This window comes from Nocardia gipuzkoensis, from assembly GCF_021183645.1.
Lineage (GTDB): Bacteria > Actinomycetota > Actinomycetes > Mycobacteriales > Mycobacteriaceae > Nocardia > Nocardia abscessus.
In genome coordinates, this window is the sequence record NZ_CP089225.1 from 7543766 (window position 1) to 8005138 (window position 461373).

General features: G+C 68.6%; 437 protein-coding genes, 3 rRNA genes, 9 pseudogenes and 1 riboswitch (2 of these 450 only partly in view). Of the genes and pseudogenes, 224 read left to right on the forward strand and 225 right to left on the reverse strand.

What is annotated here, in order from left to right:
• The 9 genes from LTT66_RS34250 to LTT66_RS34290 all read right to left on the reverse strand — a co-directional run.
• Positions 1–639, reverse strand: the 5' portion of a protein-coding gene (locus LTT66_RS34250; protein WP_181721183.1) for an enoyl-CoA hydratase/isomerase family protein. It extends 189 nt beyond the left edge of the window; 639 of the gene's 828 nt are visible here — the first part of the coding sequence; it begins with the start codon at positions 637–639; its stop codon lies beyond the left edge, outside the window.
• On the reverse strand, positions 636–1772 hold the full coding sequence (locus tag LTT66_RS34255) for a CaiB/BaiF CoA transferase family protein (protein ID WP_233069496.1): 1137 nt from the start codon (positions 1770–1772) through the stop codon (positions 636–638). The genes LTT66_RS34250 and LTT66_RS34255 overlap by 4 nt, the downstream gene beginning before the upstream one ends.
• A gap of 116 nt (positions 1773–1888) precedes the next feature.
• The gene (locus LTT66_RS34260) at positions 1889–2653 is read right to left on the reverse strand and encodes an SDR family NAD(P)-dependent oxidoreductase (RefSeq protein ID WP_233062630.1); all 765 of its coding nucleotides are present in this window, start codon (positions 2651–2653) and stop codon (positions 1889–1891) included.
• Positions 2653–3819: an acyl-CoA dehydrogenase family protein gene (locus LTT66_RS34265; protein WP_043692720.1), complete on the reverse strand. Its 1167-nt coding sequence runs from the start codon at positions 3817–3819 to the stop codon at positions 2653–2655. The genes LTT66_RS34260 and LTT66_RS34265 overlap by 1 nt, the downstream gene beginning before the upstream one ends.
• Positions 3820–4165: 346 nt before the next feature.
• Entirely contained in the window at positions 4166–4537 is a 372-nt protein-coding gene (locus LTT66_RS34270; protein ID WP_195102998.1) for a hypothetical protein, read from the reverse strand.
• Positions 4534–5292 carry an ABC transporter ATP-binding protein gene (locus LTT66_RS34275; protein ID WP_233062631.1) on the reverse strand — a complete coding sequence of 253 codons (759 nt, stop codon included), beginning with the start codon at positions 5290–5292 and terminating at the stop codon, positions 4534–4536. The genes LTT66_RS34270 and LTT66_RS34275 overlap by 4 nt, the downstream gene beginning before the upstream one ends.
• Entirely contained in the window at positions 5289–6002 is a 714-nt protein-coding gene (locus LTT66_RS34280) for an ABC transporter ATP-binding protein (RefSeq protein WP_233062632.1), read from the reverse strand. Before LTT66_RS34280 ends, LTT66_RS34275 begins: the two co-directional genes overlap by 4 nt.
• Positions 5980–8103, reverse strand: a complete 2124-nt coding sequence (locus LTT66_RS34285; protein ID WP_233062633.1) for a branched-chain amino acid ABC transporter permease — start codon at positions 8101–8103, stop codon at positions 5980–5982. The genes LTT66_RS34280 and LTT66_RS34285 overlap by 23 nt, the downstream gene beginning before the upstream one ends.
• Before the next feature lie 16 nt (positions 8104–8119).
• Complete coding sequence (locus LTT66_RS34290) at positions 8120–9478, reverse strand: ABC transporter substrate-binding protein (protein WP_233069497.1); 1359 nt, start codon at positions 9476–9478, stop codon at positions 8120–8122.
• A gap of 496 nt (positions 9479–9974) precedes the next feature.
• Here LTT66_RS34290 and LTT66_RS34295 point away from each other — a divergent pair, with 496 nt between their 5' ends.
• Genes LTT66_RS34295 through LTT66_RS34320 form a run of 6 tightly spaced genes read left to right on the forward strand, consistent with a single transcriptional unit; the run spans position 9975 to position 15174 of the window.
• Entirely contained in the window at positions 9975–11243 is a 1269-nt protein-coding gene (locus tag LTT66_RS34295; RefSeq protein WP_233062634.1) for an aromatic ring-hydroxylating oxygenase subunit alpha, read from the forward strand.
• The gene (locus tag LTT66_RS34300; protein ID WP_233062635.1) at positions 11227–11592 is read left to right on the forward strand and encodes a hypothetical protein; all 366 of its coding nucleotides are present in this window, start codon (positions 11227–11229) and stop codon (positions 11590–11592) included. Before LTT66_RS34295 ends, LTT66_RS34300 begins: the two co-directional genes overlap by 17 nt.
• 3 nt (positions 11593–11595) lie before the next feature.
• Entirely contained in the window at positions 11596–12813 is a 1218-nt protein-coding gene (locus tag LTT66_RS34305) for a metal-dependent hydrolase family protein (RefSeq protein ID WP_233062636.1), read from the forward strand.
• Positions 12800–13216 carry a nuclear transport factor 2 family protein gene (locus tag LTT66_RS34310; RefSeq protein WP_233062637.1) on the forward strand — a complete coding sequence of 139 codons (417 nt, stop codon included), beginning with the start codon at positions 12800–12802 and terminating at the stop codon, positions 13214–13216. The genes LTT66_RS34305 and LTT66_RS34310 overlap by 14 nt, the downstream gene beginning before the upstream one ends.
• A 36-nt stretch (positions 13217–13252) precedes the next feature.
• A complete protein-coding gene (locus LTT66_RS34315; protein ID WP_233062638.1) occupies positions 13253–14365 on the forward strand; it encodes an acyl-CoA dehydrogenase family protein in 1113 nt (370 codons plus the stop codon).
• Positions 14362–15174: an acyl-CoA dehydrogenase family protein gene (locus LTT66_RS34320; protein WP_408638706.1), complete on the forward strand. Its 813-nt coding sequence runs from the start codon at positions 14362–14364 to the stop codon at positions 15172–15174. Before LTT66_RS34315 ends, LTT66_RS34320 begins: the two co-directional genes overlap by 4 nt.
• Before the next feature lie 172 nt (positions 15175–15346).
• Here the strand turns inward: LTT66_RS34320 and LTT66_RS34325 are convergent, their stop codons facing one another.
• Together LTT66_RS34325 and LTT66_RS34330 are read right to left on the reverse strand one after the other, a co-directional pair.
• Positions 15347–15850 (reverse strand): hypothetical protein, encoded by a 504-nt coding sequence (locus LTT66_RS34325; RefSeq protein ID WP_233062639.1) that lies wholly within the window; start codon positions 15848–15850, stop codon positions 15347–15349.
• 165 nt (positions 15851–16015) lie between these two features.
• The gene (locus tag LTT66_RS34330; RefSeq protein ID WP_233062640.1) at positions 16016–16801 is read right to left on the reverse strand and encodes an enoyl-CoA hydratase; all 786 of its coding nucleotides are present in this window, start codon (positions 16799–16801) and stop codon (positions 16016–16018) included.
• A gap of 273 nt (positions 16802–17074) precedes the next feature.
• On the opposite strand from LTT66_RS34330, the gene LTT66_RS34335 reads away from it, so the two are divergent.
• Both LTT66_RS34335 and LTT66_RS34340 read left to right on the forward strand, forming a co-directional pair.
• Entirely contained in the window at positions 17075–17728 is a 654-nt protein-coding gene (locus LTT66_RS34335; protein WP_043700881.1) for a TetR/AcrR family transcriptional regulator, read from the forward strand.
• 44 nt (positions 17729–17772) lie between these two features.
• Entirely contained in the window at positions 17773–18588 is an 816-nt protein-coding gene (locus tag LTT66_RS34340; RefSeq protein ID WP_233062641.1) for an acyl-CoA thioesterase, read from the forward strand.
• A gap of 9 nt (positions 18589–18597) precedes the next feature.
• On the opposite strand, the gene LTT66_RS34345 is transcribed toward LTT66_RS34340, so the two are convergent.
• Positions 18598–19479 (reverse strand): ArgK/MeaB family GTPase, encoded by an 882-nt coding sequence (locus LTT66_RS34345; protein WP_408638707.1) that lies wholly within the window; start codon positions 19477–19479, stop codon positions 18598–18600.
• 31 nt (positions 19480–19510) lie between these two features.
• A complete protein-coding gene (locus LTT66_RS34350) occupies positions 19511–20656 on the reverse strand; it encodes a thiolase family protein (protein ID WP_043701914.1) in 1146 nt (381 codons plus the stop codon).
• Positions 20657–20779: 123 nt separating this feature from the next.
• On the opposite strand from LTT66_RS34350, the gene LTT66_RS34355 reads away from it, so the two are divergent.
• The 3 genes from LTT66_RS34355 (at position 20780) to LTT66_RS34365 (ending at position 22978) form a co-directional block, all read left to right on the forward strand.
• Positions 20780–21544 carry an SDR family NAD(P)-dependent oxidoreductase gene (locus LTT66_RS34355; RefSeq protein ID WP_233062643.1) on the forward strand — a complete coding sequence of 255 codons (765 nt, stop codon included), beginning with the start codon at positions 20780–20782 and terminating at the stop codon, positions 21542–21544.
• Between the two features lie 134 nt (positions 21545–21678).
• The gene (locus LTT66_RS34360) at positions 21679–22155 is read left to right on the forward strand and encodes a GNAT family N-acetyltransferase (RefSeq protein WP_233062644.1); all 477 of its coding nucleotides are present in this window, start codon (positions 21679–21681) and stop codon (positions 22153–22155) included.
• 1 nt (position 22156) lies between these two features.
• Positions 22157–22978: a hypothetical protein gene (locus LTT66_RS34365; RefSeq protein ID WP_233062645.1), complete on the forward strand. Its 822-nt coding sequence runs from the start codon at positions 22157–22159 to the stop codon at positions 22976–22978.
• A gap of 12 nt (positions 22979–22990) precedes the next feature.
• Here LTT66_RS34365 and LTT66_RS34370 read toward each other — a convergent pair whose 3' ends face one another.
• The 8 genes from LTT66_RS34370 to LTT66_RS34405 all read right to left on the reverse strand — a co-directional run bounded on the left by LTT66_RS34370 (position 22991) and on the right by LTT66_RS34405 (position 32225).
• On the reverse strand, positions 22991–23962 hold the full coding sequence (locus LTT66_RS34370; RefSeq protein ID WP_233062646.1) for an SCO2521 family protein: 972 nt from the start codon (positions 23960–23962) through the stop codon (positions 22991–22993).
• 1 nt (position 23963) lies between these two features.
• Positions 23964–24974 (reverse strand): SCO2522 family protein, encoded by a 1011-nt coding sequence (locus LTT66_RS34375; protein WP_233062647.1) that lies wholly within the window; start codon positions 24972–24974, stop codon positions 23964–23966.
• Positions 24975–25889, reverse strand: a complete 915-nt coding sequence (locus LTT66_RS34380) for an SCO2523 family variant P-loop protein (protein ID WP_233062648.1) — start codon at positions 25887–25889, stop codon at positions 24975–24977.
• A 10-nt stretch (positions 25890–25899) separates the two neighbouring features.
• Positions 25900–27750 carry an SCO2524 family protein gene (locus tag LTT66_RS34385; RefSeq protein ID WP_233062649.1) on the reverse strand — a complete coding sequence of 617 codons (1851 nt, stop codon included), beginning with the start codon at positions 27748–27750 and terminating at the stop codon, positions 25900–25902.
• Between the two features lie 337 nt (positions 27751–28087).
• Positions 28088–28855, reverse strand: coding sequence for an enoyl-CoA hydratase/isomerase family protein (locus LTT66_RS34390; RefSeq protein ID WP_233062650.1), 768 nt, complete (start codon positions 28853–28855; stop codon positions 28088–28090).
• A gap of 2 nt (positions 28856–28857) precedes the next feature.
• Positions 28858–29946: an acyl-CoA dehydrogenase family protein gene (locus tag LTT66_RS34395; protein ID WP_233062651.1), complete on the reverse strand. Its 1089-nt coding sequence runs from the start codon at positions 29944–29946 to the stop codon at positions 28858–28860.
• Positions 29933–30835: an acyl-CoA dehydrogenase family protein gene (locus LTT66_RS34400; RefSeq protein WP_233062652.1), complete on the reverse strand. Its 903-nt coding sequence runs from the start codon at positions 30833–30835 to the stop codon at positions 29933–29935. The genes LTT66_RS34395 and LTT66_RS34400 overlap by 14 nt, the downstream gene beginning before the upstream one ends.
• The gene (locus tag LTT66_RS34405; RefSeq protein ID WP_233062653.1) at positions 30813–32225 is read right to left on the reverse strand and encodes a class I adenylate-forming enzyme family protein; all 1413 of its coding nucleotides are present in this window, start codon (positions 32223–32225) and stop codon (positions 30813–30815) included. The genes LTT66_RS34400 and LTT66_RS34405 overlap by 23 nt, the downstream gene beginning before the upstream one ends.
• A 75-nt stretch (positions 32226–32300) precedes the next feature.
• On the opposite strand from LTT66_RS34405, the gene LTT66_RS34410 reads away from it, so the two are divergent.
• Entirely contained in the window at positions 32301–33350 is a 1050-nt protein-coding gene (locus LTT66_RS34410) for a ferredoxin--NADP reductase (protein WP_233062654.1), read from the forward strand.
• 480 nt (positions 33351–33830) lie between these two features.
• Here the strand turns inward: LTT66_RS34410 and LTT66_RS34415 are convergent, their stop codons facing one another.
• From LTT66_RS34415 to LTT66_RS34430, 4 genes are read right to left on the reverse strand one after another with little or no spacing between them, the layout of a single operon-like run.
• The gene (locus LTT66_RS34415; protein WP_408638881.1) at positions 33831–34820 is read right to left on the reverse strand and encodes a CaiB/BaiF CoA transferase family protein; all 990 of its coding nucleotides are present in this window, start codon (positions 34818–34820) and stop codon (positions 33831–33833) included.
• A gap of 53 nt (positions 34821–34873) precedes the next feature.
• A complete protein-coding gene (locus tag LTT66_RS34420) occupies positions 34874–35830 on the reverse strand; it encodes an LLM class F420-dependent oxidoreductase (protein ID WP_233062656.1) in 957 nt (318 codons plus the stop codon).
• Between the two features lie 37 nt (positions 35831–35867).
• A complete protein-coding gene (locus LTT66_RS34425) occupies positions 35868–36266 on the reverse strand; it encodes a cobalamin B12-binding domain-containing protein (RefSeq protein ID WP_233062657.1) in 399 nt (132 codons plus the stop codon).
• Positions 36266–37843: a methylmalonyl-CoA mutase family protein gene (locus tag LTT66_RS34430; protein WP_233062658.1), complete on the reverse strand. Its 1578-nt coding sequence runs from the start codon at positions 37841–37843 to the stop codon at positions 36266–36268. The genes LTT66_RS34425 and LTT66_RS34430 overlap by 1 nt, the downstream gene beginning before the upstream one ends.
• A 90-nt stretch (positions 37844–37933) precedes the next feature.
• On the opposite strand from LTT66_RS34430, the gene LTT66_RS34435 reads away from it, so the two are divergent.
• Entirely contained in the window at positions 37934–38767 is an 834-nt protein-coding gene (locus LTT66_RS34435) for an SDR family oxidoreductase (RefSeq protein ID WP_233062659.1), read from the forward strand.
• Positions 38768–39001: 234 nt separating this feature from the next.
• Here the strand turns inward: LTT66_RS34435 and LTT66_RS34440 are convergent, their stop codons facing one another.
• The gene (locus tag LTT66_RS34440) at positions 39002–40027 is read right to left on the reverse strand and encodes a hypothetical protein (RefSeq protein ID WP_233062660.1); all 1026 of its coding nucleotides are present in this window, start codon (positions 40025–40027) and stop codon (positions 39002–39004) included.
• A gap of 768 nt (positions 40028–40795) precedes the next feature.
• On the opposite strand from LTT66_RS34440, the gene LTT66_RS34445 reads away from it, so the two are divergent.
• A complete protein-coding gene (locus tag LTT66_RS34445; protein ID WP_233062661.1) occupies positions 40796–41632 on the forward strand; it encodes an alpha/beta hydrolase in 837 nt (278 codons plus the stop codon).
• On the opposite strand, the gene LTT66_RS34450 is transcribed toward LTT66_RS34445, so the two are convergent.
• Complete coding sequence (locus tag LTT66_RS34450) at positions 41621–43048, reverse strand: helix-turn-helix domain-containing protein (RefSeq protein WP_233062662.1); 1428 nt, start codon at positions 43046–43048, stop codon at positions 41621–41623. The genes LTT66_RS34445 and LTT66_RS34450 overlap by 12 nt on opposite strands.
• 263 nt (positions 43049–43311) lie before the next feature.
• Between LTT66_RS34450 and LTT66_RS34455 the strand changes: the two genes are divergently transcribed.
• From LTT66_RS34455 to LTT66_RS34465, 3 genes are read left to right on the forward strand one after another with little or no spacing between them, the layout of a single operon-like run.
• Positions 43312–43929 carry an adenylate kinase family protein gene (locus LTT66_RS34455; protein ID WP_233062663.1) on the forward strand — a complete coding sequence of 206 codons (618 nt, stop codon included), beginning with the start codon at positions 43312–43314 and terminating at the stop codon, positions 43927–43929.
• Positions 43926–45080 (forward strand): radical SAM protein, encoded by a 1155-nt coding sequence (locus tag LTT66_RS34460; RefSeq protein ID WP_233062664.1) that lies wholly within the window; start codon positions 43926–43928, stop codon positions 45078–45080. The genes LTT66_RS34455 and LTT66_RS34460 overlap by 4 nt, the downstream gene beginning before the upstream one ends.
• Positions 45080–45733, forward strand: coding sequence for a polysaccharide deacetylase family protein (locus tag LTT66_RS34465; protein ID WP_233062665.1), 654 nt, complete (start codon positions 45080–45082; stop codon positions 45731–45733). The genes LTT66_RS34460 and LTT66_RS34465 overlap by 1 nt, the downstream gene beginning before the upstream one ends.
• Positions 45734–45968: 235 nt before the next feature.
• Here the strand turns inward: LTT66_RS34465 and LTT66_RS34470 are convergent.
• Together LTT66_RS34470 and LTT66_RS34475 are read right to left on the reverse strand one after the other, a co-directional pair.
• Positions 45969–46727, reverse strand: a pseudogene (locus tag LTT66_RS34470) (carbohydrate kinase family protein).
• 183 nt (positions 46728–46910) lie between these two features.
• Positions 46911–47375, reverse strand: a complete 465-nt coding sequence (locus LTT66_RS34475) for an NUDIX hydrolase (protein ID WP_233062666.1) — start codon at positions 47373–47375, stop codon at positions 46911–46913.
• A 223-nt stretch (positions 47376–47598) separates the two neighbouring features.
• On the opposite strand from LTT66_RS34475, the gene LTT66_RS34480 reads away from it, so the two are divergent.
• Positions 47599–47796, forward strand: a complete 198-nt coding sequence (locus tag LTT66_RS34480; RefSeq protein ID WP_233062667.1) for a hypothetical protein — start codon at positions 47599–47601, stop codon at positions 47794–47796.
• 22 nt (positions 47797–47818) lie between these two features.
• Positions 47819–48022: a hypothetical protein gene (locus tag LTT66_RS34485; RefSeq protein WP_233062668.1), complete on the forward strand. Its 204-nt coding sequence runs from the start codon at positions 47819–47821 to the stop codon at positions 48020–48022.
• A 1087-nt stretch (positions 48023–49109) separates the two neighbouring features.
• Here the strand turns inward: LTT66_RS34485 and LTT66_RS34490 are convergent.
• Entirely contained in the window at positions 49110–50207 is a 1098-nt protein-coding gene (locus LTT66_RS34490) for an XdhC family protein (RefSeq protein WP_233062669.1), read from the reverse strand.
• 374 nt (positions 50208–50581) lie between these two features.
• On the opposite strand from LTT66_RS34490, the gene LTT66_RS34495 reads away from it, so the two are divergent.
• From LTT66_RS34495 to LTT66_RS34515, 5 genes are all read left to right on the forward strand, one after another.
• Positions 50582–52933 (forward strand): xanthine dehydrogenase family protein molybdopterin-binding subunit, encoded by a 2352-nt coding sequence (locus LTT66_RS34495; protein WP_233062670.1) that lies wholly within the window; start codon positions 50582–50584, stop codon positions 52931–52933.
• Positions 52930–53805: an FAD binding domain-containing protein gene (locus LTT66_RS34500; RefSeq protein ID WP_233062671.1), complete on the forward strand. Its 876-nt coding sequence runs from the start codon at positions 52930–52932 to the stop codon at positions 53803–53805. Before LTT66_RS34495 ends, LTT66_RS34500 begins: the two co-directional genes overlap by 4 nt.
• Complete coding sequence (locus LTT66_RS34505; RefSeq protein WP_233062672.1) at positions 53798–54298, forward strand: (2Fe-2S)-binding protein; 501 nt, start codon at positions 53798–53800, stop codon at positions 54296–54298. Before LTT66_RS34500 ends, LTT66_RS34505 begins: the two co-directional genes overlap by 8 nt.
• Before the next feature lie 16 nt (positions 54299–54314).
• Entirely contained in the window at positions 54315–54998 is a 684-nt protein-coding gene (locus LTT66_RS34510) for an SRPBCC family protein (protein ID WP_233062673.1), read from the forward strand.
• A gap of 95 nt (positions 54999–55093) precedes the next feature.
• The gene (locus tag LTT66_RS34515) at positions 55094–55339 is read left to right on the forward strand and encodes a hypothetical protein (protein ID WP_233062674.1); all 246 of its coding nucleotides are present in this window, start codon (positions 55094–55096) and stop codon (positions 55337–55339) included.
• 116 nt (positions 55340–55455) lie between these two features.
• Here the strand turns inward: LTT66_RS34515 and LTT66_RS34520 are convergent, their stop codons facing one another.
• The 11 genes from LTT66_RS34520 to LTT66_RS34570 all read right to left on the reverse strand — a co-directional run bounded on the left by LTT66_RS34520 (position 55456) and on the right by LTT66_RS34570 (position 66287).
• Positions 55456–55926 carry a DIP1984 family protein gene (locus tag LTT66_RS34520; RefSeq protein WP_181721235.1) on the reverse strand — a complete coding sequence of 157 codons (471 nt, stop codon included), beginning with the start codon at positions 55924–55926 and terminating at the stop codon, positions 55456–55458.
• Between the two features lie 158 nt (positions 55927–56084).
• Positions 56085–57533: an MCE family protein gene (locus tag LTT66_RS34525; protein ID WP_233069499.1), complete on the reverse strand. Its 1449-nt coding sequence runs from the start codon at positions 57531–57533 to the stop codon at positions 56085–56087.
• Between the two features lie 2 nt (positions 57534–57535).
• A complete protein-coding gene (locus LTT66_RS34530) occupies positions 57536–58672 on the reverse strand; it encodes an MCE family protein (RefSeq protein ID WP_233062675.1) in 1137 nt (378 codons plus the stop codon).
• 2 nt (positions 58673–58674) lie between these two features.
• Positions 58675–59913 carry an MCE family protein gene (locus LTT66_RS34535; protein ID WP_233062676.1) on the reverse strand — a complete coding sequence of 413 codons (1239 nt, stop codon included), beginning with the start codon at positions 59911–59913 and terminating at the stop codon, positions 58675–58677.
• Positions 59910–60944, reverse strand: coding sequence for an MCE family protein (locus LTT66_RS34540; protein ID WP_233062677.1), 1035 nt, complete (start codon positions 60942–60944; stop codon positions 59910–59912). Before LTT66_RS34540 ends, LTT66_RS34535 begins: the two co-directional genes overlap by 4 nt.
• A gap of 2 nt (positions 60945–60946) precedes the next feature.
• The gene (locus tag LTT66_RS34545) at positions 60947–61969 is read right to left on the reverse strand and encodes an MCE family protein (RefSeq protein WP_233062678.1); all 1023 of its coding nucleotides are present in this window, start codon (positions 61967–61969) and stop codon (positions 60947–60949) included.
• Positions 61966–63168 carry an MCE family protein gene (locus LTT66_RS34550; RefSeq protein ID WP_233062679.1) on the reverse strand — a complete coding sequence of 401 codons (1203 nt, stop codon included), beginning with the start codon at positions 63166–63168 and terminating at the stop codon, positions 61966–61968. Before LTT66_RS34550 ends, LTT66_RS34545 begins: the two co-directional genes overlap by 4 nt.
• Positions 63169–63179: 11 nt before the next feature.
• The gene (locus LTT66_RS34555) at positions 63180–64025 is read right to left on the reverse strand and encodes an MlaE family ABC transporter permease (RefSeq protein ID WP_372478690.1); all 846 of its coding nucleotides are present in this window, start codon (positions 64023–64025) and stop codon (positions 63180–63182) included.
• 13 nt (positions 64026–64038) lie between these two features.
• The gene (locus tag LTT66_RS34560) at positions 64039–64779 is read right to left on the reverse strand and encodes an MlaE family ABC transporter permease (RefSeq protein WP_227955026.1); all 741 of its coding nucleotides are present in this window, start codon (positions 64777–64779) and stop codon (positions 64039–64041) included.
• 399 nt (positions 64780–65178) lie between these two features.
• On the reverse strand, positions 65179–65685 hold the full coding sequence (locus tag LTT66_RS34565; protein ID WP_043701826.1) for a hypothetical protein: 507 nt from the start codon (positions 65683–65685) through the stop codon (positions 65179–65181).
• Positions 65682–66287: a TetR/AcrR family transcriptional regulator gene (locus LTT66_RS34570; protein WP_195102945.1), complete on the reverse strand. Its 606-nt coding sequence runs from the start codon at positions 66285–66287 to the stop codon at positions 65682–65684. Before LTT66_RS34570 ends, LTT66_RS34565 begins: the two co-directional genes overlap by 4 nt.
• A gap of 469 nt (positions 66288–66756) precedes the next feature.
• Here LTT66_RS34570 and LTT66_RS34575 point away from each other — a divergent pair, with 469 nt between their 5' ends.
• From LTT66_RS34575 to LTT66_RS34595, 5 genes are all read left to right on the forward strand, one after another.
• The gene (locus LTT66_RS34575) at positions 66757–67932 is read left to right on the forward strand and encodes an amidohydrolase family protein (protein WP_233062680.1); all 1176 of its coding nucleotides are present in this window, start codon (positions 66757–66759) and stop codon (positions 67930–67932) included.
• Entirely contained in the window at positions 67929–69164 is a 1236-nt protein-coding gene (locus LTT66_RS34580; protein ID WP_233062681.1) for a M24 family metallopeptidase, read from the forward strand. Before LTT66_RS34575 ends, LTT66_RS34580 begins: the two co-directional genes overlap by 4 nt.
• Positions 69154–70278 carry a M24 family metallopeptidase gene (locus LTT66_RS34585; RefSeq protein ID WP_233062682.1) on the forward strand — a complete coding sequence of 375 codons (1125 nt, stop codon included), beginning with the start codon at positions 69154–69156 and terminating at the stop codon, positions 70276–70278. The genes LTT66_RS34580 and LTT66_RS34585 overlap by 11 nt, the downstream gene beginning before the upstream one ends.
• Positions 70279–70372: 94 nt before the next feature.
• Positions 70373–71332, forward strand: a complete 960-nt coding sequence (locus LTT66_RS34590; RefSeq protein WP_233062683.1) for an enoyl-CoA hydratase/isomerase family protein — start codon at positions 70373–70375, stop codon at positions 71330–71332.
• Between the two features lie 54 nt (positions 71333–71386).
• Positions 71387–73855: a CaiB/BaiF CoA-transferase family protein gene (locus LTT66_RS34595; RefSeq protein WP_233062684.1), complete on the forward strand. Its 2469-nt coding sequence runs from the start codon at positions 71387–71389 to the stop codon at positions 73853–73855.
• Positions 73856–73925: 70 nt separating this feature from the next.
• Here LTT66_RS34595 and dmpG read toward each other — a convergent pair whose 3' ends face one another.
• From dmpG to LTT66_RS34700, 21 genes and pseudogenes are all read right to left on the reverse strand, one after another.
• The gene (gene dmpG, locus LTT66_RS34600) at positions 73926–74966 is read right to left on the reverse strand and encodes a 4-hydroxy-2-oxovalerate aldolase (RefSeq protein WP_233062685.1); all 1041 of its coding nucleotides are present in this window, start codon (positions 74964–74966) and stop codon (positions 73926–73928) included.
• A 46-nt stretch (positions 74967–75012) separates the two neighbouring features.
• The gene (locus tag LTT66_RS34605) at positions 75013–75927 is read right to left on the reverse strand and encodes an acetaldehyde dehydrogenase (acetylating) (RefSeq protein ID WP_043701804.1); all 915 of its coding nucleotides are present in this window, start codon (positions 75925–75927) and stop codon (positions 75013–75015) included.
• A gap of 17 nt (positions 75928–75944) precedes the next feature.
• Complete coding sequence (locus LTT66_RS34610) at positions 75945–76730, reverse strand: 2-keto-4-pentenoate hydratase (protein WP_233062686.1); 786 nt, start codon at positions 76728–76730, stop codon at positions 75945–75947.
• Between the two features lie 147 nt (positions 76731–76877).
• The gene (locus LTT66_RS34615) at positions 76878–78080 is read right to left on the reverse strand and encodes a cytochrome P450 (RefSeq protein ID WP_195102932.1); all 1203 of its coding nucleotides are present in this window, start codon (positions 78078–78080) and stop codon (positions 76878–76880) included.
• A 245-nt stretch (positions 78081–78325) separates the two neighbouring features.
• Positions 78326–79664, reverse strand: a pseudogene (locus LTT66_RS34620) (lipase family protein).
• Between the two features lie 316 nt (positions 79665–79980).
• The gene (locus LTT66_RS34625) at positions 79981–81219 is read right to left on the reverse strand and encodes a cytochrome P450 (RefSeq protein ID WP_233062687.1); all 1239 of its coding nucleotides are present in this window, start codon (positions 81217–81219) and stop codon (positions 79981–79983) included.
• Positions 81220–81266: 47 nt separating this feature from the next.
• Positions 81267–81461 carry a ferredoxin gene (locus tag LTT66_RS34630; RefSeq protein ID WP_043701659.1) on the reverse strand — a complete coding sequence of 65 codons (195 nt, stop codon included), beginning with the start codon at positions 81459–81461 and terminating at the stop codon, positions 81267–81269.
• 13 nt (positions 81462–81474) lie between these two features.
• A complete protein-coding gene (locus LTT66_RS34635) occupies positions 81475–82677 on the reverse strand; it encodes an NAD(P)/FAD-dependent oxidoreductase (RefSeq protein WP_233062688.1) in 1203 nt (400 codons plus the stop codon).
• On the reverse strand, positions 82674–83513 hold the full coding sequence (locus tag LTT66_RS34640; protein ID WP_233062689.1) for an SDR family NAD(P)-dependent oxidoreductase: 840 nt from the start codon (positions 83511–83513) through the stop codon (positions 82674–82676). The genes LTT66_RS34635 and LTT66_RS34640 overlap by 4 nt, the downstream gene beginning before the upstream one ends.
• Positions 83514–83517: 4 nt before the next feature.
• Positions 83518–84429 carry an alpha/beta fold hydrolase gene (locus tag LTT66_RS34645; RefSeq protein ID WP_233062690.1) on the reverse strand — a complete coding sequence of 304 codons (912 nt, stop codon included), beginning with the start codon at positions 84427–84429 and terminating at the stop codon, positions 83518–83520.
• On the reverse strand, positions 84426–85613 hold the full coding sequence (locus LTT66_RS34650; protein WP_233062691.1) for a 3,4-dihydroxy-2-butanone-4-phosphate synthase: 1188 nt from the start codon (positions 85611–85613) through the stop codon (positions 84426–84428). The genes LTT66_RS34645 and LTT66_RS34650 overlap by 4 nt, the downstream gene beginning before the upstream one ends.
• Positions 85610–86224 carry an NADPH-dependent FMN reductase gene (locus LTT66_RS34655; protein WP_233062692.1) on the reverse strand — a complete coding sequence of 205 codons (615 nt, stop codon included), beginning with the start codon at positions 86222–86224 and terminating at the stop codon, positions 85610–85612. The genes LTT66_RS34650 and LTT66_RS34655 overlap by 4 nt, the downstream gene beginning before the upstream one ends.
• Before the next feature lie 28 nt (positions 86225–86252).
• Positions 86253–87242, reverse strand: a complete 990-nt coding sequence (locus LTT66_RS34660; RefSeq protein WP_233062693.1) for a cyclase family protein — start codon at positions 87240–87242, stop codon at positions 86253–86255.
• A gap of 40 nt (positions 87243–87282) precedes the next feature.
• Positions 87283–88095: a coniferyl-alcohol dehydrogenase gene (locus LTT66_RS34665; RefSeq protein ID WP_233062694.1), complete on the reverse strand. Its 813-nt coding sequence runs from the start codon at positions 88093–88095 to the stop codon at positions 87283–87285.
• Positions 88096–88170: 75 nt separating this feature from the next.
• Positions 88171–89472: an LLM class flavin-dependent oxidoreductase gene (locus LTT66_RS34670; protein ID WP_233062695.1), complete on the reverse strand. Its 1302-nt coding sequence runs from the start codon at positions 89470–89472 to the stop codon at positions 88171–88173.
• The gene (locus LTT66_RS34675; RefSeq protein ID WP_233069500.1) at positions 89469–91217 is read right to left on the reverse strand and encodes an FAD-binding protein; all 1749 of its coding nucleotides are present in this window, start codon (positions 91215–91217) and stop codon (positions 89469–89471) included. Before LTT66_RS34675 ends, LTT66_RS34670 begins: the two co-directional genes overlap by 4 nt.
• Before the next feature lie 89 nt (positions 91218–91306).
• Positions 91307–92284, reverse strand: coding sequence for a 3-carboxyethylcatechol 2,3-dioxygenase (locus LTT66_RS34680; protein WP_233062696.1), 978 nt, complete (start codon positions 92282–92284; stop codon positions 91307–91309).
• Positions 92241–93914 (reverse strand): bifunctional 3-(3-hydroxy-phenyl)propionate/3-hydroxycinnamic acid hydroxylase, encoded by a 1674-nt coding sequence (locus LTT66_RS34685; protein WP_233062697.1) that lies wholly within the window; start codon positions 93912–93914, stop codon positions 92241–92243. Before LTT66_RS34685 ends, LTT66_RS34680 begins: the two co-directional genes overlap by 44 nt.
• A gap of 2 nt (positions 93915–93916) precedes the next feature.
• Complete coding sequence (locus LTT66_RS34690) at positions 93917–94780, reverse strand: alpha/beta fold hydrolase (RefSeq protein WP_233062698.1); 864 nt, start codon at positions 94778–94780, stop codon at positions 93917–93919.
• Between the two features lie 70 nt (positions 94781–94850).
• Positions 94851–96494: an FAD-dependent oxidoreductase gene (locus LTT66_RS34695; RefSeq protein WP_233062699.1), complete on the reverse strand. Its 1644-nt coding sequence runs from the start codon at positions 96492–96494 to the stop codon at positions 94851–94853.
• 281 nt (positions 96495–96775) lie between these two features.
• Positions 96776–98314, reverse strand: a complete 1539-nt coding sequence (locus LTT66_RS34700; protein ID WP_233062700.1) for an AMP-binding protein — start codon at positions 98312–98314, stop codon at positions 96776–96778.
• 505 nt (positions 98315–98819) lie between these two features.
• Here LTT66_RS34700 and LTT66_RS34705 point away from each other — a divergent pair.
• The 6 genes and pseudogenes from LTT66_RS34705 to LTT66_RS34730 all read left to right on the forward strand — a co-directional run.
• Positions 98820–98936 (forward strand): annotated as a pseudogene (locus LTT66_RS34705) (SDR family NAD(P)-dependent oxidoreductase); the annotation flags it as partial.
• A 41-nt stretch (positions 98937–98977) separates the two neighbouring features.
• On the forward strand, positions 98978–100342 hold the full coding sequence (locus LTT66_RS34710; RefSeq protein ID WP_233062701.1) for a cytochrome P450: 1365 nt from the start codon (positions 98978–98980) through the stop codon (positions 100340–100342).
• A 30-nt stretch (positions 100343–100372) separates the two neighbouring features.
• On the forward strand, positions 100373–101464 hold the full coding sequence (locus tag LTT66_RS34715; protein WP_233062702.1) for an amidohydrolase family protein: 1092 nt from the start codon (positions 100373–100375) through the stop codon (positions 101462–101464).
• 21 nt (positions 101465–101485) lie between these two features.
• On the forward strand, positions 101486–102631 hold the full coding sequence (locus tag LTT66_RS34720) for an amidohydrolase family protein (protein WP_233062703.1): 1146 nt from the start codon (positions 101486–101488) through the stop codon (positions 102629–102631).
• Positions 102632–103024, forward strand: coding sequence for a Rieske (2Fe-2S) protein (locus LTT66_RS34725; protein WP_040864065.1), 393 nt, complete (start codon positions 102632–102634; stop codon positions 103022–103024).
• 36 nt (positions 103025–103060) lie between these two features.
• Positions 103061–103927 (forward strand): alpha/beta fold hydrolase, encoded by an 867-nt coding sequence (locus tag LTT66_RS34730; RefSeq protein WP_233069501.1) that lies wholly within the window; start codon positions 103061–103063, stop codon positions 103925–103927.
• Between the two features lie 44 nt (positions 103928–103971).
• On the opposite strand, the gene LTT66_RS34735 is transcribed toward LTT66_RS34730, so the two are convergent.
• Entirely contained in the window at positions 103972–104445 is a 474-nt protein-coding gene (locus LTT66_RS34735; protein ID WP_233062704.1) for a hypothetical protein, read from the reverse strand.
• Between the two features lie 75 nt (positions 104446–104520).
• Between LTT66_RS34735 and LTT66_RS34740 the strand changes: the two genes are divergently transcribed.
• The 3 genes from LTT66_RS34740 to LTT66_RS34750 all read left to right on the forward strand — a co-directional run bounded on the left by LTT66_RS34740 (position 104521) and on the right by LTT66_RS34750 (position 106389).
• The gene (locus LTT66_RS34740) at positions 104521–105828 is read left to right on the forward strand and encodes an NADH-ubiquinone oxidoreductase-F iron-sulfur binding region domain-containing protein (protein ID WP_233062705.1); all 1308 of its coding nucleotides are present in this window, start codon (positions 104521–104523) and stop codon (positions 105826–105828) included.
• Positions 105825–106097 carry a ferredoxin gene (locus LTT66_RS34745; RefSeq protein ID WP_233062706.1) on the forward strand — a complete coding sequence of 91 codons (273 nt, stop codon included), beginning with the start codon at positions 105825–105827 and terminating at the stop codon, positions 106095–106097. Before LTT66_RS34740 ends, LTT66_RS34745 begins: the two co-directional genes overlap by 4 nt.
• 100 nt (positions 106098–106197) lie before the next feature.
• Positions 106198–106389: a ferredoxin gene (locus LTT66_RS34750; RefSeq protein WP_233062707.1), complete on the forward strand. Its 192-nt coding sequence runs from the start codon at positions 106198–106200 to the stop codon at positions 106387–106389.
• A gap of 103 nt (positions 106390–106492) precedes the next feature.
• Here the strand turns inward: LTT66_RS34750 and LTT66_RS34755 are convergent, their stop codons facing one another.
• On the reverse strand, positions 106493–107668 hold the full coding sequence (locus LTT66_RS34755; protein WP_233062708.1) for an acyl-CoA dehydrogenase family protein: 1176 nt from the start codon (positions 107666–107668) through the stop codon (positions 106493–106495).
• A complete protein-coding gene (locus LTT66_RS34760) occupies positions 107649–108644 on the reverse strand; it encodes an acyl-CoA dehydrogenase family protein (RefSeq protein ID WP_233062709.1) in 996 nt (331 codons plus the stop codon). The genes LTT66_RS34755 and LTT66_RS34760 overlap by 20 nt, the downstream gene beginning before the upstream one ends.
• 202 nt (positions 108645–108846) lie before the next feature.
• Here LTT66_RS34760 and LTT66_RS34765 point away from each other — a divergent pair, with 202 nt between their 5' ends.
• Together LTT66_RS34765 and LTT66_RS34770 are read left to right on the forward strand one after the other, a co-directional pair.
• The gene (locus LTT66_RS34765; protein ID WP_233062710.1) at positions 108847–109512 is read left to right on the forward strand and encodes a TetR/AcrR family transcriptional regulator; all 666 of its coding nucleotides are present in this window, start codon (positions 108847–108849) and stop codon (positions 109510–109512) included.
• Positions 109513–109602: 90 nt separating this feature from the next.
• Complete coding sequence (locus tag LTT66_RS34770) at positions 109603–111234, forward strand: FAD-dependent oxidoreductase (protein WP_233062711.1); 1632 nt, start codon at positions 109603–109605, stop codon at positions 111232–111234.
• A gap of 56 nt (positions 111235–111290) precedes the next feature.
• Here the strand turns inward: LTT66_RS34770 and LTT66_RS34775 are convergent, their stop codons facing one another.
• The 3 genes from LTT66_RS34775 to LTT66_RS34785 all read right to left on the reverse strand — a co-directional run bounded on the left by LTT66_RS34775 (position 111291) and on the right by LTT66_RS34785 (position 113655).
• On the reverse strand, positions 111291–111638 hold the full coding sequence (locus tag LTT66_RS34775; RefSeq protein WP_233062712.1) for a DUF4286 family protein: 348 nt from the start codon (positions 111636–111638) through the stop codon (positions 111291–111293).
• Between the two features lie 171 nt (positions 111639–111809).
• Positions 111810–112112 carry a hypothetical protein gene (locus LTT66_RS34780; RefSeq protein ID WP_233062713.1) on the reverse strand — a complete coding sequence of 101 codons (303 nt, stop codon included), beginning with the start codon at positions 112110–112112 and terminating at the stop codon, positions 111810–111812.
• Positions 112113–112134: 22 nt separating this feature from the next.
• Positions 112135–113655, reverse strand: a complete 1521-nt coding sequence (locus tag LTT66_RS34785) for a class I adenylate-forming enzyme family protein (RefSeq protein ID WP_233062714.1) — start codon at positions 113653–113655, stop codon at positions 112135–112137.
• A gap of 409 nt (positions 113656–114064) precedes the next feature.
• Between LTT66_RS34785 and LTT66_RS34790 the strand changes: the two genes are divergently transcribed.
• From LTT66_RS34790 to LTT66_RS34810, 5 genes are all read left to right on the forward strand, one after another.
• Positions 114065–114997 carry a hypothetical protein gene (locus tag LTT66_RS34790; RefSeq protein ID WP_233062715.1) on the forward strand — a complete coding sequence of 311 codons (933 nt, stop codon included), beginning with the start codon at positions 114065–114067 and terminating at the stop codon, positions 114995–114997.
• Positions 114994–115530, forward strand: coding sequence for a twin-arginine translocation pathway signal (locus LTT66_RS34795; RefSeq protein ID WP_233062716.1), 537 nt, complete (start codon positions 114994–114996; stop codon positions 115528–115530). Before LTT66_RS34790 ends, LTT66_RS34795 begins: the two co-directional genes overlap by 4 nt.
• Positions 115531–115601: 71 nt before the next feature.
• Positions 115602–116462, forward strand: a complete 861-nt coding sequence (locus LTT66_RS34800; RefSeq protein ID WP_233062717.1) for an acyl-CoA thioesterase — start codon at positions 115602–115604, stop codon at positions 116460–116462.
• A gap of 42 nt (positions 116463–116504) precedes the next feature.
• Positions 116505–117581: an NAD(P)H-dependent amine dehydrogenase family protein gene (locus tag LTT66_RS34805; RefSeq protein ID WP_233062718.1), complete on the forward strand. Its 1077-nt coding sequence runs from the start codon at positions 116505–116507 to the stop codon at positions 117579–117581.
• Positions 117582–117763: 182 nt separating this feature from the next.
• Positions 117764–118180, forward strand: coding sequence for a hypothetical protein (locus LTT66_RS34810; RefSeq protein WP_233062719.1), 417 nt, complete (start codon positions 117764–117766; stop codon positions 118178–118180).
• A gap of 67 nt (positions 118181–118247) precedes the next feature.
• On the opposite strand, the gene LTT66_RS34815 is transcribed toward LTT66_RS34810, so the two are convergent.
• Complete coding sequence (locus LTT66_RS34815) at positions 118248–118760, reverse strand: hypothetical protein (protein ID WP_181724357.1); 513 nt, start codon at positions 118758–118760, stop codon at positions 118248–118250.
• A 404-nt stretch (positions 118761–119164) separates the two neighbouring features.
• Here LTT66_RS34815 and LTT66_RS34820 point away from each other — a divergent pair, with 404 nt between their 5' ends.
• Complete coding sequence (locus LTT66_RS34820; protein ID WP_233062720.1) at positions 119165–119692, forward strand: carboxymuconolactone decarboxylase family protein; 528 nt, start codon at positions 119165–119167, stop codon at positions 119690–119692.
• 50 nt (positions 119693–119742) lie between these two features.
• Here the strand turns inward: LTT66_RS34820 and LTT66_RS34825 are convergent, their stop codons facing one another.
• From LTT66_RS34825 to LTT66_RS34845, 5 genes are all read right to left on the reverse strand, one after another.
• On the reverse strand, positions 119743–120918 hold the full coding sequence (locus tag LTT66_RS34825) for an acyl-CoA dehydrogenase family protein (RefSeq protein ID WP_233062721.1): 1176 nt from the start codon (positions 120916–120918) through the stop codon (positions 119743–119745).
• Positions 120902–121900, reverse strand: coding sequence for an acyl-CoA dehydrogenase family protein (locus LTT66_RS34830; protein ID WP_233062722.1), 999 nt, complete (start codon positions 121898–121900; stop codon positions 120902–120904). Before LTT66_RS34830 ends, LTT66_RS34825 begins: the two co-directional genes overlap by 17 nt.
• Before the next feature lie 92 nt (positions 121901–121992).
• Positions 121993–122469: a MarR family transcriptional regulator gene (locus tag LTT66_RS34835; protein WP_233062723.1), complete on the reverse strand. Its 477-nt coding sequence runs from the start codon at positions 122467–122469 to the stop codon at positions 121993–121995.
• 521 nt (positions 122470–122990) lie between these two features.
• Positions 122991–123944, reverse strand: coding sequence for a DNA polymerase domain-containing protein (locus LTT66_RS34840; RefSeq protein ID WP_233062724.1), 954 nt, complete (start codon positions 123942–123944; stop codon positions 122991–122993).
• 111 nt (positions 123945–124055) lie between these two features.
• Positions 124056–124247 (reverse strand): hypothetical protein, encoded by a 192-nt coding sequence (locus LTT66_RS34845; RefSeq protein WP_233062725.1) that lies wholly within the window; start codon positions 124245–124247, stop codon positions 124056–124058.
• Between the two features lie 63 nt (positions 124248–124310).
• Between LTT66_RS34845 and LTT66_RS34850 the strand changes: the two genes are divergently transcribed.
• From LTT66_RS34850 to LTT66_RS34865, 4 genes and pseudogenes are all read left to right on the forward strand, one after another.
• A complete protein-coding gene (locus LTT66_RS34850) occupies positions 124311–124478 on the forward strand; it encodes a hypothetical protein (protein ID WP_233062726.1) in 168 nt (55 codons plus the stop codon).
• 412 nt (positions 124479–124890) lie between these two features.
• Positions 124891–126090: pseudogene (locus LTT66_RS34855) on the forward strand (phosphatase PAP2 family protein); the annotation flags it as partial.
• Positions 126091–126122: 32 nt separating this feature from the next.
• A pseudogene (locus LTT66_RS34860) lies at positions 126123–126386 on the forward strand (DJ-1/PfpI family protein); the annotation flags it as partial.
• A gap of 18 nt (positions 126387–126404) precedes the next feature.
• Positions 126405–126887 (forward strand): GlxA family transcriptional regulator, encoded by a 483-nt coding sequence (locus LTT66_RS34865; protein ID WP_233069502.1) that lies wholly within the window; start codon positions 126405–126407, stop codon positions 126885–126887.
• 21 nt (positions 126888–126908) lie between these two features.
• On the opposite strand, the gene LTT66_RS34870 is transcribed toward LTT66_RS34865, so the two are convergent.
• Positions 126909–129905, reverse strand: coding sequence for a tetratricopeptide repeat protein (locus LTT66_RS34870; RefSeq protein ID WP_233062727.1), 2997 nt, complete (start codon positions 129903–129905; stop codon positions 126909–126911).
• A 215-nt stretch (positions 129906–130120) separates the two neighbouring features.
• Here LTT66_RS34870 and LTT66_RS34875 point away from each other — a divergent pair, with 215 nt between their 5' ends.
• Positions 130121–130558: a DUF6294 family protein gene (locus tag LTT66_RS34875; RefSeq protein WP_233062728.1), complete on the forward strand. Its 438-nt coding sequence runs from the start codon at positions 130121–130123 to the stop codon at positions 130556–130558.
• A gap of 453 nt (positions 130559–131011) precedes the next feature.
• Here the strand turns inward: LTT66_RS34875 and LTT66_RS34880 are convergent, their stop codons facing one another.
• On the reverse strand, positions 131012–131287 hold the full coding sequence (locus LTT66_RS34880) for a GlsB/YeaQ/YmgE family stress response membrane protein (protein WP_181723656.1): 276 nt from the start codon (positions 131285–131287) through the stop codon (positions 131012–131014).
• Between the two features lie 132 nt (positions 131288–131419).
• Entirely contained in the window at positions 131420–131887 is a 468-nt protein-coding gene (locus LTT66_RS34885; protein ID WP_233062729.1) for a glutamate--cysteine ligase family protein, read from the reverse strand.
• A gap of 568 nt (positions 131888–132455) precedes the next feature.
• On the opposite strand from LTT66_RS34885, the gene LTT66_RS34890 reads away from it, so the two are divergent.
• On the forward strand, positions 132456–133742 hold the full coding sequence (locus tag LTT66_RS34890; RefSeq protein ID WP_408638884.1) for a uracil-xanthine permease family protein: 1287 nt from the start codon (positions 132456–132458) through the stop codon (positions 133740–133742).
• Between the two features lie 91 nt (positions 133743–133833).
• Positions 133834–134025: a DUF3072 domain-containing protein gene (locus tag LTT66_RS34895; RefSeq protein ID WP_233062731.1), complete on the forward strand. Its 192-nt coding sequence runs from the start codon at positions 133834–133836 to the stop codon at positions 134023–134025.
• Positions 134026–134046: 21 nt separating this feature from the next.
• Here the strand turns inward: LTT66_RS34895 and LTT66_RS34900 are convergent, their stop codons facing one another.
• Positions 134047–134730 (reverse strand): ANTAR domain-containing protein, encoded by a 684-nt coding sequence (locus tag LTT66_RS34900; protein WP_408638885.1) that lies wholly within the window; start codon positions 134728–134730, stop codon positions 134047–134049.
• 362 nt (positions 134731–135092) lie between these two features.
• Between LTT66_RS34900 and LTT66_RS34905 the strand changes: the two genes are divergently transcribed.
• Entirely contained in the window at positions 135093–135719 is a 627-nt protein-coding gene (locus tag LTT66_RS34905) for a hypothetical protein (RefSeq protein ID WP_233062733.1), read from the forward strand.
• 687 nt (positions 135720–136406) lie between these two features.
• Positions 136407–137918 (forward strand): lectin-like domain-containing protein, encoded by a 1512-nt coding sequence (locus LTT66_RS34910; protein ID WP_233062734.1) that lies wholly within the window; start codon positions 136407–136409, stop codon positions 137916–137918.
• Between the two features lie 177 nt (positions 137919–138095).
• On the opposite strand, the gene LTT66_RS34915 is transcribed toward LTT66_RS34910, so the two are convergent.
• Positions 138096–138449 carry a YybH family protein gene (locus LTT66_RS34915; protein WP_233062735.1) on the reverse strand — a complete coding sequence of 118 codons (354 nt, stop codon included), beginning with the start codon at positions 138447–138449 and terminating at the stop codon, positions 138096–138098.
• Positions 138450–138511: 62 nt separating this feature from the next.
• On the opposite strand from LTT66_RS34915, the gene LTT66_RS34920 reads away from it, so the two are divergent.
• Positions 138512–139486, forward strand: a complete 975-nt coding sequence (locus LTT66_RS34920; RefSeq protein ID WP_233062736.1) for a helix-turn-helix transcriptional regulator — start codon at positions 138512–138514, stop codon at positions 139484–139486.
• 255 nt (positions 139487–139741) lie between these two features.
• Here the strand turns inward: LTT66_RS34920 and LTT66_RS34925 are convergent, their stop codons facing one another.
• On the reverse strand, positions 139742–140761 hold the full coding sequence (locus LTT66_RS34925; RefSeq protein ID WP_233062737.1) for a helix-turn-helix transcriptional regulator: 1020 nt from the start codon (positions 140759–140761) through the stop codon (positions 139742–139744).
• Positions 140762–140878: 117 nt separating this feature from the next.
• Here LTT66_RS34925 and LTT66_RS34930 point away from each other — a divergent pair, with 117 nt between their 5' ends.
• Positions 140879–141301, forward strand: a complete 423-nt coding sequence (locus LTT66_RS34930) for a VOC family protein (protein WP_233062738.1) — start codon at positions 140879–140881, stop codon at positions 141299–141301.
• Positions 141302–141619: 318 nt separating this feature from the next.
• On the opposite strand, the gene LTT66_RS34935 is transcribed toward LTT66_RS34930, so the two are convergent.
• Positions 141620–142675: an enoyl-CoA hydratase/isomerase family protein gene (locus LTT66_RS34935; RefSeq protein ID WP_233062739.1), complete on the reverse strand. Its 1056-nt coding sequence runs from the start codon at positions 142673–142675 to the stop codon at positions 141620–141622.
• Positions 142676–142775: 100 nt separating this feature from the next.
• Between LTT66_RS34935 and LTT66_RS34940 the strand changes: the two genes are divergently transcribed.
• The gene (locus LTT66_RS34940; RefSeq protein ID WP_233062740.1) at positions 142776–144014 is read left to right on the forward strand and encodes a CoA transferase; all 1239 of its coding nucleotides are present in this window, start codon (positions 142776–142778) and stop codon (positions 144012–144014) included.
• Positions 144011–144157: a hypothetical protein gene (locus LTT66_RS34945; protein ID WP_233062741.1), complete on the forward strand. Its 147-nt coding sequence runs from the start codon at positions 144011–144013 to the stop codon at positions 144155–144157. The genes LTT66_RS34940 and LTT66_RS34945 overlap by 4 nt, the downstream gene beginning before the upstream one ends.
• Before the next feature lie 149 nt (positions 144158–144306).
• Here the strand turns inward: LTT66_RS34945 and LTT66_RS34950 are convergent, their stop codons facing one another.
• A complete protein-coding gene (locus LTT66_RS34950; protein ID WP_233062742.1) occupies positions 144307–144951 on the reverse strand; it encodes a dihydrofolate reductase family protein in 645 nt (214 codons plus the stop codon).
• A gap of 201 nt (positions 144952–145152) precedes the next feature.
• Here LTT66_RS34950 and LTT66_RS34955 point away from each other — a divergent pair, with 201 nt between their 5' ends.
• Positions 145153–146070 carry an NADP-dependent oxidoreductase gene (locus LTT66_RS34955; RefSeq protein WP_233062743.1) on the forward strand — a complete coding sequence of 306 codons (918 nt, stop codon included), beginning with the start codon at positions 145153–145155 and terminating at the stop codon, positions 146068–146070.
• Positions 146071–146426: 356 nt separating this feature from the next.
• The gene (locus tag LTT66_RS34960; protein WP_233062744.1) at positions 146427–148148 is read left to right on the forward strand and encodes a hypothetical protein; all 1722 of its coding nucleotides are present in this window, start codon (positions 146427–146429) and stop codon (positions 148146–148148) included.
• Positions 148149–148175: 27 nt separating this feature from the next.
• On the opposite strand, the gene LTT66_RS34965 is transcribed toward LTT66_RS34960, so the two are convergent.
• A complete protein-coding gene (locus tag LTT66_RS34965) occupies positions 148176–148895 on the reverse strand; it encodes a MerR family transcriptional regulator (RefSeq protein ID WP_233062745.1) in 720 nt (239 codons plus the stop codon).
• A gap of 42 nt (positions 148896–148937) precedes the next feature.
• Positions 148938–150365 (reverse strand): serine hydrolase domain-containing protein, encoded by a 1428-nt coding sequence (locus LTT66_RS34970; RefSeq protein WP_233062746.1) that lies wholly within the window; start codon positions 150363–150365, stop codon positions 148938–148940.
• A gap of 295 nt (positions 150366–150660) precedes the next feature.
• Here LTT66_RS34970 and LTT66_RS34975 point away from each other — a divergent pair, with 295 nt between their 5' ends.
• Positions 150661–151722, forward strand: a complete 1062-nt coding sequence (locus LTT66_RS34975; RefSeq protein ID WP_408638886.1) for a glycerophosphodiester phosphodiesterase family protein — start codon at positions 150661–150663, stop codon at positions 151720–151722.
• Positions 151723–151737: 15 nt separating this feature from the next.
• On the opposite strand, the gene LTT66_RS34980 is transcribed toward LTT66_RS34975, so the two are convergent.
• Positions 151738–152430 carry a type 1 glutamine amidotransferase domain-containing protein gene (locus LTT66_RS34980; RefSeq protein ID WP_233062748.1) on the reverse strand — a complete coding sequence of 231 codons (693 nt, stop codon included), beginning with the start codon at positions 152428–152430 and terminating at the stop codon, positions 151738–151740.
• A gap of 355 nt (positions 152431–152785) precedes the next feature.
• On the opposite strand from LTT66_RS34980, the gene LTT66_RS34985 reads away from it, so the two are divergent.
• A complete protein-coding gene (locus LTT66_RS34985) occupies positions 152786–153460 on the forward strand; it encodes a PAS and ANTAR domain-containing protein (protein ID WP_233069503.1) in 675 nt (224 codons plus the stop codon).
• Here LTT66_RS34985 and LTT66_RS34990 read toward each other — a convergent pair.
• From LTT66_RS34990 to LTT66_RS35000, 3 genes are all read right to left on the reverse strand, one after another.
• Positions 153457–154866 carry an aldehyde dehydrogenase family protein gene (locus LTT66_RS34990; RefSeq protein WP_233062749.1) on the reverse strand — a complete coding sequence of 470 codons (1410 nt, stop codon included), beginning with the start codon at positions 154864–154866 and terminating at the stop codon, positions 153457–153459. The genes LTT66_RS34985 and LTT66_RS34990 overlap by 4 nt on opposite strands.
• Entirely contained in the window at positions 154866–155957 is a 1092-nt protein-coding gene (locus tag LTT66_RS34995; RefSeq protein WP_233062750.1) for an AMP-binding protein, read from the reverse strand. The genes LTT66_RS34990 and LTT66_RS34995 overlap by 1 nt, the downstream gene beginning before the upstream one ends.
• 169 nt (positions 155958–156126) lie before the next feature.
• Positions 156127–157500 carry an FAD-dependent monooxygenase gene (locus tag LTT66_RS35000; protein ID WP_233062751.1) on the reverse strand — a complete coding sequence of 458 codons (1374 nt, stop codon included), beginning with the start codon at positions 157498–157500 and terminating at the stop codon, positions 156127–156129.
• Between the two features lie 35 nt (positions 157501–157535).
• Between LTT66_RS35000 and LTT66_RS35005 the strand changes: the two genes are divergently transcribed.
• Positions 157536–158222: a TetR/AcrR family transcriptional regulator gene (locus tag LTT66_RS35005; protein WP_233062752.1), complete on the forward strand. Its 687-nt coding sequence runs from the start codon at positions 157536–157538 to the stop codon at positions 158220–158222.
• Between the two features lie 144 nt (positions 158223–158366).
• On the opposite strand, the gene LTT66_RS35010 is transcribed toward LTT66_RS35005, so the two are convergent.
• Both LTT66_RS35010 and LTT66_RS35015 read right to left on the reverse strand, forming a co-directional pair.
• The gene (locus tag LTT66_RS35010; RefSeq protein ID WP_233062753.1) at positions 158367–158720 is read right to left on the reverse strand and encodes a DUF4870 domain-containing protein; all 354 of its coding nucleotides are present in this window, start codon (positions 158718–158720) and stop codon (positions 158367–158369) included.
• A 136-nt stretch (positions 158721–158856) separates the two neighbouring features.
• The gene (locus LTT66_RS35015; protein WP_233062754.1) at positions 158857–159333 is read right to left on the reverse strand and encodes a VOC family protein; all 477 of its coding nucleotides are present in this window, start codon (positions 159331–159333) and stop codon (positions 158857–158859) included.
• 293 nt (positions 159334–159626) lie between these two features.
• On the opposite strand from LTT66_RS35015, the gene LTT66_RS35020 reads away from it, so the two are divergent.
• Both LTT66_RS35020 and LTT66_RS35025 read left to right on the forward strand, forming a co-directional pair.
• The gene (locus LTT66_RS35020) at positions 159627–159905 is read left to right on the forward strand and encodes a hypothetical protein (RefSeq protein WP_233062755.1); all 279 of its coding nucleotides are present in this window, start codon (positions 159627–159629) and stop codon (positions 159903–159905) included.
• A 65-nt stretch (positions 159906–159970) separates the two neighbouring features.
• A complete protein-coding gene (locus LTT66_RS35025; RefSeq protein ID WP_233062756.1) occupies positions 159971–160315 on the forward strand; it encodes a hypothetical protein in 345 nt (114 codons plus the stop codon).
• A 273-nt stretch (positions 160316–160588) separates the two neighbouring features.
• Here the strand turns inward: LTT66_RS35025 and LTT66_RS35030 are convergent, their stop codons facing one another.
• Positions 160589–161530 (reverse strand): NAD-dependent epimerase/dehydratase family protein, encoded by a 942-nt coding sequence (locus LTT66_RS35030; RefSeq protein ID WP_233062757.1) that lies wholly within the window; start codon positions 161528–161530, stop codon positions 160589–160591.
• A gap of 148 nt (positions 161531–161678) precedes the next feature.
• On the opposite strand from LTT66_RS35030, the gene LTT66_RS35035 reads away from it, so the two are divergent.
• The 6 genes from LTT66_RS35035 to LTT66_RS35060 all read left to right on the forward strand — a co-directional run bounded on the left by LTT66_RS35035 (position 161679) and on the right by LTT66_RS35060 (position 169353).
• Positions 161679–162368 (forward strand): TetR/AcrR family transcriptional regulator, encoded by a 690-nt coding sequence (locus LTT66_RS35035; RefSeq protein ID WP_233062758.1) that lies wholly within the window; start codon positions 161679–161681, stop codon positions 162366–162368.
• Positions 162369–162711: 343 nt separating this feature from the next.
• A complete protein-coding gene (locus LTT66_RS35040) occupies positions 162712–164223 on the forward strand; it encodes a sulfatase-like hydrolase/transferase (RefSeq protein WP_332909704.1) in 1512 nt (503 codons plus the stop codon).
• A gap of 72 nt (positions 164224–164295) precedes the next feature.
• A protein-coding gene (locus LTT66_RS35045) for an IS5 family transposase (protein ID WP_408638888.1) occupies positions 164296–165178 on the forward strand; the annotation gives its coding sequence in 2 pieces (ribosomal slippage) (positions 164296–164670 and positions 164672–165178; 882 coding nt in all).
• Between the two features lie 134 nt (positions 165179–165312).
• Positions 165313–166764 carry an MFS transporter gene (locus LTT66_RS35050; protein ID WP_233062759.1) on the forward strand — a complete coding sequence of 484 codons (1452 nt, stop codon included), beginning with the start codon at positions 165313–165315 and terminating at the stop codon, positions 166762–166764.
• A gap of 158 nt (positions 166765–166922) precedes the next feature.
• Entirely contained in the window at positions 166923–167969 is a 1047-nt protein-coding gene (locus LTT66_RS35055; RefSeq protein WP_233062760.1) for an LLM class flavin-dependent oxidoreductase, read from the forward strand.
• 19 nt (positions 167970–167988) lie between these two features.
• Positions 167989–169353 carry an NtaA/DmoA family FMN-dependent monooxygenase gene (locus tag LTT66_RS35060; RefSeq protein WP_233062761.1) on the forward strand — a complete coding sequence of 455 codons (1365 nt, stop codon included), beginning with the start codon at positions 167989–167991 and terminating at the stop codon, positions 169351–169353.
• Positions 169354–169536: 183 nt separating this feature from the next.
• Here LTT66_RS35060 and LTT66_RS35065 read toward each other — a convergent pair whose 3' ends face one another.
• Together LTT66_RS35065 and LTT66_RS35070 are read right to left on the reverse strand one after the other, a co-directional pair.
• Positions 169537–170136 (reverse strand): 2'-5' RNA ligase family protein, encoded by a 600-nt coding sequence (locus LTT66_RS35065; protein ID WP_233062762.1) that lies wholly within the window; start codon positions 170134–170136, stop codon positions 169537–169539.
• Positions 170120–171481, reverse strand: a complete 1362-nt coding sequence (locus LTT66_RS35070; protein WP_233062763.1) for a DUF1062 domain-containing protein — start codon at positions 171479–171481, stop codon at positions 170120–170122. The genes LTT66_RS35065 and LTT66_RS35070 overlap by 17 nt, the downstream gene beginning before the upstream one ends.
• Before the next feature lie 467 nt (positions 171482–171948).
• On the opposite strand from LTT66_RS35070, the gene LTT66_RS35075 reads away from it, so the two are divergent.
• Both LTT66_RS35075 and LTT66_RS35080 read left to right on the forward strand, forming a co-directional pair.
• Entirely contained in the window at positions 171949–172152 is a 204-nt protein-coding gene (locus tag LTT66_RS35075; protein ID WP_233062764.1) for a hypothetical protein, read from the forward strand.
• Between the two features lie 230 nt (positions 172153–172382).
• The gene (locus LTT66_RS35080; RefSeq protein WP_233062765.1) at positions 172383–172586 is read left to right on the forward strand and encodes a hypothetical protein; all 204 of its coding nucleotides are present in this window, start codon (positions 172383–172385) and stop codon (positions 172584–172586) included.
• A gap of 263 nt (positions 172587–172849) precedes the next feature.
• Here LTT66_RS35080 and LTT66_RS35085 read toward each other — a convergent pair whose 3' ends face one another.
• The 5 genes and pseudogenes from LTT66_RS35085 to LTT66_RS35105 form a co-directional block, all read right to left on the reverse strand.
• On the reverse strand, positions 172850–173335 hold the full coding sequence (locus LTT66_RS35085) for a glutathione peroxidase (protein ID WP_233062766.1): 486 nt from the start codon (positions 173333–173335) through the stop codon (positions 172850–172852).
• A 95-nt stretch (positions 173336–173430) separates the two neighbouring features.
• Complete coding sequence (locus LTT66_RS35090; protein WP_233062767.1) at positions 173431–175023, reverse strand: succinic semialdehyde dehydrogenase; 1593 nt, start codon at positions 175021–175023, stop codon at positions 173431–173433.
• Positions 175024–175162: 139 nt separating this feature from the next.
• Positions 175163–175360, reverse strand: a complete 198-nt coding sequence (locus LTT66_RS35095) for a ferredoxin (RefSeq protein ID WP_233062768.1) — start codon at positions 175358–175360, stop codon at positions 175163–175165.
• Between the two features lie 13 nt (positions 175361–175373).
• Positions 175374–176180, reverse strand: a complete 807-nt coding sequence (locus tag LTT66_RS35100) for an SDR family oxidoreductase (RefSeq protein WP_233062769.1) — start codon at positions 176178–176180, stop codon at positions 175374–175376.
• Positions 176180–176353 (reverse strand): annotated as a pseudogene (locus LTT66_RS35105) (cytochrome P450); the annotation flags it as partial. The gene LTT66_RS35100 and the pseudogene LTT66_RS35105, both read right to left, overlap by 1 nt.
• 334 nt (positions 176354–176687) lie before the next feature.
• On the opposite strand from LTT66_RS35105, the gene LTT66_RS35110 reads away from it, so the two are divergent.
• From LTT66_RS35110 to LTT66_RS35140, 7 genes are all read left to right on the forward strand, one after another.
• A complete protein-coding gene (locus tag LTT66_RS35110) occupies positions 176688–178157 on the forward strand; it encodes an aldehyde dehydrogenase (RefSeq protein WP_233062770.1) in 1470 nt (489 codons plus the stop codon).
• A 41-nt stretch (positions 178158–178198) separates the two neighbouring features.
• The gene (locus LTT66_RS35115) at positions 178199–178951 is read left to right on the forward strand and encodes an SDR family oxidoreductase (protein ID WP_181723567.1); all 753 of its coding nucleotides are present in this window, start codon (positions 178199–178201) and stop codon (positions 178949–178951) included.
• The gene (locus tag LTT66_RS35120) at positions 178948–179826 is read left to right on the forward strand and encodes an NAD(P)-dependent oxidoreductase (RefSeq protein ID WP_233062771.1); all 879 of its coding nucleotides are present in this window, start codon (positions 178948–178950) and stop codon (positions 179824–179826) included. Before LTT66_RS35115 ends, LTT66_RS35120 begins: the two co-directional genes overlap by 4 nt.
• Entirely contained in the window at positions 179823–180227 is a 405-nt protein-coding gene (locus LTT66_RS35125) for a carboxymuconolactone decarboxylase family protein (RefSeq protein ID WP_181723565.1), read from the forward strand. The genes LTT66_RS35120 and LTT66_RS35125 overlap by 4 nt, the downstream gene beginning before the upstream one ends.
• Positions 180228–180241: 14 nt before the next feature.
• Complete coding sequence (locus LTT66_RS35130; protein ID WP_233062772.1) at positions 180242–181711, forward strand: FAD-dependent oxidoreductase; 1470 nt, start codon at positions 180242–180244, stop codon at positions 181709–181711.
• A gap of 33 nt (positions 181712–181744) precedes the next feature.
• The gene (locus tag LTT66_RS35135; protein ID WP_181723563.1) at positions 181745–182323 is read left to right on the forward strand and encodes a TetR/AcrR family transcriptional regulator; all 579 of its coding nucleotides are present in this window, start codon (positions 181745–181747) and stop codon (positions 182321–182323) included.
• A 126-nt stretch (positions 182324–182449) separates the two neighbouring features.
• The gene (locus LTT66_RS35140; RefSeq protein ID WP_456299742.1) at positions 182450–184015 is read left to right on the forward strand and encodes a GMC family oxidoreductase; all 1566 of its coding nucleotides are present in this window, start codon (positions 182450–182452) and stop codon (positions 184013–184015) included.
• Positions 184016–184201: 186 nt separating this feature from the next.
• Here LTT66_RS35140 and LTT66_RS35145 read toward each other — a convergent pair whose 3' ends face one another.
• Entirely contained in the window at positions 184202–184549 is a 348-nt protein-coding gene (locus LTT66_RS35145; RefSeq protein WP_195152118.1) for a DoxX family protein, read from the reverse strand.
• Between the two features lie 102 nt (positions 184550–184651).
• Here LTT66_RS35145 and LTT66_RS35150 point away from each other — a divergent pair, with 102 nt between their 5' ends.
• Positions 184652–185530: a sigma-70 family RNA polymerase sigma factor gene (locus tag LTT66_RS35150; protein WP_233062774.1), complete on the forward strand. Its 879-nt coding sequence runs from the start codon at positions 184652–184654 to the stop codon at positions 185528–185530.
• Between the two features lie 16 nt (positions 185531–185546).
• On the opposite strand, the gene LTT66_RS35155 is transcribed toward LTT66_RS35150, so the two are convergent.
• Positions 185547–186512: an AraC family transcriptional regulator gene (locus tag LTT66_RS35155; RefSeq protein WP_233062775.1), complete on the reverse strand. Its 966-nt coding sequence runs from the start codon at positions 186510–186512 to the stop codon at positions 185547–185549.
• Positions 186513–186668: 156 nt separating this feature from the next.
• Entirely contained in the window at positions 186669–187145 is a 477-nt protein-coding gene (locus LTT66_RS35160; protein WP_181723558.1) for an HAD-IIIC family phosphatase, read from the reverse strand.
• Positions 187146–187537: 392 nt separating this feature from the next.
• Here LTT66_RS35160 and LTT66_RS35165 point away from each other — a divergent pair, with 392 nt between their 5' ends.
• Both LTT66_RS35165 and LTT66_RS35170 read left to right on the forward strand, forming a co-directional pair.
• Positions 187538–188758: a PucR family transcriptional regulator gene (locus LTT66_RS35165; protein WP_181723557.1), complete on the forward strand. Its 1221-nt coding sequence runs from the start codon at positions 187538–187540 to the stop codon at positions 188756–188758.
• 147 nt (positions 188759–188905) lie between these two features.
• Positions 188906–190246, forward strand: a complete 1341-nt coding sequence (locus tag LTT66_RS35170; protein WP_233062776.1) for a phosphatase PAP2 family protein — start codon at positions 188906–188908, stop codon at positions 190244–190246.
• Positions 190247–190251: 5 nt separating this feature from the next.
• On the opposite strand, the gene LTT66_RS35175 is transcribed toward LTT66_RS35170, so the two are convergent.
• The 8 genes from LTT66_RS35175 to LTT66_RS35210 form a co-directional block, all read right to left on the reverse strand.
• Positions 190252–191655, reverse strand: coding sequence for an AMP-binding protein (locus tag LTT66_RS35175; protein WP_233062777.1), 1404 nt, complete (start codon positions 191653–191655; stop codon positions 190252–190254).
• Complete coding sequence (locus LTT66_RS35180; protein WP_233062778.1) at positions 191648–192250, reverse strand: energy-coupling factor transporter transmembrane component T family protein; 603 nt, start codon at positions 192248–192250, stop codon at positions 191648–191650. The genes LTT66_RS35175 and LTT66_RS35180 overlap by 8 nt, the downstream gene beginning before the upstream one ends.
• Positions 192247–192927 (reverse strand): energy-coupling factor ABC transporter ATP-binding protein, encoded by a 681-nt coding sequence (locus tag LTT66_RS35185; RefSeq protein ID WP_195105133.1) that lies wholly within the window; start codon positions 192925–192927, stop codon positions 192247–192249. The genes LTT66_RS35180 and LTT66_RS35185 overlap by 4 nt, the downstream gene beginning before the upstream one ends.
• Positions 192924–194051 (reverse strand): thiolase family protein, encoded by a 1128-nt coding sequence (locus LTT66_RS35190; RefSeq protein WP_233062779.1) that lies wholly within the window; start codon positions 194049–194051, stop codon positions 192924–192926. Before LTT66_RS35190 ends, LTT66_RS35185 begins: the two co-directional genes overlap by 4 nt.
• Positions 194048–195169 (reverse strand): class I adenylate-forming enzyme family protein, encoded by a 1122-nt coding sequence (locus tag LTT66_RS35195; RefSeq protein WP_233062780.1) that lies wholly within the window; start codon positions 195167–195169, stop codon positions 194048–194050. The genes LTT66_RS35190 and LTT66_RS35195 overlap by 4 nt, the downstream gene beginning before the upstream one ends.
• Entirely contained in the window at positions 195162–195746 is a 585-nt protein-coding gene (locus LTT66_RS35200; RefSeq protein ID WP_181723551.1) for a biotin transporter BioY, read from the reverse strand. Before LTT66_RS35200 ends, LTT66_RS35195 begins: the two co-directional genes overlap by 8 nt.
• 112 nt (positions 195747–195858) lie before the next feature.
• A complete protein-coding gene (locus LTT66_RS35205; protein ID WP_233062781.1) occupies positions 195859–196557 on the reverse strand; it encodes an NUDIX hydrolase in 699 nt (232 codons plus the stop codon).
• Between the two features lie 169 nt (positions 196558–196726).
• A complete protein-coding gene (locus tag LTT66_RS35210; RefSeq protein WP_233069504.1) occupies positions 196727–197608 on the reverse strand; it encodes an aminoglycoside adenylyltransferase domain-containing protein in 882 nt (293 codons plus the stop codon).
• Between the two features lie 18 nt (positions 197609–197626).
• Between LTT66_RS35210 and LTT66_RS35215 the strand changes: the two genes are divergently transcribed.
• Positions 197627–198442: an SDR family oxidoreductase gene (locus tag LTT66_RS35215; protein ID WP_233062782.1), complete on the forward strand. Its 816-nt coding sequence runs from the start codon at positions 197627–197629 to the stop codon at positions 198440–198442.
• Between the two features lie 135 nt (positions 198443–198577).
• On the opposite strand, the gene LTT66_RS35220 is transcribed toward LTT66_RS35215, so the two are convergent.
• Both LTT66_RS35220 and LTT66_RS35225 read right to left on the reverse strand, forming a co-directional pair.
• On the reverse strand, positions 198578–199588 hold the full coding sequence (locus LTT66_RS35220; protein WP_408638889.1) for an alpha/beta hydrolase: 1011 nt from the start codon (positions 199586–199588) through the stop codon (positions 198578–198580).
• Positions 199589–200357: 769 nt separating this feature from the next.
• A complete protein-coding gene (locus LTT66_RS35225) occupies positions 200358–200630 on the reverse strand; it encodes a hypothetical protein (protein ID WP_233062783.1) in 273 nt (90 codons plus the stop codon).
• 266 nt (positions 200631–200896) lie between these two features.
• Between LTT66_RS35225 and LTT66_RS35230 the strand changes: the two genes are divergently transcribed.
• Together LTT66_RS35230 and LTT66_RS35235 are read left to right on the forward strand one after the other, a co-directional pair.
• Complete coding sequence (locus LTT66_RS35230) at positions 200897–201817, forward strand: pentapeptide repeat-containing protein (RefSeq protein WP_233062784.1); 921 nt, start codon at positions 200897–200899, stop codon at positions 201815–201817.
• Positions 201818–202296: 479 nt separating this feature from the next.
• Positions 202297–203232 (forward strand): DAPG hydrolase family protein, encoded by a 936-nt coding sequence (locus LTT66_RS35235; protein ID WP_233062785.1) that lies wholly within the window; start codon positions 202297–202299, stop codon positions 203230–203232.
• 139 nt (positions 203233–203371) lie between these two features.
• On the opposite strand, the gene LTT66_RS35240 is transcribed toward LTT66_RS35235, so the two are convergent.
• The 10 genes from LTT66_RS35240 to LTT66_RS35285 all read right to left on the reverse strand — a co-directional run bounded on the left by LTT66_RS35240 (position 203372) and on the right by LTT66_RS35285 (position 211921).
• Positions 203372–203998, reverse strand: coding sequence for a transposase family protein (locus LTT66_RS35240; RefSeq protein WP_233062786.1), 627 nt, complete (start codon positions 203996–203998; stop codon positions 203372–203374).
• 648 nt (positions 203999–204646) lie between these two features.
• Complete coding sequence (locus tag LTT66_RS35245; protein WP_233062787.1) at positions 204647–205306, reverse strand: sigma-70 family RNA polymerase sigma factor; 660 nt, start codon at positions 205304–205306, stop codon at positions 204647–204649.
• Between the two features lie 492 nt (positions 205307–205798).
• Positions 205799–206335, reverse strand: a complete 537-nt coding sequence (locus tag LTT66_RS35250) for a DinB family protein (RefSeq protein ID WP_233062788.1) — start codon at positions 206333–206335, stop codon at positions 205799–205801.
• A gap of 67 nt (positions 206336–206402) precedes the next feature.
• Entirely contained in the window at positions 206403–207212 is an 810-nt protein-coding gene (locus LTT66_RS35255) for an ABC transporter permease (RefSeq protein ID WP_233062789.1), read from the reverse strand.
• Entirely contained in the window at positions 207209–208135 is a 927-nt protein-coding gene (locus tag LTT66_RS35260; RefSeq protein ID WP_233062790.1) for an ABC transporter ATP-binding protein, read from the reverse strand. Before LTT66_RS35260 ends, LTT66_RS35255 begins: the two co-directional genes overlap by 4 nt.
• Before the next feature lie 272 nt (positions 208136–208407).
• On the reverse strand, positions 208408–209025 hold the full coding sequence (locus LTT66_RS35265; RefSeq protein ID WP_233062791.1) for a maleylpyruvate isomerase family mycothiol-dependent enzyme: 618 nt from the start codon (positions 209023–209025) through the stop codon (positions 208408–208410).
• A 45-nt stretch (positions 209026–209070) separates the two neighbouring features.
• Positions 209071–209556 carry an SRPBCC family protein gene (locus tag LTT66_RS35270; RefSeq protein WP_233062792.1) on the reverse strand — a complete coding sequence of 162 codons (486 nt, stop codon included), beginning with the start codon at positions 209554–209556 and terminating at the stop codon, positions 209071–209073.
• Entirely contained in the window at positions 209553–209891 is a 339-nt protein-coding gene (locus tag LTT66_RS35275; protein ID WP_233062793.1) for an ArsR/SmtB family transcription factor, read from the reverse strand. The genes LTT66_RS35270 and LTT66_RS35275 overlap by 4 nt, the downstream gene beginning before the upstream one ends.
• Before the next feature lie 180 nt (positions 209892–210071).
• Positions 210072–211253, reverse strand: coding sequence for a cysteine desulfurase family protein (locus tag LTT66_RS35280; protein WP_233062794.1), 1182 nt, complete (start codon positions 211251–211253; stop codon positions 210072–210074).
• Positions 211250–211921: an ArsR/SmtB family transcription factor gene (locus tag LTT66_RS35285; protein ID WP_233062795.1), complete on the reverse strand. Its 672-nt coding sequence runs from the start codon at positions 211919–211921 to the stop codon at positions 211250–211252. The genes LTT66_RS35280 and LTT66_RS35285 overlap by 4 nt, the downstream gene beginning before the upstream one ends.
• 211 nt (positions 211922–212132) lie before the next feature.
• On the opposite strand from LTT66_RS35285, the gene LTT66_RS35290 reads away from it, so the two are divergent.
• Positions 212133–213503, forward strand: a complete 1371-nt coding sequence (locus LTT66_RS35290; RefSeq protein WP_233062796.1) for an MBL fold metallo-hydrolase — start codon at positions 212133–212135, stop codon at positions 213501–213503.
• Complete coding sequence (locus tag LTT66_RS35295; RefSeq protein WP_233062797.1) at positions 213500–214831, forward strand: MFS transporter; 1332 nt, start codon at positions 213500–213502, stop codon at positions 214829–214831. Before LTT66_RS35290 ends, LTT66_RS35295 begins: the two co-directional genes overlap by 4 nt.
• Positions 214832–214909: 78 nt before the next feature.
• Here LTT66_RS35295 and LTT66_RS37175 read toward each other — a convergent pair whose 3' ends face one another.
• Together LTT66_RS37175 and LTT66_RS35300 are read right to left on the reverse strand one after the other, a co-directional pair.
• Positions 214910–215044, reverse strand: a complete 135-nt coding sequence (locus LTT66_RS37175; RefSeq protein WP_269821988.1) for a hypothetical protein — start codon at positions 215042–215044, stop codon at positions 214910–214912.
• Positions 215045–216068: 1024 nt separating this feature from the next.
• Positions 216069–216515: a Zn-ribbon domain-containing OB-fold protein gene (locus LTT66_RS35300; protein ID WP_233062798.1), complete on the reverse strand. Its 447-nt coding sequence runs from the start codon at positions 216513–216515 to the stop codon at positions 216069–216071.
• A 420-nt stretch (positions 216516–216935) separates the two neighbouring features.
• Between LTT66_RS35300 and LTT66_RS35305 the strand changes: the two genes are divergently transcribed.
• The 8 genes from LTT66_RS35305 (at position 216936) to LTT66_RS35340 (ending at position 222372) form a co-directional block, all read left to right on the forward strand.
• Positions 216936–217265 (forward strand): ArsR/SmtB family transcription factor, encoded by a 330-nt coding sequence (locus LTT66_RS35305; protein ID WP_233062799.1) that lies wholly within the window; start codon positions 216936–216938, stop codon positions 217263–217265.
• Positions 217262–217999 (forward strand): cation transporter, encoded by a 738-nt coding sequence (locus LTT66_RS35310; protein ID WP_408638891.1) that lies wholly within the window; start codon positions 217262–217264, stop codon positions 217997–217999. Before LTT66_RS35305 ends, LTT66_RS35310 begins: the two co-directional genes overlap by 4 nt.
• Complete coding sequence (locus LTT66_RS35315) at positions 217999–218349, forward strand: DUF3703 domain-containing protein (RefSeq protein ID WP_233069506.1); 351 nt, start codon at positions 217999–218001, stop codon at positions 218347–218349. The genes LTT66_RS35310 and LTT66_RS35315 overlap by 1 nt, the downstream gene beginning before the upstream one ends.
• An 88-nt stretch (positions 218350–218437) precedes the next feature.
• Positions 218438–218638 carry a hypothetical protein gene (locus LTT66_RS37570; RefSeq protein WP_408638708.1) on the forward strand — a complete coding sequence of 67 codons (201 nt, stop codon included), beginning with the start codon at positions 218438–218440 and terminating at the stop codon, positions 218636–218638.
• Positions 218639–219371: 733 nt separating this feature from the next.
• Positions 219372–219872, forward strand: coding sequence for a GtrA family protein (locus LTT66_RS35325; protein WP_408638709.1), 501 nt, complete (start codon positions 219372–219374; stop codon positions 219870–219872).
• Positions 219873–219978: 106 nt separating this feature from the next.
• On the forward strand, positions 219979–221052 hold the full coding sequence (locus LTT66_RS35330; RefSeq protein ID WP_408638710.1) for a magnesium and cobalt transport protein CorA: 1074 nt from the start codon (positions 219979–219981) through the stop codon (positions 221050–221052).
• Positions 221053–221208: 156 nt separating this feature from the next.
• Complete coding sequence (locus LTT66_RS35335) at positions 221209–221355, forward strand: hypothetical protein (protein WP_233062801.1); 147 nt, start codon at positions 221209–221211, stop codon at positions 221353–221355.
• A 39-nt stretch (positions 221356–221394) separates the two neighbouring features.
• The gene (locus LTT66_RS35340) at positions 221395–222372 is read left to right on the forward strand and encodes an NAD-dependent epimerase/dehydratase family protein (RefSeq protein ID WP_233062802.1); all 978 of its coding nucleotides are present in this window, start codon (positions 221395–221397) and stop codon (positions 222370–222372) included.
• Between the two features lie 40 nt (positions 222373–222412).
• On the opposite strand, the gene LTT66_RS35345 is transcribed toward LTT66_RS35340, so the two are convergent.
• The 9 genes from LTT66_RS35345 to LTT66_RS35385 all read right to left on the reverse strand — a co-directional run bounded on the left by LTT66_RS35345 (position 222413) and on the right by LTT66_RS35385 (position 230139).
• On the reverse strand, positions 222413–223465 hold the full coding sequence (locus tag LTT66_RS35345; RefSeq protein WP_233062803.1) for an NAD(P)-dependent alcohol dehydrogenase: 1053 nt from the start codon (positions 223463–223465) through the stop codon (positions 222413–222415).
• A gap of 156 nt (positions 223466–223621) precedes the next feature.
• Positions 223622–224302 (reverse strand): response regulator, encoded by a 681-nt coding sequence (locus tag LTT66_RS35350; RefSeq protein WP_233062804.1) that lies wholly within the window; start codon positions 224300–224302, stop codon positions 223622–223624.
• Positions 224299–225444, reverse strand: coding sequence for a sensor histidine kinase (locus LTT66_RS35355; protein ID WP_233062805.1), 1146 nt, complete (start codon positions 225442–225444; stop codon positions 224299–224301). Before LTT66_RS35355 ends, LTT66_RS35350 begins: the two co-directional genes overlap by 4 nt.
• 104 nt (positions 225445–225548) lie before the next feature.
• Entirely contained in the window at positions 225549–226706 is a 1158-nt protein-coding gene (locus tag LTT66_RS35360) for an RNA polymerase sigma factor (protein WP_233062806.1), read from the reverse strand.
• Positions 226703–227113, reverse strand: coding sequence for a YciI family protein (locus LTT66_RS35365; protein ID WP_233062807.1), 411 nt, complete (start codon positions 227111–227113; stop codon positions 226703–226705). Before LTT66_RS35365 ends, LTT66_RS35360 begins: the two co-directional genes overlap by 4 nt.
• Before the next feature lie 620 nt (positions 227114–227733).
• Positions 227734–228348: a hypothetical protein gene (locus LTT66_RS35370; RefSeq protein WP_332909705.1), complete on the reverse strand. Its 615-nt coding sequence runs from the start codon at positions 228346–228348 to the stop codon at positions 227734–227736.
• Positions 228349–228467: 119 nt separating this feature from the next.
• Entirely contained in the window at positions 228468–229100 is a 633-nt protein-coding gene (locus LTT66_RS35375; protein ID WP_233062809.1) for a VOC family protein, read from the reverse strand.
• 98 nt (positions 229101–229198) lie between these two features.
• Entirely contained in the window at positions 229199–229492 is a 294-nt protein-coding gene (locus LTT66_RS35380; protein WP_233062810.1) for a hypothetical protein, read from the reverse strand.
• A gap of 80 nt (positions 229493–229572) precedes the next feature.
• Entirely contained in the window at positions 229573–230139 is a 567-nt protein-coding gene (locus LTT66_RS35385; RefSeq protein WP_181723528.1) for a PadR family transcriptional regulator, read from the reverse strand.
• Positions 230140–230261: 122 nt separating this feature from the next.
• Here LTT66_RS35385 and LTT66_RS35390 point away from each other — a divergent pair, with 122 nt between their 5' ends.
• Positions 230262–230678 (forward strand): nuclear transport factor 2 family protein, encoded by a 417-nt coding sequence (locus LTT66_RS35390; RefSeq protein WP_181723527.1) that lies wholly within the window; start codon positions 230262–230264, stop codon positions 230676–230678.
• Positions 230679–231205: 527 nt separating this feature from the next.
• On the opposite strand, the gene LTT66_RS35395 is transcribed toward LTT66_RS35390, so the two are convergent.
• Positions 231206–232405: an esterase/lipase family protein gene (locus tag LTT66_RS35395; RefSeq protein ID WP_233062811.1), complete on the reverse strand. Its 1200-nt coding sequence runs from the start codon at positions 232403–232405 to the stop codon at positions 231206–231208.
• A gap of 358 nt (positions 232406–232763) precedes the next feature.
• On the opposite strand from LTT66_RS35395, the gene LTT66_RS35400 reads away from it, so the two are divergent.
• Positions 232764–233375: a YdcF family protein gene (locus tag LTT66_RS35400; RefSeq protein ID WP_233062812.1), complete on the forward strand. Its 612-nt coding sequence runs from the start codon at positions 232764–232766 to the stop codon at positions 233373–233375.
• A 43-nt stretch (positions 233376–233418) separates the two neighbouring features.
• Positions 233419–234483, forward strand: coding sequence for a fused (3R)-hydroxyacyl-ACP dehydratase subunits HadA/HadB (locus tag LTT66_RS35405; protein ID WP_233062813.1), 1065 nt, complete (start codon positions 233419–233421; stop codon positions 234481–234483).
• Here the strand turns inward: LTT66_RS35405 and LTT66_RS35410 are convergent, their stop codons facing one another.
• From LTT66_RS35410 to LTT66_RS35425, 4 genes are read right to left on the reverse strand one after another with little or no spacing between them, the layout of a single operon-like run.
• The gene (locus LTT66_RS35410) at positions 234484–235536 is read right to left on the reverse strand and encodes an LLM class flavin-dependent oxidoreductase (protein WP_233062814.1); all 1053 of its coding nucleotides are present in this window, start codon (positions 235534–235536) and stop codon (positions 234484–234486) included.
• Positions 235537–235577: 41 nt separating this feature from the next.
• Positions 235578–236573, reverse strand: coding sequence for an alpha/beta hydrolase (locus tag LTT66_RS35415; RefSeq protein WP_233062815.1), 996 nt, complete (start codon positions 236571–236573; stop codon positions 235578–235580).
• 29 nt (positions 236574–236602) lie between these two features.
• Positions 236603–237553, reverse strand: a complete 951-nt coding sequence (locus tag LTT66_RS35420; RefSeq protein ID WP_233062816.1) for an acyl-ACP desaturase — start codon at positions 237551–237553, stop codon at positions 236603–236605.
• Between the two features lie 57 nt (positions 237554–237610).
• A complete protein-coding gene (locus LTT66_RS35425; RefSeq protein WP_233062817.1) occupies positions 237611–238555 on the reverse strand; it encodes a transcriptional regulator in 945 nt (314 codons plus the stop codon).
• Positions 238556–239162: 607 nt separating this feature from the next.
• On the opposite strand from LTT66_RS35425, the gene LTT66_RS35430 reads away from it, so the two are divergent.
• On the forward strand, positions 239163–240713 hold the full coding sequence (locus tag LTT66_RS35430) for an acyl-CoA carboxylase subunit beta (protein WP_233062818.1): 1551 nt from the start codon (positions 239163–239165) through the stop codon (positions 240711–240713).
• A gap of 216 nt (positions 240714–240929) precedes the next feature.
• On the opposite strand, the gene LTT66_RS35435 is transcribed toward LTT66_RS35430, so the two are convergent.
• The 7 genes from LTT66_RS35435 to LTT66_RS35465 form a co-directional block, all read right to left on the reverse strand.
• Positions 240930–241511 (reverse strand): Rv1733c family protein, encoded by a 582-nt coding sequence (locus LTT66_RS35435; protein ID WP_233062819.1) that lies wholly within the window; start codon positions 241509–241511, stop codon positions 240930–240932.
• A complete protein-coding gene (locus LTT66_RS35440; RefSeq protein ID WP_233062820.1) occupies positions 241493–242152 on the reverse strand; it encodes a TetR/AcrR family transcriptional regulator in 660 nt (219 codons plus the stop codon). The genes LTT66_RS35435 and LTT66_RS35440 overlap by 19 nt, the downstream gene beginning before the upstream one ends.
• 202 nt (positions 242153–242354) lie before the next feature.
• Complete coding sequence (locus LTT66_RS35445; RefSeq protein WP_233062821.1) at positions 242355–243299, reverse strand: helix-turn-helix domain-containing protein; 945 nt, start codon at positions 243297–243299, stop codon at positions 242355–242357.
• Between the two features lie 93 nt (positions 243300–243392).
• Complete coding sequence (locus tag LTT66_RS35450; RefSeq protein WP_233062822.1) at positions 243393–244337, reverse strand: helix-turn-helix domain-containing protein; 945 nt, start codon at positions 244335–244337, stop codon at positions 243393–243395.
• Positions 244338–244757: 420 nt separating this feature from the next.
• On the reverse strand, positions 244758–245822 hold the full coding sequence (locus LTT66_RS35455; protein WP_233062823.1) for a fused (3R)-hydroxyacyl-ACP dehydratase subunits HadA/HadB: 1065 nt from the start codon (positions 245820–245822) through the stop codon (positions 244758–244760).
• Positions 245823–246009: 187 nt separating this feature from the next.
• Entirely contained in the window at positions 246010–247413 is a 1404-nt protein-coding gene (locus LTT66_RS35460; RefSeq protein ID WP_233062824.1) for a lipase family protein, read from the reverse strand.
• Positions 247414–247645: 232 nt separating this feature from the next.
• Positions 247646–248821 (reverse strand): lipase family protein, encoded by a 1176-nt coding sequence (locus tag LTT66_RS35465; RefSeq protein ID WP_233062825.1) that lies wholly within the window; start codon positions 248819–248821, stop codon positions 247646–247648.
• Between the two features lie 344 nt (positions 248822–249165).
• On the opposite strand from LTT66_RS35465, the gene LTT66_RS35470 reads away from it, so the two are divergent.
• The gene (locus tag LTT66_RS35470) at positions 249166–249408 is read left to right on the forward strand and encodes a hypothetical protein (protein ID WP_181722163.1); all 243 of its coding nucleotides are present in this window, start codon (positions 249166–249168) and stop codon (positions 249406–249408) included.
• Positions 249409–249418: 10 nt separating this feature from the next.
• On the opposite strand, the gene LTT66_RS35475 is transcribed toward LTT66_RS35470, so the two are convergent.
• Positions 249419–250528, reverse strand: coding sequence for an alpha/beta hydrolase (locus LTT66_RS35475; protein ID WP_408638892.1), 1110 nt, complete (start codon positions 250526–250528; stop codon positions 249419–249421).
• A 165-nt stretch (positions 250529–250693) separates the two neighbouring features.
• Between LTT66_RS35475 and LTT66_RS35480 the strand changes: the two genes are divergently transcribed.
• The 4 genes from LTT66_RS35480 (at position 250694) to LTT66_RS35495 (ending at position 252792) form a co-directional block, all read left to right on the forward strand.
• Positions 250694–251206, forward strand: coding sequence for a DUF2599 domain-containing protein (locus LTT66_RS35480; RefSeq protein WP_233062827.1), 513 nt, complete (start codon positions 250694–250696; stop codon positions 251204–251206).
• A gap of 34 nt (positions 251207–251240) precedes the next feature.
• Positions 251241–251900, forward strand: a complete 660-nt coding sequence (locus LTT66_RS35485) for an SDR family oxidoreductase (protein ID WP_233062828.1) — start codon at positions 251241–251243, stop codon at positions 251898–251900.
• Between the two features lie 64 nt (positions 251901–251964).
• A complete protein-coding gene (locus tag LTT66_RS35490; RefSeq protein WP_043690427.1) occupies positions 251965–252267 on the forward strand; it encodes a putative quinol monooxygenase in 303 nt (100 codons plus the stop codon).
• 297 nt (positions 252268–252564) lie between these two features.
• Entirely contained in the window at positions 252565–252792 is a 228-nt protein-coding gene (locus tag LTT66_RS35495; RefSeq protein ID WP_181722166.1) for a hypothetical protein, read from the forward strand.
• 254 nt (positions 252793–253046) lie between these two features.
• On the opposite strand, the gene LTT66_RS35500 is transcribed toward LTT66_RS35495, so the two are convergent.
• Together LTT66_RS35500 and LTT66_RS35505 are read right to left on the reverse strand one after the other, a co-directional pair.
• Positions 253047–253934, reverse strand: a complete 888-nt coding sequence (locus LTT66_RS35500) for a helix-turn-helix domain-containing protein (protein WP_181722167.1) — start codon at positions 253932–253934, stop codon at positions 253047–253049.
• Between the two features lie 90 nt (positions 253935–254024).
• Positions 254025–254246 (reverse strand): DUF397 domain-containing protein, encoded by a 222-nt coding sequence (locus LTT66_RS35505; RefSeq protein ID WP_043690419.1) that lies wholly within the window; start codon positions 254244–254246, stop codon positions 254025–254027.
• Positions 254247–254571: 325 nt separating this feature from the next.
• Here LTT66_RS35505 and LTT66_RS35510 point away from each other — a divergent pair, with 325 nt between their 5' ends.
• The 4 genes from LTT66_RS35510 (at position 254572) to LTT66_RS35525 (ending at position 257855) form a co-directional block, all read left to right on the forward strand.
• Positions 254572–255369 (forward strand): SAM-dependent methyltransferase, encoded by a 798-nt coding sequence (locus tag LTT66_RS35510; RefSeq protein WP_233062829.1) that lies wholly within the window; start codon positions 254572–254574, stop codon positions 255367–255369.
• Positions 255370–255592: 223 nt separating this feature from the next.
• On the forward strand, positions 255593–255829 hold the full coding sequence (locus LTT66_RS35515) for a hypothetical protein (protein ID WP_195102420.1): 237 nt from the start codon (positions 255593–255595) through the stop codon (positions 255827–255829).
• A gap of 225 nt (positions 255830–256054) precedes the next feature.
• The gene (locus LTT66_RS35520) at positions 256055–257317 is read left to right on the forward strand and encodes a PucR family transcriptional regulator (RefSeq protein WP_233062830.1); all 1263 of its coding nucleotides are present in this window, start codon (positions 256055–256057) and stop codon (positions 257315–257317) included.
• 103 nt (positions 257318–257420) lie between these two features.
• Entirely contained in the window at positions 257421–257855 is a 435-nt protein-coding gene (locus LTT66_RS35525) for a CBS domain-containing protein (RefSeq protein ID WP_233062831.1), read from the forward strand.
• Here the strand turns inward: LTT66_RS35525 and LTT66_RS35530 are convergent.
• Positions 257852–258283 carry a pyridoxamine 5'-phosphate oxidase family protein gene (locus tag LTT66_RS35530; protein WP_233062832.1) on the reverse strand — a complete coding sequence of 144 codons (432 nt, stop codon included), beginning with the start codon at positions 258281–258283 and terminating at the stop codon, positions 257852–257854. The two genes, LTT66_RS35525 and LTT66_RS35530, sit on opposite strands and share 4 nt — an antisense overlap.
• Before the next feature lie 194 nt (positions 258284–258477).
• Here LTT66_RS35530 and LTT66_RS35535 point away from each other — a divergent pair, with 194 nt between their 5' ends.
• Genes LTT66_RS35535 through LTT66_RS35550 form a run of 4 tightly spaced genes read left to right on the forward strand, consistent with a single transcriptional unit; the run spans position 258478 to position 263811 of the window.
• Positions 258478–259683, forward strand: a complete 1206-nt coding sequence (locus LTT66_RS35535; RefSeq protein ID WP_233062833.1) for an aminotransferase class V-fold PLP-dependent enzyme — start codon at positions 258478–258480, stop codon at positions 259681–259683.
• A complete protein-coding gene (locus LTT66_RS35540; RefSeq protein ID WP_233062834.1) occupies positions 259680–260966 on the forward strand; it encodes a heavy-metal-associated domain-containing protein in 1287 nt (428 codons plus the stop codon). The genes LTT66_RS35535 and LTT66_RS35540 overlap by 4 nt, the downstream gene beginning before the upstream one ends.
• Positions 260963–262486: a type III PLP-dependent enzyme domain-containing protein gene (locus LTT66_RS35545; RefSeq protein WP_233062835.1), complete on the forward strand. Its 1524-nt coding sequence runs from the start codon at positions 260963–260965 to the stop codon at positions 262484–262486. Before LTT66_RS35540 ends, LTT66_RS35545 begins: the two co-directional genes overlap by 4 nt.
• The gene (locus LTT66_RS35550) at positions 262486–263811 is read left to right on the forward strand and encodes a pyridoxal-phosphate dependent enzyme (protein WP_233062836.1); all 1326 of its coding nucleotides are present in this window, start codon (positions 262486–262488) and stop codon (positions 263809–263811) included. The genes LTT66_RS35545 and LTT66_RS35550 overlap by 1 nt, the downstream gene beginning before the upstream one ends.
• 29 nt (positions 263812–263840) lie before the next feature.
• On the opposite strand, the gene LTT66_RS35555 is transcribed toward LTT66_RS35550, so the two are convergent.
• Complete coding sequence (locus LTT66_RS35555) at positions 263841–265343, reverse strand: condensation domain-containing protein (protein ID WP_233062837.1); 1503 nt, start codon at positions 265341–265343, stop codon at positions 263841–263843.
• A gap of 172 nt (positions 265344–265515) precedes the next feature.
• Between LTT66_RS35555 and LTT66_RS35560 the strand changes: the two genes are divergently transcribed.
• Positions 265516–266145: a TetR/AcrR family transcriptional regulator gene (locus LTT66_RS35560; RefSeq protein ID WP_233062838.1), complete on the forward strand. Its 630-nt coding sequence runs from the start codon at positions 265516–265518 to the stop codon at positions 266143–266145.
• Positions 266146–266183: 38 nt separating this feature from the next.
• On the opposite strand, the gene LTT66_RS35565 is transcribed toward LTT66_RS35560, so the two are convergent.
• The gene (locus LTT66_RS35565) at positions 266184–269210 is read right to left on the reverse strand and encodes a tetratricopeptide repeat protein (protein ID WP_233062839.1); all 3027 of its coding nucleotides are present in this window, start codon (positions 269208–269210) and stop codon (positions 266184–266186) included.
• A 121-nt stretch (positions 269211–269331) separates the two neighbouring features.
• On the opposite strand from LTT66_RS35565, the gene LTT66_RS35570 reads away from it, so the two are divergent.
• The 5 genes from LTT66_RS35570 (at position 269332) to ligD (ending at position 273329) form a co-directional block, all read left to right on the forward strand.
• The gene (locus LTT66_RS35570) at positions 269332–269565 is read left to right on the forward strand and encodes a hypothetical protein (protein WP_043690391.1); all 234 of its coding nucleotides are present in this window, start codon (positions 269332–269334) and stop codon (positions 269563–269565) included.
• Between the two features lie 19 nt (positions 269566–269584).
• Positions 269585–270685, forward strand: a complete 1101-nt coding sequence (locus tag LTT66_RS35575; RefSeq protein WP_233062840.1) for an SPFH domain-containing protein — start codon at positions 269585–269587, stop codon at positions 270683–270685.
• Between the two features lie 38 nt (positions 270686–270723).
• Positions 270724–271119 carry a cold-shock protein gene (locus tag LTT66_RS35580; RefSeq protein WP_408638711.1) on the forward strand — a complete coding sequence of 132 codons (396 nt, stop codon included), beginning with the start codon at positions 270724–270726 and terminating at the stop codon, positions 271117–271119.
• A 126-nt stretch (positions 271120–271245) separates the two neighbouring features.
• Positions 271246–272331, forward strand: coding sequence for an ATP-dependent DNA ligase (locus LTT66_RS35585; protein ID WP_233062841.1), 1086 nt, complete (start codon positions 271246–271248; stop codon positions 272329–272331).
• A complete protein-coding gene (gene ligD / locus LTT66_RS35590; protein ID WP_233062842.1) occupies positions 272328–273329 on the forward strand; it encodes a non-homologous end-joining DNA ligase in 1002 nt (333 codons plus the stop codon). Before LTT66_RS35585 ends, ligD begins: the two co-directional genes overlap by 4 nt.
• A 9-nt stretch (positions 273330–273338) precedes the next feature.
• Here the strand turns inward: ligD and LTT66_RS35595 are convergent, their stop codons facing one another.
• From LTT66_RS35595 to LTT66_RS35605, 3 genes are all read right to left on the reverse strand, one after another.
• Positions 273339–274097, reverse strand: coding sequence for a DUF4190 domain-containing protein (locus LTT66_RS35595; RefSeq protein WP_233062843.1), 759 nt, complete (start codon positions 274095–274097; stop codon positions 273339–273341).
• A 376-nt stretch (positions 274098–274473) separates the two neighbouring features.
• Positions 274474–275136 (reverse strand): TetR/AcrR family transcriptional regulator, encoded by a 663-nt coding sequence (locus LTT66_RS35600; protein WP_195065792.1) that lies wholly within the window; start codon positions 275134–275136, stop codon positions 274474–274476.
• Positions 275120–276265, reverse strand: coding sequence for an acyl-CoA dehydrogenase family protein (locus LTT66_RS35605; protein WP_233062844.1), 1146 nt, complete (start codon positions 276263–276265; stop codon positions 275120–275122). The genes LTT66_RS35600 and LTT66_RS35605 overlap by 17 nt, the downstream gene beginning before the upstream one ends.
• Before the next feature lie 362 nt (positions 276266–276627).
• Between LTT66_RS35605 and LTT66_RS35610 the strand changes: the two genes are divergently transcribed.
• The 3 genes from LTT66_RS35610 (at position 276628) to LTT66_RS35620 (ending at position 279526) form a co-directional block, all read left to right on the forward strand.
• Positions 276628–277560 (forward strand): alpha/beta fold hydrolase, encoded by a 933-nt coding sequence (locus tag LTT66_RS35610; RefSeq protein ID WP_233062845.1) that lies wholly within the window; start codon positions 276628–276630, stop codon positions 277558–277560.
• A 110-nt stretch (positions 277561–277670) separates the two neighbouring features.
• Entirely contained in the window at positions 277671–279101 is a 1431-nt protein-coding gene (locus LTT66_RS35615) for an SDR family NAD(P)-dependent oxidoreductase (RefSeq protein ID WP_181722187.1), read from the forward strand.
• 47 nt (positions 279102–279148) lie between these two features.
• Positions 279149–279526, forward strand: a complete 378-nt coding sequence (locus LTT66_RS35620) for a DUF2784 domain-containing protein (RefSeq protein WP_233062846.1) — start codon at positions 279149–279151, stop codon at positions 279524–279526.
• Positions 279527–279553: 27 nt separating this feature from the next.
• Here LTT66_RS35620 and LTT66_RS35625 read toward each other — a convergent pair whose 3' ends face one another.
• Entirely contained in the window at positions 279554–280315 is a 762-nt protein-coding gene (locus LTT66_RS35625) for a thioesterase II family protein (protein WP_233062847.1), read from the reverse strand.
• 325 nt (positions 280316–280640) lie between these two features.
• On the reverse strand, positions 280641–281621 hold the full coding sequence (locus LTT66_RS35630) for an MBL fold metallo-hydrolase (protein WP_233062848.1): 981 nt from the start codon (positions 281619–281621) through the stop codon (positions 280641–280643).
• 83 nt (positions 281622–281704) lie between these two features.
• On the opposite strand from LTT66_RS35630, the gene LTT66_RS35635 reads away from it, so the two are divergent.
• Positions 281705–282655 (forward strand): LysR substrate-binding domain-containing protein, encoded by a 951-nt coding sequence (locus LTT66_RS35635; RefSeq protein WP_233062849.1) that lies wholly within the window; start codon positions 281705–281707, stop codon positions 282653–282655.
• Here the strand turns inward: LTT66_RS35635 and LTT66_RS35640 are convergent.
• Both LTT66_RS35640 and LTT66_RS35645 read right to left on the reverse strand, forming a co-directional pair.
• Positions 282640–283509, reverse strand: coding sequence for a serine hydrolase (locus LTT66_RS35640; RefSeq protein ID WP_233062850.1), 870 nt, complete (start codon positions 283507–283509; stop codon positions 282640–282642). The genes LTT66_RS35635 and LTT66_RS35640 overlap by 16 nt on opposite strands.
• A gap of 65 nt (positions 283510–283574) precedes the next feature.
• A complete protein-coding gene (locus tag LTT66_RS35645; RefSeq protein ID WP_233062851.1) occupies positions 283575–284117 on the reverse strand; it encodes a hypothetical protein in 543 nt (180 codons plus the stop codon).
• Positions 284118–284706: 589 nt separating this feature from the next.
• Between LTT66_RS35645 and LTT66_RS35650 the strand changes: the two genes are divergently transcribed.
• Entirely contained in the window at positions 284707–286047 is a 1341-nt protein-coding gene (locus LTT66_RS35650) for a CoA transferase (protein ID WP_233062852.1), read from the forward strand.
• An 86-nt stretch (positions 286048–286133) separates the two neighbouring features.
• Positions 286134–286532 (forward strand): annotated as a pseudogene (locus tag LTT66_RS35655) (MFS transporter); the annotation flags it as partial.
• A gap of 2 nt (positions 286533–286534) precedes the next feature.
• Here the strand turns inward: LTT66_RS35655 and LTT66_RS35660 are convergent.
• Positions 286535–287143, reverse strand: a complete 609-nt coding sequence (locus LTT66_RS35660; RefSeq protein WP_195102490.1) for a TetR/AcrR family transcriptional regulator — start codon at positions 287141–287143, stop codon at positions 286535–286537.
• Positions 287144–287261: 118 nt separating this feature from the next.
• On the opposite strand from LTT66_RS35660, the gene LTT66_RS35665 reads away from it, so the two are divergent.
• From LTT66_RS35665 to LTT66_RS35675, 3 genes are read left to right on the forward strand one after another with little or no spacing between them, the layout of a single operon-like run.
• Positions 287262–288314 (forward strand): nucleoside hydrolase, encoded by a 1053-nt coding sequence (locus tag LTT66_RS35665; RefSeq protein ID WP_233062853.1) that lies wholly within the window; start codon positions 287262–287264, stop codon positions 288312–288314.
• A gap of 14 nt (positions 288315–288328) precedes the next feature.
• A complete protein-coding gene (locus LTT66_RS35670; RefSeq protein WP_233069509.1) occupies positions 288329–289195 on the forward strand; it encodes an amidohydrolase family protein in 867 nt (288 codons plus the stop codon).
• A complete protein-coding gene (locus LTT66_RS35675; RefSeq protein WP_233062854.1) occupies positions 289192–290238 on the forward strand; it encodes an endonuclease/exonuclease/phosphatase family protein in 1047 nt (348 codons plus the stop codon). Before LTT66_RS35670 ends, LTT66_RS35675 begins: the two co-directional genes overlap by 4 nt.
• A 43-nt stretch (positions 290239–290281) precedes the next feature.
• On the opposite strand, the gene meaB is transcribed toward LTT66_RS35675, so the two are convergent.
• Genes meaB through LTT66_RS35690 form a run of 3 tightly spaced genes read right to left on the reverse strand, consistent with a single transcriptional unit; the run spans position 290282 to position 295445 of the window.
• A complete protein-coding gene (gene meaB, locus LTT66_RS35680; protein ID WP_233062855.1) occupies positions 290282–291325 on the reverse strand; it encodes a methylmalonyl Co-A mutase-associated GTPase MeaB in 1044 nt (347 codons plus the stop codon).
• On the reverse strand, positions 291322–293589 hold the full coding sequence (gene scpA, locus LTT66_RS35685) for a methylmalonyl-CoA mutase (protein ID WP_233062856.1): 2268 nt from the start codon (positions 293587–293589) through the stop codon (positions 291322–291324). The genes meaB and scpA overlap by 4 nt, the downstream gene beginning before the upstream one ends.
• Positions 293589–295445 (reverse strand): methylmalonyl-CoA mutase family protein, encoded by a 1857-nt coding sequence (locus tag LTT66_RS35690; protein ID WP_233062857.1) that lies wholly within the window; start codon positions 295443–295445, stop codon positions 293589–293591. The genes scpA and LTT66_RS35690 overlap by 1 nt, the downstream gene beginning before the upstream one ends.
• A gap of 258 nt (positions 295446–295703) precedes the next feature.
• Here LTT66_RS35690 and LTT66_RS35695 point away from each other — a divergent pair, with 258 nt between their 5' ends.
• On the forward strand, positions 295704–296390 hold the full coding sequence (locus tag LTT66_RS35695) for a TVP38/TMEM64 family protein (protein WP_233069510.1): 687 nt from the start codon (positions 295704–295706) through the stop codon (positions 296388–296390).
• A gap of 6 nt (positions 296391–296396) precedes the next feature.
• Here the strand turns inward: LTT66_RS35695 and LTT66_RS35700 are convergent, their stop codons facing one another.
• From LTT66_RS35700 to LTT66_RS35710, 3 genes are all read right to left on the reverse strand, one after another.
• Positions 296397–297299, reverse strand: a complete 903-nt coding sequence (locus tag LTT66_RS35700; protein WP_228826541.1) for a S1C family serine protease — start codon at positions 297297–297299, stop codon at positions 296397–296399.
• A gap of 320 nt (positions 297300–297619) precedes the next feature.
• Positions 297620–297988 carry a nuclear transport factor 2 family protein gene (locus tag LTT66_RS35705; protein ID WP_233062858.1) on the reverse strand — a complete coding sequence of 123 codons (369 nt, stop codon included), beginning with the start codon at positions 297986–297988 and terminating at the stop codon, positions 297620–297622.
• A 146-nt stretch (positions 297989–298134) separates the two neighbouring features.
• Positions 298135–299064 (reverse strand): CorA family divalent cation transporter, encoded by a 930-nt coding sequence (locus LTT66_RS35710; RefSeq protein ID WP_233062859.1) that lies wholly within the window; start codon positions 299062–299064, stop codon positions 298135–298137.
• A gap of 765 nt (positions 299065–299829) precedes the next feature.
• On the opposite strand from LTT66_RS35710, the gene LTT66_RS35715 reads away from it, so the two are divergent.
• Positions 299830–300150, forward strand: coding sequence for an ArsR/SmtB family transcription factor (locus LTT66_RS35715; RefSeq protein ID WP_233062860.1), 321 nt, complete (start codon positions 299830–299832; stop codon positions 300148–300150).
• A 44-nt stretch (positions 300151–300194) separates the two neighbouring features.
• On the opposite strand, the gene LTT66_RS35720 is transcribed toward LTT66_RS35715, so the two are convergent.
• Positions 300195–301217 carry a hypothetical protein gene (locus LTT66_RS35720; protein ID WP_233062861.1) on the reverse strand — a complete coding sequence of 341 codons (1023 nt, stop codon included), beginning with the start codon at positions 301215–301217 and terminating at the stop codon, positions 300195–300197.
• A gap of 116 nt (positions 301218–301333) precedes the next feature.
• On the opposite strand from LTT66_RS35720, the gene LTT66_RS35725 reads away from it, so the two are divergent.
• From LTT66_RS35725 to LTT66_RS35745, 5 genes are all read left to right on the forward strand, one after another.
• A complete protein-coding gene (locus LTT66_RS35725) occupies positions 301334–301951 on the forward strand; it encodes a TetR/AcrR family transcriptional regulator (protein WP_233062862.1) in 618 nt (205 codons plus the stop codon).
• A 369-nt stretch (positions 301952–302320) separates the two neighbouring features.
• A complete protein-coding gene (locus LTT66_RS35730) occupies positions 302321–303619 on the forward strand; it encodes a condensation domain-containing protein (protein ID WP_233062863.1) in 1299 nt (432 codons plus the stop codon).
• Between the two features lie 164 nt (positions 303620–303783).
• The gene (locus LTT66_RS35735) at positions 303784–304233 is read left to right on the forward strand and encodes a helix-turn-helix transcriptional regulator (protein WP_043690287.1); all 450 of its coding nucleotides are present in this window, start codon (positions 303784–303786) and stop codon (positions 304231–304233) included.
• A 5-nt stretch (positions 304234–304238) separates the two neighbouring features.
• On the forward strand, positions 304239–304649 hold the full coding sequence (locus LTT66_RS35740) for a VOC family protein (protein WP_195065772.1): 411 nt from the start codon (positions 304239–304241) through the stop codon (positions 304647–304649).
• A gap of 302 nt (positions 304650–304951) precedes the next feature.
• The gene (locus tag LTT66_RS35745; RefSeq protein ID WP_233062864.1) at positions 304952–307345 is read left to right on the forward strand and encodes an ATP-binding cassette domain-containing protein; all 2394 of its coding nucleotides are present in this window, start codon (positions 304952–304954) and stop codon (positions 307343–307345) included.
• 132 nt (positions 307346–307477) lie between these two features.
• Here the strand turns inward: LTT66_RS35745 and LTT66_RS35750 are convergent, their stop codons facing one another.
• From LTT66_RS35750 to LTT66_RS35760, 3 genes are read right to left on the reverse strand one after another with little or no spacing between them, the layout of a single operon-like run.
• Positions 307478–307921, reverse strand: a complete 444-nt coding sequence (locus tag LTT66_RS35750; protein ID WP_233062866.1) for an SRPBCC family protein — start codon at positions 307919–307921, stop codon at positions 307478–307480.
• A 42-nt stretch (positions 307922–307963) separates the two neighbouring features.
• Positions 307964–308305: an ArsR/SmtB family transcription factor gene (locus LTT66_RS35755; protein ID WP_233062867.1), complete on the reverse strand. Its 342-nt coding sequence runs from the start codon at positions 308303–308305 to the stop codon at positions 307964–307966.
• Complete coding sequence (locus LTT66_RS35760) at positions 308302–308754, reverse strand: SRPBCC family protein (protein ID WP_233062869.1); 453 nt, start codon at positions 308752–308754, stop codon at positions 308302–308304. The genes LTT66_RS35755 and LTT66_RS35760 overlap by 4 nt, the downstream gene beginning before the upstream one ends.
• Positions 308755–309195: 441 nt before the next feature.
• Here LTT66_RS35760 and LTT66_RS35765 point away from each other — a divergent pair, with 441 nt between their 5' ends.
• The gene (locus tag LTT66_RS35765) at positions 309196–310788 is read left to right on the forward strand and encodes a bifunctional phosphatase PAP2/diacylglycerol kinase family protein (RefSeq protein WP_233062871.1); all 1593 of its coding nucleotides are present in this window, start codon (positions 309196–309198) and stop codon (positions 310786–310788) included.
• 21 nt (positions 310789–310809) lie between these two features.
• On the opposite strand, the gene LTT66_RS35770 is transcribed toward LTT66_RS35765, so the two are convergent.
• On the reverse strand, positions 310810–311376 hold the full coding sequence (locus LTT66_RS35770) for a hypothetical protein (protein WP_233062873.1): 567 nt from the start codon (positions 311374–311376) through the stop codon (positions 310810–310812).
• Positions 311377–311573: 197 nt separating this feature from the next.
• Here LTT66_RS35770 and LTT66_RS35775 point away from each other — a divergent pair, with 197 nt between their 5' ends.
• Entirely contained in the window at positions 311574–312461 is an 888-nt protein-coding gene (locus LTT66_RS35775; RefSeq protein WP_233062874.1) for a DUF2268 domain-containing protein, read from the forward strand.
• Positions 312462–312498: 37 nt separating this feature from the next.
• Positions 312499–313041, forward strand: a complete 543-nt coding sequence (locus LTT66_RS35780) for a YaeQ family protein (RefSeq protein WP_233062876.1) — start codon at positions 312499–312501, stop codon at positions 313039–313041.
• A gap of 15 nt (positions 313042–313056) precedes the next feature.
• On the opposite strand, the gene LTT66_RS35785 is transcribed toward LTT66_RS35780, so the two are convergent.
• The 3 genes from LTT66_RS35785 to LTT66_RS35795 all read right to left on the reverse strand — a co-directional run bounded on the left by LTT66_RS35785 (position 313057) and on the right by LTT66_RS35795 (position 315551).
• Complete coding sequence (locus LTT66_RS35785; protein ID WP_233062878.1) at positions 313057–313851, reverse strand: MBL fold metallo-hydrolase; 795 nt, start codon at positions 313849–313851, stop codon at positions 313057–313059.
• Between the two features lie 8 nt (positions 313852–313859).
• Positions 313860–314420 carry an ester cyclase gene (locus LTT66_RS35790; RefSeq protein ID WP_233062879.1) on the reverse strand — a complete coding sequence of 187 codons (561 nt, stop codon included), beginning with the start codon at positions 314418–314420 and terminating at the stop codon, positions 313860–313862.
• Between the two features lie 81 nt (positions 314421–314501).
• Positions 314502–315551 (reverse strand): MBL fold metallo-hydrolase, encoded by a 1050-nt coding sequence (locus LTT66_RS35795; RefSeq protein WP_233062880.1) that lies wholly within the window; start codon positions 315549–315551, stop codon positions 314502–314504.
• A gap of 98 nt (positions 315552–315649) precedes the next feature.
• On the opposite strand from LTT66_RS35795, the gene LTT66_RS35800 reads away from it, so the two are divergent.
• Positions 315650–316351: a TetR/AcrR family transcriptional regulator gene (locus tag LTT66_RS35800; protein WP_233062881.1), complete on the forward strand. Its 702-nt coding sequence runs from the start codon at positions 315650–315652 to the stop codon at positions 316349–316351.
• 27 nt (positions 316352–316378) lie between these two features.
• Here the strand turns inward: LTT66_RS35800 and LTT66_RS35805 are convergent, their stop codons facing one another.
• The 8 genes from LTT66_RS35805 to LTT66_RS35840 all read right to left on the reverse strand — a co-directional run bounded on the left by LTT66_RS35805 (position 316379) and on the right by LTT66_RS35840 (position 321867).
• Positions 316379–316852: a hypothetical protein gene (locus tag LTT66_RS35805; protein ID WP_233062882.1), complete on the reverse strand. Its 474-nt coding sequence runs from the start codon at positions 316850–316852 to the stop codon at positions 316379–316381.
• A 102-nt stretch (positions 316853–316954) separates the two neighbouring features.
• Complete coding sequence (locus LTT66_RS35810; protein WP_195102526.1) at positions 316955–318676, reverse strand: urease subunit alpha; 1722 nt, start codon at positions 318674–318676, stop codon at positions 316955–316957.
• A gap of 59 nt (positions 318677–318735) precedes the next feature.
• Entirely contained in the window at positions 318736–319047 is a 312-nt protein-coding gene (locus LTT66_RS35815) for an urease subunit beta (protein ID WP_233062883.1), read from the reverse strand.
• 56 nt (positions 319048–319103) lie between these two features.
• Entirely contained in the window at positions 319104–319406 is a 303-nt protein-coding gene (locus LTT66_RS35820) for an urease subunit gamma (RefSeq protein ID WP_040778027.1), read from the reverse strand.
• 76 nt (positions 319407–319482) lie between these two features.
• Positions 319483–319872 (reverse strand): PaaI family thioesterase, encoded by a 390-nt coding sequence (locus LTT66_RS35825; RefSeq protein WP_228826547.1) that lies wholly within the window; start codon positions 319870–319872, stop codon positions 319483–319485.
• Between the two features lie 99 nt (positions 319873–319971).
• Positions 319972–320778 (reverse strand): carbonic anhydrase, encoded by an 807-nt coding sequence (locus LTT66_RS35830; RefSeq protein ID WP_233062884.1) that lies wholly within the window; start codon positions 320776–320778, stop codon positions 319972–319974.
• Positions 320779–321160: 382 nt separating this feature from the next.
• Positions 321161–321664 carry a hypothetical protein gene (locus tag LTT66_RS35835; RefSeq protein WP_233062886.1) on the reverse strand — a complete coding sequence of 168 codons (504 nt, stop codon included), beginning with the start codon at positions 321662–321664 and terminating at the stop codon, positions 321161–321163.
• A complete protein-coding gene (locus tag LTT66_RS35840; protein WP_233062887.1) occupies positions 321661–321867 on the reverse strand; it encodes a hypothetical protein in 207 nt (68 codons plus the stop codon). Before LTT66_RS35840 ends, LTT66_RS35835 begins: the two co-directional genes overlap by 4 nt.
• Positions 321868–321998: 131 nt before the next feature.
• Here LTT66_RS35840 and LTT66_RS35845 point away from each other — a divergent pair, with 131 nt between their 5' ends.
• The 13 genes from LTT66_RS35845 to LTT66_RS35905 all read left to right on the forward strand — a co-directional run bounded on the left by LTT66_RS35845 (position 321999) and on the right by LTT66_RS35905 (position 336620).
• Entirely contained in the window at positions 321999–323045 is a 1047-nt protein-coding gene (locus tag LTT66_RS35845; protein ID WP_233062888.1) for a FecCD family ABC transporter permease, read from the forward strand.
• Positions 323046–323119: 74 nt separating this feature from the next.
• On the forward strand, positions 323120–324130 hold the full coding sequence (locus LTT66_RS35850; protein ID WP_181722245.1) for a FecCD family ABC transporter permease: 1011 nt from the start codon (positions 323120–323122) through the stop codon (positions 324128–324130).
• Complete coding sequence (locus LTT66_RS35855; RefSeq protein WP_233062890.1) at positions 324127–325026, forward strand: ABC transporter ATP-binding protein; 900 nt, start codon at positions 324127–324129, stop codon at positions 325024–325026. Before LTT66_RS35850 ends, LTT66_RS35855 begins: the two co-directional genes overlap by 4 nt.
• Positions 325027–325097: 71 nt before the next feature.
• Positions 325098–325490: a BlaI/MecI/CopY family transcriptional regulator gene (locus LTT66_RS35860; protein WP_039797864.1), complete on the forward strand. Its 393-nt coding sequence runs from the start codon at positions 325098–325100 to the stop codon at positions 325488–325490.
• 43 nt (positions 325491–325533) lie between these two features.
• On the forward strand, positions 325534–326472 hold the full coding sequence (locus tag LTT66_RS35865) for a M56 family metallopeptidase (RefSeq protein ID WP_181722227.1): 939 nt from the start codon (positions 325534–325536) through the stop codon (positions 326470–326472).
• Positions 326473–326651: 179 nt separating this feature from the next.
• Entirely contained in the window at positions 326652–328247 is a 1596-nt protein-coding gene (locus LTT66_RS35870) for a DEAD/DEAH box helicase (protein ID WP_233062891.1), read from the forward strand.
• A 4-nt stretch (positions 328248–328251) separates the two neighbouring features.
• Positions 328252–329097: a DMT family transporter gene (locus LTT66_RS35875; RefSeq protein WP_233062892.1), complete on the forward strand. Its 846-nt coding sequence runs from the start codon at positions 328252–328254 to the stop codon at positions 329095–329097.
• Between the two features lie 53 nt (positions 329098–329150).
• A complete protein-coding gene (locus LTT66_RS35880) occupies positions 329151–330587 on the forward strand; it encodes a GuaB1 family IMP dehydrogenase-related protein (RefSeq protein ID WP_233062893.1) in 1437 nt (478 codons plus the stop codon).
• Positions 330588–330831: 244 nt separating this feature from the next.
• Positions 330832–332214, forward strand: a complete 1383-nt coding sequence (locus LTT66_RS35885; RefSeq protein ID WP_195065755.1) for a hemolysin family protein — start codon at positions 330832–330834, stop codon at positions 332212–332214.
• Positions 332207–333271 (forward strand): hemolysin family protein, encoded by a 1065-nt coding sequence (locus LTT66_RS35890; RefSeq protein ID WP_233062894.1) that lies wholly within the window; start codon positions 332207–332209, stop codon positions 333269–333271. The genes LTT66_RS35885 and LTT66_RS35890 overlap by 8 nt, the downstream gene beginning before the upstream one ends.
• A 43-nt stretch (positions 333272–333314) precedes the next feature.
• Positions 333315–334241 (forward strand): 3-methyladenine DNA glycosylase, encoded by a 927-nt coding sequence (locus LTT66_RS35895; RefSeq protein ID WP_233069511.1) that lies wholly within the window; start codon positions 333315–333317, stop codon positions 334239–334241.
• A gap of 154 nt (positions 334242–334395) precedes the next feature.
• Complete coding sequence (locus LTT66_RS35900; protein ID WP_233062895.1) at positions 334396–335970, forward strand: LVIVD repeat-containing protein; 1575 nt, start codon at positions 334396–334398, stop codon at positions 335968–335970.
• Positions 335971–335972: 2 nt separating this feature from the next.
• Positions 335973–336620: a DUF305 domain-containing protein gene (locus LTT66_RS35905; protein WP_233062896.1), complete on the forward strand. Its 648-nt coding sequence runs from the start codon at positions 335973–335975 to the stop codon at positions 336618–336620.
• An 8-nt stretch (positions 336621–336628) separates the two neighbouring features.
• On the opposite strand, the gene LTT66_RS35910 is transcribed toward LTT66_RS35905, so the two are convergent.
• On the reverse strand, positions 336629–337402 hold the full coding sequence (locus LTT66_RS35910; protein ID WP_233062897.1) for an NAD(P)H-dependent oxidoreductase: 774 nt from the start codon (positions 337400–337402) through the stop codon (positions 336629–336631).
• A gap of 168 nt (positions 337403–337570) precedes the next feature.
• Between LTT66_RS35910 and LTT66_RS35915 the strand changes: the two genes are divergently transcribed.
• From LTT66_RS35915 to LTT66_RS35925, 3 genes are read left to right on the forward strand one after another with little or no spacing between them, the layout of a single operon-like run.
• Complete coding sequence (locus LTT66_RS35915) at positions 337571–337777, forward strand: hypothetical protein (RefSeq protein ID WP_233062898.1); 207 nt, start codon at positions 337571–337573, stop codon at positions 337775–337777.
• The gene (locus tag LTT66_RS35920) at positions 337774–338508 is read left to right on the forward strand and encodes a PaaI family thioesterase (RefSeq protein WP_233062899.1); all 735 of its coding nucleotides are present in this window, start codon (positions 337774–337776) and stop codon (positions 338506–338508) included. The genes LTT66_RS35915 and LTT66_RS35920 overlap by 4 nt, the downstream gene beginning before the upstream one ends.
• 46 nt (positions 338509–338554) lie before the next feature.
• Entirely contained in the window at positions 338555–339442 is an 888-nt protein-coding gene (locus LTT66_RS35925; protein ID WP_233062900.1) for a hypothetical protein, read from the forward strand.
• Here the strand turns inward: LTT66_RS35925 and LTT66_RS35930 are convergent.
• A complete protein-coding gene (locus LTT66_RS35930) occupies positions 339436–339951 on the reverse strand; it encodes a hypothetical protein (protein WP_233062901.1) in 516 nt (171 codons plus the stop codon). The genes LTT66_RS35925 and LTT66_RS35930 overlap by 7 nt on opposite strands.
• 642 nt (positions 339952–340593) lie before the next feature.
• Positions 340594–342774 (reverse strand): malate synthase G, encoded by a 2181-nt coding sequence (locus LTT66_RS35935; RefSeq protein WP_233062902.1) that lies wholly within the window; start codon positions 342772–342774, stop codon positions 340594–340596.
• 303 nt (positions 342775–343077) lie between these two features.
• Here LTT66_RS35935 and LTT66_RS35940 point away from each other — a divergent pair, with 303 nt between their 5' ends.
• The 4 genes from LTT66_RS35940 to LTT66_RS35955 are packed head-to-tail and all read left to right on the forward strand — an operon-like array spanning position 343078 to position 346731.
• Complete coding sequence (locus tag LTT66_RS35940; RefSeq protein WP_233069512.1) at positions 343078–343758, forward strand: SDR family NAD(P)-dependent oxidoreductase; 681 nt, start codon at positions 343078–343080, stop codon at positions 343756–343758.
• Entirely contained in the window at positions 343755–344804 is a 1050-nt protein-coding gene (locus tag LTT66_RS35945) for a zinc-binding dehydrogenase (RefSeq protein ID WP_233062903.1), read from the forward strand. Before LTT66_RS35940 ends, LTT66_RS35945 begins: the two co-directional genes overlap by 4 nt.
• Complete coding sequence (locus LTT66_RS35950; protein WP_195065743.1) at positions 344801–345439, forward strand: TetR/AcrR family transcriptional regulator; 639 nt, start codon at positions 344801–344803, stop codon at positions 345437–345439. The genes LTT66_RS35945 and LTT66_RS35950 overlap by 4 nt, the downstream gene beginning before the upstream one ends.
• Before the next feature lie 2 nt (positions 345440–345441).
• Complete coding sequence (locus LTT66_RS35955; protein WP_233062904.1) at positions 345442–346731, forward strand: acyl-CoA dehydrogenase family protein; 1290 nt, start codon at positions 345442–345444, stop codon at positions 346729–346731.
• 29 nt (positions 346732–346760) lie between these two features.
• On the opposite strand, the gene LTT66_RS35960 is transcribed toward LTT66_RS35955, so the two are convergent.
• Positions 346761–347459: a winged helix-turn-helix transcriptional regulator gene (locus LTT66_RS35960; protein WP_181724177.1), complete on the reverse strand. Its 699-nt coding sequence runs from the start codon at positions 347457–347459 to the stop codon at positions 346761–346763.
• A gap of 89 nt (positions 347460–347548) precedes the next feature.
• Between LTT66_RS35960 and LTT66_RS35965 the strand changes: the two genes are divergently transcribed.
• The 6 genes from LTT66_RS35965 (at position 347549) to LTT66_RS35985 (ending at position 352277) form a co-directional block, all read left to right on the forward strand.
• Positions 347549–348691 (forward strand): acyl-CoA dehydrogenase family protein, encoded by a 1143-nt coding sequence (locus LTT66_RS35965; protein ID WP_233062905.1) that lies wholly within the window; start codon positions 347549–347551, stop codon positions 348689–348691.
• Positions 348692–348810: 119 nt separating this feature from the next.
• Positions 348811–349347, forward strand: a complete 537-nt coding sequence (locus LTT66_RS35970; RefSeq protein ID WP_233062906.1) for a DM13 domain-containing protein — start codon at positions 348811–348813, stop codon at positions 349345–349347.
• Positions 349348–349477: 130 nt separating this feature from the next.
• Positions 349478–349606 (forward strand): hypothetical protein, encoded by a 129-nt coding sequence (locus LTT66_RS37180; protein ID WP_269821989.1) that lies wholly within the window; start codon positions 349478–349480, stop codon positions 349604–349606.
• Positions 349607–349660: 54 nt separating this feature from the next.
• Entirely contained in the window at positions 349661–350206 is a 546-nt protein-coding gene (locus tag LTT66_RS35975; protein ID WP_408638712.1) for an HNH endonuclease, read from the forward strand.
• A gap of 28 nt (positions 350207–350234) precedes the next feature.
• Positions 350235–350507, forward strand: coding sequence for a WhiB family transcriptional regulator (locus tag LTT66_RS35980; protein ID WP_233062908.1), 273 nt, complete (start codon positions 350235–350237; stop codon positions 350505–350507).
• Positions 350508–350612: 105 nt separating this feature from the next.
• Entirely contained in the window at positions 350613–352277 is a 1665-nt protein-coding gene (locus LTT66_RS35985; RefSeq protein ID WP_233062910.1) for a VWA domain-containing protein, read from the forward strand.
• A gap of 175 nt (positions 352278–352452) precedes the next feature.
• Here the strand turns inward: LTT66_RS35985 and gcvP are convergent, their stop codons facing one another.
• The 8 genes from gcvP to LTT66_RS36025 all read right to left on the reverse strand — a co-directional run bounded on the left by gcvP (position 352453) and on the right by LTT66_RS36025 (position 361133).
• Positions 352453–355263, reverse strand: coding sequence for an aminomethyl-transferring glycine dehydrogenase (gene gcvP / locus LTT66_RS35990; RefSeq protein WP_233062911.1), 2811 nt, complete (start codon positions 355261–355263; stop codon positions 352453–352455).
• A gap of 157 nt (positions 355264–355420) precedes the next feature.
• Positions 355421–355521, reverse strand: a riboswitch (glycine riboswitch).
• 101 nt (positions 355522–355622) lie between these two features.
• Positions 355623–356975 (reverse strand): M14 family zinc carboxypeptidase, encoded by a 1353-nt coding sequence (locus LTT66_RS35995; protein WP_233062912.1) that lies wholly within the window; start codon positions 356973–356975, stop codon positions 355623–355625.
• Between the two features lie 140 nt (positions 356976–357115).
• On the reverse strand, positions 357116–357673 hold the full coding sequence (locus tag LTT66_RS36000) for a MerR family transcriptional regulator (protein WP_039797830.1): 558 nt from the start codon (positions 357671–357673) through the stop codon (positions 357116–357118).
• 187 nt (positions 357674–357860) lie between these two features.
• Positions 357861–358334: a bifunctional nuclease family protein gene (locus LTT66_RS36005; RefSeq protein WP_040866482.1), complete on the reverse strand. Its 474-nt coding sequence runs from the start codon at positions 358332–358334 to the stop codon at positions 357861–357863.
• A 158-nt stretch (positions 358335–358492) separates the two neighbouring features.
• Positions 358493–359296: a transcriptional regulator FtsR gene (gene ftsR, locus LTT66_RS36010; protein WP_181724168.1), complete on the reverse strand. Its 804-nt coding sequence runs from the start codon at positions 359294–359296 to the stop codon at positions 358493–358495.
• A gap of 94 nt (positions 359297–359390) precedes the next feature.
• Entirely contained in the window at positions 359391–359876 is a 486-nt protein-coding gene (gene odhI / locus LTT66_RS36015) for an oxoglutarate dehydrogenase inhibitor Odhl (protein ID WP_043690204.1), read from the reverse strand.
• A 168-nt stretch (positions 359877–360044) separates the two neighbouring features.
• Positions 360045–360443, reverse strand: coding sequence for a glycine cleavage system protein GcvH (gene gcvH / locus LTT66_RS36020; protein ID WP_181724167.1), 399 nt, complete (start codon positions 360441–360443; stop codon positions 360045–360047).
• Between the two features lie 42 nt (positions 360444–360485).
• The gene (locus LTT66_RS36025) at positions 360486–361133 is read right to left on the reverse strand and encodes a CDP-alcohol phosphatidyltransferase family protein (RefSeq protein ID WP_408638713.1); all 648 of its coding nucleotides are present in this window, start codon (positions 361131–361133) and stop codon (positions 360486–360488) included.
• Between the two features lie 164 nt (positions 361134–361297).
• Between LTT66_RS36025 and LTT66_RS36030 the strand changes: the two genes are divergently transcribed.
• The 3 genes from LTT66_RS36030 to LTT66_RS36040 all read left to right on the forward strand — a co-directional run bounded on the left by LTT66_RS36030 (position 361298) and on the right by LTT66_RS36040 (position 365457).
• Positions 361298–362992, forward strand: a complete 1695-nt coding sequence (locus LTT66_RS36030) for a GMC oxidoreductase (protein ID WP_233062913.1) — start codon at positions 361298–361300, stop codon at positions 362990–362992.
• A 45-nt stretch (positions 362993–363037) separates the two neighbouring features.
• A complete protein-coding gene (locus tag LTT66_RS36035) occupies positions 363038–364435 on the forward strand; it encodes a DUF2252 domain-containing protein (RefSeq protein ID WP_233062914.1) in 1398 nt (465 codons plus the stop codon).
• 125 nt (positions 364436–364560) lie between these two features.
• On the forward strand, positions 364561–365457 hold the full coding sequence (locus tag LTT66_RS36040) for a nuclease-related domain-containing protein (RefSeq protein ID WP_195065731.1): 897 nt from the start codon (positions 364561–364563) through the stop codon (positions 365455–365457).
• A gap of 25 nt (positions 365458–365482) precedes the next feature.
• Here LTT66_RS36040 and LTT66_RS36045 read toward each other — a convergent pair whose 3' ends face one another.
• Complete coding sequence (locus tag LTT66_RS36045; RefSeq protein ID WP_233062915.1) at positions 365483–367435, reverse strand: acyl-CoA dehydrogenase family protein; 1953 nt, start codon at positions 367433–367435, stop codon at positions 365483–365485.
• Positions 367436–367538: 103 nt separating this feature from the next.
• Here LTT66_RS36045 and LTT66_RS36050 point away from each other — a divergent pair, with 103 nt between their 5' ends.
• The 4 genes from LTT66_RS36050 (at position 367539) to LTT66_RS36065 (ending at position 372804) form a co-directional block, all read left to right on the forward strand.
• The gene (locus tag LTT66_RS36050) at positions 367539–368192 is read left to right on the forward strand and encodes a TetR/AcrR family transcriptional regulator (protein WP_233062916.1); all 654 of its coding nucleotides are present in this window, start codon (positions 367539–367541) and stop codon (positions 368190–368192) included.
• On the forward strand, positions 368192–369124 hold the full coding sequence (locus LTT66_RS36055) for an ABC transporter ATP-binding protein (protein WP_233062917.1): 933 nt from the start codon (positions 368192–368194) through the stop codon (positions 369122–369124). Before LTT66_RS36050 ends, LTT66_RS36055 begins: the two co-directional genes overlap by 1 nt.
• Complete coding sequence (locus LTT66_RS36060) at positions 369121–370755, forward strand: ABC transporter permease (RefSeq protein WP_233062919.1); 1635 nt, start codon at positions 369121–369123, stop codon at positions 370753–370755. Before LTT66_RS36055 ends, LTT66_RS36060 begins: the two co-directional genes overlap by 4 nt.
• Positions 370756–370908: 153 nt before the next feature.
• Entirely contained in the window at positions 370909–372804 is a 1896-nt protein-coding gene (locus tag LTT66_RS36065; RefSeq protein ID WP_233062921.1) for a vWA domain-containing protein, read from the forward strand.
• Between the two features lie 159 nt (positions 372805–372963).
• Here LTT66_RS36065 and LTT66_RS36070 read toward each other — a convergent pair whose 3' ends face one another.
• Positions 372964–373818: an LLM class F420-dependent oxidoreductase gene (locus LTT66_RS36070; RefSeq protein WP_233069515.1), complete on the reverse strand. Its 855-nt coding sequence runs from the start codon at positions 373816–373818 to the stop codon at positions 372964–372966.
• A 235-nt stretch (positions 373819–374053) separates the two neighbouring features.
• Here LTT66_RS36070 and LTT66_RS36075 point away from each other — a divergent pair, with 235 nt between their 5' ends.
• From LTT66_RS36075 to LTT66_RS36090, 4 genes are all read left to right on the forward strand, one after another.
• Positions 374054–375478 carry a threonine/serine exporter family protein gene (locus tag LTT66_RS36075; protein ID WP_233069516.1) on the forward strand — a complete coding sequence of 475 codons (1425 nt, stop codon included), beginning with the start codon at positions 374054–374056 and terminating at the stop codon, positions 375476–375478.
• A gap of 105 nt (positions 375479–375583) precedes the next feature.
• The gene (locus LTT66_RS36080; RefSeq protein ID WP_043690186.1) at positions 375584–376240 is read left to right on the forward strand and encodes a biliverdin-producing heme oxygenase; all 657 of its coding nucleotides are present in this window, start codon (positions 375584–375586) and stop codon (positions 376238–376240) included.
• 85 nt (positions 376241–376325) lie between these two features.
• The gene (locus LTT66_RS36085; protein ID WP_233062922.1) at positions 376326–378029 is read left to right on the forward strand and encodes a bifunctional metallophosphatase/5'-nucleotidase; all 1704 of its coding nucleotides are present in this window, start codon (positions 376326–376328) and stop codon (positions 378027–378029) included.
• A gap of 316 nt (positions 378030–378345) precedes the next feature.
• On the forward strand, positions 378346–380373 hold the full coding sequence (locus LTT66_RS36090) for an SDR family oxidoreductase (protein ID WP_233062923.1): 2028 nt from the start codon (positions 378346–378348) through the stop codon (positions 380371–380373).
• A 67-nt stretch (positions 380374–380440) separates the two neighbouring features.
• Here LTT66_RS36090 and LTT66_RS36095 read toward each other — a convergent pair whose 3' ends face one another.
• The gene (locus LTT66_RS36095) at positions 380441–381097 is read right to left on the reverse strand and encodes a cutinase family protein (protein ID WP_233062924.1); all 657 of its coding nucleotides are present in this window, start codon (positions 381095–381097) and stop codon (positions 380441–380443) included.
• A 155-nt stretch (positions 381098–381252) separates the two neighbouring features.
• Positions 381253–382257 (reverse strand): zinc-binding alcohol dehydrogenase family protein, encoded by a 1005-nt coding sequence (locus LTT66_RS36100; RefSeq protein WP_233069517.1) that lies wholly within the window; start codon positions 382255–382257, stop codon positions 381253–381255.
• Positions 382258–382469: 212 nt separating this feature from the next.
• On the opposite strand from LTT66_RS36100, the gene LTT66_RS36105 reads away from it, so the two are divergent.
• Together LTT66_RS36105 and LTT66_RS36110 are read left to right on the forward strand one after the other, a co-directional pair.
• Positions 382470–383108 (forward strand): TetR/AcrR family transcriptional regulator, encoded by a 639-nt coding sequence (locus LTT66_RS36105; RefSeq protein WP_181724152.1) that lies wholly within the window; start codon positions 382470–382472, stop codon positions 383106–383108.
• Complete coding sequence (locus LTT66_RS36110; protein ID WP_233062925.1) at positions 383105–384796, forward strand: FAD-binding dehydrogenase; 1692 nt, start codon at positions 383105–383107, stop codon at positions 384794–384796. Before LTT66_RS36105 ends, LTT66_RS36110 begins: the two co-directional genes overlap by 4 nt.
• 3 nt (positions 384797–384799) lie before the next feature.
• Here the strand turns inward: LTT66_RS36110 and LTT66_RS36115 are convergent, their stop codons facing one another.
• The 3 genes from LTT66_RS36115 to LTT66_RS36125 form a co-directional block, all read right to left on the reverse strand.
• Positions 384800–385606: an expansin EXLX1 family cellulose-binding protein gene (locus tag LTT66_RS36115; protein ID WP_233062926.1), complete on the reverse strand. Its 807-nt coding sequence runs from the start codon at positions 385604–385606 to the stop codon at positions 384800–384802.
• 283 nt (positions 385607–385889) lie between these two features.
• Positions 385890–386729, reverse strand: coding sequence for an IclR family transcriptional regulator (locus LTT66_RS36120; RefSeq protein WP_233062927.1), 840 nt, complete (start codon positions 386727–386729; stop codon positions 385890–385892).
• 163 nt (positions 386730–386892) lie between these two features.
• Positions 386893–387153, reverse strand: a complete 261-nt coding sequence (locus tag LTT66_RS36125) for a three-helix bundle dimerization domain-containing protein (RefSeq protein ID WP_051168767.1) — start codon at positions 387151–387153, stop codon at positions 386893–386895.
• Between the two features lie 160 nt (positions 387154–387313).
• Between LTT66_RS36125 and LTT66_RS36130 the strand changes: the two genes are divergently transcribed.
• Both LTT66_RS36130 and LTT66_RS36135 read left to right on the forward strand, forming a co-directional pair.
• Positions 387314–387790 carry a nuclear transport factor 2 family protein gene (locus LTT66_RS36130; RefSeq protein ID WP_195065720.1) on the forward strand — a complete coding sequence of 159 codons (477 nt, stop codon included), beginning with the start codon at positions 387314–387316 and terminating at the stop codon, positions 387788–387790.
• A gap of 84 nt (positions 387791–387874) precedes the next feature.
• Positions 387875–388927, forward strand: a complete 1053-nt coding sequence (locus LTT66_RS36135) for an aminotransferase class V-fold PLP-dependent enzyme (protein WP_233062928.1) — start codon at positions 387875–387877, stop codon at positions 388925–388927.
• A 576-nt stretch (positions 388928–389503) separates the two neighbouring features.
• Here LTT66_RS36135 and LTT66_RS36140 read toward each other — a convergent pair.
• Together LTT66_RS36140 and LTT66_RS36145 are read right to left on the reverse strand one after the other, a co-directional pair.
• The gene (locus LTT66_RS36140; RefSeq protein ID WP_233062930.1) at positions 389504–390580 is read right to left on the reverse strand and encodes an NAD(P)H-dependent amine dehydrogenase family protein; all 1077 of its coding nucleotides are present in this window, start codon (positions 390578–390580) and stop codon (positions 389504–389506) included.
• Between the two features lies 1 nt (position 390581).
• Entirely contained in the window at positions 390582–391373 is a 792-nt protein-coding gene (locus LTT66_RS36145) for an SDR family oxidoreductase (protein ID WP_233062932.1), read from the reverse strand.
• Positions 391374–391470: 97 nt separating this feature from the next.
• Between LTT66_RS36145 and LTT66_RS36150 the strand changes: the two genes are divergently transcribed.
• A complete protein-coding gene (locus LTT66_RS36150; protein ID WP_233062933.1) occupies positions 391471–392343 on the forward strand; it encodes a helix-turn-helix domain-containing protein in 873 nt (290 codons plus the stop codon).
• A gap of 124 nt (positions 392344–392467) precedes the next feature.
• Here the strand turns inward: LTT66_RS36150 and rrf are convergent.
• The 4 genes from rrf to LTT66_RS36170 form a co-directional block, all read right to left on the reverse strand.
• A 5S ribosomal RNA gene (gene rrf, locus LTT66_RS36155) occupies positions 392468–392584 on the reverse strand.
• Positions 392585–392721: 137 nt separating this feature from the next.
• A 23S ribosomal RNA gene (locus tag LTT66_RS36160) occupies positions 392722–395835 on the reverse strand.
• A 326-nt stretch (positions 395836–396161) separates the two neighbouring features.
• Positions 396162–397680, reverse strand: a 16S ribosomal RNA gene (locus LTT66_RS36165).
• Together the 16S, 23S and 5S rRNA genes form the textbook arrangement of a ribosomal RNA operon.
• Positions 397681–398362: 682 nt before the next feature.
• A complete protein-coding gene (locus LTT66_RS36170; RefSeq protein WP_233062934.1) occupies positions 398363–399331 on the reverse strand; it encodes a helix-turn-helix transcriptional regulator in 969 nt (322 codons plus the stop codon).
• A gap of 63 nt (positions 399332–399394) precedes the next feature.
• On the opposite strand from LTT66_RS36170, the gene LTT66_RS36175 reads away from it, so the two are divergent.
• The 6 genes from LTT66_RS36175 (at position 399395) to LTT66_RS36200 (ending at position 407213) form a co-directional block, all read left to right on the forward strand.
• Positions 399395–401680, forward strand: a complete 2286-nt coding sequence (locus tag LTT66_RS36175; RefSeq protein WP_233062935.1) for an ATP-binding cassette domain-containing protein — start codon at positions 399395–399397, stop codon at positions 401678–401680.
• Between the two features lie 119 nt (positions 401681–401799).
• The gene (locus LTT66_RS36180) at positions 401800–402678 is read left to right on the forward strand and encodes a glycoside hydrolase family protein (RefSeq protein WP_181723711.1); all 879 of its coding nucleotides are present in this window, start codon (positions 401800–401802) and stop codon (positions 402676–402678) included.
• Positions 402679–402799: 121 nt separating this feature from the next.
• Positions 402800–404212 carry an L-fucose/L-arabinose isomerase family protein gene (locus LTT66_RS36185; protein WP_233062936.1) on the forward strand — a complete coding sequence of 471 codons (1413 nt, stop codon included), beginning with the start codon at positions 402800–402802 and terminating at the stop codon, positions 404210–404212.
• Between the two features lie 2 nt (positions 404213–404214).
• Entirely contained in the window at positions 404215–405696 is a 1482-nt protein-coding gene (locus LTT66_RS36190; protein WP_233069518.1) for an FGGY-family carbohydrate kinase, read from the forward strand.
• Between the two features lie 57 nt (positions 405697–405753).
• Entirely contained in the window at positions 405754–406206 is a 453-nt protein-coding gene (locus tag LTT66_RS36195; RefSeq protein WP_195035292.1) for a thioredoxin family protein, read from the forward strand.
• Entirely contained in the window at positions 406203–407213 is a 1011-nt protein-coding gene (locus LTT66_RS36200; protein ID WP_233062937.1) for a glycoside hydrolase family 172 protein, read from the forward strand. The genes LTT66_RS36195 and LTT66_RS36200 overlap by 4 nt, the downstream gene beginning before the upstream one ends.
• Here LTT66_RS36200 and LTT66_RS36205 read toward each other — a convergent pair.
• Positions 407204–407695, reverse strand: a complete 492-nt coding sequence (locus LTT66_RS36205; protein WP_181723715.1) for a hypothetical protein — start codon at positions 407693–407695, stop codon at positions 407204–407206. The genes LTT66_RS36200 and LTT66_RS36205 overlap by 10 nt on opposite strands.
• 220 nt (positions 407696–407915) lie before the next feature.
• Between LTT66_RS36205 and xylB the strand changes: the two genes are divergently transcribed.
• Both xylB and LTT66_RS36215 read left to right on the forward strand, forming a co-directional pair.
• The gene (gene xylB / locus LTT66_RS36210) at positions 407916–409322 is read left to right on the forward strand and encodes a xylulokinase (RefSeq protein ID WP_233062938.1); all 1407 of its coding nucleotides are present in this window, start codon (positions 407916–407918) and stop codon (positions 409320–409322) included.
• A gap of 153 nt (positions 409323–409475) precedes the next feature.
• Entirely contained in the window at positions 409476–410105 is a 630-nt protein-coding gene (locus LTT66_RS36215) for a maleylpyruvate isomerase family mycothiol-dependent enzyme (protein WP_233062939.1), read from the forward strand.
• 5 nt (positions 410106–410110) lie between these two features.
• On the opposite strand, the gene LTT66_RS36220 is transcribed toward LTT66_RS36215, so the two are convergent.
• Positions 410111–410896: a helix-turn-helix domain-containing protein gene (locus LTT66_RS36220; RefSeq protein WP_233062941.1), complete on the reverse strand. Its 786-nt coding sequence runs from the start codon at positions 410894–410896 to the stop codon at positions 410111–410113.
• Positions 410897–410983: 87 nt separating this feature from the next.
• Here LTT66_RS36220 and LTT66_RS36225 point away from each other — a divergent pair, with 87 nt between their 5' ends.
• Entirely contained in the window at positions 410984–411367 is a 384-nt protein-coding gene (locus LTT66_RS36225; protein ID WP_233062943.1) for a nuclear transport factor 2 family protein, read from the forward strand.
• Between the two features lie 115 nt (positions 411368–411482).
• Positions 411483–411800, forward strand: a pseudogene (locus LTT66_RS36230) (mycothiol transferase); the annotation flags it as partial.
• Between the two features lie 35 nt (positions 411801–411835).
• On the opposite strand, the gene LTT66_RS36235 reads toward LTT66_RS36230, so the two are convergent.
• A complete protein-coding gene (locus LTT66_RS36235) occupies positions 411836–413416 on the reverse strand; it encodes a 2-isopropylmalate synthase (RefSeq protein ID WP_233069519.1) in 1581 nt (526 codons plus the stop codon).
• A 256-nt stretch (positions 413417–413672) separates the two neighbouring features.
• Between LTT66_RS36235 and LTT66_RS36240 the strand changes: the two genes are divergently transcribed.
• The 7 genes from LTT66_RS36240 (at position 413673) to LTT66_RS36270 (ending at position 418287) form a co-directional block, all read left to right on the forward strand.
• Complete coding sequence (locus LTT66_RS36240) at positions 413673–414344, forward strand: FadR/GntR family transcriptional regulator (protein ID WP_233062944.1); 672 nt, start codon at positions 413673–413675, stop codon at positions 414342–414344.
• On the forward strand, positions 414341–415150 hold the full coding sequence (locus tag LTT66_RS36245) for an ABC transporter ATP-binding protein (protein WP_233062945.1): 810 nt from the start codon (positions 414341–414343) through the stop codon (positions 415148–415150). The genes LTT66_RS36240 and LTT66_RS36245 overlap by 4 nt, the downstream gene beginning before the upstream one ends.
• A gap of 64 nt (positions 415151–415214) precedes the next feature.
• On the forward strand, positions 415215–415487 hold the full coding sequence (locus LTT66_RS36250; RefSeq protein ID WP_233062946.1) for a YciI family protein: 273 nt from the start codon (positions 415215–415217) through the stop codon (positions 415485–415487).
• Between the two features lie 100 nt (positions 415488–415587).
• Positions 415588–416004: a sigma factor gene (locus tag LTT66_RS36255; RefSeq protein WP_332909706.1), complete on the forward strand. Its 417-nt coding sequence runs from the start codon at positions 415588–415590 to the stop codon at positions 416002–416004.
• Positions 416005–416079: 75 nt separating this feature from the next.
• Positions 416080–416706, forward strand: coding sequence for an LppP/LprE family lipoprotein (locus tag LTT66_RS36260; RefSeq protein ID WP_233062948.1), 627 nt, complete (start codon positions 416080–416082; stop codon positions 416704–416706).
• Between the two features lie 72 nt (positions 416707–416778).
• Positions 416779–417661 (forward strand): IS5 family transposase gene (locus LTT66_RS36265; protein WP_408638888.1). Its coding sequence is split into 2 segments (ribosomal slippage): positions 416779–417153 and positions 417155–417661, totalling 882 coding nucleotides; the frame shifts between segments, so codons are not numbered across the junction.
• 128 nt (positions 417662–417789) lie between these two features.
• Positions 417790–418287 carry a hypothetical protein gene (locus tag LTT66_RS36270; protein WP_233062949.1) on the forward strand — a complete coding sequence of 166 codons (498 nt, stop codon included), beginning with the start codon at positions 417790–417792 and terminating at the stop codon, positions 418285–418287.
• 129 nt (positions 418288–418416) lie between these two features.
• Here LTT66_RS36270 and LTT66_RS36275 read toward each other — a convergent pair whose 3' ends face one another.
• Together LTT66_RS36275 and LTT66_RS36280 are read right to left on the reverse strand one after the other, a co-directional pair.
• On the reverse strand, positions 418417–418932 hold the full coding sequence (locus LTT66_RS36275) for an SRPBCC family protein (RefSeq protein ID WP_233062950.1): 516 nt from the start codon (positions 418930–418932) through the stop codon (positions 418417–418419).
• Complete coding sequence (locus LTT66_RS36280) at positions 418929–419294, reverse strand: hypothetical protein (RefSeq protein ID WP_233062952.1); 366 nt, start codon at positions 419292–419294, stop codon at positions 418929–418931. Before LTT66_RS36280 ends, LTT66_RS36275 begins: the two co-directional genes overlap by 4 nt.
• Positions 419295–419315: 21 nt before the next feature.
• Here LTT66_RS36280 and LTT66_RS36285 point away from each other — a divergent pair, with 21 nt between their 5' ends.
• A complete protein-coding gene (locus LTT66_RS36285) occupies positions 419316–419909 on the forward strand; it encodes a TetR/AcrR family transcriptional regulator (RefSeq protein WP_233062953.1) in 594 nt (197 codons plus the stop codon).
• Positions 419910–419933: 24 nt separating this feature from the next.
• Here LTT66_RS36285 and LTT66_RS36290 read toward each other — a convergent pair whose 3' ends face one another.
• Entirely contained in the window at positions 419934–420584 is a 651-nt protein-coding gene (locus LTT66_RS36290) for an HAD family hydrolase (RefSeq protein ID WP_233062955.1), read from the reverse strand.
• A gap of 201 nt (positions 420585–420785) precedes the next feature.
• Between LTT66_RS36290 and LTT66_RS36295 the strand changes: the two genes are divergently transcribed.
• The gene (locus LTT66_RS36295; protein WP_233062956.1) at positions 420786–421463 is read left to right on the forward strand and encodes a PaaI family thioesterase; all 678 of its coding nucleotides are present in this window, start codon (positions 420786–420788) and stop codon (positions 421461–421463) included.
• Positions 421464–421689: 226 nt separating this feature from the next.
• On the opposite strand, the gene LTT66_RS36300 is transcribed toward LTT66_RS36295, so the two are convergent.
• The 3 genes from LTT66_RS36300 to LTT66_RS36310 are packed head-to-tail and all read right to left on the reverse strand — an operon-like array spanning position 421690 to position 424802.
• Entirely contained in the window at positions 421690–422853 is a 1164-nt protein-coding gene (locus LTT66_RS36300) for a sulfotransferase family protein (RefSeq protein WP_233062957.1), read from the reverse strand.
• A 9-nt stretch (positions 422854–422862) separates the two neighbouring features.
• Positions 422863–423639, reverse strand: a complete 777-nt coding sequence (locus tag LTT66_RS36305; RefSeq protein WP_181723732.1) for an SDR family oxidoreductase — start codon at positions 423637–423639, stop codon at positions 422863–422865.
• On the reverse strand, positions 423639–424802 hold the full coding sequence (locus LTT66_RS36310; protein ID WP_181723733.1) for a hypothetical protein: 1164 nt from the start codon (positions 424800–424802) through the stop codon (positions 423639–423641). Before LTT66_RS36310 ends, LTT66_RS36305 begins: the two co-directional genes overlap by 1 nt.
• An 83-nt stretch (positions 424803–424885) precedes the next feature.
• Here LTT66_RS36310 and LTT66_RS36315 point away from each other — a divergent pair, with 83 nt between their 5' ends.
• The 3 genes from LTT66_RS36315 to cysC (LTT66_RS36325) are packed head-to-tail and all read left to right on the forward strand — an operon-like array spanning position 424886 to position 428562.
• Positions 424886–425785, forward strand: coding sequence for a helix-turn-helix domain-containing protein (locus LTT66_RS36315; RefSeq protein WP_233062958.1), 900 nt, complete (start codon positions 424886–424888; stop codon positions 425783–425785).
• A 9-nt stretch (positions 425786–425794) separates the two neighbouring features.
• Positions 425795–426727, forward strand: a complete 933-nt coding sequence (cysD, locus tag LTT66_RS36320) for a sulfate adenylyltransferase subunit CysD (RefSeq protein WP_233062959.1) — start codon at positions 425795–425797, stop codon at positions 426725–426727.
• Positions 426727–428562 carry an adenylyl-sulfate kinase gene (gene cysC / locus LTT66_RS36325; protein WP_233062960.1) on the forward strand — a complete coding sequence of 612 codons (1836 nt, stop codon included), beginning with the start codon at positions 426727–426729 and terminating at the stop codon, positions 428560–428562. The genes cysD and cysC (LTT66_RS36325) overlap by 1 nt, the downstream gene beginning before the upstream one ends.
• Positions 428563–428662: 100 nt before the next feature.
• On the opposite strand, the gene LTT66_RS36330 is transcribed toward cysC (LTT66_RS36325), so the two are convergent.
• Positions 428663–428953, reverse strand: a complete 291-nt coding sequence (locus LTT66_RS36330; protein WP_233062961.1) for a hypothetical protein — start codon at positions 428951–428953, stop codon at positions 428663–428665.
• A gap of 202 nt (positions 428954–429155) precedes the next feature.
• Here LTT66_RS36330 and LTT66_RS36335 point away from each other — a divergent pair, with 202 nt between their 5' ends.
• The 7 genes and pseudogenes from LTT66_RS36335 (at position 429156) to LTT66_RS36365 (ending at position 434882) form a co-directional block, all read left to right on the forward strand.
• Positions 429156–429896 (forward strand): ABC transporter ATP-binding protein, encoded by a 741-nt coding sequence (locus tag LTT66_RS36335; RefSeq protein WP_233062962.1) that lies wholly within the window; start codon positions 429156–429158, stop codon positions 429894–429896.
• Complete coding sequence (locus LTT66_RS36340) at positions 429893–431224, forward strand: hypothetical protein (RefSeq protein ID WP_233062964.1); 1332 nt, start codon at positions 429893–429895, stop codon at positions 431222–431224. The genes LTT66_RS36335 and LTT66_RS36340 overlap by 4 nt, the downstream gene beginning before the upstream one ends.
• Positions 431225–431247: 23 nt before the next feature.
• Positions 431248–431847, forward strand: coding sequence for a hypothetical protein (locus LTT66_RS36345; protein ID WP_233062965.1), 600 nt, complete (start codon positions 431248–431250; stop codon positions 431845–431847).
• A 294-nt stretch (positions 431848–432141) separates the two neighbouring features.
• Positions 432142–432474, forward strand: a complete 333-nt coding sequence (locus tag LTT66_RS36350; RefSeq protein WP_233062966.1) for a hypothetical protein — start codon at positions 432142–432144, stop codon at positions 432472–432474.
• A 65-nt stretch (positions 432475–432539) separates the two neighbouring features.
• Complete coding sequence (locus LTT66_RS36355; protein ID WP_233062967.1) at positions 432540–432974, forward strand: hypothetical protein; 435 nt, start codon at positions 432540–432542, stop codon at positions 432972–432974.
• Between the two features lie 237 nt (positions 432975–433211).
• Positions 433212–434009, forward strand: a pseudogene (gene cysC, locus LTT66_RS36360) (adenylyl-sulfate kinase); the annotation flags it as partial.
• A 369-nt stretch (positions 434010–434378) separates the two neighbouring features.
• Complete coding sequence (locus LTT66_RS36365; RefSeq protein WP_233062968.1) at positions 434379–434882, forward strand: helix-turn-helix domain-containing protein; 504 nt, start codon at positions 434379–434381, stop codon at positions 434880–434882.
• A 15-nt stretch (positions 434883–434897) separates the two neighbouring features.
• On the opposite strand, the gene LTT66_RS36370 is transcribed toward LTT66_RS36365, so the two are convergent.
• From LTT66_RS36370 to LTT66_RS36395, 6 genes are all read right to left on the reverse strand, one after another.
• Entirely contained in the window at positions 434898–435830 is a 933-nt protein-coding gene (locus LTT66_RS36370) for an FAD-dependent oxidoreductase (RefSeq protein WP_233062969.1), read from the reverse strand.
• A 61-nt stretch (positions 435831–435891) separates the two neighbouring features.
• Positions 435892–437028: a hypothetical protein gene (locus tag LTT66_RS36375; protein WP_233062970.1), complete on the reverse strand. Its 1137-nt coding sequence runs from the start codon at positions 437026–437028 to the stop codon at positions 435892–435894.
• Entirely contained in the window at positions 437025–437429 is a 405-nt protein-coding gene (locus LTT66_RS36380) for a hypothetical protein (RefSeq protein ID WP_233062971.1), read from the reverse strand. The genes LTT66_RS36375 and LTT66_RS36380 overlap by 4 nt, the downstream gene beginning before the upstream one ends.
• A gap of 509 nt (positions 437430–437938) precedes the next feature.
• The gene (locus LTT66_RS36385; protein WP_233062973.1) at positions 437939–438874 is read right to left on the reverse strand and encodes an NAD-dependent epimerase/dehydratase family protein; all 936 of its coding nucleotides are present in this window, start codon (positions 438872–438874) and stop codon (positions 437939–437941) included.
• 4 nt (positions 438875–438878) lie between these two features.
• Positions 438879–439268 carry a hypothetical protein gene (locus LTT66_RS36390; RefSeq protein ID WP_233062974.1) on the reverse strand — a complete coding sequence of 130 codons (390 nt, stop codon included), beginning with the start codon at positions 439266–439268 and terminating at the stop codon, positions 438879–438881.
• 208 nt (positions 439269–439476) lie between these two features.
• On the reverse strand, positions 439477–440415 hold the full coding sequence (locus LTT66_RS36395; RefSeq protein ID WP_233062975.1) for a LysR family transcriptional regulator: 939 nt from the start codon (positions 440413–440415) through the stop codon (positions 439477–439479).
• 75 nt (positions 440416–440490) lie between these two features.
• Here LTT66_RS36395 and LTT66_RS36400 point away from each other — a divergent pair, with 75 nt between their 5' ends.
• Together LTT66_RS36400 and LTT66_RS36405 are read left to right on the forward strand one after the other, a co-directional pair.
• Positions 440491–442035: an MFS transporter gene (locus tag LTT66_RS36400; RefSeq protein ID WP_233062976.1), complete on the forward strand. Its 1545-nt coding sequence runs from the start codon at positions 440491–440493 to the stop codon at positions 442033–442035.
• A 140-nt stretch (positions 442036–442175) separates the two neighbouring features.
• Positions 442176–442634, forward strand: coding sequence for a hypothetical protein (locus LTT66_RS36405; protein WP_233062977.1), 459 nt, complete (start codon positions 442176–442178; stop codon positions 442632–442634).
• Positions 442635–442648: 14 nt separating this feature from the next.
• On the opposite strand, the gene LTT66_RS36410 is transcribed toward LTT66_RS36405, so the two are convergent.
• On the reverse strand, positions 442649–443806 hold the full coding sequence (locus LTT66_RS36410) for an epoxide hydrolase family protein (RefSeq protein WP_233062978.1): 1158 nt from the start codon (positions 443804–443806) through the stop codon (positions 442649–442651).
• Between the two features lie 181 nt (positions 443807–443987).
• Here LTT66_RS36410 and LTT66_RS36415 point away from each other — a divergent pair, with 181 nt between their 5' ends.
• The 11 genes from LTT66_RS36415 (at position 443988) to LTT66_RS36465 (ending at position 458687) form a co-directional block, all read left to right on the forward strand.
• Positions 443988–446825 (forward strand): helix-turn-helix transcriptional regulator, encoded by a 2838-nt coding sequence (locus LTT66_RS36415; protein ID WP_233062979.1) that lies wholly within the window; start codon positions 443988–443990, stop codon positions 446823–446825.
• 177 nt (positions 446826–447002) lie between these two features.
• Entirely contained in the window at positions 447003–448796 is a 1794-nt protein-coding gene (locus tag LTT66_RS36420; RefSeq protein ID WP_233062980.1) for an acyl-CoA dehydrogenase, read from the forward strand.
• Positions 448797–448842: 46 nt separating this feature from the next.
• Positions 448843–449454 (forward strand): QsdR family transcriptional regulator, encoded by a 612-nt coding sequence (locus LTT66_RS36425; RefSeq protein WP_233062981.1) that lies wholly within the window; start codon positions 448843–448845, stop codon positions 449452–449454.
• A complete protein-coding gene (locus LTT66_RS36430) occupies positions 449451–450446 on the forward strand; it encodes a 1-aminocyclopropane-1-carboxylate deaminase/D-cysteine desulfhydrase (protein WP_233062982.1) in 996 nt (331 codons plus the stop codon). The genes LTT66_RS36425 and LTT66_RS36430 overlap by 4 nt, the downstream gene beginning before the upstream one ends.
• 236 nt (positions 450447–450682) lie before the next feature.
• Entirely contained in the window at positions 450683–451438 is a 756-nt protein-coding gene (locus tag LTT66_RS36435) for a GntR family transcriptional regulator (protein ID WP_233062983.1), read from the forward strand.
• Positions 451439–451666, forward strand: a complete 228-nt coding sequence (locus LTT66_RS36440; RefSeq protein WP_014984269.1) for a 4Fe-4S dicluster domain-containing protein — start codon at positions 451439–451441, stop codon at positions 451664–451666.
• Between the two features lie 12 nt (positions 451667–451678).
• Positions 451679–453103 (forward strand): ABC transporter substrate-binding protein, encoded by a 1425-nt coding sequence (locus tag LTT66_RS36445; protein ID WP_233062984.1) that lies wholly within the window; start codon positions 451679–451681, stop codon positions 453101–453103.
• Complete coding sequence (locus LTT66_RS36450) at positions 453100–453957, forward strand: ABC transporter permease (RefSeq protein ID WP_233062985.1); 858 nt, start codon at positions 453100–453102, stop codon at positions 453955–453957. Before LTT66_RS36445 ends, LTT66_RS36450 begins: the two co-directional genes overlap by 4 nt.
• Positions 453954–454694, forward strand: coding sequence for an ABC transporter ATP-binding protein (locus tag LTT66_RS36455; RefSeq protein ID WP_233062986.1), 741 nt, complete (start codon positions 453954–453956; stop codon positions 454692–454694). Before LTT66_RS36450 ends, LTT66_RS36455 begins: the two co-directional genes overlap by 4 nt.
• On the forward strand, positions 454691–457435 hold the full coding sequence (locus LTT66_RS36460) for a fumarate reductase/succinate dehydrogenase flavoprotein subunit (RefSeq protein ID WP_233062987.1): 2745 nt from the start codon (positions 454691–454693) through the stop codon (positions 457433–457435). Before LTT66_RS36455 ends, LTT66_RS36460 begins: the two co-directional genes overlap by 4 nt.
• A gap of 112 nt (positions 457436–457547) precedes the next feature.
• Positions 457548–458687: a MarP family serine protease gene (locus tag LTT66_RS36465; RefSeq protein WP_233062988.1), complete on the forward strand. Its 1140-nt coding sequence runs from the start codon at positions 457548–457550 to the stop codon at positions 458685–458687.
• A gap of 6 nt (positions 458688–458693) precedes the next feature.
• Here LTT66_RS36465 and LTT66_RS36470 read toward each other — a convergent pair whose 3' ends face one another.
• The 3 genes from LTT66_RS36470 to LTT66_RS36480 all read right to left on the reverse strand — a co-directional run.
• A complete protein-coding gene (locus tag LTT66_RS36470; RefSeq protein ID WP_228820613.1) occupies positions 458694–459302 on the reverse strand; it encodes an NAD-dependent epimerase/dehydratase family protein in 609 nt (202 codons plus the stop codon).
• A gap of 361 nt (positions 459303–459663) precedes the next feature.
• On the reverse strand, positions 459664–460260 hold the full coding sequence (locus tag LTT66_RS36475) for a GNAT family N-acetyltransferase (protein WP_233062990.1): 597 nt from the start codon (positions 460258–460260) through the stop codon (positions 459664–459666).
• Positions 460261–460290: 30 nt separating this feature from the next.
• Positions 460291–461373: the 3' portion of an FAD-dependent oxidoreductase gene (locus LTT66_RS36480; RefSeq protein WP_233062992.1), read on the reverse strand. The gene runs 615 nt beyond the window's last position; only the last 1083 of its 1698 coding nucleotides appear in the window; its start codon lies beyond the right edge, outside the window; the stop codon is at positions 460291–460293.

Here is a 461373-nt window from a genome sequence, read left to right on the forward strand (position 1 = left end):
CTCGTGCAGCAGCGCCTTGGTCTGGGCCAGCGCCACCGGCGGTCCGGCGGCCAGGCGCGCGCCGAGATCGGTGACGAACCCGTCGATCTCCTCCTCCGCCACCACCCAGGTCACCAGCCCCAGATCCCGGGCGTGGGCGGCGTCGATCGTCTCGGCCAGCAGCGCCAGCCGCTTGGCCTGTTGCAGGCCGATCAGCCGCGGCAGCAGCCAGGAGCCACCGAGATCCAGGGAAAGTCCGCGCCGGGTGAAGATCTGCGCGAAGGTCGATGCCGGGGTGGCGACCACGAGATCGCAGCCCAGGGCCAGGTTCCAGCCCGCGCCGACCGCCACGCCGGTGACCTTCGCGACGGTGGGCAGCGGCAGTTCGTGCAGCAGGACCGCGACGTCGGTGAGGGCACGCATCCGGTAGATCGGGTGCGCGTTGTCCGGCGTCGAGATATCCGCGCCGGAACAGAACGCGCCGCCCGCACCGGTGAGCACCAGAGCGCGGACGGTGCGGTCGGCCGCGACGGCGCGCAGCGCGTCGGCCAGCGCCGCCCAGAGCTCGCCGTCGATCGCGTTCTTGCGGTGCGGCCGGTTCAGCGTCAGTGTGCGCACACCGTCGAGGTCGTCGGAGAGCAACACGGGCGCGCCGGTCATCGGCGGGCCCCGATCACTCCCGCATCGCGCAGCGCCGCGAGCTCCACTGCGGTGCAGCCCAATTCGGTGAGCACCGCGTCGGTGTGCGCGCCGAGGCCGGGCACCGGGCCCATCGGCGGCTCGAAACCGGTGAGGATCGCCGGTGGCAGCAGGGACGGAATCGAACCCGCCGGGGTCTCGATGCTGCGCCAGCGGTCCCGCGCGGAGAGCTGCGGGTGGTCGAGCACCTCGGTGGGACGGTTGTAGCAGGAGTTGCCGATCCCCGCATCGTCGGCGATCTTCTGGATGCGCGCCAAGTCGTGGCGCAGGCACCACGCGGCGATCGCGTCGTCGATTTCGGCGCGGTGACGCACCCGTCCCGGGTTGGTGCGGAATCGTTCGTCCGCGGCGAGATCGGGTCGGTCGAGCACCTCCGTCGCCAGCCGCTGCCACTCCCGGTCATTGGTGGTGCCCAGCACCACGATTCGGCCGTCGGCGGTGGGATAGGCCCCGTAGGGCGCCACGGCGGGCGAACTCATCCCGAGTGGCTGCTGATCCACCCCCGCGTGCCGGGCGTAGGTCAGGTGGTAGCCCATCATCTCGGCCATGGTGTCGAACAGGCTGACCGAGATCGTGTTGCCGTGGGAGGCGTCCCTGGCCCGTCCGCACAGCGCGGCCAGGATCGACAGCGCCGCGTACAGACCCGTGGTGACGTCGGCGACCGGCGGACCGGGTTTGGCCGGGGCGTCCGCGGTGCCGGTCACCGCGCAGACGCCCGACTCGGCCTGCACGAGCAGGTCGTAGGCACGTTTGTGGGACAGCGGGCCGCCCGCGCCGAACCCGTCGATCTCCACCGCGATCAGATCCGGATGGCGCGCCGCCAGGTCCGCGGGCGCCAGGCCCAGACGCGCGGTGGCCCCGGGCGCGAGGTTGGACACCAGCACGTCGGCGCGGCTCAGCAGGCGATGCAGCACATCCACCCCGGCAGGCGTTTTCAAGTCGAGGGTGACCGATTCCTTACCGCGGTTCACCCAGACGAAGTGCGCGGCCTGCCCGTGTACCACGTCGTCGTAGTACCGGGCGAAGTCGCCGCCGCCCGGGTGCTCCACTTTGATCACCCGGGCGCCGAAATCGGCCAGAGTGCGCGTGCACATCGGCGCGGACACCGCCTGTTCCAAGGCCACGACCGTGACACCGGCCAGTGGCCCCTGAGCCGTCCTCGGGCCGGCAGTATCGGCGTCCGGCGCGGAATGCTGCGCGGGGCCCGCCATCAGATCACCGTGCCGCCGTCCACCGGCAGCACTTGACCGGTGACGAAGGAGGCGGCGTCGGAGGCGAGGAAGACGAACGCGCCCGCGACTTCCTCCGGTTCGGCCCAGCGCCGCAGCAGGATTCGGTTGAGCATCTGCTCGGAGAACCGCTCGTCGGTGCGGATGGTGTGCGTCATCGGCGTCGCCGCCAGCGGCGCGAGCGCGTTGACCAGGACGTTCTTGCGCGCCAGTTCCTTGGCCATGGATTTGGTGATGCCGATGATCGCGGCCTTGGCGGCCGAGTAGTTCACCTGGCCGAGGGTGCCGACGATGCCCGCGGCCGAGGTGACGTTGATGATCCGCCCGGTGCCGTCGGTGGGCAGGAACGGCAACGCGGCCTGCGAGCAGTTGATCGTGCCCGAGGCGTGGATGTCGAACAGGCGCTTGACCGATTCCGCGGTGGTGTCGGCGAGCATGGCGGGTGCGGTGACTCCGGCGTTGTTCACGACGATGTGCAGCACGCCGTCGGCGAGCCCGGCGGCCTGCTCGGCGGCCGCCGCGGCGGAGTCCCGGTCGGTCACGTCCAGGGCGCGAGCGGCCGCGCTGCCACCGTCGGCGACGATCTTCTCGGCGACGGCGGCGGCCGCCTCGCCGTTGCGATCGGTGACCAGCACGGCCGCGCCCGCGGTGGCCAGCGCCCGCGCCACCGCGGAGCCGATCCCGCCCGCGGCGCCGGTGACCAGCGCCGAACGCCCGGTGAGGTCGAACAGTGTCTGCTGGGTCATCAGTAGCTCCTCGGCAATCCCAGGGCGTGCGAGCCCAGATAGTTCAAGATCATTTCCTGGCTGACCGGGGCGATGCGCATCACGCGCGCCTCCCGGAAGTAGCGGGCCACGTGGTATTCCTCCGCGTATCCCATGCCGCCGTGCGTCTGCAGCGCCCGGTCGGCGGCGGTGAAGCCGGCGTCGGCGCACAGGTATTTCGCGGTGTTCGCCTCGCGCCCACAGGATTTCCCCTTGTCGTAGCGCCAGGTGGCCTTGCGCAGCATCAGCTCGGCCGCGTCCAGCCGGGCCAGCGAGTCGGCGAGCGGGAACTGGATGCCCTGGTTCATGCCGATCGGCCGGTCGAAGACCACGCGTTCCTTCGCGTACCGCACCGCCCGGTCCAAGGCGACCCGGCCGAGGCCGAGCGCCTCGGCGGCGATCAGCATGCGCTCGGGGTTCAGCCCGTCGAGCAGATACCGGAACCCCTCGCCTTCCGCGCCGACCCGGTCCTCCACCGGAATGCGCAGGTCGTCGATGAACAGCTCGTTGGAGGTGACGGCGTTGCGGCCCATTTTGGCGATCGGCCGGATGTCGACGTGCGCGCGATCGAGGTCGGTGAGGAACAGCGTCATGCCGTCGGTCTTCTTGGCGACGTCGTCGTAGGAGCTGGTGCGGGTCAGCAGCAGGATCTTCTCCGACTCCTGCGCTTTGGAGATCCACACCTTGCGCCCGTTCACGACGTAGTGGTCGCCGTCGCGGCGGGCGAAGGTGGTGATGCGCGGAGTGTCCAGTCCCGCACCGGGTTCGGTCACGCCGAAGCACACGTGCAGCTCGCCGGTCGCGATGCGCGGCAACGTGCGCCGCTTCAACTCCTCGGAACCGTGCACCACCACGGGATGCATGCCGAAGATCGACATGTGGATCGAGCTGGCGGCGTTCATCCCGCCGCCGGAGCGCGACACCTCCTCGGCCAGCAGTGTGGCCTCGGTGATGCCGAGGCCGTGGCCGCCGTACTCCTCCGGGATGGTGATGCCGAGCCAGCCGCCGCCCGCGACGGCGTCGTAGAACTCGGTGGGGAACTCGTGCGCCTGGTCCTTCTCCATCCAGTACTGGTCGTCGAACTTGCGGCACAGCTCGGCCACCGATTTCCGGATCAGCTCCTGATCCTCGGACAGCTCGAAGTTCATGCCCTCGTCGCTGGTGTCACCGGACACTTCCGCACCTCCACTTCCTCGTCTCGCGGCCGCTCACCGTCGGCTGTGGCGCACGCCGGTGCGGAAGGTCGATCCAGCCCTCCCGCACCGGCGGCATCCGACGGGCGACCGCTCGGTACCGCGCGTGTGGCCCTCCGTCTCCCCAGTCGAGGCGGACGACGCGCGAGCCGATCCCCGTCCCTCGGCGCGGCAGTGCACCGAGGCGATTCCCGTGCCCGACTCGGGTTTCTCCGGGCACGGCGTCACCGTCTCCTTCGGGTCCGCCGCAGACAGACGTTGTTCGCGGCCCCGCAGGAGTCGTTCGACCCCGCGGCGTGGCTCACCGGGGCGCTGCTGCCACCCCGTCGTAGCCGATCTCCGCGCCGAGCACTCGAGTGCCGAGTTCATCCAGGTCGTAGGACTGGCGCGCCAGCCAGAACCGCAAGAAGTTGGTCAGCGAATAACGCAGGAACAGCGCCGAACCCACCACACTCGCCGCCACCCCACCGAGGGCGAGCGTGATGGCGTCACGCTGGGCCAGTGGGTCGGTGGTGCCGTGCGACATGAAATACGCCAGGACCGCGACGACCAGTCCGGCCACCATGAGCGTGACGCCGGTGCGCAGCCACAGCCCGGAGCGGCCCGCCGCCGGGTCGGGGATCTTCAATTCCTGCAATTCGCGGACGAAACGCTCCGCGCGAGATTCGGTCATGTGGAACTTCCTAGGTAGAGGGCTGCCAATTCGTTGCGGATTCCGCTGTCGGGATGTCCCTGCCGCATCACCCGGCCGCGCACCAGGACGGCGGCGTGATCGGCGATGTCCAGCACGGCGGCGGCGAACTGCTCGACCAGCAGCACCGCGACGCCCTGGCGGGCGATCTCGGCGACCTCGTCGTAGAGCTTGCCGACCACCAAAGGGGCCAGGCCCATGGACAGTTCGTCCAGCAGCAGCACGGCGGGATTCGTCGCCAGGCCGCGGGCCAGCGCCAGCATCTGCTGTTCGCCACCGGACATGGTGCCCGCGATCTGGCCCGCGCGTTTGCCGAGGATCGGGAACCGGCTGAAGGCGATCTCCTCGATCTCCTCCCTCGACCGCCCGGTGAAGGTCATCATCAGCAGGTTGTCGCGCACGCTGAGATTCGGGAACACACCCCGGCCCTCCGGAATCAAGCAGACGCCCGCGCGGGCCAGGTCGCGCGGGTCGGCTCCGGTCACGTCGCGCCCGCCGAGCACCAGCCGCCCCGAGGCGACCGGGTGGATGCCCGCGATCACCTTCAGCGCGGTGGTCTTGCCCGCGCCGTTGGGTCCGAGCAGGGCCACCACCTGACCGGCGGCGACGTCCAGGTCGACGCCGTGCAGCACGGTGATGGCGTCGTATGCGGCGCGCACCTCGCGCAGCGCGAGGAGTTCAGCGGGGCCGGACGACGTTGTCGCCGTAGCTGTTTCGGTTGCGCTCTGCACGCTCATAGGTCTCCCAGATAGGCCGCCAGGACGGTCTCGTCCGCACGGATCACCGCGGGCGGGCCGGAGGCGATCACCTTGCCGAGATCGAGCACGAACACCTCGTCGCAGACGTTCATCACCAGGCCCATGTCGTGTTCCACGAGCAGCACCGCGGTGCCGTCGTCGGCCAGTGAGCGCAGCAGTTCACCGAATCGCTCGGTCTCGGTGTGGTCCTGGCCCGCGGCCGGCTCATCGAGCAGGATCAGGCTGGGTCGTGCCGCGATGGCCCGCCCCACCTCCACCAGACGTCCGGTGCCGGTCGGCAGTTCGTCGGCGGAGGCGTCGGCGATCTCGTGCAGGCCGAGCCGATCGATGATCTCGGTGACGATCCGGGCCGCGTTTCTGCGTTGCGGGCCGAGTTCGGCCGCCACCAGCAGGTTGTCGCGCACGCTCAGCCTGCCGAACAGCTCCAGCCGCTGGAAGGTGCGCGCCAGGCCGTGCCGGGCCCGGCGGGACGGGCCGAGCTGGGTGACGTCGGCGCCGTCGATCGCCACGCGTCCCTTCGTCGGCTTGCGCAGCCCGCAGATCACGTCGAACAGCGTGCTCTTGCCCGCGCCGTTCGGGCCGATCAGCCCGGTCACCGCGCCGCGTTCGGCGCGCAGCCCGGCGCCGTCGAGCGCGCGGTTGCCGCCGAAGACGACGGTGACATCGTCAACTTCCAGTAGCGACGGCACGGTCGAGCACCTCCTCGTCCTCGGAAGTCCACGGCCGTTCGACGCCCCACCACTCCACCGGCAGGTCCGCCGGATCCGGCGCGGGCCGCGAACGCGCCCCGTACCGGACACGCGCCGCCACAGCGGCGACCACCACGCCGAGAGTGAAGCCCCAGCCGTCGACGACGTCGATCAGCCGCAGCCCCCACAGCCCCAGGATCACCAGCACCAGCAGCGGGGCGACGATCCGGTCCCGCAGCATCGGCACCCAGTCCTTGCGCAGCGAGGCGATCGCCCCCTCCTTCAATACGCCGCCGCCGAAGGCGATCCCGCCGAGCGCGGGCAGCACCTGCGCCAGGTTCTGCAGGCCCGGCCACAACACGGGGATCACGTTCAACGGTCCGGCGAAGACGGCGCCGGTGAACATGCCCGCACCGACCGCGCCGAGACCGGCGATGGTCACGATCAGGAAGATCGGCAATCCGGCCACCAGATTGAACTGTTCGGGCGCGACGGCCTGCAACTGCATGCCGTAGAGCGCGCCGCCCAGCCCGGCGATCGCGGCCGCGAGCGCGAAGACCAGCACGCGCGCCGCGAGCAGGCTTCCGCCGAGCGTCGCGTAGGCGGCCTCGCTGTCGCGTAAGGCGATCAGGCGGCGCCCGAATCGGCTGCGCCGCAACAGGGCAACCGCCAGGCCCGCCACGGCCAGGCACACCGCCGCGAAGACGGTCACCTCGGCGGTGGTGTCCAGCTTCAGCCCGAACAGATCCGGCCCGACCAGTGACACCGAGCCCTGGTCGAACAGCGCGATCCGGATGCCGAGGATCTCGAAGGAGGGCAGGGTGAAGATCCAGCGATCCAGGATGACGGCGAACGCCGCCGTCGCCAGGGCCAGATATACCCCGGACAGCCGCAGCGCGGGCACCGCGACCACCGCTCCCACCACCCCGGCGACGCCCATTGCGGCCAGCAGCGCCCACCATTGGCCCTCCGGCCCCAGGTGCGCGTAGGCCACCGCGCCCACACCGGCCAGACTGAGCTGGCACAGCGAGATCTGGCCCGCGAAACCGAGCAGCGGCACATACGACAGCGCGATCACGCCCCAGGCGAACATCGCGCCGTAGGTGATCAAGTCGGATTCGCTGAGCATGGTCGCCAGCATCAGGCCGAGCACGACCACCGCGCCGGCGAAGACCACCGAACCGTTGATCGAGGGCAGCGGCACCGGGCTGAGTTTGCGGTCGCGCCCGCGCAGCCTGCCGTGCGGGAACAGCAGCAGCGCCACGAACAGCAGCAGTGCGGGAGCCGCGAGCCGCAGGCCGGGCAGGTAGTCGTTCTGCGGCAGGTACCCGGTGAGATAGCTCTCCAGTAGGCCGACGACCACCGCGCCGGCGAACGTCATCGGCAGGTTGCGCAGCCGCCCGAAAATGGCCGCCGTGTAGGCGCTGACGATCAGCAGTGACAGTTGCGCGGCGTCCAGCGCCACGGTCGGCGCGATCAGGATCCCGCCGATCGCGGCCAGCTCGATGCCGAGGATCCAGGCGATCCGGTTGGCCCGCCGGGGATCGGCGCCGGTGAGGCCGACCAGCGCGCGATCGTCCACGGTGGCCCGCATCTCCGCACCGATCCTGGTGCGGAACAGCAGGATGCGCAGTCCCACGGCGACCGCCACCGCGACGGCCATGGTGAGGGCCTGATGCCAGGTGATGATGACCGGGCCGAGGTCGATCGACGGTTTGTCCGCGAAAAACCTGGTGAGCGAGCGCGACTCGTTGGGATTCCAGATCCAGCGCGCCAGCACGATGAGACCACTGAGCAAGGCGATCGTCATCACGAGCTTCTCGGCGTCACCCAATCCTTGGGTCGGCGCGAGCGCCTTGCCGAACAGCAACCCGAACAGCGGCGCGAAGACCAGCAGCACCGCGACGATCGCCATCGGCACGGGCCAGCCCCAGCCGATGGTGAGCTGCCAGTAGACGAACGCCGAGATCATTCCCGCGGCGCCGTGCGCGAAGTTGAACACACCGGTGGTGGTGTAGGTGAGCACCAGCCCGCTGCCGATCACGGCATAGATCGCCGCGGTGCTGAGGCCGACGATCCCGAAGGCGATGAACTGCTCCATCAGCGCGAATGCTCCGTCACTTCAGGTCGCTCATGCTCTTGCCGACGTCGGCGAGGGTCAGCGGCTTGCCGAAATCCTGGGTGTACTTGTAGGGAGTGAAACCGCAACGGAATACGCCGTTGTTGGGCTTGAACTCCGCCGTCTTCCAACCGTCCGGGGTGGCCTGCTGGACGTTGAAACACCGTGTCTGCTCCGACAGTGGCCGGGACAGATCCACCGGCGCCTGCAAGCCGCCGCCGGTCCACGCCGTTTCCTTGTGCGCGGCGTTGTACACGCACGCACGGGTGAGAGCGTCGCCGCAGCTGGTCGCCGATTTGGCGAACAGCAGCCACGATTGGAAGGCGCGCAGCACCTGGAAGGTGATGGCGCTGCTGGGCGCGTACTGCTTGAACAGATCCTTCAGCTGCTGCACCGCGGGTACCTGCGCGGCCGCGTCCAAGGGCGCGGTCCCGCTCAGATCGGCGTAGTTGTTCTGGGCGGCCAGCGAGCTCTTCGTGACGTCGAGGAACGACTGGTTGTAGGAGTTGGCGTTGGCGTCGATCCAGTCCAGCTCGTAGTTCATGCTGGTGAGCACGTCCTGCAGTTTGGCGAGGTAGCGGTACTCGCCGAAGAAGATCAGGCCCTTGACGTTGTTGGCCTTGATCGCCTGCGCGTAGGGCGTCCAGTCCGAGACGCCCGCGACCGGATAGAGATCGTCGTAGACGATCTTCGCGCCCGCCGCCGTCAGGGATTCGGTCATCTTCTCGCCCATGACCTTGGTGATCGGCGAGTCGCCGTTGATCATCCCGACCGCACCCGCCGAAGCCGGGTAGGCCTCCTCGATCAGCCAGTCCTGAAAGCCGGTGTACGGGTTGACCGATTCGGATGCGGAGGAACCGCCGCCTACCTGCAGGTCCGAGCCGGTGTTGGTGGTCTGGGTGACCTGGGCGGGGAATTCCGGCAGCAGGCACGACAGCCGGTCCTTCACGCCCAGCCCGTCCAGCGCCGCGCTCCCGCCGACGAGGACGAAATCCTCCCGGCAGGACTCGAGCATGCGCTGGCGCACCTCCATGAGCTTGGTGTCACGCAGGTTGGTGACCAGTTTGCGTCCGTTGATGCCGCCGGCGGCGTTACACCAGGAGGTGAACACCTTCGCCGCGTCGACGAGGTCGGGATTCTTCGTGAAACCGATGTCGGAGAAGACCCCGATTTCGATCTCCGTCGCCGTGACGCCCTGCGCCGAGGCGCTTTTCGCGTTCCCGGGCTGACAGACGCTGGTCAGGTCACCGAAGTTGCCCGATGCGGTCGGACCCGGACCCTCCTCGGTTCCACGCCCCCCGCCCTCGCGGCCGCATCCCGCCACCAAGAGCGCGATCGCCAGCGCGGCGACGATCATTCGCTGCGGTCTCACCGTAGTTCCTCCTCTGTGGGCTGTTCGGCGCCCGATGGGTGGCCAGGGCCGTCGCCGACGTCTCGCCCTTCGCTCGTCGATGAGCAGCACGTGCCCAGAGGGCACACTCGCTGTCAGGGAAACTATCTTCTCAGATTTGGATAATCAATATCTGTCTTTTAGAGAGTGTGATCTACACAGACTAACGGCCACAGGCTCCGGCGGCAGCCACGTCCGCCGCGGGATCGAACCCGCACGCTCGGCGTTGACAGTGCGGCAGCCGCATGGAAATCTACTAGTTGATTTTGAGAATGCTATTCTCATTTCGGACGAACGGAGGTTCACGCCACCTCGAACGGCTGTCGAGCGGCCGCGGCGACCCGTCACCCGAGGGGCGCCTCGGCCGACAGCCGGGAACCCCGCCGCCGCCTCGACCGGTACGGCCCACCGGGCACGGCATTCGGCACCTCCGGCGCCTCACCGGACCATGAAAGGTAATCCCTTGGCACACTTCACCAAACCCGCTGCGGGGAGCTGGACGCAGAACTATCCCGAGCTGGGTACCGAGCCGGTCGACTACACCGACTCGATCGACCCCGCCTTCTACGAGGACGAGCGTCAGGCGATCTTCCGCAAGAGCTGGCTCAACGTCGGCCGGGTCAACCGGCTGCCCCGCGTCGGCAACTACTTCACCAAGGAGCTGGCCTGCGCAGGCACTTCGCTGATCGTCGTCAAGGACAACGACAGCGTGGTACGCGCGTTCCACAACATCTGCCGGCATCGCGGCAACAAGCTGGTCTGGGACGACTACCCGGGCGAGGAGACCGCAGGCACCTGCCGCCAGTTCACCTGCAAGTACCACGCCTGGCGCTACAGCCTCAAGGGTGAGCTCACCTTCGTCCAGCAGGAGAAGGAGTTCTTCGACCTGGACAAGGACAAGTTCGGCTTGAAGCCGGTCCGCTGCGAGGTGTGGGAGGGCTTCATCTTCGTCAACCTCGACGACAACGCCAAGCCGCTCACCGAATACCTGGGTCCGCTGGCCAAGGGTCTCGAGGGGTACCCGTTCGACCAGATGACCGAGGTCTTCAGCTACAAGGCCGAGATCGGCAGCAACTGGAAGCTGTTCATCGACGCGTTCGCCGAGTTCTACCACGCACCGGTCCTGCACCAGAAGCAAGCGGTCAAGGACGAGGCCGACAAGTTGTACGGAGTGGGCTACGAAGCGCTGCACTACGAGATAGCGGCGCCACACTCGATGATCTCGTCCTGGGGCGGGATGGCCCCGCCGAAGGACCCGACGATGGTCAAGCCGATCGAGCGCGAATTGCGCAGCGGCCTGTTCGGCCCCTGGGACCGGCCCGATATCGATGGCCTGGAACCGCTGCCGCAGGGCATCAACCCGGCCAAGCATCGCGCCTGGGGCGTCGACGAATTCGAGTTCTTCCCCAACTTCTCGCTGCTGTTCTGGGCGCCGGGTTGGTACCTGACCTACCACTACTGGCCGACCGCCGTGGACCGGCACATCTTCGAGGCGAGTCTGTACTTCGTACCGGCCGAGAACGCCAGGCAGCGGCTGGCCCAGGAACTGGCCGCCGTGACCTTCAAGGAGTACGCGCTGCAGGACGCGAACACCCTGGAGGCCACCCAGACCATGATCGCCACCCGCGAGGTCACCGAGTTCCCGCTCAACGACCAGGAGATCCTGCTCCGCCACCTGCACAAGACCGCCCAGAAGATCGTCGAGGAGTACCGCGATGGCCGCGCCCACTGACCAGCAGACCGACCAGGCGAACGCCACGTCGCTGCCCGCCGAGTTCGCCGACCTGGAGCGGTTCTCGGATTGGATCCTCGCCACGGAGCCCGAGCGCTACGCCAAGCGGATGGCCTCCTCCATGGACGATATGCAGCAGCTGTACGACACGGTGTTCCCGCGTCTGCAGTCCGCCCTGGATCACATCGACAAGTACGACTGGAAAGATCTGCCCGACGAGGCTCGCAATCTGTTCCACCTGCTGCAATCGCTGGTGATGGTGTCGTTCCCGATCGAGGTGTGGAAGCAGCCGCGAGTGCCGGATTCCGGCGCGGCGTACCTGGATATCGTCCGCGAGCCGGTGGTCTGACCGATGGCGGCGCTGACGCTGAAGGCCGCCGGTCTGCTCGACGTCGACACCGGTGCGCTCGTCCGTCCCGGCATCCTGCGGATCGAGGACGATCGGATCGCCGGTGTCGGTGGCGCCGTCGCGGGCGAGGTCGTCGATCTCGGCGATCTCGTCCTGCTGCCGGGCCTGATGGACATGGAGGTCAACCTCCTCATGGGCGGACGCGGGGAGACCGGTCTTGCCTCCAGCGTCAAAGACGATCCGGCGCTGCGGGTGCTGCGCGCGGTGGGCAACGCCCGCCGGACCCTGCGCGCCGGCTTCACCACCGTCCGCAATCTCGGGCTGTTCGTGAAGACCGGCGGCTACCTGCTGGACGTCGCGCTGGGCAAGGCGATCGACGCGGGCTGGATCGAGGGCCCGCGCATCGTGCCCGCCGGGCACGCGATCACCCCCACCGGGGGCCATCTGGACCCGACCATGTTCTCCGCCTTCGCTCCCGACGTGCTGAAGCTGACTCTCGAGGAGGGCATCGCCAACGGCGTGGACGAGGTGCGCAAGGCGGTGCGGTACCAGATCAAGCACGGCGCGCAGCTGATCAAGATCTGCGTCTCGGGTGGCGTCATGTCGCTCACCGGAGCGCCCGGCGCGCAGCATTATTCGGACGAGGAGCTGCACGCGATCGTCGACGAGGCGCATCGGCGCGGCCTCAAGGTGGCCGCGCACACGCACGGCGCGGACGCGGTGAAGCACGCGGTGCGGGCGGGCATCGACTGCATCGAGCACGGCTTCCTCATCGACGACGAGGCGATCGACCTGATGGTGCGGCACGGCACCTGGTTGGTGCCGACCACCCGGTTGGCCGACGCCATGGACGTCTCGAAAGCCGATCCCGCGCTGCAGGCCAAGGCGGCCGAGATGTTCCCCAAAGCCCGCACCTCCGTGCTGGCCGCTTACAAAGCGGGCGTGAAGATCGCCGTCGGCACCGACGCCCCGGCGATTCCGCACGGCCGCAACGCCGACGAGCTCGTGGCGCTGGTCGAGCGCGGGCTGCCGCCGCTGGAGGTGCTGCGGGCCGCGACGCTCGCCGCGGCCGAGCTGGTCGGCGTGGACGACCGCGGCCGGCTCGCGGAGGGGCTGCTGGCCGACGTGATCGGCGTTCCCGGCGACCCGGTACAGGACATCACCGTCACCCGGGACGTGCGATTCGTGATGAAAGGCGGAAGAATTCATGTCCAGAAGTGACGACCTGCTCGAGATCCAGCAGGTGCTGGCCCGGTACGCGGTGACCATCACCCAGGGCGACATCGACGGCCTGCTGGCGGTGTTCACCCCCGACGGCACCTACAGCGCCTTCGGTGACACCTACACCCTCGATCTGTTCCCGGAACTGGTCGCGGCCGCACCGAAGGGGCTGTTCCTCACCGGAATACCGGTCCTCGACATCGACGGTGACACCGCCACCGGCACGCAGCCACTGTGCTTCGTCGAGCACAGCACACACGACATGCGCATCGGGTACTACACCGACTCCCTCGTGCGTACCACGGACGGATGGCGGTTGAAGACGCGCAAGATGACCTTCATCCGCCGCAACGGCGAACACGACTCCGGGATCCCGCACGCCTTCGAGCGTTCCAAGGCTTGAGCCGGACGCGGCCCGCCGGGTCGGAAAGGACATCGCATGACCGCAGGCGCAGACCCGAATCGGGATGTCGCCACCTTCCGGTCGAACCTGCGCGCCTGGCTCGACCGCAACGACCTCACCCCCGCCCCGGACCACTCGCTGGACGGGCAGGTCGAACAATTGCTGCGCGTGCGACGCGCCCTGTTCGACGCGGACTGGATGCGCTATGGCTGGCCCGCCACCGTGGGCGGGCTCGGTGGGCCCGCCGCGCTGCGCGCGGTGCTCGGTGAGGAGGTCGCTTCCCGCGACTTGGCCGAACCCGGTATCTATTCGATGATCGAGGTGCTCGCGCCGACGATGATCTCCTACGCGCGACCGGAATTGGCCGCCGCGATGGTGCCGCTGCTGCTGTCCGGCCGCGAGCAGTGGTGTCAGGGATTCTCCGAGCCCGGGTCGGGCAGCGACCTGGCCTCGCTGACCACCAAGGCGACGGCGCGGGGTGCGGACTGGGTGGTCAGCGGCCAGAAAGTGTGGACCAGTCTGGCCCAGTACGCGGCTCGGTGTGTGCTGCTCACCCGCACCGGGCCCGGTCACGACGGCATCACCGCCTTCTTCGTGGACATGGACTCCCCCGGCGTCACCGTCCGTCCGCTGCGCACCATGCACGGCGTGGACGAGTTCGCCGAGGTCTTCTTCGACGATGTGGTGGTGCCCGGCGACCGCATGCTGGGTAACCCCGGCGACGGCTGGCGGGTGGCGATGGATCTGCTGCCCTACGAACGCTCCACCTGCTTCTGGCACCGGATCGCGTACCTGTTCACCCGGCTCGACCAGGTGCTCGAGCAGACCACGAACGCCGACGACGCCGAACTCGGCGCCGCGTACCTGGCGCTGCACACGGTGCGGTGCCGCTCGCACGGAACGCAGCGGCGCCTGGCGGGCGGCGCACGGCTGGGTGCGGAAACCTCGGTGGACAAAGTGCTGCTGGCCACCGCCGAGCAGCGCCTGTTCGACACCGCGCGCGATCTGCTGCCCGGCGCGGTGGAACTCGGCGATTCGCCGTGGCGCACCGAGTTCCTCTACTCCCGCGCCGCCACGATCTACGGCGGAACCGCCGAGATCCAGCGCAACATCATCGCCCGCCGCCTGCTGGACCTGGGGAAGGAGTGACCGTGACCGGAGCCGACCTCGACCGGGCCGAACTCGACCTGCTCACCGACACGCTGCGCAAGACCATGGCGGCCGCCACCGGGCGCGAACTCGACGCCGCGCTGGCCGGACTCGGTTGGCCGGATCTGCTCGCCGAGTCGCCCGACCTCGCTGTGCCACTGGTGTTCCGGCTGCTCGGCGAGACCGGCACGCATGCCGCGGTCCTCGACGACGTCGTCCGGCACGCCGCCGGGCATCCAGGGCCGGGCCCGGTGCCGCTGCCGTTCGCGGGCGCGACCTGGGTGGTGTGGGACCGCGACGGCGAGCCCGGCGCCACGGTCGACGCGGAACTGCCCCTGCGCGCCGTCGCGACCGGGACGGAGCTGTCGCGCCATGCCCTCGCGCTCGGGCGGCGCGCCCTCGGCTGGTGGCTGCTCGGCACCGGCCATGCGATGCTGGCGCTCGCGCGGCGGCATGCCGTGGAACGCATCCAGTTCGGCCGCCCGCTCGCTTCGTTCCAGGCGGTGCGGCACCGGCTCGCGGAAACCCTCGTGACCCTCGAGGGCGCGCAGGCCGCGCTGCACACCGCCGAGGGCGAACTCGGGGCCCTGCTCGCCAAGGCCGCCGCGGGGCAGGCGGCGCTCACCACGGCGCGGCACTGCCAGCAGGTGCTCGGCGGCATCGGCTTCACCGCCGAGCACGACCTGCACCGGCACGTGCGCCGCACCCTGGTCCTGGACGGATTGCTGGGCAGCACAAGAGAACTCACCCGGGCTGCGGGCGCGCACATCCGCGTCACCGGATCGGCCCCGCGGCTGGCGCAGTTGTAGACGGCACGCCGCGAATTGGCCCGGTACCGGATTCCGCTCCAGTACCGGGCCGTTCGGGCGCACCTCGACGATCAGCAGGCCGGGATGGCGCGACCTGGAAAATCCTCCGCACACGGCGAATGGCCTGGTGCCGGAACTGTCCGACACCGAGCCATCGGCCACACGTCGAGCGTCAGCAGGCCGGGGAAGTGCCGCCCTGGAGTGTCATCAGCGCACAGAAGGTGCTCGTGGCGACCTTCCACTGGCCGCCGTCCTTGACCGCCTGCCCGGTCTGGTTCGGCAGGACCGGATTGCCGCCGAGCAGCAGGGTGTAGGTGACGTCGGCGTTGTTCGCGTCCACGAGTTTCACCGCCGAGACCGTGACCGACGTGCCCTGGGACTGCGGGTTGCCCGCTTGCGCCTGCAGGATCGGCAGGAAGACGTCGCCCTTCTGCACCTGCGCGGCCTTCTGGTCCGGCGGGGTCGAAGCGCTGAAGAAGCTGGTGTACACGTCGGTGATCGCCTTGGTGGTCGCCGCGTCGGCCGGGCCGGGCGCCGCGCTGGTCGCCGCGGCGACGGCCGACGTGCTCGACGCGGAGCTCGTCGATTCGTCGTCACCGCAGCCGGTCAGCACCGCGGCCGCGACGACCGCCAGGCCACAACAGGCCACAGTCTTGCGAAGGATGGAATCGCGCATGGAAGTCCTCGTTTTCGGAAAAGGGAACAGCGAGGGCGCCGGGCGCGCACGCGCCCGATCGCCGGTTGATCGCACGGTCACGGTGTCCCTTTTCGAGGCGGCAAGGGCCGTGCGAATACTGCCGGAGCGCTCCGGCAGACGATGGCGCCGGTGGCAACACCGGATCTACTTCATGGTGGCCTTCATCTCGTCCAGCCGGACCAGGATCGGGAAGCCGTTGACGCTCAGGGCGTTGCCGTGACCGGTCTGGTGCACGTCGAAGACGGACTGGATCGCGGCGTAGAAACCCTGCACGTCCAGCGTCTGGTTGACCGCGCGCTTGGCTTGGCGCAGCCCGAACGGCGGCATCGTCGCGATCTGCGCGGCCAGTTCCCTCGACTGGGAGTCCAGTTCGGCGCGCGGCACCACCTTGTTCACCATGCCGACCTGTCTGGCCTCCTCCGCGGTCACCGGCCGGCCGGTGAACAGGATCTCCTTGGCCTTGCGCGGGCCGAGTTCCCAGGTGTGCCCGTGGTATTCGACGCCGCCGATGCCCATGAGCACCACCGGGTCGGAGAACAGCGCGTCCTCGGCGGCTACGATGAGGTCGCACGGCCAGCACAGCAACAGGCCGCCCGCTATGCACCGTCCCTGCACCGCCGCGATCGACGGCTTCGGCACGTTGCGCCAGCGCAGCGAGTACTCGAGGTAGCGGCGCGACTCCAGCCCGTAGATACGGTCGAGGGTGATCTTGCTCGGGTCCGGCCACGACTTGTCCTTCAGATCATGTCCGGCCGAGAAGTGCTTTCCCTCCGCTCGCAGCAAGATGACCGCGACGTCGTCGTCCTCCGCGGCGCGAACCCACGCCGCGTCGAGTTGATCGAGCAGCTCGCCGTTCTGCGCGTTGGCCGCCTCGGGCCGGTCGAGGGTGATGGTGGCGATCCGGTCGGCGACCTCATAGCGGATGTACAAATCGAGCTCCTCGAGTCCGGGACAGACCGGGCGCGCGCCCGGCGCCGATGGCACGCCGAAGAGCGGGCAGGCCGGCCGGAGCGGTGTGTGCGAACATCACGGCTTGCCTCCTTCCGCGCCGACGCGTGATCGGGTGCGAGAATAACATTCTCGGTACGGGAAAGGATAGTCTCACACAGAGTGCGGACACGGTGACCCGAGAACCCGATGACACACCGTTCTCCGGTACAGTGCATTCATGTTCTCTTCATATGACCGAGGACCGAGGCGCCCGTGACCAGCCCGAGCGAAAAACCGGCCTGGAAGCAGCGCGCTGTCGAGCGCTCCCTACGTACCGCGAAATTGCGCGCCGAAGAGCGCGTTCAGCGGTTCCTCGACGCCGCCCAGGCCATCATCACCGAGAAGGGCAGCACGGATTTCACCGTGCAGGAGGTCGTCGACCGCTCACGGCAATCCCTGCGCAGCTTCTATTTGCAGTTCGACGGCAAGCACGAACTGCTGCTCGCCCTGTTCGAAGACGCGCTGAGCCGCACCTCCGACCAGCTGCGCGCGGCCGCGGACGGCCAGACCGACCCGCTGGACAAACTTCAGGTCGCTGTCGAGCTGCTGTTCGAATTGTGCCGGCCCGACCCGTCGGCGCAGCGTCCGCTGTTCACCGATTTCGCTCCGCAGCTGCTGATCTCACACCCCGACCACGTGAAGGTCGCGCACGCGCCGATGCTGGCACTGTTCACCGAGCTGATGGATCTCGCCAAGGAGGCGGGGCAGCTGCGGCCCGAGGTCAACTCGCGCCGGACCGCGGCGATGGTCATGCAGACCGTCATGTTCACCGCGCAATCCGCGGGAGCGTCCGACGACGAGACGCAGCATCCGATCACCGCGTCCGAAGTATGGAACTTCTGCGCGCACGGCTTCGCGCGGGGATGAGAACAGTATTCTCCTGAGCGAGAATTTGACTTACACTCGGGTTCATGCCCGATCTGTGGAGTGATCTCGTCTCTTGCCTCGACTTGTCCGCGACGCCGGCCGGCGACGACGCCGACGCCCGCTTCGAGGGCCGCAATCTGCGGTTGGCCTACAGCCGGGTGTTCGGTGGGCAATTGCTGGGCCAGTTCGCCCGCGCGGCCGCCGCCGGCGTGCCGGACAAGTCGATCAAGTCCCTGCACGCGGTCTTCGTGCGCGAGGGCCGCACCGACGAGCCGATCCGGTATCGGGTCCACCGCCACCACGCGGGCCGCTCCTTCGCCACCCTGTCGCTGGTCGCCGAGCAGTCCCGTGGAGTCGTGGCGACGGCCTCGGTCTCGCTGCACGCCGAGGAGGAGGGGCCGCACCGGCAGACCGTCGCGGTGGCGTCCCCGTTGCTGTCCGCCGAGCACAAGGTGCAGTGGGACCTGCTGCCCTGGGAGACTCGCGCCGCCGTCGACCTGGACGATCTCGGCGCCGCCGCACCGGATTTCGAGTTCTGGATGCGCACTCCGGCGGTCGATCCGGCACTGGCGCCTGCCCTGGCCGCCTATGCCACCGACCTCACGCTCATCGGCACCGCACTGCTGCCGCTGGAAGGGTACGCGCAGAGCGGTAACGGCACGGCGTTCGTCTCGGCCGTCACCTCGCACACCCTCTGGTTCCATCGCCGCTTCCGCACCGACGAATGGCTGCTGCTGCGCCAGCACAGTCCGCTGCTCGCGCAGGCCCGCGCCTACGGCCGCGGCGACATCCTCACCGAGGACGGCACGTTGGTGGCGTCCTACGCCCAAGAAGCGATGGTGCGTATCCCCCAGGGCTGACAACGGGCCTCACCCAGACCATGGCAGCAGTCGCTCGGCCGCGCTGTAGGCGTCGCATTCGCCCGCGGCCACAGCTGCCGCCAGCCGGTCCAGCTCGGCGTGCGCGCGCAACCGGGTCTGCGCCAGCGAGAGGATCTGGGCTCGGGCCCGAGCCGTGCGCCGCGCGGGGGTGTCGGCGCGATGGTGCGCCTCGATCGCCTCCGCCAGTTCGGCGACCCGCTCGCCACGCGCGGCGACCAAGGTGAGGATCGGCACGGGGGACTCCGCCCGCAGATCGCGCACGGTCTGCTCGGCGCCCTCCCGGTCGGCCTTGTTCACCACCAGCAGGTCGGCCACCTCCAGCAGGCCCGCCTTCGCGGCTTGCACCGCGTCGCCCGCACCCGGATTCAGGATCACCAGCGTAGAATCCGCGACGGCGGCGATCTCGATCTCCGACTGCCCCACTCCCACGGTCTCCAGCAGCACGACGTCGTAGCCCAGTGCCGCGAGCAAGCCGATGGCGGCGGGCACCGCGGCGGCCAGGCCGCCCAGGTGCCCGCGCGTCGCCACCGACCGGATCAGCACGCCCGGGTCGTCGATGTGCTGGGCCATGCGGATGCGGTCGCCGAGCAGGGCTCCGCCGCTGTACGGCGAGGACGGGTCGACCGCGAGGACCGCCACCCGCAGCCCGCGCGCCCGGTAGACGCCGACAAGCGCCGCGATCGTCGTCGACTTTCCCGCGCCGGGCGGGCCGGTCACGCCGATCACCCGGACGCTTCCGGGATCCAGAGCCGCTTGGACCTCGTCGCGGCGGGTTCCCTCGATCAGGCTGAGCAAGCGGCCCGTCGCCCGTGCCGACCCGGCGCGTGCCTGGGCCAGCAACTCGGCGACGGACGCCCGCTCCAGGGTCACGCCCACCCTTGTGCGCCGCTGCCCGATCCGATCACGGAGCGGGGACCTCGATGACCGTGGCCGCACCCATGCCACCGCCGGCACACATCGCCGCGATGCCGAGACCCCCACCGCGACGGCGCAATTCGTGCACCAGCGTGACGATCATCCTGGCTCCCGTCGCGGCCACCGGATGCCCGAGCGAGCAACCGCTCCCGCTGACGTTCACCTTCTCCGGATCGAGGTCCAACGCCCGGATGGCCGCGATCGGCACCGAGGTGAACGCCTCGTTGATCTCGATCAGCTGTACCGCGGACAGCGAGATACCGGCCCGGAAGACCGCTTTGGTGATCGCCTCGATCGGCGCGAGGCCGGTGTCGGCCGGATCGACGCCCACCGACGACCACGAACGGATGTAGGCCAGCGCGGGCAGCCCCAAGCGGTCGCTGGCGATGGCGAGCGCGGCGGCGCCGTCGTTGGCCCCGGACGCATTGCCCGCGGTGATCGAGAAGCCCTCGATCTCCGGGTGCAGCACTTTGAGCGAGGCCAATTTCTCCGGGCTGGTGTCGCGGCGAGGATGCTCGTCGGTGTCGAACAGCCCGTGCGGGGTCTCGATGGGCACGATCTCTTCCTTGAACCGGCCCTCGTCGATCGCGGCGATCGCGTTGCGATGTGAGCGCAAGGCCCAGGCGTCCAGATCGGCCCGCGAGATGCCCGCCTTGACCGCGGCGTTCCAGCCCACAGTGATGGACATGTCCAGCGCGGGCGCGTCGGGGCGGTCCGGGTGACTCGGCGACACCCACGGATCGATCCACTCGTCCTCGCCGACTCTGAATCGCGCTTTGGGTGCGGTGGACTCGGAATTCACGCCGCCCGCGATCACCAGCTCGTCCATGCCCGCGCGAATCCCGGCCGCCGCGGTGTGCACCGCGGACATTCCCGCCGCGCAGTGCCGGTTCTGCGCCAGGCCCGGCACGGTGGTCAGCCCCGTGGTCACGGCCGCGTGCCGGGCCAGCACCCCGCCGCCGTAGCGCCCCTCACCCAGGATGACGTCATCGATGCGGGACCGGTCGAGGCCATCGGCGACCGCACCCACCACGTGGTGGGCCAGGTCGAAGGCGTTGGTGTCGCGCAGCGTTCCCTTCCGTGCGGTACCGATGGGCGTCCGCAGGGCGGACACGATGACGGCTTCGGGCATTGGAGGCCTCCATTCCGGGCGACGCGATTGCGGCGCGGCGACTTTTCGGTGATCATGCCGAGAGAGTCTTGAGAACATCATTTTCTCAAAACGAGAGCCACAGTTGCAAGATAGGATTATGCCATGCAGATCAGTGGAAGCTCCGCGCTCGTCGTCGGTGGAACCGGAGGCCTGGGTGAGGCGACGGTGCGGCGCCTGCACGCCGCGGGGGCGAAGATCGTGGTCGCCGACGTCGCCGACGAGAAGGGCAAGCAGCTCGAGACCGAACTCGGGATCCGCTATGTGCACACCGACGCCACCGACGAGGGCTCCGTGCGCGCCGCCATCGCGGAGGCGCAATCGCTGGGGCCGCTGCGCATCTCGGTCGACACCCACGGTGGTCCCGCGACCGGCGGCCGCCTGATCGGCAAGGACGGCGAGCCGCTGTCGCTCGACGGCTTCCGCACCACCATCGAGTTCTACCTGACCGCCGTGTTCAACGTCCTGCGCCTCTCGGCGGCCGCCATCGCGAAGACCGATCCGCTGGAGGAAGGCGGGCGCGGCGTCATCGTGAACACCGCCTCGATCGCCGCGTTCGAGGGACAGATCGGCCAGCTCCCCTACTCCGCGGCCAAAGGCGGCGTGGTCGGAATGACCCTGGTGGCCGCTCGCGACCTGTCGCCGGTGGGCATCCGCGTGGTCACGATCGCTCCGGGCACCGTCAACACCCCCGCCTACGGCAAAGCCGCCGACCAGCTGGAGGCCTACTGGGGCCCGCAGGTGCCCTTCCCCAAGCGCATGGGCCGTTCCGAGGAATACGCCCAGCTGGCCACCGCCATCATCGAGAACGACTATCTCAACGGAGAGGTCATCCGGCTCGACGGCGCGCTGCGCTTCCCGCCGAAGTAGCCGCCGCCACCGCAGGCGGATGCGACACGCCCTGCTGCCCGGGGGAACGATTCCGCGAGTTCTACACTGACGCGGTCGACGACCGACGTTCTAAGCTGGAATCATACGGCCTATGCCCTGGCAGTAGGGAGCGCATGGACATCGCAACAGCGCCTCAGCCGGAATACCGGCAGGCCTGCTTCGCCGATATCGAAGACATCGCGGCCATCGAGGCCGAGGTGTTCGCCGAGCCGTACCGATATCTGATGTTGCGCCAGCTGTTCGATCTGCACGGATCCGAGTGGCTGGTGGCGGAGGTGGACGGGGCGGTGATCGGTTACGCGCTGACCTTGGAGAAATCCGGCCGGGCGCTGCTGTTCACGTTCGCGGTGGCCAAGCGGTACCAAGGCGGGGGCTACGGTCGCGCACTGCTGAAGCGCACCCTCCAGACGTGCCGGACCGTGGGTGCCGAGGTGATGTATCTGACCGTTCGGCCGGACAACCAGCTGGCGAGCAATCTGTTCAAGCGTGCCGGATTCGAATTCGTCGAACACGACCACCGGTATTTCGGGCCGGGCGAGCCCCGGGACGTTTTCGAGTACCGGCTGAGAGGCCGACCGCTAGACTCGTGACATGGGGGAGATTTCGCCCTTCGTCGCCTCGGTATCGACCCGGATCAGCCGCCGCGCAGGCGAATACACGGCCGAGCTCGATCGGGGCGGGCGCACCGAGCAGGCAGCGCTGGAGCAGTTCGCCACGCATGCCGAGGCGATCCTCGCCGACTACGACCCGCCCAGTGCGCGGCGCCACTCCGACTCCCTGGTGTTCCGGCACCTGTACGCCGCCGCCCGGCAACCGAGGCCCGACGAAGCGGGCTGGCGGGTGCCGAGCGCGATTCCGGCGGCGCTGCTGGCCGCGGAGATCGAATTCCGCGGTCCGCTGCGGCTGAGCAGTCGGCAGAACACCATGTTGGCCGAGGAGTACGAGCAGTTGGGGGCACAGCTCTCGGCGGCACGACTGCCCGGTCACGCGGCCCTGGCATATCGCAGAGGCGCCGCGCTGTACCGGATGAACGAGGACGACGAGGCCGAGGATCGCTGCGGTCTGCGCCTGGCCCGGGCTCGCACGCTCGCGCTGCCGCCGGGCCGGCGGCGCTGGACCGGGCAACTGTCGTATGTGCTGTGCGGCCACGGCTACCGGCCGTCCTGGCTGCTCGGCTGGGTTGCCGTGCAGTTGGTGCTGTTCACCGTCGCCGCTTTGGTCCTGAGCGGAAATACCTCACCGGCCGCCACCGTCTACACGTGCGTGACCAGCTTCATCAATCCGCTGGGCCCCGGTGACACCGAGAATCTGCGGCCGGCCGCCCGGCCGCTGTTCGCCGTGGAAGCGTGGACGGGCACGGTATCGATGTCGGTGTTCTTCGCCCTGCTGGTGCGCAAGTGGTTCCGGATGTAGCCGGATCGGCCGCTACCATTCGGCGTCGAAGGCTTTGTGCCGCAGCGCATCCAGGGTCGCCACGGCGATACGGTCGCGCAGCCGTGCGACGAGGGTGTTCCACTGGCGGGACAAGCCGGGATCGACCTGGAGCTCCCGCCACAACGCACGCATCGAGGCCGGGGTGTGCGCTCCCGGCATCCACAATCCGGTGAGGTCTTCGAGCACCGGCGCCAGGATGTCGGTGCGTTCCCGGCTGTGCGAGGGGAAGCGGTCGGCCTCGGCCAGCGCGTCGGCGACGACGGTCAGCAGCCAGTCGTGCGCGGCCAGATCCTCGCAGAATCGTTGCGCCGCGTCGAGATCCGCCTCGTCGCGCACGATCATCCGGACCGTGCGGACTGTGGCGTCGTCCAGGTGCAGGGCGGCCGAGGGACCCGCACTGCCCCCGATCCGGGCGACCCAGCGCAGCCGGGTGGCGCCTGCCCGCACCGGCGGCTTCTGATCCAGCCTGGTATCGGCGCGCAGACGAGCGAGCAGGCGTTCACTGATCGAGGCCAGGTCCAGGGTGTCGGCGTCGACCGGCCCGGCTAGGTATCCCTCGGCCAAAGCCCCACCGGCGGTGGCTCTTTCGGGAATCCGGCTGATGACCTCGGTCACGCCCTTCTGGCTGAGATAGTGCGCCCAAGTCTGTCTGCGCCGTCCCGCGGCGCGCACCACCCGGGTGCGCGCGGTGGATTGCAGCACGCGTCCGCCGGACAGAACCGCACTGGTCGCCACGGTTCCCACGATGTGCGCGGTCTGCTCACCCAGGGCCAGATCGCAGTCGACGCCGACCGCGGTGGTCGGCGACACCGCCAGCGTGCCCGGCCGCTCCCGCCACCGCACCGTGCAGCCGGGCATGAGCGCCAGCAGATCGCAGGCCTCCGCTCCGGTCAGCGCGGTCGCCGAGGGCAGCAGGCAGGTGCGCACCTCACCGAGGACGACCAGGGGCGTGGTCGCGGCCATCTCAGGCCCCGTCGAGCAGCAGGTGGGAGAGCCGTTCGCTGACCTCGCGCGGCACCGGTACCGGCGGGACCTCCTCGGCGCCACGGGTGATGATCTGCTCGACCACGTCGTCGTCGAGATCGAGGTGGTCGAGCACCAGCCGCACGGCGTGCTCGATGCCGATGTACCGCTTGGGCAGCATCGACAGCGTCTTGTAGGCGGCGAACGGCGCGGCGGACGGATTGAGCTGCACCACCGGCGGTATGTCCTGCCAGCGGCGCGGCGTGAGATCCTCGCGGCGCCACGGGTGCGGGTCCACCACGGCGTCACCGTGGTAGCGCAGCATGCCGAGCCGCAGCAGATGCCAGACGGCGGCCAGGAACGGGCACGACCAGCGCCGAACCGTCACCCCGTCGACGACGTGCCTGCTCCACAATTCCACGTCGAGGAAGATCGAGTGCTCCCGGCGGCCGAACTCCTCCGGCGGCTGATAGCTTCGCTGACGCATGGCCTGGCCGCGTTCGTCCTCGGAGGACCGGCGCCCGTTGCACAGCCATCCCGACTCCGCGGTCGGCGGCCTGCGCCCGGTACTCGGCGGCGCGGGCTCGGCGACGATGCGCGCGGCCACCATCTCCGCCACCGGAATCGGCTCGCCGAACGCCACGCCGTCGACGAACTTCGGGGCCCGCCAGCAGCCGGACTCGCGCGCCAGATAATCGATGACCAATCCGTTCTCCTCGGCGGCGTCCAGCAGCTTGGCGAGGATGACGGAGGGATCGGTGTCGGGCTGGAAGTAGTCGTCGATCAGGTAGCAGGTGCTCACCCGGGCGTTCGGGCCGTACTGCACCTTGGCCGACTCGATGAAAGCCGACACCAAAGGGACGATGCGACGGAACTCCGCGCCGACCCGTTCGATATCGGAGGTGATGTCGTTGATGTAGAAGTGCCCGACCTCGATCGACAAGTGCGACAACGGGACCGAAGCGATCCGAGGCTGTTCGGTCGCCTCGCTGTAGCCCTGTGTATCCCGCATCTACAGCCTCTCCCAGGTGGCGATGTCGACCAGACGGCGAGCCAGTTCGGCGTAGGCCGACGCGGTCGACTCGTTGGCGATTTGGGCGTTCACGTCGGCGTCGAGGATGAGCTGTTCGCGCCGCTGCAACACCGGCTCGATGGGTGTGGAGCCGAGAACCGCCGTCGTGCCGAGCCGTTTGGCGGTGGCCAGCCGCCGCAGCGCGGTGTCCTGCTCTTGCAGCCACGCCGCCTGCGCCGGGCGCTGGGCGACTCCGTGCCAGGTGGCATCGGGCACCGCGGTGCGCACGTATCGCACCGAGCCGAGCAGCTCGTCGGGGTCGTGACCGCATTCGGCGCCGGCCTTCAGCAATCCGTGCGAGCCGTACACCAGACCGGCGGCGGCCAGGATGTGCTGGCGCGTCCAGCGGTGGAAGATCAACCAGCGTGCGGTGCGCCCGCGCAGTTGCGGCAAGGCGGTCGCCTGCAGCACGATCTGCAGTGCCGCGGAGCGGCCCGCGCTGAGATCCACGATCACGACCGGGAACTCCTGATCCAGCGCCACCAGCAGTTCCGCGCAGCGCTGCACCACCGCGTCGTCGTCGGTGAGGAATTCGGCGCCGCCCTCGTCCCCGGGCAGCAGCACCAGCCTGCCCGAGTTCGGACCGATGCGGCGCAGTTCCGGCCGATCGGTCGCCGCGCCGACGTCGACACGTGCCACGGTTCCGCTCTCGCCGAGCAGATAGGAGTGCACGCCGCCGCGCGGCACGCCGCGTTCGGCCGCGCTGATCTCGAACAGCGCACCGGCCGTGGGTGAGCCGAGGTCGAAGTCGGCGTAGGCGACGTTGAGACCGGAACGGCACAGCCGGTAGCCGATGTTGCAACTGGTCACCGAGCGCCCGGTGCCGCCCTTGTCCGAGGTGGAGAACACCAGCACCTTGCCCCCCCTACCGTGTCGCGTCCCGGCGGGCGTACGCCAGTTCGTCCAGCTGGACCAGCGCCTGGGTGGCCAGACTGTAGGCGGTGCCGGGACGCTCGCGCAGCACGCGGCGGGCCCGGTCGAGCGATTGCCGGATCCGGTTGACCGCGGCCTGTTTCGGGGACAGATCCTGGCCTACGATTTCCAGTTCCTCCTGATTGAGCAGATGCTCGGCCTCGCTGAGCAGATCCACCGCGCGGGCGACCATGGCCTGCGGAGCCAGTGGGGGTTGTTCGAAGGTGCCGTAGGCGATGACCAGGCACTCCATCATTCGCTCCGTGACGAACCAGGACGGCCCTCCCGGTCGCGCGTCCGCGGAGCCGACCAACCGGCCGATGTCGTCCCACAGGCCGTTCCCCGGGCCGTCCCGCAGCACTCGCTGGTCGAGATGCTCCATCGCCGCTTCGGCCAGGGCCATCAGCTGGTCGCGGGTGTCCACGTCGGTGCGCAGGCTCGCCGCCTGCAGGCAGCGTTTGAGCAGCATGGTCGCGAAATCCGGCACGTACCAGACCAGCGGCGGCCCCGCGGCGACCTCCTCGCTGCCTGCCAGGTTCAGTCGCACACCCGGATAGTGCAGCGGCCCGGCCGGATCACCTACGGTGAACCGGCTGGTGATGCGCCCGCGGCGGGCCAGCTGGTCGAGCACCGCCAGCGTGCGCGACAAATCCTCGGTGCTCTCCCGGTAGACCAGGTCCTGGATGAGCATGGCGGCGATGACGAGACTGAAGTACTCCGATTCCTCGCCGTCGGAGGTGCGCCACGGAATGTCCTCGAGCGGCCAGCGGCCGCTGCCGAAGCGGGCGACCTTCGACCAATAGTTCCGGGTCAATTCGAAGCGCAGCTGCAGCGCGTCGGCGAGGGTGCGCTGCTCATCGGTCAACAGGTCGAGTTCCCGGATTCGCTGCGACGACAGGTCGATGATGCCGTCCAGGGCGACAGCCGTGAAGTACAGGTAGGGACGGGATTCCGCGTGGCCTGTCGCGCTGCTGACCCGGCCGGGCACGATCTGGATGGGTTCGGAGCTGTGCACGATGCCCCAGCTCCACCCGCATTCGAAAAGCCGCCCGTCGTCGGCGATGTCGACCTCGGCGGTCTGACTGAGCCTGACCTCGTTGGCCGCCTGCACCCGCAGGCGTTCCAGCTGCGCCGACAGCCGTTCGATGATTTCGTCGGCCGGCGTGCGGGTCTGGTTGAGCATGTAGACGATCGACTGCCCGAACTCGGTCCTCGGCTCCGGGGTGTGGATGACGAAACTGCGTACCAGGCCGGCCATCGCCGCGGTGAGGCGCGCACTGGCCTGTTCGATCACCCCCGGAATCCGCTCGCGCAGTTGCCGGGCCTCCAGCCGGACCTCCCCGCTGACGAAACGCTCGAATCCGCGCAGGAACCGCAGCGCCGCGATACACAGGCTCAGGGACATCGAGTACGAGTCGACGATTTCCACCGCCAGTTGGCTGTCGGTGAGCGGGCTGTCGTCGCCGGAGCGCAAGTAGGAGCCTGCGGCGAAGACGGGTTCGCCGTCGGGTCCGGTATAGCGGCGCAGATAGTCTTCCAACAGGGCGACCAGGACGCCACCGATGCGCGTCTCCTCGCCGAGCGGCGCGAGCGCGGACTTGACGTCGGGGCTCATGTCGTTCGGCTGGTCCAGCGCGAAGGCTTCGATCTCGGTCGCCGGATACAGCAGGCACAGCAGCTGTTCGGCGTCGCTGATCGAATTGGCGCCGTCGCGCCCGCCCCATCGCCACGTCCCGTCGCCATAGGACCAGGCGAGTACCGCTCGCCACAGCTCGAGCAGCTGTTGCCTCGGCCGAATCCTCATCTGTTCTCGGACCTCGCCCCCGCGTTCGACCGGCGGCGCCGGACGTCGTTACACACAGTGTGCCCTGCGGATGTTCACTTAGCCAAGCACTTTGCGACCCGGGCGGTTGCTGCGAGATATCCTGCGGGGCAGAACCTTCCGCGAATTCGCGAGGACGCGGCCCGTGGCTGCGCGGGTTCGGTCGCCGCATGTCGCGATCCCATCGGCCCGGGGCGCACCCGGACCGTGCTCCCCGCAATCCCTTGCGCTCGACAGGCTATTCCTCGGCTACCGCTCAGCGGCGCCCACCGAAGTCCGGCCCCGGGCCGGACCGCTGCCCGCGATCGGCGATCCGGCGTCAGTTCCGGTCCGCGGTGAGGGCGGTGATCACCGCGCGGAAGTCCTCGGTCTGGAAGGAGAGATCTTCCGCGGTCGTCGCGTAATCCAGGGTGGCCAGCACCGCGCGTTCCAGGTGCAGGTTCAGCAGACGCTTGGTGCTCTCGACCGCTTGGCGCGGCAGTTCGAGAATGCGTTTCGCGCAGGCCAGCGCCTCGGTGCGCGGGTCGGCGACCACATGGTTGACCAGACCCATCTCACGAGCTCGCTCGGCCGGGATCTTCGCGCCGGTGAGCGCGTATTCCTTGGCCAGCAGCAAGCTGGTGTGCAGCGGCCAGGTCAGCGGTCCACCGTCCGCGGCGACCAGGCCCACCTGGACGTGCGGGTCCTTCAGGTAGGAGGTCTCGGCGATGTAGGCGACGTCGCTCAGCGCGACCAGGCTGCACCCCAGTCCGACCGCGGGGCCGTTCACCGCCGCGATCACCGGCACCCGGCAGCGGGCCATACCGAGCACGATGTCGCGGCCGTGCGCGATCGTCTTGGCTCGTAGATCGGCGTCGCGGCCCAGCTCGGCGAGATAGGCGAAATCCCCGCCCGCGGAGAACGCCTTGCCCGCGCCGGTGAGCACCGCGACGCGCGCCTCGCGGTCGTCGGAGAGCCGGGGCCAGAGCCGGGCCAGCCCGGTGTGCAGGTCGTCGTTGACGGCGTTGAGCGCGTCGGGCCGGTTGAGCGTGACGATCCGGAGCGGTCCGTCGGCCTCGACGTGGATCTCTTCCGGCAGGTCGTACATGGTCAAACTCCTAATCCGAGGATGCGCGAAGCGATGATGTTCTTCTGGATCTGCGAGGTGCCGCCCATGACGCTCTGCGCGCGGCTGTAGAAGTAGCTGCCGAGCAGTTCGGCGTCGTCCGTGCCGCCGACGGCGAGCGCCGCGTGCCCGACCGACTGGTCGACCCAGGTCATGAGCAGTTTGTCGAGTGAGCCGTCCGGGCCGTGGACCACCCCGTCCAGCTGTTCGGACAGCCGTCGGCGCACATGCAGGCGCAGCATCTCGGTCTGCACCGCCGCCCAGGCCAGTTCCTCCGGGACGGGGCCGTCGAACCGGGCGGCCAACTGCCGCACCAGCTTTCCGTAGCGGGCCGCGTAACCCAGCGTCGACGGCTCGCGTTCGTGCCCGACGACGGTCATCGCCAGCTTCCAGCCGTCGCCGGGCTCGCCCACCATCTGATCGGCGGGCACCGTGGCGCCGTCGAAGAACACCTGCCCGAACTCCCGGGTGACGCCGCTGATCATGGCCAGCGGCCGTTGCTGCACACCGGGCTGGTCCATCGCGATCACGAATGCCGAGATGCCTTTGTGCCGTGGAGCGTCCGGGTCGGTGCGGGCCAGCAGCAGGCACCAATCGGCGACGTCGGAGTAGCTGGTCCAGATCTTGTGACCGTGCACCACGTAGTGGTCGCCGTCGCGAGTCGCGGTGGTGCGCAGCGAGGCGAGGTCGGAGCCCGCGCCGGGCTCGCTGAAACCCTGGCACCAGCGCTGGGTGCCGTCGATCATGCCGGGCAGGAAGCGTTGCTGTAATTCCTTACCGCCGTGGCGGCCCAGACCCTGCACGAGATATCCGAGGCTGGGCCGCGGCGGCGCCCCGGCGAGCGCGAGTTCCTCGTCCACGATCACGTCGTAGACCGGGGGCAGCTCATGGCCGCCGAACTCCTTCGGCCAGGACGCTCCGAAGAATCCGGCCGCGTACAGCGCTCGATGCCACTCGCCCTGACGCGCCCAGTAGTCGTCGCCCGACGTGGGGAACTGCCCAGCCGTTTCGGCCAGCCAAGCGCGCAGCCGGGAGCGAAACTCGGCCTCTTGCGGTGCGTCACGAAAGTCCAAGGTCGATCTCCTCCAGACGAACGGGGAACAGTTCGGTCGAGACCAGCGCGCGCCGCAGATAGACGTGGGCGAGGCACTCCCAGGTGTTGCCGATGCCGCCGTGCACCTGGACCGAGGTCTCGCAGACGGTGCGGGCGGCCCGTGCGGTGTACACCTTCGCGATCCGCGCGGCCCGCAGCGCTTGCGCCGCAGCCAGTTCGTCGACGGCCCAGGCCGCGTGCCGCAGCACGCTGATCGCCCCTTCGATCAGCGCTTGGTTCTCCGCCAGCAGATGCGCCACCGCCTGGTACGACCCGATCGGGCGGCCGTACTGCTCGCGCACCTTCGCGTATCCGACCGCGAGATCCTGGGCGCCGCGGGCGACGCCGAGCAGATCGGCGGTGGTCGCGGTGACGGCGAGGGCGTGCCACCGGATGGCCTCGTCGGGCGACAGCTCCCCGATCCGCCGGCGTTCGTCCGCCACCGCGGCGGTTTGCCGGGTCAGGTCCGCGCCGGACAGCGTCGCGCCCACCGGTGCGGCCACGACCTGCTCGCCGGTGACGAGCAGCGCCGATTCGCTGCCGCGTGCGTCGATGGCACGGCCCCCGACCGCGAGGGTCCAGCGGCCCTCGGCGCCGAGCCGCCCGCACAGGTCGTCGGCCAGCACCGGCCCGAGAAAGGCCACGTCCACCAGCCCGCGGCCGAATTCCTCGGTCACGATCGCGACCTCCACACCGGAGGCGCCGTCGGTGCGCAGCGCTCGCCAGCCGGTAGCTGTCACGGCTCGCTCCAAGCGCGCGCGGCGGTTCTCGTCGTCGAGGTCGGCTACCGAGCCGGGGCCGAGGTCGTCGGCCAATTTCGCGGCGGCATCGCGCAATTGCCGCTGTTCACTGGTCAGACGGACGTCCATAGCGCTCCTTGAGTACTCGACGCAGCACCTTGCCCGAGGGCAGGCGCGGGATCTCGGGCACGAACACGACGCGACGCGGTCGCTTGTAGGTGGCCATGCGCTCGCCCACCAGGGCGATCAACTCGTCCGCGGTGACCGCCTCGGCGCCGGACACCGCCGCGACGACCGCCTCGCCGTCCGCGGTGTCGGGCACCCCGAACACGGCGCAGTCGATCACCTTCGGGTGGCCGTGCAGAACGGCCTCGATCTCGGCGGGCGCCACTTGGAACCCGCGGACCTTGATCATTTCCTTGGCCCGGTCGGTGAGCCGGATCCAGCCTTCCTCGTCGACGTAGCCGACGTCGCCGGTGCGGTACCAGCCGTCGTCGAAGGCGCGGGCGGTCTCCTCGGTGGGCAGGTAGCCGGCCATCACCGACTCCGCGCGGCACTGGATCTCACCGATCTCCGTGGGCGGCAGCGGTTCTCCGGTGTCCAGCGCGACCACCCGGACCTGCACCCCTGGTGCGGCCTTGCCGACCGTGTCCAGCCGCGCGCCCGCGAGCGGGTTGCACGCGATCACCGGCAGCTCGCTCGCGCCGTAGGCGGGCAGCCAGCGCACTCCGGTGCGCCGGGTGACGGCCTCGGCCATCGCGACGGTCACCGGCGTGGCGCCCCACATGATGTAGCGCAGCGAACTCAGATCGTAGGACTCGAGATCGGGGTGCCCGGCCAGCGCGAGAGCGATCGGCGCGACCGCCATCTCGACGGTGATCCGGTCGTCCTGGATGCAGCCGAGCATGGTCTCCAGGTCGAAGCGGCGGTGCAGCCGCATCCAGGCACCCGCCCGCAGCGCGGTCACGATGTTCAGCAGACCGAGGATGTGCGAGGGCGGCGTGGCGATCTGGATGCGGTCGGACGCGGTGAGGCCGAGCACCTGCGTCCACTGGCGCACCGCGACCGCCAGCGACGCGTGGGTGTGCCGCACCGCCTTCGGCATCCCAGTGGTGCCGGAGCTGAACACCAGCACGGCGTCCGAAGCCGGGTCGGGCGCCGCGGCGCTGCCGTGCGCGGGGGTGATCGGCGCGTCCAGGTGCCGCATCGGCAGCAACGCGGCCAGCACCGGACTGTCGCCGACCGCGTGACGCGGCCCGGTGACCGCCACCGCGTGGGCTACTTCGTCATGCTTGTACGCCGGGCTGATCAGGACCGCCGCGGCGCCCAGCCGCCAGATGGCCAGCACGGCGACGACGAATTCCGGCCGGTTCGAGGACATCAGCGCCACCCGGTCGCCCGCGCGCACGCCGCCGTCGGCCAGCTCGGCCGCCAGACCGGCCGCGAGGTCGTCGAGCTCGGTCCCGGTGTAGGCCCGCCCCTCGAAGACGAGCGTGCTCGAAGCGGTGGTCGAGGACATTTGAGAGATCCCGTCTCGTGAGTGAGAATATAATTCTCATTCGGATAGAATCTTCATACCAGGAGGACACGGTTCATGGCGAGACCCTCTTTGTTCCAGCGCGCGACCGTGACCCGCATCGTGAAGGAGAGTGTCGACGCGCGCACGTTCGTGCTCGCGCCGCACGACGCGCCGATCACCTACCGCGCCGGGCAGTTCTGCACGTTCAAGATCGCCGTGAACGGAACGGAACTGTTCCGGTCGTACTCGATGTCCAGCGCGCCGGAGACCGACGGCGAGCTGATGACGACCGTGAAACGAGTGCCGGGCGGGGCGGTGTCGAACTGGATGCACGACAACCTGTCCGAGGGCGACGAGGTGGAGATGACGAAGGCCGCGGGCCGATTCTGCCTGCGCGAGACCGACGTGCCGCTGCTGGGCTTCAGCGGCGGCAGCGGAATCACGCCGATCCTGTCGCTCACCAAGTGCGCCCTGGCCGCCACGCGGCGGCGGGTCCGGCTGCTGTGCGCGGACCGCGACGCGGATTCGATGATCTTCGCAGCGGCCTTGGCCGAGCTGGCCCGGCGCCACCCCGGCCGGCTCGAGGTGGTCCGGCACCTGGACAGCGCGGGCGGCTTCCTCGACCCCGCGGCGGTGCGCGCCTTCGTCGGCGACGACGGCCATGCCGATCACTACGTCTGCGGGCCCGAGGCTTTCATGGAGATGGTCGAACTGGCGCTGCCGGGCCCCGGCCTGGTATTCAGCGAGCGATTCGGTGCGCCCGCGCCGATTCCCGCCTCCGTGGACGACGCCCCGGTCGAAAGCCCGGCACCGGTGACCCGCCCCGCGACAGCCCCTTCCGCCGCCGACGGGGCGGGCACCGTGACGATCATCCTCAACGGCAGGAAGAAGACGGTGCCACGCAAGAATGGCGAGACGCTGCTGGAGAGCGCACGCCGGGGAGGGCTGACGCCGCCGTTCTCCTGCGAGGCGGGCAACTGCGCCACCTGCATCGCCAAGGTGACCGCGGGAAGCGCGAGCCTGCGCCAGAACAACGCGCTGACCGACGACGAACTCGACGACGGCTATGTGCTCACCTGCCAGGCCGTCCCGGACACCGACTCGATCACCGTCGACTACGAGTGAGCGACGAGGCGGGTCCCGCGCAGCCGGGTTCCGCCTCGGCATCGGCTGTGCCGCCGCGGCACCCGACTGCGCTGCCCGACATCGCGGCTGCGCCGTCGGCGTGGGACAAGCGCCGCGTCGAGTCGGCCACGAGCATGCGGCGCGCGGTCGGGCCCATGCGCAGCGTTGGCCGAGCGGCGACTCCGATTGACGCAATCGCTGACCGGCAGCATCGCGACCACCGAACGGGTCGGTTCGCCCGGTGACCTCCGACGACCGGCTGACACACGACACAGTGCGCGATTTACGCACCGTCACAGCATGCTTCGTGGCCGCGTCCACACGGTCCATGATCGGTTTACACGTCCGGCACGCGCGCCCGGGCGACACACATCCGACGGGGATAACGGCCGGGGCGCGGGCGGCCGGGGCGCGGGCGGCCGGGGCGCGGAGTGTCGATGCTCGTGCCGGTCGCCCCAGCGAATCCGGCGTCGCGCTTCCTCAGCCCCCGTGCTGGCCCAGCCGAGGCGGCGGCGCGTACTGCGGCTCGTAGCCCGCGATCCGGATCGGGCTGCCGACGAGCCGGAACTCCCCCGCCGTCACCACGGCCTCCGGGCTGGCCTCCAGCGCCTCCGGCAGGTCACGGACCGCGGCGGCGGGAATTCCGAGCGGGCGCAGCCGCGCTTCCCATCCGGTCGCGGTATCGGCCGCGAGGGCGGCGGTCACCGCCGCGAGCACCTCCACGCGACGGGCGACCCGGTCGGCCATCAGCTCGAACCCGTCGACACCCGCCTCCGCGGCGAAGGTCTTCCAGAAGCCGTCGTGGGTCACGAACAGCGCCAGATAGCCTTCGGCGGTCGGGAAGATCTGCGCGGGAACGTAGTACGAGTGCGCCCCGAACGGGCGGCGCTGCGGCCGCTTCCCCTCGTTGAGGTAGGCGGCCGCGTGATAGTTCAGTTGCGAGAGCATGACCTCGTACAGCGACACGTCGATCTGGCCGCCACGACCGGAGACGATCTGGGCCAACAGTCCCAGCGCGGCCGTCAGACCGGTCGAGTTGTCCGCCGAGGAGTATCCCGGCAACGTCGGCGGGCCCGCGGGATCACCGGTGAGAGCGGCGATCCCGGCCGCCGCCTGGATCACGTAGTCGAAGGCCGGATCGTCCCCGCCGTACAGGCCGTAGCCGGTGATCGCGACACACACGATCTTCTCGTTCCACCGGCGCAGCGCGTCGTAGGTGAGACCGAGCCGCCGGATCGCCGATGGTTTGAGGTTCACCAGCAGCGCGTGCGACCCCGCGACGAGTTCGCCGAGCCGCGTCCGGCCGTGCTCGCTGCCCAACTCGACGCGGATACTGCGTTTGCCACGGTTCAGGCTCGCGAAGTAGCTGTCGCTCACCTGACGGGAGATGTCGCCGCCCGCCGGTTCCAGTTTGGTGACCTCCGCGCCCAAGTCGGCGAGCATCATGGTGGCGTACGGACCGGCCAGCATGGTGCCGACCTCCAGGATCCGGATTCCGGCCAGCGGCCCGGAGCCCGCAGCGCTCACCGCAACTCCCTGGCCAGTTCGGCGATCGTCGCCCGGGTGCGGCGCTTGGACGCCACCAGTTCGTCGAGGGTCTCCCCGATCGGCAGCAGGCGCACCGAGATGTCCGTGGCGCCCGCCTCCGCGTAGCGGCGGAGCCCGGCCGCGATCTGCGCCTCGTCGCCGGCCAGGCACAGATCGCCGATGTCACGGGCGTCGCCCTGGTCCAGCAGTCGTTGATAGTTCGGCGAGATCTCCGCCTCGCCCAGGATGCGATTGGCCCGCTCGCGAGCCTCGTCCACGCGGCCGGGCTCGCACAGGCACACCGGCAACCCGGCGACCACACGCGGAGCGGGCCGGCCCGCGTCGGCCGCCGCTTTGGCGATCTTCGGCACGACGTGGTCGGCGATCGCGCGCTCGTCGGCCATCCAGAGCACGGTGCCGTCGGCCTGCTCGCCCGCGATGCGCAGCATCACCGGCCCCAGGGCGGCGATCAGCACCGGCACCGGGGCCACCGGTCCGAGATCGAGCGGATTGTGCACGGTGAACGTCGCGTTCTCCACGTCCACCGAACCCGGTCCGCGCAGTCCCGCGTTCAGCACCTCGAGATAGTCGCGGGTGTAGGCGGCCGGTTTGTCGTAGGGCAGGCCGAGCATGTCGCGCACGATCCAGTGATGCGACGGCCCGACTCCCAGCGCCAGCCTGCCCCCAGCCGCGGCGTGCGCCGAGAGCGCTTGCCGGGCCAGGGCGATCGGATGCTGTGCTTGCAGGGGCACGACCGCGGTGCCCAGCTCGATCCGCGAGGTGCGCAGCCCCATCGCGGCGATCGTGATCAGCGCGTCGAAATCGGTGGGGATCTGCGGGATCCACGCCGTGTCCATTCCCGCGGACTCGGCCCACTCGATGTCGCGCAGCATCCGTTCGAGCTTGCGCCCGGAGTCCCCTTTCTCCGGTCCGATCATCACTCCGATGCGCACGATTCCTCCAAGCTGTATCGATTCGGCCCACGGCCGGTCATGAGGCCGGGTGCTCGGTCAACGCGCGGATCTCGGTGACCAGCGTCTCCAGCGGAGTGCTCGTCGGAAAAACCGCGGCGGCACCGGCTTCCAGCAGCCGCGGCACGTCCGCCTGCGGGATGGTGCCGCCGACGACGACCGCGATGTCGCCCGCGTCGGCGGCGCGCAGCGCGCCCACCACCCGCGTAGTGAGCGCGACGTGCGCGCCGGAGAGGATGCTCAGGCCGACGACGGCCACGTCCTCTTGCAGCGCGATGGCGACGATGTCCTCGATACGCTGCCGGATCCCGGTGTAGATGACCTCGAACCCGGCGTCGCGCAGCGTGCGGGCGACGATCTTGGCGCCGCGGTCGTGCCCGTCCAGGCCCGGTTTGGCGACCAGTACGCGGGCGGGCATCAGAAGACCACCGGCTGCTGGAACTCGCCCCACACCGACTTCAGCGCGGCGGTCATCTCGCCGACCGTGCAGTAGGCGTTGGCGCAATCGATGAGGCGGTGCATGAGGTTCTCGTCTCCTTCCGCGGCACGCGACAGGGCTGCGAGGCTGTCGCGGACGGTTGCGGCGTCGCGCTCGGATCGCACTCGCGCCAGTCGCTTCAACTGCCGTTCGCGCCCGTCGGCGTCGAGTTCGTAGGTGCCGATGTCCGGTGCGGGCTCGTCGGAGACGAACGTGTTCACCCCGACCACCGGGCGTTCGCCCGACTCCACCGCCTGGTGCAGCCGGTAGGCCTCGTCGGCGATCAGGCCCTGCAGGTAACCGTCCTCGATGCAGCGCACCATGCCGCCGTGCTGCTCCAGATCGCGCATGATCTCGACGATCTTGGCCTCGGTGGCGTCGGTGAGCGCCTCGACGAAGTAGGAGCCGCCGAGCGGGTCGGCCACCCGGGTCACCCCGGTCTCGTAGGCGAGCACCTGCTGGGTGCGCAGCGCCAACGTGGCGGATTCCTCGCTGGGCAGCGCGAACGGCTCGTCCCACGCGGCGGTGAACATCGACTGCACGCCGCCGAGCACCGAGGCCAGCGCCTCGTAGGCGACGCGCACCAGGTTGTTCTGCGCCTGCGGCGCGTAGAGCGAGGCGCCGCCGGCCACACAGCCGAAGCGGAACATCGACGCCTTGTCAGTGCTCGCGCCGTACCGCTCACGCACGATGGTGGCCCAGCGGCGGCGTCCGGCCCGGTATTTCGCGATCTCCTCGAAGAAGTCGCCGTGCGTGTAGAAGAAGAACGAGATCTGCGGGGCGAACTGATCGATCGTCATCCGGCCGCGCTCGATCACGGTGTCGCAGTAGGTGACGCCGTCGGCCAGCGTGAAGGCCATCTCCTGCACGGCATTCGCCCCGGCGTCGCGAAAGTGCGCACCCGCCACCGAGATCGCGTTGAACCGCGGCACCTCGGCCGCGCAGAACTCGATGGTGTCGGCGATCAGGCGCAGCGACGGCTCCGGCGGCCAGATCCAGGTGCCGCGCGAGGCGTACTCCTTGAGGATGTCGTTCTGGATCGTGCCGGTGAGCTTCGCGCGCGGCACGCCCTTCTTCTCCGCGGCGGCCACGTAGAAGGCCAGCAGGATCGCGGCGGTGCCGTTGATGGTGAAGCTGGTGCTGATCCGGTCCAGCGGGATGCCGTCGAAGAGGACCTCGGCGTCGGCGAGGGTGTCCACCGCGACACCGACCCGGCCGACCTCCTCGCTCACCTCGGGGTCGTCGGAGTCGTATCCGCACTGGGTGGGCAGATCGAGCGCGACCGAGAGCCCGGTACCGCCCTGTTCCAGCAGGTAGCGGTAGCGGCGGTTGGACTCCTCGGCGGTACCGAAGCCGGAGTACTGCCGGAACGTCCACAACCGTCCCCGGTAACCGGTGGCGAAGTTGCCGCGGGTGAAGGGGTAGGCGCCCGGTGCGGGTGGGTCACCGCGCCGCGCGTCCGGTCCGTAGCTCGGCTCCAGCGGGATGCCGGACGAGGTCTGCACTTGGTTGTTCATCGTTGAATACGGTACTTGCGAAAAAGGAGAATGCCAATACCATTCGGTGGCAGGGCCGGGCCCGGCCGCCCGCCACGACCGAGGAGAACGATGTCCGACCAGCACCGACAGCTGACCGATCGCACCGTGGTGGTGTCCGGAGCGAGCCGCGGCATCGGGTTGGCGATAGCCATCGCCGCCGCCGAAGCGGGCGCCGACGTGGTGCTGCTGGCCAAGACCGCCGAACCACACCCCCGCCTGCCCGGCACCGTCTACACCGCGGCCGCCGAAGTGGAAGCCGCGGGTGGGCGAGCCGCCGCCGTGGTCGGGGACGTGCGCGACGAAGCGGACGTGCGGCGGGTAGTCGAGACCGCCGTGCAGCGGTTCGGCGGCATCGATGTCTGCGTGCACAACGCCAGCGCGATAGCCACCGATCCGACCGAGCGCCTGTCGATCAAGAAGTTCGACCTGATGCAGGACATCAACATCCGCGGCATGTTCCTGCTGACCAAGGCGTGCCTGCCACATCTGCGCGACTCGGCCAACCCGCACGTGCTGACCATCGCGCCGCCGGTGAATTTGAACCCCCGCTGGCTCGGCGCCCACCCGGCCTACACCCTCGCCAAGTACGGGATGACCCTGCTGTCCCAGGGCTGGGCGGCCGAATTCGCCGACGCTGGAATCGGTTTCAACTGCCTGTGGCCGCAGACCTACATCGCCACCTCCGCGGTCGCCAACCTGGCCGACGGCGAGCGGCAGCTCGCCTCCGCCCGCAGTCCGCGGATCATGGCCGACGCCGCCCTCGCGATCATGACCCGGCCCGCGAAACAGGTCACCGGCAACTGCTTCATCGACGCGGACGCGTTGTCGCTCTACGCCGGGATCGATGATCTGTCCGGGTACGGCGGCGGCGAAAACCCCACGCCGGATCTGTTTCTGGACTGACGAGAAGGCGGATCGTAGGCAACAGCAGCCGGTTCCGTCGGCCCGTGCGGACCGTTCGGTGGCCCAGGGATGATCGACTGCACCAGCGCCTTGATCTCATCGAACGTCGGCGCCTGCCGCGGTGCGGATGGATCGAAGTCGCTGGTCTCGGTGCGGCGCACCGCGTCCGTGACTTCGCCGTGAGCTCCAAGATCCGGCACCCGGATTACCTACCGGAGGTTGCCTGACGCGGTACTAGCAGCGTTCATACTGACGCGCGTAGGCCTGCGACTCCGGTGAAACATCGCGCCAGGATGGCTGGCAACCACCGATGAAGACCGCGAAAACGGGGCCGTTGCGTGTTTCGATCGTGTAGTTGACCACGGCACCGGGTTGGGCCAAGTAGGGAAGATGCCTTTCGGCGAGTTGTGTCGCCTGCGCAGCGGTGAGTTGCTCTCCGACAGGAGGATATATCGCGACGTCCAGGGTGCGGCCTGCTTTGCCGGGCGGGTCGTATACGGAAATATCGACGAAGAATGGGGTGGGTTGATCGGTCAGGAACCACTCCCACATCTCGAGTTCGCTATTGGACGGGAAGCGGAGTAGGCCGGGCGGGAAGATGGGTTTGCGGCCCGAGTTTTGCCACCCGGGTTCCAGTCTCGAGCGATTCTTGGACCCGATCTCCACAGCAATGGTGGACACCGTCCAATCGTTGGGCGCCAGTTCGGGAAAGTCCTGGATGATTCGGCGCATCGCCGCGGTGGCACGGTGGGGCTCCGCCCCGGAGCCCGCTTCGACGGTGATGACGTTGCTCATCTGGTCTACGTCGATGCCGCGTGACGACCAGTGCACCTGTGTACCGGGGGCCGAGACTCTCACCCAGGTGTGTGCCGAGTTCGCTTCCCTGCTCACGTCCCGACCGAACCGCCAATTCGCAGAATAAGAGTGCGTCATCCGGTCGAGATCGACCACGGTCTCGTCGCCTTGGTAGCGCGGCGGAAGCTGCTGGGCGCCCATGGCACGCACCACGGCCGCGGCCTCGTCCGGTGTGGCGCCATCCTCGAGCTGCACATCCAGCAGGGAATCGTACGTGCGGGACTTGCCCTCGTAATCGAACCAATGTGACGCATCGACCACCCCCGGAAGAGCCTGGATGGCCGTCTCGATCACCTGCGACCAGCTGTCACGCTCGGCCTGGTCGGGTCCTTGCACCGGTATAGAACATCCAGTCAGCAGGACTACCGCCATCATCAATATCACGGCGGGGACGGTGAAGCGCATAGCGTTCATCCTGCCAGCAGTCGGCGTGTGCGGGGTGGCCGAGGAAGGGAGGCACGTGAGTACGTCTGCGTCGCAGCGCGATACGGCGAACAATCCCGTCGCGTCAACGGTGTCACCGCTCACCGGCTGCGGATCAACCCGCCAATTCGGGCAGCTACGGCATCAGCTTTCCGGACGCGGCACTCGTGTCTTTTCAGTCACCGGTTCAGATAAGGCCGGGCCGGTCGGGGTTAGCGGACGGTATTTGAAACAGTGGTAACCAGACTGGCTGAAGACGGTTATCGCCAACGTGGAGGCTGCACCGCCCCGCATTCGACGGCAGGTAGCAGTGCGGTTAAACCGCGGCGGTTGGACCGGCGGCTGTCGCCTGAGACGATCGCCGAGTTGGCGGAGGGCTATCTGGTTGGTGCATCGATGAATCTGCGGTGTGAGCGGACGTAGCGTCGTAGCGGGGACCGCCCACGCTCATTGCGCGAATATGGCACACGCGGCCCCACGATCGTCCCGGTTGTGTCGACGATTGACGTGGAGCCTCCAGGGAACGCGCACTGGTTCATCGACATGGCAAAGAGACGTCTCAGGGTGCTGTCGCGGGGCGCGTCAGTGTCGCCATAGCGAGCATTTATAGCCGAAACGTCTGATATGCGCTTGCCTCTGCGGCGTGTTTTCCGATTCAGGTGCGATGTAGCAGTATCCAGAGGCGCTTCGGTCTTTGGTCCTGTTGGTAGCGCGAGCCAACCCGTCTCCCGGTCTGCTTGACTGGTTGCCGTGTCGAACCACAGCACCACAACCCGCATCCGCACCCTTGACGGCCTCCATCTGGCGACCACCCTTGTCACCCCTGACCAACCAGCAGCGCACGCGGTCGTCCTCGTTCACGGTGGTGGCGTCACCAGGGAAGAGGGTGGATTCTTCACCCGGCTGGCCTCCGGCCTCGCTGACGCTGGCGTGGCGTCGCTCCGGTTCGATCTTCGCGGCCACGGTGACAGCGAAGGCCGACAGGAGGAGCTGACGCTCTCCACGATCCTCAACGACATCCGCGTTGCCATGGCTGAGTTGCGCAAGTGGACCGGTGCGACGGAGATCAGTCTCCTGGGAGCCAGCTTCGGCGGTGGGATCACGGCCTACTACGCCGCCAAGCGGCCGGATGAGCCATATCGATTGGTGCTGCTCAATCCACAGTTCGACTACAAGAAGCGCACCATCGACACTCGCGACTACTGGCAGAACGACGTCATCAGCGACGAGCGGGCAAAGGAGCTGAACGAGACCGGCGCGGTTCAGTTCACGCCAACACTGAAGCACGGTCGGCCGCTGCTCAACGAAGTGTTCTGGTTGAAGCCAAACGAAATTCTCGGTGAGGTTACGACCCCGACCCTGATCGTCCACGGCAACGCCGACACCTTGGTGCCGATCGACGGCTCGCGTGCCGCCGTCGCTCAGTTCACCGCGCCGGTGGAATTGGTCGAGATCGAGGGATCGCAGCACGGCTTCGCGGTGCACGATGATCCGAAGTACCTGGACCCCAAGAGCCAGGAGTATCAGGCCGAGGTCATTGAGATCGTTTCCAACTGGCTGACGACCGGATCACCGTCACGGCAGTAGCATGTCGTGGAGTTGGCGCACCATCGGCCGGTGCCGCCAGGTGTCGAGTGATCTCATGACCTCGATGACTACGTTCATCGTTCGCTCCGAGCGAGTTTCGCGGGCAACGCCGACCGACTGGACCGCGATCCGTGCGGCTTCGTCCGGTTCGCCGCTCAGCGCCAGTGCCTTGGCTTGCCGTGCGCCGAAGAATCCCGTGTCGCGCCGCGACAAGGAACCGCTGCTGAGCACCTGGCCGAACAATTGGGCGGCGACTTGCGGTTTGCCTGCTTCGGTGTAGCAGACAGCAGCGCGAAGGCGAAGGGTGTTCTGGTTGAAGTAGCTCATCACCTCCTCACCATTGGCCGTTACGGCTGCGTTCAGCATCTGTTCGGCAGTATCCAGGTGCTGCTTCACCGCTTTGACCGGTTCGCCGAGCATGGCCATCCCGAGTGCTTCTTGCTGCATCGCTTCGGCTTTGACCTGAGAGGGAAGCTGCCATGGCCCCTCGTTGGCGGCTTGAGCCAGCGTCATAAGCGTGCCGGTGTCTCTTGTCTCGTAGGCCATTTGGGATTTCTTCAGCAGCACGTAGCCCTGCATCGGCAGACTGCCCGCGGCTTGTGCCCACTCCATCGCCCGGTCATAGAGGAAGGTGGCGGTGACGGGATCGTGCAGATCCCGGTAGAGCCAACCAGCAAATTCGGCACCATCGGAGCCGAGCGCGAGCAGTTTTCGTCGAACCGCGGGTTGAACATCTCGGACGTGCCGGCGAATCGCCCCGATCACCGCGAGCGTCAACGGCAACGCTTCCGACGGGCCAAGGGAACCATCGTCCGCCTTACATCGGGCCAGCTGATGGCGAAAGAATTCCACGACAGTGCCGTCGAAGTAGCGGCGGGCGTCCTCCAGCGCCTGGCTTACCTGGTGGAGGTCATCGGTATGGCCTGACGGTGCTGGCCCCGTGCCATCAGTGACTAACCATTGCGCCAAGGCGACGGCATCGTGGTGTCGGGCTGGTATGACGCCACCTGTGGTGTCCTCGACAGTCGGCAGCTTGAACCACAGCAGTTCGCCTGGAATGCCGAGGATCTCGGCCCACCGAATCAACTTGGATATCTGTTCGGGCGCGGGGCCTTTTTCGATCCGACTGAGCTGAGCCTGCGTGAGATCTAGCCAGTTGGCCATCACCTCTTGGGGCAATTGGCGCCCGTGAAAAGGATGAGTCCGGTAGGCGTGAATAACGCGGCCGATGTGCCAGGTTGCACAGGCGTCCCGCATTTGATCGGTCAGCCAGAACTCCGGTGGCACGCCCGGCGGACGATGGCGTTCATCGCGGGCGTTACTGCCGCAGGGGTTACAGAGGGTTTCGGCGTTGTAGCTGTTGAGCCTGCCACCGCAGCGGGCGCAGTACCGCTGCGGCTTCGGTACCGGCGTCATGGCTGTCCCCCTCCCGCGTTCGGTCGGTCCTCCTGGGTTCTTAACGACCACCCCCGCTTTGGTCGCGTGACCCTACCAGGGCTTGACAGGTGGCGCTATGCGTTTCATACATACCCCGAATACGCCCTTGTCGTGGCCCTTTTCGCCCCAGCAATCGACCCTTGGGCGGTCACGAAAACCTTGCGAGGAAAGGGTAGGCCGTGGCGTTGTCCCTAGTAGTTCCCATCTTTGGTCCGCCAGCAGCGGGCAAAACGACGCTGACGATGCAGCTCGGATCGTCATCTGGGCGCCGGATGTTCCGGCTGCGCGAGCATGTCTCTCAGGAAGTGCTGGCCGCAACGGCAGTCACGCCGGAGCAGTTGGGTTGGATCGACGACTACACCGTCGACGCGGCACTCCGCTCCTACTTCGAGACCGTCAATTCGGATCCGGAGGTCCAGGCGGTTCTGCTCGACAACTTTCCCGGTTCCGCGGCGCAGGTTGATCAGCTACCGGCGATCCTGTGGTCGTTGACGCCCTGCCACATCGAGGCCATCGAAGTGGTGACCGATGTCAAGACGCTCCGGCAGCGGGCTCGGAATCGGAAGGTCTGCCATCGCTGCGAGCGTGACCCGATCAACGATCCCCGCCTGCCAGCGATCCCGAGTGATGCCGACCCGTGGCAGTGCAGCCGGTGCGGGGGCCTGCTGCATCCCAGACGCGGCGATTCACCGCGCCTGTTCAAAGCGCGGATGCAGCGCTACCACCAGACGGCAGTCGGTATCCGTGATGCCTTCGCCCGTGCCGACGTCACTGTCACCCAGCTCGACACCACCAACACCATCGACGGGGCGGCCACTTTGCTTGCCCCGCTGCTTATCTCACGGAGCGCACCACGATGACGACCGTCGATCTGCCCACCCCTGGTATCCGAGCCAACGACGACAGCTATGGCCATGCCCGTATGCCCCGTGGGGCAGATGTTCCCGAACCGAACCGGATCGACCGCGTCGCTTACGGCCGGTTCCGCAACGTCTACCTCTACATCACCGAAGCCTGCCAACTGCGCTGCGAGCACTGCTACATGGGCGAACGGTTGGACCGGGCACTCAAGATGCCCTTACCTCAGATTGTGGACACCCTCACCACCTGGCGGCGGATGGGCGGTGACAAGCTGACCATCCTCGGTGGCGAACCCACGCTGCACCCGCACTACTGCGAAGCAATTCGTCTCAGCCGGAAATTGGGCTACGAGCACGTCATCACCACGACCAACGCCCAGAAGCCCGCGCTCAAGAAGTTTCGCCAACTTGAACCCGACGATTTCGCCTACATCCAAGTCAGTTTGGACGGAGGTAGCGGCGACAGCCACGACGCGATCCGTGGGGCGGGTACCTTCACCCAGGCGCTGGAAACCACCGCCGAGCTGACCCGCCGCGGTTTCGACACCCGCATCATCTGCACGGTGAACAAGGCGAACGAGCAGGACGTGCTGGAGCTACTGGACATTGCCGACCACCTCGGCGTCAGCCTGGTGAAGTTCCATGTCTTCTCGACCATCGGCACCGGCCACGGCAATGCTGACATAGCCATGACACCGCCGGAATGGGTGGCCTTCTGCGATCGGCTGAATGAAGTGGCGCCGCAGTACGACACGCGGGTGTGGTACCAGCCGACCTATGCCCGGCGTGACCAAATGGAGCGCTACGCCGCCGAGGGCTACCAAGGGTGCATCGGTCGGACCCTGGATCGCATCTCGATCTTCCCGGACGGCCGCTGCTACGTCTGCTCCTACCTGTTCGACACCGATCTGTACTTCGCCCAGATGGTCGACGGTCAGGTGCAACTGAACCACGGAGTAAATGAGTTCGACCTGTTCACCAGCGCGCTGGCCGAAAGCTCCTGCGCCGGTTGCAAAGCCAGCGCCTGCCAAGGCGGCTGCCCGGCCGAGGAGCTGGTGATGGGCAAAGCGTCGTGTGCTACCTACGACGACATCGTGCCGGTCTGCCGGTTGTGGAAGTCCAGCGCCAAACCCGAAAGCGAGCCTGCCTGATGGACACCATGGACACCTTGGTCGAGAGTCTCCGCGACCTGGATTGGAACGATATTGACGCCGTCGAAACCGCCTGCATCGAGGTACTCGATATCTTGGTCGAGGACCCGAGCATCGTGCGCGATCGGATCACCGTCCTGCCCGCCAGGCCGGAGTTGTTCACCCTGTGCGAGCACTACGACATCCTGGACAAGCTGGTGCTGCACGATGATGCCGAGGCCGGCTTTCGAGTTCGGTTGCACATCTTCCTGCCCGGCTACTTCGACCGGCCACACAACCACCGGTGGAGCTACGCCAGCCGTATCCTGCGCGGTCAGTACCGGCACTTCCTGTTCGGCAATGCCGAGGTGGACGAACATGTCGATCCGGCCAAACTGCCAGTGCTGCAGGCGCGGGAGGAACTTGTCGGTTCCAGCTACGCTGTGCACCACTCGATGGTGCACGCCGTGGTGGCCGAGCCTTACACCGCCTCGTTGGTCATCCGGGGTCCGGCCGTCAAGGATCGCTTCCTGGTGATGGACCGACTGACGAACGAAGCCTGGTGGCAGTACGGAGTCAAGCAGGAATCCGAAAAAGACGCAGAACACAAGCGGCTGACCCCCGAACGCCTCGATTGGCTGATCGGGCAGCTGAATGAGTGGAAACTGTTCTGAACTTCGCAAACGATCAAGATCGACTGTCGGTCCCTAGGCTTACGGTCTGTCCGTGAGCTGAGCACAGTGAGCACGAAGAAGTGCAAATACTGCAATGGGCCGGTCCGCTACGTCGACAGCCCCATCGAAAGCTACGGCGCTGGCGAACCGGCCCGGGTCGACCGGATGTACTACTGCCTATGTGGCTGCGACATGTCGCGCCTTACTGGTGAGTGTGGTCACGACACGCATCGGATCAGCTAGCGTGGCGTGATTGTCGGAGCTCGAGTCCACCGCCGGCGACGACGGCCTCCAGCTCCGGCAGCGTCGGCAGCGTCGAACCGTGGTGCCGTGCGCACCGCAGTGCCCCACTCGCCGACCCGAGCACCATACTTCGGTCCATCGACCACCCTTCCCGCAAGCCATACAGCAGCCCGCCCGAGAACGCGGCGCCAGCGCAGTGGGTATGTCGTACCGTCACCGGAAAGGCAGGCGCGGCAACTTCGTCCGTGAGGCTCACCGCTACCGCCCCATAGGCTCCAGCCGTCACCACCACCCAGGCCGCATTCGTTCAGAAGCGATCGGGCGACGGAAAACGCCTCGGCGTGGGCGCGGTCGGGACATTGGTTTGCACGAGCAGTTTTTCGTAGCCGGCCGCCGCGGACCGAATCCCATCCGATAGCGGCGATCCGCCGGGGTTGACCAGCACCGGCACCTGCACCGCACGCGCGGCTTCGATCACGCGCACCGCAGCCGCGTCGATGAGCTGGTAGGCATCGACGTACACGTACGACGCAGCGGCGATCGGCGACAGGTCGACAGCGGCGAGTTGCTCCCCCACCCCCGGCAGATGCGCGAACCACGTCCGGGTGTGGTGGCCGTCAGCGATCACCACGATCCACGGCGTGACGACTTCGGGATCGGACATGACGGTCGTTGTGACATTGCTCCGTTGCAGCCAGGAGCGGACCGTCCGGCCGTCCTGATCGTCACCAATATTGTTAACTACGATAATGGTTGGAACATCGTGCGGCCAGGACTGCCGCGGTCATCGGGCCATCGGCAGCGATGGACTGCTCCGTGGTCCGAACCTCGGCACCATGGTTGACAACCGGAAACAGCGGCACGCTCCACAGTTCGGCCAGGGCAAGATACGAGACACAGACAATTGGGCCGTCGTCGCGCGCCGCCATCACAACTACCAGCCGTAGATCGAGAAGGACGTGCTCTTGGCGATCTGCTGCATGGCCTCACGGCAATAGCCGATCATGTGGGCGGGCAGAGCATCTGCCGCGAACCACTGAAGCTCGCTGCATTTGTCCGGTTCCAGGTTGGTGGGCTCTCCCTGCCACGACCGGACGGTGAAGAAGAACGCCATCCGGCCACCCGAGGACGAGTTGTGCATGATGTGGCTGAACTGCACATCCGCGGGCGCGATCGTCACGCCGATCTCCTCGTCGGCTTCACGGATCAGAGCGTCGATGACGGATTCGCCGGCCTCGAGGTGCCCCGACGGCAGATGCCATGCCTCATCTTCATATCCGGTGTTCTGACGCCGGCCGAACAGCACTTCATTGCCGCGGCGCAGCAGCAGATGGACATCGCCGGTGACCTTGTGACGCGGAGGCTTGGTTTCGTGATTGGATTCAGTCGTGACGCTCATACCGACGCGTTTCCTTTCATCCTGAATTGTGCCGCTGACCTGGTAATTTTCCGAACTTAGGGGTGAGTCACGCCGAGCCTAATCCCTTGGTGACGTCTGGCCTATACGCCGGACGCATAACGCGGCGAGCCAACGCGGTATAGCCCTTGACCAGGGGTAACGCGAACTCTGGACCACATCCAGCACGTGGAGAAACGGTCAAACCGCCAGGGAGGCAACCGGAATGGGCACCAAGTCGCGTCATATTCACATCGAAAGCGGTGCCCTGACGCTCGATTACCAGGCCAGCGCCGAACAAGCACAGAGCGTGGCGGACGAGTTGTCCAGCGGCGGCTATGCCGACCTGCAGCTAGTGGTGACGATCGACGACAACGTTCCCGAATACCTGCCGCCGTTGCCGTGTGCGGAGCTGTGGGAGTGAGGGTCGCAGGAAGGAGCTGTTGATGCCGTCACATCCCGGACAGCACAGAACCTTTGTTCAAGCCGATGGCAAGCTGGCCGAGTTCGTGTGCCAGGTGTCGTTGATCGAGCTAACCGTCGAACGCGCCCGAGAACTGCGGTATATCCACCGGCTCCACCATCCGGACGAGTGCATCGTGCACGTGGAGGCAGCGTATCTGCTGCTCATAGGGGAAGACGACTGCTGAGCGGAATGTCGGCCTACCTCGTCATGGTCCTGTGGCCCGCCTCAGTCTTCGTCGCTGCGGTGCTGAGCTTCCGGGTTGGTCGGTGGTGGGCGGCGGTTCAGACAGACACTCATTACCCTGTCACGTTCATCCGGCGTCACAGTGACGCGATAAGTCCGACCGAAGCCTCAGCCGACAACAGCGAGGATGACAGTTTCTGGCTGCCTCGTTCGCCGGCCTCGACGCCGGACCGGTGGGTAGAAGATGAAGTCGGCAAGGGCAATCCGGGCGATACTCAATCGGAGATGGAAGCCGCCACCCACCCGATAGAACTGGTGCCGACCCAGGCCAAAGCTGGGCGATGGTGGCGAGAGGATCAGGACACAGAGGTTTTGCCGCGGTTGCAGGACATCCGGCCTCCTATGCGGGCGACGCCAATTCGGCGGCCACCTTGGGTTGGGAAGCATCGACGGGAAGATGGGGGCGGCTGATGCTCGATTTGAATCGTCGTACCTCGCACGATAGATTGCACAACGGCAACTGAATACGCGCGAATTCGATTGGTCCGATGCCCAGGGAGTCCGGATTGATTCGCACCTTCGATATCCTTAGCGTAGGAACTACGACTAGATAACTGCGAAGCGCGGTCATGATCGAATCTGCTCTTGAGCACGATCTCCAACCACCAGTAGCAGGTCTTCGAGATCGCCATGCTCGAGAGCGAAGTTCGCCCCAAGGCGAGCCATGAGGTGTGGCAACAGCACCGAGCACTCGTTCAGCGATCAAGCATGCGGCCTGCTCTTGCGGTTTAGGCCCTGCAATCGGTCCATTCCGGTTGTCTCCACCCGATGTTCTGACAATTCCCGATCGTCCCGGTGATGGCATTCAAAACTGCCGCGGTGCGGTACTTTGGTCCGGTGAGCGACCGGGAGCCACTTGTCCGAGCATTGATCAACCAGGACAAGCCGAACAGGCCTCTCGGGCTGCCCCTTATCAGCCTGCCTTTCGCGCGAAAACGGCTCCGGGGCCAAGAGTGGCGCTAGCCATCACGGAGTGCTGCTGCGGTTCGACCGGTACTCGACAGCACATGCAGTAGGTGGAGAAGGTCTCAGCGCAGCCGGATCCCGATGACTCCACCGGCGGCGACCCGTATTTCACCGGGGTGGATGGGCCGTTCAGTGCTGGACAGCGACTGCGCGGAGCCCCCGCGCCGGACGGCGACGATCTCGGCTCCGATCGCCACGGCCGTCTCCTCCGGAGTCCGACCGCCCAGTTCCAAGCCGATCGGCGAATGCAACCGCCGCAGTTCCGCCTCGGTTAGCCCGGCGGCGCGCAACCGGACCCGGCGGTCTCGGTCGGCCCGGCGTGACCCCATCGCGCCCACGTAGGCCACGGGCAGGCGCAGCGCTTCGGTGAGCACCGGGATATCGAACTTGGGATCGTGGGTCAGGACGCAGATCACCGTGCGGGCGTCGACCGGCGTGCGCCGCAGGTATCGGTCCGGCCAGTCCCGGACCACCTCGTCGGCGTCCGGCATCCGGGCGTGGTCGGCGAAGGCCGGGCGCGCCTCGCACACGGTGACGCGGTACCCCAGCAGCCGGCCGACACTGCACAGCGCGGTGGTGAAATCCGTTGCGCCGAAGACGAGCATGCGCGGCGCGGGCGCGAAGGACTCGACGAACACCGCGCGTTCCCGGTCCGCGCAGCCCACGACGCGAACACCGGTCACGCCGGTGTCGAGCATCGCGCGCGCCTGCCGCACCACCGCGCGGTCGAAGTCCGCGCCGGTGGCGGTCTCGGGCCCCAGCGCGACCACCGCACCGGAGGCCAGGTCACGTACGAACGTCATCGGACCGCTCGTATCGAGCGCGGCCTCGACGGCCGGATACTCCGCGGGCGTGATGCGATGCACGAAGATCTCCAGTTCTCCGCCGCAGGTCAAACCGACTTCGAAGGCGTCGGCGTCGCTGTAGCCGAACGTCCGGCGGACGGGTTCGCCGGATTCGAGCACCTCCAGGCACAGCTCGTAGACCGCGCCCTCCACGCACCCGCCCGACAGGCTGCCGCGGACATTCCCCGATCCGTCCACCGCCATGGTCGCCCCGGCCGGCCGGGGTGCGCTGCCGGTCACGCGCACGACCGTGGCGAGCACGTAGACGGTGTCGGCGGCATGCCAGCGCAACAGATGCGCGGCGAGTTCTCGCATGATGAACCCTCTCGGCGATCGTCTGGGCCCGTTCGGCGGCCCTTCCCGACGCTCCCGGCGTGTGCACCCGACCCAGCGACGAGAATGCTATTCTCGTCCAATACTAGCGTGATACTCATTTTCGACATAGGCGGAATTGACAGCGTGCGAATCTCGATGCTAAACACGTGCTCAGCATTCGCGAGCGGCCACCGGCCGGAGCCCTGGTACACGGGCCGATCCGACTCCCGGCCGCAGGCCGCGGCCTCGGCCACGAGGACCGGCCGAGTCGAGGGCATGCCCGCGGGCGCCCGAGGTGAACGGAGGATCAACCGGATGACATCGACCAGGCCGCCCAACGGCCAGTCCGGCCCGCGCTCTCTGCGAGCGCACCGATGACCCAGACCGAACCCGCCACCACGACCGGCGTCGTCGGCACCCGGGTGCCACGGATCGAGGACGCGCGCTTGGTGACCGGCGCGGGAACCTTCGTCGACGACGTGACCCGCCCCGGCATGGCCCACGCGTGCTTCGTCCGCAGCCCACTCCCCCGCGCGGCGATCGGTGCGATCGATGTCTCCGGTGCGCTGGAATTGGACGGCGTGCTCGCCGTCTATACCGCCGCGGACCTCAATTCGGGCGTGCACGAGATCTCCTACGCGCTCGACATCGTCGGCTTCCCGCCGGTACCCCGGCCGCCGCTGGCCGAGGAGGAGGTCCGCTTCGTCGGCGACCCGGTGGCCTTGGTGATCGCGGTCGACCGGTACGTGGCCGAGGACGCCGCCGAACTGGTGGTCATCGATTACGAGCCACTGGAACCGGTGGTCGACTACGTCACCGCGGCGGATTCGCCGAACCTGGTGCACGCCGGATTCGCGGGGAATTCCGCGGGCGAGATGGGCGGGCGCCCAGCCGCCGATCTGGCGCCGCTGTTCGATTCGGCCGCGCATGTGGTGCGGCAGACGATCTTTCAGCAGGCGTATCTGCCGGTCCCGCTGGAGACCCGCGGGATCGTCGCGGACTGGTCGGCGCCGACGGCGGAGATGACGATCTGGAGTTCCACCCAGTCACCGCACGAAGTGCGCGGATTCTGTGCCCGGCTGCTCGGCATCGACGAGCACCAGGTGCGGGTCATCGCCCGTGACACCGGCGGCGGATTCGGCCTCAAGCAGGTCCCGCTGCGTGAGGACGCCTGCATCCTGCTGGCCGCCCGCAAACTCGGCACCGCGGTGAAGTGGATCGAGGACCGGCAAGAGAACCTGATGGCCGCGGGCATGTCGCGACACGAGCACGCCGATGTCCGGATGGCGTTCGACGCCGAAGGCACCATCCTCGCCGCCGCCATCGACCATGTGCAGAACGTGGGCGCCTATCCGACGCCGTCGCCGCTCACCGGCGGCGTCGTGGTCGGGCTGCTGTTCCCCGGACCGTACCGGATCAGGGACGCCTCCTTCACGGCGAAATTCTTGTACTCCAACACCGTCGGCCGCCTGGCCTACCGAGGGCCGTGGCAGTTCGAATCGGTGGCCCGCGAAATCCTGCTCGACCACGCCGCCCGGCAGATCGGCGTCGATCCGATCGAGCTGCGCAGGCGGAACATGCTGCGCCGCGACGAGTTGCCCTGGGCGAACCCGAACGGCATGACCTTCGACAACATCTCGCCTCTGGAGACCTTGGAGCAGGCGGTCGAGTTGCTGGACTACGAGGGCTTCCGCAAGCAGCAGCGCGAAGCTCGCGCCGATGGCCGCTACCTCGGCGTCGGCACCTGCACCTATGTGGAGCCGACCACCGGCGGCAGCCCGTTCCTGAGCACCGAGGGCGCCACCATCCGCATCGAGCCGTCCGGCAAGGTGAACGTCTACGTCGCGGGCGGCTCGGCGGGCAACAGTCTGGAGACCACGGTCGTCCAGCTGACCGCCGACGCGCTGGGCGTCGAGCTGGCCGATGTGCGAACCATCCAGGGAGACACCGCGATCACGCCGTTCGGCGGTGGCACCGGCGGCAGCCGGTCCGGCTCGATGACCGCGGGCGCGATCGACCGGACGGCCTCGATCCTGCGGGAACGCATCCTGGCGATCGCCGCCCACCGGCTGGGCGCGAGCCCCGAGGACATCGAGTTCAGCCGTAGCCGGGCCACCGTCCGCGGGGCGCCCGACAAGGTGCTGTCACTGGCCGAGATCGCCGAGATCGCGTACTTCCAGGCCGACGCGCTGCCGCCCGGGGTGCCGCCCGGGCTGGAGGCCAGCGGACGGTACAAGACCCCGCAGCTGGCGATCTGGGCCAACGCCACCCACGTGTGCACCTGTGAGGTCGACATCGACACCGGGGAGGTGAAGTTGCTGCGCTACATCGTCAGCGAGGACTGCGGCCCGATGATCAATCCCAGCGTCGTCGAGGGCCAGATCTACGGCGGCACCGTGCAGGGCATCGGCGGCGCGCTCTACGAGCATCTCGCCTACGACGAGAGCGGCAATCCGGTGGCGACCACCTTCTTGGACTATCTGCTGCCGACGGCGACCGAAGCGCCGACGATCGAGGTCGGGCACATCGAGACCCCGAGCCCGGGACCCGGCAATTTCAAGGGCGTCGGCGAGGGCGGGGCCATCGGGGCCACCCCGGCCGTGCTCAACGCCGTCATCGACGCGCTCGCGCCGTTCGGGGTGGAGATCTCGAAACTGCCCCTCTCCCCGGCCACGATCGTGGCACTGCTGGACGAGGCGCGCGCCGCCGGAAAGGGTCCGGCATGAAACCGGCGGCCTTCGAGTACCACGCACCCGCGACCGCGGCCGAGGCCGTCACCCTCTTGGCCGAACTGGGCGAGGAGGCCAAGATCATCGCGGGCGGGCAGAGCCTCGTGCCGATGCTGGCGTTGCGACTGGCCGTGTTCGAGCATCTGGTCGACCTCCGGCGCGTGGACGAGCTGCGCGGCATCGAAACCCGTCCGGATGCGGTCCGGATCGGCGCCGGGACGACGCACGCCGCGGTCGGCCGGTCCGAGGACGTCCGCCGGGGTGCGCCGTTGCTCACCCGGGCCACGCCGCTCATCGGGCACTTCCAGATCCGCAACCGGGGCACGATCGGCGGCGCGATCGCGCACGCCGACGCCGCGGCCGAATACCCCGTCGTTGCGCTGACGCTCGACGCCGACATCGAGACGCTCTCCCCACGCGGACGGCGCACCATCCCGGCATCGGCGTTCTTCACCGGCATGTGGACCACCGATCTGGAGCAGGACGAGATGGTCACCGGGATCGTCTTCCCGGTCTGGCACGGGCGGTGCGGCTTCGCAATCGAGGAATTCACCCGCCGCAGTGGAGATTTCGCGATGGCGGGCGCCACCGTGGCGGTCCGGCTGGATGCGGACTCGCGCGTCGAGCGGTGCGCGATCGGCTTGTTCGGCCTGGCGCCGACCCCGGTGCGGGCCACCGAGACCGAAGCCGAGCTGATCGGTCGACCCGCCGAGGCGACACAGGCCGAGGAGATCGGCCGGAGCGCGACCGCCGGACTGGACGCGGTCTCGTCGGACGTACACGGCTCCGCCGACTACCGGCGCCGAGTCGGAGCGGCGATGGTGGCGCACGCATGGCGACGCGCCGTAGAGGAGGCCCGCAATGACTGACGTCGACATCGAGGTGCGCATCAACGGCACCCTCCGCCGAGACCGAGTGCCGCCCCGGCTGACCCTGGCCGACTACCTGCGCGAGAAGTGCGGCCTCACCGGCACCCACCTCGGGTGCGAGCACGGCGTGTGCGGCGCCTGCACGATCATGCTCGACGGGCAGGCGGTGCGCGCCTGCCTGGTGTTCGCCGTGCAAGCCGACGGCGCCGAACTGACCACCGTCGAGGGCATCGCCGGACCCGACGGCGAACTCTCGCCGGTGCAGGCGGCATTCCGCGCGGAGCACGGGCTCCAGTGCGGATTCTGCACTCCCGGCTTCATCGTGTCCGCCACCGCATTCCTGCGCGACAACCCGGACCCCACCGAGACCGAGATCCGCGAGGGCATCTCCGGGAACCTGTGCCGCTGCACCGGATATCAGGGCATCGTCCGAGCGGTACGCGCCGCCGCCGACTCGGCGAACGCCGAGACGCCCACCGCGCCGCAGGCGTGACCACCGAAGGACTTCCATGAAACTAGACAACACCTTCACCATTCCCGTCCCGGCCGCGCAGGCCTGGCAGGTGCTGCTCGATCTGGAACGCATCGCCCCCTGCGTTCCCGGCGCCACCATCACCTCCCGGGAGGGCGACGACTTCCACGGCAAGATCAAGGTCAAGCTCGGTCCTGTCGGGCTGAGCTACAGCGGGGTCATCAAGGTCGTCTCGCAGGACGAGGCCGCCGGGATCGCCGTGCTGGAAGGGCGCGGTCGCGAAACCCGCGGCAACGGAACGGCCAAGGCCACCATCACCTGCCGCCTCGTCGAATCCGGCACGACCACGGACGTCTTCGTGGACACCGACCTCGCGATCACCGGCAAGCCCGCACAGTTCGGGCGCGGCGCGCTCGCCGACGTGGCGGGCACGCTGATCGGCCAGTTCGCCACCAATCTCGCCGCGGAGATCACCGCGTCGGCGCAGGCCGCGCCGGTACCGGACGCGCCACCGCGCATCCTGTCGGCGGCTCCGGACTCCGCCACACCGGCCGCCGCTCCCACCCACACCGCGCCACGCAAGCCTGCCGAGCCGATCGATCTGCTCCAAGCGGCCGGCGCGAGTAGCGCCACGCGGCTGGGCGGGCTGGCCTTCGCCAGCGTCCTTGTCCTACTCTTCGCCCTTCTGCTCCGCAAACGCTTCGCGCGATCGGTACCCTGATGTCGCGGCCCGCCCGGACGGTGCTCGCCGGGAATCTCCCTCGGAACCCGATCGCGCGGACCCGCCACATTCGCATCGAAACCGGGGCTTTCGCAATGGATTACCAGGCGGGCGCGGCGCAGATAGCGGACGTGGTCGCCGAGTTGGGCGCCCACGGTGGATTCGTCGTCACCGTCGACGACAACGTTCGCCCCGATTTGCCGCACCTGCCGTGCGGCAAACTCTGGGATCAGCGAAGAGTGGAGTGCCCCTTGCCCGCCCTCGCCGTCACGGATCTGCACATGGTGGTGTGCTGTGTGCTGTGCACTGTCTCTTGTGCGCGGTGCTGGGCTGCGGTGTGAGGAAGGGAGTCGAACCCTTCGCACTGCCCATCGTGCGCCGAGAAAGTGGCCGAATATCCCGCCGGCCATCGGGTTCGTGCACGCCTCCGCGATGACTACCTGCTCCACTTGCCCGCTCAGTCCAGCAGTTCGACCTCCCAGTTGGAGCGCTGGATGCGGACGTCGAGTTCCCGCAGTTCCCGGGCCAGGTCGTCGGCCTGCCCGCGCAGTTCGGCGACCGGCAACGCGGAGAACATCTTCAGCTCCGATCGCAACTGACGCGCGTACCCCGGCTGCCCCTTGCCCGCCGCCGCGTCCGCCGCGGCGGTGACCAGGGAGTGCCGCAGGCGCAACGCATCCCGGCGGGCCAGTGCGTCGGTCAAGGTGCCGTCGTCTCCGATCCGCGCGGCGGCGTTGGTGCGATTGATGCGCCGGATCAGCTTCTCGTAGTCCTCGAGCACCTCGCCCGCCTCGGCGAGCAGAGCGGCCGCGTTCTCGGCGGGCTCCTCCCCCTCTTGAAAGCGTGCGTTGCTCACAATGCGAGCGCGCAACTGCTCGATCCGGCGCGCCGAATCCGCGCGCAACGCCAACGCCTCCGCCAGCTTCAAGTCCTCTACCTCCGGACCTCGACTCGTGAAGATCGAGTATCGGTCATTCCACCGGGCGAGTCACGCCGATTTACGCTGCCACCCTGGGAAATCGGCTCCTACTCGCCGTCGTCGCAGGATCGCAGGATCGGCCGCGGCCGATCACCCCCTCGTGGCGGTCAGTGCGGCAGCATGTCGGTCCAGGCTCGGCCGGTCGTGGCGACCAGGTCGCTCTGCTGGTAGAGACGGCCGTCCGGGCCGAGATAGTTCCCAGTTCTCGGGTCGTATCGCGCGATGCCGATCCAGGGCGCGCCAGGCTCTCCGGGTGCTGACGCCGGTGCGGCCGGTGGTGGCGCGCCCGGAACCGAGCGGGAGTCCGGTGGGACGCCTTGCCCTTCGAGGCCGGGGTCGCGCGGATAGGGGCCCAGCAGGGGCTGTTCGGCGGCGAGTGGCTGGAACTGCTCGTCGCTGTTGCACAGCGCGGCGGTCGGCGCCCGCTTGGCGGGGTTGTTCGCGCACGGGATGTTGCGTACTCCGCGCACGGCGATGTCGGAATCCTGGGGCAGTTTGCAGTACAGGCCGTCCGGGGTGTCGATGGTGTCGGTCTGCTCCGGCGATCGCCACGCCGACGGCGGCAGGAATCCGACGGTGCAGGCGGGCGGGTCGGAGATGCCGCCCAACCGGAAGTCGCCGAGGCCGAGGCCGGAGGCGTTCCGATTCGGTTGCACGGCCTGGATCATCGAGATCGCCGGTGGCAGCAGGACGAGTATCTGCTCCAGTCCGGCGTTGTAGGTCACGCCGAGTTGCCCGACGGTCGTCAGGTTGGACAGCAGGATCGGCAGCGTGAGTTTCACCGAGTCCAACAGGTGCGCGACCTCCCCGGTGAATCCGGGACCGGAGCGCAGCAACGTGCGGACCTCCGGATCGTTCTCGACGACCTGACCGGTGATGCCGGCGAGGCTACGCGTCCAGATCCGGACGGCGTCGGCGGAGCGCACTTGCGAATCCAGCAGCGGTCGAGCGTCCTCGACGAGCGTGCGGGTCCGGCCACCGGCTCCGTTCAAGTCGGCGGCGAGGGTCTGCGCCGAGGTCAGCAGGGAGTCCAGGTCGTATCGGGCCCCGTGCATACCCTGGAAGAGTTCATCGAGCAGTTCGTGCAGCTTGTCGGTGGGGATGCTGCCCACGAGATCGCTGAGTGCGTCCAGCATGGGGCCGACCGGCTGCGGGACGGTGGTGTGCCGCGACTCGATCACCGCACCATCGCGCAGATAGGGCGGCGAGTCGATGCGGGGCCGCAGTTCGACGTACTGCTCACCCACCGCGGACACGCTGCGCACCTCCGCGGTCAGGTCGGCGGGAATATCGTAGGAGCTTTCGATCTTCAGGGTGGCGCGCACACCGTCGCCGGTCAGCTCGACCGAGCTCACCTCGCCGATCTCGACGCCACGGTAGGTGACATTGCCGAAGCGGTAGAGCCCGCCGGTGGCGGGCAGTTCGACGGACACGCTGATGGTGCCGACGCCGGCCAGGTGGGGCAAGCGCATATAGACCGTCGCCATCGCCGTCAGCCCGATCACCGACAGGACCGCGAAGATCAGCAACTGGGTGCGGACGAAACGGGACAGCAGCATCAGCGGCCTCCGGTGGTCGGCGGTGTGATCGCGGCACCGAGCGGGTTCGAGGTCTGCTGTGCGTAGCCCGGGTCGCCGATTGCCGCCTGGACCACGGCTGTCGGATCGCCCCACGGCGTGCCGAGCAGCAATTCCCGTTTCAGCCGCGGAACCGTGAGATCGACTGTCGCGAAGAGATTCAGGTAGTCGCCCTGCACCGCGCGGTCGATGACCGTCTGGCCGTACGGGAACACGGTCGCGTACGCCAGCGCCGCATCGATCTGCGGGCCGACGTCGGCCAGCGCCCGCAGCGTCGGCTCCAGGTTGCGCAGATTCGTCACCACATCCGTCTGGACGTCGGTGACCAGGGCGGTGGCGGTGTCGCTGAAGGTGCGCAGCCGATCCAGCGCCGCGATGATGTTCGGCCGCTGCGCCAGCAGCACGTCCAGCGCGGGCGGAAGCCGCTCGAGGGTTTGGGTCACCACATCGCGCTGCTCGGCGAACTGTCCGGTGAGCCGGTTGAGCGCGTCGATCGAGGCGATGATGTCGTCGCGTTGGCCGTCGATGACGCCCATGATCGTGTCCAGGCGCACCAGCAGCGCGCCGATCTGGCCCTGATGTCCGTCGAAGGCGTCGTTCAAGTTGCCGATGATCTCGCCGAGCTGGCCGAGCCCGCCGCCGTTGACGACCACCGACAGCGACGCCAGCGTTTGTTCGGTGGAGGGATAGGTCGAGGATCGGTTCATCGGGATCCTTGCCCCGGTGGCCAGCTTCCCGGACGGTTCGGCGCCCGCGGGTACGTTCAGCGCGAGGTGACTGGACCCGAGCAGGCTGGTCTGCCCGATTGTCGCGACGACGTTCGCGGGCACCGCCGCGTCCGCGCGGATGGACGCCTCCACCACCGCATGCCAGCCGTCGAGCCGGATCCCGCGCACGCTGCCGACCACGACGTCGTCCACGAGTACCGGCGAATTCGCCACCAAGGTGCCGGCATTCGCCATGTCCACCTGGACGACGGTCGCGTCCGCACCCTGTCCAGGGGCGCCGGGCAGCGGCAGCGAGTTCACTCCGTGCCATCCGCATCCCGTGAGCGTCAGGATCGCGCAGGCGCTCACGGCGAGCAGCGGACGACAGCCGCGTCGCGGAAAAGTTCTCATGGTCAACGCCTTCCGCCGGGGAACAGGATGTCCGCGAGGCTCGGCAAGGGCGGTGGTGGCGGCCCCTCGGTCGCCACCACCTGGGGGATCAGGTGGTCTTCGGTGTAGATGAGGTTCTCCGGGCGCGCGCTCGGCCCGTGCAAGGGGTTGACCGGGAACGGAAGATAGTTGAAGTTCAGCAGTCCCAGCACCGGCCCGAGATAGTCACGGCACTTCCGCGCCGCCTCCGCGGTGGTCGTCTTCTCCAGGCTGGCGATGGACGAGCACACGAATTGCACGGGATCGGAGAAATTGTTCAGCACGAATACGCCCGCCTCGGTCGCGGTGTCCGGGTTGTAGATGTTGTAGAAGTTGGCGATGCTCGTGGGGAAAATGTGCAGCAGTTCCTCGACGTCGTCGCGGTGATCGACCAGGTTCTGGGTCACGTTCACCAGGCGCTGCACCTGTTCGGACGCGCCGTCCCGGTTGGCGGAGACGAACCGCTGGACCTCCCCGACCGCGACGGACAGCTCGCTCAGCGCGGCATCCAGGTCCGATCTGCTGTCGGCGAGCACGCTGGACAGGCTGGCCAGCCGGTTCTGGAATTCGACGATCTGCACGTCGCTGTCGCGCAGCACCGTCACGAAGTGTTGCAGGTCGGCGATGATGCCGACGATGTCGCCGCTGCCGTCGGCCAATACCCGCCCGATGCCGGACAGCTGAGCCAGCGTCTGCCGCAACTTCGCGCCGTTGTCCGCCATAGCGTTCGCGGCGCTGTCGATGAAACGGCCGGTCGCGCTGCCGGTCAGGTCCATGCCGGGGCCGAGTTCGGTGGCCAGCCGGGTGAGCTGGGTCTTCACCTCGTCCCACTCGACCGGGACGGCGGTGCGCTCCAAGGGGATCACCCCGCCGTCGGGCAGCGTCGGCCCCTGCGTGCGGTAGGCGGGCGTCAGCTGCACGTAGCGGGCGCCGACCAGGCTCTGGGCGACGATCACCGCCTTGACGTCGGCCGGAATCGGGACGTCACGGTCGACCTCCAGCACCATCTCGGTGCTGGTCCCCCGCGGTTGGATGGCGGCGATGCGGCCGACTTCGACACCGGCCACGCGCACATCGTCGCCTTGGTAGATCGCGGTGGCGGAGGCGAAGACCGCGCGAATGGTCCTCGGGCCGAACACTGTCCGATACCCGAGGTAGGCACCGGTGACGATCAGCGAGACGACCATCACCGCACCGACGACGCCGAGAATTCTCTTCTTCATCGGGGCGGCTCCGGGCTCGGGAGGGGGAACTGGCTGGGTGGCTGGATGCCGAAGGCCTGATCGATGAACGGCTGGATGAGCTGGGCGGGGATCAGATTCGCCACATAGGCGTTGTAGAACGGGCCGCCGGACACGGCTTCGCCCTGGGTGAGCGCGACTTTGGCCAGACCCGGAATCGCCGCGCCGATGTTGTCGCGATTCTTCTCCAGCATCGCCACCACCGAGTTCAGCCGATCCAGCGTCGGCGCGAGCTCGGCTTCGTTGTCCGCGACCAAGCCAGAGAGTTGCCTGGCCACCGCGGCGGTGTTGGCCAGCAGCTCGACGATCGCCTGACGGCGCGCGGCCAATACGGCCAGCAGCGAATTCGCGTTCAGGATCAGCGCGTTCAGCTGCCCGCCCCGTTGCGAGAGGATCTCGGTGACGTCGGCGGTGGTTCTGAGCATTTCCCGCAGTGCGCTGTTGCGGCTGTTGATCGAGCGGGACAGCTGAGTCACGCCGTCGAAGGCCGGCCCCAGCTGCGGCGCGACGCGGTCCAGTGTCGAGGAGAGCATGTCCAGCGACCGGTTGAGCGAGTCGGTGTCGATCTCCGAGACATTGGTGGCCAGCTCGCCCACCGCGTCGGTCAGCGAGTAGGGCGAGGAGGTCCGCTCCAGCGGGATGATGCCGAACGGCCGCAGCGTGTCGCCACCGGCGGACACCACGGTCAGCACCCGCTTGCCCAGCAGCGAACCGGTCTTGATCTGCGCCGCGCTCTCGTCGCCGAGCCGGATCGTCTCATCGATCGCGAACGTCACCCAGGCGTCGCCCTCGCGGAGCGAGACACCCGACACTCGGCCCACTTTCAGGCCGGAGACGATCACGTCGTCACCGACGGCCAGCCCGCCCGCCTCGCTGAAGACGGCCTGGTACCGCACGGTGGTCGCCCATTCGATGAACTTCTGGGACTGCAGTCCGACCAGGATGACGCAGACCGCGAGCACGACGCCGATGACGCCGTGCCGGGCCAGATGACTTCCGCGGTACTCGAGCATCGCTACCCGCTACACCTTCCGGTTTTCTGCTCGATCCAGGGCAGCACCGCCACCTGCCCCGCGTCGTCGGTCACCCGGACGGTCACCGCGCAGATGTAGTACTGGATGAAGTTGCCGTAGGCGCCGGTGCGCACCAGCTTGCGGTAGTTGCCCGGCGCCCGCTGCAAGGCGTCGTCCAGCCGCTGCTTGTCCTGGTCGACCAGCGGGGCCAGCCGCGCGAGCTGATCGACGGTGCCCGCCAGCGGCGGACGGGCCCGGGTCAGCAAGTCGGCGATGGTCGCCGTGCCGTTGTCGAGAGCGACGATCGCTTCGGCGATCGGGTCGCGGTCCTGCGACAGGTGGGCGACCAACTGTTCCAGCCGGTCTATGGTGCCCGCGAACTTCTCGCCGTCTTTCGCCAGCGTCGCCATCACGGCGCCGAGGTGGTCGATCACCTGTCCGATCACCTCGCTGTGCCCGGCGAGCGCGGTGGTGAACGAGGAGGTCCGCGACAGCAGCGAGTCGAGGGTGCCCTCCTTGCCCTGGAATATCTCCAGCAGTGACCAGGTCAACGCGTTCACCTCATGCGCGTTCAGACCTTGGATCACCGGCTTCAGGCCGCCGAGCAGGAGGTCGAGGTCGAGCGCGGGCGAGGTCCGCTCGACGGGGATTTCCGAGCCCGCCCTCAGGATTCCGGTCGATCCGGCGGTGTCGGACAATTCCAGGTAGCGGTCGCCGACCAGATTGAGATACCGGACGGCTGCCGCCGTGCCGTTCGTCAGCGCGACGCCGCGTTCGGCGTCGAAGGTCACCCTGACCTTGTGGTCGTCGCGCAACGAGACCGCGCGAACCGTGCCCACCTCCACTCCGGCGATCCGCACGGTATTGCCCGACCGCAGCCCGGAGGAGTCGGTGAACACGGCGGCGTATTCGACCCGCGACCCGCTCTTATAGTCGCCGAACACGAGCAGCAGGAATCCGGACAGCACGAGCATCACCGCGGCGAAGACGCCGAACTTCAGCAACGGCGAGTTACGTTGCGTCATCGGGGTGCCCCCTGCCCCGGTGCCCCGGCGAACGGACCGAACAGCGCCTGCGGGAGGTTGCCCACGTTCAGCTCCACGGTCTGGTTGCCCTGCTCGAACGGGTTCGCGCCGACGTCGGCGACGACGAACGGCGGCCGTCCCTCGTACGGAACCGGAATCACCGAACATTGCGGACCGCCCGTGGCGGCCACCTTCGGCAGATGCCGCGGATACCGGTAGGGCTCGGTGCCGAACAGGAAGTTCGCCGACAGCCCGAGGCCGGGCACGTCGACCGGCTTCGACCGCGACAGCCACCCGAAGCCGTCGAGCGCACAGGTCAAGGCCTCGTGGTACTCGCTGGTCAGCGTCGTGGTGGGCACCAGGGCCGCCAGCGCGCTGTCCAGCGCGGCGCGGTTGTCGCCGAGCACCTGGGTTCCGATGTCGGACAATCCGATCAGCCCGATCAGCATGGCATCGAGATTCTGCTGTTCGTCCACGATCGTCCGGCTGATCGCGGCGGTGTTGCGAGCAGTGTCCAGCAGGGCGGGCGCCGCGTCGGCGTAGGTGTTCAACACCTGCGGCGCCATGGCGAGATCCGTTTGCAGAGCGGGCAGTCCGGGCTCGAGCTGGGCGAGGAAGTTCTCCAGGTCGCCGAGCATCAGACCCAGTTTGTCGCCGCGCCCGCCGGTCGCGTCGGCGATCGCGCCGAGCGTCTCGTTCAGCTTCTCCGGTTCGATGCGGCCCAGCACCGAGGTCAGCTGCTGGAAGACGGTGTTGATCTCCACGGTGACGTGGTCGGATTCGAGCACCTGCCCGGCACGCATCGCTTGCCGCGCAGGGCGTTCCGGCGGGACGAGTTGGACGAATTTCGCACCGAACACCGTCGTCGAGGCGATGTCCACCCGCACGTCGGCGGGAATGAGATCCAGCTGTCCGGCGTCGATGGCCAACCGGATCGATGCGAGCCCGTCGGCGTGTTCCTCGATCGATTCGACCTTGCCCACCGTGACACCGCGCATCTTGACGTCGGCGTCCGGATACATCACCAGGCCGGCACGCGGCGACAGCACGGTCACCGGCACGGTGTCGGCGAACCCGCCGTTGAACATGGTCAGGCTCAGGCTGACCACCGCGATACCCAGGGCGATGGACGCAAGCCCGGCCGCGGGACGCGCCAGCTCGCGCGACAGCGCTGCGAGCGACTTCATCGTCGATGACATATCGGCACCTCTCAGCCGGACAGGTCGAAGTTCCCGTTGGCGCCGTAGACCGCCAGCGAAACCAGCAGGGTCACCGACACGACGCCGATGAGCGAGGTCCGGACGGCGTTTCCCACCGCGATGCCGACACCCGCCGGTCCCCCGCTGGCGAAGAAACCGAAGTAGGTGTGGATCAGCAGGACCGTCAGGGCCATCAAGATCGCCTGCACGAACGACCACACCAGGTCGATCGGGTTCAGGAAGGTCCCGAAGTAGTGGTCGTACAGCCCGGCGGACTGCCCCAGCAGCACGACGGTGGTCAGTCTGCTCGCGATGAACGAGGCGATGACCGCCAGGGCGTACAGCGGGACGATCGCGATCATGCCCGCGACGATCCTGGTGCCGACCAGGTAGGCGATCGGTTCGATCGCCAGCGATTCCAGCGCGTCGATCTCCTCGTTGATCCGCATCGCGCCGAGCTGGGCGGTGGCGCCCGCGCCGAAGGTGGCCGCCAGCCCGATGCCCGCGACCACCGGCGCGGAGATGCGCACGTTGATGAACGCCGAGAGGAAGCCGGTCAGTGCCTCGATGCCGATGTTGCCCAGCGAGCTGTAGCCCTGGACGGCGAGGGTGCCGCCGGTGGCCAGGGTCAGGAACCCGACGATCACCACCGTCCCGCCGAACACCGCCAGCGCCCCGGAGCCCATGCTGATCTCGGCGATGAGCCGGACCGTTTCCCGCCGGTAGTGCCAGGCGGCGAACGGCGCGTACACCAGCGCCTTCAGATAGAAGATGGCGTGGTCGCCGAGCCGGCCCAACGCTTGATACGGCCGCCGGATCCGCCGAAATGTCTTGGGATAGCGCGCGATCAGGGTCACGAGCGCCGCTCCTTCACCGGACGGTCATCTGAATGCCGATCGCCGTGACGACGACATTGATCACGAACAGGGACATGAAGGCGTAGACCACGGTCTCGTTGACCGCGTTGCCGACGGCCTTGGCCCCGCCGGTCACGATCAACCCCCGGTAGCAGGCGACGAGTCCGGCCACGAGCCCGAACAGCAAAGCCTTGACCGAGGAGATGATCACCTCGTCGATCCCGGTCAGCAGCGTGATCCCGGCCGCGAAGGCGCCCGGATTCACGTCCTGCACATAGACGGAGAACACGTAGCCGCCGATCACGCCGATGATGCACACCAGGTTGTTCAGCAGGAACGCCACCAAGCCGGAGGCGAGCATCCGTGGCGTCACCAGTCGTTGCACCGGATCGATGCCGAGGACCTGCATCGCCGCGATCTCCTCGCGGATGGTGCGCGAGCCGAGGTCGGCGCACATCGCCGTCGCGCCGGACCCGGCCACGATCAGCACGGTGACCATCGGGCCCACCTGCGTCACCGCGCCGAACGCGGCGCCCGCCCCGCTGAGGTCGGCGGCACCGAGTTCCCGCAACAGGATGTTGAGGGTGAAACTGACCAGCACCGTGAACGGAATCGCCACCAGCAGCGTCGGCACCAGCGAGACACGCACGATGAACCACGACTGCTCGAGGAATTCCCTGGTCTGGAACGGTCTGCGGAACAAGAACCGCACGGCGTCCGCGGACATCGCGAACAGCCCGCCGACGGCCTGCATGGGCCCCGACGCCGCTCGCGCGAGCGTGGCAGGCAGGCCCCGCCCCGGCAGCAGACGGTTGCGTCCCGTTCCTGCGCGCCCGAATGGCCCGGTCGCGGCAGGAGGAGGCGCCTGTGCCTGGGATTGCATTAATCACCCTCTCGGTGGTGGAAAATGCCATTCTCATATATGCATACGGTTGCACACTTGAAATGAGAATTCAATACGCGGATGTACTGGCGATTACACGGATGCCGCAGGAAGGCGCGCACATCGAAGGCGCTCGACAGGGTGGGACCGGTCGGCGCGGCGGGCTGCGCCCCGCGACCGGATGACGAGCGGTCGAACGGCGCGACGGGAAGAGGCGAGCGCGAACGGCCGAGGATCAGCCGGGCGCGAAGCGATGTGGAGCTGGGAGAGTCAGCCGACGGGACTGAGGTCGGCACCGATCGGCGGGAAGGACGACAGTCCGCTGCGGAAGACCTCCGTGGTCCCGACCGCGGTGGCCGGTACCGCCGCCGCGGTCAGCGCCTGCGCTTTGAAGGCCTGCGCGGCAACGCTGAGCCGGTGCAGCACCGGATCGACCCGGTGCTCCGGCGGCGACGGCCAGCCCTCACCCCAGACCACCACTTGGACGCCACCGTCGTCGAGCGCCTTCAACAGACCCCGGCGCGCCCGGCGATCGCATTCGCACACGTCGGCGGCGACCGCGAGCGCGTGCGGCTGACGACCCTGCCCGCGCGAGGCGAGCACCTGCTCGAGTTCCAGCACTTCCGCGCCGAGGATGCGCAGCGGCCGGGTATCCGACAGATCGGCGACGAGCACCGTGACGTCCCATCCGGCGACGGACCGGTCGAACAGCCATCCGCCCGCGTGCTCGACGACATCGACGACGCTGGTCGCGACGACGTCGAGGCGGTATCTCATCGTTCCCCAGCCGGAGCGAAGTCGCGGGCCAGTGACCTGGTGTACTCGTGAAACACCTCGGTCAGCGGGATCGAGTGATCGAGCATCCATGAGATCTCCATTCCATTGATGAAAGCGACGATTTCCACAGCCCGGATGTCAGGATCGAAATCGGGCCGGAACCGTCCGATCTCCTGGTTGCGGCGGATGACGTCGGCGACGATGCCGACGGCCACCTTCCAACGGTCGAGCAAGCGCTCGTGCAGTGGAGCCTCGGGCAGCAGGTTCTCCACCAGTAGAACTACGAAGGTGCCCACCAGCTCCGGTGAGCGCTGGATGCGGTCGGCGACCTTACGAATCTCCAGGAACAGATCGCCGGTCACGTCGGCTTCGCGGGCGTCGTCGGCGTCGCGGGCGTCGAGCACGGCGTGCAGGAGTTGCTCCTTGGACTGGAAATGGTGCAGCAGCCCGGCCGGGCTCACGCCGGCCTCCCGGGCGATCTGAGCCAACGTGGTACTGCGCCAGCCATTTCGGGTGAGCAGTCGCTGGGCGACAGCCAGGATGCGCTGTCGGCGGTCTTCACCTTTTGCCAGCAGGGAGGCGTAAGGACGAGGAGTAGTCACGAAAATCCCTGTTCGATCAAACCTAGTGAACACACAGTAGGTTGGTTTTACCGATGTGACAAGGGTCTCACGCGCATCGATTCAACCTCTCCGAAACCTTCACCTGACACCGGCGATCGGATAGGACCCTTGGAAGAACAGATCCGCCTCGGCGACGACACCCTGGGTGATCACACCGGTTCTGCCGGATTCTGTTGATAACCACATTCTCGCTGTACAAGACGCATTAACTGGCCGGAATATGACGACGGGTATAGGTCTCCCTCTCCCATTGTGATAACGTCATTCCCACAACGGACACCGCCGCGATCCGAGGAGGATCGCCGCCGCGCGGGTCATCGCGAGCCCGGCCACCACAGTCGAGGCGGATCTCCGGTCGCGGCCCACGCCGCCGCCGGGCTCCGCGTTCGCCACCCACGCCGGCGGGACGGCGGTTCCGTGCAGCCAACAGATCCATGGGAGGGTCAAGATGTCGGTTCCGACCAGCAGTGCTTCGTTGTACCCGCCCGGCGGCTTCGGTCCCCCGAAGGACCGCCGGGGGCACGCCGAGGGTTCGGTGGGCCTGCCCGCGGGCACCGAAGTGTTCTCCGCCGACAACCACATCTCGCTGGCGCACGACATCTTCTACGAGCGTTTCCCGGAATCCCTCAAGGACCGGGCCCCACGCGTGTGGTACGAGGACGGCGCCTACCAGCTCGGCCGGAAGGGCAAGTCGTTCCTGCCCGGAGACTTCAGCCACGTGCTGATGCAGTACGACCCGCTGGACGGTTCCGGCAGCGCCAACTTGGAGGCACGCATCGCGGATCTGCGCGCCGACGGCATCGCCAAGGAACTCGCGTTCCCGAACGCGCTGCTGGCGCTGCTGTTCTACCCGGACAAAGAGATCCGGGAACTGTCCTTCCGGGTGTACAACGCCTACATCGCGGAGTTGCAGGAACAATCCGACGGCACCTTCTACGGCGTCGGGCTGATCAACTGGTGGGACGCCGACGGCGCTCGCCGCACCCTCACGGAACTGAAGTCGCTGGGACTCAAGACTTTCCTGTTGCCGCTGTCGGCGGGCAAGGACGACGAGGGCAAGGTCATCGACTACGCGAGCACCGCGATGATCCCGGTGTGGGACGCGATCGAGGAGTCCGGCGTACCGGTCTCCCACCACATCGGTGAGTCGCCGCTGTCGAGCCCCTGCGAAATCAACAGCGTCGCCGTCGGCATGATGCACAACGTCGCGCCGTTCCGGGAGCTGTTCTCCAAGTACATCTTCAGCGGCATCATCGACCGGCATCCCGGCCTCAGCATCGGCTGGTTCGAAGGTGGCGTGAACTGGGTGCCCGCGGCGATCCAGGACGCCGAGCACATGCTGGCCTCCTTCCAGCACATGCTCGACCGCCCGGTCGAGCACGACGTGCGCTACTACTGGGACAACCACATGCGCGCGTCGTTCATGGTGGACCCGCTCGGGCTGTCGCTGATCGATCGCATCGGCCGCGACCGCGTCATGTGGTCGTCGGACTACCCGCACAACGAGAGCACGTTCGGCTACTCGGAGAAGTCTCTGGAAGCCGTCGTGCAGGCGGTGGGCCCACAGGACGCCGCCCGCATCGTCAGCGGCAACGTGGCGGAATTCCTGGGTCTGGTCTCATGACGTCGTTCCCCGTCGCGGCGACCTCGTCCGTCGAGATCCCCGAGATACCGGATCGCGCCCGCATGCGGCGCGCCACCGGGGCGCGGCTGCGATCGGCCATGGCCGATCAGGGCGTCGACGCGCTGATCCTGCTGAACAACAGCAACGTCGTGTACGCGACCGGTGCGAACTGGCCCCTCGGCGACGCGGGGCTCGCGCACGTCGAGCGACCGGTCGCCGTGGTCGTCGCGGGCGATCCGTGGCCACACCTCTTCCTGCCTTTCCGGGAGGGAGCCTCGGCGGAATCGGATCTGCCCGCCGATCACCTGCACGGGCCCATCTACCTCGAATTCGACGAGGGCGTGGCGAATTTCGCCCGACTGATCGCCGATCTCGTCCCGGAAGGGGCGACCATCGCGGTGGACGAGTGCACCGGCGCCATGTCGCGAGCGCAGTCCACGCTGTTCCCCGGCGGCCCTCCGTCGGACGCCGCGGCCGTCATCGGACCCGCGAAACTGGTCAAGACACCGGACGAGATCGCCTGCATCCGCACCGCGTGCCGGATCACCGAGCGGGCCATGGTCGACGTGCAGGCGGCGCTGGCGCCGGGACGCAGGCAGATGGATCTGTCGGCGAGCTTCGTGCGCCGGGCCTTCGAGTTGGGCGCCACCGCCAACATGCTCGACGCCATCTGGCAGGTGATGCCGGAGACCAAGGCCGACGGCGTCTGGACCACGCACGGCGATCTCGCCCTCCCGCTACTGACCACAGAGCGGGAACTGGCTGCCGGCGACGTGCTCTGGACCGACGTCAGCATCACCTACGGCGGTTACTGTTCGGACTTCGGCCGCACCTGGACGGTCGGCGCCGAGCCCGACGCTCGTCAGCAGAAGCAGTTCGAGCGCTGGCGGGAGATTCTCACCGCGGTGCTGGACGTGACCCGCGCGGGGGCCACCGCCGCCGAACTCGCTCGGGCGGCGATCGCCGCCAACGGCGGCACCAAACCCTGGCTGCCGCATTTCTACCTGGGACACGGAATCGGCGTGAGCGCCGCCGAGATGCCGATGATCGGCACCGATCTCGGCGACGAGTTCGACGAGAACTTCGTGTTCGAACCGAACATGGTGCTGGTTCTGGAGCCGGTGGTCTGGGAGGACGGCACCGGCGGCTACCGAAGCGAGGAAATCATCGTGATCACCGAAGAGGGCTGGACGTCCCTCACCGACTACCCCTATGCCCCGTATGGCCACTGAGGTCGTGCCGGACGATCGCGCCCTGCGACATGGGCGGCGCGATCGTGCACTGGCACAGATGGAAGCCCATGACCTGGACGTCCTGGTTCTCGGACGCCAGGCCAACGCCCGCTACGTCTCTGGCACACCGCAACTGTGGGTCGCGGGCACCCGCCCGTTCGGGCCGGTGGCGACGGTGGTGCGGGAAACACGTGCGGTGCATCTGCTGAGCACCTGGGACGAAGGCGTGCCCGAGGACATCCCGCACGATCACCTCTACGGGATCGCGTGGAATCCGATGAACACCATCGGTGTGCTGCAAGGCATCGAGGGAGCCGCCACCGCCCGGCGGGTCGGCACCGACGCGTTGTCGCCCACCTTCGCGAAGCTGCTGCCGATCGCCTTCCCCAACGCCGAGCTGGTCGACGGCGAACTCGCGATGCGCGCCGCGCGCCGGATCAAGACCGACCAGGAAGTGCAGGTGCTGCGCGGCACGCTGCGGATCGCCGAGGCAGGTCTGTCCGCCGCGGTGGCCGAGCTCGCGCCGGGCGTCACCGAACAGGCGCTGATCGGCGTGCTGCTCGAAGCCATGGCGGCCGGCGGCGTCAGCACCCCGGCGTCACAGGACTCGGCTTGGGTGACCTCGCGGGAACACCCGTGGCGGCGGGCCGGCGCGGATCGGCGCGTGCAGCCGGGCGACCTGGTGGCCTTCTCCGCCGGGGTCCTCGGTGAGGGCTACATCGGCGAGGTCGGCCGTACCTGGCCGGTCGGCGGTGAGGGCGACGACAGCGTCCGGAAGCTGTACCGGCGGTGGGACGGGTTGTGGGCGCGCCTGATCGAGGCATGCCGCCCCGGATCGGCAGGCACGGATCTGCTGGCCGCCTACGAGATCGCGGGGGAACCGCTGCCGCCGATGCCGGTAGCGCGGGGCCTCGGCATGGGTTTCGACCCGCCGGTGGTGACCTCGCACCTGCGGGCGAGCGCCGAGGCGGAGCGCATGGAACCCGGCATGGTGCTCGCGGTCACCGGTTACGTGTGGGAACCGGGTGTCGGGGCGGTTTTCGGACGCGACGCGGTGCTGATCACCGAGGACGGCGCCGAGGTGCTCACCGTCGCTCCGCACTGGGAGCACTAGGGATCGGTGCTCCGGCGCTGCTGCCGGAGCACCGGTTCACGGTGTCCAGCAGAACGTTCCGGACACGTCTCATCTTCGGCAAAGGAGCCCGTCCATGCCCGGTCCCGAGCAGCCTTCGGCGGAGGAGATCATCCGCTACGAGAAGGACCCCAAGACCCGGATCGCGACCATCACGTTCGACCGGCCCGACCATCTCAACGCCCCCACCATCGCGGCGCGGCTGCGCTACGCCGATCTGTTGCACCGCGCGAGCGTCGACGACGAGGTGAAAGTGCTCGTCGTGCGCGGCGCGGGCGACGATCTCGGCACCGGAGCCGACCTTCCCGAGTTCATGGCGGTGCAGAACGCGCCCACCCAGGGCCCGCGGTTGAGCGAGTACAAGATCGGCGAGGACGAGGTGCGGTATCCGCCCAAGGAGTCCTTCCGCCACGGTGCCACGATCAGCCAGTGGTACGCCAACGCCCAGGCCGGTTGCCGCAGCCTCCAGGAGTTCAAGAAGATCAGCATCCTGGAGGTGAAGGGCTACTGCTACGGCTGGCACTTCTACCAGGCCGCCGACGCCGACCTGGTGATCTCCTCCGACGACGCCCTGTTCGGTCACCCGTCGTTCCGGTATTACGGCTGGGGGCCGCGGATGTGGACGTGGGCACAGACCATGGGATTGCGCCGGTTCCAGGAGATGGTCTTCACCGGCCGGGCGTTCACGGCGCGGGAAATGTACGAGTGCAACTTCCTGAACAAGGTCGTGCCCCGGGCAGACCTCGAAGCCGAGACCGAGAAATACGCGCTGGCCTGCGCGCGCAACCGGCCCACCGACACGGTCTTCATGCAGAAGGTCTTCTTCGAGGTGATGAAGCAGCACCAGGGCGAGTACATGGGCAGCCTGCTGAGCGGGTTCTTCGAGTCGATGGGCGGCCATATCCACGCCGACGACGACGAACTCATGCTGGACAACGCCTTCGAAGGCGGGCTGAACAACTCGGTCAAGGACAACGACGCGCAGTTCCCGCCGGAGTTCCGGTTGAGCAAGTCGGGTCGCAAGAAGCAGGTCTAGTCCGCCGCGGCTGTGGTCGGCGGTCCCGCGCCGGTGATCGGAATGGTGAGGGTCATGGCATCGAAACAATCCGCAAGCAGCGCCGAACGCCCCGTGGAGCCGCCGCTGCGCGGTTGCGTCGTGGTCGACCTCTCCTGCGGGATCGCCGGTGCGTATTGCAGCAAACTACTGGCCGACGGTGGCGCGGAGGTGATCAAAGTCGAAGCGCCCGAGGGGGATCCACTCCGGCGCTGGTCGGCCTCCCGAGCCGAACTCGAGCCCGGCGCCGACGGTGCGCTGTTCGCCTTCCTGGCCGGTTCGAAGAAAAGTGTCGTCGCCGACCCCGGTGTGGCCGCCGATCTGGATTTCGTCGACGGCCTGCTGGCCTCGGCCGACGTGGTGGTGTGGTCGCCGGGTTCGCGCCTGGCCGAGCATCCCCGGCTCGCCCCGGGCGCGCTGCGCCGCGCCCATCGGCACCTGGTGGTCACCGCGATAACCCCTTTCGGCTTGGACGGGCCGTGGCACGATCGCCCGGCTACCGAGTTCACTTTGCAGGCCTGGTCCGGTGGCATCGTCGGGCTCGGCCGCGGTGCACCGGATCGTGCGCCCGTGCACGTGGGCGGCCGGGTCGGTGAGTGGTTCGCCGGCGCCTACGCCAGCGCGGCCACCATGACCTCGCGGTTGCGCACGCTCGGATCCGCTGGGGGCGAACTCGTCGACCTGTCCGTGCTGGAGACGCAGATCCTCGGGCTCACCTATTTCCCGGTCTCCTTCTTCGACGCCCTCGGCCGTCCGTTCCGCACCGAACGACGACTCAGCGTGCCCGGCGTCGCCACCGCCGCCAACGGTTTGGTGGCGGTGGGATGCGGCACCGCCCAGCAGTGGTTCGACCTGTGCGCGATGGTGGGCCATCCGGAATGGATCGAAGAGGACCTCGCTCCGGGGATCACCCAGAAGGCCAACGAGAAGGCGCCGGAGATCTTCGCCTGGCTGGCCGAGCAGCCTGCCGAGGTGATCCGCGACCTGGCGACGGCTTTCCGCATCCCCAACGGCCCGGTGGTCAACGGCGCCGACGCCACCACCATGGACCACCACGTGGCCCGGAAGTTCTTCACGGTCAACCCCCGCGACGGTTTCGTCCAGCCCGGCCCGCCGTACCGCACCCGGCCCGCGCTACTGCGGGATCCGCTGCCTGCTCCGCGCCTCGGCGAGCACACCGAGGAATACCGCGCCCGCCGCCCGGCGCACCGCGGCGCGGCGGGTCTCGCCGAGCGGGATCCCCTGCCGTTCCGTGATCTTCGTGTCCTGGACCTCACGACGTTCTGGGCAGGGCCGTCGTGCACCCACTTCCTCGCCATGCTGGGCGCGGAGGTCGTGCACGTGGAGTCGGCCGGGCGTCCGGACGGCACTCGCCTCATCGCGGGCGTGCCGCTGACCGAAGAGCAGTGGTGGGAGAAGTCTCCGATCTTCTCCGGGCTGAACACCAACAAGAAGAGCCTCACGCTGGACTTCCGCACCGAACGCGGGCAGGACCTGCTCGAGCGCCTGGCCGCCACGTGCGACGTGATCGTCGAGAACTACACGCCGCGGGTGCTGGAACAGATCGGCCTGGATTACCCCGCCGTACGGAAACTGCGCCCGGACGCGATCATGGTCCGGATGCCCGGATTCGGATTGGACGGCCCCTGGCGCGACCATCCGGCCTTCGCGTACGTCATCGAGGACACCTCGGGGTTGACCTGGCTGACCGGCCACCCCGACCAGAATCCGGTGGAGCCCTATTCGATCGGCGACCCGAACGCGGGCGTGCACGCGCTCAACGCTCTGCTGCTGGCCTTGGAACACCGTCGGCGCACCGGTCAGGGCGTACTGGTGGAGGCCGCGATGGTGGAGGCGGCGCTCAACGTGGCCGCCGAGCAGGTGATCGAGTACTCGGCCTACGGCGTGCTGCTCGAGCGGGACGGCAACCGCGGTCCCGTCGCCGCGCCGCAGAACCTCTACCGCGCGGCGGGGGTGAACGAATTCGGCGCGCAGGATTGCTGGGTGGCGATAGCGGTAGCCACCGACGCGCAGTGGCGGCGGTTGCGGGAAGCGCTCGGAACTCCGTTCTGGGCACTGGATCCGGAACTCTCGACCGAGGCGGGCCGCCGCCGCAGGCACGACCTGATCGACGAGCGGCTCGCCGCGTGGTGCGCCGAGCGCGACAGCGACGAGATCGTCCGCGTCCTCTGGGACGCCGGTGTCCCGGTCGCCCAGGTCATGCAACCGCATCGTCAGTTCGAACTGCCCCAGCTGCAGTACCGGGGCTTCTTCGAGCCGGTCGCCCACCCGGTCGCCGAGACGGCCAGGCACAGCACGGTACCGGTGCGGTTCTCCGCCGGTCCGCGACGCTTCCATCGCGAGCCCGCTCCCCTGCTCGGCCAGCACAACACCGAGCTGCTCACCGAGCTCGGCCTGAGCGAGGCGGAGATCCGCGCGCTGCAGGACGACGGTGTCATCGGAGGTACTCCGGCCGTCGCGCGCCCACCGGTGAAATCCGAGTGACCGACGCCGGAATCCCGCCGCGAGAGCACATTTCGCGGCGGGATTGCTACGGTGGGGGGACCGCTCGGCGCTAGCTCGCCGCTTCGGCGTCGCGTTCGCGAACGAGTTCCAGTGCGATGTCGATGAGCTGATCCTCTTGGCCGCCGATCAGCTTGCGCAGGCCGGCGCGGTGCAGCAGCTGGGCGGCGGGCACGTCGTAGCGCTGCGCCTGGCGGACAGCATGTTTCAGGAAGCTCGAGTAGACGCCCGCGTAGCCCATGATCAGCGCGTTGCGATCGAGCAGGCACTCGGCGGGCATCGCGGGGCGCACGACGTCTTCGGCGGCGTCGGCGATGTCGAAGAAATCGATGCCGGTCTTGACGCCGATCTTGTCGAACACGCCGATCAGCGCCTCCACCGGAGCGTTTCCCGCGCCCGCGCCGAACCGGCGGGCACTGCCGTCGATCTGCCGGGCGCCCGCGCGCACCGCCGCCACCGAGTTCGCCACGCCGAGGCCGAGATTCTCGTGACCGTGGAAGCCGACCTGCGCGTCGTCGCCGAGTTCCGCGACCAGCGCCGACACCCGGTCTGCCACGCCCTCCATGACCAGGGCGCCCGCGGAGTCGACCACGTAGACGCACTGGCATCCGGCGTCGGCCATGATCCGCGCCTGTGCCGCGAGCTGCTCCGGCGCGGAGGTATGGGCCATCATGAGAAAGCCGACCGTCTCCAGGCCGAGATCCCGTGCGAGCCCGAAGTGCTGAATCGACACGTCGGCCTCGGTGCAATGAGTGGCGATCCGGCAGATCGATCCCCCGTTGTCCCTGGCCTCCTCGATGTCCTCTTTGGTGCCGACGCCGGGCAGCATGAGGAACGCGATCTTCGCCTCCGTGGCCGTCTCGGCGGCCAGCTTGATCAGGTGCTGTTCGGGCGTCTTGGAGAAGCCGTAGTTGAACGACGAGCCGCCGAGGCCGTCACCGTGGGTCACCTCGATCACCGGAACGCCGGCCGCGTCCAGCGCGGCGACGATGGCGCTCACTTCGTCCGGGGTGAACTGGTGTCGTTTGTGATGTGAACCGTCCCGCAACGACGTGTCGGTGATCCGGACGTCCCAGATATCGGATTCGCTCATCTGCCTTGTCCTTCGATCGTCCGGTCGCTGGTCGCCGCCGTCTCGCTCACCGGGCGCTCTCCGCGACGCCGAGGGTCCGCTTCGCGATCTCCTCGCCGACTTCGGTGGCCGCGGCCGTCATGATGTCCAAGTTGCCCGCGTAGGGCGGCAGGTAGTCCCCGGCCCCTTCGACCTCCAGGAACGTCGTCACCAGCGCCCGGCCTCCGGAATTGACCGACGGATCGTCGAATTGCGGCTCGTTGAGCAGCCGGTAGCCCGGGACGTAGGTCTGCACCTCGGCGACGACCTCGTGGATGGACGCGGCGATCGCGGCGCGGTCGGCGTCCTCCGGAATGGCACAGAAGATGGTGTCGCGCATGATCATCGGCGGGTCGGCCGGGTTGAGGATGATGATCGCCTTGCCGCGCGCGGCGCCGCCGATGGTTTCCACCCCGCGGCTGGTGGTCTTGGTGAATTCATCGATGTTCGCGCGGGTTCCCGGCCCGGCCGACACCGACGCGACCGACGCGACGATCTCGGCGATCGGCACCTCGACCACCCGCGAGACCGCGTACACGATCGGGATGGTCGCCTGCCCGCCGCAGGTGATCATGTTGACGTTCGGCGCGTCCAGATGCTGCCGCAGGTTCGCGGGCGGGACGACCGCCGGGCCGACCGCGGCGGGCGTGAGGTCGATGACCCGGATCCCCGCTTCGGCGTAGCGCGCGGCGGCCCTGCGATGCACGGCGGCCGAGGTGGCCTCGAACACCAGATCGGGCTTCTCTGCCTGCGCGAGCAGGTGATCGACCCCCTTGTCGGTGGTTTCCAGCCCGAGCCGGGCGGCCCGCGCCAGACCCTCGCTGGCCGGGTCGATACCCACCATCCAGCGCGGCTCGAGCCACTGCGACCGCGACAGCTTGTACAGCAGGTCGGTGCCGATATTGCCCGACCCCACGATGGCTACGGATGCTTTCGCCGGCATAACGCTCCTTGTTCCGATCAGTCGAAGGCGAGGCGGACCGAGCCCAGGCCCGCGAACCGGGCCACGAACTCGTCACCCGCGTGCGCGTCGATCGCCTTGGTGCACGATCCGGGAAGGACGACGTCCCCCGCACGCAACCGCACCCCGAAGCCCGCTACCTTCCGAGCCAGCCAGGCCACCGCCGTGACGGGATTGCCGAGCACCGCGTCGCTGCGGCCCTCGGCCACCACTTCCCCGTTGCGGGTGAGCACCGCGTCGATGGCGGTGATGTCGATATCGGCGGGCGCCACCCGCTGCGTACCCAGGACGTATCCCGCCGATGAGGCGTTGTCGGCGATGGTGTCGCACAACCGGATCGCCCAGTTCTCGATGCGCGAGTCGATCAATTCGATCGCGGGCGCGAAGGCCGTCGTGGCGGCGAGCACGTCCGCTTCGGTGCACTGCGCCCCGGGCAGATCCGCACCCAGGAGAAAGGCCACCTCCACCTCGACCCGTGGGTACAAGTACCGTCCGGCGGGCACCGGCTCCTCCGTGGAGACCAGCATATCGTCGAGCAGGTGACCGTAGTCGGGCTCGTCGACGCCCATCATCTGCTGCATGGCCTTCGACGAGAGCCCGACCTTGTGCCCGACGACCCGCGCGCCGTTGCGGACGCGCCTGCGGATGTTGATCAGCTGGATCGCGTAGGCGTCGACGACGTCTATTAGCGGGTGCGCGGTGGTCAGCGGCGACAGCGGTGCGCGGCTGCGCTCCGCCTCGACAAGGTTCGCAGCCAGCTCACTACGGGAGCGGGCAGTCAACATCTCAATTCCCTTCCTGGTCGCCGAGGAGCGTTCACGATGTGCACATCCGGACCGATCCGGCTCGCACAGAGAGCGAGCATGCCGTGGGCCCGGACGCGTCGGTTCCTACGCGGACGGCATCGGCGACCGGGCGGCACCGGAAGCGGTTCACGCGGTGAACGCCGGCAACGTTTCCCAGCCGCGAACGGTCGAGGTGGGCGACAGCTTCGCGTTCGCCAGGTCCACTTCCCACTCCGGGAACCGCGCGAGGATCTCCTCGAGCGCGATCCGCCCTTCCAGGCGGGCCAGCGCCGATCCGAGGCAGTAGTGCGTGCCGACACTGAACGACAGGTGCTGGCGGGTGTCGCGGTGGATGTCGAAAACGTCGCCGTCCGGCGCGAACTGCCGGTGGTCGCGGTTGGCCGCGCCGATGAGCATCATCATGGCGCTGCCCTCCGGCACGGTCCGGCCGTGCACCTCGACGTCCCGGGTGACGTACCGCGCCACATGCGGGGCGGGCGATTCGAACCGCAGCAACTCCTCGACCGCGTTCGGAATCAATCGCGGATTCTCCACTAGCTCTCGGCGCTGATCGGGATGCTCCGCGAGGACCTTGCCCGCCCATCCGATCAGCCGTGTCGTGGTCTCGTTGCCCGCGCCGGACACCACGTTCACATAGGTCAGCAATTCCGCGCGGGTCAGCCGTCGCACGGTGCCGGTCTCGTCCTCGAACTCGACGTTGAGCAGCTCGGTCATGATGTCGTCGGAGGGATGCTCGGCCCGCCAGTCGATGTAGGCGGCGAAGATGTCGCCGCTCACCATGCCCTCGGAGGCAGCCTTCATCGGCTTGCCCTCCTCGGTGCGCATCTGCTCGTTCGCGAAGTCGCGAATGGCCTCCTGGTCCTGTTCCGGGATGCCGAGCAGCATGCCGATGGTGCGCATCGGCATCTGCGCACCGATGTCGGCGATGAAGTCCAGCCGTCCGGTTCCGACGTGCGGATCGAGGCTGTGCGCGCAGAACTCGCGGATCTTGTCCTCGAGCGCCCGGATCTTGCGGGGGGTGAACATCCGCGACAGCAGGCTGCGATGGATGTCGTGGATCGGCGGATCCTCGAAGATCAGCACGCCGGAGGGGATTTCGATATCGGCCTTGATCAGCTCGATGATCGCGCCGCGCGCGGAACTGTAGGTGTCCTTGTCCAGCAACGCCGCGTTGACATCCGCGTGGCGACTCACCGCGTAGAAGTCGTGCTTCTCGTTGTAGTACAGCGGAATCTCCTCGCGGAGCCGCTTGAACATCGGGTACGGATCGGCATTGAGTTCGACATCGTACGGGTCGTAGTACACGTCGCTGGCCGCGCTGGTGGTCACTGAGGTTCGCCTCTCGCAGAAACATCATCGTCCTCGGTGGCGCATACGAGATTCAGCCGAAGACCGAGTTGTCGGAGTCCTGCCAGTGTAAATCCGCCGATACGTTGATGCAACTAATCTTCTCGTCTGAGGAGATTGCCATTCTCACGCGGTACGGGAGGGAATCCGGTGCACAGAAAGCAAGCGGGCCCCGCATGCCGACAGCGTCGGATGCGGGGCCCGCTCGGGTTCTGGCGCAGGCGGATTCAGTCGAAAGTGCAACCGGAGACCGGTTTGTCCGCGAGGCGATCGAGCAGGTAGGTGATCGCGTTGTCGGGGCCGAATCCGTCGATCATCTCGGGTCCGAAATGGTTCGGGATGGTTGTACCGGGGAGGATCGGCGGCAGGTCGTTGGTGCGGAAGGTGACCGTGGCGCCTTTCGCGCACCAGTCTTCGGCGAGCCGGCGGGCCTGGCCGTAGGGGACGGTGTCGTCGTTCAAACCGCTGGTGATCAGCACCGGCGTGGCCGGGGCCAGGTTGCCGACGCGCAGTTCGGCCAGGGCGGGTGCGGCCTCGGGAATCGCCGCCAGATGTTCACTGAGCGAGCGTCCGTCGTTGGTCAGCGAGCTGGTCTTCAGGAAGGGATGATGGGTGATGATGTCGCCGATGCATGCGTTGCTGAGCGTCTCCAGCGTGGCGCGCCCGGCGGGACTGGTCACCCGGTCGACGGCCTTGTGCACGCTCGGGATAGCGCGCGAGCAAACCGTTGATCGCGAACCCGATCGCGCCGCCGATCAACGCGCCGTCGATGCGTTCCAGGATCGCGGCCAGATCCGCGACCGGCCCACCCGCCCAGGTGCCCTTGAGATTCAACTCCGGCGCGTACTCCGGTTGCATCTCCGCCGCGGCCGCGGCCGCACCGCCACCTTGCGAGTAACCCCACAACACCACCGGGGTCTCGGGACCGGCGCCCGCTAGCTTGTGCGCCGCGCGGACCCCGTCGAGAACGGCGTGCGCGGCCTCGATCCGGTTGGCGTAGGTATGGATGCCCGGCGTGCCAAGTCCGATGTAGTCGGTCACCAGAACGCGGGCGCCCAGCCCACTCCACACCGCCGAGGCCGGTAGTTCCTGGTTCGCCGACAGCCCCGGCGAGGGATCGGTGAACACCGTCATCCCGGTGGAGAACGCCACCGACATCGCGCAGCGGTCGCCCTGCCCCGAGGTGCCGGGACCGATGACCACGGTCGGACGCGGACCAGGGCCCTGCCACGGGCCGGTGGCGTCGATGAACGTTCCCGACACCGCCACCGGCGACCCGTCCTGCAACCGCGTGGTGTACATGACGTGCTGCGCCTTGCCCGGCCATCCCTTGTCCGTGGGCACGGTCGCGAACAACGCCATCGGCGCGGTCTTGACGATCGCGCCCGGCTCCGACGGGATCTGCGCGGGCGGGAGGTAGAAATCGCTGACCGGGGCGGCCGCCGCCTCCCTGGTATCCACCCCCACCACCGCTACCGCGGTGGCACAGGCCACGGCCATCGCCGCCGCCACCGGAACGGCCCATCGCCGCCACCTCGACCGAGACTGCCCCTGCTGTCGCTGCATCGATAACTCTCCATGAACTCCACCCGGCGCCGTCGCCGGAGTGTCCTCGGCCTCAATAGCAGTTCGACATGAGACATGTCACAGCTACTGACCTACCGTAGAGTAACACGATTACTGGCTGATATGAATCTCACTGGTCTCAGATCTCTCGCCGGTGCCGGGTAGCGTTCACCGCCCGACGGACTGGACCGACAGGTCAGCCCGGACGCACCCAGTGAACGCGCGACCGCCGGGCGGCCGCCGGATACCGGCGGGTGCCCGGCGGTCGCTGGTGACAACGCCGGATGGGCGGAAGCAGCGGTTTCAGCGCGCGGGCCTACCAGCTCACCGGCAGCTCGTACACCCCGTAAGCGAGCCGGTCGTGCTTGAACTGGACCTCCTCGAACGGAATAGCCAAGCGCAGCGTGGGAATTCGCCGCACCAGCGTCCGGAAGACGATCTGCAGTTCAGCCCTGGCCAGCTGCTGCCCGACACACTGATGCGGGCCGAATCCGAACCCGAGATGCTGGGCGGCGGGCCTGCGCAGATCCAGCTGATCCGGCTGCTCCCATGCCTTCTCGTCCCAGTTGGCCGGAGCGAGGTCGAAGATCAGGCCGTCACCCGCCCGGACGGTCTCGCCCGCGATCTCGATGTCCTCGATCGCGACGCGCCGCTGGCCGTTCTGGATGATGCTCAGGTAGCGCAACAGTTCCTCGACCGCGTTGACCACGATCTTCGGATCGTCGCTATCGCGCAGCAGGGCGAACTGATCGGGATTGCGCATCAGGGCCAGGGCTCCGAGCGAGATCATGTTGGCGCTCGTCTCGTGCCCGGCGATCAGCAGGCCGGTGCCCAACTGCGCGGCCTCCTTCATGTCGATCTCGCCGGCGCGGACCCGCTCGGCGATATCCGACACCACGTCCTCGGCGGGGCTTTCCAGCTTCTTCTTGACCAGCTCGACCAGGTATCGCGCCAGCCCGGAGCGGCCCTCGGCGGCCTGCTCCTTGGTCGCGTACCGATCGACGTTGACGGTGGCGTGCTTCTGGAAGAACTCGTGGTCCTCGTACGGCACGCCGAGCATCTCGCTGATCATCAGCGTCGGCACCGGCAGGGCCAGCGCCTCGACGAGATCGCCGGGTTGCGGTCCGGCCAGCAGCCGGTCGATGTGCTCGTCGGTGATCTGCTGGATGATCGGCCGCAGCGCCTCCACCCGCTTGAAGGTGAACGGCTTGGTCAGCATCCGCCGATACCGGCTGTGCTCCTCCCCGTCGGTGGTGAACAGCGACTTCGGCCTGCTGTCCACGATCGCCGCCATCCCCTCGTTCCAGTGCGGAAAGCCGGGCCGATGATCGTCCACGCTGACCCTCGGGTCCGACATCAGGGTCTTGAACTCGGCGTATCCGGTGATCAGCCACGGTGTACTGCCGTCCCAGATCCGCACGCGGTTGAGCGGCTTGGTCTTGCCGAGCCGCAACGCCTCGGGCGGCGGCGCGAACGGGCACCCGGTCGAGCGGGGCATGGGATAGTCGGGAACCTCCGTGGCTGAGGCGGTCGTTTCGGTCAGTGCTTCGGACACTGTGCACTCCTGGGTGATCGGCTGCGGGCGGACCGCAGGCTGCCGGTTCATTCCTCGATGTGGATGGCCATGGCCGGGCAGACGGCCGCGGCCTGGCGCACGTCCTCGGCGAGTTCGTCCGGCGGGTTCTCGTCGAGCAGGACGACGATGCCGTCCTCGTCTCGCTGGTCGAACACATCGGCCGCGTGCATGACGCAATGCCCGGCCGCGACGCATTTGACTTGATCGACAGTCACTTTCATCGGGACCTTCTTCCTACGGGGAGTGAGCTGGGGTAGAGGGCGAGGCGAGCAGCGCATGCGCCTGCGCCAACTGCTGCCGCTGGATCCTGGCCTGCTTGGGCATGTTCCAGCCCAGCACCGCGGTGACGGCTCCGCCTCGCTCGAACCGCGCGACGAACCGGCCGTCGGCCGGGTCTCCGTCGACGACGGTGACCTGCGCGTCGGCCGTGATGGTCCCGTACACCTGGATCTTGGTGGTGAATTGGTCGGTCCAGAAATACGGAATCGGTTGATACGCCCGCTCGGCGCCGAGAATGTTGGCCGCCACCACGCCCGCCTGTTCGGTCGCGTTGGTGCGGTTCTCCAGACGGAGCTTCGTCCCCAGGACCGGATGATGCCAGCGGGCGACGTCGCCGGCCGCGTAGACGCCCTCGGCGGCGCGGCAGCGCTCGTCGCAGACGATGCCGTCGGCCAGCGAGAGCCCGCTGCCGAGCAGCCAGTCGGTGGCGGGCACCGCACCGATCGCGACCACCACCAGATCCGCGGGCAGAGTCTCGGAGGTCTCCAGGACGACTCCGGTGACCTCGCCGCCGCTGTCGCTGAGGCCGGAGACGCCGACGCCGAGCCGCAGGCGCACTCCGTTGCCGGTGTGCAGGTCGGCGAGCAGCCCGGCGGCGAAACCGCCGAGCTGAGCCGCCATCGGGGCGCGCTGCGGACCCGTCATCGTGACGTCGTGACCGGTTTGCCTTGCGGTGGCGGCGATCTCCGCGCCGAGCACACCCTCGCCCACCACGACCACGCGCGCACGGGCCGACAGGTCGTCGCGCAGCCCGAGAGCGTCGTCCAGCGTGCGCAGCACATGGACCCCGCGCAATCCGGGCGGTGCGGGCAGCATCCTCGGGGCGGCCCCGGTGGCGATCACGATGTGGTCCGCCGTCACGGCGCCGGTCGTCGTGTGGACGGTGCGGGTGGTGACGTCGAGGGCGGTGGCGCGGCAGCCGAGCACGAGGTCGGCGTCCAGTCCGGCCAGCATGCGCGGTGCGCGCAACAGCGTCCGCTCGGGCCGCCAGGCGCCGGAGAGGATCTGCTTGGACAGCGGCGGACGGTCGTAGGGCAGGTGCGGCTCACCGCCGAGCAGGGTGATGCGGTCCCGATATCCTTCTCGGCGCAGCGCTTCCACGACGGCCAGACCCGCGGCCGAGGCCCCGACGACGAGAACTCCGGTGCGGCGGATCATCGCGGCCTCGCCGCCACCGATTGCTCCGCCGATTTCTTGCGCGGTCTCAGGGGTTTGCCGGCGACCGTGCCGCCGTCCACCGGCAACATGGTTCCGGTGACGTACTGGGATCGGTCACCGCCGAAATAGACGGCTGCCTCCGCGACGTCCTCGGGTGTGCCCTCCCGCCGCAACGGCCGGTCGGCCTCCATGGACTCGCGCATCGCCTTGGTGAACCGCTCGCCGAGTTCCGCGGACATCGTCGTGGCCGCAGAGGCGAGCAGCGAGGTCGGTATGTTGCCGGGCGCGATGCAGTTGACGCGAATGCCGAACTGCGCCAGTTCGATCGCCGCCGATTTCGTGAAGTGCACGACCGCCGCCTTGGACGCCCGGTAGCTCTGCACTCCCCCGCCCGCCTGGATGCCGCCGACCGAGGACACGTTGACGATCGATCCGCCTCCGTTGTCGGCCATGTGCCGGGCCGCGAAGCGGGTGCCCGCCATGACGCCGAGCAGGTTCACGCCGAGGACGCGGTGGAAGTCGGCGAGATCGTCGTGCAGCAGGCTCTTGTGCATCGTGCCCGAGATGCCGGCGTTGTTGCACATCACGTGCAGCCCGCCGAAGGTCCGCACCGCGGTGTCGACCAGCCGCTCGACCTGCTCCGGGTCGGCGACGTCGGTCTGCTGGAACACCGCGGCCGCGCCGTAACCGGCCACCGAGGCCGCGCCGCGCTCGAGATCCACGTCGGCGACCACGACGCGTGCGCCTTCGGCGACGAACCGCGCCACCGTCGCGCTGCCGATTCCCGACGCGCCGCCGGTGACGATGGCGACTTTGCCCGCCAATTCGTCGGTCATGGGTTCATTCCTTTCGTTTCGGTCCGGCCGCAGCCGTACCCGCGACTGGGGTCAGCAGACCCGGGCGTGCGCCGTTCGGCTCCCCGGCCGGGCCGGCCTGCTCGCGCAGGAAGGCCAACAGCAGGGCGTTGACGACCTCCGGCTGCTCGATCTGCGGGCAGTGCCCCGCGTCCGGTACGACGACGGCGCGCCCAGCCGGGATCTGCTCGGCGATGTGCGTCGACCACCCGGCGGGCAGCAACTTGTCGCGCGCGCCTTCGACGACGAGGGCCGGAACGCGGATGCGCTCGTAGGGGCGCTTGCTCGACGGGGCGGGCGGCGCTTCGGCGCCCGGGCGGCGAAATCGCGCCGCCGCCAGAGCCTCCCACGCGCCGGGGGCGATGCTCGATTCGTACCGCCTGCGCACATAGGCTTCGTCGGCGGGGAAAGACTCGGCGTGGAACAGTGCTGAGACGATGGCGCGCATCCCGGGCAGCGTGGCGTCGTAGTCGTAGAGCGCCTGCATGTGCTCGTTGCGCTGGATTTCGCCGCCACCGCAGATCGCCACCAGGCTGCGCACCGGAAGCTTCGGCGCGGCCGAAGTCGCGTCGACGAGGAGGTTGATCGCGCCCATGGAATTGCCGACGAAGTGCGCCGACTCGATGCCGAGGACGGCGAGGAATCGGGCGATATGCCGGATGCGCAGGCCGCGGCCGTCGTTGAAGTCGATCACTTTCGCCGACCCGCCGAAGCCCAGCATGTCCGGCGCCAGGACCCGGTAGTGGCGGGCGAGAGCGTCGATGGTGTGCTCCCAGGCCAGTTCCGCGCACACGCCGAACTCGCCGCCGTGCAGCAGCACGACCGGTTCGCCCGATCCCGCTTCCAGGTACGCGGTGGTCGAGCCGTCCACCACGACGGTTCTGCGCTGCGCGATCACGACATGCTCCCTATCCGGTCGTCGGTGTGCGGTGGCCGCAGCGCGAAGGTTCCCGCGCCGGAGCGGGGCGAGGTGTCCGACAGCGGGATCCGTTCGACGACGCGCACCCGCTCCGGCTCGAGCGAGGCCTCGGCCACGTCGCTGAGCAACCGGATCTCGCGCATGGCGAGCTCGTCGAGGATGTCGAAGGCGGACTGGAGATCACTGTGGCCGACCGGATGTGCCTCGGCACAGTGGCTTTCACCCGCGGTGGCACAGGCGCGCAACGTGTCCCGCACGGCGGTGCTGCGCGCGCGAACGTAGACGAGCACGCCGTCCCCGGCGCGCGCGATCCGATCCAGCGCTTCTTCGAGTTTCGCGCGGCAACCGCAGTGCCGGGAACCGAAAACGTCACCGGCGAGGCACTCGAAATGCAGGCGCACCAGCGGCGCGCTGCCCGCGGCCGGGTCGCCGTGGACGAACGCGACGTGTTCGCGATCCAGCCCGTCGGTGAAGCCTATCGCCCGGAACTCCCCCATCGGCAGCGGGATACGAGCCACTCCGCGACGCTTCACCCGGCACAGTTCGCGCCGGCGGTAAGCCACCAAATCGTCGACGGACACCACCGGAAACCCTTGTGCGCGACCGAGTTCGAGCAGCTCGGCGCGCCCGGCTTGTTCGCCGTCGGAGCCGCAGACCTCACACAGCACGCCGACCGGCGCCATTCCGGCCAGCTCGACCAGGTCGGCCGCGGCCTCCGGATACGCGGGCACCGACAGCACACCGCCTGCGGCGCAGCCGAGCGGGAAGACGCGTCCGGGCCGGGTGAACCTGGCCGGTGTGCTCGCCGGGTCGGCGAGTGCGCGAATGGTCTGCGCGCGATGGGAAGCACTGATACCGCCCGCTCCGGCCAGTCCCACCGACACCCGGAACAGGTCGCGGCCCGGGCCGGTGGCGGTCGGGTCGGCCGGGGGTATTCCGAGGACGTCGAGCGCCGCCGAGCGCATCGACACGTGGATCAGTCCGCACCCGAGGGTGGTCATGATGTTCGCGGCCTCGGCCGTCATGCACTCGGCCGCCATCACCAGATCGCCCCGGCACGCGCCGTCCGTCTCGTCCAAGACCAGGATCATCCGCCCGGACCGGAGGGCGGCCGTGGCCTCGGCCACCCTGGTCCGGCCGTTCGGCCGGGGCGAGGCCGTCATGCCGGTGCCCCACCGGCGGGAGCGAAGGTCAGCACCTGTGTGGCGAGCAGATCGAGCTGAGCGCTGACGGCGTCGTCGGTCAGTCTGCCCTCGGCATCCCAGATCGGCTCCGCGGAATTGATCGCGACGCCGAGCGGCGTGGGCCACGCCCGCAACGCGTGACCGATCACCCGGAGCTGGCCGAGGGTTCCCACGGCGGCCTGCCATCCGTAGGCGCAGGTGATGCAGCCCCACGGTTTGTTGTCCAGGTACACCGTCGCGTCCCCGCGAAGGTCCTCGATGTAGTCGAGGGCGTTCTTCACCAGGCCGGAAACGCCGCCGTGGTACCCGGGTGAGCCGATCACCACGGCGTCCGCGCGGCGTAGCGCCTCCACCAGCGCGGTGGCCTTCTCGGTGCGGGACGGGTCGTGCGGGTTGTACATCGGCAGGTTGATCTCCTCGCCGCAGAACAGCGCGGTGCGCCCGCCGTGGCGCTCGACGGCCGCCAGGCAGTGCCGCAGCGCCTGCTCCGTGGACGAACCCGCCCGCAACGTGCCGCCGATGCCGACGACGAACGGTCGTCCGTCCGCGGCCACCTCGGTGGCGCTCGCACGTGTCGTACCTGCGGTCATGACCGAAACCTCGTTCTTTCCCTCGGTCCTACTTGATGGCTATCGGGTTGATGGGCGATCCGACGGCGCCGATGACGCGCAACGGCGGTGCGATCAGCTGGAATTCGTAGACGCCGTCCGCGGCGCAGTCGGCCGCGAGCGCGGTGAGATCCCAGTACTCGCCGAGCATCAGGCCCATGTCCCGCAGGCAGAGCATGTGCATCGGCAGGAACGTGCCGTCCACCCCGGACACCGGGTCCTCGACCATCAGGTTGTCCGCGGCCACGGCCGCGATCTCGCGTTCGTGCAGCCAGGTGGCACACCGCCAGTCCAGGCCCGAGTACGGCTCCGTGCCGTCGCCCGCCTCAAGGAAGCGGGCCCACCACCCGGTGCGGATCAGCAGGATGTCGCCGCGGCCCACCTCGACCCCCTGCGCCTCGACGACCTCGTCCAGTTCGTCCGGGGTGATCGGATCGCCCGCTTCCAGGAAGGTGTCGGCGCCCCGGTGGCGGACCAGATCCAGCAACACACCCCTGGTCGTGATGCCTTTGCCGTCGACTTTGTCGATGCCGCAGTGAAATGCGCCGAGGCTGGTGACCGAACTCGCCGGGAAGCCGTTGTACAGGTGATCGTCGTAGTAGACGTGCGACAGCGCGTCCCACTGCGTCGCCGCCTGCAGCGGCATGATGATCAGGTCGTCGTTGAAGCGGAACGGGTTGTCCTCGAAGAAGCCGCTGAGCTCCCGTCCGACGCTGTTGCGCAACCACTTCGGGCCGTATTCGGTCAAAGTTGCCGCGTCGCCGCCGTCCACGGTCATGACGTGCACCGGGTTATGCCGGAACTTGAACGCCCCTTGCGGCCCCGACGAACCGAAGTCGACGCCGAGCGGGAACACCCGCCCGTGCCGCACCAGGCGCGCCGCCTGGGCGACCTTGTCCGGGGTGATGAAGTTGAGCGTGCCGAGTTCGTCGGCGGCGCCCCATCGGCCCCAATTGCGCACGCCGTCGGCGACACGCCGGAATTCCGTCAGATCGGCCACGGTGCTTCTCCTTTCACGCTGATTGCTCGTCTGCCCGCGGTCATGAGCCGAGGTCGACGCCGGCGATCCGGGCGCCCACGTTTCCGCCGTCTACCCAGAGCACTTGGCCGGTCACGTAGCTCGCCGCCCGGCTGTTGAGGAACAGCAGGGCGGCCGCCTGTTCGGCCGGTTCGGAGTTCCGGCCCAGCGGCTTGGGAATGGTGTCGAGATACTCGGAGCCGTATGCCGAGCGCAGCTGTTCCAGGATGGGTGTCTCTGTCACCCCCGGGCCGGTGCAGTTGATCCGGATGCCGCGCGCACCGAAGGCGACGGCGTTGCGCATCGTGTAGTAGATGATCGCTTCCTTCGACAGCCGGTAACCGCCGTCGGCCACGGCGTCGGGATGGTCTTCGCACCAAGCGATTCCGGTCTCGATGTCCGCGGTGTCCAGCAGGCCGCCGACCTGTTCGCGGTGCTCGAGATAGCCGGCCGCCGCGAGCGAGGACACGCTCGCGATGGTGGCGCCGGGGTTCATCGACCGCGCGATCGCTCCGGTGCAGTGCCGCAGGCCCAGGAAATTGATCGTGACCACGCGGATCGGGTCACCGATGCCCGAGGAGACGCCCGCGACGTTGAACAGGGCGTCCACCGGTCCGCCGAGCGCGGCGACGGCCCGGTCGATCGATGCGGCGTCGGCCATGTCCACCTGGTGGAACTCATCGAGCGCACCGGTCGGCTCCACCAGGTCCAGTCCGATCACCCGGCCGCCGAGTTCGGTGACCTGGCTTGCCACGCACGCGCCGATCCCGGAGGAGCAACCGGTCACGACGACCCGCCTGCCGTCGTAACGCCACAGCTCATCGGCTCGTTCCACCTCGGGCACCTCGTCTTTCTCCGCTGTCGTCCGGCCACGCCCGCGCGGTCGCGGCGCGGCCGCGCGGGCCGGTGGTCACTGCGCTTCTTCCTTGGCGCGCTGCGCGGCTTGGACCCGGCCCTCGTTGATCTCGGCCATGGCTTCGGGGATCTCGCTCGCGGTGAAGCTGCCGCCGCGGCCGGTGGGCAGGCCGCCGAACGCGTAGTTCTCGTCGAACGCGGGCGAGGGCAACGGCTTACGCCGCGCTTCGACCTTCTCGATGACCGGCTCGAGCCGCTTCGCCTTCGCGGCGACCGCCTTCTCGTCGCGCTCGATGAACTCCGGCAGCACCTGCTTGCCCATCAGTTCGATGGACTCCATGGTGGCCTCGTGGCTGCGCGGATTCAGCAGCAGGATGATCTCGTCGACGCCGCTCTCCTCGTAGCCGCGCAGGAATTCGCGCACGGTGTCCGGCGATCCGATGGCGCCCCGGCCCGGGCCGTAGGCCAGCGTCTCGTCCTCCTTGACGGCGTCGAGATAGCGCTCCCAGACGCCGGTGCGGCCCGGCGTGTGCTGGCCGGTCATGTAGTAGTGCATGATCCCGAAGGAGAAGAAGCCGCCACCGAGCCCGAGCCGCTGCAGAGCCTGCTCGTCGGTGGGCGCGACCATCATCGACAGGTCGCCGCCGATGGCCAGGATGTTCGGATTGAGCACCGGCAACCAGGGCTCGGCCTTGTCCTCGAACTCCTGGTAGTACCCACGGACACGATCCGCCAGCGGCCCCGGTCCGGTGTAGGCGAAGCTCAGCGCCCCCGCGCCCAGCCGCGCCGCCATCTGGACCGACGAGGGCCGGGTACACGCCACCCACACCGGCGGATGCGCGCGCTGGTGCGGTTTCGGGATCACGTTGCGCGCGGGCATCTCGATGTGCTCGCCCTTGAAACCGGTGAACGGCTCCTCGACCATGCAGCGGATGGCGACCTCCAGAGCCTCTTCCCACTGCCCGCGCTTGTCGGCGGGATCGATGGCGAATCCGCCGAGTTCACCCACCGACGACGACTCACCGGTACCGAACTCCACCCGTCCATCGGAGATGAGGTCGAGCGTGGCGACGCGTTCGGCGACGCGTGCCGGATGGTTGATCGCCGGGGGCAGGTGCATGACGCCGAAACCGAGCCGGATGTCCTTGGTCCGCTGGCTGGCGGCGGCGAGGAAGATCTCCGGCGCCGTCGAGTGGCAGTACTCCTCGAGGAAGTGGTGCTCGGTCAACCAGACGGTGGAGAACCCGGCCTTGTCGGCGGCCTCCACCTCCGCGAGCCCTTCCTTGAACAGTTGGCGCTCGTCGTCCGGGACCCACGGCCGCGGCAGCGCGAATTCGTAGAACAGGGATATCTTCATTTACTTCCTCCGATGGAATCGAACGTCGAGTCGTTGCGGGCTGATTCGGTGTGCTGCGCTGCCCCGGTGGCGCCGTCGGCCTTTCCGGCCAGATGCTCGGCCGCGAGGTAGCCGAACGTCATCGCGGGCCCGATCGTCGCGCCCGCGCCCGCGTAGCTGCGGCCCATGACCGCCGCGGAGGCGTTGCCCACGGCGTAGAGACCCGGGATGACGGTGTCGTCGGGCCGCAGCACCCGGGCGTGCTCGTCGGTGCGCAGGCCACCCGAGGTGCCCAGATCGCCGAGGATCATCCGGAAGGCGTAGTACGGCGGTTTGCCCAGCGGATACAGATTGGGATTGGGCAGCGTGGGATCGCCGTAATAGTTGTCGTAAACGCTGTCGCCGCGCTGGAAGTCGTCGTCGTGGCACTTGCGCGCGAGTTCGTCGAATCGCGTCGCGGTGGCGCGCAGGCGCTCTTCGGGCACGCCGATCTTCGCCGCGAGTTCCGTCCAGGAGTTCGCGGCCACGACGACACCCGAGTCCAGCCACGCCTGCGGGATCTTCCGCCCGGTCGGCACCGGCGCGAACGGGATCTTCGGCAGCGGCAGATGCCCCGCGACGACGTATCGGCGCCAGGACCGCACGTCGGTGATCAGCCAGCTCGGGATGTGCGTGGTCCCCGATTTCTGGCCCTCGATCATCGCGTGGCCGAAATCCATGTACGGCGCGGCCTCGTTGATGTACCGCTCGCCCGCGCCGTTGACGATGAACTGGGCGGGCATCATGCGCTCGTTCAGCATGAATTGCAGCCGGCCGTCCGGCCATTGGATGGCGGGGAACCACCACGCCTCGTCCAGCAGGTCGGTGGCCGCGCCGGCCTGCTGCCCGGCGCGGATGCCGTCGCCCATGGACTCCGGGTTGCCGAAGCTCCAATCCTGCTCCACCACGGGCTGGTGCTCTTTGCGCCAGGCCATGTCGTGATCGAATCCGCCGGACGCGAGGATCACCCCGCGCTCGGCGCGGATTCGCAGCGACTGCCCGCCCTTCTCGATCACCGCTCCCACCACGCGGCCGTCCGCTCCGGTGATCAGGGAGGTCATCGGCGCGCTCAGCCAGAGCGGAATGTCGCGCTCCCGCAGCGCCAGTCGCAGCCGGGCCACCAGCGACTGCCCGATGGCGGCGATCCGGTCACCGAACACCCTGGCGCGGAACATCCGCCACACCAGTTTCACCAGCACGGCCTTGCCGCGCCAGGACTGTCGCACCTGGTAGAACAACCGGAGATCCTTGGGCCCCAGCCAAATTCCCTTCGGGGCCAGAGCCAGCGGACGCAGCAGGTTCTGCTCTTCCTCGCCGAGCTCGCGCAGATCGATCGGCGGCACGTTGATGGTGCTGCCCTGCGCGGAACCGCCGGGCAGTTCCGGGTAGTAGTCGGCATAGCCTGGCTTCCACACGAACTCCAGCCACGGGCTGCGCCGCTCCAGGAATTCCATCATCTCCGGCGCCTTGGCGACGTAGGCCCGCAGGCGCGCGTCACTGACCAGACCCTCGGTGATCGCGCGCAGGTACTCGACCACCCCCTCCGGATCGGGCGAGTAGCCGTCGCGCTTCTGAGCTGGTGCGCCGGGCACCCAGATCCCGCCGCCCGACAGTGCGGTGGATCCGCCGTAGTACGCCGCTTTCTCCACCACCAGGGTGGACAGTCCGGCCGCTTCGGCGGCGAGCGCGGCGGTCAGCCCGCCACCGCCGGAGCCGACGATCAGCACATCGACGGAATGGTCGAAAGCCGCGCCGGCACCGGTGTTTCCGGGCTGCTCGGCGGTATCGGACGCGGGCGGGTCGGTCGGTTCGGATGTCACGCTCGTCTCCTGGCGGTCGATTCGTTGTCCTGGTCCCGTTCCAGCAGGGCGGTTCGCACGGCGAATCCGGCGATCAGCGCGGGAGCGCAGCGGTAGTAGCGCACGGATGTCCGGTACGGCCCCTGAGCTGCGAGGGCCGCGAAGGCGGCGACCCAGGTGCGGACCTCGTGCCCGGAGTTGCCCGCCGCCTCGGTGATCCCCGCGTTGGACCAGTTGTCGAACTCGCCGAGCCGCCCCTGGTCGAGGATGTCGAGGAAGCGCCGGTCCCACTCGGGGTTGAGCGGCCGCAGCCCGCCACGCCCGGCGGCGAATTCGCGCCCGGCTTCGATCACCTTCTCCTGCCGCGCATTCCGCTGCTGTGGGGTCATCTGCCCGCCGTGCACGATCCGCTCCAGCACCGGTCCGGTGGCCGTGGCGAGTGCGGGCACGGGCGGGTCGTGGGAGAGCCCACCGGAGCCGATCACCAGCACCCGTTCGTCCAGGGTCGCCAAGTGCGCGCCGACGGCCGCGCCCAGCGCACGGGCGCGACGCAGCGGCCCCAGCGGCACTGCCACCGAGTTGACGAAGATCGGGACGACCGGTCGCGCCGTCGCGGCGCCGAGCAGCCGCTGCAACGGCTGCACGGTCCCGTGATCGACGTCCATCGTCAGCGAGACCGCGACGTCGACCCCGGCCGCCAGCACCGCCTCGGCCAGTTCGGTAGCCAGCTCGGCGGGGACGTCGAGCGGTCCGGCGTGCGTGCCGTAGTCACCGACTCCGCTGGCCGCCGTCGCGATACAGAACGGCGGCATCAGCTTGTAGAAGAACCCGTTGTAGTGATCGGGCGCGAACACCACGACCAGTTCGGGGTCGAAGGCGCGCACGAACCGCGCCGCCTCGTCGAGCGCCGACTCGATGTCGTCGAGCAGCTCCCGTTCCGGGCCGGGGAGATCAAGAAGAGGGCTGTGCGAGACGCAGCACAGGGCCAGCGGCATCGTTTCCTCCCTGCAGCAAGTCGAGAGTGTCGAGCAGGTCGGCGCTCAGTTCCGGCGCCAGCTGCGCGATGGACGCGCCCGCCACACAGCGGTCGGGCCGCAGGAACAGCACCGAGTCGCGCTGGCCGTCGAACCAGCGTTTCAGCGCTCCGGTGCGGTCGCCCACGACGACGACGTCCGGGTCGTCGTGGCCGGTCCAGTGCAGCTGGGTGGACGGCCGAGCTTCGAAGAACCGCGCTCCCAAGGCTTTCCACCGTTCGAACGCCGTCGAGCCGAGCACTTCGCGCGGCCGGTTGTTCCAGCACAGCACGGCGAACCATGGGCCGAGCACCTCGTCGAGCCGGACGTCGGCGCGGTCGGTGGTGTCCACCCGGGGCTGCACGAACAGGGTGCCGACCGACGACGCCGGTGACCGGGACCAGTCGTGCACCACCGCGCCGCGCTCGTAGCGCGGCATCGGCTTGAACCGCATGCCGAGCACGTAGCGCCGCACCGGAGGAATCGCGGCCGCCGCGCGAACCAGCGCGTCGCGCACCACCGCGACCTTGCGATCGGTCGGCGAGATCACCCGGCCGACCATCGTCGACAGATCGATCATGGCCCTGGCGTGCTTGCGCCGTTCCAGATCGTAGCTGTCGAGCAGGGCGTCGCCCGCTTGCCCGCGAACGACCGCGGCCAGTTTCCATCCGAGGTTCGCCGCGTCCCGGATGCCGCTGTTGTAGCCCTGCCCCTGCCACACCGGCATCAGATGCGCGGCGTCGCCGGCCAGCAGCAGGCGGCCGCGCCGGAAGGCGCCCGCGATCCGGGAATGGTGGGTGTAGACCCGGCGCCGGATGACCTCGAGCCGCTCGGGATGCGGAACGAACGGCGCGACCATCTTCGCCACGAACGCCGGATCCTCGGCCAGTTCGTCGGGCTCGTCGTCGTGGATCATGAACTCGAAGCGCCGGATGCCGTGCGCGATCGACACCGACACGTTCGGCCGCGCCGGATCGGCGGCGACCTCGATGTTCGGGTGTCCCAGGGGATCCGAGGCGAGATCGACCACCAGCCAGCGAGTCGGCGACGTCGTCCCTTCGAACGAGACCCCCATCTGCCGCCGCGTGGCGCTGCGCCCGCCGTCGCAGCCCACCACGTATCGGGCGGTCATCGCGGACGGCCCGCTGTCGGTGACCAGTTTCACCGTCACCTGCCCGCCGGAGTCCGCGCACGAGGTCATGGCCGTCCCCCAGGCCACCTCGACCTGCGGGAAACGGTTCAGTCCGGCAAGCAGTTCGGCGTCGACCATCGGCTGGACGAACCCGTTGCGTTTCGGCCAGCCGAACTGCTCGTCGGTCGGTGCGATCTCGGCAAGGAGCCTGCGGCGGCTGTCGACGAACCGCATGATCTGGTTCGGCGTGGTGTGCGGCAGGATGCGGTCGACCAAGCCGATCGCCTGGAACGTCCGCAGCGACTCGTCGTCCAGGCCCACACCGCGCGGATAGTCGATGAGCGTCGGGCGTTCCTCGACCACCCGGGTGCGCACCCCGTACATCCCGAGCATGTTGGCCAGCGTCAGTCCCACCGGGCCCGCACCGACCACGAGCACGTCGACGTCGGTCGGCGTGGTGGGAGAAGTCTGCTCGACCATGGTCAGCCGCCCAGCAGGAAATCGAGGTGCAGGGCGTTGAAAGACTTGGCGTCCTCGTACTGCGGCCAGTGCCCGCAGCCGGGCAGAACCTCGAATCGCGCACCGGGGATCATCGACGCGATCCGCCTGCCCTCGCCGACGTCGGCGGTCGGGTCGTCGCTGGTCCACAGCACGAGCGCCGGCGCGGTGATCCGGCCGTATTCCGCGGGCCCCAGCAGGTTTCGCTGCCGGATCTGCGGGTCCTGCAACGCCATGATGTCGCGCATGGCCGTGACGAAGCCGGGCTGCCGGTAGATGCGCTGCCTGCTGGCGACCACGTCGTCGTAGTCCTTCGACTTGTCGGCCATCAGCCACTTGATCCTGGCTTGCACCGTCTCCCAGGTGGGGTCGGCGGCGGCCGCCATCGATAGCGTGACGATGCGCCGCATCACCTCAGGGTCGGCCTGCGATCCACCCGCGGTGTTGAGCACCAAGCGCTCGACGCGCTCCGGATGGTCGATCGCTACGCGGGCGGCCACCCAGCCGCCCAGCGATTCTCCGCTGACGGAGGCACGCCGCACGCCGATCGCGTCGAGAAATCCGATGACGTGCTCGACGTAGTGCGAGATCTCCAGCGGATGGCCGGGCTTGTCGGTGTAGCCGTGCCCGAGCATGTCGATCGACCACGTCGAGAAGTGCGCCGCGTGCGACTCGAGATTACGGACATAGGCCTCGGCATGCCCACCGGACCCGTGCAGCAGAACGAGAGCCGGGTAGGTGGGATCGCCCGCATGTAGGTAGCGGGTTCGGACGCCGCCGACATCCAGGTATCCCTGTGTGAAAGGGACACCCTGGAGATCGCTCCAGATGCTCTCGTATTCCGGCAACTCGTTACCTCCGTAGAACCGGCCGGTGCGCCGCCGACGCGGCGTTTGCGGCCCGATGCCTTCGCTGTGCTCAGATCTCGACAGATTTGCCGGTCGCCGCGGCGTATCCGGCGCGGAAGCCCCACACCATCCCGGGACCGATGGTGCCGCCCGCTCCGCCGTAGGCCCGGCCGGTCACACCGGCCATGGCGTTGCCCGCCGCGAACAGGCCGGGGATGACCGCCCCGTTGACGTGCCTGACCCGGCCGTCCCGGTCGGTTCGCGGGCCGCCTTTCGTTCCCATCGCGCCCACGGTGACCGGCACGGCGTAGTACGGGGCGGTGTCGATCGGGCCGAGGGTGCGACCGGCGATGGTGGCGGCGCGCTCATCGCCCCACCAGCCGTCGTAGGCGCTCGAGCCGCGCCCGAAATCGGGGTCGGCCTCGGCGGCGACGTGGCGGTTCCACGCGGCGACGGTCGCGGCGAGCCCGTCGGGATCGATGCCGGTCCTGGCCCCGAGTTCGGCGAGATCCGCGGATTCGCAGAACCATTCGGGCACCGGATCACCGGGGGCGACGCCGAGGAAGCCGTACCTGCGCAGGTGGACGGCGTCGAAGACGATCCAGCCGGGGTCGTTGACGTAACCGCCCTTGGGATCGAGATAGTGGAAGGCGCCCGCCATCGAGTTGTACTCCGACGCCTCGTTGACGAACCGCTTACCCGCGCGATTGACCATGATGCTGCGCGGGCGCGTCCGCTCCAGGCGCACGCTGCGACTGCGCGGCTTACCGTCGATGGTGTCGCCGGGAATCCGGACGATCGGCACCCACCAGGCTTCGCTCATCGTGCCGAGGTCCGCGCCGTGCGCCATCGCCATGCGCAGCCCGTCTCCGGTGTTGTTCGGCGGCGAGACGGCGCCGTGCATGGGTCCGCGCAGGTAGGAGCGGACCAGGACCGGGTCCCACTCGAATCCGCCGGTGGCCAAGACGACACCGCCGCGCGCCCGGACCGTCGATTCGCCTGCGGCCGTGACGATCCGGACCCCGCTGATCGCGCCGTCCTCGGCGATCAGTTCCGTCGCCCTGACCCCGGTCCGTGGTACGACTCCGGCGTCGAGCAACCCCGCGAGCAACCCCGCGATGAGGGCGGCTCCCGCCACGCAGAGATCGGCCGACTCGTCGGCGATCGTCGCGTGCAGCCGGGCCCGCGTCTCGGCATCGAACCCCACGTTGCTCCAGTCCGCGGGGAAGGCGGTGATGCGGTCGCGCCATTCGCCGAGCCGGGACAGGTCGAACGCGACAGGGCTCAGCGATCGTCCGCCGCCCGGCCTGCCGCCGGGCAGTTCCGGTTTGTAATCCGGGAAGCCCTCGGCGATCTCGAAACGCACACCGCTGTGCGCCTCGACGAAGTCCACCATCGCCGCGCCGGTGCGCACGAAGATCTCGACCAGCTCGTCGTCCATCGAGTTCAAGGACTGGGCGTGCAGGTAGCTCAGCGCGTCGGCCACGCTCAGCGGTCCGTCGGCGCAGCGGTCGTGGGCGGGGATCCACGCGATCCCGCCCGAGACCGCGCTCGTTCCGCCGACAGTGGCCGCTTTCTCGAAGACGGCCACCGACGCCCCGTGCACCGCCGCGCTCAGTGCGGCGGTCAGGCCGGCGGCGCCGCTACCGAGGACCACCACATCGACCTCGACATCCGCCGTCGTGGCGGATCTTTCCTGCTGCTGCGAAGGCACTGCGCGATTTCCTTTCGGCTGGACGGGCAAGCCCCGGGCCCCCGGATCCGCTCATCCGAGCCGAACGCGGCGGGCGCTTCGAAGCACTCACCGGGCCGAGAACCCCGGGAGCCGAGACCGCGCGGATTCGGCGTGGCGTGGTCGACCCCGAAGCTTCCGCCCGGAGGAATACCGGTGGGGGAACCGCGGATCCGCCCGGGACGGGCGGAGGCTTCGAGCGGCCTACCAGCGGCGCCCGAGGTTCGCGAGACCTCCATTTGCATCTGAGAAGAATGGTATTCTCATCTGGCGGATGTGGCAATCCTTTCGCGGATCAGATGTTTCTGCACCTTGCCGCTGGCCGTCCGCGGATAGTCCTCGACCTCGAACAATCGCTCCGGCCACTTCTGACGCGCGATGCCCGCCGCCGCGAAGTGCGCTCGCACCTCGCCCACGGACGGCAGCGCGTGCCCCGGACGGATACGCAGCACCGCGCCGACCGCCTCCCCGAAGCGCTCGTCGGGCACGGCGACGACCACCGCCTCGGCGACCGCGGGTAGCTCGGCGAGCACCTCCTCGACTTCCAGCGCGCTGACGTTCTCGCCCCCGCGGATGATCACGTCGGATTTGCGGTCGGTGATCGTCAGGCAGCCGTCCGCGCCCAGGACGCCGATGTCGCCGGTGTGATACCAGCCCTCGTCGTCGAAAGCCTGGCCGGTGAGCAGGTCATCGGTATAGCCGAGGCACAGATCCGGCCCGCGGCTGAGGATTTCGCCGTCGTCGGCCAGCCGGATCTCGACACCCGGCATCGGCCTGCCGTCGGTGGCGAGGCGTTCCCACTCCGGAGCCGTGTACCGCGACGCGGTGATCGACGGGTGTTCGGTGCTGCCGTAGGCGCGGAACGGGATGAGGCCCATATTCGCGAGCCTGCGGGTCACCGAGACCGGGACCGCGGAGCCACCGAGTCCGACGTACCGGACGTGGCGGAGATGATCGGGGGTGAACTCCGGGTGATCGAGCAGGCTGGTGACGAAGTAGGGCGGTCCGCCACCCATCGAGAGACCATCGCTGCGCATCAGGGCCAGCGCACGGCCGGGATCCCAGACATCGGTCAGATGAACCGGTTTGGCGTGCAGCACCGGGATCAGGAACGCCCCGACCATGCCGATGAAATGCCCCACCGGGGTGGCCGTGAGCTGCTTGCCCCGATCCATTTCGTTCTGCTCGGCGAGCTGCCTGGCTTCACACCCCAGCGTCTGATGGCTGTGCACGACGCCCTTCGGGGCGCTCGTGGTTCCCGAGGTGAAGGCGATCAGGGCGGGACTCGCCGGATCCACCGCGATCATCCCCGCCATCGGCTCGTCGGCGAGCAGCTCCTCGAAGTCGATCTCCACCAGACCGACCAGCGGCACCCGGGCGCTCACCTCGGGGTCGAAGCTCAGCTTGCCGAACCGGTGCACCGTGATGAACACGGCAGGCCGGACGACGTCGAGAATGTGCGCGACCTCCTTGCGACCGTAGAAATGGACGATCGGCACCACCACCGCGCCGAGCACCGCGGCGGCCCAGAAGGTCGCGGCGGCCTCCATCCAGTTGGGCAGCTGGAACGCGATCGCGTCGCCCGGACGCACTCCGCGCGCTCGCAGGCCCGCGGCCAGCCTGCGAGCCACCCGCTCGACCTCGGCGAAGGTGCCCGACCACGGGCGCACATCGGAATGGACCCGGAACTCGACGCCGGGAGCGGCCGCGAGCCCTCGGCTCAGCAGCTCACCCAGCGTCTCCTGCCGCCACCAGCCTTCCCGCTCGTAGCGGGCTCGCAATTCCTCTGGGACCGTTCGCATCTCGACTCTCACTCACTACTCGGGCACGGCGCGATCTTTTCGACATCGGTGCAACAACCGGGTCGGCCGACGGGCCGGAGCAGCCCGCGCCCGTGATCGACGGAAATATCATTCTCCTAAACTGAAAGTAATACATCTCATGCTGCCGATCAGGAGTTGCTGGAAGTACACCACTCCACACAGAAGGCGTACCGCCGAACCGCAGTCACCGACGAGATCCACGGCACCGCAGAAAGCTTGCGGGGAAACTTTTGGTAGAGTACCGTTCTCATCGACGGCAAGGACAATTCTTGCTGAACGAGGCGGCGGGTCGACCACAGAGTCGGCGAGCGAGCCATTCGCCCGGACAGCCCCGGCTGCGAGGCCGTCAGCCCGTGCCCGGCAAACCGATCGCCTGCCCATCCCTGGCTCACCGCAGCGCGTGCGCCTCGGCGTTCCGGCAGACGCGTCATCCGTCGTCACCGCGTGGCCGTCGTGGCCATCGAAGAGAACGGAAGGTTCAGCTGTGGGACGTGCCGAGGGCAAGGTCGCGCTCATCACCGGCGCGGCGCGCGGGCAGGGCCGCAGTCACGCGGTGCGCCTGGCCGAGGAGGGCGCGGACATCATCGCGGTCGACCTCTGTGACGGCGGCTGCTACCCGAGTCTCAGCAGAGGAACATCATCGTGAGCATTGACGACGCAGTCGCCGATCAGGACCGCAAGAAGAACCGGTACCACTTCGACCGGCACACACCGGAATACCGGCACCGGTTCCAGGAGATCACCGAGGAACTGCACGCGAAGTGCCCGATCGCGTGGAGCGACACCTACGACGGTCACTGGGTGGCCAGCGGCGGCAACGCGGTCTTCGAGCTCGCCCGCTGCCCGCACGTCTCCAACGATCACGACCTGCACGGAGAACGGAAGGGCTACAAGGGAATCTCCATTCCGCCTGCCCGGCGCGCGCAGGTCGTCCGCGGTGGCATGCTGGAGATGGACGATCCGGAGCACCGGCTCTACCGCCAGGTGCTCAACCCCTACCTCTCCCCCGCCGCGGTCCGGCGCTGGGAGCCGGTGATCGACGAGATCGTGCGGGCGAGTCTGGACGAGAAGATCGAGAGCGGGCGGATCGACTTCGTCGATGATCTCGCCAACATCGTCCCGGCCGTGCTGACCCTCGCCATGCTCGGAATTCCGTTGCGGCAGTGGTCCATCTACAGCGAGCCGGTGCACGCCGCGGTGTACACGCCGGAGGATTCGCCCGACGCGGCGCGGGTGGCCGAGATGCACCGCGCGATGGGCATCGACCTGTTGACCAACCTCGCCGAGATCAAGCAGAACCCGCGGCCCGGCTTGGTGCGCGCGCTGACCGAGCTGCACATCGACGGCGAGCCCGCGCCGGACATCGAACTGCTCGGGATGCTCGGGCTGATCATCGGTGGCGGATTCGACACCACCACCGCGCTCACCGCGCACTCGCTGGAATGGCTGTCCGACCACCCCGACCAGCGCGAGTTGCTCAGCCGCGAGCGCGACACCCTGCTCGACTCGGCCACCGAGGAGTTCCTGCGTTTCTTCACGCCCGCGCCGGGTGACGGGCGCACCATCTCGGCCGACTGCGTCGTCGAGGACACCCGCTTCGAAGAGGGTGAGCGGCTGTGGCTTTCCTGGGCGATGGCCAACCGCGATCCAGCGATCTTTCCCGATCCCAACGAGGTGGTCCTGGATCGCAAGGGCAACCGGCACTTCAGCTTCGGTCTCGGCGTGCATCGCTGCATCGGGTCGAACGTCGCGCGCACCGTGTTCAAGTCCATGCTCACCGCTGTGCTCGACCGGATGCCCGACTACCGCTGCGATCCCGAGGGCACCGTGCACTACGAGACCATCGGGGTCATCCAGGGCATGCGGCACCTGCCCGCCACCTTCACGCCGGGACCGCGCCTGGGCGCCGGGCTGGCGGAGACCCTGGAGAAACTCCAGCGGATCTGCGACGAGCAGCAACTCGCGGCGCCGGTGACCGAGCGCCCCGACATCGCGCGGATCGGCTGACGTGTACCCGCGCACACCGGGAGATATGGGATGAGAACGCTTTCCGACGGCACCAGCACCCCCGTCATCGACGCCAGCGTGCACATCTTCTTCGCCTCGAACAAGGACATGCGCGGCTTCCTGCGCGAGCCGTTCGCCAGCCGCGGCATCCCGGACGCCGAGATGGATTGGTACGGCGCGCCGGGCGGAGAGTACGCCGAGGGCACCAGGGGGCCCGGCCGCGAGTACCCGGGGTCCGACCCGGACGTGGTCGGCGGGCACCTGTTCGAGACGCGTGGCGTGGACGTCGCGATCCTGCATCCCATGACCCGGGGCATCCTGCCGGACCGGCACCTGACCACCGCGATGTTGGCCGCGCACAACGAGATGATGGTGTCGCGGTGGCTGGATTCCGGCGCGTACGCCTCCCGGTATCGCGGCACCATCCGGGTGAACCCCGAGGACATCCCGGGGGCGCTGCGCGAGATCGGCAAGTGGGCCGGCCATCCCGGTGTCGTCCAGGTCGGTATCCCGTTGCAGTCGCGCGAACTCTACGGCAAGCCACAGTTCTGGCCGTTGTGGGAGGCGGCGGCCGAGGCCGGATTGCCGGTGGCGGCGCACATCGAGACCGGCGAGAGCATCGGCTTCCCGCCCACACCGTCGGGGCACACCCGGACCTACGAGCAGTATCTCGGGTTCATGTCGCTGAACTACATCTACCACCTGATGAACATGATCGCCGAAGGCGTGTTCGAGCGAATGCCGTCGTTGCGGTTCGTCTGGGCCGACGGCGCGGCCGATCTGCTGACCCCCTTCACCTGGCGGATGGACACCTTCGGCAGGCCGCATCTGGAGCAGACGCCCTGGTCACCGCGGATGCCCAGCGACTACCTGCCCGGTCACGTGTTCTTCGTCCAGGGCAGCCTCGACGGACCCGGCGACACCGAATTCGCCGCCGAGTGGCTCGGTTTCACCGGCAAGGAGGACATGGTGATGTTCGGCTCCAGTTATCCGCACTGGCACTGCGGGGACGTCGACGGGCTCGCCTCCACGCTCAGCGCCCGGCAGCGCGAAAAGCTCTGCTGGCGCAATGCGTCACAGCTCTACGGCATCGACATCCCGGCCGAGTTGGTCACCGAATAGCCGCGAACAAGGGAGACGACCATGACGCTGGCCCACCAGCAGCACCGCGCCCCGGCGCCCGAACAGGTCGCCGTCCGGGTCGTCGACTCGGACGTGCACCCCGTGCCACGACGCCGGGAACTCGTGGAATACATCCCCGAGCCGTACCGCAGCTCGTACTTTCTCAGTCACCGCGTCGGCGAGACGATCATCTACGACGCCCCCGACTACGCGCACTCCTACGCGATGCGGGTGGACACCTTTCCCGCGGACGGCGAATTCCCCGGCAGTGACCCGGAACTGGCCTTCCGGCAATTGATCGTGGAGGCGGGCTCCGACATCGCGATCCTGGAGCCGACGGTCAAGGCCACCCGGCTCCCCGAGGCCACTCAGGCGCTCGCGACGGGCGTCAACCACTGGCTGGCCAACCACTGGCTGGACCCGAAGAACAACTGGCACCAGCGCTGGCGCGGCTCGATCTGCGCGGCCATCGACGACCCGCAGGGCGCGGTCCGCGAGATCGAGCACTGGGCCGGGCACCCGTACATGGCGCAGATCCTGATCAAGGCCGAACCTCGTCCGGCCTGGGGCGATCCGAAGTACGACCCGATCTGGTCCACCGCGACCAAGCACGATCTGGTGGTCAGCTGCCATCTCGGCCGCGGGGCATACGAGACGATGCCCATGCCGCCGGTCGGATTCCCCAGCTACAACCACGACTTCATGGTCACCTACTCGTTGCTGGCGGCGAACCAGATCATGAGCCTGATCTTCGACGGGGTGTTCGACCGATTCCCGGAACTGCGAATCGTGTTCGTGGAGCACGCCTTCTCCTGGATCCTGCCGCTGATGTGGCGGATGGACGCCGTCTACGAAGCGCGCAAGTCGTGGACCGGAATTCGGCGCAAGCCCTCGGAGTACGTCAAGCAGCACATCAAGTTCACCACCCAGCCGCTGGACTATCCCGACGACAAGACCGAACTCACCCGGGCGTTCGAATGGATGGAGGCGGACAAGATCCTGCTCTACTCCTCGGACTATCCGCACTGGACCTTCGACGATCCCCGCTGGCTGGTCAAGCACCTGCCGCAGCACGCACGCGACCGGGTGATGTACCGCAACGGCATCGAGACCTATCACTTGCCGGAAACGGTGCCCGCCATCGACGGCCAGAGGCGGGTGTTCTGAGTGCCGGACGAATCCGAGACGCCACGGCTGGCGCAGGGGCGCGAGCACGTCGTCGCGACCGTCGACGAGATCCCGCCCGGCTCGTCCAAGGTGGTGCCGATCGGCCGGCACGGCGTCGGCGTCTACAACGTCGACGGAACGTTCTACGCCATCGCGAACTACTGTCCACACGAGGGTGGGCCGCTGTGCGCGGGCCGGGCCCGCGGACGCACCGTCGTCGACGAGTCCGTTCCCGGCGACGCGGTTATGGTGCGGGACAAGGAATACATCTACTGCCCATGGCATCAATGGGGTTTCGAGCTGGCGACCGGCACCACCGCGGTGAAGCCCGAATGGAGCATCCGCACCTACCCGGTCCGGATCGTCGGTGACGACGTCGTGGTCATGGCCTGAGGCGCCCGCGTGAACAGCGAAAGCGGCGCGGCCCGCGTGTCCTCGGTGGAGATCAACGGTGGCAAGGTCGTCTACGAGATCCTCGGCGATTCCGGCGATCTCGTCGTCCTGACGCCGGGTGGCCGGTTCGGCATGGACGTGCCCGGGTTGCGCCCGCTGGCCGAAGCCATCGTCGAAGGCGGATATACCGTGCTGCTGTGGGACCGCCCCAATTGCGGCGCCTCCGACGTGCAGTTCTACGGGCAGACGGAGTCGCACATGCGGGCGCAGACGCTCGACGGCCTGCTCTCCGCACTGGACGCGGGCCCCTGCGTGCTGGCGGGCGGCTCCGGCGGCGCCCGCGACTCGATGCTGACGGCGATGCTCTATCCCGAGCGGGTAACCAAGCTGGTGCTGTGGAACATCGTCGGCGGCATCTACGGGATGTTCAATCTGGGCGCCTATTACGTGCTGCCCAGCTTGCAGGTCGTGCGTGGAAGCGGGGTCGCGGGTCTGCCGCGGATGCGGGAGTGGCGCGAGCGGATCGCCCAGAATCCGGCCAATGAGCAGCGCCTGCTCGGCCTGGACCGCGACGAGTTCGTGAAGCTGTCGCTGCGGTGGCTCGGCGCCTATGTCCCGAAGCCGGGCCAGACGATCCCCGGAGTGGACGACGAGATGTTCGACCACATCCGCGTCCCCACGCTGATCATCCGTGGCGGGGCGGGCGACCTGGACCACCCCAAGCGCACGTCACTCGAGGTGAGCTGCCTGATCGAGGGCTCCACGCTGATCGACCCGCCGTGGCCGGAAGACGCCTGGGAGCGCGCGGTCGAGGAGCGCGCGAGCGGAAAAGTGAGCCACTACAACTTGTTCGACACCTGGGTGCTGGCGGCGCCCGCGCTCCTGAAGTTCCTGGACGGGTGATGGCCGGGCCCGCGCGCTCGATGTCCGGCGCCCGCCCGGGTCCCTCACCGGATGTGGATGCGGACCTCGCAGTTCAGCGACGCCTCCAGGGCGGTGTGAATCCGGCTCTCGGGCACCCGTTCCAGATCGGATTCGCGCAGCGTCACCGATACCACGTCGAAACCGTCGGCGTCCTGCGCCCGGGTGATCTCGCCGGTCACCCCGAAACCGGCGAGGACGCCGTGCGCGTCGTCATCGGTCCCGCGGCTGACGAAGGTCACCACACCGGCCGCCGGGGTGGTGCCGAACGCCGCGGCGCACACCCGCACCGCCTCGCGCACGGCGGAGTCGGGATCTTCTGTCGCGACCAGCAATTGGACTTCGCGCCGAGTGGCGGGCTTGCCCGGCAGATCGTCGTCCTGCGTCTCGGCCGGAATCGAGGCGGCGTGCGCGCGCAATGCCCGCATGCCGTCCGCCAGCTCCGTCGCGGTGAGCTGCCCGGCCGGGTCGACATTGATACGCACCACCGCGGTTCTCATGTCCGCAAGCGTAACCGCCGCTGCCGGAGAACGCCGTTCCGGTCAACGATCCACCATCAGCCAGAAGAGGTTGCCATGCAAGAAACTGTCGAGCCGGTCACCGGGCTCACCGTGGCCCCGGCGCCCGGCTGTGTGCCCCGCCTGCTGCGGGCGGACGGCGACGGCGAAGACCTCGCCGCGTACCGCGCAGCCGGTGGCTACCGGGCGCTCGACTCCGTAGACACGGTGCTGGCGCAGGTCCGGCACAGCGGATTGCTCGGTCGCGGCGGCGCGGCGTTCCCGATCGCCGTCAAACTGGGCGGCGTCCGGGAAGCCGGGCTGCGCGGGAACGAGACCGTGGTCGTCGCCAACGGGGAAGAAGGCGAGCCCGCCTCGGTCAAGGACAAATGGCTGATGCGCCACCGCCCGCACCTCGTCCTGGACGGGGTGCGGCTGGCGGCCGGAATGGTCGGCGCGCTGCGCGCCTACGTCTACGTCTCGGACCCGCGGTCCGCCCGCCGGATCGACGCCGCCCTGACCGAACTCGACGCGGCCGGACTCGGCGAGGTCGACATCGAGCTCGTCACCGTGGCCCCGGCCTATGTCGCCGGGGAGGAGACCGCGGCGGTGCGTGCCATCAACGGTGGCCCGGCTAAACCCTCGGACAAGCCGCCGCGCCCGTTCCAACAAGGCGTCGACGGGCTGCCGACGGTGGTCAGCAACGTGGAGACCTTGGCGCATCTGCCGTTCGTCCACCGGTACGGCGGTGCGGCATTCCGTGCGGTGGGCACCGTCCATTCGCCGGGCACCTTTCTGTCCACCGTCACCGGCGGCGGGCGTCCGCCCGCGCTGTACGAGCTGCCGCACGGCACGAGGTTCGCCGATGTGCTCGCCTTGCACGGCGTGGCGCCCGAGGAAGTGCGCGGCGCCCTGCTGGGCGGCTATTTCGGGGGCATGGTGGATCGTGCGGTGCTGACGGCCACGTTGGACCACGAATCGATCCGCGCCCTCGGCAGCGGCCTGGGATGCGGAGCGATCTCGCTGCTCACCGGCGAGTGCCCGGTCGCCGTGGCGGCGGCCGTGCTGAACTACTTCGACCGCGAGAACGCGGGCCAGTGCGGATCCTGCTTCAACGGCACCGCGGCGATGGCGGCGGCAACCACCGCGCTGCGCGACGGGCTGGCCTCCGCAGCGGACATCGAACGACTGGAGCGATGGTCGGTGGTGCTGCGCGGACGCGGCGCCTGCGGCACCTTGGACGGAGCGGCCAACGCCGCTGCCACGCTGCTGGCGCGATTCTCCGCGGAGGTCACCGCGCATCTCGAGGGTCGGTGCTCCACCTGCGCCTGCGGTGTCTACCTGGCCGACCGGCCGTTCGACGTGGAAGCGGTGATGCAGGCATGAGAATTCGGCTCGATCGGACGCTGTGCGACGGATTCGGCCTGTGCGCGAAACACGCGCCCGCGCATTTCTCGCTCGACGACTGGGGCTACGCGACCATGGAAGGGACCGGCGTCGTGGCGGCGGCAGACCAGGACGGAGTGCTGCGCGCGCTGCTGGACTGCCCCGTGCACGCCATCATCGCCCTACCCGAGCCCGAAACCGGCCCTCCCCCGGCGACTTCGGCGCCCGCCTCGGCGGCGGAGCCACTCGGCCAGGAGCCGCCGCGATGAGCGAGCACAGCAGGACGTCGGCGCGCACCGACACCTCGGAACCGGCGACGTCGGCATGTCGCACGGCAGGCCACCACCACTGCGAGACGAAGGCGGCGCGATGAGAATCGAGGTCGATTACCGCACCTGCGAGAGCAACGGCATCTGCATGGGCATCATCCCCGAGGTGTTCGAGCTGGACGACAAGGACGAACTGCACGTACTGCAGCCGGAGGTGACCCCGGAGGTCGAATCGCGCGTGCGCGACGCGATAGCGCAATGCCCGCGCGCGGCCATCTCTCTCATCGAGTGAGCCCCGCGAGCGCCCGTCCACCGTCCGGTCGGTCCGAAATGGGCGGGCGCGCAGCGGGTTCGCCGGTCGGCGGCCGACATGCCTCGAGGCCACCGACCGGCCGTCACTGCCGGGGCAGACCCAGGATGCGTTCGGCGATGATGTTGCGCTGGATCTCCGACGTGCCGCCCGCGATAGTGCCCGCGAAGCTGCGCACGAATCGCTCGAACCAGCCCGGCGCGGTCTCCTCCAGGTTGAACACGCTGTGCCGCGCCGTGATATCAGGATGCGGCAGCCCGCTCGGCCCCGCGGCCGCCAATGCATGTTCGGACCCGCGTTGCACGGCTTCGGAACCCAGCAGTTTGAGCACCGAGAGTCCGGGGCCGGCGTCCTCACCGCGCGCCGCCTTGGCCAGCGCGTCCGATCCGAGCAGACGCAGCGCGTGCGCGTCGAGGACGAGCTCGGCGTAACGATCGGCGGCCACGGCGGTATCCGGCCGGAAATCGGCCAGCAGACCGTCCAGCCGATCCGCGAAGCTGAGCCACAGCAGCGTGCGCTCGTGCCCGAGCGACCCGTTGGCTACCCGCCAGCCCTTGTGCAGCTCACCGACCAGGTTCTCGGCGGGTACCTCGACCTCGGTGAAGAACACCTCGTTGAAATCGAGGTCCGCCGGGTCGCAGACCGAGGCGAACGGCCTGCAGCGCACGCCGGGCAGATCGGTGGGGATGAGCAGGGCCGAGATTCCCCGGTGCTTCGGCGCGTCGGGATCGGTCCGCACGAACGCCAGCAGCACATCGGCATCGTGCGCACCCGAGGTCCAGATCTTGTGCCCGTCGACGACGAAGCGGTCGCCGCGCAACACCGCCCGGGTGCGCAGACCCGCCAGGTCCGAGCCCGCGTCCGGCTCGCTCATCCCGAGCGCGGCGGTGCGGTCGCCGCGCAGGATCGGTACCGCCCAGCGCTGTTGCTGCTCCGGCGTCCCGAAGGTGATCAGGGAGGCGGCGACGATACCGACGCCCTGCGGATTGAAGTACTCGTAGACGCGCCGCCGGGCCAGTTCCTCGCGATGCACGTATTGCTGCAGGATCCCGGCATTGCGGCCGCCGAACTCCGGCGGGTTGCCCGGCACCAGCCAGCCGTGCTCGAACAGCAGCCGCTGCCACTGCCGCGCCCATTCCGGGACATGGGCGGTCGATCGCGGGCGCTCACCCGCCGCGGCCTCCGGCGGCAGGTGCCGGTCGAGGAACGCGACGAACTCGGCGCGGAACGCCTCCACATCGTCATCGAAGGTCAGTTGCACGGTACTCCCTCGCAATCGTCGCGCGATGCTCGTCGGCGCCGCCGAGCAGCAGCTCCCCGGCCTTGGCCCGTTTCAACGCGAACTGCACATCGTTCTCCCAGGTGTAACCCATGGCGCCGAACAGCTGCAGGCCGTTGCGAAAGACCACCGCTTGGCAGTCACCCGCGGCCGCCTTGGCCATGACGGCGGCCAGCTGCCTGCGCGGGTCGTCGGCGGAGATGGTCAGCGCGGCCCAGTAGGTCAGCGCACGGGCGCGCTGGACGGCCACGTGCATGTCGGCGGCCTTGTGCGCCACGGCTTGGAACGCGCCGATCGGCGACCCGAACTGGCGGCGCACGCGCACGTGCTCGACGACCAGATCCAGCACTCGCTGACACGCGCCGACCATGGTGGCCGCGAGCCCGGTCAGGGCTACCTCCCTGGCGTGGCGCACATCGCGGCGCACTCGGTCGGACGGGCCGACGCGCACCTGTTCCAGCGTCACCTGGGCCACGTGCAGCAGCGGGTCGAACACCCTGATCCGGCGCGCGGCGACCCGGTCGGCGGGGACCACGAACACCCCGGCCCCGGTCGCGACCGCAAACCACTCGGCTCGGTCGCCGTCGAGCACCTGTGCGGTGCCGTCCAGCGTCCACCCCGCGCCGTCGCGGCGCGCCGAGATGCCGTCGAACACCGCGGAGGCCGCCGTCGCGGGGTGGGCGTCACCGGCCAACGGCGCGTAGTGGGTCATCGTGGCCAGGTACGGGGTCGGATCGGTGGCCCGCCCCAATTCCTCCAGCAGGATCGTCAGCTCGACCGTCTCGGACGGATCGGTGAGCGCGGTCCAGCCCTGGTCGAGATAGACCTTCCACAGGGGTCCGGGATCCGCGCCGCGATCGGCTATGTCCCTGATCAGCGCGGGGGGACAGTGTCTGGCGACCACGTCGCGCACGGTGTCCTGCCACAACCGCTGATCGGAGTCGAACTCCAGCAACATCCGATCGCCCTCCTCGACGACTCTCGGGAACCACTTCCCTCGAACTAGCGCGAGAATATGGTTCTTCAGTAACGATAATAGTAGTTTCAATTCTCAGATGCTAATGGCTGAAGAGGAAGAATTATGATTCCGAGCGAGTATCATGCGGTGATGCATGGTTTGCGACGGGTGCGAACGAGTCGGCGCGCGGGGTGGGGCGGCCATGACTGACGTCGAGGGGCGGCGTGAGCCTGCCTGGAAACAGCGCGCCGTGGAGCGATCGCTGCGCACGGCCACACTGCGGGCCGGACAGCGGGTGCAGCGGTTCCTCGACGCCGCGCAGGCGATCATCACCGAGAAAGGCAGTACGGATTTCACGGTGCAGGAGGTCGTCGACCGGTCGCGGCAGTCGCTGCGCAGTTTCTATCTGCAATTCGACGGTAAGCACGAACTGCTGCTCGCGTTGTACGAGGACGCGCTGGGCCGCACGGTCGAGCAGATCCGCGCGGCCACGATCAACAGCGGCGAGCCGCTGGACCGGCTGCGGACGGCGGTGGAGTTGCTGTTCCAGCTGTGCCGGCCGGATCCGGACGCACGGCGGCCGCTGTTCACCGAGTTCTCACCGCAATTGCTGAGTTCCCATCCGGCGGAGGTACGGATGGCGCACGCCTCACTGTTCGCACTGTTCGCCGATTTGATGACCGAGGCGCAGGCGGCGGGCAGGCTCACCGCCGCCGCCAATCCGCGCCGGCTCGCGGCGATGATCATGCATACGGTGATGTTCACCTCGCAGCCCGCGAACGCGGATCCCGAGGCCCGGCCGCTCACCCCCGAGGAGGTCTGGAACTTCTGCGCCCACGGCATCACGGGCCGCCGGGCCGGGAGCTGAACGATAACCATCCTCTCAAGTATTGAGAACTTGGTTTACACTACCAGGGTGATCTGGCGGATTCGCGCCACACTTCGAGGAGGTCAGCCGGTGGCTTACGTCATCACCCAGAACTGCTGCAAAGACGCCAGCTGTGTGGCGGCATGCCCGGTGGACTGCATCCGGCCCACGGATGACGAGCGCGGCACGCAGATGCTGTTCATCGATCCGGAGACCTGTATCGACTGCGGCGCATGCGCCGACGAGTGCCCGGTCGACGCGATCTATTCCGAGTTCGACCTTCCGCCAGAGATGGAACGGTTCCGGGAGATCAACGCCGCGTACTTCCGGCACCACCCCCTGGAGCCCGGAATGATCGAGCCGCTGACCAAACGCACATCGATCGAGCCGGGCGCACTGCGTGTCGCCGTCGTCGGCGCGGGCCCTGCGGCCTGCTACGCCGCAGCCGAACTGCTGGAGATCGGCGGCGTCGAAGTCGATCTGTTCGAGCGCCTGCCCACCCCGTTCGGCCTGATCCGGGCCGGCGTGGCGCCCGACCACCAGCGCACCAAATCGGTGGTGCGGATCTTCGATGCCGCCTTCGCCGACAGCCGATTCGGCTGCCACCTCAACGTGGAGATCGGGAAGACGCTGACCCATGCCGATCTGCTCGCACACCACCACGCGGTGATCTACGCCGTCGGCGCCTCCGCGAGCCGCGATCTGGGCATCCCCGGGGAGCACCTGCCGGGCCACCACGCGGCCGCCGAGTTCGTCGGCTGGTACAACGGGCACCCCGACCACACCGGGCGCCGGTTCGCTCTGTCGGCGCGCCGGGCGGTCGTCGTGGGGAACGGCAACGTCGCGCTCGACGTGGCCCGAGTGCTGCTGATGTCACCGGAGGACCTCGCCGCCACCGATATCGCCGAATACGCGCTGGAGGCGCTGGCGCACAGTCGCATCGAGGAGGTGGTCGTGCTCGGCAGGCGCGGTCCGCGCGACGCCGCGTTCTCGGTGGGCGAGTTCCACGCACTCGGACATCTGACCGGCATCGACGTGATCATCGAGGGCGGTGACCTCGCGGCGCACCCGGACGACGACGTGGAGACGGCGCTCACATTGGAGATCGCCCGCGAATTCGCCGCGCGCCCAGCGACCGAGGGCCACAAGCGGATCGTGTTCCGGTTCCTCACCTCGCCGGCCGAACTCGTCGGCGGCGAACACGTGGAAGAACTGCGCACCGTGCGCAATCGGATCGCCGAGGACGGAACATTCCTCGCGGGCTCCCTCGGCGGCGCGACGGATTCGATCGAAACGTCGCTGGTGCTTAGATCCATCGGTTACCAAGGCGATCCGGTCGGGGGCCTGCCCTACGATGCGCGCACCGGCACCGTGCCGAACCAGCAGGGCCGTGTCGTCGACGACACCGGAGCCGCTCTGCCCGGTGTCTACGTGGCCGGATGGATCAAACGCGGGCCGCGCGGTGTCATCGGAACCAACCGGACTTGCGCCGCGGAAACCGTCGCGGCGCTGCTGGCCGATTTCCACAGCGGGGCACTGGATCGGCAAGTGGACGACCGGGAAGCGTTGCGCGCGCGAATGATCGAGCGCGGCGCCGATGCCGTCGGATGGACGGGCTGGCGCGCCATCGACGCCGCGGAGCGCGAGCGCGGCGCCGCGGCCACCCGCCCCCGCGTCAAGTTCTTCTCCGTGGACGAGATGCTGGCGGTGGCACGGCGCTGATACCGGCGCACCCGAGGGCGTCGCGGTCGATGCGGCGACGCCCCTGGGCCGTCGGCTCAGTCCGCGGTTTGTCCCGTGCCCCTGGCACGCCACACCGAGACGGCCAGCGTCGAGACATCCAGGGCCTTGCTGAGTTCGATCTCCCCGCTGCCCGCGCGGGCCACAAACGCCTGCACAACCTTGTCCGGATCATCACTCAGCTCGTATACCGCGAGGTACCGGTGCACGGGCGCCGCGGCGTTTCCGCCGGGCAGGGCGGCGGGCACGAGCTCGAATCGCTGCCCGCTGGACACGCCCGGCACGGCGACCACCTCGGCGAGGTGCTTGGTGTCGTACCACTCGTTGAACTCCTCGTCCTGCCCCGCCACCGCGTTGGAGAACACCAGCATCTTCGATTCCGCCACGTTTCGCGTCCTTCCGCTCCGTCTCGGTGCCGGCCGTGCGCCGGGTCATCGTGAGACGATGAGAATATTACTTTCTGATCGTAAGAATATTGCTTGCAGAATGTGTGGGAAATGGCGACGGGCCGCGCGGGCGCCGCATTGCGGCGATCACGCGGCCCGTCGGGGACCCGGTCAGTCGCTGGCGGGGAGGGGCTTGGCCTCTTTCAGCGCCAGCCGGGTGGTGCCGACGCTCAGCGTCCCCGCTCCCGCCTTCGTCACGAGAATCTCGGCGCCGGAATCGTCGACGTAGCGCTTACCCATCAGATTGCCGTCGGCGAACTCCGCCGCCGGCTCGGCGCCGGTGGTGCGTTCCGCGCTGACCGGGACCATCGGAACACCCCCGGCGCGAAGATCGTCGAGACTGCCCGCGGCCTTCACCACGATCACCTCGGTGTCGCACACCTGACTGCGCAGGCGAGTGCCGTTCTTGACCATTGTCATCCTTTCCTGACGGTGACTACGTAGTGGCGGCGACATCCGCCGCGGTCCGTGGGCCGTACTCCTCGACGAGCTCGCGGCGCAGCACCTTTCCGGTCGGTGTCGTGGGCAGCGAATCCCGGAACACGACACGGTCGGGCGTGCGGGAGCCGCGCAGCCCGGCCCGGACGTAGTCGCGCAGCGCGGCAGGATCGGGTGTCGCGCCGTTGACGGGCACCACCACCGCCACGATGATCTGGCCCCATTGCGCGTCCTCCACGCCGATGACCGCGACCTCGCGCACCGCGGGATGTTCGACCAGCACATCCTCGATCTCGGCCGGTGCGATGTTCTCGCCGCCGCGGATGATCGTGTCGTCGGAGCGGCCGCCGATGAACAGGTAGCCGTCGGCGTCGAGCATCGCGACGTCCTTGGTCGGGAACCATCCCTCGTCGTCCAGCACCGACCCGATCCCGGTGTACCGGCCGGACACCTGCGGACCTCGCACGAACAGCTCCCCCGTCACGCCCGCGGGTAGTACCCGGCCGCTGTCGTCCCGGATCTGCACCTCGATGCCGGGCACCGGCTGCCCCACGGAGCCGAGCCGCCGCGCGACCGCCGGGTCCGCGCAGCGGTGCGCGGCCCGGTGGTCCTCCGGCCCGAGCACCGCGATCGTCGAACTGGTTTCGGTCAGGCCATAGGCGTTGACGAAACCCACCCCGGGCAGCAGGTCGAGCGCCTTACGGACCAACGGCAGCGCGACCTTCGATCCGCCGTAGGCGAGATTGCGCAACGTGGGCAACTGTGCGCCGGAGCGCTCCAGTTCGGTCACGATGCGATCGAGCATGGTCGGCACCACGGTCGCGGTGGTGACCCCCGCGTCGGCGACCAGCTCGATCCATCGCGCGGCGTCGAAGGTGCGCAGGTACACCATCGTCCGGCCCGCGTACAGATTGGAGAGCGCGGCGCCGATACCGGCGATGTGATAGGGCGGCACACAGATCAGCGCGGCGTCCGCGGGTCCGGCCGAGCCGAAGTCGACCGTCCCGGTGATGTAGCTGACCAGATTGTTGTGCGACAGCTCGACCGCTTTGGGCCGCGAGGTCGTCCCCGACGTGAACAGCACCACGGCCACCTGGTCGGGGTCGGGCGGATCGGCGTCGACGAGCGCATCGGCGGTGGCGGCCGCGTCGGCGAAGGCCCGCGACCGCATGATCCTGCCGCCGAAGGAGCCGACGATGTCGTGGTACTCGTCGTCGCAGACCACCAGCGGATCGTCGAGCCGAGCGATCAACTCGCGCAAGGAGTCGGCGCCGAGTCGATAATTCAACGGCGTGAAGGGAATTCCGGCTCCTGCCGAAGCGAAGATCAGCAGCGGCAGCAGATGGCCGCCGGTGCCCACGTAGGCCACGCTGCGTGCGCCGGAGTTCCCGATCACCGCCGCGCCGCCCTGCGCGCGCTCGTTCAGCTCGGCCGCGGTCCAGCGCAGCTCGTCGCACACCACCGCAGGCCGGTCCGGGTTGCTCGAGGCAGCCATGTCCAGCAAGAGCGAAACGCTCATTCCGCACCCTCTCCGCGACCGCCCTCCGGGCGCGCTTCGATATCCACATTCTCCTCATTGGAGAATATCATATTCACACCTGCGACCACGGCCCGCCGGAACGATCGGTTCCGACCGGCCGGACGGGGGACAACCCCTGGACAACCGCTTCCCTCTCAGCCGGAGGCATCCTTCGGCAACCACCTGCCATCGGACGGTTGCGCGAGTTGAGCATCCCCGGCGGCTTGCAAATTGGCTGGAAACAACATTTACGCAGTACATTGCCGTAATCAAGTCCCGAAAAGAAGCTTGATACGAGCTAGCTCGCATCCACTGTGATAACGTCATTCTCATTCCTTGTCTTACCCATCAGGATCGGACGACGGCCAAGTCGGCCCGCGCGATCCGATGCGATGCCGCGGAGGTGGTGATGAGCCCGAGTACCGGAAACGACGTGAAGCCGCCACCCGTACGGGACGGAGCCGAACAGATCCCGGGCGACGACTCGCCCCGCGACCCCGATGTCGACGAACTCGCGCTGGCCGCCGAGGCGGCGGAGGCGGAGGCACAGGCAGCCGAGGCGCGTGCCGCGGCGGCCAGGGCACGGGTGCGCGCGGCCGAGGGCCGCCGCCGAGCACACGCCATGTCACGACGCACCGGCTCCGCGGCGCCGGACGGAAAGCCGAAGGTCTCGGATCCAGCCGCCGAGCCCGGCGAACCCGGAGACGATCACGCGGCGGATGACCGTTCCGATCCCCACCCGACGGGCGGCGCGCAGGCGAGCCCGTCGGCCGACGAGGACCGTGACGCCACCGCGAATACCGCCGAACCCGAATCCCTTCCGCGCCGCGCGCAGCTCCGCGACATCATCGCTGGGCGCCTTCGCCGTCGCTCCGTGATGGTCGTCGGCGCCCTCGCCGTGATCGCCCTCGCGCTCGCGGGCAGCGGATACACGGTGTGGCACCATCACGAGGCCACCGAGAAAGACCGGCGCGCAGCCGAGTTCACCGCCGCCGCACGGCAGGGAGTGGTGGCCTTGACGACGCTCGACTTCAACCGGGCGAAAGAGGACGTGCAGCGGGTCCTGGACAACTCCACCGGGTCCTTTCGCGGCGACTTCCAGGCGCGAGCCGCGGATTTCACGACCGTGGTCCAGCAGTCGCAGGTCGCCACGGCGGGCAAGGTGAACGCCACCGCGATCGAGTCGATGACGGAGGATTCCGCGGTCGTGCTGGTCGCCGCGACGTCGCAGGTCACCAATTCCGCGGGTGCGCGACAAGAGCCGCGCGCCTGGCGACTGAGCGTGACAGTGAGCCGGGACGGAGATCAGCTCAAGATGTCGAAAGTCGAGTTCGTCCCGTGACCCACGACAGCACGTCGGCCGTTCCGGGCGCCGCCGAATCGAAACGGGAAGCGTGGGCGCGGTACGGGCCCGCCCTGCTCGCGGCACTCGTCGTCGCCGCGGTCGCCACCGCCGCGTGCCTGTTCCTCCTCCAGTACCGGCCGGACCGCCGAGCCGACGACGACAGCGCGGCGGCGCTCGACGCCGCCTCCCGCGGCACGGTCGCGTTGTTGTCCTACGCGCCCGAAACCCTCGACCAAGATCTCGGCACGGCGAAGTCCTTCCTGACCGGCGACTTCCTGGCGTACTACAGCCAGTTCACCCAGCAGGTGGTGGCCCCGGCCGCCAAGCAGAAGTCGGTCCGGACGACCGCGACCGTCGTCCGGGCGGCGGTGTCGGAACTGCGCACGGACGAGGCCGTGGTCCTGGTGTTCATCAACCAGACCACCACGAGTACGGAGAAGCCCGACCCGGCGCTGGCCGCCAGCAGTGTCCGAGTCACGCTGCGCAAGGCCGAGGATGCCTGGCGGATCTCGGCGTTCGACCCGGTCTAGCCCACCGTACCCGGCGCCAGCCGCTAGGGAAATTTAATTCTCTTTCACAGAGAGCGGGCTACAATTTAGGTATGCCTGACCTCTGGAGCGAGCTGCTCGCCTGCCTCGACCTCCGCCAGCGGCCGACGTCTCCTTCCCCCGGAGCGGCGCAGACCCGCCCTGGAACCGGAGGCCGCCGCCGGGAGACGCTGACCGTCTACGAGGGATCGAGTCAGCGGCTGGACTGCGGATGGCTGTACGGCGGGCAGTTGCTGGCACAGATCGTGCGGGCGGCCATGTGCGCCTGCCCCGCCAAGGCCGTCAAATCCCTGCACGCGGTGTTCGCCCACGAAGGCAAGGGCGACGCCCCGGTCTTCTACATCGTGCAGCGCCAGCACGAAGGCCGCTCGTTCGCGGCGCTCACGGTCACGGCCCGGCAGAAACGAGACATCGTGGCCACGGCGGTCGTCTCGATGCACGCCCACGAGGACGGCCCGGAACACCAGACCGTCCCGGACATTCCAGACGTGCCCGGACCACGGCACCGCACCGAGGTACACATCCTGCCGTGGGAGACCCGATCGACCGCCGATCTGGACGCGACCGGCGCGCACCCGCCCGACTACGAGCTGTGGATGCGAACCCCCCGCGTACCCAGCGAATTCGGCGCCGCCCTGGCCGCCTACGCGACCGACCTGAGTCCGATCGGAACCGCCCTGCGCCCGCTGGAAGGCGTCGGCCAGAGCGGCAACGGCACCGCGTTCACCTCGGCCACGACCACCCACTCGGTCTGGTTCCACCGCGCGTTCCGCACCGACGACTGGTTGCTGCTACGCCACCACAGCCCGCTCGTCGCGCACGGCCGCTGCTTCGGCAAAGGCGACATCCTCACGCAGGACGGGACGCTCGTCGCCTCGTTCGCCCAGGAGGGCCTGCTGCGGTTCCGCCCGTGACCAGCCTCCCCGCCCCTCCTCGACGCACGGAACGGACGAGCCATGGACCCGAATCCCCGGTCATACGGTCATGACGCACGGGCGGCAAGCCCCTACCGGGTCGTCCAGTGGGGAACGGGCGGTGTGGGTGCGCACGCGCTGCGCGCCGTGCTGAACCATCCCGATCTAGCGCTCGCTGGTGTGCGAGTCCACGATCCCGCCAAGGCCGGGATCGACGCGAGCGTCCTGTGCGGATCGGGCGGCACCAGCGGCGTCGCGGCCACCACGGACGTCGACGAGATCCTGGCACTCGGCGCGGACTGCGTGCTGTACATGCCGCGGCTGTTCGACGCCGACGACGTCTGCCGTCTTCTGGTGGCCGGCATCAACGTGGTCACCACCCACGGCGATCTCCGGCACCCGGACACCGTCGACCCCGCGGTGTGCGCCCGCGTCGAGGCGGCGTGCTGGTTCGGCGGCGCCTCGATCCTCAGCACCGGCATCGCCCCTGGCTTCGTCACCGAAACCCTTCCCGTCGCGCTCAGTTCGATCCAGCGCAGCATCGACCGGATGTCGATCGAGGAGAGCGTCGACCTCGCCCGACGGGGGACGTCGCGATTACTTTTGGAGACAATGGGTTTCGGCGCCGCCCCCGCGCCGTTCGACGAACAGCGCCTGGCCCACGCGGAACAGACCTTCGGCCCGTCGCTGCGGCTGGTCGCCGACGCCGTCCGGCTGCCCCTCGACGCGTTCGACGTCCGCGGCGAGGTGGCGCTCGCGGCGGACGACGTCCCGCTGGAGTGCACCACCCTCGCGGCGGGTACGGTAGCCGCGCAGCGCATCACGGTCTCCGGGCGGGGCGCCGGGCGGGTCCTGCTCCGGTTGCGGTCTACCTGGTACTGCACGCCCGCGCTCCGCCCCGCGTGGCCGGTACGCGCCACCGGATGGCATGTGGCGATCGACGGGGAGACTCCGATCGAGATGGATCTGCGCTATCCGGTGGACCCGAACGGGATGAGCGCCATCTCGCCGCGGTATGCCGCCAACCGCGCCGTCAACGCCGTGGCGTACCTGTGCGCCGCCCCACCGGGTATCCGCACCACGCTCGACCTTCCTCCGCTGACCGCGAATCTGGGCTGATTCGCGACCGCAGCGTCCTCATCACAGCCCGAATAGACGGGACGGTGGACGTCCTCGGTCCCGAACGACTCTCTGCCCAGGCGATAAGTGCGCCGACCCGCGGCCGACGAGCCCGCGTCCCGATTCGCACTCATGTTGTGCAGAATGGACATATTCAAATTAGAGAGTGGTATTCTCACAATATGAACGACGGAGGCGTGCCCGCCCGGCAGAGCGAAACAGGCGCCACACGAGGCGGCTTCGCGCCCGACGAGCCACATGTGCACACTCCGGCGTCGGCGCGCACCCCTGAGGCCCGCCGAACGGGGGCGCCGCGAGCCCGCGAGCTTCCCAGCCGCTTGTGGAAACACAGCCGTCCGTCGCGGGTGGACGCGCCGAGCGGCGACGCCCCGCTGCGCATGACGGTCCGGGACGTGCTGGACTACTTCGCGAAATGCCCCGACTGCGGATACCCCGCGCAGGCGTCGGCCACGGTGCGGGAACTGCGTGACGGGCGGGTCGAGACCGAGGTTCGCCCCAGTTGCGGGCTTCCCTGCGGCTGGCAGGGAAGCCCCCGGATCTCCATCAGCGGAACCGGCTCGGCTGCGGCGCGGCAATAGCCCGCGAACCCGTCGCGACGCCCGGCCAGGCCGGGCGCCTTTCGCTGCCGGCGTTCGTCTTTCGCGTTCAGCCCACGGCGACCAGATCGGTGCCGCCCCACAGTCCGGTCAGCAGCAGCTCCCCGCTGCGGAACGTCTCGGCGTCGGCGATCCCGGCGGCCGGCACACCCGCCGCCGCCAACGCACAGCCCTTGAACGCCTGCGCGGCGACGCTCAGCCGATGATGCACCGTGCCCAGTCTGCCGTCGAGTTCCTCGGGCAGTTCCTCTCCCCACAGCGCGACTTCGATCAGACCGTGGTCCAAGCAGTCCAGCACCCCGTGCCGGACGCGGCCGTCGGCGGCGAACAGCTCCGGAGCCACCGCCACCGCATGCGGCCAGGTGTCGTGCACCGGCGTCGCGAGCGAACCCTCGAGATCCAGGACGGTGGCGCCGAGAATCTGCAGGGGTCGTACGTCGGAGCAGTCGGCCAGCAGCACGGTGACCTCCCAGCCCGCCATCGTCCGGTCACATAGCCAGCCGCCCGCATGCCGTACCACGTCGACAGCCGTCGCGGCGACCACGGCGAGCCGGTAGCGCAGCAGGTGCTTGCGCGCGTGCGCGCGCCACCCGGCGACCGAATGCGCTCCACCGAAGCTCTGGTCGACGGAGTCGAAATATTGAGCAGCCATGCTCACCCTCCCTGCACTGGGCCCATCGGCCGATCTCGAGCTGCGGGGCCGCGCCCCACGGAGGTCACCGATTGTGTTCGGTAACACACTCTCGTTCATTGAAACGTAGCTTCTCTTTAGAAGAGAATCAATACTCGATCGGCGGCGTCGAGAGCCCTGAACTGACCCTACGTTCCGAGCGGATCACAAGTCCGTCCACGCAACACGCAACCCCCCATACCCGTCCGACCCGCGCATTGACTACAGTCCACGCCTTTGGAAATGTAGTAGTCGCATTTGAGAGTTATATTCTCTTAACTGACAGGAGAAGGCCGATGAGTGTGACCCCGCTTCCAGAGGACCAGTGGGACGACGCGGTGGATGCCGCACTGTCGCGCATGCTGCCCGCGGATCGTCGCAACCCACGCGCGGCGGGGAACGCACTCGCGACGATGGTCCGCCATCCGGCCCTCACGAAGGCTTTCCTGGGCTTCAATGTCCATCTGCTGTTCGGGTCGACGCTGCCGGCACGCTTGCGGGAAATCGCCATCCTGCGGGTCGCACACCAGCGCGGCTGCGAATACGAATGGCATCACCACGTCCGAATGGGCGCCGAGGCCGGGCTGACCGAGGACGAGATCGCCGCGGTCCAAGGCGCGGCAGCCGCCGCGGACGAGTTCGACCGCCTGCTGTTGCGGGCGGTGGACGAACTCGGGGAGAAATCAGCGCTGTCCGAGGAGACCTGGGCCGCCCTGGGCGAACGTCTCGACGAGCGGCAACGCATGGACCTGGTGTTCACGGTCGGCGGATACACCACGCTGGCAATGGCCTTCAACACCTTCGGCGTGCAGGTCGAACATTGACGTCGGCGCCGACCCGGCGCGATCACCGGGTCGGCAACGTGTTCCGGAGGTCAGCCGCGCGGCAGGCCGAGTACTCGCTGCGCGATGATCGTGCGCTGGATCTCCGAGGTGCCGCCCGCGATCGTGCCCGCGAAACTCCGGATGTAGCGCTCGAACCAGCCGGAGGAGAAGTGGTCCAGATTCAGGGGATTCGGGCGGGAGCTCATGGCGGGGTGAGCCAGCCCGTCCACCCCGACGGCGTTCAGCGCCTGTTCCGACGCCGATTGCACGGCTTCCGAACCGAGGACCTTGAGGATCGACAGGGCAGGCACGTCCTGCTCGCCGCGTGCCTCCCGCGCCAGAGCCGCCGAACCGAGCAACCGCAGGGCGTGCGAGTCCATGATCAGCTTGGCGTAGGCGTCGCGGTCGAGCACGCTCCGCGGGCGGAAGTCCCCCAGCAGGTCCTCGAGCCGGTCGGCGTACCCCAGCCACAGCAGAGTGCGTTCGTGACCGAGTGAGCCGGTGGCCACCGACCAGCCCTCGTTCGGCGCGCCGATCAGGTTCTCGGCCGGGACCCGGGCGCCTTCGAAATAGACCTCGTTGAAATCCAGGTCGTCCGGCGAGCACACCGAGGAAAACGGACGTCGGGTGACCCCGGGTATGTCGGTCGGGATCAGCAGAACGCTGATCCCTCGATGCTTCGGGGCGGCGGGATCGGTGCGGACGAAAGTCAGCAGCACGTCGGCGTCGTGCGCGCCGGAGGTCCACACCTTCTGCCCGTCGACCACGTAGTCGTCGCCGTCCCGCACCGCCCTGGTGCGCAGCGAAGCCAGATCCGAACCCGCTCCCGGCTCGCTCATCCCGAGCGCCGCGGTGATCTCGGCCCGCAGGATCGGCACCGCCCAGCGCCGCTTCTGCTCCTCGGTGCCGAACGACAGCAGTGAGGCCGCGACGATCCCCACGCCTTGCGGATTGAAGCTGTGGTAGATCCGCCGCTTGGACAGCTCCTCCAGGTGCACGTACTGCTGCAGTACCGTGGCGTTGCGCCCGCCGAACTCCGGCGGATTCGCCGGGAGCAGCCAGCCGTTGTCGAACAGCAGGCGTTGCCACCGGCGCGCCCATTCCGGCACGTGCGCACTGGATTTCGAGCGCTGCACGGCCTCGGCCTCGCTGGGTAGATGCTCGGTCAGGAACGCGACGAACTCGGCGCGGAATGCCTCGACGTCGGGATCAAAGGTGAGCTGCACGGTATTCCTCCACGATGAGCGCTCGATGCTCGGCCGCGCCGCCGAGCATCAGCTCGCTCGCCTTGGCCCGCTTGAGCGCGAACTGCAAGTCGTTCTCCCAGGTGAAACCCATGGCGCCGAACAGCTGGATGCCGTGGCGGAAGACCAGCGCCTGGCACTCCCCCGCCGAGGCCTTGGCCATGGACGCCGCCATCCGGCGCCGCGGGTCGTCCGCGGCCAGGCACAACGCGGCGAAGTAGCCCAGCGCCCTGGCCCGCTCGATCGCGATGTGCATGTCGGCGGCCTTGTGCTGCACCGCCTGGAACGAGCCGATGATCGTGTCGAACTGGCGGCGGCCGCGCACGTGCTCCAACGCGAGGTCGAGGATGCGCTGGCAGGCGCCGACGGTGGTCAGCGCCAGGCCGGTGAGGGCGTGCTGCCGAGCGCGTTCGGGATCGACCTCACTGCGGTCACCGTCGGTGACCAGCACGCCGGCGAAGCACACCTCCGCGACGTGCAGCACCGGATCGAAGACCGAGACGCGGCGCGCGGTCACCGCCGCGGCGGGCACGACGAACACACCCGCATCGGTGACCACCGCGAACCGCTCCGCCCGGTCGCCGTCGAGAACGTTGTGCGCCGTGCCGTCCAATCGCCATCCCGAGCCGTCCCGCCTGGCGACGACCCCGGAATAGACCGCCGCGCACGGCCGTTCGACTCGCGCCTCGCCCGGGACGAGCGGAGCGAACTGGGACGTCGAGGCGAGGAAAGGGGTGGGGTCGGTGGCGCGCCCCAATTCCTCGAGCACGATGCCCAATTCGACGGCGAGGGACGGGTCGGTCAGCTCGGTCCAGCCGACGTCGACATAGGTCTGCCACAGCGGATCGGGCTCCGAATCCTTGTCGACGATGTCCCGGATCAGAGCGGGTGGACACTGCTTCGCCGTGACCTCCCGCGCCGTCTCGCGCAATAGTCGCTGGTCGGCGTCGAACTCGAACAGCATGTCGACCTTCTTCCCTGTCGCAGCACCGCGTGCATTGAACAGAGAATATCATTCTCGTTTTGGAAAGTCGCCCTCCGCCGGATCCGGTCCAGTCAGACGGTGTGCGCTTCGGAGACCCGGCTCGTAGCCCGGACGAGCGCCGCGTTCACCTTACGGACGAAATCCAGCAGGGTTCGCAATGTCGCGTCGTCGTCCGGCATGCCTTCGTCGAGCGCGGCGAGTTCCCCGTACAGCGGCGCCACCGCCACCTCCGCCCGGACCGCCACGAGTTCGACCCGGACCCGCCGCCGGTCTTCCGAATCCCGGCTCCGCCGCACATATCCCGCCCGCTCCAACCGATCGACCACCGTGGTGATCGCACCGCCGCGGGTGACGCCGAGCTGGTCCGCCAGCTGGCCAGGAGTGAGCGGGCCCTGCATGCTGAGCAGGTTCAGCGCACTGAGATCGGTGACCGTGATGCCGAGCCGCGCGGCGACCGCCGAATGGAACACCACCGTCTGGGTGGCCTGCCTCCGCAACTCTTCGCGCACCGCACCCAAGGTCTCCTCCCGCGTGCTCGGTACCGCCATCGCCGCTCCCTCCGCCAGATCTCTCCATGATCGAGATACTCTGCACGCGAGAATAACCCCGCCGCGGAGGATGCGGCGGAACTCGGGTTCGGTCGGCTATTGCGGCGTGCAGCAGGTGCGCCTGGGTGAACAGCGTCGCGCACGCCCCGTATCGACCAGGCAGCGACGGCACCACCCGTGCTGGGCGGGAAGCCCGCGCCCAAGCGCGAACACCAGCGGGAAGCATGCGGACGCTAGTCGTCCACAACCCAATCGACGAGGCCTGGGTGGACCCGGCACGCCGCGACACGCGTGAATCGATTCAGCAGGCACCCGGGCGGGCGGGGGCCTATCGCGCCCTTCGGTTCTCCAGACAAGCGTGCCCGCAGTCCGTTTCGCCACTGATCGCGGCCTTGCCCCCGGCGGGATCGATCCGCGAACCGATCGCCGGACCCATCAGCGGAGCGGTCCAGGGGCGCCGACGACGGCAGCCTGAAAAGCCTGCACCCGCGGCATAGACGGAGCGCTCCATCCTGCACCGATCATTCGCTCCGCCGCGCCCTGGCACGTCGTTTGCCCTCGTGCATGGCCTGAACCCGGGCCACTGGAATCGTGTGCCCCTCCTCGACCAAATCCGGAGGAAGATGCTGCGGGGCAGGCATCTCCGACTGCCACGGATCGTCGTCGCCGAGCAGGCCCGGCACGGTCCGCACAGTGAAATCAGTCGGCGTCACCACGTCGAGGTCCGACCAGCGCAGCGGGAACGACACGGTGACACCCGGACGGATACGCGGACTGTAGGCCGCGGCCACGGTGGCACCACCCGCACGGGTGGCGTCCAGAAAGACCTTGCCGTGGCGGTCTTCCCGGATGAACGCTGTCGTGCCGACCGACGGATCGATCCGCTCGGCTCGCGCCGCCACAGCCCGCGTCGCCGCGGCCGCATCCTCGACGTCGATTCCCGGGACCACCGGCACGAACACATGCAATCCCCTGGAACCGCTCGTCTTCACCGCTCCGGACAGCCCGTCCGCGGTCAGCGCTTCCCGGATCAGCCGGGCACCTGCCACGGCGTCGGCGAAGACCTGCCCCGGTGAGGGATCGAGATCGAGCACCAGATGCGTGGGTTGCGGTGCGGATTCCGCGAGGAACAAGGTGGGGTGGTATTCGACCGCCCGCTGATTACCGAACCAGATCAGCGTCCGTAGGTCGTCACAGAGCGCGTAGGTGATCTCCCGCCGCGAACTCTCCGCCCAGACCTTCGTCCGCGCCACCCACTCCGGCGTGTACTTCGGGAGGTTTTTCTGCGTGAACGGCGCCTGCCCCGGCCGCACCCGTACCACCGACAGCGGCCGTCCGCGCAGCACCCCGAGCAACCGTTCCCCGGCGAACTCCAGATAGTCCACCAGATCCCGTTTGCTCGCCTCGGCCTCGTCGAACAACGGCTGATCGAGATTGGACAGTTCGACCCCGTGACGCAGCTCGCCTCCCGCCATCGCTCCACCCTCCCCCACCACCGGGCGCCGGTCAATTACCGGAGGTGGCGAACTGGTTTCCCACTCGCTTCCCAGCGGCTTGGATCAGCTTCCACCTCTCCATCGATGACCTCAACACCGCTTGGTCGCCTCGGCACCGTCGAACAGCGGTTGATCAAGGTTGGACAGCGCAACGCCGTGGCGCACCTCTTCCTGGCGCACCGGGCCACCCTGCCCGCCCGCGCCACCCAGGTCAACCCGCCGCGGCGCCGCGCGGTAACGATCCGGCAGCTTCCGGCGCGGCGGAGGGATGCGGGTGTTCAATCCCGGACACGAAAGGGAATTCAAGCCTCGAGGCCTCGCGCCGTGAGACCTGAGGAGGACCCCATGGACAAGCCGGTGTGCACCGATTGCTGGCGCCGTGACAACCTCAGCTTCGCGCAACGACTGGACCCCGCGTTCATCTCGCCCGGTCCGGTACATCGATGCGCGTCGCACCTGACCCTGCAGCAGGATCTACCCGGCGGACCCGGGAGCGCCCCGCAGGCCGCGTAAGCGTCTCGCGGAACCGGCGGCGAACCCGGACAGCCTCCATGGCTAGATCCGCGCGCTGGCCGCTTGATCGCCGACGCGTGCGGCGCGCGTGACTTTCCCGGATTGATTGCGGCCGCTCCTAACGGGAAACCGGGGACAACGAACGACATCCAGACCCGAAGTTCTCCGGCGGCTTGTCGCGGGTCTTCCCCGCACAGCGGGGTGTCGCACGATCACAGGAGGTGTTGCCTTGTCTGTCGACCGGCACGACGGGTATGCCGCGACGGGCGCTGACCGCCCTGACGGCCCGGTCCATCGGGGTGCGGCCGCCGAACGATTCGCCGTCCGTAGTGCCGCGGCGTTGCTGGGCGTCGCGGCCGTCGGTATCGGGTTCGGTGTGCTCACGGCACTGGTCCGGGCGCGGTGGGAACCGATGCAGACAGCGGATCAGGCGGTCACGGACAGCCTGGTCTCCGTGGTGGCGCAGAACAGGCTGCTGCAGAACGTTCTCACCGGCCTCACCGATCTCGGAGGGACAAGCACGCTGCTCCTGGTGCTCGCCGTGGGCGCGCTGTGGCTGCTGCTGCGTCGTCTACCACGACTCGCCGTCTACGTGGTGCTCACAGGTGCGGGCGGACTGATCCTCAACCCGGTCGTCAAAGAGCTTGTCGCACGGCTACGCCCGGTGGTGGAGACTCCCGTCTACAGCACAGGCGGGTGGAGTTTCCCCAGCGGTCACGCGATGAGCTCACTGGTGTGCTACGGCGTTGTTCTGCTGGTTTTCGCACCCGCCCTGCAAGCGGGCCCACGCCGCGCGCTGACCGGGTTCGCAGTCCTGATCGTGATCGCGGTCGGGCTGAGCCGGATAGCCCTGGGCGTGCACTACCTCACCGACGTCCTCGCGGGCTGGCTTCTCGGTTCGCTCTGGCTCGTGCTGGCCACCGTCGCGTTCCACCGATGGCGTGGCGACGCCCGAGTCGACAACGCAGGCCCGTTACCCGGTGACCTACCGCCGTCCGACGAAGACGATTTGCGGCCGGTCCCGCTTCGGCATCCGCCTACCCTGCCCCACCCATGGCGAGGGATCGGCGAACTCGCCGTCGCGTGGGTGCTGCTGGTCGGACTGCTCGCCGGAATCGGCATGCTGGTGCGCGCGCCGGAGACCGAGACGCCCGTCCTGCGGTGGGATCACAGCATTGTGGCAGCGCTCGCCGAGCACCGGAACCCGACGCTCACCTCCGTCCTCGGCGTGTTCGGCGACCTCGGCAATACCACCGCGGTCATCACGGCCGCCCTGATCGTCGCCGCACTGGCGGTGGGCCTGCTCCGCAGCTGGCGACCGGTGTTGTTCCTCGGCATCGCACTGCTGGGTGAGATCACGCTGTTTCTCACCATCGCCACGATCGTCGACCGCGACCGCCCTCAGGTCGCACACCTCGATCCCCAGCTTCCACCCACCGCCAGTTTCCCTTCCGGGCACGTCGCCGCCTCGCTGACGCTTTACGGAGGCACCGCCGCACTCCTGTGGGCCACCACCCGGCGAGGCCGGTACCGGGTTCTCACCGCCGCACCGATTCTGATTCCCGCGCTGGTGGGCGTGCAGCGAATCTATGCCGGTGCGCACCACCCCACCGACGTCATCGGCGCGGTCCTGCTGGCTTCGATATGGACCGCGATCGCCTGGTGGGTCGTCGAACCCGTCTCGACCTCTGGGCGGTCGTCGGGCGCCAACTCGTCGGTCATGTCCGGCGTCTGGCCAAGGAGAGCCGGCGGGTGGCGTCCGTCTGCACCGGCGTCACCATCCTGGCCGCGGCCGGCATCCTGGGCGGCAAACGTGCAACGACGCATTGGCAGTACGCCGGTTCATTCGCCACCCGCTACCCCGAAGTCACGGTCGACCCTCGCCCGATCTTCATCCGCGACGGACGCGTCACGACAGCGGCCGGAGTGACCAGCGCGCTGGATCTGGCACTCGCCTTCATCGAGGAAGACCACGACGCCGAAGTAGCGCGAACGGTATCCCGCTATCTGGTGACCTACCTGCAAAGGCCCGGCAACCAAGCACAGATGAGCGTCTTCACCGCGAGTCCGCCGCCGGAGCACGATCTCGTCCGCCGGGTCACCGCTTACGTGACCGCCCACCTCGACGGTGACCTCTCCACGGCCGCGTTGGCGGCGCACGTCGGTGTCGGGGCGCGCCACCTCGCCCGGCTTTTCGTGGACCAGATCGGCTACCCGCCCGGCCGATACGTCCGCAAGGCGCGCGTCGAAGCGGCCGCGAATCTGCTCATCACGACATCGCTGCCGATGACGGGTATCGCTCGGCGGTGTGGGTTCGGCTCAGCGGAGACGCTCCGCCTGGCCTTCCTCCAGCAGTACGGGACGTCGCCATCGCGATTTCGCGCAACGCACGTTCGTCGAGCCGGATGAGCATCTTTCGCGTCGCGCAGGTCAACTGCCATCCCGACCGTGTCCAGGAGCAGCGGTCCACGATTCCAGTCGATCGCGGGTCTTTCGCGTATCCGGATGGTCTTCTCCGAACACACGTCGCTGCACGGCGAGCAGTTCCGCATAACAGCGACGGGCGCCGACGGCGTCGCCGGCACGGCCGGTCCATTCGGCGAGGTTCTCCCGGGTGAGAAGGGTCTCGAAGTCCGCTTCGCCGTAGCTCCGCAGACGAGTCTCGAGCAGGTCGGCGAACATGTCCCGCGCGGTGGTGAAGCGACCGCTGCGGCCGTACCAGTAGGCCAGATTGCCTTTGGCGACCAGCGTCGCGGGATGTTCGGTGCCGGAGATCCTTTCGCGCAAATCCAGCACTTCGCGATGCAACTGGACGGCATCCTCGGTTTCGCCGGCCATCCCGGTCCACCACGCGAGGTTGGACATGGCCCACAGCGTGTCGGAATGTTCGGTCCCCAGCACCTCGATACAGACCGGGACCAATTCCGAGCAGATCCGCAGAGCCGCGGCGGCGTCACCGGATTCACCGATCCACCGTGCGTATTGGTCGCGGACGCGAAGGACGTCGTTGTGGGTGGCGCCGAGGACACGCTCGAGCACGGGGAGGAATTCGGCGTACCGGTCACGCGCTCCGGCGATATCTCCGCTCTGCCCGATATAGAAAGCGAGGTCCGCGCGTATCCGGAGAACGTCGGGGTGTTCCGGTTCCGAGATCGCCAGTTGCAGCGGCAGCAGGTCGTCGAGCATCGCGATCGCGAGCCGATTGTCGCCGCAATATGCGATCCAGTTCGCGAGTTGCACTCGCCAGGTGAGTGTTTCGCTGTGGTCGGGGCCGAATATTCGCGTGCAGTCCTCGACCAGCTCGGCGAACATCGCCCTCGCCGCGTGCGGATCACCCGCGTCGCCGGTCCAGCGTGCGAGCCGGGCGCGCGCGGCTATCCGGTGGACGTCGTGCGGCGGCAACGCCTCTTCGAAGGCCACCAGCCAGGTCGCCCATGAGGCTCGGTTGTCGATCGCTCGGCGTCCGGAATCCGCGCGGTCGAGGAATTCCACCGCGCGAGCGGCAGCTCCGCTCCCGAGGAAGTGACGCGGCGCCGCCGACTGCGCATAGGTGTCCATGTCGGGCCCGGTCAGCTCCGTCAGCGCGGACGCGAGAACCGAATGGGCGTCGAGCAGGGTAGTGGGATGGTCCGCGGTAGCGGCGGCCTCGAGAAGTGGGTCGGCGAACGTCGAATGCGCCAAGCCCACCCGCTCGTCCTCCGCACCCGGATGTCCTCGCGCCACCAGAATGCCGAGATCCACGACGACGTCGCGCAGTTGGGGCAGCGCCACCTGCGGTCCGAGTTTGTTCAGGGCCTCGCAGATCAACCGCAGTGGAGCGACCGGACCCGGTCCGACCGCCGCGAGCAGTGCGACCAGACGACCGGTCGACGCGGCACGGGCACGATGGCGGGCAGCGGTGCGGAAACGGCGCACCACGAGCGAGTGCAGGTTTACCGCTCCGGTCGGCCGGTCGAAGGCCCAGTCGACCTCGGAGATCAGCCGCGGAACGAGCCAGCCGCCGCCGATGGCTGTGATCTGCGCGCCGAGCGCACGGTCCAGGTCAGGGGGGACATCGCGATCGGATGAGGCCAGTTCGTGCAAGATTTCCGGCAGCGATGGGGGATGTACCGGGATTACCCGCGCGTGTGCGAGTTCCGGCCGATCCTCGACCCTGGTGCCGGACCGGATGGCGACGACCACGCGGACATGGCGGAGCCGGTCATCGGTCGTCAGGGTGACCACCGCCGCGATGAGACCGTCGCGGCCACCCTCCTGCGGTTGATCCAGTCCGTCGATGAGGATGCGGATGCGGCGACCGGGCGTACGCAGGCGCGACAGCGGCCGCACGACGCGGATCTCGAACTCGCTGAAGCGATCGTAATCGGTCAGCTCCGCGCGTACGGACTGCTGTGCCGCACGGAATTCGTCGCCGAACCGCTCGCCCAGTTGCGCCTCCAACTCGCCGATCATGGTCTCGACGGTGCCGGAGACGTCGAGGAAGATGGCCGCGGAGACGTATTCCGCGGTGAGCGATCCCAAAGCGGGTGTCAGGCCCGGACGGATGAGGAGGGAGATTATCGTCGATTTACCGGCTCCGGCCGGGCCGACCAAAGCTTGCAGCCGGTCCCCTGCCGACTCGACCATCGCGACGAGGGTTTCCTGAACCGTGGTGGTCGCCGACACAGTGTGAACCAGTTGATCGACCAAACCTGCCGCCGGGCGTCCGATCACGGCATCGCGCAGCCGTGCCCGGTTCGGAACCAGCCACAGGCCGAGGTCGCCGCGGCGAACTCGGGAGCCGTTGAACGACAGATGCCGTGGCGTCTGCCATTCACACGCGATACTGAGTTCGGGAGTGAGATCGGCACACAGCAGGTTCGTGCCGCTGCGATCCAGTCCGCTCTGGAATGTTCGCAGCAGCGTGCGGGTGAAGCACCCGTCGTAGGCGTTGCCCTGGTCGGAGGCGACGAGCAATTCCATTCGCCCCGCGGCCTTCTCCAGAATTCTGACCCATCGGCTACCCGCTCCGAGCGCTCCCGCTCCGGCCTCGCACGCGTCGACGAGGACGATCAGCCCGTCCAGTGACTGGGTCCCACCCAATTGCTCGGCGACCACATTGACCAGATGCAGGCCGACATCGGAGTCCAGCGGCTGCGCCGAGTCGCGGGCGAGCAGGAAGAAGTCTTCCTCGTTGACGGTGAAGCCATGGCCGACGAACGCGATCAGCAATGTCGCGCCCGCCTCGTCCGCGCGCCGGAAGGCCGCTTTCACATTGCTTTTGAGCTCGGTGATCGTCGGATCCAACAGCGGGCCGCGGTCGACAGGTCGCCATCCGCCCGCCGTCACGAGGGTCGCGTGCAAGGCTTGTGCGAGTTCCGCCGTGAAGCCGAGCCGCGGAAAGTGCTCACATTCGCATCCGATAACGAGCATCAACCTGTCGGCCATGGTGAAACTATCGGGTAGATCCCCGAGACACACAACTACGCCGGCAAATAGTCGGATTCGAGTAGTGGCGATGGCGCAGACACGTATCCGGAATCGGCGCGGACGAGTAGCCGATCCTCGTGACAGCGTCGTCCCGGGCGTGGACCATATGAGCAGCAGGGCGATTCGAGGGTCGCCGGACCGTTTTCACGCTCTGGTTCAGGAGGAAGAAAGCAATGTTCCCGACTCACAGGCGCCTGTCGCTCGGCGGAATCGTCCTCTCCCTGGTCGCGGTGCTCGGCTCCGCGACGCTCAGCGGCACCGCATCAGCGCAATCGTCGCCCAAGGTCTTCACCTGGGACCACGACATACGCGAGGGTGACTGCACGATGTTCCGCGGCGCGCGATGGGTACTGAAGGTAGACGGCAACGCCCATTTCACGGCCAAGGTCACCAGCAGCGACGACCACGACGCCTGGCTGATGTGGGCCCAGCTCCACGATGCCGGTGGGCAGTACCTCGGCAACATCATCGCCCACCAGCAAGGGGAGATCGCCAAGTTCGTCATCGACCTCCCCGACAGCAGCAGGCAGTACGACTGGTGGGTCCACGGCACCTTCGACCCCGCTCTCCTTCCCCGCATCGACCACATGTCCTTGCGGTCCGCCTGCTGACCGGTACGCGACCGCAGCTCCCCCACGGCGCGTTCCTCCTAACCGATGGCGACCTCACCGCAGCGAAGTCCGTCTACCAGCAGGTCGTCCCCTCTGGACACCCGGACATATCGCATTCTCGGAGGTATGTGTGGTCACCACCCTGTCCCATCCGGACCGGCAGCTCGACCTGGCCTCTTCGAAGCACTGACCGATATCGGTCCACCTCAGTGGGCCAGGACAAGAGGAGCGAAGTCAGCCCGCGGCTTGCACTGCGGCCGGTGCCGAAATCGTCGACGTCGACGCATGTGCGAGTTCGAACCAGAGAACGGCCCGAACCTCGAAAGGTTCGGGCCGTTCGATTGTGGTGCGGTTTCAGACGACGAAGTCGCACATCGCTGCTCGACACCGAGAGGTGACGGCTGCGCGGGATGGATCGCCGTGCGCGTCGGGCGCCTGCCGCCGAGCGCGGTGTCAGCGCAGTGCGCCGCGACGGCCGGTCACCAAGCCGACCAAGAACAGCAGGACAACCGCGCCGCCGAGGCAGGTGAAGAAGCTGAACCACAGCCCGCCGCCCTCGACATCGACGCCCAGCAACTTGAGCAGGAATCCGCCGAGCAGGCCGCCGACGATACCCACCACGATGTTCAGCAGAATGCCCTGCTGAGCATCGGTTTTCATGATCTTGCTGGCGATCCAGCCGGCCAAGCCGCCGATGATGATCCATCCGAGGATTCCGAGACCGAGCATCATATTCTCCGATTCATCGAGTTTTGCCCGCATGCTGATCCAGCGAGCTGTCTGTTCTCGCCATACCCCGGACGCGGGCCGTCAATCGCGTTGCCCGACTCAGGCGCATGGCCGCGGCTGGCAGAGGGCAGCTCAGGCGCATCCTTCGAGGGTCGCGTGCGCCAATTCCGTTACCACGTCGCCGATTTCGTGGCGCTCACGCATCGCCTGGATCTGGCGTCGAGCCCCGTTCCCGCGCTCGTCGAGGGCGGCGATCGCTTGGGCGACGAAGGGGCGATCACCGAAGTCCCGCAGCGCCGGCTCGATGTGACCGACGAGTTTGTCCAGCAATTCGCGGTGTGGGACCACACGGCCTTCGAAGGGGTCGAGCCCGTCGCCATCCAGACCCGATTGCGCGGCGTTCCAATAGGCGGCGCGAAGCACTTCGGCGGGAATGGGCGGAGCGGCTTCGCCACGCTCGATCGATCGCAGGCCCGTGGCGACGGTGGCCCTGATCAACGTGGCGAGCAGCGCCGCCTCCTCCGCGGTGGCGGGTACGTCGCTGACCCGTATCTTCACGGTGGGAAACGACTCCGACGGACGAATGTCCCAGTACACCATCTTGTTGTCCAGAATGCTGCCGCTGGTGTGGGCGCGCCTGTTTCGGGGTCGGTCAGCAGGAATTCCTCCTCGACACCGACAGTCGGTACGTGGTTGTCCATGGTCACGCCCTTCGATTCGCGGTCATCGGTCCGTTCACGTCCACACCAGTCCTCCTCCACCACAACCTTCGAGCCCGCAGGCATTCGATCGCGCGCCGATGGGTTCAGGCGGGACCTGTCTGCCGTGCCGTCGGTGCGAACGAATGTGTTCGGGCCGTACCCTCGGCGTACGTGCCCAAACAGCCGGACACGGCTCCGACGGCGTCCGCGGGTGAGGTGCGGCTGCCTCACATACCTTGCAGGAGTGGGCGACTCGGGCCGCAGCGCGGGCGGCGGAATGATCGCCGACGGTTCTCCGGTCGCGCGTGACGGTGACCGGCACCAGCTTTCTGGAAGGTGGCACGATGAGCGTTGTCACCCTCACTGCGGTGTGCATCAGCAAACCTCCCCGGCGGGCAAACACGGCGCAACGACCGTTGATGCCGCACACTGCTCCCATGGCAACGCCCGAATCGCGAACAGGAACGATGTTCCGGTGGACCCAGGTCGACACCGGCGGCGTGATCGCCCCCGACGAGCGATTGACCTGGCCGCGCACGATCGGAATCGGTGTGCAGCATGTGGTGGCGATGTTCGGCGCCACCTTCCTCGTGCCGGTGCTCACCGGGTTCCCACCGTCCACGACGCTGCTCTTCTCCGGGGTCGGCACCCTGCTGTTCCTGGTGATCACGCGCAACCGGCTGCCGAGCTATCTGGGTTCGAGCTTCGCGATCATCGCTCCGGTCCTCGCGGCCACTGCCTCTCAGGGAAGGGGTGCGGCCCTCGGCGGGATCGTCGTGGTGGGCGCCCTGCTGATCGTCATCGGCGTGGTGGTGCACTTCGCAGGCACCCACTGGATCGAGGCGCTGATGCCGCCGGTGGTCACCGGCACCATCGTGGCCCTCATCGGGCTGAACCTGGCGCCGACCGCCAAGGCGAACTTCGAGAAGGACGCGATCACGGCGACGGTCGTGCTCATCCTGCTGATCCTGTGTCTGGTGCTCTTCCGCGGGTTGCTCGGCCGGCTGGCGATCGTCGCCAGTGTCGGGCTCGGTTATGTGCTCGCGCTCGCGCGCGGTGAGGTCGACACCGCGGCGATCGGGGACGCGTCCTGGGTAGGGCTGCCCGACTTCCACGCGCCGAGCTTCCACCTCGCGGTGATCCCGATGTTCCTGCCGGTGGTCCTGGTGCTCGTGGTGGAGAACATCGGGCACGTCAAGTCGATCACCACGATGACCGGTATCGACTACGACCGGCGAATCGGCCGCGCGCTGGCGGCCGACGGTCTGGCGACGGCGCTCGCCGGCAGCGGCGGCGGCTCCGCGACCACCACCTACGCGGAGAACATCGGCGTGATGGCCGCGACGAAGGTGTACTCGACCGCCGCCTACTGGGTGGCCGGCGCCGCGGCAATCGTGCTGAGCCTGTCACCGAAGGTGGGAGCGGTGATCGCCGCCATCCCGGCCGGGGTGCTCGGTGGTGTGACAACCGCCCTCTACGGCCTGGTCGGGATTCTCGGCGTGCACATCTGGGTGAGCAACCACGTGAACTTCGGCCAGCCGATCAACCAGTTCACCGCGGCCATCCCGCTGGTCATCGGCATCGCCGACTTCACATGGGTGGCGGGCGATCTCGACTTCGGCGGCATCACGCTCGGCGCCCTCGCCGCGCTCGTGATCTACCACGCGATGCGGCTGATCGGAGGACGGCGCGGGACGGTCGCACCCCAGCACGCGCACGACGTGACGAAGTCGGCGGAACCGACGGATCGGTGACCCTCGCTGGTACACGGCACCGGTGGTTGAAGACCCACGATCCGGGTAGGCAGGAATCGAACACCTGTTCTGCCGAGCGTGAGGAGTGGCGATGGTGCAGCCGAACCCGGAGAAGGATCCGGATCAGTGGACCACCGGTCACGAGCCGATGACCGGTCCGCAGCGGTCCTACCTGCACACCCTGGCCCAAGAGGCGGGTGAGGAGGTGCCGGACGGGCTGAGCAAGGCGGAGGCGTCGCAGCTGATCGACGAGCTCCAGCAGCGCACCGGCCGCGGCGCCTGATGCGGCCCTGGCCGGCCGGCCTCAGTCGGGATACTCGTGGATGGTCAGCAGCAGATGGTCCAGCTGGGTGCGTTGCTGGACAGGGCCGCCGCCGGCCGCGGCGGCCACAGTGACCAGTTTGGTGGCCAGCACCCGCAGTTTGGTGTTGGTTTCCTGCGAGCGCCACCGCAACACCTGGAAGGCTTGCTCGGCGGTCAGACCATAGGCGAGCATCAGCATCCCTTTGGCTTGTTCGATCGCCGCCCGGGACTCGACCACTTCCGGCAGCGTCTCGTCGAGCACTTCACGCCGCTGCTGGTCGACGGTGGCGGTCAAGTCGATGAAGTAGCCGGAGGTGCCCACCACCGCGCCGGTCGCATCGAAGATATGGTCGGCGACCACCAGCACGTGACGGACGCGGCCTGCGGTGTCGATGATGCGATGGCGGCTGCAGAACGCGCCGTGGTCGCGCACCGCGACAGCCAGAGCGTCGGCGACGGCGGCGCGATCGGCGGGGTGTTTGTGCGACAGCACCAGCTCGGTGGTCGGCTGCACCTGGCCTGGGCGGTAGCCGTACAGTTCGGCGACCTCGTCGGACCACTCCCAGCGCTGATCATCGAACCAGAACCGGAAGCTGCCGGCCCGGTCGGCACCATCGGCTTCCGACCCAGCGCTGTCCGGCGCGAACACTGCGTCCGGCCCACCGACATGGCTCACCTGTCCCATCATGCTCTTCGCGGCGTCATCGGGGGTCACAATCACCCGACCCGTGACCGTCGGGCGTGCCGGGAAAGTTCCGCCGATCCGAGCCTGGCCGCACCCCGCGGGTTCGCGAGTAGAGAGGCGAACCGGGGTCGCCGTCGCCGACGGATGGTCGCGAACCGCGACTCACGGTCGCTACACCAGCGCGGTGACCGCCGCCTACCCCAGCAACTGGTAGCCGAGCCGTCTCGTCGAGTGGTCGGCGTCGGGGGTCGCCGCCGGTAGCGGCAGCCCTCGATTGAAATCACGAAGGCCGGGTAGATGTCATCTACATGCGGTGTGCATCCGCCCGGCTCCGGGCGATCGCTCACGACGGAGGTAGCGACATGGCCGGACATCGCGAGACGGCACACGGCAGCGCGCCGACAGAGGTGTTGTCACGCACGGACTTCGCCGACCGAGTGTTGCGCGCTGCCGCGACACCGGAACGGACCGCCGACGTTGTCGCGCAGATCGTGGGCGAGCGGATCGAGATCGGCCCGGTGCCAGTGGCTTTGAACGGACTCGTGCACGCCACCGCGATCGGCGAAGCCGGACCCGTGCACGCCGTGCGCGCCGACTCGGGCGACTGGGACATGACGATCGCGGTACCGATCCTGCTGCGCCTGCGCGTCCGCCTGCCCGGCCGGACACTGCGATACATCGGTGCGGCCCGCGTGCTGATCCGACTCGCGTTGATCCCCCGCGAACCATGCGGACTGTTCATCCGGACCGACGATGTCCGCGCCGAGGACCTCACCGTCAGGATGCGCGCCCGCGACCTCGCATCCCAAGTCGCCGGGCGCCTCGGCCGGGTCGAATCCGTAGTGGCCGAACACATCCTGCGCTACATCGATGATCTGTTCGCCGGTCCCGAGTTCAGCGGGGTACGAGATATCGACATCGCCCACATCATCGAGCGAGCCTGGGACGCAGGGCTCGTACTCGACTTCCCCGACCGAGCCGCGAGCTGACCAGCACTTCTGCGGAGCTCTCGGCTACCAGGTATGCGTCCAGCGTCCGAGTAGGCCGGGACCGCCATCGAGTCGTGCAGCCGCGACTACCGCCTGCCTCGCAGCGGAACCGCGATCGTATGATCGCCTCCGGAGGTGGCCGATTCGCGAGGTCGGGCAACCGATCAGCTTCCGGACGCTCGGTGGTCGGCCGTAAGCCGCACGGCCGCAACGGTTTCGCTGCGCCGAAGAAACGTGTCGCGCGGTACGAGAGCAGGCTCGGGCCGGAGATGCATAAATAGTAACCGACCCAACGCAGTCATTCTTTCGGCCTCGAATCGCGTTTTGACCACCCGATCTATTACGAGAAATTGCGTCCCATCAATACAACCCCATGACGCGAAGTCAAGTCTGCCGATCGGCCACATCAATGTAGCGGTTCCGAGACAAACTGTGCGCCGGGTCTGGACTGTCTCAGGTACGATCACCGCCCATTTTCGGCAAGGCTCGCGGTTGAAGGAAAGGCCGTCCATATCGCCACTCGGTCACGGTGAACCAATCATGTTGCATTCCAGCATACTTTGCGCGGAAGCCCACGGACCGTAGTTCTGGCGGGAACGAATGCGCTATCTTCATTGCGGGGTACTGGTCAAATCTGCATGGCGCAATCGCTCATTCATGGCACATCCGGCCGAGGAGGATTCGACTATGACGACGTACGCACCGGTCACCATTCAGCAGGCGCAGTTCCCGATCATCGAATCGTTCACCAATGAGACCGTGACCAACCCGCACTGGCAACTGCTGGGCAGCGCGCGACTCAACAGCGGCAGCCTGGAGCTCACCCCGAACGCCAATTCCCAGTCCGGGACGGCATTCCTCGATCAGCCGTTCTCGTCCAGGCTCGGCGTCACCATCGACTTCGACTACTCCTGCGAGGGGGGAGCCACGCTCGGCGACGGCTTCAGCGTTTACGTGATCGACGGCGCGCACACCACCCAGCCCGGCGGGATCGGCGCCGCCCTCGGCTACTCCGTCACGAAAACGGGGTCGGGGCAGATCGTCGCGCCGGGAGTCACCGCCGGGTTCGTCGGCGTCGGCTTCGACAACTACGGGAACTTCGCCACGCCGCTGGCCGGTAACGGAGGCGGTGCGCAACGGCCCAACACCCTGGGGGTACGCGGAGCCGGCAACCTGCGGGAAGGGTTCGGCTGGCTCACCGGCGTTCAGGTGCCGGGCGGATTCCGGGCGGATTGGGAGCGCGGTGCCCACATCCAGGTCTCCATCATCGGCGGTCGGCTCACCGTTCGCCACGCCGACAAAACCAACCCGAACGGCACCCTGCTGATCAACGACTTCGATCTCGCCGGCGCCGACGGTCAGCCACCCGTGCCCGAGACGTTCAAGCTCGGCTTCGCGGCCGGAACCGGTGCTGCGACCGCCTACCACCGGATCAGGAACCTCAAGGTGACCCTGCCCGCGGAAATGCCGCTGGAGATCAGCGGCCCGCAGACAGCGCAGTCCGGACATCGGATCACCTACACCATCGGCGTGCAGAATCTCGGCCCCAACGACGCCCCCGACGCCGTGCTGGATGCCACCGTCCCGACAGAGCTGACCGACCTGGAACTGACATGCCAAGCCGAGAACGGAGCCGTTTGCGGCACCGGTTCGGTCCGCGACGGCCTGCACATGCCGATCGACCTGCCCAAGGGCAGCAAGGCGGTCATCAACCTGGCCGGCACCATCGACCCGCAGTACGAGGGCCGGCTCACCTGCACCAGTCTCATCACCTCACCCTCTCGCGCCAACACCGCCGAACGGCATTCCGGCTCGGTCACCACCGAGGTCGATCGGCCCCCCGTCACCGTGTCTCCCGCGATCATCGGGCAGTGGCCGCAAACCTGGCCCGAGGACGCGAAGGGATGGGTCGTCAGCTACGAACTCACTCTGGCCGCCCACGAGCAGCGGGTGGTGTGGTGGGAGATCCGCTTCGACGTACCGGCACGAACCCGCATCAATCCCCAGCAGACTCAGTGGTACAAGGTGATCAAGGACGGCACCGACGGATCCGTCGTCATCGCCACTCCGGACGACACCCACACCATCGAGCCCGGCACGCCGCTGACCGTGGCCGTGCAACTGCTCTACCCGTCCCAGCACGAGGCCGGTGACGGCACGCTGCGCAACCTGCACGCCACCGAGGTGACCCGCCCATAGGCCCCGGTCTTCGCGAAGGTTCGTGAGGCCCGCCGGGGAAGAAAGAACCACCCCGGCGGGCCTTCCAGTGCGAGGCGATGGGCTGCCCCGGCGGAGGTTCGTGCCCGGCAGGCCGTGCTCGGCGCGTCAGGCGCTGCGCCACGAGCGAGCGCGGCTGCAACGCCCACCGCCGCCCCGCTACGGCACGAGTGCCGGCTGGTCCACAGCCCATAGCCACGACCCGTCCGGCTGGCGACGGGCGATCTCGACGGTCACCTCGCCGGTGGTCAGTGTGGACGCTGTCAATGCCAGGTCGCCGCTCACCAGCGCTGGATGCTGCCGACCCGGCGAGAGCAGCGGCGCGGCCGCGACGAACTGCTCGTACACCTTGCGGATCTCCGCATGTCCGGTCGCGAGGTTGCCCGGCGGAAACGCCAGCACGGCGTCCGGCTCGTACAACGCCACCAGCCCGTCGACGTCGCCCGCGTTGGCGCGCTCGATGAAGTACCTGCCCAGGTCGTTCGGCTCGGTGGCCGTGATCTTGTTCGTCATGCGGACCAGCCTCTCAACGAATCACGACATCCTGTGTCGTGTATTCCCGGTAAAGTTTTCGCATGCGCGCCGACCGGTTGGTCTCGCTGGTGCTGCTGCTGCGCCGGCACGGTCGGCTGTCGGCGGCCACGCTAGCCCGCGAGCTGGAGGTATCCACCCGCACCGTGCTTCGCGACATCGAGGCGCTGTCCGCGGCCGGCGTCCCGGTCTACGCCGAACGCGGCCGGCACGGCGGTTTCGCGTTGTTGCCCGGTTTCCAGACCGAGCTCACCGGACTGAACCACGACGAGGCGCTCGCCCTGCTGGTCGCCGGGTCACGGCGGGGCGCGCAGGCATTCGGCCTCGGCTCGGCGCTCGCTTCGGCCATGCGCAAGGTGGTTGACGCGCTACCCGAAAGCTATCGGGCCACCGCGACCGGCGCGGCCCAGCGATTGCTCATCGACCCCGAGACCGACCTCTTCTCGCGCCCGCTGGTCGCTGAAGAGGTGCCCGACACCATAGTCACCGAGGTCCGGCGCGCGGTGTTCGCCGGACACAAGCTGCGCATCCACTACGCGGCCGCGGACCAGACGCCGAAGTGGCGCACGGTGGACCCGATCGGTTTGGTCACCGTGCGCGACCAGGGCTACCTGCTGGCCACGAGGTCCGGTGCGGACCGCACCTACCGGCTGTCCCGGGTGTTGGCCGCCGAGGAACTCCCCGAACCCGCACAGCGACCAGACCGGGTCGATCTGGACCGAGCCTGGCAGGAACGCAGCACGCAGTTCCGGACCGGCGGCGACCAAGTCACCGTGCTGGTGCGGGTGGACCCGGCACGGCGAGACGAACTGGTAGGCACCGCGCTGGCCGTCCGCGCCGAAGAAACCGACGCAGACGGCTGGCTGCGGCTGGAGGTGACATTCCAAGATCCGAGACACGCCGAATGGGCGCTGTGGCAGCTTGCCACGGACGCGGAAGCCCTGGCCCCGCAGTGGCTACGAACCTCCCTGCGCAACCGCGCCGCCGCCATCGCCACCTGCTACGGAGTGCCATCCTGAGAGTGTGCGGGACCGCGGCGGGTGCGGGAAGGGGGCGAACCTGGCCGCCGCTATACGCTCTGCTCGATCACATCGAGACCCAGGTTGCCGCCGCCGATCGCGAAGCGGCGGCCGACATCGGCCGAGACGACCGCCGGGACCGCGACGGCGACCGCCGTGGTCCCAGTTCACTACCCGGTGAGCGTTCCCAGCCAGCCTCACGTGCGCGCCGCGCGGGTTCGCGTTTCGAGGGGAGGTGGGTCAGGCCAAGGCAGCTCATTCGCCGGATGCACGATCGACCCGCATCTCACCCGTCGGCCGAGGGGGTTCGCCGGCGTCGGCGTAGCGGCGGGCGAGGCGGGCGAAGGCGGCTCTGAGTTCGCGAGGTCCGATGACCTCGATGTCGGCGTCGAACCTGCCGATGGCGGTGGCCAGGCCCGGCCATGACCACGAGCCGAGGACGAGTCGGCAGCGGTCCGGTCCGAGTTCCTCGACGACGCCGTCGCGAACATACGGCGACACCATGGCGGCAGGGAGATCGAGGATGACCTCGCCGCGGCACGGCCAGTCGCCGACGCCGTCGGTACCACGGAACCTGCTGGTCACGAAGGCCGCCACGTCACCTCCAGGAACCTCACGCGGTTCGAAGCGAGGCCCTGTGGGGGTGCGCGGGGTGATCTTGTCGGCGCGGAAGACACGCCAGTCGTCGCGGTCGAGATCCCAGGCCACGAGGTACCAGCGCCCATCCCAGCTGACCAGGTGATGAGGCTCTACCCGCCGCGGCGGGTCGTCTCGCACCGGCCGGGCTGCCGAGATGTAGTCGAAGCGCAGTACTTCGCGGGCGTGGACGGCGGTGCTCAACGTCATCAGCACACCGCTGCCGACCGGTGCTTCCGGCCGGGTCGCGGGCCGTCCGACGGCGGTGACCTGCACGGTGTCGATACGGCGTCGCAGCCGTGCGGGCATGACCTGCCGGACGGTAGTGAGCGCACGCGCCGCGGCTTCGGCGATACCGGCACCGGTACCGGCGGCGACCTGGAGCGCGACGGCGAGGGCGACGGCCTGCTCGTCGTCGAACAGCAGCGGAGGCAGTTGCGTGCCCGCGTCGAGCCGGTATCCCCCGTCCGGACCTTTGACGGCCACGATCGGATAGCCGAGCTCGCGCAGCCGGTCGACGTCGCGGCGCACGGTGCGCGGGCTGACGTCCAGCCGCTCGGCCAGCAGCGCCCCCGGCCAGTCCCGGCGCGCCTGCAGCAGTGAGAGCAGCGCCAGCAGTCGCGCTGAGGTCGTCGGCATGACTTCCATATTGCCCGGAGAAGCGGCCACAACCTGACCGCTACTCCTGCGACTGTTGGTCTCGTGCCCGGATGGAGGCACTCAGCAGCAAGCATGTCGAAAGGTGAAACGCCGACTATGTCCGTCAAATCCACGACCCACCTGAACTTCCGGGGCGATGCGCGCGCGGCGCTGGAGTTCTATCGAGCCGTATTCGGTGGCGCCCTCGCCGCTGTCACCTACAAGGACGCCGGGAACGTCCAGGAACCGGCCGAGGCGGACCAGGTGATGTGGGGCCAAGTCGCCGCCGACAACGGCTTCCACGTCATGGCCTATGACGTTCCCGCAACGATGGCCTACGACCAGGGCGAGAACTCGTTCTTCGTCTCGGTGCGCGGCGACACCGTCGAGGAAGTCGCCGGCTACTGGGAGAAGCTCTCCGACGGGGCGGCCATCGTGATTCCGATCGGCCCGGCGAGCTGGGCACCGGTCTACGGGATGCTGAAGGACCGCTTCGGCGTCGTCTGGGTTCTCGACGTCGTCAGCGAGTACAACGGCTAGAACACCCACGGACGGGCGGGTGCCGCGCGAAGCACCCGCCCTTTTGTGGGGCCGGAACTGCTTGCGGCCGAGGCAGTTCTGATCCGCCTCACCGCCGAGGGCCGCGACGTACCGCGCTCTTCGACACGTCGCTGTCACGCCTCGGGGGGCGACGTACGTTCCAGTCGCCGGTGAAGGCCGCCTTTCGCTTCTGGGCGAAAGCCGCATACGCCTCGGACATCGGCGGTGGCGAAGTTGACAGCCCGGGAGCACGACTCGCCGACCAGCGCCTCTCTAGATGCGTTCGTCACCGGCCAGGAGCGCACCTCGGGTGCGGGTTCACGGCACAGAGGTGTCCTCCACGGCGTCGATGAGCTTCCACCGCAGCGCGGTAGCCGTGTCGATGCGATCACCGGTCAGCATCATCCATGCCGCGCGCCAGCGCCCCACGCGGCGCGGGATGCTGACGGTACCTCCGGCCCCCGGCACCAACCCCATCTCGATCTCGGGCAGCCGGAAGAACGTCTCCGGCGTCGCGACCAGTCGCCCGGCGAAGGCCGCCATCTCGATGCCCGCGCCGATACACGCACCTTGGACGTGGGCCGAGACCCGGTCGCGCAGCCGGTCGATGATCCGCCACGGCGCGCGTTCCAGGCGCACCAGATACGCGGCGACCACGTCGGCGGCGGTTCCGAACTCGTCGAGATCGCCACCGCTGCAGAACACCGGTCCTGCGCCGCGCAGGAGTACCCTGCCGATGCCCGGATCGAGCTCGGCGAGCCGGACGGCTTCCAGAAGTTCTTCACGCAAGCGGAAACTCAGCGCATTGCGCCGCTCCGGATGGTCGAGCATCACCGACAGCAGGTCGCCTTCACGGTCCAAGCGCACCAGCGGGCGGTCGGGAAAGACCACCGGCTTCGGCCCACCTCGCGCGGCGAGCCACCGTTCGAATTCACTTCCTGCCAGCAGCATCGAGTAGACCGCAGCCTCGGCGGCCAGCCCCGCGGCCGTATCCGGCACCGTTGTCTGCCGCAACAGACGGCCGAGCGCGACACTCGCCCGCGGATTCCGCCGCACCGCGTCCACCAGGTGTTCCAGTGCGGCATCAGGATCGGGACGGTCGACGACCGGAGTCGGCGAGTCGGCGGTCTCGGCCAGGGTCAGCGTGACCGCGTGCAACAGCGGCGCCACGCGCGGAGTCACCCGGCCACGCAAGACCCCGATCGTCAGCCGCAGCGAACCGGCCAGCGATTCGGCCACCCGCTCGATCCGCTCAGGCGCCGCACCCTCCCACGCGTCGAGCGGAACGACCAGTATCGGGTTCTCCGGCGTACCGTCCGGGCTGATCTCCAGCTCCAGGGCATCCGGGGCCAGATCGGTCGCGTCACGGCTCACCGCGCAATAGTGACACGCGGTCCGCACTATGCATGCCGGGCTCCGCCGGCGCACAGTCGTGATCCCGGCCGTATGGGCCGACGGTCCTAGGATCGAGCGGGTGCACCCGACGACGCCATCGGCGGCCGGTCCGCCCGCGGTGGACTGGGCCGAGAGCGGGGTGGTCGCGTTGACCGGCCACCCGGACGGGCCGGTCCTGGTGCCGCCGGGGCGCGCGGCCACCCGTGCCCGCGAACTGACCTCATGGATCGCCGCAGTCGCCGGGCCTGCGGTCGCCGTCGACGGTGCTCGTCTGCTGGCCGAACGCGCGGCAATGAACGATCTGCACCGCCGCGGACCCGTGTCGGCGGGCGGCCATTGCCGGTTGCTGCCCACCGCCGACGGGTGGGCCGCGGTCTCCTGCGCCCGCCCCGACGATCCGTTCCTGCTCGGCGCGCTGATCGGTGGAACGGTCGACGCCGATGACCCGTGGCCTGCACTCGCCGACTGGGTGCGCGGCCATCGCGGCGCCGAACTCGCCGAGCGCGCGGACCTACTCGGCATCGCGGCGGGACCGGTGCCGCCCCGCGAACGCGCGGACTCCCCCGCACCGTTGACGCCGAGGCCGGTCGAAGGACTCCTGGTAGTCGACTTCAGCTCCTTGTGGGCGGGCCCGCTGTGCGCCCATCTCCTGGGTCTGGCGGGTGCGCGCGTGATCAAGGTCGAGACTCCCAACCGGCCCGACGGCGCGCGGCGCGGAAACCCGGCCTTCTACGCACTTTTGCACCACGGCCACGAATCGGTAGTCCTCGATCCCACCGACCCGGCCGGGCGGCGGGCCCTGCACGCCCTGGTCGAGGCCGCCGACATCGTCATCGAAGCGTCCCGTCCCCGCGCGCTCGCCGGTTTCGGACTCGACGCCGACGCCGCGGCCGCTCGCGGGGCGGTCTGGGTCTCGATCACCGCCGCGGGCCGGCAGTCCAACCGTGTCGGTTTCGGGGACGACGTCGCCGCGGCCGCCGGTCTGGTCGCCGACGACGATGCGGGGACGCCCGTCTTCGTCGGAGACGCCATCGCCGATCCGCTCACCGGTCTCACCGCCGCCGCGCTCGCCATGTCGGCACCGGCCGATGGATCCGGAATGCTGTGGGACATCTCGATGACCGAGGTCGTCGCCGCCACTCTCACGTCCGATCCGGTTCCGCGGACACTGCGACGCGGCGAGACTTGGTTCATCGACTCCGATACCGGGTCTATTCCGGTCTCGGAACCGACTTCTCGCACACCTATCGGACCGGCCGCCGACTCGGGCGCGGATACCGCCCGGGTGCTCGAATCACTCCGGATTCCGGTGCCATGACGGTCATCCTCCCGCGCGACGCGGAGATCGACGGCGGCTCCGGACTGGACCTGCGCGTGCGTGACGGCCGCATCGACGAGATCGGTCCGCCGCTGTCCACGCGCGGGGCCGCGGAGGTGATCGAAGCGCGCTGCGGGCGGTGATCCCCCGGACTGCACGATCACCACCTGCATCCGCACGCCACCACCGCCGACGCGGCGTCGGTGCGCTGTGGGCCTCCCGCCGTCCTCGACCGCGCCGCCCCAGCCGCCGCGCTCGCCGAAGCAGCCGGCGCCGAACACGGCTGGATCGGTCACTTACGCCAGAAGAAGTGATGCACCACCCCGCTCGGACTCGGGATCTGTTCCAGATGAAAACGGTCGGTGAGTTCGTCGGGACTAGTCCACAGCCTTTCCCCGCGACCGAGTTCGACCGGCGCGACGGCGATATGCAGCGTGTCGATCAGGTCGGCCGCGAGAAACTCCCGGACCGTGGCGACACCGCCGCCGATCCGCACATCCTTGCCCCCGGCGGCCGCGAACGCCTGCGCGAGCGCGTCCTTCGCAGACGCCTGGAGAAAGTGGAATGTGGTGTCTCCCAACGTGATCGAAGGCCGCTCATAATGCGTGAGGACGAATACCGGGGTATGGAACGGCGGTTCATCCCCCCACCATCCCTGCCAGTCGTAGTTCTCCCATGGGCCGCGCTGCGGACCGAATTTATTGCGCCCCATGATTTCTGCGCCGATATTGTTGGCGAAATCGCGGGTGCAGTAGTCGTCGAGCCCGTACGTTCCCCCGGGTTCGGTCCGGTTGGGCCAGTGAGCGGTGGCGCCCGCCCAGGAGAAAAGCGCACTCGGATCGGCATGGCCGAATGGGCTATCGAGGCTTTGACCTTCCCCCGCGCCGTATCCATCGCTGGACACGGTGAAGTTCTGGACGCGGACCAATTGTGACATGGAAACCCTTTCCGGTTGCATTTTGCAATCAGTCAGAACCTACCTGGGCTGATCTCAGAATGCAATCGGTTGTCCCTGGCAAGCCGCCAACGGCTTCTCCGGTGACCAACGCACTTCGAGGTGCGTACTTCCCGATGGAGAGCTACACCCCGATAGTCATCTGGGACAACCACCGCACCCGAGCCACGAGGAGAACCAACCATGAGCACGTCCACCTTCCGCACCGCCGTCGTCCGCACCCCGGGCGGACCCGATGCCATCGAGATCCTCGACGTTCCCGTCCTCGAGCCCGGGCCGGGCGAGGTCCGGGTCGAGATCGCCGCCGCGGCGGTCAATCCCGTCGACCTCGCGGTCGCGGGCGGCGTGTTCCACGCCATGGGACTGATCGATCAGCCCGAGCGCACCGGCCTGGGCTGGGACTTCGCCGGGATCGTCGTCGCCACCGGACCCGGGGTGGACCTGCCCGTCGGCACCCGGGTCGCCGGTCTGGTGGATGGCTTCGACCGTGACTTCGGCACCTACGCCGAGCAGCTCGTCGTGCCGACCACCGATCTCGCCGTCGTGCCCGATGGCCTGGATCTGGTCCCGGCCTCCACGGTGCCGCTCAACGGGCTGGCCGCGGCGCAAATTCTCGACCTGCTCGGCGACGCGCCCGGCCACGGCAACCGGCTGCTGGTGACCGGGGCGGCAGGCGCGGTCGGCGGATACGTCGCCCTCCTCGCACCCCGCCGCGGCTGGCAGGTGACCGGGCTGGCCAGACCCGAGGACGAGGAGTTCGTCCGCGGCCTCGGCGCCGACTTCATCGCGCATCCCGAGCCGGGCTGGGACGCCGTCGCCGACGGCGCCGCATTGCAGGAGCGAGGCCTCGCCCTGGTCCACGACGGCGGGACATTCGTCGGCGTCCGGCCGAACGCCGAGCCCGCCACGGAGCGCGGGATCACCGTGCACGCCGTGGTCGCCCACCCCGACGGCCCTCGACTGGCCGATCTGCTCGCCCGCACCGCGTCCGGGGAACTGCCGGCCCGAGTACACGCGGTTCTACCGCTGGACCAGGTGGGCGACGCCCATCGGGCCGCAGCCAAGGGCGGGGTGCGCGGCCGCTTCGTGCTCGTACCCTGACCGGTCCGTCCCCCGCGCGCTCGCACTCGCTGGACCAGCGTCACAAGCGCCTGCACACTCGCCGAGCTGCCGGGATGCTTGCTCTCGTCACTGACCCCATGGGTCGGCAACACCCTTTCGCCGGGGTGCGATCGCGTCGGCGACCTGGGTTGTGCCACAAGCCGTATCCACCGGGCATTGGGATGTTTCGCAAGCCCATGGGGAAGCGTTGACAGCCGGTGGGGGCCGCCTTACGTTTCATCGCGCCGGTGCGGAACATTTCGGCGATACTGCTGCTCCGCTGTCGTGACGAGAGGTCGTCGATGTCGACACAATCGTTGGCGAGCCACGGTCGGTTCGCAAGACATAGTGCGGGTGTGCTGCGGTTCCTGAGATTCGGCACGCTGACCACGGCGCTGGTCGTCGCGGCCGCGGCCCCGAGCGCGACGGCGCAGCCCGTCGGCCTGGAACGTACCGAGACCGCGGTGGTTTCCTCCTCGCCGATCACCTCTGTAGCGGAAACCGTTGTGAGTATCCGTATTCCGTTGCCGGAATCGGCCGGACCACGTCCAGCCGCCTGTGACCGGCTGTCGTATCTGCGCTACCGGAACGTCGCGGGCCCGGCGAGTTCGGCGGACGCCGACGCCGTTCTGGTCGCGCAACCGGGGATTTTCGAAGGGGCGGGCGCGTTCGACAGTGTCGCCCGCAATACCGTGGCCGAGGCGGCGAGACAGGGTAGGCACCTGGAATTCTGGGCGTTGGATCGCCGCTCCAACTGCCTGGAAGACCATCTCGGCACGCAAGCCGGTCTGGCATCGGGCGACGTGCGCCTCGCCGTCGACTACTACTACCGCGGCTCCGATGTCGAGGGCCGCCGATTCGGCGGCGTGGTGCCGAACGACCAGCTCGGGTGGCTCGGTCATATCGGCGTCGCGCAGACGGTTCAGGACCAATACGACCTGCTCACCGCCGAACTGCCGGATCCACAGGTGCGGAAGCGAAAAGTGCTGTGCGGTGGCCATTCCCTGGGCGGAGTCATCACCGGTTTCTTCGCCGAATGGGATTTCGGCGGCGCCGCGGGGGCCGACCAGTGCGCGGGCTATTTCGCCCTCGACTCCTCGATCGACACCTCACTGTCCGCGCTCAACGGCATCCCCGACATCATCGACCTGTCCTTCGGCGGCATCGGCTCGGCCGGAATCGAGGCCGCGCTCGAAGCAGGTGCGATTCCACGCGTGCTGGCGCTGCCCGCGGTCATCAACCCGGAGACGATGAACCTGCTCGGGATCGCCGGGCTGGCCGCCTATCTCGCGCCGGACGCCGAATCGGAACTGGCACATTACGTTCCGCGCAGCCTCAATCAGGAAGCCACCTACCGGGTCTTGGTGTCGCGGGATGTGGCTGCCGCCGCGACCGGCTCGCCCTCGGTGCGTGATTTCCGGATCACCAACGCCGCCGCCCTCGGGGCTTTCCTGGACGCCAATTCCCAGCCGCTGGCGCTGTTGCAAGCCGGATTCGGCTTCTTCGACGGCGGGACCGTAGTGGACAAGGACTTCCCGGTGCCCGGCGATGTCGCCGCGGTTCCGGCGCTGCCCGGGCTCACCGGTATGTTGTTCGGTCCGGACCGCAAAGCGATCCCGGATCAGCCGCACGGCCCGCTCTACACCTGGCGCAATTACGACGAAACAACCGCGGCCACAACGGCTTCCGATCGGCACGGCGCTCCGTTCACCGACCCGGGATACGAGGTCACCGATATCACGGACCTCTCGCGCAGTCTGGCAGCGCAACCGCTGGACTTCACGGAATGGTATTTCCCGGCGAAACTCGCGTTCGACGTCTTCCAGTCGCAGGCGCCCGAGCTCGCTCGTCACCGCGCCCACCCCGGCGGCATACACGCCAATCCGACCATCAACCTGATCGGCGGCGCCGGAGTGGTCATCGCGGCGGGGTGGCGTGGCCACGGCGAGACCGTGACAGCCCCCGGCTACCACCACATCGACGTGCTCACCGCCGCGGCGAAACAATCCAGCGGACAACCGGAAATCATCTCCACCAATCTGGCTCGCTTCGCCCTCGAACGCATCGACCGTCCCTGACCTCCGGCCCTGACCCGGGCGTGTCGATCACGGCCTCATCAGTTGGGCGAGGCGGTCCCACGCTGGGGACGAGGCGCCGGGCTGGGACTGCGCGGCCAGGCGCGCGATCGCCGGGTTGGCGACCGGGCGGGTTTCGGATCGGCTGTGGTGATCGGCGAACCAGGTCCGCGTTCGGTCCGCGAGGGCGGGGAGGCGGGGGTCCTCCGGTGACCAGTCGTAGGCGGCGTCGTGGGCGAGATAGAGGGCGCGGAACTCGGGATCGGCCATGAGTTCGCGTTTTTCGGCGATCCACACGGCGGCGTCTTCGGGTGAGGCCGTCTGCATGAGGATCCAGCCGTCACGTTCCAGACGGATGTGGCGCTCGCTGACGCCGAGTTCGCGCAGATCGTCGAGATAGGCGGCGGCTTCCGGGGACACGAAGAGCCGGTCACCGCCGCGCAGCTGAGCGAGTTGTCCGCGGGTTCGCCGCAGCTGCGTTATGCGGTCCCGGAGATCGCTGTCGATCTCGGCGATGGCTACGGTGAGCGCGTCCGGATCGGCGTCGAGGAGGTCCCTGATGCGGGCCAGCGGCACGCCCGCCTCGGCCAGCGTCCTGATCTTGACCAGGTCGACGGCATCTCCGGCGGTATAGCGCCGGTAGCCGGACGAGTCGCGGTCGGGCTCGGCGAGCAGACCGCGCTCGTGATAGTGGCGGATGGCTTTGATCGTCACTCCGGCGTAGTCCGCGAGCTTGCCGATCGTGATCATGCCGAACATCCTTCTACTCGCCGCTCCGGTCATCGGGAACGGTCAGGCCCGCCGGGTCAAGCGGCCGCCGCCGTTGCGGAAGCGCGCCCGGCCGCCGCGGAGGTCATGGTAGGAGACCAGCAGCAGTCGCAGGTATCCGTCGAACGTCTCGAGTGGGTATCCGGCGGGCGCGAAGAGGCCGGGCCGGATCGGCACGTAGCGCTGCGGCGGGGCGGAGGTCGCGCCACCCGCGAACGCGGTGAAGATGCGCTCCTGCGATTCGTCCGCCGGTTCGTAGGTCACCCGCTCCTCGAGCTGACCTTCGACGACGCTCACGTCGATGCGCAGTTGATCGGAACGATAGGTGCCCACATACGGCGTGAGATCGACCTCCTGTGCCGATGCGGTCACCAGAGGAGGGATCCGAACGCCGAGGTGCTCGCGCAGCAGCCATTGCAAGATCTGGTCCTGCAGCATGATGGCGTCCGGTGTGTTGCCGAAGGCGGTGAAGACCAGGTCGTGTTCGGGCACGACGCACAGGATCGAGACGCCGCCGGGCGAAGCGCCCGACATGGCCAGGACCGTCGTGTCGCCGAACGGGTAGCGCACCCAGCCCAAGCCCATCGGCGGGACGTTCGGGGTGGCCATGTCGTAGGACACCTGCTGCATCAGCGCCGTCGACTCGGCCGACAGGACGCGTGTGCCGGAGCGGGACACACCGCCCGCGAGGTGGGTGCGGCCGAAGGCGAGCAGGTCGGCGACGGTGCCGATCGGCGTGCCGCCTGCCGGCCCCCAGGTGTCGGGCAACGTGAACATGCCGGTGGGCTCGGCCGCCATGGTGTCCGGGTTCAGGAAGTGCCCGACAGCGGTGCTGCGCAGGATGGCCTGCTCCGCGGAGGTGCTGGAGTGCGTCATGCCGACGGGGGCGTAGACGTCGCGTTCGAGCAGCTCGGGGAAGGGCAGGCCGGTGACGACTTCCAGCAGGCGGCCCGCGACGATCATGCCGCCGTTGGAGTAGCTGAGCTGCTCACCGGGCTCGAACAGGGTGCCGCCGCTCTCGGCCAGCCCCTCGACGTAGGTCTTCAGCGCGTCGCGGCCTGCGGCGTCGGGGAAGAACAGGTCCGCGTCGATGCCGTTGGTGTGCGAGATCAGGTGCCGGACCAGGATCTTGTCCGCCGCCCCCGGCACGGTGAGCGCGAATTCGGGCAGATACCGCACCACCGGCGCGTCGAGGTCGAGGAGTCCGCGCTCGACCTGCTGGAGGACCAGCGTGGTGGTCAGGACCTTGGTCACGGAGCCGAACAGGAACCCCGTGTCTTCGAGCATCGGTGCGCCGGTGGCGACGTTCGCCGTGCCGTGGGCGACGGCGACTTGCTCGCCTGCGTGGTGGATACCGGCGACGAAGCCGGGGACATTATTGGCCCCGCAGTAGGCGGCAACCTGCTCGCGGATCCGAGCTTCGACGGTGTGCAGCGCGTTGTTGTTGTTCATGCGGACCATCGTCGAACCCTGCCCCTGGGGCAAGGTCAAGCCCGGAACCAAGACGGGAACGGGCCGTGTTCAACCGCATCAATGCGATGGCGCGGCAGCCGATCGGTCACTTGGCCGAGTCACGTCACGACCAGATCACACGCGACCGATCGCAACGCAGATCCGTTGAGTCGCAAGGCTGTTCAACGTTCTGCGGCGAGGGCTCGGCCGGTGCGGGTTCGAACCGCACCACGTGCGTTCACCGCATTTTCACCCGGAGGTGGCCGCCCACCGGCAGGATGACACGGTGCGGCGATTGTGCGCGGTGAGTGCGGTGGTGGGGCTTCTCGCGGTCGGCGGCCTGGCGGGCGGAGCGAATCCGGTGTCGGCCGGTGGTCCGGCCGCGTTCGATCTGCAAGCTCATCGGGGTGGGCTGGGGCTGGTCGCGGAGAATACGCTGCCCGCGTTCGCGAACGCGTTGGAACTCGGGGTGAGCACGCTGGAGTTGGACGTGCAGATCACTGCCGACGGATACGCGGTGGTCACCCACGATCGAGATCCGAGTCCGGCGAAGTGCGTCGACACGGCGCCCGCCGTTCCCGGCGACCCGAAGTTTCCCTATGTGCCGGCCACCACCTATATCCGGGATCTGACTCTGGCCCAGGTACAGACGATCGATTGCGGCTCCGTGCCATCGGCGGATCGCCCCGGGCAGCGGAGGGCGCCGGGAGCGCGAATGCCTCTGCTGGCCGAAGTGTTCGACCTGGTGCGGACCTATCGCGCCGATCAGGTGATGCTGAATATCGAGACCAAGGTCGAGGCCGCCGCTCCGGAGCAGACCGCGCCGCGCGAACAGTTCGTGGACGTCGTGGTGGCGGAGATCCGCCGAGCCGGAATCGGGCGCCAAGTCACCGTGCAGAGTTTCGACTTCGGCACGTTGATGCGTATCCGGGAAGCGGCGCCCGAGCTCCCGATCGTCGTCTTGACCGACGGCCAGCCGAAATTGCAAGCCGGAGCACCCGGGGGATCGCCGTGGCTGGGCGGCATGGACATCGATGATTTCCCCGGATCGTTGCAAGAGAAGTACGTCGCCGCCGCCGCGTCCATCGGCGCCGCGGCGGTCTCGCCGGTGCACGGCAATCCCCAGAACGGCGCCGTCACCGACCCCGGTTACCAGCCATTCACGACCACCGACCTCGTTCGTGCCGCACACCGCAACGGCATGCGCGTGGTGCCATGGACAGTCGACGACCGCCCCACCATGGCCGCGCTGCTCGACATCGGCGTGGACGGCCTCATCACCAACCGGCCGGACGTGCTGCGCGCCCTGCTGGCCGAGCGCGGCTACCAGCTGCCACCGGAGTATCACCGCCCTTGAATCACCGGCGCGTGGCTAGAGTTTCTTCAGCAGTTCGTCGGCCACAGCTGCCGAGGAAGCCGGGTTCTGGCCGGTGATCAGCGTGCGGTCCACCACCACGTTCGAGGTCCACGGATCGGCCTCGCGGAAGTCGGCGCCCATCGCGACGAGCCGATCCTGGAGCAGCCATTTGGCCTTGCCCGCGAAGCCTGCCTGGGTCTCCTCTGCGTTGGTGAAGCCGGTCAAGGTGTAGCCGGCGAACGTGTTGGCTCCGTCGCTCTCGGTGGCGGCGAGCAGAGCGGCGGGCGCATGGCACACCACCGCCAACGGCTTGCCCGAGGCCAGGACGGTGGTGAGCAGCCGACCGGAGTCGGCGTCCACCGCCAGATCTTCCATCGGGCCGTGCCCACCGGGATAGAACACCGCGGCGTAGTCGGCCAGGTCCACCTTCGCCAGGGTGACGGGGTTGTTCAGCTCGGTGCTCGTGGCGATCACCTGCGCGCGATGGTCGGCGGTCTCCTGGCCGCCGTTGGCCTCGGGCGCGAGGCTGCCCCGGTCCACACTCGGAACGACACCACCGGGGGTGGCCACCACGATCTCATGGCCCGCGCCTTTCAGTTTCTCGAAAGGCACCACGAATTCCTCGGCCCAGAAGCCGGTCGGGTGCTCGGTCCCGTCGGCCAAGGTCCAGTGGTCGGCGCCGGTCATCACGAAAAGGATCTTCGACATGTCAGTTGTCTCCGTCGTCCGGAACCTGGTCGGTCAGGTTCGATCATCGAGTCCTGCCGCGCTGGTCCGAGCGCTGTCGCCCGTGGACACCCTGCCATCTCGCGCCGGAATCAGCAGCGACGACACTGTCGACGCTAGCCCTCCTGTTCCGTGACCAGCCAATAGAATCACCTATTTCGCCCGTCGGAATTCCGATGGGCGATTACGGCTTCGATCGTGCGCCGGTAAATCGTTGCCCCGGCCACTACGGCGGGACGGCCCGGGCCGATCGCAGAGTTTTGAGGTGCTTGCCACACGACGCGGACCTCCGCTCTGACCAGGGCCACGGCCGGGCCATACTGGACGAGTGACTGAAATGGGACAACGCGAGCAGGAGACTGCACGCGAGATGCTCGGCGGTTGCCCCGACATCGGCAGCTTTCGCTTCTGGTTCGCCGACCAGCGATGGGAATGGTCGGACGACGCCGCCGCGATCCACGGCTACGCGCCGGGAGAAGCCGAGCCCTCCACCGAACTCTTGCAGCGCCACCAGCACCCCGACGACCGCCAGCGGGTCGCCGCGGTGCTGGCCGAGGCCGTCGAGACCGCGACGCCGTTCTGCACCCGCCACCGGATCATCGACACCGCTGGCGATACCCACGACGTGATCGTCATCGGTGACCGATTGTTCGACGAGCAGGGCACCGTGGTGGGCTCCTCGGGTTACTTCATCGACGTCACCGAGACACTCGAGGGCAACCTCCAGGAAGCCCTCGACGACCTGCTGCCCGACGTGATCGACGCCCGCGCGGTGATCGAACAGGCCAAAGGCGTCGTGATGTTCGTCTACGGCGTCAGCGCCGACCACGCGTTCCGGGTGCTGCGCTGGCGCTCCCAGGAGACCAACGTCAAGATCCGCACCCTGGCCGAGCAGCTCGTCGCCGACGTCGTCGCGATGGGCGGTGCGCTCGTCCAGCAACGCACCCGCTTCGACCATCTCCTGCTGACCGTCCATCACCGGGTCGCCCCGCCGGAAACCGTCGAGGATTAGCGACCAGGTGCGACCGTACCGGCCACCGCCTCCGCCGAACGGATCATTCCCTTGGTTCGCATGAGGAACTCGCCGAGATAGCTGTCGTGCGGCACCCCTGGGCGCAGCCACGTGGTCGGATTGTCGCCCAGGTAGAGGTTGGTGATCGTCGGCTCGTCCAACAGCGCGTCGATGAGGTCGCGCCGCTGGGTCATCGCGGTGAGAACCAGTGAATCGCGCAGCGGGGCGACGCCGTCGGCGGGTGACCAAGGTCCTACCCACACGCAGGGGAACGCGAGCTCCACGCCGAGCTGCGGCGCGGTGCTGCTGCCGACGAGATGCACAGCGGGCCGCAGCACCGCCGCGCCGGGGGATACCTCGTCCACGATGGTGTCCCCGCCGAGCAGCGGGCGCGCCTCCCCCGCCACCCGATGCAGATAGCGGTCCATCGCCGCCGCGGAGTCGGTGGGCTGGACGGTGAGGATCGCGTCCGGGTGCTCGGGCGGCAAGCTGGGGATGGCGCCCAGCTCCGCGGCCAGTGCCAGCGCCACCGGTTCCGGATCGCCCTCGACCAGCACCGCGGTGGTGCAGGTGCACGCCGTGCCGCCCAGATGACTCACCGACTCGGCGATCAGCGCGACCTTCTCCCGCCAATCCACGTCCGAGGTCACCAGGATCTTCGAGCGCCCAGGCCCTTGGGTGAGCACCCGCGCGCTGCCGCCGTATTTGTCGACCACCTCCTGTCCGCCGTAGACGATCGCGAAATCCGACTCCGCGACCAGCACGTCGGCGGCCTCGTAATCGGTCGGCAGCAAGGTGACCAGTTCCGGCGGAAAGCCCGCCATGCGCAGAGCGCTGACCAGACGAAAAGCGGTGTACGGCTCCCGCGTCGACGGCCGCACCGCCACCTTGTAGCCGAGGGCCAGCGCCTCGGGCCACAAGCCGTGCACCGCGGGGGTGTTCCCGGCCGCGTGCACGGCGAACAGGTCACCCTTGCGCGTCCAGACGGCACAGCCCCCGAGCGTGCGTCGATCTTGCCAATCCGCCACCGCGCCCTTCGGCATCGCCATGTCGAGGGTGGCGCGCTGCTCACGCAGTACATCCGCCACCCATTGCACCGATTGACGCACCACGGCCAGCGGCACACCCGATGCGACGCAGACCAGCCGGGCGTATTCGTCGGGTCCGAGCCCATCGATCTCGGCTTCGGCGAACAGGTCGGCCGCGCGCTCGAGCACCGCGAAACGCTCGGCGGCGGGCAGGATGGGCGCCTTGCGCATAGCCGTCAGCGCCCGCCGCACGTAGAGCGGCGGCACCTGGGAGATCTCGCCGATCACAGCGCCGGACAACGTTGTCAGCGGCTTGCGGGCGCGGGCGCGATAGCTGCCCTGCGGGCCCAGTGCGTCGATGTGCACGAACTGGCCCATCAGTACACCCCCTCGATCACTTCGGCGCCGCCGAAGGACGTCATCGGTGCGACGTCGGCGACCGAGCAGCCGAAACCGCCCTTCGGCGCCTCGACCTTCACAGCCAGGTCCCGTTCCGGATTGTTCGGCAGCAGAGCGTATTTCGTGAGGTGATGCATCACGACCTGCCCGCGCTCGCCGTAACCGACGTCGTCGCCGGTCTCCGGGTCCACCACGTCGAACGCCAGATAGGGGCTCGGCGGGTCGAAGACCGGCAGCCCGTCGGGGCGCTCCTCGTCGCGCTCGCGGGACATGCCGAGGATGGTGGTGCTGCCGTAGAGCCCTTTGAGCGGTATGCCGGGAAAGATCTCCTGCCGGAAGATGTCGCGGGTGTCGGCGTTCATGTGCGCACCGCTCCAGCAGATGAACTTGATCTTCCGGCGGATCTGCTCCACCAAGTCGTCGCGGCGCGCCATGCGTTCCAGCAGTGGCGGCGTGGTGATCAGGATGCCGACCGACTGGGTGGTGAGGATCTGCGCGACCTGGTCGACGACGTGCTCGGCGTACCGCTCGGTGTTCTCGGTGTCGCCGCGCGCGATCATCTGCTTGATCCAGCGCGGGTCGAGGTCGATGGCGAACCGCACGCCGTGCTGCCTGCGTGCCCGGCGTTCGGCGAACTCGCCGAACATGTGCGGGCCGCTCGGCGCCACGGCCAGGGTGTTCACCGTGCCGAGTCCGGCGTAGTGGTGCTCGTCCCAGCCGAGCGCGAACTCCATCCAGCGGTCGAACATGACGAAGCGTTTCGGCGCACCGGTGGTGCCGCCGCTCTCGAAGATGCCCGCGATGACGCGGTCGGCCCCCTCCAGCCCGCGCGGAATCAGGTCCTCGACCGCGACCGTGCGGAACTCGTCGATGACGTTGGGAAAGCGGCGCAGATCCGCGAACGTCGTGATGTCGGCGACCGGGTCGAAATCCAGCGTCCGCGCGCGGCGCAGCCAGTACGGGCTACCCGTCTCCTCGCTGAAATGCCAGGCCAGCACGGCGCGCAGGTACTGCTCCGCGTCGATCATCGCGTAGTCGTGTGCGGCCAGGTCCAGGATTACGGGGCGCATGCGCGGCCTCCAGTGATGTGCCCCGAATCGGGGTGTGCAGCTCGAACGCCGCAATCTTCTCCCGGCCCGGACGGCGACAAACGGGGGGACGCGCGATTCGATCCGTCGATAGAACACGCTTATGGAGCGGATTCGCCGCAAGTTCTGGGCTGCGACAGCACAGGGCGCGCTAGCGGTACGAACGGCTCACGAAACCGTCGGGGCGGACCAGCACCGTCCCGTACGGCCAGCCATCCACGAGGTGCACCGGAACGTCGGCCTCCACGTCGGGATCGGCCGTGAGCACGCACCACTGCGATCCGACGAGATCCAGCGTGGACACCCCGTCGGCCACCCACAGGTGCGGCAGGCGAGAGCCCGGCGACCCGTCGAGGTCGAGGGCGACGTCCTCGGTGGAGGGGAGCTCCGCGCCGCCGTACCGGTAGCCCATGTGCACCACCGGCGCGTTGATCGCCCCCGCTGCCTTGCGCGCCTGCGCCATGTCCTTTCCCCAGTGCAGGGACGGATCGTTGAACCGCAGGCGCGCCTGCTCCATCGTCATGAGGGCCACCGGATGGCGTTCCGCGTGATACGTCTCCAGCAGTCCGGGTCCGGCCGCACCGCGCAGTACATGCGCGAGCTTCCACGCCAGATTGTGCGCGTCGGCGACGCCGGCGTTCAACCCGAACGCGCCCAGTGGGGGGATCGCGTGCGCCGCGTCGCCCACCAGGAAGACCCGCCCGACGGAGAGCCGATCGGCCACCTGGCCGCGCCCCCGGAACCGCAGCACACTGCGGATCTCCACTTCGATCGACGGGTCGCCGACCGCAGTGCGGATGAGGTCGGGAGTCGGCTCCGTGTCGAGGCGGGTGAGGAACACCCACTCGCGTTCGCCGTCGACGGTCACCAGCAGGCCGGTCGCGTCGGGATGCTCGATATTGCACATTGCGAACGGCTTGCGCGGACGCAGATCAGCACCGAACAGAACACTCGTCGTCTCCTCACCGATCACACCGGGACCGGTGAGGCCGATGCCGAGGACCTGCCGAACCCGGCTGCGCACACCGTCGGCCGCCACCAGATAGCGCGCCCGCACGACACGCCCGTCGGACAGGGTCGCCGTGACGCCGCCGGAGTCCTGCTCGAACGAGTCGAGCGCCACGCCGAACTCCACGTCGCCGGCCTTGGTGATCAGCACGCGGTCGAGCCGGTTCTGTGCGCAGGTGCCGCGGATCCGGGCTGGTGTGTAGGGGAGCTCGGCCGCGGTTTTCGTCTTCCACTCCGCGCTTTCGGTGAAGTCGGCTTCGGCGAGTGTGCGTCCTCTGATCTTCCCCGCCCGCAGGTCGACCGCGGCCTCGTTGACCGCTTGATCCAGGCCGACTTCCCGCAGGATCTCCACCGTCCGCGACCCGATGCCGGTGGCCCGGGGGTGGGGCGACAGCTCCGGCTTCTCCTCGACGACGAGGGGCTCGACGCCGTGGTGGCGCAACAGCACCGCGAGCATCAGCCCGACGGATCCGCCGCCGGCGATCAAAACATCAGTGGATACAGCGTGCCCGTTCATGGGCACACTGTATCCGCTTCGGTAGACTCCTGTCCATGTCGCTTATCTGGGAACGTGAGCCGTACCGGTCGAAAAGGCAGGCCCTGAGCGTGGAGCGCATCGTGGACGCGTCCGTCGCCATCGCCGATGCCGAGGGGCTCGACGCGCTGTCGATGCGCCGCGTCGCCGCCGAACTGTCGACCGGCACGACCTCGCTCTACCGCTACGTGGACAGCCGCGACGACCTGCTCGACCTCATGGCCGATGCGGTACAGGACGACCACGTGCCGCTGACGGGAGACTGGCGCGCCGACCTCGAGGCTTACGCCCACCACGAGCGCGAGCTGTGGCTACGGCACACCTGGCTCGCTCCGCTGCTGGCCACCCGGCCATCGCTCGGCCCCAACTGGCTGCGCGGCCTGGAACACGCCCTCACCGCAGCCACGCCGCTGACCTCCGACATCGCCGACGCGGCCTCGGCCGTCGGGCTGATCAGGGACTACGTGCGCGGCGCGGTCATGCGCGAGCTCGCCGAGAAGGAGACCCAGCGGCGCACCGGTCAGACCGAGGAACAGTGGCGCGCCGCCGTCGCGCCCTACATGCGCAAGGTCATCGAGAGCGGCGCTTATCCCCGGGTTGCGCGCATGACCGAATCCGCCGACCTGAGCCCGGCCGAACAGTTCTCGTACGGGTTGCGCCGCATCCTCACCGGGATCGCGGACTCTCAGCAGACGGCACAGTGATCACGAACGCCCCGAGGCCGGACCACCTCCGCTGCGCACTGCATTGGAGCCATTATCGGACGTTCCGCGCGGACGCCAACGGCCCGAGATAGCCTCGGGCCGTTGATCTTCGGATAAATACAGCTGGGGACTTCGAAAATGCCGCTACTTGACCGAATTGGCCAACCGATCGGCATAGGGGGCAGTGAATTTTCCGACAATGGGAAGCTCTGCGCGGACACCGCCGGTGTTGTTCGCCTGGACCATGGCCATGATCCAGACGACGACTGCGGAGACCGCGACTACGAGTCCGGCGAGGCTGAAGATGATCCCCAGGACTCCGAGGAGCGAGCCGACGATGCTCAGAACAATATTGACCACCGAGACCGCCCCGAAGAAGACGATCGATTGCGAGGCATGGAATTTCACATCGGGATCGTTCTTTCCCACGAATAGGAAGATGATTCCGGTGAGCCACCCCAGTGCGTACGACAGGATCGCGCTGGTCTTCTTGTCCAAGCCGGCGGACTGCGGTTGGTTCGTAGGAGGTTGAGAAGATGTCATGGGGTAAGTAGACGCCGCGCGCCCCACCTACCGATCCCAGGTTTCAGCACGAACCCACAGGTCGCGGGCCAGCCGGCCGCTCACCGACCGGTCACTTGATCTGCTCGGCCAGCGCGACGAGGATGCCCGCGGGGCCGCGGAGGTAGCAGAGCCGGTAGCTGTTCTCGTACTGCACCAGCTCGCCGAGGAGTTCGGCTCCGTGTGGCCGCAAGCGGTCGAGGATGTCGTCGATGTCTTCCACGGCGAACATGATGCGATGCATGCCCAGCGTGTTCGCCGGAGCGCGCGGGTCACCTTCTCGGGCCGGCGGCGTCTGGTACTTGGTCAGCTCGAGCCGTCCGTGGCCGTCCGGGGTGCGCATCATCGCGATGTCCGATCGGACTTTCTCGAGCCCCACGAGGCGATCCACCGCGCTGCCCTCGACTGTCGCCTCGCCTTCCAGCTCCAGTCCGAGTGCGACGAAGAACGCCGTAGCGGCAGCGAGGTCGTCGACGACGATGGCGATGTTGTCCATCCGCTGGATTGCCCCGCGCCCGGGTCGGGGGCCGCGCTGGTCGGTGTCGCTCATGATGAACTCCTTTTCGGGGCGCCGCCGGCTTCGGCGGCGCGTGTGCGTGTTCAGGCGCGCTCGCACTCACGCCTTCTTCTCACTCGGCCCGTTGCTCAGGCATCATCTCGTAAGTGCCGTTCCACTGGAGGTACTCGTCCGGGACGCCGTCAACGACATCCAGCTCCGCCGGCATGCGCGTTGCCCGGTCTTACATTCGGCGTGAACCCGGCGTGAGCCGATCCGCTCACCCTGCTGACTACTTGCTCCTGCGGCCAACCGCCCCGTGGGCCACAACAGGGCCGTTGGTTCGGGTGGAAGTGAAGCCCGAGACGCTATGCGGCGCGGACGAGGTCGGGCAGGTGTTCGCCGCATCCTATGCCGGGGCGGTGTCCACTCGCCCCAGGTCGGCGTGGTCGTGCCCAGGGAGCACCGCGAGTTTCGATGTCTACGCGGCTGCGGCCGCGGGTTTGGTGCACTGCGAGTTCGAGACCTACACCGACTTGGCCGGGCACCCGGTGTACGGGCGGCGCATGCGCGAGCATGCCGTGCGCGGTTTCGCGGGCCAGTTGTGCGCAGAGTACCTCTTCTGACCGATGACTTTCAGCCGCTATCGTGTGCTCACTGTTGCCGATCGGAATAGTTGAGGAGAACCGATATGGGACGATTCGTCCCTCGTGCGTTGGCCACAGCGGTGTGTGCGGGATGGGGCGGTATCTGTGTAGCCGGCCTCGCGCCGACTGCCGCGGCCGCGCCCTCGATCTACGAACCGAGCATCACCCCGTGCAGTCACCTGTTCACGACCCCACTCGAACCCAGGCGGCCAGGTGCGAGCATCTATTGGAGCCCGTTCGGCACCGCCGACATCGTTTGCTACGACGCCGGTTCGCTGCCGGTGAGCTACTACCAGCGCGACCCAGCGGGACAGTGGCACGCGATGAACCAACTGATCCCCGGCAACTACTTCATCAACATATTCGGTTACGGCCACCTGCCCGCATAACGGTGAACGCGCCGCGCACCGACGACGACCGCATGCCTGTCGAAATGCGCCATACATCAAGGTGATCGGATACCCCCACCGGAACAGCCGGGGTGCTGTGCTTCTACCCGCGGCGACCGCGCAGGCCGAGGTATCACCGCAGTCCACTCCGTCCGTGTCGCTGGTGGGTGCCGCTGACCTCGCGCCACCAGTCGGCGGATAGCTGCGCGACGGATGGCACCCGCCACCGCCGCACAGCACCACAGGTGTCCGATCCGCCCGCCCGGCATCGGCTCAGCGGACAGACGTGACTTCTTCCGCACGCAGGGCGGTGATCGTGGCGCGCAAGGACTCCACGGTCGCTGTCGGCTCGATACCGAAGGCCGCGGTCGCGGCGGACGAGTCGAGCACGAACGGACGATCGAACTGGTAGCGCATCTCGCGCATCTCGCGGGCGTTGGGATCGAAAATCCCTGCGGCCCAGAGCATGGCGGCAGGCATCCGGCTCACGCGCGCGGGGGGCGCGTCCGCGACCGTCGCCGCGAGCCCGGCCAGCTCACGCACGGAGACCGGCGGCGCGGTCGGCGTGTGCCATGCCCGGCCCCACGCGTTTTCGTCGTCAGCGACCGCGACCAGGGTGCGGGCGGTGTCGGTGACGTCGGTCCAGCTGTGCGCGGCGTCCGGATCGGCGGGGAACAGCGCGCGGCGGCCTGAGAGCACGGCAGGCAGCGCCACCATGGTGAACGCCGATTTCGCTCCCGCGCCGAGGTAGTCCGATCCGCGCACTTCGGCGACGCGGACGCGGCCCGCCTGGTGCGCGGCCAGCGCCTCGGCCCACAATTCCGCACGCACCCGGCCCTTCACGCTGTTGGGCCGCAGCGGGTGCCGCTCGCTGATCGGACCGTCGACCTGCCCGTAGCCGTAGAGGTTTCCGACACTGAGCAGCGCGGCGCCGGTCACCTCGGCCGCTTGCAGCGTGGCGGCGGCCAGCGGCGGAAAGTCGGTCGCCCAGCGGTGATAGGGCGGCTGAGCGCACTGGAAGACGACGTCCGCGCCCGTGCACTGCCGAGTCAGCGCCGCGGCGTCGGTGGCGTCGACGGCGACGCGCTCGATCAACGGGTGATCCGGGCCGAGACCGCGCCGGGTGATCACGCGCACCTGGGCGCCACGCGCGGCGAGCAATTCGGCGGTCGCCGATCCCACGGGGCCTGCTCCGATGACGACGTACCGGGTCATGGCAATCCATCCTGTCAGGTGTTCCATTTCGAGAACACTGTTCTTGCTTACGCCCACTGTAGAGCGGCACGGGGATCCGCGTCAAGAACAGTGTTCACGAAACATACTTCCGTTCTCCAAAGCATCTCTTGTTCACTACACTGGCGATATGTCCGCACATTCCCTCCGGGCCCGCGTCCGCTCCGAGATGATCGAGGAGATCAAGGCAACCGCCCGCAAACGATTGGCGGTGGACGGCGCGAACCTGTCCCTGCGTGGCGTCGCGCGCGATATGGGCATCGTCGCGTCCGCGCTCTACCGGTACTTCCCGAGCCGGGACGACCTGCTGACCGCCTTGATCCTGGAGGCGTACCGAGCGCTCGCCGCCGAAGCCGAAGCCGCCGACGCGAAACCGCCCGCTGCCGATCTGCGTGGTCGGTGGATGGCGGTGTGCTCGTCCGTGCGGGACTGGGCCCTGGCCCATCCGGCCGAATACGGCCTGCTCTACGGCAGTCCCGTGCCCGGATACTCCGCACCCGAGGACACCGTGGCCCCCGCCGCGGCCGTGGTCTTCCGGCTCGTCGCCATCGCGCGGGCGGGTGCGGAAGAGCTCACCCCGCCGCCGCTTTCGACCCCGCTGCCCGCACCCGTCCACGCCGACCTGCGCCGCCTCATCGAACAACAGCAGTCCTCCGACCTGTCCGAGGACGTGCTCTCCCGCGTCTTCGTGGGCTGGACCCAGCTGTTCGGCCTGATCAACTTCGAGCTCTTCGGCCGCCTGAACGGAACCATCGACGCCAGTGCCGACTACTTCCGCCACCAGATGAACGTGATGGCCGACCTCGTGGGGCTGCCCTAGCCACTCGGGTCGGTTCGTGCCGTATCGGAGGCCACGCCCGCCGCCGGTGCGAGCGCTCGTCCAGCTCATATGGTGACGGCGTGTCCATGCCGGACGCCCGCGACCATGCGCCCGACGACGCTACGGTGACACCACCGAGATTCTCCGCGTTCCATTCGACCGAGCAAGATCACTCATTCGTGGAGGAACATTGCCGAGCTCGTTCACTCGCAGGGGCTTTCTGACCAGTGCGGCCACCTCGGCGACAGCCGCGGCCGCCGTTTCGGCCGGCGCCACCCCGGGCAAAGCGCGGGCGGACACCGATCCGGACAAGCCGAACATCCTGGTGATCATCGTGGACGAGATGCGGACACCGGTGTGGTTTCCCGATCAGCAGACGCTCGACACCGTTTTGCCGAACATCGCGCGGATCCGCCACGGCAGTGTGTCGTTCGAGAATCACTACACCGCGGCCAACGACTGCACGCCGGCGCGCGGTTGCTTGCTGACCGGCCTCTACTCCCAGCAGACCGGCGTGATGGTCGTGTCGGAGTCGACGTTGACACCACTGTTCCCGACCTGGGGATCGATGTTGCGAGACCACGGCTACGACACCACATACTGGGGCAAATGGCATCTCGGCAGCTATCCGGATCGCACCCCCGGCGCGCTCGAGGCCTACGGCTTCCACGGCGGCACCTATCCGTCCCCCAACGGTGCACCCGGCCAAGGGCTGCAAGCGGATCCGAAGATCGTCGACCAATTCGCCGACTGGTTCCACAACGATTCCGGCGACGCTCCCTGGTGCACGACGGTGTCACTGGTCAACCCGCACGATATCCAATGGTGGCCACGCTGGACCCGCCGCGACCAATTCAACGCCGACATCCCGCGCTGGATGAACGAGCTGCCACCCAACTTCGAATCACTCGAACAGCTGTCGAAGAAGCCCCGTTTGCAGATGGCGCTGGTCGAGGTCTCCGCGGTGGCGTTCGGGGCCGCGCCCTACGGCACAGCCGAAGCGATGCATGCCTGGATCGATATGCGCAATCTGTACCTGTGGGCTCAGCAGCAGGTCGACATCCAGATCGGTCGCGTGCTCGACACTCTGTATTCCCGTCCCGACGTCGCCGCCAACACCGTCATCGTCTTCACTTCCGATCACGGCGATTACGCGGGGTCGCACGGCCTGCACGGAAAAGGCGGCGCCGCCTACGACGAGGCGCTGCGGGTTCCGCTCTACGTGCACGATCCACGCGGCTACCTCAGTCCCGTCGAGGGCACGAGCACCCGAGACCAGCTCACCTCCAGCGTCGATTTCACCCCCTTACTGCTCACCATCGGCACCGGCGGCAATGGCTGGCGCAGCGACGGGCGCTACGAACACCTCACCGGCCGACTCGATATCGCCTCGCTCTGCCGCAATGCGGGCGCCGCGGGCCGGCCCTGGGTCGCGCACACCACCGACGAGTCTTCGATCGAGGAAGCCGCGATCCTGTTCAACCAGAACGCGCCCGGTCACGTCGCGATGGTGCGCACCGCGGACGCGAAGTTCGCCTCCTATTCCCAGTGGGTGCACGGCGCGATCCAGATTGATCCGGCTCGCGAGCAAGAATTCGAACTCTACGACTACAGCACCGACGGCGGACGGCTCGAACTCGACAACCAGGCCGCGACCGGAAACCCGTTGCGCGGCGAGATGGAATCGCTGCTCGACAACGTCATCCGCACCGAGATCCAGCAGCCGCTGCCGCCCTATCTGCGGGCCGCCCAAGAGGAAGGTATCGGCGACTACATCTCGGCGCAGACGAACATCCTGATCCAAGCCGAACGAATCGGTCACGCCCTGCTGGACGCCGTGCCGAAGCCGTCCTAGGGGGTGTCCTCAAAGTTGCTGCGGCGGATCTGCTTTGTGGCCGGTGGTGTTCTGTTTTGATGTCGCGTTGTGGTGCGCAGGCATGAGTTGACTGATGAGCAGTGGCAGGTCGTGGCGGGGTTGCTGCCGGTGTCGGGGGCTAAGGGCCGCCCCAGGGTGGATGATCGGCGGGTTGTCAACGGCATGTTGTACAAGGCCAAGACCGGGATCGCTTGGCGGGACCTGCCGCAGCGGTACGGGCCGTGGAAGACCGTCTACAACCGGTTCTGGCGGTGGTCGCGCAACGGGACCTTGGCGCTGCTGGTGGCGCGGGTTCGGGTGGTCGCCGAAGCGGTCGCCGAGCTGGATCGGGAGGTGTCGGTGGACTCGACGATCGTGCGCGCGCATCAGCACGCCGCCGGTGCCCGCCGCGGTCGGGTGGTCCATACCGGCGGAGACCGGGTTCTACCCCGAGGCAGGCGACGAGCCCGCTGACCACGCGATCGGCCGTTCCCGTGGTGGACCGACGACGAAGATCCACCTGGCCTGTGACGGGCTGGGGCGGCCGTTGCCGGTCGTGCTGACCGGCGGCAATGTCAACGACTGCACCGTGTTCACTCGAGTGCTGGCCGGTATCCGTATGCCACGCCCCGGGCGGGGCCGGCCGTGGACACGGCCACGTCGGGTGCTGGCCGACAAGGGCTACTCTTCACGAGCGATCCGGGAGCATCTGCGCAGACGCGGGATCGCTGCGACGATTCCCGAACGTGCCGATCAGCAGGCCCACCGCCGTCGTCGCGGCCCGGCTGGTGGTCGCCCGCCGAGTTTCGACCCGGTCGCTTACCGGCGCCGCAACGTGGTCGAGCGTTGCTTCAACCGGCTCAAGCAATATCGGGCCATCGCCACCCGATACGACAAAACCGCAACCTCTTACCGCGGCATGCTCGACCTGGCCACCCTGCTCATATGGCTTTGAGGACACTTCCTAGCTCCTACAGCAGGCGGCGCAGCTTCAGGTCATTCCGTTGTCGCAGGGCTCAGCCGGGTGCTGCCGGTACCAGTGTCAGCGGGCTCCTGTTACCGGTGCCCGCCGCACCGCAAGCTCGGAGCATGACACAGACCATATCGCCGGGCGCCGCGGCGGCAACGACGCCCGCCGCCGCTCCGGCCGCACCACCCGCCGCGCTGGGAGCGCGGCGTTCACTCGCCCTGCTCGCGGTCATCCTCACCGGCCAGTTCATGGCGGTACTCGACTCCTCCATCGTCAACGTGGCCATTCCCTCGATCCGCGGCTCGCTGCACACCACCGGCGCGGCCCTGCAGCTGATCGTCGCCGGTTACGTCATCGCCTACGCCGTCCTGCTGGTCACCGGCGCCCGGCTCGGCGACCGGTTCACCCAGCGCCGCGCGTTCATCGCCGGACTGGCGCTGTTCACCCTCGCCTCGCTCGCCTGCGGGCTGGCCTGGAACGAGACCTCGCTGATCGTCTTCCGGTTCGCCCAGGGTGTCGGCGCGGCGGCCATGGTGCCGCAGATCATGACGCTCATCCAGCGCACCTTCACCGGCGCGGCCCGCGCGCGGGCGCTGAGCGTCTACTCGGCCATCATCTCCGGTGGCATGGTCGCCGGACAGGTGCTCGGCGGCCTGATCGTCAACGCCGACCTGTTCGGCAGCGGTTGGCGCGGCGTGTTCCTGGTGAACGTGCCGATCGGCATCGCACTGCTGGTCGCGGCACCGCGCATTCTGCCGTCCTCGACCCAGCGTCTCGAGCGCAAGCTCGACCTGCCCGGGCTGGCCACGCTCACCGCCTCGGTGCTGCTACTGGTGTTGCCCCTGGTGCTCGGACGGGAACTGGAGTGGCCGCTGTGGTCGTGGATCGCGTTGAGCGCCAGCGTGTTCGGCTTCGCACTGTTCGTCACCATCGAGCGGATCGTCGCGCGCCGAGGCGGCGAACCGCTCTTCGCTCGGCCGGTGCTGACCGCACCGGGCTTGGTGCCCGCCGCCGTCGCGCTGTTCGTGACCATGGCGACCTTCGGCGGCTGGATGTTCGTCATGGCGATTCATTTGCAGAGCACGCTCGGCTACAGCGCCCTGCACGCGGGTCTGCTGTTCGTCCCGCTCGGCGTGGCCTTCGCCGTGGCCAGCCTGAACTGGGAGCGCATCCCGGATCGCTTCCACGCGAGAATGATCCCGCTCGGGCTGGTCCTCGGCGCGGTGAGCATGGTCGCCCTCGGTGTGCTGCTGCGCGACGGCGCCGAGGTCGGACCGCTCGCCCTGACCCTGCTCGGCCTGTGCGGCGCGGGCAACGGCATCGCGTTCAGTCCGCTCATGACTCGCACGCTGGCCAAGGTGCCGATGACTCTGGCCGCGGACGCGAGCGGCATCCTGGTGACCAACGTGCAACTGGGCATCGTGGTCGGGATCGCCACCTTCGGATCGCTGTTCCTCGGCCTCGCGGGCGGCACGGTGACCAGCGCGGCGCATGCGCTCGGCGGCACGGCGATCGCCGAAGGCGTCACGGTCCTGCTCGCCGCGGCCTTCGCGGCCCGCGCGGCGCGGTAGGCGTTCGAATCAGCACGACGCAAACCATGTGCCCGCCTGCCTCCGCCGCGCATGCTCGCAGGGGGTGCGCCGTCGGTGGCCCGAGCCGGATCGTGCCCGGCTCGGGCCACCGCTTACGGCGGCGGCGCCATGGTTCGCGGGACGAAAGAAGGTGTCGGATGGGCGTTTTCGCGCTCGGTGTAGAACTCGACGGGGAGGGGTTCCACCCCGAGGCGTGGCGGCGGGCCGCGCACGCACCGGATCGCCTGCTCACCGCCGACACCGTGCGCGAGCGGGTGACCGCCGCCGAGAACGCCGGGTTCACCCTGGCCACGTTCGCCGACTCGATCCTGCCGGACCAGGAGATACCGGGACGCATCGACGCGGTGACCCGGGCATCCTTCGTGGCGGCCACGACCAGCACGATCGGCCTGGTCCCCACGGTCGCCACCACCTACGCCGAGCCGTTCCACACGGCATCGCAGGTGGCGTCGCTGGACTACGCCTCGCGCGGGCGGGCCGGATGGATCGCCGAGCGCGTCGACGATTCGCGCGCCGCCGCGGCCTGGGGCCGTCAGCCGGTAGCGGGAGACGCCGGTCTGGCGCGTGAGCAACGCGATTCGATCGAGGTGGCCCGTCGGCTGTGGGACTCCTGGGAGGACGACGCGGTGATCCGCGACTACTCCAGCGGCCGATTCCTGGACCGGAACAAGCTGCACTACATCGACTTTCAGGGCGAGACCTTCTCGGTGAAGGGACCGGCGATCGTGCCGCGCCCGCCGCAGGGCCAGCCCGTGGTGTTCGGTACCGAAGGCGAGGTCGACGTCCGGTTCGTCGCGGCCGATTCCGTTGCGACGGCCGCCGAGGCGGGGGCCGCGGCGCGCTCGGCCGGGGATGCGCTGGTCTTCGCCGAAGTCGAAGTCACCCTGGATGTTTCCGGCGTGCCTGCCGCGGAGCGCTTCGAAGCCACTTCCGGTTCCCGTGGCCGATTGGCGTTCTCCGGCCCGGCCGAGGAGTTGACCGATCTGCTGACCGAGCTCAGTGCCCACCTCGATGGGGTTCGGCTGCATCTCGCCGTGATCGATGCGGACCTGCCCGTGCTCGCGCGCGAGGTGCTGCCCGCCTTGTTGCGCACCGGGGTCGCGCACCGTCCGATTCCCGGTTCGACGTTGCGCGCCGACCTCGGCCTGCCCCGCCCCGCCAACCGCTACGCGACCACGCGCTGATCGTCAGGAGATCGTTTCCGTGACCGACTTCCCGCGCCCCGACGCCCAGGTCCATTTCGGCGTCTTCTTCCAGGGCGTGAACCACACCACGATCTGGTCGGACCCGTCCAGCGGCTCGCAGATCGATTTCGAGACCTTCCGCCGGGTCGCGCAGACCGCCGAGCGCGGCCTGTTCGACGCGTTCTTCCTCGGCGAGGGCCTGCGGCTGCGCGAACAGGACGGCGTCATCCTGGAACTGGACATCGCGGGCCGCCCCGACGCGATCACCCAGCTCGCCGCGCTGGCGGGCATCACCCGGCACATCGGCTTGGTCGCCACCCAGAACACCACCTACAACGAGCCCGCCGATCTGGCGCGCAAACTCAGCGGCCTGGACCTGCTGTCCGGCGGTCGCGCGGGTTGGAACGCGGTCACCACCGACAACGCGTGGACCGGTGCGAATTTCCGGCGCGGCGGATTCCTCGACCACGCACTGCGCTACGAACGCGCCGCGGAATTCGTCGCGACGGTGCGGGCAATCTGGGATGCCTGGGACGACGGCGCGGTCGCGGCCTCGCAGCAGAGCCCCTCATGGGCGCGTCCGGAGGCGATCCATCCGGTCGTACGCACGGGCGCACACTTCGACGTGACGATCACCCCCACGCTGCCGCGCAGCACCCAAGGGCATCCGGTGATCTTCCAGGCGGGCGACTCCCCGGCAGGCCGCGATTTCGCCGCGGCGCACGCCGATGTCATCTTCTCCCGGCACGGAACGCATTTCGACGACGCGCTGGCCTTCGCCACCGATATCCGTGCCCGCCTGCGCGCGGCGGGCCGCCCGGAAGACGACATCCGGATCCTGCCCGGCACACAGATCATCCTCGCGGAGAAGGAATCCGAGGTCGAGGAGAAGGTGCGCTGGGTGAAGACCGGCCAGTACACCGGCCGGACCGCCCTGTCGCTGGCCGGTCAGATCTGGGGCCGTGACCTGTCCGGACTCGACCCCGACGGCCCGCTGCCCGCCGACGATCCCGAGCCACGCCCGATCTCGGAGACCAGGGGCGCACCCCGTTCCGGACAGGACCCGGTGACCATCGCCCGCGAATGGCGGGCCAGGGCAGAAGCGGAGAACCTCTCGCTGCGGGAAGTGGTGATCGCCTCCACCGAACGCTCCGGCTTCGCAGGCACGCCCACCCAGGTCGCCGACGAACTGGCCCGCTGGGTCCGCCACGGCGCCACCGACGGTTTCAACATCTCCCCTTACCTGGTCCCGACCGGCCTGGACGAGATCGTCGACTGGCTGGTCCCCGAACTCCAGGAGCGCGGCGTGTACCGAACCGAGTACACCGGACCCACGCTGCGCGAGCACCTCGGATTGCGCGAGCCACTCACCCGGCGGGCCTGAGCGGAGGGCGACAGTAGCCACCTGCTAATCGGGCCACAACCCAGCGCTCACGGTCTCCGTACGGCCAAACGGCACGGCCATCTACGTCAGCCGCCCATCGCAGCCTCGGACAGCTGCCAGGCCCCATCCGTTTGACGTATTCCATGCCGAGCATAGCCACTCGGCGATGGTAAAAATTCACGATCATCCAGCTAGTGAGATGCGTGCATACACGTCCCATGAGTAAGAGAACTCGCGGCGTTCAAGTAACACCATCGCCGCCTCCGTGACCGATACATCCGCTCGGGGGATGGCAGTACTTATTTCGACAGCATCAGCAGCCCTGGCGAAGGCCGGATAGGCAATTGTCACATGAGGATCGGATACCGACTCTTTTACTGGCGCTTCAGGCAAGACGGATAAGGTGGCCGAACGCAGCACATCGCGAAGGTTTCGCACACGCTCGGCGGGCGATACCTTGAACCCTATTGCGCCGCGAAGATTGCTGGGTTGCTCAATCGTCATGGTGAAGGGCATTTGATCTCGGCAAGCGCGCCGAGCAGCGGTGACGATTGAATCGAGCTGCTCTCGTGCACTTTCACCGTCATATGCGATTCGGTCCAGTGTTAGATGCAGACGATCCGAGGAGACCGGATAGAAGCACGTTGCGTCTATCGCTTGCTGGCACTCTTCGGTCAGCGCGTGAAGGTCCGAAGCATGTTCAAAAGTGATGAACCAGTAGTAGCCCAGTGGCCCAGCGCGACGATCGCGCCGTTTATCGTTCGCATTACTCATCTTGCTCATCAATGCTCTTAATGTTCGCTAGCGCCTCTCGTACAGCACGCAGTTGTAACGTGTCTCCCCACCTGGCCGTGGCATCCTGCACAAATTCCGAGACCCGACGTCGGACTTGCATCATAGGCTTGCCCGGTGACACTCCGAGGGCATCGAGCATGATGCTTGTGGCGGCATCCAAGTCGGCATCTTTGGTTAGGACATGTGAGCGCGCCAGGTCGATCATCACCAGCGAACGACCCCAGGGGGAGTTTGTTTGGTTCATCTCGGGCAGAGCTAGCGCCGCATACTGTTCGACCTTCTCTGGCATTGCCAAGGAGAGATACGAGGTGGCCGCGTTCCCGGCCACCTGCGCCGGGCTGTAACCTTCGAGCGAGATACTGGACGGAACGACCGCCGGTTCTCCGTTGTGCGACAAGCGTTCGTATGCCTGATCAACCGCGTGGTGTACGCCCTCAACATCACCAAGCTTTCCCATCGCCCGTGCGACACCATTGATGGCAAGGCGGGCGCGCTGCGGCCCGTAACCAGCATGCGCAAGGCCGTCTTGTGCGTAGCGCAGCGCCTCATCGTACTGTCCCGCATAGTACTCGCAGAAACTTTGCAGGCCGCGTGCCCATGCTACGAGGTTTTTGTCCTGTGCATACTCGCCGAGCTGGAAGGACTCCAAGCAATAGGCGCGGGCGAGCGAAAAGTTGCCGGTCCCGACTGCGATGTAGCCGAGGAGTCCCGAGGTCTCACTCGCGATCTCGAACAGTCGACCTCGCTGTCTCGGATGACCACACTCGTCAATGAGTTCATCAAGCCAGACACGCTGCTTCTGGAGGGCCGGAACAAATTTGGCGGGATCAATCGTTTCGTACTGCGCGATGGTCTGCCGCGTACTGGTCTGCAGCTGCTGAAGAATCTCGGGATCGATTGAGCGGCTGAGCTTGTGGACACGAGCGAGTACCGTGATCAGCTCTTCCCTAATCCCCCGATCGGGATGTGGCGGCTCGTTCGCTTCACTGTCGTCTGTGCGTGACGTACTGATCGTCTCGTCATCGACAGGCACAGCACTTGCATGCGTTGACCGGCGGGCTGGCGGCTGGTGCCGCGCCCTCCATTCAGACTCCCCTTCAGCCACGATTTGCTCGAACCGTGCCCGGTCTTCTGTGGTTGCTCGCTGGTCGAGCGTGATGTCCAGAATGGTCTGTGTATTCGAACGCGGCCTGACTGAACTGAGGCCCGTCCGCCAGTTGTTGACGGTCGTCGTCTCCAGTCCTAGCAAGGCGGCGAAGTCTCGAACCGATCGCCTCATGGCTTCTTGCAGTGCCACCGCCTCGAAGCCCGTCCATGCCCGCCCTCTGACCATTGCCATACCTTACGATTTGCCGCCTGAGCTGGGTAAATGCGCACGTTGGACCAACGGTACCCGACTATTACACGGTCGCGCGTGCCAACGGCCGACGGGCACGGTTGAACCGGTCCCCGGCACCGAGCCGACGCCGCATCTCTCGGGCGGCGCATCCGCCCCGGTGAGCCGGAGTGGGTGGCGAAAGCCCTTGGCGCCGGGGACCGCGTTCTGCCTCCGTCACTTTGCCGGGAAGGTGCTCCCCCAATGCCCTACGCGACCCTCGCTGTCCACCAGCTCGCCACTATGACCATGCCTGAAACTCATCAGGCCCCCGAGCGGCCTTTCGCCATTGATCAAGCGCACGCAGTGATGCAGTTCCATGTTGTCTGTCGCGCCGAGAAATGCCCGCGGAAGGCTGCCGCGCTCCATGCTCTGATCGCGGCAGGCCGAATTGTCCCTTCCACCGGCAAGCCCCGGTGACAGCTGTGCGGCCCCTCCGCCCGTCCCAGCGTATTCGGCACATCCACATCGAATCCGACGCGCTCAGCCTGGACTACCGAGCCAGTGCCGAGCAAGCGCAGAACGTTGCCGACGCACTGACGCGATGCTTCCCGGAGCTGGTGGTCACCGTCGATGACGACGTCCGTGCCGATCTGCCGCCGCTGCCCTGCGCCGGGCTGTGGGACTGAGCCACTCAGCTCGCCATCAGGACCCGAGATCGAAAGGACACCCTATCCATGCCGTCTGATTCTCAGCGGTCGAAGCATTTCGTTTTCGAGGTCACCCCGAATGTGCCGCTGGCCTTATGGTTCCCGCTGCCGAGCCGCGACCCGATCAGCCGCTGCCGGATGCGGGACCGTTCCTGCAGGTATGGGGTGGTAGAGCCGAGGATGGTGAGACGACAGGCGGGAGGGTCGTCGTGACTTCCTCGGATCCCCTGCCGGACAGGGTGTTTGTCCGAGCAGACGGCATACTGGCTGAGTTCATGTGCCATGCGCATCTACTGGAACTCACTGTTGAACGCGCTCGCGAGCTTCGGCGCATCCATCGGTTTCACCGCCCGGACGAGTGCATCGTGCATCTCGAAGTGGCCTACGTGCTGCTGATCGAGGACTGCGACTGAGTTGACGGCGTCGGTCGTCTGGGCTCTGTGGCTCCGGGCAGAGATGGCAGCGAGCCAGGACCTTGTGGCTCTCAGGCTTGGTGGGTGACCGGAGTTGGCCGCGACGCTCATACCGCCCAGTCCTTCCCGCGACTCTGCCGAACATGCACTTCTCGAGGCTTCCGAACGGACTGGTGGCGTAGGAGTACCGCGCGAACGGCGGAAGGAACGCGAACGGAGCCGCCGTCCCGAGTGGACGACGGCTCCGGCCTTCTGCGAAGAATTCAGAGCACGGCTTCGATCGCCGCGATCAATTCCGGCGCCTCGGGCGTGGTCCGCGGGCGGAAGCGGCCCGCGACTTTGCCGTCTCGGTCGATCAGGAACTTTTCGAAGTTCCACTGGATGTCGCCGGCCGCGCCCTCGGCGTCGGGGGTCTCCGCCAAGCTCTGGTAGAGGGCGTGGCGCTGGTCGCCGTTGACGTCGGTCTTCTCCAGCAAGGGGAAATCGACGCCGTAGGTGGTGGAACAGAACTGCTCGATCTCTTCCGCGGTGCCCGGCTCCTGGCCCATGAACTGGTTGCACGGCACGCCGACCACGCTGAAACCGCGCGGCCCGAAGGACTTGTGCAGTTCGACCAGACCGGAGTATTGCGGCGTCAGCCCGCATTTCGAGGCCACGTTGACCAGCAGGACGGCGCGGTCGCCGACCAGGTCGGCCAGCGTCGTCGGCTCGCCGGACAGCGTGCGTAGCGGAACTTCTCGAAGGCTCATACGTATGGACCTGCCCATTCTTGATTCCGTGGATCCACCCCGACGGCCACGCTACCGGATCGGCGACCGTGGCAGGCGCGGCGAGGGAACCGCGCTCAGCGCAACCTGGTTCGGCGCATCAGCCGCAGTGAGGTCAGCGTCATCTTCAGCTGCTTGTCGTAGGGCTGACCCGCCCGCGCGGCGAGCACCTGCTTCTTGAGCACACCGACGTTCACCGTGTCGGTGTACTTCAGCAGGCCTTGGTCGCCGTGCCGGGTACCGACCCCGGACTGCTTCACCCCGCCCGACGGCGTGCCTTTGGCGGCGTAAGTGGCGACGAAACCGTCGTTGATGTTGATATTGCCCGCCTGCAGCTGGGCGGCGATCCGCTCGGCGTGCGCGAAGTCCCGGGTCCACACACTGGCGTTCAAGCCGTAGTCGGTGGCGTTGGCCAGACGCACGGCCTCCTGCTCGTCATCGAACGGATACACGCTGACGACCGGTCCGAAGGTCTCCAGCGTCGCGTGGGTCATCTCGGGTGTCACACCGGTCAGCACGGTGGCCTCGTAGAACGCGGGGCCGACGTCGGGGCGCGCTTGCCCGCCGACGTGGACCGTGGCGCCTTTGGCCCGCGCGTCCTCGACGTGGGCTGCGACCCGTTCCAGATGCTGCGGAGACACGAGGGAACCGAACTCCGGCGTGTAGTCGTAGGCGGCGCCGATCTTGCCGTTCAATTCGGCCGCGGCGGCGACCAACCGGCGCAGGAACTCGTCGTGGATGCAGCGGTGCACGTAGATCCGTTCGATGTGCATGCACGCCTGCCCCGAGTTGGCGAACGCCGCGAACACCGCGCCGGGGATCACCTCGTCCAGGTTCGCGTCGGCGAGCACGATCATCGGATTCTTGCCGCCCAGTTCCAGGCTGCACCCGATGAGGTTGCGGCCGGCCTGCTCGCCGACGATCCGGCCGGTGGCGGTGGAGCCGGTGAACATGACGAAGTCGACGTTGTCGATCAGGGTCGGTCCGATGTCGGGTCCTTCCCCGCACACCACCTGGACCAGACCGCGCGGCAGCCCGGCACGGTGCAGCAGCTCGACGCCGAAGAGCACGCACAGCGCGGTCTTGTTGTCCGGCTTCAGCACGACGCCGTTGCCCGCGATCAGCGCGGGCATGGCGTCGGACAGGGCGATGGCGAAGGGGAAATTCCAGGGCGCGATCACCGCGACGAGCCCCTTGGGACGGTGCTGCTCGGTGGAGGTGGTCAGCAGCGGCATCGGGCCGCCCCGCCGCTTCGGCCGCAGCACCCGGCGGGCGGTTTTGAGGTAGTGGCTGATCACCATGGGCACGTCGCAGGATTCCTCGACGGCCATGCGACGGGCCTTACCGCACCCGACCTGGATGAGGTCGGCGATGGTCTCCACTTCGCCGAGCATCAGCTCGTGCAGTCGCTCGAACACCCGCAGCCGCTGCCGCAAAGGCAGCGCGGCCCACTCCGTCTGCGCCGTCCGGGCGGCGGCGCACGCGGTCAGGACGTCCTGCGGGGTCGACTGCGGCAGTTCCCCGACCGGCGCGCCGCTGTAGACCTCGATCATCTCGAACGGCGCCGCGCTACCGTCGGCGGCGACCAGGCCGGTCAGCCGCTCGATCAGCTCCCCGGTGATCCTGGCGGGCAGGGTACCCCTCGCCTTGTCGGTGTGTGCTGTGCTCATCGGATCTTCTCCATGACGTCGGGCATCGCCGCAGGTGCCGGGCCGGACAGTGCGACTGAATTAGAACACGTTCCGGTTTTGGATTCATCGTATTCGCCCCGGCACGCCCTGCCTACCCGGCGCGCGCCAGGAATTCGGCTCACTCGTCCGCGGCGATCGACAGCGCCTGGGCCGGGCAGTAGCGCACGGCGCGCTGCACGTCGGCCTGTGCCCGCGGGTCCGCGGCGGCGGCGCGGATCTCCACTTTGCCGCGCTTGGGCACATGGAACGCCTCGGGCGCCTCGTCCTGGCATACGGCGTGTCCCTGACACAGATCCAGATCGGCCAGCACTCGCATCGTCGCCACTTCCTTACCGGTCGTTCGGTGCCGCGTCGTCCACGAGCGGACGCACCGGCGCCTCGGGTTGCACCTCGACCAGGACCAAGTGCGAGCCGCGCGGCGTGGACACCACCGCGACCACCGCGGCGGCCAGGTCGCTCGCGCGCAGCATGAACGGGTGCCTGGCGAAGCCCCAGGCCTTCCAGTCCTCCAGCACCGGGCCGACGATCTCGGGCGTAGTGTCCATGCCCATGCCGGTGAGCGTCGGGCCGGGCCGGACCAGCGACAGGCGAATGCCGCTGCCCTCGAGCTCCATTCGCATCTGCGCTGCCATCGCTTCCAGGCCCGCCTTGGCGGCGCTGTAGGCGCCGGTGCGCGGACGCGGTTCCGGCGCGCAGTCCGAGCTGATCAGCACGACGTCGCCGCGTTGCCTGCGCAGCATGCCGGGCAGCACCCGGTGCACGAGACGCTGCGCGCCGACGAGATGGACCTGTACCTGGCGCACGAACCGTTCCGGATCCATCGCGTGCGCTTGGCCGAATTCGATGTCGCCCGCGCTGGACACCAGGATCTCGGTGGGGCCGAGCGCTTCTTCGGCGGCGCGCACGAACTCGTCGACCGAGTCCGGCTCGGTGACGTCGAGGCGGTGGGCGAAGGCCGCACCGCCGTTGGCGCTGATCTTGTCCGCCAGCTCGGCGCACTGATCGACGCGACGCGCGCCGAGCGCGACGGGGTGGCCGAGTTCGGCCAGGGCCATAGCGGTGGCCGCGCCGATTCCGGAGGAAGCGCCGGAGACGAGCGCCGGCCTGCGCTCGGGATGAGGGGTGAATCTTGGCATTATCGAGTCTCCACGGTGACGGGTAGGTGCGCGAAGCCACCCACATCGGACGAGTGAACAGGTGCGATTCCGGATTCCGGGACTTCGTAGGTCCGCGCTCGCGAGCTGAACTCACGCAGGGCGACGGTCGCTTCCAGGCGGGCGAGGCGCGCGCCGGGGCAGAAGTGCCCTCCCCGATCGGACACCAGCGGCTCCACCGCAGCCGTCATCGCCCACCCTCCGAAACCGATAACACGTTCCGCCTCGCGGCAGAGTGCTGAGACTCAGGCGAAGACAGATAGCTGGACATGTGTCTGGACAGTACCACCCAACGTCGCTCCCGAACAATGCTTCCGGGCTACCAACCATTTCACCCACCTGAACCCACATGCGGAAGGGTGCCGCACAGGCAGTCGCACTACCGGACACCACCTCGGCCAGAATGGCAGAGTTAGAACCTGTTATTGCCACCGCTCACATCCCAAGACTATATTCCGTACAGGTGTCCAGACAGTATCGGAGTAATCCATGAGCAGCCTTGTGCCCGCCGACGGGTCCCGCCTGCTGATCGGCGGCAAGCAGGTCGAGGGCGCCGACGGTGTCTTCGCGACGGTGAATCCCGCGACCGAGGAGGTCCTCGGTCTCGCCGCCGACGCGAACGCGGCCGATCTCGACGCGGCCGTCGACGCCGCGCGCACCGCGTTCGACGAGACGAACTGGTCGCGCGATCACGCCTTCCGCGCCCGCTGCCTCGAGCAGTTGCGCACCGCGCTGCAATCGCACGTCGAGGAGCTGCGCGAGATCACCATCGCCGAGGTCGGCGCCCCGCGGATGCTCACCGGCGGCCCGCAGCTGGAAGGCCCCGTGGCCGACCTCGGCTACTCGGCCGGGCTGGCCGAAACCTACGACTGGGAAACCGATCTGGGCGTGGCCGAGCCGATGGGCATCAAGACGCGCCGCCTGCTGCGGCGCGAGCCGATCGGCGTGGTCGGGGCGATCACGCCCTGGAACTTCCCACATCAGATCAATTTCGCCAAGCTCGGCCCGGCGCTCGCCGCGGGGAACACCGTCGTGCTCAAACCCGCTCCCGACACCCCGTGGTGCGCGGCGGCGGTCGGCGCCATCATCGCCGAGGAGACCGATATCCCGGCCGGCGTCGTGAACATCGTGACCTCCGCCGACCACACGCTCGGCGCCCGGCTCACCGCGGACCCGCGCGTCGACATGATCAGTTTCACCGGGTCCACCGCCACCGGCCGCGCCGTCATGACGGGCGCGGCCGCGACGCTGAAGAAGGCATTTCTCGAACTGGGCGGGAAATCGGCGTTCATCGTGCTCGACGACGCCGACATCGCCGCGGCCTGCTCGGTGGCGGCGTTCTCGGTGTGCGTGCACGCCGGACAAGGATGCGCTCTGTCCACCCGTCTGCTGGTCCCCCGGGCCGCCTACGACCAAGCGGTGCAGGCGGCCGCGGCCACCCTGGGCGGGATCAGGCCGGGCGATCCCGCCGACCCGCGCACCATCTGCGGGCCGCTGATCTCCGAACGGCAGCGCGCCAGGGTCGAACGTTATCTCGACATCGCGCGCACGGAAGGCGGGCGGATCGTGGTCGGCGGCGGCAGGCCTGCCCAGCACGAGCGCGGGTTCTTCGTCGAACCGACCCTGATCGCGGACGTTCCCAACAGCGCGACGGTCGCCCGCGAGGAGATCTTCGGCCCGGTGCTGGTGATCATCCCGCACGACGGTGACGAGGACGCCGTCCGCATCGCCAACGACTCCCCCTACGGCCTCTCCGGTTCGGTGTGGGGAACCGACCCCGAGCGCATCCGGCGCGTCACCGAAGGCGTGCGCACCGGGACGCTGAGCGTCAACGGCGGCGTCTGGTACTCCGCCGACGTCCCGTTCGGCGGCTACAAGCAATCCGGCCTCGGCCGCGAAATGGGCGTCGCCGGATTCGAGGAATACCTCGAGACCAAAGTCATCGCCTCCCCGGCCTGATTCCGCCGCGGGACAACGACAACACAGAGGAGCTGAACCTCATGGCCCGTTTCACGGGAAGATCCGCCATCGTCACCGGCGCCGCCCAAGGCATCGGCGCGGCCTACGCGCAGGCGCTGGCCGCCGAGGGCGCGAACGTCGTCGTCGCCGACAAGAACGCCGAGGGCGGCGCGGCGGTCGTCGAGAAGATCGTCGCCGACGGCGGCACCGCGGTGTTCGGTCAGGTCGACGTGTCCGACCCCGAATCCGCCACCGAGCTGGCCGATTTCACCGTCGCCGAGTTCGGCGGCATCGACCACCTGGTGAACAACGCCGCCATCTACGGCGAGATGAAGCTGAACCTGCTGCTGACCGTGCCGTGGGACTACTACAAGAAGTTCATGAGCGTGAATATGGACGGCGCGCTCACGATGACCCGCGCCGTCTGGCCGCACATGTCCAAGCGCGGCAGCGGATCGATCGTCAACCAGTCCTCCACGGCCGCGTGGCTGTACTCCAGCTTCTACGGCCTGGCGAAGGTCGGCATCAACGGGCTCACCCAGCAACTGGCCTTCGAACTCGGCGGGTCGAACATCCGCGTCAACGCCATCGCGCCCGGTCCGATCGACACCGACGCCACCAAAACGGTCACCCCCGACGTGATCGTCGACGACATCGTCAAACGCCTGCCGCTCAAGCGGATGGGCACCCCGCAAGACTTGGTCGGCGCCTGCCTGTACCTGCTGTCGGATGAGGCGAGCTGGGTCACCGGGCAGATCTTCAACGTCGACGGCGGACAGATCGTGCGGTCATGAGCGCCCGCATCGGTTTCCTCGGCCTCGGCAACATGGGCGCGCCGATGGCCAAGCGCCTACTGGAATGGCCGGGCGGGCTGGCGGTGTGCGACATGCGGGCCGAAGCGGTCGAGCCGTTTCTGGCGGCCGGGGCCGAGGTCGTCGCCTCGGCCGCCGAACTGGCCGGACAGGCCGCGGTCATCTCGATCACCGTGGTGAACGACGCCCAGGTCCGCGAGGTGATCACCGGTCCGGAAGGGGTCTTGCGGACCGCCGCGCCGGGCACCGTGATCGCCGTGCACTCCACCATCAGTGATCGCACCGCCGAAGAACTCGGCGCTGTCTGCGCCGGCCGTGGCGTCGACCTGGTGGACGCGCCCATCAGCGGCGGCGCGGCCGGCGCGACACGCGGCGCGCTCGCGGTCATGGTCGGCGGCAGCGAGGCGGCCTTCGAGCAGGTGCGCGAACCGTTCGGCTGCTTCGCCGATCTGATCGTGCACGCCGGGCCGATCGGCGCGGGCACGCGCATGAAACTGGCCCGCAACCTGCTGCACTTCGTCTCCTTCACCGCGGCCACCGAGGCGCAGCGCCTGGCCGAGGCGGCCGGTCTCGACCTCACCGCGCTCGGCAAGGTGGTGCGGCACTCCGACGCGGTCACCGGCGGGCCCGGCGCCATCATGCTGCGCGACAGCACCGCCCCGATCCAGGACGGCGACTTCTGGCTGCCGATCCTGCGGCACGTGCGCGACCTCGGCGAGAAAGACCTGAGTCTCGCCCTGGAACTGGGTGAACGGCTCGGCACCGCGCTGCCACTGGCCCAATCGGCCCTCGACCGGCTCGGCCCCGGCCTCGGCGTCGGGACGGGCACCTCCGCATCGGAAAGGCAATCATCATGAGCGACAACGGTTCCGGCGACACAGTGCGGCAGCGCGGTCTGGCCAAGATGGCCGAGGTGTACGGCACGGAGTTCCAGGACTACCCCGGCCCCCACTTCGCGCTGACCTCTGACCACCTGTTCGCCGAGATCTGGTCGCGGCCCGGCCTCACCATCCGAGACCGCCGACTGCTGCTGCTCGGGGCGCTGGCGGCGCAGGGCGCCATCGACACCGCGGGCATCCAGATCGGGGCCGCACTGCGCAACGGCGAACTCACCGAAGAACAGCTGCACGAGATCGCGGTGTTCCTGTGCTACTACGTGGGTTGGCCGAACGGCACCAAACTCGACCTGCTGGTGGGCACGATTGTGGCGCAGCAGAAGAAGGCCGCCCGCGCGCAGTCCGCGCCCGCCGAACAGTGAAGGATCCGTTGACGATGTCTGACGCCACCACCATTCGCCCTTTGCGCGCAAGCCGAGTCGAGACCTGGGACCACCGGGCCGACGTGGTCATCGCCGGATACGGCATCGCCGGGGTCTGCGCCGCCATCGAAGCCGCCCGCGCGGGTGCGGACGTGCTGGTCCTCGAGCGCACCGGCGGCTGGGGTGGCGCCGCCGCCCTGGCGGGCGGATTCATCTACCTCGGCGGCGGCACACCGCTGCAGCAGGCCCTCGGCTTCCAGGACACACCGGAGAACATGGAGACCTTCCTGCTCGCGGCGCTCGGTCCCGGCGTGGACAAGGCGAAGATCGCCGACTACTGCCGCGGCAGCGTCGAGCACTTCCACTGGCTGATCTCCTGCGGTGTGCCGTTCCGCGAGGCATTCTGGGGCGAGCCCGGCTGGGAACCGCCGCACGACGAGGGACTGATGTACTCCGGCGGCGAGAACGCCGCGCCCTTCAACACGATCGCCGAACCCGCTCCGCGCGGCCATGTTCCGCAGATGGCCGACAAGCGCACCGGGGAGAAGGGCGGCGGCTACATGCTGATGAAGCCGCTGGCCGACACCGCGGAAGCACTGGGCGTCCGCGCCGAATACGACATGCGGATCGCGCGGCTGATCGTGGACGACGACGATCGCGTCGTCGGCGTGCTGGCCCGCCGCTACGGCAAGCAGATCGCCATCCGCGCCGAGCGCGGCGTCGTACTGGCCACCGGCAGCTTCGCCTATCACAAGGAGATGATCGAAGGCTACGCGCCGCGGCTGATCGGCAGGCCCGCCGCCGCGATCGAGGAGCACGACGGCATCGGCATCCGGCTGGCGCAGGCGCTCGGCGCGGAGCTGGCGCACATGGACGCGACCGAGGTGGCGTTCTTCGGAGACCCGCAGCTGCTGGCGCGCGGCATTCTGGTCAACGGGCGCGGCCAGCGCTACATCCCGGAGGACACCTACCCCGGCCGGATCGGGCAGGCGACGCTGATCCAGCAGGACAACCAGGCGTATCTGGTGATCGATGAGGCGGCCTACGAGGAGGCGCTGACGACCGAGACCTCCACCCCGTTCTTCCGCCAGCCTCCGACCTGGGTGGCGGAGACGATCGCCGAACTGGAAGCCGAGATGGGCCTGCCCGGCCAGGCGTTGCAGGCCACCGTGGAGTGCTACAACCTGCACGCCGCCGACGGCGCGGACCCGTTGCTGGGCAAGAAGCCGGAATGGGTGCGCCCGTTGCGCGGACCGGTGGCGGCGTTCGACATGCGCGGCTTCACCGCGGGTTTCACCCTCGGCGGTCTGCGCACCGACCTCGATTCCCGGGTGCTGCACGTCTCCGGCGAGCCGATCCCGGGGCTGTTCGCGGCCGGACGGTGCACCTCCGGTCTGTGCGCGGGCGGCTACGTCAGCGGCGCGTCGCTGGGCGACGGCAGCTTCTACGGGCGCCGGGCCGGCATCGCGGCGGCCAAGAACTGAACCGCTCCGACCCACCTAGTAGAATCCAGACACATGTCCGAACCCGATTCCGTCATTCTCGAGGCGACCCGCCGCAGACTCTCCGGTAAACAGGCCGACACGGTCGACAAGCTGACCCGCTCGGCGGTGGAAGTGCTTGCGCGGGAAGGTTTCGCGGGCATGACCATCCGGATGGTCGCCGCGGCGGCCGGGGTCGGGACGGCCACGGCGTACACGTACTTCTCCTCCAAGGAGCACTTGGTCGCGGAGATCTTCTGGCGGCGGCTGGTGGCGTCGCCGTCGCCGGTCAGCGAGGACCAGGACCCGACGGTACGGGTCCTCGCCGAACTGCGGAACATCGCGATGCTGGTGGCCGACGAGCAGGAGCTCTCCGGCGCGGTCACCAGCGCCCTGCTCGGCCGCGACCCCGACGTGGAGCATCTGCGCAACCGGATCGGGGCCGAGATCCGCAAGCGCATCATCCGCGCCCTCGCTCCGGAGCCCGACCCGGACGTGGTCGAATCGCTGGAATTGCTGTACGCGGGCGCGCTGGTGCGCGCGGGCATGGGCTACGGGTCCTACTCCGAGATCGCCGATCGCATCGAGACCTCCGCGCTGCTGATCCTGCGGTAGCTCGGACGATGCCGGACGACTTCGTGCCGGTTACCCGAAACCGGGCCACGCGGCACGCGCTTGCTCGTATCTTTGCCGTAGTCGGTGCAGATCGGAGTGGGAAAAGTGCAACCTGGTGAGCTTTCCGTGGACTACGTCGTCGTCGGCTCCGGATCGGCGGGCGCGGTGGTGGCCGAGCGGCTCAGCGCCGATCCGGGCACCACGGTGGCGCTGCTGGAAGCGGGCCCGCCGGACAAGAACAAGTTCGCGCACATTCCCGCCGGGTTCGCGAAACTCTTCCGCTCCGAGGTGGACTGGGACTACCTCACCCAGCCGCAGCCGGAACTGAAGAACCGCGAGATCTACTGGCCGCGCGGCAAGATGTTCGGCGGCTCGTCCTCGATGAACGCCATGATGTGGGTGCGCGGGTTCCGGGCGGACTACGACGAGTGGGCGCTGCTGGCGGGTCCGGAGTGGGGCTTCGCCGCGGCCGTCGAGCAGTTCCGTCGCATCGAGCGCGTGGAGAACGCCCAGTACCCCGACGAAGGCACCGAGGGTCCGCTGCACGTTTCCCGGCAGCGCAGCCCACGCGGCCTCACCGCCGCCTACCTGGCCGCGGTCGAGGAGGCGGGCTACCAGGTCGAGCCGCCGAACCGGCCGCAGCCGGACGGGTTCAGCGAGACCATGGTGACCCAGCGTGCGGGTCGCCGCTGGAGCACCGCCGACGCCTACTTGCGGCCCGCCCTGCGCAGGCCGAACCTCACGGTGCGCAGCGAAGCGCTGGCCACCCGGGTGCTGTTCGACGGCACGCGTGCCGTCGGCGTGGAATACCGCCGAGGCGGTGGCACGCACACGGTGACCGCGCGGCGCGAGGTCGTGCTGTGCGGCGGTGCGATCAACAGCCCGCAACTGCTGATGCTCTCGGGCATCGGCGACCGGGACGAACTGGCCCGCCACGGCATCGAGGTGCGCCACCACGCGCCGGAGGTGGGGGCGAATCTGCAGGACCATCTGGTCGCGGGCCTCGGCTACGGCGTCGCGGGCGACTCGCTGTTCGGCGCCGAGAAGCCGCGCCAGCTGCTGGCCTACCTGCTCCGGCACCGCGGCATGCTCACCTCGAACGTCGGTGAGGCCTACGGGTTCGTGCGCAGCAGGCCGGACCTGGAGTTCCCCGATCTGGAGCTGGTCTTCGCGCCCGCGCCGTTCTACTACGAGGGGCTCCAGGACCCGACCGAACACGGCGTCATCCTGGCGACGGTGCTGCTGCGCCCGCAGAGCCGGGGACGGATCGCCCTGTCCGGCCCGGACCCGTCCGCCAAGCCGGTCATCGATCCGCGCTACCTGTCCGACAGCGCGGGCGCCGACCGCGCCGCGATCATGGCCGGGCTGCGCGTGTGCGCCGCCATCGCCGCCAAGCCCTCGATGCAGGCGGTGCTCGGCCCGCTGATCTACCCGCCGCAGGCGCCCGCGGAACCGGAAGCCGTGCTGGAACTGACGCTCAACTCCTACGCGCACACGCTCTACCATCCGGTCGGCACCTGCCGCATGGGCACCGACGCCACCAGTGTCGTCACGCCCCGGCTGGAAGTGCGTGGCGTGCAAGGACTCCGGGTGGCCGATGCCTCGGTGATGCCGCTCATCATCCGCGGCCACACGCACGCGCCCGCGGTGTTCATCGGCGAGCAGGCGGCCGAGTTCATCCTTTCGGGATAGGAGTCGGCCCTCCGATACGGCCGGGGCGCGCTCGACACCGCGACCGGCGTCGTAGCCCGCACGAGTGCCTGCTTTCGTCCGGGCTCACCGACACCTGCCTCGGAGCCGCCCGGGCTCCGCGCCCTGAGCGGAGGTCCGGACGCCGATCCCTGCTCTACGCGCAGCGGTAGGAGTCCGCTCGCACCCTTACGACGCGAGGGCGAATCCCAGCGAGGCGGCTGCCAGCGCGAGGAATGGCAACGGGTAACCGATATGCGCGTACTGCCGCGCCCGCAGCAGGGTCAGCTCCGCCCCGACGAAGTAGACGACCAGCCCGGCCGCCGCGGCCACTGCGATCGGCGCAACCGCCAGCCCCACCAGCAGCCCGGCCCCGCCGACCGCCTTGACGACCGCCAGTGGCGTCAGCCACGACTCCGGAATCCCGCAGTCCCGCATGTTCGTCCGCACCCACTCGGCGCGAACCACATCGATGCCTGCCGCGAGCAAGGCGGCCGCCGCCGCCAGCACCGTGGCGACAACGTAGGCGACGTCCATACGAATACCCTTCTGTCAGATGCGCCCGGCCCACACCTCGGTCACCTGGGCGCTGTCGAATCCGTCATCTCGATGACGGACCACGAAGCGGAGAGGTGACCGATGCACACCGACGACGAGCTGGCGCGGGAATTCGAGTCCCAGCGCGGCCACCTGCACGCGGTCGCCTACCGCATGCTCGGCTCACCGGCCGAGGCCGACGACGCGGTGCAGGAGACCTGGCTGCGGCTGACTCGTCACGACATCGAGGGCGTACGGAACCTGCCGGGCTGGCTGACCACCGTCGTGTCCCGGATCTGCCTGGACATGCTGCGCACGAGGGCGGCGCGGCGCGAGGAACCGCTCGACGACCCGACCCGGCTCGACGACGGCGCCGAGGAGAACGAGCCGGAACGCGAGGCGATGCTCATCGAATCGGTCGGCCGGGCACTGCTGGTGGTGCTGGACCGGCTCGGCCCCGACGAACGAGTCGCGTTCGTCCTGCACGACTTGTTCGCGGTGCCGTTCGACCGGATCGGGCCGATCGTCGGGCGCACGACGCCGACCACCAAGAAACTGGCCAGCCGGGCCCGGCAACGCGTCCGCGGCGACCACGCCGCCGGTACCGCGGAACTCACCGCACAGCGACATGTCGTCGACGCGTTCCTGGGCGCGGCCCGCACCGGCGACCTCGACGGGCTCCTGGCCGTACTCGCCCCCGGCGTGGTCCGGACCGCCGATGCGGCCGCACTCCCGCCGGGACTGGCCACGACGGTGCGCGGCGCGTCGACGGTGGCCGCGGAAACCGTTCTGCTGCGCAAGCGTTCGCAGGTGGCGGCGCTCGCGCTGGTGGATGGTCACCCAGGCATCGTGGTCGCGCCGCACGGCAGGCTGCTGCTCGCGCTCGCGGTCACGGTGCGCGGCGACCGAGTGGCCGGATACCAAGTCATCGCCGATCCGGCCAGGCTGTCCGAACTCTCGATCACCTTGCTGCCCGATTGATTTCGATCCGGCCAGCTCAGGACGTCGGTACCGGCTGGTGCGCACCGCCCGGCTCGGCGCGTTCCGCCGACCTGCGCCGCCGGAATTCCCGGGGCGTCTCACCGAAGCGCGCCTTGAACGCCGCGGAGAACCACGCGGGGGTGAATCCGGCGCGGACCGCCAGCTCCCGGATGGGGTCCTCGGCCCGCCCGGGATCCTCGAGCAGATCGCGTGCGGCGCGCAGCGCTTCGTCCCGCCGCACGTCGCGGTAGGTGGTGCCGGACTGTTGCAGGACCACGCGCAACTGCCGGGGCGACCAGCCCAGCGCGTGCGCCACCGCGGGCAGCCGCACGTCGCCGCGGCCGACGTTGGCTCGCACATACTGCCGGATCTGAGCGACGACCTGGGCGTGGTGGGCTCGCTGCGGATGGGTGTCGCCGAGGGAGATCATGCTCAGCAACTCCGCGATCCGGTCGCAGACCGCGTTGAACTCGTGATCGGAGAGGTTCGACTGCTCGGCGTGGGTGCTGCGGATCATGGTCCGGGCGATCCGGCCGAGGCCGGAGTTCAGGTCGATCGTCATGCCGCGCTCGGCCAGCGGTCCCGCGCGGTGGTCGAGTTCCGCGCGAGGCAGCTGGATCGCGTAGGCCGACAGCAGGGGGATGTGTATCTGGCACAGGTCGTCCAGAGCGGTCACCGCGGCCTGATCGGGCTGCGCCGACGTCTCCTCGTCGCGATACCGCACCGAGTACACGCCCCGCTCGGGGACGACCACCCAGTAGAAGTCGTCGCACGAGACGCGGCGAATGTTCGTCCGCGTGCGGTATGAGGTGCTGGTTCCGCGCTGCTCCCAGCGCAGCAACCGGTAGACGGCCGATTCCTGGACCGTGAGTCCCGAATACCACCGGTCGGGATCGCCGTACCGGTAGTCCATCGGAACGAAGCTGTTGGCGATCGTGGTCCACGACGCGGAATCGCCCGCGGTCACGCCATAGCACTGCATGCTGACAACCTATCGCCGCCCGATTTCTCCGATATCGTATTGTCCACCAACACGATATGGCTCGCGCCGCGATCCATGCGCTGCTGGGAAGCCTCCGTCCGCTTCCTGCTCGCCGCTCGATTCCCCGGGTTGGGCAACGGGAGTACCGTGCGCGTTTCAGCGCGCGGGCACCCTGGCGAAACCGAGCGGGGGCGTGGGCGCGGGCCCGGTTCGCACCACGGGGCGGAAATCGGGCAGTACCGGCAGCACGTCGGCATTGCGGGCGGCGTAACAGCGCACGACGGGCAGCGCGCGCGCCACTTCGGCGCGTTCCACCGGTTCGTGATCGATGAAACCGATGGCGTCGAGACCGAGACCGAGCGTGCGCCCGATCCGCATGATCGCCGAAGACTTCGGGCCCCAGCCGATCTCGACGGCCGAGAACATCTCGTAGACGCCGTAACGGTACAGCTTGTCCAGCGTCCACTCCCGCTCACCGCGGCTGGCGACGGCATGCCAGATCCCGCGCTCGCTGAGCACACGCAAGGTGCGCAGCGCGGCGGGCCGCAATGCGCCCGCGGTCGCGTCGCACACGACGCCGTCCCACAAAGTGTTGTCCAGTTCCCAGACAAGACATCTCAGAGCCGGTCTCATCGCCCTGCCCCTATCGTTGCGTCATCACTGCCTTTCCGCCGTGACGTGCACGGCAGATGGGCACTGCACACCATCCAGGACACGACACGTGCCGGACAAGACCCGCATTACATGGCCACGCCCGGCGCGGGTGATCCTACCGGCATGCCGGCCGCGCCTCGCGGCAACGACAGAACCGGCTCCGGCGCTGCCCGGCGCGTCGGTAGCACCGAGGCCCGAGCGTGACCACTGTCATCAAAAACCGGTCATATGTCCAACTGCTGTGACCGCTCACAACTCATTCCGACCGGTCTCGCACGCTCTCACAGAACCCGCGGATCGGGTCCGCAAAAGAAATCGACCGATTAGTGTGAATGCGCTGCACAGCAATCGTGGGCGGAAGGGAGTCGCCAATGTCCGTCGACAGTTCGGCCCGGCAGAGCCTGACCCTGTCAGGCAAGCCGATGTCGTCCCCACTGAAGGACGTTCGCGGGCTATCGCGTCAGATGGTCGGGCATTTCGTCGAGAACGTCATCCCGTGCGGCACCCTACCGGGTGACGCCATCGCAGGCGACGTCACCACCATCACCCGGGTCTGCCTGGAGCTGGCGGTGAGCATGCTCGACGGAAAGGACCTGCCGGAGAAACTCCAGCGGCTCGGTGACGCCGCCGCGGGGTGGGCGCGCGAAGGGGTGCCGATCGACACCATCCACCACTCGATCCACGAAGGCTTCAAGATGGGCCTGGACCTGGTGGTGTCCGGCGCGACGATGAAGGACTACGACGACCTCGTCGACGGCGCCAAGATGGTCGTCGAGATGCTCGACATGATCAACTCGGCGGTCTCCATGGCCTACGTGCGCGAGTTGCGCGCGGTGGTCAGCGAGCACCACACCGCCGTGCACACGCTGACCTCGGCGCTGCTGGGCGGCCACAGCACATCCACCATGGCCCGGGAATGCGGCATCGCCATCGCGCCCTCGTATGCCGTTCTGGCCGTGGCGATTCCGCCGCACCGGGAGGAACGCAATCCGATGGTGGACGGCAAGGTCGTCGCCCGCCGGAAACTGCGCCGAGTCCAGGCCGAGCTGGCCACCCGGTGCGGCGAGGCCGCGCTGTCGCTGCTGAGCGTGGACGGCGGCACGGTGCTCATCCCAACCGGCCATCTGGACAACGACCAGCTGGACACGCTGGTCACCCAGCTCTCGCACGCCGCGCAGGTGGGCGTCACCGCGACCATGGTCGAGGCCACCCCCGAGAAGATCCCCACCGCCGCCGATCAGGCGCACGAACTGCTCGACATGGTGCAGCGCTTGGAGGCGGTGGCCGGGCTCTACCGCTTCGACGAACTGGCGCTGGAATACCAGCTGACCAGGCCGGGACCCGGCCGCGAATACCTGGGCTCGCTGCTGGACCCGCTGGACGCGCACCCCGAACTGCTGGAGACGCTGCAACGGCACATCGCCAACAACCTCAACCGGCAGCGCACCGCACGCGTGCTGCACGTGCACACCAACACGGTGGACTACCGGCTCAAACGGATCGGACAGCTCACCGGATTCGATCCGTCCCAGCCCTCGGGCCTGTGGTACCTGCGCTCGGCGCTGGTGGCCCGCACGTATCGCACCACCTGAGCATCGGATGCCGAGCCTCCGCGGGGCTATCGCTCGCCGGGCATGACGCTGTCCGACCCGGATTCACCCCACGTCCCACCGCGGCAGGGGCGGCATTCGGGCATATCGCCGTACATGTGCCGTTAATGTCGTGTTTACGATGTCTCGGTGCTAGTGAACGACGTTCAAGGGAGCTTGACCCCACCGGGCGAGCGAGTGGGTATCGAGGAGCTCCGCGAGCGTCGCTTGCGGCCGGTGGTCGTGTGGTGCGGTATCGCGGTCATCGTGCTCGCGCTGATCGGGGGCGAGTTCATGGCCGCGCACATCGGGGCGCTCGGACCGCTGACCAGTCTGTTGCGCGACTATGCGGGCACGCCGAAGTCGGCGACCACGCCGTGGGCGGGCTTTCTGCTGGCCCTGGTGGGGATCACCATGCGCGCACGCGTGGGCGCCGTCACCGCGGCGATCGCCATCGACCTGCTGTTCGTGGTAATCCGGGCGGCGGAAGGACGGCCGTTCACCGTCGGCAACGGCCCGACCATCGTGCTCACCGCACTGGCGGTGATCGCGTTCGCGCGGTGGGACGGACAGCGACGGCGTACGGCGTTGCGCACCATCGCCTTCGGCGCACTGCTGATCTCGGCGACCAAGGTCAGCGAGATCTGGCTGGACATCACCGCGTGGGCCTGCCCGCTGGTCCTCGACCCGTACGTGCAAGTCGCCGATCGCGCCCTCGGCAGTCCGTCGTGGCTGGTAGGGCGCGCGCTCGACGCGGCGGGACCGATCGCCTCGGGCGTGGTGCGCTGGGTGTACTTCGAGCTTCCCTTGGCGGCGGTGCTGGTGGCCGCCTGGCAGCTGCGCGGCGTGACCGCCGGTGCGTGGCCGCGGCACTACCTGGTGCGGACGTTCCTGACGCTCGGCGTCGTCGGGCCGATCTGGTACGTGGTCTTCCCGGTCGTGGGGCCGGTGCTCGCGTACGGCCCGCAAGGGCTGGGCTTCGAGATCGCCGACGTGTGGCCGAATGTCGTTCCGGCGGTGCCGTCCTCGATCGAGGCATTGCGCTTCGACGGCATCACCCCGCGCAACTGCATGCCGTCCCTGCACACGGCCTGGGCGCTGGCGTTGTTCATCCACTCCCGCCGCGGCCCCGTGTGGTTGCGCTGGGGCGGCGCGTTCTGGCTGGTGTGCACGCTGACCGCGACGCTCGGCCTCGGCGCCCACTACGGCATCGACCTGGTCGTGGGCGCGGCGTTGTGCCTGACGGTCGAATCCGCGCTGCGCGACCCCGACCGGGGTTGGGATCACCAGCGCGTCCGGATCGTGGCCACGGGGGTCGCTGTCTGCGCAGGGGCACTGCTGTGCATTCGCTTCTTCGCCCTGGAGATGGCGACGTACCCGGTGCCGTTCGCGATCCTGATCCTCGGTGCGCTCGGTGCGTTGGCGATCATGTTCTACACCACGTGGTTCGGCGCGGCATCGGTCGAACGGGCACGCTCTGTGAGTCTCTGACGGCTTTACCGGTCCACTGAAGGCCCGCCCTGGCGATGAGCGGCCAGCGTCGAGGCCAGCGCTGCCCGATCGAGCTTGCCCCGCGGCGTGCGCGGCAGGCTGTCCACGACCAGAACCTGTACCGGCATGCTCGGGCTCGGCAACCTCGTGCGCAGCTGCCGCCAGATCTCGTCGGCGCTCGGTGCGGCCTCGCCCACCACGATCGCGGCCGCGGGCGCCTCGCCCATGCGTGCGTCGGGCACGCCGATGCAGGCGGCCTCGGCGATACCCGGTATCGCGGTCAGCGCGGCTTCGACCGACGCCGGTTCCACGTTGAGACCGGCCCGGATCACCATGTCGGTCTCGCGGCCGAACAGCCGCAGGCGGTTGCCGATCACCTCGCCCCGGTCGCCGACGGTCATCCAGCCGTCAACGGGCCCGCCGGTCACGCCGTCCGCGGTGAGGTAGCCGTCGAACAGCATGTCGCTGCGCACGTACACCAGCCCGTCGCGAACCCGTGCCTGCACACCGTAGAACAGTTCACCCGCCGACTTCTCGTCGTCTTCGCCGAGCCCGCGATCGAAGGAGACGAAGCTCAGTTCGGACGCGCCGTAGAAGTGCACGAGTGCGGCGTTCGGCAAGACCTCTTGCAACGCTTGCCGTCCCGTGCGCGGCCACCGGGCGGCGGAGGACAGCACTTCCCGAATGCCGCGCACGGGGCCGATCCCCGCGCGCACCACGTCCCACGCGATCGTCGGCACCGAATACAGGTGCGTCGCACCGTCGTGCAGCGAGTCGGCCGCCGACCGCAGATCGACGGTCGCGCCCCGGGTCAAAGCGTGCAACGCGCCGTAGAGGAAATGCGTGTGGTCCAGCACACCGGGCACCGACACCTGATCTCCGGCACCGATGTCGAAGGTGCGGTCGGAGCGATCCAGCGTGGTGGCCCAGGACCGCTGGTCGCGTACGAACAGCTTCGGCTCGCCCGTGGTGCCGGAGGTGATGCCGGCCAACAGCTCGGCGCCCGGATCCACCCGGCCCACCGGCCCCTCGGATGCCAAAGTGGCGGCGGTTCGCACGGTTGCCTCGAATCCCAGCCGCCGCAAACGCCGATGCTGATGCGGCGCGGCCACCACCGCTCCCGGCTCGGCGAGCGCGAGCACCCGGGTCAGCTGGGCGGGCAGCAAATGGCGGTGCAGCAGGACGACACTCACTCCCGCGTGCATCGCCGCCGTCACCGCCACCAGCGATTCGACGTCGGAGGTGGGCAGCACGGCCACCCGGTGCATCCCATCGAGCCCGGCGGCGGTGCGGACGACCCTCGACCAGAATTGCTCGTAACCCACCCGCTCGCGTCCGGAGATCACCGCGGTCGCCCGCGGATTCGCCGTGACCTGCCGAGCGATACGCGCGGCGAGCAGTTCAGTCATCGTCCACTCCCCTCGCCGCGAGGGCCTCGCCCATCGCGTCGGCCGTCCGCAATGCGCGCACCAGCACCGGCGTCACCAGCGCCGTCATCGACCATTCCAGCCCACGCGCACGCCGCGCTTCGGCGACGTCGTGCACGATCCCGGCCAGCAACGGGACACAGCGGATCGCCAGAGCCAGCAGCAGACCGATTCGCTCGGGATCGATACCGACCCTGCGCAGCGGCCCCAGCCACCGGGTCACGGCATCGAGCATGTCGGTCACCCGCGTGGTCAAGGTGAACAGCGCCGCGAGCGCCACCGAGATCACCAGCACGCCGCACACCACCGCCGCCCGCGCGGGCGAGGTGATCAGCACCTGGAACGCGGCGATGAGCAGCACCATCCACACCAGCGGACGCAATTGGGCCAGCGCGACGCGCCACGGGATTCCGGCTACCGCGAACAGTCCCGCCACCGCCGCGGCGGCGACCAGCACCTGCGCCGGAGTGCGTACGAAAATCGTGCAGGCCACGATCGACACCAGCAGCAGCACCAGCTTCGCCCCGGCGGGCATCCGGTGCAGCAGCGAATTCCCCGGACGATACAGGCCGATCATTCGACCGCTGCCCGGTATGCCGCGACGGCGTCGCCGGGTGGCCCGTCGAACGCCACCGCGCCGTCATCGATCACGATGACGCGTTCGAAGCTCTCCAGCAACGACAGTTGATGCGTCACGACGATCACCTGCTGGTCCACGCCGTCCAGCGCCTCGGCGACGACCCTGGCATTGCGCAGGTCCAGCAGGGTGGTCGGCTCGTCGGCCACGATCACTTCCGGCCGGCGGATCAGCACGGCACCGAGAGCGAGCAACTGTTTCTGACCACCGGAAAGCAGGTGCGAGGGATGCTCGGCGTGGCCCGCGAGACCGAATCGTTCCAGGATCTCCCCCACGCGGGCGGCGACCTCCGGTTTGCTCAGCCCCGTGCGTCGCAGCGAGAAAGCGAGATCCTCCGCCACCGTGGGCATCACGATCTGGGTGTCGGGATCGGTGAAGACGAACCCCACCTTTCGCCGCACCTGCGCGCCCTTGCGGGAAACGTCCATGCCGTCCACCGTGACCGTGCCGGAGGTCGGTGTCAGCAGGCCGTTGATCATGCGCGCGAGGGTCGATTTGCCGGAACCGTTGGACCCGATGATGCCGACGCGCCGCTCGCTGATCCGCAAGGTGACCTCGCGCAGCACCTTTCGTTCGCCGAAGCGGTGGCCGACCGAGTCGAAGACGATCTCGCTCACGACACTCGCTCCACGAGCACGGCGATCCCCTGCCCACCGCCGATGGCGCAGGCCGCAAGACCGAGCGCCGGGCCGTCCGCGGCCAGCATCTGACTCGCCAGGCGCACCAGCAAGATCGCTCCGGACGCTCCCCACGGATGACCCATCGCGATGGCGCCGCCCTGCGGGCAGATCGTGGACTCGTCCAGGCCCAATTCGTCCGCCACCGCCAGCACCACCGAAGCGAACGCCTCGGTGAGCTCGATGACGCCGAGATCCTCGACGCGGAAACCCGTCCGGCGCAGCAGTTTCCGGATCGCGGGCACCGGACCGAGGCCGGGCAGAGCCGGGTCGGATCCGGCGACCGCGCAGCCGAGGACGCGCAGCGCGGGCAGCCCGGCGGCCATCGACTCGGTGGTGACCGCCATAGCCGCCGCGCCGTCGGAGATGCCGCAGGAATTGCCCGCCGTGGCCGTGCCCTCGACGCCGAAGCTGGGGCGCAGCCGCGCCAGCCGGGTCGCGGTCATTCCCGCCCGGATGCGCTCGTCCCGGCGCACGTCGCCGATCGGGATGATCTCCGCGGAGAAGTCGGCGGCCGCGGCGAGCGTGTGCGAGCGGGCCGCGTAGGCGTCCTGCCGATCCCGGCTGATGCCGCGCGCCCGCGCGAGTTCGTCGGCGGCCACGCCCATGTCCGGATCGGGAAAGCCTTGTGGCGCAAAGGGAGCCCGGGTGTACCGCACGGGCTCGGCGGCACCGGCCGGCGGCCAGAAGCGCCACGGGGCGGTACTGGCCGATTCCACTCCTCCGGCGAGGACCAGTTCGTCCGCGCCGCTGCGCACGCGCAACGCGGCCTGCATCACCGCGTCGAGGCCGGAGCCGCACTGCCGGTCGACGGTGACTCCCGGAACATGCACGCCCATCCCCGCCCGCAAAGCGGCCACGCGGGCGGGATCGCCGCCGGGGCCCAGACAGTTTCCGAGAACCACGTCGTCCACTTCGGCGTCGATCCCCGCGCCGCGCACCGACGCCAGCACCGCCCGCAGTACCGGAGCAGCCAGGTCGATGACGGTGACGTCCGCCAATCCGTGCCCCGCGTTGCCGATCGGCGTGCGGCGCGCCGCGACCAGAACGGGAACGGGGCTCATATCAGCAAGTCTCTCAGCTGACCCCGGGCGACTTTTCCAGCGGCGGTCCGCGGCAGCGCGGGCAGCGGAACCCACCGGCGCGGCATCGCCTCCTTGGCCAGCAAGCCACGTGCTCGCGACCGGATCTCGTCGAGTCCGGCGCCGCCGTCCAACTGCACCGCGGCCGTGACGATCTCACCCAGCACGGCATGCGGCGAGCCGATCACAGCCACCGCGGCGATACCGTCGAGCGATTCCAGGACGCGCTCCACGTCCTCGGCGACCACCGTGGTGCCGCCGACGTTGATCGCGCAATCGCCACGGCCCAGCACCGTCAGCTCACGGTCGTCGCCGAGGACGGCCAGGTCGCCGACCCCGAACCATTCGGGCGCGCCCAGCACGTCGTAGGGCGACCGAACGTAGAGCAGTCCATCACGTACGTCGGCCTCGACTCCGTCGAGCAGCCGCATCGGCTCCGGAACGCGCCGCGCCGCCACCAACGAGACCTCCGAGGACCCGTAGTACTCGACGACCTCGACCGAGCCCGCGGCGGCCACCGCGCCATCGTCCAGCGCGATGCCCGCCACGATCGCGGTACGCAGGCGCGGGCAAGTGCGCACCACCTCACGCAGTACCGCGGGAACCGCGTGCACCACGGTGGCCCGCGCCGGATCGTCGGTGACGCACGCGCCGCGCCACAGCGCGTGCAAGGCACCGAACAGATGCATTGTCGCGTGCAGCGGGCCGGTGATCAGGACGCGATCGGCCGGTGCCACGCCGGTGATCGCGGTGAACGCGGGGAAACTGTCGTACCAGGAAGCGGCCGTCCTGGCGAGCGGCCGGGGACGACCGGTCGAGCCGGAGGTCGCCACCAGCAGAAACGCCGCGGACGGTATCTCCTCGCGTTGCGGCCGCGCGGCGGGATTCTCGACGATCACCGGAAGACCGCGCCGTGCCGCGGCGCAGACGCAGATCAGCGCATCCGGCACGGGCAAGGCCGACGCGTCGTAGACGTTCGCGTCCGGGTTCCGGGCGATCCACTGCTCGATCGCGCGGTCGAGTTCGCGATAGGTATAGGCGCGGCCGCCGAAGTCGACGGCGGGCTCGTCGCCCGTGCCGCCGAGTTCGGGACTAAGCACGGATCAGACCCGGATACGCGCGGTGCACGCCCTTGGCCACCACGCTCGCGACCACGACCTTCAGCAGGTCGCCGGGAATGAACGCCCAGTTCGTGCTGATCGCAGCCCCGACCCCGAGATCGGTGCGCAGCAGCAGGCCCACGGTGCCGAAGAGGTAGATGATCAGCAGGCCGCCGATGGCGTTGATCAGCAGGCCGAGCGCGATCGGGTATTTCGGCAGGATCCGGGCGGTGCACAGTCCGATGAACAGCGCCGCGGGAATCCAACCGACGAGATATCCGGCACTGGGCCCCGCCAGCGCCGTCAACCCGGTACGGCCACCGGACAGCAGCGGCAGGCCGATCAGCGTGAGCGCCAGGAAGACCAGCACCGCGGCTGTCCCCTTGCGCGCCCCGAGCACCGCACCGGCCAGGATCACACCGAGGGTCTGCACCGTGATGGGCACACCACTGAACCCGACCGTGATGGCGCCCGGCAGCCCGAGTGCCGCGATCAACGCCGCGAAGACGGCGATCTGCGCCATGTCCCGCGCGGAAATCCCGGCTCTGGACTCCCGAGAGTTCTCGACACCCTCCACGACAACCCTCCGCATAGAACTTGAACGACGTTCAAGGTAGCAGGACGAGGGCGTTGCCGCGCGGATCGGGCCGCTTGGGGGCCGGCCCCGCGCGGGAGTCCGTCGATCGTGCCTAGCGGTGGGTCCAATCGGGTTGGGTGAAGTGAGCCACCCTGGCCGCGGCAGCGTCTGTGCCGAGCAGGACGACTTCGCGGAACTGCCAGAGCATCGCACCGGTGGGTGCGTGGATGGTCATCTCCGGGCCGAGCCGCATCTGCAGCAGGCCCGCCGCACCGGCCGGCGCGGCATCCTCGCGAAGCTCCGCTTGCCGCACCGCGTCTTCGGCCCGCACCCAGCGTGGGGTGTCCTCGGCGGCGAGCCGGGCGAGGTCGACCAGGTGGACCGAGTAGACCTCGTCCGGATTCGGCCGCAGCTGCGTGACGTCGGCCAGCGCAAGGACCAGAGGGGTGATCGTGAATCCGGACGCGGCGGGAAAATCGTCGAGCGCGCCGAGCAAGTCGTCCGGACGCGCGCACAAGCCCAGTTCTTCGTGCAGTTCACGTAACGCGGCTTGTTCGGCGGTCTCGCTTTCGTCCAGCCGCCCGCCGGGCAGCCCCCACTGTCCGGCGTTGCGACCCCGATAGGCCCGCTTGATGACGATCACCGACAGCGGTCCATCGGGCTCCTCGACCACGCATAGAACGACCGCCGCGCGACGTACACCGGGCGCATCCGAGACCTCGATACGCGGGAACCCGGCCAGGCGAGAGTGCGCGAGCACGCGGAATTCATCGATGCTCCTGGGCAGAGGCACACCCGCGGTCGGCTCCATGGCTTCGATCTTGCCCGAGCGCCGTGAAGGGCACACGCCCGCAGAGTCGAATAGTTGAATGCGCATATCTACGTAAGCAGATATATTGTGAAGTTCCCGCCCGGTGAATCGGGGCCGAGTAATTACTCAGCCGCAGTCGGACGCTTCGACGAGTAGCCATCGCACGCACCTACCCGTCGACCACCCCGACTCGTGCCGCGGCTTCGCCGACACATTCCCCTACCCACGCCAGAAAGTCGCGAACATCATTGCCCGGCAGTGCGAATGCGTCGGAGCGTGGGCGCTGGAAGCTGAGCAACGCCGATTCGATGAGGGACCCGAATTCCCGCTCGGACCTCGAGATCATCTGCGCCGCTCGACGTTTGGGCATCCAGCGACCCGTGCGGCAAAACGCCACCGACCGGCAGCCGTTCAGCACCTGATTGTCGGCGAGGTGCCCCTCTCCCCCAGCATGCTCACGGACGGAGGCAAGAATCGCCGCGAGCAGGTCGCGTCGCGAGGGTGCCGCGATAACCTGCCGCACCGGGGCCCCGTACAGCACACGCCCTGCTTGGCGGGCGATGGAACGATCGATGACATACCAGAAGGACGATGACTCCGCCGGATCGAAACTCACGCGGTTCGGCAGCATCGGACCGGTATTGAGGTCCAGGAGATAACCGGCCTGGCCGGACGGAACGGCGACGAAGTCCGCATCGTAGACCACCAGCTCCAACCCGGCCGCCGGGCAGAACAGCGCGGGGTGAACGAGTGACTCGGCCAGCTCACCCAGAGCCTGCGCAGGGAGTGACGGGGCGGCGACGATCACCACATCGACGTCGCTGCGCCCGTGTCGATAGTCGTCGAGCGCGACCGACCCCACCGCGATGACGCTGACCAGGTGACGGCCACAGAGGGTGCGGGCGCGTCCCACGAGATCTTCCAGGTAGGGACGCAACTCGATCGGCAGCGATCGTGGCTCCATCCGAGCGTGGGTCATGCGGCCAGTATCCGACAGGTCCGCCTTGCGGCCGTGATCTGGAGTCGGCTGGCAGGATGGGTTGATCAGCATCACGCCGAAGGGGGACAGATGACCATCTTGGTAACCGGAGCCACCGCGAACATCGGCCGCAAGGTCGTCGACCACCTGCTCGCTCAGGGAGTCAACGATATTCGCGCACTGACCAGCAACCCGCGGAAGGCAGCGCTGCCCGCCGGAGTCGAGGTGGCCGAGGGCCACCTGCGTCGGCCGGGCACCCTGCCCGCGGCGTTCGCGGGTGTGGAGCGGATGTACCTGGCGCCGACACCGGACAGTGTCACCGAGGTGCTCGCGCTGGCCCGCGCGGCCGGTGTCCGGCATGTCGTCGACCTGTCCGGCGAACCGGAGAGCTGGTGGGGCGGCGTCTGCACGGCCGTCGAGGACAGCGGCCTGGCCTGGACCCACCTGTGGCCCGGCGATTTCATGGAGAACACCCTGATCTGGTCGCATCAGATCCGCGAGTCCGGCGCCGTCCGGGATCCGCGGCCCGAGGCCGCGAGCGCCCCCATCGCCATGGACGACATCGCCGCCGTCGCCGCCACCGCCCTGCTGAGCGACAACCATCTCGGCCGCTCCTTCCCATTGGCGGGGCCGGAGATCCTCACTCGCACCGACCTGGTCCGGCACCTCACCGACGCACTCGGCCGCGACATCATCGTGCACCGCTCCTCGCGCGAGGACACCATCACCGCCCTGACCCCCACCATGGGCGACACCGCGACCTGGTATGTCGACAACGTGCTCTGCGGTTTCGACCCGGACCCCGCAACCCTGCCCATCACCAGCGTCCAGGACATCACCGGCCGACCCGCGACGACCTTCGCCCGGTGGGCCGCAGTCAACACAGCGCGCTTCGCCGCCGACTGAAACCGCGCTCACCGGGCGTTCGCCTACCGCCCCGCACCGCTCCCGCAACGCCTCCGGGAGTTCCGGTCGACGACTTTCACCACGCTCAGTTCAGGCGATGGACCGCCACCGCGACATTCCGCTCACGGCAAGAGCTCAAAGCGGCAGCCCGAGGCCCTCCGCCAACACCGGCCACGAATTCTTCAGCGCCTCTTGCCAATACCCCCACGAGTGGGTACCGGTGGGCTGAAAGTCGTAGGTGGCGGGGATACCGAGAGCGTTGAGCCGGTCGCGCATGTTGTGGGTGCACCAGTTCACCGCAGCTTCGATCACACCGCCCAGAACCAACTGGTTGAGGAAGCCGCGTGGACCGGGTTGCATATGAGTCCCGTTGTAGACGTCATACATGCCCGGAACGCCCGTCCCGGTGGACAGGAACAGTCGTATGCCGCGGAGTTGCTCCGCGTGCAGGTAGGGGTCGTTGGCCGCCCACATCGGGTCGCCGGGTGGGCCGTACATGTTCTCGGTGTCGCCGCCGCCCCAGCTTTCGACGGCGAGTTTGATGAACTCCCGGCCGATCGGGTCACTGGTCTGCGCGCAACCGCTGTAGGCCGCGACCGCCTGATACAGGTCCGGTTTGGCGATCGGCAACTGGAGTACGGAGGTACCGGAGGTGGACAGCCCCGCGATGGCGTTCACCCCGGTCGTGCCGAACTCGGCGTCGATCAGCGGCGGCAGCTCCTCGGTGAGAAACGTCTTCCATTTGTACACACCGAGTTTCGGATCAGGTGCGCGCCAGTCGGTGTAGTAGCTCCAGCGCCCACCTACCGGCTGTACGACGTTGACGTCCTTGTCTGCGAGGAAGCGCAGCACGTCGGTGTTCTTCTGCCAGGTCGCGCTGTCCTGCCCGCCGCCGCCCCCGTTCAGCAGATACAGCGTCGGCCGTGGCACCGAACGATCGGCCGGGCGCAGCACCTTCACCATGATGTCCTGACCCATCGCCGCGGAATGCACCCGCAGCTGGACAGTCCTGTCGTCCTCCGCCCACGACCCGGTGATCGACGCAGTATCAGCGATCGCGGGCGGCGACGCCGTGACCATCCCTGCGGTCACGGCGAACACCGCCGCCAGGACGACGAGCGCGTGCCACATCGAACGGCAGACCATTCCGATTCCCGCGCGTACTCCTACCGAATCGGCAACAGGCGTGGCAGCACGTCCGGCGTCGACGTCGGAACTTCGTTTCATCGCTTGCTTTCCTCCAACCGTCGCGTTCGTCTACCGGCCACTGATGCAACTGCTTGACAACTCACAAGTTCCGCCAACGCTAAAGCCGGAGAAGGCGGCGTACCTTCTCGGTACGACGGGTCTGGATACCTCACGAATCGGCGCGGATCCCCCTGAGGGCGCGACACAAGGAGAGGCAAGACCACGTGTCCGTCCATTCCCGCGCCAAGATCGACCTCGGCGCACCAGGCCAGACCGTCCGCAGGCGCGCGGTTGCGGTGCCACCAACCCACCCGCTTTCCCGCGGCCCGCGCCCTCCAGCCGGCCACGACATTCGGTGCGACAGCGATGAAAGTCGATACTCGGGTCATGGTCGGTAACTCACTCGCTGTGGCTGGCGTGTGACCAGTCGGAGTACCGGGAGATGATCGAGGAAATCGGTGATCTCGCGACGGAGCAGGCTTTGCACGCGATGGCGGCGGGGCCGGGGTTGGTTCCCGGACAACTGGCAGTACTGCCCGGCGCATTGGCCGCGTCCGCGCACTCATCACCTGCGCTGGTCCTCCGATCGTCACGTTGACCAACAAGACGAGGCCCCGCCGACGGCGGGGCCTCGTCGCTTCCGGATCTGGTGTGGTCTGCTACGGCTCGACCGGCCTCCCGAAAATCGACAGCTAGAGCCTGTTCGAAGTGCTCGCGAGCGTGGTGATCAGGGGTGGCGGAGCCATTGGTTGGTTGCCCCACCCACCGCGCGAGCGGCCCAGTGCGTGATCGGCCGGCTCGATGCGGCGATCCTGAACGGCAAGCCAGCCCCGACCAGCCATGGACGATAGCGAACCTGCGGCGAAGGTTTCGCTCGGGTGTTCGGCTTGCCGTTGCCGGCGTTGGTGCGGACGAGTGCGTTGCCGAGGCTGTGGAACCGGCCGCTGGCCGCGCCGGCCGCGGCCCAGCATCGGCCATGCGCGGCGACGACTTCCTTCACCGATCGGGCCAGGCCGCCGGCACAGATGCCAGCGGTCGCTGACCTGCAGGTCTGCGGTGGCGTGTTCGTCGCGGGGATTCGCCGGGCTACGAATAACATGCTCGAATGCGTACCGCGCTCGGTAGAGATGTCGGCACCGACCTCCCGGCCAAGGCATGAACGTGAGCACCGGTCGGCCCCGGCGCCGGCCGCAGCTCGCGGGTCACCGCCTGCGGCCGTTGCAGCCTCGCCGCAGGCGAACGTGGTCAGCGGTGAAGCGAGTTGTGATGTCCGCGGTGTTCTGGCAGGCCGTGATCGGCCTCGCCACCGCGGTTGCCGCGATCACGGCGGTGGTCATCTCATCGCGCAGCCTGGCCGCGAACAACGAACAGTTCGAGGCGCAGCAGCAGCGGCAACAGCAGCAGCAGGCTAGCGAACGGTTCTCCAGAGCAGTCGACCAACTCAGCTCCGACAAACTCGAAAACCGCGTCGGCGCTATGTATTCACTCGAGCAACTCGGCCTTGACTCCCGAACGCATCAACCCACGGTGCTCAAGGTGATCACGTCATACGTTCGCGTTCATGTACCGAACGGCGCGGGGGCGTGCTCCGTACGGCCAGTGGACCCGAGATCCGCGATCGATCCTCGCTTTCACAGCGACGAGCCGACTCCCATGCCTTCCAGCTTCAGTGCGGGCAGTTTGGTGCCAAAAGACATCGACACCGCCATAGCGGTGTTGAGCGGGCCACTCGCTGGGGACCTCGCTACCAGGGTCGGAAAGCACCAGTTATTGGACCTTTCGGGTATCTGCCTTACGTGGTTGTACCGCCCTGGTGGTGATCTCGCGGGCGCGTCGTTTCTCTTTGCCGACCTGACCGCGGCCATGTTCGCCGGAGTGGACTTGACTCTCGCAGGGTTTGATACAGCGGACTTGACGGACGCTGTCTTCCTTAGCTCGAATCTCGACAGAGCGACCCTCAAGTATGTGGACGCTGATCACGCCGATTTCTCGAATGCCCGCCTCACCGGCGCCAACCTGACCGGCGCAGACCTGACTCAGGCGAGGCTGACCGGCGCAGACCTGGCTCGGGCCGACCTGACCGGCACAATCCTCACCGGCGCAGACTTGACCGGCGCCAACCTTGCCGACGTGATCTATAACGAGTCGACCATATGGCCGACGGGGTTCGAACCGCCTCGGCGATAGTTGTCGAAACTCCGACCGCACCCAGTGATCCAGCAGGCCGAAGGGCACGACCGCAGACGGCCGCGGTAACGGGTAACCGCGTTGCACGCGGATTCGGCACCGGTCTGCGACCAAGGCATTCGGTCACACCGAGAGCTGGGTAATTGCGCCATTGCATGCTCATGTGTTGCCCGTTTCCTTCGTGGCGTTCACGATAGGCATTCTCACGCCGCGGGGCCTGCGCAGGCGCTGGATTGGGACAGCCACATCGGCGGTGAGCTGCGCTTGTGACGCGCCCTGACGGGCGGCGATGGTGTCGGCGCCGCGATCGCGGCGGCTGTGTGCGTGGCGGCGAAGAAGGTGCGGGTGTGCGGCGGCGGTGGCCGGGTCTCGCACTTTTTCATGTGTGGTCAGTGCGCCGTGTGGGAGGGGCTGTGGCATGTCACAGAGTTCTACGGAACGACAGCCTCGAACGGTGCGGTGACGGCTAGTTTCGGGCGATGTCGAGAGTGTGGCGTGCGCGCAGACGCGAGGTGCTGGCGTTGGGGGCCGCGGCCGCGGGCGGGCTGATGGTGGGAACTACCGCACACGCCCAGGACACCCTGCCGGCTCGTTATCGGGGGTATTCGCCGCAGGATTGGGCCAAACCCTACGCGCGGTTCATGGCGCCCCGGACGATCCCCGCACCCGCGCAGGTCGTCTCGGTATTCGATGGGCCCCCGACCCCGGCGAGCATGATCCCGAAGTTCTCGGCGCTGGCTTCGGATCTGGCGGTTTCGGGCTATTCGCCGGTCGAGACCGGATATGGCCAGACCGAGGAGGGTCTGGTGTGGACGGCGGTGCGTACCGAGATGGCCGATGTCTCTGCGGAGATGTGGGATTGGTGGTTCGGCTGGCATTCGGTGGAATCGGCGCGCTACAAGCTCTGGCATCCCGACGCGCACCTGTATTCCGGGGTCAGCAGCGACCGCAGCGCCGAGGCGCTGACCGATCGGGCGAAGTACATCGGCACCACCTCTTATGTCGATGAGTATGTCGGGGCCAAGCTCCAGCAGCTCGCGATCTCCTTCCTCGACCCGGTGGCGCACGGTTTCGAGGTGCCCGCCGGGCACACGGTGATCTTGGGGCGGGTGGGCAGCAGTATCGCGCCGGTGGATCTGGGATGGCTGGCACATCAGGTGCGCCCGATCCCCGGCGGCGCCGAGATGCGCAGCCGCTTCTACCTCAACCTCTACGGCGTGCATGCCCCCGACCCGCACCAGGCCGCACAAGCGTTGGGGCGCGGGGCCGCCCTCGACCCCGCCGATCTGGTGCTGGGTCTGGGACTGGCGCGCGATCTGCTGTTGCACTGCGGCCAGGAAATGGCGCACCTGGCCGGGTTCCTGCCGCAGCTATATCGCGAGTTCGCGCTCGGGGACGACACCAGAACGGGCTGAGCTTCGCGCGCGGCGGCTGTGAACCCCGGCCGCGGCGCCGATGGAACGACCGGGCCGGCCCAATCGGGCGCGGCGACGGCGTCCTCCCAGACCGCACGGACGGCATCGGGTCTGGGATCAGCCCCGCTCGGTGGCCGCCTCACCACTGCTGTCCGGAAGAGCGGGGCAACCTCAGCTGACGGAATACGCCACATGAGACGTGGTCTAAACGCGACGTCATGTGCCTCCCTGTCGTCCTGAGCGCACATATGTGGGTCAGGCTCTCGGTGCTGCGGTCGGTGAGCATGTCGATCGGTCGGCGGGTCGCCGCCATGTCGATCAGGATCGTGCCGTAGCGGTGTCCGCGGCGCAGGGCGAAGTCGTCCACACCCAAAACCCGGGGCCGCACCGGCGCTGGATCGGGCAGCGCGCGGATCTGCCGCAGCAGGGTCATGCGGCTGACCCGCGCTGCCAAATACCCGGTCAACCGTGCTCCGGCGCGGCCACCCAAGGCGAGTGCGACCGCGGACAACACCCGCTGCAGCAGCAACGTCCGTCGCCCGTAGCGGGCGGCGAGTCCGGGTACCTGCTCGGCGAAAGTCCTTCGCCCGCAGCCGGTGTTGTCGCAGAACAGGCGCCGGACCCGCAGCACGATGACGACCTCGCGGCCGGTGATGGCCGTGTCGGCCAAACGGCGCCGGTAGCGGCTGTGCACTCGACGCGACGGTGTCGAGCAGCCCGGACACACCACCGCCTCCTCCCGGGTGGCTGCATCGATACGAACCATGGAACCCGCAACACCAACCGCACTGATGACCATCTGGCCCAGATACGGGAACAGAACCCTCAACACCCGACGATCACAGCACCAGCAAACCAGCCAACCCAACTGCGCCCCAACACATCCCGACCTGGGTCAATCACCAAGTGTGTGCCAGAGCCACATTTCGAAGAGCGCTGACACAGGAGCGATCCGTGGGCGCTCGGCACCGCACCAACTCCAGTGGTGTCGCTCACAGCACTCGGCAGGAATCACCGAACCGTGCCGCGATTGTCGTGCACAGTTCCTCTCCAAGTGGCCCCGGGTTGCGTCCTCTCCCGTGCTCCTTCGTCTGGTCTGGTATCCATCCCCGATCCAGGAGTCACCATGACCAACCCGAATGAATTCCAGTACCCGGCGACAGAACGCACGGACGCATCACCGCAGCCTGCGGCACCCACGTGTTGCAGCACCGAACGGCAGGCCACGTGCTGTGATGACAGCGAGAAGGCGACGTGCTGTGCTCCGGCGGCCACAGCGGGTGGCGGCTGCGGCTGCCCGTAGCCGTGACCAAATGATGGTGCGGTGCGAGCCTCGAGCGGCACGCACCGCACCTTTCTGATCGTGGTCATCCCGCGGCTGACCGGAGGGGCGTTCCCGAACCGGTGGGCCGGTCTACTGGCCGGAGGGCTGTGTGGCGCCGCAGCCGCAGCCTTTATCGCTGCCGGCTGCGCCGCCGCAGGCTCCGTCGCGGGGTTGGTAGTTGTGCACGTGGCCGGTGCGGTCCTGGCTGATCTGGCAGCAGGCATGCAGTTGGGCTTTGAGTGCGGCGCGGCCGCGTTGCACGCGAGATTTCATCCCCGACACCGAGATACCCGCCGCACCGGCAGCGGCGGCGTGCGTGCGGGCGCCGAAGTCGACCATCTTCACCGCCGCGGCCTGCTCGGTGGGCAGCCCATCGAGCATCGGCATCAGGCACGAGGCCAGTTCCTTCTCCGCCTTCTCGCCGGTGTCGGGTCCATCCTCGCCCGCGACGTCGGGGACGGCGTCGACGGGTAGTTCGCGGCGGTGCGGCGCGGAGCGGTAGTAGTCGGTGATCGCGTTGCGGGTGATGGCATACATCCAGCCCAGCAGCCGGTCCTGATCGCGCAGGTTGTCCAGGCTTTTTGCCATCCGCAGGAACACGGTCGACAGGATGTCGTCGGCGTCTTCCGGGCGTGCGACCCGGCGGGCGATGAAGGCCCGTAGGTCGTCGGAGAATCGGCGCCAGAGCTGGTCGAGATCAGCGTGTTGCGGTTGTCGTGTGGTCGCGGTGGTGGCCGTTGTCTCGCTCATGATCGGGGTTCCTCTCCCTTTCCAGCATCCTCGCCTTCCGGCATGGTGGCGAGCCTGGGTTCCTCAGCACAGGTACCGACGGCGCTGACCGCGATCGGACGCATTTTGCATCCCGATCCTCAGTGCCACGTCTGTATGGGTGTCGAAGTCGATGTCGGGATCTCCGATTCGACAGACCCGATAGGCGCGGTGAGGAGGTGAGAGCGATGCTGACGACACATCTACTGTCGGATCTGACCGACGAAGAGGTCGATCTGATCGTGGCCGAGGAACTGCATCTGCTCGACGCCGCCACATGAGCGCCGCCGATGCCCACACTGGCCCCTTCCGCTGAAACAGCGCACCATCTGCGCCCCTACTCTCGCGGTAGGGGCCATGGGTGTGCCCGGGTGCGAGCGATCAGCGCGCACGAGGATCCACTGGTCGTTCTCCCTGGACTTCGCCATCAGCTCGAGCAGGCCGCGCGCCGCGCTCGCAGACATTCCGCTGTGGCTATGTCGCAGCCGCCAAGGTGAGTTGTCTGCGGTGGTGGTCGTAGTGCCGGCCAGGATAGCGGTAGATCTGTGCGAGAGTCATGTAGTCGTGGAAGTAGGGGTCCCAGCGGGTCGGATAGTGCATGCCGCGGTGCAGGCCGGCGTCCGTTTCGCGGGCGAGGGACCGGCGCAGGGCGTCGAGCACGCGGTCGAGTTCGGCGCCCATGCGGTGGCGGTCGAAGACGCGGGCGGCCTGGCAGGAGCCGTGGTAATTGATGACGTGGAACGGGCCTGCGGCGAAGTCCAGCGAGTTTGCGAAGCCACGGCTGACCGGGCCGGGCAGACGGCCGAACACGCGCACCAGGATCAGCAGCCGCCGCACGACCATGTAGCCGAAGACCATGTGGAACAGCAACTGCTCGTTGGTCCAGCGGGTGCCGCGAGTGGGTGCGGTCCACTCGTCTTCGCCGGTGTTCGCCAGCAGGTGGTGGAAGTCCTCGCGGACGCGTTCGAAGTCGGCGACGAGGGCTTCGCGGTCGATGTGCGGCTCGGTCATCGGATGCCTCGCGGATGGAGCGGATGGTGAGGCGAACTTCTATCGTCTCACCATCGGAACTCCGCGTTCAGCGTGCGCGTGCCGAGCGAACCAGGCGGGTGAGGGCGGGAACAGCGGTGACCGCGGCCCACAGTCCGATCGCCGCGACCAGTGCTGTAGCGGTGTCGGCGCTGGTGGCGGTGCCGAGCACGTGCCCGCGCAGGGCGTCGGTGGCGTGCGCGACCGGATTCACCGTGGCCATCGCTTGCATCCAGCCCGGCATGGTCTGGATAGGCGCGAACGCACTCGATATGAACATCAGCGGCATCATCACCATCATTCCGGCGAACTGGACCACGTCCGGGCGGCGTAGCCGGTCGCCGATCAGACCGAACAGGGCGCTCATCGCCCCCGCGAGCACTGTCAGGACCACGACCGCGGCGATGGCGTCGACGGTGCCGCCGTGGAAGTCGAAACCCAGCAGCACGGCGGCGATCCCGAGCAGCGCGGCTCGGGCGAGGGTGAAGACGGCCTCGTTGATGGTGCGAGCCATCCCGGGCAACGTCGCGCGCATCGGCAGGGCCGCGAAGCGGTCGTGCAGGCCGTTGGTGTGATCGATCGCGGCGGAGACTCCGGCGTTGGTGCCTGCCATCACGGTCGAGACCGCGAGCATGGCCGGGGTGAGGAAGTCGATGTAGCTGACCCCGGCGGGGAAGCCGGGTCCGGCGGCGACGCTGCGGAACACCTGGCTGAACAGCACGAGCATCGCCATCGGCATGGTCAGCGAGAACATCAGCAGTTGCGGGACGCGGGCGCTGGTGCGCAGGTTCCGGACGGTCAGGGCGGCGAGCTGGTCGATGATCGGGGAACGCCCGATCACGGTCATGGTGGTGGTCATCGGTGGGCTCCGGTGGTGTGGGCGAGGTGGGTGAAGACGTCATCGAGACTTGGGGAGGTCACGTCCAGGTCGGTGACGTCGATGCCGTCGCGGTGCAGGTCGGCGACCAGCGCGGTCACGGTGGGGGCGTCGTCGACGGTGACCGACACCCGCACCCCGGTGCCGTCGACCCGGTCGGTGTCCGGGGTGAACGGCAGATCCGTGATCTGGTGGGCGGGGACGGTGGCGTGCAGGACCTTGCCGCCGACGATTCGTTTCAGCTCGGCGGGGGTTCCGCGGGCGGCGACCCGGCCTCGGGACAGGACCACGATGTGGTCGGCGAGCCGGTCTGCTTCCTCGAGGTACTGGGTCGTGAGCACGACGGTGGTACCCGCGGTGGTGAGCTCGTCGACGACCTCCCACAGACCGGCGCGGGCAAGGGGGTCCAGGCCGGTGGTCGGCTCATCGAGGAACAGCACCGACGGGTCGGCGACGAGGCTGGCGGCCAGATCGACGCGGCGCCGCGAACCGCCGGAGAGCTCCCCGACCCGTCGCGTCGCGTACTCACCCAGCCCGAGCCGGTCGATCAACGCGTCGGCACGCGCGCGGGCGGTGCGGCGCAACCCGGCCAGGCGGCCGATCAGCGCCAAATTCTCCCGGGCGGTGAGGAATTCGTCGAGCCCGGCGTATTGACCGGTCACCCCGATCCGACGGCGAACCTCGGTGGCGTCGGCGACCACGTCCAGGCCGCCGATCTGCACGCGGCCGACGGTGGGGCGCACCAGAGTGGTGAGGGCACGGATCAGGGTGGTCTTGCCCGCACCGTTGTGACCGAGCACCCCCAGCGTCGTTCCAGCAGCAACTTCCAGATCGACACCGTCGAGAGCCCAGGCTCTGCCGTAGGCGACGTGCAGATCCTCCACCACGACAGCCGCCGCGCTCATCGCACATCCTCGACTCGGTCGGGCAGCTGGTTGGACAGGTGAATGGTCATCACAGGGTTCCTCTCGGAAGAAGGTGTGCTCACACCCGGGTGGATGAGAGTTCGCTTCTTCAGACGAACCAGTTCCGCGACGGACGCAGAGGCACGATGGTGGGTTTCAACCGGGCGACCGCACCGAACCCCTGGCCAGGTAGCACGGGCCTCCGCGCGAGAAGTGATCAGCCGCAGCAGCACGCCATGCCGGAGGCACGCGATGCGGGCGGGGTGACGAAGTCAATCACCGATTCGCCCGGCTAGCCGCGCTAGGCCGGGGCCGGCCAGTTCGTCGGTGATGCCGCGGCGACCGGTCATCGCCATCAACAGCGCCTCACCGGGACCGGAGACCAGCGCTCCCTTGCCGGTGGACCAGTCGAGGTCGGTGGCCTCCAGTCGTAGCCCGCGGATGCGCCACGGAACGCCGAGGCGGGGGTTGGTGCGTATCGCGGTCAGTACCCGGTGCAGGCGCTGCGGTGGGATCTGGCGGGGGATGCCGAGTCCGCGGCGGATGTCCTGGTGGTGGATGGTCCCGTCGACGAGTCCGATCATTCCGCCGAAGCCGGCGGTCAGCCCGCGTGGCCGCAAGTGTGTGATGAACAGTTCGAGCAGCTGATCGGGCGTGTGGGAGGCGAATTCGTCGACGCCGACCTGGTTGGCCCACCAGAATCGGCCCTTGACGAACCGCCTGACCAGCCCGGAGGTGCTGAGGTCGTCGTAGCTGATCATGTGGGCGACCACGTCCTTGACCTGCCACCGCTCACACAGCGTCGGCGTCTGCCACTGCTGCGGGGTCAATCCGGCCAGGAGCGCGGCGAGATCCCTGCGTTCGGCCTCGGCCATATCCAAGTCGTTCATTTCGGCCTGCCTGCCCTCGGGTCGGTCGTACCGGGTGCGGCCCGGTCATGCTCGCGCACCGGCGATGTCGGCGAAGCGTGCCAGCACGGTGCTCCAACCACCGCCGCGTTCGACGATGGTGTCGCGCATGGCCTTGCCCTCGATGAGCCGGTCCAGGTGGCGGTGTTCGAGGGTGAGCACGGTCTGCCCCGGTGATTCGGCGGTGAAGCGGAACTCGATCTCGCTGGCGCGAGCGGGATCCGGGTCGTATTGCCAATGGCCGTTGATCTGCCAGGTCACCACGATCCGGTGCGGCGGTTCCCACACCAGCACCCGCCCCCAATCGCATTCCGAACCGTCCACCCCGCGTTCGAACCAGCGCCCGCCCACCCGGGGTTCGAGGATCGCCTCGGCCATGTCGGCCTCCCCGATGTGATAGGCCGTCGGCCACCAGTCGCCGAACGACTCGGTGAAGAAGGCGAACGCCTTCTCCAGCGGCAATCGCACGTTCGCTGTGCCGTGCAGCGCGGCGAGGGGCACGGGTGTGGTCATCGAGGAGGCTCCTGTTCGGTGGTGTCGGTGGCTGCTGCGTCGGCGGCTTTTTGGAAAGCGGCCAGTGACTCGTCCCAGATCCGCTGGAAATACGCCTGGATTCCGGCCAGGCCGTCGGGGTTGATCCGATAGATCCGCCGCGTCCCCTCCGCCCTGGCCGCGACCAGGCCGCCGTCGCGCAGCACCCGCAGATGCTGTGAGACCGCCTGGCGGGTGATCGGCAACGACTCGGCCAGCTCCCCCACCGACGCCGGGCGCCGCGCTACCCGCTCGAAGATCTCTCGCCGCATCGGGTCACCCAGAATCCCCAGATCGACATCTCTGAAAGAGTTCACTTTCGTAAGTGTAAACTTTCATATGCTGGTGCGCAAGCCTTCGCGGCGGTGATGACGCCCATCAGCGCTCCGACCTCGTGCGGATGCGGTCGATCCGACGGCATCGACGTGGCAGTGTCGGTCGCGGGTCGGCCGGTGATCACATCCGGCGTTTCGGCGCTGCCCACGCTGGTTGCCGTTCTATGACGGGGCCGGCGTCGCTATGACGGCTGCGACGAGCGCGGTGACCGCCTTCTCGATGTCGTCAGGGGTGGTCCACCGGCCGAGCGACAGCCGTAGCGCGCTCAACGCCCGCGCGGTGTCGAGTCCCATTGCCTCGAGTACCGGGGATGGGGTGTGGGTGCCGCTGTGGCAGGCCGAGCCGGTGGAGGCGGCGATGTCTGGTGCGGCAGTGAGGATCCCGTGGCCGCGTGTGCCGTCGATGCTGACGTTGAGGGTGTTGGACAGCCGGTGGTCGGGATGACCGTTGAGATGCACCCGCCCTGGTAGTGCCGTGCTGAGCTGCTGGTGTAGCTGGTCACGCAGCCGCGCGATGCGGGCCGGGACGTTGCGGGCGAGGGCGTCGGCGGCGAGGGCGGCGGCCGCACCGAATGCGGCTGTCGATGCGACGCTCTCGGTGCCGGCGCGCAGGCCGTGTTCCTGGCCCCCGCCGTAGACGACGGGTTCGAGTTCGACGCCGGTGCGTACGTAGAGGGCGCCGATGCCCTTGGGCGCGTACATTTTGTGCCCGACCACCGTGAGCAGGTCCACGCCGAGGGCGGCGACGTCGAGGGGAATTTTGCCCGCAGCCTGGGCGGCATCGCAATGGAACAGCGCGCCGTGGTGGTGGGCAAGGGCGGCCAGTTCCCGAATTGGTTGTAGCACACCGGTTTCGTTGTTGGCAGCCATGACCGACACCAGCGTCGCCCCGCTGTCGCGCAGGGCGGCGGCAAGCGTGGCGGGGTCCAGGCGGCCATCAGCACCGATCGGCAGCACCGTGACCCGCACGCCGTGCAGCCGGGCCAGGGCCTGGCAGGTCTGCAGTACCGCGGGATGTTCGGTGGCCTGGGTGATTATGTGGGCGCCGGGCGTGCGCACCGTGGCTCCGCGCAGTGCGAGCAGGTTCGCTTCCGATCCCGAGCCGGTGAACACGATCTCCGGGGGCAGGGCACCGATCAGGGCGGCGAGCTGCGCTCGGGCCGTGACGAGCGCGGCGGCCGGGTCGGCGCCGTAGGAGTGGCTGCTGGAAGGGTTGCCGAAGCAGGTGGTGAGGTAGGGCAGCATCGCGGCAACGACACGCGGATCGACCGGGGTGGTGGCGTTGTAGTCCAGATACACCGGCCCATCGGCGGGACCGGGCCGGTCGGGTACGGGCGTGGTCATGCCGGAGAGGCGGCTTCAATGGGCAGTTGGGCCAAGCGCCATTCGAGCATGCCGTCGTGCAGGCGGATCGCCCGACGGCCGCGGTCGGTGAGTAGCCGCACCGCGTCGTAGGCCAGCACACAGTATTCGCCGCGGCAGTACACCACGATCTCGGTGTCGCCGGGCAGCTCCCCGATGCGCTCGGCCAGCTGCTCGACCGGGATGCTCACCGCCCCGGGGATGTGGCCGGCCTCGTATTCGGGCACCGGCCGCACATCCAGCACGATCACCTCACCGGCCGCAGCGCGGGTGAGCAGCTGCTCGCGGGTCATCTCCATACCGCCGTCGGGGCGCAGGTAGTTGTCGCGGGCGGGGACCACGGCGGCCTGGTGGGTTTCGGCGACCTTGCGCAGCAGTGCGAACAGCTGCGCTACGTCGTCCCCGGCCAGCCGATAGTGGATCCGCACCCCCTCGCGGCGAGTGGCGACGAATCCGGCCTGCTTGAGCGTCTGCAGATGCGCCGACGCGGTCGTCAGGTTCAACCCTGCCGCGGTGGCGAGTGCTTCCACGGTGCGCTCGCCTTGGGCCAGCAGGTCCAGCAGTTCCAGGCGCTTGCCGCTGCCCAGGGCCTTGCCGCTGGCTGCGAACGCCTCGTACAGAGCTGCCTTCGCGGCGGGCTTGTCACCCATCACATACTCCAATCATCCGTGGAATAGCGTATCCCGCCCTCCGGGGTGTGCCGCGCGGCGCTCTGCGCCGCCCAGCCCTGGGGGAAGAGCCTCGACCACCCGCCTCCTGCGGGCTTGCTCTTCCAAGGAAACATGGAATAGTCTACTCGCAATATTCCATGGTTGATTGGAATAATGGTTTTGCCTGCGGGCCAGCGACTGGAGTTCTGCGATGCCGACCGATTTCACGCTTGTTCCCGTCATCGACGAGGGGCTGGGCAACTCGACCTACCTGCTGGATCTCGGTGATGGACGCGCCCTGGCGCTCGACCCCGAACGCGATCTACGCCAAGTGCGCGCCGAAGCGCAGCAGCGCGGCCTGCGGATCGCGTTCGCTGTCGAAACCCACCTGCACGCCGACTTCATCTCCGGGGCGCGCGAACTCGCCGATATCGACGGCGCGACCGTCCTGGCACCCGAGGTGGGGCCACGCGGATTCGAGGTGACCACTCTCGGCGACGGCGACACCATCGCCGTCGGCGCTTTCACCCTGCAAGCGTGGTTCACCCCCGGCCATTCCCCCGAGCACCTGTCCTACCTGCTGCACGAGAACGACAAGCTGCTGGGAGTGTTCACCGGCGGATCGCTGATGGTCGGCACCGCCGGGCGCACCGACCTGGTCAGCCCCGAGCAGACGATCCCGCTGGCGCGGGCCCAATATCATTCGCTACAGCGGCTGATGACCCTGCCCGAGGACACCCCGGTATGGCCGACACACGGCGCGGGCTCGTTCTGCTCGTCCTCGCTCGGAGGTGAGCGGGTCAGCACCATCGGCAAAGAGCGCGCGACCAACCCATTGCTACAGGCCGACGGTGAGGACGCCTTCGTCGAGGCCCTGCTGGGCTCGATGGGCAGCTTCCCCGACTACTTCCTGCGGCTGGGCGAGATCAACCACAAGGGCCCGGCCGTGCTCGGCTCCACCCCGGCACTGGAGCCGCTGACCGCCACCGAGGTCACCGATTTGATCGCCGAGGGCGCCCAGATCGTCGACGTGCGCAACCAGGCCGACTTCGCCGCCGGGCACATCCCCGGCGCACTGGCCATCACCCTGCGCCCGGTGTTCGCCACCTGGCTGGGCTGGCTGGCCGATACGAACCGGCCGATCGTCATCGTCCGCGACACCACACAGAATCCCGACGACATCGTCTGGGATGCAGCCAAAGTCGGCTTCGACACCCTCGCCGGAGAATTGCACGGTGGCATGAACGCCTGGACCGGGCCGGTCGAACGCACCGCAGTGAAGCTGCTCGCCGCCGATCAGCTGATCGCGCACCCGTCGGCGGCGGTGCTGGATATCCGCCAGCACAGCGAGTACGCCGCCGGGCACGTCCCCGGTGCCCGCAACATCGAACTCGCCGCGCTCGCTATGCATCTGGACGATGTCCCCTCCGGGCCGGTAGTGGTGATGTGCGGCCACGGTGAGCGCGCCATGACCGCCGCCAGCATCCTCGAACGCCACGGCCGCACCGAGATCCGGGTATTGGATGGTGGCCCCGGCGACTATTCCCACGCCCTCGGCCAGGATCTGCAGGACCGGTCATGAGCTTGCGCGCCAGTGTGCGCCCCCCGGTATTGGGGTTGCGGGAGAACGCTGCCCAGTTCACGCTTCTGGTGGCGGTCAACGCGCTGGTCGGTGGAATGGTCGGTCAGCAGCAGACCGTGCTGCCGCTGCTGGCCGAGTCCGAATTCGGGCTCGCCGGCTACACCTTCATCTTCACCTACGTCGCCGCGTTCGGGATCACCAAAGCCATCGCGAACTACTTCGCCGGCACCTTCTCCGACCGCTACGGCCGCAAACCGGTCCTGCTGGTGGGCTGGCTGTTCGCGATCCCGGTGCCGGTCATGCTCATCACCGCCCCGAACTGGTGGTGGGTCGTGGCGGCCAACGTGCTACTGGGTATCAACCAGGGCCTGACCTGGTCGACCACGGTCGTGATGAAAATCGACCTCGTCGGGCCCGCCCGCCGCGGACTGGCCATGGGGCTGAACGAAGCCGCCGGCTACGGCGCCGTCGCGATCAGCTCCCTGCTCGCGGGCTACCTCGCCGAACACTACGGACTACGCCCGGCACCATTCCTGCTCGGCCTGGCCTACACCGCCCTGGCGTTGCTGCTGTCCGGGGTCTTCATCCGAGAAACCCGAGGCCACGCCCACCTGGAAGCAGGACAACACACCCCACGCGCCGACGGCCTGCACGACCACCTGCACGCCGAACTGACCGACCGGCAAATCGCCATCCAGACCAGCATCAAAGAACCCGCGCTGTCCTCCGCCAGCCTCGCCGGACTGGTCAACAACCTCAACTTCGGCCTGTCGTGGGGGCTGTTCCCGCTGCTGTTCGCCACCGCCGATCTGTCCGTCGGGCAGATCGGGCTGCTGTTCGCCCTCTACCCCGGCGTCTGGGGCGCCGGACAACTGGTCACCGGGGCGCTGTCGGACCGCGTCGGCCGCAAACACCTCATCGCCACCGGCATGGCCACCCAAGCCGCCGCCCTCGCACTGATCGCCGCCTCCCACGGATTCGCAGGCTGGGCGGCCGGCACCATCCTGCTCGGAGCGGGCACCGCCATGGTCTATCCCACCCTGCTCGCGGTGATCGGGGATGTCGCCCACCCCGTCTGGCGCGGCCGCGCCGTCGGCGTCTACCGCGTGTGGCGCGACCTCGGCTACGCCGTCGGCGCCATCCTCGGCGGCATCGTCGCCGACCTGATGGGCCTGCACGCCGCCGTCTGGGCTGCGGCCGCAGTCAGCGCAGCCACCGCCGTGGCCGTTGGCATACGCATGTACGAAACCCACCGACCATCCCACTCCGTGGCCCCGACCCTGAACGCTCGACACCACACCATGCCACCGACGCGCGAGAGCCAGTAGCCGAAAGTCGAGGTCGATCCAAACCCACACCGGCGCTCGCAGGTTGACAGGCCCGTCGCCGGGGTGTTCCCAGCGAGATCAGGAGACCGACAGGCCCGGCGCATCGACCACCTCCATCGCTCGGCGGCGCACCGCGGCGTGGAACCGCTCCCGCTGACGCTCCTCCAGCCGAGTGAGGACCGTGTCCATCGCTTCGGCCGCGCGGCCACGCAAGGGTCCAGCGGCAGTTGCCTTCTCACATTTCCGAACGGCGTGCAACGAAAAACCGGTAGTCTCGGCGAATTCCTGCTGGGTCTCCCGGAGACCGATCTTTTTCAGCGACTGAACCTCGTGTCCAGTTCACTCCCTGACGATCATCGGGGCCTATACGTCGACGTGATAGTTGACGTGGCAATCATTGCACAATGGCAGAAGCGCCTGGCAAAGCAACGCAAATGACCTGCGCCTCACAGACATGAGGAACAAACAGAACACCGGGCACCCCTACAGGAACCCGTTGAGCAGGCCACATGACGGGCCAGGCCGGTCACAGTTGTGGCCTCGAAAAAGGGTCACCAGATCGATGATGAACAGAGAGTACTGGGACGCTCGGTGACCATCGTGACGTGGAACCGTCGCACACGGGCCATGGGCGAATCTCGGCGCACAGTCTAGTGGGCGTCGCCTGCCCGGGACGCCGCTGAGGTGGCCGAGAAGTAACTGATCGCAGTGTTCGTGGCATGTCCGCGCCGCAGCCGCCCTCGCTGCCGGAGAGATCGCCGCCGCAGCTCGGCGAACCCCGACGGGCAGGCCGGTCGCCCCATCTCGAAGCGAGGCTGTCGGTGATCCGCTGCGGCCCTGCCGATAGTGCTCGCGATCGGGTAGGCGACGGTTACGCTTTTCGGCCATCAGCACGCTATAGGCACACGTGCGCCCAGTGGGCTCGGTCGAGCGCCACCGCCTCGGCGATCCGTCCGGCAAGCTCTCCTCCCCGGCGGACCCGGCGGGCAGACGCCGCAGAACTCGATGACGAACTCGCGGTAGGGGCGTCTGGTGCCGAGGGTCAGTTCTAGCAGGTGCAGTGCGACGCTGTCGCTCCACCGTTAGCCGGGCGGTGTCGTGTCTCGAGGCCCCCTCAGGTCGTTCGCACCGATGGGTATGCCGAACTCGTCGGCCTCCGGGTATTCGCGATTCCTCAAATCTCGAAGCCGCGCGAAGTCGCCGGGACCCGAGTGATCTTGTCGGCGGTGCACCGCGATCACTCGCGAGCGGAACGGTGGGACACGCGATGGGCGGAGTCCCGCGATTCGGTACTGACCGCGAAGACAGGGAACCTGTCATCCCACGGGTGGGGATGGAATCGAACACGCACCGGTCGACTCGGCGACAAGGGGATCTCCCCTTCGATGGACGTGTAGACCCACGGACCTTCATCGAGTTCGACGATGGCGATCGTCAGCGGCACCAGCTCACCCGGCCGGTCGACCGGGGCCCGATCCACCACCCGCCACGACACCACCGAACCCGCACCCGACGACGGCACCCGCTCGAGTTCGTCGGATCCGCAGGACGAACATCCGGCCGTTATCGGCGACAGCAGCTTCTCGCACTGCACGCAGCGGTGGATCATCAATATGTCGTCCGCGCACAGCGCGCTGCCGTCTCCGACGACATTCGGAGTGTTCTTCAAAGCGTTCGTGGGCATCCGAGCCTCCGCGAGATGGTGCTTGGCAGGTTCGCTCCAGCCTCGCCGAACAAGGCGCGGCGGGCGACGGCCGAATGACCCGGGCCATACCTGCTTTTTCCGCCCACACCGCGACGGAACCCCGAAATCACGACGTTCAGAAGAGCTCGGCTCGACTGGACAGCACGGCAGGCGGATCGCCGGTGTCTGCCCAGTCGCTGGGTCGGATCACATCATGGGCATGTTCGGGAACAGCATGTTCCACGCGCTGCGCGCCATGTCCATGATCTGCATCCACATCGGTGACATCATCACCGTCCTCACCTCCTTACACCCATAGCTGGGCATTCACTGGCTGCCCATAGACATCACGGCGATGTCCGGACACTCGTTCAATTGTTCATTGCTTTCTGAATACAGCATGTGGTGTACCATCGGGGTGTGGAGACGTTGTTGCACCGTGACGCGCTGGCCCGCTTCGGGCACGCGCTGTCGGACCCGACCCGCACCCAGATCCTGCTGAACCTGCGCCGAGCGCCGGGGTATCCGTCGGAACTGGCCGAGCGGATCGGGGTATCGCGGCAGATCCTGTCCAACCACCTGGCCTGCCTGCGCGGGTGCGGGCTGGTGGTCGCGGTGCCGGAGGGTCGTCGCAGTCGCTACGAGCTGGCCGACGCCCGAATCGCGGCCGCGTTGGAGGACCTGCTCGGGCTGGTGCTGGCGGTCGACCCGGCCTGCTGCCCGGACGCCGAGACGGAAGGCTGCTGCTGATGTCTTCGCTCGGTATGCCCTCGCTGCCGTCGGCGCTCGCGCGCGGTCCGAGCCCCGACCGCAAAGCGGTGCTGGCGCGGCGGATCCGCTGGCTGGTCGCCGCGACGATCTCCTACAACGTCATCGAGGCCGCCATCGCCTTGAGCGAGGGCACCCGGGTGTCCTCGACCGCGCTGATCGGGTTCGGGCTGGACTCGGTGATCGAGGTGTCCTCCGCGGCGGCGGTGGCGTGGCAGTTCGCCGGCCGCGATCCGGAGAAGCGGGAGAAGGTCGCACTGCGGATCATCGCGTTCTCCTTCTTCGCCCTCGCGCTGTATGTCACCGTCGACTCGCTCCGAGCCCTGGCCGGAATCGGCGAGGCCCAGCATTCCCCGATCGGAATCGGGTTGGCCGCCGCCAGCCTGGTCATCATGCCGGTGCTCTCGACCGCGCAGCGCCGCACCGGACGTGAATTCGGCTCGGCTTCCGCCGTCGCCGATTCCAAGCAGACCTTGTTGTGCACGTATTTATCGGGGGTGCTGCTGGTCGGATTGCTGCTCAACAGCCTGTTCGGCTGGTCGTGGGCCGACCCGATCGCCGCGCTGGTCATCGCTGCGATCGCGGTGCGTGAAGGCCTCAACGCCTGGAAAGGCGACACCTGCTGCCCAGCACCGAGCACTGCGCTGGGGGTGACCGGCGTGGCCGGGCACGACTGCGACTGCTGTGAAAACATAGCTACTGAGAAGGACTCATGATGCCGCGCATCCCCGATTCCGCGCGCGCCCGCTACCACGAGGAAATGCGCGCAGCGAAGAGCGCGAGCAGCGACGATCAACGGTGGGCTCATCTCGAGCGCGCCCACATCCTGTCCCAGCCCGACCCGTGGCTGCACACTCGCAACCACGCCGCGATGCTCATGCTGGCGCTGCGCCGACGCGACCGCCCCGAAGCCCTCGGCCAAATCATCCGGATCATCGCCGCCGCGCCCGGATCACTGTCGGGCCGCTACCCCGACGGCAACACCGGCCGCGCCACCGTCCGGCTACGCCAACGCATGCCCACACCACCCGACCTCGCCGCCCTGCTCCACCCCACCGCGGCCTGAACCGGAACACGCGAGGAGGGCCCCACGCCTGGCCGGTCGAAGCAGCGGGGTTGCGGGCCACACCCGGAATACCATCTCGCCTCGGCCGGTGCGGTCGCAGTACTCGATGTCGAAACTGCACCCGGTGGCGCCGCAGCCCGGGTACTCGCTGTGGACCCGGGGCCCCGAGGACGAACTCCTGCCGCTGCTGCGCGGCACCGGGCTCGTGCCCTACTCGCCGCTGGGCCACGGGTTCCTGCGATTCATATTCCTCGACGAGGATGCCGCCCGAGCGCTGTTTCCCGAATGAGAACGCATCGCCGACGACACTGCGTCCATCCTGCGTACCGAAGCCGGCCGACACCCTGACGACCCGCACCTGACCGCCTGATCGGCGGGCTGTCCGCTCATCGCCGGACATTCCGCACCCGCTGGGCCGCCAACGACGTCAAAATTCACCGGGCAGGCACCAAATCTTCCGGCACCGCTGCTCGGAGAACCCCCTGCGCGCGACGAGAACCCCACCATCGACGCCAGCGGCGACCAGCTCCCGACCGGCGTGTCAGATCGGCGTCAGTTCGGTGTCAGCCGAGCTGGCGACAGTGTTCCCATGCACAGCACCGACCACCACCTCGAACAATTCGATCTGGACCGGCATGGCGCCGGTCGAGGGTGGTCGGGTTTACGGCCGAGTCTCGGCCTGGCACTGGGCCGACCGGAATCCGGATCGCGTCGCCGGGTGGTGATCGTGGATGCCGCGCCGCACGGCTTGACCGGCCAGAAGGGCCGTGAGCGGCTCCGCAAGCCTGCCCGGTCTGCTCGATCACCGGCCGGTAAAGACCCCCGATCCCGCCGCAATCCTCCTGGAGCACCTCCCCGCCGGTCGGGACCCGCCGTTACCGAATCACCGAGGTCCCAGGCGGCTGGCGGGTCGCATCCGCTCACATCCAACCCCGCCTTGCATATACGTATACATCTACATATAGTCACAGGGCGTCGCTGGACCACCACGGCGCGAAGGCCCGCGTTCGATCGGAAAGACCATGACCGTCCTGCAGATAACCCCCGGCATCGGCGCCTCCACCGCGTGGGCTGGCCCCTACCCGATGCAGCGCACGGCACGGCACAACCGACTCGCCCGCGTGACGCAGTGCCTCCGCGGCGACCACGCCTTCGCCCAACTGATCCGCTTCGCCCTGGTCGGCGGCTCCAGCAACATTGCCTATGTTCTGCTGTTCATGGCCATGAACGAGATCGGCCCGCTGGTCGCCAATATCGCCGGATCGATCGTCAGCACCATGATCGCGAACGAATTGCACCGGCAGCTCACCTTCCGCGCGGCCGGACGGGTCGACTGGTTCACCGCACAATGGGAAGGCGGCGGGCTGGCGCTGCTCGGTCTGCTGATCACCACAGCAGCGCTGGCCGGTCTCGGCTTCTGGGCACCCGGCCTCGGCGAGGTCACACAGGCGAGCGCCGTGATCGCCATCATGGCGGCGGTCGGTGGCATGCGGTTCGTGGCACTGCGAGGCTTCGTCTTCTGAAGGTCTTTCAGCCACCGCACATTTCATCCCGGGTCATGTGCTGGTGCGCGGCGGGCGCGGGCGGCGGGACTCACGAGCCCGAGGCGGCGGTCGTAGCATTCATGCGGTGTCGCCGAGTTCATCGCTTCCCTCGTTCCGCCGGTCCAGGCGTTCCCCTGTCGCCGTCCCGCACATCCCGGTGCCGACGGCGCGGGCGATCGTGGATTGCGGGGTCTATGTCGATGGTCATCGGCTACCCGGCCGGTTCACCCACGCAGAAGCGTTGGCGGCGGTGCGTGAGCGGGGTGAGGGGTTCGTGTGGATCGGATTGCACGATCCGGACGCCGCGCAGATGGACGACATCGCCCGCACGTTCGGGTTGCATCCGTTGGCGGTGGAGGACGCGGTGCACGCCCGCCAGCGACCCAAGCTGGAACGCTACGACGACACCTTGTTTCTTGTCATGCGTACCGTCGCCTATGTCGAGCACGAACTGCACAGCGTCAGCGAGATCGTCGAGACCGGTGAGCTGTTGATCTTCACCGCGCGCCAGTTCGTGGTCGCGGTCCGCCACGGCGAGCACTCCGGCTTGGCCGGTGTCCGCCGCGATCTGGAAGCCGACCCGGAGCGGCTGCGCCTGGGTCCCGGCGCGGTGCTGCACGCGATCGCCGACTACGTGGTCGATTCCTATCTCGAGGTCACCACAGCGGTGGAACACGACGTCGACGCCATGGAAGAAGAAGTGTTCACTCCCGGCTCCCAAGTGGCGATCGCCTCCATCTATCAACTCAAACGCGAAGTCGTCGAGCTGCGGCGCGCGGTCAACCCGCTCGCGTTGCCACTCGAGACGCTCGGGAAGCCCGAGACACCGCTGTCGAAGGAGGTGCGCCGTTACCTACGGGACGTGGCCGATCACCACACCGTGGCCGCCGAACGCATCCACGACTTCGACGACGCGTTGACCGCGTTGATCGGCGCCGCGCTGGCCAAGACCGCTCTGCAGCAGAACACCGACATGCGCAAGATCTCCGCGCTGGTGGCGATGGCCGCGGTACCCACGATGATCGCCGGTATCTACGGCATGAACTTCGAGCACATGCCCGAACTCGAACAAGTCTGGGGATACCCCGCCGTCCTCGCCCTCATGATCGCTGCCTGCACCGTCTTGTTCATCGTGTTCCGCCGCAAACGCTGGCTCTGAGATCGAACCGGCAAAGGACCCGCGCCCACCATGGCGTCCTGGCGCGAACAACCGAATTCATCTCCTGCCGTAGAGATTTCGGGCGCGGTGGTAGGCAGCGGGTATGCCATTGCGCGCGATCCGCGTGAAAACCACCCCGGTGGGTAGCCCACGAACGTGACCGAACCCGGAAACCAGAACGCACCCGAACCGGGTGACCAGACCGATACTTCCCACCCGGACGACCTGGATCTCGAGACTCGCGAAACCCCGGAGAATCAGGACGTGAACGAGGACGCGGGCACCGTCGAACCGCCCGACTGAGCACGGTTTCACCTACGGCGGCCGGGGAATTCCGGCCGTATGGGTATCACCGTCGCCGTTACCGGGCCGACCGGCGAGATCGGCATCTCCGCAGTCACCGCACTCGAGCACAACCCTGCGGTGGACCGGATCGTCGGGATGGCCCGCCGACCATTCGACCCCGCCGCGCACGGCTGGACCAAGACCGAGTACCGGCGCGGCGACATCCTCGACCGAGCGGCCGTGGACTCGCTGGTGGCGGACGCCGACGTGGTGATCCACCTGGCGTTCGTGATCATGGGCTCACGAGAGGAAAGCGCGCGAGTGAATCTCGCGGGCACCCGCAACGTCTTCGAGGCGACGGCCGCCGCCGAGCGGGCCCGCCGCCTCGTCTACACGTCTTCGGTCGCCGCCTACGGATACCACCCGGAGAATCCCTCCCCCATCACCGAGGACGTACCGCCCGAGGGTTCGCCCGAACACTATTACTCCGAGCAGAAGGCCGCGTGCGAGGCGGCACTCGCCGAGATCACCACCGGCTCCGGCCTCGAGGTCTTCGTGCTGCGGCCGTGCATCGTGGCGGGCCCGAAAGCACCGGCCCTGCACGATCTGCCGTGGGAGAAACTCCCCCGCCCGCTGCGTACGCTGGCTCGGTCGAATCCGCTGTTCAAGCCGGTGATCCCGGACCCAGGGCACCCGCTGCAACTCGTCCACCACGACGACGTGGCCGCCGCCATCGCGCTGGCCGCCACCGCGGCCGCGCCGCCCGGCGCCTACAACATCGCCGGCGACGGCACCCTCAGCCTGTCCGACGTGGTAGCCGCGCTGGGCGGCAGGCCGGTGCGCGTCCCCGCGGTCGCCGCCACCGCCACATCCGCGGCTCTGGCCCGTCTCCCCTTCGTGCCCGCCACGCTCGAGTGGCTGCATATCGTCCGCACGCCCGTGGTCATGGACACCAACCGCGCGAAGCGGCACCTCGGCTGGAAACCGGCGCACACCTCCGCCGAGACCCTCGCCGCGCTCGCCGCCGCCCGCTGAACCAGGGCGCGACCGGTCGTGGAGGGCGGGCCGCGGCCGCCTACATGATGATGACGATATTGCCTCTGGCGTGATGCGCCAGCATGTGGGCGACCGCGTGAGCGACTTCGGTGAGTGGGTAGGACTTCTCGACGATCACCTTGACGTCGCCAGATACCAGCAGGGCGGCCAGATCGTCGAGGTTCTCACGGGTGGGGAAAGAGGTGGCGGTGCGGACGTCGGTCGGGCCCCAGCGCATCGTCATTGCTCGCGCGATTCGCGGCAGGCTGCCGAACAGCCCGTGGGCGGGTCCGACGCTGTTGGGGATGAAGGTTCCTCCCGCTGTCAGCAGTTGGGCAGTCGTGGCGGGCGGGTGGTTCAACACGTTGTCGAGGATCACGTCGTAGCGTTGGGTGCTGCGGGTGTAGTCCGTGCGCGTGTAGTCGATGATCTCGTCGGCGCCGAGCGATTGGACGAACTCGGCGTTGCGGGTGCTGCACACGCCGGTGACATGCGCGCCAAGCGTCTTGGCGATCTGTACCGCGAATGTCCCCACACCACCGGACGCGCCGTTGATCAGCACGCGCTTGCCGGGCCCGGCCCGGCCCACGTCTCGTATCGCGAGCAGCGCCGTGATGCCCGACATGACCGCTGCCGCTGCCTCTTCGAAGGACAGTGACGTGGGTTTGGTGATCAGCTGGGACGCCGGCGCCACCGTGTATTCGGCGAATGTGCCCACCGACGACTTGACGCTGTTGTCCCACAGTGAACCGAACACCTCGTCGCCCGGCCGGAAGTCGGTCACGTTCTTGCCGACGGTCTGCACGATTCCGGCGACGTCGCTTCCCCGCACCGGCGTCGACGGTCCCGCGATCCCGAATTGCAGCCGCAGAAGGTAGGGGACCCCGGTCACCGCCAGCCAGTCCGGGGTGTTCACGCTGGAAGCCCGCATCCGAATCAGGACGTCATCGTCGCCGGGGGTGGGTCGGGCGATGTGGTCGAGTGCGAGTACCTGTTCGGGCGGGCCGTAGCCGCGTTGGACGATCGCCCGCATCGTGGGGCTCCGATCGCCGCCGGATGCGTCGGGTGTGATCGCGTTCGCCCATGTCGACATGGTGTCCTCCTCGGATGTCGGAGCCGGGCCGCCAGTGCTGACGGTATGACGCAATCCTCGCGATCCGCCGGGTGCGCCACATCGGACGAGCGGTTCGATCCGCGCCGTCCGTTAGGCCGGTCGCCGCTAGGACTTTCGGCCGATGCGCTCCACCGGTCAGCGCTTGACGCGGTAAGTCTCGTAGGCCCAGATGACGATCTCGACGCGGTTGCGCGCGCCGAGTTTGGCCATCAGGCTCGCGATGTGGGTCTTGACCGTGCTGAGGCTGATGTGCAGCTCCGCGGCGATCTCGTGGTTGGTGCGCCCGCGTGCCACGACGGCCAGAATCTGCTCCTCGCGTTCGGTGAGTGCGGTGACCGGCTGGACCGGCGACGCGGCGGGCCCGGCGCCGGCGAAGGCGGTGAGCAGGCGCGCGGTGACAGTCGGGGCGATCAGCGCGTCGCCGCGAGCGGCGGCGTGGACGGCCTGAGTGAGCATCGCGGTCCCGGCCTCCTTCAAAAGGAATCCGCGGGCGCCGGCCCGCAGCGCCGCGTAGACGTACTCGTCGAGGTCGAAGGTGGTGATGACGACGACGGCGAGGGGGTCCTCGACGGTCGGCCCGGCCAGTCGGCGAGTGGCTTCGATACCGTCGACGCGCGGCATGCGGATATCGAACAAGCACACGTCGGGGCGGAGGTCGAGAGCCAGCTCGATAGCCTGTTCCCCGTCGGCCGCCGCGCCGACGACCTCGATGCCCGGTTGGGCGTCGAGGATCATCACCAGTCCGGTGCGGACGATCTCCTGGTCGTCGGCGACGACCACGCGCAGGTTCGTGTCCACCGGCTCGCCTGCCCTCATGTCGCGCCTTCGCGGGGCAGCACGGCCGTCACGGTCCATCCGCGGCCGGGGTTCGGGCCCGCCGCACAGGTGCCGCCGAGCAGGTCGGCGCGCTCGCTCATGCCGACCAGCCCGTAGCCCGGCGAGACGATCGAGCGGGCTGGACCGCCGTCGCCGTCATCGCGCACGAGTAGCCGCACCGCTGTGTCGTCGGCGGTGACCCGGACTTCGATGCGGGTGGCGTTTCGCGCGTGCCGCACGGCGTTGGTGACCGACTCCTGCGCCAAGCGGTAGATCGCGGCGCCGAGAGTCGCGGGCAGATCGGTGACATCGCCGCTGATCTCGACGTCGACGGACGGACCGGTAGCGGTGGCCTCGGCCAGTCGTCCCAGATCGGTGATGCCGGGGCTGGGTGTGCGGTCCGCTTCCGCGAGCGGCTGGTTTCGCCGGAGCACGCGCACGATGGCGCGCATCTCGGCGAGTGTGCTCGCGGCCTCGGCCTCGATCAGGCGCAGGGCGTCGACGGCGGCATCGGGTGTGGACTGCGCGGTCGCCAGGCCGGCCTGGGCACGAATCGCCATGGCCGACACATGATGCGCGACGGTGTCGTGCAGATCGCGTGCCAGTCGTTCGCGTTCGATCAGCTTGACCTGCTCGAGTTCACGCGCCTTCGCCCGAGCCCGGTACCGGAACGCCAAGCCCAGCGCGACAGCCGAGGACAGAACGACGAGCGCCCCGGCGGCATCGGTGACCGGCAGACCGCTGGCGAGCAGCGCGATGCCCGCCGTAGCGAAGACGATCACCGATCCCGCCACAATGGCACGTCCGGATCCCCACCGGAACAACGCGTACGGCAGCAGCAGCAGCACCGCCATCGCGTCGATGCCCGACTGTTCGCCACCCAGCAGCACAGTCGTCCCAGCCGAACCGACGAAGGCGATACCGGTCATCAGCAGCGGTCTGCTCCGCCGCCACAACAGCGTGGGCAAGATCGCGACCGCGACGAGCACCCAGACGACCCGATGCGGAACATCGTGCCGCACTGCGCCTTCGAGCACCGCGAGCCCTACGAACACCCCTACCAGCGCCCAGTCCCGCCATGACCGCCGCGGTGGGTCAGGCGCGTGGGGTTCGTCCCATACCGAGCGGAGGAGGTGGCGCACGCCTCAATGATCGCATCGGACACGATGGAGGATGCCGGTGGAGCCTCGGGTTCGGCCAGCTCAGGGGCCACTCCGTCGGATGATCCGCGAGATGCCCGGTGACCTCATGGCGGTGGTGCGGTCCGCAGATGGTGCCGTACGCGCGCTGCTTCGCGGGTGAGGTGGTCGCGTTCGGCCAGACTGGTGGCGGCGCGGGCAGCTTCGGCGTACAGGTCGGCGGCGCGGCTGAGATCGCCTGCGCGTTCGCACAGGTATGCCGCTACCGCGATGTACCGCGGCAGGGCGGGGTCGACGTCGTCGAGCGCGGCGAGGCCGGCCTGTGGTCCATCGGCTTCACCCACCGCCACGGCACGATTGAGCCGCACGATCGAGCTGCCGGTGAGGAGCAGTAGTTCGTCGTACCACTCCACGATCTGCACCCAGTCCGTCTCGGAGGCGGTGCGGGCGTCGGCGTGCAGGGCGGCGATCGCGGCCTGGGCTTGGTACTCGCCGAGCCGGTCGCGGGCCAACGCGGTCTGCAGGATCGTCACCCCTTCGGCGATCAGCTCGGTGTCCCACAGCGAGCGGTCCTGCTCGGCCAGCGGCACCAGGCGACCGCCGAGCCCGGTGCGCGAGTCCCGGCGCGCGTGGTGCAGCAGCATGAGCGCGAGCAACCCGGCCGCTTCGGGCTCTTCGGAGAGGGCAGCGAGCTGGCGGCCGAGCCGGATCGCCTCGGCCGCCAGGTCGACATCCCCGCTGTATCCCTCGTTGAACACCAGGTAGAGCACTCGCAACACGGTCGCCAGGTCGCCGGGCTGCTCCAGCCGGACCCCGGCGATGCGCCGTTTGGCCCGGCTGATGCGCTGTGCCATCGTCGCTTCCGGAACCAGGTAGGCCGTCGCGATCTGCCTGGTCGTCAACCCGCCGACCGCGCGCAGGGTCAGCGCGACTGCCGAACTCGGAGGCAAGGTGGGATGTGCGCACAGGAAGTACAAGCGCAGTGTGTCGTCCATGGCAGGCACCGGGCCGCCGGTGGGTTCGGCCTCCACCGCGAGTTCTCGCTCGCGCCGGGCCGTCTCGGCCCGCGCGGCGTCGAGGAATTTGCGCCACGCGACCGAGATCAGCCACGCCTTCGGACTGTGTGGTTGTCCTTCCGGCCAAGCCTCGAGTGCCCGGATCACGGCCTCCTGCACGGCGTCCTCGGCCGAGGCGAAGTCAGCTCCGCGACGGACGAGGACACCGATCACCGCGGGCACCAGCTCCCGCAGCAGCGGCTCGTTCAATCCGTCACCGTGGGCGACTCGGTGAGCAACGGCCGCACCTCCAGCCATTCGTGAATCGGCTCGCCACCGGCCCCGGGAGCCGCGGACAGCTCCCCGGCCAACTCGATCGCTCGATCCCAGGACTCCACGTCGATGATCATCCAGCCCGCGATGAGGTCCTTCGTCTCGGCGAACGGGCCATCGGTCACCGGGGGGCGTCCCGCACCGTCGGATCGCACGAAGGTGCCCTCCGGGGCCAGTGCCCGCGCGTCCACGAACTCGCCGGACTCTTCCAGGCGGGCGGCGAAATCGTTCATGTACTGGATGTGCGCGTCCACCTCCCCGGGAGTCCACTGATCCATCGGCGGCTGGCCCATTGCCGGGGCCGGGCCACCTCGATAGTGCTTGAGCAGCAGATACTTCACCATGAGCTCCTTCTCTGGTTGTACGGCCGGTTGGGGCCGATCGTGCACCAGGGACGGAGCCGTTGCGCTGTTCTCGACACCGTCGACGGAATTACGCACCCATTTTTGGAGTGATGCCGATCACAGAAGTGGCGAGGGTGCACCTGCACCACAGCGTACGAGCCCACCTGTGCGGTATCCCGGCAGCTGTGTCTAATTTGCATGCTCGGTCTCGCTTCGCTCGAAACCTGGGGTTGGGGTGCGCCGGGCTCATCGCCGATCACCCAGTGCACCGGTCACCGGAGGAGAAGTCCCCCGCGGCTCGGTCGGCGGCCTGCTCACGAAGCGGCGCGTGCCCGTCGTCCGCAGGGACCTGAACCACCTGCCGATCGCGGACCGCACTTCGAACTGCGGGATCGGTACTACCGATTGCGTGGTGGGCAGCAGCAGACGCAAGCGTCGCCGACTGCAGGCCGAGTGATCGGCAGATCGTTCTGGCTTGGGGCGGTCCGCCGGGAGCGAGATGATCGGCCCTTTGTACCCTGCCGCAGGCCGGCTCACGCGCGAGTACCGGGGTTACCTGATCTCAGCCGATTCGTGGTGGTGCGCACGCTGCCCAGTTCCGGACACCGCTCGGTCGTTCCTCACTGGTGCACGATGCTCTTGGCGCCCACCATGCGCACCAAGCTGAAGATCGGGAGCCCGATCACCAAATGTTCGATCCCGGTGGAGATACCCACCCAGAGGTCGCTGGACAGTGCCAGTGGGATGATCACCGCCGCGGCGGTGAGGATTCCCACGATCCAGCTGAAGAACAGTTCCGGTGAGGGGGTGCCCAGACGCAGCAGATACCACAGCACTCCGGCCAGCAGCGCGCAGATGAAGGCCACGACCGCGAACCAATACGCGTCCTGGGCCATCGGATTCCACACCCCGAAGCTGCCGCTCTCGGTCACCCGGTGGGCGATGATCTCGATGATCCAGGCGCACAGCCAGGCCGCCAGCGCGGTGACCACCGCCGTCGCGATCACACCGCCTGCGAACATGCCGATGTTGACGTCCGGCCCCTGCTGCGGCCGAGGCTGCCGGTCCGGATATTCGGACTGCTGATACGCGCCGGGATCCTGACCGTACCCGGAAGCCTGGCCGTATCCGTGATCTTGGCGGTACCCGTGCTCTTGGCTGTACCCGGGATCACGGTAATTCCCCGGCTGATAACCGGATTCATAGCGTGCGGTGTGCTGGTCGCGCGGATCCATGGGGTTCAACCGCCGATCACCTCCGTCGAAAGCGTGCGTGTGCGTCGAGTGTAGGGCCAGACCGGACCACCCGCTGCCCGCCTACCCAACTCCCTTCGGCCCGCGATCTCGCCACCGACTCAGGCGGAGGTGGCCTCCCATGCGAACCCGTCCGGGTCGGCGAAGGACCCGAGATCCCCGCCGATGACGATCCGATGCGACCCGCTGCCCTCTGGGGAGACACCGGCATCCTTGGCGGCGGCACGGCGGCCGTAGAGCGCCAGCTTGACCGCGGAGGACGGGGCGTCGAACTCGACGTACTTGCTGCCGAAGCTCTTCGCCACGCTCAAGCCACGGTCGACATAGAACTGCTTGGTCGCCTTGACGTTGTCGACGCCGAGGAGCAGCACGAAGTCATCGATCTCCCGGGTGGCCGGGCCGGTGTCCTTTTTCGCCGACGTCGCGATCTTCCAGATCGCGCCGTCCGGAGCCTGGACGACGCCGCCGTAGCCCCAGAAGCTTTTCTTGGCCGGCTTGAGCGTCGTCGCGCCTGCGTCGACGGCGGTGCCGATGAGGCTGTCGACGGTGCTCGGCTGAGACACCACGAGCGAGAGGATGAAGCCGCGGAACCCGCTCGTCGGCGCCTCGGAGGCCCGCACGCGCACCTTGTCGCCGAGACCGAACGCGGCGGCGTAGAAGGCCTCGGCGGCCGAGGAGTCGGGCACCTCGAGCACAACGGACTCGATAGTGGGCTGGTCAGTGGTGATGTTCATGGCAGTAACGCTATGCGCAGCCCGGTGCACGCCGCTTCTCGATTCCTGATCAGTGTGGCGACGCGCCGACGGCCGCCCGCGCATCAGCTTCCGTCCGTTCACGACTCCGGCGGGAGAAGGGGCGAGGCGAACACTTCCTCGAGCGGGGTCGGGCCGGTGTAGCGACGGCAGTTGCAGCCGACCCACTCTCGCAGGCCGTGGGTGCCTTTGCGGGAGATCTCGGCGTGACACTTACCTGTCGCCCGGTCGTGCAGCGCCAAGTCGTGGCCGCAACCGCAGCGCGCGGGAAGTTTCTCCCCCGACCGAACTCGCCGCCGATGCCCGAACCGGCCACATATCCAGCCGGCACCGAGGAGGCCGGCGCCGACCGCGAGACTCAGGGGGTCCAACATAATTGCAGTATACGTATACGCATAGCCGCAGTCACCCGAATCGGTGGACGCCCGAGCCCGAGTCGGTCTCGGGGGTGCCCCTACTCGGCCTGCGCGGCGATGCGCCGGTCGATGACGGAGAGGGCGAACGCACTCCAGCGAATGTTCTCCTGCTCGAACGAGATACCGCGCAGCAGGGTGAGATACGGGCCGATCCGTTCGGCCTCGGCCAGATACGCCTGTTCACTGCGCCCGTCCAGTAACCGCGACCGCAGGCGTTCGTAGCGCGCCAGTTTCGTCTTGGACCATTCCATTCGCTCCGCGACGGCGGCGCGGACGGTGGGTGCGTCCTCGCCGTCCATGCCCTGCACCTTGACCATCATCTCGTCGCGGATGGCGGTGGGCTTGGCGGGCTCGGCGATGAATTCGTGCAGCGCCGCCCGGCCTGCGGCGGTGATGGCGTGCAGACGCTTGTTGGGGCGGCGTTCCTGCTGGACGACCCGGGTCTCGATGAGTCCGTCGGTCGCCATCCGGTCGAGCTCCTTGTACAGCTGCTGCGGCGTGGCCATCCAGAAGTTCGCGACCGAGGCGTCGAAGCTTTTGGCCAGGTCGTATCCGGACGCCTCGCCCTCCAGGAGCGCGGCGAGCACCGCGTTACGTAGCGCCACCGACTCACGGTAACACAGGAGATGTGTATTAAATTTTTTGAGCGCTCCCCTCTGGACGGTGCATGTGCACCTCGCTACTGTTCCATTGACATACTCATAAAATTGACTATGAAAGGTGCGGCATGCATCCCTTTCGCGAAGCGGTCGAAGCACGTGATGAAGCGGCCATCGAGGCGCTGCTCGCCGACGATGTGGTGTTCACCAGCCCGGTGGCGTTCAAGCCGTACCCGGGAAAGGCGATCACCGCGGCCATCCTGCGCGCGGTGATCCGGGTATTCGAAGACTTCCGATACGTGCGTGAGATCGCGGATGCGGGCGGTCGCGATCACGCTTTCGTCTTCGAGGCCACCGTCGACGGCAAGCAGCTGACGGGATGCGATTTCCTGCACTTCGACGAGCACGGCAAGATCGACGACTTCATGGTCATGGTGCGCCCCCTGTCGGCGGCGCAAGCGCTGGCCACCCGTATGGGCGAGCAGTTCGCACGCATCGAGTCCGAGGCGACCGCTCAGCTCGAGCGCGAGGCGACCGGAGCGTGAGCGACTTGCCATAGATGACGGCGGAGCGCGTGGCCGACGGCGGTGGCGACGGGCACGAGAACGGCCACGAGCAATAGCGCTCCCGGCAATCCGACGGCCTCGGCGGCGAAGCCGATCGCCGGTGGCGCCAGTAGGATCCCTCCGTAGCCGAGGGTGGTCGCCACCGCCACGCCACTTGCACCGCCGCGCGCGCCTGCCGCTCCGACCGCCGGCGGGAAGAGGTTGGACGGGCGTATCGGAAACGTCAGCGCGGCAATTGATTACAGCGCCTGCCGAGGTATCTCATCCGTTGCCGTAGACGCGCTCCGGCACACCCCCGAACACGCCGATGCCCACCGAGCGGCGGGTGCGAGGGTCCGCTCGGTGGGCACACCGCCACGCGCCGGGGACGTGCGCGCCGGGACGGAGGCGGGTTGAGGGATTCCGTCCGGCGGGCAGAAACGCGTGACGGGCGGCGCTTCCGTCGAGCGAGCGTGGAAGTAAGGGCACATGCCACGCCGCTCGACGGAAGCAGGTCTATCCGGAGATCACAGCGAGCCTCCGCCGCCGAGCAACCACGGGTTGAAGGTGCATTCCAGATTCGGGTGACCGGCGGGGTCGAGCGCACGCAGCGCGATGGACAGCGCCCGTGGCGAGTACATCATCGTGAGGTGGTCGGACACGTCCTGCTCGCATCCGTCCTGCAGGGTGATGTTCTGCACCGTCACGCCGGGCGCGGGCTTCAGGAAGGTCAGATCGTAGGGATTGGTGATCTCGTCGTAGCGGGTGCCGACGACGGTGTAGTCGACGCCGGAAACGGTGTCGCCGTTCTCGTTGAGCTTGTTGACGAAGTCCGAGCCGATGGTCTGCTGGATACCGGCGTGCCCGACGAAGATCTCGATGAAACCGAGGATGTCGATACCGAAGTTGTTGATCGCCCGGCCCAGCGCACCGATGCCGATCAGGCTGGTGCCGTGATGCGTGGCGCCGTAGGTGACCAGGTTCTTCACCTTGGCGGCGCCGCCCTCGAACTTGGTGTACCAGTTCGACATCGACCCGCCCTGCGAATGCGCGACGATGTCCACCTCCGGCGCCCCGGTCGCGGCCAGCACCCGGTCGACGAAGGTGGCCAGCTGCTTGGCCGAGTCCTGGATGTACCCGGTGCCCATCACGCCGGGCAGTACCGAGCCGAGTCCGCCGCCCTCGAGCAGGTTCGACCGGCCGTAGTTGAAGGTGTACGTGCAGAAGCCGGCGTCTTTGATGGGTTGGCCCATGTAGGCGAAGCCGTTGTAGGCGTTCATCCAGGTGCCGTGCACCAGAACCACCGGGCGCGGATGCTCGGCGGTCGGCCTGCAATTCCAGTCGTTGGTGCCGGGCGGCGCGACGTCGGGATGAGTCAACCCGTAACCGAACGCGGCCAGCCACGAGGTCATCGGCGGGCCGTAGCCCACGGTGTCGCTGGCGTAGCCGCCTGCCGAGCCCGAGCTGCTGCCCGACCCGCCGTAGCAGTCACCGGAACCGTTGCCCGACCCCGCGCCGCTGCCCGAGGTGCACGCCGAGCCGGTGCCCGCACTGCCCGAATCCGCCACGGGCGCCACCTTGCGGCCCGCCGCGATGTAATCGGCCAACTGCTGCTCGCTCGGCCGCGCCTCCGGCGCCGCGTTCGCACCGGTCGCGCCGACGGCGAGCACCGACACGCTCAGCAGCACCGCCGCCAGGGACGAGCGCCCGTAGGTACTTCGTTTCATCAGTTGCCTTCCTGCAGAACCACAGTGTTCGACCAACGGCGCCGTTCTCGCTGGTAGACGGCACCGAAGCTGCGCCAACGCTAGAACCGGAAAACCAGGCCGCCTATGCGGAACGGATGGATCTGGAGACCTCACGAATGCGTTTGTCGCGGCTAGGGATACGACACAAACGGTGCGGAAAAGACAATTCGCGCAATTCGCCGGACAGGTACGACAGCACAAGTCGGCGGCACGGAAACGGTGAATTATCCAGATCACCAAGCGATTACGGTTTCGCAACGGCCTGCGGCCGCATCATGGATGGACGCCGCACCCCAGCCATCGGTGGCCATCCGGTGGCTAACCGCTTGGAGATCTCGTGTCCGCCACCCTGGTTCCCCTCGCCCGCACCTTGCTGGGCGCACTCGCGGTCGCCGCCGCGCTGACCCACCTCCCGCACGCGTCGGCGCAAGGCCCGGGCTCCGCCGACGCAGGCCCCGCGGCCGCCGTCCTACCGGCGTTCGTCCCGGCGCCATCGCCACCACCGACGGTGCACGGCCCCGTGACCGCCATCGTCGTGCTCGGGTACGGCCTGCTGCCCGACGGCGGCATGCGCCCGGAATTGATCGACCGGCTGCACGCCGGATACCTCCAAGCCCTGCTGGCGCCCCTCTCGCCGATCATCGTGACCGGCGGCAACGCCCGCAACGGCGTCACCGAGGCGCGGGCCATGGCCGACTGGCTGATCGCCCGCGGCATGCCCGCCGCCCGGATCCATCTCGAACCGGAGGCCGGCACGACCGCGCAGAATGCCGCGCGCTCGGCCACGCTCATGCGGGCGATCGGCGCACGCGACGCCGTGGTGATCACCTCGGCCGACCACATCGACCGCGCGGTGGGCACCTTCCACGACGCCGGGGTGCACGTCGTCGGCACCGTGACGCCTGAGCAGGTGCCCGCGCAGATCTGGCGGTTCGGCCCGCTCGCCTGACCCGAGCCGCCATCATCCATCGTTTCGCAATACAGGAGCAATCATGAACGAGACCGCGCTGAATCCGGCCGATCAGGCGAGGTCGCTGATCGACCACCGTTACCGTTCCACTTTTCGGTACGAGGTGGAACGAGAAAAGATCCGCGAATTCGCCCGCGCCGTCCAAGATGCCCATCCGGCGCATCGAAGCGAGTCGGCTGCCGCCGAACTCGGTTTTCCCGGGCTCGTCGCGCCCGCCACGTTCAGCTCGATCATCCTCACCCGGGTACACCGCGAAATTCTGGACACGCTGATCACCGGCTACGATCCGACCCGAATTCTGCACGCGGACCAGGTTTTCGACTTCGGCAGGCCGTTGGTGGCCGGCGACCGCCTCACCTGTGACATCTATTTCGAATCGTTCCGGCACTTCGGCGACTACGACGTCCTCGCGATCAAGAGCGTGCTCATCGACCAGTACGGCACCGTGGTGCAGACCGGTTCCAGCGCGCTGCTCGCCCGCGTCGGCGGGCGCGATCCCGGGTTGGCCGACGCGGTGCGCAAAGTCGCCATGGACGATCGAGTCCCCGCTGCCCCGCGACGAGCCCGGGGCAGCGCCGTCGTCCCGGCAGCCGCCGACTATCTCTCGCCGACGCCCACCCGCCGATCGCCGAGACCGGTCATCGACTTCGCCGATCTCGCCGTGGGCACCGAGCTGCCCGTTCGCACCATGCGGCTGTCCCGCGGCGACCTGGTCAACTACGCGGGCGTGACCGGCGAATCCAATCCGGTGCTGTTCGACGAGCGGGTCGCGCTCGCCAGCGGCCTGCCGACCGTGGTCGCGCCCGGCATGCTGAAACTCGGCCTGGCCACGTCGTTCCTGACCTCCTGGCTCGGCGATCCCACGGCGGTCACCCGATTCCGCGCGCAATTCGCGCACAATGCCCACCACCTGCGCATCCCACCGTTGGGCGCCGGGACGATCCAGTTCCGCGGCCGGGTCACCTCGACCGATCCGCGCAGGCGGCGAGCGACCATCGCGGTCGACGCACACGCCGACGGACGCAAGCTGTTCGGCTACGCCGCCGCCGAAGTGCTGTTCCCGCGGGCGGTTACGGCCGCCGTCTGATCAGGCCGCCGTGCCGGGCCGCGCGTCGGTTCGATCGCGCTCCCCGGTCGATTCCCGCAGAAGGCCGGCGACCAGCGCCAGGCGGCGATGCGACGCCAGCCGCGCGGCGCGATCGTAGGTGCTGGTGTGCACGAGGATCTCGTCGGCGCCGGTCCGGCTGACCAACCGCTCCAGTCGGTCGGCGACCTCGTCCTCGGTGCCGTAGAGGCTGCCGTGCAGTCCGTCGTCGAAAATCCGGCGCTCCCGAGCGGTCATGGTGCGGGACTCGATCTCCGAGGGCGGGATCAGGGGCGGGAACTCGCCACGGGTGCGCGAGTAGGCGGCCGCCCACGCCTCCGGCAGCAGCAACCGGTACGCCTGCGCGGTGGTGTCGGCGATCACGATCGATCCGGAGACCACCACGTAAGGCGCGGCGCCCGGCAGAGAGGGGCGGAACTGCGCGCGATAGCGCTCGATGGCCTCGACCATACGGTCTTCGCCGCCGACCGCGGCGATCACCAGCGGCAACCCGAAACGGGCCGCGCGTTCGGCGCCGGACCCGGTGGCCAGCAGGAGCGCCGGAACCCGCAGCCCTTCGGCGGGCCAGGCGTGCACACCCTGCCTGCCCTCGGTGAAGTAGGCCAGCAGCTCGGTGAGCTGGGCATCGAAATCCTCCGCGGCGCGCTTGTCGTGCCCGAGCGCGCGCCGCACGCCGTCGGTGAATCCGACCGAGCGGCCCAAGCCCATGTCGATGCGTCCCGGATACAGCGATTCCAGCACCCCGAACTGTTCGGCGACCACCAGCGGCTGGTGATTGGGCAGCATCACCCCGCCCGTGCCGATCCGGATCCGGGAGGTCTCGGCAGCGGCGGCGGCCGCGAGCACGGTCGGCGCCGAACCCGCCACGCCGGGCACACTGTGGTGCTCGGCGACCCAGAAGCGGTGATAGCCCCACTCCTCGGCGAGCCGGGCGAACGCGACGGTCTCCCGCAGCGCGGCGGGATGGCTCTCGCCGCGCCGGACGCGCGAGCGGTCGAGGACGGAGAACCGGATCGAGGACAGCGGCGCGGACACGGTGGTTACAACGCACCGGCGCCGCGCTGATTCCGCGCCGCTCAGGAGGACGTGGCCACGCCCAGCGCCTGGGCCAGTACCCGCCACGCCTTCGGCAGCTGCGCCTGGAAATCCGGCCAGGTGTGCATGCCCTCCGCGGTGTACTCCACGGTGGCGGGGATCTTCAGCTCGTCCAGACGCGCGACGAACCGCTCGGTGCACGCACGGGCGCCCGCCTCCAGCGCCGCGCCACCACCCGCTGTCCGCAGCGCCTCCGCGATCGTCGGGGAGTTCGCGACCGCCACCAGATCGGCGCCGGTCGGCACGCCGGTGGCCGCCGAGAGGTAGATCGCGGTGCCGCGCAGCGCTTCCGCTTGCAGCAGGCTGTCGTGCGCGGCCCATTCCGGTGAGGTCGGCGGGCCCCACAGATTGTCCACGTTGCCGCCGCGCGAGGCGACCGTGATGGTGGTGACCGCGTGACCCAGCGGGTCGGCGGTGGAATAGCACCCGCTCATCCCGGCCACGGCGCGATACCAGCCGGGATGGCGCTGGGCGAGCATCATCGCCGCCTGCGCGCCCATCGAGACGCCGGCGATGGCGCGGCGTCCGTCGGTGCGCAGCAGCGATTCCACGATGGGCGGCAGCTCGGTGGTGAGGAACGTCTCCCAGCGGTTGAGGCCCAAGGCGGTGTCGTGCCGGGCCCAGTCGCTGTACATGCTGCCGGTGCCGCCGCCGGTCAGCACCACGTCCACCGGTTTGTCCGCGAAGAACTCGGCGGCCCCGCCCTTGGTCAGCCACGCCGAGGTGGCGTCGCCGTCGACGCCGTCGAGCAGATACAGCACCGGGCGCGGCGCCTCGCCGCTGCCGCGCAGCACCTCGACGGTGATGACCCGGCGCATCGCCGCCGAGGCGATGGACAGCCGTTCCCGCCCGGGAGCGACCTGCTCGATCGAGAGCAGCCCCGTGCGGGTCATGGCCGGATCGACCGCGGGCGGCGGGGTGGGCGGTACCGGATCGGCCGGCACGGGGGCAGCGGTGGCCACGGCGATGAGGGTCATCGCCGCCACGGTGATCGGTACGCGCAGATTCATCCTGCCGCGGCAGCCCGTTCCGCTCGTCTGGCCGCCGCGCGTTCGCGCCGCTCCTCGAACCGCCGCGCCCGGATCTCGAGATCGTCCAGGTAGGCGTGCAGCTCGTCGCGGGCGCGTTCACCGTCGCCGGTCAGATCGGTCCGTTCGAAGACGCGCCACGCGCGTAGCACCGGACGCACTACCACGTCGAGATGTTGACGCAGGTCGTAGATGCCGTGTTCGGCCAGCAGCACCGCGTTGCGCCGGAAGTTCGGCTGGGTCAGTCCGGGCATCTGGAAGCGGGTGACCACGCTGGTGATCGCGCGTAGCGCTGCGTTCGGCACCAGGTCCAGGGCCGCGGCGCTGATGTTCCGGTAGAAGATCATATGCAGGTTCTCGTCGGCGGCGACACGCTGCAGCATACGCTCGGCGATGGGTTCCTCGCAGGCCGCTCCGGTGTTCCGGTGGCTGATCCTGGTCGCCAGCTCCTGCAGTGTGACGTAAGCCACCGAACGCAGGAATATCTGCCCCGTGTCGGGTTTCGCGAAGCCCGAGGTCATGTGCGCCATCCGCGCCTGCTCGAGCAGCACCGGATCGACCGCGCGCGTCACGACCAGATAGTCGCGCATCACGATGGCGTGGCGGTTCTCCTCGGCGGTCCACCGGCCGACCCAGGTGCCCCACACTCCGTCCAGGGAGAACGATTCCGAGATCTCCCGGTGATAGGACGGCAGATTGTCCTCGGTGAGCAGATTGGTGATCATCGCGGTCTGCGCGACCTCGGAAAGCCCGGATTGCCCCGGCTCCCACTCAATTCCGCCGAGGGCCGCGAAATTGCGCCCGTCGTCCCAGGGCACGTAATCGTGCGGATTCCATGACTTCGCCTTGCGCAGATGATCATTGAGCAGGCGTTCGGCGGTGGGCTCGAGTTCGCGCAGAATATCGCGATCGGACAACGCGGTGGACACTCGCACTCCTTTGCTCACCCTCGAGATCAGGGCACAGTCGACGATACCCGCGAAAGGTCAGGCCGACCGGCCGATTACGTGATCGTTGGGCGCGGTGACGATGGTCATGTGACCAGGCTGGGGCAGCTCACAACCTGCGGTCTCGCCCGCGTCGGCCACCTGATACAGCCCAGCGGGCCTGCCCGCCGCCCGCAACCGGTCCAGCAGGTCGTGGGCGCGGCCGGCCAGTTCGGGGATGCGCGCGGTGCGCCCGGCGGCCACCGCGGCGGTCAGCGGCACCTCGGCGGCCTCGCCGACGATGGCCAGCACGTCCTCGGTCATGCTGAACATGCCGGTGCGGGCGGGCGCCTCGTCGATCGGCACCAGCACCGTGCCGCCCGCGGCGGACAGCACCGACAACGCCCGGGAGCCGAGCGGATCGGCCAGCGCGGCCTGGACCCGGCGGAGTTTGCGCCGGGCCGCGTCCGCCCCCGCGCCGGGTCTTCGCTCGTCCGGGTGCGCCGGAATGCCCAGCGCCACCACCTGGTACGACCGGGCGATCGGAATGCCCGTCGCCCTCGCCAGTTCACCGACCGCGTGTCCACCGAGCAGGGCGGAGACCAACGTCTGGGCCGCGGTCTGATGCTCCCGCGCGACCGCGCGGTGCTCGTCCACATAGGCGGTCGACGCCGCCACGGTCACCATTTCCAAGACGTGCACCGCCAGCCGGGCACCCGCGAGAAATTGATCGGTCTGCTCGCCGGCGACCTCGTCGGCGAGGAATTCCAAACCGTTGCGGATTTCGTCGTGATACGCGCCGAGCACCGTTTCCAGCGCGATGCCCTCCCGCGCCCAGCGCGAGGCGAAACCGGCGATTTCCGGTGGCCGAACCGCCGCGGGCGCCGGACGCGGAGCCAGCAGTTCGACGGCGGCCGCCAAACAGTTCCGCGCGGTGGCCGCGACATCGCCGGACGCGTCGTGGCCGGAATGCTCCGCCAGGTGTTCGACGAGTTTCGATGTCAACGTCTCGGTACTCGTTCTCGGCTGCCTGCCCATCATGCCTCCCGAAGGTTAGCGACGGATCGTGATGGAATCGAGATATGTTCGGCCGAATCAGGTAAGTCATCAGCGGGCGCCCGACCCGTTGGGCGGAATCACAAGCGTTCGAAGCGATTTCGGGAGGGCCGAGCCGGGCACGGAGAGAGCTGCTGCGGCACCGCGGTTTTCGGATCCGGCCCTGGCCGTCGCGGACGCACCGATTCCCGGAGTATCGGATCGAACCCGGCCGTCTCGAACGCACCGATCTGTGAAATATGTGACGCAGCGCCGTCCGCGCATTTCCGGCGCTGCGTCGAGACCACCCTAGATCCGTCCGCCCCGCCCTGAGAAGCCCCCGCCGAGGCCCTCGGGACGGTTCATCGGCACTTGTGCCCGCGATTGGGACCTCGCACAAATCGTGTCCGCGCCCCGGCAGAGGGTACCGGTGTCATGCGCCGAGAGCCAGGAGAGTAAACCTGTGAGGTGTCCCATGAGATCTTCTGAACGCCTGTGCGGCGGACAGCACCGCCGATAGCATCGAACGCCGCGCTGCCGCACGGCGTCGCGACGAGTTCGAAGGACTACACCATAAATGAGCGGTACGCGAGAAAAGCTGGACGAGCTGCGGGGACTGCTGGAGCTTGCCGAGGAACCAGCCGGCGAGGCCGGCATCGCGAAACGCAAGAGTAAGGGCATCCCCAGCGCGCGGGAACGGGTGCGCGCACTGCTGGACCCGGGCAGTTTTGTCGAGATTGGCGCCCTGGTGCGCCAGCCCGGCACCTCCGGAGCCATGTACGGCGACGGTGTGGTCACCGGCCGGGGCCGGATCGACGGCAGACCTGTCGTGGTGATCGCGCACGATCAGACCGTTTTCGGCGGATCGGTCGGTGAGATGTTCGGCCGCAAAGTCGCCAAGGCGCTGGATTTCGCCACGGCCAACGCCTGCCCGGTGGTCGCCATCAACGACTCCGGTGGCGCCCGCATCCAGGACGCGGTCACCTCCCTGGCCTGGTACGCGCTGATGAGCCGCCGCCAGGAGCGGCTGTCGGGCTTCGTGCCGCAGGTGTCGATCATGCTGGGCAAGTGTGCGGCCGGGTCGGTCTACGCACCGGTGAACACCGACATCCTGATCGCGACCGAGAAGTCGTACATGTTCGTCACCGGCCCCGAGGTGATCAAGGAGGTCACCGGCGAGGAGGTGACCATGGAGGAGCTGGGCGGCGCGCAGGCGCAGGCCGCCAACGGCACCATCCACCACGTCGCCGCCACCGAGCAGGAGGCGTTCGACTGGGCCAAGACCTATTTGAGCTATCTGCCGTCGAGCTGCCTGGAGCAGGGCCCGGTCGTCAACCCGGGGCTGGAGCCGCAGGTCACGCCACACGATCTGGAACTGGACTCGATAGTGCCCGATTCCGATCGGGAGGGCTACGACATGCACGAGATCCTGCTGCGCCTGTTCGACGACGGCGACTTCCACGAGATCAGCGCGGCCACCGCGCAGAACCTGATCACCGGTTTCGCCAGGGTGGACGGGCGCAGCGTCGGGGTGATCGCGAACCAGCCCCTCGTACTCGGCGGCGCCATCGACGCGAAGTGCTCGGACAAGGCGACGCATTTCATCCGGCTGTGCAACGTCTTCGGATTGCCGCTGATCTTCGTCGTGGACACCCCCGGTGTGCTGCCCGGCGTGGAGGAGGAGCGCAGCGGGGTGATCAAGCGCGGCGGGCGGTTCTTCCGCGCGGTGATCGAGGCGACCGTCCCCATCGTGACCGTCGTGGTCCGCAAGGCCTACGGCGGCGGTTACGCGGTGATGGGCTGCAAGCAGCTCGGCGCCGACATCAGCTTGGCCTGGCCCACGGCGCGCATCGCCGTGATGGGTGCGGAGAGCGCGGTGAGCATCGTCGGCAAGCGCCGCCTCGCCGAGATGCCCCCGGACCAGCGGGCGGCCGCGCGGGACTTCATGATCGAGCAGTACAACGCGACCGTCGCCACACCGTGGATCGCCGCCGAGCGCGGCTACATCGACGCGGTGATCGAGCCCTCGCAAACCAGGCTGGAGATTCGCCGCGCGCTGCGCCTGCTGCGCGAGAAAGAGGCGAGCGCCGAACCGAACCCGCGCAAGCACAGCCTCTTCCCGGTCTGAGCCGCCCCGCGGGCACCTTAGGTTGTTTCACAACATAACTGGGCTTACGTGGTGCAATTTCCGGTAACCCCCGGGGAATCGGGCGGTCCGGCCCGCCGATGCCTTAATCTCGGAGGCAGTGCCGGGCCGCTTCGTTCGCCGCGATGTGGCCGGGCACGCGACGTGCCCGCTGTGCCTGTTCCCTACCCTTGCCCGGCGGGCACGCCGCACCGAGGCTCAGCCGTGACCCCAGGTGAGATCGGCGGCCACCCATTCCGACTCCCATTGCCGCAGCCGACGCCGATCGAGTCCGCGGCGAACCAGCAGGTAGCTGCCCGCGAGCACGACCGAGACACCCAACACCGCACCGGCGGTGAGCATCACCGCCTTGCTGGCGGGCTGGGTGGCCGACGGCGGCTCCACGATCGCACCGGCTTCGTTCAGCCAGATCGGCACGATGGAACCCGGCTCCACCACCGTGGTCGATTGATAGTCACCGGTGCGTTCCACGCCTTCGGCGTCCTTCCAGGACACCCGCGCGGGTATCACCGGCGCGTACAGGGGCGCCTTCCCGGCTTCGATCACGGTGGCGTCGACTTGGCGCAAGCGCGCCGTCTCGGCTTGCACCACGGCCGTTTCCACGCGATACACCTGTCCTCCGACGGTGACCGCCAGCACGGGCACGACGATCAGGAACACCAGGGCGAGCAGCACCGCCACGCCGGTCTGCACCCGGTCTTCCCTGCGGCGCAGCGGGTTTCGGTCCAGTCCGACGCGTCGGCACGTCCGGCGGTACATGTTCACCGACGGGGTAGACATGACGGTGACTCCTCGTTACGGGATTCGGCGGTGAGGATGACGAGGGTGTCGAAGAACTCTTCGACGAGGCCGGGCAGACCCATCGGATCCGGGCCCGCGGCCCAGCTCTGCAGCGCCGCGAGCAGCATGCCCGCACCGGCGCCGACAGCGACGGCCGGACGTGGATCGGTCAGCGGATCGACGCCGAGCCGCTGCGCGATGATCCGCACCGATTCGCGCTGCCCGTCGATGCGAATGCGCTGATAACCGGCGAACAGTTCGGGTTCGTCGTCGAAGCGCTGGAACAGTGCCCAGCGGCGCGCCAGCAGCGCGGCGCGGGCGCCACCGTACTCGGCGGCGAGCCAGTCGTGGACGGCGTTGCGATAGGCGATCAGGGGCGGTTCGGCCGGGGGACGGCGGCGCAGCGCCCCGTTGAACAGATGGACGTCCTGATCGACATCGCCGAGAATCGCCGCCTCTATGGAGGCGAAATGCCTGCTGAACGTGCGCCGGGTGACACCGGCGCGCAGCGCGATGTCCTCGACGGCCACCGCGTCCAGTCCGCGCTCGGTGAGCAGGTCGAACGCCGCGCGCGACAGCGCCTCACGGCTGCGCCGAGTGCGCAGCCGACGACCGTCCAGACCGACACCGTCGTCGCCCATGAGCACATGATACCTCTTATTGTCCCGATGGGACAATACTTTGCCCGACCCCGGCATGCGCATCACCTCGCCGAGGAAATGCCCGATCCGGACAGGTCGAATCACCGGGCCGAGGCGGAGCCCGGCGTGTCACGCCCGGCGTTTCAGCCGGCGGCCGATCCCCCGCAAGCGCGCAGCGGTATCCCGCCGAGGCGGGACCCGGTCATCCCCGCATGCGGTCCACGGGTTCGTCGACGGTCGGAACGACGCCGTCGCGCAGGAGCTGGAGCAGCCCGCGGGAATGCTCCGGTGGCGGCGCGAGCACCAGAAGCTGGTTCAGCACCGCGTAATACACATCCAGGTCGGCGATCTTGTCCAGATAGAGCGCGCTGGTCAGCTGCTGGAGATAGACGATGTCGGGCAGATCGGTCTCCGCGAAGCGCAAGATGGTGAACGCCCCGTCGGTGAGCGCCGGACCGCCCACGTCGTCGGCCAAGATCTGGACGGTGATGTTCGGCTGGGCCTCCATGCGCAGCAGATGGTCGAGCTGGGCGCGCCAGACGGTGGAACCGCCGATCCTGCGCCGCAGCGCGGCTTCCTCGATGATCACCCAGAGCTGGGGCGGGTGCGGGCCGGTGAGAATGTCCTGCCTGCGCATCCGCAGCGCGACACGACGCTCGATCGACTCCTCCGGCTCGCCCGGATGGGACAGGGTGAGCAGCGCGCGGGCGTACTCCGGCGTCTGCAGCAGCTCCGGGACCGCCCGCGGTTCGTAGCTGCGGATCCGGCGCGCCGCCTGTTCCAGTCCCAAGTAGGTGTCGAACCACTTCGGCAGCCAGTCGTTGTCCCGCGCCCACCAGCCAGACGTGTTCGCCTGCCTGGCCAGTTCCAGGTATCGCTGGCGTTCCTCCGGATCGGTCACCCGGTAGAGGTCGAGCAGGTCGACCAGATCACGTTCCCGGCAGCCGGTGCGCCCGAGTTCCAGCCTGCTGATCTTCGAGTGCGACCCGCGAATGGCCTCGCCCGCGTCTTCCCGGGTGAGGCCGCGGGACTCGCGCAGCCGGCGCAGGCGACCACCCAGGACCATGCGCAGGACCGTGGGCCCGCCACCGGACACGGGATCGGCACCGGCCGACCCGGTGTCCTGTCGGGGCTTCGAAGCACGCATGCCCCGAGTCTGCCATGCACACCCAGTCGTTAGCTATGGACGAAAGTCCCTGTACGGACGGGTATTCGGGTTCGACCAGGTCGGGCATACCGGTCAGAATCGACCCGAGGGCTGCTCCACGACGTGCGGCTCGCGCTCGCGCAAGGCCGCGACGAGTTCCCGGGTGTACTCCGGCGGCGCGGCGTGCACCGACAGCAGATTCGCCACCGCGCGGTACGCCGCGAGGTCGGCCTCCTTGTCCAGGTACAGCGCGCCGGTGAGCTGCTGGAGATACACGATGTCGGGCAGATCCGCCTCGGCGAAGCGCAGCATGGTGAACGCGCCGTCGGCCAGCGCGGGGCCGCCGACATGGTCGGCGAGCACCTGTACCGTGATGTTCGGCGCCTCCGCCGCCCGGAGCAGGTGCTCCAGCTGGGCCAGCCACACCTGCGATCCGCCGATCCTGCGCCGCAGCGCGGCTTCCTCGATGATCAGCCACATCTGGGGCGGGTCCGGCCTGGTCAGGATCTCTTGGCGGCGTATACGCAGGGCCACGCGCCGCTCGATGGACTCCTCGTCCTCGTGCGGATGCGCGAGCACGAACAGTGCGCGGGCGTAGTCGGGAGTTTGCAGCAGCTCCGGGATGACCCGCGGTTCGTAGCAGCGGATCAGCTGCGCGGCGTGTTCCAGCCCGAGATAGGTGTCGAACCACTTCGGCAGCCAGTCGGTGTCGCGATGCCACCATCCCGAGGTGTTCGCCTGCTTGGCCAGGCGCTTGAACTCGGCGCACTCCTCGTCGTCGGTGACGCCGTAGAGCGCGAGCAGATCGACCAGGTCCCGTTCCCGGAAACCGGTACGCCCCAACTCCAATCGGCTGATCTTGGAGTGCGAGCCGCGGATCGCCTCGCCCGCTTCCTCGAGCGAGATACCGCGCGCCTCACGCAACCGCCGCATCCGCCCGCCGAGGATCATCCGTAAGGCGGTCGGGCCGCCCTCCGCAACCGGAGTCGTTGCGCGAGCGATGGATTCGTTTTGAGACCGCACTACCGAAGCACGCATGTACCGAGTCTCGCATGCGCCGGGCCCACACTCCAGCACCGCACCCGCCGAATCGCAGTGAATGCGCAGGTGTAAGCACATCCGCAAGATCATCGAGAGCGGCATCGGGACCCCGCTCGGCTACGGAGAGGCGGCGCTGCGTGTGCTCGACGCCGACGCCACGCCGGTCCCCGACGACTTCTCGGCAGCGATGGAACGCACCGACGTGACGATCGGCGATCGGCGATCGCGGTCCGCTCTCGCCCGCAAACCGCGGGAACGGCATGCCTGCCGGTGTCCACCACGGCAGACGACGGCCAGGTCCGGATCCGTCTGGACACCCGGGATGCCGCGATGGACCGGTCCATGGCGTGCGATCTCCAGTACGCCGCCGCGACAGCACCGGCACCCGCGCTTCCCGCCGAGGCCGGGCAGGCCGGTTCAGCGCAGCAGCACGTCGGCCGTCGCGCGACCGAACAGTTTGCGCTCACCACAGGTCGCGGTCAACGCGATGGTGGCGGCACGGCGATCGGGATCCAATTGCTTGACGCGGCCCTGGAATTCGATCGTGCTCGCCCTGGCCGCCTGGACCGGGGCGAACCCGGCGAACCGCACCCCGTACCGCGTCACGGCGGCCGGATCACCGAGCCATGACGTGAGATATCCGGCGCCGAGGCCCATCGTCAACAGCCCGTGCGAGACCACATCGGGCAGACCGGCGCTGCGGGCAACCACGTCGCTGAAGTGGATCGGATTCGAATCACCCGACACCCCCGCGTAATTCACCAGATCACCGCGAGAGATCTGGACGGTGCGCGGCGCGAGTTCCATGCCGACGGACAGGTCCTCGAAAGCGGGAACGGTTCGCGGCGTCCGCGGTTCGTCGGGCGAATCCGGCTGTGCCGTCTCCTCGAAGCACTCGATGAGGCCGCTGTCCTCGCCGGTCCCGCGGGCGGCGGCCGCGTCCGACCGGTCGGTGGTCGACTGCCCCGTCATGATCACGCCCTCGACCGCCGCGCGCAGATCGGCGGCGAGGTCCACCCCGGTCTGGGCCACCGCCGTGGTGTGCGCGGTCTGCAACACTTCCTTGTACTGGTTGCTCAGCACGTTCTTGGTGACCATGAAGTCCTTGTCACCGAACTGCCGGAACGACTCGATGTAGGAGTCGCATCGCACCTCGTCGCCCGCGACGATCGGCCGGTGCACCTGGATGGACTGCTCGGTCTGCAGCACCTGGCCGAGGTCGTAGCCGGTGAGCACGGACTCGAACATTTTGCGCTGCATCAACATGAGCACGATCGAGGAGAACGTCAGCGGCGCGACGAGCCCGTCGTAGCCCAGCCGCACGGCGGCGTCCTCGTGCCGGTGCGCCGGATGGCCGTCCTGCAGCGCTCGCGCGAACTCCCGGATCTTCTCGCGTCCCACCTCGTACGGGTCGGTCAGGCGGTAGTGCCGCCCGACCAGTGCCTTGGCCTGTTCGGACGCGGTGGTCGTGATGTCGTTCATGTGCCTCTCTCGAGAATCGGGCGTCACCCCGCCCGGACCGGCCAACGGTACCGAAGCCGCGACGACGCCGCACAGCATTCTCGCCAGAGCTGGGCATACGACCGAAGGGCCGAAGGGGGACACACAGTGTTGATCGCGATCGCGGGCCCCCCGCGTTAACCGGAGCCCTCCCGGTGCCGTCACACGGTCAGCACTCGTCGGGCGCCCGGACCCCCTGCAACCTCTCGTCCAGCCAGACCATGGCTTCCGGATAACCGAGCGCACCCGCGATGATGTGCTCACCGAGCACACTGCGGTACACCGCGGGCACCCCGAGACGGCACTGCTCCAGGTAGAGATTGCGCGCGCCCTCGGCCGGGATCCAGAACTCCTGTTCCCCGTTGTAGATGTACAGCGGAGTCGCCGACCGCATGCCGGCCATCTTGGTCACCCGGTAGATGTCCGCGGCCAGCGCCGAGTGCAGCGGATCCGGGAAGTTCGCGGCGATGTCGATCGGCAGCATCAGCAGGCCGATCGCTCCGTAGCTGCTGCCGCACATGTTCTTCACCGGCGAGGTGGCCACCCACTGGGCGAGATTGTTCATCCTGGCCAGGATCTCCGGCCGCTCGCGGCCGATCCCGAAGACCGCGCCCATGAATATCGCCGAGGCGAGATTGCCGTTCATGCTGCGCGCCAGGATCTCGTAGTCGGCGGGCACCCCGCCGAGCGCGGCGCCGACGATTACCTCCGCCAATTCCGGTGCGTAGCCATCGATCAGCTTCACCGCGCCATGCGTCGCGATCGCGCCGCCGGAATAGCCCGCGAGACCGAACTCGGCGGCGCCGAACTCCTCCGGCAGCAGATTGCGCACCGCCCTGATCGAGTCGAGCACCGCGTGACCGGCCACGATCGGTTCGGCGTAAGCCATCGACGGGCCCTCATGGTCCGGGATCAGTACGGCGTAACCGCGCAGCGCCGCCACGTGTGTCGTGGGCGGCAGGAAATCGGTGAAGCTGGTGTCCGGGTTGAGCCCGTGCGCGAGGGTGTATCCCGGTGTGCAGGTACGACCCAGGGCATCGATGGGCAGATTGTTCACCACCACCGGTCGCGGCCCCCGCCCAGGCCACGGCGCGGCGGGAACGACCAGCGTCGCGGTGGCATATGACGGCGCGCCGTGCGCGTCCGACGTGCGGTACTTCACCAGCTGCGCGCGCTGAATCGGCATCAGCATCAACGGCGCGGTCGTCACGGTCACGTCGCGCACCTCGATGACCTGCCCCTCGGCCAGTTCGTCCAGATTCGCGGGCCGCAGGTCGAAGATCGGGTCGCCGACGGCGGAGGGCAGCGCGGCCGAGCGCAGCGCCGCCAGCGACGGCGACAGCGTAGTCGCCTCGTGCGCAGGGAAACCCGGCTCCGGCAGCGGCGCGATCGGCGGTGGCGGGATCACCTGATCGATGAGCTGTTGCAGACCGGGCAGCAGCCCGCCGGGCGGCGGTAGCGTGCCCGACACATCGGGCAGCGGCAAGGCGGGCGGCGGCGCCGCGGCGGCGGGGACAGCCAGCACCGAGCTGGCGGCGAGCAATGCGACAGCAATGGCACGCGATACTCTCATGGCACACGCCTCTGGGTGCGAACGGCAACGTCGTCTGGCACCCGGGCGCACTGGCCGCGACCGCCGAAATGTCCCCTGTCAGATCGGGAGCCAGGACGTCAGGCTACGTCAGCGCCCGTGCCTGCATGCAGTAAAGCGTCCGAGTTGTGTTGTCGCGTATCCATATCGCAACAACCGGCCGAGACCCGTATCCGGAGAACGGGTCCCGGCGCGGCCGTCCGCGTGTCGTCGCTCAGCAATTGCTCGGCGCGGGCTCCCCCCGGAAACGGGCGTCCAGCCAGTTCAGCGCCGCGGGAATGCCGAGCACCGCGGCGGTCAAATGGTCCGGAACCGGAATCTCCTCGGTTTGCACCTTGGCACCCGCGGCACACCACCGCTTGTCGGTGTTGACCACCGAGTCGATCGGAATGAGCCCATCGATGGGCGAATGCCATTCGAACACCGGCGTCTTGGGCACACCGTCGTAGAGCTCGAGGCTGTTCTCCTCGACCACGGCGCGCGCGGTGTCGTCGTTGATCATCGAGGTCGTCTTGGCGAAGTCCAGCGCACCGCGACCGGCCCCGGTCGAGAGGATGTCATTGGTGCAGCTGTTCGCGATCTGCGCGCGGGCAGCCAGGCCACGCTCGTTCAACTGGTCGCTGAGCGGGAAACGCGTCGGATACTCGCGCTCGAGCCCGAACCCGGCGGCGAATGCGAGCCCGAACACCGGGTGCGGATTCAGACCGAGTCCCTCGAGCATCTTCACGAGATTCATCGGCACGCCGCCCATGGCCGCGCCCGCGATCTCCAGCTCCGGTGCGTACTTCGGCTGCAGAGCCGCCGCCCACGCGGTGGCCATTCCGCCGCCGGAGTATCCCACCATCGCCACCGGGCTGCGCTGCACCCCGAGTTCGGCGACCTGCTTCACGGCGCGAATCCCGTCCAGCGTGATCTGCCCGCCGAGCTTCGCGGCGCCGTAGGCGAAATTCGGCCCGAGATGATCGGGCAGCGCAACACTGTAACCGCGCGCGAGCAGGACGTTCCAGCCCGGCGCCTCACGCACGACCAGGTTCGGGTCGCCGGTGTAGAGCACCCGGGAGACCGAGCATTCCGAGCCGAGCCCGTTGATGATGTGCTGGAACGACAGCAGCGGCCCGTCGGCGCGGTGCGCCTTGGGCGTCAGCACGGTGGTGGTCGCGGCGATCGGTTTGCCCTCCGAGCTCGTCGACCGGAACCGGACCACGGTCACCGTGGTCTCCGGGAAGATCGCCAGCGGAGGCATCACACGGGTGGCGATCAGGTCGCCGGGCTTGCGTTCGGCGATGTCCGCCGGTGTCGCGTAGAAGGGATCCGGATCGGGCTCGGGGTACAACGGTGCGCTGGTCGCCGCACCGGCCATGCTCGCGACCAGGACCAGGCCCGCGGCCATCGCTCCGATCGCACGTGCGAGACGTCGTCGCCCCACTCCCCTGCCCCACGAACGTGGGCCCTGACTCATCGACGTGTGCCTCCTGAATCGTCCAACGCTGTAAATCATCCTCGGCAACATCGCCACGCGGGGCACTACCCGACGCGATCATGTTGACAATTCACAAGTTTGGGGTGCACGGACGGTGATCGCGACGCGCCCCGGCTGGTGACTGTACCCCACCGGCGCGGGTCCGTTCTGTGACATTTCCAGCCGATAACCTGGAACATGTTCTCAGCAGTGACGGCCCTCTACCGTCGGTCCTACCGGCGCGGCTGCCGCGCAGGCCGGAAGGAGACGGTGGCATGGACGGCACTGCGCGCAGACTCGCTGACCGCGACGACACCCAGGACCAGCCCACGCAGCGGATCACCGTCTACTTCGACGGCCCCACTCCCGACGACGCGCTGATCCTCGAGTACGCGGCGACCCGCACCGAAGCGTGGGAGTTCACCTCCGCCGCCGCACACGCCGGGCTCACCGTCACCGTCGACGGCCAGGTCCGTCCCGGCCTGCGCAGGCTACCGTGCCGATCGCTCTGGCGCTGAGTACGCGGGCTCAGGGCTGATCGAGCACACCGCGCAGGAACGCGAGCGCGTCGGGAAACGCTTCCCGCGCCGCGCCCAGATGATCGCCGGGATAGAAGCCCACCCGCAGATCGGTGCCTGCGGCGCGTAGCTCCGCGATCAGCTCGAGCGTCAACGGCGCGGGCACCTCCAGATCGGTCAGCCCTTGACCGAGATACAGCGGCACGGTGTAGTCGCTGGTCGGTATCCGCAACATCGCGCGCACCGCGGCCAGCAGCGCAGGGTCGTCCAAAGGCCGTGACAGCATGGCGCCGATGCCGATGCCGGACACCTGCGCGTCCGCCTCCGCGGCGCAGTCCGCTTCCACGACGCGCAGCACGTCTCGGCCGACCGGCGTCAGGTAGCTGTCGATGTCCAGCTCCGGTGCGCTGGCCCGCAATCCGGCCAGCAGCATGCCGAAGTAGGTTGTCGTCTTCTGCAGCGGCAGCCGCGGCAGCCAGGGCCCGGCCAGCGGGAACACCAGATCCAGATTCGACGGGGTGCCGGTCGCGGCCGCACCGCGCAGCTCGAGCTCCGGCGCGTCGCCGGGTGCGAGGTGGGCGGTGAACAGCGCCGCGTGCCCACCCTGCGACTGACCGAACACCGCCCAGCGGGTGCCGAGCGAGGGGGCGACCGCTCGTGCGGCGCGTACGCCGTCGATGATGCTGCGAGCCTGCGCGGGACCGTCCAGATACGGATGCACGCCGGGAGTGCCGAGTCCGACATAGTCGGAGATCACGACCGCGTATCCCGCGCGCAGCAGTTCCGGGTACACCGACGTCAGGTAGTAGTCCCGGGCTTGCAGCGTGAACGCGCACTCGTCGGCGATCCCGGACGTGCCGTGCGCGTAGGCGATGATCGGCCAGCCGCCCTGCGGCGGAGCACCTTCGGGCAGGTACAGCACTCCGGTGCTCAGCATCGGACCGCGCGGGCCGCGCGACCAGTACGTCAGCCGCTCCGCGGTGGTCGCTCCCTGCACGTGCAGCCGCCCGGCCAGCTCCACCAGATCCGTGACCGTGCCGGGCGCCTCGCACGCCCGCGCGCCCGCGGGCCCGGCAAACGCGACCGTCACCGAGACCACGACGCCCGCCGCCCCCACCATGATCCGTCCACACCGCACCGACCGACTATCCCCACCCGCGGCCGTAGCGGCAAGCCACCACAATCGGTGGCCCGTCCGGGCGACCTCGCCGTGGCCGCTCGCGCTCGCTAGGCTCGGTTGAGCACGCCGGAAAGCGGTGCCGAGGAGAACACAGGAGGTTCGACCGTGGCGCAGCGGTACCCGTATCGCCTCGTCACCGGGCGCCGCGCCGCAGCGCTGCTCTCGGCAGGCCTGCTGCCACTGGCGGTGGCCTGCGGAGCCGAGGAATCCGGGCCTCCGGCGACCACGACCGCGGGCACGACGACGACCACCCCGACCGCACCGGTCTCGGCGCCACTGGCCGCGGTACCGTCCGTCGACCCCTACGCGGGACAGCCGCTGGTCGATCACGTCACCTGGACCGAGACGATCGACGGGCCGCGGCTGCTCGTCTTCCCCACGCAGGCCGGTCGGCAGACCACCTTCCCCGGCTCGGACGAACGGGCCTGGCAGGAAGTCGTGGCCCGGTCGGCGGACGCCGACGCACCCGGCATGCGCGATCAGTTCGTCTGTCACTGGGCGTGGGCGCGGCTGGTCCAGCCGAACAAGCCGAGCTGGAACTTGGAACCGTGGCGCCCCGCGGTCGGCTACCAGGCCACCGTCGAAGCGCGCTGTAATCCCGGCGGACCCGAGCGCTGAGCGCGGGCGCCGCCCCGACCGGAAGGAGCGATCCATGCGCGTCGTCATCGCAGGCGGACATGGAAAGATCGCATTGCTGCTCGCCCCCTTGCTCACCGAGCAGGGCCACGAGGTCGCCGCCCTGATCCGCAATCCCGAGCACGCGGACGATGTGCGCCGCACCGGCGCCGAACCCGTGCTGTGCGACTTGGAGAATGTCGGCGCCGACGAACTGGTTGCGGTCGTAAAAGGCTGCGAAGCGGCGATTTTTGCCGCGGGCGCGGGGCAGGGCAGCGGCGTCGAGCGGAAATACACGGTCGATCTGGGTGGCTCGGTGCGGCTGGCCGAGACGGCCGAGCGCACCGGGGCGCGCCGTTTCCTGCAGATCTCCACGATGGGCGCGGGCCGCCCGCCCGCGGCCGGCTCCGACGAGGTGTGGGCGGCGTACGTCGACGCCAAGACCGAGGCCGAGAACGATCTGCGCAGCAGAGATCTCGACTGGACCATCCTGCGGCCCGGCCGCCTGACCGACTCCCCCGGCACCGGGCTGGTGACGCTCGCACCGCCCCCGCTCGAGCGCGGCGAGGTCGCCCGCGCCGACGTGGCGGCCGTGCTGGCCGGACTGCTGCCCGCCGCGCCCACCGCCGGAACAACGCTCGAACTGATATCGGGCGGAACTCCGATTAGCCAGGCAATAGCGCAACTGGCCGACTGAACCGTCGTGAACCTCGCTACCGCCCTTGCCGATTGACGCCAACGGTCACGATGGGAGAACAACCGTGTTCAGTCGTATCGTCTCGATGAAGATCCGCCCCGGCTCTCGAGCGGAGTTCCTCGCGGCCATATCCCGCAGCGCCGACGCGTCGGTACGGACCGAACCCGGCTGCCTGCGTTTCGACATCTGCGCAGATCGGGTGGACCCACACCGATTCTTTCTCTACCAGCTCTACACCGACGACGAGGCGGCCGAAGCGCATCGTTTCACCGAACATTTTCTCGCCTGGCGGGCCGCGGCGGACCAATTCGTCGAGCCGGGTACACAGATCGACTACAGCACGGACGTCCTATTCGGCCGCGACTGAATTTCGCCCGGCGGGCACCGCGTCCGCAAACTTCCGGACGCGAATTGCCTGCGCGCACGTGCAATCGATCGTGCAGATGTGCTTGCATCTGAAAGGTACGGCGGCATAAACTCGGTGCCGCAACGCTTTACAGGGGACCACCAGGGGAGGCCGCGTGGGCGAGCCGAAGGCCGAAGCCGCCGTGGGTTTGCCGCCGCCAGTCGAAGCAGGGGCGTTCGAATGGAACAACCACTTACCGGCGGTCGGTTCGGATCAACCGACACCGCACTGGCCGACCAGCCAGCGAACGGTAGACATATGAGCACATCCACGGCCCGCAGTGGCCACAGCAATACCGCATTCTCCCGAGAAACCGCCATGGCATACGTTATCGATGCCGTCGAATCCACCGGGGCGGCAACTCGGCACGATTTCGATATCGAGCGAATCGTCACCACCGCGCACGCGATGGCCGACGACTGGGATCTCGGGACATTGCAGTCCGCGACATTCTGGCGAATCGCCTCCAGCTTCATCAAGCAGTAGCGAACCAGCCTCGCCGTCCGAGCCCGGCGGGTAACGAACTATTCTGTGCCACGAGCACTTTCGTCGCGTCGCGCCCGACGCCGGTGCGTGTCCACCACGATGCACCGACGCCGGGCGCCGACCCGTGCGGACAACTTTACCGGCGACCCCACCGCCGATGATCAAAGCGAGCAAACGCGTGGCCACCTCCGATTCCGGAGGTGGCCGCGCGGTTCAGCGGGTCTTACGGCTGTGCGCGACGCCGCCGCGCGATCTCAACGCCCGTCGGCATACTTCTCCATGATCTCGATCGACTTCTCCGGACGCTCGGCCTGAACGCTGAGCCGGTCCATCACCGACAGATACAGCGCCAAGTCTTGCCGTCGCTCGAGGTACAGCGCGCTGGTCAACTGTTCGAGGTACACGATGTCCGGCAGTTCCGACTCGGCGAAACGCAGGATGCTGAAGGAGCTTCCCGCCGCGGCGTGCTCCCCCGCGGTGAACGGCAGCACCTGGATCGTCACGTTCGGCAGCTTCGCCAGCCGCACCAGGTGCAGCATCTGCTCCCGATGCACCTGCGGGCCGCCGACGGGCCGATGCAACGCCGCTTCGTCGAGCACCGCCCAGACCACCGGGGGGTCCGAGCGGAAAAGGATCTCCTGCCTGCGCTGACGCACCGCGACCCGCCGATCCGTGTCGGCGTCCTCGTACCCGAGCGCCACGACAGCCCTGGCGTATTCGGGCGTTTGCAGCAGACCGGGAACAAGATGCGACTCGTAGGTGCGGATCTTGCTCGCGGCCTGTTCGAGACCGAGGTAGGTGCCGAACCACTGTGGCAGCAGGTCGCTGTAGCGATGCCACCAGCCGGGCTCGTTGGCCTGCCTGGCCAATTCGAGGAACGACTCGCGCTCCTCGGGGTCGTGGACTCCGTAGAGGGTCAGCAGGTCGCGGATGTCGCGTTCCTTGAAGCCGGTACGGCCCAGCTCGAGACGACTGATCTTGGCGTGCGATCCGCGGATCGCATCGCCCGCTGCCTCGCGGGTGATGTTCCTCTTCTCCCGGAGCTTGCGCAGCTGACCGCCCAACGCGATGCGTAGCACGGTCGGACCACGTTCCGCGACAACGGATTGCACGTGACCATCGTCATCGGGTTCAGCGATCATCGAGTTCGTCTCCGATACTCCGGGGGTTGCCCACAGTGTGTCACATCTCCATGTCGTGAGACACACCGCACCGACCGCTAATGTTACCGCTCAGCTAGTCAAATAGTCGAACTCTCCGGCCTTCGCGCCGCGAACGAACGCATCGATCTCCGGACGGGTGTAGACGAGCACACCGCCCTCCGGATCCCGCGAGTTACGTACCGCCACCTGGCCGTTGGCCGTTTCGGCCACCTCGACGCAGTTGCCGCTCGGATTACTGAAGGAACTCTTACGCCAAGTTCCGACGATCTCGTTGGTGGATGTATCCGACATCTTCCCACTCCTCGGTTACCGCAGTTAGGCGATTCGGTTCGTGCAGATGCACGTTCAAACGTTCTTGCATTTGCACCAACACCGGACGATAGCACGAAGTTCGCCCTCTGCGCGCCCGCAGATTCGGACCATTCGGCCGGGATTGTGAAACGGGGTCGCGTCGACACCGAAACACCCAGATCAGCTCCCCGATCCGACCCGCTTACGGAGGGCGAATCTTGTACTGTCACAGTGCACATCGGATGTACCAGTCATTCGCGACACCCCCACGCGCCCACCCGCACGGCCGTGCCGCGGACACCGTTTTTTGCGAGGAGTCCACCCCATGCCCGAAGACCACAGCCCCCTCATCCGGACCGACATCCCCCACTCCGCGCGGATCTGGAACTACTGGATGGGCGGTAAGGACTACTACGAGATCGACCGCATCGCGGGCGACGCCGGAATCGAAGTCGACCCGGACATCACCACCATGGCCGTGCAGTCGCGCCAGTTCCTCATCCGCGCCGTGCGTTACCTCGCCGGCGAGGTGGGCATCCGCCAGTTCCTCGATATCGGCACCGGCCTGCCCACCATGCAGAACACCCACGAGGTCGCCCAGAGCGTCACGCCCGACGCCCGGATCGTCTACGTGGACAACGACCCCCTTGTGCTCACGCACGCGCGGGCGCTGCTCACCAGCACCACACCCGAAGGCGTCACCACCTACGTCGACGCCGACTACCACGATCCCGAGCGGATCATCGCCGACGCCAAGAACGTCCTGAACTTCAACGAGCCGATCGGCGTGATGTTCATGGGCGTGCTCGGCCACGCCAAGACCTACGACGACCTCCTGCGCATCGTGCACACCGTGCTGGACGCCGTGCCGTCGGGCAGCCACTTGGTGATGTGGGACGGCACCGACGACAGCAAGGCCTATGTCACCCTGTGCGAGAACTACACCGGCACCGGCGGCACTCCTTATGTCCCGCGCCCGCAAGCTCAGATCAAGGCCGTCTTCGACGGCTTGGACCTGGTCGAGCCGGGCTTCGTGTCCATCACGCAGTGGCGCTCGGGCGACACCGAGGTCGGGGAAGCGCGGCCGATCTCCGCCTACGGCGCGGTCGCTCGCAAGCCGTAAGCCCCCTGGACACCAAACCGCAAGCGGCACAGCGGCGGTCGCCGGTCTCGCACCGGCGACCGCCGCCGTCTTTTTCTCTGACCGATCGTGCAGATGTACTTGCATCTGTAAGCGAAGCAGGCATAGACTCGAACTCGAAATCGGGGAGGTACGCAGGGAGTTCGAGCCCGCGCACCAGCACGACGACCTCCCCGCCGCATGTTCGGACGCGAGGGGTAGTCGAATGATCGAGCCATTTCGAACGCCCCGCCGGGTCGCCGTGATCGATGGAGCCGGCGCCGAATCCCTACGCCGGCTCCCGTCGCCCGAGTTCTCCATGTCCGACTGCGCGGTGGAGCCCCGCGGCCTCACCTACCGGCAGGCACGCGACATTCTCTACGCCCATGAGGTTCACGGCCCGCAGTGCAGGCAGTGGCTGGCGGCCGCCGCCTATCTGTCCGCCGGGCTGGACGACGAGTAATCCTCATAGCTTGGCGCACAGCTGATTTCGCTGCTGCGCTGATCTCACTCCAGCGCCTCGATGCCGCGCGCCTGACCATCGGGTCATGATCGCCCTCGCGTGGTACGGCGAGCTCCTATCGATCTCACAGATCACTCCCGGTGGGCACGCGCCTTTCGTATAGTGATCGATCGACTCGGGCGCGATTTCTCGCACGCCTGGCGTGGCATTTGGAGCGAACTCGTAATGACCTACTCCGCGTTGGATCTGTCCGCCGACTCGTCCGACTCGGTGCTGGAAATCGGCGGACAGCCGGCTTCGGTGCCCTTGCAGAACACCGACAGTGTGGCCTCGCGCATGGTCGGATACTTCGAGAACTTCATGGCTCCCTGCCGGACGCTGCCCGGAGAGCAATTACGCGGAGACGTCACGAGACTCACCCGCAGCTGCCTCGAGCTCGCTGCCGAGATGTTCGACCGGCGTACCGTGCCCGACGAGCAACAGCTCGGCCCGGTGCGTGCGGCGGCCGCCCGCTGGGCCCGCGAGGGGGTGCCGCTGAGCACCATCCTGCGCGCCTACCACGAGGGCCTGCGCATGGCCTTCGGTCTGGTCACCGCCCGCGCCGAGGCCGACGACGTCGATGAGGTACTGGTCGCCGCCGATCTACTGCTCGAGTTGCTCGAGGCGATCACCGCGGCGGTGTCCGACGCCTATGTCGACGAACAGCACCTGGTTGCCAAGGAACATCAGACGGCGACGCAGACGCTCGCCTCGGCCCTGCTCAGCGGTCGTGGCAGCTCGGCGCTGGCACGGCAGACGGGCATTCCGATCGCGGAGTCCTATCAGGTTGTCGCCCTGTCGGTTCCGGAGCATCCGGACGAGTGCGACTCGCGCGTCGACGGAAACGTCGCCGCGCGCCGCAAGCTGCGGCGGTTGCAGTCCGAGCTGGCCACCGTGTTCGCCTCCCGCGCGCTCGCCCTGCTCAGCGCCAAAGGCGGCACCCTGCTCATCCCGTTGGGCGAGGAGGGCGGCACCGCCCTCACCGATACGACGCTGGGGCTGCTGGCCGAGGCCGCAGAGGTCCCGCTCACCGCGACCGTCGTGCCGACCGACACCGAGCAGATCCCGGAATCCGCCGATCAGGCACACGAGCTGCTCAATCTCGTGCGGGTGGGCGCCAGGCCGCCCGGGCTCTACCAGATGTCCGACCTCGCGGTGGAATACCAGCTCACCCGCAGCGGCCCGGCCACGCGGCGGATCGCGACCATCCTCGACCCGCTCGACGCCCATCCGGAGCTGTTCGACACCATGCGCGCCTACCTCGGCAACGACATGAACCGGCAGCTCACCGCGCGTCAGCTCTACGTGCACCCGAACACCGTCGACTACCGTCTACGCCGCATCGCCCAGCTGACCTCGATCGACCTGGCGACCTCGGCAGGCATCTCACAGGCGGCGATCGCCCTGCTGGCCCGGGACCTCGACCGCAGCGTCGCGCGGCGGCTGTGATGCCCGCGCCGTGACCCGATCGTGGCCTGTAACGGATTCGTGCTGGTCACCGAGCCGCGAACTTGCGATCCTGGTAGTTGCCGCGACGTCTGGATGGTGAAATATGCGAATTTCGGAGATCCTGCGCAGGAAGGGCAGCGACGTGGCCACCGTCGCACCCGACACGACGGTACGCACACTGCTCGCCACCCTGGCCGAGCGGAACATCGGCGCCGTCGTCGTGTCCCCGGACGGTGGCACGATCGCCGGCATCGTCTCCGAGCGCGACGTGGTCCGCAGTCTGCACGCCCGCGGTGCGGACCTGCTGGACACGCCGGTCTCGGCGATCATGACCGCCGAGGTGCGGACGTGTGCGCTCGACGACCGGGTGGACGGCCTGCGTCGCATCATGACCGACCACCGCATCCGGCACCTGCCCGTGGTGCACGAGGGCAGGCTGGTCGGCATCGTCAGTATCGGCGACGTGGTGAAGAGCGCGATCTCCGAACTGGCGACCGAACGCCAGCACCTCGTCGAGTACCTGCAGGGCAAGTACTAGAGCTCGTTCAGATTGCCCATGTCGGCCGAGAGCCAATGCTCCGGGCGCAGGAAGACCGCGACCTGCTCCCCGTAGGCCTCGGCCGCCTTCAGGTAGGCGTCGACAGTTTCGGCCGGGAGGTATCGCGCGGCCATTTCACGGTGCAGCTCGTCGGTCATCGGGGTGATCCGGGTGACCGAGCCCTCCACACTCACATATCGGACAGTGGGCTCGACGCGCTGCACCATCAGACCGAACCGGCCGGTCTCCCGCAGGTAGCGCATCTTCTGTGACTCCGGGCCGGTCAAGATCCAGATCTCGCCGCCGGGGCGGTACTGGTACCAGATCGGGACCGTCAGCGGGCCACGGCCGGCACCCGCGGCCACCGAGAACGCCGCGACGTGCGGCTGCGCGAGGAACTCTTGACGTTCTTCCACGGTCAGGGGCATGTCCTCCAGGCTAGTCGAAAGCCGTTGTCCACGAGAAAACTTCGAAGTCCGTACCGAAAATGCGTATCGTGGGTGACGTCCGAGTTACCGGTGAAGGGAGCGTCACATTGCGGTCCCCCGCCCCGAGATCGCCGGTGACGCGCGCGGCAGCGAAATCCCGCCCACCCCAGACGCCGCCGTTCGCGCCTGCTTCGGTGCGGTCACTGTTCCCGGCGCTCGCCGACGCGACCGAGGTCTACCTGGACAGCGCCGCCACCACCCAGAAGCCGCTGCCGGTGATCGAGACCATCCAGCGTTACCACAGCTACGGCACAGCCAACGTGGGCCGCGGCACCTACCCCTGGGCCACCGGACTGACCGCCGGGATCGCCCGCGTCCGGGAGCGGACCGCCGCGTTCATCGGCGCGCAACACCCGGACGAGGTGGTCTTCACCGGCGGCGCCACCGCGGCGCTCAACGCCGTCGCACTGTCCTGGGGACTGGCCGCGCTCGCCGACGGTGATCAAATCCTCTACAACGCGAGCGATCACGCGTCGAACGTGTATCCGTGGCAGCACCTGCGCGGGCTGCTCGCCCGGTTCGGACGCCGGATCGAGCTGATCCCCTACCGGGTGACCGGCGCCGGTGAGGCGGACACCGAGGACATCCTGGCCAAGATCACCCCGCGCACCCGGCTGATCACCACCGGGCATCTGCACCACGTCTTCGGCGCGGTCAGCACCCTGGAGGAATTGCGCGGCCGGATCGACCCGGGCATCCTGCTGTGCTTCGACTGCTCGCAGAGCGGCGGGCATCTCCCGGTCGACGTGACCGCGCTCGGCGCGGATTTCGCGGTCTTCGCCGCGCACAAGATGTTCGGCGCGCCCGGCACGGGCATCCTGTACTGCCACCGACGCGTGCACGACCGATTGGTGCCGTTCCTGCCCGGCGGGAATTCCGGAATCGGCACGGACCCGGACGGGCTGCGGCCGGGGCCGATGCCCGCGCTGTTGGAAGGCGGCACGCCCGATATTCCCGGCATTCTCGCCCTCGGCAGTGCGCTGGAGGTGCTGGAGTCGTTCGGTCTCGATGCCGTCGCCGCGCACAACCGTGCCCTGACCCTGCGCCTGATCGACGGACTGCGCTCGGTGCCCGGCCTGGAGTTCCTGCCCGGCCCGGCGCACGCCGCGTGCGAGGTCGGCTACGGGATCGTCTCCTTCACCCTGGACGGGATCTCGGCCACCGACGCGGGATTCGTGTTGAGTGAGCTGGGCTTTCTGGTGCGCACCGGCGCGCACTGCGTCCCCGCCGCGGCCGGCGGCGCGGGCTCGGTGCGCGTCAGCACGCACATCTACAACACGCCCGACGAGATCGACCGATTCGTCGCGTGCGTGCGGACCATTGCCGAGGAGGTCACGTGAGTATCGACATCCCCCGCTACGACCGGCGGGCCGCGTCCAGAGTGCTGGCCGACTTGGCGCAGCCGGGGCTGTTCACCGCACCGGCTCCCGCTCCCCCACCGCATCGGTTCGAATTCACCTGCGCCGCACTGCGTCCCGAGCCGGATAGCCATCTCACCTATTCGCAGCGACTGTACCTGGAACGTTTCATGCGGCCGTGTCGCGCGGATCAGGTGACCAGCGCGACGCACCGGATCGCGTGGACCGACAGCGCGGGCATTCCGAACACCGGGCACTTCCGCGCCGACGGCCTCGGCCCCTCGGTGCCGATCGCGGTGCGCGAGACGGTGCTGGCACTGTGGCGCCGACTGGACACCGATTCCGCCTTCGCCGCGCGCGCCGCGGCGCTCGGACCGAGCGACCACGCGGTGCTGGCGGGGACGACCACCGATCACGATCCGCGCGACATCTTCCGGGTCGGCATCGAGGCGGCGGGACGCGTGCTGGCCCAGCACGCACTGCTGGCGGCGCAGACGCCATACCGCGATGCCGCCGAACTCGCCATAGGCCTGCGCGATTCCGGGATATTCGCCGCCGTGGCCACGCGATGGTTCTGGGAGTTGCAGGCCTCGACCTATCGGCGCGGCATGATCCCGGTGACCCTCGTCGCACAACCCGACGGCACCGTGCGCTACTCGGCGGAGACGGTGTCGACACTGCGCGCGATGAAGGACGCCACGATCGCCGACGCGCACGCCGTGATGGAGCGCGCCACCACCGATGAAGGGCTCACGGTCGCGGAGGCGATCGCCAAGTACCACGACGACCTCGACCTGATCTCCCGGCAGTACGCGCTGCTGCCCGCCGGTGTCCATCCCGCTTGCCTGGCGGCCACACCGCATCAGCTCGACAGCGGGCACTACAGCATCCTTCGGCCGCTGGTGGACCGGTTCGTCGCGGCATTCATCGAGATCGCCGGTCGCTGCGAGGTCACCGAGGTGCGTGCCGAACTCGACGAGGCCGTCGCCGACCGCGCCGCCACCGCCGAGGATCAGGTGTTCTACGTGCCCGATATGACCTGTAAGCACTGCGTGCGCACGATCGGAGGGGTCCTGGAGTCGATGGACATCCGCGTGGTCGAGATCGACCTGGACAGCAAGCGGGTGGTGGCCGAGTTCCGCAGCCCGCGCAACCGGGCCCGGGCGTTCGAGGCGATCCGGGACGGCGGCTACAACCCGGTCGCGGAGCGTCCCGACAGCGTGGCGCGCACCTCGGACATCGCGCCGTCGGAAGCCGCCGTATGACGCCGTGGCCGCCGGCATTGCCTGCGAAGCTGCATCCGATCGTCCGCGACTTTCTCGACAGCCCGGACGCCGCGGCGGACACGCTGACGAAATTCGGCTCCCCGGTGCATTTGCTGTTCCCGCAGGTCTATTCGGAGAATCTGGCCCGTCTGCGCTCGCCACTGCAGCGGAGCCTTCCCGGGCATCGGATCTGCTACGCGCACAAGGTGAACCAGTCGCGCGCGTTCGTCCGCACCGCCGAACGCGCGGGCGTCGCCATCGATGTCGCCTCGCCGCACGAACTGTCCAGTGCCCTCGGCGCCGGATTCGATCGGGCGCGCGTCGAGGTCACCGGCCCGAAGGGGGAAGCCTTCCTCCGCGACCTGGTGCGGCGCGGGGTGACGATCAACGTCGACAACCTGTGGGAATTGCGCCGCATCGCCGAACTGGCCGACGGGCCTGCGGAAATCCCTGTGCTACTGCGCGTTTCCGGTTTCGACCCCGGCCAGGTGAGCCGGTTCGGTGTGCCGGTCACGCAGGTCGAGCAGGCCTTCGACCTGTTATCGGCGCAGCGGGGGCGCATCGCCTTCCTCGGCTTCGCTTTCCACCTCGACTCCGGCGATCTCGGCGAGCGCGTCCGGGCGGTCGACGCCTGCCTGCGGTTGATCGAGCAGGCCTATGACCGTGGGCTCACCCCTTCGGTGCTCGACATCGGCGGCGGATTCCGCCAAGTGTTCACCGCCGATGCCGAACGGTTCGACGCCTACGTGCTCGCGCTGCGCGAGTCGCTGCTCGGCCGTGGCGAGCCGATGAGCTGGGGTAGCAACACCTTCGGCTACCACGTCGCGGGCGGCGCCGTGCACGGCACGCCGGTGTTCCACAAGTACGCCAACACCGTCTCCGCCGACCGCATGCTCGAGGATCTGCTCGGCGCGCCGCTGGAGCGGCACGGGGGGCGCACGGTGGCGCAGGTGGTGGGCGACAATCTGCTGGAGGTGTGGCTGGAGCCGGGAAAGGCGCTGGTCGATCACGCGGGTGTCACGGTGGCCACAGTCGAGTTCGTCAAGGAGGTCGCCGACGGCAGCGTGCTGGTGCATGTCGACCTCAGCCGCGATTCGGTGACGCCCGCCGACCAGGAGGTCATGGTCGATCCGATCCTGCTGCCTCGCGCGGGTGGCGGGCTCGGGCACACCGGCGAGAACGCGGCGGGTCCGGTCGGCGTCTACTTCGCCGGACGGCTGTGTTTGGAGCGCGATCTGATCACCAATCACAAGGTGTGGCTGCCCACCCGGCCCCAGCCGGGCGATCCGGTGGTGTTCCCGAACACCGCCGCCTACCACATGGACCTGTCCGCGGCGACGGCCTCGATGCACCCGTTGCCCGCGAAACTCGCCGTCACGCAGAGTCGCGGCGGGTTCCGGGTCGTCCGCGACGCCGACTACGAACCGGACCTGCCCGGCGAGCCGTCACGACCGCGCGATATCGCGCCACCCGCCGTCCACGCTGTCACCAGCCCGGTCCGATCCGTCGAGGCCCCCTGATGCGATACGACCACATCACCGAACTCATCGGCAATACGCCACTGCTGCGGCTCGACCCCGCGGTGCACGGGCTGGCGAACGTCGAGCTCTACGCGAAGCTGGAGTCGCACAACCCGTTCGGCTCGGTGAAGGACCGGGTGGCCTGGGGGATGCTCCGCGACGACCTGGCGCAGATCCGGGCGAGCGGTCAGACGCTCATCGAGGCGTCCAGCGGCAACACGGCCAAAGCGCTGCGCGTCCTCGGCGCGGTGTACGGCATCGACCTGCGCGCGGTGACCAACCGGATCAAGGTGGCCGAGGTCCGTGACCTGCTGCAGCTGTTCGGCACCGAGATCGTGGAACTGCCCGGACTGTCCGAATGCCCTGACCCGACCACGCCGAACGACGTCTACTCGGTGATCGAGGCGACGATGGCCCAGCACCCGGGCGCGTATCGGCATCTGTCGCAGTACACCAACGAGAAGAACATCGAGGCGCACCACGAGGGCACCGGACGGGAGATCCACGAAGACCTCGCGGTCGACGGCATCGGCCGGGTGGACTATCTGATCGGCGGGCTCGGCACCACCGGGTCCACCCGTGGTACCGCCACCTACCTGCGCAAGCACAATCCCGAATTGCGCACGGTCGCCGTGGTTTCCGAGCGGTCGGACTTCGTGCCCGGCATCCGGTCGGAGAGCGAGATGTGGGATGTCGGACTGTTCCAGCCGGAGTTCTACGACCGGATCGTCACCGTGTCGGCGCGCGACGCCGTGGACGCGACGCTGCGCCTGGCGACCGGGTACGGCATCCTGGCCGGGCCCACCAGCGGCGCCGGTTACGCGGCCGCGCTGGACACGCTCGGCGCGCTCGATCTCTCGGCGACCGATCCGGACGACCCGGTCGTGGCGGTGTTCATCGTCTGCGATCGGCTCGAACCGTATCTGTCCTACATCAAGAAGCGCAGGCCGGAACTGTTCGGCCGAGCCGAACGCGACACCGCGCCGACCGCGGCGGAGCTGGCCGGGGTACCGCGCCTGTCGCCCGCGCAGCTCGCCGAGCTGGACCGGACGGGACGGCCGACCATCGTGGACAGCCGCGGCGCCATGGCCTACCGGATCGGACACGTGCCCGGTGCGTTGAACATCCGCGATGACCAGCTCGACGACATGTTCGGTCACGGCATCCCGTTTCCGCGGTCACGTCCCGTCGTGTTCGTCTGTCCGGTCGGAGAACTGTCGCTGCGCTTCGCCGCCCGGGCCCGCCGGGCCGGATACGACGCCGCGAGCCTGGCGGGAGGTGTCGTCGCCTGGCGCGACGCGGGACTGCCTCTGGAACGCGGCTGACCTCCCGCGGGCGGGAGCCGAAGCCCTCGTCACCGCGGCGCGGCGGAAAAGCCGGTCAGTAACGGGGCGACCGGACCGCGGTATCCGGCAGCCAGCAGTTCGACTGTGGCGGTGAACAATTCGACGAAGGCCACCGCCGTGCCACGATCGAACAGCGCGGTCGGATAGATGAACACCCCGTCGACGCCCGCGGGCGCGCCCAGCCGGTCGTACCGGTCTACCAGGCCGAATTCGAGATCGTGCTTGGCGCGGACGACGCCGGTGTCGAGTTCGGTGACGGTCAGCCCGCCGTCGCCGCCCCCGGCGGGGACGGCGGCCGCGCCGCGCTGGAGGATGAGCGTCGCCTGGAACAGCGGGCAGGCCGCGTCCTGCAGCAGGCAGCGCTTCAGCCGCTGGGCCGGGGTGTCGGGGTGGGCGAACGCGGCCAGCGCCACCCGGCGCACCTGGTCGAGAAGTTCCTCCGCGTCGGCGGCCCGGTCGAGGCGCACGCGCATCAGCACGTCGTCGGCGAAGTTGCCGACCAGATCGTCCAGCAGCCGATGGTCGCGGCCCGCCACCGCCGTGGCCACCGTGACATCGGCGCTGCCGGAGAACGCGCCGACCGCCACCGCGAAAGCGGCTTGCAGCACCATGAACAGACTCGACCGCGCCGCGCACGCGCGATCGAGCAGCGCGCGGTGCACGTCGGCGCCGAACGCGACGGGCACCACGGCCCCGGCGCCCGCCGCGCCGGCCCGGCGGATCGGGCGTGGGCGAGCGCAGGGGAATTCGAGCACCGGAGGCCGGCCGGCGAGGGTGTTCGCCCAGTAGCGCAACTGCTGCGTGGCGCGGCTCCATTCGTCGGAGTAGTCGCCGAGCTGGGCGTGCTTCCACAGGGTGTAGTCGGCGTAGTCGACCGGCAAGGGCGTCCAGTCCGGCGCGGCCCCGGCCTGCCTGGCGAGGTAGGCCGTGACGAGATCGCGCAGCAGCGGGGCCACCGAGCGCCCGTCGATCGAGATGTGGTGGACCACCAGCACCAGCACCACGTCGCGCGGCCCGAGCACGCACAGCCGGGCCCGCAGCGGCAGGTCGGAGTCCAAATCGAACGCACCCGCGGCGAATTCCGCGATGCGGTGCGGCAATTCGGCTTCGGTGACCGCGACGATCTCGGTCCGCACCCTGGCCTCGGGCGCCGGGACGATCACCTGGGCCGGGCCCGAGGCGGTCTTCGGGTAGCGCGTGCGCAGCGGTTCGTGCCGGGCGACCACGTCGTCTATCGCGGTGACGAGCGCCTCGGTCCGCAGCGCGGGCCCGGACAGGCGCACCGCACGAGCCACATTCCAGTCACCCGAGTTTCCGGTCCGAGCGGCATGCCACATGCGTTCTTGCGCCGGGGCGAGCGGGAGGTGCGCCGGGCGCGGCCCACGGGCCAGCGGCGCCGGACGCCGTGGCGGCGGGAGATGCCGAACCACTGGTCGCGTGCCACGCACCCGGGTGCGCTCGAAACCATCGCCGATCGCTTCGGACCAGATCACCGCAGCGGAGTTGTTCACGCGCCGTTACCCTCCACTATCGGACCACTGAAAGACCCGGGGAAGGTAACCGGCGCGAGTAAACCGACAGTTACCATCCCGTGACCGGGCGGGATCCGTTTCGGCAAGACCGCGGGGGCCGGGGCGGGTGCGCGCGGCGCGGGGCTGCGCCGCCAGGCATTATCGTTGGGCCGTGCAGACAGGTCAGCAATCAGACGACGACGGAGGCCCGCGGATCTGGGGTGGGACGACGCTCACCGAGCGCAGGGAGGCGCGGCGGACTGCGTTGCTGGAGGCGGCGCTCGATCTGATCGGCGAGTCGGGCGCGAGCGGGGTCACTATGCGCGCGGTGTGCCGCAAGGCCAATCTCACCGACCGCTATTTCTACGAGAGCTTCGCGGGCCGCGACGAGTTGCTGGACGTGCTCTACCGTCAGGTCGCCGACGAGTTCCTGGAGCCGATGACGGCCTTCGCCGCCACCGACGACCCCTCGCGCGACCGCGCGCTGTCGGAGATCCTGGTGGACAAGGTGCTCGCCGACCCGCGCAAATCGCGGCTGTTCCTGGTCGAGCCGTATTCCAGCACCGGGCTCGGGCAGACCACCTTCGCGGTGATGCCGGTCTTCACCCGGATCATGCAGGACCATCTGTTCGGCCACATCGATGACCCGGTCAAGCGCAGGCTGGCGGCGGTGACGATGGCCAGCGGCAACGCGGGCATGTTCTCGGCCTGGCTGAACGGCTCGCTGCGCGCCACCCGCGAGCAGATCGTCGAACACTGCGTCGAGACGCTCACCGCGTACCGCTCGCTCTACCGTTCCTGACCGCACGGCTCGGGCCACCGCCCGGCAGAGCCGAATCGTCAGTCCCCGGACTGGCCCCGCCAGTACGCCAAGGTGTTCTTGGTCCGAACGGTGGCGGCGTGCGTGGGACCGAGGGCACGCAACTCCGCCACCAGCAGAACCTCCAGCTCCGCGACGGCGCGGAGCAGGTCGCCGTGACGGGCGCGGCAGGCGGCGAGATCGTTGCGGGTATCGAAGGTGTCCGGATGATCCGGGCCCAGCACCCGGAGCCGGTCGGCGAGCAGTTTCTCCAGCTCGGTGATCGCGCCGGGCAGGTCGCCGCTGTCGGCGCGATAGATGGCCAGCCGACCGCGGGTGAGCAGCGTGTCGGGGTGGTCCGGACCGAGCACCCGTAGTCGATCGTCGAGCAGGCGGGTGAACTCCGCGCCCGCCCCGGCCAGATCACCGCTGCGCGCGCGGAACGCGGCGAGGTTGTTGCGCGCACCGAGCGTGTCGGGGTGGTCGGGGCCAAAAACGCGCAGACAGTCCGCCACGAGTTGTTCGAACTCGGCGCGGGCGCCGGCGAGATCGCCGCTGTCGGCGCGCCAGTACGCCAGGCTGTTACGGGTGCGCAAGGTGTCCGGATGATCCGGTCCCTGCACGCGCGCGCGGTCGGCGCGCAGGGTTTCGAAGAGGGTGATCGCCCCGGCGAAATCGCCGACATCGCCGCGATTGGACGCCAGATTGTTCCTGGTGCGCAGGGTTTCGGGGTGGCCGGGACCGAGCAGCCGCAGCTGGTCGGCGAGCAGATGCTCGAATTCCAGTCCCGCGCCGGAGTAGTCACCGCAGCGGGCGCGGTAGCTGGCCAGGCGGTCGCGGGTGTCCAGGGTGTCCGGGTCGTCGGGGCCGAAGACGCGCAGCCGATCGGTGAGCAGCTGCTCGAAATCGGCGATGGCGCCGACCAGGTCGCCGCTCTCGGCCCGGTGGTAGGCCCGCCGCTCCCGGGTGGTGAAGGTGTCAGGATGGTCCGGGCCGAGCGCTTGGACGAAGTCGGGCACCCAGGCGGCCCACAGGTCACGATCGTCGGCCGACCTGCCGGTTTCCAACTTCATCAGGAAGTCGACGGCCAGGGCGGAATCACCGTAGGCCAGGCAGTGCCGCACGGCCGCGCCCCGTGCGTAGTCGGCGGCCCGGTCGGTGTCGTCGGCCTGGATCGCCGCGACGAGGGCGCGGTGCGCGTCTTCCAGGCGCACGCCGAGGCGACGGCATTCCGCGGCCAGCGCGGACAGGAATCCGCTGTGGGACACCCCGAGCGACTCACGGACGCTGCCGGGATGACTGCGGGTGATCAGCGCGCCGAGGTTCACGGCGATGTCGCGGATCCGGGCGGTACTGAGATCGACGCCGAGCGACAGCAGCGCCGCGTCCAGCAACTCCAACGGCAGCACGGGCCCGGCCCCCGCCGCCACCAGTACGCCGAGCAAGGTCGCTGTCGCGCTGGTCGTTTCGGGATCGGCGCCCCGTAGCGCCGTCTCGACCCGCAGCGCGATCACCCGGTCGAGACCGATCCCGGAGGCGACCGCGCCGTCGGTCAACCCCGCGGCGACCTCCAGCAGGATGCCCGCCACGAGCCAGCCGCCGGACACCACCCGCGAACCGCTCGCGTCGCTCGGTGTCTCGGCCAGCAGCCGCTGGATCCAGCCGATCCAGTCGACCGGACCGATCGGCGCCGTCCCGCGAGCCGAGTCCACCACGGCGGCGATGTCGTCGGCCGCCGGTTCGGCGACATCGATCCGGTGCATGTGCGCGAGCTCCGGGTCGTCCTCGACGCCGGTACCCGGCCGGATGCCGACGATCACCCGCACGTGCCGGAGATCCTCGCGCGTGGTCAGATCCGCGATCGCGGCCACCAGCAGCCGTCTGGTCCCCTCCTGCGGCTGATTGAGTCCGTCCAGCACCACGGTGACCCGGCGGCCCGCGGTGGACAGGCGCGCCAACGGGCGGCGGACCAGGATGTCGAAGATGTCGAACTCGTCCCTGGGCCGATGCGCCCGCGCCGCTCGGGCCGCCTCCCGGAAGCCGGGCACGCGTGCGTCGAGTTGCACGGCCAGTTCCGCGGCGACCGACTCCACCGAGCTGTTCACCGTCAGGAACACCGCGGCGGTGATGTAGTCCGGGGTCACGGCGAGCCCGTCGACCAGGCTGGGGCGGATCAGCATCGCCAGCAGCGTGGACTTGCCCACGCCCGCCGGCCCCAGCACGGCCCGCAGCCGGTGACTGCCCGCGTCGACGATCGCGTCGAGGCGTTCGCGCACGTCGGGCGTCAGCAGCAGACGACGGGTCAGCTGGTCGACGAACCCGGCGGCGGAGCGCCCGCTCACCGCGTCCCGATGGCGCGCGGTGTTCGGCACCAGCCACAGGCCCGGATCGACGCCCTCGGCCGTGGACACCGCGCCGGAACTGAAGGAGAGATGCTGCGGCTGTTGATATGTGCACTGCGTCGCGATCGGGTCCACCAGGTCCGAGGGCAGCAGGTTCTCCCCGCGCAGCGGCAGTCCGATGTCGAAGGTGGCGAGCATGGTCCGGGTGAAGCATCCGGAGTACGCGGGCCCGTCGCCCGAGGCGACCAGCAGCTCCATCCGGCCGCCCGACTGGGCGAGCAGATCGGTCCACCGGCGCGCCGCGCCCTGCACGCCCTGGCCGGCCTCGCAGGCATCGACGAGCAGCACCAGCCCGTCGATCGCGGCCCGGTCGAGCCGCTCCCTGATCTCCTGGGTGAGGTGAAAGGCGTTGTGCGAGTTCGGGTCGGCGGGCGAATCGTGGCCGAGCAGGTAGAAGTCCTCCGCGGTCGTCGCCACGCCGTGCCCGATGAAGCCGAGCAGCAAGGTGGCCTGCCGCTCCGATGCCGCCGCGAAGGCCGCGTCGACGGCGGCGAGCAATTGCGCGGCAGTGGGATTGAGCACGGGGCCGTCGAGCTCGGTCGCCGTCCGCCAACCGCCCGCCTGGGTGAGGCTCCCGTACAGCCCGGTGGCGAGTTCCTCGGTGAATCCCAATTCTCCCAGCGCCGCGCATTCCGCCCCCACCACCAGCGCCAGCCGACCTCCCATGCAAGAAACATACCTGCGCCGCCGCGGCCGTCCCGTCCTGCGGTCGAGCCGGACCCGTATCGAAAGTCGCTGTGCGAGACATAGGGTGACGATCCGAGAGCCAGAAAAAGGAGATCGCGGGATGACCGACCCGGTGGTGGGTTTGACGGGTACGCTCACATCGCCGATCCGGGGTGCCGGGATGCTGGGCGAGGTCCTGGTCGCGATTCGAGGGGGAACCGAGCTGTACATCGCACGGGCCGCCGAGCCGATCTCGGCCGGTGCGGCCGTGCTGGTCATCGCGGTCCATCCGGGGCGCGTCGTCGACGTCGTCCCGTGGATTCCGCTCACCCCGGACCCGGCCGGAGAAACCTGAAACAGTAAGGGAGACAGAGGTGCTGGGTTACCACGTGCCGGACCCGGACGAGGCGATGCTGGTCAGCGGCGCCAAGAGCCGCGACAACGCGCCGTTCACCGTGATCATCGGGCGTGGTGCCTGGGTGATTCCGCTGTTCCGCAAGGTGCGCTACCTGTCGCTGGCGATGTTCGAAGCCGAGATCAAGGAGCGCTGCGTCACCAAGCAGGCGATCCAGCTCGACGTCCGCGCCGTCATCGCGTTCAAGGTGGCCAACGACACCCAGTCCATCGTGAACGCCGCGCAGCGGTTCCTGTCCGAGCAGGAGCGGGAGATGTCGGTGCTGACCGGGCGGATCTTCTCCGGGCACCTGCGCTCGATCGTCGGCTCGATGACAGTCGAGGAGATCATCCGGGAGCGCCAGAGGCTGGCCGACGAAGTGCTCGTCGCGTCGAAAGTCGAGATGAGCAATATCGGCCTGTGGGTCGATTCCTTCCAGATCCAGTCCATCGACGACGGCAACCTCGGCTATATCGCCGCGCTCGCCGCGCCGCACAATGCCGCGGTGCAGCGCGACGCGCAGATCGCGCAATCGCAGGCCGCGCAGGCGGCGGCGCAGGCCGAGCAGGAATCGCAGCGCAGGCAGGCGGAATATCAGCGCGAGACGGCGATCCTGCGCGCGCAATACCAGCGCGATATCGACAAGGCCAACGCGGAGGCGGCGCAGGCGGGCCCGCTCGCCGAGGCGCTGGCGTTGCAGGAGGTGCTCACCGCCCAGGCCGAGCAGGCGCGCAAGGAAGCCGAACTGCGTGAGCAGCAGTTGCAGGCCGAGGTCGTGAAACCCGCTCGGGCCGAAGCGGATCGAGTGCGCATCCTGGCCGAGGCCGAAGCCGACCGCACCCGTATCCAGGCCGCGGCGGCCGCGTCGAACAATCGGATCGCACTGGATCAGATGTTGATCGAACAACTTCCGGAAATCGTGAAGCAGGCGTCGAGCGGGTTGGCGAACGCGAATCTCACGGTGCTCAACGGGCCCGACGGAGTAGGCGAACTGGTGAACGGAATGGTCGGTCAGGGACTGACCGTTTTCAATTCGTTGCAAAAGGCGCTTTCCTCCAACGACGGCGAAAACCCGGGTTAAAGTGGCCGAGTAGCGACGGCGACGAGGAGCGGGTGTTGGTGTCCATCGGGAAATTGGTGTCGTTCGACAGCTCTCGGGGATTCGGATTCATTCGACCGGAGGACGGTGGGCCCGATGTGTTCGTCCACGTCAACGACATCGGTCTGGACGAGGACGAGCTGCGGCAGGGGCGGGTGTTCGAATTCGAGGTGACCGAGGGCGACCGCGGACCCAAGGCGGTCAATCTCAGCCTGGTCGGCGGAGCGTCCGCGCCGCCCGCCCGGCACAAGGGCAAGGAAAGGCCGGGTTCGGGACAGCTCACCGTCGCCGAGCACAAACGCCTGATCACCGAACTGCTCCTGGACGCCAGCCCCGCGCTCACCGCGGGCGAGATCCTCACCATCCGCGACCGGCTCACCACGTTCGCCGATCAGCACGGCTGGCTGGAGAACTGACCGGAGAAGTCCACGATCCTGTCGGGGCCCCCGCCTACGATCGAGCCGAGACCGCGGCAACATACCGATGAGTTTGCTCGGCGCGCGCCGTCGGTATGGGTGAGGATCGAACCCGAGGAGGATCGCGTGGACCTACCGGTGATGCCACCAGTGCGGCCGATGCTGGCCAAAACCGCGCCCGCGGTGCCGCGCGAGCCGGGCCTGAGCTACGAACCCAAATGGGACGGCTTCCGCTGCATCGTGTTCCGAGACGGCGCCGATGTGGAGCTCGGCTCCCGCAACGACCGGCCATTGACCAGGTATTTTCCCGAGGTCGCCGCATTGCTGAAGCAGGCGCTGCCGGATCGCTGCGTGGTGGACGGCGAGATCGTGGTGGTCACCGAGCAGGGCTTGGATTTCGACACGCTGCAGAACCGTCTGCACCCCGCCGCGTCCCGGGTCGCCAAGCTGGCCGCGGAGACGCCGGCCAGTTTCGTGGCGTTCGACCTGCTCGCGCTCGGTGACAAGGATCTGACCGGCGAGCCGTTCACCGAGCGCAGGCGACTGCTGGAGACGATCCTGGACACCGCGCTCGCGCGCGTCCATCTCACTCCGATCACCCACGACCCCGACGTCGCGCAGGACTGGTTCACCCGTTTCGAGGGCGCCGGATTCGACGGCGTGATGGTCAAGTCCGACCAGCTCGCCTATATGCAGGACAAGCGGGTCATGCTGAAGGTCAAGCACGAGCGCACCGCCGACTGCGTAGTGGCGGGCTTCCGCTGGCACAAGGACGGCGCCGGTGTCGGTTCACTGCTGCTCGGCCTCTTCGACGACGAGGGGCACCTGCACCATGTGGGGGTGGCCAGCAGCTTCACCGCGGCCCGGCGCAAGGAACTGGTCGAGGAGCTGGCGCCGCTGCGGGAGAACGCACTGGACAACCACCCCTGGCGGGAGTGGGCCGACGCCGCGGCGCAGGCGGCGGCGGACGGCAAGATGCCCGGCGGCGTCAGCCGCTGGACCGGCGGCAAGGACCTGTCCTGGGAGGCGCTGCGCCCGGAGCTGGTCGCGGAGGTGCGCTACGAGCACGTGCAGTCGGGCCGGCTGCGCCACGGCGGCAGGCTGGTGCGCTTCCGGAGCGACCGGACGCCCGAGTCGTGTACCTACGGTCAGCTCGATGAAGTCGCACCGGCGGAATTGAGCACGCTGTTCGGCGAAGGCGCGGCGCGATGACCGAGTCCGTCGATATCGAGACCGACGGCCGGACCGTTACGATCAGCAACCCGGGCAAGGTCTATTTCACCAAGCGCGGCGAGACGAAACTCGATCTGGTGCGGTATTACCAGGCGATCGCCGAACCGTTCCTGAACGTGGTCGGCGGACGTCCGCTGCTGCTGGAGCGCTACCCGGACGGGGCTTCGGGTAAATCCTGGTTCCAGAAGCGGGTGCCGAAATCCGCGCCGGAATGGCTGCGCACGGTGGAGGTGTCCACACCGAACGGCACCACCAGCGACGCCCTCGTCGCGCACGATCTCGCCCATATCCTGTGGGCGGTGAACCAGGGGTGCCTCGGCTTCCACGTCTGGCCCAATCGGGCCGACAACCTGGAGATCGCCGACGAGTTGCGCATCGACCTCGATCCCTCTCCCGGCATCACCTTCGCCGATCTGCGGCATGCGGCGATCCGCACCAGGGATCTGCTCGCCGAACTCGGCATCGAATCGTGGATCAAGACCTCCGGGTCACGCGGCTTGCATCTCTACTCCGCGCTGGAGCCCAAGTGGGACGGATATCAGGTGCGGGCCGCCGCGGTGGCGCTGGCGCGCGAATTGGAGCGCCGTTATCCGGAGGACATCACCGCGCAGTGGTGGAAAGAGGAACGCGGCAACCGGGTGTTCATCGATTTCAATCAGAACGCGCCGCACAAAACGGTTTTCGGGGCCTGGTGTGTGCGGCCGAAGGTCGGCGCGCAGGTGTCGACGCCGATCGGCTGGCCGGATCTGGAGTCGGTGGTGCCCGACGAGCTGACCATCGCGACCGTTCCCGCACGCTACGCCGAGTCGGGCGACCCGTGGGCCGACCGCGCGCCCCAGTCCATCGCCCCGCTCCTGGAGATGTCCGAACGGGATATGGCGGCCGGGCTCATGGACGCGCCGTGGCCACCGCAGTACCCGAAGATGCCGAACGAACCACCTCGGGTGCAGCCGAGCCGCGCGAAGAAGTCCGAATAGCGTCAGCCCCTATTCGGTCCACAGCACCCACGTGCCGCCGCGGCCGTTGACTTCGCACACCAGGGCGCGGCCGTCGGCGGTGCGGCCGGTCTTGGCGCCCGACGCCTCGCACTTCGATCCCGCCTGCTGCACGGCGGTCGCCACGGTGTGCGGGCCCGACCACTGGTAACCGCCCCCGGTCGTCAGACAGATCAGGGTGCCGCCGGTGGCGGCGCTGCCGATCTGCCCCAGCTGGGCCTCGGTGCAGGACGCGCCCTTCGTCACCGGTCCGGGACTCTCCGGCGGCGGCGGTGTGGTCGTCACGGCGGGGCTCGGTGCGGCGGTGGTGGTCACCGGGCGCTCGACGGTCGTGGGCATCGACGCGACGGGCGCGGGTGCGATCGTGGCGGTGCGGTTCATCAGATCCGGCATCCAATTGCCGGTCAGCAGGACGAACCCGGCCACCGCGGTGATCTCGGCGACACCGAGCAGCAGCGCGAACATCGCCATGACCCGGCCACGGGGATGACTGAAGGCGATGAAGCCGAACACGATGGCCACCGGGAACAGCCCGAGCAGCGCCGCCACCAGCGCGACGATCGCGTACGGGTTGACGATCGGCGGAATCTCCACGCGCAGCCGTCCGGTCCGGCGGCGGCTCGGCGTCTGTTCGGCCCAGCGTTCGTCCTCGTCCTCGGACCAGTGACCGTCGGGCTCCGGCTCCGACCAGCGGTCATCCGGCTGCGCCTGCGGCCAGCGATCCGTTTCACGCCGTTCTGCCCGTGTCATCCAGGTCCTCTCCACACCGACACACCGTGCAGGAACCTCGGATATTGTCCGGACCCGCCCCGATATACCGACACAGAATAGGACGCGCGACGCGAAAAGTTGATCCGAAGGGGCGGATATTTGTGATCGGGCCGTAATAACAAACTCACCGTAACTCTCGGCGATCTGTTAGCCGGGACGCATGCTGACCGATCGGCAACCTGCCGAGCGCGACAAATCAACGCCGGATCCAGGACCGATAAGTCGACCTCGAGCGGCGGGTACGCGCTGGGCCGACCCGACGGGGCCGGAGATTTGCTCGGTGCCCATACCCGGCATCATGCCGTGCGCGCTCACTGTGGCCTGCACCCTGCGCGTCCGCGCTGATGCCAGCCGCTCACTGCCTGCGATCGACCTTGGGCAGCGATTCGGTGACCAGCGTGAGCAACATGTCGCACAACAGGTCGTGCACCTGTTCGCGGGTGAGCGTGCCGCGGGTGATCCATTCGCGGCCCGCGACCTTGACCAACCCGCCGTAGGCGCGCACCATCGCGCGCAATTCGGCATCGTGTGCCGAATCGGCCAGGCCCACCATCAGCAGCAGTCGTTCGGCCGCCGCGTCATCGGCCGCGTCGAGGATCTGCTGCACCTCGGGGTCGTCACCGACGCCCTCGTGGCTGGTCACTTTCACCCAGGTGCTGCCGTGTTCGGCGATGGTGTCCAGCAGCCAGCGCACGCTGGCGTCCACCCGCTCGCGCCAAGAGCCGGTGGGCACGATCATGTCGTCGAGTCTGGGCAGCGTGACCATCCGCCGCACCACCGCGAGGTACAGATCGCGCTTGTTGCCGAAATAGTGGTTGATCAGACCACGGGCCACACCGGCCCGCTGCGCCAGTTCGGCGGTGGAGACGGCCGCGTACGGGCGTTCGCCGAACATGTCGATGGCGCAGGCGAGGATCTGCGCGCGCCGCTCGTCGGGTTCGAGCCTGCGGCGGCGCGGTAGCACCGGGTCGGCGCCACCGTCGGCGGCCGTGCTCCTGGTATCAGAGAGACCGGGCAATGAGATCCTTCATCACCTCGTTGCTGCCCGCGAGGATGCGCAGGACGCGGGCACCGGTGTAGAGCTGGGAAATCGGATACTCCGTCATGTAGCCGTAGCCGCCGAACAGTTGCAGGCAGCGGTCAACCACGATACCGAGCTGATCGGTCAACCAGTACTTCGACATGGCAGCGCTGGGAATATCGAGCTCGCCGCGCAGATGCTTGGTAATGCAGTCGTCCAGGAAGGTGCGGGAGACCTTGGTGATGGTCGCGCACTCGGCGAGTTCGAACTTGGTGTTCTGCATGGCGAACAGCGGCTTGCCGAACGCTTCGCGGCCCTTGGTGTAGTCGACGGTGAGCTGCACGGCCTGCTCCATCATGGCGACCGCGATGATCGCGGTGACCAGGCGCTCCTGCGCCAGCATCTGCATCATCTGGTAGAAGCCCTGGCCCTCGGCGTCGCCGAGCAGGTTGGACGCGGGCACGCGCAGGCCGTCGAAGAACAGCTCGGCGGTGTCCTGGGCCTTGCCGCCGATCTTGTTCAGGATGCGTCCGCGCTCGAAGCCGGGAGTGTCGTCGCCGACTTCGGCGAAGATCAGCGAGACGCCGGCCGCGCCCTTGGTCGGGTCGGTCTTGGCCGCGATGATGATGCCGTCACAGAGCCAGCCGTTGGTAATGAAGATCTTCGAGCCGGTGATGACGTACTCGTCGCCCTCGCGCACCGCGCGGGTCTTGATGTTCTGCAGGTCCGAACCGGTGCCCGGCTCGGTCATGCCGATGGACAGCACCATCTCGCCGCTCGCCGCCTTGGGCAGCACGCGCCGCTTGAGTTCTTCGGAGCCGAATTCGTACAGGTAGGGCGCGATGATCGAGCTGTGCACGGGGATGCCCATCGATCCGTCGCCCGCACGGGCCTGCTCCTCGATGATGGCGGCCTCGTGCGCGAAGGTGCCTCCGCCGCCGCCGTATTCGGCCGGAATCGCGGGGCACAGCAGGCCGAGTTCGCCCGCGCGGTTGTACAGCGCGCGATCGGGGTGCCCTTGAGCGACGAATTTCTCCTCATGGGGGACGACCTCCTTCTCGAAGAAGGTCTTCGCCAGGTCCCGTACCGCCTCGACCTCGTCGTCACTCCACGCCGCGCGTGCCATCGCTCGATCCTTTGCTCGCTCGGTCCGGCTCCGTCGCCGGTTCCGCTCCCAGATTCCCGCACTATTGGCGAGTTGTCAACAAGAGTCGGACGACACTCCGGGAACTGTCGGAACACGATCCGGGCCGGTCCGCGTCTCCGCTGCATCGAGCTCAGCGGGCACCGAGGACAGCGGGAGTATCGAACGTTCCGGCGAGAACAGCCGCAGGGCCGAGCTACCTCCGGTGAGCTGCGCCATACTTCGGCGTTTTACCTTTCCCTCGAGCGGTCAATCCTTCGTACTGTCCGTATCGAAATTACTGACGTTCGGCACGACGGCGACGTGCCATCGGATCGGTAGCCGGCAGCGAACGAGGCGCAGACATGACCGAACTGCTCGACACCACCGAAACGCCCCGCCCCGACCGCACTTGGACGGTCGACCGGGACGGCGCCGAGCTCGCTGTCTTCGAATGGGGTGACGCGGCCGCCGACCCCCTGGTGCTGGTGCACGGCCTCACCGACACCCACCACGTGTGGGCCACGGTGGCGGCCCTCTTGGCGGACGGCTTCCGGGTCATCACCTACGACGTACGCGGGCACGGACGCTCGGACACGCCCGGCGCGCCGGCGGAGTATCGCCTCGGCCACTTGGCGGAGGACTTCTTCGCGGTGATCGATGCCGCCAGCCCGCGCAAGCCGGTGCATACGTGCGGGCACGGCTGGGGTGCGGTGCAGCTGTGGGAGGCGGTCTGCGACGAGCGGGCCAACACCCGCGTCGCCTCGTTCACCGCGATCGCCGGGCCGAACCTCGACCACCTGGGCCTGTGGCTGCGCGCCCTGGCCCCGCGGGCGGGCCGCGAACTCGGCGACTTGGGCTGGTGGCTGCGGGCAGCGCGCTGGGCGCTCACGCCGGGTCCGATCGCCCGCAGGCTCTACCCGCCACGGGTGCGCGGCCTGCTGGTGCGGCAGCTGGGCGGTATCTCGCCGTTGCCCGCGCGCGTCGCGCGGACTTGGCGCACCGACCTGGTCGCGGGTGCGCGCATCGCGCAGGCCAATCTGCTGCACCACGTGAGCAAGCCGCGGGTGCGGCGGACGGCGGTGCCGGTCCAATTGCTGGTCGACACCACCGACCCATTCGTCCCGGCCGCCGTCTACGACGCCTCCGTGCGCTGGGTCGACAAGCTGTGGCGCCGCGCCGTCCCCGCCGACCACTGGCTGCCGATCACCGAACCGCTGCTGGTCGCCGAGGCGATCGCCAACTTCGTCGACGATCTTCGCGCCGACCGCGCGGCGATCAGCCCGCGCAGCAGCTGACCGAGGACGTTCCGGCGGGAACACAGGCAACCGGGCGGTTACCCGGCAGGCGGGTTTGCGACAATGGGCCGGTCGTCTTCCCAGCTCGATGAAGGATGTCCCCCGCCGCGATGGCCGAAAGCATGATCGATCCCGAGGATCTCGCGACCTGTCTTCGGGTCCTGGAGCAGGCCGGAACCCTGGAGAAGGATCACCCCGACTCGGTGCAAGTGCAGCGGGCGGTCGGGCACATGTTCAAGAAGCTCAAGCAGCGCCGCCGCTCCGAGGCGCGCGAGGCGGTCTCCTCCGCCGATCGCGCGGTGGTCGCCGCGACCGCGACCGGCTCACCGAACCGGATCGACGACGAGACCGCGGGCATCCCGATCAGCTCGACCGCCTCCGGCGCCAGCGCCGGCACGCTGATCCGCGCGCGTCCCTGCTACATCTGCAAGCAGCGTTACACCCGGGTCGATGCCTTCTACCACCAGCTGTGCCCGGATTGCGCGGCGAGCAGCCACGCCAAACGCGACGCCAGGACCGATCTGACCGGACGCCGGGCACTGCTCACCGGCGGTCGCGCCAAGATCGGCATGTACATCGCGCTGCGCTTGCTGCGCGACGGCGCGCACACCACCATCACCACGCGCTTTCCCAACGACGCCATCCGGCGGTTCGCCGCGATGGACGACAGCGCGGACTGGCTGCACCGGTTGCGCATCGTCGGCATCGATCTGCGCGACCCGGCCCAGGTGGTCGCCCTCGCCGACGACGTCGCCGCCCAGGGCCCGCTGGACATCCTGATCAACAACGCGGCGCAGACGGTGCGCCGCTCCCCCGGCGCCTATAGCGCCCTGGTCGATGCCGAATCCGGACCGCTGCCCGCCGGCGCGCTGCCGGAGGTGGTGAGCTTCGGCAAGACCATGCAGGCCCACCCCACCGCGCTGACCGCCTCGCTCACCCCCGCCCTGACCGCCGCCGACGTCGCCGAACTGGCCCTGGTCGCGGGATCCGCGACGCCGGAGCGCATTTCGCGCGGGGTGGCGATCGACGCGGGCGGCCTGGTGCCGGACCTCGCGCACACCAACAGCTGGGTGCAGACCGTCGCCGAGGTGGACCCGACCGAACTGCTCGAGGTGCAGCTGTGCAACTCGGTCGCGCCGTTCATCCTGGTCTCGCGGCTGCGCCCGGCGATGGCCGCCGCGCGGGCGCGGCGCAAGTACGTCGTGAACGTCTCCGCGATGGAAGGGCAGTTCTCCCGTGCCTACAAGGGCCCGGGGCACCCGCACACCAACATGGCCAAGGCCGCGTTGAACATGCTGACCCGCACCAGCGCCCACGAGATGTTCGAGCAGGACGGCATTCTGATGACCGCCGTCGACACCGGCTGGATCACCGACGAACGCCCGCACTACACGAAGGTCCGCCTCGCCGAGGAGGGCTTCCACGCGCCACTGGACCTGGTCGACGGCGCGGCGCGCGTCTACGACCCGATCGTGCAGGGCGAGAACGGCACCGATCTGTTCGGCTGCTTCCTCAAGGACTTTCAGCCCTCCCCCTGGTAGGAGTCCGATCCGGGGTCCGGCACGCCGGGGAAGGCTACTCTGGAGGCGTGCTCTACCGGCTGTTGGCCGACGCCACCGTCGCCACGCACTTCGCCTTCGTGGCCTACGTGGTGGTCGGCGGATTCCTCGCGTGGCGCTTCCGGCGCACGATCTGGCTGCACCTGATCGCGGTCTGCTGGGGATTCAGCACGATCGTGGTCGGCTTCGACTGCCCGCTCACGCATCTGGAGAATTGGGCGCGCGAGCGCGCGGGGCTGGCGTTGCTGCCGTCGAGCGGGTTCATCGACCACTACCTCACCGGCGTGATCTATCCCGAACACGCGCTCGGATCGGTGCGGATACTGGCGGCTGCCCTCGTGGTGGCGTCCTGGATCGGCTACCTGTGGGTGCTACGCGGGCGGTCCGCTCCGGCCGTCCAACTGTAGGCGCCGCACCGATCGCCCCCTCGGTCCTCAGGCGGACGCCAAGTGGCGCGCGACGAAGCCGGCTACCTCCGCGGCGTGCTGGTCCAGATAGAAATGCCCGCCGGGGAAGGTCGCGCGGTCGAATCCGGCGCCGGTGTGTGCCCGCCATTCGTCGGCCTGTTCGGGTCGCATCGTCGGGTCCTCGGTGCTGACCAGCGCCGCGATACCCGCGCGCAGCGGCTCCCCCGGCTGATAGCGATAGGTCTCGACCGCTCGGTAATCGGCACGCACGGCGGGCAGCACGAGTTCGGCGAGGCTCGGCTCGGCGCGCAGCATCTCGAGCGGCGCGGGGTCCGCGGCCAGCCGCACCAGGTCGCCGATGAGGTCGTCGTCGGAGGCCAGGTGCAACCGCCCGGTCTCCTCGAAAGTCGGTGCGGGACGGCCGGACACGAACAGCGTGGTCACCGGCTGCCCGGCACGCTCGAGCCTGCGCGCGGTCTCGAACGCCACAGTCGCGCCCATGCTGTGCCCGAACAGCGACAGCCCCGCGACCCGGCCCTGTGCGAGCACTTCCCGGGCGATCCGGTCCGCGAGCGCGACCAGATCGGTGATCGGGTCCTCACCCAGCCGGTCCTGCCGCCCGGGGTACTGCACCGCGAACACCGCGACGCCCGGTCCGAACCGCTGTGCGAGATCTCGATAGGCCGTGGCCGATCCACCACCGGGCGGGAAGCACAGAAGATGCTGCCGCACGACCGCCTCGGATCGCAAAGTTCGCAACCACGCCGAGTCGGTGATGGTTCCAGCCACGTTCGATCTCCCTTCTCCACCGTCGGTCCCGGCGCGAGCCGGACCAGACCACGGTAATCGCCCGCGCCGGTCAGCGACCGGATCGACAGCGCGATCCGAGGCGAATCACCAGCACGGTCGGACCACCGACGAGCAACTCCTACACACTTCGAGCCCGGCTGCGGATTCGAACTCGGACGATACGTTCGATCGGTCCGATGCTGTCGAACCATGCCTTGGGCGGGGCTTACCAGCCTCCCCCACGAACTCCGCTGCGGATCGTGGCGCTCGCGCGAATGGACCGGGCCGGAAAGAAGGACGACATGCGGGAGCGGATGAGGCCCGGTCAGGGCGTGAAGGTTTGCAGGTGATCCACGGTGACGAAGGTGCTCTGCGGGCTGACCGCGGCGACCGCGGCCCGCAGGGGCTCGAGCCCGCCCCAGTCGCGCGCGGGTTCGGTGAGCGGATGGTCGAAGTCGTCCCAGTGGGTGGGCAGCACGTAGCGCGGATTGCCGGTGGCGCGCAACAGGCGCCCGACGTAGTCGGCGATCTTGCCGCCACCGGCGGGCAGCAGCAGCACATCCGGGCGCAATCCCGCCACTTCCGACTCGATGTAGTTCGAGCCGCCGAAGTCCAGCACGCTCACCCCGCCGCCGCTCACCTCGTAGGCGAGCGTGCCGCCCTCGACGAGATCGCGAATCACCCTGGGCGTAGGGAGATTTCCGGCACCGAAGCCCGGCCGGGTGCCCGCGAAGGCAACCGTGGCACGTGGTCCCGAAGCAGAATGCAACGAGCGCAGCACCCGGATGGTGTAGCCGTCGAAGCGAAGGACCTCGCCACCGGTGGCCAAGGCGAGCTGCTGCTCCGGCGCGCCCAGCGCGGCCATCAGGTTCAGGTGCGTCTCGGTGCCGAGCACCGTCGCCCCGGTCTTCTTCGCCAGGTACGGCACGTCGGCGAGGTGGTCGTAGTGGCCGTGGGTGACCAGGATGTGATCGGCGCGCAGTTCGCCGCTGTCGACGTAGCGGTCGATCAGCGCGGTATCCACGGTGATCGGAGTCTGCGGATCCGCGCCCTCGGCGGTGTAAGTTCCGGTATGAAACCTGGTCAGCCACGGGTCGATGAGCACGGTCTTGCCGCCGGGCAGGCGGATCTCCCAGCTGTTGTTGCCCCACCACCGCAGCGTCACAGCGCCGGACGACCCGCCTGCCGAGGCCGGGGCAGCCGCACCGTTGTTCGTGGAATCTGTTGTAGCGCAAGCAATTAAGCCCGCGAGCGCGGCCGCACCCGCCGTCGCGCCGAAGAATTCACGCCGTCCGAGACCTGTCATGCAGGCACCACACCACACGCGCGGCGTCGGTGTCCAAGACCTACGCGCGCGCTCATTGATATCGGAACGGATATCGTCGCAGCGTGGACCAGTTGCGCCAACTCCGGTACTTCGTCGCCGTCGCGGAGGAATTGCATTTCGGGCGGGCCGCCGAACGCCTCGGCATCGCCCAGCCGCCGCTGAGCCAGCGCATCCGCCGGCTGGAGGACGACCTCGGCGCGCGGTTGTTCGACCGGGACAGCCGCCGGGTCGCGCTCACCGAAGCCGGGCAGATCCTGCTCGCGGAGTCCAAGGACCTGCTGGCCCGCTGGGAACGGACGAAATCGCTGGTGGGCAAGGCGCATCGGGGCGAGATGGACGCGGTGCGGATCGGCGTGCCGCCCGAACTGGCCGGGCGGTTGCTCGCCGCGCTGCTCACCGCGTTCGAGGCCAGGGACGTCCGGGTGGACCTGCAGGAACTCACCACCGCCGAGCAGGTCCGGCTGCTCGCCGACCGGCAGCTCGACGCCGGGTTGCTGCAACACCCGGTCGACGCGGTCGGCCTGGAACTCGGACCGGCGGTCCAGACGCCACTCGGGGTGGTGCTGCCCCGCGATTCGCCGCTGGCGGCGCGGTCGGCACTCGAACTGGCCGACCTCGCCGGGCACGGCTTGGTGATCTTCCCCCGCGCCGCGGCGCCCGGCCTCTACGACGCCACCCTGCGCCGGTGCTGGGAGCACGGCTTCCGTCCGACGTCGGTACAGCACGCGCGCAATCCGGAATTCGTGCTCGGGATGGTGCTCTCCGGTCGCGGCGTGGCCTTCGACCAGGGCATGGTGGCGCAGAAGGAACCACGGGTGGTCTGGCGGCCACTGCCGGAGGGAGCACTGAGCCACCGGCTGTCGCTGGCCTGGCCGGTGGGCGTGGCGCATCCCCTGGTGGGTGAACTGGCCGAGCTGGTCGTGTCGGTCCTGCAGGACGACGGCTCGTCGCGGCCGGCCACGGTCGCGGATGCGCCGCAACGGCCGTGGAACGTCGTCTACGGCAGGCCGTGAACGATGCGGCCGATCGCCTCGACGGCGGCGGCGCCGATGGCGCGATCCACCTCGGGCAACCGCTGCGCCAGCGTCGCCGCGCGCGTGAAAACGGCGACGGCGTACCGCGTTCGGTCCGGATACTCGACGACGCCGATCTCGTTGCGCACCCCGGGCAGCGTCCCGGTCTTGGCCCAGACCTGCACCTCCGGCGGGAAGGCTGCCGCGAGGCGGTACCAGTTCACCTGCTGGCGCATCAGGTCGCGAACCCACCGGCACGCCTCGGGCGCGCCTGCCTCATCGAGAGCGATCAAGGTGAGCAGCCGGGCCATCTCACGCGGGGTGCTCGCGGTGGTCTGCCGCGGGTCCAGCGCCCTGGTGCGCAGCACCTGCTCGGCGGTCAGCTCGGGGAACCGGCGGGCGAACTCGGCCGCGTCGGCCGCGCCGATGTCCTCGGCCATGGACCGCACGACCGCGCGTGGCGGACCGACGACCCGGGTGGCGGTGAGACCGAGCTCGCGCAGCAGTGAGCGCACATTGTCCAGCCCCACCCGGTCGAACAGCAGGTCGGCGGCGGTGTTGTCGCTGACGGTGAGCGCGAGGTACGCCGCGTCGCGCAGGCTGAGCTCGACGTCGTCGGCGCAGCCCGCGGTGCCGACGCCGCCGAGCCGGTCCGCCGCCCGCGCCCGCACCCGGTCGGTGGGGTCCAGTTGTCCCGCCGCCACCTGCCTGGCGAACTCCAGCACCAGCGGCACCTTCACCACCGACGCCAGCACCACCGGCTCGTCCGCCCCCGAGCCCGCCTCGGCGCCACAGCCGACGCATCGGGCATACACCCACCCCTCGACGCCCGCGGTCCGAAAGATCTCCTGCACCGATGCAGCATCCCCGTCCTGCCTGGCGGGTACGGCAGCGGGGTCGCGCGAGCGGGAGGAACCCCTCAGAGCTCGCCGAGCCGAGTCCGCGCGAGACGCTGTTCGAGCTCGGCGATCCGCCGCCGGTAGCCGGCCAATTCGGTGAGACGAGAACCCATCTCGTCGGTCAGCTGCGCGATCCGGCCGAGGTAGCGGTGCGCGGGGCGGTCGGCCCAGTGGGCGCCCGCGCGGCCGTATTCCACGGCACGGTCGACGTCGCTCGCGGCGACGCCCGCCGCCTTCGCGTCCGTCATCGCCGCCGCGAGCGCCGCCTCGAGCTGCTCGGTGCGCAGTCGCGTCGCCTGATCGTGGCCGCCGGTCCCGAGCGCGGCGCGTTCGGCGGCGAGGTCCTGGATCTCCCGCAGGTACCCGGCGTTTTGGGCGTCCTGTACGGCCATCAGCTCGTAGTCGTGCTTGATCGGCGCGGAGCGCACCCGGTCCGGGATCAGGGCGGCCCGCGGCTGCATGTCGTTGCCGAAGACCGGAATTCGCTCCCGCACCGCGGAATTCGGTTTCTTCCTGACCACCGGCACCGTGTATTCCGCGCTTCCGGCATAGACGTTCGTCATCGTCGCTCGACCTCACCTGTGGCTGCCGCGCGGTGTTCGGTGCGGCCTGCCATGTCCTGCCCTCTGTCCGCACGCGACGGACAGGTCATCGGTTCCGCGCGGCGTCCCGCGCCGGTTGCTGCGGTGCAGCATGGGGATATCCTGGTCAATTCCTCCGGCTTCGGTGCGTGCCACTATCCTCACTGGCGAGAAGACCACTCCGACAGCTGCTTTCGCGCGGCGTGGTCCTGAAGTCCGGCCCGGCATCGCCACTGTGCGAGACGCCGAGCGCAGCCGGAAGACGCCGCCGAAGGCCGCGGGCTCGTCAGCATTTCATCCGCAATCTCGGTGGTACCCGTCCGCGATTCTGCGGTCACCGTCCGCGCGCTCTCGGCGGACCCACCCCGACGCGCGCCCGATTCGATCAGCGATCGAACCGCCGCATCGGCCCACCGCGCACCGGCAGGCGGGCCGCGCCACGCCGCGATCCGGATCGTCGCAGGTGGCGCGGCAGAACGGCGGTGTGGTCCGGAATCCGCGGGCGGCAACGGCTCCGGTCGGGGGGACCACGCCACGCGGCCTCTCCGGACCGGCAACTAGGCTGAAGCGAGTGAACACGCACGCACGGCTCGTCCACGACTACGAGGCCGGTATCGGTGTCACCGCCTCGCGCATCTCCCCCTCGCCCGATCCGGGTAGCAATCTCGCCGCGACGCTACCGGTCTGGGCGCTGGCCGCCGGTTCGGTGACAGCCCTGACGGCGGCCGCGAACCGCATGCGGACCGCGCGCGGCCTCGACCCGGTGGCGCACCGCATCGATCCGGCCCGAATCACCGCGGCCTTCTCCAGCGAGCGCCTGTTGCGCATCGGCGGCCAGTTCCCGACGCCGTTCGCCGAGCTGTCCGGCTTCTTCCCCACCTTCGACGGATGGGTTCGCACGCACGCGAACTATCCGCACCACCGATCGCTGCTGCTGTCCGCGCTCGGCCTGCCCGAGTCCGCGCCGATCGACCTCGTGGTCGCCCAGATGGCCATGATGCGCGCCGCGGACCTGGAGGAACAGGCCGCCGCGCACGGCGCCGTCGCGGTCCGCGTCCGCACCGAGGCGGAATGGGCCGCCAGCCCCGAGGGACAGGCCGCCGGGGCCGGCCCGGTGGTCGCGATCACCTCGCGCGCCGACCGCGGCGAGCTCGGATTACCGTCCGGCGCCGCGCCCTTGCAGCCGCTGCGTGGCGTGCGTGTGCTCGATCTGACCAGGGTGATCGCGGGTCCGGTCGCGACGCGGGCGCTCGGGCTGCTCGGCGCCGAGGTACTGCGGATCGATCCGCCGCAGCTGCCGGAGATCTCCTGGCAGTTCGCCGACACCTGCCAAGGCAAACGCTCCACACTCGTCGACCTGCGCACACGCGGCATCGACGACCTGATCGCCGCCGCGGACGTGCTGATCACCGGGTACCGGCCGGGCGCGCTGGAGCGCGCGGGCGTGCGCGCCGCCGCCCGGCCCGGCCTGATCCACGGACGGGTCTCCGCCTGGGGCGAGTCCGGTCCGTGGGGCGGACGGCGCGGCTTCGACAGCATCGTGCAGGCGGCCTCCGGCATCTCGATCCTCGAGGGTGCGCCCGCGGTGCCGGGGGCGCTGCCCGCGCAGGCGCTCGACCACGCGTCGGGTTACCTGCTCGCGGCGGGCGTGATCGACGCCTTGGCCGCGCGGGCCGACGACGGCGTCGGACGGGACGTGCGGGTGGCCCTGGCCCGCACGGCGGCCTGGCTGCTCGACGCCCCGGACCGTACACCGGGTCATCCCAAGGCCGCGTTGCCGAGCCCGGCGGAGGTCGTCCGGCACGGGCAGGTCGTCACCGCGCCGCCCGCGCTGGCCGAGTACCCGGATTACGCCTGGCCCGCACCCGCCTACGGCGCGGATCGTCCCGCCTGGCCGCTGCCCGCGCACTGACCGTCCCGCCGGGGCGCCGCGAAAATCCTTTGCGGCGTCCCGGCCGTGGGCGACTAAATGGTGCTCCTCGCGTCGTCAGAACCGGCATGACGCTCATCGACACCGTTCCCGAAGGGACCCGCGCCGTGGACAGCACGCTCGACCGCGTCGCCGAACCGCTGGCGGGCAAGCGGGAGTGGGTCGGGCTCGGTGTGCTCGCCCTCGCCTGCCCGGTCTACGCCATGGGCATGACGGTGCTGCACCTCGCCGTGCCGATGATCAGCGCCGAACTGCGCCCGACCAGCTCGCGACTGCTGTGGATCATCGATGTCTACGGGTTCATGGTGGCCGGGTTGCTGGTCACCATGGGCACCCTCGGTGACCGCGTCGGCCGGCGCAAGCCGCTCATGGTCGGCGCGGCGGCGTTCGCGGCGGCGTTCGCGGTGGTCTCGGTCGTCGCGGCGTTCGCGCCGAGCGCGGAACTGCTGGTCGCCGTGCTTCGTTTGCGTCACATCCCGGCCGGGGAGCTGTCGAGCGAGCACTGATCCTCGCTTCCGGCCAGCGCGGCGACCGCCTTCGCCAGGCGGTCGCCGTCCGGCAGTCTCGTTTCCGGGACGATGGTCTGCAGCACCCCGAGTCCCTGGACGAGTACGAAGTACAGTTCCCCGATCGCCTCGGCCTGGTCTTCGCTCAACTGCGGGTGCGCCTCCCGCAGCGCGTCGGCCATGTCCCGATAGGCCCCGGGCAGGCTCTGGGCGAAGAACTTCTGCGACTCCGGCGACCGGGCGACGCGCACGAGGTTCTCCATGCTCGCCAGCATGCTGTCGCGGTTCTCGGTGAACACCGCGGGCATGCTGTTCCACAGCGCGGCGAACGCGGCCAGCGGCGCGGCACCGCTGCCCTCGCGAATCTTCGCCTCCATGCTGTCGCCGATCGCGGTGCCCAGGGTGTCGGTCAGCGCCTCGGTGATCAATTGCTCCTTGGAGCCGAAGTGATAGCCGATCGCCGCCAGGCTCACGCCGGCTGCCGAAGCGATGTCGCGGGCGGTCGCCTTCGCGACGCCACGCTCGACGATGACTTTTCGTGCTCCCGCCAGTAGATCCTCGCGATTTCCCATGACTCCAGGCTACAACGTCTTAGACAAGCGTACTAGACGTATGTCCTACCACCTGCGATCGCCGAGTTACCGGCAACCTCCGCGTCGCGCCCGGCCACCGGCTCGCTAGTCTCGTGCCGTGCGGCAGAAGATCATCCTGGACGTCGACACCGGCATCGATGACTCGCTCGCGCTGCTGTACCTGCTCGGCTCCCCGGAGGCCGAGATCGCCGGAATCGCCGCCACCGCGGGCAACGTTTCGGCGGCGCAGGTGGCGGCGAACAATCTGGCCTGGCTGGACGTCTGCCGCGCGCCCGAGATCGAAGTGGCGCTCGGCGCCCCGGCTCCACTGGCGATCCCGCTGCGCACCACCGAGGACACGCACGGACCGCAGGGCATCGGATATGCCGAGCTACCCGCGTCGGCTCGCCGTCTCTCGCCCCGATCGGCCGCCCAGATGTGGGTGGATCTGGTGCGCGCCCATCCCGGCGAGATCGTCGGACTCTGCACCGGCCCGTTGACCAATCTCGCCCTCGCGTTGCGGACGGAACCGGACCTGCCGCTGCTGCTGCACCGCTTGGTGATCATGGGCGGCGCGTTCAACCATCCGGGCAACACCACGCCGACCAACGAGTGGAACGTGCACGTCGACCCGGAGGCCGCCAAAGAAGTCTTCGACGCGTTCGCCGCGGCCCCCGCGCGGCGCAGGCCGATCGTCTGCGCGCTCGACGTCACCGAGACCATCGAGATGCGCCCCGAACACTTGGCACGCCTGGCCGAGCGCGCGAAAAGTTTTCCGGTGGAGCTCGTCTCGCCGTCCGATCCGCCCGGGGCCCGCTCGGCCGCGAGCAATCCGATCGTCCGGCACGTCACCGATGCCGTGCGGTTCTACTTCGATTTCCACCATGGCTACGAGCTGGGCTATCTGGCTCATATGCACGATCCGTTCGCCGCCGCGGTGGCGCTGGATCCGGCGTTGGCCCGCGTCCGCCCGGCGACGGTGGACGTGGAGCTGGCGGGCACCATCACCCGCGCGACCACGGTCGCCGACTGGACGGGCATGTGGGGCCGGGAACCCAACGCCGACATCGTGATCGGCACCGATCCGGAACTGTTCTTCGATCGTCTGATCGCCCGGGTCGGCGACTTCGCGCGGGCCGTGCACCCGCCCGCGGCTCAGGAGGTCCGGTGACCGGCGCAGACGACATGGCCTACCTACCGGCCTTCCGCGCCCGGCTCGGGTTGCCCGGCCTCATCGACGTGCACACCCATTTCATGCCCGACCAGGTGATGCGGAAGGTGTGGGCGTATTTCGACACGGTAGGCCCGCTGACCGGACGTGCCTGGCCGATCACCTACCGCTCCGACGCGGAGGTCCGGTTGAAGACGTTGCGCGACTTCGGTGTTCGCGCGTTCACGGCCCTGGTGTATCCGCACAAGCCGGACATGGCGGCGTGGCTGAACGGATGGACCGCGGATTTCGCCGCCCACACCCCCGATTGCCTGCACACCGCCACGTTCTTTCCCGAGCCGCAGGCGGCGAGCTATGTCCGCGCGGCGGTCGAGAGTGGGGCTCGGGTCTTCAAAGCGCACGTTCAAGTCGGCGGCTACCATCCGGGCGACCCGCTGCTGGACCCGGTGTGGGGCCTGCTGGAGGACGCGCGTATTCCGATCGTCATCCATTGCGGTTCCGGCCCGGCGCCGGGAATCCACACCGGACCGGAACCGATCGCCGGTGTGCTGCGCCGCTTTCCGCGCCTGCGGCTGATCGTCGCGCACATGGGTATGCCCGAGTACTCCGAGTTCCTCGACCTGGCCGAGGACTACCCGGAGGTGCGGCTGGACACCACGATGGTGTGGACCGATTTCGCCGAAGCCGACGTACCGTTCCCGGTGCACGAGCACGGCAGGCTCAGCGCCTTCGCCGACCGCATCCTGTTCGGCAGCGACTTCCCCAATATCCCGCACTCCTATGGTCATTCGATCGAGGCGCTCGAACGCCTCGATCTCGGTGACGACTGGTTGCGCCGGGTCTGCTACCGCAACGCGGCGGCACTGTTCGGCATCGAATGACCAGCCCGAACCGGCTCGGGCGCGGATTGCCGACCCGCGGCGAGATCTTCCGCAGGTATCGTGCCGCCGGGGATTCGAAGGTCATTTCGAAACCGATTCGGGTCGGTGTGGATCTGCTCGCATGGATGGCGACGCTGACCGGGGTAGCCGGGGTCGCCTTGCATTTCAACCGTTCGTCATCGCGGCTGGTGGTCTTGGCGGCTTCGGGTGCGCCGTATCTGATGGGCTCCGCACTCGTGGCGGCGGTGGCGTTCGTGGCCGTGCGCCGCTGGAGCGGCGCGGCGGTCGCGCTGGTCGTCCTCGCCATCGGCACATGGACACAAGCTCCGCTGTACGTCGGTCGCGCAGGCGCCGAGGACGGACCGGCGATCATCGTGATGCAGGCCAATCTGCTCTTCGACGGGGCTGATCCGAGGACGCTGGTCGACGAGGTGCGCGCGCGGGGCGTCGCGGTGCTCACCGTCAACGAACTCACGCCTGCGGCAGTCGAGGGCCTCGGCCGCGCGGGCCTCGACCGATTACTGCCCTACCGGTATCTCGCCCCGGGCAGGACCGCGACCGGGACGGGGATCTGGAGCAGCTATCCCCTGACGGAGACGGTCGAATACGACGGCTTCGTCCTGAATCAGATCTCGGCGACGGCGCACGTCCCGGATGCGGGACCGTTGACGGTGTTCGCCTTCCATCCGGTGCCGCCGGTGTTCGGCACCGAGGTCTGGGCCGACGAATTGTCCCGCTTGCACGCGATTCTCGAACAATCGCCCGCGGACCGACCCGCGATCGCAGGCGGCGACTTCAACGCCACCTACGATCATCGGCAGTTCCGCGTGATGCTGTCCGGGCGCTTCGGCGATGCCGCCGAGCAGGCGGGCGCCGGGCATCTGGTCACCTATCCGACCGACAAGCGCTGGCCGCCTCTGGTCGGGATCGACCACATCCTCGTCGCGGGCGGCCGTGCGACCGCGGTGCAGACCGTGGGCCTGCCGGGAGCGGACCACCGCGCGCTGGTGGCGCAGGTCCGCTTGCACGGCGCGCAGCGGTGAGCCCTACCGGGACATCGCCGATTCGGTTCCAGAACCTGTGAAGTCAGCGCCCGTCGAAGGCGCGCAGGAGCTCCTCGGCGGCGAGCGCGGCGGTCAGGGTGCCGTCGCGGACCTGTTTTTCCACCTGCGCCCGAATGGCTTTCACCTCCGGGTTGTCGGCGAGCCTGCGCAGCAACTGGTCGTGCACCATGGTCCAGGTCCAGTCGACCTGCTGGCGACGGCGCTGCGCGTCGAATTCCCCGGCGTCGGTGAGCACGCGGCGGTGTTCGAGCACCGTGTCCCAGAACCGGTCCAGGCCGTTGCCTTCCAGCCCGCTCATGGTCAGCACCGGTGGCCGCCACAGCGCGTCGTGCGGGTGGATCAGCCGTAGCGCACCGGCGAGTTCCCTGGCGGCGGCTTTGGCTTCGACCTCGTGTTTGCCGTCGGCCTTGTTCACCGCGACCAGGTCGGCGAGTTCGAGCACGCCCTTCTTGATGCCCTGCAATTGGTCACCGGTCCGGGCCAGGGTGAGGAAGCAGAACACGTCGACCATGTTGGCGACGGTGACCTCCGACTGGCCCACCCCGACGGTCTCGACCAGGATCACGTCGTATCCGGCCGCTTCCAGCAGTGTGATGGTCTCGCGCGTCGCCTTGGCCACGCCGCCGAGCGTGCCCGCGGTGGGCGAGGGCCGGATGTAGGCGCCGCGTTCCACCGACAGGCGCGCCATCCTGGTCTTGTCGCCCAGGATCGATCCGCCGGTCCGGGTCGAGGACGGGTCGACCGCGAGCACGGCGACCCGGTGCCCCTGCCCGATCAGGTACATGCCGAGCGCGTCGATGAAGGTCGACTTGCCGACGCCGGGAACGCCCGTGATGCCGACGCGGTGGGAGGCCGTGCTCCCCGAGCCCGCCTCCGGCGAAACCTTCAGCAGCAACTGCTGCGCCAGCGCCCGGTGATCGGCCCTGGTGGACTCCACCAGTGTGATCGCCCGCGCCAGGGCGGCCCGCTCGTTGGCGCGGACCGCCGCGGCGAGGGCGTCGATGTCGATCATCCGGCGCGCGGCCACCGTCGGGGTGTCCCGTGCCGCGGAACCCGCTTCGCTCATTCCGTCGCGGCGCCGCTGCCGAGTTCGTGACCGAGTTCGGCGCCGAGCTTCTTCAGCAGGTCGATGGCCGCGTCCGCGATCACCGTGCCGGGCGGGAAGATCGCCGCCGCGCCGGCCTGGTAGAGCTCGTCGAAGTCACCGGGCGGGATCACGCCGCCGACGATGACCATGATGTCGGGGCGTCCGACTTCGGCCAGTGCCTGCCGTAGGGCGGGCACCAGCGTGAGGTGGCCGGCCGCCAGCGACGACACCCCGACGACGTGCACGTCGTTGTCGGCCGCCTGCTGCGCCACCTCTTCCGGAGTCTGGAACAGCGGGCCCACGTCGACGTCGAAGCCGAGGTCGGCGAAGGCCGTGGCGATCACCTTCTGTCCCCGGTCGTGGCCGTCCTGACCCATCTTCGCGACGAGGATGCGCGGCCTGCGGCCCTCCGCCTCGGCGAATTCCTCGACCAGCGCACTCGCCTTGGTGATGTTGGTGACCTTTCCGGCCTCGTCGCGGTACACACCGGAGAGCGTACGGATCTCCGCCTGGTGCCTGCCGTACACCTGCTCCAGCGCATCGGAGATCTCGCCGACGGTGGCCTTGGCCCTGGCCGCGTCGATGGCCAGGGCGAGCAGGTTGTTCGCCATGCCGCCCTCGGAAGAGGCCGCGGCGCGGGTCAATTCGGCCAGCGCCCGCCGCACCGCGTCGGGGTCGCGCTCGGCGCGCAGCCGCCGCAGCTTCTCGATCTGCTCGGCACGCACCCGCGAGTTCTCGACCTTGAGGACCTCGACCTGCTGATCCTCTTCGACCTGGTACTTGTTGACGCCGATCACCGGCTGCTGACCGGTGTCGATGCGCGCCTGGGTGCGCGCGGCGGCTTCCTCGATGCGCAGCTTCGGGATGCCTTCGCCGATCGCCTGCGCCATGCCGCCGTGCGCCTCGACCTCGGCGATGTGCGCGCGGGCGCGGTTGGCCAGCTGGTGGGTGAGCCACTCGACGTAGTAGGAGCCGCCCCACGGGTCGATCGGGCGGGTGGTGTTGGACTCCTGCTGGATCAGCAGCTGGGTATTGCGGGCGATACGGGCGGAGAAGTCCGTCGGCAGCGCAAGCGCCTCGTCGAGCGCGTTGGTGTGCAGCGACTGGGTGTGGCCCTGGGTGGCGGCCATCGCCTCGATGCAGGTGCGCGCGACGTTGTTGTAGGCGTCCTGCGCGGTGAGCGACCAGCCGGAGGTCTGCGAATGGGTGCGCAGCGACAGCGATTTCGCGCTCTTCGGGTTGAACTTCGCGACCAGCTCGCTCCACAGCAGGCGCCCGGCGCGCAGCTTGGCGACCTCCATGAAGAAGTTCATGCCGATCGCCCAGAAGAACGACAGCCGCGGCGCGAACTTGTCGACCTCCATGCCGGCGTCGATGCCCGCGCGGATGTACTCGACACCGTCGGCGAGGGTGTAGGCCAACTCCAGATCGGCGGTCGCGCCCGCCTCCTGGATGTGGTAGCCGGAGATGGAGATCGAGTTGAACTTCGGCATCTTCGCGCTGGTGTAGGCGAAGATGTCGGAGATGATCCGCATCGAGGGCTTCGGCGGGTAGATGTAGGTGTTGCGGACCATGAACTCCTTCAGAATGTCGTTCTGAATGGTTCCGGCCAACTGCTCGGGCGCGACGCCCTGCTCCTCGGCGGCGACGACGTACAGCGCCAGGATCGGCAGCACCGCGCCGTTCATCGTCATCGAGACGCTGACCTGGTCCAGCGGGATGTGGTCGAACAGCTGGCGCATGTCCAGGATCGAGTCGATGGCCACACCCGCCATACCGACGTCACCCTGCACGCGCGGGTGATCGGAGTCGTAACCGCGATGGGTCGCCAGGTCGAAGGCGACCGACAGACCCTTCTGGCCCGCTTGCAGGTTGCGCCGGTAGAAGGCATTCGAGTCCGCGGCGGTGGAGAAACCGGCGTACTGGCGGATGGTCCACGGCTGGTTGACGTACATGGTGGGGTACGGCCCGCGCAGGAACGGCGCCACGCCGGGCACGCTGTCGAGCGGATACCCCTCGGCCGCAATGGCATCCCGGTCGGCCTTGGTGAACACCGGCGGCACGTCGATGCCCTCGGGCGTCGCCCACACCAGTTGTTCGGGGGCGTACTGGTTGGCCGCCGCGGCGGCACGCACGTACTCCGTGACCTGCGCCGCGTCGACCGCGGCGGGCTCCGGTGCGCGCTCGGCCAGCGGCACGTCGGCGAAGCTGCCGATCACGTGCTTGATCTCACGAGTAGTCATCAGGCTCCCACCTTCTCCAGCAGGCCGGACAGCGCGGCGACGGCATCGATGCGCGCGGCGAGGAATCCGTCCGGGCGCTGCGCGTCGTCCAGGCCGGCGACGGCTTTCGCCGCACCGGCCAGCAGCACAGTGGACACACCCGCGGCGCGCAGTCGCTCCACTGCCGCACCGGCTTCGGTTCCGTAGCGCGCGTCCGAGCCGCACAGCACCGCGATCGGCGCCCCGGCTTCGGTGGCCGCCGCGGCGATCGCGTCCACCGCCAGCGGACCGGGATTGATCGACTCGATGCCGCCGGAGGCCAGCAGATTCGCGATGAAGGTGACCCGCACGTTGTGCTCGGCCACCGACCCGAGCGGGACCAGCAGCGCCTTCGGCCGCGCGCCGTGTTCGGCGAGGTAGGCGTCGGAGCGGTCCCGCAACTGCTCGAACGCGGCGCCGTAACGGGCGACCCGGCCCGCCTGCCGCGCCGCCTCGGACAGCGGCTGCTCGGCCAGGTTCGGGAATTCGTTCACGCCGGTGACGGCGGTCTTGCGGTGCGCGACATCGGTGTCGCGAGCGGCCTTGGTCGCGGCTACGCGCTCGGCGAGCAGACCGGACTCCAGCGCGGCGAGGTAGCCACCGGCCGCCTCGATCTCCTGGAGGAACTCCCACGCCTTCGCGGCCAGCGCGGCGGTGAGGTCCTCGACGTACCAGGAGCCCGCACCCGGGTCCAGCACATGACCGAGATGCGATTCCTCGAGCAGCAGCAGCTGGGTGTTGCGGGCCATGCGGTCGGCGAACGACTTCGAGACGCCGAGCTCACCGGGCGGCAGAGCGGAGTCGAACGGCAGCACAGTCACGGTGTCGGCGCCGCCGATGCCCGCGCCGAACGCGGCGAGCGTGGTGCGCAGCATGTTCACCCAGGGGTCGCGCCGGCTCATCATGGCGGCCGAGGTGACCGCGTGCTGGGGGGCGCCGCCGAAATCCGGTGCGCCGCACACGTGGGCGACCCGCGCCCACAGCTGCCTGGCGGCACGGAACTTCGCGATGGTGGCGAACTGATCGTCGGTGGCCGCGAGCCGGAACTCCAGTTGTCCCAGCGCGTCCGCGATGTCGAGGCTCTCGGTGAGCGACCGGAGATAGGCCAGGCCCGCGGCGACGGCGGCGCCCAATTCCTGGGCGTCGGAGGCTCCCGCGTCGTGGAAGACGGTGCCGTCCACGGTGATCGCGCGGACCGTCTCCGGCCGTCGGGCCGCCTGCCCGGCGAGTGCGACGGCCTCGGTCAGGCCGATGTCGGCGAGACCGGCGAAGCGGCTGGTCAGCGGCGCGGCCCCGAGGGCGATCCGGATGACCGCGCGATCGGGTGCCGCATAACCGTCGAGCACGCTGAACACCTGCGCCGCCGCACCGGCGACGTCACTGCCGGCGTCCAACGTGAGCGGGGCCAATTCGAACAGCAGGCCGTTGAGCGCGCTCGGCAGTTCCGCCACCGGCACGCCGCGCTCGCCCGCGCCGAGCCAGATCGCGCTGATCCCGTTCTCCAGCCCCGCGAGGATCTCCCGGTTGGCCGCGGCGGCGTCGCGCTGCGCGACCTGCGCGCTGACGAACCAGCCCCGGTGCACGTCACGGGTGGCGTCCCGGCCGCGAACGAAGGGAAAGGTTCCCGGCAGCGGCTGCTCCGGCAACTCGTCGCGCCGGGTGTAAAGCGGGGCGACGGTCAGGCCGTCGTAGGTGGTTTCGTCGAGCAGCCGTTCGGGCTCCTCGGGAAGTTCGGTGACATCGACGCGGCGAGCCTTCGCCAGCACCCCGGCAACGCCCTTGCGCCATTGGGCGTAGTCGGGCACCGGATCCGCCCCGGGATCTGAAGCAATCGGCATAGCTTGCTGTTCCTCTTCCTCACGCGGACGCACCGGCAGTGCGCGCCCGATTCCCTCACATTCGCCCAGCTCAGCGACTACTTCGGTTAACGGGCATTCGTCCCACTTCCACTGATGCTAGCGGGCGGATTCCCGGCCGGTTGATCCTGCCCGCCACTACCAACCGGTAACCTGTCGCCGGTGACCGAGCGCGGCGAGGGAACAATCGAACACAGCACCGATGGGCACGACGCAGCCGAGCGACAGCGACGCGCAGCCGTGACCAGGCTGCTGCGTGACCCGCGCGTCGTCGCCCTGATCGTGGGCGCGGTCGCGTTGTTCGGCGCGGCGCTGCTGGTCCCGCTGCCGTCGCCGCGCCAGGTGCAGGAGTGGGCGACGTCGGCCGGCCCGATCTTTCCCCTGCTGTTCTTCCTGGTCCACGCCCTGGTGACGGTGGCGCCGATCCCGCGCACCGTATTCACCGTGAGTGCCGGACTGCTGTTCGGACCGCTGCTGGGCATCACGCTGGCGGTCGGCGCCACGACGGTCAGCGCGGCGCTGGCGATCGTGCTCGTCCGCGCGCTCGACCGCGATCAGGTCGCCGCCCGGCTGACCCATCCCGCGGTGCGGGCGATCGACGAGCGTCTCGCCCGCCGTGGCTGGCTGGCGGTCGGCTCGCTGCGGCTCATCGCGGCGGTGCCGTTCTCGGTGATCAACTATTGCTGTGGACTGTCCTCGATCCGGTTCTGGCCGTACCTGATCGCCACAGTGCTCGGCGTGCTGCCCGGCACGATCGGCACCGTCATCCTCGGCGACGCGCTCACCGGCACGACCCACCCCGCGATGCTGGCGCTGTCCGGCGTCTGTCTCGCGATCGGCTTGGCCGGCCTGGTCGTCGACGCCCGGTGGAAGCCGGCGCCGACCACTCCGGTGGTTGCCGCCGAGCCCGTCGCTGCCGCCGATTAGGTCGCTTCAGTCCGCGGCCAATTCCACCGGAACCGCGATCACGTCCACCATGGCACCGTTGCGCAGCACGGTCACGGGCAGTTGCACGCCGATCGCCTCGGCGAACAGCTGTCGCTGGATGCCCTGCGCGTCACGCACTTCCGAACGCGCGACGCTCAGCACCAGATCACCGCGGCGCAGTCCCGCCCGGTCGGCGGGGCCACCGCGGACCACCTCCACGATGCGCACCCCAGCGGCCTGCCCGGTGCGCTCGGCAACCGGGTCGGGCAGTGGCGCGGGCACCCCGACCAGGCCGAGATAGGCGCGCCGCACGCGCCCCTCGGCGTGCAGCGTGCCGATGATCCGGCGCGTCGTCGCGTTGATCGGAATGGCCAGGCCGAGCCCGATTCCGGCGACGGCGGTGTTGATGCCGACCACCCGGCCGGCCGAATCCGCCAGCGCGCCACCGGAATTACCCGGGTTCAGCGCCGCGTCGGTCTGGATCACGTCTTCGATCACCCGTCCGGCGCGGCGCGAGGCGACCGGCACCGCGCGCCCGAGCGCACTCACCACGCCCGCGGTCACCGAACCCGCGAGGCCGAGCGGGCTGCCCACCGCGACCACCAGCTGGCCGACCACCAATTGGTCGGCGTCCCCGAGGGTCACCGCGTCCGGCGCGCCGCCGTGTGCGCGCAGTACCGCCAGATCCGACAGCGGATCCACACCGACCACGCCGAACCGTGCTTCCACCCCGTCGGCGAAGACCACCTCGCCCTCGCTCGTCGCGCCGATGACGTGCGCGTTGGTCAGCAGGAACCCGTCATCGGTGAAAACCACCGCCGAACCGCTCCCCCTCCTGGTCCGCACACTGGCCACGTGCGGCGTCACCGACGCGGCCACCGCGATCACCGTGCGCGAGTAGGCATCCATCGCGGCGTCGTCCACGCCGACCACCACCCTGTTTGCCGGAATTGCACTACTCGTCCAGGATGCCCCCGGGGCGGGAACGACGCACCGTGTTCGCCACAGGCGCAACCGGACTGCGGCGCGCCGGGCGTGTCACCAGGCTGTCGAGCATCGGCGATGCGGTGGACCGCCCTGGGTTTCGCCACGCCGGACCCGGCCTTCCCGGAGTTCGGCGGCGGCCGGGATATCCGGCCCCTCGGGTTCGGTGCCGTAGTCAGCGGCACCGATTCCCGTAGCGAACGAGGCCGACCCGCAGCCCCCCGGAACAGTGACGTCAGCGGCCGTCAGGCGGAGGGCACCCGGTCGAGAAAGCCGTGCACATTCGTGATCCGGTCGTCGGACCCGAGGGTGATCACGTCCGAGCCCGCGACCGGGGCGCTGCCGTCGGCCCGCGAGACCAGTTCCCAGGAGAAGCGGGCGATGTCGTGGTGGCCGTCGATCTCGCCGAGGCGACGGAACTCGAAGCCGGGGAACTGCGCCTGCACACCGCCGATGGCCGCCACCAGCTCGGCGTGCCCGCTGACCGCCGCGAGCGGATCGGTGTACCCGCCGTCCTCGGCCCACGCGGCCGCGACCGCGGCGGTCCGGGCGTCCTCGTCGGTGGCGTTCCACGCGGCGAAGTACCGATCGACCGCTTCCTCGTAACGCGACATGCTGAATCCTCCTGTGCTGTAACGGCTTTCGTCAGCCGATCCGGATCTTCCGATCGGCTGTCTCCAACCTTGCCGCGCCGCGGGCCCCAGGTCGATTACGCGCGAGGTAATGATCCCCGGAAACCGGCGAAAGCCGCGGCCAGGACTCAGCGCAGCCCGCCCTTCTTCCCGAGATAGACCAGCGGAAGCACCGCGACCAGCGCCATCAGGACGATGACTACGAGCCGATGCTGCCAGGGTGACTCGGGCATCCAAGTGAAGTTCACGCCGAAGCAGGTGGCGATCAGCGTGGGCGGTAGCAGGACCGCGGTCAGGACGGTAAACGCCTCCACGATTCGGTTCTGTTTCACCTCCAGCCTGCCGATGGCCGATTGCTGCAGGTAGCGGACCTTGTCGTGTTCCACCCCGGCGTGCTCTCGCACCCCGTCGACGTCGGCGATCAGGATGCCGATCACACCGTCGAGTTCGTGGCCGGGCGGCGTGTCGGCCATCAGGTGGCGTGCGGCGCGGGCCAGCTGCAGCTGGGTCTCCCGGACGCGCGAGACGATCCGTTCGGTCGCGTCCATCCGCGCCATCGTGGCGTGCACGCCGGAGTCCGTGGTCTCCCGGTCGTCGCCGTCGACAGCGCTCGCGATCTCGTCGCGCAACTCCTCCAGCGTGTCACCGGCGTGGTGGAGCACCCGCTCCGATGTCTCGTTCAGCGCCCACAGCAGCGCGTACATCACACCGTGTGCGGAGCCGGCGAGCGCGGTGTTGCGCCGCATCTTCGCCACCGCTTTGTCGAACGGGACGAAACGCTCGGACGGCTGCAGCGTCACCAGGAACTCACCGCCCAACGCGAAGACGATCGTCGCGCGTTCGATGGTTTCGCCGCGCTGGTAGGTGGCGACCACCGGAATGTAGCGGAAGTTGTCGGTCTCCCGGACCTGGTTGTGTCCGGCGGTGAAGTCGATGCCGAGCCGTTCCCGCAGCACGGCCGCGGTGTCGGCGTCGTCGGCGGCGAGGGGAATCCAATGCTGCTGGAGCACTTCGGTGTCGAAGTGGTCGGCGGTCACGGCGCTGAGAAAGGTCGTCATCGGCTACTGCCGCCCGGAGAGAGTGCGCACGGGCGAACCCGAGGACGAACCTGTCCGCCGCGGCGGACGGCCATCGCGCATGTCCGCATCGAGCAAACGGCGCGAACCGCGGACGCACCGGATCGCCCGGCCTTCCGGACCGGGTGGTCGAGGCGATGTTTCGGCTTTTTCGAGCAATGTGGCCATAGCGGGGGCTCCAATACTTACTATCGTGCGGGCTGGCGCACCCCTCCGGAGACGGGCGCACGGGGTGCGGGCAGCGTCGAGCCGCGACGACACCATGCCTGGGTCGCCCGCGGACAAAGGACCACGCACCGGTCGGACCCGGAGGGCGCTGTCCTTACGCGTCGAAGAAATGACGAAGGTGGATTCGTGCCGCGGCGGCCGATCGCGGCGCCGTTGCCCGGCCGCCGATCACGCACACAGATCAACGACGCGCCGGCGCAACCCGTTTCGCGAGAGAGGCCCAGCTGTAGACGTCGATACTGTCATCCGGCATCTGCCGCTCACCTCGCTTCGTGGGTCTACCGGCGCACGAATTGCGCCATCCATCATTAGAAACCCGCCGATCGGGGTACGTCAATCAGTTGCGCAAGTATTCGACCACGCGCCACTCGGTGGAAACCCAGCGGCGCGGGCCGACCCGGATGACCGGGCACGACAGAGGTTTTCGCGGTGCGCGGCGCCGGGGCCGGTCACCGGCGGCCGGACGGTTGCACAACCGGACCCGGTCGTGCCACCCTACCGACAGCTTTGGAGGCGGACGTGACCGAGCACGGCGAGCCGCCGGGCCCCATCCCGGAGGACCGATTACAGGACACCGCAGCGGTTTTCGGCATGCTCGCGGCCACCGCCCGCCTGCAGATACTGTGGCTGCTCGCGCAGGGCGACCGCGACGTCGGCACCCTCGCCGCCGCAGTCGGCCACTCCGTGCCCGCCGTCAGCCAGCACCTGGCCAAACTCAAACTCGCCGGGCTGGTCCGCGCCCACAGAGACGGCAGGCGCCACGTCTACACGATCGCCGACCCCGACATCGCCGACCTCGTCCGCCTGGCCTTCCGCCACCACCGCGAGCAGCCCGGTTGACCGGCCGTTACTGAGACAGCCCCCGGCTCGGCGACTCTTGCGTCTCAGTGACTTCGGTAGTAGGCGGCGAGGGCGTCGAAGGCGGCCTTGGGCTCCCACGGGAGGTCGGGGTAGGTGTCGCCGCGGCGGCCTTCGAGGACTTTGACCACGCCGTAGCTCGCCAGGTCCAGGTCGTCGCGTGGGTCACCACCGGGGCGGTGCACGTGGTCGTAGAGCGCGAGGACGAACACGAACGCGCTGTCGACGCCCTCGGCGTCGAAGACTTCCAGTAACTCCCGCAGATAGGCCGCCTGCCCGGCCTCGTCGCGGGCGTACTCGCCGTCCAACCGGATCGGTCCGTGCGTGTCGTATTCGACGATCTCGAGACCTTGGGCGCCCACGTCGCCGGCGCCTTCGAAGGTCGCCGCGCCGAACTCGGTGATGGCGAGCGGCTTTCCCTGAGCGACAAGGGTACGAACGCCGTCACCGAATCGCTCGGCGACCTCGGCGGTCCGATACAGGTCCACCGACACGATGTCGAACGGTGTCCAGTCGACGCGCTCGAGCGGAATGGAAGCGTAGGTGACGCGGCCGCCGAAACGCTCGCGAACGACGGACACCGCCTTGCCGAGGAAGTCGTTCACCCGCGCACTGGCTTCGCCGACCCGCTCGCGCAGATCATCCGGCCGGGCGGTCAGCAACCGAACGCGCTCGTCGAGCGTGTCGCCGGGGAGAAAGCCATGGTGCATCAAGCTGAGTTCGGCGCCGGTCACGAACACGACCTCAGCACCCCGCTGCCGGATCCGCTCCGCGCGCTCGGCACAGTCCGCGAACAGCGCCAGCATCTCGTCGTCGGTCGATTCGAGAGGGTACGGCGAGAACCAAACCTCGAGGCCGAGATCGGCGGCACAGGTAGCGGCGAGTTCCAGCCGTTCGGGATCGCCCCCGATGACCCTGACCGCGTTGCAGTGCAAGTCGTCGCGGATGATACGCAGCTCGCGGGCCACGGTCTGCGGATCGAAATCCACTCGGGCGGATTGCCCGTCACGCAGGAAGCCTGTCTCGTAGTTGATGCCTTTGGCGCGCATGGCCGCCGTCCTTTCCTCCATCATAAGGTACGTTCAGTACCCTAAAGGCTCTATGCGAACCGGGCAAGCCCGTGTTCGGGAAGTACGATCGGCACCGACTGCGGAAAGGGGTCGTCGTGGAGGATGCGGTGCGGCAAGGCGGCGCCGGGCAGACGCGCCGGCGCGGACCCGCCCTCGAAGAGGCGATACTGCGGGCCGCGGCGGACGAACTCGTCGAATCCGGGTACGCCGCACTCACCATGGACAAGGTCGCCGCCCGCGCCGGCACCAACAAGAACGCCATCTACCGGCGCTGGCCGAACCGGCTGGCGCTCGGCATCGCCGCCTACCGGCAGCTGGCCACGACGGCGCAACCGCCCGATACCGGCGACCTGCGCGAAGACGTGCTCGAACTGCTGCGACGGGTCAACCGCCATTGGAGTTCGCCACTGGGCGCCGTCCTGCGGGAACTCATGGCAGCCGCCGGTGGCGCCGCGGAACTCCTGGCACAGCTGCCGGAGCAGTCCGGCGAGGCCACCGCCGCACCGTGGCTCACCCTGCTCGGCCGCGCGGTCGCCCGGGGCGAAGCCGCTCCCGAAGCGCTGCATCCGCGCGTCGCTACGGTGGCCCTCGTTCTGCTCCGCAACGAATTCGTCGTCCGCGCGGCGCCGACCGCGCCCGACAACGTCCTGATCGAGATCGTGGACGAGGTCTACCTGCCGCTGATCCGCCGACGAGATCCGGCAAGGAGCTGACCCGAAGCCGTCACCGCGACACCCATCCGTTGCTGAAGTGGTCGACCGTCCAGCTCGGGCGCTCCGCATCGCGAGGCCGGGCGCTCTCGGCAACCCTTCGGCAGGTCACTTCGAACGGCGCCCGGCCTTGACGTTCGCGCTGGACAGCGAACCCGTCCGCATCTCGCGGCCGCACGTGGTGGCGCACCGCCGGGGCCGCCGGCACCGAACCCGCCAGTAGGGTTGACCACGGCGTTGCCAGGCCGGATGCTCTACCTTGGCCGACCATCTCGAACATTCGAACGATCCGGATCGCATAGCTTCGAGTCGTGGCGGCGACGACGCCGGTGCGGATCTGCTCCGGCGTCCGGAACTCGAGGGGAGAATCGCGTGACCTACCGCCTGGACGACATCGACTGCGTGAGTGCGCGGGGGCACTCCGCGCTAGGGGGAACCCTGGCGATCCAGGCGGTGTGGCGTTACGACCGCCCGGTGGACCTGGCCGCGCTGAAGAATTTCCACGAGGCATTGCGCCACGGCAGACTCGGTCGAGCGGTCGCGCCCGCGATGATCCCCGCCGCAGGGGATCGCTGGACCACCCGAGCCGAGTTCAGCCCGCTCGAGGTCGCGGACGCCCCCGTTCCGCGCAGCCGATTGGAGGCCTGGATCGCCGAGCAGGGGCACGCGGAGTTGCGCACCTACGGCGGGCCCGCGTGGCGGTTGGCGGCGACCCAGCTCGACAACGGGGAAAGCGCGGTGTCGCTGCTGGTTTCGCATACCCTCGCCGACGGCCAGGCATTCTGCGCGGCGGTCGCGGACGCGGTCGCGGACAAGCGGCTCGATCTGACCTACCGGTCCGACGAATTCGGCCGGATGCGCCTGCTGTCCAACGATTTTCGCGATGCCGCGCGGCGCGCCCGGTCGCTGCCCTCCGCCGTCGGCTTGGCGCTGCGGTTGGGCCTGGCCCGGCGCGGCGGCGAGACCGGGCGGCCCGACGCGGACTTCCGCCTGCCGACGGTCACCGCGACGGTCCCGGCGCGGCTGTGGGAGGCGGCGGCGCGGACCCGAGGCGGAACCGGCACCACGTTGGCGGTGGCGATGATGGCGGCCATCGCCACCGAGATCGGTCGCACCGACGAAGAAGGCCGGGTTCGCATCATGATGCCGGTCAGCACCCGCACCGCCGACGACCTTCGTGCGAACGCCTTGACCTCCATCGACTTCGAAGTCGATCCGCTCGACGGCCGAGCGGCCGACCTCGCCCCGTTACGTGCGGTGATGAAGGAGAAGCTCAGCGCGGCCGCCGCCAAAGGACAGAACGTCCCACCGCTGATCCCGGTAGCGGTCGCGCTACCACGCGGGCGCTACGCCGCGCTCGCGCGGCAAGCCGCCACCGATCCGATTTCCACGGTGTGCTCCAGCCTCGGCAAGCTCGACCCCGAAATCCTCCGCATCGACGGGAGTCCGGCCTCGGCGATGACGATCGGCTTGGTCAACCAGAGCCTCGACTCCCCGGCCGTCCTGACCGAACGCGGCGGCACCCTGTACGTCGCGCTGGTGGAGTCCGACGAGGGAATCACGCTGCGCATCAACGGTTTCCACCCGCCGAAGCTCACCGATGCCGAGCAGCTCGGCGAACTCGTGCAGCGTGCGCTCGCGCAGTACGAACTCGCGGCCACCTTCTGGTAGCGATCGACCGGAACCCGCGTCCGGCCGCTGCCGCCGATCGACCTGGCGTCCGTTCGGACAAGTCGCCCGGCGGTCACGGGGCCGGTGCGGGGTCGCGGGGCCGGGCGGGCGCCGACGTGTCGACACCCGCCCGCTTGTCACCTGCATGTGGCACCATCTGGTAGGTGACCAGCAAACCCGCCGGAGCGCCGCAGCTGCGTGACCTCGCTCGGTTGCGCCGCGTCCGCGACCGCATCGACCGGGAATACGCGCAGCCGCTGGACGTGGAGGCGCTCGCGCGCGACGCGCACATGTCGGCCGGGCACCTCAGCCGCCAGTTCCGGCTCGCCTACGGCGAGTCGCCGTACTCCTATCTGATGACGCGGCGCATCGAACGGGCGATGGCGCTGCTGCGCCGGGGCGACCTCAGCGTCACCGAGATCTGCTTCGCGGTCGGGTGCTCGTCGCTGGGCACCTTCAGCACCCGCTTCACCGAGCTGGTCGGTATACCGCCGAGCGTCTATCGGCGCGAGGCCGAGCGCGCGACGGCCGGGATGCCGTCGTGCGTCGCGAAACAGGTGACCAGACCGATCAGGAATCGAGAAGCACCGGCGACCCAGCCGCAATTAGCCTGATCGCCATGGACATCACCATCAACGCGAGCTTCCTGCCGCACGACGACCCGGAGGCGGCCCTCGCCTTCTATCGCGACCTCCTCGGCTTCGAACTCCGCAAGGATGTCGGGTACGCAGGGATGCGCTGGCTCACGGTCGGCCCCGCCGATCAGCCCGGCACCTCGATCGTCCTGCACCCGCCGGGGGCCGACCCGGGCATCACCGACGACGAGCGCCGCACCATCGCGGAGATGATGGCCAAGGGCACCTATGCCGGCATCCTGCTGGCGACGAAGGATCTCGACAGCACCTTCGAACGGCTGGCCGCCGGCGACGCCGAGATCGTCCAGGAGCCCACCGAACAGCCGTACGGCATTCGCGACTGCGCCGTCCGCGATCCCGCGGGCAACCTGGTCCGCATCCAGGAACTGCGCTGAGTTCTCCGGCTCTCGCACGCGAACGCCGCACAAGACGGCGTTGACGGCCGCCGTCACACCGGACACCGGCCCACGACGGAGACGCCCGGGGAGCCGGTGCCTCGGTGGACGGCGCCACCGCCCTCCGGCCGGGACGACGAGAAGCCGACGGCCATACCCGCGAACGGGAGGGGCACCGGCGGACGCGCGCCGCCCAGCCCCCGACAGAGGTAAACAGACCTACCGGGCGAAGCTGGTTAGATCGAGCCAGGCGACGCCGACGGAGACCGCGCAGGCGGCCCCGCCCGACAGATGGAGACACGATGAGCACGGCCACGAGAACGCATACGCAGTCGCCTGCGCTGCACGCCGCCGACAGCCACGATCTGATCCGCGTGCACGGGGCGCGCGAGAACAACCTGAAAGACGTCAGCATCGAGATACCGAAGCGACGGCTGACGGTGTTCACCGGTGTCTCCGGCTCGGGCAAGAGCTCACTGGTGTTCAGCACGATCGCCGCGGAGTCGCAGCGGCTGATCAACGAGACCTACAGCGCATTCGTCCAGGGCTTCATGCCGACGCTGGCGCGGCCCGAGGTCGACGTGCTCGACGGACTGACCACCGCGATCATCGTCGACCAGCAGCGCATGGGTTCGGACCCGCGGTCCACGGTCGGCACCGCCACCGACGCCAACGCCATGCTGCGCATTCTGTTCAGCCGGCTCGGACAGCCGCACATCGGCTCGCCGCAGGCGTACTCCTTCAACGTCGCCTCGATCAGCGGCGCGGGCGCGGTCTCCGTGGAGCGCGCCGGACAGACCGTCAAGGAGCGCCGCAACTTCACCATCACCGGCGGCATGTGCCCGCGCTGCGAAGGCAGGGGCTCGGTCTCCGATATCGACCTCACCCAGCTCTACGACGACTCGAAGTCGCTCGCCGAGGGCGCGTTCACCATTCCCGGCTGGAAGTCCGACAGCTTCTGGACGGTCCGGGTGTACGCCGAGTCGGGATTCGTCGACCCGAACAAGCCGATCCGCAAGTACACCAAGAGGGAGATGCAGGACTTCCTCTACAAAGCGCCGACCAAGGTCAAGGTCGAGGGTGTCAACCTCACCTACGAGGGCCTGATCCCCAAGATCCAGAAGTCTTTCCTGTCCAAGGACCGGGAGGCGATGCAGCCACACATCCGGGCGTTCGTGGACCGGGCGGTCACCTTCGCCACCTGTCCCGAGTGCGACGGCACCCGGCTCAGCGAGGCGGCTCGATCGTCGAAGATCGCGGGGATCAATATCGCCGACGCCTGCGCGATGCAGATCAGCGATCTGGCCGAATGGGTCGGCGGCCTCGACGAGCCGTCGGTGGCGCCGCTGCTGGCCGCCCTGCGGCACACCCTCGACTCGTTCGTGGAGATCGGGCTGGGCTACCTCTCCCTCGATCGGCCCTCGGGCACGCTGTCGGGCGGTGAAGCACAGCGCACCAAGATGATTCGTCACCTCGGCTCCTCGCTCACCGACGTCACCTATGTCTTCGACGAGCCGACCATCGGCCTGCACCCGCACGACATCCAGCGGATGAACGATCTGCTGCTGCGGCTGCGGGACAAGGGCAACACGGTGCTCGTCGTGGAGCACAAACCGGAGACGATCGCGATCGCCGACCATGTCGTCGACCTCGGCCCCGGGGCAGGCACGGCGGGCGGCACCATCTGCTTCGAGGGCAGCATCGAGGGCCTGCGGGCCAGCGGCACCGTCACCGGCCGTCATTTCGACGACCGGGCCGCACTCAAGGAGTCGGTGCGCAAGCCCGAAGGCGCGCTGGAGATCCGCGGCGCGAAGGCGAACAACCTGCGCGACGTCGACGTCGACATCCCGCTGGGGGTGTTGGTCGCCATCACCGGCGTGGCCGGCTCCGGTAAGAGCTCGCTCGTGCACGGGTCGATCCCCGCGAGCGAAGGGGTGGTCTCGGTGGACCAGGCGCCCATCCGCGGCTCGCGGCGTAGCAACCCGGCCACCTACACCGGCCTGCTCGAGCCGATCCGCAAGGCGTTCGCGAAGGCCAACGGCGTGAAACCGGCACTGTTCAGCGCCAACTCCGAGGGCGCGTGCCCCACCTGCAACGGCGCCGGCGTCGTCTACACCGATCTGGCGATGATGGCCGGTGTCGCCAGTACCTGCGAGGAGTGCGAGGGGAAGCGGTTCCAGGCATCGGTGCTGGAATACCACCTCGGCGGCCGCGACATCAGTGAGGTGCTCGCGATGTCGGTGCTCGAGGCCCAGGAGTTCTTCGGCGACGGCGCGGCGCGCACGCCGGCGGCGCACGCCATCCTCGGCAGGCTCGCCGACGTCGGACTGGGCTACCTCAGCCTCGGCCAGCCGCTCACCACGCTGTCCGGCGGCGAGCGGCAGCGGCTCAAGCTGGCCACCCACATGGCCGACAAGGGCGGCATCTACATTCTCGACGAGCCGACCACCGGCCTGCATCTCGCCGATGTGGAGCAGCTGCTCGGACTGCTCGATCGGCTCGTCGATTCCGGCAAGTCGGTCATCGTCATCGAGCACCACCAAGCGGTGATGGCGCACGCCGACTGGATCATCGATCTCGGCCCAGGGGCGGGCCACGACGGCGGCCGGGTCGTTTTCGAGGGCACACCCGCCGACCTCGTGGCCGCGCGCTCCACCCTCACCGGTGAGCACCTCGCGGCTTACATCGGCGCCTGACCGGCACTCTCACCGACATCGTGGGACGGCGACCGCGCCGCTGAACCGAGCTCGAGCAATCGGGCCATCAGTGGCGAGGGCGCCGTCACGGTGTGGTTGCTCACCTGGCGAGCGGCAAGACCATCTGCACGATCAGTTCCAGTTGTCGATCTTGACGTCGTACGGCTCCGGCGCGCCTTTCCCGGTTTCGATCAGCGACTTCAGGCTCAGCAGAAAGACCGCCCACTTGGTGCTGCAGTGGTACATGGATTCCACCGGCTCCTTCCACCCTTGGTGCTTGAACAGAACGATCGTGTAGTCGTCGGCCTGACCGAGGTTCCAGTCCAGTTGCGTGCCGACCCAATCGTCAGGTCCGTCGATCACCTCCCACAGCACGCGCTTGCCCGGCTCGAGCTCGCGGACCCGCATATCGAATCCCCCGGCCCCGAACCGGAATTCGATCACGCCGCCGACCTCACCGGCTTTGCCCCGAGTGTCGGTCGTCCACCAACCGGCAAGCCCCTCGGTGGTGGTCAAGGCGGCGTAGACCTCGGGCACCGGCGATTGGATTCCGACTCTGTGCAGAATGTCGACCATTGTCGATTCCTCTTTCTTCGGTTCTTGTCCGGCAGTGTGGATTCACTGCTGGTCTTGCGTGCGCTGGATCGCTTCGGCGATCCGCTTGATCCGATGGAGCCTGGCGTCCCAAGCCGCCCCCACCGAGGACAACTGGGCGACCGCGCGAGCGAGTTGCGCCTCGTCCACCCGGTACCTCCGCTCCCGCCCGGCAGGCGTGCCGTGCACCAGGCCGACGCGGTCGAGCACGAGGAGATGTTTCGCGACCGCCTGCCGCGTGACGGGCAGCCGCTCGCTGAGACCGGTGGCCGTGCCCTCCCCCTCCGCCAGGAGCAGGTCGAGCATCCTGCGGCGGGTGGGATCCCCGATCGCGGACCACAGGTCGTCGTCGACGACGGTGGTCACGGCGTCGACACCAGCCGCACGATGTACTCCCCCAGCCGGGGAACATAGGTGTCCCAGCCCACGGTGTGTTCGCGGTACTGCTCCGCCAGCTTCGCGGCCTCCCAGCCCATCTCGCGGAACCCGACCTCGGTGAGCCGAATCCTGGTGCCCACGCCGGACGGGGTCAGCTCGAAAGTCACCAGCAGCGAGTCGGTGGAGTCGTCGACCGCGCCGCCCGGGTAGCACCATCGGAACGAGAACAATCGGGGCGGCTCGGCCCGCACCACCATGATCGGCACGACCTGCGCCCGGTCACCCCAGACGAGCTCACCGACCGCACCGGGAGCCACGTCGAACGCGGCATCGTCGCTCCACCATTCCGACATGTGCTCCGGGCTGCTGACCACCTGGTAGACCACCTCGGGTGAGGCGTCGACGTGTATCTCCCGCTCGATGCTGCCGTACTCCATGCGTTCCCGACCTCCATTTGCAACGTTTGGTTGCGCATGACGCTAGCCGAACTTCGATAGTCACGCAACCATCGGTTGCATATCCACTCATCAGGGACATCGCCGGGACGCTCACCCTGCTGCCGATCCCCGACAGCTTCGCCCGCCACCTGATTCCCACCGCCATTCGATTGCACCGGCGGGCCAGTTCGATGGGCTGGGCCAGGCGTGATTCGTACTCGCTGCGCAGCAAAGCCTGCAACGGTGTACTTTTCGCGACCGGTCAGCCGCTAGGGTTACCGACCTGGGCGAAACAGCGCACGCCACGGTGAACTCGCGGTCCCGCGGGGTGTCGCCGCCAGCACCCACAGCAGTTCGGGGCAGGCCCCGGCGGGTGCGTCGGTGGCACTGTCGCCCGCCGTGTTTCGTGTCGTTCGCACCCCGATCGGTAGTCTCGAGCGGGTGAGTAGCTGGGTGCGCCGGAAGTTCCACGGCATCGGACGAATCGATCGAGCGATCGGCGGCGCGGTCGCCGAGCTGCCTGCCTCGGTGGTCGACCACGGCTTGTTGCGGATCACCAGCGGTGCCAACTTCAGCGGGCTCTGGCTGACTCTCGCGGGACTGCTCGCCACCCGGCAGGGCGCGCCGCGGCGGGCCGCGTTCCGCGGCGTCGTCTCCGTCGCGGGCGCCAGTTTCCTCGTCAACGTCGTTCTCAAGTCGCTCGTCGCCCGGCGCCGCCCCGCCGCCGAACTCTTGCCCGTGCACCGGCGACTCTCCCCCGCCCCGAAATCGTCTTCTTTCCCCTCCGGGCACAGTGCGAGCGCCGCGGCATTCGCCACGGCGGTGGCTCTGGAAAGTCCCCGCACCGCACTGGTTGTCGCCCCGCTGGCGGCCACCGTCGCCTATTCGCGGGTGCACACCGGCGTGCACTGGAGCTCCGATGTGCTCGTGGGAGCGGCCGTGGGTTCCGGGGTCGCCCTCGCCACCCGGCGCTGGTGGCCGGTGCGCGAATCGGATGAGGCGCAGGCCCGCCCGGTCCGCGAGGTCCCCGCGCTGGTGGAGGGCAAAGGGCTGGTGGTAGTGGTGAATCCGATGTCCGGCGATCCGAACTACGATCCCACCGACGACGTCGTCGTGGCTCTGCCCGCCGCCACCGTGCTGCGCACCCGAGCCGATCTGGACTGTGCCGAACAGCTGGAGCGGGCCATCGCCGAACACGGCGAACCGGTCCTGGCGGTCGGCGTCGCGGGTGGCGACGGAACGGTCGCCGCCGTGGCCGCGGTCGCGCTGCGCCACGAGCTGCCCCTGGTAGTCATTCCCACCGGCACGCTCAACCACTTCGCCCGCGACCTCGGCGTCTACGATCTGCGCGAGGTGATCGACGCCACCGGTATCGGCGAGGCGGTCGCGGTCGACATCGCCGGAGTCGAGTACGAGGACGAAACCGGTTCGCGCACCCGGCACCTGATCAACACCGCCAGTCTCGGCACCTACCCGGATCTGGTGCAGCTGCGCGAGAAGTGGCAGTCACGCTGGGGCAAATGGCCCGCCTTCGCCGCTGCGCTCGTGGTCACCCTGCGCCGGGCCGAACCGATCGAGATCTGCCTGGACGGGCGCTGGCAGCGGGTGTGGTTCCTGTTCGTCGGCAACGGCCCCTACCATCCGCACGGCGCCGTGCCCGCCTTCCGCGACCGGCTCGACGCCGGACTGCTCGACATTCGCTGGCTGCGCGCCGATCTGCGCTGGTCGCGCACCCGCGCGGTGCTGGCGCTGCTGCTGGCGGCGATCGGTCACAGCAAGGTCTACGGCGAGCGCCAGCTACCCGAACTGTTCGTGCAACTCCCCACGCCCGAGGCGTTGGCCACCGACGGCGAGGTGGTCGGCAAAGCCAGCCGCCTGCACTTCTCCATCGCGGGCCAGCTCGCGGTCTACCGCCGCGACGAATCCAATCCGCTCTGGGCCGACCGCAGCCGCCCCCATCACCGCCGAGCCCCTTGGCTGCGGGACGCGTTCCGGGCCCGTCTCCCGTTTCAGCGTCGCGCAGGCGAGGACTGAGCGAGCCACTCGCCGGCGCGCCTACTTCATCGAGCGCAGCAAACCGAGTTCGGGCTCCAGCGCGCCATCCTGGCCCAGGGACAGGAAGTCCGCCTCCACCGCGGCCCGCTGCAGAACCCCGGCCCGCACCGCGTGGTAGCGCACCACCGACCAGACGAAGACATCGAGGTCATCGAAGCGGGTGCTTTCCTCGACGACTTCCTCCTCGTGGAACCAGATTCCGATCTGCCCGGTGGTGAGCACCACATACAGGTTGCCGCCGCCGTCCGCGCCGATGGAGTACACGTCGTCGTCGGTGAGCTCGGTCTCGTAGTCGGAGTCCCGGATTCCGCAGTCATTGGCCGCGAAGTCGAATCCGTATGACCACGAGTAGATGTCCAGGAACTGCGGCATTCGCCCCGAGCGCACCCGGCGATCGAAGGCGGCCAATGCCGCCGCGTCCGCAGGGGCCAGCCGTTCGAGGAAGGACGTTACGGGCCGGGTCTCCTCCGGCACGGCGACCGCAGGCCGACCGGGAAACCATCGCTCCAGGTCGGCGTCGAGGTCGCGCTCGATGTAGCCCGCCAGGTCGTCACGAGTGAGTGTCACAGTCGAATCCTACGAGCCACCAACGACATTCGCCGATAGCCCGCGGAGACGCGATAGCCTGTCGTCACCCTTTTCTGCAACGGGACCGGACCACCGCTGCTGATCCCGGACGCAGGTCCCGGAAGCGCACGTCGATCGTCCTAGGACCATCAATCGAGTTGACCTCGACGCTGCCGCAATGTTTAGTGTCGCGGGACATGACGATCACCGTTCTCGATACCTACTCGGCGATGAAAGAGATCCTCCGGGCTCCCGCCGCGGATCGCGCCGCCTTGCTGCACACGATGCTCGAGCCTATGAAGGGCATGTACCGGTACTTCCCCGGAGACGTCGATCTGGTGGCCATGCATCACCATTCGTCCGGGTTTCCGCTGGACCGTGACGCGGAGCGCTGTCTCGACGCGCTCGAGACGCTGGCGGCGGCCGGGGCCTGGGACCGGATCCGGCGCGCTCTGGACGACGCCGTCGCCGTGCAACTGGCGGCGACACCGGAGCTGGAGGTCCCGGACGTCACCGTGCTGTTCGTGCTCGGCGACCCCGGCGACGCCCACTTCATGGGTCCCGCCCTCGGCTTGGCAGGCAACGGCGGAATCTCCGGCTACATCGTCATCACGCTGTGGCCTTTCCCCGAGAACGTGGAGCGGCTGGAGGCGACCGTCGTGCACGAACTCAACCACAATCTGCGCTACAGCCCGGGTGGGGTCGTCTGGGACCCGGCGACCGTCACGGTCGGCGAGCACGTGGTCTCCGAAGGCCTGGCCGATGCGTTCGCCCGCCAGCTCTATGGCGACGAACTCGGCTACGCCCGCATCGGCGTGCCACATCTACGCGACGACGCGGTCTTCGCCAAGGTCGTGTCCGGACTCGGCGTGACCGGCATGCAGAACTTCACGGCGTGGGTGCACGGCGACGCGACCGCGGAACGGTTCGGCGCTGCCCCGGTGGGGTTGCCCACCGGAGCAGGATATGCCGTCGGCAACAGGCTGGTCGACGCCTACCTGGCGGCGACCGGCCAGACCGCCGCACAGGCGCTGCACGCTCCCGCCTCGGCGATCATCGCTACCGCGCTGCACCGAGAGGGCTGATCACCGGTGGCGTGATGCGGGCTAAGCTGCTGCACCTATGGCACTCAGCGCGACACTGCACAACTTCGCCGTCCACCTGGCCGACGTCGATCGGGGCGTCTACCAGGAGTTGGAGTTGCGGGTAGCGCGGCATCCGTCCGAATCCGCCGAGTTCATGCTGACGCGCGTGCTCGCCTATTGCCTCGAGTACGAGGAGGGCATCGGCTTCAGCGACGGCGGGGTGTCCTCCACCGACGAGCCCGCGGTGCTGGTGCGTGATCTCACCGGACGCCTCACCGCCTGGATCGAAGTCGGCGCTCCCGACGCGGAGCGCGTGCATCGGGGCAGCAAGCTGGCCGAACGTGTCGCCGTCTACACCCACCGCGATCCAGCCAAGGTGCTGGCGCAATTCACCGGCAAGCGCATCCATCGCGCCGAAGCGATTCCGCTGTACAGCTTCGGCCGCGACTTCATCGATGCCGCCGTCGCGGCGATCGAACGGCGCAACACCATCACCCTGTCGGTCACCGAACGCCTGCTGTACCTGGATCTCAACGGCACCGGGCTGAGCACATCGATCGAGGAGCACCGGCTCGGATAGTCACTCCCGTGAGGCTCATACCCGTTCGATCGCGCGGTCGAGTAGGTACGGATCGTGTGCGTTGACGAGGAGGAGGTCTGGCTCGGCGGCTGCCCAAAGCTGGGCCAGCCGTCGGTGGTTGGCCCGGACCTTGTTCCAGTCGTGGGCGACGACGCGTTCCATCGCGGTGAGCGCTCTGGGCGCGGAGTCGGTGCCGTCGAGTTGGCCGTGATGGTAGAAGGAATCCCCCACGTGCAGGATCCACTGCTCACCGGTGTCGACCGCGACGGCGGCGTGACCACGGGTATGGCCGGGCAGGTTGATCAGCACGATGCCCGCCGCGATGTCGGTGAGCTCCTCGGCGCCGGGGAAGCCGCGCCACGACTCGCCGGAACCCGGCTCGTGCTGAACGAGCGCCGGGCTGTGGGCGCGTTGCGCCGGGCGGTAGCGCTCTCGTTCGATCAGCGTCCGGGGATGCCGCGCGGCGAACGCTTCCGCATTCGTGAGATGCACTCGGGCCCAGGGGAAGTCGGCGAGACCGCCGGTGTGGTCGGTGTCGAAGTGGGTGAGCACGATGTGCCGGACATCGTCCGGGGCGTAGCCGAGTTGCCGGATCCGGTTGATCGCGGCTTCTTCCGGATCGAAGGCCGGGCGGACGTAGAAGCGGCCCCGGCCGAAGCGCCGGGTCGGTGCTTCGGCGTCGCGCAGGCCGATGCCGGTATCGATCAAGACGAGACTGTCGTCGGTCTCGACGAGCAGGACGTGGCAGACCAATCCGCCGGGGGTGGCGGGCGGTCGCATCGTGCCGCAGTTGAGGTGATGGACTCTCATCCGCCGGATCAGGCCGTGAGGTCGGCGGGCGGGGTGTCGACCAGCCGTGGGTCGGGGTTGCTCGACATGGCGAGCAGTCCGCGCAGGCTGCGGAGGACCAACGGCCACGTGCGCGGGTTGCGCAGGTTCAGGCCGCCGATGAGCTGTCGCAGCATCGACAGCGTGTCGAAGTAGATCCGCTCGATGATCAAGTTCTGGTCGTCGTCGAAGACGAAGTACGCCGTCATCCGGGTGCGGTGCCGGGAGCCGGTGGGCGGAATGGGGCCGAGCGGTCCCGAATGCGTGCCGAGCAGCCAGAATTCGACGATGACCGCGTCGGCGCTGTGGCGCAGCGCGATGATCTCGTGATCCTGATCGGGGAAGGCGACGCGCGTGTCGTGGTAGTAGCCGCGGACCTCGGCGTCGCCGTCGTGGACGGTGAGCGTGGGAATGATCTGGTAGTGCGGATGCGGGAACGTGGCCAGCACGTCGTCCCATTCCTGCCGCACCTCGTCGTGGAAGTGGTCGAGGACGAGCTTCTCGCGGGCCCGCAGCACCTCGATGGGCGGGATGGCGAAACGGTCGGTCATGGAATCTCCTGCGGGTTCAGCGGTGGGCGATGGCGCCGTGGGTGAAGGTGGGTGACGTCCCGGGATTGGTCCACGCGGCGGTCAGCTCACTGGAGGGGAAGAACTGGAGGGGAAGAACTGGAGGAACCGCGCATCGCGCTGGCTGCGGTCGGCCAGCGTCTTCTCGAACACGATCGAGTTGTATTGGTCGGCCGTGGTCTCGATGGTGTTGGCATTGAGCACGATCTCCTGGCCCCATTCCCGCGCCCAGCGCGCCAATCCGGGCAGCCGCGAGTGCTCCGGTGTCAGGCATTCGGCGGCGATGACGTTCTCGCTGCTCACCCAGATACCGGTCGAGGTGTTGAGTACCAGGCTCTGATTGCCGAACACATGACCCGGTGTCTTCACCACCGCGGCACCCGGGCCCAGGATCATCGAGCCGTCGAGGGGCAGGAAGGCGTCCGGCGGGACGTCACGGTAGGCGTCGGGCTGATACCAGGGCTTCTGCAACGGGTGCAGGTCCGCCATCGCGGCCAGTTCGTCCCGCTGCACGATCACCTTGGCGTTGCGGAATACCGGCTTCGGCTGCGCACCGAGGTCGTCCTGGTGGGCCGTGGTGCCGATCCAGCGCCGCAGGTCCTGGGTGTGCAGGTGGTCGAACATCAGATAGTCGACCTCGCCCGGATCGATGCCGAGCCGGGACAGGTGACCGAGCACCGTGCCGTGCTCGATCACCATCCGCCGCGCCACGAGGTCCGGGGTGCGGCGGGCGAGCTTGTCGAAATACGGTGTGTACCGGCCGAGTTCGACGTCGCTCGGCTCGAACAGCAGCACCCGCGGCGTCCCGTCGCTCTCGCGCCACCGGATCACCAGCATCCGGTTCGTGATCGCGAGAAACGGAGCGAGCGCACGGGACGCGCGAAACAGGCCGAACCGCGTCGGGTAAGGCAGCGTGACGAGGTCGCACGTCGCTATGTCGACCGGCGATCCCGTGCTCGCGAACTCCTTGCGGAAGACCCCGGCCTGTTGCCGTGCCGCGGTCAGCCGTGCGCCCGGCCCACCGTCGACCTTCGTGACATCGACCAGGTGATCGACACACGAGCCGACGCTCGCCAGGTCCACCACCTCACCGTGTCCCCAGGGCAGCTGCATCCGACATCCCATCTCGCACATTAATCCCACGTCGTGGAATTAATACGCAGACTAAACCCACAGTGTGGAAATATGCAAGGGTAGGGAACAATGAAGGCATGACAGGTCCGGCCACCTCGACCCCACCCGCGAGCACGCCCCGCCGGGGACGGCCGCCGAAGGCGGAAGCGCAGCTCTCACGTGCGGCGATCCGGGAGGCCGCCCTCGCGGTGATCGATGCCGATGGCATCGGCGCCGTGAGCATGCGCACCGTCGGTCGCGTGCTCGGCGTGGACGCCAAAAGCCTCTATCACCACGTCGCGAGCAAGGACGACCTGCTCGACGCCGTCGCCGAGCACATCCTCGGGCAACTGCGGGTGCCGTCGCCCACGGACTCTGTCGAAGACGACCTGCGAGCGCTGGCGCACGAGTTCCGCCGGGTCACGCTCGCGCACCCGCAGGCGGCGATTCTGGTCCTGACCCGTCAGCTGTCCTCGCAGGCCGGCCTCGCGCCGATCGAAGCGGTCCTCACCGTGCTGCGCAGAACCGGGGACTCCGCCGAAGAAGCGGTGCACCTACTGCGCACTCTGCTGGCCGCCCTGGTCGGAACCCTGCTCCGCGAAGTCTCCGCGGGACCGACGTTCGGCACCAGCGACGCCGACGGAATCGCCGAACGAGAGCGCACCCTCGAAGCATCCGGGCTGCCGCAGGTCGCCCTCGCCGCCCCCCATCTGGCGCGCTTCGACCGCGACAGCGAATTCGACTACACCGTCGATCTTCTCGTCCACGTCGTCACTTCTCGCCTCGACACCGCCGAGTAGCAAGGGGATTCGATCTCGTGGCGCGACTCATCGGATGCGGCGTTCGCATTCTTCGAACGCGGCTCCCGTTTCGAAGCAGTCGTAGAGTCCGCTCTGAATGTCACCACTGGTAGGCGGCTCGCCGCAGAGAACCCCGCAGCGCTGGTAGTTCGGCACGCGGGCGCCGTCGGACCGGAAGCAGGCGTCACTGTCGCAGGCGTAGTCGCGCGTGTTGGGATCGAGCGGAATCGGGTCCCGACGGTAGGACCAGACGTACGCGTCGGTGCGCTGCACCTGCGTGCAATAGACGGTCCGGCCGTCGGCGAGGCGGCCGACCGCGCCGTGTTCGTGGCAGTAGTCGTTCAACTCGACCGCGGCATCTCCCGAGGACTGCGTTCCACCCGACCCGGACGGCATCGGCGCGGCCGCCGAGGTCGCGAACATCGTGGCCAAAAGCGTCACCGCCCCGACGACTCCCACCGCCAGTCGACGCCGCACCTCTCGCTCAACTGGTCGTGGCATGCCGTCCTCCCTTCCTCGAGCTCCGACGAGCCACCGGACCATACACCCCGCGAGGGGCACATGAGCGAGAACTCTTCTCGAGGTTCACCACAACCATCCGCACTAGAAGAGGAAGTAGCGTTGGGCCATCGGGAGTTCGGTAGCGGGGTCTTCGCGCCAGACCTCGCCGTCGATGCGGACGGTGAAGGTGTCCGGCTCGACTTCGATGCGCGGCATGGCGTCGTTGTGCGGCAGGTCGGTCTTCGTCACGCCACGGACGTTGCGCACCGGCACGAGTTTGCGCTGGACCCGCAGCCGGTCGGCGAGGCCGTCCTCGATCGCCTGCTCGGAGACGAAGTGCAGAGAGGTCGCGGCCGCGGCCGCCGGGGCGGCGCCGAACATGGGGCGCGGCAGCACCGGCTGCGGCGTCGGGATGGAGGCGTTGGCGTCGCCCATCGCGGCCCAGGCGATCGCCCCGCCTTTGAGCACGGCGTGCGGGCGGACGCCGAAGAACGCGGGCTCCCACAGCACCAGATCGGCGAGCTTACCGACCTCGACCGAACCGATCTCATGGTCCAGGCCGTGCGCGACGGCGGGGCAGATGGTGTATTTCGCGACGTAGCGCCGCACCCGGGCGTTGTCGGCGGCGCCGTCGCCCGGCAGCGCGCCGCGGCGGCGCTTCATCACGTGCGCGGTCTGCCAGGTGCGCAGCACGACCTCGCCGATGCGGCCCATGGCCTGCGAGTCGCTGCCGATCATCGAGATGGCGCCGAGATCGTGCAGCAGATCCTCCGCCGCGATGGTGGAGGGGCGGATGCGGCTCTCCGCGAAGGCCAGATCCTCCGGGATCGACGCGCTCAGGTGATGGCACACCATGAGCATGTCCAGGTGCTCGTCGAGCGTGTTGACGGTGTGCGGGCGCGTCGGGTTGGTCGAGCTGGGCAGCACGTTGGGATGGGCGGCGACGGTGATGATGTCGGGCGCGTGCCCGCCGCCCGCCCCCTCGGTGTGGTATGCGTGGATGCCGCGGCCCGCGATCGCCGCGAGGGTGTCCTCGACGAAACCGGCCTCGTTCAAGGTGTCCGAGTGCAGCGCCACCTGCACCCCCGCCGCGTCGGCCACGGTGAGGCAGGCATCGATCGCGGCGGGCGTGGAGCCCCAGTCCTCGTGCAGCTTGAATCCCGATGCCCCGGCGCGCAATTGCTCCCACATGGCCTCGGCGCTGACGGTGTTGCCCTTGCCGAGCAGCACGATGTTCACCGGCCAGGCGTCGGTTGCTTCGAGCATCCGCGCCAGATGCCACGCGCCGGGCGTCACGGTGGTCGCTTTGCTGCCCTCGGCCGGACCGGTGCCCCCGCCGATGAGGGTGGTGATGCCGCCGCCGAGCGCCTCCTGGAGCAGCTGCGGGCAGATGAAGTGCACGTGACAGTCGATCGCGCCCGCGGTGAGGATGCGGCCGTTGCCCGCGATGATCTCGGTGGACGGGCCGACGACCAGATCCGGGTGCACCCCGGTCATGGTGTCCGGGTTGCCCGCCTTGCCGATCGCGCTGATCCGTCCATCGCGAATCCCGATGTCCGCCTTGATGATTCCCCAGTGATCAATGACGACCACGCCCGTGATCACGGTGTCGGGAGCGCCCTCGGCGCGCGTCGCGCGGGACTGTCCCATGGATTCGCGCAGCACCTTGCCGCCGCCGAACACGGCCTCGTCGCCCGCGCGCCCCGGTCCCCCGCTGCGGTCCTCGGTGATCTCGATCAGCAGATCGGTGTCCGCCAATCTGATCCGGTCGCCCGTCGTCGGCCCGAACAGCTCGGCGTACCGCGCCCGGCTCAGCTCACTCATCGCGTCCTACCTCCTGAGCCCGCGTACGAATTCCCGCATGCCCCGGCCGGGCACCCGGACTACTCATCGAGACGGCCCGGTGGGGTCAGGGTGATCCCGTGGACCTCGCGGGCGCCGCCCAGCGGCACGAGCCGGACGCGTTGCCCGAGACCGGGTTCGAAGCGCACCGCGGTCCCGGCCGGAATGTCGAGGCGGCGGCCGTGCGCGGCCGCTCGGTCGAAGTCCAGCGCGGCGTTCGCCTGGGGGAAGTGCACGTGGCTGCCGACCTGCACCGGCCGGTCACCGGTATTGATCACGTCGAGCTCGAGGCGATCCGCGCCGGAGTTCAGTTCGATGACGCCCTCGGCGCAGAGATATTCGCCGGGAATCATGCCGGGCCTCGCCTTGCTCCGCCGACGACCTCACTCGGGTACCGCATACCGGCCGCCTAACCGATCGGGTGGTGCACGGTGACGAGTTTGGTGCCGTCCGGGAAGGTCGCCTCGACCTGGACGTCGGGAATCATCTCCGGCACCCCTTCCATCACGTCGGCGCGGGTGAGGACCGTCCGCCCCGAGGACATCAGCTCGGCGACGGTGCGGCCGTCGCGCGCGCCTTCCAGCACATGGTCGGTGATCAGCGCCACCGCCTCCGGATGGTTCAGCTTGAGTCCGCGGGCCTGTCTGCGCCTGGCCAGCTCGGCGGCGTAGCTGAGCAGCAGGCGTTCCTGCTCATGCGGTGACAGTCGCATCCGGGCTCCTCACCGGTTCGCAGTGGCAGGTGACGGACATTCTGGCACGCCCGTTCCGCCGTCGCCGGACGAGCGCTCAGGAACGATGCGGCAGATTCTGCAGCCGCACCTGGCCGCGGGCCACGGTGCGACCCTCCTCGTCGGTGATGACGACCTGCCACAGCTGCTGCAGCCTGCCGCGATGCAGCGGCGTCGCCTCGCCCGTCAGGGTGCCCTCGCGCACCGCGCGCAGGAAGTCGGTGTTGTTGTTCACGCCGACCACCGTGCCCTGGTCGCCGAACCAGACACCGCCGGCGATGCTGGCGAGCGTCTCGATGACGGTGCAGTACACGCCACCGTTCTGGATGCCTGCGGGCTGGTACAGATGCGGTTTGACGACCCACTCACCGCGCACGCGGTCGGGGCTCAGCTCGGTGTAGCGCAGGCCGATCAGATCGGCGAAGGTGCCTTCGCTGTAGGCGTTCATCTGCTCGGGCGTGACATCCGCCAGCGAGCCGACCTGCTGGGTCTCCTGCTGTGTCATGTAATCACTGTCGCACAGCGCGCACCGCCCGCCGTGGGGGCCTCACCCACCGGCCAGCGTGACCGTCCGGCCGTTCAACGGCTGCGTCGGGCGATTGCTGTGCGCGAACAGCGTCCGGTACCGGTCCGCTTCGGCCGTGGCCACCGCGACCGGACTGCCGAGCACCGTCCACGAGACGCCCTCGCTGCACGGCGGGGTGGTGAGCGAACCCTGATAGCGGTATTGATCGGCGACACCGGGCAGCATCGAGCGCAGGTCGATCGGGCCCGGCACGACGGTCGCGGCGTCCATCGCCTGCGGCGCGTCCGAGAGGATCGGCGCGAAGGCCGACGACCCCGGTGCGGCTTGCAAGAGCACGGCGAGCACGGCTATTTTGCCCGCCGCGCTCTTGTGCACGAAATGCGCTTCCATCGTCGTGCCGACGCCGTCCACGGTGTGTTCGCTCGGTAGATGGAAATGGAACTGCGCGAGTTCGAACGGCACGCCGTCGACCACGACGCGGTTCCCGTTGCCCGCCGCAAGATTCGCCTGCACGGTGTGCCCGTTGTTCAGCAGGGTCACCGCGGGCACCGAGTGGTAGTCGATGGTGATGTGTTCGGACAGCGCGAGCCGGGCATGACCCGGGAGATCGACGGGTGACTGCTGATGGCCGCTCTTGCAGGTCAGATAGTCCCGATCCAGATCGGCCCAATGGTCGGGGCCCTCGGCGTCGTAGTCCCAGTGCGGCGCGGCGTGCGGGGGCGGGGGCGCCGGGCTGTGCGCCTCCCGCGCGCCGGAACCGCAGGCTGGCAGCAGGAGTACCGCGGCCAGCACGGCGAAGAGGGACCGGGACGGTCTGATGGTGAGCAAGTGGCACAACCCCTCGAGCTACCGGTGAGCCACCGTGAACGCCTGCGCGGCAGGGCGAACGAGCGTATCGACGGCTCAGTGTGGCGCGCGACGGTGCGCACCGATGATCGCGACACAGTACCGGCGAATCCGCGACGCGGCGGTGACCCGCCGGGGACGGCCGGACGACGAATACCCTTGGTGTGCAGCGGGTTCAACGTTCGTGTCGGCGTCAGCGTAGATCCGGGACCGGCGGCGCGCCAGAGCGGGCGACGTACTTCACATCGGAACAGAGCGGCGGGCCCCACCCGAAGGGGAGCCCGCCGCGGCAAGGGATCGGGGGTCACCGCAGCCCTCGGGACTCTCACGCGATCCGTACGCCGAGTACGAGTATAGGTCAGGCTTACCTAACTAAGCAATACCCGGAGCGGCGCACCGGAAGTCCACGCCCGGCCATGGCCGCGAGCAGTCCCTGCCCCCGCCGCACCCCGGCAGCGGAGTCGGTCCGGGCGAGATCGGGCACGTAAGTCGAAGCGCCCGCCACGGATTCACCGACGAGAGACCAGAACCGGCGGGCGCTCAAACCCGAGCAGCGTGCCATGTTCTGCTGAACGACGGTCAGCGCCGACTCGCAACGGTGCGCGAGCCAGACGTACATCGCTTCCGGGCAGGGCAGAGCGACCACACCCGCCTCGCCGGCCAGCGGATCACCGTCGAGCACGCGAATCGTGGTGTCCGACAGCCCAGCCCAGTCGATTCCTCCATCGTTGTCGTTATGAATCCAGAGGTTCTCCAACCCCGGATCCCACGCCCGCCCTTCCGCGACGAGCAGTGCGACCACCCGTCCGGCGATCGCGTGGATCAGGGCCGTGGCAACCACTTCCGCCGCGATGTCGGCACTGATCATCTCCGCCGCGTGCCGCCGGTACATGAGCTCGACACGCCCTCGCGCACTCCGTCCGACAGCTGCCACCAGCGCCGCTTACCCTGCTCCGCCATCGCCGCCACGGCGTACACCCGCGGATGCTCCGGTTGCAGCGCGCGCAGCCGGGCACAGGCGCGGCCGAACGCCGTCATCGATCGATATGGCGTGGTGATGAGCTCGGTCATCGGACCTCCTCAGGAGTCGGCTCCGTCGCGCGGCGCGGCGGACAATCGGCCATGCCCGTTCGTCAGCGAAAGATAGGTTAGGCTTACCATTCTTAGCAACCGTACCGCTGATTCAGGAGCACCTCGTCGCTGTGACCTTCCTTGCCACCGTGCGGAGGCGACGTCTTTCCGGACTTCTCGTCTCGACCGTCCTGCTCCTGCTCGCCGTGCTCGCCGGCGTGGCGGTCGGCGCGCGATCGCTCGCGCCGGGAACCGTGTACGACGCCGTGCACCACGCGCTCACTTGCCCCGGCGGGCCCTTCACCTGCGCGGCCGACTCCACCGAAGAACAGATCGTGCGCGCGTTGCGGCTCCCCCGCACCGCGCTGGCGCTGGTGTGCGGGTCGGCCCTGGGCATAGCGGGCGCGCTCATCCAGGGCTACACCCGCAACCCGCTCGCCGACGCCGGGCTGCTCGGACTCAACGCAGGCGCAGCGTTTCTCGCGGCGCTGAGCGTCTACCTGTTCGCCTTCAGCGCGCCGGAGGAATACATCTGGTTCGCCTTCGCCGGAGCGCTGATCGCCGGACTGGTCGTGTTCGGCACCGCCTCGGTGGGCGGCGGCAAAGCGAGCCCGCTGAGCCTGGTGCTCGCCGGCGCCGCGATCACCGCGTTCCTGCAGGCGATGACGAACGCCGTCGTGCTGTTCGACGCGCGGGTGCTGGACACCTACCGATTCTGGGTGATCGGCACGGTCGCGGGCCGCGACGCCGCGGTGTTCTGGCAGGTGCTGCCGTTCCTGGCGGTAGGTGTGCTGCTGGCGGTCCTGGCCGCGCCAGGACTGAATCTGCTCGGCCTGGGCGACGACGTCGCGCGCGGGCTCGGCGTGCATATCGGCCGGGCCCGCGCACTCGGGCTCACGGCCATCGTGCTGCTGACGGGCGCGGCGACGGCGGCCGTCGGGCCGATCGCCTTCCTCGGTCTGGTCGTCCCGCATCTCGCGCGGAAATTCACCGGACCGGACTATCGGTGGCTGGTCCCGTATTCCGGCCTCCTCGGCGCATTGCTGCTGCTGATCGCGGATGTGGCCGGACGTCTGGTCGCCCGGCCCGGAGAGCTGGAAGTCGGGGCGATGCTGGCCGTGCTCGGCGTGCCGTTCTTCCTGGCGTTCGTGCGCAGGCGGAAGCTGGTGAACCTGTGACGATCTCGCGGCGAACCACGAATGCGCGACCCGCCCTGCGCGTCGGCCCGGTGTCGGCGGTGCTGCGACCGCGGATGGTGCTGATCGTCGCGGTACTGATCGTGCTGGCGCTCGGACTCTTCTGCCTGGACATCGTGGTGGGCGAATCCCACCTGCCTCTCGCGCGCGTGCTGGACGTGCTGACCGGCGGCGGCACCAGAGCACAGCGGTTCATCGTGCTGGAATCCCGGCTGCCGCGCGCCCTGACCGCGCTCGTGGTCGGCCTGGCGCTCGGGCTCTCGGGCGCGATCACCCAGTCCATCCTGCACAATCCGCTGGCCGCTCCGGACATGCTCGGCATCACCTCGGGCGCGAGCCTGGGCGCGGTCGCCGTGCTGGTCGCCACCGGCGCGAACACCGGGCTGGCCGCTTCGGTCGGCGCGCCGCTGGCGGCGCTGGCCGGCGGTCTGCTCACCGCAGCGGCCATCTACCTGCTCGCCTGGGGCCGCACCGCCACCGGCGCTTACGGCGCCACCGGGCTACGACTCGTGCTGATCGGCGTCGGCGTCAACGCCCTGCTGATGGCGGGCATCAACTGGCTGCTCACCCGCGCCAGCCTGACGGACGCCCAGCGCGCGCAGCTGTGGCTGAACGGATCGCTCAATGCGGCCGATACCGCCCATCTGGCACCGGCGACGATCGCCGCGGGCGTCGCCGCACTCGTCGCGCTCGTCTCGGCCCGCACCCTCGCCGCGCTGCGCCTCGGTTCGGACACCACCCGCGCGCTCGGGGTGCGGATCCAGACCCAGCAGGCCATCCTGATCGGGGCGGCCGTCGTGGCCGCCTCGGTGGCCACCGCCGCGGTCGGGCCGGTCGGTTTCGTCGCGCTCGCGGCGCCGCAGATCGCGCGACGCCTGCTGCGGACCCCGGGCGAACCGCTCGTCGGCTCCGCCGTGTTCGGCGCCATCCTGGTGGTCGGCGCGGATGTCGCGTCCCGCACGCTGTTCCCGGTCGACCTGCCGGTGGGCGTCGTGACCGCGGCAGTCGGCGGCCCGTTCCTGCTGTACCTGCTCGTGCGTATGAACCGGAAGGCGACGCTGTCATGACGATCGCGGACATCACCACCCCCGACGCCCCAGGGCAGGCGAGCACTCCGGGACACCGGCTCGGCGCCGAGGACGTCACGCTCGGCTACGGCGACCGGGTGGTCGTCGACGGGTTGAGCTTGGCCATCGCCCCCGGCGTGGTCACCACCGTCATCGGACCGAACGGTTGCGGGAAGTCCACCCTGCTGCGCTCGCTGGGCCGACTGCTGCGCCCGCGGGATGGCCGGGTCCTGTTGGACGGCAAAGCCATTTCGACGATGAAGACCAAGGACGTCGCCCGCATCGTCGGCATGCTGCCGCAGTCGCCGGTCGCCCCGGAAGGACTCACCGTCGCCGATCTGGTCACCCGCGGGCGCCACCCGCACCAGTCCTGGTTCCGCCAGTGGTCGGGTACCGACGAGTCCGAGGTGACGACCGCGCTGGAACAAACCGGGATCGCCGACCTCGCCGACCGCGCGCTCGACGAGCTGTCCGGCGGCCAGCGCCAGCGCGCCTGGATCTCCATGGCGCTGGCCCAGGGCACCGACATCCTGCTGCTCGACGAGCCGACCACCTACCTGGATCTGGCCCACTCGATCGAGGTGCTCGACCTGGTCGACCGGTTGCACGCCGATCTCGGACGCACGGTCGTCATGGTGCTGCACGATCTCAACCTCGCGATCCGCTACAGCGACCAGTTGGTGGTCATGCACGACGGGCGTGTCGTCGCCGCGGGCGCGCCGGAGGAGGTGATGTCGGTCGGGTTGCTGCGCGAGGTGTTCGACCTGGACGCCACGGTGCTCGAAGACCCCGTGTCGGGCCGGCCGATGATCGTGCCGATCGGCGCGAGGCACGTGCGCGGAAAAGTGGGCGGACCGGCTGCCGGAGGGCCGAAATCCGCGCCCTATGAGAAATGACACACCAGCTATTTCACGGTTACGACACCCTGTAGTACGCATCCTCGTCGTTGAGTACCTAAAATTGTGGGATGGCAGGTCTTGGTGAACTCGAGAAAGCGGTCATGGACCAGTTGTGGTCGGCCGACGAACCACAAACGGTCCGGCAGGTGCACGAGGCGCTCGCCGCACGCCGCGAGCTCGCGTACACCACGGTGATGACCGTGCTGCAACGCCTCGCGAAGAAGAACCTCGTGGTGCAGCGGCGCGACGACCGCGCGCACCGCTATGCGCCGGTGCACACCCGCGACGAACTCGTGGCCAGTCTGATGGTCGACGCGCTGCAACAGGCCGACGCGGCGGGCAGCCGCGCCGCCGCGCTGGTGCACTTCGTCGAACAGGTCGGCAAGGACGAGGCTGCCGCATTGCGCGAAGCACTCGCTAAGCTCGAAGCAACCGAGGACTCGGCCCCGCCGCCGCAGTAGACTCCTCGGGCGCCCTGGCCCCACAACGCAGTGAGCTGAGTCGATGAACGCAACCGCGCCGGTCTTCGCCGGACTCGCATTGCTTCTCGCAGGGCCCGCCCCTGCCTTACTCAGCCGGGCGACCTGGACTTATCGGACGCCCCGTGCGGCACTGGTGCTCTGGCAGGCCATCGCGCTCGCCGCGGTGCTCAGCGCGTTCGGATCCGGGCTGGCCATCGCCGCCGAGCTGCTCGTGCCCGGCCCCGACGGCCGCCCGACCACCGCGCCGACCCGGGAGATCGACGCGCTCGGCCTGCCGCTGTGGCTGGCGTACGTGTTCGTCTTCGCGCTCACGCTGCTCGTCGGCGCCCGGTTGATCTACGCCGTGGTCCGGGTCGGCGTGCACACCCGCAGGCGGCGGGCGCGCCACCGCATGCTCGTCGACCTGCTGGACCAGAGCGGTCCGCACCGGCGCGCGGCCGACATCCGGGTGCTGGCCGCCACCGAGCCCATCGCCTACTGCCTGCCCGGCCTGCGCCAGCGCGTCGTGCTCAGCGAGGGCACCCTGACCAACCTCGCCGACGCCGAGGTCACCGCCATCGTCAGCCATGAGCGTTCGCACCTGCGGGCCAGGCACGATCTCGTACTGGAGGCGTTCACGGCGGTGCACGAGGCGTTCCCGCGAGTGGTGCGCAGCAAAGCCGCCCTCGGCTCGGTGAAGCTGCTCATCGAACTGCTCGCCGACGACTCGGCCGTCAAGGTCACCGGGCCGAAGCCGCTGGCTCGCGCCCTGGTCGCGTGCGCGAAGTCCACCGCGCCGCAGGGCGCCCTCGCCGCGGGCGGTCCCACCACGCTCATCCGCATCCAGCGGCTCAGCGAGCGGATCGGTGACATCCGCATCGCCGCGGCCGCCTATCTCGGCTCGGCCGCCATTCTGGTGGTGCCCACGCTCGCCGTAGCCGTACCCTGGCTGGTGGAGCTGAGTCGGCTGTTCAACAGCTGACTCCCCGAGCACGTATCCTGGACACTCGGTCCACTCCGGTCGGCCACCCCTCTCGTTCCACGCGGCACGCGTCACGACCCGAGCCGCAGCGCGGTGAACCGCATCGCGCACCGCTCTCTTCCCACCGAACAGCGCGTTCGCTGCCGAACGCGCTGTGCGACGAAAGGCACAGCCACCTCGTGACACCCTCGACCACCGTCGCCGTGGCGCCCACCGCGACCTTCGCGGACCTGGGCCTGCCCGCCGTGCTGGTGCAAGCACTGCGGCGCGACGGCATCGAGACGCCGTTCCCGATCCAGGCCGCCACGGCGCCGGACGTCCTTGCCGGCAAGGATGTGCTCGGCCGCGGGCCGACCGGTTCCGGGAAGACTCTGGCCTTCGGCCTCCCGATGCTCGCCCGCCTGATGGGCGCCTCGGCCAAGCCGGGCCGACCTCGTGGACTCGTGCTGGTGCCGACCCGCGAGCTGGCCGCGCAGATCGAGCGTGCGCTCGACGAACCGGCGCTCGCGCTGGGCCTGCGGGTGGCCTCGGTGGTCGGCGGCGCCCCGATCAAGCGCCAGGCCGACCGGCTCGCCCGCGGCGTCGACCTGCTCATCGCCACACCCGGGCGACTCGCCGACCTCCTCGCCCAGGGGGCCGCCGACCTGTCCGAGGTGATGATCACCGCGCTCGACGAGGCCGACCACATGGCCGACATGGGCTTTCTGCCCCAGGTGACCAAGCTGCTGGACCGCACGCCGCGCGACGGTCAACGCCTGCTGTTCTCGGCCACGCTGGACGGCGAAGTGGACAAGCTGGTCAAGCGCTACCTGCGCGCCCCCGTCACACATTCCACCGCCCCGGCCTCGGCGTCGGTCACCACGATGTCGCACCACCTGCTCTACGTCGGCGACAAGGTCGCCAAACGGGCGGTCGCCACCGAGATCGCCGCCCGTGACGGGCTGACCATCATGTTCGTCCGCACCAAGCACGGCGCCGACCGGCTCGCCAAACAGCTGCGCGGCGCGGGCATCCCCGCAGGCGCGCTGCACGGCGGCAAGGCGCAGAACAATCGCACCCGCACTCTCGCCGCGTTCGCCGACGGTTCGGTGCCGGTGCTGGTCACCACCGATGTCGCGGCACGCGGCATCCACGTGGACGGGATCTCCCTGGTCGTGCACGTCGATCCGCCGCCGGAGCCGAAGGCCTACCTGCACCGGGCCGGGCGCACCGCCCGCGCGGGCGAGGACGGCGTGGTCGTCACGCTGGTGATGAACGAGGAGCGCCGCGAGGTCGAGGCGATGGCCCGCAAGGCCGGCGTCGAGATCGACGGCGTGGCGGTCCGCCCCGGCGACCGCACGCTGATCGAGATCACCGGCGCGCGCCGCCCCTCCGGTATTCCGATCGCGGCGGCGCCCGTGACCGCCGCGGCCACGGCTCCCGCGAAACCCGCAGGGCGCAAGCCGGTTAGGCGCGGTGAGCCGACGGCGGCCGTCGGACGCGGCGGCGGTTCGGCGAAGCAGTCCGGTGGCCGGTCGGCCGCCGGGTCGGGCCGCGGCGGCGAATCGGCCACCGCATCCTCCCGTCGCCGGGGCACCGCGAAACCCGCCGCGAGCAACACCGTCGGACGCGGCGCGAGCCCGGCCACCGGCGCTCCCACCCGCAGTTCGGGCAGCACGGGCGGGTTCTCCGGTCGCGCCGGCAGTCCTTCCTCCGGCGACACGCCCGGCCGGACACGGCGACGCGCCGCGCGAACCCAGCAGCCACCGAACCGAGGCAATCGGGCAGCAAACTAATCTGGTGTCCACGCATACGGCTGCCGCCGTCGTCTGCGCCCTATTGGCCGCGCTGTTCTTCGCCATCGCCGCCGTCGCGCAGCAGCATGCGGCGGCCGCGGTGCCGGAGGGTGAGTCGCTGATCCGCGCGCTGATGCGCAGTCCCCGCTGGTGGGGCGGCGTCGTCGGCGACGCGGGCGGATACGCCATGCAGGTCGCCGCCCTCGCCCTGGGCGCGGTCCTGCTGGTGCAGCCGATCCTGGTGAGCGCGCTGGTGTTCGCGCTACCGCTGTCCGCCCGGCTCAATCACCGCCGCGTGCCGCCCCGCACGTGGGCGACCGCCCTGGCGCTCACCGCCGCGCTGGCCTGCTTCCTGCTCGTCGGCAATCCGACCGCGGGCAATGCCGATGCGCCGCTGCGCGATTGGCTCATCCCGCTCGGCATCCTGCTCGGCCTGATCGCCGCCGCTACGGTCGGCGGCGTCACCGCGCGCGATCCAGGCCTGCGCGCGCTGCTGCTGGGCGCGTCGAGCGGTGCGCTGTTCGGGCTCGCCGCCGCCGTCACCTCCTACGTCACGGATCTGTTCGACAACGGCCTCGGCCACGTGCTCGGCGCCTGGCAGACCTGGGCGCTGATCGCGGCCGGCGTCATCGGCGTGTATTTGCAGCAACGCGCGTACCAAGTCGGCCCGCTCACCGCGTCGCTGCCCGCCGTCACCATCGCCGAGCCGCTGGCCGCCGCGTTCATCGGCTTCGCCGTGCTGGAAGAGCGGTTACAAACCGGCGCGGGCGGGCTCGTCGTCGTCGTGGGCGCGGTGCTCGTCATGTGCGCCACCGCCGTCTCGCTGTCCCGCTCGCAGGCGGCCGCCTGAGGCGCTCGCGCAGAAGGGCCCGCGCCGGTCGGCTCCCGGTTATGATCGGTCGAGTGCACTTTCTCCCCGGTCATCAGCCGCCGTACGACCTGACCTACGACGACCTCTTCCTCGTCCCGAACCGGACGGACGTCGCGTCGCGCTTCGACGTCGATCTGTCGACCACCGACGGGTCCGGCACCACCATCCCGATCGTCGTGGCCAACATGACCGCCGTCGCCGGGCGCAGAATGGCCGAGACCGTGGCCCGTCGCGGCGGCCTCGTCGTCCTGCCGCAGGACCTGCCGATCACCGCGGCCGCCGACACCATCGCCTTCGTCAAGAGCCGCTCGCTCACCGCCGACACCCCCGTGACCCTCGACCCCGACCGCTCGGTCTCCGAGGCCGTGGCCCTCATGCACAAGCGCGCGCACGGCGCGGTGGTGGTGACCGACGGCGGACGCCCGGTCGGCGTGGTAACCGAGGCCGCCTGCGCCGATGTCGACCGCTTCGCCCGGTTGCGCGAGGTCGCGGCCACCGATTTCGTGCGGGCCCCCGCCGCCACCACCCCCCGCGATCTGTTCGACCTGCTGCACGCCGAGCACGCCGAGTTCGCCGTGCTCACCACCGAGGACGGCACCCTGGCCGGGGTGCTGACCCGCACCGGTGCCCTCCGCGCGGGCATCTACCAGCCCGCCGTCGACGCCACGGGCAAGCTGCGCGTCGCGGCCGCGGTCGGCATCAACGGCGACGTGGCCGCGAAGGCCAAGTCCCTGGTGGATTCGGGCGCCGACCTGCTCGTCATCGACACCGCGCACGGTCACCAGGCCAAGATGCTCGAAACCCTCGCCGCGGTGCGCGATCTCGGGCTCGGCGTCCCGCTGGTCGCGGGCAACGTGGTGTCCGCCGAGGGCACCAGGGATCTCGCCGAGGCGGGCGCGAACATCATCAAGGTCGGTGTCGGGCCCGGCGCCATGTGCACCACCCGGATGATGACCGGCGTCGGACGCCCGCAGTTCTCCGCGGTGGCCGAATGCGCCGCCGCCGCCGCGGAACTCGGCGTGCACATCTGGGCCGACGGCGGCGTGCGCCATCCCCGCGACGTGGCGCTCGCGCTGGCCGCGGGCGCGTCCAACGTGATGATCGGCTCCTGGTTCGCCGGTACCTACGAGTCCCCCGGCGACCTGCGCGTCGATCGCGACGGCAACGCGTACAAGGAGAGCTTCGGCATGGCGTCCAAGCGGGCCGTCGCCGCCCGCACCGCCTCCGACAGCGAATTCGACCGTGCGCGTAAGGGGCTGTTCGAGGAGGGCATCTCCAGTTCGCGGATGCGGCTGGACCCCGAGCGCCCCGGCGTCGAGGACCTCATCGACCACATCTGCTCAGGTGTACGCAGCGCGTGCACCTACGCCGGGGCACGCACGCTCACCGAATTCCACGACAAGGCCGTGCTCGGTGTGCAGTCCGCGGCCGGATTCGCCGAGGGCCGCCCGCTGCCCAGCGGTTGGTGAGCGCCGACACGCGCAGCACACCGGCACCGGCCCACGCTGCTCGGCAGGTGGGCCGGTAGCATGGTGGTTGCCGGACACCGGCACCACGACAAATTTGCGAAAGGATCCAGTTGTCACCCGCGTCCAAGGGCGCCGTACAGGAGGGCTCCTCTACCGAGCCGGGTGACCACCCCGGCGTCCTCCTCCCCGCAGTAGTCCCATTCGGCACAGGCTGTCTCCCGGCACCGCTCAGGTGGTGCTGAGGATGTCCATCGCGCTCACCGCGCTCAGCCTGATCGGGTTCATCGCACTCACCGTCGGCACCGCCCTGTTCGTCGCCGCGGAATTCTCCCTCACCGCGCTGGAGCGCAGCACCGTCGAGGCGCACGCCCGCACCGGTGACGTCCGCGCCCGGATGGTCCGCAAGGCGCATCGCACCCTGTCGTTCCAGCTGTCCGGCGCCCAGCTCGGCATCACCATCACGACGCTGATCACCGGTTACATCGCCGAACCGGTGCTGGCCAGGCTGCTGAATCCGGTGTTCACCGGTCTCGGGCTGAGTGATGCCGCGGCGGGCGGCGTCGCCTTGACGCTGGCCCTGATCCTGGCCACCTCGCTGTCGATGATCTACGGCGAGCTGGTGCCCAAGAACATCGCCATCGCCAAGGCGCTGGCCACCGCCCGCGCCACGGCCGGGCCGATGATCGCGTTCTCGGTGGTGTTCAAGTGGATGATCCACTTCCTCAACGGCACCGCCAACTGGGTGGTGCGCAGGCTCGGCGTCGAGCCCGCCGAAGAGTTGCGCTCGGCCCGCTCGCCGCAGGAACTCGGCTCCCTGGTGCGCACTTCCGCGCTGCGCGGCGCGCTGGACCAGCCCACCGCCCAGGTGATGGATCGCTCGCTGCAGTTCGGCGAGCGCAGCGCCGAGGAACTGATGACGCCGCGCGTGAAAATCGAAGCGCTGGACAAAGACGGCACCATCGCCGATCTGATCGATGCGGCAGGCCGCACCGGCTACTCCCGTTTCCCGGTGATCGATGGCGACCTCGACAACACTCTCGGCTTCGTGCACGTCAAGCAGGCGTTCACCCGCCCGGCGCACGCGCGCGGGACGTTCCCCCTGCACCGGCTCGCCCAGCCGGTCCCGATCGTGCCCGCGAGCCTGGACGGAGACGAGGTGCTCGAGCGCGTGCGCGCCGACGGCATGCAGGTCGCTCTCGTCGTGGACGAGTACGGCGGCACCGCGGGCCTGGTCACCATGGAGGACATCATCGAGGAGATCCTCGGCGACGTCCGCGACGAGCACGACGAGGAGGAGCGCGACGTGCGGCGCGTCTCCGACGGCTGGGACTGCTCGGGCCTGCTGCGCATCGACGAGGTCTCCCGGGCGACCGGATACGACGCCCCCGAAGGCGAGTACGAGACGCTGGGCGGCCTGGTCCTGACCAGGCTCGGCCGCATCCCGGTGACGGGCGACGAGGTCGTGCTGCCGAATCCGCGCTCGCAGCAGTGGACGGTGACCGAAAGCCCCGACGGAGGCGGCTGGATCGCCCGCGTGGAGCGCATGGACGGACGGCGCATCGACCGGGTCCGGCTGATCCCGGTCGACGCCGACGCCCTCGCGACCAAGGAGCACAGCCATGGGTGACCTGTTCGGCGTCCTGCTCACCGTCGTACTGCTGGCAGGCAACGCCTTCTTCGTCGCCGCCGAGTTCGCGCTCATCTCCGCCCGCCGCGACCGGTTGGAAGCGCTTGCCGCACAGGGCAAGCGGAACGCGAACACCGTCATCCGGGCAGGCGAGAACCTCTCGATGATGCTCGCTGCCGCACAGCTGGGCATCACGATCTGCTCGATCCTGCTCGGCCGCGTCGGCGAGCCCGCCGTCGCGCACCTGCTGGAAGGACCGTTCGAATTGCTCGGCCTGCCCGAACAGCTGCTGCATCCGGTGGCGTTCGCGGTCGCGCTGACCATCGTGGTCATCCTGCACATCCTGTTCGGCGAGATGATCCCGAAGAATATCGCGCTGGCCGGGCCGGAACGCAGCGCGCTGCTGCTGGTACCGGTACACCTGATGTGGCTGCGGCTGGCCCGCCCGCTCATCGCCTTCTACAACCTGGCCGCCAACCTGTCGCTGCGCCTGCTGCGGATCGAACCGAAGGACGAGCTCGAGGCCACCGTCTCGACGGTCGAGCTGGCCGAGATGATCGGCGAGTCCCGCTCCGAGGGACTGCTCGACGAAGAAGAGCACCGCCGCCTCACGCAGGCACTCGGCACCAGTGACCGGGTGGTCGCCGACGTGATGGTGCCACTGGACGCGACCCGATCGATCCCGCTGCGCGGCAACGGGACCACGCTCGGTGACACCGAATCCGCCGTCGCCGAGACCGGGTTCTCCCGCTTCCCGGTGCGGGCGAGCGACGGCTCGCTGGTCGGCTACCTGCACGTCAAGGACGTGCTCGACAAGGTCGCCGACGAGAGCGCCGGTCCCACCACACCGATCCCGCGCACCGATATCCGCCCGCTGCCCACGGTCGGCATGAACACCACGCTCTACGAGGCGCTGGCCCGGCTGCGCCGCACCAACAGCCATCTCGGCCGGGTGGTGGACGAGCGGGGCAACACCACCGGCATCGTCGCTCTGGAGGACCTGGTGGAGGAGTTCGTCGGCACCGTCCGAGACGGTACGCACCGGGTGGGCGAATGACGATCGGGGCGAGCGTCACCGGACCGGCCGGAGTGCGGTGACCATGCGGGTGTTGCCCGGTGCGCAGTGGCGGGCTCGTGCCGCCGCCCACCGGGCCCGGCTGGACGAGTTGGTCGGGCCCTATCTGGAGCGGCGGGCGCAGGGTTCGTCGCACCCGGTGATCGACTTCCTGTTCACCTACTACGGGAACAAACCGGCCCAGTTGCGGCGCTGGCATCCGGGCTACGGCACCGGGCTGGCGGATGCCGCCGAGTATCACGGTGCACGGGGGTATCACCTCGTCGTCACCGACCGGGCGTCCGGTTCGGGCGCCGAGGGTGCCGCGGCGGGCAGCTACACAGCCGATCCCGCCTACCTGGCCAAACGCCGCGACACCGTCGCGTTCGTCGCGAACCTGTTGCGCGCCACCGCGTCCCGGCCCGCCCAGCTGTCCTGCTTCGGGCTGCACGAATGGGCGATGGTGTATCGCACCGACGACATCCGGCACCAGAAAGTGCCGTTGCGGCTCGGACGATCGGGCACCGACGCCGTGGTCGACTCGATGGCGCTGCGCTGCACGCATTTCGACGCCTACCGCTTCTTCACTCCGGAGGCCGTCGGCCGCAACGCCGAGCCGCTCACCCGCGCCGACCAGCTCCGCCGCGAACAGCCGGGCTGCTTGCACGCGAACATGGACCTGTACAAGTGGGGCTTCAAGCTGGTCCCGCTGATCTCCTCCGAGTTGCTGCTGGACTGTTTCGAGCTGGCCTGCGCCGCCCGCGAACTCGACATGCGCGCCAGCCCCTATGACCTGTCCGGGTTCGGCTACCAGCCGGTGCGCATCGAGACGGCTGCCGGGCGGGCGGAGTACGTCCGCGCTCAGTCCGCGCTGGCGCAGCGCGCGGCCGAACTGCGCCGGACCCTTCTGCGCGTCTGCGACGAACTGCTGGCGGCGGACGCCGAGCCCACGCGGACGGCCCACCCGCGCTGACGCGCCTCGACGGAAAAATTCGCGAATCCGTGCGGGATTCGACGAAACCGTCCCCCGAAGTTACCGCCAATTACTACCATTCAGTCAGTTCAGCGGTGACTGTCCCAGTCACTCTGGGCAGCCAAGCCCGAAGACGAAGTTGGGGGACGCGACGATGCGCCCAGTGGCCAGACTGTGCCGTGCCAAACCGTTGGCTCTGCTCACCATCGGCATGGTCACGGCCATGCTGCTGCCCGTGAGCGCCTCGGCCGATCCGGAATCGGTGACCCGCAACGCGGTCCAAGAGTTCCTCGACGTCGGGCGCACCTCGGTCCCCCGGGCCGACTGCGGACCGGGTTCCACACCCGAGAGCGGTCTGCAAGGCGATGTCACCGCCGCCGACCGCGACAGCGGGCGCAGCACGCAGGGCTACCGGTGCAATATGTCCTTCGTCGGCGGCTTCGCCGGTCGCGGGGCGGGCATCACCTCCACCAGCTTCGAGCACTGCGCCTACCTGGGGTCGTTCTTTCCCGGCGACCTGATCGGCGAGGCGCGCGGCGTCCAGGTGCTCGACGTGTCCGATCCGGCGCACCCGCGCCCGACGGTGACGCTGACCGAGCCCGCCATGCTCGCGGGCACCTGGGAGAGCCTCAAGGTCAATACCGCGCGCAAGCTGCTGGTCGGCACCGGCGTCCCGGTCGGCGAGGGTGTGGGCTACCTGTCGGTCTACGACGTCTCCGATTGCGCGCATCCGCGGCTGCTCAACCCGGGCCCGGGAACGAATCTGCTGATGCCGCTGCCGATCACCACGCACGAGGGCGGCTTCTCCCCGGACGGCAACACGTACTGGGCATCGGGGATCGCACCCGGTTTCGTCAGCGCGGTCGACCTGACCGACCCGGCTCACCCGCGCGTGGTGTGGCAGGGGCTGACCGGCATCGAAGCGCACGGTTTCGGCATCAGCCCCGACGGCAACCGGATGTACATCTCCGCCCTCGGCGGGTTCACCGTCCTCGACATCAGCGCGGTGCAGCGCCGCGACCCGAACCCGCAGGTCCACCATCTCGGCCGGGTGTTCTGGACGGACGGCTGGGCGACCCAGCACAGTGTCCCGGTCAGCTACGACGGCAAGCCCTACCTCTACACCGTCGATGAAGGCGGTTCCGGCGGCGTCAAACTCATCGATGTGTCCGACGACACCGCACCCAAGGTGGCCAACAAGATCAAGCTCGAGATCAACCTGCCCCAGCACCTCGACAGCAATATCGGCTCCTCCATGGGCGGTTCCGCCTTCGCCTACGAATCGCACTACTGCGCCGCCGACCGGCAGGAGAACCCGACCGCGCTGGCCTGCGGGTGGATCTCGTCGGGCATCCGGGTGTTCGATATCCGCGATCCCTACGCCATCCGCGAGATCGCCTATTACAACCCGCCCGCCCGCACCGGGCAGAACCTGAGTCTGTGGAATTCGCCGCACGCGCTCGCCTCGCTCATCGGCGTTCCCTTGATGAGCGCACCACCCGCGGTGCGCGCCGTGCTGGAGGGACAGTTCGACCCGCTGGATGCCACCACCCCGCGTACCGGTCGCCTCGCCTTCGGCGACGTGTCCACCGACTGGTGCTTCTCGCCGCCGGAATGGCGCGGCTCGCAGCTCTACGTCGCGTGCTCGGACAACGGATTCATGGTGCTGCAATTGGACAACGACGTGTACTCGCCTCCGGCGAACCAGCAGTCGATCGTCGGGTCCTAGCGATGCGACGCTGGACGCGAATCGCCGCACTGGCTTCGGCGGCCTTCGCGCTGCTCGTGCTGGGCGCCGCGCTGCGGCCACTGGCGTTCCCGGAGAACCGTTCCGCCGCACCCGTTCTCACCGCGGTCGAGATCGGCTTCGTCCAGGACATGACCATCCATCACCAGCAAGCGCTGCTCATGGTGCAGCGGCTCGATCGCTCGGTCGACCCGGCGATCACCCGGCTGGCCGAGCAACTCGACCGCACGCAGCGGCTGGAAATCGGCACCATGCTCGGCTGGCTGCGCCTGGTGGACGCGGCCCCGAGCTCCGACCGTCCGATGGCGTGGATGCACGCCGCGCACGCGTCGCCGCATCGGCACCCCGCAGCGGCCGCGCAGACCGCCTCCACTCCCCTCATGCCGGGTATGGCCAGCAGCGCGGAGCTGGATGCCTTGGCGACGGCGCGTGGCCGCGATGCGGAAATCCTGTTCCTACAGTTGATGTTCCGGCATCACCAGGGCGGAATCACGATGGCCGAGGCCGCCGACGGGCTCCTGCGCTCGGGACCGGTCAAGGAGATCGCTCGTGCCATGATCCACGGGCAGGGTCAGGAAGCGGGGACGATGGGCATGCTGCTCACCCAGCGCGGGGCGGCTCCGCGGCCGTGACCACCGGGTCACGACGCCACATGCAATTCGAATCCGGTCGCCCCGCGCGTCTCGCGACCCGGCTCGAGACGCAGGCTGCGGTCGTAGTCGCCCCCGGCCTGCGGGCGGTACGGAATCGGCTCCAGCTCCGCCAGATCCGACATCCGCCGCCGTAGATCATCGGCGACCTCGTCGAAGCGCGCCGAGCCGAGCCGGATCGTGTCGTGGACCAGGAACGGCGGCAGCACGTCCATGCCGGTGTAGTACAGGATGCCGTGGTGGATCGGGAACAGCAGATCCTCGACCGGGCCGTTGATCCCGCGGTCGGAATACGACGGCTGCTTGCCCCCGATCGAGACCACGAGCATCGCACGCCGGCCCGCCAGCACGCCCGCTCCGTACCTGGGCAGCGCCGTGCCACCGGCGCCGTAGGCGAAACCGCAGGTGAGCACCCGGTCCACCCACCCCTTCATGATCGCGGGCATGCCGAACCACCAGAGCGGGAAATGCAGGACCACGGCATCCGCCCACAGCAGTTTCTCCTGCTCGGCACGGATGTCGGGACTCAGTGTCCCGTTGTGGTAGGCCACGCCGGAGGCCAGCATGAAGTTGGGCTCCTCGACCGCGCCGAAATCGTCGGTGTCGGCGGCGGCCTTCCAGCCCATCGCGTAGAGGTCGGTGATCCGAACCTCGTGCCCCTGCGTCCGCAACTGCTGCACGGCAACGTCTTTCAGCGCGCCGGTGAGTGAGTCCGGCTTCGGGTGGGCGTACACGACCAGTACGTTCGATCCAGCTTTCGTCACGTCTGGGCGCAACGGCCTCGGGCGCGCAGGAATTCCGGCGTACCGCCGACCTGCACGGACGCAGCGTCCTTCCGGCTGCGGAGTCTCGTGGAATGCGGGCGCGGCGCGACGCGTTGCCCTCGACGACCGTCGATCCGGCGAGCGGACCCGGGCGGAGAGGAACGCGGAGTGTCGGACAAGATGTTCGAGGGCAGGCACGTAGTCGTCACGGGCGGCGCGATAGGCCGCGCTGCCGCGCTCGCGTTCGCCGAGCAGCTCGCTGCGAGCGTCGATCACCGTGACCGGTCGCCCGGCCGCGGACCGGCGACGCCACGACGGTATCGTCGGCTGAACCGGGTCACGATCGTCGGCCGGGAGAGGTTGGGCAGCGGATGATTCGGACCGATGCGTTCACGGTGCCGAGGCACGTACGGGGTTATCCGGGAGTGGCCTTCGGCGGGTACGTGGCGGGGCTGCTCGCCGCCGCGAGCGGTTCCGAGCAAGTGCGCGTCGACTTCCGCCGCACGGTCTCGGTGGACACCCCCGTTGTGCTGGCCGCCGACGGCTCCGGCGGCGCGTCGCTCATCGATCAGGACGGTGCGGTGCTCGCTGAAGCGTCCGCGTCGAGGGTTACGGTCACGCCGCGGCCCGCGCCCACGTGGGCGCAGGCACGAGCGGCGAGTGCGACAGCCGACGTGCTGCGCAAAATGAGCCACTGCTACGGCTGCGGCGCGGCCTGCCCGCCCGGCCGCGGGCTGCGCCTGTCCCCCTGGGCCATGCCCACGCACGACATGGTCGTCGCCGCATGGACCCCCGATCTGTCCCTGGGCGGACCCGATGGCCTCCTTTCCACCGAAAACGTCTGGGCCGCTTTGGACTGCCCCGGCGGTTGGGCCGCGATGGCCCTGCGTGACCTGCGCCCGGGCGCGGTGACCGCCGCGCTCACCGCCACGCAGTTCGAACCTGTCCGCGCCGGTGACCCCTACCTCTCCTACGGCTGGCCGATCTCGGCGAACGGCCGCAAACACACCGTCGGCGTAGCACTGGCCCGCGCCGACGGCACGATCTGTGCCCTCGCCGAAGCCCTGTGGATCGAGCCGCGCCATCCACTGCCGTTCGAGTGGTGATCAACCCCACCCGCACCTGTCGGTGGCTATCGATATCGTGCCCGCCATGCCCTCGTCGGTGCACGAAGTCCTCATCGAATTGGTCCGGCGCAGACCGACTTTGGTCGCGGAACTGCTGACTTCCACGCTCGGCCTATCGCTTCCCGAGTTCGATCACGCGCGCGTCGACTCGGGCGACCTACCGGATATCGAACCGACCGAGTATCGGGCGGACCTGGTCGTCACGCTCACGGCCGCCGGTGTCCCGGTGCTCGGCATCGTCGTCGAGGTGCAACTGCAGCGCGACGACGACAAGGCGTGGAGCTGGCCGGTCTACCTGACAACCCTGCGTGCGCGCCTGCGCTGCCTCGTCCTGCTGGTCGTGGTGTGCCCGAACGAGCGCGCCGCGGCCCACTGCCGTCGTCCGATCACGGTGGCGCCGGGGTTCACCCTCTCGCCGATGGTGCTCAGCCCGACCAACGTGCCGGTCGTCAGCGACACCCACACCGCGCACGAGCGCCCTGATCTCGCCGCCCTGTCCGCCATCGCCCACCGCAACGATCCCGAACGCGACGCGATCCTCACCGCCCTCGCCGCGACAGCACACGACTCCGCGGACGGCAAAAGGTACATTGACCTGGTACTGGCCGCACTGCCGAAAGCAGCGGCCCGGCACTTCCTGGAGATGCTGATGACGACAGACACATCCCCGTACTACAGCCAGTACTTCAAACAGCTGTACGCCGATGGCAGGACCGACGGAATAGCCGAAGGCAAAGCCGAAGGAGAAGCCAAGGCGCTGCTGACCGTGCTCGCCACCCGCGGATTCCACGTCCCCGAGGCCATGGCCGCCGAAATCAAGGCTTGCACCGACGACGCGCGCCTCACCGAATGGATCACCCGGGCCGTCACCGCCGACACCCTAGAGGAGGTCTTCGGCGACGGGGCTCAGTGAGTGTCGATGAAGCGGTACCACTGGCCGTCGAAGGCGGAGTATTCGACGCCGTTGGTGGCCGGAGGGCCGAGGTGGGGTGGGGTGGCCGGGTCGCGGAAGAAGGCGAAGCCTTCCGAGTCCTGGTCGCCCGCCTGGGTGTAGAACAGGCAGCCGCCGTCACGGGGGGTGATGAAGGTGATGGTGTAGACGCCCAGGCGGGTGCGGTGGCCGGAGTGGGCGCAGTCGGCCGCTTGGTCCTCGAGGATCCCGCGGGAGAGCCGCCAGCCGGTGTCCTCCGGGACGTCGTAGAGCGTCAGCGCCACCAGGACGCCGATCAGCACGGGCGAAGCGAGGCTGTGGAACAGGGCGCGGTAGCGCAGCAGGCCGAGCAATCCGAACAGGACGGCGATCCCGCCGAGCACGCCGAGGACCGCCCACAGCACGACGAGGGTCGGGAACGTGCCCTCCGCGGCGAGTTGCCAGAACAGCGCCGCGCAGCAGAGCACGACCAAGGCGGTCAGGAGCCCCATCCACAGCACGAACCAACGAGGAATACGCGACCGTGTGCGCACGGACCCAGCGGAGTTCACGTGTTCAAGATACGAGGGGCCGCAGCTTCGCGCGCGGTATCGGTGGCGGAATGGCCCAGCTCCATGGGGATCACGCCGATCCGGCCGCCCACCACGGGCGTGAGGGAAAGCCCGCACAGCGGTGCGGAGCCGATTTCGGAAGCCCGCATGCTCGCCTCGCGTGTTCCAGAACGGTGCCGCACAACGAATTCCGGCGATCCTCACTCGCGGTCGGTGGACATCGAGCCGACAGTGTGAAAACAAACATTCCGGAACGCTTTTCCGATTCCGGCCCGAACGCGAAATCCCCGGCCAGAAAACTGACCGGGGGATTCCCTATTGCTCGAAGTAGATCGCGTACCGCACGCTCACAGCGGCGGGAAGCCCGCCGATCCGGTGGCCATCCAATTCCAGAACATCGCCGCGCGATTGGCGAGCAATGCCACGATGTCGAGCACAACGCTTCCCATGAATCTTCCTCACAAATCGAACGATCTCGTGCGGCCCCCAGGGTAACGGACCGATAAACGGGAGTCGAAATTCCGGATCCCCGAAGCACGAATCCCCCGGCCGACGGACCGGGGGATTCGCGATGCGCGCGGACTAGACGCAGGCCAGCGCCTTCGCCTCGCGGCGACGGCGGTGCAGGATCGGCTCGGTGTACCCGTTGGGCTGCTTGGTGCCCTCCAGGATGAGTTCCTTGGCCGCCTGGAACGCGATGCTGCCCGCGAAGTCGGGGGCCATCGCCCGGTAGTTCGGGTCACCGGCGTTCTGCCGGTCCACGACCGGGGCCATCCGCTCCAGACTCGCCACCACCTCATCGGCGGTGACGATGCCGTGACGCAGCCAGTTGGCCATCAGCTGGCTGGAGATGCGCAGGGTCGCACGGTCTTCCATGAGCGCGACGTCCTTGATGTCGGGCACCTTGGAGCAGCCGACGCCGTGGTCGATCCAGCGCACCACGTAGCCGAGGATGGACTGCGAGTTGTTGTCCAACTCCTGGCGCTTCTCCTCGTCGGTCCAGTTCGGCGCGGCGGCCAGCGGGATCTCGAGGATCTCGTCGACGGTGGCGCGGCGGCCGCCCTTGGCGATCTCCTGCTGACGCTTGAACACGTCGACCAGGTGGTAGTGCGTCGCGTGCAGGGTGGCGGCGGTCGGCGAGGGCACCCACGCGGTGTTGGCGCCCGCGCGCGGGTGACCGATCTTCTGGGTGAGCATGTCGGCCATCAGATCCGGCATGGCCCACATGCCCTTGCCGATCTGCGCCTTGCCGGGCAGGCCGGCCGCCAGACCGGTGTCGACGTTCCAGTCCTCGTAGGACAGGATCCACTGCTGGGACTTCATGTCGGCCTTGCGGACCATCGGCCCGGCCTCCATGGAGGTGTGGATCTCGTCGCCGGTGCGGTCCAGGAAGCCGGTGTTGATGAACACCACCCGTTCGGCGGCGGCCTGGATGCAGGCCTTCAGGTTGACCGTGGTCCGGCGCTCCTCGTCCATGATGCCGACCTTGAGCGTGTTGCGCTCCAGCCCGAGCACGTCCTCGATCCGGCCGAACAGCTCGTTGGTGAACGCGACCTCGTCGGGACCGTGCATCTTCGGCTTCACGATGTAGACCGAACCGGTGCGGCTGTTCTTCAGCTTCGCGTCATCGGCCAGGCTGTGCTTGGCGATCAGCGAGGTGATCAGCCCGTCCATGATGCCCTCGGGCACCTCGTTGCCCTCGGCGTCGAGGATCGCGTCGGAAGTCATCAGGTGACCGACGTTGCGCACGAACAGCAGCGAACGGCCGTGCAGCACCAGCTCGCCACCGTCCAGCGCGGTGTACACGCGGTCGGGGTTCATGGTGCGGGTGAAGGTCTTCTCGCCCTTGGTGACCTTCTCCGCGAGTTCGCCCTTCATCAGGCCGAGCCAGTTGTGGTAGCACAGCACCTTGTCTTCGGCGTCGACCGCGGCGACCGAGTCCTCGAAGTCCATGATCGTGGTGACCGCGGACTCCAGCACGACGTCCTTCACGCCCGCGGTGTCGGTGCTGCCGATGGGGGACTGCGGGTCGATCTGGATCTCGATGTGCAGGCCGTTGTGCTTCAGCAGCACCGAGGTCGGCGATTCGGGATCACCGAGGTAGCCGACCAGCTGGGAGGCGTCGGCCAGACCGATGCTGGTGCCGTCCTCCAGGCCGACCTCCAGCTCGCCGTCGACGATCTTGTAGGACGTCGAGCCGATGTGCGAACCGGTGATCAGGGTGACCGAGTCGTCGAGGAAGTTGCGCGCCCACTCGATGACCTTGTCGCCGCGCACCTTGTTGTAGCCGGTGCCCTTCTCCGCGCCGTTGCCCTCGGGGATGGCGTCGGTGCCGTAGAGCGCGTCGTACAGCGAGCCCCAGCGCGCGTTGGCCGCGTTGATCGCGAAACGGGCGTTCATCACCGGCACCACGAGCTGCGGTCCGGCGGTGACGGCGATCTCGTCGTCCACGTTCTGGGTGGTGATCCGGAAATCGGCGGGCTCGGGGCGCAGGTAGCCGATCTCGGTCAGGAAGTTCTTGTAGGCGGCCTTGTCGTAGTTCGCGCCGGGGTGTTCGGCGTGCCAGGCGTCGACCTTGCCCTGGATCTCGTCGCGCTCGGCCAGGAGGGCGCGGTTGCGCGGGGCGAGGTCGTTGACGACCTGCTCTGCCCCGGCCCAGAACGCGGCGGAATCCACGCCGGTCCCGGGGAGCGCCTCGTTCTCGACGAACTCGTGGAGAACGCGTGCCACCTGGAGCCCGCCGACCTGAATCCGCTCTGTCATCTACTGCCTCACTTCCGCGAAACCGGGTGGGAAAACAAAGCCATGTTACCCGCGGGTAGTGGTGCCACCGCGCGTCGGGTCGTCCGGCCCTGTGCCCGAATCTGTCCGCCACGCCGATATGAGCGGGTTTTCACCCGGCGGGTCGTCGAGCCGTCGGCGGTCGGCCGGACAGCCCCTTGATCGTAACCCGCGGCCGATTTAATGTACTGATCGGAACATTTCTCGACCCACGCAGGAGTTCAGGTGTCACTCACCGACAAGGTCGCCGTCGTCACCGGGGGCAGCCGCGGTCTGGGCAAACAGATGGTGCTCGCGTTCGCCGAAGCAGGCGCGGACGTGGTGATCGCCAGCCGCAAGCTGGAGGGATGCGCCGCGCTCGCCGAGGAGGTGACGCGGCGATTCGGCCGCCGCGCCCTGCCGGTGGCCTGCAACGTCAGCGACTGGTCGCAGTGCGACGCTCTGGTGGAGACGGTCTACGCCGCGTTCGGCCGGGTGGACGTGCTGGTCAACAACGCGGGCCTCTCGCCGCTGTACCCGAGCCTGGACCAGGTCACCGAGGCGTTGTTCGACAAGGTCATCGGCGTCAATCTGAAAGGCCCGTTCCGGCTGTCGGCCCTGATCGGCAGCCGCATGGCGGCCGACGGCGGCGGCTCGATCATCAACATCTCCTCGATCGAAGCGGCGCGGCCGGAGCCGTTCGCGGTCCCCTACTCGGCGGCCAAGGCGGGACTCAACGCCCTCACCGGCGGGCTGGCGCAGACATTCGCGCCGAACGTGCGGGTCAACACCATCCAGTGCGGCCCCTTCGCGACCGACATCGCCACGGCGTGGCCCGACGAGCTGCGCACCGAACTCACCAAGCACAACGCGTTGCGCCGCGTCGGCGAGCCCGGCGAGGTGGTCGGGGCGGCGCTGTTCTTCGCCACCGACGCCTCCGCGTTCTGCACCGGTGCCACCCTCGCGGTGGACGGGGGCTGGCGATGAAGGCTCTGACTTACGAAGGCCCGCAGCGGATCTCGTACCACGATCGGCCGGACCCGGTCTTGCCCGGCCCCGACGGCGCGATCGTGCGGGTGACCGCCTCCGGCATCTGCGGCAGTGATCTGCACATCTACGCCGGACACGGTTTCGTCGCGGGCGCCGGTTACGGCGTGGGACACGAAGCGGTGGGCGAGATCGTCGAACTGGGCCCGCACACCCGCGGGTTCTCGGTCGGTGACCGCGTGCTGGTCGCCGCGTCGGCGGGCTGTGACAGCTGCCCGCAGTGCCGTGCCGGAATTGTCACCGCGTGCGCACGCCACCCGCTCCCGGTCGACGCCTGCTACGGGCTCGGCGGCTCGCTGGCGGGGTGCCAGGCTCAGCTGCTCGCCGTACCGCACGCCGCGGGCAACCTGGCGAAGCTGCCCGACGAGGTGAGCGACACCGCCGCCGTGGTGCTCACCGACAACGCGCCCACCGCGTGGTACGGAGCCAGGCGCGCCCGGATCGCGCCCGGCGACACCGTGGTGGTGATCGGCCTCGGTCCGGTCGGACTCATGGCGGTGCAGTCCGCCTTCGCGATGGGCGCGGCGCGGGTGCTCGGCGTCGACCTGCTCGCCGAACGCCGCAAGCGGGCCGCCGACCTGGGGGCCGAGCCGGTCGAGTCCGACGACCCGAAACAGGCGATCCGTGAAACGCTGGGCGGCGGAGCGGATGCCGCGATCGAGGCGGTGGGCGACGACGAAACCATCAAGCTGGCGATCAGCGCGGTCGGGCACGGCGGCCGGGTCAGCGTGATCGGCGTCAGCCACAACCGCGCCTATCCGTTCCACTTGATGGCGGCGCAGGTGAAGGACCTCGAATTCCACATCGGCCTGTGTGCGATCCAGTACGAACTGCCCGCATTGCTGAAGCTCACCGCGGGCGGCAGGTTGCGGCCCGAGGCCGTCGTCACCCACCATCTCCCCATGTCCGAGGGGCCGGCGGCCTACCGGATGTTCGCCGAGCGGGCCGACGGTGTGGGCAAAATCGTTCTGGACCCGTCGAGATGACCGCCCCGTCCCGTCGGCGCGGCCGCCCGCCCGCCGCCGAATCCACGGCGAGCGACACCAGAGAGCGGATCGTGCGGGCGGCGATCGACCTGTTCGCCGAGCAGGGCTTCCACGGCACCGGCGTGGCCGAGATCGGCGAGCGCGCCGACGTGCAGCGTGGCGCGCTGTACTACCACATCGGTTCCAAGGAGGACCTGCTGTGGCAGATCCTGCGCGACTACATCCAGCGCATGCTGGCCGATGCCGAACAGATCGCCGACGGGCCCGGCGATCCGATCACCAAGCTGCGCAAGCTGATCCACAGCCACGTGCGGCTGATCATCCGGCATCAGCGTGAGGTGGCCATCCAGCTGCGCGACGTCGGCGCGCTCACCGGCGAGCGCGCCGCGCAACTACAGGACCTGCGCGACCGGGTCCAGCACTGCTGGCAGCGGGTCATCGACGCCGGTCACGCCGAGGGGGCGCTGCGCACCGCCGATCACGTGGTCACCAACAGCGTGCTCGGCATGTTGAACATGGTGTCGTTCTGGTACCGCCCGCACGGCGACCGCTCGCCCGGCGAGATCGCCGACATCCTCACCACCACGTTGCTCGACGGCATGGTGACCAGCACCGCGCCGGACACGAAAGGCTGACCATGGCTTGGGATTTCGAGACCGACCCGGAGTACCAGCGGAAACTGGACTGGGCGGCGGAGTTCGTCCGCACCGAGGTGGAGCCGCTCGATCTGCTCTACCCCAATCCGTACGACCGCACCGACCGCGAGGCCATGGCGCTCATGCGCCCGCTGCAGGAGCAGGTCAAGGAGCAGGGCCTGTGGGCCTGCCACCTCGGGCCGGAACTGGGCGGCCCCGGCTACGGGCAGATGAAGCTCGCCCTGCTCAACGAGGTGCTCGGCACGTCGGTGTGGGCGCCGTCGGTATTCGGTTGCCAGGCTCCGGATTCCGGCAACGCGGAAATCCTCGCCCACTACGGCACGCCGGAGCAGAAGAAGAATTACCTCGAGCCGTTGCTGTCCGGGGAGATCGGCTCGTGCTACGTCATGACCGAGCCGACCGGCGGCTCGGACCCGACGCTGTTCCGGACCCGCGCGGTGCGCGACGGCGACCACTGGGTGATCAACGGCGAGAAGTGGTTCAACTCCAACGCGCAGTTCGCCGCCTTCCATATCGTCATGGTGGTCACCGACCCGGACGTGAGTCCGTATAAGGGCATGTCGATGTTCATCGTGCCCGCCGACGCGCCCGGCCTGGAGATCGTGAAGAACTTCCACGTCGCCGGATTCAGCGAGCACGAGGGCCACCTGCGGTTCACCGACGTCCGTGTCCCCGCCGATCATCTGCTCGGCGCCGAGGGACAAGGTTTCGTGGTCGCGCAGACCCGACTGGGCGGCGGCCGCGTACACCACGCGATGCGCACGGTCGCCATGGCCGGCAAGGCGTTCGACATGATGGCCGAGCGGGCGGTTTCGCGCCCGATGCGCGGCGGCCCGCTGGCCGGGTTGCAGATGACCCAGGAACGCATCGCCGACAGCTGGATCGAGATGGAGCAGTTCCGGCTGCTGGTACTGCGCACGGCCTGGCGCATCGACAAGGAGCAGGACTACACGAAGGTCCGCAAGGACATCGCCGCCATCAAGGTCGCCATGCCCAAGGTGATGCACGACATCGCCCAGCGCGCGCTGCACCTGCACGGCGCGATCGGCGTCAGCCAGGACCTGCCGTTCATCGACATGCTCAGCTACGCGGAGGTGATGGCCCTCGCCGACGGCCCCACCGAGGTGCACAAGATCACCCTCGCGAAAGAGGTGCTGAAGGACTACGCCCCCGCCGACCCGGTGTATCCGAGCGGATACCGGCCCGCGCTCCGGGAGAAGGCGCGCGAACTGGTGGCCCGGCGCCTCGAGCACATCGTCGGAAACCTCTGACCGATCGCACGCGGGGATGCCGTCGGTGTTCAGGACGCGCGCTTGGCGGCCTCCCCGACGTGCGAAGTCTCCGTGTATCCGGCGACGGGGCTGAGCCGCAGCACCGACGGCATCCGGCGGGTGAGCGCGGGCGGGCCGGTGAACCCCACGCGGCCCGTCCGCAGCGCGTGCGCCAGCGGCAGCCGCCCCAGCCACACCTGATACAGGGAGGCGACGTCGGAACTGATCGCGACGTCGACGGGATATCCGGGATCGGAGTCGCACACCGAGGGCACGCCCGCCTCGATCACGATCCAGAAGCGGCGCAGGTCGTCGGTGAACCGCACCAGCAGCACGTGGCGCCGCCCAGGAAACGACGAGGTGTCCACGCGTTTGTGCATCCACCACACCAGCAGGGCGGGATCGCGTTCGTCGTCGCGTGGTGCGCCGAAGCTCCAGCGCGCGCCCCATTCGCCGAGACCGAACAGGATCGGCTCCAGCTCCCGGCCCGCGTCGGTGAGCAGGTATTCGCCGACCAGCTTCTCCACCAGTCCGGCCCGCTCGAACTGCCGTAGACGTTTGGCGAGCAGGCTGCGCGACAGGCCGGGCAAGCCACGGGCGAGGTCGTTGAACCGGGTGGTGCCCAGCAGCAGGTCGCGCAGGATCAGCAGTGACCAGCGCTCGCCCACCACGTCGAGCGCCCGGGAAATCGGGCAGTACTGGCCGTAACTCGGCATCGAAGTCGTCATGGCACCTCGCGGACGGGGTCTCGTTTCTGGACCGGCGCGGTCCACTTTCTGCACTATCCGGTTATCGCGGCCGTTCCTAACTTCGAAACATGACCACTACAGCTCCTCACATCACCGACACCACCACCATCGACTGGATCGCCCGCGCTCGCCGCGTCGGCGAAGCCCTGCGTCCCGAGGTCGCGGCCGGGGACCGGTCCGGCGAGATCTCCCTCGCCGCCTTCGACCTGCTGCGCGAGAGCGGACTGTCCGCGGCGCTCGTCCCCGCCGATTTCGGCGGCGGCGGGGTCACCCACCGCGAAATGGGCGCGATCCTGCGCGAGCTCGGGCGCCACGATCCCTCCACCGCGGTCGCCTTCGCGATGCACACCCACCTGGTCGCCGCCCAGGTGTGGCGGCACAACCACGGCATCGACGCCGCCCCGCTGTTCGCCAAGGTGGTCGCGGGCGCGATCCTGGTCAGCACCGGCGCCTCCGACTGGGTCGGCTCCAACGGCCACGCCGAGCGGGTGGAGGGCGGTTACCGCGTGCACGCGCGCAAAGCGCCTGCCAGCGGATGCGAGGCGGGCACCGTCCTGGTGACCAGTGTGCGCTGGGACGACGCGCCGGACGGCCCGCAGGTGCTGCACTGCGCCATCCCGTTCGCCGCCGACGGCGTGCGAATCGAAAAGACTTGGGACACTATGGGTTTGCGGGCCAGCGGTTCCCACACCGTCGTGCTCGACGACGTATTCGTTCCCGACGCCGCGGTGTCACTCGCCCGCCCGGCGACCGTATGGCCGCCGCTGCTGAACGTCGTGCTCGGCGCGGCGATGCCGCTGGTGATGGCGGCCTACCTCGGCATCGCCGACGGCGCGGTCGACCTCGCCACCGCGCTGGCCGCGGGCCGGGCCGACGCGCCCACCGTTCAACTGGCCGGTGAGATGGCCACCGCGCACACCACCGCGAACGATCTCGTCGACGCCATGTTCAACGGATCGGAGAACCTGCACTTCGCCAACACCGATCAGTACGCGAGCCGGACGCTCAGCCGGAAGACCGCCGCGGCGGACGCGCTCGTGCACACCGTGCGCCTGGCCATCGAAACCGTCGGTGGGCTGGGCTACTCCCGCACCTGTGAACTGGAGATGCGCTACCGCGACGTGCACGGCTGCCTCTTCCACCCGTTGCCCCGGGCCAAGCAGACCCACTTCACCGGCCGGGTCCTGCTCGGGCAGTCGCCGATCGGATGACACCTGCCCGATCCGTTAACGCCGCCGCCGCTCGCCCCCATAATTCGATGGGGGCGAAAAGCCCTGCGCGGTGAACCGACCCGATCGCCGGTCACGCGACGACACTCGGAGGAGTAGCCATGGTGTCCGCACGCAGGATCGCCCGATCGCCGATCACCTGGACCGTCGCGGTGCTGCTGGTGGTGGCACTCGGCGCCGGACTGGCCGTGTTCCAGCCGTGGCGGCTGTTCACCGACACCACCGTGCAGGAGGCGGCGCCGTCGGCCGCCACGGCGCCCGGTCCGGGTGATACGGCGCCGCAGCCGCGCGCCATCGCAAAGGGCACGTTCGTCTCGCACGAGCACGTCACCACCGGCACCGTCGTCGTCCTGCGGCTGCCCGACGGCAATACCGTGCTGCGCTTGGAGAACCTCGACACCTCCGACGGCCCCGACCTGCACGTCTGGCTCACCGACGCGCCGGTGCGCGAAGGCCGCGACGGGTGGTTCGTCTTCGACGACGGGGCGCACACCGACCTGGGCAAGCTCAAGGGAAACCAGGGCAACCAGAACTACGCCGTGCCCGCCGACGCCGACCTCGCACAGCTGACCAGCGTCGCGATCTGGTGCGACCGGTTCAACGTCTCCTTCGGCGCCGCCGAACTGCGACCGGTCTGACCCCGCGCAACCCCCTGCCGAGCACCGCCGGAAAATGACCCGACAACGGCGGGTGCGCTGTGCCACCATGTGTTTCGACAACGATCACCGCCTCGAGGTGGTCGCCGAGCAATGGAGAGGAGGGGCGGCAGTGATTCCGGAGACGAAGCGAACGCAAGCCGAGACGGCGTGCTCGTCGGTCGCGGGCGATGCGTTCGGCAAGCCGATGCGCGCATCGCACGGCGAACCGGACGACAGCCGCCTCCAGGCCCTCGGCTGATCGCCGCCTTCCTCTCCTCCTTCGCTCGATTCCGCACGAAACGTGGTGATCCCCATGATGTTCCGCCGTGCCGCCGACCAGGCGGCGCTGACCGCCGACAACTGGATACACACCGGGGTCCTCGTCCTGAACGCCTCCTACGAGGCGCTCGACGAGATCAAGGCCGATCGGGCGGTGGTGCTGCTGGTCGCCGGAGCCGCGGAGTCGGTCGCCGACCGCGAACCACACTTCCCGATCCGGTCGCGGCACGTGGAAATCGCTCTGCCGCAGACGATTCGGTTGCTGCGCTACGTCTACCTGGAGCACACCGTGCTGGTGCACGACGAGAGCAGGGCCACGCTGGCGGGCGTGCTGCGCCGCGACAGGAACCGATGCGGCTACTGCGCGGGGTGGGCGCGCACCGTGGACCACATCCGGCCGCGGTCCCGGGGCGGGCCGAACACTTGGAGCAATCTCGTGGCCTGCTGCGCGCCGTGCAACTCGGCGAAGGCCGACCGCACCCCGGAGGAGGCGGGCATGCGCCTGCTCTGGGAGCCGAAGGCCCCCACCCATCAGGTCAGGCAGCAGCGCCGGATCTGGAAGCAACTGGCCGCCACCTGACCACGACCCGAGAAAGGAGAAGATCGCGATGACGCGCACCGAGACCACCGCCGTCGTGGAGTTGACCCTGGCCGACCTGCTCCCGCTCTCGGATTCCCGAGGGTGGCACCGGGCGGCCTGCCGCGGCGACCCGAACCACGAAGCCTGGTTCCCGTACCCGTCGCAGGACTTCGACTACGCACGAGAAGTCTGCGCGGGCTGCCCGATTCGGCAGGAGTGTGGCGACTTCGCCGCGCGCACCGGGCAGTCCGGCGTCTGGGGCGGGCACGAGTTCGACCGCGGACGAGTGATCCGCCACTGAGGTTCCGCCGCCGCGCCTTCCGGTGCGGCGGCGCGAGACCCCTTCCCCTGGTCAGGAGGAGCCTCCCCGAGTCCGGCCGGAGCCGGTGACCATACACTGGGGCGCGTGGGCACTCATCGCAGCGGAACCAGGTCCCGGGGCGTCAGCAAAGGTCCGGTTATCGCGGTGGTTGCCGTTGTGTTACTGGCCGCGATCGTCGTCGGCTGGTTCCAGCTGCGCGATCGGGCGGCGAATCAGGACAGCGCGGCGGCGGCCGAATGCGTGGAAGGGCCCGCGACGCTCTACGTGACCGCCGATCCGAGCATCGCCGCGCAGGTGCGGACCGCCGCCGACAGCTACAACGCCACCCAGCCGAAAGTGCGCGATCACTGCGCCAGGGTCGCGGTGAACGCGCAGCCCTCCTCGGCGATCGTCGCCGCGTTCACCAGCGGCAAGCCGTGGGATCAGGCGCTCGGCCCGCAGCCGGCGCTGTGGATCGCCGATTCGACCCGCTCGATCGAGTCCATGCGAGTGCCCGGCCTGATCGAGGGCACGCCGGTGTCCATCGCCGCGAGCCCGATCGTGCTCGCGGTGCCGGAGGAACTGCACCGTGCGCTGGAGCAGGCCGAGGTTTCCTGGGCGGATCTGCCGCGGTTGCAGCAGGGCTCGCTCGGCGAGATCGGGCTGAGCGGCTGGGGCGGGCTGCGGATGGCCCTGCCCTCGGGTGACGCCACGCTGGCCGCGGCCACGGCGGTCGGGTCCGCCGTCTCGGGCGCCGAGCCGCTCACCGAGCAGGCGGCGCGATCCGGCCAGGTGGTCGCCGCGATCTCCGGACTCGCCGCCGATGCCCCGGAGTCGTCCGGCGCGGCGGCCGCGCTGGCGGAGATCACGACACAGGACGCGCCGATGCATGCCATTGCGGCTACCGAACAGCAACTGAAAGGGCTGCCCGGCGTCCTCGGGTTCCGGCCCGCAGGCGCGGCGCCGGTGGCCGACTACCCGGCCGCGTTGATGTCCGGCGCTTGGGTGGACAAGACCCAGAACCTCATCGCCGGGCGGTTCACCGACTACCTGCGCAAGCCCGAGCAGGCGCAGGCCTTCGTCACGGCGGGCTTCGGCGGCGCGCCGCAGACCGCGGCCGCCGTCCCCTCGCGTGGCGCGCTGGACAAAGTACGCGACACGCTGGCGCATCCCGTGCTCGGCGTCCGGTCGACCGTCTTGGTCGACGTGTCGGCCTCGATGGGCACCGCCGAGGGCGCGACGACGCGACTGGCGAACGTCCTCGCCGCGCTGAACTCCACGATGACGGTCATGCCGCCCGACTTCGGTCTCGGGGTCTGGACCTTCGGCAAAAACCTCGACGGCAACACGCCCTACCGGGTGGCGGCCGCGACCGCCCCGCTCACCACCGACCAGCGTACGAAGATCAGTACCGCCCTGAGCTCGGTCCGCCCGGACGAGAACCGGTCCGACCAGGCCTATCCGTCCCTGATCGCGGCGTACAAGAGCGCGGTCACCGGGTACACGTCGGGCCGCACCAACTCGGTCCTGCTGATCACCGACGGACCCGACGACGATTCCACGGTCACCGGCCCCCAACTGGCCGCCGACATCACCGCGGCGATCGACCGCACCCGCCCGGTGCGCGTCGACGTGATCGTGCTCGGCGGCAGCGGCACACAGACACTCCAGGCACTGGCCCAGCAGACCGGCGGAAATTACACCCGCCTGGCCACCTCCGACGACATCAGATTCGGCTCCGCCTTGGTCAAGGCACTCACCACGCCATAGCCCCGACCATTCGGCATCGACCGGAGTATCGCTCTTCGCCCCGCCGGGTCGACTCGTAGTCGACGCACCCATCGACACCGCAATGGACGAGGCTGGGAGTCGATGCGGCGGGTGCGGCTGACCGGTCCTGGCGAACAGTGACGCGAAGAGAGCCGCCGCCGAGTGCGACCGGCATTCAGTCCGCGTACGCCTCCAAGGGAGGGCACGCGCACACCAGGTTCCGGTCACCGTAGGCGCCGTCGATCCGGCGCACCGGCGGCCACACCTTCGCCCTGGCGTGCCCGAGCCCACGAGGATAGACGGCGACTTCCCGGCTGTAGGGGTGCTCCCAGTCCCCCACCAGCGATGCGGCGGTGTGCGGCGCGCCGCGCAGCGGATTGTCGGTCACCGGCCACACGCCCGCGGCGACCTGGTCGATCTCCGCGCGGATCGCGATCATGGCTTCGATGAAATCGTCCAGCTCGGCGAGGTTCTCGCTCTCGGTGGGCTCCACCATCAACGTCCCCGCCACCGGGAAGCTCATGGTCGGCGCGTGGAATCCGTAGTCCGCCAGGCGTTTTGCCACGTCGTCTACGGTGACGCCGGTCTGTTTGGTGATCTCGCGCAGATCCAGGATGCACTCGTGCGCCACCATGCCGTGCTCGCCGGTGTAGAGCACGGGGAAGTACTCGTCCAGCCGCCGCGCGATGTAGTTCGCCGAAGCGATCGCCGACAGGGTGGCCCGGCGCAGGCCGTCGGCACCCATCATGCGGATGTAGGCCCAGGTGATCGGCAGGATCGACGCCGAACCGTACTTCGCGGCCGACACCGCGTGCGACCCCGCTTCCAGCGGATCGCCGGGCAGGTACCGCGCCAGGTGCGCGCGCACCGCGACCGGCCCGACGCCGGGCCCGCCGCCGCCGTGCGGGATGCAGAACGTCTTGTGCAGGTTCAGGTGGCTCACGTCGCCGCCGAACCGGCCCGGCCGGGCGAGGCCGACCAGGGCGTTCAGATTCGCGCCGTCCACGTAGACCTGGCCGCCCGCGTCGTGCACCAGCGCGCACAACTCGGCGATCTCGTGCTCGTAGACGCCGTGCGTGGACGGGTAGGTGATCATGATGCAGGCCAGGCGATCGGCGTGATCGGCGATCTTGGCGCGCAGGTCGTCCAGGTCGACATCGCCGTTGGCGCGGCACTTCACCACCTCGACGCGCAGCCCGGCCATCGCGGCCGACGCCGCGTTCGTGCCGTGCGCGCTGGACGGGATGAGGCAGGTGTCGCGGTGGGTGTCACCGCGGTCGAGGTGATACCGGCGGATCGCCAGCAGGCCGGCGTACTCACCCTGACTGCCCGCGTTCGGCTGCAGGCTCACCGAGTCGTAGCCGGTGATGTCCGCCAGCCAGCGTTCCAGGTCCGCGATCACCTTCAGCAGGCCGGGCGCGTCCTCGACCGGCGCGTAGGGATGCACGCGAGCGAAACCGGGCCAGGTGATGGCCTCCATCTCGGCGGTGGCGTTGAGCTTCATGGTGCAGGAGCCGAGCGGGATCATGCTGCGGTCCAGCGCGATGTCCTTGTCGGACAGCGAGCGCAGATACCGCAGCATCGCCGTCTCGGTGCGGTACTTCGTGAACGCGGGATGGTTCAGGAACCGCGAAGTACGATTCTCGATCGCCGCGACCGGCGCGGGCGTACCCCCTTCGGACGACACAGCGGTGCCGAAGGATTCGAGCACGGCCGCGACGTGCGCGCCGGTGGTCGCCTCGTCGCAGGCGATGCCGACATGGTCGGCGTCGACCAGGCGCAGGTTGATGCCGCGCGACTTCGCTTTCGCCACAACGGCTTCCGCACCGCCGGGCACATGCGCGAGCACCGTGTCGAAGAAACTGTCGTGCACCACGGCGCCGTCCAGCCCGGCCGCGATCGCCGCGGCGTGCCCGTGCACCCGGCGGGCGATCGCCCGCAATCCGTCGGCGCCGTGGTAAGAGGCGTACATCGCGGCGACGACGGCCAGCAGCACCTGCGCGGTGCAGATGTTGGAGGTCGCCTTCTCGCGACGGATGTGCTGCTCACGGGTCTGCAAGGCGAGCCGGTAGGCGACCGCGCCGTCCGCGTCCACCGAGACGCCGACCAGGCGGCCCGGTAGCTGGCGGGCCTGCGCCTGCCGCACGGCGAGGTACCCCGCGTGCGGGCCGCCGAAGCCGAGCGGCACGCCGAAGCGCTGGGTGGTGCCGAAGCACACGTCGGCGCCCTGCTCGCCGGGTGGCCTGATCAGCGTCATCGCCAGCAGGTCCGCGCCGACGGCGACCAGGGCCCCCCGCTCGTGCGCCGCGGCGATCAACTCGGTCAGGTCGACGACGCGCCCGGAAGCGCCGGGGACCTGCGCCAGCACACCGAAGAACTCCCCCTCGGGCAGCTCGCCGGTGGACAGATCCGCCTCCACGATCTCCAGGCCCAGCGGCTCGGCGCGGGTGTAGAGCACCGTCTTGGTCTGCGGGAACAGGTCGCTGTCGATGACCAGCCGGGCCGACTTGACCTTGCCCGCGCGCCGCAGCAGCGTCATCGCCTCGGCGGCGGCGGTGGCCTCGTCCAGCATGGACGCGTTGGCGACGTCCATGCCGGTCAGTTCCGACACCATGGTCTGGAAGTTCAGCAGCGCCTCGAGCCTGCCCTGGCTGATCTCGGGCTGATAGGGCGTGTAGGCGGTGTACCAGGCCGGGTTCTCCAGGAGGTTGCGCACCAGCACCGGCGGGGTCAGCGTGTCGTAGTAGCCGAGACCGATCATCGAGGTGGCCACGGTGTTGGACGCCCCCAGTTCGGCGAGCTCGGCGAGCACCTCGTGCTCGGTGCCCGCCGCGGGCAGCCCGGCCAAGCCGTCGCCATCCATGATGCTCGCGGGAAGCGCCCGGGCAGCCAGCTCATCGAGCGACGACACACCGGCGACGTCCAGGATCCGGGCCAGTTCCTCCCGGTCGGGTCCGATATGGCGGTCAGCGAATGAGCGAGTCACAACAGCTCCCAAGGTCGGGCGGGGTCGACCAGGTGGTCGACGGGTACCGGCCCTCCCCCTCTGTCGTGGCGCCTGAGAGATTCGGGTGCCGCGGCCGGTGGCCGAGACCCTTTCCCCATGGGCGGGCGGCTCGAAGCCACCGCTTTCCAGAGGCGCCGAAGCCCGCACGGTCCTGGTTGCCTGAGAGATTGACGGGGAGGTGCTGCTCCTTCGGCGCTCGGACTCTTTTCGAGACCGAGACTCTCCCGCACGGCGGCGACGCACCGTCAGTTTATGCCGACGCCACGCCGGAGCGCGCCATCGGACCCCGGGTGAGCACTGTCGTTCTGGTCACTCCGAGGACCGGGCGGGAATCACCGTCAGATGGCCAGCCCGGCGCGCAACCTCGTCGCGGCGAGCACGATCGACTCCGCTTGGATACCGACCAGGCGAGCCAGCGGCACCGCGACACCCGGCGCATTCTGTTCCACGTCGGCGCACCACCGATCGAAGATCGCGGCGAAGCGGTCGCGCTCGGCGGCCAGCACCTGCGCGGCGCCGCGACGGTATTCGTCCTCCAGCAACCGCAGCAGCATCCCGCCCAGCCGCAGGCGCAGCATGGCGGTCCAGTCGTACTGCTCTACGAAGATCTCGCCGCGCGTCGCGATCCGGTTCCGTTCCGGTACAGCCTGTCTGCTCACGGCGAGACCGGGCAACCCGGCGACCAGCGCACGCACCGACCGCTCGAACGGGCTGCGGCCGCTCAATCGCCCGTCGACGCGAGCGAGCACCTCGGAGGCGACCTCGGCCATGGCGTGATAGTCGGCGGCCGTGGCGTCGAGCAGGTCGCCGAGCACTCGGTCGCCCGCCGAGCCGTCGCCGATGCGCGAGTCGGCCCAGAGCGGCAATTCGCAGACCAGGATCGCCGTGCCGTAGCGCGCCGCGTAGTCCCGGCAGCCACCCCCGCCCAGGGCCGCGACCGAGTCCAGGCCTTGCGCCGCGAGCAGATCGGCCATCGCCTCGAACAGCGGCAGTTCGAAGACTCCCGGCGCCAGGGTGCGGGCGCCGGGGGCGTCGGGTTCGCCACGGTGGATCGGCACGTCGGCGGCGGCCAGACGGGCGGTCAGCGCCGACCAGTACTCGGGGTCGCCGCCGGAGGTGTAGAAGAACCCGCCGCCGAACTCCGCGTTGTGCAGCGAGGCGATCAGCGCGGGCCGGGTGCGGTCGATCAGCGACATCATCGCCTGCGTCTCCGGGAGCGGGACGCCGACCTGCCTGCCGCGCCACACGGTCGGGAAGCACCATTCCGGTTGCTCGGCGGCGGGCGGGCGGTAGAAGCCGCGCGCGACGCTCGTCCTGGTGTGCGGTCCGGCGAACCACCCTTCGTTCAACCGGGTGCCATCCGGGTCGACGCACAGCAGGAAGTGCCACGTAGCGCCCACGGTCGCCGCATCGTCCGCCGCCATCCGGCCGAGCAGGTGGCGGATCGTGGCCATGCCGATGGGCTCGTTCGGATGCGGATTACCGAACACCAGGATGTGCCGGTCGCCCGAGCCGACCGTCACCTCGCGAATCGGATCGCCGCCGCGCGACCGTCCGAGTTCGGTGACCGAGACCCGTTCGGAATGCTCGGCGGCCAGCGCGTCGGCGAACGCGTTGAGTTCGTCGACGGTCGGGAACGCGTCGATCCGGCCGATCGGCCCGACCAGGCCGGTGATGTCGCCTGTCTGCACGGCGCCCCCCCCTTTCGCCGCCGCCGCGGCCCTTCACCCGCCCCAGCGACGCTGTCACACACCACGGCCGGGGAGGCGACACGCCTTACCCGGCCGTGGAAGCGTTCTATTTCATTGTGTGCGGGCTGAATGTGCGATTGCTAGCCCGTCTTGCGGTTCATTCGCGCCTTCCGACGGAACGACAGCTCGTCCTCCGGACGTTCGGTGATCGCCGACGCGCGTTCGGCGGGGAAATTGGCGATGGCGCCGGTCAGTTCGCGCATGGCGCCGCTGACGGCGATTCCGAAGACGCCCTGTCCGCCCTGCAGTAAATCGACGACTTCCTCGGCCGAGGTGCACTCGTAGACCGAGGTGCCGTCGGAGAAGAGGGTGATCCCCGCCAGGTCCTGCACGCCGCGGCTGCGCAGATGATCGACGGCTATCCGGATGTTCTGCAGCGATATGCCCGCGTCGAGCAGCCGCTTGACGATCTTCAGGACCAGAATGTCCTTGAACGAGTACAGCCGCTGACTGCCCGACCCCGCGGCGCTCCGGATGGAGGGCACCACCAGACCGGTGCGCGCCCAGTAGTCGAGCTGCCGGTAGGTGATTCCGGCCACCTGGCACGCACTGGGAACGCGATAGCCGACCAGATCGTCAGGTACCGAATCGTCGGGGAACAGGCCTGGCTGTACCACATCCTGCGATTGCTCTGCCACTGACCACTCCCTTGCTTCGCCGACGCATTCCCAGCCTCATCGATGACCCGGCTCCGTCACCGACCGAATCGGTGCGGATTCGGCCGAAACGGACGTGGCCCAACTGTCGAGATTACTCCCCACGATTGTCCAGGGAGCGACGTCATCGAGCCAAACGCGACGCGCGGTAAAAGTCTCGACCTCTACTTCAGCTGTCGGTCGCCTTGAAGTCGTCCGGGGACACCGACTCGAGAAACTCCTTGAACTTCTCCACCTCGTCCTCGCGCTCGTCCGGCATCACCAGTCCGGCTTCCTCGAGAACGGACTCCTCGGCATGGATCGGGCAACCGACCCGCAAGGCGATCGCAACCGAATCCGACGGCCGCGCGGAGATCCGCAGATCGTTCTCGAACACCAGATCCGCGTAGAAGGTGCCCTCCTGCAGATCCACGATCCTGACCTCCTTGAGGGTGTGCCCCAGCTCGGTGATCAGGATCTTGATGAGGTCGTGTGTCAGCGGGCGTATCGGGGTCACCCCCTCCTGCTCGAGGACGATCGCAGTCGCCTCGGCTTGCCCGATCCAGATGGGGAGATACCGGTCGCCCGCCACTTCGCGGAGCAACAGCACGGGCTGGTTCTGTGGCTGCTCGACACGGATGCCGATCACGCGCATTTCGCTCATCGCACTGCCTCCCATACTCGCCGCCGGCCCGGCATGACCGCCGCAGAGCTCGCCGTACCACGAGTCTAGGCGAACCCGCACCGGTCCAGCGATCCGTCTGCACAGCCGAAATCACCGTGTTGGCTCGGCGAAACCTCGGGACGCGAGGCCGCCGGGGGTCAACCCCCCAGCGAACCCCGGACCGAGGACTTCACCAGACAGGTGTGCAGGGTCAGCGACAGCGCGGCCAGTTCGCGCACCGTCTCCTCGGCACGGGCGCGGGCGCCGGCGTCGCGGCTCTTCGCGATCGGGGCGACGATCTGCGCCACGAGCGCGGCCTCCCGGTCGGCGGCGAGCTTGAACGCACGCAGATGCCGTGCCTCCAAACCGAATTCGGCCATCGCCCGCGCGGTCTTGGCCAGCGTGACCGCGTCGGCGTCGAAATACCCCGCCGGGCCGGGCGTGATCAGGTTGGCCCTGATCAGGTCGGTGAGGAACCTCTCGTCGATCCCGGCCTGGTCGAGCAGATCGGCCCGGGTGACCCGGATTTCGTGATCGAACCGCAGATCATCCGGAGAGACCTCGCTCGGCACGACGCCGAGCCTACGAGGCGCGGCCACCGGGCGCCCGCCACGTTCGGAACCCGGCACGGCCTGCTCGGCATCCGGCGCACCCGGACCCGGCTCCGGCGCCCCGGACCGGACGGAGTGCGCTCGGGCGCGGGCTTCCCGCACGCCGAGCGTCGCCGCACCGCTATCGATTGCCTCGAGCTGTTCCTTGATCACCTTCAGCGGCAGGTACTGGTCGCGTTGCGCGGTCAGCACGAACCGGAGCCGCTCGACATCCGCCACGGAGAATCTGCGGTAGCCCGAAGGGGTCCGCTCCGGCCGGATCAGGCCCTCCGCTTCCAGGAAGCGGATCTTGGAGATGGTGACGTCGGGAAAGTCGGGGCGCAGCAGGTCGAGCACGGATCCGATCGACATTCCTCCGCGTGCCCACTGCGCCGCACCGGTCACAGCGCCAGGTCCTTCATGACTCAGAGCCTTTCATGAGGGGTACAACCCAGCGCCGACGCTGTCATAGACTCCCCGCGCCCGCCGACGAGTCGGTGACCTGGGCGCGCGGTCCGGTGAGGAACACCAACCGGAACTTGCCGATCTGCACTTCGTCGCCGTTCTGCAGTTCCGAGGAGTCCACCGGCTCCCGGTTCACGTACGTGCCGTTCAGGCTGCCCACATCGACGACCTGGAACGAGTCGTCGTCCTGACGGAACTCGGCGTGCCGACGGCTGACGGTGACGTCGTCGAGAAAGATGTCACTGTCGGGGTGCCGCCCCGCCGAGGTGGTCGGCTGATCCAGCAGGAACCGCGACCCCGCGTTCGGGCCACGCTTGACGACCAGGAGGGCCGCGCCAACGGGCAGACCCTCGACCCCTTGGACCGGCTGCTCGCCGGTCGGCTCTCCGGAGCGCGACGCGTCGACCTCGTTCAGGAAATCCGCGCGGAAGACCGACGTCGTCTCGGCCGCGGTCTCCCCGTAACCCGGGTCTTTGTTCTCGCTCACCGTTTCTCTCCTCCTCGAACCTGATTATCCATGCAAGCAGGTGATGCCTCTGGCACCACGACCTGCCGTCGAGTCTCTAGATTCCCGGCACAACCGCCGGGTGCATCTGTTGGCATTGACCGTACCCTGCCGGGCCGCACCCGTGCAGGTAGAACTGGGAAGGCTGCTTCAGCCCCCGATAACTCCTTGATAACCTGCGGCATCCAGCAGTTCACCGAGTGTCACGTCGAGGCTCGCCGCGTCGCTCACCTCCAACTCGAACAGCCACCCGTCACCATAGGGGTCGGTGTTCAACGTCTCCGGCTCCGAGTTCAGCATGTCGTTCACCGCAACGATTTTCGCGCTCAGCGGCGCGTAGATGTCGGACACGCTCTTGGTCGACTCCACCTCCGCGATGCTGTCCGCGGCGGCCACTTCCGCGTCCGTCTCGGGCAGCTGCACGAACACAACGTCACCGAGTTGAGACTGGGCGTAGTCGGTGATGCCCACCCGAACCCGGGTCGGGGCGATCCGGCGTACCCACTCGTGCTCCTCGGTGTAGCGCAGATCCTCGGGGGTCTGGGTCACAGGCCGTCCTTTCTTTTGAACGTTGCACGCAAACTCTATCGGCTACGCGGTCCGATGCCGCACAGCCGGTATCGCTCTTGCGACCGCGATGGCTCTGCCGGTATAGAGCACGCCCGTCCACACGTACACCGCCGTTCCCCAGATCAGGAATGCGCCGCCGAAGGCACGCCCGAAACCGGCGGCCGCCCAGTCCATCTGCCCGGCCAGCAGCCAGGGCAGCGCGGACATCAGCGCGAAGGTGGCGGCCTTGCCCAGGTAGATCACCTCCGGCGGGGGCAGGTCGCGGCGTTTGTACACCGACAGCGTCGCGGTGAGCACGAGGTCGCGCCCGACCAGGATCGCCGCCACCCACCACGGGATCAGGCCCCGGATCACGAAGGCCGCCAGCGTCGTGACCAGAAAGAGCCGGTCGACGAAGGGGTCGAGCAGCGCCCCCAGCCGCGAGGACTGATCCAGCAGCCGCGCGAGCTTGCCGTCCAGGAAGTCGGTGACGCCGCTGGCGATCAGGAGCGCGAACGCCCAGCCATCGGCCCGCTCGATCAGCAGCAACCACAGGAAGAGCGGAACGCCCAGCAGGCGCAGCACGCTCAGCACGTTGGGCACGGTCAGGACGCGATCGGCGAAGACGCCGCGTACTCCGCCGCGGTTGGCGCGTTCCTCGGGTTGCGCTGTGCCCGGTTCGGTTGTCACGACCCGTGCATACCCCACCGAACCCGGTGCCCGCCATCTCCACGCACGGTTTTTCCGGATATCGGCGCGGCGCGCGCGTGCGAGGATGGTTTCCGCCACAACGCGGCGGTGACAGAATGATTAAAAAAGTTTCTCACCGTATGGCCGGTGAGCGAGAGGAAGTCATGTCCGCATACGACTACGACGTGGTGGTGATCGGCTCGGGCTTCGGCGGTAGCGTCAGCGCCCTGCGGCTCACCGAGAAGGGCTACCGGGTCGGCGTCCTCGAGGCAGGCCGCCGGTGGGATCCCGAGGACATCCCGCGCACGAATTGGAATGTGCGCAAATCGATCTGGGCGCCTCGCCTGGGTCTGACCGGACCGCAGCGGATCAGTCTGCTCGGCAAGTGCGCCGTGTTCTCCGGCGCGGGTGTGGGCGGCGGCTCGCTCATCTACGGGAACACGCTCTACGAACCCCTGCCGAACTTCTACACCGACCGCCAGTGGGCGCACATCACCGACTGGCGCGCGGAACTGGCGCCGTTCTACGACCAGGCCAAGCGCATGCTCGGTGTGGCGCCCAACCCGCGCACGACACCGGCCGACGAGGTGATCCGGGAGATCGCCGAGGATCTCGGTGTGGCCGACACCTACCATCCCACCGACGTCGGCGTGTTCTTCAACGAGAGCGATCCGGGCACGGAGGTCGACGACCCGTACTTCGGTGGGGCGGGTCCCCGCCGCACCGGCTGCGTGCACTGCGCGCGCTGCTTCACCGGCTGCCCGCACAACGCCAAGAACACCACCACCACGAACTATCTCTATCTGGCCGAGCAGGCGGGCGCGCAGGTCCACCCGCTGACCACGGCCACCGCCGTGCGGCCGCTGCCCGGCGGCGGGTACGCCGTCGACACCCAGCGGTCCGACCGCTGGATCCGCAAGCAACCCAGGACCTTCACCGCCGGGCAGGTGGTGTTCGCGGGCGCCGCGCTCGGCACCCAGAAGTTGCTGCACAAGATGCGCGACGACGGCGTGCTGCCGCACCTGTCGCCCCGGCTGGGCGAACTGACCCGGAGCAACTCCGAAGCCATCCTCAACGTCGTCAGCCGCGCGCGCCGCGATTTCGCCGAAGGCATCGCGATCACCTCCTCCATCCATCCGGAGGCCGACACCCATGTCGAGGTGTGCCACTACGGCAAGGGGCAGAACGCGCTGTTCCCGATGTCGGTGCCGATCGTGGACGGCGGCGCGTTCCGTTTCCTGCGCTTCCTGCTGGCGATCGTGCTGCACCCGCTGGTGTTCCTGCGCAGTCTCGACGCACGGCACGCGTCGGAGAAGTCGGTGATCCTGCTGATCATGCAGTCGCTGGACAACTCGCTGACCTCGTTCCGCAGCCGGGGGCGCCTGCGCACCAGGCAGGGCACCGGCGAGCCGAACCCCACCTGGATCCCGCTGGCCCACGACATCGGGCGGCGATTCGGCGCGAAGGTCGACGGCGACACCCACGGGCTGATCATGGACGTGTTCGACATCCCGGCCACGGCCCACTACATCGGCGGCTGCGTGATCGGCGACAGCCCGCGGACCGGCGTGGTCGACCCCTATCAGCGGGTCTACGGACATCCCGGCCTGCACGTGGCGGACGGCTCGGCGGTGACCGCCAACCTCGGCGTGAACCCGTCGCTGACGATCGCCGCGCAGGCCGAGCGCGCGATGGCGTTCTGGCCCAACCGCGACGACCCCGACACCAGGCCTGAGCTGGGGTCGGCCTACCGGCGCATCGCGCCGGTCGCCCCGGCGCGCCCGGCGGTGCCCGCGGCGGCGCCCGGCGCGCTGCGGCTGCCGATCGAGCCCGCGCCGCCCCGCGTCCCGATGGACTGAATCCGACGCCACACCGCCACGGGCCACCGGCTAGCGTGAGCCGTTGTGTCAGACAGTGGTATCGACCTGCGCTCCTACGTGCCGGCGGAGCAGGTCCGGGACCGAGGCCGCGCGCTGCGTCAGCGGACCCCGGTCATCGCCAGGGACCGGGAAGCGACCAGCGTGCGGCGTCCGGGCGTGCTCGACTTCGCCGCCGCGAGCAACGCGGGCCGGCTCCCGCACCTGATACCGCTGCGGATCGGGCGGATGATCGCCTCGCCGTTCACGTTCTACCGGGGCGCGGCGGGCTTGATGGCAGCCGATCTGGCGGGTGGCCCGGACAGTGGGCTCACCGCCCAGCTCTGCGGTGACGCGCACCCGGCGAACTTCGGTCTGTACGGCACGGCGCGCGGCGAGATCATCATGGACATCAACGATTTCGACGAGACCGTGCCCGGACCGTGGGAATGGGATCTGGAGCGCCTCGCGGCCGGCCTCGTCCTGGCCGGACGCGAGGCGGGCGCCGGCGAGGACGAGTGCCGCACCGCGGCGCGGGACGCCGCACGCTCCTACCGCCTGGCCGTCGACGCGCTGGCCGCGATGCCGTTCATGTCGTCCTGGAGCGCCCTGCCGGACGAGTCGGTGATCACCCAGGCCAAGGCCGACGCGCTGCTCGACGACTTCCAGAAGGCGGCCAAGAAAGCGCGTAAGAACACCAGTGCCAAAGTGGTGGCGAAGTGGACCGAGCACCTCGAGGACCACCAGACCGGCATCCGCAGGCACCGATTCGTCAGCGACCCGCCGATCCTCACCGCCGTGGACGAGCGGGCCGCGGAGGCGGTGATCGATGGGCTGGAGCGCTACACCGACACCCTGCACGGGTCGCGGCGCAACCTGCTGGCCCGGTTCGCGGTGTCCGACATCGCGTTCCGGATCGTCGGGACCGGCAGCGTGGGGCTGCACAGCTACCTGGCACTGCTGCACGGCAACGACGGCGAGTCGCTGGTCCTGCAGGTGAAGCAGGCCGCTCCCGCGGCACTGGCCCCGTTCCTGCCGACGCGCGCCGTGCCGCACGAGGGTGAGCGAATCGTCGAGGGCGCCAGACTCGTCCAATCCGAAGCGGACATCCTGCTCGGCTGGACGTCCCTCGATCCGGTCGGCGACGGCGCCGAATTGCCCTTCATCGTCCGGCAATTCCGCAATCTGAAGGGCAGCATCGATCCCGCGGAACTGCCCGCGAGCGACCTGGACGACTACGGAAGGCTCGCGGGCGCGTTGCTGGCCCGGGCTCATTCCCGCTCCCTGGACCCGCGGCTGCTGTCCGGTTATCTGGACGGCGACGAGCGCTTCGACGAGGCGGTGGCCGCGTTCGCGGTGCGCTACGCCGACCGCACCGAGGCCGACCACGCGGAGCTGCTGGCGGCCGTGCGGGCGGGCCGGATCGACGCCGAGGAACCGGAGTAGCGCGTCCGCACGCGGCCACGCCGCCGTGGGACCGACACGCCGCCGGTCGGCGTGCGCGCGGCGAATCCGTTGCGGCACCTCGTATCCTGTGCACTGTCGAGTGTCGACGTGAAGGGTGGTCGCCCATGCTCGTGCGAGTCCAGAACGCCGCAGGCACCAATGCCGAGCGCGCGCTGATCGATTGGCTGCGCACCTGGAAGGATCCCGATAGTCCGCATGGTGTCGCGACGATCACCTGCAGCCTGTTCCACAAGGACCGGCTGCACCAGTTCGACGCCGTGATCTGGACACCGACCAGCTGTGTGGTGATCGAGGCCGACGCGCTCGTCGCCCGCCAGGACGGTGTGCTCGAGGTCCCGCTGAACGGCGAGTGGACCGTCAACGGAGAGCCGGTCGCGACCGAGAGCCGCGACCGCCGCACACCGCTGGACAAGTCGCGCGAGCACACCTTCGCGTTGCAGGAATGGCTGGCCGCTCGTGGTCTCGGGCAGCGCGTCGTGCACGGCGTCGCACTGGTGGTCCCGTTGCCCGGCGCCCAGCTCCAGCTCGAACAGCGCTGGGCTGATCCGAGTTTCGACGTGATCATCGGCGACGGGCCCGGCAGGCTCCGGCACTATTTCGACGCCCTCGCGGGGGAGGAGAAGTTCCTCTGGACGGCCAACGACGTGGCGGTCGCGTTCCGCGGTCTCGGCATCCTGCCCTACCTTCCGGCTCCGCAGGATCTGCTCAACGAGGGCTTTCTCGGCCCGATCGACATCACGCTGTGGCACGGCGGCCCGAACCAGGCGCAGGCCGAGGCCTACGCGGAGGAGCTCGCGCAGGCCGAGCGGGACGCGCAGGCCTCGGCCTTCGCCGTCCGGGCGCCGTGGTACAGCCCGTGGAAGCTGTATCCGCGGGAGCGCGGTGACCTCGACTTCGGCCGCGCGGTGATGCGCACTGTCCTGGCGATCGGGATGGTCGTCGCCTTCGTCTGGTTCTTGTGGTTCGTGGTCACCGCGATCACCGCGTACGGGCCGGGCTGATCGGCCCCGAACGAGCCCCGCGCCGCTACGACGGCACCGAGATCGGCTGGGCCCGGTCGAAGACGCTCGCGTCGTCGAGCATGGCCGCGCGCAGCATCGACTCCGGCACGCCCATGGCCTCGACCAAGGTCAGCGCGTGCGGACGCAGCCGGTCGACCAGCTCGTTCACACCGCGACGGATGGCCTTCGCGCGCTCCACCGACATGAACCGATGCATGATGTACCAGGCCTGGTTCTCCTCGATGGTGGTGTAGACGAACAGGTCGCACATCCAGTCGGCCAGTTCCCTGGCCTCCGGATCCTCGATGTCGGCGATGCCCTCGATGAACGCCTCGAGGACGAGGCGGTCGATATGCGCCGCGCCCGCGGCCAGGATGTGGTCCTGGGCGTTGTTGAACGCCTCGAACGGCCCGGTGTCCTCGGCCCTGGCGCGCAGCCGGTGCGCCGCGGTCCGGACCAGGTAGTCCTCGCGGTCGGCGAACAACTGCAACTGCACCGCCCGGCGCGAGAGGTCGCCCTCCTCGATGGGATCGTCCCCGCGGTCCTTCAGGTTCTGGATCAGCTGACGCACGCCCGACCGCTTGCGTACCACGTCACCGGCCATGGTCGCGGCGAAGCGCACCCAGCCCAGCGCGTCCAGGTCGCGCACCTCGTCGGCGTAGGCGGTGAGCAGTTCCTTGGCCACCAGCTGGGTGAGCACGACGTTGTCGCCCTCGAAGGTGGTGAACACGTCGGTGTCCGCCTTCAACGTGACCAGGCGGTTCTCCGTCAGATACCCCGCGCCGCCGCATGCTTCGCGACATTCCTGGATGGCGCGGGTGGCGTGCCTGGTCTGCGCGACCTTCAGGCCCGCGGCGCGCTTCTCCAGCGCGCGCTGCGCGCCCGCCTCCAAGTCTTGGCCGGTCTGCACCAGGTGCATCCGGCGTACCAGGTCGTTCTGTGCGAAGGCGAGGGCGTAGGACTTCGCGACCAGGGGCAGCAACCGGCGCTGATGGCTGCGGTAGTCCAGCAGCACGGTCTCCACACCGGTGTCCGGGTCGGAGAACTGGCGTCGCCGCAGTGCGTAGCGGACCGCGATGCTCAGCGCGACCCGCGCGCCTGCCGCCGCGGCGCCGCCGACGCTGACCCGGCCGCGCACCAGAGTGCCGAGCGTGGTGAAGAATCGACGGCTGGGATTCTCGATCTCCGAGCTGTAGGTGCCGTCCGGCGCGACGTCGGCGTACCGGTTGAGCAGGTTCTCCCTGGGCACGCGCACGTGATCGAAGACGATGCGCCCGTTGTCCACGCCGGGCAGACCGCCTTTGAGACCGTCGTCGTAGGTCGTCACGCCGGGCAGGTCGGCGCCGTTCTCGTCGCGGATCGGCACCAGCAGGCAGTGCACGCCCCGGTTCTCGCCGCCGGTGATCAGCTGGGCGAAGACCGCGGCCATCCTGGCGTGCTCGGCCGCGCCGCCGATGTAGTCCTTGCGCGCCGATGGCGTCGGGGAGTGCACCACGAATTCCTGGGTCTGCGGATCGTAGGTCGCGGTGGTCTCGAGATTCGCGACGTCGCTGCCGTGCCCGGACTCGGTCATGGCGAAGCAGCCGAGCAGGTCCAGCGAGATCAACCGCTCGATGTACGCCCGGTGCCGCTCGGTGCCGAGGTTCTCCACCGCGCCGCCGAACAGGCCCCACTGCACGCCCGATTTCACCCACAGCGACAGGTCCGCGTACGCCAGCATCTCCAGGCTGACCACCGCCGCCCCCGGCTCGCTGGTCCCGCCGTTCTCCCGGCGGAAACCGCGCTCGGCGAACCCCATCGTGGCGATCGCCTTCATCTGTTCGAGCACCCGGGCCCGAGCCGCCTTGTAGTCCAGGTGGGGATCGGCGGTGAGCTCCTCCCCCGCCAGCAGCGTCCGGGCTTCGTCCCGGACGGCCGCCCAGGGTCCGTCGAGTGCCGCGCGTAGGTGGTCCGCCGTCGTTGCCGTGCCGCTAGTCATGTCTCGACGATAGCCCGGTAGACCGGCGGCAAACCGTGACGCACGACAAGTCGGAGACGGGGTCTTGCTAGACCGTTGAACGACTGTTTAATATACTGAACATGTGTTTAACCAACAGCCCGTTCCGCAAGGATCCTCCGAAGATCTGACCACCGCGGCGCGCATTCGCGATACCGCGATCGAGGTGTTCGGCGAGCACGGATTCCAAGTCGGGGTCCGTAAGATCGCCGCCGCCGCCGGCGTCTCGCCCGGGTTGGTCAACCATCACTTCGGTTCCAAGGACGGCCTGCGCGCCGCCTGCGACGACCGGGTGCTGCAGTTGATCCGCGACGAGAAGGTCAAGGCGATCACCGCGTCGTCGGTCAAGGCGGGCATGCTCGACGCCCTCGCCGAGATCGAGTCCTACGCGCCACTGGTCGCCTATATGGTGCGCAGCCTGCAGGCGGGCGGACCGATGGCGGAATCACTGTTCGAGCACATGGCCGCCGATGCCGAGGGGTATCTGGAGAAGGCGGTCGAGGCGGGCACGATCAAGCCGAGTCGCGACCCGGCGGCGCGCGCCCGATATCTGATGATGCTGAACGTCGGCGCCACCGTGCTGTACATGCAGATGCGCCAGCACCGCGACGAAAAGATCGACTTTCGCAAGGCGATTCGCGACCTCACCGAAGAACTCACCCCACCAGCCCTGGAGTTCTACACCCAGGGTCTGCTCACCGATTCCACGATCTTGGACACATTCACCAAGGAGAAGTGATGTCCGACATCATCGAAGTCCGCGGCCTCCGCAAGACTTTCGGTCACGTCACCGCGCTGGACGGCCTCGACCTCACGGTCGCCGACGGCGAGATCCACGGCTTCCTCGGCCCCAATGGCGCGGGCAAGTCGACCACCATCCGAGTACTGCTCGGCATCCTGCGCGCCACGGGAGGACAGGCCCGGCTTTTCGGCCGCGACCCGTGGGCCGACGCGGTCGCCCTGCACCGTGAATTGGCTTATGTTCCAGGCGATGTCACGCTCTGGCCGTCGCTTTCCGGTGGCGAGACCATCGACCTGCTGGCCCGGATGCGCGGGGGCATCAACGAAAAACGGCGGGACGAGCTGATCGAGCGCTTCGACCTTGACCCGCGCAAGAAGGCACGCACCTACTCCAAGGGCAACCGCCAGAAGGTCGCGCTGGTCGCCGCGCTGGCCTCGGACGTGCGGCTGCTGCTGCTCGACGAGCCGACCTCGGGTCTGGACCCGTTGATGGAGCAGGTCTTCCGGGAGAGCGTGCACGAGGCGCAAGAGCGCGGCGCCACCGTTCTGCTGTCGAGTCACATCCTGTCCGAGGTCGAAGTGCTGTGTGAGCGGGTGACCATCATCCGTGCCGGGCGCACGGTGGAGAGCGGTTCGCTGTCGGAACTGCGCCACCTCTCGCGTACCTCGATTACCGCCGAATTGGTCGGCGACGCAGGCGATCTGAGCCGCATCCCGGGCGTGGAGGACATCGAATTCGACGACCACACGCTGCGCTGCCAGGTCGACAACGAACACCTGGGCGAGCTGATCCGGGTGCTCGGCGATGCCGGCGTACGCAGCCTGACCAGCACGCCGCCGACGCTCGAGGAGCTGTTCCTGCGGCACTACCACGTCGACGGCCACGACGCCGAGTCCACCGCGGCCACCGGGGAGAAGGTGCGAGCATGACCACCGCCACCGCCGGCCGCGCCACAGCGATACCGGCATTCGGCGTATCCGGCGACTTCGCGGGCACCGGGCGACTGCTGCGGCTGTACCTGCGGCGCGACCGGATCGTGCTGCCACTGTGGGCGCTGCTCATCGGGCTGATGCCCGCGTTCCAGGTGGTCAGCGTGAAGGACCTGTACGACAACCAGGGCTCCCTGGACAGCTTCGCGCGCACCACGGCCGACAGCCCGGCACTGATCGCCATGTACGGTCCGGTGTTCAGCTCCGCGATCGGGTCGATCGGCACCTGGAAAGCCGGCGCCATGTACACCATGATCGCCATCGCCACGGTGCTCACGGTGATCCGGCACACCAGGGTCGAGGAGGAGACCGGACGCGCGGAACTGGTGGGCGCCACCAGCATCGGACGCTACGCGGGCCTCACCGCCACCCTGATCATGACCTACGCGGGGGCGCTGCTCGCCGGAGTCGTGTGCGCCCTGTCGCTCTCCGCCGCCGACCTGCCCGGCGCGGGATCGGTGGCCTTCGGCGCGGCCTTGGCGGCGTCGGGCATCGTCTGGGCCGCCGTCGCCGCGGTCGCCGCCCAGGTGAGCGCCGGTGCGCGAGTGGCGCGCGGCGTCGCGTTCAGCGCCCTCGGCGCGGCCTTCGCGCTGCGGGCGGTCGGCGATGCCGGAAACGGCGTGCTGTCCTGGTTCTCGCCGATCGGATGGTCCTTGCAGATCCGTCCGTACGCCGACGAACGCTGGTGGGTGCTGATCCCGTTCGCCGCCGTCGCGGTACTGGCGACCGCGGGCGCGTACACGCTGCTCGGCAACCGCGACGTCGGTTCGGGGCTCATCGCGGAGCGTCCGGGTCCGCGCGCCGCGGCGCCGGGCTTGTCCGGCCCGCTCGGTCTGGCCTGGCGGTTGCAGCGCGGCACCCTGCTGGCGTGGACGGTGGGCTTCGCCCTCTACGGGCTGCTGATCGGCGGTGCGGTGAACAGCGTCGGCGACATGCTCGACGGCAGCGCGTCCATCCGTGACATGGTCACCAGGATGGGCGGCTCACAGCAGCTGCAACAGTCCTTCATCACCTACGCGATCACGATGCTGGCCGCGGCCGCGTCCGCCTACTCCATCTCCGCGGCGCTGCGGCTGCACGACGAGGAGTCCAGCGCGCGGGTCGAGGCCACCCTCTCCGGCGCCGTCGGCCGTGTTCGTTACGCGCTCAGCCACATCGGCTTCGCGCTGCTCGGGCCCGCGGCGGCATTGCTGGTCTCCGGTGTGGCGATCGGTGTCGTCTACGGCGCCTCGGACGGCGACCTCGGCACGAAGCTGGGGCAGTCGATCGGCGCCGCGGCCGTGCAGGTGCCCGCGGTCTGGGTCGTCACCGGCATCGCGGTGGCGCTCTACGGGGTCGCGCCGCGGTTCGCCCCGATCGCGTGGGGTGTGCTCAGCGCCATGGTGGTGATCTTCTTCGTCGGTTCGCTGGACGGCCTACCGCAATGGATGGTCGATCTGGTGCCCTTCGTCCATCCGCCGAAGGTGCCCGGCGCCGAGTTCCAGGCGCAGCCGGTGCTGTGGCTGCTCGCGAGCGCGGCAGTCCTGCTCGTCGTCGGCATCGCCGCGTTCCGCAGGCGCGACCTGCGCTGACGGCGTCTCGGTGGCCCGCGCGAAGCCTCTTCGCGCGGGCCACTTCCCGTCCGGGGGCAGTTCGACTCGCGCGGCGGCGCGACCGGCCAATACGGTCACCGGGACCGAATTGCCGTGCCGTGCGACATCGCAGGCGAACCATCGACGAGGATCATGCCGAGATTCACCGAGCTCATCGCCGTGCTCACCGCCTGCCTGATCGGTGCGGCAGTCGCCGCACCCGGCGCGGCGGCCCAGCCGGACCGGACCGAGCAGCCACCGCGCTACGCGCCGACCATGCTGATCCTGGACGCCTCCGGATCGATGCAGCGGCCGGACCCGGCGCGCACCATGATGGATGCGGCGAAGAACGCGGTACGCGCGTTCGTCGCAGCCGCGCCCGCCGAGTCGAAGGTCGGCCTCGTGGCCTACGGCACGGGCACCGGGAACGCCGAGGCGGAGAAGGCCGCCGGATGCCGGGATGTCCACCTGCTGCGGCGTGCCGACCCGCTCGACAAAGCCGCGCTGAGCGCCGCCGTCGACGGCATCCAGGCGCGCGGCTGGACGCCCATGGGTCCAGCGCTGCGGCAAGCTGCCGATGCCATGCCCGGCCCGGGTCCACGCTCGATCGTGCTGGTCTCCGACGGTGACGACACCTGTGCTCCCCCCGACGCGTGCGAAATCGCACGGGAAGTGAAGCAGCGCGGCATCGATCTGGTCGTGCACGCCATCGGGTTCGCGGTGGACCCCGCCGCCCGCAACCAGCTGACCTGCATGGCACAGGCCACCGGCGGCACCTACACCGACGCCGCCGACGGTCGCGCACTGGAGCGGGTGCTGCCGCGCGTGAGCGCCGCCGCTTTGCGCAACTACCGCGCCGCGGGAATACCGATCACCGGCACCGGCTCCCACGACACCGCGCCGGTCGCCGCGCCCGGTCAATATCTCGACACCATCGGGCAGCAGGAGAAAAGGTACTGGTCCGTCGACGTGCCTGCGGGGGCGACCGCCTACTTCAGTGGCACGGTGTCGTTCCCGCGCGTCCGGGACGTCTCCGCGACCGAGGACCTGAACACCTTGCAACTCCGCGTGTACGGCGCGGACGGTCAGGACTGCCATGCCTTCGAATCCGAGCTGACCACCAAATCCAGTGACGGTGCGGCGCTCACCATCGCCAAGACCTGGGACGGTGCGACAAAAGAGCGCGGCGGCAGCGCGAGCGGCGACAAGTGCCGTGGCGGCGGCCGCTACTCCTTCGCCGTGACTTGGGACAAGATCTCGGCGGGCGTCCCGGAGCGCCTACCGGTCGAGTTGCTGGTCGGTATCGAGCCCGGGGTGACCGACCCGGGCCCGGCGGCTACCACCACGCCCACGGCGTTCACCGAGCCGACCGGTTCCGGCACGCCTGTGACCGGTGGCGGATCGTTCAACGTGGCCGCACCGCTGCCGGGCAGTGGTCGCTACACCGATACCCTGCGGCAAGGCGAGTTCGTGTTCTACCGTGTCCGGCTCGACTGGGGCCAGGGCCTGGCCTACCGCGTGCACTACGGCGGCAACGGCGGGCGCGGCCTGGACAACATCTCCAATATCCGCACCACGCTCTACAGCCCGATCCGCCAGGAGATCGAGTCCGATTTCTCCGCCTACACCGGCACCGACACCGTGCTGCCGACGAAGGACGCGAGGGCGACGGTCCCCGTGCGCTACGCCAATCGGACCGCCGACGACATCAAAGCCCGCAGGCAATCGGTGCCGGGCTGGTACTACATCGCGGTCAAAGTCGGCTCGACCTTCGAGCAGGGCGACGCGGCGCCGGTGCCGATCCGGCTGGACCTGACCGTCACCGGCGGTCGGGAACCCGGGCCGACGTACTCCTCCGGCGTTGCCGACGGCGTCTTCGGGGAGAAGGCCGACGCTCAGCCGGTCGCGCAGCGCACCGACGCGGTGGCCGCCGTGGGCGCGGCAACGGAGTCACGGAGCCCATGGCTGCTCGTCGCGGGTCTCGGCGCGATCGCCATCGTCGTGGTCGGTGTCATCGCGAGCGTGCTGGTGCTGCGCCGCCGCGACTAGCTGCGTCCGGCCGTCAGCAGCTCGGCTCGGCTCGGCTCGGCTCGGCTCGGCTCGGCTCGGCTCGGCTCGGCTCGGCTCGGCTCGGCTCGGCTCGGCTCGGCTCGGCTCGGCTCGGCTCGGCTCGGCTCGGGAGATCCTCCGGGTGACGCGTTCAGCGCGTCAGCCGGTGTGCTCGATACCGAGTTTCCCGGCCAACCGGGCGAGGTACGCCCGCACGTCCTCCGCCGGGCGGTCCGGCAACCCGAAAACCACTTCGGTGACGCCGAATTCGGCCCAGCGAGCCAGCTGCTCGGCGTCGTGCCGACCGGCGAGCGCGACCACCTCGGGGGTGTCCGCGCGCTCGTGCTCGCGCCACACGCGGTGCAGCAGGTCGATCTTCTGGTCCAAGCCGTCCTCGGTCGGGGTGGTGATCCATCCGTCGGCGTACTTCGCCAGCCAGGTGAAGTTCTTCTCGGTGCCCGCCGCGCCGAGCAGGACCGGGATACGCTTCTGCACGGGCTTCGGCCAGGACCAGCTCGCGCCGAACCGGACGAACTCGCCGTCGAAGCCGGCCTCCTCCTCGGTCCAGAGCACGCGCATCGCCTCCAGATGCTCGCGCAGTACGGTCCTGCGCTTGCCCGCGGGCACGCCGTGGTGGGCCAATTCGTCGGTGTTCCAGCCGAATCCGACGCCCAGGCTGACCCGGCCGCCGGACAGATGGTCCAGCGAGGCGATCGTCTTGGCCAGCGTGATCGGGTGATGTTCGGCGGGCAGCGCCACCGCGGTGGACAACCCGATGCGCTCGGTCACCGACGCGGCGGTGCCGAGCGCGACCCACGGGTCGAGGGTCCGCAGATAGCGGTCGTCGGGCAGGCTCGCGTCGCCGGTGCGCGGATGCGCCGCCGCGCGGACCACGGGGATGTGGGTGTGCTCGGGCACAAAGAACGTGTCGAAACCGGCACGTTCGGCGGCCACCGCCGCATCCGCGGGGGTGATGCCCCGATCGCTGGTGAACAACACGATTCCGTACCGCACCGTACGCGCTCCCATCGCTGAAATTAGAACATGTTCTACCACGATTCGCCGGTCCGACCAAGGGGCCGCGCCGGGACCGGACCGCCCGCGCCGACCCGCGCGGATGCCAACGGCACATCGGATGACTAGGTTCGCGTCCATGGGTCCTGACGCATCTTCCGTAGGCGATGTCACCACCGCACGGGTGGATCACCTCGGCTGGCGTCGCGGGCTTCGCCTGCGGCGCGCCCGGCCGATTCCCGTCGTCAGCCAGGCCGTCGGCCTGCTGGTCGCGGACCGCCAGGCGACCGCGGACACCATCGTCACGGCGCCGACACCGCTACAGCCGATCGATCTCACCGACGACGCCCGGGTCGCGGAAGTCCTCGATCTCGCGGTCCGAGTCGGCGAAGTGGTGCTCGCCTCCGGCACCGGCGTGGTCGACACCACCACGACGGTGCGGTTCATCGCCGCCACCTACGGACTGTCGCGCTGCAGCATCGACGTCACCTACGACGCCATCCGCATCTGGGCCGACCGCGGGCCGGCCCTGCCACCGGCCAGCACCATGCGGATCGTGCACTACCGCGCCCTCGATTTCACCCGGCTCGCCGCCGTGGACCGGCTCACCCGCCGGATCCGCAACGAAGTGGTCCCCCCGAACCAGGCCCGCGCAGCGCTCGACGCGATCACCTCGGCGCCGCATCCATACCAGCGGTGGACCGCCACCGCCGCGTGGTCGCTGATGGCGGCGGCGATCGCCGCGTTGCTGGGCGCGGGCGCGCTGGTGGCCGCGGTCAGTTTCGCGACCACGGCGGCGATCGACCGCACCAATCGCGTCCTCAACCGCTACGGGCTGCCGTTCTTCTTCCAGCACATGGTGGGCGGGGCCATCGCGGCGATGCCGGCCATCGTGCTGGCGAGCCTGGCCGCGCGTTTGCGGATCGACGTGGACCCGACCCTGATCATCGCCGCCGGAATCACCGTGCTGCTCAGCGGATTACAGCTGGTCGGCTCGGTGCAGGACGCGATAACCGGTGCGCCGATCACCGCGACGGCCCGCATGCTCGAGGTGATGATGATGACCGGCGGCATCATCGCGGGCATCGCGCTCACCCTGCACGTCGCCGATCTCCTCGACGCCACCGTGCCACCGGTCTACCTGTCCTCCGCCCGCGACATCACCGACCTGCCGGTGAAGATCCTGGCCGGTGCGGTCGCCGCCCTCGCGTTCGCGCTCGCCTGCTACGCCGAACGCCGGGCGCTGGCCGCGGCCGCGGGCAGCGGCGCGGCGGGCACCATCTGTTTCCTGCTCATCCAGCAGGCCGGATTCGGGCCCGTGATCTCCTCCGGCGTCGCCGCGACGCTGGTCGGCCTCGCCGGTGGCCTGATGGCCCGCCGCGCGCTGACGCCCCCGCTGGTCGTCGCCGTCGCGGGCATCACCCCGCTGCTACCGGGTCTCAAGGTCTACCGCGGGCTCTACGCCCTGCTCAACGACGAATTGCTGATCGGAGGCAACCAGCTGCTGTCGGCCTTCGGCATCGGCTGCGCGCTGGCGGCCGGGGTCACGCTCGGTGAGTGGTGCGACCGCACGGTGCGCAGGCCGCGGATCCTGCGCCGGTTCGGCTCGCTGCGCCGCCCGATCGTGCGGCGTCGCCGCCGGTCGGCGCCCGCGCGCTGAGTGCGAGGTGCATGCGCGCCGAACGCCCGCCCGGTACCCTCTTATCGAACTGGTCAGGGCGGCCCGATTCGGTGGCGGCCCCGGTTGAGGTGAGGTGGTTCGGGCATGTCGGAAGCAGTACCGTTCTCGACGCAGATCCGCACCGCCACCGCGCGCCAGCATGCGGAGGCGGAGAACTCCCGCTTCATGAGCGACATGCTCGGCGGCTCGCTCGGCGTGGACTCCTATCACCGCTACACCGGCCAGCTCTGGTTCATCTACCGCGCGCTCGAGGGACGCTGGAAGACGCTGGCCGATGATCCGGTCGCCGGGCCGTTCATCCGGCCCGAGCTCGCCCGCACCGCGGAACTCGAACGCGACCTCGCGCATCTCATCGGTCCCGGCTGGCACACCGGCCTGGAGCCGCTGCCCGCGACCGCGGCCTACGCCGAACGCATCGATGAATGCGCGCGCGACTGGCCCGCCGGGTACATCGCCCACCACTACACCCGCTACCTCGGCGACCTGTCCGGCGGACAGGTCATCCGCGGCACCGCGGAAAAGCTGTGGAACCTGCCGCATCGCGGCGACGGCGTGCGCTTCTACGTCTTCGACGGCGTCGGCAACCCCGCGGCCTTCAAGCGCGAATACCGCAGCCTGCTCGATCGCCTGCCGCTGGACGATCTGGAACGCCGCCGCGTACTCGACGAGGGCCAGCGCGCCTTCGCGCTGAACAGCGCGGTGTTCGAGGAGCTCGCCGAGGAGTTCCCCGCCGCTCAATAGCGGGCCGGGCGGAGCCCATTGCCGCTGTGGTATGCGGCATTTCGGCCGTCGTGCGCGAACGCCGGAGACATGGGACAGTCGTGGTATGAGAGCGCGCCGTCGCATCGCCGTGGTTCTTGCCGGTCTTGTCGGTGTCGGTCTGGTGGGGGGTTGCGGCACGACGTCCGATCCCGGCGCCGGTCCCGGCTCGTCGACGGCGGCGCAGATCGTGCCGTTGATCTCGACGAACGACCTACGTCCAGCGCAGCCCGACGAGGTGCACCTGTTCGGATTCAACGACCTGCACGGACATCTGGAGCCACCGGGCGGATCCACCGGGAAGATCGCCGGACACGACGCGGGCGGTGCCGCCTACCTCGCCACGCATCTGACGCGGCTGAAGGCCGCCTATCCGTCCAGCGCCGTGCTGGCGGCGGGAGACAACATCGGAGCGAGCCCGTTGGTGTCGGCGCTGTTCCACGACGAGCCGACGATCACCTTCCTGAACAACACCGGAGTCGCCGCGTCGGCGGTCGGCAACCACGAATTCGACGAGGGCGTGCGGGAATTGGCGCGCCTGCAGCAAGGCGGCTGCGCTCTCGACGGATGCTCACCCGGCGCACCGTTCACCGGCGCCAGGTTCCCGCACCTGGCCGCGAACGTCGCCGACGCGCAGGGCAACCTGCCGCCCGCGCTGCGTCCGTGGACCTTGCTGGAGGCGGGCGGGCACCGGATCGGCGTGATCGGGACGGTGACGCCCGATACCGCGAATATCGTGCTGCCCGAGGGCATCCGGGGCTACCACTTCGGCGACGAAGCCGCCGCGATCAACCGCTACGTGCCGGAGATGAAGGCGGCGGGCGCCGAGGCCATCGTGGCGCTGGTGCACGACGGAGGCACCCAGCGACCCGAGCGGGACGCGCCGCTGGACTACAACGGATGCGCGAACGTCACCCCGAACGTAACGGGGCTGGCCGAGCGGATCGACCCCGCGGTCCGGGCGGTGTTCACCGCGCACAGCCACCAGCCCTACGTGTGCACCGTCGGCGGCAAAGTGATCACGCAGGCGGCCTCGTACGGGCGGCTCATCACCGATGTCACGCTGCGTTTCGGCAGCGACGGCGTGCAGGCATCGGCGGTGAACCGGGTCGTGACCCGCGAGGTGACACCCGACGCTCCGACGACCGCCCTGATCGATTTCTACACCGAGCAGTCCCGGCCCCGGGCGGGCCGCGTCGTCGGCGCGACCGCGCATGCCCTTCCGCACAGCCCCGGCCAGGCCGGCACCTCGCCGCTCGGCGACGTGATCGCCGATTCCATGCTGTCGGTCACCGCGGGCCCCGCCTCCGCCGTCGCGGCCTTCATGAACCCCGGCGGCGTGCGCGCGGACCTGAAGCAGGGACCGATCACCTACGGCGACATCTTCACCGTCCAGCCGTTCGGCAACCAGGTCGTCACGCTGACGCTGACCGGCAGCCAGCTCCTGCGCCTGCTGGAACAGCAGTGGAACGACCCCGCGAAGCCGACCGTCCTCTCCCCCGCCGGTATCACCTACACATACTCCGAGACCGCCCCCAAGGGCGCGAAGGTGATCGCGGACAGCGTCCGCGTCGGCGGGCAGCCGCTCAACCCCGTCGCCACCTACCGCGTCACGACCAACAGCTTCCTCGCTTCCGGCGGCGACGGGTTCACCGTCTTCACCGAAGGCGCCGATACCGCGGCGGGCCCGACCGACCTTGATGCTTTCGAGACATTCCTCCGGGACAAGCCCCCACTGCAGGCGCCGCCCGCCCGCGTCGAGAAGAAGTAGCCGAATGGAAGTAGCCGCACCGGACGCTACCGAATTGCTGGACACTCGACCAGATTGCGGGTAACTGGAAATCTATGTAACACATACCGTTTGACCTGCACGTTCGGGTGACCAGTCCCACAGGCCGAACGGGTCATGATCGCTTGCCGGTGCCACACGCGGTCGATTACTGTTCAGTAATAAGTCAGGACGAAGGTGTTCCTACTTTCGGCCCGACGTTCTGTCGCTGGGGGCCGAGCGACGCTGTCCGGATCCATTGCCGCATGCCGGATGACTTGTGCGACAACATGGTTCGAGTGAACAGCAGGAGAGTGCGATGGCCACTTACATCGTGACGGGCGGAACCGGATTCTTGGGCAGGCGGGTCGTGCAAGACCTCCTGGATCGCGACGCCGAGGCGATCGTCCACGTGCTGGTGCGCGAGACGTCGCTGGCGAAATTCACCGATATCGCGGCGGGTTGGCGCGGCGCGGAACGCGTTTTCGCGCTGATCGGCGATCTCACCGCCGACGGGCTCGGACTGGCGTGTGAAGCGCCGCAGGCCGACCACGTCGTCCATCTCGGCGCCGTCTACGACATGACCGCCGACGAGGACACCGCGCACGCCGCGAACGTCACCGGCACGCGCTCGGTGCTGACCTTGGCTCGCGAGCTGGGCGCGGTGCTGCACCACGTCTCCTCGGTGGCGGTGGCGGGCGACCACAAAGGCAAGTTCTTCGAGGAGGACTTCGACCTCGGACAGCAACTGACCTCGCCGTATCACCGCACCAAGTTCGCCGCCGAGAAGCTGGTGCGCGAATCGCGCGGCGTGCGCTGGCGGGTCTACCGGCCCGCGATCATCGTGGGCGATTCCCGTACCGGCGAGATGGACAAGATCGACGGCCCCTACTACTTCTTCAGCGCGATCGCGAAGCTCGGCACTCTGCCGTCCGATCTGCCGTTGCCGCTGCCCGATCTCGGCGCGACGAATATCGTTCCGGTCGACTATGTCTCGGCCGCGATGGCGGAACTGATCCGCCGCCCCGGCTTGGACGGCCGCACCTTCCACCTGGTCAACCCCGAGCCGCAGCCGTTCGGCGAGGTGTACCGCGCGCTCGCCGCCGCGGCCGGCGCGCCGACCGGCGTGGGCACACTGCCGGGCAGCGGCCTGGCGCTCAGCGGTCTGGCACACCTTCCCGGGGTCGCCTCCGTGCGCGATTTCCTGCTCCAACAGCTCGGCATCCCGGCCGAAGTCGCTCCGCACACCTCGTTCTCCGCGGAGTTCATCAGCGACTCCACCCGCGCCCAGCTGCGCAGCGCCGGCCTGACCGTGCCGTCGTTCGACAGCTACGCCGAACGCCTCTGGCAGTACTGGCGCGACCACCTCGACCCGCAGCGCGGACGCGTGACCGTCACCGGCGACCCGCTGGCCGGTCGGGTCGTGCTGATCACGGGCGCGTCCTCCGGGATCGGGCTGGCCACCGCGCACGCCGTCGCCCGGCGCGGCGCCAAGGTGCTGATGGTCGCCCGCGGTCACGACGACTTGGCGGCCGCGGCCGACGCCGTGCGCGCGGAAGGCGGTGTCGCGCATACCTATCCGTGCGACATCACCGACTCCGAAGCCGTCGAGAAGCTCGTGCAGTGCGTCCTCGACGACCACGGCCACGTCGACTACCTGGTGAACAACGCGGGCCGCTCGATCCGCCGCTCCGTGCTCAACTCCACCGACCGGATGCACGATTTCGAGCGCACCATGGCGGTGAACTACTTCGGCGCGGTCCGGCTCATCCTCGGACTGCTGCCGTCGATGCGGGCGCGCCGCTTCGGGCACGTGGTCAACATCTCCTCGATCGCGGTGCAGACCAAGGTGCCCCGGTTCGCCGCCTATGTGGCGAGCAAGTCGGCGCTGGACAACTTCAGCGAGATCGCGGCGGTGGAGAACCGGGATGCCGGAATCACCTTCACCTCGGTGCGGATGCCGCTGGTGCGGACCCCGATGATCGCGCCGACCGATCTGTACCGGGCACTTCCGGTACCGGATCCGGAGCAGGCCGCCGCTATCGTGGTCCGCGCGCTGGAGGACCGCCCGCATCGCATCGACACACCGGTCGGCACCTTCGCCCAGGCGATCGAGTTGCTGATGCCGTCGGTCAAACGCCAGATCATGCACCAGGGCTTCCGCCTGTTCGGCGAGTCCCGCGCCGCGCGGGGCGACTCGGACCGCCCTCCGGCCGAGGAGTCGACCCCCGAGCAGGCGCCCAGCCGCGGCGCGCTGTCCGTGCTGTCCCCGGTGATCATGCCGCTGATGGCGCTGCCCGCCCCCGCGGCGCGCGTCGCCCGCGTCGTTCCTGGCTTGCACTGGTAGCGGGCACCCCGAACGGTGGGACCGACCTCGGCCGGCCCCACCGTTCGGCTTCCCGGTTCCGCGGATGTCAGACCCGGTAGACCGTGAACTCGACCGCGGGCCACATGGCCCACCGGTAGTCGGTGTGCGCGGCGGGACGGATGCCGCCCTCGCACACCGGATCACCACTCGCGCAGTAGTTTCCGGTTCGCCAGGCGTATCGGTCCGGCACACCCCAGCCGATCAGCCGGATGGGATCGCCGAACAGCAGCACGGCGGACACCCGGGATTCCAGGTCCACGGGGAGTGAATGGATGCCACCGAGCGCGGTCACGATGCCGGTACCGAGCACTCCATGGGTCACTATGGCACCTTGTGAGAAGCCGACCAGGATGAACCGCTGGTCCGGGCACCTGGCCGCTTGCCACATCAGATGGGCGGTCATGTCCTGGGTGCCGCGACTGATCGAGGACGGATCGAGCAGGTCGGCCGGGTAGTCCACCCGGTAGGCCTGTGAGTCGACCGGAAGTGCTCGCCACAGCGCGTCATAGAGCGGGTCGCCCACCACCGAACCCAGATATCCGGGTTCGTGGGTGCCTCTCGCGACGACGACGTCGACCGCCGCACAGGACGTCGCCCATGCCTGCAATCCCGTCGCCGCCCCGAATCCCGCGACGAGCAGTAGCACGGCAAACGCCCTTACCACACGCCACTTCTCGAAATGAATTACCTTCCGGTTGGCCATCGTACTCACCTACTCACGCCGTTGTGAGACAGCCGATCGACACTTGTCAGTGACAATTGCGGCTATATCCGCGAAGGTAAGAACGGCTCCGGGGGCCGTCAAGGAACTCCATCCGACCGATACGGACTCAACGCAGAATCGTGTTCTACGGGCCCTTACGGCGCGAGAACCGCTGCGCCGGTGAACTGTCCGTGCGCGAGATCGGCCAGCGCCCGATCCGCCATGTCCAGGGAGTACCCGTGCGTGGTCAGATGTATCCGGTGATCGCCTGCGAAAGCCAGGAATTCGCGGGCGTCGGCACGGGTATTCGCGGTCACCGAGCGAATCTCCCGCTCCTGGAACAGATGCCGCTGGTAGTTCAGCACGGGAATGTCGCTGAGATGGATACCGGCGACGGCGAGGACGCCGCCCCGATCGAGCGCCGCCATGGCCGGCGGCACCAGGTCACCGACCGGCGCGAACAGGATCGCCGAATCCAGCAGCACCGGAGGCGGATCCGCCGCGCCCTGCACCGACGCCGCCCCGAGCGCGGACGCGAGCTCGCGCGCGGCCGGATCCCGTGTCATCACGTGCACCTCCGCTCCCTGCGCGGCGGCCACCTGAGCGGCGATGTGCGCGCTGCCGCCGAAGCCGTAGATGCCGAGCCGCCCGCCCGGCGGCACGGCCGCCCGCAGCAGCGCCCGGTACCCGATGATGCCGGCGCACAGCAGCGGAGCCGTGTCCGCGTCGGAGTAACCACCGGGCAGCCGCAGCGCGTACGCCGCAGGCACACAGGCGAATTCGGCGTACCCGCCGTCGGCGTCCCAGCCCGTGTAGGCCGAACGCGGACAGAGGTTCTCCGCCCCGCGCAGGCAGAATTTGCACTCCCCGCACGTGTGCCGCAGCCAGGCGATGCCCACCCGATCCCCGACCGCGAAACCCGCCCGCCGCGCACCCTGACCGAACGCGACGACCTCGCCGACCACTTCGTGCCCTGGCACCACTGCGGCGCGGTGTACCGGGAGATCCCCTTCGGCCACATGCAAGTCGGTCCGGCACACGCCGCAGGCGAGAACACGCACCAGCAGGTCCCCCGGGCCGGGTTCCGGCACCGGCGTGCGCTCCGCGTGCAACGGGCCGTCATCGATCGGTCCCGGCCTGCGCACCCGCCAGCACCGCATCGAGGAACTGCCGCCGCGGAGTTCGCTCATCGCCGGATCACCTCGCACCGATCGGACCGACACGGATCGGGCACCCCAGCCACGCCGGATGCGCCGAATTCACCCTACTCGGGCCATTCGGGCCGCGCCCGGCAACGCAGTCTGATACGTTTCTGTATCGAGTACATTTCTGTATCCGATGATCGGTCGAGGCCGAACCGAGGAGGTGCCCGATGGCGTCCGACGCCGCGCAGGCCGCGCCCGCCCGGGTCACCCGCCGCCGCGCCGAAACCAGGAACCGGCTGTTGAAGGCCGCCTACGAGGCGTTCGCCGAGGAGGGCTTCGGACGCGCCACTGTGGAGCGGGTGTGCGAGCGCGCCGGGTTCACCCGCGGGGCGTTCTACTCGAATTTCAGTTCGCTGGACGAGCTGTTCCTGGCCATGTGGGAGCAGCGCTCCACGGCGATGCTCACCGAGGCGAGCGCGATTCTCGACGGGATCGCGGCCGGGGGCGCCGATGACGTGCGCACCGCCGTCGAGCGCCTGGAACGAGCGGTCCCTGTCGACGAGGGCTGGTACCGGATCACCGCGGAATTCACCGCGCACGCCCTGCGCACCCCCGCGCTGCGCCGGGTGATGGCCGCCCGCGAGGAGGCCATCGTGGCGGCGCTCATGCCCACCATCGTCGCCGCGCTCGCGCGCGGCGGTCGCACCGTGCCGGATCCCGAGTCGTTCGGCCAAGCGCTCATCGCCGTGCACGACGGCACCAGCGTGCAGGTGCTGATGGAGCCGGACAGCCGCGCCGTGCGCGAGCGGCGCACCGAACTCTTCCACCACGTCGTGCTGGCCTACAGCACCGCAACCGAAGGATGAACATGTCCCACAGCAGCCCCGAGGTGACGCCGGAGGCGGACGTCCTCGTCATCGGCGCCGGGCTGGCCGGCCTGGTCGCCACGCACGAGCTGGTCAAGGCGGGTCGCACGGTGCACGTGCTCGACCAGGAGAATCGCAACAACCTGGGCGGCCAGGCGTTCTGGTCGCTGGGCGGCCTGTTCTTCGTCGACAGCCCGGAACAGCGGCGCCTCGGCATCAAGGACTCCTACGATCTCGCCCTGCAGGACTGGCTCGGCTCGGCCGGGTTCGACCGCGACAACGAGGACAAGTGGGCCAGGCAGTGGGCGCAGGCATACGTGCGGTTCGCGGCCACCGAGAAGCGTGACTACCTGCGCGCTCTCGGCCTGCGCGTGACCCCGCTGGTCGGGTGGGCCGAACGCGGCGGCGACCGCGCCGACGGGCACGGCAATTCGGTGCCGCGCTTCCACCTCACCTGGGGCACCGGCCCGGAGGTGGTGCGGGTCTTCGCCGAGCCGGTCCTCGAGGGCGAGCGGCGCGGCCTGGTTCGCTTCAGCTTCCGCCATCAGGTGGACGAATTGATCGTGGCGGACGGCGCGGTCGTCGGCGTGCGCGGCACCGTACTCGAGGACACCGATCTCGACCGCGGCCGCGCCTCGTCCCGGACCGCGGTCGGCGCGTTCGAATTCCGCGCCAAGGCCGTGATCGTCACGTCCGGCGGCATCGGTCACAACCACGAGATGATCCGGCGCAACTGGCCCACCGAGCGCCTCGGGCCGTGCCCGGAGACGCTGATCTCCGGCGTGCCCGCGCACGTCGACGGCCGGATGCTCGGCATCACCGAGGCGGCGGGCGGCGCGATCGTCAACCGGGACCGCATGTGGCACTACACCGAGGGCATCGTCAACTGGGATCCGATCTGGCCCGACCACGCCATCCGGATCATCCCGGGCCCGTCCTCGCTGTGGTTCGACGCGAACGGAAAACGGCTGCCCGCACCGTGTTTCCCCGGCTTCGACACCAATACGACGATGAAGGCGATCCTGAAGACCGGCTACGACTACTCCTGGTTCGTGCTCACCCAGTCGATCATCGAAAAGGAGTTCGCGCTGTCGGGCTCCGAGCAGAACCCGGACATCACCGGTAAGGATCTCAAGCTCACCCTGAAAAGCCGCGTCGCCAAGGGAGCGCCGGGGCCGGTCGAGGCGTTCAAACAGCACGGTGTCGACTTCGTCGTCGCGGACACGCTGCGTGAACTGGTCGAGGGCATGAACAAGATCGCGCGCGGCCCCCAGCTGGACCACGACGACCTGGAACGCCAGATCGTCGCCCGCGACCGGGAACTGGCGAACAAGTACAGCAAGGACAGCCAGCTGATGGCGATCGACAACGCGCGCCGGTACTTCGGCGACAAGGCGGGCCGGGTCGCCAAACCGCACCGGATCCTCGACCCGGCCGCCGGACCGCTGATCGCCGTGCGGCTGAACATCCTCACCCGGAAGACTCTGGGCGGCTTGCAGACCGACCTGGATTCGCAGGTGATCCGGCCGGACGGCACGGCGTTCCCCGGTCTGTACGCCGCGGGCGAGGTGGCCGGGTTCGGTGGCGGTGGCGTGCACGGGTACAACGCGCTGGAGGGCACCTTCCTCGGCGGATGCATCTTCTCCGGCCGGGCTGCCGGACGTGCGCTGGCCGCGAAACTGGCCTGATCGCTATGGCCTGCACCGGGATGCCGCCGTGGCGGGCCCCGTCGAGGTCGCCAGGGACGGCGCAAGGGACGTGAACGAGGGCGCGCCGGAGTAGAGCCGGATACCCGCCGAGTATCGCCCCGGCCGCACCGTCACGTCGGTGATCTCGGCCGCGTTGCCGAAGACGTCCGTCACGCGTGCCGTGAACGGGCCCGACCCCGCGCCCGAGAGGGTCCAATAGTTGTCGGCCCGCCGGGCGAGCTGCTGCCACGGACCGCCACCCGCGGGCCGGACAGCCGCCTCGCGCAACGGATTTCCGGTGCCGCCGAACAGGATGCCGAACCAGGACGTGGAAGAGTCCTGCTCGACCTCGAAGGTCAGCTCCTGCACCGGTTGCGGGTCGCGGACCAGGCGGTAGCGGACCGCGGCCACCCCGTCGTCGGGATCGGCGATCAGCTCGAACGCGGCCGCGCTCAGATTCAGTTCTTCTCCAGCGCATGCCGGGCAGTGGTCCACCACCAGCGCCCGGACCGACCCGCGTGGGCCCTGGATGTCCAGATACGCCCCGCAGAGGTCGGCGCGACCGTAGTCGGAGGTGGAGAGCCCGGCGTAGTAGCCCTCCGGCGGCAGCTCGCGGAAGGAACACGACACCTGCTTGCCGAACCTGTAGTAGCGCGCCTCGGCGGACCTTTCCGGCCCGAGCGGCGCGAATGTCATGGCACTCACCGGTAATCGCGAGGGCGAGGACGCCTCGTTCAGTGCGGCCGCGGCACCGCAGCTCGGCGCGGACGGCCGCACCAGCCAGACGACCACCGCGACGGTGGCCAGCACGCCTGCCGCAAACCATAGCCATTCGGAACGGAATGGCCGCTCTTGGATCGGTACCCGGTGCATCGCTTCCCCGACTCCGGCTCACCTGCTCGCGGACTGTCCATCCTGACTTCATCAGGAAAGCAGCCCCGCGCCTCGCGTGCACCGCGAACGAAAATTCTTCATTGTGAAAGACCGCAGTTCAGCAAGCATACGGCTAATTTCGACCGATCCGCCTTGCGCAGGCACTGCCCGATCGGAAATGATCCGGCGCGGCTGCGGCCCGCCGGGACCGTGCGGCCCGTCAATGTCTGCGCGCGTGCCGAGGGAGAAGGTTCCGACCCGCCTCCTGGGCCACCTCGGCCAGCGCGCGGGCCAGCCGCGCGGTGTCCAGCACCGCTCGGTCAGCACCGATCCGGCCCGACAGCGACACGGCGGCCAGCGCGGCACCGCGACCGCGAATCGGCACGGCCACACACGCGATGCCCGTCACCGACTCCTCGTTGTCGACGGCGACACCCTGCCGGTTACGGATGCGACTCAGTTCGCGATGCAGTTCGGCACGGTCGGCGAGAGTGCGGGCGGTCAGCTGCGGCAGGCGATCCCGGAAGGTCGCTTCCACGATGCTCGGTTCCAGCGTGGCCAGCAGCGCCTTGCCCAGTGCCGTGCTGTGCGCGGGCATCCGGCCGCCGAGCCGGGTGGGCACGGCCGCGGCGCACCGGCCGCCGACCTTGTCCAGGTACAGCACGTCGCGCCCGTCCAGAACGCCGAGGTGACCGACCATGCCGGTCTGCTGGTGCAGGTCGTGCAGCAGCGGACTCACCGCGTCCCGAATCTCGTTGTGCTCGGCCGCGAGTCCGCCCAGCTCCAGCGTGCGCAGTCCGAGCCGGTAGCCGCCCGGCGCGTGGGCGAGCCAGCGCAGCCGGATCAGCTGGTCGAGGATGCGGTGCACGGTGGATCGCGGCAATCCGGTGCGCTCGGCGAGTTCGACGAGCGTCAGCGTCGGCGTCGCGCCGTCGAAAGCTTCCAGTATCAGCGTCATCCGCTCGATCATCGACACCGGCGGCTGGCCCGGCCGTGCCGCCGATCCCGAGCCGGTCCATAACTCCCCGGGCTCGAAATCGGTCATCACCTCGACCGTCATTGCCAACCTCCACGCGTGCTCGCGTAGAGCTTAGGAGCAATCCTCTCGGACAGGGGTAATTCACTGATCATTTCGACGCGACGCCGCCGCCGAGCGCGCGGGCCGACGAGCGGCTCACACGCCGACGGCGCCTGTGTTCGCAGGTGACGGCCCGATCCAGCCGCTAGGCGGATCCGGACGCGGAATCCGCGACGGTGAACAGCCACTCGCGGGTGTACCGCTCGGCCAGCAGCGGCAAGTAGTTCACGATGGTGGCGTGGTCGGCGAAATGGTCGTACGACGAGTGCAGGTGATCCTCGATCGCGGCCTCGCTGACCACGCCGTCGAATTCGTCCTCCAAACGCTGCGCGGCCGCTTTCAGGGCGAGTTCCTGGTCGAGGGGGGTTTGCTGGTTCGGGTCATGGGTGGCAGGACGGTCGGTCATCGCAAGGTTCCCTTGGTCGTGACGAGATCGGTACCTCGGGCGCTGTCGTAGCCGCACGATAACGCCCGTCGGTGGGGTACCCGGTCGAGCTGGTCCGACACCCCGGGCTGCGATAGAACACGTTCTTGTCCTGGAAGGCGGCGCGTGCCAGGCTCGACAGATGGATCTCGACGCCATCGAAGCCGTCCGCCAGCTGAAGTACCGCTACTTCCGGAGCCTCGATCTCAAAGACTGGGACGAGTTCGCCGACACCCTCGCCGTCGACGCGGAAGGACGCTACGGCACCCACGCCATGGGTGAGCCGCTGCACCTGGACGGCCGCGACGCCATCACCGCGTTCATGCGGGAGAACCTCGGCCCCTCGGTCGTCTCGGTACACATCGCCAACCACCCGGAAATCAGCGTCGACGGCCGAACGGCCACGGGATCCTGGGCATTCGAGGACACCGTGATCGCCACCGAATACGGCGTGCTGATCCGGGGGGCCGGTTACTACACCGACACCTACCGCCGTGACGCCGATGGCAAATGGCGCATCACCTTCACCGGCTACCGCCGCATCTACGAATCCATGCAGTCGCTGGCGGACACGCCCAGCTTCCAATTGCTGTCCAATATGTGGGCGCCGGAGAAATGACCGCCCAGCGCCCGACGCGAAATCGGTCCACTATCGGCCCGGTGGCGCTGGACTGCCCGGCGCCGCCCGGTGGATGCTGCGAGCATGCCCTCCCTAGCGCCTGATGAATTCACTCCCGAAACCACCTACCTGAACACCGCCTCCTTCGGGCTGCCGTCCACCCGGGCCCTCGCCGCGGTGCGCGACGCGAGTGCGAGCTGGGCGTCCGGCCGCGGTGCGCCGACTTCCGAGGTGGATCGACTGGTACCCGACCTGCGTGCCGGGTTCGCCCGGCTGCTCGATGGCGCGACCGCCGACGACATCGCGCTCGGCAGTGGTGTCGCCGGCCTCATCGGCCCCGTGGCCACCGCCCTGCCGCCCGGCGCGGAGGTCCTGCTGCCGGAAGGCGAATTCTCCTCCGTCTCCATGCCTTTCGTGCACCGTGGCGACCTCGTCGTGCGCTTCGTGCCCTTGCCCGAGCTGGCCGCGCACGTGCGACCGGAGACCGCGCTGGTCGCCGTGAGCGTGGTCCAGTCCGCGGACGGCCGCGTCACCGATCTGGCCGAGTTGCGCGCGGTCACCCGAGCCAACGGCGCGCGCCTGCTCGTGGACGCCACCCAGGCCGCGGGCTGGCTGCCATTGCGCTTCGCCGACGCGGACTACTGGGTCTGCGCCACCTTCAAATGGCTGATCGGCGCGCGCAGCGTCGCGTTCCTCGCCACTGCGCGCGACCTCGTCCCGCAGCTGCGCCCGGTCGGCTCCAGCTGGTACGCCGCCGAGGACCGCTGGGCCGAGCTCTACCGCCCGATCGCGCTGCCCGCGACGGCACGGCGGTTCGACACCACACCCGATTGGCTCGGCGTCGTGGCGGCGCTGGCCGGACTGTCGCTGATCGAGGAACTCACCGTCGACAAGATCGGCGCGCACGACCTCGAACTCGCCGACCGCTTCCGCGACGGCCTGCGTGAGCTGGGCTTCGAACCTGTCGAAGCGCGCTCCCCGATCGTCTCCGTGCCCGGCGCGGCGGACTTGGCCGCCCGGCTCGCGGAGGCCGAAGTGGTCGCCTCGGCGCGGGGCGGCGGATTGCGGTTCGCGTTTCACCTCTACAACAGCGCCGACGACGTCGAGCGGGCACTGTCGGTGCTGCGCGCCGGTTAGCCCGGTCCGGCCGCGTGCCGCCCGGCCGGACCGGGTTCGAGCGGCCTGATGCGCGGCACACGACGGGCTACTTGACCGCACTGCCGGTCGAGGGCTCAGGGCCGCAGCCGCCGACCCCGCCGAACATCGAGCGGGCGCTGCCCTCTCCGCATGCCGGACAGTGCCCGAGCGGCATCCGCGTGCGACCCGGCCCGTCGAAGACCAGACCGGCCCGATAACACGGCACGCCTGCGGAACCGCGCGACCTCACCGCCAGTCAAGGACTCGAGGCCGCAGTGCGGGACGAGCACCACCGGGCGCGCACCACAGCCGCACCCCGAATAGCCCCGAACGGCGGACGCGTGCGACCCCGCCCGTCGAAGACCAGACCCCCCCGATAACACGGCACGCCTGCGGAACCGCGCGGCCGCAGTGCCGGTCGAGGGCTCAGGGTCGCACCGCAGTGCGAAGCCCGCCGAAGCATCGAGCAGTGCTGTCCCCGCCGCATGCCGAATAGGCCCCCCACTCGTAACCGCATGGCCGCATGATCGGTCGGCAATCAGGGAAGCCCGGAAACCCGCGCCGGCCCGAACGCGATCACCGACCAGGGCGGTGTGCGGGAGCGGTGATCAGGGGGAGATCCAGCGCGGTGAGAATTCCGGCGGGGGCGGCGATCACCGCGGGGACGGCGTTGACGATGCGCAGGCCGGTCGCCAGGACCGTCGCGTAGTTGTGATCCCCATTGCGGCTCGAGGTCACCAGATCCAGCGCGTAATCGGGCTCGCCGGTGATCTCGACCCGGTAGGAGCCCTCGGGGTGCGCCGGCTGTGGCCAGTCCGGGCACAGGTCGGGGCGCAGCCGGGTGACGTGCTCGAGCACCGTGACCGGCACGTCCCCGACCATGCCCCGAACTTCGAACCGCAATGCCGCCGCGGTTCCCTCGGCGATGTGCCCGGTCACGATGTCGAACGACTCCGGCGCGGGGATGCGCTCGTAGGACTGCGTGACGGCATCGAGGGTGACGCCGATCCCGGCCGCGAGCTGACGGACCGTGCCACCCCAGGCCAGCGACAGCACACCGGGCTGCAACAGCATGGGGATCTCGTCGACGGGCTTGCCGAAGCCCATGATGTCGAACATGACCGCACGGTTGTCGTAGCTGGCGTAGTCCACGATCTCCAGACAGCGCACCTGGTCGACCCGCAGACAGGTCCCGGCGAGCGCGAGCGGGAGCAGATCGTTGGCGAAACCGGGGTCGATTCCGTTCACCCACAGCGACGAATTGCCTTGCGCGGCCGCCTCCTGCACCGGTTTCAGCAGCTCGTCGGGCAGCACGCCGTAGGGGTACTGGAAGAACACCGGTGCGCAAGCGACGACATTGATCCCGGCGGCCAGGATGCGCTGCAGATCCTGCACGGCTTCCAACAGCCGGTTGTCGGTCATCGAGCAGTAGACGACGCAGTCCGGGCGCGACGCGAGCAGTGCGTCGGCGTCCATCGTGGCGGTGACGCCGACCGGGTGATCGAGTCCCGCGAGGGTTCCCGCGTCCGTGCCGCTCTTGGCAGGACCGGACACCCATACGCCGGTCAGTTCCAGTTCGGGATGGGCGATGACGCCGGCCAGGGCATGCCTGCCCACATTGCCGGTGCCCCACTGCACTACGCGATATGTCATGTCACAGATCCGGGATCGGGAGGTCGAGGTTCGGGATGATCAAGCCGCCGTCGGGCTCGAGAATCTTGCCGGTGAGGTACTTGCCCGCGGGCGACACCAGATAGAGCGCGGCGGCGGCGATGTCTTCGGGTTCGCCGATGCGATGCAGCGGCGTCTTGGTCTCCAATTCCGTGCGCATGGCGTCATTGCTCGCGACGATCTCCAGCGCGGAGGTCAGGATCGAGCCGGGCGCGATCGCGTTCACCCGGATGCGTGGATTCAGGTCGAGGGCGGCGAGCTTGGTGTAGTGAGCGAGGGCAGCCTTGGCGGTGCCGTATGCCGCGAACGCACGTCCGGGCAGGCGCCCCATCGTGGAGGTGATGTTCAGAATCGAACCGCCTCCCGCTGTTTCGAGTATGTGCGGCACGGCGGCCCTGACCAGGGCGTGCGCATTGACGACGTTGAAGTCGAACGCCTGCGCCAGCGCCTGCGGCGTCGTGTCCAGCAGCGGGCACGGCAGTGCGCCGCCCACGTTGTTGACCACGATGTCCAGCCGTCCGAAGCGTTCGACCGCTGCCACGGCGAGGGCCGCCGTGGCAGCGGCGTCGCTCAGGTCCGCGGGCACCACGTGGGCCTGTCGCCCGGCGGCGGCGACCCGCTCGGCGACCTCCGCGAGCTGGCTCTCCGTCCGTGCGGCGATGACGACATCCGCGCCCGCCTCCGCGAACGCGACCGCTATGGCCGCGCCCAGGCCACGGCCCGCACCGGTGACTATGGCGACCTGATCGTCGATTCGGAACCGGTCCAGAATCATTCGCGCTCCCTACGCTGGTGACGAATATTCGACAGAGTGTGATCTAATATTCGTCATCGTAGGTCGCTCACCTGAGCCGGGACAAGGGGTTGCCGCAATGCCGGACCGATCCGCGTCGCCACCGACGCGTCGCGTCATCGATATCGTCTCGCTGCTGGCGACCTCCGGTGAACCGATCAGCGTCGCGGGCGTCGCCGAGCGTCTCGGTATCGCCCGCGCGACCGCGACCGCGATCCTGGCCGAACTGGACGCGGCCGGTTGGGTGGCCCGCGACCCGGCTCGCGGCTACGTCATCGGGCCCGCCCTGGCCGGGCTGCACGGTGCCGCGCTCCCGCACGGCGTCGGCGACCTCCTCGCCGGCCTGGCTGCCCGGACCGGGTACGGCGCCACGTTCAGCCGCATCGAACCCGACCGGCTCACCGTGCTCGACGTGCGGCACGGCGTCGACCGCGTCGTTCCCGGAATCCCGGTGGGGCATCGCATTCCGCTCCAATTCCCGGCCGGTGCCAGCGTCATGCCGTGGCGTCCGGCGAACGAACAGAACACCTGGCTGCGCACCGCCACCGAAGAGGATCGACGGATGGCCGGTGCGCTCCTGGCGCTGGTACGCGATCGTGGGGTGGCCGTCTTCCGACCACGCGCCGACGACGCGGGGATGGTCGATCTGCTCGCCGATCTGCTCGGCGCGGTGGGATCCGAACTGCTGCAACCTCATCTGCGCACGCGCGCGCTTCGTCAGCTCGCCGCGCTCACGTCACGGCCCTTCAGCCGGACAGAGCTGGATTCGGAGGAGGTACTGCCGCTGAGTTATCTGGCGGCGCCGGTTTTCGACGCGAGCGGCACCGCGGCCTACGAAGTGCAGCTGGGACCGTTGCGTTCCGCGACGACCCGAGCCGAACGCGAGGATTTCGTGGATGCTACGCGCAGCGCGGCACGTGAATTGACGAGCACGCTCGCCATTGATCGGTAAGGAAAAGCAATTTCCGGATAAACGACGAAAGGCCCCCGACGATCGTCGGGGGCCTTTCGGAGCTTTTTGGGTGCTCGAACGCAGATAGGGGACCCAGTATCTGGGTCCCCTATCGCAATGAATGTTCCGGCGGTGTCCTACTCTCCCACACCCTGTCGAGTGCAGTACCATCGGCGCTGGCAGGCTTAGCTTCCGGGTTCGGAATGGGACCGGGCGTTTCCCTACCGCTATGGCCGCCGTAACTCTATGAAACTATCCACACCCCCCACACCCACCCCACACGAACCGCTCACCGAAAAGGTGAGGGAACCCCGTGGGAGGGTGTAAGCGGTCTGTGTGTTGTTTCAGATACCGCACAGTGGACGCGTAGCAACCTTTGTTGGTAAGTCCTCGGCCGATTAGTACCGGTCACCTCCACACGTTACCGTGCTTCCAGTTCCGGCCTATCAACCCCATGGTCTGTGGGGGGCCTTAACCACTCAAAGGTGGTGAGAAACCTCATCTTGGAACAGGCTTCCCGCTTAGATGCTTTCAGCGGTTATCCCTTCCGAACGTAGCCAACCAGCAGTGCCCTTGGCAGGACAACTGGCACACCAGAGGTTCGTCCGTCCCGGTCCTCTCGTACTAGGGACAGCCTTCCTCAAGTTTCTGACGCGCGCGGCGGATAGAGACCGAACTGTCTCACGACGTTCTAAACCCAGCTCGCGTGCCGCTTTAATGGGCGAACAGCCCAACCCTTGGGACCTACTCCAGCCCCAGGATGCGACGAGCCGACATCGAGGTGCCAAACCATCCCGTCGATATGGACTCTTGGGGAAGATCAGCCTGTTATCCCCGGGGTACCTTTTATCCGTTGAGCGACACCGCTTCCACATGCCGGTGCCGGATCACTAGTCCCGACTTTCGTCCCTGCTCGACCTGTCAGTCTCACAGTCAAGCTCCCTTGTGCACTTGCACTCGACACCTGATTGCCAACCAGGCTGAGGGAACCTTTGGGCGCCTCCGTTACATTTTGGGAGGCAACCGCCCCAGTTAAACTACCCACCAGGCACTGTCCCTGAACCCGATCAGGGTCCGAGGTTAGAAGTCCAATACGACCAGAGTGGTATTTCAACGACGACTCCACGAACACTGGCGTGCCCGCTTCACAGTCTCCCACCTATCCTACACAAACCGTACCGAACACCAATACCAAGCTATAGTGAAGGTCCCGGGGTCTTTTCGTCCTGCCGCGCGTAACGAGCATCTTTACTCGTAATGCAATTTCGCCGAGTCTGTGGTTGAGACAGCAGAGAAGTCGTTACGCCATTCGTGCAGGTCGGAACTTACCCGACAAGGAATTTCGCTACCTTAGGATGGTTATAGTTACCACCGCCGTTTACCGGGGCTTAAATTCTCAGCTTCGCACCCGAAGGCGCTAACCGGTCCTCTTAACCTTCCGGCACCGGGCAGGCGTCAGTCCGTATACATCGTCTTACGACTTCGCACGGACCTGTGTTTTTAGTAAACAGTCGCTTCTCTCTGGTCTCTGCGACCACACCCAGCTCACAGCGTAAAGCCGGTCACCAGACGTGGTCCCCCTTCTCCCGAAGTTACGGGGGCATTTTGCCGAGTTCCTTAACCACAGTTCTCTCGATCGCCTCGGTATTCTCTACCTGACCACCTGTGTCGGTTTGGGGTACGGGCCGTGTACCAACTCACTAGAGGCTTTTCTCGGCAGCATAGGATCACTGAATTCGCCTCAATCGGCTACGCATCACCTCTCAGGCTGTATGAATGGCGGATTTGCCTACCACTCGCCCTACAGGCTTACACCAGGTATTCCATCACCTGGCCCAGCTACCTTCCTGCGTCACCCCATCGCTTGACTACTACAGCAGGGGTCGTGCGCAGCCGCTTCAAGCTTCCCGAAGGAAGTCCATCCACATTTGGGCACTTAGCACCACTGATTCGCCACTGGGCGCGGATACACGGGTACGGGAATATCAACCCGTTGTCCATCGACTACGCCTGTCGGCCTCGCCTTAGGTCCCGACTCACCCTGGGCGGATTAACCTGGCCCAGGAACCCTTGGTCATTCGGCGGACGAGTTTCTCACTCGTCTTTCGCTACTCATGCCTGCATTCTCACTCGCGTAGCCTCCACAACTAGCTCACACTGCTGCTTCCATGGCTACACGACGCTCCCCTACCCACCCCAGCTCCTGGCTCGAAAGCAGAATAATGCTGGAGTGCCGCGGCTTCGGCGGTGTACTTGAGCCCCGCTACATTGTCGGCGCAGAATCACTTGACCAGTGAGCTATTACGCACTCTTTCAAGGGTGGCTGCTTCTAAGCCAACCTCCTGGTTGTCTTCGCGACTCCACATCCTTTTCCACTTAGTACACGCTTAGGGGCCTTAGCCGGCGATCTGGGCTGTTTCCCTCTCGACTACGAAGCTTATCCCCCGCAGTCTCACTGCCGCGCTCTCACACACCGGCATTCGGAGTTTGGCTGATTTCGGTAAGCTTGTAGGCCCCCTAGACCATCCAGTAGCTCTACCTCCGGTGTGAAACACGCGACGCTGCACCTAAATGCATTTCGGGGAGAACCAGCTATCACGGAGTTTGATTGGCCTTTCACCCCTACCCACAGCTCATCCCCTCAGTTTTCAACCTAAGTGGGTTCGGGCCTCCACGACGTCTTACCGTCGCTTCACCCTGGCCATGGGTAGATCACTCCGCTTCGGGTCCATGATATGCGACTCACACGCCCTATTCGGACTCGCTTTCGCTACGGCTACCCCACACGGGTTAACCTCGCCACACACCGATGACTCGCAGGCTCATTCTTCAAAAGGCACGCCATCACCCCACCCCGAAGGGAAGGCTCTGACGGATTGTAAGCGCACGGTTTCAGGTACTATTTCACTCCCCTCCCGGGGTACTTTTCACCTTTCCCTCACGGTACTAGTCCGCTATCGGTCACCAGGGAGTATTCAGGCTTACCGGGTGGTCCCGGCAGATTCACAGCAGATTTCACGGGCCCGCTGCTACTCGGGCACCCACTACAACAGAGCACGTGTTTTCGTCTACGGGATTATCACCCTCTACGACAGGCCGTTCCAGACCACTTCGACTAACACGAACTTTTCTGACTGTCGCTCGACTCGGCAGAATCGAGAAAGTGAGCCCCACTACCCCGCCCAGACAACCCCTGCCGGGTATCACATCTGAACGGTTTAGCCTCATCCGCTTTCGCTCGCCACTACTCACGGAATCACAATTGTTTTCTCTTCCTGTGGGTACTGAGATGTTTCACTTCCCCACGTTCCCTCCCAACCGCCTATATATTCAGCGGCAGGTGACACGACATCACTCGTGCCGGGTTTCCCCATTCGGAAATCCTCGGATCTCAGCTCGGTTGACAGCTCCCCGAGGCTTATCGCAGCCTCCTACGTCCTTCATCGGCTCCTGGTGCCAAGGCATCCACCGTACGCTCTTCAACACTTACTAACAAAGATGCTCGCGTCCACTGTGCAGTTCTCAAACAACACACCCACACCGAATCGAACTCCAAGACCATCGAAATCAAAAACCCCGAGGTATCAAGGAAATCCGGGCGGATCGTATTTTTTGCCTGGAAAGAACGCCTGTTCTTTCAGGACCCAACAGTGTGTCGACTACATCCCCGAACCAGAAGCACTCAGGCTCCCAGCATCTTCGAGGCACATGCCAGCGTTCCACCCATGAGCTCCCGCCGGAAGACGATTGCTTCCGAAACGGTCTCTGGCACGACCACACTCGACTGTTCGAGGCGATCGCGCAGACATGCTCCTTAGAAAGGAGGTGATCCAGCCGCACCTTCCGGTACGGCTACCTTGTTACGACTTCGTCCCAATCGCCGATCCCACCTTCGACGGCTCCCTCCCACAAGGGGTTAGGCCACCGGCTTCGGGTGTTACCGACTTTCATGACGTGACGGGCGGTGTGTACAAGGCCCGGGAACGTATTCACCGCAGCGTTGCTGATCTGCGATTACTAGCGACTCCAACTTCACGGGGTCGAGTTGCAGACCCCGATCCGAACTGAGACCGGCTTTAAGGGATTCGCTCCACCTCACGGTATCGCAGCCCTCTGTACCGGCCATTGTAGCATGTGTGAAGCCCTGGACATAAGGGGCATGATGACTTGACGTCGTCCCCACCTTCCTCCGAGTTGACCCCGGCAGTCTCTCACGAGTCCCCGCCATTACGCGCTGGCAACATAAGATAAGGGTTGCGCTCGTTGCGGGACTTAACCCAACATCTCACGACACGAGCTGACGACAGCCATGCACCACCTGTACACCGACCACAAGGGGGCCTACATCTCTGCAGGTTTCCGGTGTATGTCAAACCCAGGTAAGGTTCTTCGCGTTGCATCGAATTAATCCACATGCTCCGCCGCTTGTGCGGGCCCCCGTCAATTCCTTTGAGTTTTAGCCTTGCGGCCGTACTCCCCAGGCGGGGTACTTAATGCGTTAGCTACGGCACGGATCCCGTGGAAGGAAACCCACACCTAGTACCCACCGTTTACGGCGTGGACTACCAGGGTATCTAATCCTGTTCGCTACCCACGCTTTCGCTTCTCAGCGTCAGTTACTGCCCAGAGACCCGCCTTCGCCACCGGTGTTCCTCCTGATATCTGCGCATTTCACCGCTACACCAGGAATTCCAGTCTCCCCTGCAGTACTCAAGTCTGCCCGTATCGCCCGCAAGCTTGGGGTTGAGCCCCAAGTTTTCACGGACGACGCGACAAACCGCCTACAAGCTCTTTACGCCCAGTAATTCCGGACAACGCTCGCACCCTACGTATTACCGCGGCTGCTGGCACGTAGTTGGCCGGTGCTTCTTCTACAGGTACCGTCACTTGCGCTTCGTCCCTGTCGAAAGAGGTTTACAACCCGAAGGCCGTCATCCCTCACGCGGCGTCGCTGCATCAGGCTTTCGCCCATTGTGCAATATTCCCCACTGCTGCCTCCCGTAGGAGTCTGGGCCGTGTCTCAGTCCCAGTGTGGCCGGTCGCCCTCTCAGGCCGGCTACCCGTCGTCGCCTTGGTAGGCCATTACCCCACCAACAAGCTGATAGGCCGCGGGCCCATCTCGCACCGATAAATCTTTCCACCCACCGCCATGCGACAGCAGGTCATATCCGGTATTAGACCCAGTTTCCCAGGCTTATCCCGAAGTGCGAGGCAGATCACCCACGTGTTACTCACCCGTTCGCCGCTCGTGTACCCCGAAGGGCCTTACCGCTCGACTTGCATGTGTTAAGCACGCCGCCAGCGTTCGTCCTGAGCCAGGATCAAACTCTCCGTTGAAGACTCAAATCACACCCCGAAAGGCGCAATCAAAAGTAATAACCAGAGTCCGAAAACCCAGCAAAACAATCGCCAGCAAAAAGCTGACTAAAATGTCCGACCCTCCCACACGGGGAGCGGGAAGAGCCGGAACCAAATAAAACATTTGGCACTGACATTCATCGACACACTATTGAGTTCTCAAAGAACACACGCACACACATTCACTCCGGAATTCACCGGAACTTCAGTGAGGCAACTTTCCCAGCTTAGCTCATTCGTTCACCCGATCAAAATCGGGCTCGCGACCGAGCCAGTGTGATCGCCAGGCGCTCCTCGTCCTACCTCGTTTCCCGGTCCTTCCGCTCGGCGTCTCCGCCTTGCTTCTCGGCTCCGGGTCGGTGTCCGTGTCGCTCTGACTTGGAATAAGTTACGCGGCGGAAAACGCTTCGTCAAATCGCCTGGGCAGCGCGTCATTTCGCAGGTCAGAGGCGTGCGATCGGCGGAACGACGGGCCGAATGACACGACTGTGATTCAGACCACCACAAGATCGATTCTGTCGCCCGGAGAGGCAATGGCGCCCGTGGGCGATCAGCCGCCCAGCGGAGCGCGGCGCGATGCCCGACCGGATTCGCGTCGCCGAACGCGAGGGCCGCATCGCGCAGCGCCGGAATGTTCCGCGGATCGCCGCGCGGGATTGCTCTAGCGCACGTGCCCGGCAGCACGAAGGAGTTTGGCGCCGAGGTCGGCGAGCAGGTCTTTCATCTCGGCGGGTTCGAGGACCTCGAAGTCCAGGTTCAGGTGCGCTATGCGGAGGGCGGTCCACTCCAGGGAATCCGGCGAGGTGCGCAGGAGGCAGGTTCGCGCGTCCAACGGTTCGATCTCCTGTGCGCGCACCCGGAACGATTCGATCAGGTGGTCGGCGGAGGCATGCACGCGCAGGACGACCTGGCGAGCCGGCCTGGAGCGGGCCAGCTGGCTGGTCACGAAGCTCGCCGCGTCCTCGGCGGGCAGCGCTCGGGGTACGCAGCGTGTTCCGATGGGTTGCGGTGAGGTCAACCGATCCACGCGGAAGGTGCGCCAATCGGCGCGGTCGACGTCCCAGGCCACCAGATACCAGCGTCGACCCGCGGAGACCAGGCTGTGCGGTTCGGCGAGGCGGCTGGTCTGCGCGTCGGCCTTGTCCCGGTACCGGAAGCGGATCCGCTCGCCGTCGCGCGCGGCGGCGGCCAGGGCGACCAGCACCTCCGGATCGATCATCGGACCGGCGGCGGGCCCGCCCAGCGACACGGTGGTGGTGTCCAAGGCGTCGACCCGGCGCCGCAACCGCGACGGCAAGACCTGCTGCAGTTTCACCAGAGCGCGGGCCGCCGATTCCTCGATACCCGAGACCGCGCCCTGTGCGGCGCCGCGCAGTCCGAGGGTGATCGCGACCGCCTCCTCGTCGTCGAGCAGCAGCGGCGGTAGCGCCGCGCCCGCCTGTAAGCGGTACCCGCCGACCGCTCCCAGGCTGGCGACCACCGGATAGTCCAGCTCACGCAGGCGCTCGACGTCCCGGCGCACGGTCCGCACCGTGACCCCGAGCCGCGCGGCCAGATCCGGACCGCTCCATTCGCGGCGGGTCTGCAGCAGCGAGAGCAGCTGCAGCAGCCGCTCGGCGGTCCGGGTCACGCGCTCCAGTATGGCCGTGAAAGAGGACAGAAACCGACCTCATCGGCTCCTAGCCTCGCCTCCGTGCATGCTCATCGAGACACCATCACGATCGTCGGGGCGCGCGAGAACAACCTCCGCGACGTCTCACTGACGATTCCCAAGGGCAAGATCGTGGTCTTCACCGGCGTGTCCGGTTCGGGTAAGTCGTCGATCGTCTTCGGCACCGTCGCGGTCGAATCGCAGCGGCAGCTGAACGAGACCTTCACCTGGTTCATCCGCAACCGGCTGCCCAAGTACGAGCGCCCGGAGGCGGAGGCGATCGACAATCTGGCGCCCGCCGTGGTCGTCGACCAGAAGCCGATCGGCGGCAATTCCCGATCCACGGTCGGCACCATGACCGACATCCAGTCGATCATCCGCGTGCTGTTCTCCCGGCACAGCGTGCCGAGCGCGGGCGAGGCCACGCGCTACTCGTTCAACGACCCGCTGGGCATGTGCCCCGCATGCGGCGGTCTGGGCCATGTGGTGCGCCCGGATCTGGAGCGGCTCATCGATGCGGGCAAGTCGCTCAACGAGGGCGCCATCACCTTCGGGCCCTTCGCGGTCGGAACCTTCCAGTGGCAGTTGTACGCGGAGTCGGGACTTTTCGACCCGGACAAGCCACTGCGGGAGTTCACGCCCGAGGAATGGCAGTTGTTCCTGCACGGCAAGGGTTTCCGTGTCCCGCGCAAGAACCGGAACGGATCGGCGGGGAACAACGCTTACGAGGGTCTCTTGGAGCGGTTCGACCGTCTGTACGTGAAACGTGATCTCAACGCGCTGTCGGACAGGAATCGCGCGGCCGCGCGAGCGGTGGTCACCGAGGAGATCTGCCCGGACTGCGGTGGCGCCCGGCTCAACGCCGCGGCGCTGGCGAGCCGGATCGATGGGCTCGGCATCGCCGACTACGGCAGGCTGGAGATCACCGATCTCATCGAGGTGCTCACGGGCCTGGACGATCCGGTGGCTCGGCCGATAGCGTGGGCCGCCATCGCCCGGTTGCGCCGGATCGAGGAGGTCGGGCTCGGCTATCTGTCGCTCGATCGGGAAACGGCGACCCTGTCCGGCGGCGAGGCCCAGCGCCTCAAGGTGGTCCGGCATCTCGGCTCCAGCCTCACCGGCATGACCTATATCTTCGACGAGCCCAGCGTCGGTATGCACCCCCGCGACGTGGGACGGCTGAACACCCTGCTCGCCGGCTTGCGGGACAAAGGGAACACCGTCCTGGTGGTCGAGCACTCCCCCGACGTCATCGCCGTCGCCGACCACGTGATCGACATGGGGCCCGGCGCGGGCTCACGCGGCGGGCAGGTGGTGTTCCAAGGCACCGTCGATCAGCTGCGGGTCGCGCGGACGCCGACCGGTGCGGGATTGCGCAGGGTGCGGCGGGTCAAGGCAGACGTCCGCGAGCCGGCCGGATGGCTCACCGTCACCGACGCCGACTCCTACAACCTGAAGAATCTCACCGCGCGGTTTCCGACGGGAGTGCTCACGGCGGTCACCGGAGTGGCGGGCTCCGGCAAGAGCACGCTGGTATCGGGCGCGTTCGTCGCCGCGCACCCGCAGGTCATCGCGGTGGACCAGTCCGCGATCGCCGCCTCCCGGCGCTCCAGCCCCGCCACGTATCTCGGCATCATGGACCCGCTGCGTCAGCTCTTCGCCAAGCAGCACGGTGTGCGACCGGGCTTGTTCAGCTTCAACTCCGACGGCGCCTGCGGAGCATGCGATGGCGCGGGAGTGATCTTCACCGACCTGGCTTATATGGATCCGGTCACCACGGTCTGTCAGACCTGCCACGGACGCCGCTATCGCCAGGAAGCGCTCGCCTACGAGATTCGCGGAGCGTCCATCGCCGACGTGCTGGAGATGCCCGCCGAAGAGGCGCTGAACTTCTGGGCGGACGAGGGCGACCAGCGCATCCGCACGCCGTTGCGCTCACTGCTCGACGTCGGTCTCGGCTACCTCGCGCTCGGCCGCTCGCTGACTTCGCTGTCCGGCGGCGAGCGCCAGCGCGTCAAACTGGCCGATCATCTCCGGCGTAGTCGCGAAGCCGCCGTCTACGTGCTGGACGAACCGACCACCGGGCTGCACATGGCCGACGTCGACACCCTGGTCGCGTTGCTGGACCGGCTGGTGGACGCCGGGAACACGGTGATCGTCATCGAACACGACCTGGACGTCGTCGCACGGGCCGACTGGGTGATCGATCTCGGCCCGGACGGCGGAAAGCACGGTGGCGAAATCGTTTTCGCCGGCACTCCGGCGGCCTTGCTGGCCGACGGCCGGTCGCTGACCGCGGAATACCTGCGGCGTACTGTCGTCGCCTGAGCCGCCGACGACAGGAAGCACGGGTCTCGGCTACCGGGGCACCGCTCCCGGCGATTTGCGCCCGGACCGAAATCCGCGGGACGGCACGGGGACGACCACCGCGACGGCATCATGAACCCATGACGACGCGGGAAGTGGTGCGAGCGGGGCCCTTCGCGCGGATCTACGACCCGAGCGTCGGCGAATCGGAAGATTGGTACATCAACGACCACACGATCGTCCGCGACGCCGCGGGGCGATGGCACCTCTTCGGAATCACCCACCCCGAACCCGCGGAGCCGTTCGACGAGATCGAGTTCGCCCATGCCAGCGCCGACCGGCTGCACGGACCCTGGACCAAGCACGCCGCCGCGCTGCGGGTGGATCGGCAATACGGGGAAACGCACCTGTGGGCGCCCTACGTGGTCGAAGCCGACGGGCAGTACCACATGTTCTACGCGGCGGGCGGCGCGGACCGCACCGGCGCGGCGATGAACGCGGCGACCTCGCCGGATCTGTTCCGGTGGACCAGATTGCCGGCGGGCCCGCTGTTCCGCGACGGCTACGACGCCCGTGATCCCATGGTGGTGCGCGTGGGTGACCAGTGGGTGATGTACTACTGCGCGACGAGCGCCCCGACCGGCGGTCATCACGTCGTCGCGTACCGCACCAGCACCGACCTCGTGCACTGGGGCGAGCGGCACATCGCCTACACCGATCCGACCAAAGGCACCGAAGCGGGCAATACCGAATCCCCTTACGTCCTCCGGCAGGACGGGTGGTGGTACCTGTTCATCGGTCCGCGTCCGCATTACGTCGGCACCGATGTCTTCCGCAGCGACAGCCCGTTCCGCTTCCGCATCGGAGACAAAGTGGGCCACATCGCGGCGCACGCCGCCGAAGTCGTCCAGGCGGACGGCCGCTGGTGGATCACCAGCGCGGGTTGGGGGCAGGGCGGCGTCCATCTGGCGCCGCTCAGCTTCCCGCAGTCGCGCGAGGTCAAAACGGTTCCGCGATAAGCGGTCCGAAGCACCGAGCCGGGCTCTATTTCGGCGAAACCCGCCTTCGAGCCCGGCCCCGGCTGGTATCTGTTGATCGAGTCGAACTCTCCGATCACCCCCACGTCCTGGAGGGACCGGCATGGCCCGTATCGGCGTTATCAGCATTTCCGATGGCCGCGACTATGTCCACGCGGGCATCGCCGATTTCATCGCCGCCACCGAGGACCGGCTGGTGGCCGCGCTCACCGCCGCGGGACACGATGTGGTCGTCGGCGCGACGCCGATCAGCGACAACGCGCTGGCGAGTTCGGTGGCGCGCTCGGTCGCGGCGGCAGGCGTCGACCTGACCGTCCTGCACTACGCGGTCTGGGCGTTCCCGCATTTCACCATGCTCGTCGCGGGCGCGATGCCAGGTCCGCTGCTGCTGCTGTCGAATATCGACCCGGTGCAGCCCGGGATGGTGGGCATGCTCGCGGCCGGCGGCGCACTCGACCAGATCGGGCGCAAGCACAGCAGGCTGTGGGGCGACCCCTCCGACCCCGAACTCATCGAAGCCATCGGCGTGCGCGCGCGGGCCGCGGCAGCGGTATCCGGCCTGCGCGGCGCGACGTTCGGACGCTTCGGCGGGCGGCCGATGGGCATGAACACCGCCGTGGCCAATACCGATCAGTGGCAACGGCAATTCGGCATCGACGTCGAGGAAATCGATCAGTGGGAGATCGTGCGGCGCGCCGAACTGGCCGACGCGGGCGAGGCGAGGGCCGCGCGCGAATGGCTGGAGCGGCACACCGCGGGCGTGCACTACGACGGGGCGAAGCTCACCCCGGAACTGCTGGAACGCCAGATCCGCTCCTATCTGGCGGTGCGCGAGCTGATCGATGAATGGCGTCTGGATTTCTCAGGAATCAAGGGGCAGCCCGAACTCACCCAGTATTTCGCCACCATGGACGTGACCGAGGCGTTCCTCAACGATCCCTACGATTGGAACGGCCCGAAGGAGCCGCACGTCTGCGCCACCGAAGCGGACATGGACGGTGCGCTCACCATGCAGTTGCTCAAGGGGGTGGCGGGCACACCGGTGCTGTTCGCCGACGTCCGGCACTATCACGCCGATCGGGACATCTGGGACCTCTGCAATTCCGGCCAGCACGCCACCTGGTTCGCCGCCCGCAGCGCCGATCCCGCGGAGAACCTGGCGAAGGTGCACCTGTACCCGGAGGTGTTCTTCTTCCCCGCGGGCGGCGCTTCGGTGCATCATCTGGCCGCGCCGGGCCGGATGACCCTCGCGCGGCTCACCCGTCTCGACGGCGACTACCGCATGCAGCTGATGCTCGGTGAGTTCGAGGACTACGACCAGCAGACCAACGAGGCGCTGATGAAGCAGTCGACCTGGGAGTGGCCGCACGCGTTCGCACGGCTGGACGCGCGTGCCGACGACTTCCTGAACCGCTTCGGCGCCAACCACATCCACGCGGTACCCGGTGACCACCGGGCCGCCGTACGCGCGACCTGCGAACTGCTGGATGTCACCGTGGACGAGTTCACCCGGTGACGATGTTCCTCGGCATCGATATCGGGACCTCGAGCTCGAAAGGCGTCCTCACCGACGCCGCAGGCACGGTACTCGCCAGGGCCGAACGCGCGCACGACGTTTCCATGCCACACCCCGGCTGGGTCGAGCACGACGCGGAGGCGGTGTGGTGGGCGGATTTCGTCGCGATCGCCCGCGACCTGGTCGACGCGGCCCGCGGCGCGCCGCTCGCCGGTCTCGCCGTGTCCGGCATCGGCCCGTGCCTGCTGCCCGCCGACGCGGAGGGCAGGCCGCTGCGCCCGGCGATTCTGTACGGCGTGGACACCAGGGCGGGCGCCGAGATCGCGGAACTGAACGCCGAATTCGGCGCACAGGCCGTGCTCGACCGCGCCGGGTCACCGCTGACCAGCCAGGCTGTCGGGCCGAAGGCCCGGTGGCTGGTCCGGCACGAGCCGCAGGTCGCGGCACGTACCGCGATGCTGCTGATGGCCAGTTCCTTCCTGGTGTACCGGCTCACCGGCCGGTACGTGCTCGACCACCAGTCGGCCAGTCAGTGCGTCCCCCTCTACGACCTGCGTGCGCGTGCATGGGCGACGGACTGGGCCGAGCGGATCGTGCCGGGCTGGTCGTTGCCGGAGCTGGCCTGGCCCACCGAGATCGTGGGCCGGGTGAGCGCGGAAGGGGCAGCCGCCACCGGGCTCCCGGCGGGGCTGCCGGTCACCACCGGAACCATCGATGCCTGGGCCGAGGCGGCCAGTGCCGGAGTCCGCGCTCCGGGCGACGCGATGATCATGTACGGCACCACGATGTTCCTGGTGCAGGTGCTCGCCGATCCGCGGCCGCATCCCGGTCTCTGGGGTACCTGCGGCACCTGGCCCGATACGTACACCCTCGCCGCGGGCATGGCCACCTCCGGCGCGGTCACCGACTGGCTGCGCAGGCTCGTCGGCGGTGAGTTCGCCGACCTGGTCGCCGCGGCCGCCGACGTGCCCGCGGGCAGCCGGGGACTGCTCGCGCTGCCGTATTTCGCCGGAGAGCGCACTCCCCTCTTCGACCCGGACGCCCGAGGCATCGTCGCCGGTTTGACCCTCGGGCACGGACGGGCCGAGCTCTACCGGGCGGTGCTGGAGGGGATCGCCTACGGGGTGCGGCACAACCTGGAGGCGATGACCGAGGCCGGTGGACGGGCCGGGCGTCTGGTCGCGGTGGGTGGCGGCACCAAAGGCGGGTTGTGGACCCAGATCGTTTCCGATGTCACCGGCCTGCCCCAGCAGTTGCCCGCCGACACTGTCGGCGCGAGCCTCGGTGACGCTCTGCTCGCCGCCGAAGCCGCCGGAATCGACACCTCCGGGTGGAATCCTGTCGTCGACACGGTGCGGCCTTATCCTGAGCGCACCGCGAAATACAAAGAGTACTACCGGCACTATCGCGATCTGTACGACCGCACCACGACCGTCGCGCATTTCCTGGCGGCCGAACAGCATCGTGCCGGTGCGTCTTCCTGATCGCGGACAGCCATGCGCGGATACACGGTTACTTCGCGGAACGATTACGAGGAATCCATGCCCACGATCACCCTGACGCAGCACAATTTCGACTCCGTGGTCACGTCCAATCCGATCGTGCTCGTGGATTGGTGGGCCGGCTGGTGTGGGCCGTGTCAGCGTTTCGCGCCGGTGTACGAGGCGTCGGCGGACCGGCACCCGGAGATCGTGCACGGCAAGGTCGACACCGAGGCCGAGCCGGCGTTGAGCGCCACCGCGCGGGTCACCCAGTATCCGACGCTCATGGCGTTCCGGGAGGGCGTGCTGGTGTACTCCGAGGCGGGCGCCCTGGCGGCGGACGCGCTGGAAGACCTCGTGCAGCAGATTCTCTGGCTCGACATGGACCAAGTCCGGCGCGAGCTGGCCCAGCGGTCCGATGCCGGGCAACTCGCCGCGGCCGGCGCCCCCGGCGCCGCGTACCGGGCCGGGCTCGCGCCGGGCACACCCCGATACGGCTGGCCGGGACTGTGACCGCGCCGGGCGGCGAGCTGTGGCGGCTGGACGGCCGGCGAACGCGGTCGGTCAGCGCCGAGAACCCGACGGGGGCGCCGGGCGCGGGCGCGCGGGCGACCGAGGGCACCGGTGCGCACGCGGCTCGGCTGCTGGGCGCGGGGTGGAAGGTGTCCCCGTCGATCGCGCTGGCCGACGGCGAAACCGCCACGCTGGCCGACGTTTCCGGGCCGGGCGTGTTCCGGCATTTCTGGTTGACCACCGAGCGTTCCGTACTGCGCGGGCTGACGCTACGGATGACCTGGGACGACGCGCCGTGGCCCGCCATCGAACTGCCCCTGGGCGCCTTCTTCTGCAACGGGTGGGGCGAGCTGGCCCTGCTGAGTTCGGAGATGGTGGTCGTCGCGCCCGCCGGCGGGCTGAACAGCTACTGGGCCATGCCGTTCCGGCATCGAGCGCGCATCACGCTGGAAAACAGTTGCGGCCGCGAGGTCCCGGTGTACTACCAGGCGACCTACACCGAAGAGGACGTGCCGGACGGCGCGGGGTACCTGCACACACGGTGGCGGCACACGACCGGCGTGGGCACTCCGGCCGTGCACACCATTCTGGACGCGGCGCCGGGGCCGGGCCGTTACGTCGGCACCTACCTCGCCATCCGCCCGGGTGCACCGGGATGGTGGGGCGAGGGCGAAGTGAAGTTCTTTCTCGACGGAGACGTCGATCATCCCACTATTTGCGGGACCGGCACCGAGGACTATTTCGGCGGCGCCTGGAATTTCGACCTCGACGGGACATACCGGACATATTCCACGCCCTATCTCGGGCTGCACCAAGTGCTGCCGCGGGACCAGATCTATCGACCGGATCAGCGGTTCGGAATGTACCGCTGGCATGTGCGCGACCCGATCTGCTTCGAGCGCGAGCTACGGGTCACCGTCCAGGCCCTCGGGTGGCTGGACGCGCAGACCTATCTTCCCCTGGCGGACGCCGACATCGCGACCACCGCCTGGTGGTATCAGGCCTGATCGGGGTCGTCCGCCTCCGGTGGCACCTCCAGCGCCAGCAATTCGTCGGCGCGCGCCAGCGCTGCGTCCATGCCCGCGGTGAGACCGTCCATCAGGGTCAAGCCGTCCAGCAGTCCGGCGAGTTCGTCCTGCACCGCGCGCAGTTCCGCGATCGCCGGGTCGACCGGGAACCACGCGACCGAGTCGTGCCACCACGGGTCGTCGGACAGCCACGCCCACAGCACGTCACGCACCAGCACCGGGTCGGAGGTGTACATCTGGAAGGTCTCCGTCGCCGATCCGGCCCGGTGCTCGAGTTCGTAGAGGCCGTCGGGTAGCAGTCTGGCCCGGATGTCGTGCAGGTCGGCACGGCTGAGTTCGAGAATGGGATGTTCCGGGTCCGCCGGTTCGTCGATCAGGTCGCCGAGCGCGTCCTCGGTCAGGTCGGGCAGCGGCGTCCCGTCTCCGGTGCGGATGCGCACGTCGGTGGGGTCGATGCTCATCGCGCCAGTCTGCCCGACGCGGCTGTCGAATCCCGAAAAGCCCCGGCGCGGGTCGGCGCGGGTGCAAGGTGGTCGGTATGGGCCTTCTGCGATGTATTCGCGTCGGATCACCCGGCGGGTTCGTCGTCGGTGTGCGACCTGCTTCGTCCCAGGCCGCCTCGATTCGCCCATGCCCGCCCCACCACGGCGAGGCGAACCGGCTTCGATCGGGGTGGGCCGGATGACGACGGTCGCGGGAGTCGACAGCTCCACCCAGTCGTGCAAGGTGGTCGTCTGCGACGCCGACAGCGGTGAGGTTCTCGGTCGTGGGCAGGCCCCGCATCCGGAGGGGACCGAGGTCGCCCCGGCGGCGTGGTGGGACGCGCTGCGGACGGCGGGCGCGGGATTGCTCGACGGCGTCGCCGCGATCGCGGTCGCGGGGCAGCAGCACGGCCTGGTCGCCTTGGATGCCGCGGGTGTTCCGGTACGCGACGCGTTGCTGTGGAACGACGTCCGCTCCGCCGGCGCGGCCGAGGAGTTGATCGCCGAACTCGGCGGGCCGCAAGCGTGGGCCGACGCGGTCGGCAGCGTGCCGGTGGCCTCGTTCACCATCGCCAAGCTGCGCTGGCTGGCCGATCACGAGCCGCAGCGTGCCGACCGCACCGCGCGCGTCCTGCTGCCGCACGACTACCTGACCTGGCGGCTGCGAGGCGGCGAACCCGGGTACATTCCCGAGCCCACCACCGACCGCGGTGACGCTTCCGGCACCGGTTACTGGTCACCCGCCGACAACGCCTATCGGGAAGATTTGCTCGCCATGGCCTTTCGTGGACGCGCGCCCGCGCTGCCCCGCGTCCTCGGTCCGGACGAGCCTGCCGGGCGGACACCGTCGGGCGCACTGGTCGCCGCGGGGACAGGTGACAATGCCGGTGCCGCGCTGGGTCTCGGCATCGATGAGGGCGATGTGGTGGTCTCGCTCGGCACCAGTGGGACGGTCTTCGCCCGCGCCGAGCGCGCCTGCGCCGATTCCAGCGGCGCGGTCGCCGGATTCGCGGACGCCACCGGCGCGTTCCTGCCGCTGGTCTGCACGCTCAACGCCGCGCGCGTCCTCACCTCGGCCGCCGACCTGCTCGGCGTGGATCTGCCCACGCTGGAATCGCTGGCCGCCCAGGCGCCGCCGGGCGCGGACGGCCTGGTCCTGCTGCCTTACCTCGCCGGTGAGCGCACACCCAACCTGCCCCATGCGACGGGCAGTCTGCACGGTCTGCGACCGGCGGCCATGCGTCCGGCGACGGTCGCCCGAGCTGCCTTCGAAGGTGTGCTGTGTCATCTCGCCGACGCGCTCGACCATCTCACCGGCGCAGGGGTGCGACCGCGGCGGGTGCTGCTCATCGGCGGCGCCGCCCGCTCCCGGCTGGTCGGGGCGATCGCCGCACAGGTCTTCGGCGTCACTGTGACTGTGCCGGAACCGGCCGAGTACGTCGCGCTCGGCGCCGCGCGCCAGGCCGCCTGGGCACTGAGTGGCGCGGCACGCCCGCCCGCGTGGCCCGCATGCACGGCCGCGGAGCTTCCCGCACCGTCCGACGCGGCGGCCGGGCGAGGGATCCGCGCCGAGTATCGGCGGGCCCGCCGCGCGCTCTACGGCTGATCCGGCGTTCGCCGCGATCCCTACTGGGCCGGGCCCGCCTGCCCCCGCACGAATCGGGGTCGCGTCCACCCCTCGGGTCGCCGATTTTCGTCGCCGGGTGGCGCCCGGACTTCCGGGGAGGTTGGATCACCCTCGTCGAAGAGAGGTGGACAAATGACCGATACCCTGGTGCGAAGGGCGGTGACGGCGGAACGGACGGAACTCGCCGAACTCTTGGCCGGACTGGACGCCGCGAGCTGGGACGCACCGACCCTGTGCGAGGGCTGGCGGGTACGCGAAGTCGTCGCGCACATCACCATGCCGTATCGCCTGTCGAGCGCACGCTTCGCGCTGGGGATGCTCGCGGCGTTCGGGAACTTCAACCGCTTGGCCGACCGCACCGCCCGGGTGGACGCTGCCACGCTCAGCGCGGCGGACCTGCTGAAATCGCTGTGGGACAACGTCGACCACCCCTGGCGGCCCCCGGGCGGCGGGCTCACCAACGCGTTGAGCCACGATGTGATCCACGGCCTGGACATCACCGTGGCGCTCGGCTTGGACCGCCGGGTGCCCGGGGACCGGATGCGCCTGGTCCTTGACACGATCGACCCGAAGACCGTCAAGCTGTTCGGCGCCGAACTCGGCGGCATCGAGCTGCGCGCCGACGACCTGGATTTCAGCTACGGCTCCGGCACGGTGTTGTCGGGGCACGCCCAGGACCTGCTGCTCGTGCTCTGCGGCCGCAAACTGCCCGCCGGGCACCTGGAAGGCGAGCCCGCGCGGCGATTCACGAAACCCTTGTGACCTGTTCAGCGCGTGACGTCGGCAAGCTCGCGCAGGTAGGCGGCCGTTTCGTCGTCGGAGGGGAAATACGCCTCGACCGCGACCTCATCGAGCGTCATGTCGAAGGCCGCGCCGAACGTCGTGATCGTGTTGAAGAAGGACAGTTCGGCGTCGCGGTGGCCCAGCAGGATCGGCAACGCGATGTCCGCAGGGTCGCTGTCGGCGCCTGCCTGGGCACCGTAGGAGCGCAGTTCCTCGTGCAGGGCGGCGAGTCCGGGATCCCCCGTCGCCATGACCCGGCGGGCCAGGCGGGGCAGCAGGAACGCCCGGACCTGCTCCAGGTTGCGCAGCCGCGAAGCGAACCCCGCGGGGTGCAGACCGAGCCGCATCATGTTGATCGGCGGTTCGAGCAGCTCCGGATCCACGCCGTCGAAGAACACGCCGACACAGTCGTTGGCCTGCACCAGGTTCCAGCGCTGGTCCACCGCCAGCGCCGGATACGGTTCATGCAGCCGCAGGACCCGCTGCACCGCGTCCCGAGCACGCCGCAACGCGGGGTCGGTCCAGTCGCGACGGCGGAACTCGGGCGCGTGTCCCGCGGCGATCAGCAGGCGGTTGCGCTCGCGCAGCGGTATGTCCAGCTGTTCGGCCAGGTGCAGCACCATGGATCGACTGGGGATCGTGCGGCCGGTCTCGACGAAACTGACGTGCCGGGCGGACACATCCGCCTGAATGGCCAGATCCAGCTGGCTCAGCTTCCGCCGGCGCCGCCACTCCCGCAGCATTTCGCCGACCGGTCGATCACCGTTCATCGGCTCAGTATCGCGAGGACCGGGTCGCGCCCGCCATTACATGCCATGTAATCGACACCCTCGTCGGAGGGCTGTCAATCTCGGCGCATGACGAATGACAATGTGGCACTGCGCAACAAGGAACTGTTTCTCGAAGGCTTCAACCAATTCGCGGCGGGCAACATCGACGTGCTCCGCACGCTGCTGCACGACGACTTCCTGGAGCACAGCCCCGGAAACCCCTCCGGCAAGGACGCTTTTCTCGAGTTCATCGCCCAGGCACCCGTGACCGGGTCGAAATTGGAGCTGGCGCGGGTGATCGCCGACGACGAGTACGTGGTCATTCACTACCGCATGGTCCTGCCGGACGACGCGGAGCCCGACCAGGCGGTCATCGACATCTGGCGGATCGTCGACGGAAAGATCGTGGAGCACTGGGACGTCGTCCAGCCGGTGCCCGAACCCGCCCAGATCCCGCACGGCATGTTCTGAGCGCGGATAATTCGGGTGCTCGACGGGCCAGGGCGGAGCTAGGGTCGGGCGCGTGACGTGGATCGCGCCCGACTTCGAACGCACCGAGACGCCGCTGGTCGCCGACGAGCGCACCATGCTGCGGGCATGGCTCGACCGGCACCGCGACACCCTGCTGTGGAAGTGCGCGGGGCTCGACGCCGAGCAGCTTCGCACGCGCGCCGTCGAGCCCTCGACCATGTCGCTGCTCGGCCTCGTCCGACACATGACCGAGGTCGAGCGCGGCTGGTTCCGCTGTGCCGCCGCCGGCCAGGACCTCGCCTACGTCTACTGCTCCGAGGACAACCCGGACGGCGATTTCGCCGACGTCGCCGACGCCGACCCGGAGGCGACCTTCGCCGCCTTCCGAGCCGAGATCGCCCAGGCCGAAGCAGCCGTCGCGGCCTTGCCGCTGGACCACACCTTCCGCCACCGCCGGCGCGCCGACGACTACAGCCTGCACTCCAGATATGTGATCGCGGCGCCGTCGTTGCCCGGCTCGATCGACTGCTGGGTCAGGCCCAGCACCTCGATCGGATATCCCGCTTCGGCCAGTGCCTCGGTCAGCGCCGCGACGGCACCGCCGTGGCGCCGCGTACGGTGGGTGACCCCGTCGACGGTCAGCGTGATCTCGGTGCACGCCTGGGCGCCCTCGCCGCTGGTGCGCCAGTCCTTCACGTCCAGCCACGACGGGTCCTCGAAGTAGATCGCCTCGAACAGATCACGCAGTTCGGCGGCGGTGATCTCGACGCCGGTGTCGTCGGCGCGCGCCTGAACGTGCGCGGCGAAGTCGATCTGCAGTCGTCGCGGCAGGTCCATGCCGTATTCGCGGTGCAGCAGGTAGGCGATGCCGCCCTTGCCGGACTGGGAATTGACCCGGATCACCGCCTCGTAGCCGCGGCCGAGGTCGCCGGGATCGATCGGCAGATAGGGCACGTGCCAGTCGAGTTCACGTTCGGCGATGCCCGTCGCGGTGGCTCGGGCGCGATGCCCGGCCAATCCCTTCTTGATCGCGTCTTGATGGGTGCCGGAGAACGCGGTGTGCACCAGGTCGCCGACGTACGGGTGCCGTTCGTGGATCGGCATGCGCGTGCAGTGTTCGACGGTGCGCCGGATCTCATCGATGTCGGAGAAGTCGATCATCGGATCCACGCCCTGCGCGTGCAGATTCAGGGCCAGCGTGGCGATGTCGACATTGCCGGTGCGCTCGCCGTTGCCGAAGACGCAGCCCTCGACGCGTTGCGCGCCCGCGAGCACCGCCAGCTCGGCACACGCGATGCCGGTGCCGCGATCGTTGTGCGGGTGCACCGACAGGATGACGCTGTCGCGGCGGGCCAGATTGCGGTGCATGTACTCGATCTGGTCGGCATAGACGTTCGGGGTGGCGACCTCGACGGTGGCGGGCAGGTTCAGGATGACCGGCCGCCGCACGGTGGCGTCCCACAACGTCGTGATCCGGTCGCAGATGTCGAGCACGTAATCGGGCTCGGTCAGGTTGAACACCTCGGGCGAGAATTCGAACCGCACGTTCGGCAGGTCCCCGGCAGCCGCGAGCACGGTGCGGCCGCCGTCGAGGATCAGCTCGCGCAGCGCCGCGCGGTCCTTGCCGAGCACGATGTCACGCCAAGCGGGAGCCGTGGCGGTGTACATGTGGATCACGACGTCGCTGGGGATGCCGCGGATCGATGCGACGGTGCGCTCGATCAGATCGCGCCGCGCGGGGGTGAACACGACGATCGTCACGTCCTCGGGTGCGAGATCGTCCTCGGCGATGAGCCGGACGAAGTCGAAATCGGTCTGGGAGGCCGATGGATAGCCGACCTCGATCTCCTTGTACCCCATGGCGATCAGGAGTTCGAAGAAGCGCCGCTTGCGCGCCGGGTCCATCGGCTCGGCGAGCGCCTGGTTGCCGTCGCGCAGGTCGACCGGCACCCACAGGGGCGCCTGGGTGATCCTGGCGTCGGGCCAATGCCGCTGGGTGAGCGGCACTTCCACACGCTGGTAGACGTCACGGTAGCGATGCGAGGGCATCTGGGAACGCCGCTGGCGATTCCATGCCGGAGCACGGTCCGGTACGTCGCCCGCGGGAGTGTCGATGGTGGGGAATGCGGTGGTCATGGGTCTGCTTCCTGGCCGAACGGGCCGTCACGACGAAATGTGACCGGCCACGACGAAGCCCCACGGCGGGAGGCCGGTCGTTCAGGCCCCGCCGTGGCGGCTGAGCAGAAGCATGGTGCGCATGATGGCTAGACTGTACACGACTCCTCAGACAAGTAGAGAGGTTGCGATGCTTTCCCAGGTACGGCGCCATCCACTGGCCGCGCAGACGGCCGAAGTGCTGCTGGCCCGCATCCGCGCGGGCGAATGGCCGCTCGGTCACCGCCTGCCGGGCGAGACCACGCTGGCCGCGCAGCTGGGCGTCGGACGCTCGACGCTGCGGGAGGCGATCCGCGAGCTGGCGGGCAAAGGGGTGCTGGACAGCCGTCAAGGCGCGGGTGTCTTCGTGACCGCGCTCGACGTGACCGAGGAGTGGGACGCCGTGCTGCGCGGCGCCGCCATCGCCGCGGTGATCGAAGCGCGCATCGCCATCGAGGCCGAGGCCGCGGCACTGGCCGCCCAGCGGCGAACCCCGGCGGACCTGCGCCTGATTCGTCGTGCGCTGGCCGCGCGCCAGGCGCATGGCGAGCCGATCGCCGAGCACGTCGACGCCGATATGGCGTTCCACCGCGCGGTCATCGTGGCCGCCCACAACGACGTGCTGACCCAGCTGTTCGACAGCTTCCTCCCTCGGCTGCGCCTGGCGATGATCGACATGCTGAAGATCCGTCCGGTGCCCTCGGAGTCCGCGGATCACGCCGCGCATCAGCGGCTGGCCGACGCGATCGCCGCCCGCGACGCCACCGCCGCTGCGGAGTACAGCCGCGCCCACCTGACCACCCTGAAAGAGGCTTTCACGTGACCGATCCGGTGTTGGAACTGACCGATGTGACGTTCCGCCGCGACGGCAAGAAGATCATCGACGGAATCTCGCTGACCGTGCGCGCAGGCGAACGCTGGGCGCTGCTGGGCCCCAACGGCGCGGGCAAGAGCACGCTGCTCGGCTTCTGCGGGGCGGTCACCTTCCCGACCTCGGGGTCGGTGCGGGTGCTCGGCGCGGAACTCGGCCGCGTCGAATTGCAGCGGCTGCGCCGGGGCATCGGTCAGGTGAACCCCCGCCACCCGCTGCGCTCTCCGCTGACCATCCGCGAGGTCGTGCTGACCGGCCTGACCGCGACGATCGACACCCCCATGCGCTGGACACCGACGCCCGGCCAGCTCGACCGGGCCGAGGCGATGATCGACACCGTGGGCCTGACCGGGAAGGCGAAGGAGCTCTGGCCCACGCTGAGCCAGGGCGAGCGCGGCCGGACCCTCATCGCCCGAGCGCTGATCGCCGAACCGCGGCTGCTGCTGTTCGACGAACCGTCCACCGGGCTGGACGTCGCCGCTCGCGAGCAGTTGCTGGACACCCTCGACACCCTGGACCGGACCCACCCCGACGTCGCCTCCGTGCTGGTCACCCACCACCTGGAGGAACTTCCCAGTACGACGACCCACGCGTTGCTCATCGCCGACGGCCACACCGTCGCGGCAGGCCCGGCCGCGACGACGATCACCACCGAGAACGTCACCGCCACTTTCGCCCACCCGGTCGTGGTCCGCTACGACGACGGCCGCTGGACGGCCCGCGCGGCACGCACACCCACCGCATGGCCGTCGAGCTGACTCCGCACGAGCCGATGACCAGGCATTGCCTCGGCTCGGCCGCGCGAGGGCAAGAACTATCCACGTGGACCCCGTTACCGCGCCGGAGGCGGGCGTGCTGCTGGAGACCAACGGCCTTCGCCCGATCACCGAGGCCCCCGGGATCACCCAGTCCGGCGGCGAGCAGACGGTGCTGGACGGCCCGTTCACCGAATCCGGAGAGGTCGTCGGCGGATACTGCATTCTGCAGGTCGAGTCGCAGGAGGAGGCAGTGGAATGGACCTCCCGTTTCCTCACCGCGCACGGCCCCGGATGGGATATCGACGTCGAGGTCCGGCGGATCGACGAGCCCGCCTGAGCGGGCGCGGCGGATGAGCGGTCGGCGGATTCGGCGCGGCGCGCCGTCGAGACCGTGACCCGGAATGGAATGACCTCGGCTGGCCGCCGGGCTCACCCGACTGGTCGGCGACCTCGGCGCTGCCGAAGAGCTCGCACAGGATGCCTTGGTCGCGGCATTGGAACAGTGCCCGCGCGACGGTGTCCCGCCCAATCCCGGCGGCTGGCTCATGCTCACCGCCGAGCACCGCGCGATCGATCTGGTGCGGCGCTACCGCACCTTCGCCTTCGAACTCGAGCCGCTCGGTCGCGATCTCGTGGTGGACGCGCTGGTCGCCGCGGGCGCACTCGACACCTACCCTCTGCGTTACGCCGTGCGCGGCGACCTGCTCGCCCAGCTGGGCCGAAACCAGCAGGCGCGGGCCGGATTCACGCGTGCGGCGGAACTCACGGGAAACACGTCCGAGCAAACGCTGCTGCGCGGTCGGGCGGCCGCGTGCGCGGACGCCGACCAGGCCGTGCCCGGAGCAAGCCCATGAAATTCGCGGCGTAACAGCAACTCTCCCGAATCCGACCTTCTCAGGATTATTGGCACGATTTTCGCGGCGATCTTGGTGACCGGCGCGGTCGCGGGATGCCAGAGCACCGCGACGCCATCGGCGACCGGACAGCCGACGCCAGGGACATCGGGCCCGGCCACCGCGTCCGCCGACGCCGCACCGACCGGCCCGGGCTCGACGCAGGACACGCCGGCGCAGGCGCCGCCGGTGACGCGCGCGCAGGCCAATGCCGCCCCTGCCACCGCAGGCAAAGGCAGGTGCGTCGATCTGAACTCGGGCGTGGTCAACAGCGCGATCACCTCGATCGGCCCTTCGGTGGGCGGTGACCCGTACACCATCGACAGCGCCACCGACGCGCCGGTCGGCTCCTGCCCGCAGCTGCTCTGGGTGCTCGCGGCAACGCCACGCGGCACGGCCAGCTCGCCCTATCATGTGCTGTTCTTCAACCACGACGGATTTCTCGGCACCGCGACGCTGAAGGCGACGTCGTACACGAGCGTGGTCGGCTCCTCCGACCGCGATGTCCAGGTGCGCTATCGCTGGCTGACCGGCGACGATGCCAACTGCTGCCCCTCGGGCGGTCCGGTGGTCATCACCTACACCCTCGGCTCGGACGGCCGTAAGATCACCCCGAACCCGTCCATCCCGGACGAAGTCGCCGATCCCGGCGCTCACCGCTAGGGGGTGTCCTCAAAGTTGCTGCGGCGGATCTGCTTTGTGGCCGGTGGTGTTCTGTTTTGATGTCGCGTTGTGGTGCGCAGGCATGAGTTGACTGATGAGCAGTGGCAGGTCGTGGCGGGGTTGCTGCCGGTGTCGGGGGCTAAGGGCCGCCCCAGGGTGGATGATCGGCGGGTTGTCAACGGCATGTTGTACAAGGCCAAGACCGGGATCGCTTGGCGGGACCTGCCGCAGCGGTACGGGCCGTGGAAGACCGTCTACAACCGGTTCTGGCGGTGGTCGCGCAACGGGACCTTGGCGCTGCTGGTGGCGCGGGTTCGGGTGGTCGCCGAAGCGGTCGCCGAGCTGGATCGGGAGGTGTCGGTGGACTCGACGATCGTGCGCGCGCATCAGCACGCCGCCGGTGCCCGCCGCGGTCGGGTGGTCCATACCGGCGGAGACCGGGTTCTACCCCGAGGCAGGCGACGAGCCCGCTGACCACGCGATCGGCCGTTCCCGTGGTGGACCGACGACGAAGATCCACCTGGCCTGTGACGGGCTGGGGCGGCCGTTGCCGGTCGTGCTGACCGGCGGCAACGTCAACGACTGCACCGTGTTCACTCGAGTGCTGGCCGGTATCCGTATGCCACGCCCCGGGCGGGGCCGGCCGTGGACACGGCCACGTCGGGTGCTGGCCGACAAGGGCTACTCTTCACGAGCGATCCGGGAGCATCTGCGCAGACGCGGGATCGCTGCGACGATTCCCGAACGTGCCGATCAGCAGGCCCACCGCCGTCGTCGCGGCCCGGCTGGTGGTCGCCCGCCGAGTTTCGACCCGGTCGCTTACCGGCGCCGCAACGTGGTCGAGCGTTGCTTCAACCGGCTCAAGCAATATCGGGCCATCGCCACCCGATACGACAAAACCGCAACCTCTTACCGCGGCATGCTCGACCTGGCCACCCTGCTCATATGGCTTTGAGGACACTTCCTAGGGCGTATCGAGCACGCCCTAGCCGCACCACGGTGGTAACGCCGTTGTAATCGCCACACCGCAATCGCATGTGAGCATGCAACGAAATCCACTACCACCGAAGGGAATACGGCTACGTGTGGCAGCTCTATCGAGCAGTACTCCGCACCGACGACCATCTCGTGCTCGGCTATGTGGACGCGGGCGCGAAGCTCATGGACCACGCCCGGATCGGCCACCACCTCGTCCAAGGGATCGAACGTCTGCTCACGACGCCCGCGCGGGTCACCTGGGCCGGACGCGATGCGCCGCGCTCACGGCGCGGCGAAAACCTGTATCGGACAGCGGGTTTCGTGGCAGCACTGGTTCCTCCGGAACACGGCGCCGTCGGCCGGTACCTGCTCAACCACGACCAGCGGATCTTCGTGGACAAGGCGACCGTGCTGGAGAACGAGGCTCGTCACCGCATGCATCCGTTGCCCTTGCTCACCGCCGAACCCGCGCCGGACCACGGAAGGATCGCGGGCGACCACACCGTCCTCGGCTCCTGGGCGCACGCCCTGATCTCGGTGCGCGACACCGTGCCGGAGGGATTCGAGCAACGGAAGTTCGACCTGGTGGAGCGCCCACGCTGAGCGTCGTCCCGGCCGGACCACCGTCGCGCTCGGGTCGAGGTCGACGCCGGGAAGCAGAGGGCGCCTGCGTCGTGCGACCCTCGGTGAGCGGCCACCGCGCCCACCCGGTGCAGATATCGCCCGTCAGCGTTACGGTCGCCCTGGGGCGGCCGCCGAGCCGACGCGATGTTCGGCCTCGGCGAGTTCCTTCAGCGTCAGCAGTTGTTTGCGCATCATGAGCACGTCACCGATCGCCATGGCCACGGCGACGAGTTTCGGTCCGCCGAAGCGGATTCGGACCACGAGCCGCGTTCCCGTGCCGTCGGGACGCACCGCGTAGGTGACGCACACGTTGCCCGCGATCAGGGTGATGTGCCTGCCCAGGACGAAGGACACCAGCTCGAACTGGGACATGAACCGCTGCCCCACCTCGAGTTCGGTGAGCTTCGGATCGCGCAGGCGCGGGCTGCGTTTGCCGAAGTTGTCCAGCAGGTCGTAGCTGTAGGGAGCGACGCGCAACTGGCACAGCCAGGCGTAGACGAGAGCGGGCGGCGCATCGATGCCGATCGCCCGATCAGCCTGGAACCCGCCGGGCTGCCGCTCGTCGCACGGCAGCGGCGCCTCGCGCTCGGCCTCGGTGGCGCCCCACACCGTCCCCGGAATCATGCCGCCGCCGCGATCCGGCGCAGCATCCGGCGCACCACCAATCGGTGACCGCCGGTCCCGATCACCAGCGCGCGATAGATCCGGCCGTGCGGCCCGGGAAAGTCGCCATAGCTGCGCGCGCGGACCCGAGTCCGGCTCGGGCCCTCCTCGTCCAGTTCGAAGATCAGCGCGTACTTCGAGAACCAGTGCTGCCCGCGCAGCGCCAGGCGGTGTGGTTCCGCGACGGATTCGAAAACGAACCCGGCCGGCGCCTTGGGTTCGTGCGGGTCACGGCACATGACTTTCAGCACCGCCTTCCACGCCCGATCGCGGTTCGCGTCGACGGATCTGGCATGCTCATCAATATAGGACAAACGCTCCATATAGAAGGAACGTACTAGTAGATGGCGCCACCCCGCAAGCACGACACCGACGTGATCCTCGACGCAGCGCGCACCCTCGTGCTCGCCGAGGGCCCGCGCGCTGCCAGCGTGTCGGCGATCGCCGAGGCCAGCGGCGCTCCGGTCGGCACCCTGTACCACCGGTTCGGCAACCGCAACGGTGTGCTCACCGCGGCGTGGCTGCGCGCGCTGCGCCGTTTCCAGGACGGCACCCTGGCCGCCGCCGAGGAACCGGACGCGATCGAGGCCGGTGTCGCGATGGTGCGAGCCGCCCTCCGGTTCGGGCGCGAAGTCCCCGAGGATGCCAAGCTGCTGCTCAACCTGCGGCCCAGCGACCTGCTCGACGGCGGGCCCGACGCCGAGTTCAGGGCCACTCTGGCCACCATGAACGCGCCGTTGTTCGAGCATCTGCGCCGCATCGCGCGCGCGCTGTTCGGCCGGGACGGCGAGCGTGAGTTGGATGCGGTCAGCCGCGCGATCGTCGATCTGCCCTACGCGGCGCTGCGCCGCCACGTCTACGCTTCGACGCTGCCCGACTGGCTGGAGGACGACCTGACCGCCGCCGCCCGCGCCCTGCTGACCTCCTACCGTCCCTGACCGGGCCGGTATGCGGCCGGCGGCTCAACCGGCGATCAGTGCGGGAGTGAGTTCGTCGAGGCCGGAGATGACCTTCGCGGCCAGCGCCAGCGCGTCGGAAGCGGGCGGGTATTCCGGGCGCGGCGCCGCGATCACCCGCATCCCCGCCGCGTGCGCCGAGCGCAGGCCGTTGCTCGAATCCTCCACGGCCACACAGTCCGACGGCTGCTTGCGCAGGAACGTCGCGACCGTCGAGTAGACGTCCGGCGCCGGTTTGCCCCGATCGACCTCCTCGGTGGAGAAGGTGACGGTGAAGTATTCGATCAGGCCCGTCCGCCCCAGCACGGTGTCGATGAGCGCGCGTGGCGACGAGCTGGCCAGCCCGAGCGGCCAGCGCTCGCTGATCCGCTGGACGGCGTCGACGGCGCCCGGCAGCAGCGGCACCGCCTCGTCGTAGCGCGCGGACATCCGCTCGATCACCTCCCGCGCGACGGTTCCCGGCGGCTCGCCCACACCGAGCTCGCCGCTCAGGTAGGCCGACCACTCACCGGTGCTCATGCCCATCAGCCGCTGCTGAGAGTCGGGCAGCCACCGTCCGCCCTTCTCCGCGACATAGCCGCGCCGCACCGATTCCCAGACCGGCTCGGAGTCGATCAGTACGCCGTCCATGTCGAAGACGACCGCGGTGATACCCATGCGCACAGAGCCTTTCGCCAGCCGAAAGCGGTCAGAGGTCGATCGCGGCCGGGTCGGGCCTCCGGCCACCGGAACCGTGCCGGTGTCACCCGCGAACAGGCGATCTCCGGTCGCGCACCAGCCTATGCTGTGACGGCCCGCGACGGCGTAACGCGGCACCCGCCGGGCGAGCATTCCCCAGGCAACCGATAACTTGTTCTCATGAACGAACCGCAGGCCGGCGACTCGCTGCCGAGCAAGGAGCATCACGAGGGCGGGTTCCGGCCGATGACCGAGCTGATCGCCGCCCACGAAGCCGCCAAGGACGACATCTCCCGCGGCGGGCCGCACTACGGGCAGTTCATCGAGCAGGTGCGCGGTCTGATGGACCGGGTCCGGCTGGCCTCGCCCTCCGACGAGCTGGCGGTGGACGCGATCGGCATCCTGAAGGAGCTCAACGACAAGCTCGACGCCGCCGCGGTGGACGAGTGGTCGACGCCCAACTGGACCCGCTTCGACCTGCCCGCCCGCGGCAACATCACCCTGCCGCCGTTCTTCATCGACCATGTCGACCGTCAGCAGGGCGTCGACGCGCGCCTGACCTTCCGCACCTTCCACCTCGGCGGCAACAGCGCCGCCCACGGCGGCCAGATCGCCATCGCCTTCGACGACCTGCTCGGCATGGCCGCGGCGGTGCACTCGGGCTCGGTGACCAGGACCGCGTCGCTCACCGTCGACTACCGCTCCATCACGCCGCTGAACACCGAGCTGAAGGTGCGGGCGTGGGCGGAACGACAGGAGGGGCGCAAGGTCTACGTGCGGGCCACCCTGCACGACGGCGACCGGCTGTGCGCGGAGGCGAACGGCTTGTTCATCGTGCTCAAGCCCGGGCAGCCCTGAGGCGGCGCGCCGAGCACGGTCCCGAATGGCATGCTGTGCACGACCGCACGGAATGTCAGGCGTCCAGGCGAATTCGCTTCGATCCGAGAAGCGCAGGTAGGCGGGATACACACCCGCAGCGGTCGCCCGCGCGTGCACTCGATGCAAACTCGCTCGAAATGCCTTCGCGATAGCGATGTTCCGGTGCTCGCCGGTCAGGACCTGCCGACCGGCGAGCATCGATTGATCACCGCCCCGGGAAATGCGCTTCCCGGTATGCGCCGAACCGGGCGTCCACCTGATCGGCGGTCAAGCCGAAATCGGCGAGGGTGTAGCGGTGCGCCGGACGCGCGGCGCCCGAAGTGCTCTCCGCGTGCAAGGCGGTCATCGCCGCGCTCGCCTCGTCGGTCAGCGGCAGCCCGAAGTGCCGGTAGATCGACTCGACGGTGCCGATCGGGTCGGCGACGAACTCGTCGTAGTCGACATCGCAGAACTGCGCCGCGTCGTGGCGCTTGCGGTCGGCGAGGAACCGCTCCGCGCCGCGCGCCCACAGATCCAGCTGCGTCGCGCCGACCACCGGCCCGCGGAACCTCTCCGACCAGCCCGCCGACGCCTGCTCGTTCAAGCTGCACACCGACGCGATGATGGTGCGCGGATCGCGGTGCATCTGAATGACCAGCGCATCCGGATAGACCTCGAAAATGGCGTCCAATGCGAACAAGTGGCTGGGATTCTTCAGCACCCAGCGTTTGCCCGCGTCCGGCAGCCCGATCAGCTGGAGGTTGCGCCGGTGCCTGCGGTAGGCGGGCGTCCAATCCCGATCGCGCAACCACTCGGAATAGGTCGGCAGGTAGGCCAGGCACTCGTAGGACACCGACATGGCCGACTGCCGCAGCAGCTGCCAGCACTCCTCCACCTGATCGGCCGAGATGTGGTGCACGCCCATGAATTCCGGGTGCTCCACGTGGTGCTTGTCGTAGGCGGCGGCCAGCCGCTGGTAGACCGGATTACTCGCCCAGGTCTCGCGCGGCGGGCGTGGCTGTGGCATCTCGGTCAGCCACATCTCCAGCCCCTGGTGCGCCGGGTCGGCGTTGAGCAGGCGGTGCACCGCCGTGGTGCCCGAGCGCGGCAGGCCGGTCACGAAGATCGGTCGTTCGACGGCCACGCCGGCGTGCTGCGGGAACTGCTGCCAGGCCGCCTCGCTGAGCAGCCGGGCGATCAGCGCGCCACGCAGGAAGGCGCGATTGACCTTGTTGCCGAAGGGCGTGAGTTCGGCGTCCTCGGCATAGGACTCGAGCAACACCTCGAGGCCTTCGCGATAGTCGTCGGTCCCGAAATCATCCAGCCCGACCACCTTCGTCGCCGAGGCGTGCAGGTCATCGATGGTCCCGACGTCGTCCCTACCGATCACGGTCATCTCCTAGTGGTGGTATTCGCCGGCGTTGACGTCCAGGCACGCGCCGGTGATCGCGCGGGCCATCGCGGACGCGAAGAACACGACCGCGTCGGCGATCTCGTCGGGTTCGGGCAGTTTGCGCAGGTCGGTGGTCTTCGCGGTCTCGGCGTAGACCTCCTCGGCGGTGATCCCCCGCTGCTGCGCCAAGTAGTTGAAGTACCACTTCAGGTTGTCGGCCCAGATGTAACCGGGCGCGACCGAGTTCACCCGGATGCCCTTGGGCCCGAGTTCGGTGGCCAGGCTCTGCGCCAGCGCGAGCAGGCTGGCCTTCGCCATCTTGTACGGCCCGAACGTCCGCCGCGAGTGGCGCAGCACGGCCGAGTTGATCATCACCACCGAACCCTTGGTTTCGGCGAGGGCGGGCACGAACAGCCTGGTCAAGCGCAACGCGGCCAGCACGTTCGTCTCGAAGCCCGCGCGCACCTGGTCCAAGTCGACGTCGGCGAGGTCGACGATGGGCGGGATGGCGAAGGCGTTGTTCACCAGCGTGTCCACCTTGCCGAACGCGCTGTGCGCGGTCTCCACCAGGTTGGCCGCCGCGGCGTCGTCGTTGATGTCGGTCGGCACCACCACCGCGCGCCTGCCGAGTTCGGTGATTTCTTTGGCCACCTCGGTCAGCCGTGACTCGGTCCGGGAGGCGAGCACTACGTCCGCGCCCGCTTTCGCGCTCTGCACGGCGATCGCGCGCCCCAGTCCCGGCCCGACGCCGGAGACGACGACCACTTTGTCCCGCAACAACATCAGCCCAGCATCCTCTCCGCGACGGCGACCTGCCGCGCCGCGATCCGGTCCCGCCACTGCTCCGGCGTGACGCGCGCCTGCTCGTAGAACGGCAAGCGGGCGGGCAGGTCGGCGACCGCCACCAGCTCCACGGTCGGGCCGTCGTCCGGTTTCATCTCCCGCGACAACCGCTGCCAGCGGAACTGCAGGTATCCCCTGGCGTGCCCGGTGCGCTCGATCCAGTTGGCCAGACCTGGGTCGCGCTCGCTGACCACCAGCCGGATCATCCCGTCCGGGTCCACGTGCGCCTGGTCGGCGGTGATGCTGGTCTGGTGGTTGATGTAGTCCAGCGACAGATACCACATGCTGCCGAGCTGGAAGCCCTGATAGGGGGCGTCGGATTTCGGCACCGTGATGATCATGGCCTGGTCGTCGTCCAGCTCGTAGTGACCGACCGAGGAGAACTGCGTGCTCAGCCCGCCCGGCGTCGGCCTCGGCTCGGTCAGCGTGTTCACCGGCAGGTTCAGGTAGAACCACTCGGGGAAGGCGAGGAAGGTCTTCAACCGCGACACCAGCATCTTGCCCGCTACGTCGTACCGCTTGGTCAGCACGTCCTTGGTCAGCGGCGGCGGCGCGTCACCGATCCGATCCGCCCGATGGATGCGGATCGTGCCCGCCTTCTCGGTCGCCCAATCGCTGTGCACCTCGCGAACCACGAGCATCGCCGCGTCGGCGCCCAGGTGCACGTAACCGGGACGCGCCTCGCCCGGCCCGAACCGGATCTCGTAGGAACCGTCCGGGCGGATGTCGAGCTCGCGGTCGTCGAAGGCGGTGAGGCTGTCGGGCACGTCCACCGGCGAATAGTTGCCGTTGAGCACCTGGAAGCTCAGGTCGCGGGTGGTGCCGCGGGTGCCGGTGACCACGTATTCCGCGTCCGGCCGCAGATAGGAGTGGAAGTAGAGGGTGTCGGGGTTGTCCAGGCCCATCTTGGTGTAGGGACCGGTGGACATCACGAAGAACGGGAAGTCCCGCTCGTAGGCCCAGGCCATCTGCAACGACGCGCGGATGCTGCCCGCCAGATAGTCGTAGCCCTCGACGAGGTCCTGTTCGGTGCGGATGTGCGCGGCTCCGGTGATGATCTGCTCGGCGGCGGCGATGGCGTCCGCGAACGGCTGTGTCAGCAAAGGCTCTCTCCGGTGTTCCAAATATGTACCACTCTGGTACATTTCGTTAAGGGAAAGATTAGAACGTGTTCTAGGAGTGGTCAATGGTCGGCCGTCGGTCCGCACCCACCGCACGAGTGGTTCAGGTCCTGGATTTCTTCGTCGAACAGCGCGGGAAACGCTTCGGACTCTCCGAACTCGCCCGCGAGCTCGACCTGGCCAAACCGACCTGCCTGGGCATCCTCACCGAGCTGACCTCGGGCGGCTATCTGATGCGCGACGCCGATACCCGCACCTACGGGCTCGGGCCAGCGCTGATCGCGGCCGGACGGGTGGCGCAGGACAGCTTCGCCATCTCCGCGCTGGCCCGCGTCGAGCTGGAGAAACTCTCCACGCGCTATCACACGACCTGCACGGCGTCGGCGGTGGTCGGCGAGCAGATCATGGTGCTGGAAAGCACCGGCCCGGGCCTGGTGAAGGTGGGCGCGGCCTACCACTTCGCGCCGCCGGTCGGCCTGATGTATGTGCTCTGGGACACCGACGCGGCGTTCGACGCCTGGCTCGCCAAGCCGCCCGCCGTGCCGCTACGCCAGGACGAAGCGCGCTTGCGCCAGGTCGTCGCCGAATGCCGGGAGCGCGGATTCCTGGTGGAGAGCATGACCACGGCAGGGCGGCGGCTGCACTCGCTGCTGGCCGGGGTCGCCGACCGCGATCTGCCTCCCGAGCTGCGCGAACTGGTCGGCGAGCTGGTAACCAGCCTCGGCGAGCGGGTGTACCTGGGCTCGGACCTGCGGCCGCGCAAAGAGCACGCGGTGAGCCTGCTCGCCGCCCCGACCTACGACGGCGACGGCAGGCAGAACATGGTGCTCACGATGTACGTCGGCCGCTCCGTCACCGGTGCTGAGATCGCCCGCCGCGGCAGCGCGCTGGCAGCCGCCGCCGACGCGGTGACGGCGAACTCCGGCGGACACAAACCATTGACCGACAACCGAAACGTGTTCTAGTTTTGCGGTGTGAGCCAGTACGCGAAGTCGACGGCGAGCACCTACGAGCTGCCCCATCTGGACGCACTCGAGGCCGAGTCGGCGCACATATTCCGTGAAGTGGCAGCGACCTTCGAGCGCCCGGTGTTGCTGTTCTCCGGTGGCAAGGACTCGGTGGTGATGCTGCATCTGGCGGCGAAGGCCTTCTGGCCCGCGCCGCTGCCGTTCCCGGTGCTGCACATCGACACCGGGCACAATTTCGACGAGGTGATCGCCTACCGCGACGAGACGGTGACGCGCCTGAGCCTGCGCCTGGTCGTCGCGCGGGTGCAGGACGACATCGATGCGGGACGGGCGGTCGAGGAAACCGGGCCACGCGCCTCCCGCAATCGGTTGCAGACGACGACGCTGCTGCGCTCGATCCAGGAAGGAGCCTTCGACGCGGTATTCGGCGGCGCGCGCCGCGACGAGGAGAAGGCCCGCGCCAAGGAGCGGGTGTTCAGCTTCCGCGACGAGTACGGCCAGTGGGACCCGCGCAGGCAGCGCCCCGAGCTGTGGAACCTCTACAACGGCAGGCACCGGGCCGGTGAGCACATCCGGGTGTTCCCGCTGTCGAACTGGACCGAACTGGACATCTGGAGCTACATCGCCGCCGAGGGCATCGAACTGCCCCCGCTCTATTACGCACACCGCAGGCAGGTGGTGCAGCGCGATGGAATGCTGTTGGCGCACACCCGTTTTCTCCACCTGCTCGACGGCGAGCAGCCCTACGAGGCCACCGTACGGTTCCGCACGGTCGGCGACGCGACCTGCACCGGCTGCGTCGAATCCACCGCGGCCACACCCGCGGAGGTGGTCGCCGAGGTCGCCGCGGCGCGGGTCACCGAGCGCGGCGCCACCCGCGCCGACGACCGCATCTCCGAGGCAGGCATGGAAGACCGCAAACGCGAAGGCTACTTCTGATGACGACCACACTGTTGCGCCTGGCTACCGCGGGCAGCGTCGACGACGGCAAGTCGACGCTGATCGGCAGGCTGCTGTTCGATTCCAAGACGCTGTTCACCGATCAGCTCGCCGCGGTGGAGCGCACCAGCCGCGATCGCGGCGACGACTATCCCAACCTGGCCCTGCTCACCGACGGCCTGCGCGCCGAACGCGAACAGGGCATCACCATCGACGTGGCGCATCGCTATTTCGCCACGCCCAGAAGGAAATTCATCATCGCGGACACGCCGGGGCACGTGCAGTACACGCGCAACATGGTGACCGGCGCCTCGACCGCCGACCTGGCGCTGATCCTGGTGGACGCCCGTAAAGGCGTGGTGGAGCAGACCCGTCGGCACGCATTCCTGGCCAGCCTGCTCGGCATTCCGCACCTGGTGCTGTGCGTGAACAAGATGGACCTGGCGGACTGGTCACAGGAGCGGTTCGAGGAGATCCGTGCGGAGTTCGCTCGGTGGGCCTCCAAACTGGACGTCTCCGACCTGACCTTCGTGCCCGTGTCCGCGCTGCACGGCGACAACATCGTGCACCGTGGCGCGAGCATGCCGTGGTACGAGGGCACTCCCCTGCTGCACCATCTGGAAGAGGTGCACATCGCCTCCGACCGCAACCTGATCGACTCACGGTTCCCGGTGCAGTACGTCACCCGCAGCCACGCGCAGGATTTCCGCGGTTACGCGGGCACCGTCGCGGGTGGGGTCTTCAAGCCGGGCGACGAAGTGGCGGTGCTGCCGTCGGGTTTCACCACCACGGTGGAGGCGATCTGGGGTCCGGGCGGCGCGCCGGTCGCGGAAGCCTTTCCGCCGCAGGCGGTGACCATCCAACTGGCGGACGAGTTGGACATCTCCCGCGGTGATCTGATCTGCCGTCCGAACAACCGCCCGAACGCGGGCCGCGATCTCGACGCGATGGTGTGCTGGTTCGCCGAGGACACTCAACTGACCCCCGGCGCGACCTACACCATCCGGCACACCACCCGCACGGCCACCGCCGAGGTGCGCTCCCTGGACTACCGACTGGACGTCAACACCCTGCACCGTGACGAGCACGCGGAGTCGTTGTCGCTCAATGAGATCGGCCGCGTCCAGCTGCGCACCCGCCAACCTCTGCTGTTCGACCCCTACCGGCGCAACCGCGCCACGGGCAGCTTCATCCTCGTCGACGACACCACCAACAACACCGTCGCCGCGGGCATGATCACCGGCCCGAGCCTGCCGTCCTCCCGGGTGGTCTGGCACTCCACCGCCGTCGAGCGCGACGAGCGCGGCACCCGCGGCCTGACGGTCTGGCTGACCGGCCTGTCCGGCTCCGGAAAGTCCACCGTAGCCGTGGAACTGGAGCGCAGATTGGTGGCCGCGGGCCGCCCGGCATTCCTCCTCGACGGTGACAACCTGCGTCACGGCCTCAACTCGGATCTCGGCTTCAGCCCCGCCGACCGCGAAGAGAACGTCCGGCGCGTCGGCGAAGTGGCGAAACTGTTCGCCGACGCCGGTGTGGTCGCGGTGGTGTCGCTGATCAGTCCCTACCGCGCCGACCGTGACCGTGTTCGCGCCGCCCACGAGGCGGCGGGCATCCCGTTCCTGGAAGTGTTCGTCGACACGCCACTGGCGGTCTGCGAAGCCCGCGACCCCAAGGGCATGTACGCCAAGGCCCGCGCGGGCGAGATCCGCGGCTTCACCGGCATCGATGACCCCTACGAAGCGCCGACCGACGCCGAAATCGTGCTACGCCCCGACCATGGCGACCCGGCATCGATGGCGGCGACGATCATCGCGCGGCTGACCCGGTTGGATTGATCCCGCCTCGGCGCCGGCTATCCGGAGATCAGCGGCGGTGCGGGCGCCGATCTCCGGATGTGCCGCGTCAGCCTGAGCGGCACGGCAGTCGGCGGCCGGTTCAGCGGACGATATCCGCGCTCGGAACGATGTACCGGGTGCGGTCGGTGTTGTGCGGCTCCGCTTTGAGATCGACCACCGTCGAGTCACCGACCTGTTCGACGAGGTCCACGCCGATCTCGACGGGCACCGGGTAGGCCGAGTCCGACCGCAAGTCGTCGGGCGCGCCGAAGATCCACACTTTGTCGATCAAGCTGTGCGTCACACCGTCAGCGTCGGTGAACTCGACCTCGATGACGCCCGGCTGAGTATCCGACACCCATCGAACGGCGTTCCCCCATATCATGGCCATTTGATCAGTATGCCAGCGATCCGCCGCGGCAGGAACGGCGAACGCTCCGGCCGGTCGCCGTGTGGCACCAGCAGCCGGCCAGCGGATCTCCGATCACAGCTACCGAGCTGTAATGCTCTCGTCTCGGTTGTTCATCCGGAATTCGTTGGGTATCGTGCTTTCAGCGAATCGCGGGGGGTTGTATGGGGGATAGTGTGCAATCATGAGCTTGTTGATCAACGATGTGAGCTTCTCCTATGGAGCTCGATCGGTGCTGCGCGGCGTGACGTGGGAGCTCGAGCAGGGTGTGACGATGCTCCTGGGCTCCAACGGCGCAGGCAAGTCGACATTGCTCGGACTGGTCGCAACCAAGTTCGCTCTGACGGCCGGCAGCATCACCGATGACGGACGTTCTTGGTCCGACCCAAGCGATCTCGAAGCCATCCGGCGTCGCATCGGGTGGGTGCCACAAGCATTGGACATGGATCGCGCGATGCGTGTGCGCGATTTCGTGTCCTACTGCGGATGGTTACGCGGCATGTCCAGTCGGCTATCAGTCGCGGCAGCAAGCCGAGCGCTGGAGCGGATGGATCTTGGAGCGCGCGCGAACGACCGGATTCGGGATCTGTCCGGGGGGATGCAACGCCGGGCGCTGATCGCGGCGGGGATCGTGCATTCACCGTCGATTCTTATCCTCGACGAACCGACAGCTGGGCTGGACCCGAAACATCGCCATTCCCTGAACACCATGATCCGTGACTACGGCCGCGAAGGTGCTGTCGTCTTGGTATCCACCCACATCTCCGAGGACACCGAAGCAGCGGACGAGGTCGGCATCATTAGCGACGGACTATTGGTTGCCAACGACACACCGGCTGATCTCCGAGCAACTTACGGTTCGATCGCGCAGGCATACATGGAACTGGCATCCGACGAGGAAGACACTGGAGCGGTCTCCGCGTGAGAAATCTCGCAACTTACCTAACAGGTGGACGCCCGATTCCCGCATCGGCGACCCTTGCGCTGTTTGCGCTGTCTCTCGCCTTCATGCAAATCGCCGACCCCATGGAACAATTCAGTGGGTACTGGCCCGGTATCGATGTCTCTGCCGCGAGCCGCACCCTGATGGTCGGCGTGGGAGTCGCCGCTATCTCGGCGTGGGTATCGCAACGATGGCCGCTCCGACTTCGCATGGAGGCATCCGCGCGAAGCGGATTGCAGATCGCACTGCGTGACCTGATCCGCCTGTACACGGTGGTCATCGCCCTTTTCTTCATCGACTACGCGATTCTCGTCGTCTACCGATTCACCGGTGATGGCGCCGGATCTCCGAAAATTTCGGTCGTGGTCGATGGTGCGGTATGGCTTTTGTTCTGCGTTACGGTGGGATGGACAGTCGGCACCGTGGTACGCAAGGCTGCCGCGGTCTTCATCGCGATGGCTGCCATGCTGTTACTGTCGGTGGGATCGGTCATGGCCAATGACGGGCATATCGGTTTTCCGTTGCTGGCCGGTCGGCAACTGGCCTCGCTGCCATCGTATGCCGTCGAGCTGTCGCCGGATTCCGCGGTGACAATTGCCGGTGTCCTCACCACTTTCCTCGTCGTGGTCTCGATCCTCGCCGCAACGACCCTGCGCCGACGTTCGTGGGCAACCACCGGTGCGGCACTAGCGGTCGCAGTCGTACTCCCGATCGCAGCCTCGGTAGTCACAGGCGGGAATGCCTGGCTCCAACCTCGGGCCGCCGCGGCCGAACCCATCTGTGTCGGCATAGAATTGCAGGTGTGCTCTTGGGCAGAGGACACTCAGCGGCTGGCCGCATTGGAACATGCGCTGCCCCGACTTATCACGGCCATGCGGAACACGGGCTACCCACCCCCTCGACGACTCAGCGTATCCGGCGCGACCCCCGACGCTACGGCGAAGATCTGCCCGTTCCGCACGGTGCAGGAAGGTATCGTCAACATACTGGGTCGGGTGCCGGTGGAAAGCACTTCATGTATCGGCTCGGACCAGTTGAAACAATGCCCCGGCGATGCCCCACTTCGGGCGGACTTCCTGGCCCTGACCCAGATATACATGCGATGGCTCACCAATTTTCCGCTCGAGGCGGACGGCATGGTCTCACGCTACAGCGATGGAAGACCAACGGATGAGTACGTTGCCGCTGAGCGTGTGAGCGGTTGGCCGCTGGAAAACCAGTTCGCTTATATGTCGAAAGCATATCGAGCCATCGTGGACTGCGACACCACATCGGTGCCCAGCCTGCTCGAAAGCGCCGGGCATCGGTGATGCCACTCGGCCAGTACCTCCGCATGCGAACGACGATCGATGCCGCACCATTCGTCATCGCGTGTTTCCCGCTGATCGCACTTGCGAATCAGCAAATACCGAGGCTGTACGGGCTGGAACACGGCGTCGGCATCAGTCCTGCGCGCCTCGTTCCGATCATCCTGTCCGGAGCGTTGATCGTCGCCACAGGCTCGCGCCTCGGCGAATCGCATGAACACACGATATCCAGCAAACGGTTTGTGCGCGAACGCGCGCAAGTCGTGTCTCTAGCAGTCGCTCTGGCAGCACCGATAATCTGCGCGATCCGTCTGCAGGGGATCCCCCTGGTAGGCGTCATACGCGCAGGCTTCGACACCTCGCTCTTCTTCGGAATCGGCCTGTTGGCTTGCGTATATCTGCCCAGGCTGGTGGCACTGGCATTATGCATGATCACATCGTGGTCTATCCAGACGCTGCCGTGGTGGTGGACTTTTTCGCCGGGAACGTGGACTGACATGAGGGGGTTCACCACACCCCTCGCCCTCGGATTGATATCGTTGCTCACGTTCATTCTCGGCTCCATTTTATGGCTCACTCAGGTGCCGCGAGCTCACTCCACGCTCTGGGAGCGTTGGGCACACTAGACAATGCCTTCAGTGTCTTCGAGTGGCTCTGCGACTGGAATGCTCAAAAAATCCCGCCTCCGCAAATGACAGCGGCTCGAATACGGACGGCGCAGAGATTCCGGGTCCCAGCTTCGATCGAGCGGACACTTATTCGAAAACGTTGGTCCACAACATATTTCGATTGACAGTCACCCGGCCCTACGATACCGTCAGTTCGGCGCTCTCGTCGGGGCGCTTCAACTGGGAGGGTTTACGGGGGGTTCGCCGATGATCGACCTTCTGCGTAAACGTCACACGTAAAGGCGGGCATTGATGAAAGCCATCAGTACTATTGCGGTCTTCTGCAGTATCGCCGCACTGGCATTCGGGGGCGAAGCAGCTACGGCGCCCGAGGCTGTCGCACAGCCGGTTCCATCACCGTTCGAGTGCAAGTCGGATCGCAAGAGCGACACCGACATAGAGGTGCGGTGCTACAACCTGAGCTCCGAAAGAACCTACCGCATCAGGGTTTCGATTGACTGCTCATATCAGCCAGACCCGAGCCATGTGTTCACCATTTCGAGGAATGACGACGCTCGGGTCACGCTGTCGTGCACGAAGCCGGGCAGCGCACGCGGCACATTCAAATACGAGGTCATCCAATGAGCAGTGGATTCCCACCCCTGCACAGACACGGCCAATACCACGTAACCGAGGATCGGCTGGATTAGATGATTCCGAAAATCCTTTCGACGATCCTACTTCTCGTCGCCTTCGTCTCCACCGGAGCGGCACAAGGCCCCGCCCTGGCGACACCGGGTGTAGACGGACCACCCTTCGTAGCGGCTGGTGGATACTACCCTGTCGGTCTGGGTTACTACCGTGGCGGGTCCAGCTTGGAGCCCAGGGACATGGACGTGAAAATACGGGACGGCCTGGTACAAGTGACCCATGGTGTATCGATCCACCGGGACGCCTCGAAGGTCGAACGCTTCGGTGGAGCGTACGCGGTGATGAGCATCCCCTCGACACTGAGGATCACCCAGCGTGAAAATGGTCGGGACAAACAACACTTCGAGATCGCTCCCGCCGAACCGATGACCTTCGAGAATTACAAGGCCGAACTCCGACGTGTCGAGCTTAGGCTCGCCCAGCGCGTGGGTTGATATGCGGTCGGGCCGGTTCCGTTCATCGGTACCGACCCGTCCCGACCCGGCCCGGCCAGATCGGATGCGTTGTACACGTTCATTCATCCAGGTGTATGCGAATCCGGCCCTCTTGGACCATGGATCGGAAAAGCCGCGGCGGACGGTCAGGAAGCTTCCGGCCACTGAGCGATCCACCACGGTGCCAGAGTCGCAAATCCTCCGCCGAGACACGTGCAGCCGATCCGGGCCGAGGTGCGCTCCCTGGACTACCGACTGGACGTCAACACCCTGCACCGTGACGAGCACGCGGAGTCGTTGTCGCTCAATGAGATCGGCCGCGTCCAGCTGCGCACCCGCCAACCTCTGCTGTTCGACCCCTACCGGCGCAACCGCGCCACGGGCAGCTTCATCCTCGTCGACGACACCACCAACAACACCGTCGCCGCGGGCATGATCACCGGCCCGAGCCTGCCGTCCTCCCGGGTGGTCTGGCACTCCACCGCCGTCGAGCGCGACGAGCGCGGCACCCGCGGCCTGACGGTCTGGCTGACCGGCCTGTCCGGCTCCGGAAAGTCCACCGTAGCCGTGGAACTGGAGCGCAGATTGGTGGCCGCGGGCCGCCCGGCATTCCTCCTCGACGGTGACAACCTGCGTCACGGCCTCAACTCGGATCTCGGCTTCAGCCCCGCCGACCGCGAAGAGAACGTCCGGCGCGTCGGCGAAGTGGCGAAACTGTTCGCCGACGCCGGTGTGGTCGCGGTGGTGTCGCTGATCAGTCCCTACCGCGCCGACCGTGACCGTGTTCGCGCCGCCCACGAGGCGGCGGGCATCCCGTTCCTGGAAGTGTTCGTCGACACGCCACTGGCGGTCTGCGAAGCCCGCGACCCCAAGGGCATGTACGCCAAGGCCCGCGCGGGCGAGATCCGCGGCTTCACCGGCATCGATGACCCCTACGAAGCGCCGACCGACGCCGAAATCGTGCTACGCCCCGACCATGGCGACCCGGCATCGATGGCGGCGACGATCATCGCGCGGCTGACCCGGTTGGATTGATCCGAGGTCCCGATCACGCGCTGCGACGCGCGGACTTGCCCGCGCAGTGCATCCCGCTCCGGGGGGCGCGGAGCGGGACGCACTGGCGGACCAGCGGTTCCGGTCAGCGGAGTTCCGGCGACCACGTGTACCCGATGTCGAGTTGGTGCGAAATGCCAACGCCGGCTTCGTGGATCGGCTATCCCCTCCACAGTCGATACACGAAGCCGGCTCTCGGTGACATCTCCGTAGTCGGTTCGGATACGAGCGAAGAGCGATAGGATCTGATTGTAAAGCGCTAGATCACTAACCGGTGCGCTCGGATCCTTTTCCGCCGGATACCATGCTTGCACGGGGACGGGCCGAATCAGGAGGTTGGTGGCACAGGTCGTGTCTGACGACGCAGATGACATCAGCGGTGAGCCGACGGAGGACGCCGGTCCCATCGCGCGACACCTCAATCGGGTGATCGCCGCCGCCCAGCAGCGGGATGCACGAGGCTACTCCAACAAGGACATCGCCGAGCGCTCGACCGCGCTGGGCTATCCACTGAGTCCGGCCCAGGTCTCGCACATCCGGCTCGGACGTGTCCGCAATCCCAGTTTCCGCACCATCGAGGGGATTTCCGTGGCACTGGGCGTCGACGTGCGCGAATTCCTGGACGGCACCGCCGCACAGCAGGCCGGTATCGAATCGCGGCTGGCCGCGGAGCTGTCCGAGGCGGGCGTGGCGGCGATCGGCTTCCGCCTGTCCGAACTGAGCACTTTGAACGAGCTCGGCAGGTCGACGTTCGGCACCATAGTCGGCAACATCCTGCGCGATCTCCAGCAGCACGAACTCTATCGCCGACCAGCTGCTACGGGGGACGAGGAAAATCCCGGTCCCCCTGACTGACCACTATCGCGCGTGTCAGAGTCGCAGATCCGCCGCTGAAACTCGCGGCGCGGAGCCCGGGCGATAGGTCGCTTGCGCTATCGGGCGGCGAACTTCCGTATAGGACTCCAGGGCCGCGGCAATGGAGTCCGCACTGCGCAGTGTCTTCGCCAAGACGATCGCATCCTCGATGGCGGAAGTCGCGCCCCGCCCCGCCGCCGGTGACACAGCGTGCGCCGCATCGCCGATCAGGACGGTATCCGCGTTGTGCCAATTCCCCTCGGGTTCGAGTTCGTACAGGGCGATCGGCGCGCTCACCTCGGAACGCTCCAGCACCTCGACCACCGGGGTGGCCCGCAGTGCCCCGAGGAACACGTCGGGGTCGACCGTCGCGGCCGCGGGCGCGACGTTTCGCCTGCTGAACCAGAACGATCCATCGCGGTCGTCCCCCACATACCCCGCTACCCCCTCCGGGTGCGACCAGAAGTGCAGCACGTTCGTCGGTAGCCCACGCACCGGAACCGGGCAATGTCCGTATCGGATCAGTTGGCCGGTGTAGGTGGGCTCCCGGGAATCACCGAGAATGCGCCGAGTGGCCGAACGAGCACCGTCCGCGCCGACCAGCAGATCACCCGTGCGTTCGCCGGGGTCGGCCCGAGTTCCGTAGTCGCACGGAATGTCCGCTTGTTCCAGACCTTCTCGTAACAAGGCCAGCAGGTCCTTGCGCCACACATGGGTACTGGGCCAGCGATGACCGGGCTCGGTGCGGGCGAAGGATCCGGTCCGCCCGGTGAGCATGTCGACCGTGCTGACGCTGACTACCGGGAATCCGGCCGCCCTGACCTTCTCGCCCAGACCGAGCTGGTCGAGCGCGGTCGACGCCGCGGGGCCGAGGGTGACCCACCCGCCCACCTCGGCGGTGCGCGCCGCGGTCTCATAGACCTGGACGCGGGCACCGACTTTCGTCATCGCCAGAGCCGCGCATGCCCCTCCGATACCGCAGCCGATGACCTCCGCTCGAAACATCCGGTCACACCTTCGCCGTGGGCCGAACCCAATTACGACGCACCCGAACCATGTTCTCCCCCAGGTCGGCCGCCAAGGCCACGAGCAGTTTTCGGTCCGCATCGAACGTATCAGCCTGGTCCACGGCCGCGCGGCGCGGCTCGCCGTACAGCACCGGCCGCTCGCGATTGGCCGCGGCGACGCGTTGCAGTTCGCGCGCGTACCCGGAGACCGTTGCGGTCGACGTGGGGTCGATCTGGGGGCTGAGCAGCATCAGGGCATCACGGATGTCGACCATCATCGCCTGACGCCGTTCCATGATGGCCGCCAGCGGCTCCCGGACACGGAACCCGGGCATCCGCCGTTCCGGAAGGAATCGGGTGATCACGCCGACCGCGAAACGCCACAGCCGCCACAGCAGCAGAACGTCGCGCAATGCCCCGAGGCCGAGAACCACAGCTCGGATACGCATCACCAAGCCATACCAGGACACACCCAGGAGGAAGATGAGCTGCCCGAGATAGACCTCCCACCGCCCCAGCACGACGAGCGCTCGCGGCGGCCGCGCCGACACCGCGTAATACCCGAGCTGGACGGTGAAGGTCACGGTGGCGGCCAGCATCAACACCGCGCCTATCGCCGCGAGCATGATTCCGTGCGCCGGCGTCCCCGACAGCAATCGCAGATAGGCGAAGCAGTAGAAAACGATCAGCATCCCGGTCGGCACCGTGATCACTTTCTCCCCGAGATTGAACCCGACCACGGCCGGGTCGGCGAATCCATAGGGTTTCGCGTCGGGGCCCGCGACGACAGCGCACACGGCCAGGACGACGATCGACGCGACCAGCGGAATACCGAGGGCGAGCAGGATCCTCCTCGTCTGCGCGGTGTGCCGTGCGGCCAGCACGAAGAACGCTACGACGCACACCTTGGACCCGATCAGCAGGACGGTGCCGACGAATTCGTATCCCATCGCGGTCAGCAACCACGGGTCGGACCGGTCCTGCACGTACTCGCCGAAGGCGTATCCCGAGGCGAGGAAGAAGAAGGCCCCCACCACCGCGAGCAGAGCAACGTCCTTGTTCCGGCGATACTGACTCGCCTTCCAGAGCATGGCCGCGGCGAATGCCGCGATGAGCCAGCCGTGCGGAATGTAGATCACAGCCAGCCCATTCTCTCCTGCAGCGGCAGAGAAAGATCCTCGGCCCGCTGTAAGGGACGCAGCGCACGCTGCCGATCGAGCACCCTGCCCACCTGATAGGCCCACCGCGCGAGCAGGTTCGCCGTGTCCTCCGCCTCCCACTCCATCTTCGGAGACATCGCCGAATGGCGATGCACGCTGTCGGCCTCGTAGTGCCCGGCGATGATGTGGCCGAACTCGTGCCCGATCCCGTGGTCCTGATGCCACGCGGGCGTCGCCTTCTGATACGCGATGACATAGGTGTCGGGCGGCGCCGAGAGCTTCAGCGTGATCGCGAAGAAGCAATCGACCGGCAGCAACCTCTCTTGCAGAAGCACCGTCGCGCCGGTGAATTCGCAATAGCGCTCGATCAGCTGGCGCATGGTCAGCAATTCGCGTACCTGCATGCGTTGCAGCAGCAGCCGAGTGCGATGTTCGATCTCCCGCACCATCGCAGGGGTCGGGACGAAGCGGGTTCCTCCGTCTCGCGAGCTTCCGGCTTGCTCCGCCGTGTCGTCACCTGCGCGTCTCGCGCGCCCGCGCCATACGGAACCCATCAGACGTCACACTCCGCAACCCGCCCCACCGCCCGACCTTCGGCAACCGGTCTGTCGAACAGCACGAAAACGATGCCGAGCGCCGCGCCTGACCGATCGTTGCGGTCAGAGAACCCCCGTGCCCGGCCGGTTCGGCGTTCAAAGTACCATCACCGCCGCCGAACGGCATCGAATCACACCGGGAGAACGGGGAGTTCGCGTCGGCTCGGTCGCCATGCCTGACGTCGCCTCGTCGGACGCGACACAGCGTCCCTCGACTGAGCGAGCCTGCGAGGTTTCGCCCATCAGCATTGACGAGGTCGGGCGTTCGCCGAGCAGTGGCGCGAGGCGCCGGATCAGCGTTCGGCCGGGTCGGGTGCGGCGCCGAGAGCGGACAAGCCCTCGCGATACGTCGGGTAGGCCGGGGACCAGCCGAGCTCTCGCTCCGCCTTGCCCGTGTCGAGCCGGATTCGGCTGCCCACCAGCAGGGCGTGCAGATAGGGCGTCGCCCGCAGCAGCCATCCCGGGATACGGCGCGGCGGAGGGGCATCGGCCGCGGCCGCGAGAGTGTCGAGGTAGTCGCCCATATCGACCGGCTCCCGGTCGGCGATGTTGTACGCCTCGCCGGACCGGCCGCGCGCCAAAGCAGCGAGCGTCGCGGAGGCGGCGTCGGCGATGTGGATCGGGTGCAGTGTCCCGGGTTCGCGCGGTACCGGCAGCCTGCGGCGGCGGAGGCTGTCCATCATCCCGAAGGTCGCCGGTTCCGGTCCGTAGAACAGCCCGTAGCGCAGTGCGATACCGCCGTATCCGAGCACCTGTTCCTCGTTGGACCGCAGCGATCGCATGTGGGTGTCGAATGGGCCGTGCCCGAGGGGCGCGAAAGGACGCTCCTCGCTGAGCGGAGCGGGGCCGTGGTCACACCAGCCGTAGCCGAGGAAGAACGACTGTGTCACGAATTGCCGGGCGCCGACGGTCTCCGCTGCCCGCAGCAGATTACGGGTGCCCTTGTCGCGCAGCGCATCGGTGGCATACAGGTCCCGATGCCGGATCGGTGTCCGGGTGAGCGCGGTGGCCTGGTGGACCACCGCGTCCGCACGCAGACCCGCGACGGCGGTGCGTAGCGCACCGGCATCCAGGATGTCCGCGAGCACCGGACGAACACCGGACGCGGTGAGCCGCCGGGCGCCGGCGGCGGTTCGGGTGAGGCCGAGCACGGTATGGCCGGACGACAGCAGCTGTGGGATCAAAGCGGAGCTGATCGTGCCGGTCGCGCCGGCGAGCAGGATTTTCACGGTTTCACCTCGAGATCGTGGCGGATGTCTTCCGCGTACGCAGTTCACGCAGGCGGATGACGAGGCCCACGGCGGCGACGGCCGAGAACAGCAGCAGAAGCCAGGTATCGGAGGCATGCCCGCCGCCCTCGTCTACGGCGTGGTTCGCCGCGTGCAGGGTGTTGGTGACAACGAACCCGCCCAACACCACGGACACGACATCGCGCCACGCCAGGGCGGCGATCATCATCAGCCCGATGCCGATCTGGAAGACGCCCGCGTCGTGCAGGAAATGCTCGTGCTCGGGCCAATTGGCCCACTCGGCGAAACCGGCCGGGTCGATGCGGCACCAGATTCCGATACCCAGCATCGATGCCCCTGCCACCAGCGTGACGACGGTGACCGAGCGATTCATGGTTGCCTCCTTCTCAGGCCGCGAACGCGGTACTGCACTGGAGACGAGGAAGGCCGGAGGGATGTGATGGGTAGTCGCGTGTGATCTGAGCGACATATCACCGGAGAAAGCTGTTCGGAGGTATAGCGGTGGGCGTCGGCCCGCGGCTGAGCAGGATCATGGCCGGTAGTCATCCTTGGAACCCGGCCTGATCAGCTGCGACGCATCCTCATTCGGCCGAACGATCAGACCCGCCGGGGTTGTCGACGGACGGCGCGCAGAGTGTGTTCCGGATCGTCTCGCGTAACCAGCGCTGTGCCGGGTCGGCATCCAGCCGCGCGTGCCAGAGCAGTCGCACTTCGAGTTCCGGTAGGGCCGCGGGGATGGGAAACCAGCGAATGCCCAGGGTCCGGCCGTACTGTTCGGCGAGGCGCTGCGGGACGAGTCCGACATAACGGCTGGAGGAGACCAGCAGCGCCGCGACGGCGAAGGTCGGCACGACGGCGGCGACGTGGCGTTGCAGGCCCGCCGCGTCGAGCGCATCGTCGAGTGGTCCGCGCGCGCGGCCACGGCGGGAGGCCGAGACGTGCGGATGCCCGCACAGCTGCCGCAACGTCGGGCGGCGGTGCCTGCCGAGCGCGCTGTCGGCGCGGACGATGCCGACCATCCGTTCGCGATACAGCACGGCCGTCCGGATATCGGGAGCCGCGAAGTCGCCGACGCCGATGTCGAGATCGACCGAACCGTCGCGGAGGGCCTCGGCGCTTTCGCTGCCCTCTGTCACGAAGCGCAGGACCACGCCGGGTGCGGCGGCGGCCGTGGCCTCCACCGCCGCCGTCGCCAGCGTCGCCGCCACGCCGTCGTTGATACGAATCGTGAAGGTGCGCTCGAGCTCGGCGATCGTGACCTCGCGGTCGGCGCTGATCAGTGCCGACGCTTCATCGAGCAGTGACCGCACGCGCGGCGCGGTGCGCAGCGCGAACGGTGTCGGAGCCATCCCCCGACCGGCACGCACCAGGATCGGGTCGTTCATCGCTCGGCGTAACCGGCCCAGTGCCCGGCTGGTCGCGGGGATCGACAGATGCAGGCGCTCGGATGCCGCCGTCACACTGCCTTCCCGCAGCAGCGCGTCGAACACGCGCAGCAGATTCAGGTCGAGCTCGGACATAGTTGCATTGTAGGCAAGTCTTGGTTGCTGAAGTTGCGTGGCGCGGAAGACGACGAGGTACCTACCGTCGGGGCCATGCCATTCAATGTCCTGACACGCGATCGCGATCCGTCGTCCCGAGACCTCTCACCCCGTCTCGCCGCACCGGGCGGCCTGCTCGTACTTATGTGCGCCTGCGTCGTGCTCGTCGTGGGGATGGTGGCCGCGATCAACCTCGCCGTCCCGATGCTCGCCGCGAGCGCACTGCACCCGTCCGCGTCGGCGCTGGTCTGGATCGTGGACACCTATGTGATCGTCTTCGCCTGCCTCGTCATCCCGGGCGGAGCCGCCGGTGATCGCTTCGGACGCAAAGGAGTTCTGCTGGTCGGTCTGGCGCTGTTCGCGGTGGGCGCGCTGATCTCGGCGATCGCGCCGAACGTCGCCCTGCTCCTGGCGGGGCGTGCGATCACCGGTGTCGGCGCTGCCGCCGTGCTACCCAATACGCTTTCCGTCCTGCTGCATGCCGTTCCCGCCGAACGCAAAGGTGCGACGATCGCCACGTGGGCGTCGATGACGGGCATCGGCGGAGTCGTCGGCAACGTCGGCGGTGGGGCGATCCTGTCGGGCGGATCATGGCGTTGGCTGTTCGCCGCCGCCGCGCCGATCGCGCTGGTTCTCGCCGCGCTCGTAGGACGGGTCGCGCCGGTGTCGCCGCGCCATGACCGCCGACTGGACCCGCTCGGCGCGGCGCTGCTCGTCGGCGCGTCGGTCGCGCTGCTGCTGGGCATCGTCCAGGGACCGGAAGCGGGCTGGGACAGCGCGGTCGTCATCGCCGGGTTCGTCTGCGCCGCTGGGCTGTTGATCGTCTGGACGATTGTCGAGCTGAAAGTCGAGCATCCGCTGCTCGATCCCCGGTTGTTCCGGCTCCCTGGCCTGCGCAGCGCCTGTCTGGGCATGACGACGGTCTTCTTCGGCATGTTCGCGCTGTTCTACGTCAACGCGTCGTTCCTGCAATACGGCAAGGGATTCGGCGTGCTGCTGACCGGCCTCGGCATCGTCCCGCTGACCGTCCCGATCATTCTCGGCGCACGACACGTCGGACGCCTGTCCCAGCGCATCGGCCTTGACGCGACCATCGGACTGGCGTTCGGGTTCGTCGGCTGCGGACTGCTCGGACTGTCCACGAGCGGCACCCAGACGCCCTACCTCGCATACGCCGCATGGCTTGTCGTAACCGGAATCGGTGTGACGCTGGCGCTACCGACACTGTCCGGAGCCATCGCCGGTTCGCTGCCGCCCGATCAGGCCGGGGTCGGAGCCGGATTACAGGCCACCACCCGCGAATTCGGTAGCGCCTTGGGCGTCGCCGTCATCGGCACGGTGCTCACGGCACGGTTCGTCGCCGCGCTACCGCCGGACATCCGCGCGAGCCACGACCCGCACACCGTGGCCCACGCCCTGGCCACCACCGCACCTGACCGCGCCCACGACGTCGTCACCGCGTTCGTCTCGGGCACGGAGGCCGGACTGCGGGTGGTCGGCGTGACCGTGCTCGCCCTCGGTGCACTCGTCGTACTGCAGTCACTGCTGTCCCGGCGTGCGGACGCGTCGTCACCTGATCCAGCCGATCACACCGGGTGACGCGCCGGGCACGACCAGCCACGGTTTCCGATGACCGGCGTGAATGCGAGACCGTGGCCGTCCGATCGCCACGTCACCGCCGTAGGCGTATCAGTGGACGAGATCCGCGCGCGGCGGCTACGACCGATCCGCGAGGCCACTTGAAATCCGGTCTCGCCGCCGCCCGCGCGGGGAGGCGCGATCTTGCCGACGAACACCTCGCCGAAGCGCGGGAGACCGCCCATCGCATCGGCGGGGATCGTGACGATTACCGGCTGTGCTTCGGCGTCACGAATGTCGACATCTGGTCGGTCGGGCTGGCTGTCGAGATGATGGACGGCACCGAAGCGGTGAAGCGCGCGGAGCGCGTACATTTCCCGACTACGACGCCCCGTGAACGTGCGGGCCACCACTACATCGACCTGGCCCGTGGGCACCTGCTCCACGGCGACCGCACGAAAGCCTTTGCCTCCCTGCGCAAGGCCAAGCAGATCGCGGCTACGCAAACCCGCTATCACCCCATGGTTCACGAGACCATCCGTGTCCTCGCCCGCAACGACGCAAGGAGCAACGAAAGCGTGCGTGGTTTTGCCGCCTGGTGCGGCATCGATCGCGCCTGAGCGGCGAGACTGATTCAGCGGAGCGTGCGGAAGAACTCGCGGATGTCGCCGATCAGCAGGTCCGGCACCTCCAGCGCCGGGAAATGCCCGCCGGAGTAGAACTCCGACCAGTGGGTGATGGTGTGCGCACGTTCGGCGAAGCGGCGGATGGCGTAGTCGCCGTCCTTGAATACCGCCACGCCGGTGGGCACGGTGCCCTTCGGTTTCGGGGCGAACATGGTCGCATCGTGGAAGCGCTCGTAGTAGAGGTTGGCGACGCTGCGGGCGGTGTCGGTGAACCAGTAGATGCTCACCGTGGTCAGCAGGCGATCGATGTCGACAGCCTGTTCGGGCAGGTCGTGGGACTGATCGGTCCACTCGCGGTACTTCTCCACGATCCAGCCGAGCTGGCCGGCCGGAGAATCGGCGAGCAACTGGGCGATGGTGTCCGGGCGTGAGCCCTTCAATTTCATGTAGGCCGAGCCGTCGTCTTGGAACTTCTTCATCGCGCCGAGCCGAGCCTTTTCCGCGTCGGTGAGCGCGGCCATGTCGGCGGGGTCACCGGTGGGGAAGGTGACCAGCGCGTTGACGTGCACACCGAGGACGTGCTCGGTGTCGATCCGCCCCAAGGCCGGGGCGATGAAGGCGCCGTGGTCGCCGCCGTGCACGCCGTAGCGGTCGTAGCCGAGGCGGGCCATGAGCTCGGCGAGCGCTGCGGCGATCCGGCCGTCGTTCCAGCCGGTCTCGGTGATCGGGCCGGAGAAACCGTGGCCGGGCAGCGACGGGATGACCAGGTGGAAGGCGGGGGCGTCGGGATTGCCGTGGGCGGCCGGGGCGGTGAGCGGACCGATCACATCGCGGAAGTCGGCCACCGAACTGGGCCAACCGTGCAGCAGTAGCAACGGGGTGGCGTAGTCCTGGGCCGAGCGCACGTGCAGGAAGTGCACGTTCTGTCCGGCGACGGTGGTGGTGAACTGCGGATAGGCGTTCAGCTCGGCCTCCACCGCGCGCCAGTCGAACTTCTCGGCCCAGTAGCCGGCCAGGTCCTTCAGGTAGGCAGTCGGCACACCACGTTCCCAGCCGGTACCGGGCAGATCGTCGATCCAACGGGTGCGGGTCAGGCGCAGGCGCAGATCGTCCAGGTCAGCCTGCTGGATGTCGATACGGAAGGGGCGGATCTCGGTGTTGGTCATGCCAGTGATACTTCGGGTAAAGAGGGGGTCGGCGAATCACGAGAATTCGTTATTCCGCAGGCGGCTCCCCTCGGCACCGGACCCGCGAGTGGCGCACCACTGCGGCATCGGCCGAGAAGAACTCTCGGTGGTGCGCCACTCGCGGCTGGCGCCGAGCGCGCGGTACGGGCATGATCGCGCCGTGGTCAGCCTTCCCGTATGCGGCGCCTTCGTGGGGCGGGCCGCCGAACTCGCGGCATTGCAGGACGCCTATCGGGATCCGGCGGTACATACCGTGCTGGTCGGCGGTGAAGCGGGCATCGGCAAGTCCCGCCTGGTCGCGGAGTTCACGACGCGGCTCGGCGCCCGCACGGCGGTATTGTCCGGACGGTGTCCGGAGTTCGGCGCGAAGGGGCTGCCGTTCACACCTTTCGTGGCGGTCATGCGGGCACTCCTGCGAGAGGAGGGCGTGGACGGACTCGCGGCGCTGCTTCCGATCTCCGAACCCGCGCTGACGCGCTGGCTTCCCGAACTGGCCGCGCGGGCGGGCGCGGCGGAGCCCGAAACCGACCGGATCCGGTTGTTCGGTGAGATCCTGACCGTGCTGGAGCGGTTCTCGATGACCAAACCCCTGGTGGTGGTGCTGGAAGATCTGCAGTGGGCCGACGAGGCCGGCCTGGAACTGCTCGCTTTCCTGGTGGCGAACCTCGCCGGAGGGGATCTGTTCTTGGTCGGCACCTACCGGCCTGCCGATTCCGGACCGCTGCGCAAGCTGGTCGCGGGCCTGCGCCGCGACGAGGGTGTCCGCCTGCTCACTCCGCCGCCGCTGACCAGGCACGAGGTGGGCAGGCAGCTGGCCGCGCTGCGCGGCGGGGAGCCGGAACCAGGGACGATCGCGCGAGTCTTCGAGCGCAGCAAGGGCATTCCGCTGTTCGTCGAGGCACTCGGTCCGGCACCTGAGGCCACGCCCGCCGAGCTGTCGGAGCTGCTGCTCGGGTACCTGTCCGACCTGCCCGATCAGGCCGCATCGGTGCTGCGGCTCGCGGCGGCGGCCGGGTCACCGGTCCGGCACTCGCTGCTGGCCGCCGCCTCCGATCTCGGCGAGGACGCGCTCAACGCGGCCTTGCACAAGCTGGTCGGCCAGCAGCTACTGGTGCCCACCGAGACCGGCTACGAGTTCCGCCACGTCCTCATCCGCGATGCCGTCTACGGCCACCTCCTACCGGCCGAACGAAAAAGACTGCACGCCATAATTTCCCGCGCATTGCTCGGGTTCCGGAGCCGCGACTCGGACCGCTGCCCCTCCGGCGAGCTGGCCCACCACACGTATGCCGCCGGTGAGCTGCCGCTGGCGCTCGAGGCCGCGTGGGATGCCGCGGCGAACGCGCAAAGCGTCGGCGCACAACGCGTGCAGGTGCGGTACCTGGACCAGGTGCTCGAACTGTGGGATCGAGTGCCGGAAGCGGCGCGCCGGGTGGACGCCGACCGGATCGACGTCGTAGAAGCAGTGGTGGCGGCGTGCTATCGCGGCGGCGTCGTCGAGCGGGGGATCGCGGCGGCCGACGAGGCGCTGTCGGCCCTCGATGCGGCGACCGACCCGGAGCGCGCCGCCCGGCTGCATCACTACCGTGCCGGACTGCGCAATCAGAGCAGCGGCGGTGGCGAAGACGACCTGCTCGCGGCGCTGGCATACCTCCCGCCGGACCGGCCGGCCCTGCTGCGCGGCGAGGTGCTCGCCGAACTCGCCGCCGCGCGCGTGTTCAGCGGTGCGGCGGCTGCCGCCGAGAACGATGCGCGCGCCGCCGTCGAAGTGGCCGAACAGCTCGGGGCCGGGCCGCTGGCCGCGCGCGCCTATGCGTATCTGGGGCTGGCGACCGCGGATCGCCGGGAAGTCGCCATGGCGCATTTCGAACGGGCGCACGCCGCCGCGAAGACCGCTGGGGATCCGGGGACGCTGCTGACGGTGGTGCTGTGGGAATCGGCGCTGCTGGTGTCGGCAGGCGCCAACGAGGCCGCCATCGCCACGATCCAGCAGGGACTGCGGGCCGCGCACGAGACCTACCGATTCGCCGAGGCCGCACCGATCCTGCTGGTGAAATGGGCCCAGGCGCTCACCGCCCTCGGTCGATGGAACGAGGCACTCGATCTCATCGATGAATCGCTGACCGAGCGGTTGCCGCCGTTGAGCACCGCCGCGCTGCTGCTGTGCCATGCCGGAATCATGCTGGCGCGTGGTGACGTGGACGCCGCGGCCACGAGCGCGGCAACCGCGCAGCCCTTGCTCGGAGATCGCAAGTGGGCCCGGCAGTATCAGATCCAGCTGCACACCGTGCAAACCGAGATCACCCGCGCGGCGGGCAACCCGCAGCGCGCCGCCGAGATCGGCGCGGCGACGCTGGCCGCCGACGATCTGACCGCGCACCATCACGAGGCGTGGGCACTGGCCGACGCGGTCGCCCGAACGCGTTGCGCGCCGATGGTTCTCGGCTCCGTCACGGCAAAGCTGCCGGTGACCACCGCGGTCGACGCCGCGTATCGGTATTCCTGCCACGCGGTGCGCAGTGGCCGTGCCGCCGACTGGGCCGCGGCGGTGTCTTCCTGGCGAACCCTGCGTCAGCCGTACGAGCTGGCGCGCAGCCTGCTCGAATCCGGCGAAGCGGAACTGGCCGCGGGCGATCGCGCGGCGGCGCGCGACGCACTGCGGTCCGTTCTCGAGCTTGCGGACGAATTGGCGGCGGCGCCACTCGCCCAGCAAGCAAGGCAGCTCGCCGACCGCGCCGGAATCGTTCTCGCCGAAGTCGGGGACCGGTCGGCTAGGGCCCAGCCCGCGACCACCGCGGGCCTCACCCCGCGAGAGCTCGACGTGCTGCGGCTGGTGTCGACAGGCGCGAGCAACCGTCAGATCGGGGCCGAGCTGTTCATCAGCGCCAACACCGCGGGCGTGCACGTCTCGCGCATCCTCACCAAGCTCGGCGCGTCCAGTCGCACCGAGGCGGCGGCGACCGCGCGGGAACGCGGATTGCTGGGGTCCGCGGGATGAGCGCCGATCGGGAGCACCGGGCGGCGCGGTCACGCTGGAGTTCGTCGGCCTGCCGGTGGCACGACCGAAGCGGTGCGCCGTGTGACTTCGGCCTGCATCGGGCGGGGAATACCGCTCACGCCCGGCGGCCGATCCGTAAGATACAGTATGTCGAATATGTCTCGAAAGGACGGGCTGATGCGGTCGACCTTGCTGTCCCGGCGTGATCTCGATTTCCTGCTCTACGAGTGGCTGGACGTCGAGGGGCTCACCAAGCGCGCGCGGTATGCCGAGCACTCGCGGGAGACCTTCGACGCCGTGCTCGACCTCAGCGAGCAGCTCGCCACCAAGTACTTCGCGCCGCACAACAAGCTCAACGACGCCAACGAACCCACCTTCGACGGCGAACGGGTGACCATCATCCCGGAGGTCGGGCAGGCGCTGGCCGCCTTCGCCAAAGCGGGATTGCCCTCGGCCGCGATGGATTACGAACTCGGAGGCGCTCAGCTGCCGGCGACCGTCGCGCAGGCGAGCTACGCCTGGTTCCAGGCGGCCAACCCCGGTACCGCGGGCTACCCGTTCCTCACCGTGGCCAACGCGAATCTGCTCATCGCCCATGGCCCGGAGCATGTCGAGAAGTTCGTCGAGCCCATGCTCGCGGGCCGCTTCTTCGGCACCATGTGCCTGTCGGAGCCCCAGGCCGGTTCGTCGCTGGCCGACATCGTCACCCGCGCCGAACCGCAGGGCGACGGCACGTATCGCCTGTTCGGCACCAAGATGTGGATCTCGGGCGGCGATCACGAACTCGGCGAGAACATCGTGCACCTGGTGCTCGCCAAGATTCCCGGCGGACCGGCGGGCACCAAGGGCATCTCGCTGTTCGTCGTGCCCCGCTTCCTGGTCGGCGACGACGGCGCGATCGGCGAACGCAACGACGTCGCCCTGGCCGGACTCAACCACAAGATGGGCTTCCGCGGCACGGTCAACACCGTGCTGAATTTCGGCGAGGGCCGCTGGACGCCGGGTGGCGCGCCCGGCGCGGTCGGCTACCTGGTCGGCGAGCCGCATCGCGGGCTGACCTACATGTTCCACATGATGAACGAGGCGCGCATCGGCGTCGGCCTGGTCGCCACCGCGCTCGGCTACACCGGATACCTCGAGTCGCTCGACTACGCCCGCACGCGCACGCAGGGCCGTGCCAAGCTTCCCGCCGACCCGTCCGCGCCGCAGCGGCCGATCATCGAGCACGCCGACGTGAAGCGCATGTTGCTGGCGCAGAAGTCCTATGCCGAAGGCGCCCTGGCGCTGGTGCTCTACTGCGCGCGACTGGTCGACGAACAGCGCACCGCCGACTCCGAGGAGGACCGCCGCGCGATCACCCTGCTGCTGGACATCCTGACCCCCATCGCCAAGAGCTGGCCCTCGCAGTGGTGCCTGGAGGCCAACAGCCTCGCGATCCAGGTGCTCGGCGGCTACGGCTACACCCGCGAATACAACGTCGAGCAGCACTACCGGGACAACCGGCTCAACCCGATCCACGAGGGCACGCACGGCATTCAGGGCTTGGACCTGCTGGGACGCAAGGTGACCCAGCAGGGTGGCGCCAGCTTGCTCGCGCTCGGGGCCAGGGTCGACGCCACCATCACCGCTGCGCGGGCGGCGGGCGGCGAGGCCGCCGAACTTGCCGCACAACTGGATTCGGCGTGGCGGCGGCTGGTCGAGGTGACCGCGGGGCTGTTCGCCTCCGGCGACCTCGAGGCCGCGCTGGTCAACAGTTCGGTGTACCTGGAAGCGTTCGGGCACACCGTCCTGGCCTGGATCTGGCTCGAACAGTTCCGCGCCGCCGCGGACCGTACCGGCGATTTCTACGACGGCAAGCGGCACGCGGCCCGATACTTCTACCGTTTCGAATTGCCCAAGACCGCACCGGCACTGGATCTGCTCGCCAAGCTGGACACGACTACCCTGCAGATGCGGGACGCCTGGTTCTGAACACAGCCCGTTTCGATACACCTTGCCGAAGATGTATCATTCCTCGGTGATCGATTCCAGTCAGCGGACCACCCGTCCTCCCGGCCGACCGGCCTCCGCGACCAGGGAACAGGTCATCGAGCTCGCGCGCCGGGCGTTCCTGTCCGGTGAGCGCGTGGACATCCAGGCGATCGCCGGACAGCTCGGGCTCAGCCGCGCGTCGGTCTACCGCTGGTTCGGCTCCCGCGACGGAGTGCTCGGTGCGGTCCTGGCCGGGGAGTTCGAGGCGCTGCTCTCCCGCGCGGATGCCCGCCGCCGCTCCACCGGCGGGCGCCGCATCCTGGACGTGCTGTACCGGGTGAACCGCTGGATGACCGACAACGAACCGTTCCGGCGCTACTTCGAGAACGAGCCGCTGTCCGGATTGCGCATCCTGACCGCGAGCGACGGCCCGGTCCAGCCGCTGGTCGTCGGCACGGTCCGGGAGCTGATCGTCCGCGCCACACAGGAGGACGGCTACGACCCGCCGCTGGAACCGGCGCTGCTGGCCTACGCACTGGTCCGGCTCGGCGAGGCGTTCCTGTACAACGACAACGTCGCGGGCATCCGCGGCGACGTCGACCGGCTGCACGAGGTCCAGGCGGCGCTGCTGGGTATCCCCGAGGCGATCGCGCCGTGACCGGGGCGCGGCTGCACGAGCGTTTTCCCGAGCTGGCCGACACGCTGCCGTTCGTCCGCCTCGGCACCGCTCCGACGCCGGTACGCCGCTGCGACGTCGGCACCACGGCCGAGCTGTGGTGCAAGGACGAGAGCGGATACGGCGACGGCGGATGGGGCGGCAACAAGGTCCGCAAGCTGGAATGGCTGCTGCCGGAGGCGCGGCGACGCGGTGCGCGCACCATCCTCACGGTCGGCGGCACCGGAACCAACTGGGGGCTCGCCACCGCCTTGTACGGCCGCGCCCACGGCATCGATACCGCGCTCGCCCTTGTCGACCAGCCGGTCGACGACCACGTGCGCGCGCAGCTGCGGCGACTGGAGAACTCCGGCGCCACTTTGTATTTCACGCACAGCAAACTGCGCACGATCCTGGCGACGCCGTGGCTGTATCTGCGCCGCATCCGTGCGGGCAAGCGCCCGTACCTCCTGCCCGCGGGCGGGTCCTCGCCGGTCGGCGCCCTGGGCTACGTCGAGGCCGCGTGTGAACTCGCGGTGCAGGTCGCCGCGGGTGAACTCCCCGAGCCGCAGCACATCGTCACCGCCGTCGGATCCGGCGGAACCGCCGCCGGCCTCGCACTCGGCCTGCGGCTGGCCGGGCTGCGCACGCGCGTCGTCGGCGTCGTCGTCAACGACGCGCTCCCCCTCGACGCGAAGCACATCGTCCGCCTCGCCGGACGGACCGAGCACCTGCTGCGCGCCCGCGGAGCGCACTTCGCGCCGATCGAGCTGCGGCCCGAGGACGTCACGATGACCACCGAGTGGCTCGGCCCGGGCTACGGCCACACCACGCCCGCCGCCCGGGAAGCCGAGCAGCGCGCCGAACAGGCCGGACTGCACTTGGAGACCGTCTACACCGCCAAAGCGCTCGCCGCGCTGCTCTCGCTGGACGAGGCGGGCGTCTTCGGCGCGGGGCCGGTGGTGTTCCTCAATACTTACGGTCCGCGACCGTAGATACGCACCGTACAGGCCGCGCGCCCCTGTTTTCGAATCGCTGTGATCGAAATTCGGCCGCCTGGGTCCCGCGTGGCGTATTGGGCGGACCGCCGCGCATATCGCCAGGTCGGGCCGCGAAGCACCCGGCGCAATAACGTCCCCTGATTTTCCTCGGCGCCGACGCGGGCAAATGCGCCGCCGCAATCCCGTTATCGTCGCTATTCGTGCAGGTCAGCGACAGTAAGGCGGAGAAGGTGGCAGCGGAACCCACGCCGGTGCGGCAGTTGCGCGCCGATCAGGCGCGGCGGGTGGCCGACATCTTGCGCCACCAACTGCACGCGGGCGCTTTCGACGGAGCGCTGCCGAGCGAACAGGAACTCGCCGCCGAATACAGCGCCTCGCGCAATACCGTCCGCGACGCCTTGGCGCTGCTGAAGGACGAGGGCTTGATCGACCGGGCGCCCAAGGTGGGCACCCGGGTGGCCACCCGCAAGTACGACCACGGACTCGACGCGCTGCTGGGCTTGCAGGAGACCTTCAAGGGCCACGGCACCGTGCGCAACGAGGTGCGCGCGACGATGCACGTCACCGCACCGCCCGCCGTCGCCCGCAGGCTCGGTCTCGCACCGGGCGAGCGCGTGGTCTACCTGGAGCGCCTGCGCTACCTCGCGGATCTGCCGCTGAGCCTCGACCTGACCTACCTCGTGCCCGACATCGGCACCGAGGTACTCGGCCACGATCTCGAGCACACCGACGTCTTCGTCCTGCTGGAACGCATCAGCGGCCACTCGCTCGGTTCGGCCGACCTCGCCTTGGAAGCGGTGCCCGCCGACCCGCACACCGCCTCCACCCTCGACGTCCCCGGCGGCGCGCCGCTGCTGATGCTGGAACGACTGACCCGGCTCGACGACGGCCGCCCGGTCGACCTGGAGTACATCCGCATGCGCGGCGACCGCATCACCATGCGCGGCAGCCTCACCCGCAGCACTCCCGAATGGAAGGTCCTCTAGATGGCACTCGTGAACCAGCGCACCGACATCCCCGTCACCATCGACGAGTCGCTGTGTATCCAGGGATGCACGCTGTGCGTCGAGATCTGCCCGCTCGACTCGCTGGCCATCAACCCCGACAACGGCAAGGCCTTCATGCACGTGGACGAGTGCTGGTACTGCGGTCCCTGCGCGGCCCGCTGCCCCACCGGCGCCGTCACCGTCAATATGCCCTACCTGCTCCGCTGATCTGGAAGACCGATGAAAGCAAAACTCGTCCCCGCCCTGCTCGCCGCCGCACTCGCCCTGACCGGCTGCTCGCTGGAGCAGACCGACGCCACCCCCGCCGGCACCGTCAAGGTGGTCGTCGGCTACCAGTCCAAGACCATCAACACCGTCACCGCGGGCACCCTGCTGCGCGCGCAGGGCTACCTCGAGCAGCGCCTGCAGAAGATCACCGACAACGGCGGGGCGAAGTACCAGGTCGAGTGGCAGGACTACGACACCGGCGCGCCGATCACCGCGCAGATGGTGGCCGAGAAGATCGACATCGGATCGATGGGCGACTACCCGTTGCTGATCAACGGCTCCCGCACCCAGGTCAACGAGCGCGCGCGCACCGAATTGGTGTCGGTCACCGGGTACAACCCCAAGGGCGCGCTGAACATGGTGGTCGTGCCGAACGATTCGGCCGCCACCGGCATCGGCGACCTGGCCGGGCAGAAGATCTCGGCCAGCGTGGGTTCGGCCGGGCACGGCACGCTGGTGCAGGCGCTGTCGCGGGCCGGGATCGATCCGGCCAAGGGCGTGGAGGTGCTGAACCAGCAGCCGCAGGTCGGCGCGACCGCCCTGGAATCCCGCCAGGTGGGCGCGCTGTCGCAGTTCGTCGCATGGCCCGGCCTGGTCGTCTTCCAGAACAAGGCCAAGCTGCTCTACGACGGCGCCGAACTCGGCGTGCCGACCTTCCACGGCGTGGTGGCCCGGCGCGCGTACGCCGCCGATCACCCGGAGGTGCTCCAGGCGTTCCTGGCCGCACAACTGGACGCCACCCAGTTCCTGCAGGAGAAGCCGTTCGAAGCGGCGAAGATCGTCGCCGACGGGTCCGGACTGCCCCAGGAGGTGGTGTACCTCTACAACGGTCCCGGCGGAACGAGTTTCGACACCACGCTCAAGACGAGCCTGATCGCGGCGCTCAAAGGTGATGTGGCGTACCTGAAGTCGATCGGCGACTTCGCGGAGCTGGACATCGACCGGTTCGTCGAAGACGCTCCGCTGCGCAAGGCGTTCGCGGAGACCGGCCGCGACTACGACCGCGATCTGGCCGCCACCACCAATCCCACCCGGGTCACCGGCACCGACCCCGTCTGCGGCACCGCGGCGGAGAATCCCGCACTGGCCGGCGAACTGTGGCTGGACGGCGCACCGAAGCCGCAACCGGCCGCGGACCCGACCTGCCTGCTGCGCGCGATCCAGGCCGCGAAAGCGCAGGGCAAGACGATCCGCGCCGCCTACGTCCCGGATACCGAACTCGGCACGCGGTGGTTCGCCGACAAGTCGATCTGGCTGCGCGACGGCGCCGCCTACCTGCCCTTCACCACCGCTGCCGCCGGGCAGCGCTACCGGCAGGCGCATCCGTCCGCCATTTCGGTCACCTACGACCAGGCCGTCACGGAAGTACGCGGATGACCAGCGAACTCACCGCCCCGGCCGTGCGAGCCGCGGCGGAACCCATCGCGACCCGAGCCGACGCCGCCCCGGCCCCGCGGTCGGCATGGCGGTCGCGCCTGGTGCGGGTCGCCTCGGTCGCCGTCGCGGTCGGTGTGTGGCAGCTGCTCACGGTCAACAACGTGCGGGCGGGCCTGCGTTTCGACACGCTGCCCACCGTCACCGAGATCGTCGCCGAATTCGGCACGCAGTTGCGCGCCGACCAGTACTACCTGGATATCGCGCAGTCGCTGCTGCGGATCGTCACCGGCTTCGGCCTGGCCGCGGTGGTCGGCGTGCTCGCGGGCATCGGCCTGGGCCGGTCGCGGCTGCTCGCCGACACCTTCGGCCCGCTGGCCGAACTCGTCCGGCCGATTCCGGCCATCGCCTTGGTTCCGGTCGCGATCCTGCTGTTCCCCAGCGACGAATCCGGCATCGTGTTCATCACCTTCACCGCGTCGCTGTTCCCGGTGCTGGTCAGCACCCGGCACGCGGTGCGGGCGCTGCCCACGATCTGGGAGGACGCGGTGCGCACGCTGGGCGCGTCCCGGCTGGACGTGCTCGCGCGCGTGGTGGTTCCCGGCATCCTGCCCGGCGTGTTCGGCGGACTGTCGGTCGGCGTCGGCGTGGCGTGGATCTGCCTGATCTCCGCCGAGATGATCTCCGGGCGCCTCGGCGTGGGCTACCGCACCTGGCAGGCGTACACCATCGTGGACTACCCGGCGGTGTTCGTCGGCATGATCACCATCGGCGTCCTCGGTTTCGCGACATCGGGGCTGGTCGAGCTGGCCGGCCGCCGCATCACCCGCTGGCTGCCCAGGGAGGTCGAAGCATGACCACGATGATCGACGCACCGGCATCGACCGGAATGCGCCTGAGCCTCACCGGCGTCCGGATCGCCTTCGGCGGCGAACCGGTGCTCGACGGACTGGACTTGGCGATCGCGCCGGGGGAAATCCTCGTCGTGGTCGGCAAATCCGGGTGCGGCAAGTCGACGTTGCTGCGCGCGATCGCCGGACTGCGCGTCCCGGAAGGGGGCGTCATACTGGCCGACGGCGATTCGGTCACCGGCCCCGCGGCCGACCGCGCCCTGGTGTTCCAGGACGACGCGTTGCTGCCGTGGCGCACCGTGCGGCAGAACATCGAACTCGCCCTGCGCCTGCGCGGCACACCCCGCGCCGAGCGGCGGTCCACCGCCCTGCACTGGGTGGACGAGGTCGGGCTCACCGGATACGCCGGCTACCTGCCCCGCGACCTGTCCGGCGGCATGCGCCAGCGCGTCCAGCTCGCGCGCAGCCTGGCCGCCGCGCCGCGCGCCGTGCTGATGGACGAGCCGTTCGGCGCACTGGACACCCAGACCAGAGAAACCATGCAGCGCCTGCTCATCCAGACCTGGCGCGCCCACCCCACCACCGTCGTCTTCGTCACCCACGATCTCGACGAAGCCCTGCTGCTCGGCGACCGCATCGCCGTGCTCGGCGGCGGCACGCTGCGGGCGCTGGTGCCGGTGCCCAGCCCGCGGGACGCGATCGATCGGTCCGCGACGAAGGCCGAGATCTTGGAGAGACTGTGAACATTCCGCCGCTGTCGGAACGGATTCGGCTGGACTGCGACGTCCTCGTCGTCGGCGGCGGTACCGCGGGCACGATGGCCGCGCTCACCGCCGCCGAGCAGGGCGCGAACGTGCTGCTGCTGGAGAAGGCGCACGTGCGGCACTCCGGTGCGCTGGCCATGGGCATGGACGGCGTGAACAACGCCGTGATCCCGGGCAAGGCCGAACCGGAGGACTACGTCGCCGAGATCACCAGGGCCAATGACGGCATCGTCGACCAGCGCACGGTGTACCAGACCGCGACGCGCGGTTTCGCGATGGTGCAGCGGCTCGAGCGCTACGGCGTGAAGTTCGAGAAGGACGAGTACGGCGAGTACGCGGTGCGCCGGGTGCACCGCTCCGGCTCGTACGTGCTGCCCATGCCCGAGGGCAAGGACGTCAAGAAGGCGCTGTATCGCGTCCTGCGCCAGCGCAAGATGCGCGAGCGGATCCGCATCGAGAACCGGCTCATGCCGGTGCGCGTGCTCACCGACAACGGACGCGCCGTCGGCGCCGCCGCCCTGCACACTCGCACCGGCGAATTCGTCGCCGTCGGCGCCAAGGCGGTGATCCTGGCGACCGGACCCTGCGGCAGGCTCGGGCTGCCCTCCAGCGGATACCTGTACGGCACCTACGAGAATCCGACGAACGCGGGCGACGGCTACTCCATGGCCTACCACGCGGGCGCCGAACTCAGCGGCATCGAATGCTTCCAGATCAACCCGTTGATCAAGGACTACAACGGCCCCGCCTGCGCGTACGTCGCCAATCCCTTCGGCGGCTACCAGGTCAACGCCGCCGGCGAACGCTTCGTCGACTCCGACTACTGGTCGGGTCAGATGATGGCCGAGGTCAAGCGCGAGATCGAATCCGCCCGAGGGCCCATCTACCTGAAGGTGTCGCACCTGCCCGACGAGACGCTGAGCACTCTCGAAGGCATCCTGCACACCACCGAGCGCCCGACCCGCGGCACCTTCCACGCCAACCGCGGCCACGACTACCGCACGCACGACATCGAGATGCACATCTCCGAAATCGGTTTGTGCAGTGGACACTCCGCCTCCGGCGTGTGGGTCGACGAGCACGCGCGCACCACCGTGCCCGGCCTGTACGCGGCGGGCGATCTGGCGTGCGTGCCGCACAACTACATGATCGGCGCGTTCGTCTTCGGCGATCTCGCCGGCGCACACGCCGCGTCCACGCTGGAGGAGGTCGCGGCCCCGGCCGAGCTGCCCGAGGACCAGCTCGCCGACGCGCACGGGCTGATCTACCGCCCGCTGCGCCATCCGGACGGGCCGCCTCAGCCGCAGGTGGAATACAAGCTGCGCCGTTTCGTGAACGACTATGTGGCCCCGCCCAAGACGGCCACGAAGCTGGCCATCGCGGTGGAGACCTTCGGCCGGATGCGCGAGGAGGTCGAGGGCATCGGCGCGCGCACCCCGCACGAGTTGATGCGCGCGGTGGAGGTGTCGTTCATCCGCGACTGCGCCGAGATGGCCGCCCGCAGCTCACTGACCAGGACCGAATCCCGTTGGGGCCTCTACCACGAGCGCGCCGACCTACCCGAACGCGACGATGTCGAATGGCGATACCACCTCAACCTGCGCAAGAACCCCGACGGAACCATGGCGTTCCTGAAGCGGCCGGTGGCGCCGTACCTGGTTCCGGTGCCCGGGCTCGACGACCTGCCTTCGGCCGATGCCGAAGCGGTGCCGGTGCACCAGCCGCACCACAGAGTCGGCCGTGCGCCGCATACCGGCGGCGCCGCTGACCACGATCGGGCCGGGGCCGGTGCGGCACAGCCCGCGACTCCCCCGTCGCCCAGGATCGTCGCGCTGCTCGCGCTCGACGAGCCCACCGTGGCGCAGCTGTCGGCCTACCTGACGGATCCGGACGCGGGCGTACGAGCCGCGGCGATCTCGGTGCTCACCGAGCACACCCCCGAGGGCTTCGCGACCGCCCTCGGCGACGCCTTGGACGACGAGGCGGCCGCGGTCCGGCGCGCGGCCGCGGCGAGCCTGCGGGAACTTGTCGAGGTATTGCCCTCCGCGATCGGGCTTTCCGACCGGCTCGGTTCGTCCGACCCCATCGTGCGATCCACCGTGATCGATCTGTTGCGCGCCCTGCGGGCGGGCGAGTCGGCGCAGTATCGCGCCGCACTGGCCGACGTGGACCATCGCGTGCGCATCGAGGCGGTCCGCGCGCTGGTCTCGCTGAACGACCGCGACGGCGTCGCCACCGTGGCCGCCGACGCCAACCGGGAAGTGCGCATCGCCGTCGCCCAGGGCCTGGCCGCCATCGGCGACGGTGGCGTCGAGGCTCTCCGCTGCCTCGCCGACGACCAGGACCCGCTGGTGCGCGCCGCGGCGCTGAGCGCGTTCGCCCAGCTGGGCGCCGATTCGGCGGATGTCACCGCGCTGGCGGACGCCTTGCGTCACTCGGCCTGGCAGATCCGGGTGGGTGCGGCGCGCGGGCTCGCAGGCGCCGACCCGGATCTCGCGGTGCCGATCCTGGCTGTGGCGCTGAACGATCCGCATCTCGACGTCCGAAAGGCGGCGGTACTGTCACTGTCGGCGTGGCCGGACCTGCCCGCCGCGCACGACGCGCTGCGCGCCGCGATCGACGACTCCGATGCCGACGTGCGCGCGTATGCCCGGCGAGCGCTGGCCACCCAGCCGACGGCGAAGAGCAACATGGTTGCCGCAGCTCGAATAGCTGATTAGATTAGCGGCTCGACCGTTGCCGACTCGCTAGCCGGGTTATAGCCGGGCGGCGACGGTACGGCCGACGACGAGTCCGTCGCCGTTCTTCATCAGCAGCGACGGGAGTATGGCGTTGACCTTGCCGAACTGGCTGGATCTCGTCGTGCTCGGCACCCTCGTGGCCGCCGCGGTGCTCGGCTGGCGCCGCGGCGCGATCGTGGGACTGCCCGGTTTCGCGGGCGCCCTGGCAGGTGCGATTCTCGGCGCGGCGCTCTGCGCGACGGCTTTCGGTCACCTTCCCCCGGGCGCCGTACGGCTACTGCTCGCGCTGACGGTGATCGTCGGATTGGTCGCATTCGGCGCGATCGCCGGGCACCGGGCCGGACGCGCCGCAAGTGCGGCGGTTTCCGACCCCGTCACGCGACGCGCGGACGCGCTCTGCGGGTCCGTTCTGCACACGCTCGCGGTCCCTCTGGTGGTGTGGTTGTTCGCCGCGCCGCTGGAATCAGCCACGCTGGTGCGCGATTCGGCGACCATGCGGACCGTCGACGAGATCGCGCCGTTCTGGCTGTCCGGCCTGTCCGAGGTGCTCACCGCGCCGATCGTGGACGCCGGGCTCGCCCGCCCGCTCGCGCCACCCGACCCCGGCATCGTCGACGGGCCGCTGCCCGCCGAACTGCGCCCGAGCGTGCTTCGCGTCCAGGACCTGGCACCGACCTGCGGCGTGCGTCAATCCGGCTCCGGATTCGTCATCGCGCCGGAACGCGTGCTGACCAACGCCCACGTCGTCGCCGGATCCAGCAAGGTCTCCGTCGACGCCGCGAACGGGCCGCTCACCGCGACCGTCGTGCAGTTCGACCCGATCATGGACATCGCGGTGCTCGCCGTCCCGGGTCTCGCCGCGCCCGCCCTCACCGTCGCGCCCCAAGCCGCGGGGCCCGGCGCCGACGCGATCGCGCTCGGCTACCCGAGAGGCGGGTCCTACGCCGCGTCCGCCACCCGGGTGCGCAGCCGAGCCGCGCGCCAGGTGCGCGACATCTACCGCACCGGTCTCGGCGAACGCGAGATCTACACGCTGGACGGCTCGATCCAGCACGGGAACTCGGGCGGACCGCTCGTCGACCGCGACGGCCGCGTGCTGGGCATCGTGTTCGGTGTCGACGAGAACGACAGCAACGTCGGGTTCGCCACGAGCCTGCCGGAGATTCTCGATCGTCTCGACCACGGGTGGCGATCCGACCGGGCCGTCGACACCGGCCCCTGCGCCTCCTGACCGGCGTCAGGACGCGTCGGCGACGATCACCACACCGCTCGACGCGTCGAGCAGCGGAATCGTCCGCTCCGCGGCATCATCGACGTGCACACGCGGATGCGGGGGAAGTTCGGTCTGGTAATAGGTTCCCGGCCCGTAGAACTGGCCGTACTTCACCACCACGCCGTCGAAGTCGAGCACGGCCGCTTCGTGCTCCTGGATCACCGCACCCCGGCCCGCGGGCGGCTCCCAGGCGATGCTCTGCGCCAGGAAGCGCTTGGCATCGGCTGCCCGCGCGGCGTCGATCAAGTTACGGGTGCCCTCGGTGCGGATACGCGCGTTCGCCTCGGCCCGCTCCGGCAGCAGCGCCGCGTCGTCCGGCAGGTCGGTGAGCTGGTGCATCACCATCTCGGAGCCCCACCCGACCACGGCGGCGATCAGGGCATCCGCGTCGTAGACATCGCATACCACCGGCTCCGCGCCCGCCGCTCGCAACTGGTCGACCTTCGCCGCCGACCGGGTCATCCCCGCGACCTCGTGCCCCGCCTCGATCAGCAGCGGGAGCAAGCGGACGCCGATCACGCCGGTCGCACCGGCCAGGAAGATGCGCACGGTGTCATTCTGCCGCGACTTCATCGCGGCCGCATGCTCGGTCTCACTTCGCTCGAAACCCGGGGATGAGGTGAGCTGGTGGTGTGGGTGCGATGACCTCGCTGTCGGGGCGCGCGATCAGCTTGCGGTCGGAGGCATGATCTGTCGCGGTAGTGGCCTGAGCTGCCTCGATTTGTGCGCGGGCGTGCGTCACCGGCACCGCCCGCGATACCGCGTGTGCCGTGCCGTGCCGTGCCGTGCCGTGCCGTGCCGTGCCGTGCCGTGCCGTGCCGTGCCGTGCCGTGAAGACATTGCCTACCGGTCACGTGGATTCGCCGCATCGGCTCTGTCGCACTCGTAAACGGCAGACGCGGCGACAGTCGCTTGTCGGCACGCGGCGCACTGCTCACAGGCGGGGGCAGTCGATGCGCCGCAATGGTTCTCGTCGCTCCGACGCGCCATCGTGTGACGGCAGGTGCGGCACAGCAGGTCGAACGCAGTTCACCCAGGCGGTGACCGCATTGCCGTCCACCGCGTAGTCGATCCCGCGGGCGGTCAGCATGCGCAGCACGGCTGCGTTGTCCGCCGTCGTGCTCACCAAGAGCTTCGCGTAACCCTCGGCGGCCGCCCGCTCGATCAGTCCGCTGAACACCGCGGTTGCGATGCCCGCTCCCCTGCGGGAACGGCCGATCCATACTCCGGTCTCGGCGGCGCCCGGCGTGGCGGGGAGCGGACACAGGCGCGCCGCTCCGACCACCTCGCCGTCCGCTCGGATGCCGTAGGTCGACTCGACCGGCGGACTCGCCAGCGCCCGGTTTCGGTGAAATGCCAGGAAGCTCGCTTCCCGCTGGGCATTCCAGTCGCTACCGGGCCCTTCGACCGGCATCACCTCGCCAGGCTCCGCATCTGCCACCGCCGCGTGCAGCAGATCGGTGAGCAACTGCTCATCGAGCGGTTCCAGGGTGACATGGGCGGGCACAGCGCCGATCCTGTCACCCGGCACGGTCGCCAGGCGACCGGTTTTCCGCCCCGCTCAGACCGGGGTGATCGGCAGACGCAGTGCGCCGGGCGCGGCGACCGGGACCACCGGGTTCTTCGGTTCGATCGACGCGAGCCTGCGGTAACCCGCGCCCAGGGGCGGGCGCTGATCGTCCTCGCCTTTGTTCGGCCACAGTGCCATGGCGCGTTCGGCTTGGGCGGTGATGGTGAGCGACGGATTCACGCCCAGGTTCGCCGAGATGGTCGAGCCGTCGGTGATGTGCAGACCCGGGTGTCCGTAGACCCGGTGGTACGGGTCCACGACGCCGGTCGCGGGCGAGTCGCCGATCGCGCAGCCGCCGATGAAGTGGCCGGTGATCGGAATGTTCATCAGATCGGTCCAGGCGCCCTGCGGGAGGCCGTCGATCTTCTCCGCGATCCGCCTGGTCACCTCGTGACCTTCCGGAATCCAGGTCGGCGGCGCGGCGCCGTCACCCGGCTTGGTCGTCATGCGCCTGCCGAACAAGCCGCGCTTGGTGTAGGTCACGATCGAGTTGTCGACGTTCTGCATGACGAGCACACCCACCATGCGCTCGGACCAGTGTCGCGGATTGTGCAGCCGATGAAGGTTGCGTCGCTGCGCGACGAGCGTTTTCACGCCGAGCAACCAGCGAGCCTTGCCCTCCTGACCGTCCACCAGCACCGTGGTCAGCAGACCCATCACGTTGCTGTTCTTGCCGTAGCGGACCGGCTCGACATGTGTGTGGTCGTTGGGGTGGATGGACGAGGTGATCGCGACGCCTTTGGTGAAGTCGGTGTCCTTGCGCAGCGACCGCGCGGCGAGCACGGCTTCGGAGTTGGTGCGGGCCAGATACCCGAGACGCGGCGAGACATGCGGCAAGCTGCCTCGCTCGCGCAGCCGGTGCAGCAGCTTCTGGGTGCCCAGCGCCGCGGCCGCGAAGATGACCTGGTCTGCGGTGAACGTCTGCGTCGACTTGCGCACCCACCTGCCGGTGCGCACCGTCCGTACCTCGTAGCCGCCCTCCGGCCGAGGCCGCACGTCGGTCACCGTCGTCAGGGGATGCACTGTGGCCCCGGCCTTTTCGGCCAGATACAGGTAGTTCTTCACCAGTGTGTT

Bases quoted from the DNA above. Each gene is read 5' to 3' on its own strand.
- LTT66_RS34255 (WP_233069496.1), bottom strand. From the start codon at position 1,772: ATGTGCACGCGCACTCTGGCCGATTTCGGCGCCCGGGTGATCAAAGTG.
- LTT66_RS34260 (WP_233062630.1), bottom strand. From the start codon at position 2,653: ATGACCCAGCAGACACTGTTCGACCTCACCGGGCGTTCGGCGCTGGTC.
- LTT66_RS34265 (WP_043692720.1), bottom strand. From the start codon at position 3,819: ATGAACTTCGAGCTGTCCGAGGATCAGGAGCTGATCCGGAAATCGGTG.
- LTT66_RS34270 (WP_195102998.1), bottom strand. From the start codon at position 4,537: ATGACCGAATCTCGCGCGGAGCGTTTCGTCCGCGAATTGCAGGAATTG.
- LTT66_RS34275 (WP_233062631.1), bottom strand. From the start codon at position 5,292: ATGAGCGTGCAGAGCGCAACCGAAACAGCTACGGCGACAACGTCGTCC.
- LTT66_RS34285 (WP_233062633.1), bottom strand. From the start codon at position 8,103: ATGGAGCAGTTCATCGCCTTCGGGATCGTCGGCCTCAGCACCGCGGCG.
- LTT66_RS34290 (WP_233069497.1), bottom strand. From the start codon at position 9,478: ATGATCGTCGCCGCGCTGGCGATCGCGCTCTTGGTGGCGGGATGCGGC.
- LTT66_RS34300 (WP_233062635.1), top strand. From the start codon at position 11,227: ATGGCCGCGCCCACTGACCAGCAGACCGACCAGGCGAACGCCACGTCG.
- LTT66_RS34305 (WP_233062636.1), top strand. From the start codon at position 11,596: ATGGCGGCGCTGACGCTGAAGGCCGCCGGTCTGCTCGACGTCGACACC.
- LTT66_RS34310 (WP_233062637.1), top strand. From the start codon at position 12,800: ATGTCCAGAAGTGACGACCTGCTCGAGATCCAGCAGGTGCTGGCCCGG.
- LTT66_RS34315 (WP_233062638.1), top strand. From the start codon at position 13,253: ATGACCGCAGGCGCAGACCCGAATCGGGATGTCGCCACCTTCCGGTCG.
- LTT66_RS34325 (WP_233062639.1), bottom strand. From the start codon at position 15,850: ATGCGCGATTCCATCCTTCGCAAGACTGTGGCCTGTTGTGGCCTGGCG.
- LTT66_RS34340 (WP_233062641.1), top strand. From the start codon at position 17,773: ATGCCCGATCTGTGGAGTGATCTCGTCTCTTGCCTCGACTTGTCCGCG.
- LTT66_RS34350 (WP_043701914.1), bottom strand. From the start codon at position 20,656: ATGCCCGAAGCCGTCATCGTGTCCGCCCTGCGGACGCCCATCGGTACC.
- LTT66_RS34355 (WP_233062643.1), top strand. From the start codon at position 20,780: ATGCAGATCAGTGGAAGCTCCGCGCTCGTCGTCGGTGGAACCGGAGGC.
- LTT66_RS34360 (WP_233062644.1), top strand. From the start codon at position 21,679: ATGGACATCGCAACAGCGCCTCAGCCGGAATACCGGCAGGCCTGCTTC.
- LTT66_RS34365 (WP_233062645.1), top strand. From the start codon at position 22,157: ATGGGGGAGATTTCGCCCTTCGTCGCCTCGGTATCGACCCGGATCAGC.
- LTT66_RS34370 (WP_233062646.1), bottom strand. From the start codon at position 23,962: ATGGCCGCGACCACGCCCCTGGTCGTCCTCGGTGAGGTGCGCACCTGC.
- LTT66_RS34375 (WP_233062647.1), bottom strand. From the start codon at position 24,974: ATGCGGGATACACAGGGCTACAGCGAGGCGACCGAACAGCCTCGGATC.
- LTT66_RS34385 (WP_233062649.1), bottom strand. From the start codon at position 27,750: ATGAGGATTCGGCCGAGGCAACAGCTGCTCGAGCTGTGGCGAGCGGTA.
- LTT66_RS34390 (WP_233062650.1), bottom strand. From the start codon at position 28,855: ATGTACGACCTGCCGGAAGAGATCCACGTCGAGGCCGACGGACCGCTC.
- LTT66_RS34400 (WP_233062652.1), bottom strand. From the start codon at position 30,835: ATGGACGTCCGTCTGACCAGTGAACAGCGGCAATTGCGCGATGCCGCC.
- LTT66_RS34405 (WP_233062653.1), bottom strand. From the start codon at position 32,225: ATGTCCTCGACCACCGCTTCGAGCACGCTCGTCTTCGAGGGGCGGGCC.
- LTT66_RS34410 (WP_233062654.1), top strand. From the start codon at position 32,301: ATGGCGAGACCCTCTTTGTTCCAGCGCGCGACCGTGACCCGCATCGTG.
- LTT66_RS34415 (WP_408638881.1), bottom strand. From the start codon at position 34,820: ATGCTGGCCGGTCCGTACGCCACCATGATGCTCGCCGACTTGGGCGCG.
- LTT66_RS34425 (WP_233062657.1), bottom strand. From the start codon at position 36,266: ATGCCCGCCCGCGTACTGGTCGCCAAACCGGGCCTGGACGGGCACGAC.
- LTT66_RS34430 (WP_233062658.1), bottom strand. From the start codon at position 37,843: ATGAACAACCAAGTGCAGACCTCGTCCGGCATCCCGCTGGAGCCGAGC.
- LTT66_RS34435 (WP_233062659.1), top strand. From the start codon at position 37,934: ATGTCCGACCAGCACCGACAGCTGACCGATCGCACCGTGGTGGTGTCC.
- LTT66_RS34440 (WP_233062660.1), bottom strand. From the start codon at position 40,027: ATGCGCTTCACCGTCCCCGCCGTGATATTGATGATGGCGGTAGTCCTG.
- LTT66_RS34450 (WP_233062662.1), bottom strand. From the start codon at position 43,048: ATGACGCCGGTACCGAAGCCGCAGCGGTACTGCGCCCGCTGCGGTGGC.
- LTT66_RS34455 (WP_233062663.1), top strand. From the start codon at position 43,312: ATGCAGCTCGGATCGTCATCTGGGCGCCGGATGTTCCGGCTGCGCGAG.
- LTT66_RS34460 (WP_233062664.1), top strand. From the start codon at position 43,926: ATGACGACCGTCGATCTGCCCACCCCTGGTATCCGAGCCAACGACGAC.
- LTT66_RS34465 (WP_233062665.1), top strand. From the start codon at position 45,080: ATGGACACCATGGACACCTTGGTCGAGAGTCTCCGCGACCTGGATTGG.
- LTT66_RS34475 (WP_233062666.1), bottom strand. From the start codon at position 47,375: ATGAGCGTCACGACTGAATCCAATCACGAAACCAAGCCTCCGCGTCAC.
- LTT66_RS34480 (WP_233062667.1), top strand. From the start codon at position 47,599: ATGGGCACCAAGTCGCGTCATATTCACATCGAAAGCGGTGCCCTGACG.
- LTT66_RS34485 (WP_233062668.1), top strand. From the start codon at position 47,819: ATGCCGTCACATCCCGGACAGCACAGAACCTTTGTTCAAGCCGATGGC.
- LTT66_RS34490 (WP_233062669.1), bottom strand. From the start codon at position 50,207: ATGCGAGAACTCGCCGCGCATCTGTTGCGCTGGCATGCCGCCGACACC.
- LTT66_RS34495 (WP_233062670.1), top strand. From the start codon at position 50,582: ATGACCCAGACCGAACCCGCCACCACGACCGGCGTCGTCGGCACCCGG.
- LTT66_RS34500 (WP_233062671.1), top strand. From the start codon at position 52,930: ATGAAACCGGCGGCCTTCGAGTACCACGCACCCGCGACCGCGGCCGAG.
- LTT66_RS34505 (WP_233062672.1), top strand. From the start codon at position 53,798: ATGACTGACGTCGACATCGAGGTGCGCATCAACGGCACCCTCCGCCGA.
- LTT66_RS34510 (WP_233062673.1), top strand. From the start codon at position 54,315: ATGAAACTAGACAACACCTTCACCATTCCCGTCCCGGCCGCGCAGGCC.
- LTT66_RS34515 (WP_233062674.1), top strand. From the start codon at position 55,094: ATGGATTACCAGGCGGGCGCGGCGCAGATAGCGGACGTGGTCGCCGAG.
- LTT66_RS34530 (WP_233062675.1), bottom strand. From the start codon at position 58,672: ATGAGAACTTTTCCGCGACGCGGCTGTCGTCCGCTGCTCGCCGTGAGC.
- LTT66_RS34535 (WP_233062676.1), bottom strand. From the start codon at position 59,913: ATGAAGAAGAGAATTCTCGGCGTCGTCGGTGCGGTGATGGTCGTCTCG.
- LTT66_RS34540 (WP_233062677.1), bottom strand. From the start codon at position 60,944: ATGCTCGAGTACCGCGGAAGTCATCTGGCCCGGCACGGCGTCATCGGC.
- LTT66_RS34545 (WP_233062678.1), bottom strand. From the start codon at position 61,969: ATGACGCAACGTAACTCGCCGTTGCTGAAGTTCGGCGTCTTCGCCGCG.
- LTT66_RS34550 (WP_233062679.1), bottom strand. From the start codon at position 63,168: ATGTCATCGACGATGAAGTCGCTCGCAGCGCTGTCGCGCGAGCTGGCG.
- LTT66_RS34560 (WP_227955026.1), bottom strand. From the start codon at position 64,779: ATGCAGGCCGTCGGCGGGCTGTTCGCGATGTCCGCGGACGCCGTGCGG.
- LTT66_RS34565 (WP_043701826.1), bottom strand. From the start codon at position 65,685: ATGAGATACCGCCTCGACGTCGTCGCGACCAGCGTCGTCGATGTCGTC.
- LTT66_RS34575 (WP_233062680.1), top strand. From the start codon at position 66,757: ATGTCGGTTCCGACCAGCAGTGCTTCGTTGTACCCGCCCGGCGGCTTC.
- LTT66_RS34580 (WP_233062681.1), top strand. From the start codon at position 67,929: ATGACGTCGTTCCCCGTCGCGGCGACCTCGTCCGTCGAGATCCCCGAG.
- LTT66_RS34585 (WP_233062682.1), top strand. From the start codon at position 69,154: ATGGCCACTGAGGTCGTGCCGGACGATCGCGCCCTGCGACATGGGCGG.
- LTT66_RS34590 (WP_233062683.1), top strand. From the start codon at position 70,373: ATGCCCGGTCCCGAGCAGCCTTCGGCGGAGGAGATCATCCGCTACGAG.
- LTT66_RS34595 (WP_233062684.1), top strand. From the start codon at position 71,387: ATGGCATCGAAACAATCCGCAAGCAGCGCCGAACGCCCCGTGGAGCCG.
- dmpG (WP_233062685.1), bottom strand. From the start codon at position 74,966: ATGAGCGAATCCGATATCTGGGACGTCCGGATCACCGACACGTCGTTG.
- LTT66_RS34605 (WP_043701804.1), bottom strand. From the start codon at position 75,927: ATGCCGGCGAAAGCATCCGTAGCCATCGTGGGGTCGGGCAATATCGGC.
- LTT66_RS34610 (WP_233062686.1), bottom strand. From the start codon at position 76,730: ATGTTGACTGCCCGCTCCCGTAGTGAGCTGGCTGCGAACCTTGTCGAG.
- LTT66_RS34630 (WP_043701659.1), bottom strand. From the start codon at position 81,461: ATGAAAGTGACTGTCGATCAAGTCAAATGCGTCGCGGCCGGGCATTGC.
- LTT66_RS34635 (WP_233062688.1), bottom strand. From the start codon at position 82,677: ATGATCCGCCGCACCGGAGTTCTCGTCGTCGGGGCCTCGGCCGCGGGT.
- LTT66_RS34640 (WP_233062689.1), bottom strand. From the start codon at position 83,513: ATGACCGACGAATTGGCGGGCAAAGTCGCCATCGTCACCGGCGGCGCG.
- LTT66_RS34650 (WP_233062691.1), bottom strand. From the start codon at position 85,613: ATGACGGCCTCGCCCCGGCCGAACGGCCGGACCAGGGTGGCCGAGGCC.
- LTT66_RS34655 (WP_233062692.1), bottom strand. From the start codon at position 86,224: ATGACCGCAGGTACGACACGTGCGAGCGCCACCGAGGTGGCCGCGGAC.
- LTT66_RS34670 (WP_233062695.1), bottom strand. From the start codon at position 89,472: ATGAAGATATCCCTGTTCTACGAATTCGCGCTGCCGCGGCCGTGGGTC.
- LTT66_RS34680 (WP_233062696.1), bottom strand. From the start codon at position 92,284: ATGCCGCTGGCCCTGTGCTGCGTCTCGCACAGCCCTCTTCTTGATCTC.
- LTT66_RS34685 (WP_233062697.1), bottom strand. From the start codon at position 93,914: ATGGTCGAGCAGACTTCTCCCACCACGCCGACCGACGTCGACGTGCTC.
- LTT66_RS34700 (WP_233062700.1), bottom strand. From the start codon at position 98,314: ATGCGAACGGTCCCAGAGGAATTGCGAGCCCGCTACGAGCGGGAAGGC.
- LTT66_RS34715 (WP_233062702.1), top strand. From the start codon at position 100,373: ATGAGAACGCTTTCCGACGGCACCAGCACCCCCGTCATCGACGCCAGC.
- LTT66_RS34720 (WP_233062703.1), top strand. From the start codon at position 101,486: ATGACGCTGGCCCACCAGCAGCACCGCGCCCCGGCGCCCGAACAGGTC.
- LTT66_RS34735 (WP_233062704.1), bottom strand. From the start codon at position 104,445: ATGAGAACCGCGGTGGTGCGTATCAATGTCGACCCGGCCGGGCAGCTC.
- LTT66_RS34740 (WP_233062705.1), top strand. From the start codon at position 104,521: ATGCAAGAAACTGTCGAGCCGGTCACCGGGCTCACCGTGGCCCCGGCG.
- LTT66_RS34745 (WP_233062706.1), top strand. From the start codon at position 105,825: ATGAGAATTCGGCTCGATCGGACGCTGTGCGACGGATTCGGCCTGTGC.
- LTT66_RS34750 (WP_233062707.1), top strand. From the start codon at position 106,198: ATGAGAATCGAGGTCGATTACCGCACCTGCGAGAGCAACGGCATCTGC.
- LTT66_RS34760 (WP_233062709.1), bottom strand. From the start codon at position 108,644: ATGTTGCTGGAGTTCGACTCCGATCAGCGGTTGTGGCAGGACACCGTG.
- LTT66_RS34765 (WP_233062710.1), top strand. From the start codon at position 108,847: ATGACTGACGTCGAGGGGCGGCGTGAGCCTGCCTGGAAACAGCGCGCC.
- LTT66_RS34780 (WP_233062713.1), bottom strand. From the start codon at position 112,112: ATGGTCAAGAACGGCACTCGCCTGCGCAGTCAGGTGTGCGACACCGAG.
- LTT66_RS34785 (WP_233062714.1), bottom strand. From the start codon at position 113,655: ATGAGCGTTTCGCTCTTGCTGGACATGGCTGCCTCGAGCAACCCGGAC.
- LTT66_RS34790 (WP_233062715.1), top strand. From the start codon at position 114,065: ATGAGCCCGAGTACCGGAAACGACGTGAAGCCGCCACCCGTACGGGAC.
- LTT66_RS34800 (WP_233062717.1), top strand. From the start codon at position 115,602: ATGCCTGACCTCTGGAGCGAGCTGCTCGCCTGCCTCGACCTCCGCCAG.
- LTT66_RS34805 (WP_233062718.1), top strand. From the start codon at position 116,505: ATGGACCCGAATCCCCGGTCATACGGTCATGACGCACGGGCGGCAAGC.
- LTT66_RS34810 (WP_233062719.1), top strand. From the start codon at position 117,764: ATGAACGACGGAGGCGTGCCCGCCCGGCAGAGCGAAACAGGCGCCACA.
- LTT66_RS34820 (WP_233062720.1), top strand. From the start codon at position 119,165: ATGAGTGTGACCCCGCTTCCAGAGGACCAGTGGGACGACGCGGTGGAT.
- LTT66_RS34830 (WP_233062722.1), bottom strand. From the start codon at position 121,900: ATGCTGTTCGAGTTCGACGCCGACCAGCGACTATTGCGCGAGACGGCG.
- LTT66_RS34835 (WP_233062723.1), bottom strand. From the start codon at position 122,469: ATGGCGGTACCGAGCACGCGGGAGGAGACCTTGGGTGCGGTGCGCGAA.
- LTT66_RS34840 (WP_233062724.1), bottom strand. From the start codon at position 123,944: ATGGCGGGAGGCGAGCTGCGTCACGGGGTCGAACTGTCCAATCTCGAT.
- LTT66_RS34850 (WP_233062726.1), top strand. From the start codon at position 124,311: ATGGACAAGCCGGTGTGCACCGATTGCTGGCGCCGTGACAACCTCAGC.
- LTT66_RS34870 (WP_233062727.1), bottom strand. From the start codon at position 129,905: ATGGCCGACAGGTTGATGCTCGTTATCGGATGCGAATGTGAGCACTTT.
- LTT66_RS34875 (WP_233062728.1), top strand. From the start codon at position 130,121: ATGTTCCCGACTCACAGGCGCCTGTCGCTCGGCGGAATCGTCCTCTCC.
- LTT66_RS34880 (WP_181723656.1), bottom strand. From the start codon at position 131,287: ATGCTCGGTCTCGGAATCCTCGGATGGATCATCATCGGCGGCTTGGCC.
- LTT66_RS34885 (WP_233062729.1), bottom strand. From the start codon at position 131,887: ATGGTGTACTGGGACATTCGTCCGTCGGAGTCGTTTCCCACCGTGAAG.
- LTT66_RS34890 (WP_408638884.1), top strand. From the start codon at position 132,456: ATGTTCCGGTGGACCCAGGTCGACACCGGCGGCGTGATCGCCCCCGAC.
- LTT66_RS34895 (WP_233062731.1), top strand. From the start codon at position 133,834: ATGGTGCAGCCGAACCCGGAGAAGGATCCGGATCAGTGGACCACCGGT.
- LTT66_RS34900 (WP_408638885.1), bottom strand. From the start codon at position 134,730: ATGGGACAGGTGAGCCATGTCGGTGGGCCGGACGCAGTGTTCGCGCCG.
- LTT66_RS34905 (WP_233062733.1), top strand. From the start codon at position 135,093: ATGGCCGGACATCGCGAGACGGCACACGGCAGCGCGCCGACAGAGGTG.
- LTT66_RS34910 (WP_233062734.1), top strand. From the start codon at position 136,407: ATGACGACGTACGCACCGGTCACCATTCAGCAGGCGCAGTTCCCGATC.
- LTT66_RS34915 (WP_233062735.1), bottom strand. From the start codon at position 138,449: ATGACGAACAAGATCACGGCCACCGAGCCGAACGACCTGGGCAGGTAC.
- LTT66_RS34920 (WP_233062736.1), top strand. From the start codon at position 138,512: ATGCGCGCCGACCGGTTGGTCTCGCTGGTGCTGCTGCTGCGCCGGCAC.
- LTT66_RS34925 (WP_233062737.1), bottom strand. From the start codon at position 140,761: ATGCCGACGACCTCAGCGCGACTGCTGGCGCTGCTCTCACTGCTGCAG.
- LTT66_RS34930 (WP_233062738.1), top strand. From the start codon at position 140,879: ATGTCCGTCAAATCCACGACCCACCTGAACTTCCGGGGCGATGCGCGC.
- LTT66_RS34945 (WP_233062741.1), top strand. From the start codon at position 144,011: ATGACGGTCATCCTCCCGCGCGACGCGGAGATCGACGGCGGCTCCGGA.
- LTT66_RS34950 (WP_233062742.1), bottom strand. From the start codon at position 144,951: ATGTCACAATTGGTCCGCGTCCAGAACTTCACCGTGTCCAGCGATGGA.
- LTT66_RS34955 (WP_233062743.1), top strand. From the start codon at position 145,153: ATGAGCACGTCCACCTTCCGCACCGCCGTCGTCCGCACCCCGGGCGGA.
- LTT66_RS34965 (WP_233062745.1), bottom strand. From the start codon at position 148,895: ATGATCACGATCGGCAAGCTCGCGGACTACGCCGGAGTGACGATCAAA.
- LTT66_RS34970 (WP_233062746.1), bottom strand. From the start codon at position 150,365: ATGAACAACAACAACGCGCTGCACACCGTCGAAGCTCGGATCCGCGAG.
- LTT66_RS34980 (WP_233062748.1), bottom strand. From the start codon at position 152,430: ATGTCGAAGATCCTTTTCGTGATGACCGGCGCCGACCACTGGACCTTG.
- LTT66_RS34985 (WP_233069503.1), top strand. From the start codon at position 152,786: ATGGGACAACGCGAGCAGGAGACTGCACGCGAGATGCTCGGCGGTTGC.
- LTT66_RS34990 (WP_233062749.1), bottom strand. From the start codon at position 154,866: ATGGGCCAGTTCGTGCACATCGACGCACTGGGCCCGCAGGGCAGCTAT.
- LTT66_RS34995 (WP_233062750.1), bottom strand. From the start codon at position 155,957: ATGCGCCCCGTAATCCTGGACCTGGCCGCACACGACTACGCGATGATC.
- LTT66_RS35000 (WP_233062751.1), bottom strand. From the start codon at position 157,500: ATGAACGGGCACGCTGTATCCACTGATGTTTTGATCGCCGGCGGCGGA.
- LTT66_RS35005 (WP_233062752.1), top strand. From the start codon at position 157,536: ATGTCGCTTATCTGGGAACGTGAGCCGTACCGGTCGAAAAGGCAGGCC.
- LTT66_RS35015 (WP_233062754.1), bottom strand. From the start codon at position 159,333: ATGAGCGACACCGACCAGCGCGGCCCCCGACCCGGGCGCGGGGCAATC.
- LTT66_RS35025 (WP_233062756.1), top strand. From the start codon at position 159,971: ATGGGACGATTCGTCCCTCGTGCGTTGGCCACAGCGGTGTGTGCGGGA.
- LTT66_RS35030 (WP_233062757.1), bottom strand. From the start codon at position 161,530: ATGACCCGGTACGTCGTCATCGGAGCAGGCCCCGTGGGATCGGCGACC.
- LTT66_RS35035 (WP_233062758.1), top strand. From the start codon at position 161,679: ATGTCCGCACATTCCCTCCGGGCCCGCGTCCGCTCCGAGATGATCGAG.
- LTT66_RS35040 (WP_332909704.1), top strand. From the start codon at position 162,712: ATGCGGACACCGGTGTGGTTTCCCGATCAGCAGACGCTCGACACCGTT.
- LTT66_RS35050 (WP_233062759.1), top strand. From the start codon at position 165,313: ATGACACAGACCATATCGCCGGGCGCCGCGGCGGCAACGACGCCCGCC.
- LTT66_RS35055 (WP_233062760.1), top strand. From the start codon at position 166,923: ATGGGCGTTTTCGCGCTCGGTGTAGAACTCGACGGGGAGGGGTTCCAC.
- LTT66_RS35065 (WP_233062762.1), bottom strand. From the start codon at position 170,136: ATGAGCAAGATGAGTAATGCGAACGATAAACGGCGCGATCGTCGCGCT.
- LTT66_RS35070 (WP_233062763.1), bottom strand. From the start codon at position 171,481: ATGGTCAGAGGGCGGGCATGGACGGGCTTCGAGGCGGTGGCACTGCAA.
- LTT66_RS35085 (WP_233062766.1), bottom strand. From the start codon at position 173,335: ATGAGCCTTCGAGAAGTTCCGCTACGCACGCTGTCCGGCGAGCCGACG.
- LTT66_RS35090 (WP_233062767.1), bottom strand. From the start codon at position 175,023: ATGAGCACAGCACACACCGACAAGGCGAGGGGTACCCTGCCCGCCAGG.
- LTT66_RS35095 (WP_233062768.1), bottom strand. From the start codon at position 175,360: ATGCGAGTGCTGGCCGATCTGGATCTGTGTCAGGGACACGCCGTATGC.
- LTT66_RS35100 (WP_233062769.1), bottom strand. From the start codon at position 176,180: ATGCCAAGATTCACCCCTCATCCCGAGCGCAGGCCGGCGCTCGTCTCC.
- LTT66_RS35110 (WP_233062770.1), top strand. From the start codon at position 176,688: ATGAGCAGCCTTGTGCCCGCCGACGGGTCCCGCCTGCTGATCGGCGGC.
- LTT66_RS35115 (WP_181723567.1), top strand. From the start codon at position 178,199: ATGGCCCGTTTCACGGGAAGATCCGCCATCGTCACCGGCGCCGCCCAA.
- LTT66_RS35120 (WP_233062771.1), top strand. From the start codon at position 178,948: ATGAGCGCCCGCATCGGTTTCCTCGGCCTCGGCAACATGGGCGCGCCG.
- LTT66_RS35125 (WP_181723565.1), top strand. From the start codon at position 179,823: ATGAGCGACAACGGTTCCGGCGACACAGTGCGGCAGCGCGGTCTGGCC.
- LTT66_RS35130 (WP_233062772.1), top strand. From the start codon at position 180,242: ATGTCTGACGCCACCACCATTCGCCCTTTGCGCGCAAGCCGAGTCGAG.
- LTT66_RS35135 (WP_181723563.1), top strand. From the start codon at position 181,745: ATGTCCGAACCCGATTCCGTCATTCTCGAGGCGACCCGCCGCAGACTC.
- LTT66_RS35145 (WP_195152118.1), bottom strand. From the start codon at position 184,549: ATGGACGTCGCCTACGTTGTCGCCACGGTGCTGGCGGCGGCGGCCGCC.
- LTT66_RS35150 (WP_233062774.1), top strand. From the start codon at position 184,652: ATGCACACCGACGACGAGCTGGCGCGGGAATTCGAGTCCCAGCGCGGC.
- LTT66_RS35155 (WP_233062775.1), bottom strand. From the start codon at position 186,512: ATGCAGTGCTATGGCGTGACCGCGGGCGATTCCGCGTCGTGGACCACG.
- LTT66_RS35160 (WP_181723558.1), bottom strand. From the start codon at position 187,145: ATGAGACCGGCTCTGAGATGTCTTGTCTGGGAACTGGACAACACTTTG.
- LTT66_RS35165 (WP_181723557.1), top strand. From the start codon at position 187,538: ATGTCCGTCGACAGTTCGGCCCGGCAGAGCCTGACCCTGTCAGGCAAG.
- LTT66_RS35175 (WP_233062777.1), bottom strand. From the start codon at position 191,655: ATGACTGAACTGCTCGCCGCGCGTATCGCTCGGCAGGTCACGGCGAAT.
- LTT66_RS35180 (WP_233062778.1), bottom strand. From the start codon at position 192,250: ATGATCGGCCTGTATCGTCCGGGGAATTCGCTGCTGCACCGGATGCCC.
- LTT66_RS35190 (WP_233062779.1), bottom strand. From the start codon at position 194,051: ATGAGCCCCGTTCCCGTTCTGGTCGCGGCGCGCCGCACGCCGATCGGC.
- LTT66_RS35205 (WP_233062781.1), bottom strand. From the start codon at position 196,557: ATGGAGCCGACCGCGGGTGTGCCTCTGCCCAGGAGCATCGATGAATTC.
- LTT66_RS35210 (WP_233069504.1), bottom strand. From the start codon at position 197,608: ATGCTGATCAACCCATCCTGCCAGCCGACTCCAGATCACGGCCGCAAG.
- LTT66_RS35215 (WP_233062782.1), top strand. From the start codon at position 197,627: ATGACCATCTTGGTAACCGGAGCCACCGCGAACATCGGCCGCAAGGTC.
- LTT66_RS35220 (WP_408638889.1), bottom strand. From the start codon at position 199,588: ATGGTCTGCCGTTCGATGTGGCACGCGCTCGTCGTCCTGGCGGCGGTG.
- LTT66_RS35230 (WP_233062784.1), top strand. From the start codon at position 200,897: ATGTCCGCGGTGTTCTGGCAGGCCGTGATCGGCCTCGCCACCGCGGTT.
- LTT66_RS35235 (WP_233062785.1), top strand. From the start codon at position 202,297: ATGTCGAGAGTGTGGCGTGCGCGCAGACGCGAGGTGCTGGCGTTGGGG.
- LTT66_RS35240 (WP_233062786.1), bottom strand. From the start codon at position 203,998: ATGGTTCGTATCGATGCAGCCACCCGGGAGGAGGCGGTGGTGTGTCCG.
- LTT66_RS35245 (WP_233062787.1), bottom strand. From the start codon at position 205,306: ATGAGCGAGACAACGGCCACCACCGCGACCACACGACAACCGCAACAC.
- LTT66_RS35250 (WP_233062788.1), bottom strand. From the start codon at position 206,335: ATGACCGAGCCGCACATCGACCGCGAAGCCCTCGTCGCCGACTTCGAA.
- LTT66_RS35255 (WP_233062789.1), bottom strand. From the start codon at position 207,212: ATGACCACCACCATGACCGTGATCGGGCGTTCCCCGATCATCGACCAG.
- LTT66_RS35260 (WP_233062790.1), bottom strand. From the start codon at position 208,135: ATGAGCGCGGCGGCTGTCGTGGTGGAGGATCTGCACGTCGCCTACGGC.
- LTT66_RS35265 (WP_233062791.1), bottom strand. From the start codon at position 209,025: ATGAACGACTTGGATATGGCCGAGGCCGAACGCAGGGATCTCGCCGCG.
- LTT66_RS35270 (WP_233062792.1), bottom strand. From the start codon at position 209,556: ATGACCACACCCGTGCCCCTCGCCGCGCTGCACGGCACAGCGAACGTG.
- LTT66_RS35280 (WP_233062794.1), bottom strand. From the start codon at position 211,253: ATGACCACGCCCGTACCCGACCGGCCCGGTCCCGCCGATGGGCCGGTG.
- LTT66_RS35285 (WP_233062795.1), bottom strand. From the start codon at position 211,921: ATGGGTGACAAGCCCGCCGCGAAGGCAGCTCTGTACGAGGCGTTCGCA.
- LTT66_RS35290 (WP_233062796.1), top strand. From the start codon at position 212,133: ATGCCGACCGATTTCACGCTTGTTCCCGTCATCGACGAGGGGCTGGGC.
- LTT66_RS35295 (WP_233062797.1), top strand. From the start codon at position 213,500: ATGAGCTTGCGCGCCAGTGTGCGCCCCCCGGTATTGGGGTTGCGGGAG.
- LTT66_RS35300 (WP_233062798.1), bottom strand. From the start codon at position 216,515: ATGCCCACGAACGCTTTGAAGAACACTCCGAATGTCGTCGGAGACGGC.
- LTT66_RS35315 (WP_233069506.1), top strand. From the start codon at position 217,999: ATGCCGCGCATCCCCGATTCCGCGCGCGCCCGCTACCACGAGGAAATG.
- LTT66_RS35325 (WP_408638709.1), top strand. From the start codon at position 219,372: ATGACCGTCCTGCAGATAACCCCCGGCATCGGCGCCTCCACCGCGTGG.
- LTT66_RS35340 (WP_233062802.1), top strand. From the start codon at position 221,395: ATGGGTATCACCGTCGCCGTTACCGGGCCGACCGGCGAGATCGGCATC.
- LTT66_RS35345 (WP_233062803.1), bottom strand. From the start codon at position 223,465: ATGTCGACATGGGCGAACGCGATCACACCCGACGCATCCGGCGGCGAT.
- LTT66_RS35350 (WP_233062804.1), bottom strand. From the start codon at position 224,302: ATGAGGGCAGGCGAGCCGGTGGACACGAACCTGCGCGTGGTCGTCGCC.
- LTT66_RS35365 (WP_233062807.1), bottom strand. From the start codon at position 227,113: ATGGTGAAGTATCTGCTGCTCAAGCACTATCGAGGTGGCCCGGCCCCG.
- LTT66_RS35370 (WP_332909705.1), bottom strand. From the start codon at position 228,348: ATGGATCCGCGCGACCAGCACACCGCACGCTATGAATCCGGTTATCAG.
- LTT66_RS35375 (WP_233062809.1), bottom strand. From the start codon at position 229,100: ATGAACATCACCACTGACCAGCCCACTATCGAGTCCGTTGTGCTCGAG.
- LTT66_RS35380 (WP_233062810.1), bottom strand. From the start codon at position 229,492: ATGTTGGACCCCCTGAGTCTCGCGGTCGGCGCCGGCCTCCTCGGTGCC.
- LTT66_RS35390 (WP_181723527.1), top strand. From the start codon at position 230,262: ATGCATCCCTTTCGCGAAGCGGTCGAAGCACGTGATGAAGCGGCCATC.
- LTT66_RS35395 (WP_233062811.1), bottom strand. From the start codon at position 232,405: ATGAAACGAAGTACCTACGGGCGCTCGTCCCTGGCGGCGGTGCTGCTG.
- LTT66_RS35405 (WP_233062813.1), top strand. From the start codon at position 233,419: ATGAACGAGACCGCGCTGAATCCGGCCGATCAGGCGAGGTCGCTGATC.
- LTT66_RS35415 (WP_233062815.1), bottom strand. From the start codon at position 236,573: ATGACCCTCATCGCCGTGGCCACCGCTGCCCCCGTGCCGGCCGATCCG.
- LTT66_RS35430 (WP_233062818.1), top strand. From the start codon at position 239,163: ATGAGCGGTACGCGAGAAAAGCTGGACGAGCTGCGGGGACTGCTGGAG.
- LTT66_RS35435 (WP_233062819.1), bottom strand. From the start codon at position 241,511: ATGTCTACCCCGTCGGTGAACATGTACCGCCGGACGTGCCGACGCGTC.
- LTT66_RS35440 (WP_233062820.1), bottom strand. From the start codon at position 242,152: ATGGGCGACGACGGTGTCGGTCTGGACGGTCGTCGGCTGCGCACTCGG.
- LTT66_RS35445 (WP_233062821.1), bottom strand. From the start codon at position 243,299: ATGCGTGCTTCGAAGCCCCGACAGGACACCGGGTCGGCCGGTGCCGAT.
- LTT66_RS35450 (WP_233062822.1), bottom strand. From the start codon at position 244,337: ATGCGTGCTTCGGTAGTGCGGTCTCAAAACGAATCCATCGCTCGCGCA.
- LTT66_RS35455 (WP_233062823.1), bottom strand. From the start codon at position 245,822: ATGAACGACATCACGACCACCGCGTCCGAACAGGCCAAGGCACTGGTC.
- LTT66_RS35460 (WP_233062824.1), bottom strand. From the start codon at position 247,413: ATGAGAGTATCGCGTGCCATTGCTGTCGCATTGCTCGCCGCCAGCTCG.
- LTT66_RS35465 (WP_233062825.1), bottom strand. From the start codon at position 248,821: ATGGCCGCGGGCCTGGTCCTGGTCGCGAGCATGGCCGGTGCGGCGACC.
- LTT66_RS35470 (WP_181722163.1), top strand. From the start codon at position 249,166: ATGGACGGCACTGCGCGCAGACTCGCTGACCGCGACGACACCCAGGAC.
- LTT66_RS35475 (WP_408638892.1), bottom strand. From the start codon at position 250,528: ATGGTGGGGGCGGCGGGCGTCGTGGTCTCGGTGACGGTCGCGTTTGCC.
- LTT66_RS35485 (WP_233062828.1), top strand. From the start codon at position 251,241: ATGCGCGTCGTCATCGCAGGCGGACATGGAAAGATCGCATTGCTGCTC.
- LTT66_RS35495 (WP_181722166.1), top strand. From the start codon at position 252,565: ATGAGCACATCCACGGCCCGCAGTGGCCACAGCAATACCGCATTCTCC.
- LTT66_RS35500 (WP_181722167.1), bottom strand. From the start codon at position 253,934: ATGATCGCTGAACCCGATGACGATGGTCACGTGCAATCCGTTGTCGCG.
- LTT66_RS35505 (WP_043690419.1), bottom strand. From the start codon at position 254,246: ATGTCGGATACATCCACCAACGAGATCGTCGGAACTTGGCGTAAGAGT.
- LTT66_RS35510 (WP_233062829.1), top strand. From the start codon at position 254,572: ATGCCCGAAGACCACAGCCCCCTCATCCGGACCGACATCCCCCACTCC.
- LTT66_RS35515 (WP_195102420.1), top strand. From the start codon at position 255,593: ATGATCGAGCCATTTCGAACGCCCCGCCGGGTCGCCGTGATCGATGGA.
- LTT66_RS35520 (WP_233062830.1), top strand. From the start codon at position 256,055: ATGACCTACTCCGCGTTGGATCTGTCCGCCGACTCGTCCGACTCGGTG.
- LTT66_RS35525 (WP_233062831.1), top strand. From the start codon at position 257,421: ATGCGAATTTCGGAGATCCTGCGCAGGAAGGGCAGCGACGTGGCCACC.
- LTT66_RS35530 (WP_233062832.1), bottom strand. From the start codon at position 258,283: ATGCCCCTGACCGTGGAAGAACGTCAAGAGTTCCTCGCGCAGCCGCAC.
- LTT66_RS35545 (WP_233062835.1), top strand. From the start codon at position 260,963: ATGACGCCGTGGCCGCCGGCATTGCCTGCGAAGCTGCATCCGATCGTC.
- LTT66_RS35550 (WP_233062836.1), top strand. From the start codon at position 262,486: ATGCGATACGACCACATCACCGAACTCATCGGCAATACGCCACTGCTG.
- LTT66_RS35565 (WP_233062839.1), bottom strand. From the start codon at position 269,210: ATGGGAGGTCGGCTGGCGCTGGTGGTGGGGGCGGAATGCGCGGCGCTG.
- LTT66_RS35570 (WP_043690391.1), top strand. From the start codon at position 269,332: ATGACCGACCCGGTGGTGGGTTTGACGGGTACGCTCACATCGCCGATC.
- ligD (WP_233062842.1), top strand. From the start codon at position 272,328: ATGACCGAGTCCGTCGATATCGAGACCGACGGCCGGACCGTTACGATC.
- LTT66_RS35595 (WP_233062843.1), bottom strand. From the start codon at position 274,097: ATGACACGGGCAGAACGGCGTGAAACGGATCGCTGGCCGCAGGCGCAG.
- LTT66_RS35605 (WP_233062844.1), bottom strand. From the start codon at position 276,265: ATGGCACGCGCGGCGTGGAGTGACGACGAGGTCGAGGCGGTACGGGAC.
- LTT66_RS35610 (WP_233062845.1), top strand. From the start codon at position 276,628: ATGACCGAACTGCTCGACACCACCGAAACGCCCCGCCCCGACCGCACT.
- LTT66_RS35615 (WP_181722187.1), top strand. From the start codon at position 277,671: ATGGCCGAAAGCATGATCGATCCCGAGGATCTCGCGACCTGTCTTCGG.
- LTT66_RS35630 (WP_233062848.1), bottom strand. From the start codon at position 281,621: ATGACAGGTCTCGGACGGCGTGAATTCTTCGGCGCGACGGCGGGTGCG.
- LTT66_RS35645 (WP_233062851.1), bottom strand. From the start codon at position 284,117: ATGACGAACGTCTATGCCGGAAGCGCGGAATACACGGTGCCGGTGGTC.
- LTT66_RS35660 (WP_195102490.1), bottom strand. From the start codon at position 287,143: ATGGGAAATCGCGAGGATCTACTGGCGGGAGCACGAAAAGTCATCGTC.
- LTT66_RS35670 (WP_233069509.1), top strand. From the start codon at position 288,329: ATGGCCTACCTACCGGCCTTCCGCGCCCGGCTCGGGTTGCCCGGCCTC.
- LTT66_RS35675 (WP_233062854.1), top strand. From the start codon at position 289,192: ATGACCAGCCCGAACCGGCTCGGGCGCGGATTGCCGACCCGCGGCGAG.
- meaB (WP_233062855.1), bottom strand. From the start codon at position 291,325: ATGAGCGAAGCGGGTTCCGCGGCACGGGACACCCCGACGGTGGCCGCG.
- scpA (WP_233062856.1), bottom strand. From the start codon at position 293,589: ATGACTACTCGTGAGATCAAGCACGTGATCGGCAGCTTCGCCGACGTG.
- LTT66_RS35690 (WP_233062857.1), bottom strand. From the start codon at position 295,445: ATGCCGATTGCTTCAGATCCCGGGGCGGATCCGGTGCCCGACTACGCC.
- LTT66_RS35700 (WP_228826541.1), bottom strand. From the start codon at position 297,299: ATGGATGCCTACTCGCGCACGGTGATCGCGGTGGCCGCGTCGGTGACG.
- LTT66_RS35705 (WP_233062858.1), bottom strand. From the start codon at position 297,988: ATGTCGCGTTACGAGGAAGCGGTCGATCGGTACTTCGCCGCGTGGAAC.
- LTT66_RS35710 (WP_233062859.1), bottom strand. From the start codon at position 299,064: ATGACGACCTTTCTCAGCGCCGTGACCGCCGACCACTTCGACACCGAA.
- LTT66_RS35720 (WP_233062861.1), bottom strand. From the start codon at position 301,217: ATGCGCGCCAAAGGCATCAACTACGAGACAGGCTTCCTGCGTGACGGG.
- LTT66_RS35740 (WP_195065772.1), top strand. From the start codon at position 304,239: ATGGACATCACCATCAACGCGAGCTTCCTGCCGCACGACGACCCGGAG.
- LTT66_RS35745 (WP_233062864.1), top strand. From the start codon at position 304,952: ATGAGCACGGCCACGAGAACGCATACGCAGTCGCCTGCGCTGCACGCC.
- LTT66_RS35750 (WP_233062866.1), bottom strand. From the start codon at position 307,921: ATGGTCGACATTCTGCACAGAGTCGGAATCCAATCGCCGGTGCCCGAG.
- LTT66_RS35760 (WP_233062869.1), bottom strand. From the start codon at position 308,754: ATGGAGTACGGCAGCATCGAGCGGGAGATACACGTCGACGCCTCACCC.
- LTT66_RS35775 (WP_233062874.1), top strand. From the start codon at position 311,574: ATGACGATCACCGTTCTCGATACCTACTCGGCGATGAAAGAGATCCTC.
- LTT66_RS35780 (WP_233062876.1), top strand. From the start codon at position 312,499: ATGGCACTCAGCGCGACACTGCACAACTTCGCCGTCCACCTGGCCGAC.
- LTT66_RS35785 (WP_233062878.1), bottom strand. From the start codon at position 313,851: ATGAGAGTCCATCACCTCAACTGCGGCACGATGCGACCGCCCGCCACC.
- LTT66_RS35790 (WP_233062879.1), bottom strand. From the start codon at position 314,420: ATGACCGACCGTTTCGCCATCCCGCCCATCGAGGTGCTGCGGGCCCGC.
- LTT66_RS35795 (WP_233062880.1), bottom strand. From the start codon at position 315,551: ATGCAGCTGCCCTGGGGACACGGTGAGGTGGTGGACCTGGCGAGCGTC.
- LTT66_RS35800 (WP_233062881.1), top strand. From the start codon at position 315,650: ATGACAGGTCCGGCCACCTCGACCCCACCCGCGAGCACGCCCCGCCGG.
- LTT66_RS35805 (WP_233062882.1), bottom strand. From the start codon at position 316,852: ATGCCACGACCAGTTGAGCGAGAGGTGCGGCGTCGACTGGCGGTGGGA.
- LTT66_RS35810 (WP_195102526.1), bottom strand. From the start codon at position 318,676: ATGAGTGAGCTGAGCCGGGCGCGGTACGCCGAGCTGTTCGGGCCGACG.
- LTT66_RS35815 (WP_233062883.1), bottom strand. From the start codon at position 319,047: ATGATTCCCGGCGAATATCTCTGCGCCGAGGGCGTCATCGAACTGAAC.
- LTT66_RS35820 (WP_040778027.1), bottom strand. From the start codon at position 319,406: ATGCGACTGTCACCGCATGAGCAGGAACGCCTGCTGCTCAGCTACGCC.
- LTT66_RS35825 (WP_228826547.1), bottom strand. From the start codon at position 319,872: ATGAACGCCTACAGCGAAGGCACCTTCGCCGATCTGATCGGCCTGCGC.
- LTT66_RS35835 (WP_233062886.1), bottom strand. From the start codon at position 321,664: ATGATCAGTGCCGACATCGCGGCGGAAGTGGTTGCCACGGCCCTGATC.
- LTT66_RS35840 (WP_233062887.1), bottom strand. From the start codon at position 321,867: ATGACCGAGCTCATCACCACGCCATATCGATCGATGACGGCGTTCGGC.
- LTT66_RS35850 (WP_181722245.1), top strand. From the start codon at position 323,120: ATGGTGCTGATCGTCGCGGTACTGATCGTGCTGGCGCTCGGACTCTTC.
- LTT66_RS35855 (WP_233062890.1), top strand. From the start codon at position 324,127: ATGACGATCGCGGACATCACCACCCCCGACGCCCCAGGGCAGGCGAGC.
- LTT66_RS35860 (WP_039797864.1), top strand. From the start codon at position 325,098: ATGGCAGGTCTTGGTGAACTCGAGAAAGCGGTCATGGACCAGTTGTGG.
- LTT66_RS35865 (WP_181722227.1), top strand. From the start codon at position 325,534: ATGAACGCAACCGCGCCGGTCTTCGCCGGACTCGCATTGCTTCTCGCA.
- LTT66_RS35885 (WP_195065755.1), top strand. From the start codon at position 330,832: ATGTCCATCGCGCTCACCGCGCTCAGCCTGATCGGGTTCATCGCACTC.
- LTT66_RS35890 (WP_233062894.1), top strand. From the start codon at position 332,207: ATGGGTGACCTGTTCGGCGTCCTGCTCACCGTCGTACTGCTGGCAGGC.
- LTT66_RS35895 (WP_233069511.1), top strand. From the start codon at position 333,315: ATGCGGGTGTTGCCCGGTGCGCAGTGGCGGGCTCGTGCCGCCGCCCAC.
- LTT66_RS35900 (WP_233062895.1), top strand. From the start codon at position 334,396: ATGCGCCCAGTGGCCAGACTGTGCCGTGCCAAACCGTTGGCTCTGCTC.
- LTT66_RS35905 (WP_233062896.1), top strand. From the start codon at position 335,973: ATGCGACGCTGGACGCGAATCGCCGCACTGGCTTCGGCGGCCTTCGCG.
- LTT66_RS35920 (WP_233062899.1), top strand. From the start codon at position 337,774: ATGATTCGGACCGATGCGTTCACGGTGCCGAGGCACGTACGGGGTTAT.
- LTT66_RS35925 (WP_233062900.1), top strand. From the start codon at position 338,555: ATGCCCTCGTCGGTGCACGAAGTCCTCATCGAATTGGTCCGGCGCAGA.
- LTT66_RS35930 (WP_233062901.1), bottom strand. From the start codon at position 339,951: ATGGGGCTCCTGACCGCCTTGGTCGTGCTCTGCTGCGCGGCGCTGTTC.
- LTT66_RS35935 (WP_233062902.1), bottom strand. From the start codon at position 342,774: ATGACAGAGCGGATTCAGGTCGGCGGGCTCCAGGTGGCACGCGTTCTC.
- LTT66_RS35940 (WP_233069512.1), top strand. From the start codon at position 343,078: ATGGTGCTCGCGTTCGCCGAAGCAGGCGCGGACGTGGTGATCGCCAGC.
- LTT66_RS35945 (WP_233062903.1), top strand. From the start codon at position 343,755: ATGAAGGCTCTGACTTACGAAGGCCCGCAGCGGATCTCGTACCACGAT.
- LTT66_RS35950 (WP_195065743.1), top strand. From the start codon at position 344,801: ATGACCGCCCCGTCCCGTCGGCGCGGCCGCCCGCCCGCCGCCGAATCC.
- LTT66_RS35955 (WP_233062904.1), top strand. From the start codon at position 345,442: ATGGCTTGGGATTTCGAGACCGACCCGGAGTACCAGCGGAAACTGGAC.
- LTT66_RS35960 (WP_181724177.1), bottom strand. From the start codon at position 347,459: ATGACGACTTCGATGCCGAGTTACGGCCAGTACTGCCCGATTTCCCGG.
- LTT66_RS35965 (WP_233062905.1), top strand. From the start codon at position 347,549: ATGACCACTACAGCTCCTCACATCACCGACACCACCACCATCGACTGG.
- LTT66_RS35970 (WP_233062906.1), top strand. From the start codon at position 348,811: ATGGTGTCCGCACGCAGGATCGCCCGATCGCCGATCACCTGGACCGTC.
- LTT66_RS35975 (WP_408638712.1), top strand. From the start codon at position 349,661: ATGATGTTCCGCCGTGCCGCCGACCAGGCGGCGCTGACCGCCGACAAC.
- LTT66_RS35980 (WP_233062908.1), top strand. From the start codon at position 350,235: ATGACGCGCACCGAGACCACCGCCGTCGTGGAGTTGACCCTGGCCGAC.
- LTT66_RS36005 (WP_040866482.1), bottom strand. From the start codon at position 358,334: ATGAGCGAAATGCGCGTGATCGGCATCCGTGTCGAGCAGCCACAGAAC.
- ftsR (WP_181724168.1), bottom strand. From the start codon at position 359,296: ATGTCGATCGGATCCGTGCTCGACCTGCTGCGCCCCGACTTTCCCGAC.
- LTT66_RS36030 (WP_233062913.1), top strand. From the start codon at position 361,298: ATGTCCGCATACGACTACGACGTGGTGGTGATCGGCTCGGGCTTCGGC.
- LTT66_RS36040 (WP_195065731.1), top strand. From the start codon at position 364,561: ATGCTCGTGCGAGTCCAGAACGCCGCAGGCACCAATGCCGAGCGCGCG.
- LTT66_RS36045 (WP_233062915.1), bottom strand. From the start codon at position 367,435: ATGACTAGCGGCACGGCAACGACGGCGGACCACCTACGCGCGGCACTC.
- LTT66_RS36055 (WP_233062917.1), top strand. From the start codon at position 368,192: ATGTCCGACATCATCGAAGTCCGCGGCCTCCGCAAGACTTTCGGTCAC.
- LTT66_RS36060 (WP_233062919.1), top strand. From the start codon at position 369,121: ATGACCACCGCCACCGCCGGCCGCGCCACAGCGATACCGGCATTCGGC.
- LTT66_RS36065 (WP_233062921.1), top strand. From the start codon at position 370,909: ATGCCGAGATTCACCGAGCTCATCGCCGTGCTCACCGCCTGCCTGATC.
- LTT66_RS36080 (WP_043690186.1), top strand. From the start codon at position 375,584: ATGTCGGAAGCAGTACCGTTCTCGACGCAGATCCGCACCGCCACCGCG.
- LTT66_RS36085 (WP_233062922.1), top strand. From the start codon at position 376,326: ATGAGAGCGCGCCGTCGCATCGCCGTGGTTCTTGCCGGTCTTGTCGGT.
- LTT66_RS36090 (WP_233062923.1), top strand. From the start codon at position 378,346: ATGGCCACTTACATCGTGACGGGCGGAACCGGATTCTTGGGCAGGCGG.
- LTT66_RS36095 (WP_233062924.1), bottom strand. From the start codon at position 381,097: ATGGCCAACCGGAAGGTAATTCATTTCGAGAAGTGGCGTGTGGTAAGG.
- LTT66_RS36100 (WP_233069517.1), bottom strand. From the start codon at position 382,257: ATGCGGTGCTGGCGGGTGCGCAGGCCGGGACCGATCGATGACGGCCCG.
- LTT66_RS36105 (WP_181724152.1), top strand. From the start codon at position 382,470: ATGGCGTCCGACGCCGCGCAGGCCGCGCCCGCCCGGGTCACCCGCCGC.
- LTT66_RS36110 (WP_233062925.1), top strand. From the start codon at position 383,105: ATGAACATGTCCCACAGCAGCCCCGAGGTGACGCCGGAGGCGGACGTC.
- LTT66_RS36120 (WP_233062927.1), bottom strand. From the start codon at position 386,729: ATGACGGTCGAGGTGATGACCGATTTCGAGCCCGGGGAGTTATGGACC.
- LTT66_RS36125 (WP_051168767.1), bottom strand. From the start codon at position 387,153: ATGACCGACCGTCCTGCCACCCATGACCCGAACCAGCAAACCCCCCTC.
- LTT66_RS36130 (WP_195065720.1), top strand. From the start codon at position 387,314: ATGGATCTCGACGCCATCGAAGCCGTCCGCCAGCTGAAGTACCGCTAC.
- LTT66_RS36135 (WP_233062928.1), top strand. From the start codon at position 387,875: ATGCCCTCCCTAGCGCCTGATGAATTCACTCCCGAAACCACCTACCTG.
- LTT66_RS36140 (WP_233062930.1), bottom strand. From the start codon at position 390,580: ATGACATATCGCGTAGTGCAGTGGGGCACCGGCAATGTGGGCAGGCAT.
- LTT66_RS36145 (WP_233062932.1), bottom strand. From the start codon at position 391,373: ATGATTCTGGACCGGTTCCGAATCGACGATCAGGTCGCCATAGTCACC.
- LTT66_RS36150 (WP_233062933.1), top strand. From the start codon at position 391,471: ATGCCGGACCGATCCGCGTCGCCACCGACGCGTCGCGTCATCGATATC.
- LTT66_RS36180 (WP_181723711.1), top strand. From the start codon at position 401,800: ATGACGACGCGGGAAGTGGTGCGAGCGGGGCCCTTCGCGCGGATCTAC.
- LTT66_RS36185 (WP_233062936.1), top strand. From the start codon at position 402,800: ATGGCCCGTATCGGCGTTATCAGCATTTCCGATGGCCGCGACTATGTC.
- LTT66_RS36190 (WP_233069518.1), top strand. From the start codon at position 404,215: ATGTTCCTCGGCATCGATATCGGGACCTCGAGCTCGAAAGGCGTCCTC.
- LTT66_RS36195 (WP_195035292.1), top strand. From the start codon at position 405,754: ATGCCCACGATCACCCTGACGCAGCACAATTTCGACTCCGTGGTCACG.
- LTT66_RS36205 (WP_181723715.1), bottom strand. From the start codon at position 407,695: ATGAGCATCGACCCCACCGACGTGCGCATCCGCACCGGAGACGGGACG.
- xylB (WP_233062938.1), top strand. From the start codon at position 407,916: ATGACGACGGTCGCGGGAGTCGACAGCTCCACCCAGTCGTGCAAGGTG.
- LTT66_RS36215 (WP_233062939.1), top strand. From the start codon at position 409,476: ATGACCGATACCCTGGTGCGAAGGGCGGTGACGGCGGAACGGACGGAA.
- LTT66_RS36220 (WP_233062941.1), bottom strand. From the start codon at position 410,896: ATGAACGGTGATCGACCGGTCGGCGAAATGCTGCGGGAGTGGCGGCGC.
- LTT66_RS36225 (WP_233062943.1), top strand. From the start codon at position 410,984: ATGACGAATGACAATGTGGCACTGCGCAACAAGGAACTGTTTCTCGAA.
- LTT66_RS36235 (WP_233069519.1), bottom strand. From the start codon at position 413,416: ATGCCCTCGCATCGCTACCGTGACGTCTACCAGCGTGTGGAAGTGCCG.
- LTT66_RS36240 (WP_233062944.1), top strand. From the start codon at position 413,673: ATGCTTTCCCAGGTACGGCGCCATCCACTGGCCGCGCAGACGGCCGAA.
- LTT66_RS36275 (WP_233062950.1), bottom strand. From the start codon at position 418,932: ATGATTCCGGGGACGGTGTGGGGCGCCACCGAGGCCGAGCGCGAGGCG.
- LTT66_RS36280 (WP_233062952.1), bottom strand. From the start codon at position 419,294: ATGGAGCGTTTGTCCTATATTGATGAGCATGCCAGATCCGTCGACGCG.
- LTT66_RS36285 (WP_233062953.1), top strand. From the start codon at position 419,316: ATGGCGCCACCCCGCAAGCACGACACCGACGTGATCCTCGACGCAGCG.
- LTT66_RS36290 (WP_233062955.1), bottom strand. From the start codon at position 420,584: ATGGGTATCACCGCGGTCGTCTTCGACATGGACGGCGTACTGATCGAC.
- LTT66_RS36295 (WP_233062956.1), top strand. From the start codon at position 420,786: ATGAACGAACCGCAGGCCGGCGACTCGCTGCCGAGCAAGGAGCATCAC.
- LTT66_RS36305 (WP_181723732.1), bottom strand. From the start codon at position 423,639: ATGTTGTTGCGGGACAAAGTGGTCGTCGTCTCCGGCGTCGGGCCGGGA.
- LTT66_RS36315 (WP_233062958.1), top strand. From the start codon at position 424,886: ATGGTCGGCCGTCGGTCCGCACCCACCGCACGAGTGGTTCAGGTCCTG.
- cysC (WP_233062960.1), top strand. From the start codon at position 426,727: ATGACGACCACACTGTTGCGCCTGGCTACCGCGGGCAGCGTCGACGAC.
- LTT66_RS36330 (WP_233062961.1), bottom strand. From the start codon at position 428,953: ATGGCCATGATATGGGGGAACGCCGTTCGATGGGTGTCGGATACTCAG.
- LTT66_RS36335 (WP_233062962.1), top strand. From the start codon at position 429,156: ATGAGCTTGTTGATCAACGATGTGAGCTTCTCCTATGGAGCTCGATCG.
- LTT66_RS36345 (WP_233062965.1), top strand. From the start codon at position 431,248: ATGCGAACGACGATCGATGCCGCACCATTCGTCATCGCGTGTTTCCCG.
- LTT66_RS36350 (WP_233062966.1), top strand. From the start codon at position 432,142: ATGAAAGCCATCAGTACTATTGCGGTCTTCTGCAGTATCGCCGCACTG.
- LTT66_RS36355 (WP_233062967.1), top strand. From the start codon at position 432,540: ATGATTCCGAAAATCCTTTCGACGATCCTACTTCTCGTCGCCTTCGTC.
- LTT66_RS36370 (WP_233062969.1), bottom strand. From the start codon at position 435,830: ATGACGAAAGTCGGTGCCCGCGTCCAGGTCTATGAGACCGCGGCGCGC.
- LTT66_RS36380 (WP_233062971.1), bottom strand. From the start codon at position 437,429: ATGCGCCAGCTGATCGAGCGCTATTGCGAATTCACCGGCGCGACGGTG.
- LTT66_RS36390 (WP_233062974.1), bottom strand. From the start codon at position 439,268: ATGAATCGCTCGGTCACCGTCGTCACGCTGGTGGCAGGGGCATCGATG.
- LTT66_RS36395 (WP_233062975.1), bottom strand. From the start codon at position 440,415: ATGTCCGAGCTCGACCTGAATCTGCTGCGCGTGTTCGACGCGCTGCTG.
- LTT66_RS36400 (WP_233062976.1), top strand. From the start codon at position 440,491: ATGCCATTCAATGTCCTGACACGCGATCGCGATCCGTCGTCCCGAGAC.
- LTT66_RS36410 (WP_233062978.1), bottom strand. From the start codon at position 443,806: ATGACCAACACCGAGATCCGCCCCTTCCGTATCGACATCCAGCAGGCT.
- LTT66_RS36420 (WP_233062980.1), top strand. From the start codon at position 447,003: ATGCGGTCGACCTTGCTGTCCCGGCGTGATCTCGATTTCCTGCTCTAC.
- LTT66_RS36440 (WP_014984269.1), top strand. From the start codon at position 451,439: ATGGCACTCGTGAACCAGCGCACCGACATCCCCGTCACCATCGACGAG.
- LTT66_RS36445 (WP_233062984.1), top strand. From the start codon at position 451,679: ATGAAAGCAAAACTCGTCCCCGCCCTGCTCGCCGCCGCACTCGCCCTG.
- LTT66_RS36450 (WP_233062985.1), top strand. From the start codon at position 453,100: ATGACCAGCGAACTCACCGCCCCGGCCGTGCGAGCCGCGGCGGAACCC.
- LTT66_RS36455 (WP_233062986.1), top strand. From the start codon at position 453,954: ATGACCACGATGATCGACGCACCGGCATCGACCGGAATGCGCCTGAGC.
- LTT66_RS36470 (WP_228820613.1), bottom strand. From the start codon at position 459,302: ATGAAGTCGCGGCAGAATGACACCGTGCGCATCTTCCTGGCCGGTGCG.